Source organism: Pleomorphochaeta caudata (assembly GCF_055395745.1).
Map to the genome: position 1 here is coordinate 2537547 of NZ_AP042458.1, position 461373 is coordinate 2998919.

The 461373-nt window shown below is 28.7% G+C and carries 417 protein-coding genes and 3 tRNA genes (2 of these 420 running past the window's edge); 139 read left to right on the forward strand and 281 right to left on the reverse strand.

Annotation, left to right across the window (positions count from 1 at the left end):
* Nucleotides 1–477: the 5' portion of an alpha/beta hydrolase gene (locus ACZ5RS_RS11690; RefSeq protein WP_464635637.1), read on the reverse strand. Its footprint begins 318 nt before the window's first position; only the first 477 of its 795 coding nucleotides appear in the window; its start codon is at nt 475–477; the stop codon falls past the left edge of the window.
* A gap of 17 nt (nt 478–494) precedes the next feature.
* Nucleotides 495–567 (reverse strand) — tRNA-Pro (locus ACZ5RS_RS11695).
* Between the two features lie 347 nt (nt 568–914).
* Here ACZ5RS_RS11695 and ACZ5RS_RS11700 point away from each other — a divergent pair.
* The 3 genes from ACZ5RS_RS11700 (at nt 915) to ACZ5RS_RS11710 (ending at nt 5519) form a co-directional block, all read left to right on the forward strand.
* The gene (locus tag ACZ5RS_RS11700) at nt 915–2438 is read left to right on the forward strand and encodes a peptidylprolyl isomerase (RefSeq protein ID WP_464635639.1); all 1524 of its coding nucleotides are present in this window, start codon (nt 915–917) and stop codon (nt 2436–2438) included.
* A 121-nt stretch (nt 2439–2559) separates the two neighbouring features.
* Nucleotides 2560–3600: a DUF2804 domain-containing protein gene (locus ACZ5RS_RS11705; protein ID WP_464635641.1), complete on the forward strand. Its 1041-nt coding sequence runs from the start codon at nt 2560–2562 to the stop codon at nt 3598–3600.
* A gap of 116 nt (nt 3601–3716) precedes the next feature.
* Nucleotides 3717–5519, forward strand: coding sequence for a DEAD/DEAH box helicase (locus ACZ5RS_RS11710; RefSeq protein WP_464635643.1), 1803 nt, complete (start codon nt 3717–3719; stop codon nt 5517–5519).
* A gap of 53 nt (nt 5520–5572) precedes the next feature.
* On the opposite strand, the gene ACZ5RS_RS11715 is transcribed toward ACZ5RS_RS11710, so the two are convergent.
* The 5 genes from ACZ5RS_RS11715 to ACZ5RS_RS11735 all read right to left on the reverse strand — a co-directional run bounded on the left by ACZ5RS_RS11715 (nt 5573) and on the right by ACZ5RS_RS11735 (nt 9967).
* Entirely contained in the window at nt 5573–6715 is a 1143-nt protein-coding gene (locus ACZ5RS_RS11715; protein WP_464635645.1) for an MGDG synthase family glycosyltransferase, read from the reverse strand.
* A 137-nt stretch (nt 6716–6852) separates the two neighbouring features.
* Nucleotides 6853–7137, reverse strand: coding sequence for a Trp family transcriptional regulator (locus ACZ5RS_RS11720; RefSeq protein WP_464635647.1), 285 nt, complete (start codon nt 7135–7137; stop codon nt 6853–6855).
* Nucleotides 7138–7156: 19 nt separating this feature from the next.
* Nucleotides 7157–8689, reverse strand: coding sequence for a cardiolipin synthase (gene cls, locus ACZ5RS_RS11725; RefSeq protein ID WP_464635649.1), 1533 nt, complete (start codon nt 8687–8689; stop codon nt 7157–7159).
* A gap of 64 nt (nt 8690–8753) precedes the next feature.
* Nucleotides 8754–9293: a hypothetical protein gene (locus tag ACZ5RS_RS11730; protein ID WP_464635651.1), complete on the reverse strand. Its 540-nt coding sequence runs from the start codon at nt 9291–9293 to the stop codon at nt 8754–8756.
* 86 nt (nt 9294–9379) lie between these two features.
* A complete protein-coding gene (locus ACZ5RS_RS11735) occupies nt 9380–9967 on the reverse strand; it encodes an epoxyqueuosine reductase QueH (protein WP_464635653.1) in 588 nt (195 codons plus the stop codon).
* A 153-nt stretch (nt 9968–10120) separates the two neighbouring features.
* On the opposite strand from ACZ5RS_RS11735, the gene ACZ5RS_RS11740 reads away from it, so the two are divergent.
* The gene (locus tag ACZ5RS_RS11740) at nt 10121–11185 is read left to right on the forward strand and encodes a tetratricopeptide repeat protein (RefSeq protein ID WP_464635655.1); all 1065 of its coding nucleotides are present in this window, start codon (nt 10121–10123) and stop codon (nt 11183–11185) included.
* A gap of 74 nt (nt 11186–11259) precedes the next feature.
* A tRNA-Leu gene (locus ACZ5RS_RS11745) sits at nt 11260–11343 on the forward strand.
* 182 nt (nt 11344–11525) lie between these two features.
* Here the strand turns inward: ACZ5RS_RS11745 and ACZ5RS_RS11750 are convergent.
* From ACZ5RS_RS11750 to ACZ5RS_RS11770, 5 genes are read right to left on the reverse strand one after another with little or no spacing between them, the layout of a single operon-like run.
* Nucleotides 11526–12155 (reverse strand): hypothetical protein, encoded by a 630-nt coding sequence (locus ACZ5RS_RS11750; protein WP_464635657.1) that lies wholly within the window; start codon nt 12153–12155, stop codon nt 11526–11528.
* Entirely contained in the window at nt 12155–12403 is a 249-nt protein-coding gene (locus ACZ5RS_RS11755; protein WP_464635659.1) for an SHOCT domain-containing protein, read from the reverse strand. Before ACZ5RS_RS11755 ends, ACZ5RS_RS11750 begins: the two co-directional genes overlap by 1 nt.
* An 18-nt stretch (nt 12404–12421) precedes the next feature.
* The gene (locus ACZ5RS_RS11760) at nt 12422–12571 is read right to left on the reverse strand and encodes an LDCC motif putative metal-binding protein (RefSeq protein WP_464635661.1); all 150 of its coding nucleotides are present in this window, start codon (nt 12569–12571) and stop codon (nt 12422–12424) included.
* A gap of 17 nt (nt 12572–12588) precedes the next feature.
* Nucleotides 12589–12789, reverse strand: coding sequence for a heavy-metal-associated domain-containing protein (locus tag ACZ5RS_RS11765; RefSeq protein WP_464635663.1), 201 nt, complete (start codon nt 12787–12789; stop codon nt 12589–12591).
* Nucleotides 12790–12802: 13 nt separating this feature from the next.
* Entirely contained in the window at nt 12803–13102 is a 300-nt protein-coding gene (locus ACZ5RS_RS11770; protein WP_464635665.1) for a metal-sensitive transcriptional regulator, read from the reverse strand.
* 240 nt (nt 13103–13342) lie between these two features.
* Between ACZ5RS_RS11770 and ACZ5RS_RS11775 the strand changes: the two genes are divergently transcribed.
* The 8 genes from ACZ5RS_RS11775 (at nt 13343) to ACZ5RS_RS11810 (ending at nt 23335) form a co-directional block, all read left to right on the forward strand.
* The gene (locus ACZ5RS_RS11775) at nt 13343–13630 is read left to right on the forward strand and encodes an NAD(P)H-dependent oxidoreductase subunit E (protein ID WP_464635667.1); all 288 of its coding nucleotides are present in this window, start codon (nt 13343–13345) and stop codon (nt 13628–13630) included.
* Nucleotides 13627–15153 (forward strand): monomeric [FeFe] hydrogenase, encoded by a 1527-nt coding sequence (locus ACZ5RS_RS11780; RefSeq protein ID WP_464635669.1) that lies wholly within the window; start codon nt 13627–13629, stop codon nt 15151–15153. Before ACZ5RS_RS11775 ends, ACZ5RS_RS11780 begins: the two co-directional genes overlap by 4 nt.
* A gap of 158 nt (nt 15154–15311) precedes the next feature.
* Nucleotides 15312–15710, forward strand: a complete 399-nt coding sequence (locus tag ACZ5RS_RS11785) for a YccF domain-containing protein (RefSeq protein ID WP_464635671.1) — start codon at nt 15312–15314, stop codon at nt 15708–15710.
* 177 nt (nt 15711–15887) lie between these two features.
* Nucleotides 15888–17252, forward strand: coding sequence for an MATE family efflux transporter (locus ACZ5RS_RS11790; RefSeq protein WP_464635673.1), 1365 nt, complete (start codon nt 15888–15890; stop codon nt 17250–17252).
* 109 nt (nt 17253–17361) lie between these two features.
* Nucleotides 17362–18306, forward strand: a complete 945-nt coding sequence (locus ACZ5RS_RS11795; RefSeq protein WP_464635675.1) for a bile acid:sodium symporter — start codon at nt 17362–17364, stop codon at nt 18304–18306.
* Between the two features lie 345 nt (nt 18307–18651).
* Entirely contained in the window at nt 18652–19923 is a 1272-nt protein-coding gene (locus ACZ5RS_RS11800) for a sugar ABC transporter substrate-binding protein (RefSeq protein WP_464635677.1), read from the forward strand.
* Nucleotides 19920–21284, forward strand: coding sequence for a hypothetical protein (locus tag ACZ5RS_RS11805; RefSeq protein ID WP_464635679.1), 1365 nt, complete (start codon nt 19920–19922; stop codon nt 21282–21284). Before ACZ5RS_RS11800 ends, ACZ5RS_RS11805 begins: the two co-directional genes overlap by 4 nt.
* Complete coding sequence (locus ACZ5RS_RS11810; RefSeq protein ID WP_464635681.1) at nt 21257–23335, forward strand: ABC transporter permease; 2079 nt, start codon at nt 21257–21259, stop codon at nt 23333–23335. Before ACZ5RS_RS11805 ends, ACZ5RS_RS11810 begins: the two co-directional genes overlap by 28 nt.
* Here the strand turns inward: ACZ5RS_RS11810 and ACZ5RS_RS11815 are convergent.
* The 19 genes from ACZ5RS_RS11815 to ACZ5RS_RS11905 form a co-directional block, all read right to left on the reverse strand.
* Complete coding sequence (locus ACZ5RS_RS11815; protein WP_464635683.1) at nt 23298–24695, reverse strand: amidohydrolase family protein; 1398 nt, start codon at nt 24693–24695, stop codon at nt 23298–23300. The two genes, ACZ5RS_RS11810 and ACZ5RS_RS11815, sit on opposite strands and share 38 nt — an antisense overlap.
* A 7-nt stretch (nt 24696–24702) precedes the next feature.
* Complete coding sequence (locus tag ACZ5RS_RS11820; protein ID WP_464635685.1) at nt 24703–26250, reverse strand: acyl-CoA carboxylase subunit beta; 1548 nt, start codon at nt 26248–26250, stop codon at nt 24703–24705.
* 2 nt (nt 26251–26252) lie between these two features.
* A complete protein-coding gene (locus tag ACZ5RS_RS11825) occupies nt 26253–27659 on the reverse strand; it encodes an aldehyde dehydrogenase family protein (RefSeq protein ID WP_464635687.1) in 1407 nt (468 codons plus the stop codon).
* A gap of 13 nt (nt 27660–27672) precedes the next feature.
* Entirely contained in the window at nt 27673–28848 is a 1176-nt protein-coding gene (locus tag ACZ5RS_RS11830; RefSeq protein WP_464635689.1) for a YgeY family selenium metabolism-linked hydrolase, read from the reverse strand.
* Between the two features lie 31 nt (nt 28849–28879).
* On the reverse strand, nt 28880–31597 hold the full coding sequence (locus ACZ5RS_RS11835) for a molybdopterin-dependent oxidoreductase (protein ID WP_464635691.1): 2718 nt from the start codon (nt 31595–31597) through the stop codon (nt 28880–28882).
* A 68-nt stretch (nt 31598–31665) separates the two neighbouring features.
* Entirely contained in the window at nt 31666–32580 is a 915-nt protein-coding gene (locus ACZ5RS_RS11840; RefSeq protein ID WP_464635693.1) for an ABC transporter permease, read from the reverse strand.
* Entirely contained in the window at nt 32580–33719 is a 1140-nt protein-coding gene (locus ACZ5RS_RS11845; RefSeq protein ID WP_464635695.1) for an ABC transporter permease, read from the reverse strand. The genes ACZ5RS_RS11840 and ACZ5RS_RS11845 overlap by 1 nt, the downstream gene beginning before the upstream one ends.
* Nucleotides 33712–35235, reverse strand: coding sequence for an ABC transporter ATP-binding protein (locus ACZ5RS_RS11850; RefSeq protein ID WP_464635697.1), 1524 nt, complete (start codon nt 35233–35235; stop codon nt 33712–33714). The genes ACZ5RS_RS11845 and ACZ5RS_RS11850 overlap by 8 nt, the downstream gene beginning before the upstream one ends.
* A 200-nt stretch (nt 35236–35435) precedes the next feature.
* Nucleotides 35436–36458: a BMP family lipoprotein gene (locus ACZ5RS_RS11855; protein WP_464635699.1), complete on the reverse strand. Its 1023-nt coding sequence runs from the start codon at nt 36456–36458 to the stop codon at nt 35436–35438.
* A gap of 18 nt (nt 36459–36476) precedes the next feature.
* Nucleotides 36477–37559, reverse strand: a complete 1083-nt coding sequence (locus tag ACZ5RS_RS11860) for a 4Fe-4S binding protein (protein ID WP_464635701.1) — start codon at nt 37557–37559, stop codon at nt 36477–36479.
* A 22-nt stretch (nt 37560–37581) separates the two neighbouring features.
* Complete coding sequence (ilvD, locus tag ACZ5RS_RS11865; RefSeq protein WP_464635703.1) at nt 37582–39309, reverse strand: dihydroxy-acid dehydratase; 1728 nt, start codon at nt 39307–39309, stop codon at nt 37582–37584.
* 1 nt (nt 39310) lies between these two features.
* Nucleotides 39311–40210, reverse strand: coding sequence for a dihydrodipicolinate synthase family protein (locus ACZ5RS_RS11870; RefSeq protein ID WP_464635705.1), 900 nt, complete (start codon nt 40208–40210; stop codon nt 39311–39313).
* Nucleotides 40211–40218: 8 nt separating this feature from the next.
* A complete protein-coding gene (locus ACZ5RS_RS11875) occupies nt 40219–41391 on the reverse strand; it encodes a M20 family metallopeptidase (RefSeq protein WP_464635707.1) in 1173 nt (390 codons plus the stop codon).
* The gene (locus ACZ5RS_RS11880; RefSeq protein WP_464635709.1) at nt 41388–42740 is read right to left on the reverse strand and encodes an amidohydrolase family protein; all 1353 of its coding nucleotides are present in this window, start codon (nt 42738–42740) and stop codon (nt 41388–41390) included. Before ACZ5RS_RS11880 ends, ACZ5RS_RS11875 begins: the two co-directional genes overlap by 4 nt.
* Before the next feature lie 6 nt (nt 42741–42746).
* On the reverse strand, nt 42747–43142 hold the full coding sequence (locus tag ACZ5RS_RS11885; protein ID WP_464635711.1) for a 4Fe-4S dicluster domain-containing protein: 396 nt from the start codon (nt 43140–43142) through the stop codon (nt 42747–42749).
* Complete coding sequence (locus ACZ5RS_RS11890; protein WP_464635713.1) at nt 43135–44988, reverse strand: aldehyde ferredoxin oxidoreductase family protein; 1854 nt, start codon at nt 44986–44988, stop codon at nt 43135–43137. The genes ACZ5RS_RS11885 and ACZ5RS_RS11890 overlap by 8 nt, the downstream gene beginning before the upstream one ends.
* Nucleotides 44989–44997: 9 nt before the next feature.
* Complete coding sequence (locus tag ACZ5RS_RS11895; RefSeq protein WP_464635715.1) at nt 44998–46401, reverse strand: amidohydrolase family protein; 1404 nt, start codon at nt 46399–46401, stop codon at nt 44998–45000.
* 296 nt (nt 46402–46697) lie between these two features.
* The gene (locus ACZ5RS_RS11900; RefSeq protein ID WP_464635717.1) at nt 46698–48149 is read right to left on the reverse strand and encodes a sigma-54 interaction domain-containing protein; all 1452 of its coding nucleotides are present in this window, start codon (nt 48147–48149) and stop codon (nt 46698–46700) included.
* Nucleotides 48150–48661: 512 nt separating this feature from the next.
* Entirely contained in the window at nt 48662–50977 is a 2316-nt protein-coding gene (locus tag ACZ5RS_RS11905; RefSeq protein ID WP_464635719.1) for an efflux RND transporter permease subunit, read from the reverse strand.
* 480 nt (nt 50978–51457) lie between these two features.
* On the opposite strand from ACZ5RS_RS11905, the gene ACZ5RS_RS11910 reads away from it, so the two are divergent.
* The gene (locus ACZ5RS_RS11910) at nt 51458–53353 is read left to right on the forward strand and encodes a glycoside hydrolase family 3 C-terminal domain-containing protein (protein WP_464635721.1); all 1896 of its coding nucleotides are present in this window, start codon (nt 51458–51460) and stop codon (nt 53351–53353) included.
* A gap of 55 nt (nt 53354–53408) precedes the next feature.
* Here ACZ5RS_RS11910 and ACZ5RS_RS11915 read toward each other — a convergent pair whose 3' ends face one another.
* The 5 genes from ACZ5RS_RS11915 to ACZ5RS_RS11935 form a co-directional block, all read right to left on the reverse strand.
* Nucleotides 53409–56498: an alpha-mannosidase gene (locus ACZ5RS_RS11915; RefSeq protein ID WP_464635723.1), complete on the reverse strand. Its 3090-nt coding sequence runs from the start codon at nt 56496–56498 to the stop codon at nt 53409–53411.
* 8 nt (nt 56499–56506) lie between these two features.
* On the reverse strand, nt 56507–57496 hold the full coding sequence (locus tag ACZ5RS_RS11920) for a glycoside hydrolase family 130 protein (RefSeq protein WP_464635725.1): 990 nt from the start codon (nt 57494–57496) through the stop codon (nt 56507–56509).
* Nucleotides 57497–57595: 99 nt separating this feature from the next.
* The gene (locus ACZ5RS_RS11925) at nt 57596–59011 is read right to left on the reverse strand and encodes an ABC transporter substrate-binding protein (protein ID WP_464635727.1); all 1416 of its coding nucleotides are present in this window, start codon (nt 59009–59011) and stop codon (nt 57596–57598) included.
* An 86-nt stretch (nt 59012–59097) separates the two neighbouring features.
* Nucleotides 59098–59997 (reverse strand): carbohydrate ABC transporter permease, encoded by a 900-nt coding sequence (locus tag ACZ5RS_RS11930; protein ID WP_464635729.1) that lies wholly within the window; start codon nt 59995–59997, stop codon nt 59098–59100.
* A gap of 14 nt (nt 59998–60011) precedes the next feature.
* Nucleotides 60012–60956, reverse strand: a complete 945-nt coding sequence (locus ACZ5RS_RS11935; RefSeq protein ID WP_464635731.1) for an ABC transporter permease — start codon at nt 60954–60956, stop codon at nt 60012–60014.
* Nucleotides 60957–61333: 377 nt separating this feature from the next.
* On the opposite strand from ACZ5RS_RS11935, the gene ACZ5RS_RS11940 reads away from it, so the two are divergent.
* Nucleotides 61334–62338 carry a LacI family DNA-binding transcriptional regulator gene (locus tag ACZ5RS_RS11940; protein WP_464635733.1) on the forward strand — a complete coding sequence of 335 codons (1005 nt, stop codon included), beginning with the start codon at nt 61334–61336 and terminating at the stop codon, nt 62336–62338.
* A 20-nt stretch (nt 62339–62358) separates the two neighbouring features.
* On the opposite strand, the gene ACZ5RS_RS11945 is transcribed toward ACZ5RS_RS11940, so the two are convergent.
* Both ACZ5RS_RS11945 and rbsD read right to left on the reverse strand, forming a co-directional pair.
* Nucleotides 62359–63267: a ribokinase gene (locus tag ACZ5RS_RS11945; protein ID WP_464635735.1), complete on the reverse strand. Its 909-nt coding sequence runs from the start codon at nt 63265–63267 to the stop codon at nt 62359–62361.
* A gap of 78 nt (nt 63268–63345) precedes the next feature.
* Complete coding sequence (gene rbsD, locus ACZ5RS_RS11950; RefSeq protein WP_464635737.1) at nt 63346–63741, reverse strand: D-ribose pyranase; 396 nt, start codon at nt 63739–63741, stop codon at nt 63346–63348.
* Between the two features lie 312 nt (nt 63742–64053).
* Between rbsD and ACZ5RS_RS11955 the strand changes: the two genes are divergently transcribed.
* The 3 genes from ACZ5RS_RS11955 to ACZ5RS_RS11965 are packed head-to-tail and all read left to right on the forward strand — an operon-like array spanning nt 64054 to nt 65492.
* Nucleotides 64054–64278 (forward strand): helix-turn-helix transcriptional regulator, encoded by a 225-nt coding sequence (locus tag ACZ5RS_RS11955; protein ID WP_464635739.1) that lies wholly within the window; start codon nt 64054–64056, stop codon nt 64276–64278.
* On the forward strand, nt 64265–64573 hold the full coding sequence (locus tag ACZ5RS_RS11960) for a HipA N-terminal domain-containing protein (protein WP_464635741.1): 309 nt from the start codon (nt 64265–64267) through the stop codon (nt 64571–64573). The genes ACZ5RS_RS11955 and ACZ5RS_RS11960 overlap by 14 nt, the downstream gene beginning before the upstream one ends.
* On the forward strand, nt 64566–65492 hold the full coding sequence (locus tag ACZ5RS_RS11965) for a HipA domain-containing protein (protein WP_464635743.1): 927 nt from the start codon (nt 64566–64568) through the stop codon (nt 65490–65492). Before ACZ5RS_RS11960 ends, ACZ5RS_RS11965 begins: the two co-directional genes overlap by 8 nt.
* A gap of 20 nt (nt 65493–65512) precedes the next feature.
* On the opposite strand, the gene ACZ5RS_RS11970 is transcribed toward ACZ5RS_RS11965, so the two are convergent.
* The 3 genes from ACZ5RS_RS11970 to ACZ5RS_RS11980 form a co-directional block, all read right to left on the reverse strand.
* Nucleotides 65513–66736, reverse strand: coding sequence for an MFS transporter (locus ACZ5RS_RS11970; RefSeq protein WP_464635744.1), 1224 nt, complete (start codon nt 66734–66736; stop codon nt 65513–65515).
* A 160-nt stretch (nt 66737–66896) separates the two neighbouring features.
* Nucleotides 66897–68276 carry an MATE family efflux transporter gene (locus ACZ5RS_RS11975; protein ID WP_464635745.1) on the reverse strand — a complete coding sequence of 460 codons (1380 nt, stop codon included), beginning with the start codon at nt 68274–68276 and terminating at the stop codon, nt 66897–66899.
* A gap of 23 nt (nt 68277–68299) precedes the next feature.
* The gene (locus ACZ5RS_RS11980) at nt 68300–68746 is read right to left on the reverse strand and encodes a MarR family winged helix-turn-helix transcriptional regulator (RefSeq protein WP_464635747.1); all 447 of its coding nucleotides are present in this window, start codon (nt 68744–68746) and stop codon (nt 68300–68302) included.
* Between the two features lie 220 nt (nt 68747–68966).
* Between ACZ5RS_RS11980 and ACZ5RS_RS11985 the strand changes: the two genes are divergently transcribed.
* Complete coding sequence (locus tag ACZ5RS_RS11985; RefSeq protein WP_464635749.1) at nt 68967–69242, forward strand: helix-turn-helix domain-containing protein; 276 nt, start codon at nt 68967–68969, stop codon at nt 69240–69242.
* Nucleotides 69239–70351, forward strand: a complete 1113-nt coding sequence (locus ACZ5RS_RS11990; protein WP_464635751.1) for a type II toxin-antitoxin system HipA family toxin — start codon at nt 69239–69241, stop codon at nt 70349–70351. Before ACZ5RS_RS11985 ends, ACZ5RS_RS11990 begins: the two co-directional genes overlap by 4 nt.
* 5 nt (nt 70352–70356) lie before the next feature.
* Here the strand turns inward: ACZ5RS_RS11990 and ACZ5RS_RS11995 are convergent, their stop codons facing one another.
* From ACZ5RS_RS11995 to fucO, 11 genes are all read right to left on the reverse strand, one after another.
* Nucleotides 70357–71049, reverse strand: a complete 693-nt coding sequence (locus ACZ5RS_RS11995; RefSeq protein ID WP_464635753.1) for a FadR/GntR family transcriptional regulator — start codon at nt 71047–71049, stop codon at nt 70357–70359.
* Between the two features lie 208 nt (nt 71050–71257).
* Complete coding sequence (locus ACZ5RS_RS12000; RefSeq protein WP_464635755.1) at nt 71258–72607, reverse strand: GntP family permease; 1350 nt, start codon at nt 72605–72607, stop codon at nt 71258–71260.
* Nucleotides 72608–72685: 78 nt separating this feature from the next.
* Nucleotides 72686–73666, reverse strand: a complete 981-nt coding sequence (ilvC, locus tag ACZ5RS_RS12005; protein ID WP_464635756.1) for a ketol-acid reductoisomerase — start codon at nt 73664–73666, stop codon at nt 72686–72688.
* Between the two features lie 194 nt (nt 73667–73860).
* Entirely contained in the window at nt 73861–74919 is a 1059-nt protein-coding gene (locus ACZ5RS_RS12010; protein WP_464635758.1) for an alpha/beta hydrolase, read from the reverse strand.
* A gap of 10 nt (nt 74920–74929) precedes the next feature.
* The gene (locus ACZ5RS_RS12015; protein WP_464635760.1) at nt 74930–76477 is read right to left on the reverse strand and encodes a response regulator transcription factor; all 1548 of its coding nucleotides are present in this window, start codon (nt 76475–76477) and stop codon (nt 74930–74932) included.
* A 4-nt stretch (nt 76478–76481) separates the two neighbouring features.
* On the reverse strand, nt 76482–77939 hold the full coding sequence (locus ACZ5RS_RS12020; protein ID WP_464635762.1) for a sensor histidine kinase: 1458 nt from the start codon (nt 77937–77939) through the stop codon (nt 76482–76484).
* Nucleotides 77932–78864, reverse strand: coding sequence for a sugar ABC transporter substrate-binding protein (locus ACZ5RS_RS12025; RefSeq protein WP_464635764.1), 933 nt, complete (start codon nt 78862–78864; stop codon nt 77932–77934). Before ACZ5RS_RS12025 ends, ACZ5RS_RS12020 begins: the two co-directional genes overlap by 8 nt.
* 27 nt (nt 78865–78891) lie before the next feature.
* On the reverse strand, nt 78892–79893 hold the full coding sequence (gene mglC, locus ACZ5RS_RS12030) for a galactose/methyl galactoside ABC transporter permease MglC (protein ID WP_464635766.1): 1002 nt from the start codon (nt 79891–79893) through the stop codon (nt 78892–78894).
* Nucleotides 79894–79898: 5 nt separating this feature from the next.
* Nucleotides 79899–81431: a sugar ABC transporter ATP-binding protein gene (locus tag ACZ5RS_RS12035; protein WP_464635768.1), complete on the reverse strand. Its 1533-nt coding sequence runs from the start codon at nt 81429–81431 to the stop codon at nt 79899–79901.
* Nucleotides 81432–81494: 63 nt separating this feature from the next.
* Nucleotides 81495–82526 (reverse strand): galactose ABC transporter substrate-binding protein, encoded by a 1032-nt coding sequence (locus tag ACZ5RS_RS12040; protein ID WP_464635770.1) that lies wholly within the window; start codon nt 82524–82526, stop codon nt 81495–81497.
* 226 nt (nt 82527–82752) lie between these two features.
* Nucleotides 82753–83901 carry a lactaldehyde reductase gene (gene fucO, locus ACZ5RS_RS12045; protein ID WP_464635772.1) on the reverse strand — a complete coding sequence of 383 codons (1149 nt, stop codon included), beginning with the start codon at nt 83899–83901 and terminating at the stop codon, nt 82753–82755.
* A 288-nt stretch (nt 83902–84189) separates the two neighbouring features.
* On the opposite strand from fucO, the gene ACZ5RS_RS12050 reads away from it, so the two are divergent.
* Nucleotides 84190–84741, forward strand: coding sequence for a TetR/AcrR family transcriptional regulator C-terminal domain-containing protein (locus ACZ5RS_RS12050; protein ID WP_464635774.1), 552 nt, complete (start codon nt 84190–84192; stop codon nt 84739–84741).
* A gap of 1 nt (nt 84742) precedes the next feature.
* On the opposite strand, the gene ACZ5RS_RS12055 is transcribed toward ACZ5RS_RS12050, so the two are convergent.
* The 17 genes from ACZ5RS_RS12055 to ACZ5RS_RS12135 form a co-directional block, all read right to left on the reverse strand.
* The gene (locus tag ACZ5RS_RS12055) at nt 84743–85714 is read right to left on the reverse strand and encodes a hypothetical protein (protein WP_464635776.1); all 972 of its coding nucleotides are present in this window, start codon (nt 85712–85714) and stop codon (nt 84743–84745) included.
* Between the two features lie 2 nt (nt 85715–85716).
* The gene (locus ACZ5RS_RS12060) at nt 85717–87075 is read right to left on the reverse strand and encodes a PfkB family carbohydrate kinase (protein WP_464635778.1); all 1359 of its coding nucleotides are present in this window, start codon (nt 87073–87075) and stop codon (nt 85717–85719) included.
* Nucleotides 87075–88166, reverse strand: a complete 1092-nt coding sequence (locus tag ACZ5RS_RS12065; RefSeq protein ID WP_464635780.1) for an ABC transporter ATP-binding protein — start codon at nt 88164–88166, stop codon at nt 87075–87077. The genes ACZ5RS_RS12060 and ACZ5RS_RS12065 overlap by 1 nt, the downstream gene beginning before the upstream one ends.
* Entirely contained in the window at nt 88159–89067 is a 909-nt protein-coding gene (locus tag ACZ5RS_RS12070) for a nucleoside phosphorylase (RefSeq protein ID WP_464635782.1), read from the reverse strand. The genes ACZ5RS_RS12065 and ACZ5RS_RS12070 overlap by 8 nt, the downstream gene beginning before the upstream one ends.
* 13 nt (nt 89068–89080) lie before the next feature.
* Nucleotides 89081–89884, reverse strand: a complete 804-nt coding sequence (locus ACZ5RS_RS12075) for an ABC transporter permease (protein ID WP_464635784.1) — start codon at nt 89882–89884, stop codon at nt 89081–89083.
* Nucleotides 89884–90726: an ABC transporter permease gene (locus ACZ5RS_RS12080; protein WP_464635786.1), complete on the reverse strand. Its 843-nt coding sequence runs from the start codon at nt 90724–90726 to the stop codon at nt 89884–89886. Before ACZ5RS_RS12080 ends, ACZ5RS_RS12075 begins: the two co-directional genes overlap by 1 nt.
* A 52-nt stretch (nt 90727–90778) precedes the next feature.
* Nucleotides 90779–92050 carry an amidohydrolase family protein gene (locus ACZ5RS_RS12085; protein ID WP_464635788.1) on the reverse strand — a complete coding sequence of 424 codons (1272 nt, stop codon included), beginning with the start codon at nt 92048–92050 and terminating at the stop codon, nt 90779–90781.
* 1 nt (nt 92051) lies between these two features.
* Nucleotides 92052–92798: a creatininase family protein gene (locus ACZ5RS_RS12090; protein ID WP_464635790.1), complete on the reverse strand. Its 747-nt coding sequence runs from the start codon at nt 92796–92798 to the stop codon at nt 92052–92054.
* Nucleotides 92799–92813: 15 nt separating this feature from the next.
* Complete coding sequence (locus ACZ5RS_RS12095; RefSeq protein WP_464635792.1) at nt 92814–93935, reverse strand: extracellular solute-binding protein; 1122 nt, start codon at nt 93933–93935, stop codon at nt 92814–92816.
* Nucleotides 93936–93959: 24 nt separating this feature from the next.
* Nucleotides 93960–94727, reverse strand: a complete 768-nt coding sequence (locus tag ACZ5RS_RS12100) for a GntR family transcriptional regulator (protein ID WP_464635794.1) — start codon at nt 94725–94727, stop codon at nt 93960–93962.
* 670 nt (nt 94728–95397) lie between these two features.
* Complete coding sequence (locus ACZ5RS_RS12105; RefSeq protein ID WP_464635796.1) at nt 95398–97200, reverse strand: hypothetical protein; 1803 nt, start codon at nt 97198–97200, stop codon at nt 95398–95400.
* Between the two features lie 305 nt (nt 97201–97505).
* Complete coding sequence (locus ACZ5RS_RS12110) at nt 97506–98297, reverse strand: alpha/beta hydrolase (RefSeq protein ID WP_464635798.1); 792 nt, start codon at nt 98295–98297, stop codon at nt 97506–97508.
* Nucleotides 98284–99120 (reverse strand): alpha/beta hydrolase, encoded by an 837-nt coding sequence (locus ACZ5RS_RS12115; protein ID WP_464635800.1) that lies wholly within the window; start codon nt 99118–99120, stop codon nt 98284–98286. The genes ACZ5RS_RS12110 and ACZ5RS_RS12115 overlap by 14 nt, the downstream gene beginning before the upstream one ends.
* A gap of 81 nt (nt 99121–99201) precedes the next feature.
* Nucleotides 99202–100179 (reverse strand): ABC transporter permease, encoded by a 978-nt coding sequence (locus ACZ5RS_RS12120; protein WP_464635802.1) that lies wholly within the window; start codon nt 100177–100179, stop codon nt 99202–99204.
* 17 nt (nt 100180–100196) lie between these two features.
* Nucleotides 100197–101714, reverse strand: a complete 1518-nt coding sequence (locus ACZ5RS_RS12125; RefSeq protein ID WP_464635804.1) for a sugar ABC transporter ATP-binding protein — start codon at nt 101712–101714, stop codon at nt 100197–100199.
* Complete coding sequence (locus ACZ5RS_RS12130) at nt 101705–102646, reverse strand: substrate-binding domain-containing protein (RefSeq protein ID WP_464635806.1); 942 nt, start codon at nt 102644–102646, stop codon at nt 101705–101707. Before ACZ5RS_RS12130 ends, ACZ5RS_RS12125 begins: the two co-directional genes overlap by 10 nt.
* Before the next feature lie 50 nt (nt 102647–102696).
* Nucleotides 102697–103710: a LacI family DNA-binding transcriptional regulator gene (locus ACZ5RS_RS12135; RefSeq protein WP_464635808.1), complete on the reverse strand. Its 1014-nt coding sequence runs from the start codon at nt 103708–103710 to the stop codon at nt 102697–102699.
* A gap of 846 nt (nt 103711–104556) precedes the next feature.
* Here ACZ5RS_RS12135 and ACZ5RS_RS12140 point away from each other — a divergent pair.
* The 10 genes from ACZ5RS_RS12140 (at nt 104557) to ACZ5RS_RS12185 (ending at nt 115335) form a co-directional block, all read left to right on the forward strand.
* Complete coding sequence (locus ACZ5RS_RS12140; RefSeq protein WP_464635810.1) at nt 104557–104838, forward strand: hypothetical protein; 282 nt, start codon at nt 104557–104559, stop codon at nt 104836–104838.
* A gap of 138 nt (nt 104839–104976) precedes the next feature.
* Nucleotides 104977–105981, forward strand: coding sequence for a LacI family DNA-binding transcriptional regulator (locus tag ACZ5RS_RS12145; protein ID WP_464635812.1), 1005 nt, complete (start codon nt 104977–104979; stop codon nt 105979–105981).
* A 13-nt stretch (nt 105982–105994) separates the two neighbouring features.
* Nucleotides 105995–107365 (forward strand): acyclic terpene utilization AtuA family protein, encoded by a 1371-nt coding sequence (locus ACZ5RS_RS12150; RefSeq protein ID WP_464635814.1) that lies wholly within the window; start codon nt 105995–105997, stop codon nt 107363–107365.
* Nucleotides 107362–107676 carry a DUF4387 domain-containing protein gene (locus tag ACZ5RS_RS12155; RefSeq protein WP_464635816.1) on the forward strand — a complete coding sequence of 105 codons (315 nt, stop codon included), beginning with the start codon at nt 107362–107364 and terminating at the stop codon, nt 107674–107676. The genes ACZ5RS_RS12150 and ACZ5RS_RS12155 overlap by 4 nt, the downstream gene beginning before the upstream one ends.
* 9 nt (nt 107677–107685) lie before the next feature.
* A complete protein-coding gene (locus tag ACZ5RS_RS12160) occupies nt 107686–108609 on the forward strand; it encodes an ABC transporter permease (RefSeq protein ID WP_464635818.1) in 924 nt (307 codons plus the stop codon).
* Between the two features lies 1 nt (nt 108610).
* Nucleotides 108611–109498: a carbohydrate ABC transporter permease gene (locus ACZ5RS_RS12165; protein ID WP_464635820.1), complete on the forward strand. Its 888-nt coding sequence runs from the start codon at nt 108611–108613 to the stop codon at nt 109496–109498.
* Between the two features lie 22 nt (nt 109499–109520).
* Nucleotides 109521–110990, forward strand: coding sequence for an extracellular solute-binding protein (locus tag ACZ5RS_RS12170; RefSeq protein ID WP_464635822.1), 1470 nt, complete (start codon nt 109521–109523; stop codon nt 110988–110990).
* Nucleotides 110991–111062: 72 nt separating this feature from the next.
* Nucleotides 111063–113165, forward strand: coding sequence for an ADP-ribosylglycohydrolase family protein (locus tag ACZ5RS_RS12175; protein ID WP_464635824.1), 2103 nt, complete (start codon nt 111063–111065; stop codon nt 113163–113165).
* A gap of 8 nt (nt 113166–113173) precedes the next feature.
* Complete coding sequence (locus tag ACZ5RS_RS12180) at nt 113174–114151, forward strand: ADP-ribosylglycohydrolase family protein (protein WP_464635826.1); 978 nt, start codon at nt 113174–113176, stop codon at nt 114149–114151.
* Nucleotides 114152–114318: 167 nt separating this feature from the next.
* Entirely contained in the window at nt 114319–115335 is a 1017-nt protein-coding gene (locus tag ACZ5RS_RS12185) for an ATP-binding protein (RefSeq protein ID WP_464638957.1), read from the forward strand.
* 109 nt (nt 115336–115444) lie between these two features.
* On the opposite strand, the gene ACZ5RS_RS12190 is transcribed toward ACZ5RS_RS12185, so the two are convergent.
* The 9 genes from ACZ5RS_RS12190 to ACZ5RS_RS12230 form a co-directional block, all read right to left on the reverse strand.
* Nucleotides 115445–116629 (reverse strand): hypothetical protein, encoded by a 1185-nt coding sequence (locus ACZ5RS_RS12190; protein WP_464635828.1) that lies wholly within the window; start codon nt 116627–116629, stop codon nt 115445–115447.
* Between the two features lie 12 nt (nt 116630–116641).
* A complete protein-coding gene (locus ACZ5RS_RS12195) occupies nt 116642–117580 on the reverse strand; it encodes a nucleoside hydrolase (RefSeq protein ID WP_464635830.1) in 939 nt (312 codons plus the stop codon).
* A gap of 10 nt (nt 117581–117590) precedes the next feature.
* Entirely contained in the window at nt 117591–118340 is a 750-nt protein-coding gene (locus tag ACZ5RS_RS12200) for a nucleoside phosphorylase (protein ID WP_464635832.1), read from the reverse strand.
* Nucleotides 118324–119523 carry an MFS transporter gene (locus ACZ5RS_RS12205; RefSeq protein WP_464635834.1) on the reverse strand — a complete coding sequence of 400 codons (1200 nt, stop codon included), beginning with the start codon at nt 119521–119523 and terminating at the stop codon, nt 118324–118326. Before ACZ5RS_RS12205 ends, ACZ5RS_RS12200 begins: the two co-directional genes overlap by 17 nt.
* A complete protein-coding gene (locus ACZ5RS_RS12210; protein ID WP_464635836.1) occupies nt 119520–120332 on the reverse strand; it encodes an energy-coupling factor ABC transporter ATP-binding protein in 813 nt (270 codons plus the stop codon). The genes ACZ5RS_RS12205 and ACZ5RS_RS12210 overlap by 4 nt, the downstream gene beginning before the upstream one ends.
* A complete protein-coding gene (locus ACZ5RS_RS12215) occupies nt 120332–121183 on the reverse strand; it encodes an energy-coupling factor ABC transporter ATP-binding protein (protein WP_464635838.1) in 852 nt (283 codons plus the stop codon). Before ACZ5RS_RS12215 ends, ACZ5RS_RS12210 begins: the two co-directional genes overlap by 1 nt.
* A complete protein-coding gene (locus ACZ5RS_RS12220; RefSeq protein WP_464635840.1) occupies nt 121168–121977 on the reverse strand; it encodes an energy-coupling factor transporter transmembrane component T family protein in 810 nt (269 codons plus the stop codon). Before ACZ5RS_RS12220 ends, ACZ5RS_RS12215 begins: the two co-directional genes overlap by 16 nt.
* Before the next feature lie 65 nt (nt 121978–122042).
* Nucleotides 122043–122696: an ECF transporter S component gene (locus ACZ5RS_RS12225; protein ID WP_464635842.1), complete on the reverse strand. Its 654-nt coding sequence runs from the start codon at nt 122694–122696 to the stop codon at nt 122043–122045.
* 30 nt (nt 122697–122726) lie between these two features.
* Entirely contained in the window at nt 122727–123494 is a 768-nt protein-coding gene (locus tag ACZ5RS_RS12230) for a GntR family transcriptional regulator (protein ID WP_464635844.1), read from the reverse strand.
* A gap of 182 nt (nt 123495–123676) precedes the next feature.
* Between ACZ5RS_RS12230 and ACZ5RS_RS12235 the strand changes: the two genes are divergently transcribed.
* The gene (locus ACZ5RS_RS12235; protein WP_464635846.1) at nt 123677–124237 is read left to right on the forward strand and encodes a CD3072 family TudS-related putative desulfidase; all 561 of its coding nucleotides are present in this window, start codon (nt 123677–123679) and stop codon (nt 124235–124237) included.
* Nucleotides 124238–124301: 64 nt separating this feature from the next.
* Here the strand turns inward: ACZ5RS_RS12235 and ACZ5RS_RS12240 are convergent, their stop codons facing one another.
* On the reverse strand, nt 124302–125321 hold the full coding sequence (locus ACZ5RS_RS12240; protein WP_464635848.1) for a glycoside hydrolase family 130 protein: 1020 nt from the start codon (nt 125319–125321) through the stop codon (nt 124302–124304).
* Between the two features lie 235 nt (nt 125322–125556).
* Between ACZ5RS_RS12240 and ACZ5RS_RS12245 the strand changes: the two genes are divergently transcribed.
* On the forward strand, nt 125557–126576 hold the full coding sequence (locus tag ACZ5RS_RS12245; protein ID WP_464635850.1) for a LacI family DNA-binding transcriptional regulator: 1020 nt from the start codon (nt 125557–125559) through the stop codon (nt 126574–126576).
* Between the two features lie 191 nt (nt 126577–126767).
* Here ACZ5RS_RS12245 and dgoD (ACZ5RS_RS12250) read toward each other — a convergent pair whose 3' ends face one another.
* The 4 genes from dgoD (ACZ5RS_RS12250) to ACZ5RS_RS12265 all read right to left on the reverse strand — a co-directional run bounded on the left by dgoD (ACZ5RS_RS12250) (nt 126768) and on the right by ACZ5RS_RS12265 (nt 130995).
* On the reverse strand, nt 126768–127916 hold the full coding sequence (dgoD, locus tag ACZ5RS_RS12250) for a galactonate dehydratase (RefSeq protein WP_464635852.1): 1149 nt from the start codon (nt 127914–127916) through the stop codon (nt 126768–126770).
* A 28-nt stretch (nt 127917–127944) separates the two neighbouring features.
* Nucleotides 127945–128766 (reverse strand): carbohydrate ABC transporter permease, encoded by an 822-nt coding sequence (locus ACZ5RS_RS12255; protein WP_464635854.1) that lies wholly within the window; start codon nt 128764–128766, stop codon nt 127945–127947.
* Nucleotides 128767–128776: 10 nt separating this feature from the next.
* Entirely contained in the window at nt 128777–129652 is an 876-nt protein-coding gene (locus ACZ5RS_RS12260) for a carbohydrate ABC transporter permease (protein WP_464635856.1), read from the reverse strand.
* Between the two features lie 71 nt (nt 129653–129723).
* Nucleotides 129724–130995: an ABC transporter substrate-binding protein gene (locus ACZ5RS_RS12265; RefSeq protein WP_464635858.1), complete on the reverse strand. Its 1272-nt coding sequence runs from the start codon at nt 130993–130995 to the stop codon at nt 129724–129726.
* Nucleotides 130996–131147: 152 nt separating this feature from the next.
* Between ACZ5RS_RS12265 and ACZ5RS_RS12270 the strand changes: the two genes are divergently transcribed.
* Genes ACZ5RS_RS12270 through ACZ5RS_RS12280 form a run of 3 tightly spaced genes read left to right on the forward strand, consistent with a single transcriptional unit; the run spans nt 131148 to nt 134587 of the window.
* Nucleotides 131148–131990 carry a MurR/RpiR family transcriptional regulator gene (locus tag ACZ5RS_RS12270; RefSeq protein ID WP_464635860.1) on the forward strand — a complete coding sequence of 281 codons (843 nt, stop codon included), beginning with the start codon at nt 131148–131150 and terminating at the stop codon, nt 131988–131990.
* 15 nt (nt 131991–132005) lie between these two features.
* Nucleotides 132006–133463, forward strand: a complete 1458-nt coding sequence (gnd, locus tag ACZ5RS_RS12275) for a decarboxylating NADP(+)-dependent phosphogluconate dehydrogenase (protein WP_464635862.1) — start codon at nt 132006–132008, stop codon at nt 133461–133463.
* Between the two features lie 29 nt (nt 133464–133492).
* Nucleotides 133493–134587, forward strand: a complete 1095-nt coding sequence (locus ACZ5RS_RS12280; RefSeq protein ID WP_464635864.1) for a PfkB family carbohydrate kinase — start codon at nt 133493–133495, stop codon at nt 134585–134587.
* 173 nt (nt 134588–134760) lie between these two features.
* Here ACZ5RS_RS12280 and ACZ5RS_RS12285 read toward each other — a convergent pair whose 3' ends face one another.
* Entirely contained in the window at nt 134761–135513 is a 753-nt protein-coding gene (locus tag ACZ5RS_RS12285; protein ID WP_464635866.1) for a hypothetical protein, read from the reverse strand.
* Complete coding sequence (locus tag ACZ5RS_RS12290) at nt 135507–136475, reverse strand: hypothetical protein (protein ID WP_464635868.1); 969 nt, start codon at nt 136473–136475, stop codon at nt 135507–135509. The genes ACZ5RS_RS12285 and ACZ5RS_RS12290 overlap by 7 nt, the downstream gene beginning before the upstream one ends.
* A 160-nt stretch (nt 136476–136635) precedes the next feature.
* On the opposite strand from ACZ5RS_RS12290, the gene ACZ5RS_RS12295 reads away from it, so the two are divergent.
* Nucleotides 136636–137250, forward strand: coding sequence for an HD domain-containing protein (locus ACZ5RS_RS12295; protein WP_464635870.1), 615 nt, complete (start codon nt 136636–136638; stop codon nt 137248–137250).
* Here the strand turns inward: ACZ5RS_RS12295 and ACZ5RS_RS12300 are convergent.
* Entirely contained in the window at nt 137243–137926 is a 684-nt protein-coding gene (locus ACZ5RS_RS12300) for a GntR family transcriptional regulator (protein ID WP_464635872.1), read from the reverse strand. The two genes, ACZ5RS_RS12295 and ACZ5RS_RS12300, sit on opposite strands and share 8 nt — an antisense overlap.
* Nucleotides 137927–138372: 446 nt before the next feature.
* Between ACZ5RS_RS12300 and ACZ5RS_RS12305 the strand changes: the two genes are divergently transcribed.
* From ACZ5RS_RS12305 to ACZ5RS_RS12330, 6 genes are all read left to right on the forward strand, one after another.
* Nucleotides 138373–139440 (forward strand): zinc-binding alcohol dehydrogenase family protein, encoded by a 1068-nt coding sequence (locus ACZ5RS_RS12305; protein ID WP_464635874.1) that lies wholly within the window; start codon nt 138373–138375, stop codon nt 139438–139440.
* Nucleotides 139441–139486: 46 nt separating this feature from the next.
* A complete protein-coding gene (locus ACZ5RS_RS12310) occupies nt 139487–140530 on the forward strand; it encodes a sugar ABC transporter substrate-binding protein (protein WP_464635876.1) in 1044 nt (347 codons plus the stop codon).
* 97 nt (nt 140531–140627) lie between these two features.
* On the forward strand, nt 140628–141611 hold the full coding sequence (locus ACZ5RS_RS12315) for an ABC transporter permease (RefSeq protein WP_464635878.1): 984 nt from the start codon (nt 140628–140630) through the stop codon (nt 141609–141611).
* Between the two features lie 4 nt (nt 141612–141615).
* On the forward strand, nt 141616–143118 hold the full coding sequence (locus tag ACZ5RS_RS12320) for a sugar ABC transporter ATP-binding protein (RefSeq protein WP_464635880.1): 1503 nt from the start codon (nt 141616–141618) through the stop codon (nt 143116–143118).
* A gap of 11 nt (nt 143119–143129) precedes the next feature.
* Nucleotides 143130–144170 (forward strand): ABC transporter permease, encoded by a 1041-nt coding sequence (locus ACZ5RS_RS12325; RefSeq protein WP_464635882.1) that lies wholly within the window; start codon nt 143130–143132, stop codon nt 144168–144170.
* The gene (locus ACZ5RS_RS12330; RefSeq protein WP_464635884.1) at nt 144167–145072 is read left to right on the forward strand and encodes an amidohydrolase family protein; all 906 of its coding nucleotides are present in this window, start codon (nt 144167–144169) and stop codon (nt 145070–145072) included. Before ACZ5RS_RS12325 ends, ACZ5RS_RS12330 begins: the two co-directional genes overlap by 4 nt.
* 43 nt (nt 145073–145115) lie before the next feature.
* Here the strand turns inward: ACZ5RS_RS12330 and ACZ5RS_RS12335 are convergent, their stop codons facing one another.
* The 3 genes from ACZ5RS_RS12335 to ACZ5RS_RS12345 are packed head-to-tail and all read right to left on the reverse strand — an operon-like array spanning nt 145116 to nt 148484.
* Entirely contained in the window at nt 145116–146501 is a 1386-nt protein-coding gene (locus ACZ5RS_RS12335; RefSeq protein ID WP_464635885.1) for an FAD-binding oxidoreductase, read from the reverse strand.
* Entirely contained in the window at nt 146494–147687 is a 1194-nt protein-coding gene (locus tag ACZ5RS_RS12340; protein ID WP_464635887.1) for an electron transfer flavoprotein subunit alpha/FixB family protein, read from the reverse strand. Before ACZ5RS_RS12340 ends, ACZ5RS_RS12335 begins: the two co-directional genes overlap by 8 nt.
* An 11-nt stretch (nt 147688–147698) precedes the next feature.
* Nucleotides 147699–148484 carry an electron transfer flavoprotein subunit beta/FixA family protein gene (locus ACZ5RS_RS12345; RefSeq protein ID WP_464635889.1) on the reverse strand — a complete coding sequence of 262 codons (786 nt, stop codon included), beginning with the start codon at nt 148482–148484 and terminating at the stop codon, nt 147699–147701.
* A 274-nt stretch (nt 148485–148758) separates the two neighbouring features.
* Here ACZ5RS_RS12345 and ACZ5RS_RS12350 point away from each other — a divergent pair, with 274 nt between their 5' ends.
* The gene (locus tag ACZ5RS_RS12350; RefSeq protein ID WP_464635891.1) at nt 148759–149625 is read left to right on the forward strand and encodes a MurR/RpiR family transcriptional regulator; all 867 of its coding nucleotides are present in this window, start codon (nt 148759–148761) and stop codon (nt 149623–149625) included.
* Here the strand turns inward: ACZ5RS_RS12350 and ACZ5RS_RS12355 are convergent.
* From ACZ5RS_RS12355 to ACZ5RS_RS12390, 8 genes are all read right to left on the reverse strand, one after another.
* Nucleotides 149615–150514: a GNAT family N-acetyltransferase gene (locus tag ACZ5RS_RS12355; protein ID WP_464635893.1), complete on the reverse strand. Its 900-nt coding sequence runs from the start codon at nt 150512–150514 to the stop codon at nt 149615–149617. The genes ACZ5RS_RS12350 and ACZ5RS_RS12355 overlap by 11 nt on opposite strands.
* Nucleotides 150515–151411: an ROK family protein gene (locus ACZ5RS_RS12360; protein ID WP_464635895.1), complete on the reverse strand. Its 897-nt coding sequence runs from the start codon at nt 151409–151411 to the stop codon at nt 150515–150517.
* Complete coding sequence (locus ACZ5RS_RS12365; protein ID WP_464635897.1) at nt 151411–153234, reverse strand: class I mannose-6-phosphate isomerase; 1824 nt, start codon at nt 153232–153234, stop codon at nt 151411–151413. The genes ACZ5RS_RS12360 and ACZ5RS_RS12365 overlap by 1 nt, the downstream gene beginning before the upstream one ends.
* Before the next feature lie 18 nt (nt 153235–153252).
* Entirely contained in the window at nt 153253–154692 is a 1440-nt protein-coding gene (locus tag ACZ5RS_RS12370) for a hypothetical protein (RefSeq protein WP_464635898.1), read from the reverse strand.
* A 2-nt stretch (nt 154693–154694) separates the two neighbouring features.
* On the reverse strand, nt 154695–155885 hold the full coding sequence (locus ACZ5RS_RS12375; protein WP_464635900.1) for an AGE family epimerase/isomerase: 1191 nt from the start codon (nt 155883–155885) through the stop codon (nt 154695–154697).
* Nucleotides 155886–155894: 9 nt separating this feature from the next.
* Nucleotides 155895–156752 carry a carbohydrate ABC transporter permease gene (locus ACZ5RS_RS12380; protein WP_464635902.1) on the reverse strand — a complete coding sequence of 286 codons (858 nt, stop codon included), beginning with the start codon at nt 156750–156752 and terminating at the stop codon, nt 155895–155897.
* On the reverse strand, nt 156749–157660 hold the full coding sequence (locus ACZ5RS_RS12385) for a carbohydrate ABC transporter permease (protein WP_464635904.1): 912 nt from the start codon (nt 157658–157660) through the stop codon (nt 156749–156751). The genes ACZ5RS_RS12380 and ACZ5RS_RS12385 overlap by 4 nt, the downstream gene beginning before the upstream one ends.
* A gap of 62 nt (nt 157661–157722) precedes the next feature.
* On the reverse strand, nt 157723–158997 hold the full coding sequence (locus ACZ5RS_RS12390; RefSeq protein ID WP_464635907.1) for an ABC transporter substrate-binding protein: 1275 nt from the start codon (nt 158995–158997) through the stop codon (nt 157723–157725).
* Between the two features lie 276 nt (nt 158998–159273).
* On the opposite strand from ACZ5RS_RS12390, the gene murQ reads away from it, so the two are divergent.
* A complete protein-coding gene (murQ, locus tag ACZ5RS_RS12395) occupies nt 159274–160197 on the forward strand; it encodes an N-acetylmuramic acid 6-phosphate etherase (RefSeq protein ID WP_464635909.1) in 924 nt (307 codons plus the stop codon).
* The gene (locus ACZ5RS_RS12400; protein WP_464635911.1) at nt 160182–161117 is read left to right on the forward strand and encodes an N-acetylglucosamine kinase; all 936 of its coding nucleotides are present in this window, start codon (nt 160182–160184) and stop codon (nt 161115–161117) included. The genes murQ and ACZ5RS_RS12400 overlap by 16 nt, the downstream gene beginning before the upstream one ends.
* A gap of 76 nt (nt 161118–161193) precedes the next feature.
* On the opposite strand, the gene ACZ5RS_RS12405 is transcribed toward ACZ5RS_RS12400, so the two are convergent.
* The 8 genes from ACZ5RS_RS12405 to ACZ5RS_RS12440 form a co-directional block, all read right to left on the reverse strand.
* The gene (locus ACZ5RS_RS12405; protein WP_464635913.1) at nt 161194–162585 is read right to left on the reverse strand and encodes an ADP-ribosylglycohydrolase family protein; all 1392 of its coding nucleotides are present in this window, start codon (nt 162583–162585) and stop codon (nt 161194–161196) included.
* Between the two features lie 3 nt (nt 162586–162588).
* The gene (locus tag ACZ5RS_RS12410; protein WP_464635915.1) at nt 162589–163509 is read right to left on the reverse strand and encodes an ABC transporter permease; all 921 of its coding nucleotides are present in this window, start codon (nt 163507–163509) and stop codon (nt 162589–162591) included.
* On the reverse strand, nt 163503–164564 hold the full coding sequence (locus tag ACZ5RS_RS12415) for an ABC transporter permease (protein WP_464635917.1): 1062 nt from the start codon (nt 164562–164564) through the stop codon (nt 163503–163505). The genes ACZ5RS_RS12410 and ACZ5RS_RS12415 overlap by 7 nt, the downstream gene beginning before the upstream one ends.
* A complete protein-coding gene (locus ACZ5RS_RS12420) occupies nt 164561–166096 on the reverse strand; it encodes an ABC transporter ATP-binding protein (protein WP_464635919.1) in 1536 nt (511 codons plus the stop codon). The genes ACZ5RS_RS12415 and ACZ5RS_RS12420 overlap by 4 nt, the downstream gene beginning before the upstream one ends.
* A gap of 57 nt (nt 166097–166153) precedes the next feature.
* Nucleotides 166154–167272 (reverse strand): BMP family ABC transporter substrate-binding protein, encoded by a 1119-nt coding sequence (locus ACZ5RS_RS12425; RefSeq protein ID WP_464635921.1) that lies wholly within the window; start codon nt 167270–167272, stop codon nt 166154–166156.
* A gap of 15 nt (nt 167273–167287) precedes the next feature.
* Nucleotides 167288–168190, reverse strand: a complete 903-nt coding sequence (gene rbsK / locus ACZ5RS_RS12430; RefSeq protein WP_464635923.1) for a ribokinase — start codon at nt 168188–168190, stop codon at nt 167288–167290.
* A gap of 9 nt (nt 168191–168199) precedes the next feature.
* Nucleotides 168200–169198 carry a LacI family DNA-binding transcriptional regulator gene (locus ACZ5RS_RS12435; RefSeq protein ID WP_464635925.1) on the reverse strand — a complete coding sequence of 333 codons (999 nt, stop codon included), beginning with the start codon at nt 169196–169198 and terminating at the stop codon, nt 168200–168202.
* A gap of 219 nt (nt 169199–169417) precedes the next feature.
* Nucleotides 169418–170746 (reverse strand): SNIPE associated domain-containing protein, encoded by a 1329-nt coding sequence (locus ACZ5RS_RS12440; RefSeq protein WP_464635927.1) that lies wholly within the window; start codon nt 170744–170746, stop codon nt 169418–169420.
* 175 nt (nt 170747–170921) lie between these two features.
* Here ACZ5RS_RS12440 and ACZ5RS_RS12445 point away from each other — a divergent pair, with 175 nt between their 5' ends.
* Entirely contained in the window at nt 170922–171512 is a 591-nt protein-coding gene (locus ACZ5RS_RS12445) for a hypothetical protein (RefSeq protein ID WP_464635929.1), read from the forward strand.
* Between the two features lie 15 nt (nt 171513–171527).
* On the opposite strand, the gene ACZ5RS_RS12450 is transcribed toward ACZ5RS_RS12445, so the two are convergent.
* The 8 genes from ACZ5RS_RS12450 to ACZ5RS_RS12485 all read right to left on the reverse strand — a co-directional run bounded on the left by ACZ5RS_RS12450 (nt 171528) and on the right by ACZ5RS_RS12485 (nt 179548).
* Nucleotides 171528–171848, reverse strand: coding sequence for a nuclear transport factor 2 family protein (locus ACZ5RS_RS12450; protein WP_464635931.1), 321 nt, complete (start codon nt 171846–171848; stop codon nt 171528–171530).
* A gap of 236 nt (nt 171849–172084) precedes the next feature.
* Entirely contained in the window at nt 172085–173818 is a 1734-nt protein-coding gene (locus tag ACZ5RS_RS12455; protein ID WP_464635933.1) for an ABC transporter ATP-binding protein, read from the reverse strand.
* The gene (locus ACZ5RS_RS12460) at nt 173811–175619 is read right to left on the reverse strand and encodes an ABC transporter ATP-binding protein (RefSeq protein ID WP_464635935.1); all 1809 of its coding nucleotides are present in this window, start codon (nt 175617–175619) and stop codon (nt 173811–173813) included. Before ACZ5RS_RS12460 ends, ACZ5RS_RS12455 begins: the two co-directional genes overlap by 8 nt.
* Nucleotides 175620–175712: 93 nt before the next feature.
* Nucleotides 175713–176327 carry a TetR/AcrR family transcriptional regulator gene (locus tag ACZ5RS_RS12465; protein ID WP_464635937.1) on the reverse strand — a complete coding sequence of 205 codons (615 nt, stop codon included), beginning with the start codon at nt 176325–176327 and terminating at the stop codon, nt 175713–175715.
* A 240-nt stretch (nt 176328–176567) separates the two neighbouring features.
* Nucleotides 176568–177035: a hypothetical protein gene (locus tag ACZ5RS_RS12470; RefSeq protein ID WP_464635939.1), complete on the reverse strand. Its 468-nt coding sequence runs from the start codon at nt 177033–177035 to the stop codon at nt 176568–176570.
* A 125-nt stretch (nt 177036–177160) separates the two neighbouring features.
* Nucleotides 177161–178090, reverse strand: a complete 930-nt coding sequence (locus ACZ5RS_RS12475) for a ribokinase (RefSeq protein ID WP_464635941.1) — start codon at nt 178088–178090, stop codon at nt 177161–177163.
* An 11-nt stretch (nt 178091–178101) separates the two neighbouring features.
* Nucleotides 178102–178761 carry a GntR family transcriptional regulator gene (locus ACZ5RS_RS12480; protein WP_464635943.1) on the reverse strand — a complete coding sequence of 220 codons (660 nt, stop codon included), beginning with the start codon at nt 178759–178761 and terminating at the stop codon, nt 178102–178104.
* A gap of 133 nt (nt 178762–178894) precedes the next feature.
* Nucleotides 178895–179548 carry a GntR family transcriptional regulator gene (locus ACZ5RS_RS12485; RefSeq protein ID WP_464635945.1) on the reverse strand — a complete coding sequence of 218 codons (654 nt, stop codon included), beginning with the start codon at nt 179546–179548 and terminating at the stop codon, nt 178895–178897.
* A gap of 147 nt (nt 179549–179695) precedes the next feature.
* Between ACZ5RS_RS12485 and ACZ5RS_RS12490 the strand changes: the two genes are divergently transcribed.
* The 10 genes from ACZ5RS_RS12490 to ACZ5RS_RS12535 all read left to right on the forward strand — a co-directional run bounded on the left by ACZ5RS_RS12490 (nt 179696) and on the right by ACZ5RS_RS12535 (nt 188784).
* On the forward strand, nt 179696–180184 hold the full coding sequence (locus ACZ5RS_RS12490; protein ID WP_464635947.1) for an L-2-amino-thiazoline-4-carboxylic acid hydrolase: 489 nt from the start codon (nt 179696–179698) through the stop codon (nt 180182–180184).
* A 20-nt stretch (nt 180185–180204) separates the two neighbouring features.
* Nucleotides 180205–181371, forward strand: a complete 1167-nt coding sequence (locus ACZ5RS_RS12495) for an ABC transporter substrate-binding protein (protein WP_464635949.1) — start codon at nt 180205–180207, stop codon at nt 181369–181371.
* A gap of 70 nt (nt 181372–181441) precedes the next feature.
* The gene (locus tag ACZ5RS_RS12500) at nt 181442–182317 is read left to right on the forward strand and encodes a branched-chain amino acid ABC transporter permease (RefSeq protein WP_464635951.1); all 876 of its coding nucleotides are present in this window, start codon (nt 181442–181444) and stop codon (nt 182315–182317) included.
* Complete coding sequence (locus tag ACZ5RS_RS12505; RefSeq protein ID WP_464635953.1) at nt 182317–183345, forward strand: branched-chain amino acid ABC transporter permease; 1029 nt, start codon at nt 182317–182319, stop codon at nt 183343–183345. The genes ACZ5RS_RS12500 and ACZ5RS_RS12505 overlap by 1 nt, the downstream gene beginning before the upstream one ends.
* Entirely contained in the window at nt 183342–184142 is an 801-nt protein-coding gene (locus tag ACZ5RS_RS12510; RefSeq protein ID WP_464635955.1) for an ABC transporter ATP-binding protein, read from the forward strand. Before ACZ5RS_RS12505 ends, ACZ5RS_RS12510 begins: the two co-directional genes overlap by 4 nt.
* Complete coding sequence (locus tag ACZ5RS_RS12515) at nt 184129–184845, forward strand: ABC transporter ATP-binding protein (RefSeq protein ID WP_464635957.1); 717 nt, start codon at nt 184129–184131, stop codon at nt 184843–184845. Before ACZ5RS_RS12510 ends, ACZ5RS_RS12515 begins: the two co-directional genes overlap by 14 nt.
* 13 nt (nt 184846–184858) lie before the next feature.
* The gene (locus ACZ5RS_RS12520) at nt 184859–185866 is read left to right on the forward strand and encodes a dihydroxyacetone kinase subunit DhaK (RefSeq protein WP_464635959.1); all 1008 of its coding nucleotides are present in this window, start codon (nt 184859–184861) and stop codon (nt 185864–185866) included.
* A 10-nt stretch (nt 185867–185876) separates the two neighbouring features.
* The gene (dhaL, locus tag ACZ5RS_RS12525; protein ID WP_464635961.1) at nt 185877–186500 is read left to right on the forward strand and encodes a dihydroxyacetone kinase subunit DhaL; all 624 of its coding nucleotides are present in this window, start codon (nt 185877–185879) and stop codon (nt 186498–186500) included.
* Nucleotides 186493–187782 (forward strand): L-cysteine desulfidase family protein, encoded by a 1290-nt coding sequence (locus tag ACZ5RS_RS12530; RefSeq protein WP_464635963.1) that lies wholly within the window; start codon nt 186493–186495, stop codon nt 187780–187782. The genes dhaL and ACZ5RS_RS12530 overlap by 8 nt, the downstream gene beginning before the upstream one ends.
* Nucleotides 187783–187944: 162 nt before the next feature.
* Nucleotides 187945–188784 (forward strand): hypothetical protein, encoded by an 840-nt coding sequence (locus ACZ5RS_RS12535; protein WP_464635965.1) that lies wholly within the window; start codon nt 187945–187947, stop codon nt 188782–188784.
* 60 nt (nt 188785–188844) lie between these two features.
* Here ACZ5RS_RS12535 and ACZ5RS_RS12540 read toward each other — a convergent pair whose 3' ends face one another.
* The 3 genes from ACZ5RS_RS12540 to ACZ5RS_RS12550 form a co-directional block, all read right to left on the reverse strand.
* The gene (locus ACZ5RS_RS12540; RefSeq protein ID WP_464635967.1) at nt 188845–189669 is read right to left on the reverse strand and encodes a carbohydrate ABC transporter permease; all 825 of its coding nucleotides are present in this window, start codon (nt 189667–189669) and stop codon (nt 188845–188847) included.
* Between the two features lie 10 nt (nt 189670–189679).
* Complete coding sequence (locus ACZ5RS_RS12545) at nt 189680–190549, reverse strand: carbohydrate ABC transporter permease (RefSeq protein WP_464635969.1); 870 nt, start codon at nt 190547–190549, stop codon at nt 189680–189682.
* A gap of 75 nt (nt 190550–190624) precedes the next feature.
* Entirely contained in the window at nt 190625–191980 is a 1356-nt protein-coding gene (locus tag ACZ5RS_RS12550; protein WP_464635971.1) for an ABC transporter substrate-binding protein, read from the reverse strand.
* Nucleotides 191981–192201: 221 nt separating this feature from the next.
* On the opposite strand from ACZ5RS_RS12550, the gene ACZ5RS_RS12555 reads away from it, so the two are divergent.
* A complete protein-coding gene (locus ACZ5RS_RS12555; RefSeq protein ID WP_464635973.1) occupies nt 192202–193260 on the forward strand; it encodes a LacI family DNA-binding transcriptional regulator in 1059 nt (352 codons plus the stop codon).
* 54 nt (nt 193261–193314) lie between these two features.
* Here ACZ5RS_RS12555 and ACZ5RS_RS12560 read toward each other — a convergent pair whose 3' ends face one another.
* The 7 genes from ACZ5RS_RS12560 to ACZ5RS_RS12590 form a co-directional block, all read right to left on the reverse strand.
* Entirely contained in the window at nt 193315–194031 is a 717-nt protein-coding gene (locus tag ACZ5RS_RS12560; protein WP_464635975.1) for a glycerophosphodiester phosphodiesterase family protein, read from the reverse strand.
* Nucleotides 194028–194912 (reverse strand): patatin-like phospholipase family protein, encoded by an 885-nt coding sequence (locus ACZ5RS_RS12565; protein ID WP_464635977.1) that lies wholly within the window; start codon nt 194910–194912, stop codon nt 194028–194030. Before ACZ5RS_RS12565 ends, ACZ5RS_RS12560 begins: the two co-directional genes overlap by 4 nt.
* A gap of 9 nt (nt 194913–194921) precedes the next feature.
* Complete coding sequence (locus ACZ5RS_RS12570) at nt 194922–195668, reverse strand: amino acid ABC transporter ATP-binding protein (protein WP_464635979.1); 747 nt, start codon at nt 195666–195668, stop codon at nt 194922–194924.
* The gene (locus ACZ5RS_RS12575) at nt 195668–196867 is read right to left on the reverse strand and encodes an amino acid ABC transporter permease (protein WP_464635981.1); all 1200 of its coding nucleotides are present in this window, start codon (nt 196865–196867) and stop codon (nt 195668–195670) included. Before ACZ5RS_RS12575 ends, ACZ5RS_RS12570 begins: the two co-directional genes overlap by 1 nt.
* Before the next feature lie 3 nt (nt 196868–196870).
* The gene (locus ACZ5RS_RS12580; RefSeq protein ID WP_464635983.1) at nt 196871–198085 is read right to left on the reverse strand and encodes an ABC transporter permease subunit; all 1215 of its coding nucleotides are present in this window, start codon (nt 198083–198085) and stop codon (nt 196871–196873) included.
* A gap of 65 nt (nt 198086–198150) precedes the next feature.
* Entirely contained in the window at nt 198151–199242 is a 1092-nt protein-coding gene (locus tag ACZ5RS_RS12585) for an amino acid ABC transporter substrate-binding protein (RefSeq protein ID WP_464635985.1), read from the reverse strand.
* A gap of 38 nt (nt 199243–199280) precedes the next feature.
* Complete coding sequence (locus ACZ5RS_RS12590) at nt 199281–200315, reverse strand: LacI family DNA-binding transcriptional regulator (RefSeq protein WP_464635987.1); 1035 nt, start codon at nt 200313–200315, stop codon at nt 199281–199283.
* Between the two features lie 289 nt (nt 200316–200604).
* On the opposite strand from ACZ5RS_RS12590, the gene ACZ5RS_RS12595 reads away from it, so the two are divergent.
* The 6 genes from ACZ5RS_RS12595 to ACZ5RS_RS12620 all read left to right on the forward strand — a co-directional run bounded on the left by ACZ5RS_RS12595 (nt 200605) and on the right by ACZ5RS_RS12620 (nt 209510).
* Nucleotides 200605–202398 (forward strand): sensor histidine kinase, encoded by a 1794-nt coding sequence (locus ACZ5RS_RS12595; protein ID WP_464635989.1) that lies wholly within the window; start codon nt 200605–200607, stop codon nt 202396–202398.
* Nucleotides 202388–203497: a response regulator transcription factor gene (locus ACZ5RS_RS12600; protein ID WP_464635990.1), complete on the forward strand. Its 1110-nt coding sequence runs from the start codon at nt 202388–202390 to the stop codon at nt 203495–203497. Before ACZ5RS_RS12595 ends, ACZ5RS_RS12600 begins: the two co-directional genes overlap by 11 nt.
* Before the next feature lie 86 nt (nt 203498–203583).
* Nucleotides 203584–204843, forward strand: a complete 1260-nt coding sequence (locus ACZ5RS_RS12605; RefSeq protein WP_464635992.1) for an ABC transporter substrate-binding protein — start codon at nt 203584–203586, stop codon at nt 204841–204843.
* Nucleotides 204844–204903: 60 nt separating this feature from the next.
* Complete coding sequence (locus ACZ5RS_RS12610; RefSeq protein WP_464635994.1) at nt 204904–205782, forward strand: carbohydrate ABC transporter permease; 879 nt, start codon at nt 204904–204906, stop codon at nt 205780–205782.
* Nucleotides 205779–206609 carry a carbohydrate ABC transporter permease gene (locus ACZ5RS_RS12615; protein ID WP_464635996.1) on the forward strand — a complete coding sequence of 277 codons (831 nt, stop codon included), beginning with the start codon at nt 205779–205781 and terminating at the stop codon, nt 206607–206609. The genes ACZ5RS_RS12610 and ACZ5RS_RS12615 overlap by 4 nt, the downstream gene beginning before the upstream one ends.
* A gap of 3 nt (nt 206610–206612) precedes the next feature.
* On the forward strand, nt 206613–209510 hold the full coding sequence (locus ACZ5RS_RS12620) for a cellulase family glycosylhydrolase (RefSeq protein WP_464635998.1): 2898 nt from the start codon (nt 206613–206615) through the stop codon (nt 209508–209510).
* Between the two features lie 79 nt (nt 209511–209589).
* Here ACZ5RS_RS12620 and ACZ5RS_RS12625 read toward each other — a convergent pair whose 3' ends face one another.
* The 5 genes from ACZ5RS_RS12625 to ACZ5RS_RS12645 form a co-directional block, all read right to left on the reverse strand.
* The gene (locus ACZ5RS_RS12625; protein WP_464636000.1) at nt 209590–210603 is read right to left on the reverse strand and encodes an SIS domain-containing protein; all 1014 of its coding nucleotides are present in this window, start codon (nt 210601–210603) and stop codon (nt 209590–209592) included.
* 95 nt (nt 210604–210698) lie between these two features.
* Entirely contained in the window at nt 210699–211619 is a 921-nt protein-coding gene (locus ACZ5RS_RS12630) for a PfkB family carbohydrate kinase (RefSeq protein WP_464636002.1), read from the reverse strand.
* A 9-nt stretch (nt 211620–211628) separates the two neighbouring features.
* Complete coding sequence (locus ACZ5RS_RS12635; protein WP_464636004.1) at nt 211629–212453, reverse strand: carbohydrate ABC transporter permease; 825 nt, start codon at nt 212451–212453, stop codon at nt 211629–211631.
* Nucleotides 212450–213346: a carbohydrate ABC transporter permease gene (locus ACZ5RS_RS12640; protein ID WP_464636006.1), complete on the reverse strand. Its 897-nt coding sequence runs from the start codon at nt 213344–213346 to the stop codon at nt 212450–212452. The genes ACZ5RS_RS12635 and ACZ5RS_RS12640 overlap by 4 nt, the downstream gene beginning before the upstream one ends.
* 54 nt (nt 213347–213400) lie before the next feature.
* Nucleotides 213401–214669 carry an ABC transporter substrate-binding protein gene (locus tag ACZ5RS_RS12645; RefSeq protein ID WP_464636008.1) on the reverse strand — a complete coding sequence of 423 codons (1269 nt, stop codon included), beginning with the start codon at nt 214667–214669 and terminating at the stop codon, nt 213401–213403.
* Nucleotides 214670–215084: 415 nt separating this feature from the next.
* Here ACZ5RS_RS12645 and ACZ5RS_RS12650 point away from each other — a divergent pair, with 415 nt between their 5' ends.
* The 9 genes from ACZ5RS_RS12650 to ACZ5RS_RS12690 all read left to right on the forward strand — a co-directional run bounded on the left by ACZ5RS_RS12650 (nt 215085) and on the right by ACZ5RS_RS12690 (nt 223431).
* Nucleotides 215085–215792 carry a GntR family transcriptional regulator gene (locus ACZ5RS_RS12650; protein WP_464636010.1) on the forward strand — a complete coding sequence of 236 codons (708 nt, stop codon included), beginning with the start codon at nt 215085–215087 and terminating at the stop codon, nt 215790–215792.
* Between the two features lie 379 nt (nt 215793–216171).
* Nucleotides 216172–217128: a uroporphyrinogen decarboxylase family protein gene (locus tag ACZ5RS_RS12655; protein ID WP_464636012.1), complete on the forward strand. Its 957-nt coding sequence runs from the start codon at nt 216172–216174 to the stop codon at nt 217126–217128.
* Nucleotides 217129–217139: 11 nt separating this feature from the next.
* Nucleotides 217140–218504, forward strand: a complete 1365-nt coding sequence (locus ACZ5RS_RS12660; protein WP_464636014.1) for an ABC transporter substrate-binding protein — start codon at nt 217140–217142, stop codon at nt 218502–218504.
* Between the two features lie 77 nt (nt 218505–218581).
* On the forward strand, nt 218582–219460 hold the full coding sequence (locus tag ACZ5RS_RS12665; RefSeq protein ID WP_464636016.1) for a carbohydrate ABC transporter permease: 879 nt from the start codon (nt 218582–218584) through the stop codon (nt 219458–219460).
* A gap of 9 nt (nt 219461–219469) precedes the next feature.
* Complete coding sequence (locus ACZ5RS_RS12670) at nt 219470–220303, forward strand: carbohydrate ABC transporter permease (protein WP_464636018.1); 834 nt, start codon at nt 219470–219472, stop codon at nt 220301–220303.
* A 10-nt stretch (nt 220304–220313) separates the two neighbouring features.
* Complete coding sequence (locus tag ACZ5RS_RS12675; protein WP_464636020.1) at nt 220314–220952, forward strand: GntR family transcriptional regulator; 639 nt, start codon at nt 220314–220316, stop codon at nt 220950–220952.
* Between the two features lie 9 nt (nt 220953–220961).
* Nucleotides 220962–222239, forward strand: a complete 1278-nt coding sequence (locus ACZ5RS_RS12680; protein WP_464636022.1) for an L-cysteine desulfidase family protein — start codon at nt 220962–220964, stop codon at nt 222237–222239.
* A gap of 162 nt (nt 222240–222401) precedes the next feature.
* Complete coding sequence (locus ACZ5RS_RS12685) at nt 222402–222614, forward strand: hypothetical protein (protein ID WP_464636024.1); 213 nt, start codon at nt 222402–222404, stop codon at nt 222612–222614.
* Nucleotides 222595–223431 carry an LPO_1073/Vpar_1526 family protein gene (locus tag ACZ5RS_RS12690; RefSeq protein WP_464636026.1) on the forward strand — a complete coding sequence of 279 codons (837 nt, stop codon included), beginning with the start codon at nt 222595–222597 and terminating at the stop codon, nt 223429–223431. Before ACZ5RS_RS12685 ends, ACZ5RS_RS12690 begins: the two co-directional genes overlap by 20 nt.
* Nucleotides 223432–223528: 97 nt before the next feature.
* On the opposite strand, the gene ACZ5RS_RS12695 is transcribed toward ACZ5RS_RS12690, so the two are convergent.
* The 6 genes from ACZ5RS_RS12695 to ACZ5RS_RS12720 form a co-directional block, all read right to left on the reverse strand.
* A complete protein-coding gene (locus tag ACZ5RS_RS12695) occupies nt 223529–224398 on the reverse strand; it encodes an alpha/beta hydrolase family protein (protein ID WP_464636028.1) in 870 nt (289 codons plus the stop codon).
* Between the two features lie 135 nt (nt 224399–224533).
* Nucleotides 224534–225805: a CehA/McbA family metallohydrolase gene (locus ACZ5RS_RS12700; RefSeq protein ID WP_464636030.1), complete on the reverse strand. Its 1272-nt coding sequence runs from the start codon at nt 225803–225805 to the stop codon at nt 224534–224536.
* Between the two features lie 72 nt (nt 225806–225877).
* Nucleotides 225878–227290, reverse strand: a complete 1413-nt coding sequence (locus ACZ5RS_RS12705) for an extracellular solute-binding protein (RefSeq protein WP_464636032.1) — start codon at nt 227288–227290, stop codon at nt 225878–225880.
* A 42-nt stretch (nt 227291–227332) separates the two neighbouring features.
* On the reverse strand, nt 227333–228229 hold the full coding sequence (locus tag ACZ5RS_RS12710) for a carbohydrate ABC transporter permease (RefSeq protein ID WP_464636034.1): 897 nt from the start codon (nt 228227–228229) through the stop codon (nt 227333–227335).
* Complete coding sequence (locus ACZ5RS_RS12715; RefSeq protein WP_464636036.1) at nt 228219–229106, reverse strand: ABC transporter permease subunit; 888 nt, start codon at nt 229104–229106, stop codon at nt 228219–228221. The genes ACZ5RS_RS12710 and ACZ5RS_RS12715 overlap by 11 nt, the downstream gene beginning before the upstream one ends.
* A 247-nt stretch (nt 229107–229353) precedes the next feature.
* Nucleotides 229354–230238 (reverse strand): AraC family transcriptional regulator, encoded by an 885-nt coding sequence (locus ACZ5RS_RS12720; protein WP_464636038.1) that lies wholly within the window; start codon nt 230236–230238, stop codon nt 229354–229356.
* 69 nt (nt 230239–230307) lie between these two features.
* Between ACZ5RS_RS12720 and ACZ5RS_RS12725 the strand changes: the two genes are divergently transcribed.
* Nucleotides 230308–232257: a DUF5054 domain-containing protein gene (locus tag ACZ5RS_RS12725; RefSeq protein ID WP_464636040.1), complete on the forward strand. Its 1950-nt coding sequence runs from the start codon at nt 230308–230310 to the stop codon at nt 232255–232257.
* A 167-nt stretch (nt 232258–232424) separates the two neighbouring features.
* Here ACZ5RS_RS12725 and ACZ5RS_RS12730 read toward each other — a convergent pair whose 3' ends face one another.
* Complete coding sequence (locus ACZ5RS_RS12730; RefSeq protein WP_464638959.1) at nt 232425–232496, reverse strand: hypothetical protein; 72 nt, start codon at nt 232494–232496, stop codon at nt 232425–232427.
* 16 nt (nt 232497–232512) lie between these two features.
* On the reverse strand, nt 232513–232848 hold the full coding sequence (locus tag ACZ5RS_RS12735; protein ID WP_464638961.1) for a transposase: 336 nt from the start codon (nt 232846–232848) through the stop codon (nt 232513–232515).
* Nucleotides 232849–233134: 286 nt separating this feature from the next.
* Between ACZ5RS_RS12735 and ACZ5RS_RS12740 the strand changes: the two genes are divergently transcribed.
* Nucleotides 233135–233314, forward strand: a complete 180-nt coding sequence (locus ACZ5RS_RS12740; RefSeq protein ID WP_464636042.1) for a hypothetical protein — start codon at nt 233135–233137, stop codon at nt 233312–233314.
* Between the two features lie 707 nt (nt 233315–234021).
* Here the strand turns inward: ACZ5RS_RS12740 and ACZ5RS_RS12745 are convergent.
* The 17 genes from ACZ5RS_RS12745 to ACZ5RS_RS12825 form a co-directional block, all read right to left on the reverse strand.
* Complete coding sequence (locus ACZ5RS_RS12745; RefSeq protein ID WP_464636044.1) at nt 234022–234828, reverse strand: hypothetical protein; 807 nt, start codon at nt 234826–234828, stop codon at nt 234022–234024.
* 139 nt (nt 234829–234967) lie between these two features.
* Entirely contained in the window at nt 234968–236134 is a 1167-nt protein-coding gene (locus ACZ5RS_RS12750) for a nucleotide sugar dehydrogenase (RefSeq protein ID WP_464636046.1), read from the reverse strand.
* Between the two features lie 33 nt (nt 236135–236167).
* The gene (locus tag ACZ5RS_RS12755) at nt 236168–237202 is read right to left on the reverse strand and encodes a mannose-1-phosphate guanylyltransferase (RefSeq protein ID WP_464636048.1); all 1035 of its coding nucleotides are present in this window, start codon (nt 237200–237202) and stop codon (nt 236168–236170) included.
* 50 nt (nt 237203–237252) lie between these two features.
* Nucleotides 237253–237861: an acyltransferase gene (locus tag ACZ5RS_RS12760; protein ID WP_464636050.1), complete on the reverse strand. Its 609-nt coding sequence runs from the start codon at nt 237859–237861 to the stop codon at nt 237253–237255.
* 2 nt (nt 237862–237863) lie between these two features.
* The gene (locus tag ACZ5RS_RS12765; protein WP_464636052.1) at nt 237864–239159 is read right to left on the reverse strand and encodes a lipopolysaccharide biosynthesis protein; all 1296 of its coding nucleotides are present in this window, start codon (nt 239157–239159) and stop codon (nt 237864–237866) included.
* 7 nt (nt 239160–239166) lie between these two features.
* Nucleotides 239167–240792 (reverse strand): hypothetical protein, encoded by a 1626-nt coding sequence (locus ACZ5RS_RS12770; RefSeq protein ID WP_464636054.1) that lies wholly within the window; start codon nt 240790–240792, stop codon nt 239167–239169.
* A 1-nt stretch (nt 240793) separates the two neighbouring features.
* Entirely contained in the window at nt 240794–241561 is a 768-nt protein-coding gene (locus ACZ5RS_RS12775) for a glycosyltransferase family 2 protein (protein ID WP_464636056.1), read from the reverse strand.
* Nucleotides 241558–242364 carry a hypothetical protein gene (locus tag ACZ5RS_RS12780; protein WP_464636058.1) on the reverse strand — a complete coding sequence of 269 codons (807 nt, stop codon included), beginning with the start codon at nt 242362–242364 and terminating at the stop codon, nt 241558–241560. The genes ACZ5RS_RS12775 and ACZ5RS_RS12780 overlap by 4 nt, the downstream gene beginning before the upstream one ends.
* Nucleotides 242357–243370, reverse strand: coding sequence for a glycosyltransferase family 4 protein (locus ACZ5RS_RS12785; RefSeq protein WP_464636060.1), 1014 nt, complete (start codon nt 243368–243370; stop codon nt 242357–242359). The genes ACZ5RS_RS12780 and ACZ5RS_RS12785 overlap by 8 nt, the downstream gene beginning before the upstream one ends.
* Nucleotides 243371–243382: 12 nt before the next feature.
* A complete protein-coding gene (locus tag ACZ5RS_RS12790) occupies nt 243383–244240 on the reverse strand; it encodes a glycosyltransferase family 2 protein (RefSeq protein ID WP_464636062.1) in 858 nt (285 codons plus the stop codon).
* A 19-nt stretch (nt 244241–244259) separates the two neighbouring features.
* Nucleotides 244260–245393, reverse strand: coding sequence for a glycosyltransferase (locus ACZ5RS_RS12795; protein WP_464636064.1), 1134 nt, complete (start codon nt 245391–245393; stop codon nt 244260–244262).
* A 19-nt stretch (nt 245394–245412) separates the two neighbouring features.
* A complete protein-coding gene (locus tag ACZ5RS_RS12800; RefSeq protein WP_464636066.1) occupies nt 245413–246696 on the reverse strand; it encodes an O-antigen polymerase in 1284 nt (427 codons plus the stop codon).
* 9 nt (nt 246697–246705) lie between these two features.
* Entirely contained in the window at nt 246706–247749 is a 1044-nt protein-coding gene (locus ACZ5RS_RS12805) for a hypothetical protein (protein WP_464636068.1), read from the reverse strand.
* A gap of 41 nt (nt 247750–247790) precedes the next feature.
* Nucleotides 247791–248825 (reverse strand): glycosyltransferase family 2 protein, encoded by a 1035-nt coding sequence (locus ACZ5RS_RS12810; RefSeq protein ID WP_464636070.1) that lies wholly within the window; start codon nt 248823–248825, stop codon nt 247791–247793.
* A gap of 144 nt (nt 248826–248969) precedes the next feature.
* The gene (locus ACZ5RS_RS12815) at nt 248970–250415 is read right to left on the reverse strand and encodes a B12-binding domain-containing radical SAM protein (protein WP_464636072.1); all 1446 of its coding nucleotides are present in this window, start codon (nt 250413–250415) and stop codon (nt 248970–248972) included.
* 44 nt (nt 250416–250459) lie between these two features.
* On the reverse strand, nt 250460–251062 hold the full coding sequence (locus ACZ5RS_RS12820; RefSeq protein ID WP_464636074.1) for a sugar transferase: 603 nt from the start codon (nt 251060–251062) through the stop codon (nt 250460–250462).
* A gap of 23 nt (nt 251063–251085) precedes the next feature.
* Nucleotides 251086–252909, reverse strand: coding sequence for a polysaccharide biosynthesis protein (locus ACZ5RS_RS12825; protein WP_464636076.1), 1824 nt, complete (start codon nt 252907–252909; stop codon nt 251086–251088).
* Between the two features lie 983 nt (nt 252910–253892).
* On the opposite strand from ACZ5RS_RS12825, the gene ACZ5RS_RS12830 reads away from it, so the two are divergent.
* From ACZ5RS_RS12830 to ACZ5RS_RS12845, 4 genes are all read left to right on the forward strand, one after another.
* Nucleotides 253893–255050, forward strand: coding sequence for a GGDEF domain-containing protein (locus ACZ5RS_RS12830; protein WP_464636077.1), 1158 nt, complete (start codon nt 253893–253895; stop codon nt 255048–255050).
* A 183-nt stretch (nt 255051–255233) separates the two neighbouring features.
* Nucleotides 255234–256007, forward strand: coding sequence for a DeoR/GlpR family DNA-binding transcription regulator (locus tag ACZ5RS_RS12835; RefSeq protein WP_464636079.1), 774 nt, complete (start codon nt 255234–255236; stop codon nt 256005–256007).
* A gap of 189 nt (nt 256008–256196) precedes the next feature.
* Entirely contained in the window at nt 256197–256856 is a 660-nt protein-coding gene (gene deoC, locus ACZ5RS_RS12840) for a deoxyribose-phosphate aldolase (RefSeq protein ID WP_464636081.1), read from the forward strand.
* Nucleotides 256857–257028: 172 nt separating this feature from the next.
* Nucleotides 257029–258180, forward strand: a complete 1152-nt coding sequence (locus ACZ5RS_RS12845) for a GGDEF domain-containing protein (RefSeq protein WP_464636083.1) — start codon at nt 257029–257031, stop codon at nt 258178–258180.
* Nucleotides 258181–258289: 109 nt separating this feature from the next.
* Here ACZ5RS_RS12845 and ACZ5RS_RS12850 read toward each other — a convergent pair whose 3' ends face one another.
* Entirely contained in the window at nt 258290–259849 is a 1560-nt protein-coding gene (locus ACZ5RS_RS12850) for an FRG domain-containing protein (RefSeq protein ID WP_464636085.1), read from the reverse strand.
* A gap of 612 nt (nt 259850–260461) precedes the next feature.
* Between ACZ5RS_RS12850 and ACZ5RS_RS12855 the strand changes: the two genes are divergently transcribed.
* Entirely contained in the window at nt 260462–262090 is a 1629-nt protein-coding gene (locus ACZ5RS_RS12855) for an arylsulfatase (RefSeq protein WP_464636087.1), read from the forward strand.
* Nucleotides 262091–262106: 16 nt separating this feature from the next.
* On the forward strand, nt 262107–263282 hold the full coding sequence (locus tag ACZ5RS_RS12860; RefSeq protein ID WP_464636089.1) for an anaerobic sulfatase maturase: 1176 nt from the start codon (nt 262107–262109) through the stop codon (nt 263280–263282).
* 98 nt (nt 263283–263380) lie between these two features.
* On the opposite strand, the gene ACZ5RS_RS12865 is transcribed toward ACZ5RS_RS12860, so the two are convergent.
* The 8 genes from ACZ5RS_RS12865 to ACZ5RS_RS12900 all read right to left on the reverse strand — a co-directional run bounded on the left by ACZ5RS_RS12865 (nt 263381) and on the right by ACZ5RS_RS12900 (nt 273704).
* Complete coding sequence (locus ACZ5RS_RS12865) at nt 263381–264502, reverse strand: ROK family protein (RefSeq protein WP_464636091.1); 1122 nt, start codon at nt 264500–264502, stop codon at nt 263381–263383.
* A 174-nt stretch (nt 264503–264676) separates the two neighbouring features.
* Nucleotides 264677–266749 carry a beta-glucosidase gene (locus ACZ5RS_RS12870; protein ID WP_464636093.1) on the reverse strand — a complete coding sequence of 691 codons (2073 nt, stop codon included), beginning with the start codon at nt 266747–266749 and terminating at the stop codon, nt 264677–264679.
* Nucleotides 266750–266761: 12 nt separating this feature from the next.
* Entirely contained in the window at nt 266762–267721 is a 960-nt protein-coding gene (locus tag ACZ5RS_RS12875) for an ABC transporter permease (RefSeq protein WP_464636095.1), read from the reverse strand.
* On the reverse strand, nt 267721–269226 hold the full coding sequence (locus ACZ5RS_RS12880) for a sugar ABC transporter ATP-binding protein (protein WP_464636097.1): 1506 nt from the start codon (nt 269224–269226) through the stop codon (nt 267721–267723). The genes ACZ5RS_RS12875 and ACZ5RS_RS12880 overlap by 1 nt, the downstream gene beginning before the upstream one ends.
* A complete protein-coding gene (locus ACZ5RS_RS12885) occupies nt 269226–270221 on the reverse strand; it encodes an ABC transporter permease (protein WP_464636099.1) in 996 nt (331 codons plus the stop codon). The genes ACZ5RS_RS12880 and ACZ5RS_RS12885 overlap by 1 nt, the downstream gene beginning before the upstream one ends.
* Nucleotides 270222–270295: 74 nt before the next feature.
* On the reverse strand, nt 270296–271441 hold the full coding sequence (locus ACZ5RS_RS12890; protein WP_464636101.1) for a sugar ABC transporter substrate-binding protein: 1146 nt from the start codon (nt 271439–271441) through the stop codon (nt 270296–270298).
* Between the two features lie 489 nt (nt 271442–271930).
* Nucleotides 271931–272800, reverse strand: coding sequence for a helix-turn-helix domain-containing protein (locus tag ACZ5RS_RS12895; RefSeq protein WP_464636103.1), 870 nt, complete (start codon nt 272798–272800; stop codon nt 271931–271933).
* A complete protein-coding gene (locus ACZ5RS_RS12900) occupies nt 272787–273704 on the reverse strand; it encodes a helix-turn-helix domain-containing protein (protein WP_464636105.1) in 918 nt (305 codons plus the stop codon). Before ACZ5RS_RS12900 ends, ACZ5RS_RS12895 begins: the two co-directional genes overlap by 14 nt.
* Nucleotides 273705–273854: 150 nt before the next feature.
* On the opposite strand from ACZ5RS_RS12900, the gene ACZ5RS_RS12905 reads away from it, so the two are divergent.
* The 4 genes from ACZ5RS_RS12905 to ACZ5RS_RS12920 all read left to right on the forward strand — a co-directional run bounded on the left by ACZ5RS_RS12905 (nt 273855) and on the right by ACZ5RS_RS12920 (nt 279062).
* Entirely contained in the window at nt 273855–276002 is a 2148-nt protein-coding gene (locus ACZ5RS_RS12905; protein ID WP_464636107.1) for an FAD-dependent oxidoreductase, read from the forward strand.
* A gap of 4 nt (nt 276003–276006) precedes the next feature.
* On the forward strand, nt 276007–277290 hold the full coding sequence (locus ACZ5RS_RS12910) for an ABC transporter substrate-binding protein (RefSeq protein ID WP_464636109.1): 1284 nt from the start codon (nt 276007–276009) through the stop codon (nt 277288–277290).
* A 64-nt stretch (nt 277291–277354) separates the two neighbouring features.
* Nucleotides 277355–278233, forward strand: coding sequence for a carbohydrate ABC transporter permease (locus ACZ5RS_RS12915; RefSeq protein ID WP_464636111.1), 879 nt, complete (start codon nt 277355–277357; stop codon nt 278231–278233).
* A gap of 1 nt (nt 278234) precedes the next feature.
* Nucleotides 278235–279062, forward strand: a complete 828-nt coding sequence (locus tag ACZ5RS_RS12920; RefSeq protein WP_464636112.1) for a carbohydrate ABC transporter permease — start codon at nt 278235–278237, stop codon at nt 279060–279062.
* A gap of 141 nt (nt 279063–279203) precedes the next feature.
* Here ACZ5RS_RS12920 and ACZ5RS_RS12925 read toward each other — a convergent pair whose 3' ends face one another.
* Nucleotides 279204–280364 carry an AAA family ATPase gene (locus ACZ5RS_RS12925; protein ID WP_464636113.1) on the reverse strand — a complete coding sequence of 387 codons (1161 nt, stop codon included), beginning with the start codon at nt 280362–280364 and terminating at the stop codon, nt 279204–279206.
* Between the two features lie 441 nt (nt 280365–280805).
* Here ACZ5RS_RS12925 and ACZ5RS_RS12930 point away from each other — a divergent pair, with 441 nt between their 5' ends.
* The 11 genes from ACZ5RS_RS12930 to ACZ5RS_RS12980 all read left to right on the forward strand — a co-directional run bounded on the left by ACZ5RS_RS12930 (nt 280806) and on the right by ACZ5RS_RS12980 (nt 291124).
* Nucleotides 280806–281642, forward strand: a complete 837-nt coding sequence (locus ACZ5RS_RS12930; RefSeq protein WP_464636115.1) for a substrate-binding domain-containing protein — start codon at nt 280806–280808, stop codon at nt 281640–281642.
* Nucleotides 281643–281646: 4 nt separating this feature from the next.
* Nucleotides 281647–281967, forward strand: coding sequence for a hypothetical protein (locus ACZ5RS_RS12935; protein WP_464636117.1), 321 nt, complete (start codon nt 281647–281649; stop codon nt 281965–281967).
* Nucleotides 281948–282943 (forward strand): sensor histidine kinase, encoded by a 996-nt coding sequence (locus tag ACZ5RS_RS12940; protein ID WP_464636119.1) that lies wholly within the window; start codon nt 281948–281950, stop codon nt 282941–282943. Before ACZ5RS_RS12935 ends, ACZ5RS_RS12940 begins: the two co-directional genes overlap by 20 nt.
* Nucleotides 282936–283595 carry a response regulator transcription factor gene (locus tag ACZ5RS_RS12945; RefSeq protein WP_464636121.1) on the forward strand — a complete coding sequence of 220 codons (660 nt, stop codon included), beginning with the start codon at nt 282936–282938 and terminating at the stop codon, nt 283593–283595. The genes ACZ5RS_RS12940 and ACZ5RS_RS12945 overlap by 8 nt, the downstream gene beginning before the upstream one ends.
* A gap of 13 nt (nt 283596–283608) precedes the next feature.
* A complete protein-coding gene (locus ACZ5RS_RS12950) occupies nt 283609–284916 on the forward strand; it encodes an ABC transporter substrate-binding protein (RefSeq protein ID WP_464636123.1) in 1308 nt (435 codons plus the stop codon).
* 98 nt (nt 284917–285014) lie between these two features.
* Nucleotides 285015–285956, forward strand: coding sequence for a substrate-binding domain-containing protein (locus ACZ5RS_RS12955; protein WP_464636125.1), 942 nt, complete (start codon nt 285015–285017; stop codon nt 285954–285956).
* A gap of 85 nt (nt 285957–286041) precedes the next feature.
* Entirely contained in the window at nt 286042–287526 is a 1485-nt protein-coding gene (locus ACZ5RS_RS12960; protein ID WP_464636127.1) for a sugar ABC transporter ATP-binding protein, read from the forward strand.
* Nucleotides 287527–287542: 16 nt separating this feature from the next.
* Nucleotides 287543–288532 carry an ABC transporter permease gene (locus tag ACZ5RS_RS12965; protein ID WP_464636129.1) on the forward strand — a complete coding sequence of 330 codons (990 nt, stop codon included), beginning with the start codon at nt 287543–287545 and terminating at the stop codon, nt 288530–288532.
* 28 nt (nt 288533–288560) lie between these two features.
* Nucleotides 288561–289442, forward strand: a complete 882-nt coding sequence (locus ACZ5RS_RS12970) for a class II fructose-bisphosphate aldolase (RefSeq protein ID WP_464636131.1) — start codon at nt 288561–288563, stop codon at nt 289440–289442.
* A complete protein-coding gene (locus tag ACZ5RS_RS12975; RefSeq protein ID WP_464636133.1) occupies nt 289435–290463 on the forward strand; it encodes a carbohydrate kinase family protein in 1029 nt (342 codons plus the stop codon). Before ACZ5RS_RS12970 ends, ACZ5RS_RS12975 begins: the two co-directional genes overlap by 8 nt.
* Nucleotides 290444–291124, forward strand: a complete 681-nt coding sequence (locus ACZ5RS_RS12980) for a D-lyxose/D-mannose family sugar isomerase (protein ID WP_464636135.1) — start codon at nt 290444–290446, stop codon at nt 291122–291124. Before ACZ5RS_RS12975 ends, ACZ5RS_RS12980 begins: the two co-directional genes overlap by 20 nt.
* A 462-nt stretch (nt 291125–291586) precedes the next feature.
* Here ACZ5RS_RS12980 and ACZ5RS_RS12985 read toward each other — a convergent pair whose 3' ends face one another.
* The 8 genes from ACZ5RS_RS12985 to ACZ5RS_RS13020 all read right to left on the reverse strand — a co-directional run bounded on the left by ACZ5RS_RS12985 (nt 291587) and on the right by ACZ5RS_RS13020 (nt 300605).
* Nucleotides 291587–293047 carry an FGGY-family carbohydrate kinase gene (locus ACZ5RS_RS12985; RefSeq protein ID WP_464636137.1) on the reverse strand — a complete coding sequence of 487 codons (1461 nt, stop codon included), beginning with the start codon at nt 293045–293047 and terminating at the stop codon, nt 291587–291589.
* Nucleotides 293048–293052: 5 nt separating this feature from the next.
* Nucleotides 293053–293994 (reverse strand): transketolase family protein, encoded by a 942-nt coding sequence (locus ACZ5RS_RS12990; protein WP_464636139.1) that lies wholly within the window; start codon nt 293992–293994, stop codon nt 293053–293055.
* On the reverse strand, nt 293987–294817 hold the full coding sequence (locus ACZ5RS_RS12995) for a transketolase (RefSeq protein WP_464636141.1): 831 nt from the start codon (nt 294815–294817) through the stop codon (nt 293987–293989). The genes ACZ5RS_RS12990 and ACZ5RS_RS12995 overlap by 8 nt, the downstream gene beginning before the upstream one ends.
* 14 nt (nt 294818–294831) lie before the next feature.
* Entirely contained in the window at nt 294832–295881 is a 1050-nt protein-coding gene (locus ACZ5RS_RS13000; protein WP_464636143.1) for an ABC transporter permease, read from the reverse strand.
* Between the two features lie 13 nt (nt 295882–295894).
* Entirely contained in the window at nt 295895–297451 is a 1557-nt protein-coding gene (locus tag ACZ5RS_RS13005; protein ID WP_464636145.1) for a sugar ABC transporter ATP-binding protein, read from the reverse strand.
* Entirely contained in the window at nt 297451–298092 is a 642-nt protein-coding gene (locus ACZ5RS_RS13010; RefSeq protein WP_464636147.1) for a DUF2291 domain-containing protein, read from the reverse strand. Before ACZ5RS_RS13010 ends, ACZ5RS_RS13005 begins: the two co-directional genes overlap by 1 nt.
* A gap of 70 nt (nt 298093–298162) precedes the next feature.
* Nucleotides 298163–299122 (reverse strand): substrate-binding domain-containing protein, encoded by a 960-nt coding sequence (locus ACZ5RS_RS13015; protein ID WP_464636149.1) that lies wholly within the window; start codon nt 299120–299122, stop codon nt 298163–298165.
* Nucleotides 299123–299180: 58 nt separating this feature from the next.
* Nucleotides 299181–300605, reverse strand: a complete 1425-nt coding sequence (locus ACZ5RS_RS13020; RefSeq protein WP_464636151.1) for an L-fucose/L-arabinose isomerase family protein — start codon at nt 300603–300605, stop codon at nt 299181–299183.
* Between the two features lie 146 nt (nt 300606–300751).
* Between ACZ5RS_RS13020 and ACZ5RS_RS13025 the strand changes: the two genes are divergently transcribed.
* Complete coding sequence (locus ACZ5RS_RS13025; RefSeq protein WP_464636153.1) at nt 300752–301510, forward strand: DeoR/GlpR family DNA-binding transcription regulator; 759 nt, start codon at nt 300752–300754, stop codon at nt 301508–301510.
* A 73-nt stretch (nt 301511–301583) separates the two neighbouring features.
* Here the strand turns inward: ACZ5RS_RS13025 and ACZ5RS_RS13030 are convergent, their stop codons facing one another.
* From ACZ5RS_RS13030 to ACZ5RS_RS13150, 25 genes are all read right to left on the reverse strand, one after another.
* Nucleotides 301584–302132 (reverse strand): HDIG domain-containing metalloprotein, encoded by a 549-nt coding sequence (locus tag ACZ5RS_RS13030; protein ID WP_464636155.1) that lies wholly within the window; start codon nt 302130–302132, stop codon nt 301584–301586.
* A gap of 149 nt (nt 302133–302281) precedes the next feature.
* Nucleotides 302282–303373, reverse strand: coding sequence for a hypothetical protein (locus tag ACZ5RS_RS13035; protein ID WP_464636157.1), 1092 nt, complete (start codon nt 303371–303373; stop codon nt 302282–302284).
* A gap of 92 nt (nt 303374–303465) precedes the next feature.
* The gene (locus ACZ5RS_RS13040) at nt 303466–304596 is read right to left on the reverse strand and encodes a hypothetical protein (protein ID WP_464636159.1); all 1131 of its coding nucleotides are present in this window, start codon (nt 304594–304596) and stop codon (nt 303466–303468) included.
* Between the two features lie 129 nt (nt 304597–304725).
* The gene (locus tag ACZ5RS_RS13045; protein ID WP_464636161.1) at nt 304726–305838 is read right to left on the reverse strand and encodes a substrate-binding domain-containing protein; all 1113 of its coding nucleotides are present in this window, start codon (nt 305836–305838) and stop codon (nt 304726–304728) included.
* Nucleotides 305839–305840: 2 nt separating this feature from the next.
* The gene (locus ACZ5RS_RS13050) at nt 305841–307202 is read right to left on the reverse strand and encodes a sedoheptulokinase (RefSeq protein WP_464636163.1); all 1362 of its coding nucleotides are present in this window, start codon (nt 307200–307202) and stop codon (nt 305841–305843) included.
* The gene (locus tag ACZ5RS_RS13055; protein WP_464636165.1) at nt 307202–308161 is read right to left on the reverse strand and encodes an ABC transporter permease; all 960 of its coding nucleotides are present in this window, start codon (nt 308159–308161) and stop codon (nt 307202–307204) included. The genes ACZ5RS_RS13050 and ACZ5RS_RS13055 overlap by 1 nt, the downstream gene beginning before the upstream one ends.
* An 18-nt stretch (nt 308162–308179) precedes the next feature.
* On the reverse strand, nt 308180–309697 hold the full coding sequence (locus ACZ5RS_RS13060) for a sugar ABC transporter ATP-binding protein (protein ID WP_464636167.1): 1518 nt from the start codon (nt 309695–309697) through the stop codon (nt 308180–308182).
* A gap of 13 nt (nt 309698–309710) precedes the next feature.
* Nucleotides 309711–310736 (reverse strand): ABC transporter permease, encoded by a 1026-nt coding sequence (locus tag ACZ5RS_RS13065; protein ID WP_464636169.1) that lies wholly within the window; start codon nt 310734–310736, stop codon nt 309711–309713.
* A 60-nt stretch (nt 310737–310796) separates the two neighbouring features.
* Complete coding sequence (locus ACZ5RS_RS13070) at nt 310797–311888, reverse strand: sugar ABC transporter substrate-binding protein (RefSeq protein ID WP_464636170.1); 1092 nt, start codon at nt 311886–311888, stop codon at nt 310797–310799.
* 166 nt (nt 311889–312054) lie between these two features.
* Entirely contained in the window at nt 312055–312447 is a 393-nt protein-coding gene (locus tag ACZ5RS_RS13075; RefSeq protein WP_464636172.1) for a VOC family protein, read from the reverse strand.
* Nucleotides 312448–312610: 163 nt separating this feature from the next.
* Complete coding sequence (locus ACZ5RS_RS13080) at nt 312611–313513, reverse strand: aldose epimerase family protein (RefSeq protein WP_464636174.1); 903 nt, start codon at nt 313511–313513, stop codon at nt 312611–312613.
* 10 nt (nt 313514–313523) lie between these two features.
* Complete coding sequence (locus ACZ5RS_RS13085) at nt 313524–313913, reverse strand: SufE family protein (protein ID WP_464636175.1); 390 nt, start codon at nt 313911–313913, stop codon at nt 313524–313526.
* Nucleotides 313906–315096 carry an aminotransferase class V-fold PLP-dependent enzyme gene (locus tag ACZ5RS_RS13090; protein WP_464636177.1) on the reverse strand — a complete coding sequence of 397 codons (1191 nt, stop codon included), beginning with the start codon at nt 315094–315096 and terminating at the stop codon, nt 313906–313908. The genes ACZ5RS_RS13085 and ACZ5RS_RS13090 overlap by 8 nt, the downstream gene beginning before the upstream one ends.
* Nucleotides 315097–315160: 64 nt before the next feature.
* On the reverse strand, nt 315161–315553 hold the full coding sequence (locus ACZ5RS_RS13095) for a hypothetical protein (RefSeq protein ID WP_464636179.1): 393 nt from the start codon (nt 315551–315553) through the stop codon (nt 315161–315163).
* A 2-nt stretch (nt 315554–315555) separates the two neighbouring features.
* Nucleotides 315556–317034 (reverse strand): hypothetical protein, encoded by a 1479-nt coding sequence (locus ACZ5RS_RS13100; RefSeq protein ID WP_464636180.1) that lies wholly within the window; start codon nt 317032–317034, stop codon nt 315556–315558.
* A 14-nt stretch (nt 317035–317048) separates the two neighbouring features.
* A complete protein-coding gene (locus ACZ5RS_RS13105) occupies nt 317049–318254 on the reverse strand; it encodes a Gfo/Idh/MocA family protein (RefSeq protein WP_464636181.1) in 1206 nt (401 codons plus the stop codon).
* A gap of 116 nt (nt 318255–318370) precedes the next feature.
* The gene (locus ACZ5RS_RS13110; protein WP_464636183.1) at nt 318371–319252 is read right to left on the reverse strand and encodes an AraC family transcriptional regulator; all 882 of its coding nucleotides are present in this window, start codon (nt 319250–319252) and stop codon (nt 318371–318373) included.
* A gap of 65 nt (nt 319253–319317) precedes the next feature.
* Nucleotides 319318–320160: a carbohydrate ABC transporter permease gene (locus ACZ5RS_RS13115; protein ID WP_464636184.1), complete on the reverse strand. Its 843-nt coding sequence runs from the start codon at nt 320158–320160 to the stop codon at nt 319318–319320.
* An 8-nt stretch (nt 320161–320168) separates the two neighbouring features.
* Complete coding sequence (locus tag ACZ5RS_RS13120; protein ID WP_464636186.1) at nt 320169–321047, reverse strand: carbohydrate ABC transporter permease; 879 nt, start codon at nt 321045–321047, stop codon at nt 320169–320171.
* A gap of 102 nt (nt 321048–321149) precedes the next feature.
* Complete coding sequence (locus ACZ5RS_RS13125; protein ID WP_464636188.1) at nt 321150–322589, reverse strand: response regulator transcription factor; 1440 nt, start codon at nt 322587–322589, stop codon at nt 321150–321152.
* Nucleotides 322590–322593: 4 nt separating this feature from the next.
* Nucleotides 322594–324336: a sensor histidine kinase gene (locus ACZ5RS_RS13130; protein ID WP_464636189.1), complete on the reverse strand. Its 1743-nt coding sequence runs from the start codon at nt 324334–324336 to the stop codon at nt 322594–322596.
* 75 nt (nt 324337–324411) lie between these two features.
* Nucleotides 324412–325701 carry an ABC transporter substrate-binding protein gene (locus ACZ5RS_RS13135; RefSeq protein WP_464636191.1) on the reverse strand — a complete coding sequence of 430 codons (1290 nt, stop codon included), beginning with the start codon at nt 325699–325701 and terminating at the stop codon, nt 324412–324414.
* Between the two features lie 303 nt (nt 325702–326004).
* The gene (locus ACZ5RS_RS13140; protein WP_464636193.1) at nt 326005–327051 is read right to left on the reverse strand and encodes an NAD(P)-dependent alcohol dehydrogenase; all 1047 of its coding nucleotides are present in this window, start codon (nt 327049–327051) and stop codon (nt 326005–326007) included.
* Between the two features lie 27 nt (nt 327052–327078).
* Complete coding sequence (locus ACZ5RS_RS13145; protein ID WP_464636194.1) at nt 327079–328029, reverse strand: carbohydrate kinase family protein; 951 nt, start codon at nt 328027–328029, stop codon at nt 327079–327081.
* A gap of 66 nt (nt 328030–328095) precedes the next feature.
* Entirely contained in the window at nt 328096–329130 is a 1035-nt protein-coding gene (locus ACZ5RS_RS13150; RefSeq protein WP_464636196.1) for a LacI family DNA-binding transcriptional regulator, read from the reverse strand.
* Nucleotides 329131–329813: 683 nt separating this feature from the next.
* On the opposite strand from ACZ5RS_RS13150, the gene ACZ5RS_RS13155 reads away from it, so the two are divergent.
* From ACZ5RS_RS13155 to ACZ5RS_RS13175, 5 genes are all read left to right on the forward strand, one after another.
* Nucleotides 329814–331241 carry a mannitol dehydrogenase family protein gene (locus ACZ5RS_RS13155; protein ID WP_464636197.1) on the forward strand — a complete coding sequence of 476 codons (1428 nt, stop codon included), beginning with the start codon at nt 329814–329816 and terminating at the stop codon, nt 331239–331241.
* A gap of 56 nt (nt 331242–331297) precedes the next feature.
* The gene (locus ACZ5RS_RS13160) at nt 331298–332074 is read left to right on the forward strand and encodes an SDR family oxidoreductase (RefSeq protein WP_464636199.1); all 777 of its coding nucleotides are present in this window, start codon (nt 331298–331300) and stop codon (nt 332072–332074) included.
* Nucleotides 332075–332144: 70 nt separating this feature from the next.
* Nucleotides 332145–333116, forward strand: a complete 972-nt coding sequence (locus ACZ5RS_RS13165; RefSeq protein WP_464636201.1) for a sugar ABC transporter substrate-binding protein — start codon at nt 332145–332147, stop codon at nt 333114–333116.
* A 269-nt stretch (nt 333117–333385) separates the two neighbouring features.
* Nucleotides 333386–334873: a sugar ABC transporter ATP-binding protein gene (locus ACZ5RS_RS13170; RefSeq protein ID WP_464636203.1), complete on the forward strand. Its 1488-nt coding sequence runs from the start codon at nt 333386–333388 to the stop codon at nt 334871–334873.
* Nucleotides 334874–334887: 14 nt separating this feature from the next.
* Entirely contained in the window at nt 334888–335862 is a 975-nt protein-coding gene (locus ACZ5RS_RS13175) for an ABC transporter permease (protein ID WP_464636205.1), read from the forward strand.
* A gap of 74 nt (nt 335863–335936) precedes the next feature.
* Here the strand turns inward: ACZ5RS_RS13175 and ACZ5RS_RS13180 are convergent, their stop codons facing one another.
* The 3 genes from ACZ5RS_RS13180 to ACZ5RS_RS13190 form a co-directional block, all read right to left on the reverse strand.
* Nucleotides 335937–336968 carry a LacI family DNA-binding transcriptional regulator gene (locus ACZ5RS_RS13180; protein ID WP_464636206.1) on the reverse strand — a complete coding sequence of 344 codons (1032 nt, stop codon included), beginning with the start codon at nt 336966–336968 and terminating at the stop codon, nt 335937–335939.
* 181 nt (nt 336969–337149) lie between these two features.
* Nucleotides 337150–337395, reverse strand: a complete 246-nt coding sequence (locus ACZ5RS_RS13185) for a zinc ribbon domain-containing protein (RefSeq protein ID WP_464636208.1) — start codon at nt 337393–337395, stop codon at nt 337150–337152.
* A 13-nt stretch (nt 337396–337408) separates the two neighbouring features.
* Nucleotides 337409–337990, reverse strand: coding sequence for a TetR/AcrR family transcriptional regulator (locus ACZ5RS_RS13190; RefSeq protein WP_464636209.1), 582 nt, complete (start codon nt 337988–337990; stop codon nt 337409–337411).
* A gap of 396 nt (nt 337991–338386) precedes the next feature.
* Here ACZ5RS_RS13190 and ACZ5RS_RS13195 point away from each other — a divergent pair, with 396 nt between their 5' ends.
* The 9 genes from ACZ5RS_RS13195 (at nt 338387) to ACZ5RS_RS13235 (ending at nt 348340) form a co-directional block, all read left to right on the forward strand.
* Nucleotides 338387–340282, forward strand: coding sequence for a PfkB family carbohydrate kinase (locus ACZ5RS_RS13195; RefSeq protein ID WP_464636211.1), 1896 nt, complete (start codon nt 338387–338389; stop codon nt 340280–340282).
* Between the two features lie 3 nt (nt 340283–340285).
* Nucleotides 340286–341392 carry a GSU2086 family protein gene (locus ACZ5RS_RS13200; protein WP_464636213.1) on the forward strand — a complete coding sequence of 369 codons (1107 nt, stop codon included), beginning with the start codon at nt 340286–340288 and terminating at the stop codon, nt 341390–341392.
* A 2-nt stretch (nt 341393–341394) separates the two neighbouring features.
* Complete coding sequence (locus tag ACZ5RS_RS13205) at nt 341395–342675, forward strand: AGE family epimerase/isomerase (protein ID WP_464636215.1); 1281 nt, start codon at nt 341395–341397, stop codon at nt 342673–342675.
* Between the two features lie 36 nt (nt 342676–342711).
* Nucleotides 342712–343983 carry an ABC transporter substrate-binding protein gene (locus ACZ5RS_RS13210; RefSeq protein ID WP_464636216.1) on the forward strand — a complete coding sequence of 424 codons (1272 nt, stop codon included), beginning with the start codon at nt 342712–342714 and terminating at the stop codon, nt 343981–343983.
* A 61-nt stretch (nt 343984–344044) separates the two neighbouring features.
* Nucleotides 344045–344935 carry a carbohydrate ABC transporter permease gene (locus ACZ5RS_RS13215; protein WP_464636218.1) on the forward strand — a complete coding sequence of 297 codons (891 nt, stop codon included), beginning with the start codon at nt 344045–344047 and terminating at the stop codon, nt 344933–344935.
* Nucleotides 344935–345762 carry a carbohydrate ABC transporter permease gene (locus tag ACZ5RS_RS13220; protein WP_464636219.1) on the forward strand — a complete coding sequence of 276 codons (828 nt, stop codon included), beginning with the start codon at nt 344935–344937 and terminating at the stop codon, nt 345760–345762. The genes ACZ5RS_RS13215 and ACZ5RS_RS13220 overlap by 1 nt, the downstream gene beginning before the upstream one ends.
* Before the next feature lie 3 nt (nt 345763–345765).
* Complete coding sequence (locus ACZ5RS_RS13225; RefSeq protein ID WP_464636221.1) at nt 345766–346683, forward strand: ROK family protein; 918 nt, start codon at nt 345766–345768, stop codon at nt 346681–346683.
* Complete coding sequence (locus ACZ5RS_RS13230; RefSeq protein WP_464636222.1) at nt 346676–347320, forward strand: D-sedoheptulose-7-phosphate isomerase; 645 nt, start codon at nt 346676–346678, stop codon at nt 347318–347320. The genes ACZ5RS_RS13225 and ACZ5RS_RS13230 overlap by 8 nt, the downstream gene beginning before the upstream one ends.
* 18 nt (nt 347321–347338) lie before the next feature.
* On the forward strand, nt 347339–348340 hold the full coding sequence (locus ACZ5RS_RS13235; RefSeq protein WP_464636224.1) for a LacI family DNA-binding transcriptional regulator: 1002 nt from the start codon (nt 347339–347341) through the stop codon (nt 348338–348340).
* A gap of 2 nt (nt 348341–348342) precedes the next feature.
* Here the strand turns inward: ACZ5RS_RS13235 and ACZ5RS_RS13240 are convergent, their stop codons facing one another.
* The 3 genes from ACZ5RS_RS13240 to ACZ5RS_RS13250 form a co-directional block, all read right to left on the reverse strand.
* Complete coding sequence (locus ACZ5RS_RS13240; protein WP_464636225.1) at nt 348343–349272, reverse strand: RloB family protein; 930 nt, start codon at nt 349270–349272, stop codon at nt 348343–348345.
* Between the two features lie 123 nt (nt 349273–349395).
* Nucleotides 349396–350736 carry an MFS transporter gene (locus ACZ5RS_RS13245; protein ID WP_464636227.1) on the reverse strand — a complete coding sequence of 447 codons (1341 nt, stop codon included), beginning with the start codon at nt 350734–350736 and terminating at the stop codon, nt 349396–349398.
* A 180-nt stretch (nt 350737–350916) separates the two neighbouring features.
* Nucleotides 350917–351744 carry an MBL fold metallo-hydrolase gene (locus ACZ5RS_RS13250; RefSeq protein ID WP_464636228.1) on the reverse strand — a complete coding sequence of 276 codons (828 nt, stop codon included), beginning with the start codon at nt 351742–351744 and terminating at the stop codon, nt 350917–350919.
* Nucleotides 351745–352056: 312 nt separating this feature from the next.
* Between ACZ5RS_RS13250 and ACZ5RS_RS13255 the strand changes: the two genes are divergently transcribed.
* Both ACZ5RS_RS13255 and ACZ5RS_RS13260 read left to right on the forward strand, forming a co-directional pair.
* Nucleotides 352057–352695, forward strand: a complete 639-nt coding sequence (locus tag ACZ5RS_RS13255; protein WP_464636230.1) for an MFS transporter — start codon at nt 352057–352059, stop codon at nt 352693–352695.
* On the forward strand, nt 352655–353512 hold the full coding sequence (locus tag ACZ5RS_RS13260; protein ID WP_464636231.1) for an MFS transporter: 858 nt from the start codon (nt 352655–352657) through the stop codon (nt 353510–353512). The genes ACZ5RS_RS13255 and ACZ5RS_RS13260 overlap by 41 nt, the downstream gene beginning before the upstream one ends.
* A 70-nt stretch (nt 353513–353582) precedes the next feature.
* Here ACZ5RS_RS13260 and ACZ5RS_RS13265 read toward each other — a convergent pair whose 3' ends face one another.
* From ACZ5RS_RS13265 to ACZ5RS_RS13285, 5 genes are read right to left on the reverse strand one after another with little or no spacing between them, the layout of a single operon-like run.
* On the reverse strand, nt 353583–355808 hold the full coding sequence (locus tag ACZ5RS_RS13265; protein WP_464636233.1) for a CehA/McbA family metallohydrolase: 2226 nt from the start codon (nt 355806–355808) through the stop codon (nt 353583–353585).
* Nucleotides 355801–356700 (reverse strand): ABC transporter permease, encoded by a 900-nt coding sequence (locus tag ACZ5RS_RS13270; protein ID WP_464636235.1) that lies wholly within the window; start codon nt 356698–356700, stop codon nt 355801–355803. Before ACZ5RS_RS13270 ends, ACZ5RS_RS13265 begins: the two co-directional genes overlap by 8 nt.
* Nucleotides 356697–357743 carry an ABC transporter permease gene (locus ACZ5RS_RS13275; RefSeq protein ID WP_464636236.1) on the reverse strand — a complete coding sequence of 349 codons (1047 nt, stop codon included), beginning with the start codon at nt 357741–357743 and terminating at the stop codon, nt 356697–356699. Before ACZ5RS_RS13275 ends, ACZ5RS_RS13270 begins: the two co-directional genes overlap by 4 nt.
* On the reverse strand, nt 357727–359253 hold the full coding sequence (locus tag ACZ5RS_RS13280) for an ABC transporter ATP-binding protein (RefSeq protein WP_464636238.1): 1527 nt from the start codon (nt 359251–359253) through the stop codon (nt 357727–357729). Before ACZ5RS_RS13280 ends, ACZ5RS_RS13275 begins: the two co-directional genes overlap by 17 nt.
* A 16-nt stretch (nt 359254–359269) precedes the next feature.
* Nucleotides 359270–360322, reverse strand: coding sequence for a BMP family ABC transporter substrate-binding protein (locus ACZ5RS_RS13285; protein ID WP_464636240.1), 1053 nt, complete (start codon nt 360320–360322; stop codon nt 359270–359272).
* An 84-nt stretch (nt 360323–360406) separates the two neighbouring features.
* On the opposite strand from ACZ5RS_RS13285, the gene ACZ5RS_RS13290 reads away from it, so the two are divergent.
* Nucleotides 360407–361069, forward strand: a complete 663-nt coding sequence (locus ACZ5RS_RS13290; protein WP_464636241.1) for a Crp/Fnr family transcriptional regulator — start codon at nt 360407–360409, stop codon at nt 361067–361069.
* 13 nt (nt 361070–361082) lie between these two features.
* Here ACZ5RS_RS13290 and ACZ5RS_RS13295 read toward each other — a convergent pair whose 3' ends face one another.
* From ACZ5RS_RS13295 to ACZ5RS_RS13335, 9 genes are all read right to left on the reverse strand, one after another.
* The gene (locus ACZ5RS_RS13295) at nt 361083–361820 is read right to left on the reverse strand and encodes an ABC transporter permease (protein ID WP_464636243.1); all 738 of its coding nucleotides are present in this window, start codon (nt 361818–361820) and stop codon (nt 361083–361085) included.
* A gap of 5 nt (nt 361821–361825) precedes the next feature.
* Nucleotides 361826–362551 (reverse strand): ABC transporter ATP-binding protein, encoded by a 726-nt coding sequence (locus tag ACZ5RS_RS13300; protein WP_464636245.1) that lies wholly within the window; start codon nt 362549–362551, stop codon nt 361826–361828.
* Nucleotides 362538–362852 (reverse strand): AbrB/MazE/SpoVT family DNA-binding domain-containing protein, encoded by a 315-nt coding sequence (locus tag ACZ5RS_RS13305; RefSeq protein ID WP_464636246.1) that lies wholly within the window; start codon nt 362850–362852, stop codon nt 362538–362540. Before ACZ5RS_RS13305 ends, ACZ5RS_RS13300 begins: the two co-directional genes overlap by 14 nt.
* Nucleotides 362853–363045: 193 nt before the next feature.
* Nucleotides 363046–364104, reverse strand: a complete 1059-nt coding sequence (locus ACZ5RS_RS13310; RefSeq protein WP_464636248.1) for a DctP family TRAP transporter solute-binding subunit — start codon at nt 364102–364104, stop codon at nt 363046–363048.
* A gap of 18 nt (nt 364105–364122) precedes the next feature.
* Nucleotides 364123–365397, reverse strand: coding sequence for a TRAP transporter large permease (locus tag ACZ5RS_RS13315; RefSeq protein ID WP_464636250.1), 1275 nt, complete (start codon nt 365395–365397; stop codon nt 364123–364125).
* A 4-nt stretch (nt 365398–365401) separates the two neighbouring features.
* Nucleotides 365402–365893, reverse strand: coding sequence for a TRAP transporter small permease (locus ACZ5RS_RS13320; protein ID WP_464636251.1), 492 nt, complete (start codon nt 365891–365893; stop codon nt 365402–365404).
* Between the two features lie 17 nt (nt 365894–365910).
* Nucleotides 365911–367059, reverse strand: coding sequence for a galactonate dehydratase (dgoD, locus tag ACZ5RS_RS13325; protein ID WP_464636253.1), 1149 nt, complete (start codon nt 367057–367059; stop codon nt 365911–365913).
* 90 nt (nt 367060–367149) lie between these two features.
* On the reverse strand, nt 367150–367860 hold the full coding sequence (locus ACZ5RS_RS13330; RefSeq protein ID WP_464636255.1) for a FadR/GntR family transcriptional regulator: 711 nt from the start codon (nt 367858–367860) through the stop codon (nt 367150–367152).
* Nucleotides 367861–367993: 133 nt separating this feature from the next.
* Nucleotides 367994–368761, reverse strand: coding sequence for an IclR family transcriptional regulator (locus ACZ5RS_RS13335; protein ID WP_464636257.1), 768 nt, complete (start codon nt 368759–368761; stop codon nt 367994–367996).
* Between the two features lie 136 nt (nt 368762–368897).
* Between ACZ5RS_RS13335 and ACZ5RS_RS13340 the strand changes: the two genes are divergently transcribed.
* Both ACZ5RS_RS13340 and ACZ5RS_RS13345 read left to right on the forward strand, forming a co-directional pair.
* Entirely contained in the window at nt 368898–369563 is a 666-nt protein-coding gene (locus ACZ5RS_RS13340) for a bifunctional 4-hydroxy-2-oxoglutarate aldolase/2-dehydro-3-deoxy-phosphogluconate aldolase (protein ID WP_464636258.1), read from the forward strand.
* A complete protein-coding gene (locus ACZ5RS_RS13345) occupies nt 369556–370581 on the forward strand; it encodes a PfkB family carbohydrate kinase (protein WP_464636260.1) in 1026 nt (341 codons plus the stop codon). Before ACZ5RS_RS13340 ends, ACZ5RS_RS13345 begins: the two co-directional genes overlap by 8 nt.
* 73 nt (nt 370582–370654) lie before the next feature.
* Here ACZ5RS_RS13345 and ACZ5RS_RS13350 read toward each other — a convergent pair whose 3' ends face one another.
* Nucleotides 370655–371473 carry a GntR family transcriptional regulator gene (locus tag ACZ5RS_RS13350; RefSeq protein WP_464636262.1) on the reverse strand — a complete coding sequence of 273 codons (819 nt, stop codon included), beginning with the start codon at nt 371471–371473 and terminating at the stop codon, nt 370655–370657.
* 319 nt (nt 371474–371792) lie between these two features.
* On the opposite strand from ACZ5RS_RS13350, the gene deoC (ACZ5RS_RS13355) reads away from it, so the two are divergent.
* On the forward strand, nt 371793–372503 hold the full coding sequence (gene deoC, locus ACZ5RS_RS13355) for a deoxyribose-phosphate aldolase (protein ID WP_464636263.1): 711 nt from the start codon (nt 371793–371795) through the stop codon (nt 372501–372503).
* A 99-nt stretch (nt 372504–372602) separates the two neighbouring features.
* Here the strand turns inward: deoC (ACZ5RS_RS13355) and ACZ5RS_RS13360 are convergent, their stop codons facing one another.
* The 3 genes from ACZ5RS_RS13360 to aroA form a co-directional block, all read right to left on the reverse strand.
* Entirely contained in the window at nt 372603–374444 is a 1842-nt protein-coding gene (locus tag ACZ5RS_RS13360) for a TRAP transporter permease (RefSeq protein WP_464636265.1), read from the reverse strand.
* Nucleotides 374445–374551: 107 nt separating this feature from the next.
* Nucleotides 374552–375541 (reverse strand): TAXI family TRAP transporter solute-binding subunit, encoded by a 990-nt coding sequence (locus ACZ5RS_RS13365; RefSeq protein WP_464636267.1) that lies wholly within the window; start codon nt 375539–375541, stop codon nt 374552–374554.
* Between the two features lie 17 nt (nt 375542–375558).
* Nucleotides 375559–376845, reverse strand: coding sequence for a 3-phosphoshikimate 1-carboxyvinyltransferase (gene aroA, locus ACZ5RS_RS13370; protein ID WP_464636268.1), 1287 nt, complete (start codon nt 376843–376845; stop codon nt 375559–375561).
* Nucleotides 376846–377061: 216 nt separating this feature from the next.
* On the opposite strand from aroA, the gene ACZ5RS_RS13375 reads away from it, so the two are divergent.
* A complete protein-coding gene (locus tag ACZ5RS_RS13375) occupies nt 377062–378123 on the forward strand; it encodes a LacI family DNA-binding transcriptional regulator (RefSeq protein ID WP_464636270.1) in 1062 nt (353 codons plus the stop codon).
* Here the strand turns inward: ACZ5RS_RS13375 and ACZ5RS_RS13380 are convergent.
* From ACZ5RS_RS13380 to ACZ5RS_RS13410, 7 genes are read right to left on the reverse strand one after another with little or no spacing between them, the layout of a single operon-like run.
* The gene (locus tag ACZ5RS_RS13380; RefSeq protein ID WP_464636272.1) at nt 378113–378799 is read right to left on the reverse strand and encodes a [Fe-Fe] hydrogenase large subunit C-terminal domain-containing protein; all 687 of its coding nucleotides are present in this window, start codon (nt 378797–378799) and stop codon (nt 378113–378115) included. The genes ACZ5RS_RS13375 and ACZ5RS_RS13380 overlap by 11 nt on opposite strands.
* A gap of 8 nt (nt 378800–378807) precedes the next feature.
* Nucleotides 378808–379602: an ABC transporter ATP-binding protein gene (locus ACZ5RS_RS13385; protein ID WP_464636273.1), complete on the reverse strand. Its 795-nt coding sequence runs from the start codon at nt 379600–379602 to the stop codon at nt 378808–378810.
* Complete coding sequence (locus ACZ5RS_RS13390; protein WP_464636275.1) at nt 379599–380612, reverse strand: FecCD family ABC transporter permease; 1014 nt, start codon at nt 380610–380612, stop codon at nt 379599–379601. The genes ACZ5RS_RS13385 and ACZ5RS_RS13390 overlap by 4 nt, the downstream gene beginning before the upstream one ends.
* Nucleotides 380613–380615: 3 nt before the next feature.
* Nucleotides 380616–381725, reverse strand: a complete 1110-nt coding sequence (locus ACZ5RS_RS13395) for an ABC transporter substrate-binding protein (protein ID WP_464636277.1) — start codon at nt 381723–381725, stop codon at nt 380616–380618.
* Between the two features lie 13 nt (nt 381726–381738).
* Nucleotides 381739–382878 carry a nitrogenase component 1 gene (locus tag ACZ5RS_RS13400; protein ID WP_464636278.1) on the reverse strand — a complete coding sequence of 380 codons (1140 nt, stop codon included), beginning with the start codon at nt 382876–382878 and terminating at the stop codon, nt 381739–381741.
* A gap of 1 nt (nt 382879) precedes the next feature.
* A complete protein-coding gene (locus tag ACZ5RS_RS13405; RefSeq protein ID WP_464636280.1) occupies nt 382880–384133 on the reverse strand; it encodes a nitrogenase component 1 in 1254 nt (417 codons plus the stop codon).
* Nucleotides 384133–384879, reverse strand: coding sequence for a nucleotide-binding protein (locus tag ACZ5RS_RS13410; protein ID WP_464636282.1), 747 nt, complete (start codon nt 384877–384879; stop codon nt 384133–384135). Before ACZ5RS_RS13410 ends, ACZ5RS_RS13405 begins: the two co-directional genes overlap by 1 nt.
* Before the next feature lie 302 nt (nt 384880–385181).
* On the opposite strand from ACZ5RS_RS13410, the gene ACZ5RS_RS13415 reads away from it, so the two are divergent.
* A complete protein-coding gene (locus ACZ5RS_RS13415) occupies nt 385182–386480 on the forward strand; it encodes a Fic family protein (RefSeq protein WP_464636283.1) in 1299 nt (432 codons plus the stop codon).
* 62 nt (nt 386481–386542) lie between these two features.
* On the opposite strand, the gene ACZ5RS_RS13420 is transcribed toward ACZ5RS_RS13415, so the two are convergent.
* Both ACZ5RS_RS13420 and ACZ5RS_RS13425 read right to left on the reverse strand, forming a co-directional pair.
* Entirely contained in the window at nt 386543–387859 is a 1317-nt protein-coding gene (locus ACZ5RS_RS13420; RefSeq protein ID WP_464636285.1) for a fucose isomerase, read from the reverse strand.
* A gap of 119 nt (nt 387860–387978) precedes the next feature.
* Nucleotides 387979–389136 (reverse strand): ROK family protein, encoded by a 1158-nt coding sequence (locus ACZ5RS_RS13425; RefSeq protein ID WP_464636286.1) that lies wholly within the window; start codon nt 389134–389136, stop codon nt 387979–387981.
* A 179-nt stretch (nt 389137–389315) separates the two neighbouring features.
* On the opposite strand from ACZ5RS_RS13425, the gene ACZ5RS_RS13430 reads away from it, so the two are divergent.
* The 6 genes from ACZ5RS_RS13430 to ACZ5RS_RS13455 are packed head-to-tail and all read left to right on the forward strand — an operon-like array spanning nt 389316 to nt 394181.
* Nucleotides 389316–390146, forward strand: coding sequence for a transketolase (locus ACZ5RS_RS13430; protein ID WP_464636288.1), 831 nt, complete (start codon nt 389316–389318; stop codon nt 390144–390146).
* Nucleotides 390147–390149: 3 nt separating this feature from the next.
* A complete protein-coding gene (locus tag ACZ5RS_RS13435; protein WP_464636289.1) occupies nt 390150–391073 on the forward strand; it encodes a transketolase family protein in 924 nt (307 codons plus the stop codon).
* A 19-nt stretch (nt 391074–391092) separates the two neighbouring features.
* Nucleotides 391093–391563 (forward strand): RpiB/LacA/LacB family sugar-phosphate isomerase, encoded by a 471-nt coding sequence (locus ACZ5RS_RS13440; RefSeq protein ID WP_464636291.1) that lies wholly within the window; start codon nt 391093–391095, stop codon nt 391561–391563.
* Nucleotides 391563–392741: an iron-containing alcohol dehydrogenase gene (locus tag ACZ5RS_RS13445; RefSeq protein WP_464636293.1), complete on the forward strand. Its 1179-nt coding sequence runs from the start codon at nt 391563–391565 to the stop codon at nt 392739–392741. Before ACZ5RS_RS13440 ends, ACZ5RS_RS13445 begins: the two co-directional genes overlap by 1 nt.
* Nucleotides 392735–393487: a sulfite exporter TauE/SafE family protein gene (locus tag ACZ5RS_RS13450; protein WP_464636294.1), complete on the forward strand. Its 753-nt coding sequence runs from the start codon at nt 392735–392737 to the stop codon at nt 393485–393487. The genes ACZ5RS_RS13445 and ACZ5RS_RS13450 overlap by 7 nt, the downstream gene beginning before the upstream one ends.
* Nucleotides 393488–393497: 10 nt before the next feature.
* Complete coding sequence (locus ACZ5RS_RS13455) at nt 393498–394181, forward strand: DUF4867 family protein (RefSeq protein WP_464636296.1); 684 nt, start codon at nt 393498–393500, stop codon at nt 394179–394181.
* Between the two features lie 39 nt (nt 394182–394220).
* Here the strand turns inward: ACZ5RS_RS13455 and ACZ5RS_RS13460 are convergent, their stop codons facing one another.
* From ACZ5RS_RS13460 to ACZ5RS_RS13495, 8 genes are all read right to left on the reverse strand, one after another.
* The gene (locus ACZ5RS_RS13460; RefSeq protein ID WP_464636298.1) at nt 394221–395027 is read right to left on the reverse strand and encodes a glycerophosphodiester phosphodiesterase; all 807 of its coding nucleotides are present in this window, start codon (nt 395025–395027) and stop codon (nt 394221–394223) included.
* Nucleotides 395028–395123: 96 nt separating this feature from the next.
* Complete coding sequence (locus tag ACZ5RS_RS13465; RefSeq protein ID WP_464636299.1) at nt 395124–395618, reverse strand: N-acetyltransferase family protein; 495 nt, start codon at nt 395616–395618, stop codon at nt 395124–395126.
* 126 nt (nt 395619–395744) lie between these two features.
* Nucleotides 395745–396707, reverse strand: coding sequence for a Gfo/Idh/MocA family protein (locus tag ACZ5RS_RS13470; protein ID WP_464636301.1), 963 nt, complete (start codon nt 396705–396707; stop codon nt 395745–395747).
* 12 nt (nt 396708–396719) lie between these two features.
* The gene (locus ACZ5RS_RS13475; RefSeq protein ID WP_464636303.1) at nt 396720–397634 is read right to left on the reverse strand and encodes a sugar phosphate isomerase/epimerase family protein; all 915 of its coding nucleotides are present in this window, start codon (nt 397632–397634) and stop codon (nt 396720–396722) included.
* Complete coding sequence (locus ACZ5RS_RS13480; protein WP_464636304.1) at nt 397634–398671, reverse strand: Gfo/Idh/MocA family protein; 1038 nt, start codon at nt 398669–398671, stop codon at nt 397634–397636. The genes ACZ5RS_RS13475 and ACZ5RS_RS13480 overlap by 1 nt, the downstream gene beginning before the upstream one ends.
* A gap of 15 nt (nt 398672–398686) precedes the next feature.
* Nucleotides 398687–399733, reverse strand: a complete 1047-nt coding sequence (locus ACZ5RS_RS13485; RefSeq protein ID WP_464636305.1) for an ABC transporter permease — start codon at nt 399731–399733, stop codon at nt 398687–398689.
* A gap of 13 nt (nt 399734–399746) precedes the next feature.
* Nucleotides 399747–401234 (reverse strand): sugar ABC transporter ATP-binding protein, encoded by a 1488-nt coding sequence (locus ACZ5RS_RS13490; protein WP_464636307.1) that lies wholly within the window; start codon nt 401232–401234, stop codon nt 399747–399749.
* A 65-nt stretch (nt 401235–401299) separates the two neighbouring features.
* Entirely contained in the window at nt 401300–402247 is a 948-nt protein-coding gene (locus tag ACZ5RS_RS13495; RefSeq protein WP_464636309.1) for an ABC transporter substrate-binding protein, read from the reverse strand.
* Nucleotides 402248–402446: 199 nt separating this feature from the next.
* Here ACZ5RS_RS13495 and ACZ5RS_RS13500 point away from each other — a divergent pair, with 199 nt between their 5' ends.
* Both ACZ5RS_RS13500 and ACZ5RS_RS13505 read left to right on the forward strand, forming a co-directional pair.
* A complete protein-coding gene (locus ACZ5RS_RS13500; RefSeq protein WP_464636311.1) occupies nt 402447–403463 on the forward strand; it encodes a LacI family DNA-binding transcriptional regulator in 1017 nt (338 codons plus the stop codon).
* 10 nt (nt 403464–403473) lie between these two features.
* Nucleotides 403474–404286 carry a sugar phosphate isomerase/epimerase family protein gene (locus ACZ5RS_RS13505; RefSeq protein ID WP_464636312.1) on the forward strand — a complete coding sequence of 271 codons (813 nt, stop codon included), beginning with the start codon at nt 403474–403476 and terminating at the stop codon, nt 404284–404286.
* A 51-nt stretch (nt 404287–404337) separates the two neighbouring features.
* Here the strand turns inward: ACZ5RS_RS13505 and ACZ5RS_RS13510 are convergent, their stop codons facing one another.
* From ACZ5RS_RS13510 to ACZ5RS_RS13580, 15 genes are all read right to left on the reverse strand, one after another.
* Nucleotides 404338–405066, reverse strand: a complete 729-nt coding sequence (locus ACZ5RS_RS13510; RefSeq protein WP_464636314.1) for an RNA methyltransferase — start codon at nt 405064–405066, stop codon at nt 404338–404340.
* A 126-nt stretch (nt 405067–405192) separates the two neighbouring features.
* Nucleotides 405193–406137 (reverse strand): transketolase family protein, encoded by a 945-nt coding sequence (locus tag ACZ5RS_RS13515; RefSeq protein ID WP_464636316.1) that lies wholly within the window; start codon nt 406135–406137, stop codon nt 405193–405195.
* Entirely contained in the window at nt 406137–406964 is an 828-nt protein-coding gene (locus ACZ5RS_RS13520; protein ID WP_464636317.1) for a transketolase, read from the reverse strand. The genes ACZ5RS_RS13515 and ACZ5RS_RS13520 overlap by 1 nt, the downstream gene beginning before the upstream one ends.
* Nucleotides 406965–407044: 80 nt before the next feature.
* On the reverse strand, nt 407045–407704 hold the full coding sequence (locus ACZ5RS_RS13525) for a lactate utilization protein (protein ID WP_464636319.1): 660 nt from the start codon (nt 407702–407704) through the stop codon (nt 407045–407047).
* 1 nt (nt 407705) lies between these two features.
* Nucleotides 407706–408413, reverse strand: a complete 708-nt coding sequence (locus tag ACZ5RS_RS13530; protein WP_464636321.1) for a GntR family transcriptional regulator — start codon at nt 408411–408413, stop codon at nt 407706–407708.
* Complete coding sequence (locus ACZ5RS_RS13535) at nt 408406–409005, reverse strand: class II aldolase/adducin family protein (protein WP_464636322.1); 600 nt, start codon at nt 409003–409005, stop codon at nt 408406–408408. Before ACZ5RS_RS13535 ends, ACZ5RS_RS13530 begins: the two co-directional genes overlap by 8 nt.
* Nucleotides 408998–409786 (reverse strand): triose-phosphate isomerase, encoded by a 789-nt coding sequence (locus tag ACZ5RS_RS13540; protein ID WP_464636324.1) that lies wholly within the window; start codon nt 409784–409786, stop codon nt 408998–409000. Before ACZ5RS_RS13540 ends, ACZ5RS_RS13535 begins: the two co-directional genes overlap by 8 nt.
* Before the next feature lie 8 nt (nt 409787–409794).
* Nucleotides 409795–410250, reverse strand: a complete 456-nt coding sequence (gene rpiB / locus ACZ5RS_RS13545; RefSeq protein WP_464636326.1) for a ribose 5-phosphate isomerase B — start codon at nt 410248–410250, stop codon at nt 409795–409797.
* Between the two features lie 12 nt (nt 410251–410262).
* Nucleotides 410263–411516, reverse strand: a complete 1254-nt coding sequence (locus ACZ5RS_RS13550; protein ID WP_464636327.1) for a RuBisCO large subunit C-terminal-like domain-containing protein — start codon at nt 411514–411516, stop codon at nt 410263–410265.
* Nucleotides 411509–412732, reverse strand: a complete 1224-nt coding sequence (locus ACZ5RS_RS13555) for a Tm-1-like ATP-binding domain-containing protein (RefSeq protein WP_464636329.1) — start codon at nt 412730–412732, stop codon at nt 411509–411511. The genes ACZ5RS_RS13550 and ACZ5RS_RS13555 overlap by 8 nt, the downstream gene beginning before the upstream one ends.
* A 51-nt stretch (nt 412733–412783) precedes the next feature.
* The gene (locus ACZ5RS_RS13560) at nt 412784–413593 is read right to left on the reverse strand and encodes an N-acyl homoserine lactonase family protein (RefSeq protein WP_464636330.1); all 810 of its coding nucleotides are present in this window, start codon (nt 413591–413593) and stop codon (nt 412784–412786) included.
* A 74-nt stretch (nt 413594–413667) separates the two neighbouring features.
* A complete protein-coding gene (locus tag ACZ5RS_RS13565; RefSeq protein WP_464636332.1) occupies nt 413668–414612 on the reverse strand; it encodes an ABC transporter permease in 945 nt (314 codons plus the stop codon).
* Nucleotides 414612–415577 (reverse strand): ABC transporter permease, encoded by a 966-nt coding sequence (locus tag ACZ5RS_RS13570; protein ID WP_464636333.1) that lies wholly within the window; start codon nt 415575–415577, stop codon nt 414612–414614. Before ACZ5RS_RS13570 ends, ACZ5RS_RS13565 begins: the two co-directional genes overlap by 1 nt.
* Complete coding sequence (locus ACZ5RS_RS13575) at nt 415574–417091, reverse strand: sugar ABC transporter ATP-binding protein (RefSeq protein ID WP_464636335.1); 1518 nt, start codon at nt 417089–417091, stop codon at nt 415574–415576. Before ACZ5RS_RS13575 ends, ACZ5RS_RS13570 begins: the two co-directional genes overlap by 4 nt.
* 71 nt (nt 417092–417162) lie before the next feature.
* On the reverse strand, nt 417163–418227 hold the full coding sequence (locus tag ACZ5RS_RS13580) for a sugar ABC transporter substrate-binding protein (protein ID WP_464636336.1): 1065 nt from the start codon (nt 418225–418227) through the stop codon (nt 417163–417165).
* 609 nt (nt 418228–418836) lie between these two features.
* Here ACZ5RS_RS13580 and ACZ5RS_RS13585 point away from each other — a divergent pair.
* On the forward strand, nt 418837–420087 hold the full coding sequence (locus ACZ5RS_RS13585; protein WP_464636338.1) for an AI-2E family transporter: 1251 nt from the start codon (nt 418837–418839) through the stop codon (nt 420085–420087).
* Nucleotides 420088–420093: 6 nt separating this feature from the next.
* On the forward strand, nt 420094–420582 hold the full coding sequence (locus ACZ5RS_RS13590) for a MarR family winged helix-turn-helix transcriptional regulator (protein WP_464636340.1): 489 nt from the start codon (nt 420094–420096) through the stop codon (nt 420580–420582).
* 71 nt (nt 420583–420653) lie between these two features.
* Here ACZ5RS_RS13590 and ACZ5RS_RS13595 read toward each other — a convergent pair whose 3' ends face one another.
* Both ACZ5RS_RS13595 and ACZ5RS_RS13600 read right to left on the reverse strand, forming a co-directional pair.
* Nucleotides 420654–421169: a hypothetical protein gene (locus ACZ5RS_RS13595; protein ID WP_464636341.1), complete on the reverse strand. Its 516-nt coding sequence runs from the start codon at nt 421167–421169 to the stop codon at nt 420654–420656.
* A 12-nt stretch (nt 421170–421181) separates the two neighbouring features.
* Nucleotides 421182–421727: a hypothetical protein gene (locus tag ACZ5RS_RS13600; protein ID WP_464636343.1), complete on the reverse strand. Its 546-nt coding sequence runs from the start codon at nt 421725–421727 to the stop codon at nt 421182–421184.
* Between the two features lie 201 nt (nt 421728–421928).
* Here ACZ5RS_RS13600 and ACZ5RS_RS13605 point away from each other — a divergent pair, with 201 nt between their 5' ends.
* Complete coding sequence (locus tag ACZ5RS_RS13605; protein WP_464636345.1) at nt 421929–423206, forward strand: RluA family pseudouridine synthase; 1278 nt, start codon at nt 421929–421931, stop codon at nt 423204–423206.
* Nucleotides 423207–423211: 5 nt separating this feature from the next.
* On the opposite strand, the gene ACZ5RS_RS13610 is transcribed toward ACZ5RS_RS13605, so the two are convergent.
* Genes ACZ5RS_RS13610 through ACZ5RS_RS13620 form a run of 3 tightly spaced genes read right to left on the reverse strand, consistent with a single transcriptional unit; the run spans nt 423212 to nt 427203 of the window.
* On the reverse strand, nt 423212–424132 hold the full coding sequence (locus ACZ5RS_RS13610) for a PHP domain-containing protein (protein WP_464636346.1): 921 nt from the start codon (nt 424130–424132) through the stop codon (nt 423212–423214).
* Between the two features lies 1 nt (nt 424133).
* On the reverse strand, nt 424134–426089 hold the full coding sequence (gene mltG, locus ACZ5RS_RS13615; RefSeq protein WP_464636348.1) for an endolytic transglycosylase MltG: 1956 nt from the start codon (nt 426087–426089) through the stop codon (nt 424134–424136).
* Entirely contained in the window at nt 426076–427203 is a 1128-nt protein-coding gene (locus ACZ5RS_RS13620; protein WP_464636350.1) for a coiled-coil domain-containing protein, read from the reverse strand. The genes mltG and ACZ5RS_RS13620 overlap by 14 nt, the downstream gene beginning before the upstream one ends.
* A 255-nt stretch (nt 427204–427458) precedes the next feature.
* On the opposite strand from ACZ5RS_RS13620, the gene ACZ5RS_RS13625 reads away from it, so the two are divergent.
* Both ACZ5RS_RS13625 and ACZ5RS_RS13630 read left to right on the forward strand, forming a co-directional pair.
* A complete protein-coding gene (locus ACZ5RS_RS13625; RefSeq protein ID WP_464636351.1) occupies nt 427459–428037 on the forward strand; it encodes a DbpA RNA binding domain-containing protein in 579 nt (192 codons plus the stop codon).
* A gap of 16 nt (nt 428038–428053) precedes the next feature.
* Nucleotides 428054–428701, forward strand: coding sequence for an MBL fold metallo-hydrolase (locus ACZ5RS_RS13630; RefSeq protein ID WP_464636353.1), 648 nt, complete (start codon nt 428054–428056; stop codon nt 428699–428701).
* A gap of 46 nt (nt 428702–428747) precedes the next feature.
* Here the strand turns inward: ACZ5RS_RS13630 and ACZ5RS_RS13635 are convergent, their stop codons facing one another.
* The 7 genes from ACZ5RS_RS13635 to ACZ5RS_RS13665 all read right to left on the reverse strand — a co-directional run bounded on the left by ACZ5RS_RS13635 (nt 428748) and on the right by ACZ5RS_RS13665 (nt 433444).
* On the reverse strand, nt 428748–429089 hold the full coding sequence (locus ACZ5RS_RS13635) for a TraR/DksA family transcriptional regulator (protein WP_464636354.1): 342 nt from the start codon (nt 429087–429089) through the stop codon (nt 428748–428750).
* Between the two features lie 221 nt (nt 429090–429310).
* Nucleotides 429311–429508 (reverse strand): hypothetical protein, encoded by a 198-nt coding sequence (locus ACZ5RS_RS13640; RefSeq protein ID WP_464636356.1) that lies wholly within the window; start codon nt 429506–429508, stop codon nt 429311–429313.
* Between the two features lie 5 nt (nt 429509–429513).
* Entirely contained in the window at nt 429514–430122 is a 609-nt protein-coding gene (gene thrH, locus ACZ5RS_RS13645) for a bifunctional phosphoserine phosphatase/homoserine phosphotransferase ThrH (RefSeq protein ID WP_464636358.1), read from the reverse strand.
* Nucleotides 430123–430247: 125 nt separating this feature from the next.
* Complete coding sequence (nagB, locus tag ACZ5RS_RS13650; RefSeq protein ID WP_464636360.1) at nt 430248–431057, reverse strand: glucosamine-6-phosphate deaminase; 810 nt, start codon at nt 431055–431057, stop codon at nt 430248–430250.
* Nucleotides 431058–431201: 144 nt separating this feature from the next.
* Nucleotides 431202–432281, reverse strand: a complete 1080-nt coding sequence (gene mnmA, locus ACZ5RS_RS13655; protein ID WP_464636362.1) for a tRNA 2-thiouridine(34) synthase MnmA — start codon at nt 432279–432281, stop codon at nt 431202–431204.
* A 12-nt stretch (nt 432282–432293) separates the two neighbouring features.
* Nucleotides 432294–433277, reverse strand: a complete 984-nt coding sequence (locus ACZ5RS_RS13660) for a radical SAM protein (RefSeq protein ID WP_464636364.1) — start codon at nt 433275–433277, stop codon at nt 432294–432296.
* Between the two features lie 93 nt (nt 433278–433370).
* Nucleotides 433371–433444 (reverse strand) — tRNA-Asp (locus ACZ5RS_RS13665).
* Nucleotides 433445–433769: 325 nt separating this feature from the next.
* Between ACZ5RS_RS13665 and ACZ5RS_RS13670 the strand changes: the two genes are divergently transcribed.
* Both ACZ5RS_RS13670 and ACZ5RS_RS13675 read left to right on the forward strand, forming a co-directional pair.
* Complete coding sequence (locus ACZ5RS_RS13670) at nt 433770–434987, forward strand: Kelch repeat-containing protein (protein ID WP_464636366.1); 1218 nt, start codon at nt 433770–433772, stop codon at nt 434985–434987.
* Nucleotides 434988–435965 carry a DUF1207 domain-containing protein gene (locus ACZ5RS_RS13675; protein ID WP_464636368.1) on the forward strand — a complete coding sequence of 326 codons (978 nt, stop codon included), beginning with the start codon at nt 434988–434990 and terminating at the stop codon, nt 435963–435965. It begins immediately after the preceding gene.
* A 72-nt stretch (nt 435966–436037) separates the two neighbouring features.
* On the opposite strand, the gene ACZ5RS_RS13680 is transcribed toward ACZ5RS_RS13675, so the two are convergent.
* From ACZ5RS_RS13680 to ACZ5RS_RS13735, 12 genes are all read right to left on the reverse strand, one after another.
* Nucleotides 436038–437330 carry an L-cysteine desulfidase family protein gene (locus ACZ5RS_RS13680; protein WP_464636369.1) on the reverse strand — a complete coding sequence of 431 codons (1293 nt, stop codon included), beginning with the start codon at nt 437328–437330 and terminating at the stop codon, nt 436038–436040.
* A 225-nt stretch (nt 437331–437555) separates the two neighbouring features.
* The gene (manA, locus tag ACZ5RS_RS13685) at nt 437556–438728 is read right to left on the reverse strand and encodes a mannose-6-phosphate isomerase, class I (RefSeq protein WP_464636371.1); all 1173 of its coding nucleotides are present in this window, start codon (nt 438726–438728) and stop codon (nt 437556–437558) included.
* Between the two features lie 110 nt (nt 438729–438838).
* On the reverse strand, nt 438839–440467 hold the full coding sequence (locus tag ACZ5RS_RS13690) for a Na+/H+ antiporter NhaC family protein (protein ID WP_464636373.1): 1629 nt from the start codon (nt 440465–440467) through the stop codon (nt 438839–438841).
* Nucleotides 440468–440657: 190 nt separating this feature from the next.
* A complete protein-coding gene (locus ACZ5RS_RS13695; RefSeq protein WP_464636374.1) occupies nt 440658–441971 on the reverse strand; it encodes a hypothetical protein in 1314 nt (437 codons plus the stop codon).
* A gap of 332 nt (nt 441972–442303) precedes the next feature.
* Nucleotides 442304–443638, reverse strand: coding sequence for a hypothetical protein (locus ACZ5RS_RS13700; protein ID WP_464636376.1), 1335 nt, complete (start codon nt 443636–443638; stop codon nt 442304–442306).
* Nucleotides 443639–443652: 14 nt separating this feature from the next.
* Nucleotides 443653–445263 carry a hypothetical protein gene (locus tag ACZ5RS_RS13705; RefSeq protein WP_464636377.1) on the reverse strand — a complete coding sequence of 537 codons (1611 nt, stop codon included), beginning with the start codon at nt 445261–445263 and terminating at the stop codon, nt 443653–443655.
* A gap of 321 nt (nt 445264–445584) precedes the next feature.
* Nucleotides 445585–447507, reverse strand: coding sequence for an AMP-dependent synthetase/ligase (locus tag ACZ5RS_RS13710; RefSeq protein ID WP_464636379.1), 1923 nt, complete (start codon nt 447505–447507; stop codon nt 445585–445587).
* Between the two features lie 122 nt (nt 447508–447629).
* Nucleotides 447630–448001 carry a YkvA family protein gene (locus ACZ5RS_RS13715; RefSeq protein WP_464636381.1) on the reverse strand — a complete coding sequence of 124 codons (372 nt, stop codon included), beginning with the start codon at nt 447999–448001 and terminating at the stop codon, nt 447630–447632.
* A gap of 20 nt (nt 448002–448021) precedes the next feature.
* Entirely contained in the window at nt 448022–448732 is a 711-nt protein-coding gene (locus ACZ5RS_RS13720) for a GntR family transcriptional regulator (protein WP_464636382.1), read from the reverse strand.
* A 376-nt stretch (nt 448733–449108) separates the two neighbouring features.
* Nucleotides 449109–449783, reverse strand: coding sequence for an MgtC/SapB family protein (locus tag ACZ5RS_RS13725; RefSeq protein WP_464636384.1), 675 nt, complete (start codon nt 449781–449783; stop codon nt 449109–449111).
* Nucleotides 449784–449794: 11 nt separating this feature from the next.
* Complete coding sequence (locus tag ACZ5RS_RS13730) at nt 449795–450520, reverse strand: MgtC/SapB family protein (protein WP_464636386.1); 726 nt, start codon at nt 450518–450520, stop codon at nt 449795–449797.
* A 231-nt stretch (nt 450521–450751) separates the two neighbouring features.
* A complete protein-coding gene (locus ACZ5RS_RS13735) occupies nt 450752–452512 on the reverse strand; it encodes a bifunctional metallophosphatase/5'-nucleotidase (protein ID WP_464636388.1) in 1761 nt (586 codons plus the stop codon).
* Nucleotides 452513–452714: 202 nt separating this feature from the next.
* Between ACZ5RS_RS13735 and ACZ5RS_RS13740 the strand changes: the two genes are divergently transcribed.
* Nucleotides 452715–453773: a hypothetical protein gene (locus ACZ5RS_RS13740; protein ID WP_464636390.1), complete on the forward strand. Its 1059-nt coding sequence runs from the start codon at nt 452715–452717 to the stop codon at nt 453771–453773.
* A 54-nt stretch (nt 453774–453827) separates the two neighbouring features.
* Here ACZ5RS_RS13740 and ACZ5RS_RS13745 read toward each other — a convergent pair whose 3' ends face one another.
* From ACZ5RS_RS13745 to ACZ5RS_RS13755, 3 genes are read right to left on the reverse strand one after another with little or no spacing between them, the layout of a single operon-like run.
* A complete protein-coding gene (locus ACZ5RS_RS13745) occupies nt 453828–454583 on the reverse strand; it encodes an ABC transporter permease (RefSeq protein ID WP_464636392.1) in 756 nt (251 codons plus the stop codon).
* Nucleotides 454576–455256, reverse strand: a complete 681-nt coding sequence (locus tag ACZ5RS_RS13750; protein ID WP_464636394.1) for an ABC transporter ATP-binding protein — start codon at nt 455254–455256, stop codon at nt 454576–454578. The genes ACZ5RS_RS13745 and ACZ5RS_RS13750 overlap by 8 nt, the downstream gene beginning before the upstream one ends.
* Nucleotides 455256–456152, reverse strand: a complete 897-nt coding sequence (locus ACZ5RS_RS13755; RefSeq protein ID WP_464636395.1) for an ABC transporter substrate-binding protein — start codon at nt 456150–456152, stop codon at nt 455256–455258. The genes ACZ5RS_RS13750 and ACZ5RS_RS13755 overlap by 1 nt, the downstream gene beginning before the upstream one ends.
* Before the next feature lie 239 nt (nt 456153–456391).
* On the opposite strand from ACZ5RS_RS13755, the gene ACZ5RS_RS13760 reads away from it, so the two are divergent.
* Complete coding sequence (locus tag ACZ5RS_RS13760) at nt 456392–457303, forward strand: UbiA family prenyltransferase (RefSeq protein ID WP_464636397.1); 912 nt, start codon at nt 456392–456394, stop codon at nt 457301–457303.
* A gap of 148 nt (nt 457304–457451) precedes the next feature.
* Here the strand turns inward: ACZ5RS_RS13760 and ACZ5RS_RS13765 are convergent, their stop codons facing one another.
* Complete coding sequence (locus ACZ5RS_RS13765; RefSeq protein ID WP_464636398.1) at nt 457452–458735, reverse strand: hypothetical protein; 1284 nt, start codon at nt 458733–458735, stop codon at nt 457452–457454.
* Between the two features lie 128 nt (nt 458736–458863).
* On the opposite strand from ACZ5RS_RS13765, the gene ACZ5RS_RS13770 reads away from it, so the two are divergent.
* From ACZ5RS_RS13770 to ACZ5RS_RS13780, 3 genes are read left to right on the forward strand one after another with little or no spacing between them, the layout of a single operon-like run.
* Nucleotides 458864–459241 (forward strand): NusG domain II-containing protein, encoded by a 378-nt coding sequence (locus tag ACZ5RS_RS13770; RefSeq protein WP_464636400.1) that lies wholly within the window; start codon nt 458864–458866, stop codon nt 459239–459241.
* The gene (locus tag ACZ5RS_RS13775) at nt 459225–459752 is read left to right on the forward strand and encodes a Gx transporter family protein (RefSeq protein ID WP_464636402.1); all 528 of its coding nucleotides are present in this window, start codon (nt 459225–459227) and stop codon (nt 459750–459752) included. Before ACZ5RS_RS13770 ends, ACZ5RS_RS13775 begins: the two co-directional genes overlap by 17 nt.
* Nucleotides 459749–460369, forward strand: coding sequence for a hypothetical protein (locus ACZ5RS_RS13780; protein ID WP_464636403.1), 621 nt, complete (start codon nt 459749–459751; stop codon nt 460367–460369). The genes ACZ5RS_RS13775 and ACZ5RS_RS13780 overlap by 4 nt, the downstream gene beginning before the upstream one ends.
* On the opposite strand, the gene ACZ5RS_RS13785 is transcribed toward ACZ5RS_RS13780, so the two are convergent.
* On the reverse strand, nt 460350–461373 hold the 3' portion of the coding sequence (locus ACZ5RS_RS13785) for an FAD:protein FMN transferase (RefSeq protein ID WP_464636405.1). The gene runs 38 nt beyond the window's last position; 1024 of the gene's 1062 nt are visible here — the last part of the coding sequence; its start codon lies off the right edge, out of view; its stop codon occupies nt 460350–460352. The two genes, ACZ5RS_RS13780 and ACZ5RS_RS13785, sit on opposite strands and share 20 nt — an antisense overlap.

Consider the following 461373-nt stretch of genomic DNA (forward strand, 5'->3'; position numbering starts at 1 on the left):
AGCATACTTACCCAAACTAATAACAGGATAACACAATATAGTAGCATCAGGAGAGTTCAACCCATTATCAATTTTTGTTAATTCAACAATTTTTGGATGATTATATAAAGTAGAAATTGAAGCAGCTAAATGTGCACCCGCAGAAAATCCAATAACTGCAATTTCAGTGGGATTAACAAAGAAAACACTAGCTTTTTCTCTAATTTGAAAAAGTGCATCACTTACTTCTAATAAAGGATTTAAATCTTTAGCATCTTCATTAATTGAATAATCTAAAATAAAAGTGTTAAAACCTTTTTCAAAATAATATATTGCAACAGGATCTTTTTCCCTTGGTGATAATTTTTCATATCCCCCACCAGGTAAAATAACCATTGCACTTCTAATATTTTTTAACATACTATCTTCATTATAATCATGAATATATCCTGTTAAAGGCACTTTTTTTGGGCCAACAGATAATTGAACAATTCTCATAAAAGTCTCCTCTATTATCGGATAGAGAGGACTTGAACCTCCGACATCTTGCTCCCGAAGCAAGCGCGCTAGCCTCTGCGCTACTATCCGTAAATATTATTTCTAGTCTATAAATATTTCTTTTTTAAGTCAATTTTTAATAAAGTTATAACGTATTTTTTTATAAAGACATATATCAAACTAATAGTTTTATTCTTAGTTATAAATAAATACTAGTTTTTCTGAGTAAAATAAAGCTAAATAAATAAAAAATTAAAAAAATGTTTTTATTCTTTATAAAAATGCATTATGATAGTGAGCACTATGTTATATAAATATTGATTTACAACTCTATATAACTAAATTGGAAATAATTCATTGACAGTAATTGCTGTAAATGCTATTTTTCAAAAGATGTATCCTAATAAGGATAAGAATTTTCTAGGAGAGGTTAATAAATGCCTTCAAATGATGATAAAGGGACTGAAAAAGGTTCAACAAAAAATATTAAGATTAACTCAAACAAGAAAAAGAAAGTAAATGTTGGATGGATTTTTGGAATGACTGTTCTCATTCTAATAGCTATTTCTTTCGTTGCTGCACCTGCAATTAGAGCGATTGTTGGACAGTCAGTAAGTGGTGGGCTTAATTTTGGTTCTTACGATGGTGAAGAAATTGTTTACGCTCAAGACACTTATTTATATGACCAATATCAAAAATATGGTTCACAATATGAGGGTTCAACATCAAACAGTGAATTAGCATTATACAATATTTGGAAAAGTGCTTTTGATAGCACAGTTTTCTATACAGCAGTTACTCAAATGGCTGATGATATGGGAATCAAAGCTACTGAAAATCAAATAAACAATGGTATTATTAACAGTGGTTATTATACTGTTGATGGTGCATTTAGCAAAAAAGCTTATGAAAGTGCTACAACAGAACAAAAGAATTCCGTAAGAAAACAAGTTACACAATCTCTTCCTTACAATACAGTTTTAGCAGATTTATCTACAGCATTAACAAGTGATAATGAAACTGATTATGTATTAGAAATGGCTGACAATACTAGAAGTTTCAATTATGTTGTATTTGATTACAATATGTATCCTAAAGAATTAGCAGCACAATATGCTTTAACTAATCCTCAATTATTCTATAGCATTGACTTATCTATTATTAGTACTGATACAAAAGAAAATGCTGATAGCATCATGGATAGCATTAATAATGGCACTTCTTTTGAAGATGCAGCAAAAGCTAATAGCCAAGACAGTTATGCTGAAAATGGTGGTACAATTGGCGTAGTTCCTTATTATGCTGTTAAAAACAACTTTAAAGATGCTCAAGAAGCAACACAAATCTTAGATGGTACTAAAGATAGTATTATTGGTCCTGTTGAAGCAGCTAACGGTTGGTCAATTTATAAATTAAATGCAACTCCTGAAGCAGCAAATTATACTGATGAAACTACTCTTCAAATGATTAGAACATATATTGCAAATAATGACTCTAGCATCATGGATAGTTACTTATTAGAACAAGCTAATAATTTTGTAAATACTGTTGCTGATGATTTCTCAGCTGCAGCTGAAAGCGAAGGATTAGAAGTAAATCAAGTAAGTGCTACTGCAAAAAATATTTCTGATAGTCAATATATGAGCTCATTTAGCTATAGTGATTCAAAAGGTACTTTGGCTAGTGCAGCAACTGATGAAACTGTAATGAAAGATTTATTCAGTGCAGAAGTTGGAAAAGTTATGGCTCCAATTAAATCTAATAACGCTTACCTAGTAGTTGATGTAGCAAGTGAAACAAATGATTCAGGTATGAGTGAATACTTAAAGAGTGTATATCCTTACTATGCTGCTCAAACAATTCCAAATGATTTACAAATTGCTGTAATGGCATCTGATAAATTAGATAGCAAATTTATGTCTGTATTTATTGATAAAATTTTAGGCTCTCAACAAAACTAAAAATTAATAAATACTTATTTTAGAATATGTTAACTTTGGGACTGAAAAATAATTCAGTCCCTTTTTTATTTTATTTATAAATTCTAATTTTTGGTGTAATATATTAGCTAGAGGTAAAAATATGCAAAATGAAATTACTAACCAGATTAATTTACTTAATAGAAGAGGAACATTAACAAAAGAAGGTTGGGCAAAACATCCCCTATTTAATTACAATCGAGATGAGATAAAAGCTAATAAATTTAGAATAAAAGAATGGGATTATTATGCTATAACAAATCAAAAGAAAGGCTATACAATTTCTGTAACAATTAGTGATTTAGGTTATTCAACTTTAGTTTCTATTGCATATATTGATTACAACTTAAAAAAATACTCTCAAATAGATAAAGTTGTATTATTACCATTTAAAAGAATTAAACTATCCCCATCATCTACTGAAGATAGTTATGTGACAAAAAGTTATCCAGAACTTAGAGCTTGTTTTATAAAAAAAGGTAACAAAAGAAAATTAATGTTTAGCTCCCCTTCTTTGGTTTTACCAGATGAAAGCTTAGGTTTAGATGTAGATATAGAACTAACCCAAATTGAAGATATGCAATCATTAAATATTGCAACAAGTTGGAAATCAAATAGAAAAGCCTTCTATCTAAATGAAAAAATCAACTGCATGCCTGCAACAGGAACAATTAAGCGTGGTTATGATATTGAAAAAGTTGATAAAAATAATACTTTTGGAACTTTAGATTGGGGCCGTGGCAGATGGACATACAAAAATACTTGGTACTGGGCCAGTTTATCTACAACAATAGAAAAAATACCTGTTGGTTTAAATTTAGGCTACGGTTTTAGTGATAGATCTGTTGCAAGTGAAAACGTTATTTTTTATAATAATATTATACATAAACTAGATGAAGTAAGTTTTAACATACCTCCCAATTTTTTAGAGAAAGATTGGGTAATAAAAGACAATGAAGGTAAACTTGATTTAACATTTACTCCACTAGTAGATAGGGTTGGCAAATTTAATTACGGAATAATTAAGAGTGACCAACATCAAGTTTTTGGAAAATATAATGGAAAAATTATATTAGAAGATAATAATATAGTTGTTTTAGACAATCATTTAGGTTTTGCTGAAAAAGTGTTTAATAAATGGTAGACAACAGTTGTAATTAGTTATTATTTGTGGTTAAGTATTGACGGACAAAAATAAATTATCTGAAAATTATTAATAAATTACATTATTTATTTCAAATATAAATTAACAGGAGTTACATGCCAGATTTACCAAAATTTAAAAACTTAGGTCTCTCAGATGAGACTATTATGGCCTTAAAAGAGAAAGGCTTTGAAGAACCAACAAAAATACAAGAAGAATGTATTCCACTATTATTACAAGACAACAGAGATGTTATAGGACAAGCTCAAACAGGTACTGGTAAAACAGCAGCATTTGGTCTTCCAATTTTAGAAATTGTGGACCCTTCAGAAAAAGCTGTACAAGCATTAATACTTGCCCCAACTAGGGAATTAGCAATTCAAGTAGCAGACGAAATCACATCCTTTAAAGGCAATAGAAGAATTGACGTTACATCCATCTATGGTGGTGCTTCAATTGATGTTCAACTTAGAAGATTGAGAAAAGGTGTCCATGTTGTAGTTGGAACACCAGGTAGAATCCAAGATCACCTAAAAAGAGGTTCATTAAAATTAAACAAAATTAAATTTGTTGTATTAGATGAAGCAGATGAAATGTTAGATATGGGATTCATTGAAGATATAGAAAATATTCTCTCTCAAACCCCAGAACAAAAAAGAATGCTTTGTTTCTCAGCAACTATGCCTAAACCAATTATGAATCTTGCTTCAAAATTCATGGATAATCCTGAAGTTGTTAAAGTAAAGAGCAGTGAATTAACTAGCAATTTAACTGACCAAGTATATTTCGAAGTTAGAGAAAGTGATAAGTTAGAAGCTCTTTGTAGAATTATCGATATTGAAGAATCTTTCTATGGTATTATTTTCTGCCGAACTAAAGTTCAATGTGACGATATTGGAAGGAAACTCCAAGAAAGAGGTTATGATGCTGAAGCACTTCATGGTGATTTATCTCAAAAGCAAAGAGAAATAATCTTAAACAAAATGAAGAAACATTCTATTAGCATTATTGTTGCAACTGACGTTGCGGCTAGAGGTATCGATATCAATGATTTGACTCATGTTATCAACTACTCTATCCCACAAGCTCCAGAGGCTTATATACACCGTATAGGACGTACTGGCCGTGCTGGTAAGATGGGAACAGCTATTACTTTTATAACACCTTCAGAATTTAGAAAGTTTAAATTCATTCAAAAGGTTGCAAAAACTGATATCAGAAAAGCATCAGTTCCAGCACCAAAAGAAGTTGTTTCAATCAGAAGAGATAGAATTGAGAGTGAATTACTATCATTACTTACAAATAATGTTGAAAATGATCAATTCTTACCAATTGCAAAAAAAATGCTTAATGCTCACGATAGTGAACAAGTTTTAGCATCAGTTTTAACTTATTTCTACAAAGATGCATTAGATGAAAGCAAATATAAAGACTTGACACCTACAAGAGGTTCTAGACAAAAAGAATTCCCTTCAAAATTCAATAGAGAAGATGATGGACAAGTAAGACTATTTATTGCTCGTGGTAAAAAAGACGGTCTTGATAAGAGAGAATTAATTTCATATTTACAAGATAAAACAAATGCTTCAAACGAGGATATTCAAGAAGTAACAGTAAGAGATGCTTTCTCATTTGTAACAGCACCTTTTGAAGTTGCTGAAGATATAATTAGAATTATCAATAAAAGTGTTACTAATGGCGGTAGACCAATTGTTACTAGAGCGAAACCAGATAATCCAAATGGTAAAAACCTTACTAGAAACAAAAGATCTTCTTCTAGAAAAAGTGGTAAACTACGTCATTCAAGAAAAAAGAATAATGATGAGTCTCAACCTTATGGAAAAGATTCTTATAGAAGAGACGAATGGGATACTAAACCATATTCAAAAAAGAAAAGTAGAAAAAAACATAGTAGATAATACAATTAAAAAAATCCTTCAAATCGAAGGATTTTTTTAATGCTTTTTCAATCTTATTTATTATTTATTTTCATAAATTTCCTATATTCTTCATCTGCTATTTCTAATAATGGGATACACCCAAATTTAATAGGCAATGAATTTAAATCATCTTCTACAGGCTTCCTAAAAGAAGGATCACTAGCATAAGAAATTAAAATATCTACTTGCTTTTCTATATCTCCTTCTGCCCAACCTATTTTTTTTATTTTCATAAAATCAATAAATGCTCTTGAAGTATATAATAACTCACTCATTAAGAAAGGTCTTTTTAAATATAAAGATTCTAAAAGTGAATTAGCACCTGTTTTACCAATTTGTATATCACAAGCTTTAATATAAAGACCAATATTATCAACAAAACCTGGCGTTACTAAATCTAAATCAGGATATTTCCTTCTTAATTCTTTATATTTCAAATTAGTTGTTTTAGATAAATTACCTAAAACAAGTATTTGCCAATCAAGATTCCTATTTATAATCTCTTCAATGAGCTTGACATTACCAATGCCTTCACCTCCAAAATTTAAAATAATAGTAAACTTATTTTGTTTTAAATTTAATTTTAATCTAGCTTCTTCTTGATTTACATCCCCATATTTCATAACATCATGCTTCAATGGGAAAGGAACAACCATTACTCTACTAGGATCAATACCATTCTTGATACAATTTTCACGACCCAACTCTGAAGCTACAAAAAATTTAGTAACATCATTAGAAGTTCCTATTCTCGGATTATCAAAGACATCTGCAACATAAACAAAAAGAGGAATATTAATATTCGCTCTCTTCATCATTGTAGTTAAGATTGGATTTGCTAAATAATTGGTACATATAATATAATCAGGCTTTTCTCTATTATACCAATCGATAAATTTATTTAAATACTTATCACCAAATTCGGCAAAGAATTTTATTCTATCATGAATAAATTTACCATCCAATTTATCATTTAAAACTCTTTCAGCTTTTGGATGATGTAAATTAGCTCTCCACCAGTTCTTTACCATTTTGTTCCATGATTTAGCACCAAAAATTAAGAATAAGTTCTCTAGTGTTGCCTCATTTCCCATACGTATATAATGATCATATAATGCTTTTGCAGGAACATAATGACCTTTTCCTGCATCTACATAAATAAAAGAAACTTTCATATTTCCTCAATTATTTTTCAATAAATTTGATAATTGGCTTAATCAATGTTATCCATATTACCATTGGTATACTACCAAATAATGTAATACTTGTCCATTAAATAAGAAAAATATATTTCGTACAAATTTTAGGACATTTATATATGTAAATGGTCATCATATCTATCAGAAAGTAATTTTTTAACATAAGAACCCTCTTTTTTCAAGATTTTTGAACCTCTAGTTATTTTACACAAGCTTATCTTATGCTTAGCCGCAATTTCTCTTTGAGGAAAACCTTGGTAAAGATCTTTCAATAAATCCCATCTTAAAACAAAATCTTTTTGTTCTCTATCAGTAAACATTTCGCTAAATAATTTTTCCATCATTTTGGGATCAGTTGTTTCACTGAATATTTTTATTAAATCATCATAATCGTTCATCTATCTACCTCTTTTTATTTTATAAAATTGGGGAGAATAATCTCAAAATAACTCTATAAAATCTTCTAAATATATTAATTGATGTTGCTTTATTATAATCTATTCGTTCACTAATATTAAACAAATTTTCCATATCTTGTTTAACATCATTAATTATTGAAGCTCCAAAAAAAGCAACACCACATTCGAAATGCAAATAAAAAGACCTATAATCCATATTTACAGTACCAATTATTGCAACTTTATCATCACTTAAAAACATCTTACAGTGAATAAAGCCTGGAGTATATTCATATATTTTAACCCCAGCACTAATTAAATCAACATAAAATGATTTAGAAACTTCATGCACATAAATCTTATCTGGAATTTTTGGAACAATTAAACGTACATCAACACCACTTTGAGCAGCGATTGATAAGGCATTTACCATATTGCGGGTAATTACTAAATATGGAGTTGTAATCCAAACATAATTTTTAGCCATATTAATTATTTGCAGATATACTGTTTCAGCCATCGCTACATCATCTAAAGGATTATCTCCATAAGGTTGAACAAAGCCATCATCCTTAGCCTCATATGTTGGAGCATAATCTAATAAATTATCATCACTACCATCAGTAACATCCCACATTGATAAAAATAGAACAGAAAAATCCCAGACTGCAAGACCTTTAATTCTTATTGCATTATCCTTCCAATGTCCGAATCTAATATCTCTATTAATATATTCATCAGCTAAATTAACACCGCCAGTAAAGGCTACATTCCCATCAATTACACAAATTTTTCTATGATCCCGATAGTTCATTCTACTATTTATATGAGGTTTTACAGGATTAAATACTCTAGCTTTAAATCCCATTTCCCTTAATTGCTTTGCATAATTACCAGGAAGACCACCAATACAACCAAAATCATCATAAAGGATTCTAATATCAACACCTTCATCTTTTTTCTTTTTCAAAACTTCTAATACTTGAGACCACATTTCTCCCAAAGAAATGATAAAAAATTCTAAAAAGATAAATTTTTCAGCTTTTTCGAGCTCTTCTAAAAAATCTGGTAAAAAATCATCACCTAGCGGATAATATTTAGCTTCAGTTTTTTGCCAAGGAGAACTAAATGCTGATCTAGAAATATATTTTGATTGTCTAACTAAATCTCTATCATATTCATATAAATTACCAATAGTTTGTTTTTTTGTTTCATTATTAATTAATTGGGCACGAGTAAAACTTCTAACAAATTTATTAAGACGCTTCTTACTAAAAAAGCTAAGAGTTTTTTTACCAAAAATTAAATATAACAAAACCCCATACACAGGAAAAACCATTATTACTAATAGCCAACCAATAGCATATTCTGGTTCATGTTTATTAAAAATAACCCACAAAGCAAATAAAAATGATATAAAAACCATAATCTGGGTTAATAATGCATTATTAGTTACTCTAGAAAACAATAAAATTATAACTGCTAACTGTGCAACAATTAAGATTGCTGAAAAAAACAATCTACTTGTAATAATTTTAATAAATTTTTTCAACTCAACATCCATTTTAAAATGACTGTTTAAGTTAAATCACAGTCATCAATTATAAGAATTCAAATTACAACTCTTGCTCTTCACTTGCATTTACCCAGAAATCAATAGGATAAACAGTATAACCAAATTTAGCTGATAAAGTACTTGGATCAACTTTAAAAATAGAAGGAAGTTCATGAATGTAGCTTCCATTTTCAATTTCTTTTTGTATTAATTGATTTGGTAAAATTATCTCTAAAGCTAACTTATTAATTTCTTTTTCTAAATCACTATCTAAAATTGCTTTAGTTCTAAATCTTACACTATCTGATAAAAGATTTATATCTGTTAAGTCAGTCAAAATATATTTAGCAATAAGATAAGCAATACTTTCCTTAACCACCCCAGCAGGCCTATCTCTATTCATTAATAAATACCAACCACATCCTTTATCAAACTTTTTTGTTTCTTCACTTTTAACGCGAATCAATTTACCCGTAATAGCAGGGTTCAACATTGGAGAGCAATATATTCCCAAATTCATTCGTTGTGATAATTTAACAACATTAACTGGTCCTTCTTTTTGAAATTCAGGTAGTATTTGGAAAAAAGTTTCTTTGTCCATCAAGTGTCTCCTTAAACAAATTCAATCCTCAATAAAATAGAGGCTATTTTTGTAATATTTTACCATTTTTTTAATTTTTTTACAAATTAATCTTTTTTATCTATTTTTTGATGCTCTTTTTGGTATTTAAGCGCATCTCTATGTGAAAATTCACATCCACAATAGTGTTGTCTATATAAATCAAACTTTTTACTTAGCTCTATACTTCTAGCATATCCATTCTTCTTTTTAAAGTTCTTTTCTTCAAAACCTTCATATTTATTTCCAATGGAAAAAATTCGTTCACTGTTTTTATATCTACTAACTGTTAATGTTGTTGTAAAATGCTTTATACCAAGTTCTTTTGCTTTTTTTGCAGCTAAGTTTAAATTATAATCAAAACAATACCCGCAACGCTTTGCCCCTTCCCTTTCATTTTCGAAACCTTTTACAACCTCTAACCAAGCTTGATGATCATAATCATCTTTTATCACTTCTAAATTATGAATTTGTGCAAGTTTTAACAAGTTATCAAATCGTTTATCATATTCACTTTCTGGATAAATATTATCATTAGAAAACCATAAAACAATTTCATAGCCTTCATCAATTAATCTTTCAACACAAGTAGTACTACAAGGTGCACAACAACAATGTAATAATATTTTTTTATCATCAATTGATTTATCATTCATAACTTTATCCTTTACCATTCTAGTATTGATTATATAAAGAAATATTAAAGGAAACAACTCATATTAGACGTAAATATTTTATCTTATATTTGTTTATTTGTTATTTTTTGTTATAATAGTATTATTGATTAAATATTTTTTAGGAGAAATATCATGAAAAGCAAATATGGAGCTTTAGGCGCAATTATTTTATGTTTTGTTCTAGGCTTCCTTCCAATACCTAGCTTTCTAAAAGTTATAGGAATTATTTTAATTTCTTTTGTAATAATATATGTAAATAGGTCTCTTTTTTATTTCATTATGGGAAATAGAAATTACATGAGTAAAAAAACAGAAAATAAAGAAAAAACCTGGCAATATTATAGAAAAGCTTATAATGCAAACTTAATTGATAAATATAAAATTACAATGGCTAGTATTTTAATTCAAAAAGATGATTTTACTTTTGGGGGAAAAATATTAGATTCTATAATTGATAAATCTAAAGATAAAGATTTAGTTAAAAGAGCAAAAATACAAAAAAGCATGGTTTATCAACTAAATAACGAAATTGATAATGCTATTAAAATCTTAGAAGATGTTAAGGCAGAAGGTTATAATGATAAAAACCTAATGATTAATTTAGGTACATATGTTTTATATAAAGGGGATTTAAATAAAGCAAGTAGACTAATACATGAAGCAAAAGAAGAAGAAAAAACAAGCAGTGGAATTGCAGATAATCATGGTTGGTATTTAATCCTCAAAGAAAAATGGGAAGAAGCATATAAAATTTATTTAGATGTACTAGAGAGAAAACCAAGATTCCCAGATCCATATGTTCATGCAGCTCAAGTATTCTTGCATTATAATAATGTTGAAAAAGCTATTGAATGCTTAACTGAAGCTTCAAAGAAAACTTGGACAAATACAATTTTTTTCAAACAAGAATTAATAACTCAAATGATTAACAATTTAAATTCGGATAAGAGTTCATATTATGTTGCTTGCATTAACAATAGTATTTGTGAAGTTGCAAAAGGTGAAATTTATAAAACATTAAGCGACGAAGAAGCAGAAAAATATTTAGAAAAACCTTTTAAGAAAGAACCAATTGTTGAAACTATTGAAGAAGAAGAAAAAGATAATCAAGAAATAATTGAAGCAGAAGTTGATGAAGCTCTTCCAAATACAGAGTTAACTGAGGAAGATTTAAAGTGGGAAGAAGAACATAAATAATAAAACTATTATAATATTTATTTTAAATTATATATTGAATAAATAAATTACTTATGGTAAATTTCAACTTGTGCGCCGGCGTGGTGAAATTGGTAGACACGATAGACTCAAAATCTATTGGGGGCAACTCTGTATCGGTTCAAGTCCGATCGCCGGTAATCAAATTAAAAATTTATTAAGTTCGTTAAATAAAACGAGACTTTTATATCTACTATTATAAGTCACCTATTTAGGTGATTTTTTTTCGAAATAAAAGTCTACAAATATAAATATTATCAAAAATTATTATCATTGGAAATTCAAAAATTTTATAAATTCACAAAAAATAATTTTTTAAAACTCAAGAATTAATTGTATTAATTATATCTTTATAATCAGATAATGTTATTTCACCCCTTGCTAATCTAACTTTTAGCAATGACAAAGCTAAATTTTTTTCTTGATATTTTGGGCTTATATAGTGTTTTTTATTTAAAATTAAAATTATAACAACTAATAATACTAAAATAATTGTTATACCCAAATACCAATAATTACCTAATCTATTATAATAAGAATTCCATTGTGCAGGGAAATATGACATCATCATTGAGTGATGGAATCCAAAATAATTTTGTCTTGTTCTAAAATTATTCAAATCGCCACCAAGTAATATATACTGTTTACCTAAATCTCTATGATACTGTGCCAATTCAAAAGAACCTTCACCACCTAACATTTCATCCATTCTCTCATGATGCCAAGAATTACTTATAAGTTCATCCATTACAACATCTCCTAATTCCTCTAATAAAATTGGAGATACTTGAGAAATAGGAATATTAGAAATATTATCAGCTTGCGTTTCTTGCAAAATATCCTGAACAATCATATCTAAACTTCTACCATGCTCTTGAGATGCAAAAACACTAATATTTGTGATAATAGCTATTACAATTAAGATGATTAGAAATTTTATTTTTTTATTCATTATTTCTTTAATTCCTCTTTCATTCTTAAAAATTCTTCTTTGGTAATCAATCCTTTTGCATATCTCTGTTTTAAAATTTCAATTGGATCTTCATTAAGTTCATCTCTTGAATGAGATTCAGATTTCCCATTATTTCTAAAAATTAAATACAATACTATCCCAATCAAAACTATAAAAAATATCATCATAATTATTCCTCCATATGGAAAATTAAAAAATGGACAAGATCTAAAAAATGAATACATCATTTAATCTCCTTTGCATAATTAACTTTTATAATTACTATGCAATTTTTGTTTACTATTTAAATCACAACAATCTAAACGTTGTGAACCATAAGTCTCTTCATTAGCTTTTGCTAATTTATCTAAATAAGCTAACCATCTAACTTTTATTTTCTTAAAAATATGTTTCATTTTTCATTCCTCAACAACTATTGTGGGTCATAACCAGCATCACTTATTGCAGCTTTAATTAGGTTAACATCCCCTTCTTTACCAGGTTTAAATGTTATAGAAACTTCTTTATTTTCCAAAGAAACAGAAGCGTCTTCAACAAACTCTATATTTTTTACTACTTTCTCAACTCTCATTTTACAATGATTACAACTCATACCATCAACTTTGATTACCATAAAATATAACTCCTTACTTAGTCATTTTTTTAATTGTTTGTAGAAGTTCATCTACAACTTCAATTTCACCACTCTGGATTTGGTTAACAACACAACTTTTCATATGTGCTTCTAATAAGAGCATCCTAACCCCATTTATTGCAGATTCAACACTCATAAACTGATGTAAAATATCATCACAATAAACATCATTTTCTATCATTTTAGTGATGCCTCTAATCTGGCCTTCTATTCTGTTCATTCGCTTCACCATCTTATCCTTAGTTTCATATGAGTGATGAGCCTTTCTAGTGTTATCTGATTCACAATGCATATAGTATACCCCCCTATCCTATATTCAAACTAAATCATATTATACAAATTGTCAATAATATGTTTATTTGTTTTAATAAATTTTTATTTTTATATATATTTTCTTTCAAAATTATATGATTTTATAAAATATTTAAACATTTTATTTAAAATTTTTATAGAAAAAAAACTCAGGCCTCACCCTTTCTTTCTAAAAATAGTAGGTTTATAATTCTCATATACCATAGAAAAAGGAAATAAAATGGAAAAAAAATCTAGAGCAAAGCATATTATTGAAGTAAAAGTTTGTGTTGGAACAAACTGCATGTTTCGTGGAGCTTCTCAACTTTTAGAAACACTTCAAACAGAAGAAGGTATAAAAAACAAATGTACAATTACTGAAATGCCTTGTGAAAATGAATTATGTGACCATTCAAGAAGATCCCCTATAGTTATGATAAATGATAAATGTTATACACAGGCACATCCTGAAAAAATACTTGATGAAATTTATAAACTAATTGAAAAAGGAACAAGGATAGAAACATGAACAATTATGGAGTAAAGAGAGTATTTGAAAGAATGAGGGGAATATATACTCCAGTAACTGATATTAGAAGACGTTTATTAATGGAAGTTGCTCGATTTATATTAGATGATAAATCTCCAAAAGATATTGAAGAATTGCCTTATAATATTATTGAAATGGGTAAACCCCAATATCGTTGTTGTTCATACCGTGAACTTTCAATAACAAAACAAAGAATTAGACTTGCTTTTGGACTTCCACTCATTGAAGAAAAAGAGCATGTTCCAATATCAAGTGGAATAGAAAAAGCCTTCACTAGTAAAAAAATAATCGATACTCCTTTAGTTAATGTAATCCATGCCGCATGTGAAAAATGCCCTGAAGATTTAGTAATTGTAACAGATAGATGCCAATCCTGTATGGCACATCCCTGTTCTATTGTTTGCCCTCGTGATGCGATATCTTTTCCAGATGGGAAAGCGGTTATTGATCAAGATAAATGTATAAAATGCATGAAATGTGTCCAAGCCTGTCCTTATTCTGTTATCACTAGAATGGTTAGACCTTGCGCTGAAGCATGTGGAGTTAATGCAATTGATTCTGATGAAGACGGTTTTGCTAGGATTAATCAAGACACTTGTGTTAGTTGTGGATTATGTATTGTATCATGCCCTTTTGCAGCAATATCAGATAAATCAGAAATTGTACAACTTGTTCATAGCCTACAGGAAAGAAAAAATGGCAAAACTAGAAAATTATATGCAATTGTTGCTCCAGCCTTTATTGGTCAATTTGGAAATAAAATTACTCCTGAAGCAATATTTGAAGGAATAAGCAAATTAGGTTTTGATAAAGTAATGGAAGTCGCTTATGGAGCTGATTTTGATACAGTAATCTTAGCTAAAAAATATATGGAAAAAGAAAAAGGGTTTTTAGGAACTTCTTGCTGCCCTTCTTGGGTTATGGCAGCCCATAATGCATATCCAGATTTAGCTGAGAATATATCAGATAGTTATACGCCAATGGTAGAAACGGCAAGAAAGATTAGAGAAAATGATATGAATGCAAAAGTAGTATTTATTGGTCCTTGTGTTGCAAAAAAACATGAAGCATTAACAAGCGATGTTGCAGGATATATAGATCATGTTATTACTTTTGAAGAATTAGCTGCTCTATTTGTAGCATATAATATTGACCTAAATAGTTTAAAAGGAGAAATTCCAATTAATGATGCAAGTCCACTTGGCCGTGGGTATGCAAATGCAGGTGGTGTTGCAAATGCAATAATTCAAGCGGCTGAAGAAAAATTTGACATAAAAGATATTTCTTATAACAAAGCAGATACATTAAGAGATTGTCTATCAATGTTGAAAAGTATACAAAAAGGAGAATATACTCCAGATTTGGTTGAAGGAATGGCATGCCCGGGAGGTTGTATTGGAGGCCCAGGTACTATGGCTTCTCCAAGACAAGTTGCAAGACAAGTAACAAAATTTGCTGAGAGTTCCAAGGTTAAATTACCACAAATTGAATCAAACGACTAATACTTTTTTAAATTTAAATATATTAATCTTCATATATCCCTCTTGATATATAGTTATTATATATTATAGTTTTATATATGAAATTATTAATATAATTAATAATTTCACCTACGTAAGTTAAAAAAACTTTAACTTTTCACCTAAAAAAAAGGAATAAAATGATAACTTTAATTAATGTTATATGGTTTATACTCGGAGGATTTGCATTAGGAATAACCTGGTATATAATTGGATTATTTTTCTATATCACAATTGTTGGAATACCTATCGGTAGAGCCTGTTTTGAATTTGGAAAATTATCAATGGTTCCATTTGGAAAAATTATTATTAGAGAAACACAATTAAAAGGCCCAGAAAATGTTTCAGGAATTAAAAAATTATTCCATTTAATTGTAAATATTATTTGGTTCCCAATAGGCATAATATTAACCATAGTATATTTTGTATATGGTGTTTTGTCCTGTTTAACAATAGTAGGAATTCCAGTAGGTATATTATATATAAAAATGGGACAATTCTTATTATTTCCAATTGGAGCAAGAGTAGTTGAGAGATAATTTTTATTATCTCTTGCTTGACTTTTTTTCTCAAAAATTTATAAATTAACTTAACAAAATTTAAAAAAATATTGTGCCATGTACATAATAATTTTTGGACAATTTCAACGAGTTGTGAAAATCACGTAATCCCAGTTGATTTTCATGGCATATATATGTTGAAAGGAAATCCTTAAAATGAAATCTAATGTACAATCATTAAACAAGATGGAAACTCAGCCTATTCCATCAATCTTATTAAAAATGTCATTACCCTTAATGTTATCTATGATATTTGAAGCTTTCTATAATATTATTGATAGCTTATTTATTGCACGTGTTAGTGAAAATGCTCTAACTGCAATCTCCCTAGCCTTTCCAATTCAGCTTCTAGCTATATCCATATCAGTAGGAACAGGGGTTGGAATTAATGCCGCCTTATCAAAATTTCTTGGACAAAAAGAACATAAAAAAGCAAATGATATTGCAATTAATAGTATATTTCTATTTTTAATTACCTATTTTATATTTTTTATTTTTGGAGTGTTTTTCACTAGAAAATTTTATTCTGTACAAACAAATAATGAAGAAATACTAAAACTCGGAGTCCAATATTTATCAATTTGTATGATTTTTTCATTTGGTTCTATTGGTCAAATTACATTTCAAAAAATACTTCAATCATCAGGATTAATGACTTTATCTATGTTATCACAATTGACTGGATCTATTATAAACATAGTATTGGACCCAATACTAATTTTTGGATATTTTGGATTACCAAAAATGGGAGTTAGTGGCGCTGCTATTGCAACTGTTATCGGTCAAATTGTTGCAATGATAATTGCAATATTATTAAATCATAAGAAAAATCATGATATTCAATTTAAAGTAAAACATTTCAAACCTAATTTACAAATGATAAAAGAAATATATATTGTAGGTGGTCCTGCCATCATTATGCAAACTTTAAATTCACTAATGGCTTTTGGGGTTAATAATATTATTATCGGGATTTCAACAACAGCTGTTGCAACATTTGGAATTTATTTAAAGGTTCAAAACTTTGTATTTATGCCTGCATTTGGAATTAATAATGGAATCATTGTTTTAACTGCTTTTAATTATGGAGCTCAAAAAAAGCATCGAATAAATCAAATATTGAAATATGGATATATTTATTCTGGGACTATCTTAATTTTAGGAACAATTCTTTTTCACATATTTGCAGCAAACATTTTTAACCTTTTTAAAGCTTCTAATCAAATGTTATCAATTGGAATACCACAAATAAGAATTATAAGTTTAAGCTATATATTTGTATCTTATACCTTAATTTCACAAGGGTTTTACCAAGGATTAGGCAATGGCGTTTATAGTTTAATAATTTCTGCAATGAGAGTAATTATTTTATTACTCCCAATTTTATATTTACTTACCAAAATAACTCAAATAAACAACATTTGGTGGGCTTTCGTAATAGCCGAGGGGGGCGCAGCTATTATTGCAACCTTTTTATTAAAGAAGATTTACAGATATAAAGTAGCTCCTATGAAAAATTGAATTTAAAATCATACGAAAAGAGAAATACATCAATTATATCTTATCAAAATAATCAACTTGTTATATCTAAATAAAAAATGCTAGAGTATAAAAAAGGATAATATTATATATGTTTCTATTACTATTAATAATTACTTTAATAATTTCTATAGCATTTCCAGGGCCAGGTAGTTTTCTATACCAACAAGGATATATTGTACCAGCATTTATTGCTTTTATGTATTTCTCTTTAGGAAGTTCAGAAAATTATTCTTCAATTAAGAATTCGCTTAAAAAAATAAAAACTACTATAATAATTCAAATTACAATATTTATAATTGCACCATTAATTGCACTTTTATTGTTTATAATAATATCTAAATTCTATAAATCAACCAACCTAATTGGATTATTATTTATTGGATCCGTTCCTACTACTATGACTTCCTGTATTTTTCTAACTAGTAAATATGAAGGGGATGATATACTTGCATTATGTAATTCTATGCTTGCTCAAATTATTGGAGTTATAATTACTCCAATAATTCTATTATTCGTATTAAGTACAAATTCGTCTCAAGCAACCTCTTTTTCTATAGTATTTAAAAAATTATTGTTACAAGTTTTAACTCCATTTATTATTGGTCAAATACTGAATAAATATCTTTATGATACAAAATTAACAAGAGTTTCTAAAAAAGTAATATCTAATGGGATTTTCCCTTTGATTTATTTATCAATAGCACAAGTTGTAGCTATGGGTGATTTTAAATCAATTATTATTGACGGATTACCTCTGATAGGTATTTGTATAATCTTTGGCATCTTACAATTATTAGCAACTCAAATTATGGCAAATGTTTTTAATTTTAATCACAAAGAAAAAATTGCAATGCTATTTGTTGGTTCAAATAAGACAATGGGTTTAGGAATTCCACTTGTACTAATGTATTACCCAAATAGTCCTCAAATATCTACAAATATAATTTTAATGTTTTTAACTTACTATATTTTCTCATTAATAATAGTTCCATTTGTAGCAGATTTTTTAAATAAAAAAGCTATAAAATTATAATTATTATTTATATTTTAAACATATTTCATTTTCATTTATAAAAACAAAATTAAGACTTTTTTCAATCTGAAAATTATACTATAATTTTATTTAAAATATGTATTTTAATTCCTTATACTAAAATAAAATAACTTTTTAAAACTTTTGGCATAATATTTGCATTAAATATATTTTATGGGATCTAATAAGAAAAAAATATTTTGTTTATTTATTATCGCTTGTTTATCAATTTTTAAACTTTTTGCTATTGATATAAATTTAAACAATGAAAACTTAAAAAGTTATTATTCCTCGGAATTCTTATATAATATTTACCCTCCTCTTTATGATGTTTGGGAAATTTCAGTGACCTATAATAATTTAGAAAACACCACTCAATTACAAGAAATTGATATAGAAGATTTTAATACAATTTATTTAAACAAAAATAGTTTAACAATCAATAATAAAGAATTTAATAATATTAAAGCTATAAACATTAGTGGCGAAAAAATTGAAAGCACAAATTTGGAAGTCTGGATTGGCTGGGAAGGAACTGATTTACTTAAAGAAATAATAACCGATTGGGGAAATAATAATAATATAAAAATAAATATTATAAATGCGACTAATACAGCTTCTAGATTAAAAACTGTTAATAAATCAAAAACTACTCCCCCAGATTTAGTTTTAGTTGCAGATTCCAATCTTATTGACTTATATAATGATAATACAATACAGACTTTACCTAAATATCTATTTAATGATGTCAATTCTACCATAATGAATAAATTATCCTTTAATGGTAAATATTATGCATCCCCTTTTTACTATGATGTGCAACTATTATTTTATAACCCTAATTTAATTGATTTAGATAAATATGATAATTTATCTTTATCTAATTTAGAATACGAAGCTAATAAAATAAAAAATAAAGTTGAGGTCCCACTAACTTGGAATAGTTATTCCCTATATTGGCTACTTCCCTTCATTTATTCTTTTAATATTAATAATTCAATAGATTTCGATAATGATTTGTCAATAAATAATCAACCTACATATGATGCTATTTCTTATATAAAAGAATTAAATGAAAAACCATATTTTAAACCATTAGAAAAAAACGCAATGCTTTCATATTTCATAAATAAAAAAGCCGCGGCAATACTTTCTGCTAGTTATTCAATCCCCTATTTTGACCAATTAGGTATTGATTATGAAGTAGCTCCATTACCTATTAATGACATTACTAATCAAAGATTAAAACCTTTAATTGATAGCAAAGTGTTTGTTATACCTAGAGGCTCTCATAATACAATATTAAGTTATAGATTATTGCAATATTTAATGAGCTATAAAATACAAAAACAATTCTGTTTATCTCAATTTAAATTAAGTGCAAATGAAACTGTAGAAAAAGAATTTGAAGAAACTAATTCTTACTACAAAAAAATACTAAAAAACAAAGAAGCATTTCAACTAATCCCAAACAATGAAAATTATCAAACTTATAAAAATATTTTATGGAAACTATTAAGGTTTGTTTTTACTGATCAATTAACTGTAAATGAAGTTATAGAAAAAGGAGAACAACTTTTGATTAATAATAAAAAAGAAATCGGAGAAGAAAAATGAAAAGAAAACTATTGTTTATTGTATTAATAATTTCATCACTGTTTATGATCTTTAGCTGTAAAACTACAAATTCAAGCTCAATTGAAACTGATTCAGTTTCTTCTGCTTCAGAAAAAGGAACTGGATGGAAAATTAACTTAGTTGGAGCAAGAGAAGTAGAACTATATCAATCTAGTTTATTAGATTGGGAGGATAATAATAGTGAAGATTTCAAAATTATGGATTTTGAATCTAAAGGTGTTTCAAATTCATATAAAGTAATTAGCTTTGCAAAAATCATAGGGATGATTGATGATGCAAATCCTGATTTAATTAATCAAGGATTGTGGGATTCTGGATACGAAATTACACTTGAAGCAGAGGATGGCTATTCAGCTGGATTTAATACTCAAGAAATAAATTTAAATGATATTTATCTTGCAACTGAAAAAAATGGTGAAACTATAATGCCATCTATTGTAGGAAATATTTCTTCCTCAATAAGAATTAAAAACTTATCAAAAATTGAGGCTAAAGTTTCTCAAGTAAATCTTGAAGAAAATGATTTTACTTTTGAAATTGAAATTGGGAATATTAAAGAATCCTTTACTATCAATGAATTATTAAATAGCGAATTCTATTATGAAGGCCCTGGTCAATATATTAATTCTTATGGTAATACATTCCAATATACTTGGGCGGGAATAAAACTTGTTGATTTCTTATCACAATATACAACTATTACAAAAGATAATATCCTAACTATAAAAGCTATGGATGGTTATGAAATGGATTATAGCGGGGAACAAATACTTGATCAAAATGACGGATTCTGGCTACTTGCAATAAAACAAGATGGAGAATTTATGGCTGAAGATCCAGGCTATATTAGATTAGTAAAGGTTGGCCCACAAAACCCTCTTATTGATGGTCATTGCTCTGCTAGAATGGTTCAAAAGATAACCATTGATACAGGTGAGTTTAATGATTTTAGTATATCTATTGAAGATGGTAATAATGTAGAGACTATGGATAGACAAACTTTACAAAGTGGAGTATCTGCAAATAAAAGTAAAATAAATTTTTATAATAAAAAGAATGATAGTATAGTCCAATATTTAGGATTACCATTGTATGATTTCTTCTTAAGATATCCAAATTACAAAACAGTTACTATTGAAGCAACAGATGGTTTTAAAATTACATTAAATAGATCTGAGATTGAGAATAATAAAGATGTTATTGTTGCAATGTTCTATGGAGATGGTTCTGAATTAGATATATCAGAATTCCCATTAGTTTTAGTTTGGGATAAAGATGCTACTTTAGTCCCTCAAGGAATAAAGAATATTAAGTGCATAAGCAAATTCATACTTCAATAAAACAAAATTTAAATAAAAATTTACTAGCTTTTCCTACAATAGTTATTATTACTGTTGTAGGAATTGCTCCATTTATACAAGCATTATATACGTCATTTTTCCACGATGTTTATTCAACTAAGTACTTTATTGGCTTAGAAAATTATAAATATATTTTGAGTGACAAAGGGTTTTTATACTCATTTAATATAAGTGCATTGTGGGCAATTTTAAATGTAATAATCTCTATCTCTATTGGATTAATGATCGCCTGGAAATTAATTAATAAAAAACATAAATTTTTATTAATTTTTGCGATATGTATTCCTTTTGCCATTCCAATTTATATATCAGTTCCAATTTGGCGATTATTTTTCCATGGAGATAGTGGTATTTCTCTTTTTTATAAACTTACAGGTATTGAAATAAATTTACTTAAGGATCCAATAAAAACTTTTCTAGTAACTTTATTTATTAACTGTTGGTTAACTCTTCCAACAAATGTAATTTTCTTTGCATCCTCAATAAGAAAGATTTCAAAAGAAATGCTTTTATCAGCAAAAATTGATGGCGCAAATAATTGCCAAATTTTATTTAAAATTATTCTACCAATAATTAAGAATACTACTTTAACTCTAGTTGTACTTAATTCAATAAAATTTTTTAAAGATTTTAATGTCCCATATATGGTTAGTGTTGGAGGGCCTCCATTAGTAAAAGGGATTACTGATCATTTTATTATTGGAGTAACCACAACATTAGATATTTTAATTTATGATATTTTTAATTCAACCTCAAATTACGGTATTACTTCAGCCTACTCTATAATGTTTATCTTTATAATTGCTTTATTAATGTTATTATGGCTGATAACTAAATCAAAACAGAATAACACAATAATATCTTCCTTTTTAATTTTAATAACTCAAATAATAATAAACAAATATATTGGAATCCTTTTTTCTTTAGGATACATTTTCTCATTATTCTTAACTAATAAGACTTTCAATAATATAAGAAAATATCAAAAGGGTGTTCAAATATATGCAATAGTACTAATAATAGAATTTTTTTATTTTATTAATAATTTAATGAAAAATGGAATTTTATTAGGTTTTGATTTTGCATTCTTTATCGCATTAATAATATTGATAACTCAAATCCAGAAAAAAAATACTTTCTTAAAAATCTCTTTTAATAATAGATGGATTAATAAAATTTCAAAAAGTCATATATCAACAACTTTTGTTAATAATACTTTTTCAATAATAACTTATACCTTTGAATTATTATTAATAACTTCTTCTTTTATTGTTTTATATTTACTAATTAAATTAAGTTTTTCAAAAGTTGGATCAATTTATATTGATTCCTTAGTCCCTAATTTTCAAACTTTAGACAATTTTAAAAACATAATTTTAAAAGAAAATTATTTTCTATATATCAAAAACAGTTTAATTTTATCTACAACAACTTCTTTGATTGTTCCTTTTATCATTATGCCAGCAGCATTTTGGTTAAAACAAAAAAGTAGCAAAACTACCTATTCAATATTAACTTTTATTCAAATAATTGGTATTTATGGTGGAATGCATTCACTAATACCTTTATATATAATTTTCACAAAAATTAACTTAGCACAAACCTATATCCCTTTAATTTTAATTTATCTAAACCATGCTATTCCTATTGGCCTTTTTACAACCTTAGCATTCTTAGAGAAATTTCCTAATTCATTAAGAGAAACAGCTCAACTTGAGGGTATAACTACATTTCAATATTTTAAATATATTCTATTTCCATTATCCCTCCCAATAATTTTATCCAATGTACTTTTAACATTTTTATCTTCTTGGAATGGGTTTATTGCTCCTTTGCTTTTCTTAAATCAAGAAGCTAAATTTACAATAAGTGTAAAACTATATTCTTTAATTGGGAATTTATCCTCAGGATTTCCTCACTGGAATCTGTTCGCAGCCGGTGCGATTATAAACTGTCTAATACTAATTATAATAATCACTATTATTGAAAAGTTTAGTGAATATAGTTTTCTGCAGGATATTCAAGATTAAAGATTGAAGAATTATGAGTTTTAACAAACTTCCCATCCCCTTTCTCTAGTCTAAAAACACCATTATCAAAGATGATATTGCCTCTTAGAATTGTATAGATGGGCATTATATTAATATCACTATCAACAAAAGCAGAAAAATTTGTTTTTGATAAAATATCAGAAGAACTAAATTTTTTCTCTTGCTTTCTCAATATGACAAAATCTCCATCTGAACCGACTCTTATTGAACCTTTTTGAGGAAAAAGTCCAAATATCTTTGCGGGGTTTTGAGAAACTAATTTACTTAACTTTATTAATGAATTATCACTTTTTCCAATTATACCTGATAAGATTAAAGGTAATTCTTGACTTCCAGGTATTCCTGATGGAATATCTCTTATATCAGAGTAACAATTCTTTTGAGTATCTAAATAACTACAATGATCTGATGCAACAATATCAAAAAAATTCTTTTTTAAAGCTTTTTGTAATATCCTATTATCACTTATCTCTCTTAAAGGAGGTGTCATTAAATATCTATAACCATCTTCTCTTTTTAGATAAGAATTATCTAATAGTAAATAATGATTTGTAGTTTCTGCTATTACAATCATTTCTTTTCTATATTTTTGGATTTCTTCTAAACCAGCTTTAGAGGATACATGAACGATATAAATTGGCAAATCAAATTTTTTAGCAGCACTTAATATATTATTAATAGCACTAGATTCAGCTTTAGAAGCTCGTAATATTGAATGAGAATAATACTCACTTAAATCACAATCACAATTTTTTTCAATTTCGCTTATTACTTGATCATCTTCACAATGGCAACAAATCATAATATTCAATTCTTTACAAAGTTTAAATAATTTTTCATATTCACAAGAATCTAAATATACGCCATATTTTTTATAGGTAGTAAAAACTTTCAAAGTATTAATACCTTTTGCTTTTAATTCTAATAATTGTGATTTAACATCATCCATCATCGAATAAAAACCTTGATGTAAAGTATAATCAATTGCAGCATCTTTAGCTTCATTTATTCTATCTTGAGCTCCCTGATACAAAGTTTTTCCCTCCACTTGATCAGAGAAATCTATAAAGGTTGTAATTCCGCTACTTGCTGCTAATTTAGAACTATTATAAAAATCATCAGCAGTGGCATCGATGCCACTACCTAACCCAAAATGCGTATGAGAATCAATAAAACCTGGTAATAAATAATACTCATTCAAGCAGTCAATTATTTTCTCTTCTTTTTTATGAATAAGATTTTTACCTATCTCAACAATTTTTTCATTTTCAACTCTTACATCAGTAATTTCAAAATGATTATCTAATAAAGTTTTCGCATTTTTGATTAATAAATTCATAATTTACCTATAATGGAATATTTCCATGTTTTTTCTCAAAAATATTTCTATTTTTCTTTTTCAATATTTTAATCATTTTTATTGCTTTATTTCTGGTTTCATCTGGATCAATGATTTCATCAATATACAATTTTTGTGCAGCCCTATAAGGGTTCAAAAATGATTCAATATATGTCTCTTCTCTTTCTTTTAAGAATTTTTCTGGATTCTTTTTTTCTAAAGCTTCTTTACTAAATATTATTTTTGCTGCTCCAGATGACCCCATCACTGCAATTTCTGCATTTGGCCAAGCACCAACATAATCTGCACCTAAATGTCTAGAATTCATTACTATATATGCACCACCATAAGCTTTACGAATTATGAATGTTATTTTTGGAACTGTTGCTTCGGAATATGCATATAAAACTTTTGCTCCATGTCTAATTATTCCACCATGTTCTTGAATAGAGCCTGGCATAAATCCTGGAACGTCTTCAAAAGTAATTATAGGAATATTATAAGCATCACAAGTTCTAACAAATCTTGATATTTTATTTGATGCATTTATATCTAAGACCCCAGCTAAATAATTAGGTTGATTTGCAACAATACCTACACTTTGGCCTTCTAAATAACCAAAACCAACAATTGAACTTTTACCATAATCTTTAAAGATTTCAAAGAAGGACTCTTTATCTAAAAAATTATTTATTATGTTATTCATATCATATGGAGTTGTATTATTTTTTGGCAAAATTTCTTTCATGCTTTTTGCTTCATTGATTTCATCAAATTTTGCATAACAAGGAGCAAAACTTTGACAATTAGATGGTAAAAATTCAATTAGTTTTTTTGCATATAGAAGTGCTTGCTCCTCATTTTCACTTACTAGGTGAGCTACCCCGCTTTTTTGTGAATGAACTTTTGCACCGCCTAAATCTTCAATAGATACATCTTCATGAATAACATCTTTTACAACTTTCGGACCTGTTACAAACATAAAACTATTTGTTTTATTCATTATTATAAAATCTTGTATTGCTGGAGAATATACAGCACCTCCTGCACAAGGTCCTAATATAATTGATATTTGAGGGATTAACCCAGAGGCCTTAACATTTCTATGAAATATTTCTCCATAACCTGCTAATGAATCAATCCCCTCTTGAATTCTTGCACCACCTGAATCATTAATTCCAATTATTGGCATCAAATTATTAATAGCAAGATCCATAATCTTACAAATCTTTGCAGCTTGCATTTTTGATAAAGAACCACCTATTACAGTAAAATCTTGAGCATAAACACAAATAGGTTTTCCATTAATTTCTCCAACACCTGTAACAACACCATCACCATAGTATGTATTCTCATCCATAGAGAATTCATGACAATCATGTAAAACAAACTTATCAAATTCTTGAAATGAATCATTATCTAAAAGCATTTCGATTCTTTCTCTAGCTGTATATTTACCTTTTTGATGTTGCTTTTCTATTTTTTTTATTCCACCACCTAATTCGGCGATTTTGTTTTTTTGTAAAAAAACATCATATTTACTTTGTTCTACCATTATTAGACTCCAACTGCATCTAATATTTCCTTAGTAAATAATTCTTCATCACTAGGCTGTGTACTAGCAATTGGGAAAGAAACCCAGGTAGTATTAAGCATATTTTTCCACGAAATATTATCACAAGAGCTATTGCCACCCCAAGAACCACAACCGAGAGACATAGTCATTGGCATGCCATTTGTCCAAGCTCCACTATTTGCTAAACATTGAGGTTGATTAATCATAATTCTAGAAACTTTTACTTTAGTTCCCAATAATAAAGCTTTATCTTTATCAGTTGAATGAAGACCACAAGAATGGCCAGCTCCAGAATAATCAGTTATATCATTAACCATTTGAATTGCGTCATTAAAATTATCATATTTATAAAGAGTCATAACTACACTAAGCTTTTCACCAGAGAATGGTTCCACTTCCCCAATTCCATCACCTTCAACCATCAAAATTTCAGTATTCTTAGGAACATTCAATTTTGCTAGCTTTGCAATATCAATTGCTTTTTGTGCTACAACTTTTCTATTTAAGACTCCATCAATCCACATAGTGTTTTTCAATTGTTCTTTTTCTTCACTATTTAATAAATACGCATTCTTATTAATTAATGCATCTATTAAATCTTGATAAATACTTGAATGAATTATTACTTCATTTTCTGCAGAACAACTTGTAGCATTATCAAAAGTCTTTGATCTATAAATTTTATCTGCAACATCTTCAACATCTACTGTTTCATCTACAATTACTGCTGCATTTCCAGCACCTACTCCTAAAGATGGAGTTCCACTAGAATATGCAGCTTTTACCATTGCTGAACCTCCAGTTGCTAAAACAACATCACATTGTTTCATTACTTGATCTGTAACGTCTAAAGATATTGCATCTATCATTATTACTAAATCTTCAGGATAACCTAGATTTTTAAGTGTTTCTCTAATTTTATTTGCGGCCATTATACCAGTTTGTTTTGTTCTAGGGTGAGGACACATTACAATAGAATTTCTAGTTTTAATTGCAGATACAGCTTTACAAAATGGTGTAGCTTCTGGGTTAGTACAAGGAATTAATGCTCCAATAACACCCATAGGTTTTGCTATCTTAACTAAACCTTTTTGATGATCTTCTTCAATAATGCCCACAGATTTTTGACCTTTAACATCTCTGTAAACACCTTTGACTTTAACCATTATTTTACCAAATTTGCTATCTGAGCGACCCATTTTTGATTCTTCTTGAGCCAAAGTTGCTAATTCTTTTGCAAAATCTTCTCTGGTGCCAGCACATGCTATATATGCACAAAGTTTATCTACTTCTTCTTGGCTTGCAAACTCAATTGACTTTTGTGCAGCCCTAGATCTTTCTATAATTTCACTTACATATTCTTTAGGGTTATCCTTATAATTTAACATTTTTTATCTCCTTTTACATAGATAAAGCTAGAGCAATCTGCTCATATCCTTTTAAAGCTTTATCAAGACCTCCTAAGTCTAAGTATTCATCATCTATATGTGCTAAATATTCTTCACTTGGTCCAAAACCAATTGTTGGAATATTTAATTCTCCAGCTGAACAAGAACCATTAGTACAGAAAGAATAACAATTTATTATTGGATCCTTATCTAAAGCTATTTTTAATGCCCCAAATGCTTTTTGAACAATTTCACTATCATTATCCATTAACCAACCTGGAGCAAATCTCTTATGTGTTGTTTTATAACCGGTATAAGTTTTCAATTCCATTGAAGCAATCTCAACAGTTGCTTCAAATTTTGAATCATTTTTGGATAATCTTTCTATTATTTCTTGAATTGGAAATAAAACTACTTCTTCTGTTTCACCAACTAATAATCTTCTATCAAAAGTTATTGAACAACTTGCAGGAACTACTGAAGCGCCAGGATAAGGATTAGAAATAATATCGGTTAATACTAATTCACCTTTTCCTAATAATGGATGAGTTGTAACATCTATCTTTTCAACTTCATTTAAGAAATGAACCATTTTTGTTACAGCATTTACTCCTCTATCAGGATTTGCACTATGAGCAGGGATTCCTTTTGTAGTAACTTTTATTTCAGCTCTACCTCTTTGTCCAATATTTAATTTTAAGGAAGTAGCTTCTCCAATTACAACAAAATCTGGTTTAATTAAATTAATTACAGATCTAAGGGATAAACCTTCTGCAATTTCTTCAAATACAGTTCCAGAAACATATATATCACCATGAGGTAAATTAGATTCTTTTACCTTAGCTCCAGCAATAATCATTGCAGCCAGAGCTCCTTTCATATCTGAAGCTCCTCGACCATAAATCTTATTATCAATAACTTCAGCACCAAAAGGTTCTTTTTTCCAAGCTTTTCTATTTGGAATATCAACAGTATCTACATGCCCATCAAATAAGACGGTTTTTCCATTTTCAACATTCTTATTTATTTTTCCAATGATATTTCCAACCTTATCGATAAATACTTCATCATAACCATATTTAATCATTTTTGTTCTTAGTAATTGAACAATATTCATCTCATTTGCTGTAACACTAGGTGTTTGAATCATTTGTGCGCATAAACTGTGTAATTCTTTTATGTAATCCATAATAGTCCTTCTTTATATATTTTTTAGTTTTTTAAGATTTTATTGATTTAACTGGTAAATTTGTAATACGAACACCAGTTGCATCATAAATTGCATTGATAATAGCCGGAGTTGTTGGAACCATAGTAATTTCTCCAATTCCTTTAGCTCCATAAGGGCCATCTGTTGTATAATCTTCAATAACTTTATATTCAATTTGTGGAGCATCTTTGATCAATGGAACTCCAATTTTTCTAAAGGAGTTAGTAACAATACCTTTTTCATTAATTAAGAATTCTTCACTTAAGGCATATCCAAGTCCCATAACAATTCCACCTTCAATTTGGCCTTTGACTCCTAATTGATTAATAACTTTTCCAGCATCATGTACAGCAAAAACTTTTAAAACTTCAACTTTACCACTTTCTTGATCCACAGCTATTACTGCAGCTTGAGTTCCAAAATCATAAGCAAAGTGGAGTCTATTTTCTTCTATTAGGTTTTCACTATTATTTGTATCAGCTTTTAAAGGAACTGTTCTTGGGGCACTATAGTTACCAATTCCAACAGTCTTACCAATTAGTTTATACAACGACGAATATGATATTTCTTTTTCATCAAATTTTAAACTATTATTTTCAAATTTATAGTCAAGAATGTTAGAATATTTATGAGTATCTGATAATTTAGAAATTATATTTTGCTTTAAATTATCTACAGCTAATATAATTGCATTTCCAGTTACATAGGTTTGTCTAGATGCTGTAGTAACACCAGAATCAATTGTTAATAAAGTATCATTAGCAATTAAATCAACTTCATTGATATTACAACCAAACTCTTTTGCCCCTATTTGTCTAGCAACTGTATCGGAGCCTTGTCCACTATCAACACTTGCAATCTTTAATAACAAATGCCCATCAATAAATTCAGCTATAACGCCTGCTTTATCATTCATTCCAGAACCAAGGCCAACATTTTTCATAGCGGATGCAATACCTATACCAATTTTCTTATTAGCTATTTCTGGAATTTTATAATTTGATAACATTTCTTTTATCATATCTAAAGAGGCCTCAAGACCAACACTATCTCTAAGAATTTGACCACCTATGGTTTTAGAGCCAATTTTAAGTGCATTGATTTTTCTTATTTCTATAGGATCAATATTTAATTTCTTACTTAGTTCATCCATAAGAATTTCACTAGCAACTGCTGGTTGATTTGAACCAAATCCTCTCATAGCTCCTGCTGGTACAGAATTTGTGTAAACTGCTGTACCTTTTACACTAACATTATCAATTTCATATGGGCCTGATGAGAATAATACTGATCTTAGTATTACGGCTTCACCTGCAGAAGGATAAGCACCAGTATCAGCTAAAATCTCAGCTTCAAAAGCCTGTAGTTTTCCATTCTTTTTAGCTCCATATTTATAATGAAGAATTTCCCCATGTCTTTTAATGGTTCTAAGAAGTACATCGTATCTGTTCATAACCATATGAACGGGTCTTTTAGTAATATAGGTTGCTAAAGCTGCATGAATTTGCACAGTTGGTTCTTCTCGTCCACCGAAAGCACCGCCTGTTGCATTTGTAATAACTCTAATTTTTTCAATGTCTAAATTCAGATTATCAGTTATAGCTTCTCTAAAATCGAAAGAACTTTGGGATTGTGTACTAACTGTTAATAAATCATTTTCATCATAATAAGAATATACTGAATCAGGTTCTAAATAAGCATGATCAATTGCAGGGAGAGTAATTGTATCTTCAACTATCACATCACTATCTTCAAAACCTTTATTCACATCACCTTTTGTGATACTGAGCTTTTGTAATACATTTCCATCATCATAAATTTTAATATCACTATTCTCAGATTTACTCATATCAAAGATTGGTTCTAATTCTTGATATTCAACTTTAACTAACTTACAAGCTTCTCTAGCACTCTTTTTATCTTCAGCTAATACTAAGGCTACAGCATCTCCTAAAAATCTAACTTTATCAAAAGCAAATACGGGTTGTCTTTTGGAAATAATTCCAAACACATTTTTACCAGGAATATCTTTATAAGTTAGAACCTTAACAACCTTATCGGCTTTTTCTGCAGCCTTTGTATCAATTGATAAAATATTTGCATGAGCATATTCGCTTAATACTAGTTCCCCATATAAAGAACCTTTTATGGGTAAATCATCACTAAAGATTGGCTTACCCATTACTTTTAGTATGCCATCTTTTCTTATTACCTCTTCACTTAATCCTGTTTTATCAAGATTAAAGGTTAATTCAATATTTTCTCTAAGTGCTTTTGCAGCTAAATTAATAGCATCAATAATAGTATTATAACCAGTACATCTGCAAATATTAGAACCCAATGCTTTATTTATATCCTCTCTTGTAGGATTTAAATTTTGATCTAATAAAGCTTTTGAACTCATAATTAATCCAGGAGTACAAAAACCACATTGAACAGCTCCACAATTTACAAATGCTATTTGTAATGGATGAAGTTTACCATTTTTTTCTAAACCTTCAATTGTTTCCACTTTTGTATTATTTAGACGACTCATTTTTTGAATACAGGATTTCTTAGCTTTACCATCAATAATTACTGTACAGGCCCCACATTGACCATTACCACAACCATTTTTGGATCCCATCAAATTTAAATCTTCTCTTAAATAATCTAATAGTGATTTCTCTAAAAGCGAGGAATAATGATATATCTCTCCATTTATCGAAATTGAATAATTACTCTCCATAAACTATCCTTTATTTAATTCTTTTCACTTACGATAAATTAATAAATAATTCACCTAATCTTTTGATACTAACTCTTTACGTAAGGCTTACCATTTGCACTTGGGTCAATAGTTTTCCCAACAAATAATACAAGGACTAATAATGTAACTATATATGGACTCATTAATAAGAAGTCACTTGGAACAGGTACACCAACTGCTTGTAAAGTCATTTGCAGTGCTTCGGCAAAACCAAATAATAATCCAGCTAATAAACAACCTACAGGTGTTCTTTTACCAAATATCATTGCAGCTAGTGCAATAAACCCTCTTCCTGCAACCATACCATCACTATACATAGATAATTGGGCAACAGATAAATAGGCTCCACCTAAACCAGCTAGCATACCACTTACAATTACACTTATGTATCTAACTTTAAAAACATTAACACCAACTGTATCTGCAGCTTTTGGATGATGTCCAACAGCTCTCATTCTTAATCCAAAAGGTGTATGAAATATTACATAGTGAGAAATTATAACTATTAAAATTGTTATATAGGTAACTGGGTTTAATTCACCAATAATTGGGATTTTAGAGATTATAGGAATATTTATTACATCAATTGCTGCACATTGTGGAGTTCTACCTGGAGAGCCCCAATAATATTGTAAAAACAATGCAGGAATACCTGCTGCAAAAATATTTAGGCCAACACCTACTACACTTTGGTTAGCTTGGAATCTAATAGACATCACAGCTAATAAAAGCCCCATAACTCCACCAAAAATTACTCCACATAATAATCCAAGCCAAGCACTTCCTGTTAAAAGAGAAACTGCAGCAGCCCCAAAGGCACCAGAAATCATCATACCTTCAATACCTAAGTTAATAACACCAGTAGTTTCAGAATATGTGCCACTAAGAGCTCCTAATATTAAAGGAGTTGCCATTCCTAATGTAGAAATTATTAATGCTGTAGAAAATATTTGTAAAATCATTATACGCCCCCTTCAACTATTTTTTCTTTTTCATCAGATTGCTTCTTTAACTGATTCTGTTCTTTTCTTGCTTTTCTTTTCATTCGAATAGCAGATATTGAGAAATGGGATGCAATTAAGAAGATAACTAAACCTTGAATTACTTTAACTAAGTCAGCATTTGTTCCTGCAATAATTTGCATTCTAAGTGCACCAGTTTTTAAAGCGCCAAATAAGATTGAAGTTAATATTATTCCAATTGGATGATTATTTGCTAATAGAGAAACTGGGATTCCTTCAAATCCATAACCTGGTGAGAATTGAGCATAAAATCTACCATATACTGAGCAAATTTCCATTGCCCCTCCTATACCAGCTATACATCCTGATATCATAAAAGCAATTATTGTTGCACAGCCTGTATTAATTGATGCAAATTCAGCAACACTTTTATTAAAACCAACAGCTCTCATTCTATAGCCAACAATAGTTTTCCATAAAAGAATAAATAAAATAGCAGCAATTAAAATTCCAATAAAAAACCCGTAATTCATCGGAGAATTGTGAAATATCGGATTCAATCTTGCATTGCCTGTAACAAATGGTGTTGCAGGTAATGTACTATCTAATCTAAATGGACCTTGTACTGATACTAAAAAGTTTGTTAATCGTATAGCTATTTTATTAAGCATAATTACAACTATAACTTCATGTAGTTCTAATTTTACTTTTAAAAATCCAGGAATAAATGCCCAAAGAGCGCCCATTATTCCTCCAGCAATTAATACTAAAAATATTTTAAAGAATGGAGGTAAATTTGGAAAAAACAGCCCAACAACAGCACCAGCAATTGCTCCCATGTAGAACTGACCTTCAGCACCAATATTAAATAAACCAACTCTATATGCAATAGCAAAAGAAAGACCGGTAAATAATAATGGAGTTGAAGCTAATAAAGTTTGTCCAAAATTTCTAAAACTACCAAAGGCACCTTTAAATAGAGAGGATAAAGCTAAAGTAATATTTCCCCCAAGAGCTGCGATAATTAATGCACCAATAAATAATGCTATAAATATTGAAATTATTGGGCTTAGTAATTTTTCTTTAAAGAAGTTAAATAAAACAATTAACCCTTTATTTATTTTATTGTTTTTAATCACTTTCTTTCATTCCTCCACCCATATATAGACCGACTTCTTCTCTTGTTGTTTCCTCAGTTTTAAAATTTGCTACAATTTCTCCATCGTACATAACTAAGATTCGATCACTTAAAGCAAAAATTTCATCTAATTCATATGAAACTAATAAAATAGCTTTATTTTTTTCTCTTTGATCTAAGAGAATTTTATAAACAGACTCAATTGCTCCAACATCTAGGCCTCTTGTAGGTTGTGCTGCAATTAATACTTTAGGATCTTTAGAAACACCCCTAGCTAATACAACTTTTTGCTGATTGCCACCACTAAGAGAACCTGCTAAAACTTTTTCTGATGGAGTTCTAATATCATATTCTTCAATTAAAGCTTTTGCATGTTTAGCTATATTTTCAGAATCCATTAAAACGCCTTTTTTAAATTTCTTATCTGCCTCCAATCCTAAAATTAGATTTTCAGCAACGGAATATTCAAGCACTAGACCCCAATGATGGCGGTCTTCAGATATATGAGAAACACCTAAATCGGAAATCATTTTGGGAGTAAATTTTAATGGTAAAGTATTACCACAAACACTAACTTTGCCTTCTTCAGGTTTTAATAGTCCAGCAAAAACTCTTAACATTTCACTTTGACCATTACCATCAATTCCAGCAATTCCAACAATCTCTCCAGCTTTAACTTCAAAGTTTACTCCATTAACAACATCAATTTCTCTTGAATCTTTTGCTCTTAAATTTTCAACCTTAAATAAAACTTCTTTAGGCTCTTGTTCTTTTTTATTTACATTTAATAAAACAGGACGACCAACCATCATCTCTGCAAGCATTTTTTTTGTTACATCACAAGTATTTTCAATACCAATTACTTGACCAGTTCTCATTACAACTACTCTGTCACTAATATCTAAAATTTCTTGCAATTTATGAGTAATGATAATTATAGAATGACCTTGAGCTTTTAATTCCCTAAGAACAGAATATAATTCCCTTACTTTTTGTGGTGTTAAAACCGCAGTTGGTTCATCTAATATTAAAACTTTTGCACCACGATATAATGTTTTTAATATTTCTAGTCGTTGTTGCTCTCCAACTGATATATCTGCAACTAAAGAATTTGGATGAACATCCAAACCATATTTTTTAGAACATTCTTTAACTAATTTGACAGTCTTTTTCTTGTCCAATTTACCTTTTATTGTAGGTTCATCTCCTAAAATAAGATTTTCAGCAACACTAAGATATTTCACTAGCATAAAATGCTGATGAACCATTCCAATCCCATATTTTAGTGCATCTCGAGGAGAATTTATTATCGCTTTTTCACCATTAATAATTATTTCTCCAGCGTCCTTACTAATTAATCCATAAAGGATATTCATTAGGGTTGTTTTTCCGGCTCCATTTTCACCTAATAAGGCTAAAATTTCACCTTTATGCACATCCATAGAAACATCGTCATTTGCTAAAACTCCAGGAAATTGTTTGGTAATATGACTTAATTTTACAATTGGCTCACTCATTATTATTCCCTCTATAAGTAATTCCCAGATTTCAAAACTAATAATTTACTACTTTCAATATCTAATAGCATACCTAAATTTAACTAAACTCTATCAACAACATTTTATTTACTGTTTTATATTTCTAGCTAAACTAGGTAATGCTATTTTTAATTTTTCCCTTTAAGATTTATTATCTTAAACCTAAGTTGAATACTAAATTATTGAACTAAACTTGGTGCAACGAATGCTGCATATTGTTCTCTTGTTGATGGAACAACAATTTCACCAGAAATAATTTTTGCTGTTGCATCGTCTACTACAGCTAAAATATCTGAACTAACACTACTTCTTACACTTTCAGGATATCCAACAGCTCCTTCAGCTAGACCTAACTCTCTCTTTCCAGCAGGGAAGGAACCCTTTGCGGCTTCACTAGCAATTGCCATTACAGCTTCATCAATTTTCTTAATTGATGCTGTTAATTGTTGTTTGCCAGCTAAATCTGATTTATCTTTATCGCAAGGAATTACCCATTTGCCATTATCAACAGCAGCTTCAATACAACCAACTTCAGTACCACCAGCAGCTAATTGAATTACATCAATTCCTTGCTTGTACATTAATGAAGCTTGTTCTTTACCTGCTCCTGGGTTACCAAAAGAACCAACATAACTAATAGTATTTGAAATAGATGGATCTACTGATGCAACACCAGCTTTCCAACCTGATTCAAATCTAATAGGGGCTGGTTGTTCCATACCACCAATAAAGCCAACTTTACCACTTTCAGTTGTCATTGCGGCAATTATACCTGAAAGATAAGCAGCTTCATTTTCCTTAAACAATACTGAGGCAACATTAGCAGCATCAACATAACCATCAATCATAATAAAATTAGTATCAGGATATTGTGCAGAAACTTGAGTTACAGCATCTAAAAGTAAGAATCCAACAGCAACAACAATATCATATCCTTGTTCACAAGCTGTTTGTAATCCTGGAACGTATTGAGATTGTTCTCCTGTTTCGATAACAGAAATGCTAGCGCCTAATTCTTGTTCAGCTCTTTGCATACCTTTCCAAGCTGCATCATTAAAGCCTTCATCTCCTAAGCCTGTTACATTTGTAACCATTACCATACTAAAACCATCATCTTCTGATGCAGTTTCTTTTGCTCCATTAGCAAACAATGGAACCATTAATGTTACCAAAACGGTTAAAGCAATTAACATCTTTTTCATAACTTTTTCTCCTCTCAATTATCTCAAAACAATTGCATTACTTGGACAAACAGAAGTACAAACTCCACAACCAACACAATCATCTTGATAAATATTTACTATCTCTTTTTCTTTTTTTATCGCTTGTTTGAAACAGGATTTCACACACAACCCACAGTTAATACATTTTTCTTGAAGCATACTTGCACTCTTATGATATTCTTCATATATTTCTTCTCTATTTGTTATAGATCTAAAATCAGATAAACTTTGATAGCCTTTTTTATCCATCCAGGATATTAAATCGCTGTAAATCTTATCAAATATTGGTAAACCATTTAGGATTGCTCCACCAGATATACCAACAGCTGTTGCACCTGCCATAATCAATTTTACGACTTCTTTATAAGATACAACTCCACCTACAGCTAAAACTGGAACATTAACATTTTTACAAATTTCTGAAATGTATGCTAAAGTCAAAGGAAAGATTGGTTCACTAGAGAGATATCCAAATCCATCTTTACAGCCTAAAGTGTTTTTTCCAGTTTCAATATCAATATCCATTGCTGGACCTACAGCATCCATTGCAGCAATACAATTGACTCCAACATTTTCTAATTCTTTACAAAGATATGCGATATCCTTTCTAAAAGGAGGCAATTTTACCATTATTGGAACTGAAACATTCTTTCTAGCATAGCTTACAGCTTCAATCAAATTTTCAGGTTCATAATCGGAAAAAGTAACAAGGGACGCTCCTTTATCTTGTAAAATTTGAGCATATTCTGCTGCTTTTTTTGGTTTTACATGATTAGTAGCTACATTTGCAATTAATGGTTTATCAATTTTTAATTTATCTAATTCTTTCATCCAATTATCAAAACCAATATCTGTCCAATCTGCATTAATTAAACCCTTATTAGCTTTTACCATATAAGGAGATGGTGAATATGATTGTTCATTTCTTATGCTTTTTGTTACAATAGCACCAACTTTATGTTTAGCAGCTCTCTCTATCAGTTCTTTACTTCCCGATAAAGGTCCTTCTGATAAAAATAAAGGACTATCAAATTTTACATTTGCAATTTCAATTGAAACATCAATTTTACTTTTTTCCATAAATAATTTCCCTATTTAATTTCTAATTCTTGGTTATTTCAAGATTTCCTAAATCTTTATTATGCTTTGAAGGAGGTAATAAAATTGCTCCTTCACTAGCTGATGTTACAACCTCTCTATATAACTCAAGATAACTATCACTTACAATTTTTGTTTTTATTTGTATATTTTCTTTTCTTTCTTCTAATTCTCTATCACTTAATTCAACACATAAACTTCGATTTTCTATATCAAAAGAGATAATATCTCCTTCTTTGATATATGCTATTGGACCACCTTCAGCCGCTTCTGGAGAAATATGCCCAATACAAGGACCTCTACTTGCTCCTGAGAACCTTCCATCAGTAATTAATACAACTTTGTCTCCAAAGCCTGCGCCTTTAAGTGTTGCAGTAGCTGTTAACATTTCTCTCATACCAGGACCACCTTTTGGACCTTCATATCTAATTACAATGACATCCCCAGGTTTAATATCTCCATTTAAAATTGCATTAGTGGCACCTTCTTCTTCATCGAAGATTTTTGCCTTACCTGTAAATTTGGTTAAACCCTCTGGTAATGTTGCAACTCTAACAACAGCTCCATTTGGTGCCAAATTTCCTTTTAGTACGATTAAACCACCATCTTTAGTTACAGGATTATTTAATGGATGAATAACTTCATTATTAACATATTCAACTTTTTCTATATTTTCTCTTACAGTTTTTGCAGTACAAGTTAGATTATCTAACTCTAGAATTGATTGCATTTCTTTTAGTAAGGCTTGAACGCCTCCTGCATTATATAAATCCTCAATTACATATTCTCCACCAGGACTTAATCTACATAATTTTGGAGTTTCACGACTTATTTGATCAAAGACATCTAATTCAAGGTGTAAATGAGCTTCTTTAGCAATGGAAGGAAGATGTAAAAATACATTTGTTGAACCGCCTATAGCCATTGCAACTTTAATAGCATTTCTAAAAGCAGAAGGAGTCATAATATCTCTTGCTTTTATATCTTTCTCAACTAATTCCATTATTTTAACACCAGATTGTTTAGCTAATCTAATTCTCTTAGAATAAACAGCAGGAATTGTACCACAGTCAGGAAGGGATAATCCCATTGCTTCCGTTATACAACCCATTGAATTTGCAGTCCAAACACCAACACAAGATCCAGCACAAGGGAATGCTGCCTCAGCTATATCATTTAACTCTTTTTCACTAACTTTACCCTTTTTTAATGAAACTAAAGTCTCTAATACATCTGTTGGTGTTACTTTTTTCCCTTTATAGGTACCTTGAATCATTGGACCACCTGTTACCATGATGGAAGGAAGATTTAATCTTGCTATAGCCATTAATTGACCTGGCACGATTTTATCACAAGCCCCAATACAAACAAGACCATCAAATTGATAAGTTTGACATTCCATTTCAATTGAAGAAGCAATTAAATCTCTACTAGGAAGAATATAATGCATACCGCCATGACCTTGGGCTAAAGCATCACATAAAGCTATTGTATTAAACTCCATTGGAGTTCCACCAGCTTCTCTAATACCTGCTTTTACAGCTTCAGAGATTTGTCTTAAATGCATATGACCTGGAACACTTTCACTCCAACTATTAGCTACTGCAATAATTGGTTTAGCTAATTCCTCATCAGTAAAACCACAGGCTTTTAAATTAACAGTCCAAGGGATTCTATGTGCTCCCGAGATAACTTTTCTACTTCTTAATTTTGAAATTTTCTCTTCAGTCATTTTATTTTAAATCTCCTAACTCTTTTATTGTTTCAAGTTTTCTCTTCATAATAGATTCTTCTTCATCACTCAAATCCATTATAGGATTTATACAATAAGATGATTTAATTGTAGGAATTCTATAATTCAATAATTTTTTTATTGTACTAAAATATGAAAACTCAAATAAAATATCTAAAACTCTATTAATAATATCTTGATAATATTTAGCTTCTTTTTGGTTGTTGTTTAGATTTGCTTTATATAGATTTGTAAATAATTCAGGATAAACATTTGATAATGTGCTAACAGCCCCATTTACTTTTAAATTCAAGGCTTTATTAACAATTCTATCTCCACCAACAAACACATATTTTTCTTTTGCTAATTTTCTATAAGAACTTAAGTTATCTAAAGATTTACTACTATCTTTTATACCAACAAAATTTGGTACATTTTCATAAAAATATTTAACAACATTTTCACTAATATGATTTACAGCTAAAGCAGGATTATTATATAAAAAGAAAGGAGTACCATTTGCTGCTTCAGCTATTTTTAAATAATGATTTATAATCGCTTTATCACTAACTTTGAAAAAGAAAGGTGATATTGCTGATATATAATCTACTTTATTAGCTACAGCGTGCTTAACTAAATCAATTGTATCTTTTGTATTAATAGATCCAACATGAGCTATAATATCTACTTGATTATTATTTTCATCAACAATTAGCTCTAGGGCTTTTTTTCTTTGGTCTAGATCCATAAGAATTCCTTCCCCTGAAGATCCAAGAGCAAACAAACCATCAACTTTATTTTTTTGAAACTTGATTAATTCTTTAATACTTATTTCATCAATAGTTCCATCTTGGTTAAATGGGGTTACTAAAGCTGTTACTATTCCTTTAATTTTATCCATTATTTTACCTACCTGCATAAAGTCAAGATAATTTTTTTATAGGCTATATAAGCTTTTTCAATTTCACTTAACTCGATTTGTTCTTCAGCTGTATGACACAAAGATGGAATCCCTGGTCCATATACAATTGTTGGAATTCTTAAATCATTTATTAAAAAATCCATATCTGTATAACCATCAGTTATATACATATTAGGTTTAGTACCATTTAGTTCTTCATGAATTTTCACAATTGATTTAACAATTTGTTCTCTCTCATCAATACTTGCAGATAATAAACCTCTTTCTTTTATCGGTTGCCAATCCCAATCTGGCCTATCTATTGAATAAGAAACTTTTAATGTGGGATTTTCTCTTTTACATTCTTCAAATATTTCTTTGATCCTATTAATCATTGCAAGTGGAGATTCTCCTGGGATTATTCTACAATCTAAAGAAATCTCACAAGTATCTGCGACATTGTTATATGCTGTACCAGCTTTTACAACTCCAACATTGATTGAATCATGTAAGATTCCACAATTAGGACCAAAATCTACTTTATCAAACTCAGCTTTAAATAGTTTATCTAATATAGGAAGAGCTTGTTGAATTGCATTTACGCCTAACCAAGGTCTACAGCCATGAGAAGTTTTACCATTTACTACTATCTTTATTGGTAAAGTTCCTTTACAGCCTAAAACTACACTTAAATTTGTTGGTTCTGTAACAATAGCAAAATCACTTTTAATCTTTGATTCAACCAATTTCATAGAACCTCTGTGTTCTGATTCTTCATCAATAACACAGGCGAGTACTACAGGTTTACTCAAAGAAACATTTTCTTTTTTTAATTGTAATAAAGCATATAGTGCACTGGCGATTCCTGATTTTTGATCTACAGTACCTCTCCCCTTTATAACATTATTTTCTCTCTTGATATGGAAGGGATCTTCCATATCAAGTTTAGCAACAGTGTCATAATGTCCATGAAATAATAAAGCGAAATCTGAATCACTTGAAACTGGAGGATAGGAAATGAGCACATTAAATCTAGAAGAAGTACAATATTGTTTCTCATAACCTAGTCCATTTTTTTTAGCAAATTCATATAAGAAATTTCCTAAATGTTCTTCATTTTTATTAACGCTTTCTATCTCAACAAGATCCTTAATCAGTTCAAATAATTCATTATCTATCATTCTGCTGTTACCCAATCATTTCTCTTCCAAAAGTCAGTTGCTTGAGCTCTACATTTTGCTCTAACTTCAACTTCATCTACTAGTTGGTGAACGCCATTTTTAACAACACACTCTCCATCAACATAAACATCTTTTACATGAGCACTATCTGCTACACTAACTAAATAGTTCCAAATATTTGCTTCAAATACTGTTACTGGAGAATTATTTTCTAGAAGAACAATATCTGCTTTTTTACCAACTTCTAAACTTCCAATCTCATCTTCCATTTGAAGAGCTTTTGCACCATTTATAGTTGCCATTTCAAAGACTTGTTTATCTGGTAATAATTCTAATTCTTCATATCTTAATCTATGAATCATTTGAGATGTTCTCATAATTTCAAACATGGATTCTGTCATTCCATCAGTACCTAATGCTACAGGAATACCTTCTCCAAGAAGAGGTACCATATTTGGCCAGAAACCAAACATTGCATTACTTACAGGTTGGTGAGAAATCTTACAATCATATTTAGCAAGAATTTGTGGATCTCTTAAGATATCTAAATATGCTGCGTGGAAGAATAATACATCTGGTCCTAAGAAACCTAAATCTTCTAACCATTTTACAGGTCTTTTACCATATTTTAGAGTTGAATCAGTTGTGTGATATCTTGAATCACTTAAGTGCATCATAATCCCACACTTATTTTCATTTGCGGATTCTCTAACTAATTGAACTTCTTCAGGAGTAACTGTGTAGGTAGTATGAATACCAATTCTACCTTGAATTCTTCCACCTTTTTCTCTCATAGCTTTAACAAAATCTAAATTTTCTTTTAGGCCTAATAAGAAATTTTCATGACTAATTCTACCAGTTGATTCAAAAGATAATACTCCTCGAATTCCACTTAACTCTGCAGCTTCACCAGCAGCAAATAAAGTACCTGGAAGAGCATTTGGACCTTCAACTGTATCAGTTGTAGTTGTAAATCCATGCTTAACATGTTCAATTGCATTAATTAAAGTTCCATATTTTACATCATCATTGTTTACTTTGTTTTCTAATTTTTGGAACCAGAATCTTTCCATCCAAGATGCAAAAGAAAAATCTTCTTGTGCAAAACCTGAATATGGAATTGATCTTACAACAGCTGAATACATATGATTATGTGCACAAACAAAACCGGGGATAGCAATCTTTTTATTTCCATCGATAATGGTTGTAGATCCTTCATATTTTGGTAGATCCTTCATATCTCCAATTTTAGAAATCTTATTATCTGTAATCTCTAAAAAACCATTTCTAATCAAATCATTTTTTGCTTCGGGAGTTACTACCATTACATTAGTAATTACTTTTTTCATATTTTCCTATTCTCCTATAGTTTTTATCGTTAGTGCACCTTCTGGACACTCACTAATACAAGCGCCACAGAGATCACAATTAATTGCTACATTATCTACATAATCAAAAAACATTCTGTTACATGCATTTATGCAAGCTTTACATGCTGTACATTTAGCCTCATCAACTCTAACAACATTATTTTTATCTCTATAAATTGCATTAGTTGGACAAGCTTCAATACATTTTGCATTTTTACAGTTAACACATACTAAAGTTCTAAATTTTAATGTATCGTCTCGAATTACTTGGATTCTGGAACGATTCATATTAAAGCCTTCATTGTGTTTATAAGAACAAACATATTCACAATGTCTACAGCCTGTGCATTTTGATTTATCAACCATTATGAAATTACTCATTAATATTCTCCTCACTCATATATTTTTTATATGATTGGTGTTGATCAAAAATTTTTAATTCTTTTAGTTTTTTCACTGTAGGAATACCATTTTTGTCCCAACCTCTTAGTTGGTAATATTCATCTAACATATTATCTTGAGTTTCTTTAGTTATTTTTTGACCCTTTTTAGGACCATATTTGAGACCTTCAGTTGAAAATTTAGGAGGAAGATAATCAGATTTTCTACTAATCCCATTTGCAATTGCAAAAAGTCTATTCATATTCCAAATTCTTTCTCCAATTGCTTCTAAAGAGGCTTTATCGTAATTTAAATTAGTTCCAATATTGATTAAATCAATTACACATTGACCATTAATTCCAATACCATATGGGAACTGACAAATGCCTAAACATTCTTCAGTAGCTTTAGCATTTTGTTGATTAGATACAAATTCTGCCTTACCATCAATTACATCTTGAGCTTTTAAAACTCCAGATAACTCTCTACCTAAAGGGAAACTTCTTAAATGGCAAGCGCCTCTATCACTTGTTTGATAAGCTAAAGCCATACCTGTTGATATTCTTGGTTCATAGCCTGCCATATCTAAACCTTTTACTTGAGGGGCATCTTCTGCTTTATGACCTAAGGCTATAGCAGTAGCAATAGAACCCTTTGCAAATTCATCACCAAGACCTTCTCTAAAAACAATATCTTTAATAACTTGAATTCCAATTTCGGCAGGATTCATATCCTCATTTAATCCAAGTTTTTCAAAATCTAAATTATTATTTCTATATTCTTCAAAAACTAAACCTAATACTGATCCACATGAAATTGTATCTAAACCATATTGATTACAAAGATAATTAAAGGCAGCAATTCCTTCTAAATCACTTACACCCAAATTAGCACCCATTAAAGCTAAAGTTTCAAATTCAGGGCCTTCAATACTACCTTTTACATAGGTACCTTCTCTGTAACCTTTTGAGCAGGAAACAGGACAGTTTGCACAAGATAATCTTTTTACTATTTTTTTCTCTAAAGTTTCGTGAGAAATTTTATTGTATTCAGTAAAATCTTCACCTGAGAAATTCTTAGTTGGAAGACCTCCGATATCATGAATAAAGGAAACATTACCAACTGTTCCTTTTTCTCTAGTACCTGCTACCCAACCATTAGACATAACCCAAGTATTAGTTTCTAAGCATTTTTTATAGAATTCATCTTTATTTTCTGGAATAACATCACAATTACCAAAGGTGGTTATAAATTTTAAATTTTTGGATCCAAATACTCCACCAATTCCACCTCTACCAATATTTCGACTAAAGTCGTTTCCTAAACAGGCAAATGCAACTTTATTCTCTCCAGCAAGACCTATTGATAATACATGTAATCTATTATTGCTATAAACTTCTCTTACTGTTTTCTCTGTATCATAAATTCCAAAACCTTTTACAAAAGCAGCATCGACAATTTCTATTTTTCCATTTTCAATTCTAATGCCAACTAAAGTATCAGCTTTTCCTTCAATTACTAATAAATCAATTCCACAAAGTTTCAATTCAGGGCCAAAATGGCCACCAGAACTACCATCGACATTTATATTTGTTAGTGGAGATTTTGTTACTACATGGTATCTAGAAGAAGCTGGAACGCCTGTTGCTGAAAATAAACCTGGAGCTATATATATTGAATTCTTTTCATCATATGCATTAAGAATTGGATCTACTTCTTTTAAGAAATAATAAGTACCAAGACCTTTTCCACCTAAATATTCTTCTAATATTTTATTTGGAATCATCTCTTCTTTAATTGTTCTATTTGTTAAATTAATTCTAACTAGTTTATTAAACCAAAGCATTTTTTTCTCCTATAACTTCCAATATGTACCATTGGTTGGCCACTTAGCATTTATTAATCTATGTGTTTCAGGACCTGCTGATTCTAACAATTGATTTTGAGCAATTCTTACTTCTTCTAGAGTTTTATCTACATCAAGGGATTCAACTTTAAAATTATCCATTAAGACTTTCCCATTGACGATTGTTGTTTTTACATCTTTTGCTGATGCAGAATATACAATTTTTGGAACTATGCGATTTGAAAACAATAAATGAGGGGAATCAAAATCTAATAAGATAATATCTGCTCTCTTTCCAATCTCAATTGAACCTATCTCATTTTCTTTATTTAAAACTTTTGCCCCATTTATAGTTGCCATCTCTAAGGCTTGTTCTGCACTAAATACATCAGAGCTTTGATGTTTTTGTTTTTGTAAATAACTTGTTAATCTCATCATTTCAAATAAATCATAAGTATAACTTGCGGCACCATCAGTAGCTAATCCAACAGGAATGTTTTGACTCAACATCTCCGCAACAGGAGCTATTCCATAACCTAATTGAGAATTAGCTGCTGGGCAGTGAATAGATTTTGTGCCTGTTTCTTTTAACATATTTATTTCATTTGGAGTTAACCAAACAGTATGAACAAACATAGAATTTTTGCCCATTAGATTATTTTTATAATAAAATTCAGCATCCCTCATACCATATTCTTTATATGTATAAGCTAAAACATCTTGCCAACCAGCAACATGAGTACTCATGTTTATTGATAGTTTATCAGCTATTTCTTTTGATTGTTTTAAAAGGGAGAATGAAGCATCGGGGGTAGAACCAATTCCGATTGCTACACTTATATTATCTTTATTATGATAATTCTCATAATAATCATAAAAATCTTTAATTAAGTCTTCTTTAGTGTGTAGCATTGTCATATCTGACTCATCACTAGAGGTTTCCCCAGCAAAGCCATTATCTAATAAACCGTATACCATTTCAGCACTTAATCCAGATTCTACTAAAGCTCTACTTGCTTCTCTAATATTGTTAAAATCAGTATGCATATACCAATGATCACAGATTGTTGTTGTGCCACTTTGAATCATCTCAAGTGCAGCTAATTTGGCACTAACATAAGAGTGCGTTGGAGAGATTTTTGATACTATTGGAACTAAATATCTCCAATTCCAAGGTTCAAAATGCATATCATAGCCAATACCTTCAATAAGAGATTGATATAAATGAGTATGCGTATTTATTAAGCCAGGAAGTACAACACAATTTTTTCCATCGATTGTTCTTCTAGCTTTTTTTTCACTTTTTCCAAGTGCAACAATTTTACCATCATCAATGTAAATATCACAGAACAGCATCTCTCTTTTGCTATTCATAGTTATTACATAACCATCTTTAATCAGTAAATCAACCATATTTTTTCCCTATGCACTTATTAATGCATTTAATATGCCAAAAAATTTGCATTTTTAGAATTTATAGCTAATTGCTTATACTAATTAAAAATATTTTAATTTTTTATTCATTTTTTTGTTTTTAGACTAATAACTTTTCATAATTTCTTTTTTCAAAATGAAAATTATCATTTAAAATTTTCAAAAAATGAAAAGAATTTGAAAAAAATTAATTATAAAAAAGGGATAAAAAAATAGAAACAGATTATCTGTAAAAAAATTCTATGTTTCTATTTTTGATAGGTTATTATACTAACTTATAGATAATCTTCAATATTATATTTCTTCATTCTTCTATAAAGGGTTGTTAATCCTATGCCTAAGGATTCAGCAGTTTGTTTTTTACCATTTGTATCGTAACCATAAAATTCTAAGCCTTCAATTATTGCTTCTCTTTCTAATCTTTCTAAAGAAGAAAAACTATCACTTAAACTTTGATTTTGATTTTGGAGATATAATGGTAGATCTTTCATTGTTATTTCCCCTTTATCATTTAACATGTTTAATAAATATAAAATAACATTTTCCAACTCTCTAATATTTCCTGGCCAATTATATTGCTTTAAATACTCTATGACCTTTTTGTTTAATAAGAAATTCTCAACATGTTTATTTAAAACAATGTCTGAATATTTAGTTAAGAAATGATTAATTAAAGGAACAATATCTTCACTTCTCTCTCTTAATGCTGGGATTTTTAATGGAATTACATTCAATCTATAATATAAATCTTGTCTAAATAGACCTTTAGCAATTAATTCTTCAATATCTCTATTAGTTGCTGAAATGATACGAATATCTAAATTGATTAATTTATTAGAACCAATTCTCTCGATTTGCCTCTCTTGTAATACTCTCAATAATTTAGTTTGCAAATATATTGGCATCTCAGTAACTTCATCTAAAAAAATAGTTCCACCATTAGCCTCTTCAAATTTACCAGCCTTACCTTTTCTTGAAGCACCTGTAAATGCACCTTCAACATAACCAAACAATTCACTTTCTATTAAATTCTCAGGGAATGCCCCACAATTTATTGCTACAAAAGGGCCTTTATTTCTATGAGATGCATTATGTATTGCTTTTGCAATCATTTCTTTTCCTGTTCCTGTTTCGCCAAAAATTAAAACAGAAACATCACTTGGTGCTACAATTTTTGCTTTTTCTATTACTGAATAGAAACTTGGAGCTTTACCTATAATTTCCTTAAAGGTGATTTTAGTATTATTAATAGGTCTCTTAATCTTATTTGAATAATCTAATGAGTTACTTTTTTCTAAATACTTAGAAACATAGTTTGTAAAATTATCGGCCATCATAAAAAATAATTTCTTATCATTTAATATCCACTCTTTAGTTTTTTCTTCAAATACAACAAAACTAATTGCTCCAAATAATTCTTGACCTACAAACAAAGGTACACAATATTCATATACTTCTTTGCAAAATCTTTTTTGCTCACAATTAGAACATACTATATCTTTTGTTGGATTTAGTACCTCTAGAGGTTTCTTGCTTTTTAATACTGTTTCAAGCACTCGCCCATTATTATTTAAAAACTGATCTATTGAACATTTCCCAGTTGCTGTTTGGCGTATTCTTTTATTATCTACTATAGCAATATCTACATTAGTTATTTCCGTAAAGACTTCAGAGTAGACCTTAATTTTATGTCTTAAAGAAAATAAAATCTCATTATTATTATTCATCATCACTCCAAAATTCAATTTTTTTTAATTAAAAAATACTCTTAATATAAAAATTTAACATACTTTATCTATTACCACAAATATTTTTATTGTGCAAAATTTTTATAAATATCAAAAAAATAGGGCATCACAAAGCTATAGCTTGTAGCACCCCATTGTCTAACTAATTAAATTAATACTTATTTATTATATTTTTATTATAATGAAAACCCCATTGTTATACAATATATGTCAGTAACTAGACTGCTAAATTATTACTATTCAAATTCATACTTTTTTATAAAATATATTCTTTTTTGCTGTTTACCCAATTTATAAAACTGTATATAACAAATAAGCCCTTATTATACATCATTCATTCAAATTAAAAAAATTTTTATAGAGTATTATAAGGAATTGTAACTATACTACTATATATGCCGTAAAAATATTTTTTAACAGAAAGTTATTAATAAAAATTATAAATTAAAACTATAATAGTTTATTTATAAAATTAATTTTATGTAATAAATTTACATCTTAAATAATTTATTTTTTATATTATCAAACAATAAAATAAAAGAAGGCAATAATACTAACGTTGATATAGTTGTAACAAAAAGTGCTACAGCTAATAAAGTACCAAAATATCTTATTGGTGAATATGATGCAAATAACATTACAAGCATTCCACTAATAATTGAAATACTTGTTAAAGATATTGGTCTGATAGTTTCTTCCAAAGTTGAAATAATCTTATCTTTACAAGATTTCTCTTTAAAATATATTCCTTGCTGATTATACCTAAGCATAAAGTGAATTGCATCATCAACACCTATTCCAATTGCAATAGACGAGAAAATTGAAGTAACTATATCAAAGGGAATATTCGCTATGTACATAAATATATAATTCCCTAAAATACCAGTTACAACAGGAATCATAGTAAATAAACCTTCACTGAGAGATTTAAATAATATTGAAACAAACAAAAAAACCAAAACGAATGATAATAAAGTCGATTTAAGTTGGTCAGATTTCATAATTTTAGATAGATTTAATCCAGCAGAGGCCTCACTCCAAGCTGTAATATTTACATTAGGATCAAGAATATTTATGTTCTTTTCAATTGCATCATTTATTCTTTGTGCACATTGAATTGAAGGTTGATTCATTTTCTCGCTATCATAAAAATTAATTTGTATTTTGATTCTTGTAGCATCTTTATTTTGTAAACCTTGTATTAATGAACTATCTTCTATAGAATTTTCCATTAATATCAAATATCTTGATAACATATTAATCAAACCATTTGAATCTGGAATTTCTTTTTCCCCAGAATATACTCTATTTAAGAAAGATACATATTGGCTTGTAGATGTAATATGTAATATATCCTTATCATCTCTGATTAATGCTTTTTCAAACTCAAATACTTTTTTCAAATTAGCAGAATCTTTAAAATAATTTGTTTCACCATCTGGTGAATCTAAAATTATGTAACAAGGAAGAGTACTACCAAAACTAATAGCTAAATCTTTAAAATCTTTAATTATTTTATCATCTTGAGGAAAGTATTCCATATAATTAGTTTCTGTCTCAATCTTATCATAAGTAAAGAAAAATGAAAGAGCTATTATAATAAAAACAATTATAAAAATTGGATAGAAATTAATAACTAGAGAAGGTAATTTCTTTTCGATAAAAGTAAAACCACCGATTTTATATTGTTTCATTTGTATTTTTCTAGGTTTCATAATTAAGTTTAACCAAGCAGGTATTAAAAAAACCGAAAGGATAGCACAATAGAAAATACCTAAAGACACGGCAATCCCCATTTGTCTGAATGTTTCTAACTCACAAATTAACAAACTTAAAAAACCAATTACAGTAGTAATGCAAGCCATAAAAATGGTTTTACCTATTTTAGAATAGGCTTCAATTAAATTAGGATTATTATAATCATTATTGTAAGTTCTAAAATATTCATTTAAAACATGGACACTGTAGGAAGACCCTAATATTAAAACCATGCACGGAATTATTATATTTACTAAGGTTAATTCATATTGTAATAAAACCATAGTCCCCAATGTCCAAATCAAACCTATAGCTGATAAAAAAAGAGGAATTAACACGGCTCTAAAAGAATGAAAAGATATAAAGAATATGATTAAAATTACAAAAAACCCAATCACTATTAATAATTGCAAATCATTAAAAAGATAATTATTAATACTTATATCTAAAGGCCCATCACCTCCATAAGAAACATAATCACAATATGGAGTTAACTCATTAATTATAGAAATCCATTGCTCTACAACTTCATTTGACGCAGGTTTAGAATTAAAATAATAAAATAATTTTGAACCATCTTCTGTTACTAGCAAGCCTTTCATGATATCATCATTTAAAAGATTTTCTTTATATTCTTGAACTTCTTCTTCAGTCCATTCTTCTCCTCTTTTATGCGTACTCATTGGAGAGATGGCAATTCTAGTACCTTTCTTTATTGCAGTAGCCATTGATTCACCAGAAATTGTATTACTTAATTGTTCATAGTTTGATAATTTTATTAATACTTCATCAATCTTATTAAAAGTTGTTTTATTGAATAAATTATCACCACTAACCATGAAATAAAAATCCTGGTTAAACTCTGAATCTTGATCGCCTAAGACTTCTTGTTTAATTTTAATAAGGGATTTATCTTCTGGAATCAAATTCATATAATCACTATTTATATTTATTCTAATAGCGGTAAAACCAAAAAAAACTGTAACTGAAAAAATAATAAACAAAACAATTTTACTATGTTTAAGAACAAAATTAACTATATTTTTCATCTTAATTTAACCCATTTTTATTAGCAGTAATCTAACATTTATAAATTAATATTATTAATAATTTAGCAAATTAGTATTTCTATAAATTAAAACAAATTTAAGCTAAAAAGTACAAATAATAGGATACAAAATTCAATTTTAGATTTTATCACGTCCAAAGAATTTTACCACATTACTTATCTATAATCTATAGAAACTGATAACAAGACTATTAAATTTTATCAACTAAAACAGATTTTCAAAATATTTTATTATGTTAAAATTAGTTAACAATTTTAATTATCAAAAATATTTAATATTTTTAACAATTACTCAATAATAAAATGCAATAAATTAGATATTTATTATCATAATATCTAATTTATGATATTATATTTAAATTTTATTGCACAAATATATTTTACACATTACTATATATTTATTATCAATAATTAACATTTATTAACAATAATAATCTTAAACAGACTAAGGAAGTAATTAATGGATAAAGAATCTCAATATAAAAAGTTAGCCAAAGAATTAGTAAAAAAAATGACTATTGCAGAAAAAATTTCTCAAATGAGATATGATTCTCCTGCTATAGAAAGATTAAATATCCCCTCCTATAATTGGTGGAATGAAGCTTTGCATGGCGTAGCTAGAAGTGGCAATGCTACAGTATTCCCTCAACCAATTGCTATGGCTGCTAGTTTTAATGAAAAATTATTAAAAGATGTTGGAATTGCTATATCTGATGAAGCTAGAGCAAAATATAATGAATTTAAAAGTATAGATAGTACACAAATATATCAAGGTCTTACTTTTTGGTCTCCAAATATCAATATATTCAGAGATCCAAGATGGGGAAGAGGACATGAAACCTATGGCGAAGATCCTCTATTAACTAGTAAATTAGCCTGTTCTTTTATTAATGGGATGCAAGGAAATGGAAAATACAGAAAAGTTGATACAACTTTGAAACATTTCTTAGCACATAGTGGTCCTGAAAAAGGTCGTCATGGATTCAATTCAATTGTATCAGAAAAAGATTTACATGAAACATATTTATTTGCTTTCAAATATTGCATTGAAAATAGTGACCCTTCTGCTGTTATGGGAGCATATAATGCTATTAATGGAGAACCTTGTTGTGCAAGTCCAACATATCTAAAAAAACTATTATTAGAAGATTTAAATTTTAAGGGTTATGTTGTATCAGATTGTGGAGCTATATGTGATATTACAGACTTTCATAATATGAGTGATAACTATGCACAATCAGCAGCTAAAGCTGTTAATAATGGGTGTGATCTTAATTGTGGAAAGGCATATCACCACTTAGTAAGTGCAGTAGCAACTAATCTTGTTAGTGAAGAAAAAATAACAGAATGTGTTGAAAAATTATTTACTGCGAGATTTAGACTTGGTTTATTTGATGACGAATGTGAATTTAATAAAATTGATTATAACGTAGTGGATTCAAAAAAACATCAAGATTTAAATTTACAAGTTGCTAGAGAAAGTATCGTTTTATTAAAAAACGACAATATTCTACCTCTTGATTCAAATAAAAAAATAGCAGTAATTGGTCCAATTGCTGATAGTAAAGAAGTCCTTTTAGGTAATTATAATGGAACTCCTTCTCATTACACTACAATTTTAAGAGGCATACAAAATTACTGTAAAACCACTAGATATGCTAGAGGCTCAAAAGTTTTTGAAGAATCAAATCCAGAATGGGAAGAAATGCCACTAAATGAAGCTATATTAGCTGCAAAAAACTGTGATATTACAATACTAGCCTTAGGTTTAACTCCCCAACTAGAAGGAGAAGAAGGAGATGCTTTTAACAGTGATATGGCTGGAGATAAAATTGATTTAAATTGGCCAAAATGTCAAAGAGAATTATATAATGAAATAATAAAAGTTAGTGACAATGTAATATTAGTAAATGTTAGTGGTAGTTGCATTGACTTATCTAAACCTAAAAAAGATTGTAAAGCAATTATTCAATGCTTTTATCCAGGAGCTGAAGGTGGAATTGCTTTAAGTGATATTATTTTTGGAAAGGTATCACCTTCTGCAAGACTTCCAATATCATTCTATGAAAAGATTGAAGACTTACCTCCTTTTGAAGACTATTCTATGAAAAATAGAACTTATAAATATTTCAAAGGAAATTGTGTTTATAACTTTGGAGATGGACTTACTTATAATAAGATTTCTGAAGAATATCTGGATAAGGATACTGTAAAATTAATTAATAAAGGAAAATATGATATTAATTATTCGCTATTAAAATTTAAACATATTCCAAATAAAAAATTAGTCGCTTTTAAAAAGATATTCTTAGAAGCTAATAGTGAAACAATAGTTAAAATAGAAAATGAAATCTAAAAAAAAGGTACCATATCAAAAATCTGATAAGGTACCATTTTTTTATAGGAATATATTATAGAAGTTTAATTGTTAAAATTTCATAAGGTTTAATTTCTATATCAATCATGCCATTTTGCACTGTTAAAAGATTATTTTCAACTTCTCTTAAATTACAACTATAAACTTTAGTAAATTCTGAACTTACTTTTAATTTTGCTCTAGTTAATGAATTTTCATTTTCAAACAATCTAATAATTATACCGGTTCCATCTTCAGTTTTCTTAATTGTATCAATTATTACATTTTCTTTATCAATACTTGCAAAACTAAACTGAGAAATATTTGATTTATTTGAAACTGTTAAAACCTTTTGATTCAAGAATGCAGCTTGCTTATAGCTCTCCCCTTCAATCCAAGTATCAAGGTGGGGAAGAATAGAATAAGTAAAGTAATGTTCTTCTTGATCAGCAACAGGATTAGGTTCAATTCCTGTTTTTATCAAAGTTAGGGCAAGTGTTCCATTATCTGCGCTATATCCATATTTACAATCATTTAATAAACTAAAGCCATAATGGCCTTCTGATACATCAGCCCATTTGTGAGCACAACTTTCAAATCTTGCTTCATCCCAGCTTGTATTTGAATGTGTTTTTCTTTTTAAATTACCGAACTGGATATCAAAAGTAGCTTCATCACTATGAATATTTGTAGGGAAAAATACCTTTAGTAGATGTTGGGCTTCATGATAATCAACAAAAGTTTCAAAATCTATTTTCTTTGAATTATAATAAAAATGAATCTCTTGTCTAATAAAGCTTTTACTAATTTTTCTCTCTATTAATAAAGTTGCTCTTAAAGGACCTTTTTCAATCCATTCAAATTTTTCTAGATTTAAAACATCCCAATATTTCTCTGTATAATAAATATCAGTATTCCAGTTATCATAATAAATTGGCTTATCTTCAAACATTCTAAATAAGTTTGCTTTTTCACCTTTATTAACAACTTCTCGATTTGCTTCTTTATCAAAGATACTAACTATACAACCTGTTTCATCAAAAGTAACCTTTAATAAGGGATTTTCAAATGAGCAATCATCAATAATTATATCATTTTTTATTTCATTATTTTCATCCAACCCGTATGAATAACTCTTAAAACCTTTAGATGGTAAGTTTTTAATTTCAACTAAAGCTTTATCATTATTTTTTTGTATCGGATATTTATTTAAATCTTCATCAATCAAATAATTTGCACTATTTAATGGTATTTCAATTATTTCATCTCTAGAAAACCCTGTAGTATTAAATAAAGTCAAACCAGCTTCTTTAGTACAAAGTTTATTAATTCTTTCTTTAATTAAAGCATTTAACTCTTCTTCAATTTCCTTATATTCTTTTTTAGTTACTTCATACACTTCATGAATTGAAGAACCTGGTAAAATATCATGGAACTGATTTCTTAGAGTTAACAACCAAATCTTATCTAATTCAGATTTAGGGTATTCTACTAATTTTTCACTAATTACAGATAAGAATTCAGCATCCATTAAACCATATTCTGTTTTTCGATTACTTCTTTTATTTCTTGCCATTGAAGTATATGTGCCTCGATGATATTCAAAATATAGCTCTCCTTGCCATTTAGCTAATCTTTTATTATTTATAACTTTATCATTTAAATCATCAAAGTATTTTCTAGAAAATTCTTGTCTAACTTTAGGAATGCCAATAACACCTTTTTCAAGACGCTCACTTGTTTCAAGCATGTCTCTTGTTGGTCCTCCACCACCATCGCCATAGCCATATGCAATTAGAATATCATTGTTTATATCTTTATCTTGATATCGTTGCCAAGATTTAATTAATACATCCGACTTCAAAAGACCGTTATAAGTTGTAAAGAAACTTTTTTCATCCTGATAAGCATCTTGAGTAGTAATTAGATGAGTTAAAACAGAAGAACCATCAATACCAATCCAATTGAATGTATCATGGGGAAATTTATTCCATTGATTCCAGTTAAGTTTGGTAGTCATAAAATAATCTATCCCAACTTTTTTTAGAATCTGAGGTAATGCAGCACTGTATCCAAATACATCTGGCAACCATAATAGTTTATTTTCTTTATTAAATTCTTTTTCAAAAAAATCCATTCCATATACAAATTGTCTTACAAAAGATTCACCACTAGGAATATTACAGTCAGCTTCAACCCACATACCGCCTTCAACTTCCCATCTACCCTCTTTTACTCTTGCTTTAATTTTTGTATAAAGTTCAGGATATCTTTCTTTTATAAAAGCATATAAAAGTGGTTGAGAACTCATAAATTTATAGAATGGGAATTCATCCATTAACTTTAATACTGTTGCAAAACTCCTACAAACCTTTTCTTTAGTTTGTTCGACAGTCCACCACCAAGCAACATCGATATGAGTATGACCAATACAGGTAGCAATGATATCTTTACATCCAACTAAATTTTCATAAACTGCTTTATTAATATAATCACTTGCTTTTTTTATAGAGTTATAAAAAGCTTTACTATAAGGTTCTCTAAAATCAATTAAATTGATTGTATTATTTAATTCATTTAATAATTTAGCTCTATCTAAACTAGACTCATCCATTTTAATTAAACCATTTAGAGGCACAAATAAATCCCAATATAATTTGTTTAATAATGGATCTTTTTCATATAAATAAGTTATGAAATTAAATTCAGTATGAAGGATACCTGTATAAGATTGCAAATCTAATTTTATTACATCACCGGCTTTTGCATTTTCAAATACAAGAATATCTCTATGATTCATATCAACACCTTGTATAGGCACATCATTTATAAAAAGTAAAAACTGTGGATTTTTTCCATCATCCCATTCATCAATTTGGGTACAAACTTTCATCCATATGTTTTTATTGTCAAATTCTTTTGGGATAATAAAGGTTTTGCTAAACCAATAATGCTTATCTTTACCATACCAATGCATAGTTTTTGCATCAAAATCTAGCCATGGGGATTCATCTAAATCAGCATTTTTATATGTTAAGAAGTTTCCTTCTTTATATTGCCATTTATCTAAATCATATTTCTGTTTAATTGATAAATTCTTTAAATTATCACAAATTACTTGTACACGATCACTTAAATATCTCATATTATCACCTATAAAGAATGTTCTTTAATATAATCTATCAAAATATCTACAGTAGAAAAAGCCATTGAGGTAACAGTATCAGCACTTCCATAATACATTGTTAATTTATTTGTCTTTCCATCGCATAAACACGTACAAGGGAAAACGACATTAGGAACATCACCCATGCATTCATAAGGCATCTCAGGACCCATTAAATAATCCTTAGTTCTATATTTCACCTTCCATGGTTCATCAATATCTAAAATAGCTCCACCGATTCTATAGACGAACCCATTACAAGTTGTTATTACTCCATGATAAATTAATAACCAACCTTCTTCAGTTTCAATTGGAATTGGACCTGGACCTATTTTTGTAGATTGCCAAGCAGATTTATCATCATTAATATTTCCCATCATATATCTATGATGGCCCCAATATTCTAAATCATTACTCTGACTTACAAAGATATCCCCAAAGGGCGTATGTCCTGTATCACTTGGTCTACTCATCAACATAAATTTCCCATTAATCTTTCTAGGAAATAATACTCCGTTTCTATTGTATGGTAAAAAACAATTTTCTAATTGAAAAAATTCTTTAAAATCATATGTATAAGCCATTCCAATAGTAGGACCATGGTAACCATTACACCAAGTAACATAATATCTATCATCAATATAGCATACTCTTGGATCATATCTAAATTCTTTATTAAGTATTTCGTCTTCTATACCTTGTAATTTGATAGGATCATCTTCAATTTTCCAATTAATACCATCTTTGCTAAAACCAGCAAAAAGATTCATAGAAATTGATCTACTATCACATCTAAAAACTCCGGCGAAACCATCTTTATATGGGACAACTGCACTATTAAAGATACTATTTGAGTTTTTTTGATCATGTCTATTTATAATTGGATTGTTTTCATATCTCCAAAAAGGTTCATTATTACCTTTAGGTTGTGGGTACCAAGGAATATTTGGTAATTCATCTATATAAGTTTTATACATCTACTGTCAACCATAAATAAAAAATGGTTTCCTCCGTTTTTAATATTTTGGGGATGAAAAAATACATCCCCAAATAAAAGTTTTATAATAAAAGTCTAATTATTTAGAAGCAAATTCATTAACTTGTTTTTGAGCTTCTGCTAAGATTTTATCAAAGCCTGCAGCTCTCATTTCTTTCATCATAGCAGCAACAGCAACATCTGGATCACTTGTACCTGTTAAGATTTGTAATTTATATTTTTCATGAATAGCATTACAGTTTGCAATTTCATCTTCTACTGATTCAGTATTCATAGTGAAACCAAGCATTACTGATGGAATAGCATTTTGATTTAATTGTTTTACTTCTGCCCATTGATCAACTGTAACACCTTCTAAAGGAGATACGTTAAAGAAAGTACCTTGACTGTATTGAGCCATTGGCCATGAAGTATCAATTCTATGAATTTCATTATTTGCTGTGTATTCGTAATCTTTACCTTCAACACCAAAAGCTAACATGTCACGTAATTTTGTATCAGTATTAACTAATTGTAATAACTTTAATGATTCATCAATATATTTACTATTTGCATTAATACAGTTGATTGAACCTCTTACAGTATCATTTGTTAAAATAGTTTTACTCTTTTGGAATGCAGCAGCTGGTTCACCCATTTGTGGTCCCCAAACAGTAATTGCAGCAGTTTTCCATCCTTGAGAAACTTTGAAAGGTAAATTTCTTGGAGTTTCTGCTAAAGTGCTTGCATCACTATTAATTAAACCTTCTTGGTACCATTGATGTAAAGTTCTAAAAATATTCATCATATCATCTTGTTCATATACAGAAACAACTTTCATTGAAGAATCATCAATTTTTACACCAATTTCAGGTAAGCCAGAACCGATTGTATCATATAATTCTAAAGAAGGATCTTGTGCATCACTTGCTAATACATAAGGAGAAACATGCTCACCTTCTTTAATTGTTCTTAATAGAGGAGTTATATCTTTATATGACATGAAATCTTTTACATCAAGATTATATTTATCAATTAATCCTTGTCTAACAACCCAATAGTTTGTCATAGAGCTATCTTTATATGTTGGAACCCCATAAACTTTTCCATCAATACTTACAGCTTTCCAATAAGCTTCTGGCATTAAATTATATAAATCTGGTGAAACAGTTTTTACTTTATCACTGATATCAGCAAAAGCACCGATTGTAACATCATTTACAAATGTATCTTGAGAGGTAAACATAATATCGTAATCTTCATTTGTATTAATCATTACAGATCTTCGAGTTTTAAAATCTCCCCAAGATAAAACTTCCATTTCCATGTGAATACCAAGTTTTTCTTCTAAATAAGCATTTACTTGAGCTTCCCATTCATCATAATTAGTTGGCATTCCATTACCAATCTGAACCCATTTAATTGTAGGAATTTCTTCTTTTTCTACTTGTCCATTAGCAAAGATTGAGCTAACAGCAATCATTGAAGCAAGAGCCAATACTAATAATTTTTTCATAATTTCCTCCTAATGAAAAATTATTCATTTACTTTATCTTATTTTTATATCTACTTATCTTTTTGGGATAAGGTAATAAACACTTATTAACCTTTTATTGCACCAACAGTTAATCCTGTAATAAAATAACGTTGGAAGAATGGATAAACACATGCAATTGGAATTACGATTACAATTGCAATTGCCATTCTTGCTGATTCTTGAGGCATCATAGATTTATATTGCGCTAGTGAAACACCAGCGGTAGGATTACTTGCTAAATACTGAATATTCTTTAAAATATTATTTAACATTGCCTGCAAGCTAATTAAATTTGATTTTGTTATATATAAAGATGATAAGAACCAATCATTCCAATATGCAAAAGCTAAAAATATTCCAATAGTTGCTAAAACAGGTGTTGAAATCGGTAATACAATTTTTGAAAAAATAGTAAATTGTGATGCCCCATCAATTCTACCTGATTCAATAATTGATTCTGGAATCGTTGTTTTAAAGAAAGTTTTACAAATTATTATATTAAAAGGAGATACTGCTAAAGGTAGTATTAATGCCCATATTGTATTATTTAAATGTAAGAAACTTGAAATAATTACATATGTTGCAACCATTCCCCCATTAAAAATCATTGGAATAAAAACTAACCAAGTTAAAAATCCTTTTGCCTTATAATTCGGTCTAGAAAGAGTATATCCCATAGTAGCTGTTAAAGCAGTTCCTAAAACAACACCAATAGATGTTACTGTTATAGAAATAAGCAAAGCATGCAAAATTGTACTCTTTTCATTCCATAAAAATTTATATGCATCTAAAGACCATTCTTTAGGGATAAATCTGTAACCAAACTGCTGAATTGAAGCATCAGAGCTTAAAGAAATAATTGTAATAAAAATAACAGGAATAATACACATTGCAGATATTATTATCAGAATTATATTAAATGTTATATTTGAACCTTTTTTGATATGATTTAAATTGTTATTCATCTTTACTACTTTCCTTAAATTATTGCGTTTTCTGGATCAATTTTATCAACAATTTTATTTGCAATTAAAATTGTTATACAGCAAGCGACAGACTGGAATAATGCTGCAGCAGCATTCTTACCTATTGGTAGATTTGTCAACAAAGCATTGTAAATATAAGTATCAAAAGTCGATGCAACATTAAATAATGGTTGAGGAATTCTTTGAGTTACTTGATAGAATAAACCAAAATCTGAATAGAAAATTTTACCTACATTAAGAATAAACATCATTACTATAATTGGTTTAATTGTTGGAATTGTAATTTTCTTAATTTGTTGAAAAATTGTTGCTCCATCTATTACTGCGGCTTCATACAAAGATGTATCAATACCAGAGATTGAAGCTAAATAGATAACCATACTATAACCGGTAGTTTTCCAAACATTCATGAAAATCAATATAGCAGGCCAATGTTTGGGATCGTTATACCAATTAACAGTTTGACCTCCAAAAAATGCAATTATTGAATTCAATAAACCTTTATCTGGGCTTAAAAAAGCATATACAAAATAACTAATTACAACCCAACTTAAAAAATGAGGAAAAAACATCAAAGTTTGATAAACTTTTCCAGCAAAAGGAGAATATATTTGATTAATTATTATTGCTAAGGTAACAGGAATTACAATTCCTAATATTATAAAAACTATGTTATAAGAAAGGGTGTTTCTTAATAATATATAGAAATCATTTGAATGGATAAAATATTTAAAATTATCAAATCCAACAGTTTCACTATGTATTAAACTGTAGAAAAAACCATGCCCAGCTGATAAACGAAATTTCTTAAATGCTATGATTACACCAAACATAGGCAAATAACTAAAAAGGATAAACCAAATAACTGTAGGTAAACTTAATAAAGTTAACTCAGAATCATCCTTTGTCCATTTTCGCTTCTTTTTATCTTTCTTCATAACGACCTCTTCACTCTTACAAGAGAAACTTTAACATTAATTTACAAAATTGGCAACAATTAATTTAAAAAAATTTACTTTATTAAGAAAAAATTACTTTATTTTTTATAATATAAAATAGACATAATCCATCAATACAATAAAAAATTATAATATAATTGCTTATATTATATATAAATATAGTAATAATTTGATATTTAATACATATTTATGGCGTGTTAACAATTTTAACATTTTTTAAAAATGTTAAAATCACTTATCACAATAATTAGTTAATAAATTACTAAAATGTTAATTTTTTTGTTAAAAATGTAAAAAATGCAGTTGCTTTTTCCTTTTTTATAGCGTATTATTACAAGGAAATAAAGGACTTAATTATGAAAAAATGCACAATGCAAGACATTGCTGATAAATTAGAAATATCAAGGGTTAGTGTTTGGAAAGTATTTAATAATCATGAAGGTGTTTCAGAATCATTAAAACAAAAAATCTTACAAACAGCAAAAGAGCTTGGATATAATAAAATATCAGAAAAAGATAATACTAGTGTTAATAAAAATATTTGCTTAATTGTATCTAGACCTGATTCTTCAATTTTCTGGACAAGCATTATTCATGATTTAGCAGAAAAATTATCTTCTCTTGGATTTACATTAGCTTATGTGAGTATTCCAACAAATTTTTATGAAGGATATCAGCTTCCAGCTAATTTAAATAAACAAAACTTTGATGGTGCTGTTATTATGAATATCTATGATACAAGGTTATTAAAAATGGTTAGTAAATTAGATCTACCAAAAGTATACTTAGATTCAACTACAGATATAACTGGAAAACAATTACTTGGAGACTTATTGGTTATTGAAGGTTTAGATACCATGAGAGTTATAACAAGTCATGTAATTGAAAAATATAATATTTCAAATCTAGGATTCATTGGCGATATTAGTTACGCAAAAACTAACAATGACAGATTCTCTGGATATTTATGCGCACTAAAAGAACATAACATTGAAGTTAATTATGATTATTGTTTAACAGATAATATTGGAATATATGAATATCCTAAAACAATAAATAAATTTTTAGATAATCTACCTTCCCTTCCACAAGCATTAATTTGTGCAAGCGACTTTGTAGCTCAATTTGTTTTTGATTATTTATTATCACATCCTGAAATTGATAAATCAAAACTTATAATTACAGGATTTGATGGATCTACTGAATATCCTGCAATTATTGATAAAATTACTACAGCTTATGTTAATACAGCAAAAATTGGTATAAGATTAGCTAGACAGATAGAATATAGGATAAATAACCCTTCTGCTCCTTTAGAAGTAACATATCTTTATCCTGAAATAAAATATCAGGATAATTAAATCCTGATTTTATATTATTATTAAATTATTAATTGTATTTTACTATTTTTTACTTCATCCAATTTCGGTATTGAAACAGCAGCACCATTTTTTGAAACAGCAATTGAAGAAGCAATTGAAGCGAGTCTTATAGACTCTTCAATAGAAACGCCATTAGAAATAGATGCTATAAAAAAGCCAGTAAAGGTATCGCCTGCAGCTGTTGTATCAACAACAGGAACATCATAAATCCCATGTTCAACAAAACAAGTATTATCAAAATAAACTACCCCAGATTTTCCTAAAGTTAATACAAACTTTGAAAATGGATACTTGTTTTTAAGAATTTTAATTAGTTCATCATTATCTGTTTCTAAATCACAGTCACACATCATAGCACCTTCAATTTCATTTAAAAGAAAATAATCAACATAATCTAAATTTAATTCATCAATTCTTTCATTATATGGGGATGGATTAAGACATATAATCATCTCTTTTTTGTGGGCTATTTCCATAATTAATTTTATATTATTAATCTCATTTTGAAGAACAATATAATCACCTTTATCAAAGTTCTGAAAAACAGATTCTATATAAACCTCATCTTGTTTAAAATTTGCACCAGGATATAGCAAAATACAATTATTACCTTTTTTATTTACTTGAATAATTGTATGCCCGGAAGGACCATCTAATTCCCTAACAAATTCAACATTAACATTTGAATTTGCCATTAAATCTTTAAGGAAAATACCATCATTTTTACCAATTGCTCCTGCATGATACGTATCAGCCCCAGCACTTGCTAAAGCTACAGACTGATTTAAACCTTTTCCTCCAGGAAAAATATTTCTCTCTAATGAACTTTGAGTTTCTCCAGCCATTACAAAATGATCTACTTTATAAACATAATCTATATTTAATGAACCAAAATTTAAAATTTTCATAACTTCATTACTCCTTATACAAATAGATAAAGAGTAAAACACTCCTTATTGTTTTTATTTAATTTTCTTTATTTTCTTTTAAAATATACAAGCTGATTGAAGAATGATATTTGAATAAGGTGTCATCTCCCCTGTTCTAATTACAACTTTGCAATCTTTTACTTTAGCTTTGAAATCTATGTGTGATATATATTCAACAGGTTGGTCACGCAATCTAGATTTAATTTTATTATCAATAAATACATTATTATCTTTAATTTCTGTTGCTAAAAAATATTTTTCACATTTATAATCTTCTAAAATAGCATCTAAAACTTGAAGAAAAGTTGGTAAATCTTCTTTTATTGCTAAATCTATTACTTCAACATTATCAGGGACTGGTAGACCACAATCACTAATACATATCAAATCTGTATGTCTTAAATATGCTAAAACTCTTGAAATATCACTGTTTAAAATACCTAGTTTTTTCATCTCTCTTTATAGTCTCCAAAATATTTTATATTTTATAATGGTAACCCGTCTTTTTTTATATGTAAAGTTATTATAACCTTTTACTTAAATTTTCACTATATAATTCTATGATATATAAATATATAACTAAATAAAATCCGATCATTTATAACTTCCTAATTTTATATCCTATCGGATATATTTTGCTATCAATTACGATAAATTATATCCTATCAAATATAATTTGTTAATATTTCTAATAATTATACCCAAACGAATATAATTTTTAATATTTTTATTGATTTTATATCTTAACTGGTATAATATAAGGGTATGAAATATTCAATTATTGGTGATTTTATAAAAACAGAAAGAAAGAAAAGGAACTTAACTCAAAAAGAGTTCGCAAATATATCTGGATTGGGATTAAAATTCATTAGAGATCTAGAACAAGGGAAACCTACTGTTCGAATGGATAAAGTTAATCAAGCTTTATATATGTTTGGAGCAATTGCAGGTCCAATTAAATTAAAGGATATAAACAATGAGGAAAGCTAAAGTTTTTGTAGATGACACTCATGCAGGTATACTTGAAGAAACCGATGAGGGCTTATATATCTTTCAATACAATAAAGATTATAATGGCAAACAAGTTTCATTAACTTTACCCCAAAAAAAAGACTCTTACAAATCTCAAATTTTATTTCCTTTTTTTGATGGATTAATTCCAGAAGGATGGATGTTAAATATAATAATTAAAAATTGGAAATTAAATGAAAAAGATAGAATGGGGCTATTATTAGTTTGTTGTAATGATTGCATTGGAAATGTAAGGATTGAAAAATATGAATAAATGTTTATGCTGTGGAAAACCTCTACTAAATAATGAATTAGATTGGCACAAAAGCTGTATAAAAAAGTTTTTTGGGACAACTGAACTTCCAATAATAGATACTAAGCAATTATCAAATATTTTTTCTGATATAAAAAGTAAAGAATCTGTAATTACTGGAGTACAAAAGAAAATATCACTTCATTTAGATAAAAACAAAAATAATCCACGATTAACCATAGTTAATTATCCAAGTGGTTATATACTAAAACCAAATTCGAAAGATTACCCTGACATGATAGAAAATGAATATTTAACTATGCATTTAGCAAATATATGCAATATTGAAACAGTTCCTTTTGGATTAATTAAATTAGAAGATAATACAAGAGCATATATTACAAAAAGAATTGATCGAATCGGTAAAAAGAAATTAGCTATGGAAGATTTTTGTCAATTAGGTGAATTTTTAACTGAACAGAAATACAACTCTTCTTATGAAAAAATAGGTAACATTTTAAACAAATATTCTGATAATATTGGCTTAGATAGTTATAAACTTTTTAATATCATACTTTTTAGTTTTATAGTTGGTAATTCAGATATGCATCTTAAAAATTTTTCTCTTTATGAAAAAGATGATAGGTATATTTTAGCTCCTTCATATGATTTATTAAATACTCTAATAATAATACCTGAAGATAAAGAAGAATTAGCTTTAACATTAAATGGGAAGAAAAATAAATTAAAAATAAAAGATTTCATTTATTTAGCACAGAAATATAATCTCAATCAAATACAAATTGAAAGAATTTTTAATAACTTTCAGAAAAAACATTCAATATTAATTGAAACAATAAATGAATCTTTACTAACTAAGGAATCAAAAACTAATTATATAAATTTAGTTAATGATAGATATCATAGACTATTTAACTAAATATATAAAGTTATCTAAACTTAATTTTTAATATCTATTGGACAAATTAATGATTTTAAGATAGGTAAAGCGATTAAAGTTAATAAAGAAGATATAATAAATATTATTGAATATCCTATTTGATCAATTAATGTTCCAAGAATTAATGGGAAAATAATTATAGCAAAATTTAGTGTTCCAACTAAAGCAGTATACACTACCCTATTATCTTCATTTGTTAATTCTATTAGAGCAGCTTCTTCACTAATTGTTCTAGCACTTAGTGCAAAACCAATAAAAAAGAAAATTGATAAATATCCAACTAAACTATTTAAATTAGCTATTATTACAGCTATAAGGGGTAATAATACATGAAGAAATATTCTTAAATATAATACTCCTTTAAAACCTCTATTTTTTATAAGCTTTGGATAAATAAAGGAAGATATAAACATACCGGCTATCTGTATAATTAAAACATAACCTACAGTAGTACTATCTAAATTAAATGTCTTTTGTGCAAAACCGATATAGAAAGGAATTAAGGCTAATGCAGCTCCTAAAATATTTGAATAAAGTAAAAATTTTAAAAAATTTCTATCTTGTTTTAATATTGTAGGAATTGATCTAATAACAGAAAGAGTCGAAACTTTTTTATTCTTTTTTGTAGGTGTTTCTTTTATAATCCAAAAACCGAATGATGCAATTAAGAGAGAAATAGAAGAAATTGCAAATAATAAAACATACTGATTTGGATATTCCCAATTTGCTAAAATATATCTAGCAGTAATCACAGATAAAAGCATACCAATGCTAGTAATTAACTGTCTCTTAGTAAAGAAATTCATTCGCATTTCTTTACTAAGAGAGCCCCCTAATAAATATACATAAGGAAGACTTGCAAATGCTCCACCAACAGAAAATACTAACAATTCAAAATATAATAAGATGATTAAAGAAATAAAATTAAATTTTTGATATGAGACTAGAGTAAAAGCTATACTAATTAAGGCTAATATTCTTAAATTAATACCAAGTAATAAATAAGGTTTCTTCTTTGATTGGGAAGATAAAAAACTAGAAAAAAACAATTTAGTAACTACAGGAAGACCTATAACAATTGCTGATACTATTCCAACATGTACAGAACTACCTCCAACATTTACAATTAAAGTTGGAATAATTGTATTAACTTCAGTAAAAGTTGTTGTTAAAGATAAAAAGATTGCATGCCACAAGAATCCAAAATAGTTTTTATTTTTCATTTAAGCCTCAAAAAAAGCTTACTATAGGATAAATGAGGCGTCAACAAAATAACATATGTCAAAATAAATTAAATAATATAATAAAAAAAACAGCAAAGACTAATATTATAGCCTTTACTGTAACTTTTATATGTTCTCATACTAATTAATAATATGTATCTTAATTTGCAGGAGATGAAGCTGTTGCTAATTCTCTCTCATGCCTTGAATTCATTTCTTTCATAAAAGATAAGCTTAAAATAAATGCAACAAATGTTGTTAAAATATCTGCAATTGGTTGGGCAAAAATAAATCCTTCAAAGCCAAACAATGAATTTAATATAAACAATAGTGGTAAATAAATTATACATTGTCTACCTAATGAAATTAACATAGCTTTTATAGCTTTACCAGTTGCTTGGAAAGTGACCATAACAGTAAATTGAATACCAAAGAATGGTACACACCAAGTAAATGCTCTTAATATTTGAGCACCAGCTTGAACTGTTAAATCATCATCAATAAACATTCTAATTAGTCCATCACCAAATATAATAAATACTGCTGTAAAGAAAAGTGAAACGATAGTGCCATAAACAATAGTTGTAATAAATCCAGATTTTAATCTATCAAATTTTCTAGCACCATAACAATAACCGGCAAAAGGTTGATAACCTTGTGCTAATCCGATAATTAACATAACAGCCATTGAGTTAACACGCATTTCAATACCATTACCAGCAACTACATAGTCTCCATAAGTTGCAGCAATAACATTTACTAGAACAAAAGAAATACTCATAACAATACTTGATAAAGCTGCAGGAATACCAATTTTAAAGGTCTCCCCATATATTCTTTTGCTAGGTTTAAAGTCCTTAATTGCAATTGATAACATAGTATTTTTGTTTAAGAAGTGTCTAATAAAATAAATTGTACCTGCAAAGTTACCAATAATAGTAGCCCAAGCAGCTCCTGCAGTACCCATATCTAATGCCAAAATAAAAATCGGATCTAAAACTATATTAATAATTATACCAATAATCATTCCAAACATTGCTTTATCTGTAGCACCTTCAGATCTAACTAAGCCTGCCATAGTAACATTAAGAATTGGGAAGATACATAATCCAGTCATAATAACTAAATATTGTGAAGTTGGCTCTTTAGTCGCAGCAGAAGTCCCAATTACATTTAAAATTGAATCTCTAAATAACAAAAAGAACAAAGTAAATAATATACCTATTCCTACTGAGCTATAAAATGCAACTGAATTTGCTCTTTTAGCTTCTTTATATTCTCTTGCCCCCAAATTCTGTGATATATAACAAGAAGTACCACTTGCAAAAATATTTCCAGCAGCTTGAAATAACATTATTATTGGACTAGCCAAGCTAACAGCTGCAACAAGATTCAAATCTCCTGTTTGCCCAATAAAATAAGTATCAGTAAGGTTGTAAATCATTTGTACAGCCATTGCTAACATTGTCGGAAGAGCTAATTTTATAATTGCTCTTTTAACCGGAGTATTTTCTAATAACTCTATTCTACCTTTATCCATAATTGACCCTTTATATTAATTATCTATTTTGTAATGTGAGTGTCGTCGTTAACTGAAAGATCATAAATCTTTTTCATTATCCTCACATATTCCTTAGCATCTTCTTCACCAAGTTTTTCTAACAAACTAGATAAATCTTTAACAACATTTTTTTTCCCAGTTTCACCAAATTCTCTACCCTTTTCAGTAATATTTACTATTACCTTTCGTTTATCAAAAGAATTTGGAGTTCTAATAATTAAGCCCTTTTCTTCAAGTTTATTTAAAATGCTAGCAATTCTTGCAGTAGAGACCCCCATAAAATCACACAATTTTCTAGGGCAAACTCCATCTTGTATTTCCATTAGATACCCAATAACTTTTTTCTCTCCAAATAAAGCCCCTATAGTGCTTTTTTCTTTCAACTTTGGTGCGCGAAACAATACATATTGATATCTAACTAGTTGATTAGCCAATTCATCATAAATCATTATTTTTACCTTTTTTTTAAATAAAGAGAGGCTTAATTAAATAGCCCGATATTTATACTGCGCTATATTAGCTAATAGTGTTAGCAATGTCAATTCATATTGAATAAAATCATTTTTTATCGATATAAAAAACAGCTGAAACAAATATTATTTTAATATATAACTGCTAAAATATTAGCTATTATTGACAAATAATAAGAAAAAGACTAATATATTATCTATGATAGATATTAATTCATTATTTAAAACAACTCCTGAAATTAAAATAATTATTGCAAGTAATTTTAAAAAAAGAAGAAAGGAACACGATTTTTCTCAGCAACAGCTTGCACTTAAATCTGGAGTTTCTCTGGGAAGCATAAAGAGGTTTGAACAAATAGGAGAAATATCGTTATCGAATTTAATAAAAATATCTCAAATACTTGATTTACAAAACGATTTAATTAATTTATTTACAACCCCTCATTACAAAGATATTAAGGACTTATTAAAATGAAAACAAATAGCCTCGAAGTAATGTATCATGACAAAAAAATTGGAACACTTGTTTATAAAGATTATTTAACAAGTTTTCAATATGACAAGCAATGGATTAATGAAGGCTTTCCAATTAGTCCTTTTTCTCTTCCTTTAACTGATAAAATTTATACCCCAGAAATTCAACCCTTTGAAGGCTTATTTGGTATTTTTAATGATAGCTTACCTGATGGGTGGGGTCGATTATTAGTAGATAGAATAATTAAAAAAAATTCAATAAATATGAAAAACATAAATCCATTATATAGATTATCCATAATAGGAAATTCTGCAATGGGAGCACTTGAATATATTCCAAAAGAAAATTTAACTTTAGATAAAGTCAAACCATTAAGTCTAGACTTGATAAAAGAACAATGTAGTAAAATATTAGCAAATGAAGAAATAAAAAATTTAGATTATTTATTTATAAATGGTGGCTCTTCTGGTGGAGCTAGACCAAAAATTTTTAAAAAAATAAATAATGAAGATTGGATTATAAAGTTTCCCTCTTCTTTAGATTCAAAGGATATTGGACTTCAAGAATATTTATATTCAAAATGTGCAAAAAAATGTGGCATTGAGGTCCCCGAAATACAATTATTTGAATCTAAAATCTGCTCAGGATATTTTGGAATAAAACGATTTGATCGAAAACAAAATACCAAAATACATATGGCCTCAGTCTCAGCAATACTAGAAACTTCCCATCGATTCCCTAACTTAGATTATTTAGATTTAATTAAATTAACATATATCTTAACTAAGGATGAAAAACAAGTAAAACAAATGTATAAATTGATGTGTTTCAATGTTTTTTCACACAATAGAGATGATCATAGCAAAAATTTTAGTTTTTTATATACTGACAAATGGATTTTATCACCAGCATATGATTTAACTTATAGCAATTCTTTTAATGGTCAACATGCTACTACTATTAATGGAGAAGGCTTAAATCCTACAAGAAACGATTTATTAAAAGTTGGCTCAACATTTGGTTTATCATTGAATTTTTGTAAAGATACCATTGATAAAATTGAAACAATAGTAAATACAAATTTGAACAATTATATTAGTCAAACATAATTTACCTAGACTAAATTCGCTTTCCAGCGCATTAAGCTTTCATTAATTGAATCACGTATACCTTTTTCATCTTTGTTTTTCATTGCTTCAAAAATTTTTTTATGGTCATCTAATGCCCATTGAGGAGTTAACGTAACTGATTTTTTTATAGATGTTTGAAATAATTGTAGAATTGACTCACCAATTTTTATTACATAAGGATTATGGGAGCTATATAGAATTTTATAATGAAAAATTAAATCATCTTGAAAAGATTGCTCATTATTATTAATTTTTTCTTCAAAATCAATAATTGTTTTTTCAATTTCTTTTAAATCTTCTTCTGAAGCCTTTTGCATTGCCATAATTGTATAAGCAATTTCAAACATTGCTCTTAATTCTACAATTTCTTCAGTACCTGATTTTTGAATTAAAAACTGAAATAATAATGAATCTACATCACTATTTGTAGGGTGATCACAAATCATGGTTCCTTGACCTCTTTTAATTTCAACAACCCCCATAGCTTCAAGCATTTTAATTGCTTCACGGATACTTGATTTTCCAACTCCAAAACCTTTTGCCAATTCAGCTTCAGATGGTAAATAATCACCAGGCTTTATCTCTTTATTGATCAATGCTTGTTTAATCTTTTCTAAAACAATCTTAGAAACTGGACCTTTATTTACAGGGCTAGAAAACCATTCATTATTTCCCATTCTTCATATTCCTTTGATAAATACCTTAATTTAAAGATATAGTAATATTAAGCAACAGTTATTGATAGAAATCAGCTAAATTTTGCCTAATAATATGAGTAAACTATAACAAGGAATCAACAAGTTTTCAACTAAATAAAAAATGAAAAAGGAGGATATAATTTATTAAAAATTAATATCCTCCACTTTTTATATTACTAAACAATCACTAAGCCATAGGTATTATAATTGATCCAACTATTACAAATAACAATGTTAATACTGAAACCATTGCTCCAGCTAAAGTATATGATTTTAATCCTCCTGATACCGTTAACCCGGATAAGTTTGCAGTAACCCAAAAGCCACTATCATTAACATGTCCAATACTTAGTCCACCAGATAAAGCAGCGAGAGCAACCCAAACTGGATGAATTGGAATATTTGGTACAACAGAAGCCATCATTGTCATAGTTGTAATTGAAGCAACTGTACCAGACCCTTGTGCAATTCTGAAAATTAGAGCAATTCCATAAGTTAATAAAATTAAAATTATACCAGCATGTCCAGTTTCACTAATATTCTCTACTAAAACATTACCTATTTTCGTTGCATTAATTACACTTCCAAAAGCACCTCCAGCTCCAGTAATAAGTAAAACTATTCCTGCTGACATTGTTGCTTTTGAAGCTGAATCATTCTTTGCATTTGGGCTCATAGACTTTGATGCTACAATATAAGATAAAATAACTCCAATTAATAAAGCAATAATTTTGTTACTTAAAAAAGAAATAACTATTGGAGTTTCTCCCAAAATTGCTTTTGTTACAGTTCCCAACAAAATAAGCACAATAGGAACTAATATAGGCAATATTGAAGCAAAGAATGATGGAGGATTTTCAATTTGCATTTCTGCGGTTTCAACATTAATTAAACCTGTTTCATCTTTTTCTTTTTTCCAAAGTCCTCTATCTAAAATATGAAAATAAATCTTCATAGTTAAAAATACTACAATTAATCCAATACCACCACCAAATAGAACCATAATACCTAAATCAAAATTAAAAATACTAGCAGCTGCTAATGGATTAGGAGTTGGAGGGACTAAAGTATGTGCAGTACCAGCACCAATTACCATTGCTCCAATTATATATGGAAGTGGCTTTTTTGTTTCTTTGGCCAAAGCAATTCCTAATGGAATTAATATAACAAATGTTACATCATAAAAAACAGGAATTGAAAGCAAAAATGCTGTAAAACCAATTGCATAAATCGAATTTTTTTCTGAAGTTATTTTTATCAAAGTTGTTGCAATTACTTTTGCTCCTCCACAATCAGAAAGTAATTGACCTAAAATAACACCAAAACCTATTGATAATCCAATACCAGCAAGTAATCCACCAAAACCAGAACTAATACTACTTACTGTTTCAACTAATCCTAGACCTGAAAACATTCCCATATACAAGGCGCCAACAATTAAAGCTATTGTTGGATTTAATTTAAACTTTAAAATTAATAGCAAAATTATTGCAATAGCTATAATTAAGTTTAAAACTAAAATTGATGATGATACCATGATTCCCTCCTTTATATGAATAATGCCTTTTATATTATACACATACCTCTTTATAAAGACATTATTCATTTATAATCACTATAATCGCTCTTTCACTCTTTCCTCTGCCAAATTCATTTCACTTGCAAAAACATCTTTTTGCATTTCTTTAAATTTAGCTAAATTATTATTCATTTCATTTTCCCATTCATTTGCAAATTCTCCTGATTTAATCTTTTCATATTGACTTGCAATGAAATTCTTAATCACAGATTTATCTGCTTTAGCAAAACCAGTTAATTGACCATATTGACTTGTGTTAGAGTGATATGGCATTTGCTTAAAGAACCCTACATCTGCAGCTTTTTCCATCATAACTGCAGGTTCTTTTGAAAGATAAAGCTCCATTAATACTGCCTCTTCAGGATGTCCCATACTTACTTGATATTTAAAAGCTTCTGTAAACACTGAATAAATTAAAGGCCATATTGCTTGTTCAGACATTAAATCTAAATATGTTTCATCATTAAATTTAACTTCTATTGCACCTTTTTTTGTTGAACCTATCCCTTTTGCCAAAGCCAAAGTAATTTCCCAAGCGTTTTTACTAGCATCTTGATTTACAGCTACAAAAGAAGGAAATCCTTCTTTATTCTGATATAATTCTCTAACACCCTTACCTATCATTCTTGGAGCAACCATAATAATATCTATATTTTTTGCTGGGATAATATGATTAAATGTGATGTTATATCCTGAAGAAAAATTTACTACATTTCCCTCTACTAAATTTGGAGCAATTTTTTCATTATATATTGATGGTGCTACTTCATCAGGGATTAATAAAAATAAAATATCGGCCTTTTTTGTTGCTTCTTCAATTGAATAAACTTCAAATCCATCTTCATTTGCATCGTTCCATGAATCATCTTTACGACTTCCAACTATTATTTTAGAAACACCTGAATCTCTTAAATTTAAAGCTTGAGATCTTCCTTGATTACCATATCCAATAATTGCAACTACTTTATCCTTAATGATATCTATATTTGCATCCTTGTCATAATAAATTTTACCCATAAATTTTCTCCTTTATTTTTTGATAAGTGTTAATAAATTTATTTATTTTGGTTTTCAGACATCTGATGTCTGAATTCATACGTATAAATTAACATGATAAAATATATTTGGCAAGAAATATTTTTACAAAAAAAATTAGACCTGGATAAAAAATTTATTACCAAGTCTAATTTTATAAAAATCTATTTAAAAAATTATAAAGACATTATTGCTTCGGCTATCTCATTTATACAATCTTCAGCTTGAGGGAACTCCCCTAAATGTTCATAAAAAGCATGCCCCATGCCCTTATATCTGTACAAAATTGTATCGATACCATTTTCAACTAATTTTTTAGCAAAAGATTCTGCTTGGAATCTTAAATAATCAAATTCAGGAGATACTATTAGTGTCATAGGGAATAAACTATAATCTTTTGCTTTAATTGGAGAAACTAATTCATCATTTAATTCTTTTTCATCATTAATATATGTGTAGATACAAACTTCATTTAAATTCTTAATATCATTGATTAAGAAAGTTTTAACCTCTTTATCCTCATTATCCCCAATATCATATAAATCTTCACTCCACAATGGTTCTGAAGGTTTTAATTCCATTAATGGGTATAAAAGAACTTGTAAAACTATATTAGTAGTTTTTGAAGATAAACAACATGCTGCGGCTAAATTCCCTCCAGCACTATCACCCATTAAAACAATTCTAGTAGCATCAACCTTTAACTCTTTCTCATGTTCAATAACATAATCAATAACTGAATTACACTGATTTAAAGCCTTTGGATATTTTGCTTCAGGAGATAAATCATAATCTATGCTAATTACTGTTGAACAAGATCGATCAGCTAATAACTTGCAAGAATTTCTAACAACATCAACTGTACCACCAAAAAATCCACCACCATGAATATTTATTATTACGGGATTGTCATTTGCTATATCTTTTTTTCTATATATTTCAACATTAACATTATTAAAAACAGCACAAAGAACTTCAATATTTTGACTCATATCAAAATTTTCACAACCAAAACCTGATCTGATTTGATTTAATTCATCAAGAGTAATATTTTTTTTATCTTTAATATTTAATGGAGGCATATCTAAAAAATTTTTACTAAATTTTGCCTGTCGAGAGTCCAGTGCCCCTTTCTCTTTTGTTTCAGGGATATATTTTACATACATATTATAAGATTCTGTTTCTTCGTTAATCTTTTGATGCCTTAAATTTAATACACATTTCTCATAATTCATTTTTAATTCCTTATTTATTATTAAACTTATCTAACCTAAATTCACTTATTGATTTCCCAGTATATTTTTTGAAAACTTTACAAAAATAGGTTGTATTAGGATATCCAATATTTGTTGATATTTCTTGGACTTGCATTCTTGTTGTAGATACTAATTCTATTGCTTTTGCCATTCTTATGTTTGTTAGCATATTTATAAAAGTTATTCCTAAAACATTTTTTAACAATCTACTCAAATAAAACGGACTTATCCCAATCTCATCCGCTACACTATTTAAAGAAATATTTTTAAATGCATTTTGCTGGATATAAGAGGTTGCTCTATCCACATAAGGGTTGGTATTTCTATTTTCAAAATTGGAATTTTCTGCTAATAAATCATCTAAACATTTTTTAAAAGCTTCAGGATTATCATGTTTTTTTAATTTATCTTTTTTAGATAATAATGCACAAAAAAATGCACTTGAAATTGATGGAAAATTATTAGAAGTTTTACACATTAACTCATAAAGGTAATAATAGGATTTTAAATCTTCAACATTCAAATTCAAAAGATATTTATCCAATTTTTCTTTATTTCCTAAAATTAAAATATTTAATAAATCTTTTGCAATTTGGATTTGATGGGTATCAACAATTAGACTACCTTCATTTTTCTTATAATAAACCCCGCTTGCTACAACATTTTGTAATATTTTTAAACTGTTATGATATGCAGGCATTATATTTGAAAAATCTAAACATATATCACTTATTCCAATAATTAAATCTAGTCCAAAAGTCTCTCTACAATAATTATTAAAACTTTCCATGATTTTTAAAACCCATTTTTCTGGATCTGTTTCAATCAAATTTTCTGGGACCCCAACTAATAAACAACCATTATTCTTAGTTATCATAGGTATACAATGACAAATTTTGCCTATGATGTCTTCAATTATTTTATTAGTAAATAACTTTGAATTAATTAATTCATGAAAAAGACTGATTGTATCAGAGGTTGAAATAAAACTCACAACAAACATTCCCTTTAATTGTATCTTTTTCAAATTACACCAAGTATTAAAACTTTCTTCAGCAGGATTATCTAAAAAGATTGAATACATAATTTCATTCTCTAAAATAGGAAGCATTTTTCTTTCCATCTTAGTTAAACTTTCAATCTTCTTTTGTTTTTCATTCATTGAATCTATATCATTAATTATGTTTCTAATAGTTCTTAAGCTTTTTTCTCTCTTATCAGACTTTAATAAATAGCCACTTATTTTTAAATCTATTGCTTGCTGCATAAAATTAAAATCATCATAAGCTGTATATAAAATAAATCTAGTTTTTGTACCCTTTTCTATTAAGAATTTTATAGCTTCAATTCCATTAATTATAGGCATATCGATATCTACGATAGCTAAATCAGGTTTGTATTGTTCAACTATACAGATTAGTTCTGCTCCATTTCTTGCAGAAGCAACTAATTGGACATCATAAATTTCAGACATGATAAGGAATTCAAGCGATTTTCTTGCAATATCTTCATCATCAGCTGTTACTATGGTATGCATAATATTAGTTATCCTCCTTTATAAATGGAATAGAAAAAATAATTGAAGTATTATTCCAATCACTTTCAATTTCTAAATTAATATCATTATTATAAAAATAAGCTAACCTCTGATATACATTTCTTAATCCTATATTATCAGTGATTTGGGAATCTTTACATTTACTTAAAACCTCTTCAATTTTAATTTTGGAAAAGCCTTCCCCATTATCACTTATTTTTATAATTACCCTATTTATTTCTTTATAAATTTTAATTTCAATATGACCATCACTATCCATTTTTTTTAATCCATGGACTATTGAATTCTCAACAATAGGTTGTAAAACCATAGATGGAATCACATACTTCAAAATTGAAGAATCTATATCATAAATAAAATTTATTCTTTCACCAAATCTACTCTTTTGAATAAAAGCATAATTTTTCAAATTATCAAGTTCTTCTTCTATTGTTACACTATGAGTCTGACTACTTAAATAGTATCTATATAATTCAGCAGTTGCTTCAATTAACTTAGCAGTAGTTATTAAATTATCATTTATTGCTGTTGATTTTATCATATTTAAAGTATTAAACAAAAAATGTGGATTAATTCTTGATTGTAATAATTTTAATTGACTGTTTTGCAATTGGCTTGTAACTTTCAACCTTTGAATCTCTACATTTTTTAATTCTTCTCTTATTTTTGAAGACTCTTCTATTTCATACATCTGATGCTGAACAGTCTCTATCATCTCATTAAATGCATTTGCAAAAAACGATAATTCATCATTAGAATTTACTTCGATTTTTTCATTAGAATAAGGATTTGCTTTTATTGATTTTGCAAAGTCAGTTAAATTATTCATTTGAGTAGAGGTATCTTTAATTTTTCTAATTATTATTATGCCTATTATAATTAATAAAAGTAAAAGTACCATATTTAAAAACAAAGTATTTTTTGCAAATCTATCCATTTCATCATGAGCTCTAGCAACATAATCAATTTCTTGTGAATATAGATTTTTAAAACTCACATTTATAAAAGAATATAAATCCTGAAGTTTTTCTAACTCATTTAAACTATTCTTGCTTCCAACTTCTAAAGCTAAAATTAAATTTTGAGCTTTTTCTAGATAGGAATCTACTAGATAATAAAAATCTAATTGCTCTCTAGTAGAAGGTTTTGTTATTTTATAGTCTTCATTTTTTTCATTAAGAACTTCTATTTTTGTTCTTAGATTTGAATAATCATTTATCTGTTGAAACATATAAGCTATTGATAATTGATTATTTAAATCATCAATTTCTAAAAAGAAATTGTTTTGATCTATTTGAAAATCGATAATAGATTTATATCCACTACTAATTTTATTATAGCCAAACATACTAAAAGATAAGCTTAAAATAAAAAAAGCAAACAAAGAGAAAAAGGCAATTTTAATTTTTGAAGTCATAGATTTAAACTTATTTTTAATCACTAGATGCTCCAACAAAAATTGTATCAGTATAAATTTTTACTAAATCTATTTGATTTTTTTCACGATATTTAGCTATTTCTTGCATTACTCTATATCCCATTTCATATTTTTGCTGTTTTAAAAGGCCTCTAAATAATTTATTATTTACTCCTGCTACTGCTTGAGGTGTATCATCAAAAACAAATATATCATCGCTAGGTTTTTCTTTAATATATGAATTTAATGACATACCGCCAGTCCCTTCTAAACAGACTATTGTATCAATTATTGGATTCGTTATATAAGAATCATAAATTTGTTGAACTTTACCATAATCAAACTTATCATACTGGATATCTACAATATTCATATTAGGATAATTATCAACTACACTTTTTAAACCCTCAAATCTTTCATTTAAATTATAAAAAACATTATCACCACTAATAATTGCTATATTTGCTGTATAATTTTTTATCTTAGCAACATTTTCTCCAAGTAGTTTACCTGCTTGATAATTATTACTACCAACATATAGAGTATTAGGTAATTTTTGCATATCTGTATCAACTAAAACCACAAATATACCATTATCTATTGCTTCTTGAATTGTCTCATAATAGCTAGGATCTTCAACTCCACTAATAATCAAACAATCTACTTTTGAGGCTATTGCCATCTCTAAAAGCTTTTGCATTTGGGCAGTATTATAATTTAAACTTGGGTATAAAATTTTTAAATCAATGTTATTATCATTTGCCCCATCAATTAAACCTTCTTCAATTACTGACCAATAAGCTTTATCATCTTTATGAGGAATTATACAAGTAACTCTATACATTTGAGATACAGAGTCACTTGTTTGTTGATTTTTATCACAACTTATAAGGACACAACTAATTAATATAATAAAAAATACAAAGCCTTTTTTCATTAAATTCTTCATTTAGTGTTTCCTCCTTATAATTTGTTTCTATTTTGATTTTTTATACTTTCTTACATCAATTGCAACAGCACCAACGATAATTACACCTTTAAATACATTTTGCCAATATGGGCTAATTCCAATAAAGGTTAATCCATAACTAATAACATTAAAAATTAATACACCTACTAATAAACCAGGGACGCTACCAACACCACCAGATAATGAGCAACCTCCAACAACACAAGATGCTATAGCATCCATTTCATATCCAGCTCCATAAGTACTTGTAGCACTTCCTGTTCTAGCAGCTTCTAAAACGCCTCCTAAGGCATATAAAGTACCTGCTAAAGAGTATGATAATATTAGAATTTTATCAACATTTATTCCAGAAACTCTTGAGGCTTCAACATTACCACCAACTGCAAATAATTCCTTTCCTAAACATGTTTTCTTTTGAAATAGATAAACAACGATTAAACAAAATCCAGCTATCAACATAATATTAGGAATACCAAAAGTTGAACCACCACCTAGAGCTGAAAAACTTTTTGTAAAACCACCTAAAGGCTGTGAGTTATTTGGAGGCAAATTAAAATATAAACAGTTAAAACCATATACTGCTAGAGCAACACCTAATGTTGCAATAAATGGAGGGACTTCTAGTTTTGCAACTACTAATCCATTAATTAATCCAAAAAGCAAACCTACAGCTATAGCAATAAATACAGGGATAATTACTGGTAATTGTGGTAAGTTTGGGAAAAACTTATTATAAAAAGTATCACTTTGAGCTAAAGATCCTGCAACAACTGCAGCAAGACCTACAACACGACCACCACTTAAGTCTGCACCTGCAACAATTAAAATAAACATACAACCTAATGCAATTATCAACCTAGTTGAACTTTGCATTAATATATCTCTAAATACTATTACAGAGAAAAACTTTGGTTCAATTATTACTAATAATCCTACAATTAGTAATAACACTATAAATAAGGCTTTATCAACCAACAATTTTTTTATATCTATATTTGATAATTCCATTTTAATTATTCCTTTTCATCATATTTACTAGCAAGTAACATAATTTTTTCTTCAGTTGCACTTTGCCCATCAATAATTCCAGATAAATGACCTTCACACATTACTGCTATCCTATCTGACATACCAATTAACTCGGGCATTTCACTACTAATCATTATTATGGTTTTACCTTCTTGAGAGAGTTTTCTCATTATTGAATAAATTTCAAATTTTGCACCAACATCAATACCTCTTGTTGGTTCATCTAAGATCATTAATTCAGGAGATACCATTAACCAACGACCTAATAAAACTTTCTGTTGATTACCACCTGATAAATTACTAATTTGTGTATCAATTGAAGGTGTTTTAACTGCTAAACTTTTTACATAAGTAATTGTATCTTCTCTTCTTTTTTTATCATTCAAAAAGACACTATATTTTTTGTACTCATTAATTTTATAACGTTGTTTTACAACCATCATATTATCTAAAATTGATGCTTTAGAAATAATTCCTGTCTTTGCTCTTTCTTCAGTAAGTAAGGTTATTCCATGTTTTATTGCATCTCTTGAAGATTTAATTTTTACTTCTTTTCCATCAATCTCAATTGTTCCACTACTTAGATCTCTGAGACCAAAAATAGCTTCCATTAATTCTGTTCTTTGAGCACCAACTAACCCACCAATTCCTAATATTTCTCCTCTTCTAACTTCAAAAGAAATATTTTTAAAAGAATAAGGATTAACAGATGTTAAAGCTTTAACTTTTAAACTAATTTCACCTACCTTAGTATTTGGCAATTTCTTTGGAAATCTATCAACTATTTCTCTTCCTACCATTTTATTAACTAAAAATTGAGAGTCTATTAATTTTGTTTCATAATTACCTATTAACTGACCGTCTCTTAAAACTGTTACATGATTAGATAAATCTAAGACTTCTTCTAATTTGTGAGAAATGTAAAGAATAGAAACACCTTGAGAAACTAATTTTTTTATTATATTAAATAATATCTGTGATTCACTTTCAGTAAGAGAGGAAGTAGGTTCATCCATAATAATTAATTTTGAATTATATGAAACGGCTCTTGCTATTTCTATTAACTGACAAGTTGAAACACTTAAATCTTTTAGCATTGCTTTTGGATCAATCTCCAAGTCTAAAGTTTTAAATAAATTGACTGTATCATTATACATTTTATCTTCATCAACCCATCTTAAATGCTTATTTCCTTTATAAGGGATTCTTCCAATCCAAATATTTTCCATTACATTTTGAGTTGGTATATTCTGTAATTCCTGGTGAATCATAGAAATTCCATTTATAAGAGCCTCTTTTGTATGTGTAAAATTACAAGGTTTACCATCTAATAAAATTTCACCCTTATCTTGTTTATACAGTCCGAAAATACATTTCATTAGAGTTGATTTACCAGCACCATTTTCACCCATTACTGCATGAATTTGACCTCTTTCAACTATCATTGAAACATTATCTAAAGCCTTAACACCTGGAAAAGATTTACTAATATTTTTAATCTCCAATATTGGAGTCATTTTTAACCTCCCAATATATAGAAGCCCATCTGGGCTTCTATATAACAAATTCAAATATTTGGATTAATATGCAGCATCTTCTATATTATCTTTAGTGATAGCAACGTAATCTAACCAAACATGTTTACCAGTCATTTGTTTTCCAACTGTTTCAGAGGTTACTTCTTTACCTTCATCTAATAGTGTTAAAATCTTATAAATTGTATTACCTAATGTAACAGGATTATTTAAGCTAGTAGCTAATAAGGTTCCATCTTCTAATGCACTTACACCAACTTTTGTTGCATCTACACCAACAACTGGAATATAATCACCATTACCGAAATATCCTGAAGCTTTTAATGCTTCAATTGCACCTAAAGCCATATCATCATTGTTTGAGAAGATTGCATCTATATCATCGCCTTGAGCTGCTAAAATTGATGCTACTTGGTTCATAGCTTCACCTCTTTGCCAGTTACATAACATTTGAGATAAACAGTTAACTTCAATACCATTTTCTTCAACTCTTTCAATTGATTTTTCAGTTCTCATTTGTGAATCATAGTTTCCTTGCATACCGACAAGCATTACATAATCAAGTTTTCCATTACCGTTTCTATCTGCTGTTGCTGGATTTGCTTTCCAATATTCTGATACAGCATCGCCTTGAATCCAACCAGATTGTTCTGCAGCGGAAGAAATATGATATACCTTATCATATGAATTTAATTCATCTTCAGTTGGGCTTGTACAGTTAATAAAAAGAATTGGAATATCTTGTTTTTTTGCTTTAGCAATCATTGAAGCACTATCATTAGGGCTAATATTATTTATACAAATATAATCAACTTGTTTTGCTAATAATGTATTAATATTATTTGTTTGAATAGCAATATCTGATTGAGTATCTGTTGATAATATTTCAATATTACCACCTTCAGCAGCTTTGTTTACAGAGTTTCTTGCAGCAGTAATAAATGTATCACCATAATTATACCAAACAAATCCTGCAACACTTTTACTTTGTCCTGCTTCCTCTTGATTACCTTGAGCAAAAATAGATATTGAACATAGCAACATCACACCAATTAATGAATAAAATCTTTTTTTCATCCTTAACTCCTTAAATTTTATATTCAAATTATCAAAGAGAAAAAATAGACTGTATATAGAAATATGATATTAAATAATGCATAAAAAAATGCAATAATTGCCATATTTTGCAATCATTGCACTTTCTTGTTAAAATTGATGATATAACAATTATTTTAAAAAGCAAAAACTATGCCATGAAAATAATCACAGCATAGTTAATATATAAGTTGTTATGAGAGTACAATTAAATTAATGATTTATATAATTCAACAATATCCTCTTTAGTACAATCTCTTGGGTTTCCAGGTCTACATGCATCATTAAATGCACTTTCACTTAAGAAATCAATATCTTTTTCTTTTACAATGTTTTTTAGATCTTGAGGAATACCTACATCAATTGAAAGTTGTTTTACTGCATTTATTGCTGCATCACGATATTCTTCTTGAGACATAGAGTCAACATTTTCAACGCCCATTACTCTAGCAATTTCTCTATATTTTTCTCCAGTATAATCTCTGTTGAATTCCATAATTCTTGGAAGTAAAATAGCACAAGCAACTCCATGAGGAGTATCATAGAAAGCACTTAGTGGATGAGCCATTGAGTGGTCAACACCAAGACCTACGTTAGAAAATCCCATACCAGCAATGTATTGACCTAAAGCCATACCTTCTCTACCATCAGCTTCATTATTTACTGCAGATCTTAGGGATTTACTTATAATTTCAATAGCCTTAATATGGAACATATCAGATAATTCCCAAGCACCTTTAGTAATGTAGCCTTCAATTGCATGAGTTAATGCATCCATACCTGTTGCAGCAGTTAAACCTTTTGGCATACTACTCATCATATCTGAATCAACAACAGCAACTACAGGAATATCCTTTGGATCAACACAAACAAATTTTCTTTGTTTTTCTGGATCTGTTATTACATAGTTAATTGTTACTTCAGCAGCAGTACCTGCTGTTGTAGGGACAGCAATAATTGGAACACATTTGTTTGCTGTTGGAGAAACACCTTCAAGAGATCTTACATCTTTATTTTCAGGGTTATTGATAATAATACCAATTGCTTTTGCAGTGTCCATTGCTGAACCACCACCAATTGCTACTATACAATCTGTTTTATTTTCTATAAAAGCATCTACACCAGTTTGAACATTTTCAATTGTTGGGTTTGCTTTAACATTAGAATAAAGATAATATTCAATATTAGCTTTTTCTAATAAATCAGTAACTTTTGTTGCTACTTTGAACTTGATTAAACTAGGATCTGTACATACAAATACTTTTTTAAATCCTCTATTTTTTATCTCTTCAGGTATAACTAAAATTGAACCTGCACCATGATATGATGTTTCATTTAATACAAATCTTTGTACCATAAAATGCCTCCATGAGTATCTTTATCTATAATTAATTATCTATACAAAACTTTGGAAAAACAAGTTACAGTTTTATTGAAGTGTCACTCTAGATTAAAAAAAGTTAAAATTTTTACTTTTAATATTTATCTTACATAATACATTTTTATAAAAATTATTTCTTTTATGAACAAAGAATAGTCTCCCTATTTGAATAAATAGAAACTTAGGAATATTATATTATAAATAATTAAAACAAAATAAATAAATTAACAAAAAGAGAGTTACACTTTTAAAAAGGACAATATTATGGATACAAAATTAGAATTTGCTCTTGCAATCAAAGATCTTATGAAAACAAAAAGTTTAGATAAAATTTCTGTATCTTCAATATGTAAAAAATGTAATTTAACTCGCCAAACATTTTATAGAAATTTCCAAGATAAATATGCTCTAGTTAATTGGTATTTCCAAGAACTTTGTAATAAAAGTTTTTTATTAATGGGCGTTGAATTAAATCTTAAAGAAGCACTTTATGAAAAATTTAAATTCATAGAAAATGAAAAGATTTTTTTCAATCAAGCTTTTAGAAGTGATGATTATAATAATGTTAAAAATTATGATTATGAGATGATTTATAAATTTTATGAAAACTCTATAATTAAACAAACAAAAAAACCATTAACTCAAGAGACTGCTTTTTTATTAGAAATGTATTGTAAAGGATCTATCGATATGACCTGTAAATGGGCAACTGGTTATTTAGAAATTTCTAAAGAAAAAATGGTTGATTTATTAATAAAAAGCGTGCCAGATGATTTAAAACCTTACCTAATTAAACTTAATAAAATAGATAAATAAATTAAATTATAATCCTAGCTCCAATTATATAAAATATTATGGACAAAGCCCAAAATACATAACTAGATTTTTTAGCTTTTTTAAATTCACCTAATAAAAATCCACCTAGCTGAGTCCAAAGTCCCGATGTTAATCCTAATGGCCAACTTACAACAGCACTTAATAATCCAGTTGATAAACAATGAAGCATATTCCCACCATAATGGAAAAGAGCTGCTATTAAACTCAATAAATGAATCTTATAATTTGCATTTTTTATTGTTTTAAATAAGCCATCTTTTGGAGGCTTTATAAGATTTAAAATTAACATAAATATAAAAGCACCGAGCACAAAAATACTAGTAAAAGATAAAACACTTAATCCATTTGGGTTTAAAATGGTTTTTAAACTATAAGAGATTGAAAAAGCATAAGAAGAGCCAACAGCAGAACCTAAAACAGATAATAATATTATCCTATGAAATTTAACATCTTTATTACTGACCTTTTGCTTTGATTTATGGGAAAGATATGAAAAAAATATTGAAAAAATTAAAAGTGATAAACAAATTATTAATCTTATAATACTTAAATTAGGAGGAGTCCCTCCAATTACAACTGTAAAAGTTGCACCAACTAATAAGCCGATTGTTTGTTGAATTGGTTGTGATATTGTAAGTCCAATTAAAGATATAATATAAAAATTTAATATCATGGACACAGAAAAAAGAAAACCACATACACCTGTTACAATAACAAGAGAAGGGTTAAGTAAAAATACTTGTTGTATTTCTTCAATTAAAGCATTTTTTTTAACAATAAAACTTAAAAGCCAAACAAATATCAAAGAAAAGAAAAACACTTCTAAAAAGAAAGCTTTCATAGGATATCTATTTAAAAACTTTTGGGAGATTGGCCAAGTCCCCCATAAAAAAGCTGAAAACAATGTTATAAAAATAGCTTGATTGTATGAAATATTTACTAAAGTATTCAAAATTAATTATTCTCTTTTTCACATCTTAAAGTATCTCTTACTCTCATAAGAACTTTTCCAAGATGATTTTCACCAGTTCCATCTAAATTATCTCCCCAGAAGTTATCTGTTGATGTATGTTCTACTAATTTAGCGTCCCCGCTCATCAATAATAGATTTTTAATATCTTCATTTTGAGAAAATTTAGCTAAAACAATATCATACATTTTATCGACTCTTTCTCTTTTCCATCTATCATCATCATAGCTACCACTGTTAGTGTTTCTGCCCATGTCAATTACTTCATAGATATCATCACAATGTCTAATTTTTTCTCGATATTCTTCATCAGAGTGTTTATATGCTTGATAACATTGTTCTGATGTGGGCCAAATTTTTCCTTCATATTCGAAAGGATATAAAGACAAGTTACATAAATATCCAAATGCATCAAATGGTTCATAGAATTCAATTACTTCTTTATCCTTTTCTGGATTTTGTAAAAGTTTTCCTTGACCACCTAAGCATAAAGCTGTTGCAGCTCCACAAGCATTTGCAAACTGTAATTTTGTTGGAGTGTTATAACTTTTTAAGCAGAAATTAACATATAACCAACCAGCAACAAAACTATCACCACTACCTGTAGTATCTAAAGGTTCAATTTTATCTACTCTCTCATAAAAAAATCCATCATCACTCACTTGCATAACTCCCTTAGAACCTAAAGTACAGATTAAAGTAGTATTTTTGCATTTTTTTGCTAGTAATTTCACTGCTCTCTCATCATCAACTGCATTTGGAATTAATTTATGTAACCCTTGTTTATTAATAAATATAGTATCTGAAGAATTAATTATCTTTAATAATTGTTCTTCACTTCCATTAGCACTATCTAGATCAACAGAAATTGAAACATCTAAATCTTTTAAAATATCAAGATATGCTAAAGTTTTTTCGGGGTTTAACCCAATTATATGAACACTTTCATATTCGCCAATTTTTTCTTTGTTTTTTCTAACCATATCAACAGAAGGATAAATATCATTAGATGGGACAACCACTAATGCTTTTTCTCCAGTATGGTCTAATAACATCACACAATAAGTTGTGGTATCTGAATTGATTGAAATAAAAGAATTATCAATGGAACTATATTTAATGTTTTTAAGTCCTATTTTACCAAAAATATCATTTCCTATAGTACTCATTAGTGCAACAGGAGCTCCAAGGGCTGCTAGTTGTACAGCAGTATTTGCTCCCTTACCTCCTGGGATCATATTTGACTCATCAGCCAAAATACCTTCATCCCAAGTCGGAATATGGTCTACTTTTAAAAAAATATCTGTATCAATATCGCCTAAAACCATAAATTGTTTCTTCATTATATTCTATTTCCTTTTTCGTCAAATAACATAAGTACATTTTCTAAGAATTTTACTTTAACCACATCTCCAACTTTATAATTAAAGTTAACAGATGGAAGACTCATTACAATCTCAGTTCCAAATAATACTACATGTAAAATAATACTTGCTCCGCCGTTTTCAATGAAATTAATTTCAGCTTCAAAACCTTCCTCATTATCACTAATTTCAAAATGTTCAGGACGAACTCCTAATTGATAAAGTCCATTTAAAGAAGATAAAGAGGCATCTGTTTTGCTAAAGTTTTTTGCTAAATCGTTAATTGGTAATACGATATCACCTAATACGGCAGTTTCTTTATCTAACATAATTGGAAAAACATTAATCTTTGGAGATCCTAAAAATTCTGCAACAAACCTAGTTCTAGGATTATTATAAATTTCTTGAGGAATAGATTCTTGCTCAATTTTTCCTTTATGCATTAATACGACTTTATCTCCCATAGTCATAGCTTCAATTTGATCATGCGTTACCATAATAGCAGTAACACCTAACTTCTTTTGTAGCTGTACAATTGATACTCTTACACTTGCTCTTAATTTTGCGTCTAAGTTTGATAAAGGTTCATCAAGTAATAGCAATTTAGGTTCAATGACTAAAGCTCTAGCTAAGGCAACTCTTTGTTGTTGGCCCCCAGATAGTTCTTTAATATTTCTCTCTTCTAAACCAGTTAATTCAACTAGATCTACTATCTTCTTGATTTTAGTAGCAATATCAGCTTTTGATACTTTTCTTAATTTAAGACCAAAGGCAATATTCTCTGCTACGCTCATATGAGGAAATAAAGCATAGTGTTGGAATACAAACCCAATTTGTCTATCATTTATAGGTTTTAGAGTTAAATCTTCACCTTCAAGTATAATTTCACCTGAGTTAATAGGAGTTAATCCTGATATAATTCTTAATAAAGTAGTTTTACCACATCCACTGGGACCTAATAAAACCACAAAGTCTTTTTCTTTAACTTGCAAGTTAATATCTTTTAAAACTTCAACATCACCAAAGCTCTTTGAGACATGGTTAATACTTAAAAAACAATCACTATTCATCTTTCTCTCCAAGCAATTGAGAAGGTACCCAATATTTCATATTTTTCTCTTCTTTTTCTTTATCAATTTTGTATAACTTAGCAACCGCTTCAAGAGCTATTGCAATAGCAGCTTCATGTCCACCACCAGCTTTAAAGCCTTCTTTATTAAATACATTATCCCCAACAGAACAGATGGATCCACCTCTTCTATTAAATAAAGATGTTAATGTAAAAATTGCTGAAGTTTCTCTATCTGTGTTTAAAATACCAGCTCTGTTATAATAATCGATGATATCTAAATCTTGTTTTTGGATATAACCATCAACAGAAGGTTTTCCCCAACCACAATATTCACTATCTCCACTTCTTGTTATTCCAACATGGAAAGTATGACCATTATCAGTTGCGGCAGCTATTAATGCGATTAATACTTCATAACTTGCCATAGCAGGATATTGAGGAACCACATAAGATTTAGTCATGCCCTCATCTCTTACAGCACCGGAGGAAATTACCACATCACTTGGATGAACACTTTCATGCCAAGCCCCACAACCACCAACTCTTATAAAAGTATGTGCTTTGGAATGGCTCATAAATTCATTTAATACAAGCTCAGCTTCAGGAGCTCCACTTCCACCACTTACAACAGATACTTTTGCACCTTTGTAGTAACCTGTATATGTAACAAACATTCCAGTTTTAGCAACTAATTTTGGTGAATCTAAGAATTTAGAAATTTCCATAGCTGAATCTTCATTATAGCCACAAAGAGGATCTCTTACTGTCATTAATACATAATCACCAATAGTTTCCCCATTAATTCCTGTTAAGGCAGGCCTATTATCATCAGTAATAAATTTTGGTAAATAATCCAAATGTTCATAATTTTCTAATAATGTTTTATAACCTTTTCTCATAATAATTCTCTCCCTATAGATATTGTGACCAATTCCAGATTTTCTCTGCAATTAAAGCAATTATTGTTGTAACCAACATGATAATGGCACTAACTGCAATTGCTAATGGATCAAGGCCTTCAGTTCTTAATTCAACATACATTCTAACCGGATAAGTTAAATACTTGGTTCCTGCAATAAAAGTTGAAATTGTTACATCGTTGAAAGATATCATAAAGCCAAAAATTGCACTTATTATTATTCCAGGTACTACAGATGGAATAGTGATTAAAAAGAAAGTTCTAACAGGAGTAGCTCCTAGTGTCATTGCAGCATTCTCTAAATCTTCATCTAAATATGTCAAACTTGAAAGTAACAATCTAATTACATAAGGCAAAATAAGGATAATATGTGCTGCAACTAATCCATAAAAAGTTCCAAGCACTCCCAATATTGCATAATATTGAATTAATCCAATTGCCCAAACAATTCCAGGAAGCATTAATGGTGATAAAAATATAGTTTGTAAGAATATTGAGATTTTACTTTTCCATTTAAATATTCCATATGCTGCTGGAATACCTACCAATAAGGCAACACATAAAGCAGCAAAAGAAACTCTTAAACTAACTTGAATTGCAGTACTATATTCTGGATTTGTAAAAAACTTTTTAATCCATTTTAAAGTAAATCCAGTTGGTGGAAATCTAAAAAACTCACTATCATTAAAGGCACTCACCATAATCATGATTATAGGGATTAACATAAATATCAAAACTAAAATCGCTGTAGCATTATTTAATCTTGTTGATATGCTTTTTGAAGGATTTTTTTTCATTATTTATTTCTCCCTTTAGTTAATCTAGTACAGCCTACAAATACAATTCCAATCATTATCAAGAAGAAGAGTGAATAAGCAGAAGCAAATGGCCAGTTCATAACCAACATAGCTTGTTGGTATGCATAAGTACCAAATACTTGAATTTTTCCTTGACCTAAAGAAGATGGAGTAACAAAACTAGTTAAACAAGCCATGAATACCAAAATACAACCAGCTAAAGCGCCTGGAAGACTTAATGGTAAAGTAACTTTATAAAAAACTCTAACTGGTTTTGCACCTAAAGTTCTTGCAGATTCTAAAATTTCTGAATCAATAGCTAATAAACTTGAAGTTAAAGGATAGATCATCATTGGTAAAAATGATTGGACTAAGCCAATAATAACACCACGATTAGTACCCAAAAAAGCTATTGGTTTATCTATTAAATGTAAATTTCTTAAAATAGAATTTATCATTCCATAATTCATTAAGATAGTGAACCAACCCATTGTCTGAATCATCGCACCACCTATCATTGGCAATATTACAAGAGTCATTATGAAACCACGATATTTTTTATCTAGGCGGGATATCCAAAGTGATATTGGATAAGCTAAAACAAAAATTATTGCAGTTGAAATTAATGCTAAATATAGAGTTCTTAAATAAACATTCATTACATAAGAACCAGCAAAAATATCCTTATAGTTATCTAAAGTAAATGTTGGATCTGTAAATAAACTCCCAGCTATATAGGTTTGAAAACTTTTTGTAATTAAAAAATATAAGGGCACAAAGAAAACAAGTACAATTAACATTAGAGCTGGTAATACTAGCCAAAAATATGATTTTTTTCTCATGTTTTTCTCGATTTTATATAGGGTGGCTTTTGCCACCCAAATTTAATTTAGATTAATATCTATATTTTGCAGGATATGCTGGGAAGAATAAGTGCTCAGTAATTGTTTCAAGTCTTGCTTCCTTACCATTAATCAAACAATAATGTTCTGTTGGTCTACTATCGTGACCTCTAAATCCTGCAATTTCTCCATCTACGATAGTTAAGGATGCACCAAATGGATCCCCAGCTTCAATTGCTTGTAAAGCATCTTTACCAACTGATGAAGGTGGATTATCAATAACAATAATATCTGCTTGTCTTCCAACTTCAATTTTACCAGTATTTAATTTATATAAATCAGCTGTATTACCAGTTCCCATAGCAATAGCTTGTTCTGCTGGAATATCATTTAAAGAAGAAGCTTTTACAATAGCTAAGTTTATAGCAGCTTGTAATGCAGATTGTCCTGTTGGAGCATCGGAACCAAAGTTAATTCTATGTAGCTCATTTCTACCTTTAACTTGTTGTAAAATCTTATTAAAGTTTACAAAGTTACCATTAACGACCAATTCTAAACCAGCATCACTTTCTTTGATTAATCTATCAATATGATCATAAGATACACCAGTTGATCCACCGTTAAAGTGAGCAATTTTATCTGGTTTAATTTCTAAAATATCATCACTAGTAACCCAAGATGAACCAGGAATTGAAGGAGGTGCTAAGTGACAAGATACAAAGAATCCATATTTTCTTGCCCAATTTACCATTGGAATTACTTCCTCTGGTTTAGCAAGTCCACCACCACCGATTTCAGCAATTAACCAAACACCAGCTTCACTCATTTCTTTAAAGTCTTCTTCTTTTAGACCATGAACTAATACAAGAGCACCACCGTGCATCTTTAATGCTCCACCAGGTCTAAACTTTTGGAAAACTCTTGCTGACATAATTGCTGTAGCTTTTACACCAATTGCATCATCATAGAATCTTGGATAACCAGGACCTTGTTCTCCTTCAGATATCATAGTTGTTGTACCATATAATAGGGCATCTGAATAACAACCAACAGCTCCTCTTTGAGGTGCATAGTCATCTAAAGTATTATGTAAGTGACTATCTATTAAACCAGGACATACTACTTGTTGATTAGCATCAACGATTAATTCGATATCAGAAAAATCTAAATCTTTTTCCATTCCAATTTCAGTAATAAGACCTTTTCTACAAACAATAGTATCAGCATCTTTAATAATACCTTTATAAAAGTCCCCACTTACAATTTTCTTTATATTTTTTATTACAATATCCCCATTTTTAGGTTTTGCAAAATAATTTTCCACGTTAATTATTCTCCTCAATAATAAAATTTAATTGCTTAACAATTAATTCAATCATTTGTGCAAGAATGCTTGCACCAGTTTCACTATTACTCTCTGTTGGATCTCCAACAAAGCCTTCTTTACTTAACTCTTGAGTTGACCAACCCCAACTTGCACAATTCAATTTTTTTAGCAAATCAAAACCTTTGGTTTGAGTTTTTTCTGTTGGTAACTTTGAATAAAGATCTTTAAACTTAGGATAACAATTCATCATTAATGATGTTTCTGCATAACCAGCGTGCATACTATCTGGGAAACTACATTTACCTCCAAAAGATCCATGTAAGTATCCTAATGACATGCAATAAGTATTAATATTATATTTATATTTTATATCGTAGGTAGCTGCTTCTAGTATGCCGGTATTCCCCCCGTGCCCGTTTAAAATAATTAAATTATTTACTTGTTGACAAGAAAGGGAATAACCTACATCATAAATTAGATTAAGCAATGTTGTAGCTGAAATATTAATTGTTCCAGGATAAGACAAATGCTCAATGCTCTTTCCATAATTTATCGTTGGTAATATGCCAATATTAAAGTCATTTTTATGTTTTTTAAGCAGTTCTTCTACAACTGCATTTACTAAAAAATGATCTGTTCCAACTGGTAAATGATTTCCATGTTGTTCTGTAGAACCTATTGGAAGAATAACAGTTTTGATATTTTCTAATTCTTTCGAACTACATTCAGCCCATTGCTTAATCATAAATTTACTCCTAAATTAATTTCCCTTGTATTCTACAAGTTCTTGGTTCCAACGATTTGTCCAATCAGCTCTTTGAGAGATAATGTATAACCAATCTAAATCAACCAATGAATCTACTTTTTCTCTGTAAACTGTTCTATCCGCTAAAGCGCCATCTAGTTCAACTTTAGAGTTAGTAGGTCCGAAATAAATTTGTTCAGCATAAGCTGTTTGTGTTTTAGGGCACATAGCTAATTGAGTCCAAGCATCTGCTAATTCAGGATGTTTATTATTTGCAACAATTGTTAATACATCCATCATTTTTACACTACCTGGATTTTCAGGCCATGAGAATGAAATATTCATACCCTTATCTACATAAGTCCATGCATAACCGTTGATAACTGGAGCAGCTACTACATCACCAGCATCCATCATCATGAATAATTCGTCTAAACTGTTATAAACTAATGGGATTGGACATAATTCTTGAAGTTTTTCAAAACCTGCATCAACATCATGTTCATCAGCACCATTTAATCTTGCAGCGATTGCTAAGAATCCGTCTCCTTCAGATCCTGGATAACTTGGGAAAGCTATTTTACCCTTATATTCTGGTTTCCATAAATCAGCCCACTGTGGTGCTTCATCAAAATAATCTGGGTTATAAGCAATACCTAAACCCATGAATGATTGACCATAACCACCAATTTGAGCTAAGTCATATAAATCATCATAAGCAGGAATTTTTGAACTAGGAGCTTCGGTAATACCATCAGCCATTGCTTGTTGGCATTCGTAAAGATTTAAGTAACAGATATCCATAGTTGGATTATCTTTTTCCATATAAATCTTTGACATTCTATCCCCTGTTCCACCAAGTAATAATTCTACTTTTGCACCACGAGCTTCTAGTGGAGGAATAATGTTTTCACGAATAATATCTTCGATTACACCACCCCAAACACCTACTACTAATGTTTGTCCAGTAAAATCTTTGCCGTCAAGAAATGCTAATGTTTGAGCATCTAATCCTTCATCTGCTTTTGCAATTGCTTCTGCTTTTGCTGAAGCTGATGTAGTTTCTGTAGTACCACTTGCCATTGCTGGAAAAACAAAAACAAATAGTAATAACATTCCCATAACAATTTTTTTCATTGTTTTCTCCCTCTCCAAAAATATTTATTTGGATTTTAAATTTATGGATAAAATTCCATAATAACCATATTCATTTGTGTTATAGAAATTATCACAATATTCTATTGGGATATTCATACCGTCCACTTCTTCAAATGTCTCTCTCAGTATGTTCAATAACACAAAATTCTTCTTAACTTCCAACAATTCACAAACTGAATCATCTGGAATAATTACACTCATTTTTTCCTCGGCATATGAAAGAACAATGTTGTGTTTCTTAAAAGATGTGTACATTGACTCATTATCTTTTAATTCACTGGTTATTGTTTGCATTATCTTTGTATTTCGATAATAGTTGTGTTCTACACATACCGGTATTTTATTTAAGTAACGTACTCTAACTAGCAATATGACAGGCTCTCCTTCCATGATCATAAATGATTGAGCAACATTACTTGGACAAGGAACCTTTTCTTTAGAAATAACTTTTGTATATATTTCATTTTTATCTTTTTCAAATTGAGTTCCAAATCCATTTGTTACATATCTATTTTTGTTAAAGCTTTGTTTTACAACGGTTACACCTCTACCTTGCCTACTCATCAAAATATTTCTTTGTAAAAGTAGTTTTTCAGCTTTAACTATAGTAATTCGCGAAACATTGAAATCTTCAGCAAGTTGCATCTGAGGTGGTAAATTAGAACCAATAGGATACACTCCTTGAGATATTAACATTTCTATTTGCTGGGCAATCTGGCTATACAGCGGTAAAGCCCCGTCCCTAAAATCCAAATCTTTTTTATCTTCCATCCACACAATCCTTTTGCAAAATTTGTATTAATGATATATCAAATATGCATATATTAACGTTAGCCCTTCTTTTAAGGCTTGTCAACGTGATTTTTTTAAATTTCTGTAAATAGATACAAAGAAAAAAAGTAAGTAAAATTACTATTAATAAGCGAACAAAATGTTAAAATTGTAACAAAAATGGCAAAATTTTACCTAAAAAATTGCTTATTCTTTATATAATAATAAAATAAAGCATTTATATTTTGATACAAAAACATTAATAATTGTGGTAACTTAAGATAAATAAAACACTTAACAAATGTTTGGAAAAGTTTCATATTTTTTTAAATAAATTTTTAAAACATACAAATACATTAATAAATAAATATAAAAAAGTTTAAATATAAAGAAAATGAGCATATAAATAGATAACTAAAATGCTTTAAATTTGAGATAAAAAATACTATTTTATAGCTTTTATTACAACTTAAAATTACAATTTATTTTATTTTAATATAATTTATAAACTTTATAATATTTTAAAATCACAATTTTCTATAGCCTATAACTAGAATAATTTTTTATTTCTAATAAAGGCTTAACTTCAAATACTAAACCATTCAAATCATCTATTGTTATAAATTATTTGTAAAATTTTTAAATAAAAAATTATAAATATTAAATAAATCTAATAATTAATTAAATTAATTTTTAAATCAACACTTTCATTATTACAAGTATTAATTATCGAATTTAAACAATGTTTTGCTATATTAGATTTTGATTCAACTAATTTTTGATTCTTAGGCCTTATAGCTAAAATATATCGATATTTACATTTTTTAATAGTTGTTATAAAAGAATCTTCACTAGAAAAAGATTCAGTAATATTATATCCAATATTTTTATTCTGTGCACAGTTATACAACTTTCTCATAAAATCTTCTTGATTATTATGACGTAAATCTTTTATCATTTTTATTGACAATTCTATTTGTCTTTCTAATTGTCTCATATTATTATCAAAACCATCTTTTACATGTACAATAATCAATTCATTTTTTTCTTCATTATATTTAATCAAATCCGCAAATTCTATATTTTGTATTATTTTTTTATGTAAATGAACAAACTTTAAATCATTTGAAACTTTTTCATTAAAATAATTTTCATTTTGACCTTCTTTCCAATTTATATTAATATCTTGAGTAAAACGATCATCACCTAACTTTAGAGACAAGCTATCAGTTAATAATTCAGAATAACTCTTCTCTTGCAAATAATATTGTCCAAAAAAAACATAGTAATTTTTATCACTATAAACAATTTCACCTGATAAATGATTAATAATGGACCGTTTAATTAATATATAATTTTCTCCTTTAGAAAAAATTTTTGCTTCAAAAATAAACTCTTTTAAGGAATCAATATTTTCATCCATTTTATTTAATTTACAAAAGTCACTATAGGCTTTATAAATAAATTCTAAATCATTAATATCTTCAATTTGGTAAATTATTTTATCCTTATAAATTATTTCATAACTATTTGCATTTCTAAAATTTTCAAAATCTTTATCAAAAATATCAAATTCTATTGGTTTTCCATTTGAATAATTAGAAAAAATTTCACTAATTAAACGCTCATTTAATTGTTCAATTTCTTTTTCATTTTGTTTTTTTGTCAGAGGTTTAAAAAGATTAAAAGCATCAGAATATTTTTCTATATCAAGCTGATCAACTTTATTAATCAAAGAGATTAATCTATCATAATCTAATGCAATATTAAATTTTATATTATTTTTTGCAAATATTTTTACTATATGATGCTTAAAAGAAATTTCTTCACCAAAAAAATTTTTTATCAATTCTTCATCATCAAAATGACCATCAATTTCTCTAAAAAAAACATTTAAATTATTTAAATTGATAAAATCTATTAGACTTCTATAAGTTATATCTTGAACTCTAATATTACTAGCTAAATTTGTACTTTTGTAGGATGAAATACGGAAGTTTTTTTTAAAACAACTTGCGAAAGCTAATCCAAAATTAGGTTCATATATTGATTCAATTTCATTGTACCCACTGCCAGTTGTAACAGCAAATAAGGATTTATCATTCCAAATAAACATAATTGACGAAGGATAGGTAGTCTTATATTTAACAACTTGCTCCGAAGCCTGAATAAATGATGAACAGAATTTAGACAACTGAGGCTTTTGAGTAGAAAATTCACAAAATAAAAAAATAATTTTATATCCTAATTTCAAACAATCTTCATTTACTTTTTGTTGTTTATAGTACTCTTCTCTTTTGTTTTTTGAATTATCTATTATGGAATCAGCTATTTTTTGAGCTAAAAAAGAAAGTTTGTATTTGTTGTCATTCAAATCTTGTTTAAGTTCTTTTTCTTTTAAATTCAATTTTTTTATAACTTTATCTTGATTAATTAAATAAATATTATGTTTCTTCTTATCTTTTTTATCCATTTTAATCCTCACGAAAATTAATTAGTTGTATAATATAAATTAAATATATCACTTTACTAATTTAATACCAAGTAAACAATTGGAGGTATTATAAAATTTAATAAAAATTATGGATAATATTTTATCAACATTAATAAAAAACAATTACATACCTTTTTTCTTCTATGATTAGATGACAAAAAGCTCTGGATAAATATTCTTTTGAAAGGCTGAACTGACAAGTTCAAAAAGTTATAAAAGCATCAATATAAATATCTAAAATAAGCTAGAATTAACTTCTAGCTTATTAAAAATATATAATTATGCTAATCAATTAGAGGGAAAAACTTTAATGCATCTTTAATATGCTCATTCCAATAAATCCAATCATGAACACCTGGAGCAATTTGTTTTTTTACATTATACCCATTTTCTTCTAGTTTATTTGCAAATTTCATAATTTCATCTACAAAAAGATCATTATCACCACTCGTAAAAAAGAACTTTACATCTTTGTTATTTTCTTTAATATTTAATTCCATTGCTGAATATAAATTACATCCTTTCTCAATATATGAATCAAATTGCCTCTTATAATTCTCTGACATTTTATCTGCATAACTAGTATTGCCATATAATATTTTATAAAAATCAACACATCCTGATAGCACTGCACAAAAAGAAAATACAGTAGGATTTTTAAGAGCAATATAGGCAGCCCCATAACCTCCCATAGAAAGTCCTGCTATAAATCTATTTTCTTTACTTGAGGATAAAGGAAACATAGTCTCAAGATAATTTGGTAATTCTTTTGAGATATATTTTAAGAAATCACCTGAAGATGTGTTATTGTATCCACTATTTTCACCATCAAGCATTACAACTGCCAAATTATATTTTTCAATATATGTGGTAATATTTGTATTCAAAGGCCAATCATTATATCCACCATAACTTCCATGTAAAAGATAAAGTGTTTTAAATTTTACACTATCGTTTAAATAACTATTATTCTCTCCATCCAAATACTCTTGAGGTGATAAAGATGGTAACAACACTATACATCTTGCATTCTTTTTTAATGCAACAGAAAAAAATTCAAGTTCAATTTTTACCATAATGATTCAATCCCATATTATTTAGATCATCATGATCTAATTTAATCCATTTTAAAGCCTTTCCAAGCGCTTTATCACAATAAGCCCATTTAGAATTTTCTTTACCTTTATCAAAAGTAACTGAAAAATTATTATTTTTTAACAAATTTAAATATTCTAAATTAGTGTTATATGATATGTCGTTTTCACTACAACTTAAAAAGAACTTTATTTCATTATTTAATTTTTTTGAATTCAAACTTGTTATTTGATTTCTTAAATTAATTTTCGTATTAGAAATATCATCATAATTTTCAAATATATCATCTACATTTATTGGACAGTTAATTAATTCTTTATAATTTATATTACAAATATCTAATGAGCCTAATATAGAAAATGCATATCCAAATCTATTTGGTTGATGTAAAGCAATATGCATAGCTCCATAACCGCCAATATTCACTCCTCCTATATAAGTCTCAGATTTATCATGAGAAGCAGGGAAATATTTTTGAATATAAGCAGGCAATTCTTCTGTAATAAAGGTTAAATAGTTAGCCCCTTTATACATATCTTGATAAAAGCTATTACCAACAGAAGGCATTACTACAATAATATGATTTTCTTGTGCATATTGCATAATATTTGTATAGTTTTGCCAATCAGAAGCGTCTTCATATAAATCATGTAATAAATATAATACTGGAAAATTAACTCCGATTTTAAAATAATTTGTTTTTTGTTTTGCTATTTCTTCAACGCTTGGTGTTGGAATAAAAATCTTCAGATTAGTATTGTATTGCAGACAAGGTGAGAAATAATTTATGTTCAAATTTGCCATTAGTAGTTTCCTCACAAAACACAACCTAAAATTAGTATTAAAAATTTCTTTTAGGTTTAATATTATTAATTTTATTATTTTCTAATTTGATGTTTTTTTAGCTTCTCTAATATAATCTACATATACTGCAGCTAAAATAATTAATCCTTTTAATGAGGTTTGCCAGAAGCTATCAACTCCCATTAAGTTTAATCCATTATTTAATACACCAATAATTAAAGTTCCAATTACCATACCCCCAACAGAACCTACTCCACCAGCTAAACTAACTCCACCAAGTGCACAAGCAGCAATAGCATCCATTTCAGCGCCATTACCAAAAATTGGATTACCACTATATGATCTTGCAGCTAATGTAATACCAGAAAGAGCAGCCATAAATCCTGAGAAAAGATATACGAACATTTTTACTCTAGCCATTTTTATTCCGGAAAATACTGCTGCAGTTGAATTACCTCCAACAGCATAAATATGTCTTCCTAAAGCTGTTCTATTCAAAATAATATATGTAACAATCATTATAATTATCATATATAATACAGGGAAAGGAATTCCTAAAAAATAACCAATACCAAAATTAATAAAAGATTGATTATCAATACGAACAGTGGTACCACCAGTAATAATATATGCAGCACCTCTTAAAACACTCATCATTGCTAAAGTAACAATAAAAGGAGCTAAAGCTGTTCTAGATATAATACCACCATTTATTGCACCAAAAGCAACGCCTAATGCTAAGGATAAAAGTAATACAAAAAATAATGGCATACCAGTTTGTGATAAATAACCACTAACAACACCTACTACGGCTATAACAGACCCAACCGTTAAATCAATACCACCTGAAATCATAACTAATGTCATACCAGTAGCTAAAAAGAAATTAGTTGAAATCTGTCTAAGAACATTCATTAAGTTTCTTTGAGTTAAAAAGATTGGATTCGCAATACTAATAATTACACACATTATAAAAAGAGCAATTAAGATACCGCTATTATTCTTTATAAAAGTTTTTACACTGCTAAAAAAACTTTTAAAAATTTTATTAAAATTCATTATTCTCTACCTTTAATTTAATATCTAACAGCATGCTTCATAATATTTTCTTGTGTAATATTATCTGCTTCAAGCATAGCTGTAATTTTACCGTCACACATTACTGCAACACGATCACTCATATTTATTAGTTCTGGCAACTCAGAACTTATCATAATAATAGAAACACCTTTTTCAGTTAGTTTATTCATTATCTGATATATTTCACTTTTTGCCCCTACATCAATTCCTCTAGTTGGTTCATCTAAAATAAGCACTTTTGGATTAGACGCTAACCAAGAAGCAATAATTACTTTTTGTTGGTTTCCTCCTGATAAAGAATTAATAGGAGTTGTACTTGATGGAACCTTAATTGATAAATCATTTTTATATTTTTCAAATATTTCATTCTCTTTTTCAGGGTCAAAAGAAATACCTTTAATAAATTGTTTTAAAACTTTTAAAGTCATATTAAACTCAACTGATTTAATAGGATATAACCCTTCATCTCGTCTATTTTCTGGGACAAATGCTACACCAGCCTCAATCATTTGAGAAGAATCATGTTTTACATTAAAACTTTTATTTTCCAATATTATTTGGCCTGATTGAATTTTATCTATACCAAAAATTGCTCTCATTGTTTCAGTTCGCCCACAACCAACAAGCCCACCAAAACCTAGAATTTCACTCTTTTTTAATTTAAAATTAATATCAGAGACTTTATCCGAAGTTAAATTTTTAACCTCTAGAACTATATCTTCACCTACAGTTTTATGATTTCTCACATAATAATTACCTAAGGAACGACCTACCATTAATGAAATCAATTCATCATTAGTTGTTTCTTTTACAATTTTAGTAGCAATATATTTACCATCTCTCATAACCGTAACTCTATCTGCTATCTGTTGTAATTCTTTCATTCTATGTGAAATATAAATTATGCCAATACCTTGAGTTTTTAAAGATTGGATACATCTAAAAAGACTATCAACATCTTTATCAGATAAAGAAGAAGTTGGCTCATCCATTACTATAATTTTTGAATTAAAGGATATAGCTTTAGCTATTTCAACCATTTGTTGTTGAGCTATATTTAACTCGCCAACTATGTCATCAGGTGAAAATTTTATACCTAAAGTATCTAAAATTCTTTGACAACTTTCTCTCATTATGCGACAATCAAGACAATGATTTTTCTTTCGGATTTCACGTCCAAGAAAAATATTTTCAAACACATTTAAATGTGGTACTAATACAAGTTCTTGGTGGATTATACTGATGCCAGAATTTCTGGCATCAGCAACTGAATCAATTTTTTTGGGAATGTCATTAACCTCAATTGATCCGCTGTTCATAGTATAGATTCCACCAAGAATCTTTATTAGTGTTGATTTTCCCGCTCCATTTTCTCCTAAAAGAGCATGAACTTCACCAGCTTTTAATTCAAAACTTACGTCATTCAATGCATAAACTCCTGGGAATTTCTTATGGATGTTTTTCATTTTCAATAAACAAGGGTCATTCACTACACTTACCCCACTTATAACCATACTGAAGTATCAAATTGATCAATATTGTTTTGGTCTACTAAGATAGTTTCAATTGAATAATTTTTCTCAACAGATTGTCCATTTAATAATGAATAAGCAACTTCAACTGCTTTCTGACCTATCCCTGCTGGGGATTGTGCAGCTGTAGCATATAAGCCACCTTCTTTAATAGAAATCTTAGCTGATGGAGAACCATCTACACTAAATACTTTTATATCTCCAGTTCTACCGGCACTTTGAACAACACCTTCTGCAATTAAACCGAATTCATCATTTAATCCCCAAAATGCATCTAAATCGGAGTCAGCTTGTAAGAAATCTTCGAAAGTTGAAAGTACAGTATTCATACTTGAATAGTGAGCTAATCCTGTTATTTCAATATTTGAGCCTTCAAGAGCTTGTTGTAAGCCTGTCATTCTACTTACTACTGATTCTGCTAAAGGATTATCAATTAGTGCTACTCTTGCACCATTAGGGAAAGCTTCTTTCATTGCTTCACCACAAAGTCTTCCAGCTTGAACATTGTTAGATGAAATAAAACTTTCTGTTAAATCTGTATCAGTAACATTAGCATCTACAGCAATTACTTTTACTCCAGCTTCTTTACAAGCTTCTAAAGCAGGTTTTACACCATCTTTATCAACTGGATTAAGAAACAAAACACTAATACCTCTTGTAATCATATCGTCAATAGCGTTATTTTGTTTAATTTGGTCATTCATACCATCAATAGCAATAAGTTTATCACCATTAGCTTCAACAGCTGATTCTATTGAGTTTTTCATAGTTACTTGAAAAGGATTTGTTTGGTCCATACAAGTAAAACCAAATACTATTTGTCCATCTTCAGCTTGCTCTGAAGATCCGTTTGCAAAGATATTAGTCATACCCAATATCAAAATTAATGTTAAAAGAATAAATGATTTTTTCATTTTTCCCTCCTATTGTATTAAAAGGATTTAATTATTTTCTAGAAAATACTTTAATCCCAAGATTCTCTAATATTTAATTTTGTATTTATTAATTGTTTTTTCGGTTTATAATTTGGATTTTCTAATCGATTTATCATAGCTTCTGCTGCAATTTGACCAATTTTGAAAGGATTTTGAGCTATTGTGGTAATTGAAGGGGAAGAAGCCCTATTCCACAAAGTATCATCAAACAAAGTAATATTAAGATCTTCAGGAATTTTTCTTCCTGAATCTTTCAAATATTTTAAGGTTCCAAAACCCATATCATTCATAGTTATTAACAAGGAATCAATATTAGGATGAGTTTCAAATAATTTTTTAGCAAGTGAATAACCTAAATCTTCTTTTGGTATTTCATCAACTGCATAAGTTGGATCAAATTCAATATTATTATCCTTTAAAGCTTGTAAAAAACCTTGATAACGTAATTGAACATTATATAAATTCTTAGATCCGCTATTAATAATACCAAAATGTTTTTTTCCTCTTTTAATTTGTTCAGTTATTGCATCATAAACAGCTTTTTTTGAATCAGACATAACAATATCATATGATTCACTTAAGCCTTGTGGTTCTCTATCTATAAAAACAAATGGTATATTATTTAATTGTTTAACTTTATGTTGTTTGTGTACATCTGGAGCAGCTAAAATTATTCCTTCAACTTGATGTTGTTTCAATCTGTTTATTGCAGCCTTCTCACCTTCAATCTTTTCTTCACTATTGCTCATAATCAATGAATAATTATATTTAGTTAAAACTTTTTCTGCACCAAGCATTACCCATAAATAAAATTGATTTGAATCTTCATACTCAGGAATAAAGGGTACGACCAATCCAATAGTTCTAGAATTTTGCTGTCGTAAATTTACTCCCATAATATTTCTTTGATAACTTAATTCCTTCATTGCATCTTCTACTTTTTTTTGAGTTTCATCAGATACGAATCTAGTTTTATTTATAACATGTGAAACAGTCGCAATTGATACTCCAGCTCTTTTCGCAACATCTTTTATATTGGCCATAATATTCCTTTTTTTCTATTTAAACGTTTACGTAAACGTTTAAATGTGTTTTTCTAGAGTATATGGCATGAATTATTATTTGTCAAATTTTTTATATTAAAAATTTTCAACCCAAATAAAAAAATTAATTGAAAGACATATTAATTCTTACAAGAATTATTTTTGATGTGTAATTAGTTGCAATATTCATTAAAAACAGAGGTAAAGATTAAATTAGATATTCCTATTGTAAATTATATAAAATATATTAGTGAATAAGTATTACTTACTATTCATTTTGTTAATTGCTCTTTAATGTTATTTTTTTTTGAGAAATAAATACAGCTAAATTTGTTATTGACATCTTTAGTAATTTGTACAAAAAAGTTCTACCCTAAATACATTAAAAGAGAATTACTTTCCCATCAGACTGATTTAATTACAGAATTAATAAATTATAATTCAATAATATCTCAATTAATTCCATAAATTAAAACAATAAATAAAATTATTTTAAATAAAAACATTACAATTCTGCTACTATAATTTAATATATTATGGTAGCAGGTTTGTTTATTTTACTAAACTAAATTAAGACGTTATAACAATTTACGTTACATTAAAAATCTTTACAAATTATCTTCAAAGGAATATAATACATAGTAAGCTAATTTATTTATACAAGTTAGCTTGCTATTGTCTCTTAATCTTGATAATTAATATTATCTTTTATCTATTGCTGATAAATTAATTACTCAAATTTAAGATAATAATAGTTGGTGCTTATTTATTATCGAATAAAAATGTGTATTATTTCTCTTTTTAAGTTTTAATACCGTTTTTTACAAAGTTTTTGGGAGATGAAATATGAATTATGTTGTCAAAATTGAAATGAATGAAGGTTGTGATTATAGTTTAGATTGTCAGGATATTAAAAATTTATTGATTGATTTAGATGGTACTGGTTTTAAAAAATATCCTAAAGATTATGTTTATGATTATATAACTAAATATCCCAAATCAATTGCAGTTAATGTAGCTCCATACCCTATTCTAATACCTCTAGTAAGCAAAAATGGTGAAAAATTTGTTAAATCAAGTCCTACAAATTATTCAGCAGATAACCTATTAAAGTTACCTAGAATTTAACTTACTTTTTTATCTTAAGAAATTTATTTCTCCTATTATGTAAAATTATTTGAAATATTTTTTCTTGCAAAAATAGGAAATTGTGCTATAATAATTTTTGGGAACGTTCCCAAAAAACTAAATCAATTGGAGTTTTTTATGTATTCTATTTTGGATGTAGCAAAATTAGCTAATGTATCAAAAAGCACTGTAAGTAGAGTTTTATCTGGAAACTCCTATGGTGTAAGCGATAAAACAAAAGCTAAAGTTGAAAAAGCAGCTAAAGAACTTGGTTATGTTAAAAATTCACTTGCATCCTCTCTTAGAACAAATAAAACGAAAACAATTATTTTAATTATTCCCGATATTACTAACAACTTCTGGGCAGAAGTTGCTCGTGGTGCTCAAGATTATTTAGAAAAGAAAGGCTATAGCCTTATCTTAGTTAATACAGATTGGGAAGAACATAAATATTCTAAATACTTAGAATTAGCACTAACTAAAGGTGTTGATGGTATTTTAATTAATACTTCATCCTCTTCAATTAATCAGCTTAAGAATATTGATTTACCTATAGTGCTTTTAGGTAATGCTTACCTTCATTCTCCATATGCAAGAGTTGGATCAAATACTCTTGAAGGTATTAATGAAGCTCTAGAATATTTATATAAAAATGGTCATAAGAAAATTGGAATTGTAGCTTCTCATACTGATACAGTTCAAGGACACAACTTAGAAAACCGCCTTACTATTTATCATGATTTCTTAGAAAGACATAACATAGATTTTAATGAAGATTACTATTTTTCAGTGGATTACAGTATGGAAGGTGGTAATGAATTAGCACAAATAATTTCTACCATGGAAAATCCACCTACTGCGATTCTTGCAGGTAACGATTTAATAGCTATTGGTCTAATTAATGAATGCAGAAAACTAAATATAGATATACCCAAAGATCTTTCAATTATAGGGGTTGATGATATTCCAATTTCTTCAATTATCTACCCTCGCCTAACTACCATTGCAAAACCGAAGAGAAAAATCGGTGAAAAAGCTGCTGAAGTTATTATTAATGTAATTGAAGGCAATGAAACAAATAGGAACTATAAACTACCAGTAAATCTAGAAATTAGAGACACTGTAGAAAATATAACTAAATAATATTAGGAGAAATATGACTGACTCACTAAAAATACTCTCCCCTTGTGGAATCCTAGGTTATGGCTTTCCAACAGAATCCTTCGAAAAGGGATTAGATATGAAACCAGATGCCATTATTGTTGATGCTGGATCCACAGATGCGGGACCTCATAAACTAGGGGCTAATGTAGCCATAGTTAGTAAAACTGCGTGTAAAAAAGATTTAAAAAGATTAATCCTTGGAGCTAATAAATTAAATATTCCTGTAATAGTTGGTTCTAGTGGAGGTAGTGGTGCAATATCTCATGTTAATTGGACTTTAGATATCTTAGATGAAATTGTAAAAGAAAATAATCTTTATCATATGAAACAAGCTGTTATTTGGGCAGATATTGATAAAGAATTAATTAAAAAAAATATTGAGTTAAATAATGTTGAACCTTTAAATAGTAATGTTAAGCCTTTAGATATTGATACTTTAAATCAAACTAACTCAGTAGTTGCTCAAATGGGTGTGGAACCAATTATTAAAGCATTAAAGACTAAAGCTCAAATCATTATTTGTGGTAGAGCTTATGATCCAGCAATTTTTGCTGCTTTTGGAATTTATAAAGGCTACGATGCAGCTCTTTCTTATCATTTGGGTAAGATTTTAGAATGTGGTGCTCTCTGCTGTGACCCTGGAACTACTAAAGATTGTATGATGGGAGAATTGCATAAAGACTATTTTGACATCTTTAGTCCTAATGAAAATAGAAAATGTTCCCCAACTAGTGTAGCTGCTCATACTTTCTATGAAAAAGACCACCCATATTTATTACATGGTCCTGGTATTATTCAAGATTTAAGTCAGTGTGAATTTATTAAAATTGATGACAACACTGTAAGAGTTAAAAAAAGCCAATTACAAGCTACTGATCCATATATGATAAAAATGGAAGGTGCTAGAAAAGTAGCTTATAGAACTTTTGTTATTGCTGGGGTTAGAGATCCTATTTTAATAGATAGAATTGAAGAAGTTGAAGACTTAGTAAAAGAAAGTGTTGTAACTCAATATAGCGAAATTGATGAAGATAAATATAAAATTGAATTTTATAACTATGGCAAAAATGGCGTTATGGGAGATTTAGAAACAAATCAATCAATACCTCATGAACTTGGAGTTATGTTTGAAGTTGTAGCAGAATCCCAAGAATTAGCTTCAGCAATCTGTGCTTCTCTTAGATCTACTTTCATGCATTATGGATATGAAGGAAGAAAATCAACTGCTGGAAACTTAGCCTTCCCTTTTGCACCAAGTGATGTTGAATTTGGGGCCGTATATCAATTTTCAGTTTATCACCTTATGAAAGTGGATAATCCAAGTGAACTTTTTCCAATAGAAATAAGGAGTACTAAAAAATGAGTGTTTGTTTAAAAGATTTAGCAAAAGTTTTAAGAAGTAAAAATAGTGGTCCATTTCAAATAACAATCGATGTTTTATTTGATGATATCAAAAACTATGAAAGAGTGAAAAACACTAATATTTTTACAAAAGAAAATATAGCTAAATTGTACAATCAAGAAGAAAAAGATATTACAGATATAATTTTCTTCGATAGAGCAATGGGTATAAAGGTAACCATGAATAGAAAAATTTCTAGTGGTACTTGCTTTGATAGAGACGTATATGGAGCTCAACAACATGCTCCATTATTAGATATTTTAATCCCATAAAGGAATAATATGACAAAACTTGAAAAAAAAGAGAGAAATAAAAAATTAATTCGCAAACTAAAAAGCGAAAAAGTTCTCTACCTTATGATTTTACCTACAATTATTTATTTCATATTATTTAGAGTTCTTCCTATATTTAATATGAGGCTTGCTTTCTTTAAATATAATTCAAGATCTCCTTGGACCTTTGTTGGTTTAAAATATTTTAAAATGATATTTTCATCTCCTGATTTTTTCCAAATATTAAAGAATACTTTAATAATCAGTTTCATGAAATATATTTTACTATTTCCAGCTTTTCCAATTTTTGCAATTTTATTAAATGAATTAAAATGGACTGGCTCAAGAAAATTTGTTCAAGTAATCTCTTACCTGCCCCACTTCTTATCCTGGATTGTAATAACTGGCGTTTGGATTTCTATGCTATCAGTTGATGGTGGAGTTAATGAAATATTACATGCTTTTGGAGCTGAAAAATCAATTGATTTTATGACAAGTAGAGCTTGGATAAAATGGATTTTACTATTTTGTGAAGCTTGGAGATCTCTAGGTTGGGATTCAATTATATATTTTACAGCAATTATTGCAATTAACCCATCTCTTTATGAAGCAGCTGAAATTGATGGCGCTTCTAGATGGCAAATGGTTAAAAATATTATATACCCCGCTTTAGTAATACCAATGGTAACTATGTTTATCTTAAACTTAGGATTCTTCTTGAATGCTGGTTTTGACCAAGTACTTAATTTCTCTAACGATGCAGTACTCTCATCAATCGATATTTTAGATACATACATCTATAGAATAGGTATTCAATCAGGTCAATATTCCTTAGCAACAGCTGTAAGTTTAATCAAGGGAGTTGTAGGTGTTTTCTTAGTATTAGGGACACACTTCACTTCAAAACGTTTAACAGGTAAAGGAGTTTGGTAGAATGAAATTAAAGAAAATGTTTTCACCATCACAGATTTTATTAACTCTTTTATTAGTATTAGTTGCTTTAACTATGATAATTCCTTTATTAAATATTTTGGCAATATCCCTCTCTTCTCCTGAAGCTTCAATTTCTATGAGTGGAATGAGAGTATTACCTAAAGATTTTGATACTATAAACTATAGAATTGTTTTTAATCATCCAGTTTTATTAAAATCAATATTTAACTCAATCTTTATTACTGTTATTGGAACTACAATTAATATCTGTTTAACTAGCCTAGCTGCTTATGCACTAACTAGAGAAAATCTAACACTAAAAAAACCAATCATGGTTTTCTTAATATTTATGATGTTATTTGATCCAGGTTTAGTTCCTGAATATTTAGTAGTTCAATCCTTAGGCTTAATGGGATCTAGATGGTCAGTAATCTTAATTACTAGTGTTAATGTTTATTATTTGGTAATTATGATGAGATATTTTGAAGGCGTCCCTAAAGATATCATTGAAGCTGGAAAGCTTGATGGTTTAAATCATATAAACATGCTAACTAAAATAATAGTCCCATTATCTTCTGCAGGAATAGCAACAATTACAATGTTCTATTCAGTCTTAAGATGGAATGAATATTTTAAAGCTAGTATCTATATCCTTAATCAAAAAGATACCGTACTACAAGTAATTTTAAGACAATTTGTTGTACTTGGAGATACTGTTTCACTAATCGGTCAACAAAATGTATTTAATTATAACGACTTAGCTCGTGTTGATTATACAGCGCTTAAGGCTGCAACCATTGTGGTTGCAATCATCCCTATATTAGTAATTTATCCAGTAGTATTAAAATTTTACACAAAAGATGCACTAGCTGGATCTATAAAAGAATAAAACACAAAATGGAGGAAGTTTTATGAAAAAACGAATAATTATTGCTCTTATGGTATTAGCAATTACAATGAATTTTGCTTTTGCTAGTGGTTCAAAAGAAGCAGAATCAACTAATAGTGACAATGTTTACGGCACAGTTGATAATCCTGTTACAGTTACTTATCTTTGTAAGGATGTAAATCCTGAAGATCCAGGAAACCCTGAAATGGTTAAAGCTATTGAAGAAGGCTTAGCAAAAGAAGGCAAATACATTAAATTAGAAATTCTTAATGCACCTTCAGGCTCTTATGCAACAGTTGTACCTATTGCTTATAGAACTGGACAAATTAGCCCTGATTTAATTTATTTCCAAGGTGGAGATTTACCAATTGCACAAGAAGGTTTATTAGAAGATTTAACCCCTTATATTGCTTCATCAGAAAATGTTAAGAAAATCATGGACCAACATAACACAGATAGAATGGCTAACTACCCATATCTTTTATGGTTAGCACCACCTAGAGTAAGTGTTCCTGTTGTAAGAGAAGATTGGTTTAATCAACTATCCTCTTCAAAAGCTTTATTAGCAGATCCAACTCCAGATAATTACTACAATTTCTTAAAAGAAATGAAGGATAAAGGATTATGCCAATGGCCATTAACAACTGATGGTACAATCTTAAAATTAAACTCAGTATTCAACCATGCTTTTGGTGTTGATTCAACAATCACAAAAGAAAATGGCACATGGGTTTATTCTCAAGCAACTGATGCTGAAAAGAATAAATTAGCTTACTATGCTAAATTATATAAAGATGGCTTATTCGATAATAACTACATTACAAAACAATGGGATACAAAAGAAAAAGCTTTCTACGAAGGAGATTCTGGTCTAATTTGTGGTACTGCAGGAGCTGTTATAAATATCTATAATAACAAAATGGTACAAACAAACGGAGATCAAGCTAAATTAGTAGTATTACCACCTGCTAAAGGTGTAGATCAAGCTTACATTAGTGTTGATATTACAAAAGAAAGTCGTGGATTTGGTATCAATGTTGATTCTAAAGTTAAAGATGCTGCATTTGCTGTAATGGATTATATGGCAGGAGCAGATGGAAGAGTTATTGATAAACTTGGTATTGAAGGGACTCATCATGTAACTAAAGCTGATGGAACTATTGAATTAACAGATGCATTCCCACAATGGTGGGCTCGTTTCTGGGATACCTTAAATGGCTTAGATACATCTAATATTAATGGTCAAGTTATGAGTGATGCTGGAGTTACTTCATTAAACATGATGAAAGAATACTATGCTCCTGATACAAACGTAATTCTTCCTGATGAATTACTACCATTAAAAGATGCTATGGATAAATTATATACTGAATATTCAACAGCAATTATCCGTGGAGAAAAGAGCATTGATAGCTTCGATGAATTTGTAGAAAAATGGAATAATGCTGGTGGAACTAAAATTAGTGAATATTTAGCAACAGTATTAAACTAAAAGAGAATAATAATTAGTAAATAATTTTCCCATCTATTTTTTAAGATGGATGGGAATCTTATGAGAGGTTATATGAAATTTAATTTAGATCAGCTAATCGATAAAACCTATGCAGGCTTTTTAGTTATGAACATTGGTATAAGATTAGGTGCACCTGTAGAACCAACAGTTTGGTCTTCTGATAGAATTGAAAGAGCTTATGGAAATATCACCAACTATGTAAAGGATTTTAAAAACTTTGCTGCAGATGATGATGCTAATGGTCCAGTATATTTTTTAAGAGCTCTAAATGATGGAAATTATAAAGAAAAGCTTAATGCTTTAGATGTTGCCCAAGCTTGGTTAAACTATTCAAGAGAAGAAATTGGCATGTTTTGGTGGGGAGGTTATGGCGTTTCCACAGAACACACAGCTTATTTAAACTTAAAAAATGGTATTAACCCACCAGAAAGTGGTAGCATTGAAACTAATGGAAAAATAAGAGCGGAACAAATTGGTGGTCAAATCTTTATTGATACTTGGGGATTTGTCTGGCCAGGGAACCCTAAAAAAGCAGCAGAATATGCAACCACTGCAGCAAGTGTTTCTCACGATGGAGAGGGAATTTATGGGGCTGCATTTATTGCCGCTTGTATAGCTAAAGCCTATGAGAGTGATAATATAGATGAAATAATAAATTCGGGCTTAGAAAATATTCCACAAACCTGTGTTTATAGAGATGTTGTAAATGCAGTAATTAAATTTCATAAAGACCATAAAGATAATTGGAGAGAGTGTTTAAAATATCTCCAAGATAATTGGGGATATGATAAATACAAGGGAGTTTGCCATATAATTCCAAACGCCGGAGTTTGTATCATGTCTATGCTTTATGGATCCGATATAAATCAAGCAATTGAAATAGCAACAATGGCTGGTTGGGATACTGACTGCAATGCAGGAAACGTTGGATCAATTCTAGGAGTTAGTAACGGCCTTGATAAAATTAAAGAATGTTATAGAAAACCTATTAATGATTTTATTGCACTTAGTGGTATCAGCGGTTATCTAAATATTATTGATATCCCAACCTATATTAAAGAATTAGTATCGTGGGCTTACAAATTAAATAATGAAGAAGTGCCTTCATTATGTAATTATAAAGATGGAGATATTAATTTTGATTTCGAATTACCTGGTTCAACCCATGGCTTTAGAGTTTCAAATACTAATCAAACTCAAATAAGTCATTCAAGTGAATATGCACACAGTGGTAAAGGTAGTTTAAGAATTATTTATGACAGAATGAAGAGAGGAGAAAAAAGTAGAATTTATTATAAGACCTTCTATAGAAGAGAAGATTTTGATGATGAAAGATACTCCCCTTCTTTCTCCCCTAAAGCTTATAGTGGGCAGACTGTAAAAATGTATATCTACAGTGATAAATTCTCTGGAGCTTCAGATTTTATAGTAACCCCTTATGTAAGAAATAGTAGTACTAAAGAATTAGTTTATCAAAATAGTATAACTTTAAATGAAAAAACCTGGACTGAAATTAAATTTACTATTCCTGATTTAAATGGATGCGTATGTGATGAAGTTGGAATTAGCTTAGAATCAAATTCAAGAATTAGAGCTTATGATTATGGTTTCTTATATTTAGATGATTTTAGCATTACTGGTAAAGCAAAATATACTATAAAAATGGATAAGCAAAAGCCAGAATTTAGAACAATTACACCATTTTCAATTAACCACGGAGCTTGGGATATCGAAGATGATAATTTAAGTGTTATGGCACTTGAACATGCTGAAGCTGTTACTGGTAACTATTTTACTAAAGATGTAATTGTAAAGAACATTTTAAAAATTGAAAGTGAGAATTGTGGCTTATTAGCTCTTAGAGTACAAGGTGCTCAAAGAGGTTATTACGGTGGTTTTTATAAAGACTCTGTAATAATTGGTAAAACAGTAAATGGTAAATTAGAAATACTAACTAAACAAGAATTTAAAATAGAAAAAAACAAAGAATATCATGTTGAATTTAAAGTTGAAGAGGATCTTTTAACCTTAAAAATTGACAATAATATAGAACTTAATTATAAAGACAATTCCTACAAATATGGAATGGTTGGACTTGCTATGTATGATAGAGGTAGAACAGCGTTTAATACTCTATCAGTTGAAGAAATATAGGAGAACGTATGTTAGATGTTAAAGCACTAAGAGAAAACAAAGAACTTAGAGAGAACAGAGCTTGTGGAGCATTATCCGGATTAGCTATAGGTGATAGTTTTGGAGATGCAGCAAGAATGCAATCAAATAGAGAAAATTATGGAATAACAACTGACTTTAATTCAGGAGCAGCTTGGAGTACTGATGATACAGAATTTGCTCTTCTAACAGCTAAAACCTTAATTAATACTAAAGGCAATTTTACTAGCGAAGATGTTGTTAATGCATGGCTTGAAGATGTTGTAGTTCAAGATGAATTTAAAAGAGGTGGTAAAAGTGAAATTAGAGCTGCTGAAAATTTAAAAAGAGGTATTAGACCTCCAGAGAGCGGAAAATTTAATACTTTCCACATGAGTGATGGAACTGCTATGAGAATTCCACCTGTTGGAATTGTCTGTGCAGGAAATGAGGATAAAGCTTTAGAATTAGCTAAAATTGATGCTGAAGTTAGTCATTATAGAGATGGTGTTTGGGGTGCTCAAGTTGTAGCACTTGCAGTATCTCTTGCTATGGTAGATGCACCTTGGGATGAAATATTTGAAAAATCTATTTCAATAATTCCAAAAGACAGTTGGTTATATTATTCGATGAATAGAGCTATGGAAATTGTTGAAGGAAAAGATATCTTGGATGCTTGGATGCCTCTTCATGATGAACTTGTAACATCAACTTGGGCAACAACAGCTGAAGCAATCCCTGCAGCATTTGCATGCTTAAAACTAGAACATTCATCTTTCAAAAAAGGTGTAATCCTTGCTGGTAACTATGCTCGTGATGCGGATACTATTGGAGCTGTTGCAGGTTCAATTTTAGGTGCCAAATATGGTCTTACTTCAATACCTGATAAATGGGTTCAAAAAACAAGATTCCCAAGTGGAACTTGTCTACAATTTACTAAAGGTTTAGATATTTTAAAAATGGGTAAACAATTAGCTGATTTAATATAATATATTTTTGTAAATTAAAATGTTAAAATTGTAATGCAATGAAATAATCATTTTGTTGCATTATTTTTTTACTATTTCTATTATAAAAAACAAAAAAACTATAAAATTTATTATAATATCATAAAAAAAACTATAAAATTTATGGTAGTATCATAAAAAATCAAATTATTTTTTTAAATCTATCAAATGATCCAGGACTAATTAGAAAAACTGTAGAGGCTTATGATTATAAAAATTGTCTTATAGTTATTGATGAAATTCAAGAATTGCCAATTCTCCTTAATGAAGTACAATTAATGATAGATGAAAGGAATATTAAATTCCTTTTAACAGGATCAAGTGCAAGGAAATTAAAGCGAAATTCATGTAACCTTCTTGGAGGTCGAGCTCGTTGGCGAAACTTTAATGCCCTATCTTATTATGAATTATTAAAAAATGAAGAACATTTTGATTTAAATTTAATTCTAAATAATGGATTAATACCCAGTATATATTTTTCAGACGAACCTGAAGAAGACTTAACTTCTTATACTTCTTTATATCTTATTCAAGAAATAAAAGCTGAAGGCTTAACTAGGAAATTATTAGATTTCTCAAGATTTTTAAAAGTTGCTGCATTATCAAACTCACAAGAAATAAATTATTCTAAAATTGCAAATGATGCACAAACAAATAATCAAGCTGTAATGCAGTGGTTTCAAGTATTAGAAGATACATTATTAGGCTTTTTCTTAGAGCCCTTTAAAAAATTAGAAACTCGAAAATCTATTACTAGAAAAAAATTCTATTTCTTTGATACAGGTGTTGCCAGAACTCTTAAAACTGGTAAAAAAGTTACATCATCTTTAGATACAGATTTTGGTGAATATTTTGAACAATTTATTATTTTAGAAATTAAAAAATATCTTGATTATAACAAACCAAGAACAAAAATAAATTATATTAAAACAAATACCGGATTTGAAATTGATTGTCTAATAAATGAAGAAATTGCGGTTGAAATAAAATCATCAAATAATATAACTGCTCGACATTATAAAAATTTAAAATTATTAACAGAGAGTTATGTAAAAAGAAAAATTGTTGTTTGTACAACTGAAAACTATTATAAAGAAAATGATATAGAAATTATGCCATATAAAATATTCATTAATAAATTATGGAATAATGAAATATTAAAATAGTATTAAATTTATATTAATATCATAATTAATATATGAGAGTATATAAAAAAGAGTTCTTTATCTTATCCAATCAAGGAAAAGATAAAGAACAAAGATCTCTCTCTCTTAATTATTTATACAATTCATTGAATTCTTCTACCCAATCACCTAAAACAAAAATATGGTGGTTACTGATAGGATTATTCATCAAATAGTCAAAAGTATAATCATCAATTTTAACAGTCATTTGAGATCTGCATAAATCATTTCTATGCATAGTTTTTTCTAAAGAACAAACATGTGCAAAATATTTCTCTCCCCCATCACTTTTAAATATTGTTAATGGTTGAGATTTTATATCACTGGTTATAGCTACACCAATTCCTGATTCAAAATGTGTGGTTAAAGAATAAGAGTCAGGCATGTTTAAAGGTAATGTACAATGAGCTATAACACATTCTTTTGTATCAGAATCAATAAAATTAGGATTAGCCATAAAACCAGGGTTTCCTGTAATTAAATAAGCTATTGTCATGCTAACTAAAGCTTTTTGATCCCCTTCACAAGCTGCAGGAATACCTTGAGCATTTAATATAGCTAAGGCTAAACAGCCTGTGGTATTTATTTTACCCAATAATTCAAAACATTTAACAGAAATTGCTGCTAAATTATATTTTTTAATCAACCTTGTAAGTGCACCATATACATTTAAAGCTTTTTCGATTTCATCTTTATTAAAATCTTTAGTTTTTAAATCTTTGGTATATTCATTTTCTTCATATCCACCAATGTTATATTCATTGATTAATTCTTCTAATTCTAAATGAACTATTTCCATACCAAAGGTATTTTTTAAATCTTTCTCATTTACTTCACTTGATAACAATCCATCAGGTTTTCCAAAACAGCCAAGTCTCATTGAAACCATTTTTCTTTTTGCTTCAGAAACTTTTTTCAAGACTTTTAAACGCTTTGCGATTAGCGGCATTGAACCATGAATAATTTCCCCTTCAAGACCTTGTTCATGTAGGAATCCTAATATTTCTAATGCTGAAGCCAAAGAATTATAAGCAGGAGTTGTTAATAAGATATATTTACCTTTAGTCTTTTTATAGTTTTTACTGAAATCTCTTTCAGCTCCACCAGAAGCAATAAAATATATAGGCAAAGCTTCCTTAGCTATTTCATCCATTGAAGCATAAACTACTTCTTCTGATAACTGCTCTGATAATTCTTTGATAAAATCTTCACTATATTTTGGAATGTTTTCATCATTACAATCAGATGGACCCATCATAAATTTTACTTTATACATAAGAGCTCCTATTTATTTCATTAAAATGTCTAAAACATATTTTTTATATTCTTCACTTTTTAATTTACTACAAATATAAACATTTTCTTTTTTCCCAGAGAAATGATTAAAATCGACTAACACGGCACCATAGCTTGGACCATTGGAAGTATCAACTTCACAATAGTATTTATCCATTTCACTAATAATTTCTGGTTTTAAAGCAGCAACCATAGCTGCAGGATCTGCCATATCTAAACAATTATAGCCGAATCTTCCTTTGTTCATATCAATTAAAACTCTATTACTATCAACTAAGAAAGCCCCTAATTCACCACTCATTTTTAACGTATCAAGCTCATCTTGATCTAACATGCTAGTACCTAAACAAGCATCCCAACCAACTAAAATTATTTTTTCTAAACCTGAATCAATAACAATTTTAGCTGCTTCTGCATCCTGCCAAATATTAAATTCTGCAACTGGGGAAACATTGCCCCAACCTAATCCTGCAGATCCCATAATTACTAAATTATCTATCTTTCTCATAGCTTCATAATCAAGTCTTATAGCTAGAGCAATATTTGTTAATGGACCTAAGGCTATAACATCATATTCTTTATCTTCACCTGCTTTTAGCATTTCAATCATTTTAAAAATTGCATTTCCATCAGCTAGGTTTAATTTTTTAGGGACAAAGCCAAGATCTCCCATTCCATCATTACCATGAGTTTCATGAGCATATACTAAATCTCTTATAAGCATCTTTTTAGCGCCCATATAAACAGGAGGAAAATATTCATTTACATACTCTAAAGTTGTCAAAGTATTTTTAGCAGCTTGATCAGCAGCAACATTCCCGGCAACTACAGTAATTGCTTTAATATCAAAATCATTATCTTTCAAAGCAATTGCTATTGCCATAGCATCATCAGATCCACAATCAGTATCAATAATTAACTTTTTCTTCATTATAAGATTATTAACTCCTATCCTTTTCAATTAAATCTTTTATAGCATCACAGGCTATCTCTATAGTATGATCATTCATAGTTCCATAAGCCATTATAGCGCCAGCTCTTACTCCTCTAATTGAAGAGACAATAAATAATCCTGAAGTTTCCATTTCTGAGGCCATTACACCACTTTTTTCCCAAGCTTCCCATCTTTGTTTTAATACACCACTATTTGGCATACTATCAGGATCATGCTGACCATAAAAAGAATCTTTAGATTGAGCTATTCCCTCAGCAAAGTTATAACCTTTTCTTAAACACACATTGGACAAAGCTTCAACGACATGACGATTTGCAATAGCGGGGTATTCTATAGGAACATAATGGACAGTAGTCCCTTCATCTCTAATAGCTCCGGTAATAATAACTCCCTCTAAAGATTCATTATAACTTTCAGGACATATACGTCCACAAGTACCAACTCTAATAAATGTATCTGCTCCACAATGAATTAATTCTTCTACAGCAATAGCTGTGGAAGGACATCCCATACCTGTACTACAAACTGAAACTTTAACCCCATTTAATTCGCCAGTCCAGGTTTTATGTTCTCTATTGTGTGCAACTAGTTTTGGATTATCTAAATGTTTTGCAATAATATCTGTTCTAAAGGGATCTCCAGGTAATAAAACATATCTACCAACATCCCCTTCTTTACAACAAATATGGTATTGTTTTCCTTCATCATTTAATATTTCTTTACTCTGCAATTGCATAACTTACTCCTATTCTATCTTCAGTTGTATTAATATTTAAAATTATTACTCCGATTACTGAAATAACAATCGTAGCTAAGGTGAACTTAAAAGCAACACCGATACCTAACATTGAAACTAATTTGCCTGTTATAATTGGGGTTAAAATATCAGAACCCCCACTAGCTGTTCCAACAAGAGAGCCAGCAACACTAATTCTCTTATAACCAATTCTTGTAGCTATTGCGACAATAACACTGAATAAAACACCCAAGAAAAATCCTGCAATAAATAATAAAATAAAATAGAATGATACTTTATTAATCATTATTGCTAAAATTATTGCGATGAAAGCAAAAATATTATTATATAATAAAACCTTCATTTCCTTTATATGTTCTAAAACTTTAATAAATACTAAAGAGCCTATTACACATCCAATATTATAAATTGTTAACATAAATGCTGAATTTGATTGTGATAATCCTAAATTCTGAGCAAAAGTTGAAATATATAAATTGAGTGAATTAACAGTAGCACTATAGGAAGCACATATAACTGCTAAAATTATATAAGCCAATATCATGTTTTTTTCATATAAAGGTTTTACTAGTGTATTGTTTTCATTATTTTCATTTACTGGCCATTCAATCTTAAAATTTGAAATAGCAATTATTACTAACATAATTATTGGAATTATCAATAATATATAATATGCATAATAAAATTTAATTTTAAAATTAAGTAAAATACCAATAATCAATGGTGTTGTAAAAGTACCTAAGCCAAATAAAGCTTGACCAGCACTTAGTGCTCCTGAGTAATTTTTCTTTGCTGCAAGACTTAATAATACAGGACATACTGCATCTTGAGCACCCATGCCCATACCACCACAGAAAGCTACAAACATACCAAAATAGAAATTAATTACTGTTGTTATTCCACCTAGAAAAACACTAATTAAAAGAACTCCAATAACTAATACTTTTATTGGTCCTATTTTTTCTACTAATCTACCAGTTATATAAACTGTAGTAACTCTACCTAATGCATAAGCTGAACCCAACAATACAACAGATTGTAGTCCAAGATTATACATCTCTACTAATTGCGGCAAACTACTTCCAATTAAAATACAAGCAGTGCCTGTTAAAAAATACATTGCAAATGCTAAAAAAGAGAATGTCTTTATGTTATTTTTCATACCTTTATTTTTTTAATTATTTCCTTTACAGCATCATCCATATGTACAATACTATTATCAATTTTTAGACTTCTACAAATATCACTAACGATTGGCTGTTTTAAATTAGCCTTTTCTAAGGTTTCAAAATCCCAAAATATATCTTGTGGATTTCCAATTTTTAAAACTTTCTTTTTAGCCATTACGATAACATTTGAAAAATTATTTACTACAAATTCCATATCATGGGAAATTGTAATTACTGTCTTATTTTCTTCATGTAAAGACTTTAATATTTTACTAAGTCTTTCATTACCATCTTCATCTTGTCCTGCAGTGGGTTCATCAAAAATTAGAATCTCTGTATCCATTGCTATAACTGCAGCAATTGTTACGAATTTTCTAATAGAAAGAGGCAGATTATATGGGTTTTCATCTCTAGAAGATAATAAACCTGTTAAAGTGAGGGCTTTATCTACTCTTTCTTTTATTTCTTCTTCACTTAATTTCATCATTTTAGGACCAAAGGCAACTTCACTTTCAACTGTGGAGTGGAAAATTTGATCATCTGGATTTTGAAATACATAACCTACAAATCTTGATATTTGTGCTGTGGTATAATCTTTGGTATTCAAATCTCCAATTATTACATCGCCTTTTGAAGGCTTTAATAACCCATTCATCATTTTTACAGTTGTGGTTTTACCAGCCCCATTTTGACCAATTATAGCTACATTATCTCCACCTTTAATTGACATGTTGATATTATCTACAGCTAAAAAATCTCCAGGATAAGTAAAACTTACATCTTTCAATAATAAATCCTTCATTAAATTACCTTCCTTTGCATTTCAATAAGATCTAAAGCTTGTTGTTTAGTTATTGGTAACTCATCTATATTTAAACCAGCTTCTCTTAACTTTTCTCCAAGTAAAGTTACTTGAGGTAATTTTATGCCATATTTTTTCAACCCAATATCAGATAATACTTTCCTTGAATCTCCCATTTTTATAACTTGTGAATCATGCAAGATAATCATCTCATCTGAATATTCTGCTAATAAATCTACTTTGTGTTCTACTAAGATTATTGTCTTTCTTTCTTCTTTTAATTTTCTAATAATTTTAAAAACACTTTCTGTGCTTTGAGGATCCAATTGACTAGTTGGTTCATCAATTATTAGAATTTCTGGATCTAGAACAATAACAGATGCTAAAGCTACTCTTTGCATCTGTCCTCCAGATAATTCGAAAGGACTTTTTTCTGCGAGCTCTATAATATCTGTGAGCTCCATAATTTCAATTACTTTTCTTTCAATCTCTTTTACATCAACACCAAAATTTTCTAAACCGTATGCAACTTCTTCAAAAACAGTATCTTTAATACCACTAATTTGAGTGAATGGATTTTGGAATACATATCCAATTTTTCTAGAAATTTGATCCTCATATGAATCTAAGGGTTTTCCTTGTAATAAAATTTCTCCACTCATCTCCCCTTTATAAAAACTAGGAGCAAAGCCTCTTAATATTGAACAAAGGGTTGTTTTACCAGATCCATTTTCTCCAACAACACCATAGAGTTTACCTTTTTCAATCTTAATATTTAAATTTTTAATTGCTGGTTTTTCTGCTAGTGGATATGTATAAGTTACATCATTACATTCTATTTCATAAGCCATAATGCTATTCTTCCCCCTACTACTAAACAGGTAATAATTATGCTAATAACTAGAGTTCCTGTTTCATATCCCGATTTTTCTAAATTGAATAAATGAGTTCTTTCCCCTTTTATAGAAAAGCCTCTAGCTTCTAAGGTTAATACTCTTTCTTCAGAACCAATAATTCCACCTAAAATTAATGGTACTAGAGTTGGGAAAAATGCTTTTGTTCTTACTTTTAAATTACCTTCAGTTTCAACGCCCCGTGCTCTTTGAGCATCTAAAATGGTATGACTATTTTTACCTAATACTTTTATCATCTCTAAAGAAGATGTAAAAATATATGCAACTTTATAGCTCATACCTGAAGCTTCAAGACTTCTTGAAATTTCTTTTGTACTTGTACTTTGCAGCATCCAAACAAAGATCCCTGCAATATTTAGTACTAAGAAACCTAAAGATATAGCAGTTTGTAAGCCCTTTTCTCTAATTGCAATAAAGTGCCAGGACCAAAGAGTTCTACCCCCTGCTATAATAAATGCCTGAACTACGATAATAAATATTGCTACAATATTTACAGCCTTCATAGATTTCATACATTTCTTAAATTCTCCAGTAATTAAAAACATTAATGGCACAACTATAAACCAAGGAATAAGTAGCAAAGCTAAATTATAATCAGTTAATTTAATACTATTAATAATAAATGTACAAATAGAAAATAAAATTACAACTTTAAATTTTGTTGAGGGGTCTAAGCCTGCAATCTTATTTTTTTTGTGAATTTGAATTCTTTCTGTATATGTTTTTTCCATAATTTTAAATGCCAACTTAAACTTAGCTAGCTACTACTCCTTTTGTTAATTATGTAAGTAATTATTTATGCTTCTACTTCAGGTTGAAGTTCTGCTTCTTTTTTATTTTTTCTATTTTTTACATAGAACATACCGCAACTAAATTTAACTAAGTTACGATCTGGAATAACTTTAATTACAGACCAGCTAATTAAGAAAGATACCATTCTATCTAATACAGTAAAGATACCTTCTGTACCAAAGAATGCTGCCCAAATGTTTGCACCTGCAGCCATTGCTGTAGCTGTGATAATTGATGTACCGCCACCAGTAACGCCACCAAACATTAATACAACGATTGGAGCTGCTGAAATAATTGATGCTGCAGCCATAACTAGCATAGCAATAACCCATTTCCACCATACACTAAAGTAATCGTGACGAGCGAAAATACCTGTTACTAAACCAGCAATAATTGCAACTGGGATAAAAGCAAAGTTAACTGGATTTGCAATACCTGTGAAGATATTTGTTAATAATCCTGTTACAGCACCTACCCATGGTCCACATAAAATAGCTGTAAAGATTGTTCCAATTGTATCTAAATACATTGGTAACTTTAATAGAGATGCTAACTGTCCTCCTACAAAATTTACAGCAACACCTACAGGAATAATTAACAATGCTAGCATTGAAAAATCTTCTTTAATAGAAAACTTTTTACCTACTTTTTCTGTCATAATTTATAACCTCCTATATTATCAACATACTTAATTTACATTTTTTCTCCCTCTATTAATGAATAGGGCATTATCCGTAAATTCAGTATTAAAAAAAGTCTTGTTTATATATATTTTATTATTTGTATTATTTAAGATTATTTGTTGTAGTACTAATATTGGTGTATCTTTTTCAACATTTAATTTATCTTGATAGAATCTTGTTGCTTTCTCAGTTGTTATATTACAGAAAGAAGAAAATCCTAATTTTTCATAAGCATCAACAAATTCTGTTGTTGAATACTTATAAAAATCTATATGCTTCGAAATAGATGTTGGAATAAAATCTTCAACATAAGCCAATATTCTATCTGGTTTATTTCTATCTTTAATTACTCTTGAGATATAATACATTGTTGAACTTTCACTGTTTAATTCTTTAGCAACAATAGTACTAATATCTTCAATTGTAAGTTTTAAATCTTCAACAATAATTGGAATATTCATTTTTTTATAGGTATTAATTAAAGTATCATAACTACCTAATTCTAATAATCCAAGATATGGAGCATTTGCTACAAATGTACCAGCACCTTTTTTCTTGTAAATAATTTTATCTTCATGTAATACTTGTAAAGCTTGTCTAAGTGTATTTCTTGAGACTTCAATTTCTTTAGCTAAGTCATTCTCTGGTGGTAATTTATCACCTTCATTCATCTTTTCAATTTTTGCAAAAAGTTTATTATAAGCATCAACATATTTAGGTTGAGCTTTTCCCAATTTGTTAATATTGTATTTTGCCTTGTCTTCGTTATTCATCATGTACCCCTTAGTATTAAGTTCATATAAACTAGAGTATAATCACATGTTCAACTTGTCAAACAAATTTTATAAAAAAAAGTACAACTTTAATATTTTCAATAAATTTGTTCTTTTTTACTTTTTAAATTGAACAACTTGTAGTACTATTATTTTATTAAAAGAGGAGGCAAGAAATTAATATGAAAAAAATAATTTTTGTATCTCACTGCATATTAAACATCGCATCAAAAGTAGTTATGTATAATAAAGAAGATATGGATAAAGAAGAATCTTTAAGAAAACTATTTTTAGATAAAGCAATTAAAAATGATATTCAAATAATCCAATTACCTTGTCCTGAGTTTACTATGTATGGAGCAAAACGTTGGGGACATGTTAGTAACCAATTTGATAATATTTTCTTTAGAAATTATTGTAAAAAAATCTTAAAACCTATAATTAATCAATTAATTGAATATTTAAACAATCCTGAAATGTTTAAAGTATTAGGAATTATTGGAATAGATGGAAGTCCTAGCTGTGGTGTTGATTATACTTGCTATGGCAATTGGTATGGATCCTTTGAAGAAAGAGATGATTTAGATGAAACTTTAAATTCTTGCAAAATGGATAGCGGAAAAGGTGTACTTTTTGATGTTTTAACTAAAATGTTAGAAGACGAGAATCTACTTGATAAAGTAAAAATTACTGCATTATTTGCTAATGAACCACAAAAATGTTTATCACTGTTAGATGAATAAATATAATTAATAAAGTCTACAAATTATCAATAGATTATAATTTGTAGGCTTATTTTAATTAATATTACTTTATTGGATTTTCTAATAACTCATTTAATAAATTAGAAAAGTTACAGGTTGCAACTCCTACATATTGATCGGCTCCGCCATAATAAACAAACAATTTATCACCTTTTACAAAGTTACCACAAGGGAAACATATACCATTATAAAGGCCTTTTATCTCATAATCATATTCTGGAACCATAATAGGATTCTTTAATCTATGGGTTACTATTTCGGGTTTATCTAAATCTAATAACATTGCCCCAATTCTATATTGTTTATCTACTCCAACTGCATGATAAAGCATAAACCAACCAAATTCAGTTTCAATGGGTGGAGCACTTCCCCCTATTTTATACTCCCAATCAAACTCAGCTTTAGCTAATAATGAGAGCTTTTTATTCTCTAATAAATCATCACACTTTGAAATCCAAATAGCCGGATTCTCAGTTCCATATTTTTCTCCTACCCATTTTAACGGTCTATGAAGTAAAACAAACTGATTGTTTATTTTTCTTGGAAAGAGAATTACATCTCTATCATCCAAAGTTGGATCTGTTAAATATCCAGGTCTATAAATAGTTTTAAAATCTTTTGTTATTGCAAGGCCTGTTCTAGTCTCATTATTTCTTAATGCAATTGGAGCTGAAGGTGGTAAATCTTTAATAGTATCTCTATTATTACCCTCATTTAACCAATATTTTCCTGGTGGAGAATTAACTGCAGCATAGGTAATAAAATAATAATCATCAATTTTTACTATTCTTGGATCTTCTATTGAACCACTATCCCAAGTACCATCAACTATTTCAAATAAGAGTTTATCACTAACCCTCTCAAAATCATAACCATTTTTACTTTTAGCGATACCTAAATTTACTCTATGCTCCTTATCAAAACCTGCAGCTCTATATATTAATATTATTTCATCCCTCTCCTCATCATAATAGGAAGCTGGATTAGTTGTTACTAAACTCTCCCAATCATTATTTGGATTTGGAGAGAGAATTGGATTATTTTTATATTTTTCTAATTTCATTTTATATCCTTTTGTTTTAATATCTTTTAATAAAAGAAAGAGTAAAATCATAAAAAAATATTGTCAAGTTAATATAATAAAAATATAAAGTTTTTTGAATAAATCACTTTACATTACTACAAAAATATTAAATATATATAATATTTTACTTGACAAATTTACTTTACAAAGTTTTAAAAGACTACTATAATTAAATTAATAGAATGCTATTTTTTATAACATTAAGGATAAAATAATGGATAAGAAACAAAAGAAACCTTCAATGCAAAGCATTGCTAATGAATTAAATATATCAAAAAATGCTGTTTCCCTTGCTCTAAACAATAAAGAAGGAGTTAGTGAAGAAACAAGATTAAAAGTTATAGAAGAAGCAAAAAGAGTTGGATATATAACAAATAATGAAAATAGTAACATCATAGTATTTATTCCTGAATATATCCAAAATGATGTATATTTCTATAATGATATTTATTGGTCAATTGATTTTTATGCTACAAAAAATAATTACAATGCTGTGATGGCTACCATTACAAAAGATATGGAAGATAAAAATTCATTACCAAATATCTATAGTGAAATGGAATTTACTGGTGCATTAATTATTGGTGTATTATCTAATCAATATGTTGAATATATAAAAACTCTTAATATACCCCTACTTTCTGTTGATAACATTTATTATGGATTAAATATTGAAAGTATAACTAGTGCTAATACTGAAGGCTCTTACTATATTACTCAAAGAATCATAAAAAAAGGCCATAGAAAAATAGGATTCATTGGATCCTATAAAATGACCTCAAGTTTATATGAGAGATGGTGTGGCTTCCAAAAAGCTTTATATGATTATCATCTTGAACTTAATCAAAACTTTATAATAACAGATAATTCTCCACTTAATTCTCTTTTAGCAGATTATGAAGAAGTATTAAACAAATTAAAAAAGTTCAAAGAATTTCCTACAGCTTTTGTATGTGCAGGGGACAGAATCGCTCTAGCAACCATTAAAGCATTAAGAGAATTAGGTTATGAGATCCCAGATCAAATCTCTGTTGTAGGGTTTGATGATATTGAATTAAGCCAATACATTCATCCTTCCTTAACAACTATGCATATTGATAGAAAACAAATGGGAAAACTAGCAATAGAAAACTTGATAAAATTGATAAATAAGCAAAGCATAACTACACAAGTAAAATTATCTACAAAATATATTGAAAGAGATTCCCTAATTATGGCTAAAAAACATAATTAAATAAATTTACAAATATTAGAATAAATACTAAAAATATACCTTATACTACATATTTTTTATTAAATTTTATGTATTAAATAGTAAAATTATGTAGTAAATCATAGATTAAATTATTTAAATTTCTAATATAACATTATAAATTTAAATCTAACATTGCTAATGTTAGATTTAAAATATACAGTGTTACATTTCTACCATTCAGCTACAGAACCATCCTCATGTCTCCATAGAGGGTTTTTCCAAGAATGTGGATTTTTATTTTCTTCAATTACTAAATCTTTATTAATTTCAACACCTAAACCTGGTTTTATTGGCATATCAACAAAACCATTCTTAAATTCTAAATCTTTAGGGTTTTTAATATAATCAAGGACTGATCTATCTTTATTATAATGAATACCAATACTTTGTTCTTGAATTGTTGCATTATAGGATGTTGCATCAACCTGCAAACAGGCACTTAAGGCAATAGGCCCTAACGGACAATGAGGAGCTAAAGCAACATCATAAGCTTCAGCCATTGATGCAATTTTTTTAACTTCTGTAATTCCACCTGCATGGGATAAGTCTGGTTGGATTATATCAACTCCACCAATATTTAATAATCTTTTAAAATCATATTTGTTAAACAATCTCTCCCCTGTTGCAATTGGTATATTACAAGCAGAAGCTATTTCAGGAAAATATTCCATATTTTCACACAAAATTGGTTCTTCAATAAACATCAAATCAAATTCTTCTAATTTTTTAGCAAGTATTTTAGCCATAGGTTTATGAACTCTACCATGAAAATCTACAGCAATACCAAAATCTTTTCCACAAGAGGATCTAATTGCAGCAACCCTTTCTAAAACAGCATCTAGCTTTGAATAACTATCAATAAAAGAGAGCTCACTAGTTGCATTCATTTTTACAGCTTTAAAGCCTAAATCTTTTTTTTCTTTAGCAGCATTACCTGTATCTGATGGTCTATCACCACCTATCCAAGAATAAACTTGAATTTTATCCCTACATTTTCCACCCATCAATTGATAAATTGGAACATCAAAAACTTTTCCCTTTATATCCCATAAAGCTTGATCTATACCAGAGATGGCACTCATTATAACTCCACCTCCTCTATAGAATCCGCCTCTATATAAAATATTCCAAAAATCTTCAATTCTTGATGGATCTTTATCTATTAAATAATCACTCATTTCATTTACACAAGAAAGTACAGCTTTAGCATGACCTTCTAAAACAGCTTCCCCCCAACCAGAGATTCCAGAATCTGTTTCAATTTCAACAAAACCCCATCTAGGTCTAACAAAATAAGTATTTATAGCAATAATTTTCATAGTTCAAACCTTCTTATAATAATATCTTTTAACCTTTAACAGCACCAGCAGTTAATCCTTGTACGACATACTTTTGGAACAGCATTGTTATAATTATTGCAGGAGTCATAATTGCAACTGCAGCAGCCATAACTGCGCCCCAATCTACTTCAACATAGGAAAGAAAGTTATAAACAGCAATTGGAAGAGTTCTTGTTTTTTGTTGGCTCAAGACTTGTGAGAACATAAAGTTGTTCCAACTAAAGATAAAACTCAAAGTGGTCGCTGTAACAATCCCTGGTGTTGATAATGGAAGTACAATTTGTACAAAAGAATATTGTCTAGGAAGACCATCAACCATAGCAGCTTCCTCTAATTCCATTGGAACTGCATCAAAATATGGAGACATTATCCAAACTATAAGAGGGAGAGCAATAAGCATATGAGAGAGAATTAAGGCAGTGTATGAATCCATCAAATGCAATCTTGAAAATACTATGTACCAAGGCATTAAGAAAGAAATACCAGGTAATAGTCTTGCTAATAAGATAAATACTGATAATTTTCTTTGCTTATATCTTGCAATCGAATATGCAGCAGGGAGTCCAATCAATAAAGACATAAATACAGCAACAAATGCAACTATAACTGAGTTTTTCAAATAATGGAAAAAGTTTTGTTCAATAAATACTCTCTGAAAATTTACAGATGTAGGTTTAAAAATAAATCTTGGTGGCCAAGCAATAATATCAACTTGAGTTTTTACACTACTCATGCACATCCAAATAAAAGGGAATATTATAGGAACAACTATAATTAATAAAACTACAATATTAAGAACTTTTTTTCTAACTCTAGATTTTTGTACCATGTTATTCCTCCTACATCTCAAAATTCTTTCTTACTTTCATTACAAACAAACTAAATGATGAAACTAAAATAAATAAGAAAACCAACATAACTGCACTTTGACCCATTCTGAAATATTCAAAACTATATTTAAATGCAAGAATATTTAAATTTTCAGAAGAGTAACCAGGTCCACCACCTGTCATTGCATAAATAATATCGTAAGTTTTAAGTGCATCAATTGATCTAAGAATTATTGCAGTTAAAATAGTTGGCATAAGCATTGGCAATGTTATTTTAAATAAGATTTGTCTTGAAGAAGCTCCATCAACAATTGCAGATTCAAAAGGTTCTTTTGAAAGCCCTGCTAAACCAGCCATTACCATTAAAGTAATCATAGGGGTCCATTGCCATACATCAACTAAAATTAAAGAGGGCATTACTGTTTTTGAATCTGAAACAAATCCATTAGGCGGTAAATGCAGCACACTTAATACCCAGTTTAAAATACCAATATTTGGATCATAAAATAAATTCCAAACAATACCTACAGCAACAGGAGTTGCTACCAAAGGCAATAAAAGTACAGTTTTAATTGCACCTTTACCAAAGAACTCATTATTTAATAAAAGAGCAATTGTTACACCTAATAATCCTTCAAAAAATATTGCTCCAAATGTAAAATATAAAGTTCTTCCTAAAGCTGAAAGAAAACGAGGTTCTTTTAAAACTTCAAAATAACTTGCAAATGCAACAAAACTTAAAGGCCTTCCACTTGTTAATGACCAATCAGTAAAACTAAGAAAAAAAGTATAACAAACTGGAAAAACCATAAGAATAATTACAAAAATTACTGCTGGTAATGGAAAAATATATTTAATATTTCTTTCAAAGAAAGCTGTTTTCATTTATTACCTCCATATAAATGAAACCAGCCTATTCAAATTATAAAGAATAAGCTGGTTTTAAATTTTGTTTTTTATTCTTTATATTCTCCGTCGTCCATTAATAGTTTATCAACAGCTTTTACTTTTTCTGCTGCTAAAGAATCTAACTTAGTTGAAGCTCCATTAGTATTAATTGATTCAATAATTAATTCACCAATTAAATCTCTTGCAGCACCTACACTACTCATATAAGGTCTATCATAAGGATAACCGTTTTGAGCTGCAGCAGCTTGTGATTCTACTAAACCAGGATTCATAACTTCAAGAACTTCACTATCAGTCCATGCAGAATCTCTAGCCATTGTAATATTGCTTAACATACCTTCTTTAGCAAAATTAGCTGAAGTTGCCCAATCTAAGAATTTTTCTGCAGCTGTTTTATTTTTTGAATTTTGAGAAATTGCCATACCCCAAGAAACTACAATAAATGGGTTATTTGCTTTTGGTCCAACAGGGAATGCTGCAACACCAACATCTTCTTTTGGTACAACACTCTTTTCTGGATCAATTAAGTTACCATAGAATACTGAAGCATCTGTCCACATAGCAACTTTTCCAGCTTGGAAAATAGGCATTATATTTTCCCAAGACATACTTGTAATACCTTGAGGTCCATACATTCCATTAATACGACCATAGTATCTAATAGCTTCTAAAGCTTCTGGAGAATCAAATACAGAATGACCATTTTCTAGATATCTACCACCATAGTTATAAACATAACTTGACATTTGAGTAACACCAGCAGCACCCTTACCTCTTGATGCAATTCCAGCTACTCCATTTTTGTTTAATACTTTAGCAGCACTTTCTAATTCTTCCAAAGTTTTTGGTACTTCAATACCAGCAGCTTTAAATAAATCTTTTCTATAGTATAGAACCTCCCATTCTGTTACTAAAGGTACGATATAATTTATACCTGCTTTTGCACCAATATCAATTGTACTTTGTGGATAATCTGAGAAGTTATAATCATTTAATGGTGCATACCAATTATTCTTCATAAATAGTAAGCCTTCTTGTAAAGGTCTAGTCATAAATACATCAACAGTTGAAGAACCAGTTGCAAATTCAGTAGTTAGTTGTTGAGTCAACTGTGATTCTTGTAGTTGTTCTACATTTACCTTAATACCTGTAGCTGCTTCAAATTCAGGAATTTTCTTTTTTAATAAATCCCCATAAGGATGGTTAGCTAATAAAACACGAATTTCTTGAGTTTCTGAGGCTACTTCATTTCCTCCTTGTGCAAACAATGGGAGAGCCAAGCTAACAACTAGAAGCAAAGCTATAATTTTTTTATGCATAATTAATTCCTCCTTTTATAAAAAACAATTATGTATTTCTAAAACTTATTATGTATCACATTTTTTTAATTGTAAATAAAAATAAATTTTTTTTTATTGCATGAATATTTTTTTCATATTATACTAAACAAAATGAAAATAAAGGATTATTAATGAAACCAATAAGCGTCTTATATACAATAAAAAGTAAATACAATGAGTTAAGTAAGAAAGAGAAACAAATAGCAGATTATATAGTAAAACACCCAAAAGAATCTGTTAATCCTAGCATTGATGAATTAGCTAAAAAAGTAAAAACTAGCGAAGCAACTGTAGTAAGATTTGTTAGAAAACTTGGATATCCTGGCTATCAAAAATTTAGAATAGCCTTAGCCCAAGAAAGCATTGCAGTCAACAGCCAAGTTTTTGAAATTGACATAAATGAAAAAGACGATATTGCTTCATTAATTTTCAAGCATACAATTCAAGTATTAGAAGCTAGTGCTCAATCCTTAGATAATGAAGCTATTAAAAAAATAGCAAAACAAATGGTCTCTTCAAACAAAGTATTTCTTTTAGGCTTAGGTGGTTCAAATATTTCAGCAAGAGAAGCTTTTCATAAGTTTATAAGAACTGGACTTCCTTGCTACTTCGCAGAAGATTTTCATATGCAATTAATGCTTGCATCCCAATCAAGTAAAAATGATTGTGCTATTTTATTTAGCCACTTGGGCAATAATTATGACACTATTTCTATTGCAGAAGAGTTAAAAGAAAAAGGTTGTAAGCTATGTGTAATCACAAGTTATGCAGAATCTCCTTTAGCAAAAATGGCTGATATTGTTTTGCAAGCTTCTCCATTAAATAGTGAAGTAGTTGCTGAAGCTTTCTCCTCTAATATAGCAACAGCAACATTTATTAATATTTTATACGTAGAAATTATGAATTTAACAAATAAAGATGGTTTACAAGCACTTACCAATATGCGAAAAGCGATTGCAAAAAGAAGATCTTAAAAGAAGGAGTTTTATATGAAAGCAAGCATTGGTTTGATTGGTTTAGCTGTAATGGGTGAAAACCTTGTTCTTAACATGGAAAGAAATGGCTACTCTGTTGCAGTCTTTAATCGAACAACATCTAGAGTTGATAACTTCATGGCAACTAGAGCAAAAGGCAAGAATATAATACCTACCTACTCTCTTGAAGAATTAGTTTCAAAAATCGAAAGACCAAGAAAAATTATGATTATGGTAAAAGCTGGGGCTCCTGTTGATTCAACAATTGATCAATTAATACCATTGCTTGATAAACAAGATATAATAATTGATGGAGGAAACTCCAATTACAAAGATACTGAAAGAAGAGCTCAATTAATTGAAAGTAAAGGTTTGTACTTTATTGGTACAGGAGTTTCTGGAGGGGAGGAAGGTGCGCTTATGGGTCCTTCTTTAATGCCTGGAGGAAGCGAAGAAGCTTGGAAGAGTGTAAAACCAATATTCCAATCAATTGCAGCAAAAGCTGGAAATGATAACAAACCTTGTTGTAATTGGATTGGTAAAGGTGGTGCTGGGCACTTTGTTAAAATGGTTCACAATGGAATTGAATATGGAGATATGCAATTAATCTGTGAAATTTATGATATTATGCGTAAAGCCCTCAAAATGCCTTCAAATGAAATTGCTGAAGTGTTTAAAGAATGGAATCAAAGTGAATTACAATCATATTTAATTGAAATTACTAGCGATATCCTTTGCTTTAAAGATGAAGATGGCTCTTATTTAGTAGATAACATTTTAGATACTGCTGGACAAAAAGGTACAGGCAAATGGACAGGTATTAATGCTTTAATGCTTGGAAGTCCTTTAACTCTTATCTCTGAATCTGTTTTCTCAAGATGTTTAAGTTCTCAAAAAGATGAAAGAAAAGTAGCAGAGAATATTTTTAATATTAACCTTTCAAATGATGATATAAATTATAGTAAAGCTACAATCATAGAAAATCTAAAAAAAGCACTATATGCAGCAAAAATTATTTCTTATGCTCAAGGGTTTGATTTAATCAAAAAAGCAGGCAAAGAAAACTCTTGGAATTTGAATTTAGGTGAAATAGCACTTCTATGGAGAGGCGGTTGTATAATTAGATCTCAATTCTTAGATAAGATTAAAGATGCTTATACTAAAAATCAAGATTTAATGAATCTAATACTTGATCCTTATTTCTCAAAAATACTAATAGAAAATCAAAGTGCATTAAGAAAAACCATATCTTTGACTGTCGAACTTGGAATCCCTCTTCCAGCCCTATCTGCAGCTCTATCTTGGTTTGATGGATATAGATGTAACAATCTACCAACTAACCTACTTCAAGCTCAAAGAGATTATTTTGGTGCTCACACATATGAAAGATGTGATAAAGATAGAGGTAATTATTATCATACCAACTGGACGGGAACTGGAGGTTCAACATCCTCTAGCAGTTATAATATTTAAGAAAACGATACAAAAGGAGAATTATATCAATGCTTAAAATAAAAGAAAAAAGTGACAACTCAATAGATTTTATGGCACTTGGAGCTTTAGTTGTAAGATTAGATAGCGGGGTTTTCCCATTAGATTTTGCTGAAAAAGTTGATCTTCATGTTTCGGGTGGAGAATTTAATGTCGCAGCAAATCTTTCAAAAGCATTCAATATGAAAACAGCTATTGCCTCTGCTATGGTAAATTATCCTATTGGAAGAAAAATAGATAATGAAGTAAAAAAAATGGGAGTTATTCCATTCTATAAAAATTTTGAATTTGATGGAGTTAGAGGGCCTAACATGGCTTTAGTTTATAGTGACAGAGGACAAGGTCTTAGAGCGCCTGTAGTTTTCTATAACAGAAGTAATGAGGCTGCATCTTATTTAAATCAAGATAGCTTTGATTGGAATGAAATATTTAAAAATAATATTAGATGGTTTCATAGTGGGGGTATTTTTAGTGCCTTAGGAGATGATATTCCTGAAACTATAATAAAAGCAATGAAAATAGCTCATGAACATGGAGCAATCGTTTCATTTGATCTAAATTATAGAGCAAAATTATGGCAATCACTTAAACATGAAAATATAGACACTAAAGAATTTGCTCAAAAAACTTTATCAAAAATAGTAGAAAATGTTGATGTACTTTTTGGAAATGAAGAAGATTTACAACTTGGACTTGGACTAAAAGGACCTAATGTTGAAAATAAAGAAAAACTTAATCCAGATTCTTTCTATTCTATGATGGATCAAGTAGTTACAAGATTCCCCAATATAAAAGCTGTTGCAACAACTATGAGAGAAGTAATATCTACTAATAAACATAATTGGAGTGCAGTACTTTGGTATGATGGTAAAGGTTATCAAGCTCCAACTACAACCCTAGATGTATATGATAGAGTCGGAGGTGGTGACGGTTTTGCGGCAGGATTAATCTATGGATTACTTGATGGAAGAAATCCTGAAGAAGCTCTTAGATTAGGCTGGGCACATGGAGGTCTACTTACAACCTTCCCAGGAGACACTACTATGGCAACATTAACCCAAGTAGAAGCTTTAGCAAAAGGTGCAAATGCTAGGATTCAAAGATAAATCATTTAAATTATAAAATAATACTTACTAACAAAAAAAGGCTTTTATTAAAGTATTTTTATACTTGTTATAATAAAACAATTACAAAACTGAAGGAATCAAAGATTTGATTCCTTCTTTTATATATAGCTTATATTTATAAAATCTTATTATTTTATACAAATAATATTTTATTAAAAATATATATTTCTAATAAGCTCTAGATATTCATCAAATCTAGAATGTTCTAATTTTAAATTTTTCAAATCAGGTCTATCATTAACAACTAAATCAAGAAATTGATTTACATCATTTTTTATTTTATCATTAAGAGATATTTTTAATGTGGGATCTATAACATTTAAAAGCCTAAAAACATCATTTTTATGCTTTTTTATATCATGAGAATCAACCGGCTCCCCTTTTTCCTTTTTTAATTTCAAATCTAACCAAGCTTTAATTTTAAAAAGTATTAATATTTCAGTAGAAAGGATTGAACATCCAGATATCTCTTTTTGTCCTTTTTTTAATAAATCGTAATAATCATCATTTAATAATATAGCTGAAAGACTTCTTATATCATCACTAATATGGATTGGTGCTAATCCATTATCATACTCTAATTCAAAAGACAGCGGTGATCTGCTAAAAAGTTCAATCATTTTTGGAAATTCAGAATTTATAGGATCTGTAAATCTATAAAACTGTTTTTCACCTGAACTTTTTAAGCGAGTTGCATATCCACCGGCTTCTATAAATTGCCAAAACATTTTTCCAAAAGATATATCTAACACCTCAAGAAAAAGAACAATATCTAAATCTTTTGTTGCTCTAAATGGAATACCATATTCTTCCATAATAATATCGCAAGCAGTACCACCAATAAGAATATATTGATTAGTATAATCTTCAAAATAATCTTTAAACTTATCTAATCCCTTTACCATTTTTCATCTTTTAGGATTTTTTCTAGTTCACTTTCAACTCTTTCATCTTTGTTATCCAATAATGAAGCATATAGAGAAATTAAATCAACATGATTATTTTTAACAAATAAGGAAGGGTCATATTTCCAAATCTCAAGTTTAACTAGATTTTTGTCCTTTATAATATCGTTATTATTTACTACCTTTATATTTAATTTATTATAATTTTTATAATAAATTGCCCTAACTTTATTCTCAAAATAATTTAACATTGAGAGTTCTGACAAAGACTCTAACCCAGCAATAAATGAATTATCTGGGGCCTTTTGTACATAAACAATTTTTTTTATAGGATTTATAAGATAGTTTTTACCTTTTTCAAAATAATAATTATCAACTATTCTCTTATATTCTTTACTACGTCCAGTTTTGCCACCACTGTCATAATCTATTAATTTAGCATCATATAATTCATTTAAAGCTCTTGATGCTGTTATTAATGTGAAATTCATTTTCTTCGCAAAGGATTCATTATTAATAGTAATATTTTTATTATAGATAAAAAACAAAAAAGCTAACTGAGCTGATGGAGAGAATTTTTGAATTTCTTTTTTAACTAAATTAGGAGTATTTTTTAATAACAATCCAAGAAATGGCAAAAACATTTGACCATCTTCACTAATGAATGAAATTCGCCTTTCAATTAAGGTTTTTTTTCTGTATGAAGATATTTTATTAAAGTAAAATATAAAATTTCCTTTTTTTAGATTATTTAAAATTTTTAAGTTCTTCTCAATCATATCAATACTTGGTAAATCATTTTTTACTTCAAGCAAAATACATGAAATATCAAGAATTCTTATTTCATAAAAATTGTATTTTTCTTTTAAAAACATGGGAATTTTATTTATCTCATTAAAAGAAAATAATTCAAATTTATCATCAATATTATCTTTTATATTATTCTTTAAAGCTGATAACATAATAAAAAAACTCCTAATATAACATTATATATTTTTAATATAACATTATTAATGTTATATTTCAAGTTATTTATGTTATATTAAAAAACTTTTCTTTTTAATACTACTATAAATTATATATTACCAATATACTAATATAAATTAATTGGAAAACATGAGTATGAAAACAATAATAGAAAATGCAATAAAATATATAGAATACTTCTTCAAAGAAGATTATAGTGGACATGATTATTATCACTCATTAAGAGTATATAATACAGCAATAAAAATTGAAGAAATAGAAGAAGAAAATAATAAAGCTATTGATTTAACAAAAGTTGAATTGATAGCCCTACTTCATGATGTTGATGATTATAAAATTTCCCCTGAAACTAGCAAGAATTTAGATAATGCTAGATCTTTTTTAAAAGATAATAATATAGCAAATGAAGAAATTGAAGCAATTATTTCAGATATTAGTAACTTATCATTTTCTAAAGGTAAATCACCAGACTGTTTATCAATTGAAGGAAAAATAGTTCAAGATGCTGATAGATTAGAAGCACTTGGGGCTATTGGAATTGCTAGGACCTTTGCATATAGTGGCGCTAATAATAGAGTTATATATGATCCAATAGATAATAAAGACTCCGCCATTAAACACTTTTATGACAAATTATTAAAACTAGAAGATTTAATGAATACAAACTATGGAAAACAATTAGCTAAAGAAAGAACCAATTTCATGAAAGACTTTCTTAATGAATTCTATAAAGAATGGGGTATTAATTAAATTTATTAGTGTTAGTATAAGCAGCAACTTGTGGTGGAATCTTAGTTAATAATTTAAAAGCACTACTCTTAGATTCTTTTAAATGAACAACTAATTCTTCACGAGCTTGATCCCAATCTTCTTTTAATAAACACTCAATAATTCTAACATGCTCAATCTGTCCTAGTTCAATACGATTAGTATATTCACTACCAGACAAAATTCTTAATCGTTTATTTTGTGCTTTAATAATATTATAAAAATTTGTTAAATAATCATTTGGAATACAATTAATAATAGAATCATGAAATTTATCATCAAGTTCAATTACTTTTTCTTTCGTTAAGAATTGCTTCTTTTCTCCATGATAATAATTTAAATAATCTAATAAATCTTCAGTATCAATCTTGAAACCATATCTTTGAATTGCATAAGGTTCAACTAATAATCTAACTTCAAAAATTTTATTAATTTCTTCAATTGTAATTGGATTAATCATAATACCTTTTTTAGGCTTAATAGTTACAAGACCCTCCTGTTCTAATCTTCCAAGAGCATCTCTTATAGGGGTTCTACTTATATTAAATTCATTTTTCAATTGTTCTTCATTAATCATTGAACCGGGAGTATAAACACATTCCACTATATTATTCTTAATTATGTTGTATGCTTTAACTTTTAATGATTCTTCTTTCATAGATTAATCCCCTTTTTTTGTATATTAAAATAATAAAATCATTAAGTAAATATAAAAATTCAAAAAAAAATAATCTATTGTATACAACAAAATCATAAAACACACTTTTTAAGCATTTTTTTTATATCAGAATACTAAAAAAACAATTATATTTATATAAAAAATATTTTTATAAATATAATAAAAAACTCATTACAAATATTTTTTATAAAAGATCTTTAATTAATTTATTAACAATAAAATATAAACTACTAAGCAAATTTCAACCAATTAATATGTATTTAAAGGCTTTAAAAGCAATATCTTTTCATTTATACAACACAAATTAAATTATATAATAAAAATTTATTTAATTAAAATCATAATAATTATTTATTAAACTACCATTTTTTTAATAGAAATTTTTATTTTTTTTATGTTGACAAATGGAAATTCTGTGATAACATATGAAAAATACAACGTTGTATACAACAATAAAGGAATATATAAAAACAATGAAAGCAGTATATATTAACAACCCTGGTGAAATAGAAATAAAAGATATTGATATGCCAATCAGAAAAAAGGGAGAGGTGCTACTAAAAGTATTATATTGTGGTATCTGTGGTAGCGACTTAGGCTCCTATAGAGGGTCTTTTGCATATTTTGAATATCCAAGAATTCCAGGCCATGAATTTTCAGCAGAGATAATTGAAATTGATGACAATGATTTTAATCTAAAAAAAGGTATGATTGTTACATGTAACCCTTATTTTAATGACGGAACGTGCTATTCTTGCAAAAAAGGAATAGTAAATGCTTGTGAACACAACGAAACATTTGGCTGTCAAAGAGACGGTGCTTTTTGTGAATATGTCACAATGCCAATAGAGAGAGTTTATGATGGAAAAGGTTTAGATCCAAAACAATTAGCAGCTATTGAACCTTTTTGTATTAGCTATCATGGAGTAAAACGTGCAAACGTTAAAAAAAATGATAATGTTTTAGTTATTGGCGCAGGAACAATTGGTGTGCTTGCTGCTATAACAGCTAAATCAAAAGGAGCTAATGTATACATTGCAGATATAGCTGTTGAGAAATTGGAAAAGGCAAAAGAATTTGGAGTTGATGGAGTTATATTAAATTCATCAAAAAAAGAATTACTAGACAATGTCAATAAAATAACTAATAACAATGGATTTGATGTGGTTATTGAAGCAGTTGGAAGACCATCAACTTTCCAAGATTGTTTTGATACCGTCTGTTTTGGTGGCAATATTGTCTTAATAGGAGTAGGAAAAGAAAATTTAGACTTTTTCTTCACTCAAATACAGAAAAAAGAATTAAATGTTTATGGTTCTAGAAATGCTTTGAAAGAAGATTTCTTAGAATTAATAGATTTAGTAAATACAGGGACACTACCATTAAATAAAATTATTACTAATATTTATAAATTTGATGATACAGCTAAAGCTTTTTCAGATTTTAGCAATAAACAGGGTGAAATGTTAAAGGTAATGATTGATTTTAATTAGAAATCATATAAATAAAAATATAGTTATCAAAAAGGAGTTAAGTTTTATGATTACTAGCAAAAAAAAGGTTTTAACAAGTATGATGCTATCTTTATTAGTAGTATCAATGCTATTTGTTTCATGTGGTCAAGTAAAAACCGACAGTGAAACAAACGCAGAGGCAGTAGGCACAGTAGCAAGTGCACAATTAAGTTCAAGTGTTGATCCATATTCAGATCCAATTAAGATTGCATTTGTACCAAATGTAATTGGTGACACCGTTGCTAATGCTTGGGGAGATGGAGCTGAAAAAGAATTAGCTACCTTCTCTAATGTAACTTTCCAACGCTTTGATGGAAAAGCATCAGCAGAAACACAAGGAAGAATCATTAAAGATTTAATTAACCAACACTATAATGCAATTCTATTACAATGTTCAGATAGTGCTGCAGCAGCAACTTTTGTAGAGCAAGCAGAAAATGCAAACATTCCTGTTATTACTCTAAACTTAGATGCTGATACAACCCATACTGGTTTAATAGCTATGGTAGACTATGAAGCTGGCGCATTAGTTGCAAAGAACATGGCAAAAGCTATGAATGATAGTGGTAATGTAGTTATCATTCAAGCAACACCAGGAGCTACTCGTGGAGAAAGACTTGAAGCGGGATTTAGAGATGAATTAGCTAAACATGCAAACATTGAAATACTTGATGCTCAATCAGGTGAATGGTTAACAGAAAAGGCAAATGTTGTTATGAATGATTTCTTAACAAAATATCCAAAAATTGATGGTGTATTTGCTCACAATGACGCTATGGCAGAAGGTGCTTCTCAAGCCGCTGCAGCAGCCGGTCGTTTAGATGGTATGCAAATTTGGGGAGCTGATGGTGAGAAAAAAGCTCTTGAATATATTGAACAAGGAAAAATGAGTGGTACAATTTATACAAACTGTTATGACCAAGGAGCTACAGCAGCTAGATTAGCTATGTATGCAATTGGAGCAGGAATTAATGGTACTTCATTAACTTCAACACCTGAAATTAAAATGGCACCAATTGTTGTAACTTCAGAAACAGTAGGAACTATTGGCGAAAATATTCGTTGGTAAATTAATTCACAAATTATGAGGTAACAAAATTAATAATTACATTTTGTTACCTTATTAATTGTAGTGGCAAAAGAAAGGAAAAATTTGGAGGTTTATTTTGCGTCAGGAACAAATTAGACGATTGGTATCTATTGGGTTGTTAATTTTATTATTTGCGATTCTAGGGTTTACAAGTGATACTTTTTTTACCAAAGCTAATATTTTAACTTTACTTAGAGAAAGTTCAATTATGGGCATTGTTGCAATTGGTGTTACTTTTATAATTATAACAGCAGGCATTGATTTATCTACAGGAGCACTTATTGGTTGTGTTTCAATGATCTGTGCTAATTTAATGTATAACCATGGTGTTAGTGGAAATGTTATTATCATTTTAGCTATTTTATTAGGAACTTTTGGTGGCTTTATTAATGGTATTTTAGTCTCTAGATTAAACTTACCGGATTTTATTGCAACACTTTCAACTCAATTCGTTTTTAGAGGCTTAGCTTTAGTTTTTGCAATTAAATCTGCAACAGGAATGATTACAAACAAGGTTATAAAAGATAGAACGATTTTATTAATTGGTGGAAATATTAACGGGATTTATATTTCAATTATATTTTTCTTTTTGTTTGTTATTTTAGGCCAATTTTTATTAAAACGTACTAAATTTGGTTTATATACTTATTCTGTTGGATCAAATCAAAAATCTTCACAACTATCAGGGATTAATTCTAAGAATATAAAACTTGGAGTATATACACTAACTGGTTTCTTATGTGGTGTAGCTACCCTATTTTTAATGGGAAAAATGAAAAGTGTTACTCCTGATACTGGTATAGGATTAGAATTTGATATAATCGCTGCTGTAGTAGTTGGTGGTTGTGCATTTAACGGTGGTCGTGGAGATGTAGTTGGAACAATGATTGGTGTTATTTTTATGTCTGCCTTAACTAATGGTATTTATAAATATAATTTACCAACTGCAGTCCAATTAATGTTAACAGGCTCTGTAATAGTTCTTATGGTTATTTTTGATTCTATTTACAATTCTTATATGCTTAAGAAAATGTCAAAAAAGATTGAATGCGAGGCTTAATGATATGAATAAAACAAACAATATATTCTTAGAAATGAAAGATATAAAAAAGAGTTTTGGTATAGTCTCAGTCTTAAAAGGCGTTAACTTAACAATTAAGAAAGGCGAAGTACATGCACTAGTTGGTGAAAATGGTGCTGGAAAATCAACACTTATAAAAATTTTAACTGGAATTTATACTAAAAATAGTGGAGATATAATAATTAATGGAAATTCTGTTGATATAAAATCTCAAACAGACTCTAGAAAATTTGGGATAAGCACGATATACCAAGAATTAAGTATGATTCCTACCCTAACTGTGGCCCAAAATATAATGCTAGGAAAAGAAGATTCATCTTTTGGCGTTTTAAAAAAGAAAAAGATGTATAAAAAAGTTCAAGATTTAATTGATGATTATGGTTTTAAATTAAAGGCTAATGCAGTTGTTGAGACACTAAGTATTGCCCAACAGCAAATGGTTGAAATATTAAAAGCGCTTAATAGTGATGCCGAAATGCTTGTTATGGATGAACCAACAGCATCTTTAAGTAGTGAAGAATCAGAATTATTATTTAATATTATAAGAAAACTTAAATCAAAAGGTATAAGCGTTTTATACATTTCACATAGATTAGAAGAAGTATTTATGCTAAGTGACACTATTTCAGTTTTAAGAAATGGTGTTAATGTCGATTCTATCAAACACGATGATGTTATTCCTGAGAAAATTATCGAGATGATGATTGGTAAAGAATTCGATGAATCTTTTGCACCGAACAAACTTCATAGTCCGACAACCCCACCTATTTTATCTGTCAAAAAATTATGCAGAAAAGGAGTATTTACTAATATTTCTTTTGACTTGCATAAAGGAGAAATTTTAGGCATTGGAGGTCTTGTTGGTTCTGGTAGATCAGAAATATTAAAAAGCATTTTTGGAATAGACAAATATGATAATGGAGAAGTTTATTTCGAAGATAAAAAAATGCCTAATTCAGTTGATTCCATGATTATTAATGGATTTGGTTTGGTTCCTGAAAACAGAAGAGATGAGGGACTATTCCCACTATTATCAATCACTGAGAATGCTACAGTTCCAAGCTTAGATGATTTAAAAACAGGAGCTTACCTATCTCCTAAAAAAGTATCTAATCTTGGGGATAAAACAATAAATATACTTGATGTTAGACCCAAAAATCCAAAATTTATTGTTGGAAACATGTCTGGAGGAAATCAGCAAAAAATAGTATTAGGAAAATGGCTATTGAGAGATTTAAAAGTATTGCTTATTGATGAATTAACAGCTGGTGTTGATATTGGAGCAAAAAGTGAAATTTATAGCAAGCTAAAAGAATTAGCCTCCTTAGGATTATCTGTTTTAATTGTATCTTCAGATATGCAAGAATTACTACATATATCAGATAGGATATTAATTATTAGAAAAGGTGAAATTGTTAAAGAATTCTCTTCTGGAGTTGTATCACAAGAAACCATACTTACGGCCTCTTCAGGGCTTGATAATTAAAAGGAAAGATTATGACTGATTTAATTAAGAAAAAAAACTATAAAGAGTTAATGAAAAAACTCCAAAAGCCGATGCTATTATTTATTTTAGGCTTGTTTTTAACAATAAAAGAACCTGGAATCTTTTTAACAGCAGCAAACTTCAAAAGTATTTTACAAGCTATATCAATTTATGGAGTTATGGTATGCGGTGCTATTTTTACAATACTTTTAGGCGGTATTGATTTAAGTGTTGGAGCAACCGCGGCTATAAGCGGAGCAACCTGTGTAGTTACAATTTTACATTTTGGATGCACCACTTTTGCGGTGATATTAGGATTAACCTTTGGAATTGGTAGTGGAATAATTGTAGGAATTTTTAATGGTGCAATTGTTTCATTCTTTAAGGTCCCTCCTTTTTTAATCACTCTAGCTACTCAATACATATTCTATGGTGTTGCTCAATTAATAACTAAGAATAAAGTTATTGGAATAATGGAACCAAAAATGTTTACTTTTATTGGTGGTGGTAGATTATTTGGAATACCTTTTGCAATATTTATTTTAATAATTATGGCATTAATTAGTTATTATATTTTAAATTACACATCCTTTGGTAAAAAGATATATGCAGTTGGGGGTAACATGACTGCAGCAAAATATAGTGGAATTCAAACCAAAAAAATTAATATTAGTGCTTATGCTATTTCAGGGTTCACTGCTGCTATTGCCGGAATTATGTTAGCTAGCTGGAACCAACAAGCTATCGCAAAAGCAGCCTATGGATATGAAAACGATGTTTTAACAGCTATTGTAGTTGGAGGGACTTCATTACTTGGTGGTGAAGGTTCAATTCAAGGGGCAATGTTTGGTGCTCTGTTGGTTGGCATGATTAACAATGGATTAAGATTATTAGGTGTTGCTTCAACTTATCATAGCATGGTAAAAGGTATAATTATTATAATTGCAGTATCTATTGATGCACATTCTAGATTAAAAGATAGTGGATATCACAGACAAGCTTCATTAAGAAAGATCGTTTTCTTTAAAAGAAATAAGGAGATTGCTAAATGAAAATAATCGATTCACATGTCCATATATTTAAAACTTTAGCTGGTTTTGGAGCTAAAGGAGAATTAAGGGCTATAGGAAATGGAAAAGCTATGTGGGCAGATGGTACAATAATTAATATGATACCTGAAAACTATGGCGACAAAACTTTTGAAATTGATTCTTTATTATCAATCATGGATGAAAACAATGTTGAAAAAGCCGTTATACTACAAGGTGGTTTTTATGGATTTCAAAACCATTATGTAAAAGAAGCAATTGAGAAGTATCCAAATAGATTTACTGGAGCAGTAACATTTGATCCTTTTTGTAAAAATGCAAAAGAACTTGCTACTTTATATTTAAAAGAATGGAACTTTAAGATTGTAAAATTTGAGCTTAGTACTGGGGCTGGACTAATGAGTTATCATACGCCTTTCAAAATAGACAATGAAATCATGATGGAATATTATCAAATGATAAATGATTCAAATGCAACATTAGTTTTAGATATTGGAAGCCCATTAATGGATAGTTTTCAACCAGAAGCTGTTGCCAAAATTGCAAAAAACTTTAAAGAGATGAATATTGTTATCTGTCACTTAGGCGCTCCAACTTTAAATGATTTTGAATACTTAAAAGATATGCTAAATATTCTTAAATTAGATAATATTTATTTTGATTTAAGCGCAATTCCTTGGAATGTATATCCAGAAGTATATCCCTATCCTACTGCAAAAAAATTTATTCTACTTGCAAAAGAAATTGTTGGAATAAATAAACTTCTTTGGGGAAGTGACGCTCCAAGCCCCTTAACAAGAGACTCTTATAAACATTTATGGAATTATATTGAGCAATTTTTAGATGCAGATGATATGAGAAAAATCATATATGAAAATTCATCGAGTGTATATTTTGGTAATTAAAAAGGTTTAACACCGTTGTATTAATGCAACGGTGTTAATAAATTTAAATAACTTTACCAGGGTTTAAAATTCCCTTAGGATCAAAAGCCTTTTTTATATTACGCATTAATGATATTTGTTTTTCACCTAAATCATTAAATAAGTATTGTTTTTTATCTAAACCAATACCATGCTCACCACTAATTAAGCCACCATATTGAGCAGCCTTTAAATACATTAAATCAAATGCTTTTGCTTTTTTTTCTGTCCATTTATCTTCATTTAACTTATCTTTACAAAGATATATATGTAAATTACCATCCCCTGCATGACCAAAACTTTGAATTCTCATGACTAAATCTTTTGAGATTTGATTAGTATAAAGTAAGAACTCTGCAATCCTATTTCTTGGTACTACTACATCACATTCATCCATTTCTGTAGTTGAGCTTTTAATTGCCTCCAAAAATGCACCTCTTGCTTTCCAAACACTTTCTTTTCTCTCTTCTGTATCAACTATTAAAACATCAAGAGCTCCTTCTTTTAAACATAGATCTGAAACTGTTGATAATTTATACTTTACTTGATTAGGTTCTCCATCAAAACTTAAAAGAAGATAAGCATCAAAATCATGGGTGGGGAACTTCTTCCCTAAATAATTTTCTGCATTCTCAATAGTTTCTTTAGACATATATTCAATTGCAACGGGCAAAACTTGAGTTAATATTATCTTTGGTACTATTGATATAGCATCTTCCATTGAAGCAAATGGTACTAAAACACTAACAGTAGAAGAAGGTAATGGAATTAATTTAAGTATAGCTTCAGTAATCACAGCAAGAGTTCCTTCACTACCAATTAATAAATCTTTAAGACTATATCCACTACTGTTTTTAACTACTTTTCCACCAAATTCAAGAATTTCACCACTAGGCAAAACTACGGTAAGGCTTCTAACATAATCTCTAGTAACACCATACTTTACAGCTCGCATTCCACCTGCGTTTGTAGAAATATTTCCACCTATAGTAGCTCCTTTTTCCCCTGGATCAGGCGGATATAAAAAGCCTTCACTTTCTACATAAGAAGCCAAATCCATTAACAAAACACCTGGTTGCACTTTTACAGTTATATTTTCTTTATCAATTTCTAGAATCTTGTTCATTTGACTTAGGTCAATCATTAAACCACCATAAATACAAACTGAACCTCCAACGAGTCCTGTTCCTGAACCTCTTACTACGACAGGGATGTTTCTTTCATTAGCATATTTCATTGTCTGAGAAATTTCTTCAGTTGTTAAGGCTTTTACTAATACCTCAGGGGTTCCCCAAGTACTCCCTAATTCATCGTGACAATAATCATCACTAATATTTTCAGCGGTTAATAATCGGTCCCCATAAATTTCTCTAAAAAAATTTACATCTGTAGAATTAACTTTATTAAACATTTTTTAAATTCTCCATTTTTCTTATGAGATTAGGAAGTATTTCATATAAATCACCTACATAACCATAATTTGCAATATCAAAAATTTGAGCATTAGTATCTGAATTAATAGCGATAATACAATCACTACCTTTTGCTCCTGCTGCAAACTGGACTGAACCAGAAACACCAACTGTTATCAAAAGTTTTGGTTTAACAGTTCTTCCAGAAAGTCCGATTTGTTGTTTAGAATTAAACCAACCTTTTTCAACCATGGGTCTTGTACAAGCTATTTTTGCACCTAAAAGATTACATAAATTTTCTATTAATTTAATATCAGCTTTCTTCTTTATGCCCCTACCACATGCAACTATCATTTCAGCTTCACTTATATCAGTTACTACTGGTTTTTCAATAATTTTTTTAATTATTACTCTACTAAAGAGCTTTGATTTATCTATACTTAAATATTCAATATCTCTATTACTGATTTCTCGCTTTTTCCCTTTATCAAAGATCTTATAACGAACTGTACACATTTGTGGCCTTTTATTAGGCGTAATGATTCTTGCCATAATATTACCACCAAATGCGGGTCTAATTTGAACTAGATCTGTATTAGCTTTCATCTCTAAAGCTGTACAATCTGCTGTTAATCCTGTTTTAAATCTAGCAGCAACTCTTGGCGCTAAAGCTCGACCTACATCAGTCGCTCCGAATAATACAGCAGTTGGTCGATATTTAATTATAAAATCTTCAAAAACAGCAGTATAAGGTTCTATTAAAAAATTTTTTAGCGCTTCATCTTTATATATAAATACTTTATTCGCCCCATAATAAAATAAATCATCTATATTACTGATTTCACCATTACCAATAAATAAAGCATAAACTTTTTGATTAATTACATTTGCAAGTTCAGCAGCTTTATTTAATAACTCAAATGTAACATCATGGATTTTTCCTTTATTATGCTCCACAAATACTAAAATCCCTGAATATAAAGTTTTATCAATCTCATTTTGCTTTGCTTCAATATATTCTATTGTACCATCAGAGACTCTTACACAAAGCTTACAATTTTTACAACCAGACCTTATTTCTAATTTATTTTGATCGTCATATCCTATTTGTCCAAAAGGACAGGCTTTAATCAATTTAGTAGCTAAAGTTTTATTTATTTTTTCTTGATGTATAACAAATCCCATAACTTATCCTCCTAAATAATGAATTTCTTTTCTAAAAGTAGTTCATAAATTTTCGAGGATAAATCACATGATGTTCCTTCGACCTTATACCTATCTGTAGTTTTATTAGGTGGGAAAATTTTCTCAACTTGTGTTGCTGATCCATCCAACCCATAATTAACAACATTAGTATCATCCATATCTACCAAACTTAAGGTTTTTATATCCATTGGCTCTTTCATTCTTTTATAGGATGGTAATCTTGGAGTATTTATTTCACTATCAAAACTTATCAAACAAGGAAATTTCATTTCTTGAGTTATAAATAAATGCTCTTGATTGCTTTCAACTAAAAGACTTTTAGAATTAGACAAACTTAATGAAACAACATTACTAATATTAGGAATATCTAGAAATTCAGCTATTTCTACTCCTACTTGTGCAGTATCACCATCAGTTGTTTGTTTACCACAAATTATTAAATCAAATTTACCACATTTTTTTATTGCTTGGGATAAAGCATAACTTGTTGAAAGAACATCAGAACCAGCAAAAGCTCTATCACTTAAAACAAAACCTTTATCACAGCCCATTGCTATTGATTCTTCAATGACCGATTTAGCTTGAGGTGGGCCCATAGTTAAAGTGGAGACAGAACCTCCATATAATTCCTTTAATTTCAAAGATGATTCTACTGCAAAAAGATCATAAGGATTAATTTTATTATTATCTTTTGTCCTAATAAGAGTTCCTGTAACAGAATCAATTTCTACATTACTTGACCCCGGAACTTGCTTAATACATATTAAAATGTTCAAAATTTACCCCTTAAACATATTATATTCAGTTTGAATTAGTTAATTTTTTTATATTAATTCCGATTAAAATTAAATTAACAAAGAAATTTTTCTACCCCTCTTTGCTTAGGTAATTATACTATAAATATACTTGTTGTCAATTTTTTTCATTATTTTTTAATTTTTTCTGTAAATTATTTTCTATTATATATCTTATAAGAAAATAAATATCACATAATAACAATAAGACATGAAATATATTTTCACTATTATTAAAATATGATATAATTTCCCTATGATTAATAATAAAATATATTTATTAGAAAAATTAACACAAAGTAAAACTCCATCAGAAAAGAAAATAGCTGAGTATTTACTTTCAAATAAAAAAGAAGTACTTAATATGACAATTCTAGAATTAGCTAAAAATGCTGATACTAGTACTGCAGCAATTATTCGTTTTTGCAAACGGTTAGATCTAAAAGGCTATCCTGAACTTAAAATTGCTTTGGCAAAAGAAGTTTTCACCATTGATAATAGTTTAAAAAAGAATGGCCCTATTTCTTTAGATTTTTCAAAACAAGCATCATTAACTGAAATTTCAAATAACATTTTACAAATTACAAAAAATACAATTGAAACATTATCTAAAATGATTAATCCAGAATCTCTTGAAAAAGTAGTAAAGAAAATTCGAACTTGTAGATCCATCCAAATTCTTGGAACTGGGGCATCGGGTATTGTTGGTAAAGACTTACATCAAAAATTCTGTAGATTAGGCTATTTATCAATTTTTAATGAAGATACTGAACTTCAAACCATTTCTGCTTGTTCTGCTACCAAACAAGATGTTGTTTTTGCAATATCTTACTCTGGAGAACATAAAGCTGTAATTAAAGCTGCAAATGAAGCTAAAAAAAATAAAGCTTTTATCATAGCTATCACACGTTTCAAAAAGACTGAAATTGCTAAATTGGCAGATATTTGTTTATATGTCCCTGATGTTGAATCAATATATAGAGAAGGTGCTTCATTATCTAGAATAAGCCAATTGCTTATTGTTGACATATTATATCAAACACTAATTACTAGTGATTACAATCAATCAATTAAATTACTACAACGTACTTGGGAATCTATTGATCATAAAATTACTTATTAGATAGTTTTAAAATTGACATATTACTAAATGGTTCAAAACCTAATTTCATATACATTTTTACAGCAACAGAGTTATTTTCTCCCCAAAGAAAATAGCTCTTTTTGCAGCCAAGTTTTTTTTGTTCTTCTAAAACAGAAACTGTTAAATTAAGCCCAATTTTCCTTTTTCTATAATCTTTTGAAACATAAATTGGGCCAAATCTGCTTATATCATTACCGATAACACCAAATCCAGCGAATCCAATAACTTTATTATCACAGATAGCTAAACATCCAAGATTTCTCCTAGAATGAGACAAATATGCCTTATTAAATACATCTTGCCATTCTACATGCTCAGAATCTTCTAAAAGTTCCATCACACTGGGAAAATAATAATCATTAAAAGTAACAATTGAATATGATTTACCTGCTTCAAAATCATAATATTCAGCTTTATTAAACAAATCCAATCTGCGCTGCATTGAGATTGCTATATCAACTTGATCAAACCTATTTTTATCAAAAAAAGGTTTAGCACCCTTATAAATTTCTGTATCTAAACCAGGGACTAAATATCCATTAGGACATCCAGAAAAATAAGTTGAATAATCTTCTAACACAAATTTATTTAATAAAGCACTACCTATTCCACTTCTTCTGTAATTAGGGACTACTCCTATAAAATGAACATAAATATCTTTTTTCAATTTATTTATTGATCCAGAAATTATCCCAATAGGTTCATTATTATCTATAGCCATATAACAGTTTGTTTCTTGAATATTAAAGTTACTATAAAAAAGTTCATTGAAGGATTTAATATCAAGAAAAAATTCTTTAAAAAGCTTATTAAATAAATTAAAAAATTTAATATATTCTTCAGATGTGGAAATTTTAATTATTTTCATTTACTTTTCCTCGTCAAGAAAACATAAACCCCGCAGTGCTAAAGAGTCAAAATCTTTAACAGGTGCTATTTTTTTCAAATATGGTATATCTGCAACAGCTTTTTCAAAAGAAGGTCCAAAATACTTAAATCCTTTAGAAATCTGACCGCAAAACACAACGCATTCAATTTCTAATTCAGTAAGAATTTTTCTAATAGATTTACCTAATATTTCACCCATACTTTGATAAACAGCAATTGCATTTTCATCCCCAGAACTAGCAAAATCTTCAACAATTTTTGCATCTAATTCACCAGTATATGAAGTCCTATTTATATAACCATTTACTATAGCCCTATTAGAAACAAAATCTTCAAGAACGTTATCACCTAATTTCATTTGAAATATTGGATATCTAGGTTGTCCATGGTTATGACTTACAATATTTGAATCTTTTAAATAACCTGTACCTAAACCTGTACCAATACCAATGCAATAGACTTTTGAAAAGCCCTTAGCTTCATCAAATAGATAAGCTCCTTTTGTACTACCATGTAAATCATAATGAAAGTGAATCTCCTTACAAGGAATTATTTCATTAATTATAGGTTTCAAAGGAACGTTTTTTATACTAATAAATTTATGAACCATTAGGGTACAACAAGCAATATAATCAAAAGGACCAGGGAATCCTAAACTAATTCGACAAATTTCTAAGTCTTTTTCAAGAGCAATTTGTTTCATTAATTCTAAAACATTTTTTAACTGATTAAGTACTTCTTCTTTAGTTCCTGTAGAGCATGAGGGAAGTTGTTTGAAAGTTCCCTCATGTAATTCTCCAGCAAGACTAACTAAAGCAGTTTTATAGTATGTACCACCACAATCGATAGCAAGAACTACTTTATATTTTTTTTCCATTATTTTAACTGTGTTTTATGTATAGCAACAGGATGATTGCTTAAATTAATAATTCGATATTTACCAACACACGCAGGTAAAACAATAACATCTCTATATTTCATTTCGAATGAATATTGACTATTTTCAACAGATTCAACTCTAACTTTTTCACCATCAACTAAAGCTAAAACATTAAATTGATCATTGGTGTTTTGATAAATTTCATCCATAAATTCTAATCTTCTTAGTGAAAAATAGATTAAATCATGTTCTCCAACTATTACTTCTTTCCAGTTTTTTCCTTGAGCAACAAGTTTAGGTTCTTGAACTAAATTTTCTTTAACCCAATTACTTTTTCGTTCCTGATGTAAAACTTTTTCACCATAATATGAATGAATTGGTCTTGGAGTACCATCTAAATCTTTTCTAAGAAAATCATACATCTTGAAGGTATAAGAACCAACTGTTAAACTTCCAATCTCAAGAACAACTTGATTCCGTCCAGAGGAGTGAATAGTCCCTGCTGGAATAAGATATTGCATACCAGCAACTGATGGAACAGAATTTACATATTTATCATAATCTATTTCTGTATGATCCTTTTCACTTTCTTTTACTTTTTCTATAAATTCTTGAGGGTCACTCCCTTCTTGGAATCCTAAATATGTTTTTGAACCCATAGCAGCTTCTACAACATAATAACTTTCATCCTGTCTTCCAAGCTCGTTAAAATTTTCTTTAATAAAAGCTTCATCTGGATGACATTGAATAGACATACTACCACTACTGTGTATTGTATCATCATAATTAAATCTAACAGGAAAATATCTACCAAAAGTATCTACACTCTTTTTACCTAATAAAGGAATACTTTCCATTCTTATAAAGGTATAAAAAGGAATATCTAATAAAGTACTACCGGCTTTTATAACTAAACTTACTTCAGAAGGAATTAAATCAAATACCCAAGCACAATTTTTCATAGTTGATGGAAGGTTTCTTAACTTCAATGTTGAGTAACCACCCCAAACACCTTCACAATATACAGGTTTACATCTAAATGGTTGTTTTACAACAGCATCACAGATTTTCTCAAAAGAATCTCTTGAGATCATTTTTAAATTATCACTATCACTTGCTTCTATATACCAATCTATTACTTTTTCATCAATCAATTCAGTTTTATGTTTCAAAGAAACTTCGAAATCAACATAATAAGCTCTTCTCATAGTTTGTCCATAATTACGAGTGGCTTCATCACCTATATTTTTAGCCTCTCCTCTCTTATAACGAAGAACTACATTCTTTGGAATAACATCCATATAATAGATTATATCTGCAAACTCTCTAACCTGTTTTGTTGTTGCAAAATTCCCATAAATGATAATTATTGAATTATCATTAGATTTAAGTTTTAATAAAAGTTTTTCAACTTTTTCTTTATCAAAAAATACATCTTCATTATCATGAGATAATTTAGCATAAAGATTCTTTGGATCTTTTTTAGGATCATTACTTAAAATATCAGAAAAATAATCCTCAATTTCTTTTGAACTCTTGTATGTATTTTCAATATTAATTTTATCACAATATAAACCAAATTTTTGATATAGGTTTCTGCCAATCAAATTGATAAGGGGGTTATAAACTGCTGTAGGATATCCAGATATTAAAACTACACATTTACCCTTACTTTTTTCTTTTTCTACAATTTGATTAACTATAGCATTTGAAACTTTAAAGTTTCCTTCGAACACATTAACTTCATCTCCACTTGATAAATTGGGAACATTAACTGCTGACCAATCATCATATGGAAATGGATTAAACATAAAACTCATTTCACATTCTCCTAAATTTTAAACTGCATAAAAACTAAAATTGCATAGTTCACTTAAAGCTTTTAATTGTTTTATATAATCACCTTCAACCACTACAAAATGTTGTGTTGTTCCTATTTCGAGTAACTTTTCAAAAAATAAATTAATATCTCCATCCACTCTAAATTCCGAATGGGTATATCCTTGAATTCTATGCGGGCCTTCTATAGAAGTTACTTTGCTTGCAACTAATTTGATATCATCACCAATCTGAGAAATATGAATCATAGTCATTTCTCCTGCTGGGATTCTCAACCAAGCAAAAGGGGCACCAGCATATTTATAGTTAGTTTTTGCAAAACGCTTATCTATAGCAATCTTTACATTATTAAGACTCTCATCTGAGTTATAATCATTAGGACCTGCATGCCCACCACAAAATAAATCTCTTGATTTATCTATATAGAAAGGTTCAACAACATTAACTTGTTTATTAGAAAGTAATTTTAAAATATAAACAGATAATGCAATACCTAAATCAGCTTCAGGACAAACAAACCTTAAATTATCATTTATAGATTTAGGATAAAATCCAGGCCTTAAACCTATCGTTTCAAATATTTGAGAACTTACATCATTTAAAGTAATACCATCTAGATTATATTTACTCATAAGTTTATCAAGACCTAAAGAATATCTAGCAGAAGCTGCAAATTTTATCTCATCAATTTCATCTTCAACTACATATCTTTCTTTTAGTTCTTTAACATATAGATTAACTTCATCATCACTAATTTCATCTGAAATTTTTAAATATTCTTGATAAGAATAGAAACTAATCTCTGGCCCATTTTTAAAAATTCGATAAGGGTTAAAATAAGTATTCCACATTATTTCATTAAATGTTGGCAGAACACAAATATGAGAGTTTTTCAAAATATTAGATACTTTAGAGACATTTGCATAATCAATTATTTTAGAAGCACAATCATTTATTGTCCCAACAATTACCTTAGCTCTACGATCCATTTTTTTAATAGAACCAGAACCAACAAGAGAGCCAACTAAACCACCATCTGTCAAAAATTGAATAAAATTATTATCCAAACTACAATCTTCATATCCAATGTTTTCTTTTGCTGGATAAAAATATATCAAAGGAATATTAGGATTTGATTCTCTAAGAAACTTCACCCAAACATTATCTTCTGACCAAGAATGGAACATGCATAAAATACAATCCACAGATTCAGAATTAAATAGCTTGAGAGCTCTTTGCATATCATCATCATTAAAGATTTCACCAGGATTAATAATAGATAATTCAGGAGATAAACTTTGTTCAATTTTCAATGTCTCTTTTTTTATTCTTTCAAAATAAGTACCATCTTTTGTCCCTTGACCTAAATCATGAAATCTTGTGCAACTTATAAAAAAAAGACCAATTTTACTTTTTCTGTTTTTTAATGAAACATCCATAATTAATCCTCCAACAGCAACTCTTCAATTGTCGAAATACTTTCCATTAAAACTCTTGGTAAATGAAACATACCCTTCCATTTTCCACCTTTCATAGTTTTTGCCAAACTTCCATCTCTCTCCAAATAACCAAACCATTCACCTTTTTTATCATCATTAAAATGATCCCATGACCAGTTATGAACTTTTACATACCAATCAAAGAATATTTGATTTTTTGTAAGAGAATATAAATAAAGAGTTGCATATAAAGCTTCGACATGAACCCACCATAATTTCATATTTGATTCAACTTTTTCTGTTGGGAAACCTTGTGCATCTTGGTAATAGAAGATACCACCATATTTGTTATCCCAACCACGATCCAAAGTCCAAATTAAGGATTCAGTTAGAATATTTATTAATTCTTTATCATTTTTTTCATTAGCAGATTTTGCTAAGAACCAAATTAATTCACATGTATGACCAGGACATAAAAGTCTATTTTCCATACATAAAAATTTTTTCCCATCTAAAGAAACTCTTTCAAAAACTATTTTTTTATCTATATCAATATGATGTTTTACAATCATACTAATTTCTTTATCAATGATTTGATCATAAATAGGATTATCATCAAATCTTTTTAAAACTTGAGCTAAATTGACTTGAATCATTGAAAATCCAAAAGCATGAAAAGATCTACTATTTTTAACTTGCTTATTATATTCACCTTTTGGATTATCTTTTCTTGCTTGAATCCTATTATAAATTTCTTTTGCTAATTTAAGATATTTTACATCATTTGTAGCAGCAGAATATTCTGCAAAAGCTATACAAGCAAAACAATCTGAATAAATATTATATGGAGCAACTAAAGGATTTCCTTTATCATCAACTGAAAAATAGAAATCACCATTTTCAGATCTAGAATATTTTAATAAAAAATCAACACCTAGTTTTGCTGCGTCTAAAAGGTAGCTATATTTTTCTCCATATCTATTATAAATATGGGAAAAACACCATACTTCCCTAGCCTGCATCCAAGTAAATTTATCAGTATCATAAACAGTACCATCCTCATCTAAACAAGTATGGTAACCCCCATTTTCTTTATCTAAAGAATAGTTATACCAAAAAGGAATAACACCTTCAAACAAACATTTTTTATAACTTTCTAAATTCTTTTTAAGAATTTTATTTTCAGCATTCATTTTAACTAATTAACCTTTTACAGCTCCAGCAGTCATACCTTTAATAAAAAATTTTGACATAAATAGATATACAATAATCATTGGAATTATTGCGATTGTTAGTGCCGTAAATACTAAATCCCAAGATATTTGATATTGTCCAAAGAAACTTGAAACACCAAGAGGTACTGTTCTCTTTGAATCACTAGAAATCATTACCATAGGGAAAAAGAAATCATTCCAAATTGGTACGATATTATATATAGTAACCAAAGCAATTGAAGGAGCCGATAAAGGCATTACAACATTGCTATAAATTGAAAGTTCATTACATCCATCAATTCTTGCTGCATATTCTAAATCTTTTGGTATACTTCTCATTGTTCCACCTAAGATAAAAACTGTCGAAGGAAGACTCATAGCAGTAAAGATCAATATCAATCCCCATCTATTATCGATTAGTGACAATTGTTTAAGTAATAAGAAAAGAGGAATTATAGCTGCTTTTAAAGGTAATACTAAACCAGATAAGAAAACCAAATAAACTGGCATTCTCATCTTATATTTATATCTAGCAATACCGTTTGCTGCCATAGATCCAAATAGAATAACAAAGATAATTGATGCAAAAGTAGTTACAATACTATTAACAAAATACATTCCGAAACCACCCTTCTTCCAGACAGTTTCATAATTCTCTACTTTCATAACTTCTGGAAATGAAAAAGGATTCCTAAAAATTTCATTAGTAGTTTTAAAGGATGAAATTACCATATTAAATATTGGAAAAATTATAGCAACAGCATAAAACAATAATAGAAGTTCAAAAAATATATACAAAAGTTTTTTCAATATTGATGATTTTCTAAATTTTAAATCTGTAATCATACCTCAACCTCCTTACTTTGGAAAAACAAAATATTTCCAACAGAAAAGGTGATACAAAGGAAATAAATTATTACAGAAAGCGCTGATCCTATTCCAACAACAGGAACTGTTGAAGCTTGGCTTCCAAATGCTGTTCTATAGAATAAAGTACTAATAGTATCAGTAGCATAGTTTGGAGCGCCATCAAGCCCACCAATTGTATAAACTTGTTCAAATACATTAATACTACCAACAAGTGTTAAAACAGTAATAACCATAATAGATGGAACAATCAAAGGTAAAATTATTTTCCAAAAAATTTTCCATTCTGATGCTCCTTCAAGATATGCTTGTTCTAAACAATCAACAGGAACATTATCAATAGCTGCTAAGAATACTAGAGTAGGAAATCCAATCCAACGCCAAATGTTCATAACAATTAAAGCTGCAGTTGCTGTATCAGGATTACCTAACCAAGAAAAATAAAATCTCTCAATATGTAAAGCTTTGAACAATTGGAAAAATAGTCCAAATTGTGGGTTATAATATAATTTCCATAAAAATCCGACTGCTACGATTGATAACAAAACAGGCATAAAAAATAATCTTTTATAAATACTACTACCCTTGATACGTCTACTTAATAAATATCCAAAAAGTAAACCAATAGTATTTTGAATTAACATTGAAGAAACAAACCATTGTAGATTGTTTTTTAATGCATTAGGTAATCTTTCATTATAAGGAAATTTCGTAAAAACATTCTTAAAGTTTTGTAATCCAACAAAATCTTGTCTCTGAAAGCCATCCCAAGAGAATAAACTATTAACCATTGAAGAAAAGAGTGGATATATAATAACTGTTGATACAATAAGTAATCCTGGAAGAATGAAAAAAAGTATCCATAAAACTCGTGTTTTTTTATTCATCAAGTACTCCAAAAATACTGCTTTTACCGAAATCAGTAAAAGCAGTTATTAATTCCAGTTAATTATTTCTGGAATGGTTCGTAATATGTCTCTACACCTTTTTGTATAGTTGCACAGACTTCTTCACTTGTCATATCGCCAGAAATTAATGCTTGTATTCCAGTTTGTAATAATGAAGAACCAGTAGGTTGTTCATATCTAAATCCAACTAACATTACATAAGGAACCTTAACTAAATTAGGATCACTTACAATCTTTAAGTATGAATTTTGAGGTACAACATCTTTATGTTCAGTTTTAACACCTAGCTTATCACTTAATAGTTGTTGAATTTCTTTTGAAGCTAAGAAATTAACAAATTTTAAAGCTTCAGCTTGATGTGTAGAACTCTTATTTACACCATAAGATCCGTCCATATAGAATGCGATATAACGTTGACCACCCATTTCTTCTGGAGGGCAAACAAACATTCCAAGATTAAGATCTTGATTTTGACTTAAGAAATATGAAGCTTCCCAAATTCCACCCATAAAGTGTGCTGCCATGCCATTAATAAAAAGCATTTGTTGTGCTACATAATCAATACTTTCATAACCATCAGGGAAATAAGGAGTTAAAGATTTAACTCTATCCAATGCTGCTACATATCTAGGATCTGTAAAATTAGTTTTTCCTGAAGTAACATCATCAAAGAAAGAATTTTTATAAACACCTGAACCAACTAAACCAACAAGTACTTCATTCATCCAACCAGTATAAGTACCATTTGAAATAGGGGTAACACCAGCTTTTTTACATGCTTGTAAATTGGAGATGTATTCAGCCCATGTTTGAGGTTCAGAAAGACCAAGTTCTTTGTAAATGTCTTTGTTATAATAAATTACTAAAGATTGGCTAGCATAAGGTACACCATAAACATTATTATCATAAATACTAGTACCACCAGCTAAAGATGTAGCATCAAAATTAGCTAATCCAGGAACATTTTCTTCTGTTAAAGGAAGTAAATAACCAGGTTTTGCGAATTGTTCAAAGTTACCATAAGCTCTTAAATGGATAACATCAGCTGCAGTTCCTCCCTTAAAGTTTGCAGCTAAAACTGTTTGATATTCTTCAGTCTTATAAGGACGATAAGTAACTCCAATATTTGGATTCTCAGCCTCAAACATTGAAATTATTTCTTCGTAAACAGGAACATCTTCTGTTCTCCAAGAACTGAAAGTTAATTCTACTTTATCAGTTTTTGAACTTGAAGCCTCTTGTGTTCCATTTGCAAATACACTTGCTGAAAAAATCATTGCAAGAATAAGTAAAGCAATAAAAATTCTTTTTTTCATAAAGACACCTCCTTGTGCTTTAATCAAAGTTTATCACGCTTAAAAAATATGTCAAGAAGTTTCAATAATTTTTAATAATATTCGAAAGAAATTTTCAATAATAAAAAAAAGTTAAAATTTTTAGTAATTTTCATACATATCGATATAGGCAAAAATCGTTAAATAAAGCCTTTATTTAGAGAAAATATGTTGTAAGTAAAAATTATTTTCATATTATTTTATAAATAATCAAAAATAATTGTTGCTTTTTAAAAATATTAATACTATCATGATTTTATGAAAACAAAAAAATTAGCAACAGAACAGAGAAACCCTCTTTCATACAGAATTGATACAAAAGAAACTTCTGAAATATTAACAATTATCAATGAAGAAGATCATAAAGTAGCTGATGCTGTTAAGACAGCTATACCACAAATTTGTAACGTTGTAGAAAAAGTTATAAAAGCATTTAATAATAATGGTCATCTATATTATATAGGTGCGGGAACCTCTGGAAGGCTTGGCGTTTTAGATGCCTCTGAATGTCCTCCAACTTTTGGGGTTCCACTAGAATTAGTTAAAGGAATTATTGCTGGTGGTAATATTGCACTTACAAGATCAATTGAAAATGCTGAAGATGACGGGGAAGCTGGAATTCAAGCAGTTAAAGATAATAAAATTGGTAAAAATGATGTCTTAATTGGAATATCAGCTTCTGGAGGGCCTAATTATGTTGTTGAAGCATTAAAGTATGCAAAACAAATTGGTGTTTCTGTTGCTGCTATAAGTTGTAATATAGATAATAAGTCTTTTGAAATATGTGGTAAAGATAATTCAATATACTTACCTGTTGGCCCAGAGATTGTTACTGGATCTACAAGAATGAAAGCAGGTACGGCACAAAAATTAGTTTTAAATATGATTACCACTACAGCTATGATAAAAACTGGTAAAGTGTATAATAATCTTATGGTAAATCTACAGCCAGTAAACATTAAATTAATTGATAGAGCTATCAATTTAATATGTGAAGTAACTGGATATGATTACAAAACATCAGAAAAAGCATTTTACAAAGCAAATAAAGAAACAAAAACCGCTATGATAATGCTTATGCTAAATATAGAAGCAAGTAGTGCTAGAGATTTATTAGCTCAAAGTAATGGTTCAATTAACAAAGTATTAGACAAGAGAGGAGTTAAATGCAATATTTCTTAGGAATAGATGGCGGTGGTACAAAAAGCAGATTAATTATAGGTGATAATAATTCTAAAAAACTTTTTATAGGCCAAGGGGATAGTATAAACATATTTTCCGTTGGAGCTAAAAAAAGTTTAGAAGCATTAAAAGCTTTAATTAATACTTCCCTATCAAAACAAAACATTGATGTAAAAGATGTTAAGAGAATATGTATCGCCTCAGCAGGACTAGCAAGAGAATCTGAATTAAAAATTTTTAAAGATTTTTTTCAAAAAAACTACCCTACTATGGAAACTGTTTTTACAACAGACATCAAAGCACTACTGGTAGGTGCTCTAAATTATAATGATGGAATTTGTTTAATTTCTGGAACAGGCTCAGTAGCAATGGGGCAAGATAAATTTGGAAATATTGTAAGAGCTGGAGGCTTTGGCTGGAGATTAGGAGATGAAGGTTCAGCCTCAAATATTGCACTTGAAGCTATTAGAAGAATTATTAGAAGTAGTGAAAATCGTGATTTAGAAACTAATATGGGTGATGAATTATTAAACTTTTTCAATCTTAAAAAAATTGAAGATACAATTCAATTTTTCCATAATCCAAATCTTGATAAAGCTAGTGTAGCTTCAGCTGCATACATAGTAACCAAATATGCTCGAGAAAAAGATCCTTTAGCTACAGATATTTTACAAAAGAGTGCTATTGAATTATTTAATCTAGTTTTATCAGTTCACAATAGACTCCCAAATGTAAATTCCAGACCTCTAATAACAGCTGGTGGTGTTTTTGAACATGATGAAATTGTTACTCAATTCTTCAATTCTGAAGTACAAAAATATAATCAAACTAAAAAAAATGAATCAAGAGGGCTTAAACAATCTCCATTAAAGACTAACGCTTTAGATGGGGCCTTATATATTGCAATAAATAAATCCTAAATATGTCATCACATATATTATCTATTTATATTTGAACTGGTTTAAAAAATCTTAAACCAGTTCAAATAGTTTAAATTTATTTATTTGCATCTCTAGTTAAATTAATTGTTTTTTTAATTAAATTATCAATTGAAATGATTCTTTTATCTCTTAAAATAGTTTTAACTTCATTATTTAAAGGTAAAATTAATTCTTCCTTTATAACATTAGAACCAGTAGCTATTGCTAATATGTTAAGTACTGGAGCTGCTGTACAATCAACATCAAGGCCACAACCACAAATAATTTTAGTTGTTTCCTCAAAATCATTATTACCAAACCATAAAGCAATTATTTCTGCAACAATATTAGGATAAACATGAATCCAATTATAATATTTATATTTTCCTTCTGCTTGTGCCCATGCAACTTCCCAATTAGAATAAGATTTACAGAGTTGTAAAGCATAACTAATAACAGAATAATATTCACTGTCATCCGGAATATATTTTATTGCTTTTTCAATAACTTTTTTCATATCTTTTTCTACAAAAGCTAAAGAAACCATAACTGCATTAAACATACCTCCAAGAATTCCTGAATTAGAATGTGATACAACCCCATCATAAATTGACAATTTGGCAGCAAGTTTAGGATTCCCAGGAGCAACCATACCATGTACCATTGTTCGCATTTGAACACCAATCCAATCACTAAAATAATTATCTATTAAACCAGAATTAGGTGGAAAATGACCTCTCCTTAAATTCTCTAAAGCTATTCTCTCTGCACTATAACCATCAGCAATTAATTCAAGCCAAGCCTCAGCAATATCATTTGATGTGATATTATTACCTTTTTTCTCAAAAGCTTCTAAAAAAACTAATTCATAAGTTATATCATCATTATAAGTCTCAGGGTGCCTGAGATATGTTGAAATATTCTTACCAAAAACTTTTTCAATATTTCTCTTTGTATATCCTTCAATTTGGGTACCAAGAGCTCCACCAATTAATTGTGCAATCCAACCTGCCTTAATTGATTCAGCAAAAGAATCAGAATTAATATCATATATAAATTCATCAAAACTTATTTTTGCAGATATTTCTTCCCAAGATGTATATTTTTTAAACTTATGATAATCTGAATCTTTATTTAATTTGGCGTTATTCAATAAATAATATATTTTAGCAGTTACTCTCTGTAAAGTTGAATAATCCTTATTATTTACAGCTTCAAGACCTGTTTCCATATATTCTTCAGCTTCTTCAACACAATATCCTTTATTTCTCATAGCTTGAATTGCAGCAATAACTAAATGGCATGGAGCATTACTTCCTGGAACTTTTGACACCCAGTCAACTAAAATTTGATCATCTGAAATCTGCCCTTTTTTAACATAATTCATCCAATCTATTTTATGCTCAATGTCTTCTTTCCTTGGAACTGCATTTTCCAACCAATTTCTTTCAATTTGTCCAGCATTCATATTTTAATTACTCCTATTCTTTGCTTTTTTTGCTCTATATGAATATATAGATATAGTGACAATTGTTATAACATAAGGAATTGTGTTTACTAATTGTGAAGGTAAATTAAACAACTGCAATCGTACAGATAAAGAATCAGCAATACCAAATATCAAAGAAGAGGCAAATATTCCAAATGGATTTCCTCGTCCCATAGCTTCAGCAGCCATACCTATCCAACCACGACCAGCAATCATATTTTTAGAAAAAAAGGAAACATATCCCATCGACATAAATGCGCCACCAAGACCAGCCATTGTTCCTGCAATTGCTAATGCAATATATTTATATTTCATTACATTAATACCAACAGATTCAGCAGCGACTCTATTTTCACCAACACTTCTAATTCTTAATCCTAATGGGGTCTTGTTTAGCATATAGGATAAAACAAACATTAAAATTAAGCCTATATAAGTTAAAACATTATGTCCTGATATAATTTCACCTAAAATTGGAATGTTTTTGATAATTGGAATATCTAAATTTCCAACTATTGGATTAGCTAAACTTTGTGTTGAACCTTTCTCTCCTACAACATAATAAATAATAAAAATAGTTAATCCTGCTGCTAAAGTATTAATTGCAATTCCTGCAAGAATTTCTACACTTTTTAGTTGCAAAGTTGCAAATCCAAATAAGAAGCAAACAATAATTCCACATAAGATTGCAACTATTACACCCCAAAAAGCACTATTTGTATAATAAGCACCAACTGAACCGGCCATAGCAGAAAGGAGCATAATACCTTCAATTCCAATTGGATCTATTCCACCCTTTAAGAAAACCATACAGGATAATCCAGCAAAAAGAATTGGTGTCATTACTCTAATTACAGTAAATAAATATTCAGGAGTAAAAAACGATAATATAACATTTAACATGAGGCCACCTCAAATTCTTTTGTTTCTCTTACAGTTAATTTCTTTTTATAATTCTGTAATAAATACTGAGCTGATACTAAAATAATAATTACAGCTTGAATTATAGAAATCATTTCACTTGGAACATCTGATTTCATAGACATGATGTCAGCTCCAACTCTCATATAAGCTAAAAATAATGCAGCAAATGGAACATACTTAGCTTTCATTTTTGCCAAGATTGCAATTAATATCCCATCCCAACCATAATTAGTTAAAGCTGTATATTGGAATCTAGAATACATACCAAACATATCTACAGCACCACCCAAACCAGCTAAAAACCCACCAATCATTGAAGATACAACAATTAAAGAATCAATCTTCATACCAGCATACCTAGCCATTTTTGAATTTTTACCTATCATTGTTACCTTAAATCCAAATGAAGTTTTATTATTTAAGAACCAAACAAATAAAACACATAATAAGGCTATAATTATTCCAGTATTAATTCTTGAAACAGGGAATAAACGCTTTAATTGAGAGCCTTCAGGAAATTTATAGGAAAAAGCTGTATTAATTTTTGGATCTAGAAAATGTCCAACAATAATATATAATCCAACATATAGACAAATATAATTCAACATTAGAGATGTAACTAAAACATTAGCATCACATTTTACTTTTAAAATAGTTGGAATTGAACAAACAATCGCGCCTGTAATTCCACCAGCAATCATCGCAATAGGAAGAGGAACTTTAAAAAATAATATTACAGCAGCTGAAACAGCAGCAGATATAAAAAAGGCTCCTTCCATAGCTAAATTAAACAATCCAGAACGTTGTAATAATATTACAGAAAGTCCTGTAAACATTAATGGAACACTTCTTTCAAATACACTTAAAAATCGTCTTAAAGACTGAACAGGTCCAAATAGAAAACTAGAAATAGCTAAACTTGGATCACTGCTAATAATTAAAATTATTGAAAAAACAATTATCAAAGAAATCCCAATAGCTAATAAGGTTCTTAGAGTTTCTATATCTCTTGTTCTAACATGTAGCTTTTTCATAACCTTTCATCCCTCATTTGTTTTTTCAAACCTAACATATACTTACCTAATTCTTCTTCACTAACAGATTTGCTATCTTCAAAATATGCAGTAACTTCGCCTTCATACATAACCATAATACTGTCACTCAATTCTAAAATTTCATTTAAATCTGCAGAAATTAATAATATTGCAGCTTCTTTATCTCTATAATCAATTAACTTATTCCATATAAATTCATTAGCTCCAACATCTATACCCCTAGTAGGTTGATTGGCAATTAATAACTTTGGATTTGAAGACATTTCTCGAGCAACAACAATCTTTTGCATATTACCACCTGATAACATACCTGATTCTTGATTTTCATCTTTACATAAGATTTGGAATTCTTTAATTTTTTCCTTAGAAAAATTCCTAATTTTCTTATAATCCAAACATTTATAGGACTTAATATCATCTTTATCTATCCTATCAATGATTAAATTTTGCCATACCATAGAATGTTCTGCTAAACCTGTAGAAATCCTATCTTCGGGTATATATGAAAGCCCTTTATTACGTCTTTTCATTATTGAATAATTAGATATATCTTCTCCGTCATAAAGAATTTCACCCTTAGCATTATTGAGTCCAAAAATACAATCAGCTAATTCATTTTGCCCATTACCTTCAACTCCAGCAACTCCTAAAATTTGCCCTTTATGAAGTTTAAAATTTACAGAATTCAATTTCTTTTTATGGAGAGAATTTGTATAACTAACATTTCTAACATCTAATATACATTTCCCAAATTTTGGTGGTTTTTTATTTAGCTTTAAAATAACATCTCGACCTACCATTAATCTTGAAATTTCTTCTTCACTTGAAGTTTCAACATCAATAGTTTTAACAAATTTTCCGCCCCTAATTACTGTTACTCTATTACAAATTTGCATAACTTCTCTAATCTTATGAGAAATAAAGATTATAGTATGTCCTGCGTTTTTTAAAAGTAATAATTGCTCAAACAATTCTTGAGTTTCTTGTGGGGTTAATACAGCAGTAGGTTCATCTAATATTAATAACTTAGCATTTCTTGCCAATACTTTTAGAATCTCTACTTTCTGCTTTATTCCTACAGATAAATTATCTACAATTTCATTAGGATCAACTTTTAAATTATATTTTTTAGAAAGATCTTTAACTAAATCTATAGATTTTTTTACATTCGTTGATATTCCTTTTTTAGGTTCCATTCCCAATATTACATTTTCATATACTTTTAAAGAATTAATTAACATAAAGTGTTGATGAACCATACCAATACCAGCATCAATAATTTCTTGTGGATTTTTATTTGTAACATCTTTCCCTTCAAATAAAATCTTACCACCATCAAGTTGTTCAATACCAAATAAAACTTTCATCAAAGTTGATTTTCCTGCGCCATTTTCACCCATTAATGCGTGAATTTCACCCTTTTTAACCTTTAATGTTATTTCTTTATTAGCATATACACCATTTCCATATATTTTTGTAATATCTTGCATCTCCAAAATATTATCTGGCATTTGAAACTCCTTATTATTGAAGAAGACTAAATATTAGTCTTCTTCAAATATCAAAAATTAATTTTGTGGTGCAACTGAATCAATTACTGCTTGAACTGCCTCAGGTGAATCAGTTAATGCACTCATAACTGAAACATTCCCATTATCAATAGTTTCTTTTGCATTGACCACAGCATCTTTTATATTTTGTGGAACATTTGATTGATAATATTTATTATCAGCAAGCCCAACACCACCTTCGGCTAAACCTAATGATTCATAAGTACCCCATGGAAGAATACCATTATCATTATTTTTGACAGCTCGAACTATGGATTTATCAACTTGTTTTAAAACAGATGTCAAAATTATATTAGCTTTATCTGGAGCACTTTCATCGAATAACATTGCTTGATCAGAATCCACACCAATAATATATTTTCCCATATCTAGAGCGGCATCTACACATCCAAGACCAGCTTGTTCAGCAGCAGGGAAAGTAATATCAACACCTTGGTTAAATTGGGCAATAGCAGTTTCTTTACCTTTTGCGGAATCATCCCAAGAACCAATATAAGAAACATAACAAGTAATTTCTGGGTCAACAGATTTAGCACCTTCAATATACCCTACTAAGAAATCGCTAATAATAGGACATTCTGAACCACCAATAAATCCAATCTTTTTCTCACTATTAGCAAATTCCATATCAGATTTAGTAACCATTGCTGCTAAAACTCCAGCTAAATAACTAGCTTCATTCTGCCTATAACTCATTGCATAAACATTATCATTAGAATCATCAATTGTAGTATCAAACAAGATAAACTTTTGATCAGGGAAATTCGGAGCAACTTCAGTTGTAATAAGTTCTCCGGCATTACTACCATTTGTAATGATAATATCATACTCATTTGAATCAGCTAAATCTTCGAAAGTTGGTAACCATTTTGTTTGTTCACGACCAATTTCAATAACCTTTGTTTCATAACCTAATGTTGAAGCAACTTCTTGAACTCCTCTATTTGCAGAATCATTAAATGATTTGTCTCCAAGTTGACCTGTTACAACAAAAACTAATTTCTTTGAAGCTTCACTACTATTTGTAGTTGCCACCTTTTCATCACTCTTTTTTGCGCATGATGTCATTAACACCATGATACAAACTAATACGCATAAAAATCCTTTCTTATACATAATTTCACTCCTTTTTTATGGATTAATAATTTCATTAATTGTAGGAATTGCTGCTAACGCACCTTCTCTTGAAACAGTAATAGCAGATACCTTTTGTCCAAAATCTATTGATTTCTCTATTCCTTTATCGTTTAAGTAAGAATACAAAAAACCACCAATAAAACTATCACCAGCAGCTGTAGTGTCAACTACTATAGCATCATGTGGTTCATAAAATGTTAATTCATTTTTATTAAATAAAGCACATCCTTTTTTACCTAAAGTAACAATAATTGTGTTTACACCATTATTATTTAAATATTTACATGCATTTAAAATTTCAGTGTGACTAATAACATCTCTTTGATATAAAACACCCAATTCTGTTTCATTAGGAATCAAAATATCAACTTTACTTAATACCTCTTCATCTAACATAATGGCTGGAGCTGGATTAAGAATAGTTAATTTATTTAATTCTTTAGCTACAGTTAAGCATTCTTTTACAGCCTCTAGAGGTATCTCAAGTTGCATTAATACTGCATCTACTGAATTTATCTTTTCTCTAAATTGAGTTATATAATTTTTGTCTATATCACTATTAGCACCACCAGAGATTACGATAGTATTTTTCCCTTTTTTATTAACAGTAATAAAAGCTTTCCCTGTGTTTTTATCACATTCTATAATTGATTCAACATTTACATTTAAGGATTTTAATTTTTCACTGATTTTTTTACCTTCATCATCTCGACCAATTTTTCCTACCATATAAACTTCTAATCCTAATTTTGCAAGAGTGGCAGCTTGGTTAGCGCCTTTACCTCCAATAGAGTATTTCATTTCTTTTGAAGTTATTGTCTCCCCTTTCTTAGGTAATTCATCAACATATAAAGTTAAATCATAATTTAAACTTCCAAAAACCAAAACTTTTTTCATTTTTCCTCCTTACTTAACACTTTTTCTAATAATTAGTTTTGGATCAATAATTATTTTATTACTTTCATTCTTCTTGTTATTAATTATATTTATTAACATTTTTACAGCTTTAACACCCATTTCATATTTGGGCTGTTCGACTGTGGTTAAAGGAGGATTTGTATAACCACTATAATAAATATTGTCATAACCCAATAAAGAAACATCATCAGGCACTTTAATATTTTTTTCATTAAGAGCTTTTAGAGCGCCCACTGCTATAATATCACTAGCAGCAAAAATTGCATCAAATTCAATATTATCAATAAAGGTATTAGTGGATTCATAACCAAATTCTGAAGTATAATCACCCTCAATCAATAAAGAATCACTAAATTTTATACCATTATCTTTTAAAGCTTTTTTATACCCTAAAATTCTATCACTTATTTGATCACTTCTCTTTTCACCTGATATAAAACAAATTCTTTTTTTACCCTTTTCTATTAAATATTTTGTAGCTTCATAAGCACCTAAATAATCATTTGAAGAGACAATACCCTTAACGCCTTTTGTTTCATAATCTCTATCAACCATTACAATTGGAATATTATCGCTTAAAATATCTAAATCCGAATTTGAAGAAATAAATGATGGGACATAAACAATCCCAGAAACCATTCTTTCATACAATAATTTAAAAGCTTGTTTTTCCTTTTCAAAATTATCATCAGTGTTTATGTAAATAATATTATAACCATACTCAAAAGCTGTTGCTTCAATAGCCTTTGCTAATTCAGGATAATATGGGTTTGTAATATCAGGTAAAACTAATCCTAAAGACATAGTCGAATTAGTTTTCATACTTCTAGCTATTGAGTTAGGTATATAATTTCTATCTTTAGCAATATCTTTAATTTTTTTAATTGTAGCATCAGAATACTCTCTAGTTTTCCCATTTAAAATATTAGAAGCACAAGTGGTAGAGACTCCAGCTTCACAAGCAATAGACTTTAGGGTTACTCTCAAAATAGTCTCCTTAGTTATAGTAAAAATTATTTACTTTATCGTTTAATTAAGTTTACTTTATCGTTTAAAATATTCTAATATCGGTTTTTCAAATTTGTCAAGAAATATTATTTATTTTTTTTATTAGATGAAAATAGAGATTATTATTGCAACCTTTACATAAAAAAATCTATTGAAATTTATCAATAGATTTTGATTAAAAATAATTATATATATGAGCTATATTGCTTCAGGAAGTTCTTCTTTTTCATCGTTAGCAACTTTTTTTCTATTTCTAATAGCTTGAGACTCTCTATATTCTCTAGCTTCTGATGTTAAAATAAATTCTGAGTTTGGAAATTCTTTTTTAACCTCTCTCTCAATATCTTCTAAAGATACATTGAAAAATTCTTTTCTATTATTAACTAGATTTACTCTCTTTTCCTCAAATTTTTTATGTAATATATTTTCAAGTTGAGGTGCATCCTTTGAATAAATCATTGCATGAACATCAAATGTAAACGGAACTGAAGCATTTCCTAATTCTCTTACCCTTTCTAATGGTTCAAGTCTACGAGTCATACCTATTTTATATACATTTTCACCAAAAGATCCAATATTAGAAATAACATAAACATGCCCGGATTTTGTTTGTTGAGCCATTGATTTAGCTTTTTCATTTTTCTCATGAGCATCTTTCAATTCTTTTTCTAATAAAGCCATCTTTTCTTTTAATTTATCTAATTTTGAACCAACAGCCTTTTCTGCATCTTTTTGTGCCTTATCAAACATTTTTTGAAATTTTATTTCTTCTTTTTCGGCATCTTCGATTTCTTTTTGTAACTTTTCTTCTTCTCTCATCTGCCTTCTAATCTCTGCTTGTTCCTCTTTCTCTTTTTGCTTTTTGTCTCTATATTCATGAGTTAGTCTAAGTTCTTCAATTTTCAAAGTCAAATATTTTTGATTAATATATATTTTATTTGATGCGTTCATCTTATCAATTGAATCCTTTGCTTTTACAAGTCTCTCTTCAAATTTCAAAATATTATTCCATCTAACATTTGAAATTAAAGCGTCACATTCATTATTAAAAGCTCTAGAAGTAAGTCTGATATTCCTATTAGTCATAGTTTTACCTTTTGCCCTACTTCCTTCAACAATCCATTCTTGAGTACAATAAACAGCATTTTTATTCTGTATCATCCTTTTTTGTTTGTCTTTGCATGCTTTAATTTTATCCTTATATATTTCTGATGTATCAAAATCAAAATGAGGCTTATAAAAACCATACTCAGCTAATTCTAATTCTTCATCATAAATTGATATTTGTTTTAAAAGTTTATCATATAAATATTTTTTTTCTTTATAACTTGCTCTCAATTTTTCAATATCATCATCAATTTTATTTTTTTCTTTTCTACTTTTTTGTACTGCTTCATCAATATTTATTATTGGTGAATATTTCTTTTTAAACTTTGAAAGTTTTAGAATATTTTTTACTAGAAAAACGAAAAGTAGTATAATTAAAATTATTAATATACTCATAACAATTATTGCATCTTGATTCATATGATTACTCCAATATTAGGTATCTTATATAAATGTATCATATTTTTTTAGATAGTGCACTAATAATAAATTATTTGCAATATACAAATTTTTCATATTTGTTATACCCTAGATCAAATATATATAATTACAAAACTAATTTGACAACACAGAGTATTACATCTACTATAAAAGTATGAAGAAAATAATATTTATTTTACTAGTATTAATTAATTTTAATGTAGCTATATTTGCAGAAACAACTTATAGAAAAGGCATTGATATCAATTTAAATGATATTGGGTTTTCTCTAATGCAACAAACTAATAGATGGAATATAAAAGCTACTGCTAGTTATCCATTATTTGCAATATTAATGAATAGTGAAAAAATTGGACAAGTACCACTTGATGATTATTTTGAAACAATTGCTCTACATGGGACTATAAATTACAATCTAATAAAGTATCAATCTTTTTTCTTAAATTTAGGCTTTGCTTCAGATGTTTTTATGCAATTTGATTTTTCAAATGAGCACTCTCATTACACCTGTTTTACAATCGGAGTATATGGAGAGGTCGGATGGATTTTTACAAAAGATAATAAAGAGGATTTATATTTGTCTTTGGGTTTAAATTTACCATTTAAATCTATGGAAAATAAACCCACTAATTTTTGGAATGGACCGCCAGATGAAGAGTCTTGGAATGAATTGATAGATTATAATGATTCAGTTATGAATATGATTTTTATGGTATATAAACTAAATTTCACAATTCCTTTATAAGAAAAGAATTTAAAATTAATTACTTATACTCTTTCCAATATTCATAGAGTCTCTCCATATAGGAGGGTCTCCATCTTCACTCCAATATTCATCAATTGATGTAATTTTATTATCAATTACTTTAATAAAAGATATTGCATGAAGTGATATTTTCTCATCTGATGATAAAACTTTAGTTACAGTTATTATTAGATTGCCAATAACTTCAATTCTATCAATATTCCCTTTCCAATTTCCAGGATATTCACAGTTAGCTAAAATATACTCATCAACACTAAATTGCTCATTAGTGTTGTGCCATCTTATAATAGCATCATCATGAAAATATGATTTCATCAAATTAGCATTTTGCTCAAGTGTTGCTTTCCAATATTCTTTTATATTAATAATAAACTCCTATCAATTACACTAATAATATTAAACTAAATAATGCTATTTAACACAAGTAATTAAAACAATATTTATACAAAAAGTAATCCCCCTAAAATAAATAAAAGATTTATCTACTATAGAGGGATAATATTTTGATTGTATTATTAAAAAACTTAAAAATCTTTTATTTAAGTTTTAGATTAACTATTTTGAAATTGTCTTTTAACCATTGTAGAGAAAACACCATTTTCCTTTTTTAATTTCATAGGAGCTCCTGATTCCACAACAGTTCCATCTTTTAGAACAACAATCTTATCAGCACCTAAAACAGTTCTCATACGGTGCGCAATTATAAGGACAGTTTTATTTTTTGTTAATTCACTAAGAGCCATTTGAATTTTACTTTCATTCTCTGCATCAAGAGAGGCGGTAGCTTCATCAAGTAAAATAATTGGAGAATCTTTAAGAATTGCTCTAGCAATAGAAATTCTTTGTCTCTCCCCTCCTGATAATTTTTCACCATTTTCACCAATTAAAGTATTATAACCTTGAGGGAGTTTTTTAATAAACTCATCACATTTTGCAAGGGATGCAGCTCTTTTAACTTCTTCATCACTAGCATCTTTTTTCCCTAATCTAATATTTTCCATTACGCTTGAATTAAATAAAATAACATCTTGGAAAACAATGGAATAATAGTTTAATAAAGTTTCAGGATCTACTTCTGAAATATCAACACCACCTAAAGTAATTAACCCCCTATTAATATCCCAAAAACGAGCAGATAATTTTGCAACTGTACTCTTTCCCCCTCCAGATGGCCCAACAAGTGCTGTAACTTCTCCTTGTTTTGCACAAAAACTAACATCCTTTAAAGTTTGTACACCATCAATATAAGAGAAATCAACATTACTAAATTCCACATCAAAATTCTTTGGATTAAATTCAGTTGTCCCTTCTTGTCTTGGCATAGCATTCATTTCTTTCATACGTTTAATTCTTACATTTAAATACAATAATAAAGCTAAATGTTCCATAATTTCCATAATAGGATTATATATTCTAGCAGTAACTACTAAGAAAACAAGATAAGTGAAAATATTAATTGAACCATTCATTAAAAGGGAAGCTCCTACTAAAATAACAGTTGGAAGCCCTAATTTTAAAATTGTATATGAAAAGTTTATTGTAGCACCTAACATCAATTCACTTTTTATTAGAAATTTTTCATAATTATCTAATTTACCATTTAAATTATCACAATAAGTATCTTCTCTATTATAAGATTTTATTTCATTAACAGATTCAAGCATTTCTTGTACATCATCAGCTACTTCTCTTTTATAATAATAACCTTGTGTATGTATTTTATTTTGAAATTTTCTAGAAAAGAAAAAAACTAAGAAAGCAACAGGGACAACCCAGAAAACTGCTAGAGACATCTGCCAATTATAGAAAAATAGCATAATAGCCATAATTACAACAGATAAGACTGCAGCAAAAATTTGTGGAACAGCATGAGAAAAAAGCTGTTCAATTTGAGTAGCATCTTCCATTATTGTAGAGCTTAAATCTGCAATATCTTTTTTACCAAAGAATGCTAATGGTAGTTTCCTTAAAGTTTCAGCTAATTTTATTCTCGTTTTAGCACTTTCTTCATAAATTCTTGAATAAGTAGAATCATATTGTATATATGCAATAACAAACATTATCAACAATGAAACCAAACTCATAATCAAATAATAGGCTACACCTTTAGGCTCAATATTAGCATTATAAAGAAATATTTCTAAATGTTCATTCAAAAATATGAAACCAAAAATTAGAGGGAACATAAAACTAATATCCATTATTGTTGACCAAGTTATCCCATTAATTAAATCTTTTGCCCCTGGTTCAGACATGGCAAATTTATCTTGGAAATATTTACGCATAATTTGCTCCCTTTTTTATATTTTTATTACTATTAATTCTCCATTCAATAGATTGTTGATATTCATCCCACATTGTTTTATATAATCCACCTTTTTTTAGCAGTTCATCATGAGACCCTTCTTCTTTAATTTGTCCATCATTAACAACTAAGATTCTATCTACGTTTTTAACACTGGTTAAACGGTGAGCAATCATTAATGTAGTTTTCCCCTTACTCAATTCATGAAGAGCTTTCTGAATTAAATGTTCATTTTCTGGATCAGCAAAAGCCGTTGCTTCATCTAAAAGTACAATTGGAGCATTTTTAACCATAGCTCTGGCAAGAGCTATTCTTTGTTGTTCCCCACCAGATAGATAAGTTCCTTTTGTACCAATGATGGTATCTAAGCCCTGATCTAAATTATCTATAATTTCTTTTGATTGAGATAAAGATATAGCTTCATCTATATCTTTTTGAGAAACATTTTCTTTGCCGAAAATAATATTCTCTTTTAATGAACCTTTAAATAAGTTTGTATTTTGGAAAACGAATGAAATATTTTCCATCAATTGTTTTTTAGATATATCTTTTACATTTATACCACCAAGGAGAACTTCTCCTTCATCAACATCCCAAAATCGTGCAGCTAAACGAGCAATAGTAGTTTTTCCACCACCAGAGGCTCCAACTAAAGCTATAGTTTCTCCTTCATTTAATTTAAAATTAATTCCATCTACTGCTTTATTTTCAGCACCTTCATAAGAAAAACTTACATTTTTAAATTCTAGAGAATGTTTATTTATTTTTTGTGTTTTGGTTTCAAAATGCATTTCAGGATAATTCATTAACTCATCTAATCTATCAATAGCTTGTTTTGCAATCATACTATTTTGTTGAAAATGCATTGATTTCATCAATAAAGTCGTAAATATTGGAGAGACTAATAAATAAAAAATATAATTGGCTATAACAAATGCTACATTATCCCCATTTCCAATTAGTAAAATAGCAATAGGAATTAAAAAGAATACTGTTGATTGCATTATTATAGTATAGAAAGACATTGGAGTTCGCCAGAGCAAAGTATATGAATGAACCATTTTCTTATATTTAATAATACTATTATAAAATCGCTTAAAAGAAAAAATAGATTGTCCAAAAGTTTTTACAACTGGAATACCTCTAACATATTCTACAGACTCAGAACTCATTTCTTCTAAAGAATCATAATACATTTGTTGAAATTCTTTACCTTTTGCAGTCATCATGAAACTCATTGTTATAAAACCTAATATAATAGGAATAAGAGAAATAAGTCCCATTCTAAAATCAACTAATATCATTAATAAAAGTAAGATAATTGGAGATACTACACTAGCAGCCATATCAGGCAACTGATGAGCTAAAAAGGTATGTGTAGTAGAAGCCCCATCATTTACAATTTTTCTTATTTTACCACTAGCATATTGATTAAAAAAACCTAAAGGCATGCTCATAATTTTCTCCATGCCAATTTTTTGTAACCCTACTTCTACATGAAATGCAGCAAGATGTGAACACATTAATGCTCCAAAATAAACAACTACTCCTAAAATAGCACTTAAAAAAGCATACCAAGCATAAGGACTTACATTAGTAAAATTTAAAGCGTTTGGAAAGACTAAAATATCACGAACAATATACCAAACCAACACAAAGGGTATTATATTTAATATAGCCGATAATCCAGACAGTATTAGCGCTATAGGTAATAAAATCTTCTTTTTACCCATATATGGCACAAATCTACTTAAAATAGATTTCTTTTTATCTTTTTTCATATAAAAAAACTCCTAAATTTATATTCATTTAATTTTCATTACACTATAATATTTTATTAGTTTCAGCTAACTCTTATATTAAAAAAAAAGAGACTACTCTTTTTTTTTATAAATATTTAATTTATTTATACCTGCATCTACAAAAATTGCCATTTGTGCAGCATATTCATCTACTAGATTTCTATCTGGATTATGGGTAATTATTTCCTCCAAATAACTAATATAAGTACTTGCAAGAGTATGTACAAATAACTGGCAATACTCTTCCTTTTTTCCCATAAATGAAGCTCTTAAATTAAATTGATCAGCATATAAAGAAATAATCCTCTCTCTATAAAATTCAAGAGAAGAGCCCGCTGCACAAAATAATAAAAGTTTAAAACTGTCATAATTATCTAAAACTACATGGGCATGAAATTTAAAACTTTCTAATTTAAATTCTATTGGAAAATTATTATTATTTTTTCTTGAATACCTAATATATCGTGAATTATCACTAAATTCAGCTTCTAAAAAGCTAGTTGCAGGTTTGACTAACTCACAAAACAAAGCATCTTTATTCTTAAAATATGAATATATAGCACCTTTAGTTAAATTAGCATTATTACTAATAACTCTTAATGATGCTTTGTTATAACCATTTTTTAAAAATTCGACTCTTGCAGAATCAAGAATTTTTGCCCTTATATCTTCTTTTTTAATTTGCATATAATTTTTTGTAAAATTAATTTAAATAAAATTTGAAAAGACTTATGATAAATAATTAATTTATTTATATAAACATAGCTAAAATTTACTTAATTAATAATCTACAATTCACCTCATTTACAGTAATAAATACCATTGGAATTTATTGTAGTAAAAACATAAATTTATTGCAATAGAATTGTTTGCAATAATTAACTTTTTTTATAGCAAAGAGCAGAAATGAATTTTATTTATTTAAAATTAATTTTTCTTCTTTAAATAAATATCATGGGATGGACCAAATCTAGTATATAAATCATCAGTAGAGAAAACTTGTTTATAATAATGAGAATCAATTGGACTAACCTCACAGCTGGTACCTTTTAATATATAATTGAGAGAATAAGAGGAATCTTCATTAATACTTACAAATACTAATAACCAATCTCCATCATTATAAGAAGATCCAATAAAAGGAGAATTTATTCCTAAATCATCATATACTTGCTCTTGATCAAAGCTATAAGGGCCATAATAAAAGACTAAATCCCACTCTTGATTACCATAATCAAATAGAGAAGATAAAGTACCAGAGTTAGGTAAACTCCCACTATCATAATCCCTTTCAAAATTTGTTTGAATAATACTATAAGGATTGAAAAAAATTTGATAGACATAACAAGAAGTAAATAACAATGAAATAATTATTAAATAAACTAACTTTTTCATATTTTTATAATACATAAGTTATTACTCAGTTGTAAACAAATTTAGTAGAATAATAACAAAATAAAAAAAAATAACTGCTACTAATAAATTAGTAACAGTTATGTGTATATCTTAATAAGAAATTATTATTTTGGAATAATTGTAGACATGAAAAACATAATTTCACTTTTTTTAGGCATTGAAATACTAGTTCCCATTTTTCTAACAGATAAGTTTGATACGATATTACCATATTTAGTTGCTTCTAATAGATCTAATTCAAAACTAAGACCTGCTAATAATCCACCATTAAAAGCATCACCTGCTCCAGTAGTATCAACAACTTCAACATCAAAATTATCAATTATTTTTTCAGTTTTTCTATCATTATAGTAAAGACCTTTACTACCTAATGTAATAATTACATTCTCAACATTATTTTCAAAAAAGAAACCTGAAATTTTTCTATAGTCTTCAATATCTTCACATTTTAGATTAGAAACTAAAGCTGCTTCAGTCTCATTAGGAGTTACTAAATATAACCCATCTAAAAAATCTTTACAGCAATCTGAATAAGGAGCGGGGTTTAAAATTATTTTAATACCTCTCTCTTTAGCTTTTTTTACTATATAAGAATTAGCATCGTTGTTAATCTCTAATTGCAAAAGCAAATATTCAATATCACCAAAATTATCAAAGATCTCATCAATCTCTTTTTTTGAGTAAGTTTCACAAGCACCAGGAACTACTATTATTTCATTTTCTTTTGATTTTTCATTAACTAATATTAGTGCAATACCAGTATCATGAGTATCACTAATTACAATATTATCCTTGTTAATCTTATTTTCATTTAAAGAATCAAAAGCCATTTGGGCAAAAGAATCCTTACCTACTTTTGTTGAAAATAATAAATCTGCACCAGCTTTTTTAGCTGCAATAGCTTGATTAAAACCTTTTCCACCAGGACTTAACTTAGAATAGGAACCTTTTACAGTTTCCCCTTTATTAGGAAAATATGGAGCTCTAGCCATAACATCGACGACATAACTCCCCCATACTCCAACTTTTTTCATTAAAAACCACCTTATTGTTTTTCTAATTTATTAAAGTTGTTTATATCCTCATATAATATTCTTAAAGCTTTTTCCTTATCATTATTTTTAATGGCTTCAACCATATCTTTATGGCAAAAACACTCAGTAGTAATAGTTTCAGTATGATAATTAATCCAATAAGATTGAGCATAAGCGACCCCTAAGAATCTCATAGCATCACGCAATCTATCAGTTGCATAAGAATTATTAAACAAAGAAATAAGCATTACATGAAATTCAGTATTTAATTTCCAATAGTCAAGGGAAGCTTTTCTTTTACCTGTATCATCATAATTATCTGACATAAACTTTTCAATTTCCTGGAATTTTTTTAAATCTTTTCTATCCCAGAATCTATCCATAGATGAATATTCTAAACAGACTCTATATTCTGTAATTTCTTGAATTGTTTTTTCATCAAAATTTAAGATTTGATAACCAAATCTTGGAATACTTTTTAAATATCCTTCATTACAAAGTTCTAATAAAGCTTCTCTGATTGGAGATTTGCTAACACCAAATTCATCCACTAAACCTTTTTCTGTAATAATATCATTTGAAACATATTCACATTTAATTATTCTATTTAATATCAATTCATAATAGATATCTTTTTTTGATTTTGCAGTATCTTTTAAATTTATACTCATAATATACCCCTATATTACATCTTTTTTATCAAATTTATCTTTAATGTATCAGTAAGATACTACTAATCATATTAAAATAAAAACCAAAAATCAACGCATTAAATTCTAAAAATGCAAATATGTGTAAAAAATATTATTTATCTACCAAAACAAAATTACTTATATCCTCTAGCAAATATTTCAATACATTCTCCTTATCACTTAAATATAAATATTTTATAATTTTTTTATGACATTGTTCCTCTAATACCTTATCGGTATAGCTGTATTCCCAATAAGATTGGGCATAAGCAACCTTTAAATAGTTCATAGCCTTTTTTAATCTTTCAACTACATATTGATTGTTGAACAAAGAAACTAACTCAACATGAAATTTAACATTATTATCCCAACAATTAAGAATGGAAGAATCATCAAATGTTAAAAGTTCTTCTAAATAATATTTTTCAAATTTTTCTATTTTCTTAATATCTAAACGATCCCAAAAGAAATCTATAGTACCATGCTCTAAGCATATCCTATAATCATTGATTGCTTTAATTTGTTTATAATCAGAAAAATTGAGAATTTGATAACCAAGACGTGGAATACTCTGTAAATATCCTTCATTACATAATTCTAATAAAGCTTCACGTATAGGAGTTTTACTCACTTTAAATTCAGCGACTAATTCCTTCTCAGTAATAATTTGATTTGAAATATATTTACAATAAATTATTCTTGATAAAACAATGTCATAGAACTGTTTTTTCTTAGACTGTTTTACACTCTTATTTTTTATATTCACACTACTCTCCAAAATTTTTTAAAAAAAAACTTGCTAAAAATTTACATTTGGTGTTAGACTACCAGTAAGATATCAGTAAGATATTAGTGATTATATTACTGATATTTTAAAAAATCAATACTCAACCAAATAGGAGAGCAAAAAAAAATGATTGAAAACATTGAAAACAAAGTAGACGAAGTTGCAGCAACTAATCGCGCACAAATCGAACACAGAGCAACATGGATGGGCTTAATCTATGATGAATTAATTAAAGCAGGAGTTGATGCTGAACCAATAATGAGAAAAGCAATTACTCGTTGTGGAGAAATGCATGGAAAAAGATTCTTAGCAAATTGTGAGAATCCTGAAGATGTAAGAGATTTCAGAGTAGCATTCTTAAACAAATGTGGTGTTGATTCATTCAACATGAATTCTATTGAAGCAACAGAAGATGATCTACATATTTCATTCCACTACTGTGCACTAGTATCAGCATGGAAGAAATTAGGCTTTGATGATGCAACATGTGAATTACTTTGTGATATGGCTATGGATGGAGATAGAGGCATTGCTAAATCAATGGGCTTAACTCTAGATCTTAGTGACACTATTGCTAAGGGTTGCAAGACCTGTGAATTGAGATTCCATAAATAATATATAATTAGGAGAAAAAGATGAAAAAGACTGTATTATTATTAGGTATTATTTTAATATCTATGGCAACACTTTTTGCTAACGGTAACGCTGAGCAAAAACAAGCTGAAGAAGAAGGATTTAAAGGAACAATTAAATTAGGAGTACTTGGACCTTTAACAGGAACAAATGCAGAATATGGTGTTGGTTTCCAAATTGGAACACAAATGGCTGCTGATGAAATTAACGCAGCTGGTGGTGTTAATGGTTATAAAATCATCCTTGATGTTAATGACTCTAAAGGGGACCAAAAAGAAAGTTCTGACTTAGTAAGACAATTATGTGACAATAAAGATACCATGGCAATAATTGGAGACTTTACTAGTGGTTGTTGTATGGCTAATGCACCAATTGTTGATGATGCTGGTATTGTTCAATTATCCCCTACTGCTTCAAACCCTAAATATGCTGGTATGAGTGATTACTGTTTCAGTATTATGGGTAGACAAGATGGAGAAGCTCCTTTCTTTGCTAAATATATTTGTAAAAAGTATTTAGGTCTTGATAATGTAGCTTTAATCTATATCAATAGTGACTGGGGTGTTTCAGCTGTAGACAACTTCAAAAAAGGTGCTGTTGATGCTGGTTTAGATATCGTTGCTGAAGTTAACTATGTTCAAGATGAAAAAGACTTCTCTTCCTTAATTACTAAATTAAAAGCTGCTAATCCTCAAGCTGTAGTTATCTTAGACCAAGGTGCTGTAGCTCAAGTTATTAACCAAATTAGATCTAGTGGTTGGGATGTACAAATTGCAACTTTAGGACCTGGAACTTCAGAACAATTAATTGGTTTAACTGGTGATAACTCAGAAGGCTTAGTTCTATCTACTCCTTTCTTCTTTGATCCAGAAGATGCAGAGTTAACAAAATGGAAAGAAGAATTCTTTGCAAAATCTAAATTCAATCCAACTGTTCACCCAGCTTGTGCATATGACTGTGTATATCTAATTAAAGAAGCTATTGAACTTTGTGGTGATGATATTACAAGAGAAAATATTAAAAATAATCTAAAAACAAACACATACACTGGTTTAACTGGACCTATCAAATTCAATGTTGATGGAGATATTACTAGAGCATACTTAATCTGTGCTGTAGAAAATGGTCAATACGTAGTTAAAGAAGGTTTTGATTATTCCACAAAATAATCTAATTAAAACTAATATAGATGCTTAAATAGCATCTATATTAGCATCAAAAATTCTTATGGGGGATGTTATGGATTATTTTCTTAATCAACTTATTAATGGATTATGCCAAGGTGCCATTTATGCATTAATGGCTATAGGATATTCAGTAATTGTTGGTGTTGTTGGAATGGTTACCTTCACTCACGGAGAGGTAATGATAATGGGAGCTTTTGCTGCCTACTACACTTTTCAATTCTGTGGAACACATTTAGTATTAGGCTTTTTGGTAGCATTTTTAGCATCTTGGATAATGGGCATTGCAGTTTACAAAGTTTGCTATGAAAGATTCTTTAATGCACCTAGACATATTTCATTATTATGTACAATTGGATTTTCCATGCTAGTAAAAAATCTAGCTCAAATTATATTTGGACCAAACCAAATACCAATGTTAAATATTGTAAATATTAAATTCTATCATATAGGACCAATACAAATTTCTTCACTTCAATTGTTGATAATACTATTAGTTGTTGGGCTTTCAATTGTACTTAGTTATGTATTTAATCATACAAAATTTGGAGTAATGCTAAGAGCAGTTAGCCAAGATAAAACAGCTGCTTATATGGTTGGAATTAATGTTAAAAAAATTGCTCGCTTAGGCAACTGTGTTGGATGTGGCCTTGGCGGAGTAGCAGGTTTATTAATTTGTATTTATTACCAGGTTGTACAAGCAACAATGGGTGGAGCTTTAGGTATGAAAGCCTTCAGTGCATCAGTACTTGGAGGATTAACCGATGTTAGATTCTCTGCTCTTGGTGGTTTATGTATCGGAATAGTAGAAAACTTAGGAATTACAATTACATCAGCAAGTTATAGAGATGTATTTGCATTCAGTTTCTTAATACTAGTATTGATCTTTAAACCTACAGGCTTTGTTAGAAAGAGGAGTGCAAAAGTATAATGAATAAATTAATTAATAAAACTATAAGTATCTATCAATCTAAAAAAATCTTATGGCAAATATTATTTGTTGTATTATTGGCTCTAATTCCTCTAACAACTGATAGAAGTTATTATATGGGAGTTCTTTGTAGAATTTTATTATACTCTACAATAGCTGGAGCTTTAAATGTAATTAACGGCTACACAGGTCAAACCTGTTTAGGTGTTGCAGGCTTTTTTTGCTTTGGGTGTTATACAGAAGCAATATTAGCTACAAAACTTGGATTAAACTTTTGGTTATGTATTCCATTAGCTGGAATTATAACAGGGTTGGTAGGTTTATTAGTAGCACTACCGACTTTAAAAATGGGTGGTATTTATCTAGCAATCGTAACTTTAGGTTTTAGTGAAATTGCAAGATTATTTGCCTTAAATTTAACACCATTAACAGGTGGAGCACTTGGAATTAAAAATATTCCAGTTCCTACCCTATTTGGTTTTGCATTTAAAAACTCACAATCCTATTTCTATATTTTCTTAGCCTTCACAGTCCTCTTTATAGTGGTAACGCATAGAGTTATAAACTCTAAATTAGGACGAGCTTGGATGAGTATAAGAGAAGATCAATTAGCTGCACAAAGCTTAGGTGTTAATGCTTCTTTCTATAAAGCAACCAACTTTATTTATGGTGCTTTCTGGGTAGGAATTGCAGGCTCTATTTATGCACCATATGTAAGATTTATTGATTCAACTTATTTCACATTAGATGAAGGTTGGAACATTTTATCAATGGTAATTCTTGGAGGACAAGGTACATTAGTTGGACCAATTATTGGATCTATTATTGTAAACTTCTTAACTGAAGTACTCCGCCCAATTGGTCAATGGAGACTAGTAGCATTTGCTCTTCTTATTATCATCATGATGTGGAAGAGACCACAAGGTTTAGCTGGGGACTCAGATAGTAAATTGGCAGGAAATACAAACGATAAGAAAGTGCTAAAAGAAAATCTTTCTAAATTACAAGGCAAGGAGGCTAGTAAATGAGTAACACACCCACTCTAAGAACAGAAAACATTTGTATGTATTTTGGCGGTCTTCATGCAGTAGAAAACGTTAACATGGAAGTTAATAATGGAGATATCTTTGGAATAATTGGACCAAACGGTGCTGGTAAAACTACTTTCTTTAACTCTTGCACAGGTTTTAATAAACCAACAAAAGGAAAAGTATTTTTAAATGGTGAAGATATAACAAATCTAAAACCTGAAAATGTAGCAAAAAAAGGAATGGCAAGAACCTTCCAAAATATTAAATTATTTAAATATATGAGCGTATTAGACAACATAAAAATAGGCTTCCATATGTCTTTAAAATCAAATATTTGGGATTCAATTTTTCACACTAAACAGTTTAGGGATGATGAAGAATATACCATAACTAAAGGTAAAGAAATTCTTGATTTACTAGATTTAAGCGCTTATACCAATACTAAAGCTGGAAATCTACCTTATGGAGTACAAAGAAAAGTTGAAATAGCTAGAGCATTAGCACTAGATCCTAAAATTTTATTACTAGATGAACCTGCTGCAGGTATGAATCCTAATGAAACTCTTGAATTATCAAAATTCATTAAAAAGATAAATCAATTAGGCTATACAGTTGCAGTAATTGAACATGATATGAAGTTTGTTATGAATACCTGTAATAAGATTATGGTATTAAACTTTGGAGTTAAAATTTGTGAAGGAGCTCCAGATATCATCAAATGTAATGAAAAAGTTCATGAAGCATACTTTGGTAAAGGAATTGCAACAGGAGGTATTACACATGCCACTACTTAGTATAGAAAATTTAAGCGTAAACTATGGTTATATCTCAGCACTAAGGAATGAAACATTAGTTGTTAATCAGGGTGAAATTGTAACTTTAATTGGTGGTAATGGTGCTGGTAAAACAAGTACTTTGATGGCTATATCAAACTTAGTCCCAAAACTAACTGGTAAAATCACCTTTAAAGATAAAGATATTACAAAAATGCCTCCTGATAAAATTGTTAAACTAGGGTTATCACATGTACCAGAAGGAAGAAAAATCTTCCCTGATATGAGTGTATATGAAAACTTAGTTGCTGGCTCTTTAGGAAATCCTAGTATAAGTAAAGAAAAGTTCTCTGAATTAATCGAAACTAATTACACTTTATTTCCAAGATTAAAAGAAAGAGCAAGCCAAGCTGGTGGTTCTTTATCTGGAGGAGAACAACAAATGCTTGCAATTGCTAGAGGCTTAATGATGGACCCAGATCTAATTATGTTAGATGAACCATCCCTTGGCCTTGCTCCAATTATAGTTGAAGAAATTTTTGAGTTATTAACTAGAATTAAAAATTCAGGAAAAACAATTTTATTAATAGAGCAGAATGCAACTATGGCACTCTCAATTGCTAATAGAGGTTATGTTCTAGAAACTGGCGACATAATTTTAGAAGACAAAGGGGATAAACTACTTACAAACCCTGAAGTTATAAAAGCATATCTTGGCGGATAGAAGGAAAATAAAAATGAAAAAAATTATGAACAATCCTGCTAACTTTGTAGACGAAGTTATGGAAGGGATAATATTTGCATATAATGACAAAGTTAAATTATTAGACAACGATAAAAGAATTCTTTTAAGCAACTACCCAAAAAATGAAGGAAAAGTTGGCATTGTAACAGCTGGTGGAAGTGGACATCTCCCTCTATTTTTAGGTTATGTAGGATCTGGAATGCTTGATGGTTGTGCAGTTGGTAATGTATTTGCCTCCCCTAGTGCAAGCAAGATGGCAGATATGATTAAAGCTTGTGATAGTGGCAACGGTGTTCTCTGCTTGTTTGGTAATTATGGTGGAGATAAAATGAACTTTGAAATGGCATGCGATATCGTATCTATGGATGATATTGAAACTCAAAGCATTCTGGTAAAAGACGATGTAGCATCTAGTTCAATTGAAAATGCTGATAAAAGAAGAGGCGTTGCAGGAATCCTTTATGCATATAAAATTGCTGGGGCTGCTGCAGATAATCTTATGAGTCTTGATGAAGTTGTTGAAATAACTAACTTAGCATTAAAGAATATAAAAACTATGGGTGTTGCTACCTCCCCTTGTATTGTTCCTGAAGTTGGTAAACCAACTTTTCAAATCAATGATGATGAAATAGAAATTGGAATGGGCATACATGGAGAAAAAGGTATAGACATTAAAAAAATGATGAGTGCTGATGAAATTGCTGAAACTTGTCTAACTAAAATAATGAATGAGTTAGAATTAAATTCTGGTGATGAAGTATCAGTAATGATTAATGGACTTGGGGCAACTCCTCTAGAAGAACAATTTTTAGTATATAGAAAAGTTGCACAAATATTGAAGGACAAAGGCGTCTCAATATTTATGCCACACATTGGAGAATTTGCAACTTCAATGGAAATGGCAGGACTTTCTATAACCCTATTTAAATTAAACGACAAATTTAAATCTCTATTAAAACAACCAGCAGAAACTCCATTTTACACATCATTAAATAAATAAGAGGCACAAAATGACAGTGAATAATTTATATAATATCTTCTCATCAATTACTAAAATGATTGATGAGAACAAAGATTACCTAATTCAACTAGATCAGCAAAACGGTGATGGGGACTTAGGTATATCTATGAGCAACGGTTTTAACAGCGTAACTAACGAATTAGAAAATATTACTACTACTGATTTAGGTAAAACCTTTATGAAAGCAGCAATTACCTTTAATGAAACAGCTCCCTCCTCACTTGGAACTATTCTATCCTTTGGATTAATGGGAATAGCTAAATCATTAAAGAATAAAGAAGAAGCAAATATTAATGATATAGCAATAGCAATGGAAGCAGGTTTAAATAACATCATGGAAAAAGGTAAAAGTAAACCTGGAGAAAAAACTATTATTGATTCTCTTTATCCAGCAATTACTGCTATTAAAGCAAATGTAGATAAAGATAATGTTTTTGAATTAGCATATGAAGCAGCAAAAGAAGGTTCTCAAAAAACTAAAGAAATGAAATCTGTTCATGGAAGAGCAGCTTACTACAGTGAAAAAAGTTTAGGAATCTTAGATGGTGGATCTGTTGTTGGCCAATTAATATTTGAAGGTATTTTAAATTACTCAAGGAGCAACAATGGATAAACAGACATATCAGGCATATATAAGCTTACTTAAAGAAGAACTAGTGCCTGCCTTAGGATGTACCGAACCCATTGCAATTGCTTATGCTGCTGCTAAATGTAGAGAAGTATTAGGTGCTTTACCTGATAAATTAAAAATTGGTTGTAGTGGAAACATCATAAAAAACGTTCAAGGAGTAACTGTTCCAAATTCTGGTGGACTAAAAGGAATTGCAGTTGCTGCAACTCTTGGTTGCATTGGTGGAAACTCAAGTAATGTACTAGAAGTTCTTAAAGATGTAACAGATGAACATAGAGCCTTAACTAAAGAATTAGTTGAAAACAATTTCTGTGATTGTTATTTAATTGATAACTGCAATAACTTATTTATTAAAATTGAAGCCTTTTATAAAAATGATAGTGCAGAAGTTAATATAACTAATACTCATACTAATATATCTAAGATAGTTAAAAACAGAGAAATTTTATTCGAAGCAGATAACTGTCAGGATGTTGCTATGAATGAAGTTGATCAATACTTTAAGTATCTAAACATCAAAAGCATTGTAGAATTTGCAGACAGTGTAGATTTAAATGATGTAAAAGATATCTTAGAAGAAGAAATTGAATTTAATTCAGCTATATCACAAGAAGGTTTAACTAATGATTGGGGTCTTGGAGTAGGTCAAACAATAAGAAAATACTATGATAAGAAAGATGTAAGAATTAAAGCCATTTCTGCTGCAGCTGCAGGCTCAGATGCAAGAATGGGTGGTTGTTCAATGCCTGTTATAATAAACAGTGGTAGTGGAAACCAAGGTCTTACAATATCTTTACCAATCATTGAATATGCTAGACATTTTGATTTCTCTAAAGAAAGATTATTAAGAGCCCTAACCCTTGGTAATTTAATATCTATCCAAGAAAAAAGTAGCATAGGAAGCTTAAGCGCTTACTGTGGTGCAGTATGTGCTGGAACAGCTGCTGGCTGTGGCATTGCATATCTATTTGGTGGAAAAGAAGAAGAAATCTCTAATGTAATAACTAACTGTTTAGCAAACATTGGTGGAATAGTATGTGATGGTGCAAAGCCTTCCTGTGCTGCTAAAATAGCAACCTCAGTTCAAGCAGGGATTTTATCCTTTGAGATGGGAATGAAAGAAAATAAAGCATTTAAGAAAGGTGAAGGATTAATTAAATCTACAGCCGATAAAACAATTAAAAGCTTTGGTAGAGTTGGTAAATTAGGAATGAAATCAACTGATACTGAAATCCTTTCAATCATGCTAGAACCTAATGATTAAAATTAATTTTTAATTAACCCTTAAAGATTTTTAAATATTGAACAAGACAGTCTTCATAATTTTGAAGGCTGTTTTTTTAATTAATAACCTTTCAAATAAATATCAATTATGTTAAAATTTACAATAGAAAAAATATTAATTTGCAACAGAAGGTACTATATTATGAGAAAAAACTTCTTTGATATTATAAATTCAGAAATAGATATTAAAAATGAATATATCCAACTGTTTACACAATTCTATGAATTAAGAGAATTTGATTATTCATTAGGGATTCATTCAAATTATTTAACGGTAGCTCAATTAGCAAATGATAATTTTCTTAAATTTTCTAGAAAATTTAAAAAAAGAATTGGAACATTTTCTAATTTTAATTCTTATTTCAATTTTAATTTCTATAATTACAGATATTGTAATGACTTAAATTATTTAATTTCATTTGCGGAATATATATATAATATATGTAATCAAATTAAATTACACGTAACCCCTATAAAATCAATGAACTATATAACACAACTCATGAAAAATACAATTGAATGCATGGATGAATGTAACTATCAATTACTTGAAAAAAACGAAATATTTATTTTTGTAGAAAAGAAACCAGAAGCTACTGCTGTTGCTGAAATAGTTGACGATAATTTAGCATATTCAACTCTAGAATATAATCATTTTACAATGAAAGGTGATTTGGAAAGAAAAAAAGCAATATTAAAAAAAATGGCTGATGACATAGAACTTGATAAAATAAATTTAAAAGAAATCAATCCCAAATTACAATCACAACTTTTTGGATTACTTAATAATTTTATTAGGCACAATTCAGATCAGAATGAATATATTAAAAGTTTATCCGATGATGAGCTGGAAAACATTTACGATGATATATACCAAATGTGGCTTTTAGCAAAATTAGAACTGGATAATATTGAAAGAAAAAAAACAGTTAAAGGAATATTAAACAATTGCAATAAAGCAATAAAAAGTAATTTAAATTAAAAAACTAGAGAGAGAATAATTCCCTCTCTAGTTTGGAGCTAATATATAGATGATAAATTCTTATTTATCACTTTGCAAAGCAAAACCCTTCATGAAGCTTTCTTGTAAAATAAAGAATACCATTAATGGTGGAATAATTGTCATAATTACACCTGCCATAATAACACCCCAGTTATTAGAAGATTCAGCATTCATTAACATTTTAATACCTATTTGAACAACTCTCATGTTGTCAGTATTTGTTGCCATTAATGGCCATAAATATTGGTTCCAAATGTAAATGAATTCAATAACGACAAGAGCTCCAATAGTATTTTTAGTTAAAGGAAGCAAAACTCTAAAGAAATATTGCATAGGTCTACATCCGTCTATTTTAGAGGCATCAACTAATTCAGATGGAATTGTTTTAAATCTCTGAATAAACAAGAATGTACCCGTAGCACTCGCCCAGAAAGGTATAATTAAACCTGCATAGGTATTAATCCAATCAAAACTTCTAACTACATCAAATAAAGCAACAATTCTAACAGGAACAGGAAGTAATAAAGTAATAATAATTATAAAGAATAATATATTTTTACCTTTAAACTCAAAATGAGTAAAAGCAAAAGCTGCTAATAAACTCATAACAATTTTTCCGATAGTAACCATTATTGCAATAAATGCAGAGTTAAACATCATTCTACCTAAATCAATTCTGTTCCAAGCAGTTGAATAGTTTGATATCCAGTTGTTTGAAAAAGTTAATTTTGGTGGATTAGAAAAAACTTGTACTTCTGTTTGAGAGCTAATGACTAAAGCTAAAAATACAGGAAGACAAATAAGAAAGACACTCAATATTGATAGCACATGGAAAGAAACTATTGATCTTTTTTTAACAATCATTTTACACCCCCTATTGATAGTGAACTTTTTTACCTGTAGTTTTGAATTGAACTACGGTAATAAGAACAACGATACAGAATAATACTAAGCTTTCTGCTGCAGCATAACCGATTCTGGAATTTACAAAGAAGTCTTTGTAAAGTTGATAGATTAGGATATTTGTTGAATCTACAGGTCCACCTTCTGTTAATACATCTATTAAACCGAAAGAACTGAAGTAAGCATAAGTTGTATTCATAACAAACAAGAAGAATGTAGTTGGAGATATAAAAGCAAATGTAATCTTAAAGAATCTCTTAAAAGGACCTGCTCCATCAATAGCAGCAGCTTCTAAAGAGTCCGATGGGACATTTCTTAAAGCTGTCAGATAAAATACTATATTATATCCAAGATTCTTCCACGTCGCCGCAATAGCAACAACAATAAAAGCAGTACTTCCCTTGGTTAACCAGGTATAGTTTCCAGTAAAGAAACAAACAATACCATTGGCTGGATTAAATAAGAAATTAAATAAAGCACCAGCAATTGCAGGGGATAAAGCATAAGGCCAAATCATTAAAGTTCTATATATCTTTGCACCTTTAAAGTTTTGATTTAACAAAACTGCTAAAGCCAAAGATACAACAATACCTAGCAATACAACAAAAAGACTAAATATAATCGAAATACCAAAACTATGACCATAATCAGAGTTAAATAATACTTTTTTAAAATTATAAAGACCTGCAAACTTCGTAGCATTGGTATATGGATTAACTTTATAAAATGATAACCTAAAAGTTTCAAAAGCTGGATAGAATAAAAATATTACTAGAACAAGAAAAGTTGGTAGCAATAGTAAATAAGGTAATATTTTAGATGGGAAAACCGATTGTTTCATCCAGACCTCCTATTATTAAAACAAATCGTAAGGAGGACAAATTGTCCTCCTTTAATTTAAAATCAGTAATCAATATTATAATTGAATTAATTCATTCCATTCAGTAATTAAGTCGTTAACTTCAGCGGCAGCTTCATCAAGTGCAACTTGAGTGTCCTTACCTTGATAACATTCTTGAATTGCTGATTGTACAATTTCTCTTGTTTCTGGGAAAACACCTAATAGTGCACCAGAAGAGTTTAATGTACCAGGGTTAACAAGTAGTTGATCGAAAGCAGTTTTGTAGTTTGGATTTTCTGTGAACCAACCTTCGCTTTCTAATGAATCCATTGCTGATTTTGTTACTGGGAAGTAACCAGTACCTTTGTGCCAAGCTTTTTGTGATTCATCATTAGCAATATATTCAACTAATTTAACAGCAGCTAATTCTTGTTCAGCTGATAGTTTGTTAGTAATCCAAAGAGAACCACCACCAATTGCTACGCCACCTTTAGAACCTTCTGGATGAGGAATAAAACCAGTACCTAATTCCCAACCCTTTTCATTTAATGCTTTAGTTAATAAGTTAACATCAGATGAAGAAGATAAGATAATTGCAGCTTCACCAGAACCAAATGCAGCTCTATGGTTAGACCAACCTGGTCCTACATCATTGAATAAGCCGTCATTATACATTCCAATCCACCAGTCAAATGCTTTCTTACCAGCTGCGCTGTTAAATAAAACTTTTGTAGGTAATTCTTTACCACGACCATTATCATTGTTTACAAAAGGTTCATCTTGTAAAGCAATCATTTCTTCAAAATACCAACCATGTAAGTTCCAAGTAACAGGTTTATCAATACCACTAGCCTTTAATGCTTTAGCAGCTTCAACTACTTCAGCAAAAGTTTCAGGTGGATCATTAGGATCTAAACCAGCTTGTTCAAATAATGTTTTGTTGTAATAAAGTAAAGGTGTTGAAGAATTGAAAGGCATTGAATAGTGTTGACCTTGATATTTGTAATAGTTTTGTACAGGTACAAAGAAATTATCCCAATCAATAGTTTCACCATATTTATTTGCTAATTCATCAACAGGGGTTATTAAACCACTATTAATCATACCTAAAGTACCAATTTCATAGCTATGGAAAATAGCTGGAGCATTACCTGCTTTATAAGCAGATTTAACTTTATTTAAAGTATCATTATAGCTACCTGCATATTGAACTTCTACAGTAATATTAGGATTTTCCTTCATGAAATTATCAACAATACCCTGAATCAAATCAATACGATCTCCAGACATAGCATGCCAAAATTGAATTGTTACAGGTGCTTGAGCATCAACATTAACAGTTTCAGCCATCTCCTTTTCACTTTGTCCGCTTGCAAAAACATTTCCTACAACCATAGTAACGAATAGCAATAAAACTAAGATTTTTTTCATATTACTCTCCTTTTAGTAAATTACAAATCTGTTTAATTTTTTTTAAATAATTAACCAAATTCTTAAATATTGTAAGTCGGCAATTTGACTATGTCAACAAATATTTACACCTTTAAAAACTTGTTATGTAGCTAGTTATATTAATTTTATGTTTAATTTTTTGTTTAAGTTTGCTTTATTTTAAATTATCTGTTATCCTAAAAAGGATATAGGAGGGGCACATGAAGTTAAAGAAAATTACACTACAACAAGTTGCTGAGGAAGCACACTTGTCAACAGCAACAGTTTCAATGATTATGTCCAAGAAAAAATTATCTCGTTTTCCATCTGAAACAATAGAAAGAGTAAACAAAATAGCCAATGATCTAGGTTATAAAAAAAATACTACCTCAAAAGCTGAGAAACGTTTAGTAATAATTTGTCCTTCTATATATAACCCTTATTATGCAACCTTAGTACAAGGTATTGAAATGCAAGCAACAAAATTAGGAATAAAAACTTCAATTGTTAACACTTATTGGAATATTGAGGTAGAAAAAAGCACCCTAAAAAATATAAATAAATCTAAAATATCAGGAATTATATTTACTATGATTCCTCAATTAGCAAATGAAGTTTTAGATTATTGTAATGAAATACCTCTAGTAGCTATTGGAGACTTCAATAACAACTATGATTTTGACACTATCGATTTAAACAACTTTGAAGCAGGTAGAAAAGTAGCAAAACATTTGATTGATTTAGGTCATAGAAAAATAGCCTATGTTACCACTACCCTAGACTCTTATCATAGTGCAAGAGTTAGAAGAAAAGATGGATTAATAGAAGAATTAAAGGCAAATAATATAAATGATAAATTAATTATTTGTAGTCAAAATATATCATCCTCTAGAGAACTTAATACCCCAGATATTGAATATGAAACAGGATATCACTTAGCAAAAGAATGTTTAAATAAACATCCTGAGGTTACAGCTATAGTTGGAATTAACGATATGATAGCTTATGGAATAATGGATGCCATAATTGATTCAGGACTTAAAATCCCAGAATCAATAAGTGTATGCGGATTCGATAATATATTCCCATCCAAGTTTAGAGGACTTGGATTAACCACAGTTGATAATTTCATTCTACAAAGAGGCATGAAAGCCTTAACACTAATCAATAATAGGATAAACAATAAAGATTATCATGAAGATGGTATAACTAATGTTACTAGAATTGAATATGCAAGCAAATTAATAAATAGGATGAGTACTGGCACCCCTAGAGTTTAACATCAAATTCTTTTATTTAACTCTTTAGATATAGTTAATTTATTAAATAATTAACTATATCTTTTTTATTAATAAATCTGGATAGTTTGTTATGACTCCTTCAATATTCCATTTCTTAAGTTTTCCAAATATTTCTAAATCATTAACTGCCCAAGCATTTATTTTAATATCATTTACATTACAATTTTCTACAATTTTCTCATCTAATAACCTTCCATCTGGATGGAAATAGTCAAAACCAAAACTTTTTTCTAAATCTCCAATATTATATGTTAAATAAAATTCTTGTAATAATGCATTTTTAATATGTGGAGCTATTTTTTTAACCTTTATAATTGAAAGCCAATTAAAAGATGAAAAAATAGTTTTTTCTTCTAGCTTATATTTTTTTACATAATCAACAACAAGTTCTTCAATTCCAACATAATAATTGTTATTGGTTTTAATCTCTATATTTGTAATTAGATCTTTATCTTTTATATAATCGCAGTAATAATCAAAATCAACAATTGGAGTAAATCCAAATTTATCATCCTTTGTCTTTCCTGCATTAATTTTTACTAATTCATCTTTTGTATAATCACTTACCTTTCCTAGTTTGCCTGTAGTCCTAAGCAAATATTCATCATGAATTATTATTAATTTACCATCTTTTGAAAGATGTACATCAAGTTCAATACCATCACTTTTTGCTTCAACTGCCTTTTCAAAAGCCAACATTGTATTTTCAGGATATTCTCCACTAAAACCTCGATGTGCATATATTTTCATATTGATTGCCTCATAATCAGATTATCAATAAAACTATTTATTTTTTCTAAATTTTCACGTGCAAGAAGTTCACCAAGTTCAATTAATTTCTGCTTGGTTTCAAAATCAGTTTTATCCATTTTTATCTGCTCTTCTAAATTAAATTTATGAATCCTATAATAATTTAAATCAGTTATTGATTCTGCTATAATATCTGAAGTTCTCATTTGAGCATTTGATAACAATTTTGCTTCATTAATTATTTTATTATCATTATATAAAGTTGGTTGCCACATTGTAGAAATACTAAAAACATTAGTTTTATTAGCCTTAGGAAAAAGCTTTTTAGTCTCTAGATATGTAAAAATTACTGGATTATTTGCAAAAACACCACCATCTACTAACTTTAGATTATTTTTAGAAATATTAATTGGTGAAAAAAAGCCAGGAGCACAACATGAACTTTGCATAGCTTCACTCATACTAATATTGGGATACCTTAAAGAACTTAAGATTATTGGATTAGCACTTAATATATCATAAGCAAATACTGCTACAGGGACTCTAGCATCTTTTAATTTCCTATCCCCAAACAAAGTGTCTCCCAGCTTTTTTAACCCAGTATTTAAATATATAGGATTAGATCTATCTGTTGCTTTAACAAAAATACTTTCAAAATTATCAAAAGCATTTTCTAGTGCAGCAATATTTTTTTTAAAGGTAAAGCCTTTTCTTGATAAAACTAGAGCTATTATTGAACCAGCAGAAGTCCCACATAAAAGATCAACTGTTAACTCATCTATACCTCTTTTCTCTAGTTGATATGAGATTTTCTTTAAAACCTGAATTGAGGCTAAGGCTCTAATCCCACCCCCATCAAAACTAATTGCAAAGTTTTCCATTATAACCTCTTAATGGTTTAATATTTGAGATAAAAACAATTTAGTTCTATCATTTTTAGGATTACTAAAAAATTCTTGTGGAGGTGCTGTTTCCACAATTTTACCACCATCAAAAAATATAACGTTATCTGCTACAGCTTTAGCAAAACCAAGTTCATGAGTTACTACAATTAAAGTCATATTGTTATCTGCTAATTCACTCATAACATCTAAAACTTCTTTTATCATCTCAGGGTCTAAAGCACTGGTGGGTTCATCAAATAGCATTATTTCAGGATTCATAGCAAGGGATCTTGCAATTGCAACTCTCTGTTGCTCCCCTCCCGATAATTGATTTGGATACTTATAAGCTTGAGCTTTAACACCTACTCTATCAAGTAATTGCAAAGCTCTTTCTTCTGCTTCTGCTTTACTTTGTTTTAAAATCCAAATAGGAGAAAGGGTTATATTATGAAGAACAGTTAAATGAGGAAATAAATTAAATTGTTGAAAAACCATTCCAATTTTACTTCTAATTGCATTTAGGTTTTTAATATTATGATTTAATTCAATCCCATCAACTGTTATTTTACCTTGTTGATATTCTTCTAGTGCATTTATTGTTCTAATGAATGTAGATTTACCACTTCCTGATGGCCCAATAATAACATTTACATCACCTTTAAAAAATTTATAATCAATACCCTTTAATACTTCAAATTCTGGAGTATACCATTTATGTACATTTTCAAAATTTATTAATTCCTTTTTTTCCATTATAAACCTACCTTGGTGTTAATTTTGAGTCTTTTTTCTAAAATCATACTGCCCTTTGAAATGCTGTAACATAATATGAAATATATTAACCCTTCAAAGAAAAGAACTTGTGCACTACCTGTTAAATATTTTGGGTTACTAACAATTGAGGTAGATATCCCAATCAAATCCAACATACCAATGATACTGATTAAACTAGTATCCTTTAGAGCTGAGGTGAAAGCATTTACTAATATAGGAATCATTCTTTTTAAAACTTGAGGAAGAATAATTAAAAATAAAGTTTTACCAGAGCCTATATTTAAACTCTTAGCTGCTTCATATTGAGTTACACTTATTCCTTGTAGCCCGCCTCTAAAGGATTCTGCCATATAAGCACTATGAAACATTACAACACCTGTAAGTGCTCTTATAAAGACAGAGGGTGTCCAACTAGCAGGTAGAGCCATAGGTAAAATCAGATAACCAATAAAAAGAATAGTTATTAAAGGTACTCCTCGAACAACTTCAATAATAATTGTGCATACAACACTTATAAATTTCATTTTACTTCTTCTTCCAAGTGCTAAAAGCAATCCAATAGGAAGAGAAAGGAATATGCTTGTTAAACTAATTAATAGAGATAATAACAAACCTCCCCAGAAATTAGGTTTTACTATTGGAAGAAAAGCTCCAAAACCTCTTACAATTATAAAAGAGATAGGCATCAATAAAATCCAACCTATACCGATTGTTAAAGTTAACTTTCTTTTATCTATTAAATATCCTAAAAAATATGAACCAGTTAAACATATTGCAGATAAAGCTAAAAAGATTTTTGTAGAAACTGCAAAATCTAAAAAGCAAAATATAACTAAAATAATTGAAATAATAAAAATCAACTTTGGAGTTTTTGTGGAAAATACTTTAAAGGTAAATCCGAAAAACACGGCAATATATAATACTAAAATCCAAACTCTCCATAATTGATCTACAGGATATGAACCTGTAAAAATCAACTTCATATTTGCTTTAATTACTGTCCAATCTAATCTAAATAAAGGTAATGCGCCTTTCACTATTAATAGATATATTAAATAAACAGATATTAATGTTAAAAGACTGTTTCCTATAGAAGAAAATAAATTCTTTCTCATCCAAAATAAAGTTGGATGTTTTAATTCTTCAGCACTTAAAAAAGGATTAAGATTATTTTTCATTTTCTACCTCTCCTTCAACTGAACTTTTTTATTATATCGATTCATAAAGAAACTAGTTATTAAACTTAATATCAAATAAACACTCATGATTAATAATATCATTTCTAAAGTTCTTCCTGTTTGGTTAATAATTGTTCCGGTAATAGCAAACATATCGGGAAATCCAATAGCAACACCGAGTGAAGTATTTTTTGCGACTCCTAAAAATTGACTTGTTAAAGGTGGAATTATTACAATTTTAGCCTGAGGTATTATAATTAAACGAATAGTTTGTCTATGGCTTAACCCCATTGCTCTTGCAGCTTCAATTTGGCCTTTTGGGACACCTTGAATTCCTGATCTAAATATTTCAGCAATAAATCCAGAAGTATACAAAACCAAACCAGAGAAAAGACTAAACCATTCTGCAGTTATATGAAGTCCTCCACTTATATTAAATTTACCTAAGATTGGAACATCTTTATATAAAGCTTTTTCTGGTAGAATAAAATAAGATAAAAGAGCAAAAGCAATAAATAATAATAGAGGATAAACTATGGTCCTTTGTTCTTTTCCTGTAATATTCTCTCTACGTTTTAAATAAACAATTAATACAATTGAAAGAATAAAACCAATTAAAATACAAATTAACCAAGGATTAAAATGTTCAGTAGGTTTTAGACATACCATACTTAATCCTCTATTTGATATAGATAATTTTAATGAAGTAATCCCATCACTAGAAACTTTTTTACCAACTGCAAAAGAAGTTTTAACTCCAGGTAATTTTAAAAAGAAAGCTCTATACCAAATTAAAAGTAATAGTAATAAAGGAATATTTCTAATAATTTCAATGTAAATAATAGCTATTTTTTTTATCAACCAGTTTGATGACAATCTACAAAGAGCAATAAAAATACCAATAAAGGTTGAGAAAAATATTGCAACAACTGTTATTGAAATAGTATTAATAAACCCAGCAAATATAATTCTTAAAAAAGAAGAGCTGTTTTTTACATCAATTATTGATTCCCCAATATTAATATGGCTAGGATTTTTTAAGAATCTAAAAGAAATACTCATGTCCAAATTTGCCAATGAATTAAATATATTAGTAGTCAATAAAGCAACGATGTATATTATAAATACAAAAATAATGAATTGAATTAAACCCATACGTTTATGCGTATCTTGCCAAATTGACTTTATTCCCGTTTTTGAGTTTTTCAGCAATTTCATAAATCCTCCCAATTAATAAACGAGCTCTGTTTCCCTAAATTAGGAAAACAGAGACTAAAAACGGCCTAATTAAATGGTAATGCAAATAGCAAGCCACCTTGATTCCAAGGTTTATTTAAACCTCTTGTAACCTTCATTGGTTCAGTAAGTTCACGATTATAAATCTCACCATAGTTGCCGACTTGTTTAATTATTTGGTAAGCCCAATCATTGCTTAAATCCATCATTGCACCAATTTCTTTACCCATTCCAAAAGCATTCTTAATTTCAGGATTTGTTGTTGTTGCAAGAACTTCATCGATATTACTACTTGTAATATCATGTTCATCACCAAAGAATAATGCATATAATGTCCATTGACAGATATCTTTCCATTGGTTATCTCCATGTCTTACTGCAATTCCTAAAGGTTCTTTACTAATTGTTTCTTCTAGACCTTCAAAATTACCAGCATCAGCATATTGATGTAAGAATACAACAGCACTTGATTTATCAACTGAAAGAGCATCTACACGGCCATTTACAAAAGCTGATTTCATTTCATCAAGATTTTCATATGTAATTGGAGTATATTTAATTCCTTTACTTTCCATTGTTGCTGCTAAGTTTGTTTCTGTTGTACTTCCTGTTAGAACTGCAATTGTAGCTCCTTCAAGATCTTCCATAGTTTTAATTCCTAAATCTCCATTTACTAAGAAAGTTTGTCCGTCATAGAAATATGGACAAGTAAAATCTAGACCAAGTTCGGTATCACGACTTGTAGTAATTGTAGCAGTTCTGATCAACACATCAATCTCTCCACTTTGAAGTGCTGTAAATCTCTCTTTTGAAGTCAAAGGTCTGTACTCAATTTTATCAGGTGTTCCAAAAACAGCAACACATATGGCTTTAGCTAGTTCAACTTCAAACCCTTTATATTGACCATCTTCTTCTAAGAAAGAAAACCCAGGATTAGATGCGTTTACTCCAGCTACTAAATAACCTCTTTGCCTAATTTGTTCTAAGGTACTTAGTGTTTTTGTTGGAGCACTTTCTTTCACTGTTTCAGTTACAACTGGTGTTTCTGCGACTGCTTTAACTTCTTCTTTAGCATTGCAAGATACAAAAAGTGATACAAAAAGTAACACTGTTAATGTAAAAACAATTCCTTTTTTCATACAAAACTCCTATTTTCGGTTTCCCGTCTTTTATTTAATCATCCTTCAAAATATGTTGTTGGAATGAATATTTCTTTATTATCTTCAAGATCTAAGTTATTTTCGATTTTATCGACTAACCTATCAGTTGCTGTTTCAGCTATTGCTTTTATATCCTGGATAACAGTAACAAAGTGATTATTTAATCTTTCAACTTGGTTTAAACTACCAAGCCAACTTTGATCTAAATCAATTGAGTCAACAGTGTATATATTTAAGGTTTTATCTTTAAATTTTGATTTATTTAAAGCTTCTAAGAAATAAGGCAAATAATAACCAGAATAAAGGAAAACAGAATCAAAAGATTCTTCTATTTGATTTAGTTTTTCACAAAGATTTGTTTTTGGGCTTTTAACTTCATCAGATAAAGTAAAAGTTTGCATTAATGGCTCTTTAGAAGCTGCTTTTATAGCATCACGATACCCTTTCATTCTTAATTCTGCAGTAGAAGTTATAACTTGATTTTTTCTATAAAGGAATAAAATATTATCCCCACCTTTATTTAGGGCTTTAGTTGTCATATCATAACTGACTTTATAATGATCAGAAGAAACAATATCTGCATTAATATTTTTAGTATATCTATCGATAAAGACAAAAGGAAATTCAGATTCTTTCATATCCTTATAAACATTTTTTGAAGAAGAATTAGATAAAGATGATATTAACATTCCATCATATAGATTAGATTTATATAGAGTTAATGATTCTTCTTCTTTTTTTGGATCATGGAAAGTATTTATTACAACAGCAATATATCCTTTCTTCATAGCTCTTCTTTCTATGTAATATATCAATTCACTAAAAAACCCATTTGGAGTAAAAGGAGCTAGTATTGCAATAATATGAGTTTTCTTAGATTTTAATCCGCTAGCTAATCTGTTTGGAACATAATTATATTTTTTAGCAGTATCAAGAATTCTCTGTTTTGTTGTTTTTGATACCCTGGTTTTTTTATTATTTAGTACTAAAGATACAAGTGTTATTGAAACACCCGCCTCTTCTGCAATTTTTTTTAAGTTTACTTCAGCCATTTTTTCATCCTATGATAAAACGATTTAACATATGCTTAAATTTTGCTAAAACGTTTTATCAAATTAATGATATCACGCTCTTTTTTAGTTGTCAAATTTTATTTTTTCTCAAAATTCATCACTCTAGTATATTTAGCCCTATCAAAAAATATAATTTAGGAAGAATGCTACAAATTTAGCTAAAAATAATATTAACTTGAATTAATTGATATTCCCCTTATAATTATTAATTGTACTCAAATCTTAAGCACACAACAAAAAATAAAATAAAATGGGAGAAAAACACTATATGTTTATTAAAAAACGCTCTATTAGAAAGAAATTATTAATAGGCATGCTATGTGCAGTAATTATCCCTATAATAATTATTACTATCACCTCTCTACAGATAACTTTTAAATCAATGGAAGAACAACTTATATATAACAGGAGAATGAGTATTGGTTGGTTGAAAGATAGGCTTGATTTAGAAATAGATGAATATAGTAATTTATTTTATCAATTTGAAATAGTTAGTTCTATGAATGATAAAATTGAGAATTGGTGCTATGAAGGTAATGAATTAAATTATGAAAGCCAGTGGGAATTAATTTCCTTTATGAATTCAAAAATAAACTTAAATAGTTCAATTAATGCAATTGAATTATATAACTACAAAAGAGATGAAGTATTAGTATGCGCTAGAAGCGGAGCTTCGCTTGAAGATATTGGAGATAAACTAGATTCTTGGCAATCAAGAGACCTTGATAAACAATCTAATGTTGTTTTCATAAAAGAAGGTAGAGAAATTCTTGCAATTCATCAATTCTTTAAATTCGAAAATAAGCAACCAATTGCACTAATGGTTGTTCATATAAGGCCCTACTACCTTCAAGATATTATTGATGATATAAAAATGACAAATGATGAGAGTGTAATAATATTTAATGATCAAAATGAAATCTTACTATCTTCTGAAGGAAAAGGAATCAGTGAAACTACAAAAGATATAATAAACATAAAAAACAATATGAAAGCACAAGAGGCAAGTGAATTATTTAGCAATAATGCCTATTGGTTTTATAACTCAGTAAGTAAAGATAAAATGGAAGTTGTATTTAAGATACCTAATGATGTAATAAAAGAAGCTCAATTTAAATCGGGTATGGTCGGTTTTATCATTACTATCATCACTCTCTTTGTTTCAGTTATATTTGTATTTATATTCTCAAGATATATTACAAAACCAATAATTAGTCTCTCAAATAGAGTTAAAAATCTAACCATTGATGAACCAGAATCATTAAAAGAAAACTTGAAAATAGAAATTAAAAACAATAAAGATGAAATAGACACACTAAATGAAAGTTTTATAACAATGGCTAAAAAAAACCATAATTTAATTGCTGATAAATATCAAACTCAAATTGAAAAAAGAGAAGCTCAACTTAAAGCTTTACAAGCACAAATTAATCCACATTTTATGTATAACTCACTTCAAGTAATTGGAGGAATGGCAGTATCAAGACAAATGATGGATATCTATGAAATGACACTAAACTTAAGCGATATACTAAGATACTCATTAAATTTCTCAAAAGATTCTGTCCCAATTTCAGAAGAACTAACCTATCTAAAAAGCTATCTCTCAATTCAAGATATGAGATTCCCTAATAAATTAACTTACAAAATAGATTTTCCACAAGACATTTTAGATTGCCATATCCCAAAGCTTATATTTCAACCAATAATTGAAAATAGTTTTTCTCATGGACTCTCTCAAAAGAAAGGCAAATGGGAAATTACAATTCAAGGTAAAAGAATTGATGATAATAATATAGAAATAATATTTAGCGATAATGGAATTGGAATCAGTGAAGAAGAATGTAAAAAGCTAAATAAACTAATGAAAAAAGCTCCAACTAAAACACTAGATAAAAATTCTCACATAGGATTAAGTAATGTAAATTCAAGAATTCAATTATTCTGTTCAAATCCAAATTATGGATTAAAAGTAATCTGCCCAAATGAAGGTGGTACTCAAATAATACTGAGACTTTATTCAAAAAAAGCTGAAGGGAAAAAGGAAAGAGATGAGTTATAAAGTTGTAATAATAGATGATGAAAAATGGACTCGTGAAGTAATAAAAGGAATTGGTAATTGGGAAGAGCTAGAATTAGAAGTTGTAGGAGAAGCTTCCGATGGAGAATTCGGTTTTGAAATAATAAAAAGAACAAATCCTGATATAGTAATTACTGATGTATGTATGCCTAGAATTAATGGGCTCCAATTAATACAAACAATAAAAGACAATGGCTTTGATTGTTTACTTATTATGATTTCTGGGTATGATGATTTTCATTATGTACAGAATGCATTACGACTCGGAGTAAGTGATTATATATTAAAACCAGTAAAACCTGAGGTTTTAAACAAACAATTTGAAACCTGCGTAAATAAAATAAAACAAAAAAGAAAAGAAACAAAAATTGGCTTTGATTTAAATTTCGTATCAATGGAATATGCTAAATATATTGATTACAGATTAACCTGGATTAATGAGGCCCTACTCTCTAATTCTCAAGAAAAACTAATTGATGAATTCAATCAACTAGAAAAAGAAATTGAAGTAAAATTTACTCAAATTCAAAGACATGATTTTTTAATCTATTTTTATTATCGACTATTAAATAATTTACAAAACTATATAACTAGCTGTGGGTATCAGTATAAACAAATATTTTCAACCAAATATACTTCCTTTGTTTTTGGTGATGATACTAAATTCATCAGAATGTTAACTTACTTAAAAGAATTATATATTGAAGCTAATAGTAAAATAATTGAGTACAAAAATAAAAGAAATAAATTAGACATATCAAAAGTAAAAGAATATATATTATTAAACTATTTAGATGAAATATCATTAGAGAAAACAGCTGATATTTTTTCAATCAGTAAAGAGTATTTAAGTAAACTCTTTAAAGATGAATATAAAATTTCTTTCTCTAAATTCATAATACAACTTAGAATGGAAAAAGCTATGAAATTAGTTTTAGATTTAAATATACCCCTTAAAGATATTCCAGAGGCTTCAGGCTTTTTTGATCATGCTCACTTTTATAAAACCTTTAAAAAGTATTATGAAAAAACACCAACTGATATTAGATCAACATTAAAAAAACACAATGAAACTGATTAATTTAAACTACACCCTTTCCATATGTTTGGGTTTAAGCTCTTTATATAAACAAAAAAGTCCTTAGAAATTTGGATTAGGAGGTAGAAATGAAAAAAATAATTATTTTAACACTTAGCTTATTTAGTGTTTTTGGATTATTTGCAGCTGGACAAAAGGAAGCAACTGTAAGTCAACCAGTAAAAGAAGTCGAATTGGATATCATGATGAGCTTTCCAAGATTTATGGATCAATGGGAAACCTATTGTAGACAATTTGAAGACAAAATGCTTAAAGAAGAAAATATTAAAGTAAAAATAAACTTAGAAATGCCTAGCAGTGATCAATATGAAAGTGTATTACAAGCTAGACTTGCTGGAGATGATGCCCCAGATTTATATACACTTCATAGCAATAATATCAGAACCTATTACAAAGCTGGAAATTTAGAAGATCTTTCAAATCAAGAATTAGCAACTAAAGTTTTTGACAATGTAAAAGATACTGTTGTTGTAGATGGAAAAATGTTAGCAGTTCCAATTGAAAGTCAAGCTTGGTCAACTTTATATAATAAAGACATCTTTGAAAAGTGTGGACTAGAAGCACCAAATACATTAAGTGAATTAAAAAATGTTTGTTCAGTATTAGAAGCTAATGGATATACCCCATTCATGTTAGCTTTCCAAGAACAATGGGTTCCTCAATTAATGACAGCACTTTTATTAGGTGGAAAAGTAACAACTGAAGTACCTGATTGGCTTACTAGAATGTATAATGATAATGGCAGTTATGAAGAAATGAGAGAAATTTTTGATGTAATTGATGTTATCATGAACAACGGAACCAAGAGAGCAATGGAACAAGGATCAGAATCTGGAGCAGCAGAATTTGCAATGGGAAAAGCTGCAATGTTTGTTCAAGGAACTTGGGCATCAGGCACTATCATGAGTACAAACCCAGATATGAACTTAGGTGTATTCGCTCTTCCAGTAAACGAAAATCCAAAATGTGCAAAAGTAAATCTTTCAACTTCAACAACTCTTGGAGTATATCCAGGAAGTAGTGAAAAAAGCCTTGCCTTAAAGTTTGCAAATTATGTACTTGATGATAAAGATTCATCAGCTCTATTTGAAAGCTGTGGATTTAATCCAGTTGCTACAAGTCATAAATTTGAATCTTCATCTTGGGTAAAAGATGCTTCTGCTTATGTTGCAAAAGGACAAGCATACCAAGATTTAGTTCTTCCTTCTTCAGTTACTAATGAACAAGGTAAATTACTACAAGAATATTATGTAAAATCCGTTACTTTAGATCAAATCATAGAAAGATTAGATAAAACTTTTAAAGAAGCAAATAAACTTAATAATTAAAAGTTTCAAACAATATAAACGGGAAAGCATTTTCCCGTTTATGTTTTTCAGGGGTATATGATGAAATCTAAATCAAATCAAAATATTAATCTTTTAATATTCACATTACCAGCTTTGATTGTTTATATGGTTTTTAAACTACTACCAGCAATCATCGGGATTTTCTTTTCTTTCACAGATTGGAATGGATTAAATAAAGAATACAATATAATTGGAATTAATAATTTTATAGAATTAATAAGTGATACATATTTTTGGAACTCTATTGTTTTTACATTAAAATATGTATTAGTAATGGTAATAGTTGCTAATGTTTTAGCCTTATTATTAGCAAATTTAATTGAATCTCTAAAAAAAGCAAAAGGCCTATTTAGAACCTTATTTTATTTGCCAAATATGATTAGCATGATAATTGGAGGCTACATGTGGATGTTTATATTCACAAAAGTTCTCTACTACTTTGCAGATAATTTTGGCTTAAAATTTTTAGATCATTCTTGGATTGGAGATCCAAAATGGAGTTTTGTTGCCATTATAATAGTATCTTCCTGGGCAATGGTCGGCTACTTAATGATAATTTATATAGCTGCTCTACAAGGAATTCCTTCTCAAATAAAAGAATCAGCATATCTAGATGGAGCCTCCTCATGGACTTGTTTTATAAAAATAATAATGCCAATGATAAGACCTGCTCTAACTATCTGTATATTCTGGACTTTAAATGCTGGATTCCAAGTATTTGATGTAATATTTTCCTTAACTGGAGGAGGACCAGGGAGAGCTACGCAATCAGTTTCAATAAACATATACGAAGAAGCTTTTAAAAATAATATTAGATTTGGATATGCAACTGCAAAATCAACAATACTATTTTTATTAGTATTCATAATAACAATAATACAAATAAGAGTGATGAAAAATAGGGAGCTTGAATTATGAAAAAGCTTATCAAAATACAACAAATATTAATTTGGACCTTTCTAATATTATTAGTATTAGTTTGGATATTCCCCCTATTAATGGCATTAATAAATTCCTTTAAAACAAATGGTGAATTACTAACAAATGTAATGGCATTACCTAAAAAATTTAACTATCAAAATTACATAAGAACCTTTAATAAAATGCACTATTTTAGGAGTTTGGTTAATATAATAGTAATATCCTCAATTGGTGTAACACTAATAATAGTGTTTTCTGCTATGGCAGGTTGGAAACTCTGTAGAACAAAAACAAAGTTATCATCAATCTTATTTTCATTATTTATATTCTCTATGTTAATCCCTTTTAACTCAATAATGATTCCACTTTATAAAATAGTGTTAACACTTAATATAAAAAACTCACTAATTGGCTTTGGATTTGTATATTCTGGGCTTGGAGTAAGTATGGCAATATTTCTATATCATGGCTTTGTTAAAGGAATACCATTAGAATTAGAAGAAGCTAGCATAATAGATGGATGTAATGACTATCAAGTATTTACAAAAATAATACTTCCCCTATTAAAACCAATAACCATGACAGTATGTATTACCAATTTACTTTGGATATGGAATGACTTCTTATTACCATTGATTGTAATCTCTGATAATAAAAAGTATACGCTTCTGCTTTCTACTAATACTTTGTTTGGACAATATAGTAGTGACTGGACAGCTATATTAAGCTCCTTAATACTAGCGGCAATACCTGTAATTGTATTTTACTCAATATTCCAAAAAGAAATATTAAAAGGAATATCAGATGGAGCTCTTAAAGGATAATATATGAATTTCATAACAATAGAAGATAAAAAATTAATAAAAGATAATAGAGAAATTTATCTAAAAGGCTTTGGCCTTGGGGGTTGGCTAATCCCTGAAGGATATATGTTAAAGTTCTACACATCCTGCGATAGACCAAGACGTATAGAAAAGTTAATAAATGAATTATGTGGGGAGAAATACTCTATTCATTTTTTTAAGGAATATTATGATAAATATATAAGTGAATTCGATATAAAATTAATAGCAGATAAAGGCTTTAACTGTGTTAGAATTCCTTTCAATTCAAGAATATTATTTGATATAAAAGAAAATAATGAAGTTCTCTTTAATAAATCAATATTAGAAATATTAGATAGATCAATAACTTGGTGTAAGAAATATGGAGTATATGTAATTCTCGATATGCATGGGGCCCCTGGTGGACAAACTGGTCAAAACATTGATGATAGCATAAATGATCACCCAGATCTTTTTACTAATAAAAACCATAGAGATCAATTAATAAAGATGTGGAAATTATTAGCAATCCATTATAGAGATGAAGAAATAATAGTAGGTTATGATTTATTAAATGAACCCCTACCCAACTTCTTTAGTCAATATAATGAAATGGTACTTCCACTTTATAGAGAAATTATAAAAGAAATAAGAGAAATAGATAAAAAACATATAATAATACTAGAAGGACTACATTGGGCATCTGATTTCTCAATATTTAAATCTCTCAGTAAAGAAGAAGTTAAAGAGAATAATATAATGCTACAATTCCATAAATATTGGAATAATCCAGATATGGAAAGCCTTAGTGAATATATAGAATATTCAAATACACTAAATACTCCATTATTAATGGGAGAAGGTGGAGAAAACAATATAGACTGGTATACTATAGCTTTTTCCATGTATGAGAAATTAAATATTCACTATAGCTTTTGGACCTATAAAAAAATGGATAATCACAACTCTATTATATCATTTAATCAGCCTAAAAATTGGGATAAAGTATTAACTTATTTAGAAACAAAAGATAAAGATGAAACATTAGATTATAAAGCAATATTTGATAATCTACTAAGAAATTTAACCCAAGTAAAAGTAAATAATGAAGTAATAAATTCCTTAAATAGAGAAGCTCCATTAACAATTCCAGCAGAAGGTTTTGATAATTATCAAATTAAAAATAATCATCAAAGTACTGTAAACTTTAGAGAATCTACTAAGGTAGATTTAGTATTTAAAGATGGACATAGGGGAAAACCCAATTATCAAAAGATGAATGGGGAAGCACAATGTATTGAAGATAAAATACTTGTAAAACAATATGAAAGTGAAACTCTTGAATATAAAATAAAATTAATGAAAGGTAAAAATTCAATAAGCATAAAAGTTAAAGGCTTTGGAGATTTCTTTTTAAATTACAATAATAAACAAACCCCTACTTTACAAATAAAATCCAATGAACTAATAGAAAAGAAAATAGAAATTATAAATAATCAAGAAATTAACAATATCATAATAAATACTATAAGCGGTGAATTATACTTTGATGAAATATCTTTTAATGAGAATTATGAGAAAGTTAAGATTATTAGTACATCATCATTTGATAATTCTTTTACAACCTTTGAAGAAACAAAAGAAGTTAATGATGATATATATCATGAAGAAAATAATATAATAGATATACAAGCTGATATTGAAAAACAACGATTTAGAGGCTTTGGTGGAGCTTTTAGTGAATCAGCTGGTTATGTATTTTCTAAATTATCTCCAACTCAACAAAATATAGTATTAGATTTATATTTTAGTAAAGAAGGCCTTAATTATAACTACGGGAGAGTACCAATAGACAGTTGTGATTTTTCACTTAGCCAATATAGTGAAATTGAAAATGAAAAAGATATAGAAACCTATGAATTAAAGTACGCAAGCAAATATATATTACCTTTTATAGAAAAAGCTTATTCAAAAAATAATAACATTAAATTAATCTTTGCACCTTGGTCTCCTCCAAAATACATGAAGGATAATAATAATAGAGTAAATGGTGGGAAATTAAAGAAAGAATATTATCAAAAATGGGCAACCTATTTAGTATCATATATTCAGAAATTTAATAAAAGAGGTTTCAAGGTATTTGCTATATCTTCGCAAAACGAACCTAATGCAATACAGACTTGGGATTCTTGTATATATAGTGCAAAAGAAGAAGCAGAATTTATAAGTAAATACTTGGGTCCATTATTAAAAGAAAATAATTTAGAAGATGTAATAATCATAGGTTGGGATCATAATAAAGATAGTGCTTATAATAGATGTAAAGATTTAAATAATGAACAAGAAATAGAAAAATACCTAGGAGCAATAGGATTTCATTGGTACACTGGAGATCATTTTGAACAACTAGAAATGATAAAAAAGCAATATTCTAAACTGCTATTAATCTCAACTGAAAATTGTATTGAACTAACCAAAACAAGTAATACTTCTCTACAAAATGCACAAAGATATGCACATGAAATTATTGGAGATATTAAAGCAGGGCTTGATATATTTATGGATTGGAATCTTCTACTAAATTATCAAGGAGGGCCTAATACCGTTAATAACTATTGTATCTCCCCTATAATGACAAATGAAGATTATAGTTCATTAATTATTAATGAAGAATATCATTATTTAAAGCATTTTAAACAATTAAAATCATCAATAATAATTGCATCATCTTCCTATGATAAAGATATTGAAGTACTCTCTGCAAAAGATGATAAAACAATAAAAATTATAATATTAAACACATCAAATATTAAAAAGAAATGCAATTTAAGATACAATGATAGATTGCTGAAAATAGAAATTGTTGCAAATTCAATAATAACAATAATAAAAAAAATTTAATCACTTTTAATTTAAAATATAATCAACTATTCTAAAACTAGAATAGTTGATTTAAATTTAAATAAAAATTACTCTCAAGTTAATATTCCATTTGCCTATAATATCTTCTTATTGTCAATTTATGGTCACGTTCTTTTTCCAAGTGGCAACTTAAACGTTCCAATATTGAATATATAACTAAAGGAGAAACAATAGTTCTAAATTTCTTTTCAGAAAATGGCAAATCAACCTTACGAGTATCAAAAATATTTATTTTATCAGTTATATTGCTTGCAAATTTTACTACTCTATCCATCAATGGAGTCGTAGAATCCTCGCCATACAATAAAATCATACTCATATCTTTTTCTACTAATTCAATCGTCCCATGAAAAAATTCTGCAGCATGTATTGATTTAGTTTTTAACCATTGCATTTCTTCTAATATACACATAGCATAATCATAAGCCTCTCCCCAAAGCATACCAGATCCTACAACCATATGATAATTATAATCTTTTAAATCTTTTGCCATCTTGCTTGCTTGAGGTTCATAATATTCTTTTGCTTTAAGTAAATAAGGTACTAGAGATTCATATTCTTGAACAAATTTTTCATAATCACCAAAACTATTTGTATTTTTCATGAATCTTGAAAGTGTGAAAATCATATATGTATATATTGCTTCACATAAACAATCATCTTCTGCAAAACTATAGAATTTATAATCAGCAAACTTGCATACAGGAGTATTATCATTTGAAACATAAATCATTGTTCTAGCTCCAGCATTTTTACAAAATTCAGCCGCCTCTACAATTTCTTTTGTGTTTCCACTTCTTGTAGAAAAAATGCAAATGGAATCTTTGGAAAATCTTTTATGTCCCATAATCATGAATTCAGCTGCCATCACAGCGTGAGATTCAATATTTGATGAAGAATCCAACCAATATTTCATTGGTAAAGAATGTGCATAAGTTCCTCCACATCCAATAAAGAAAATATTTGAAAAACCTTTAGTGCAAATTTCATCTACAGCTTTTTCAATCTCTGGTCTTAAAGAAATTGCATCAGCAACAACCTTTTCATACCTAGGTACATTTAAATTAAACATACATTCAGCTCCTTATTAAAATATTATATAACGTATTATAACGTACTAATATAATATTGTAAAGCAATAAACTTATCTCAAATCTGAAAACTTATTTAAAAATAATTAGATAACTTTTCAGAATAGCCAAAGGCTCCCTCCAATTGTGCAATATATGCAGATAACATATTACCATTACACATACTTTCAATAATTAAGGTATCAATATAATTACTAATATCTACATTGTTCATTATAGGATTAGGAGTATTAGTCTTTAAAATATTGTTTAAATTATTTATTCCATTTTGATAGGTAGTAATAAAACCTGTAATCCAAGAATCACCACAACCAGTAGTATCATAAACGACTCCTGTAAGATTATAAGGAATTTTAAAATATTCTTTTTCCCCATTATAAACCCACGCTCCATCAATACCCATAGTAACAATTGAAAGCTTACAACCATATTTTAATACAACGTTTTTAAACAATTCTTTCTTATCTTCAAATTCTTTTTTATTTTTTACAGAAAATAAAGCATAATTAATAATTGGGCATATTAACTCAATTCTTTTTTCATTCCATTCAACTGAAAAATCATAAACAATAGGAATTTGAGTTTTAGACAATAATTTTAATTGATCATCAATAAAACTATAACAACTAGTATGAATTAAATCATATTCCAAGATTTTCTCATTAATTTTAGAATTAAATTTCAAAGGATCTGATTTAACTAACCCTAAATCATTCTCATCAACAATCACTCTATCACCATTTATTAAATGACAAGCGCACCTACCTGTTTCTCCATTTTTTATAATACATTCATTTCTATCTATTGAATAAAAGTCTAAAGCTTTAATTAAAATATCTGCATATTTATCATTAGCTAAAACACCAATATAGGCCGATTTAAAACCCAAAATATGAGAATAAATTGCGACATTTACACAATTCCCTCCAGGATAAATTTTTTTTCTATCATAATTAATATCAACTACATTATCCCCAACACATATTATCGAAAACATTCCTTCACCTTATCCTTTTACTGCCCCAGCATTTGCATCATTAACGAAATACTTCTGCATTCCAAAATAAATTATTAGCATTGGAATCGAAGAAAGTCCTAATCCAGCCAATAATAATGTCCAATTAGTATTTGTTGTCGACCTTAAAGCAAACAAACCCAACGGAATATTTTTTAAACCTGCATCCTCTGTAAAAACTAATGCAAATACAAAATCATTCCATATAAATCGAGCACTCATTATTGCAGTTGTTACTAAAGCTGTCTTACTCATTGGTAGCACTATTCTTAAAAAAATTTTTAATATTGAAGCCCCTTCCAAATATGCAGATTCTTCAACATCAATTGGAAGTCGTGAAATAAAAGTCCACATTAAAAAATATGAAAAAGGAATCCTAAAAGCTATATAAGGAAGAATTAGACCTAATCTAGTATCATAAATATTTAAATTAATTAACAATTTATATATTGGAATAAGTGAACTTTGAGGAGCAACCATCATTCCTGCAATTATGATTAAAAAATATTGCATTTTTAACTTAAATTTAAATCTTAATGTAGCAAAAGCTGCAATTGCAGAAACTATAACAACGATAAATGTACTAATTACAGTATATATAATACTATTAAGCATATTCCCACCAATACATAAATTCCAAGCATTTATATAATTATCTAATGAAAAAGATTCAGGCAATTTCCATGGATTTGAAAACAATAAAGCATCAGTTTTAAAGCCACCTAAAAACATCCAAAAAAGAGGAACCAAAATTACTACTATTGTAATTATCATAATTAAATTCATTAAGATTTTTGTAATACTTAGTTTCTTCATTTTTGAATCTCCATTGTATCTTTTACATTAAACAATCTAATTTGAATTAATGATAAAAGTAATGTAATGATAAATAATAAAACTGAAATACTACTTGCATACCCCATTTTATCCATTCTAAAACCAGTTTTATATAACAATGTAGCCAAAACCTCTGTGGCTCGACCGGGCCCACCACTTGTCATAACATAAACTTCATCAAAAACCATAAATGCACCAATTATAGTTATTGTCATATTCATTAAAATATTTTCTTTAATCATAGGAATTGTTATTTTAAAAAATACTTGAACTCCATTTGCTCCATCAACTTTAGCTGAGTCATAAATTTCCATTGGTACATTCTGTAATCCAACTGTAAATAACATCACCATTTCACCCATATATTGCCATTGTGAAACCATTATGACAGACATCATTGCAGTATCTTTATTACCTAACCAATCTGTAGTAAATCTACCTAACCCTATCATTTCTAAGAAAGGATTTAAAAAGCCTATTGAAGGACTATAAATGATCATCCATAACAAACCTATAGCTGTAATTGATATAATCGCTGGAATGAAAAAAATCACTCTCATTATTGAAGCTCTAGTGCCACCAATGTATATATTAATTAAATGAGCAAAAACTAATCCTCCAAAAACTTGAAAAATTAGTGAGACAATTGCATATAATATATTATTTTTCATAGCTGCCCAAACGAATGGATCTTTAATCATTTTTAAAAGATTTGACAATCCAACGAACTTTAAATGTTTTGAATAACTACTCCATTTAAATAAGCTGTAATACAAATTCATTGCAGCTGGATAAAAAATAAAAGTCGTTACCAAAAATAAAGCAGGAATTAAGAAAACAAGCAACAATTTTTTGTTATTATATATATTCATATTATTTCCTAAAAATATGAGTTTATGCATAACAGCATAAACTCATTAAACATATTATTTCTCTTGATTAGCTACTTTTGTAATATTTGCCATCAATTCTTCAGCACTAGAACCATTAAAAATATTTTGACATCCAATCAAATATTCATTTGCTACGGTTTGATTCATAGCACAATCCAACCATTCTGCAATACCTGGAGCCTCACTATTATTATTAATTATTTCTAATGTTTCAGGTAATGAGTTAGATTCATCTGCAGCTCCTTTTACTACAGGCAAGAAAGCAATATCTTTACAAATCTTTGCTTGAACTTCTTTGCTAGTTAAATATTTTAAGAACTTTACTGATTCATCAGGATATTCAGTACTACTATTAACCATAAATACATCAGGACCACCAGTAATATAATTTCTTTCTCCTTTTGCATTTTCTATCTCTGGAAAATGGAAATAGCCCCAATTATCTCCAAGATTTTCTTCATACTTTGACAAAATTTGAGTTTCGTCATAACACATAGCTGCTTTTCCTTCAATTACTAAAGCTTCTGACATTTCATAAGTACAAGAATTAATATCTGAGTTTGTATATCCTTTATTATATAAATCAAGAACCATATTAAAAGCTTGAACATAACCAGGATCTGTAAAATTTGGATTTTCTAAAGAATAATTAGCTTGAAGAATTTCTTCAGGAACTAATTTAACATTTAATGTTGTTAAATAATGACATACAACCCATGGATATTGATTACCAATTGCAACAGGGATTATTCCTGCATTTTTTAATTTTTCACAAACCTTTAGGAATTCCTCCCATGTATTTGGAATTGTAATATTATTATCTTCAAAAACTTTTTTGTTATAAATCATTTCTTTTGATGAATAATCAAAAGGAATACCCCAATAAGAACCTTGTTTCTTTGTACAATCTAAAATTGATTGATTGAAACTATTTTTCCAACTTAAATCATTTTCTAAATAAGAAGTTAAATTTAAAGCTATATCTTCATCTACATATTGCTGCACTCTTTCACCACTCCAAGTAAAAAATATGTCTGGAGCTTCATTACTCCCTAATAGAACACGAGTTTTATCCTTAATCTCTTCATCTCCATATGCAGACATTTCGATTTTAATATTTGGATTTAATGTTTCAAAATCACTAATTATTTCACTAAAGCATTCTAATCTTTGAGGTTCAGGAAATTTATGAATAAATTTCAACACGATTTCATCATTTTTAACTTCTCCATCTCCATTTGCAAAAACAACCATCGATGCAGAAAGCATTACCATAAAAAATAACAACAACTTCTTTTTCATTTTTTTTCTCCTTAATTCTAATAAAATAATAATATATATTATCTTAATACGTTTTATAATAACTCAAGGATTTAATTCTGTCAATTTTTTTATTATAAGATTAAAACACTATACATATTTGCATTTTTAGAATTATTAATATTCATAACAATTTTACTTCTTTGATATCAATATACTCTTAAAATCATAAATAAATAAACAAAATAGACCATATATATAGACTTTTTTAAAAAAAAATTTAATTAATTACTTACTTTCTGAAGATAATACAAAATTGCCCTTTAAATTTTTTTTAAATAATATGTCTTGAAAGAATTCCAAAAAGTAAATTTTACTATACAAAATAATATAATAAGTATATAATGACTTAATAAGTATATAACAAATAATATATTAAAATAAATGGAGTATTTACATGGAAATAAACCAATCAAGTGCAATCCCTTTATATAAACAAGTTAGTCACATAATTGCAGAAGAAATAAAAGATGGAATTTATAATGTTGGAGACAAAATACCCTCAGAGCAGGAATTAATAAATAAATATAAAGTTAGTAGGATAACGATAAGATTAGCAATGAAAGAATTGGCAGACGAGGGATTACTAATAAGAAAACAAGGAAAAGGTACCTTTGTTGCAAAACAGAAAGCAGTTTTTCAAGCTAATGATTTAAGTGGATTTTCTGAATCCTGTAGAAATTTGAACAAAGTTCCTACTACTGAAGTAATTAATTTTGGATACAAATTTCCAAATGAAAAAGAGTGTCAATTTTTTAATATCCCAAAAGATACACAAATTTTAACTACTACGCGACTACGATCTATTGATGGTGTTCCAACAGTAGTTGAAAATAATGTTTATTCTCCAAAATTAACTTTTTTAGTTGACGAGAATTTAAGTGAATCTTTATTCGAAATTTTTAAAAGACATGGAATAAATACTATTGAATCAAAAAGATCACTAGAAATTACATCAGCAACTATTGATCTCTCTAAGTTATTAAATATAAAAACAGGGAAACCTCTTCTTTTATTCACTGATTTACAATTTGAAAATAATGATTCTCCTTTATTCATTTCCAAACAATATTATAGTACTGAAAACATGATGTTTTATTTGTAAAAATTAAATTAATTTATTATAAAAAATGTTGTAAAGTTGCCACAAAAATCAAAATTTAATTTAGTGGCAACTTTTTTTATCAATTTTACTTTTATTAAAAAATAGAATAATTTAAACAAATAATAATTATGATTAAATGAACTAATAAACCAATAACAACATTAAAATATCTTATAAAAAGTTAATAATCTTTATATTTTTCAAATTCAAAAAATATTTTCCAATTCACAATAATATAATATAATTATCATAAAATAGATTAAAAAGTAAACAAATATCAAAAATATAGTATAATAAATATAGAAAAAAAGTAAAAAATAACCCTTGTCAACTGATAATATCTCTGATATGATTAGCAATCATATTAGGAGATTTATTAATGACTAAAAAAGAAAGAGTACTAGCTGCTATAGAAGGCGCACCAGTAGATTATGTACCAGTAAGTTTTTCCTTACACTTCCCACACGAAATAGCTAGCGGAGAAGCAAGTATAAAAGCACACCTAGATTTTTATAAAGAAACTGATGTTGATATTATGAAAATCATGAATGAAAATATCGTACCTGACTTTGGAGAAATAAAGAGCCCAAGTGATTGGAATATAATTCCAACATTTACTAGAAAATCAAGTTTTATCAAAAATGAAGTTGAACTAGTAAAGAGAATATTAGATAAATGTGATAATGATACTTTTTCATTAGTAACAATTCACAGTGTATGTGCATCAAGTATTCATCCAATAGAATCAAGATATGGTTATGTTCCAGTTAGAGAGTTACAAGTAGCTCACTATAGAGAAAACCCTACCCCTTATACTGATGCTTGTAAAAGAATCACTGATGCTATGTGTTATTTAACAGAAGAAGTTATTAACGCAGGTGCTGATGGTATCTATCTAGCAGCATTAGGAGCAGAAAAACATTATTTTACTGATGAAGAATTTAGCAAAATTTATGCTCCAAATGATAGACAAATCATGCAAGTTGCAAAATTAAATAAGGGTAAAGTTCTACTTCATGCTTGTAAAGAAAACTTAGAAATGACTCGTTACAGAGATTATGAAGCAGATGCAGATATTATTAACTGGGGAGTATATGAAACAAACTTCTCCCTAGAACAAGGAAGAGAATTATTTCCAAACACTACCTTAATGGGAGGAATTGCTAATAGAAGTGGTGTATTAGTAGATGGGAGTGATGAGGAATTAGATATAGCAATAAAAAACATTATCGAGAAACAAGGGAAACAGAAGTTTATTTTTGGGGCTGATTGTACGCTCCCAACTGAGATTTCTTATGATCGTATAAATCGTGCTGTAAGAGCAGCTCGTATTTAGGAGGAAAATATATGAAAAAGAAAATTTTATGTGCTTTGTTAATTGCATCAATTGCACTCACTTCAGCTTTTGCATCAGGTGCTTCAGAGGACCAAAAAGTTAATGCTGATGGAAACAAAGTGTACCCAGATGGAACTGTAGTTATCTATGGATATGGACAACCACAGTATTTACAACAATACTTTGATGTTTGGCTAGAAAACAATCGTGATATCGCTCCAAATGTAGATATCGAAATTGTACAAACTCAAGGTGCTGCTGACACTAGAGAAAAAGTTGCTATGACTTACCTATCCGGTGCTTATGATGATTTACCAGATGCAATTTATATCGACCCAGTTAACTTAATTGATTTAGCTGAAGGTAATATCATAAAAGATGAAACAGACTTCTTAACACCTTTACTAAAAGACTTAGTTGATGGTTGTCAAAATGATGGTACAGTAGGTTCAAAACTTTATGGTTTACCAGAATCAGTTAGACCACAAGTTTTATTCTACAACAAAGCTATCTTTGATAAATATAATGTTGATCCTGCTATGATGAGTACAATGGAAGGCTACATTAAAGCTGGTGAATTATTAAAAGAAAGAAGTAATGGAGAGGTTTATTTATCATACATCGATCCAGGTTCCTATACATGGAGATATTGGGGAAGAAGAGGTCTAATGCCTCAAGCTAATGCTAAAATCTGGGATGCAAATGGTAATATTGTATTTGGTAGTGATGAAGGTACAAAATTAGCTCTTAACACATTAGATGAAATGAACCAAAAAGGTTTATTATTAAAGACATCAATGTTCAAACCAGCATTATATGACTCAATGAGAAATCATGAAGTTGCAACTTTCTATATCGGTGCTTTCTGGGATGAATTTATTAGAAAAAATGTTTCTGAAACTTCAGGAGAATGGAGAGTAATGAGTGCTCCAATCTTCCAAAGTGTTGGAACAGCAGGTGCTCCAGTATCATCTTACTTTGCAGTAATTGATAAACCAGAAGGAGAATATGCAGGATTAGTTGAAAAACTATGGCATGATTTCCACTTCGATAATGAAGCTAGAAAGACATGGGTTAAATCAATGGTAGAACAAAACGCTCCATATGCAAACCCAATTAACTTAGCTATGTTAGAAGATCCATTCTGGAAAGAAGCAAGTGAATTCTACGGCGGTCAAAGCTTTAGACAAATGGAAGGACAAGGTTTAGCAAATTCAAGCAAAAACTTAGTAGTAACAAAGAGTGATGCAGAAGCAGATTCAATTATTAGTAATGAATTAGAAAATTATGTTGCAGGAAATCAAACAATGGCCCAAACTATTGAAAAGATTGATGCAAACTTAAAGAACAAAATTGGAAAAGCAGCTGTAATCTAACAAAAAGTTTATACAAATATATTTAATGCATACTTAGCTAATAACTAAGTATGCTAAATATTAGGAGATTTATATCTATGAGAAAAATTGCTGGAATTTTAAAAGAACATAAATATCCATACCTTTTTATTCTACCCTTTTTTATTTTGTTTTTTGTATTTCAACTAATCCCACTATTGTGGACAATAGTTATAAGTTTTACAAAATGGAATGGAATTGGAAAACCAGAGAATATTGGTTTTACAAACTATAAAATGCTCTTAAGTGATGATCTTTTTGTACAAGCTTTTACAAATACCCTAATCTATTGGATAACAGGTGTAATATTTATTTTAGTATTTGCAATGATACTTGCTTTAATACTAAATTCAGAAAGATTAAGAAATGCACCATTTTTTAAAACTGTAACATTTTTACCAAATGTTTGTGCTGCTATTGCTATGGGTTTAATCTTTAGAATGTTATTTGATGAAAATGCTGGATTGCTTAATGAAATATTAAATTCTTTTGGAATAAGTTCAAAACCTTGGCTTACAAGTATAGAACTGAGTAAAGTACCAGTTATTATATTAAATATTTGGAGAAATACTCCTTGGTTTACCATGATTATAATCTCAGGACTACTAACAATAAATAGAGACTTTTATGATGCTGCAAGAGTTGATGGAGCTAATGCTATAAGAAGATTCTTCTACATAACACTGCCTTCCTTAAGTAACATTTTATTTTTCTGCTTTATTACATTAACAGTAGATTCTTGGAAAATCTTTAATGAACCATATATCTTAAAAGGTCCTGGTGTTAGTAACACTTCCCTTTTCCAATATATGTATGAAAATGGTTTTACAATTTTCAAAATGGGATATGCTTCAGCTATTGGATGTGTATTAATTATGATCTTACTTATAATTTCTATAATTCAATTCACAATTAGAAAACGTTCAGGTGAAATTTAGGAGAAAGAAATGAAAATTCAAGAATCAAGTAAAACTATATTATTGCATATCTTTCTACTATTAATAGTATTTCTATGTTTATTCCCAATTGTTTGGATGTGCATAATTTCTTTGAAAGGATTAAATGAAAATATAAGTGGATTTAAATCCCTTATAATTGAAAGTCCTACTCTTTCAAACTATACAAGATTATTTAAACAGATACCTATAGCTCAACATTTCTTAAACAGTTTATTTACAACAGTTTTAGGAACTCTAACTACAGTATACTTTTGTGCATTAGCAGGTTTTGCTTTTGCAAAATATAAATTTCCAGGAAGAGATTTCCTATTTTATTTTGTAATTGCAACAATGTTAATACCACCAGAAGTTGGAGCTATTCCTCAGTTTATAATCATGAGAAAGTTCATGTTAATTAATAGTCTTTGGTCTTTAGTAATACCAAAAATTGCAACTGCTGTTGGTATATTCTATATGAGACAATATATAATAGATGTCCCTACAGAATTATTAGAAGCAGCTAAGATAGATGGTTGCAAAGATTTCAAGATTTTTAATAAAATAATAATGCCAGTTATTAAACCAGCTTTAGCATCTTGGGCATCGCTTACCATAGTTGCTAGATGGAATGATTTCTTTTGGCCATTGTTATTCCTAAGAAAAACTAAAAAATTTACTTTAATGGTTTCTATATCTTTATTACCTGTAAGTGATGGATTATCAACCCCTTGGCAAGTTATACTAGCAGGGACTACGATTGTAATAATTCCAATTATTATCGCTTATTTATTACTTCAAGGTCTTCAATCTAGAGATTTAATGTCTGGTGCTGTTAAAGGATAAGGAGATAAAAGTGGAAAATCTTAAAACAAAAATTCATGATCAAGAATATTCTAATATATTAAAAGGCGAATATTCATTAACTGAAATCATAACTGAAAAATCACTAATGGCAAAATATGGTGTTAGTAAAGCTCCTGTAAGAGAAGCCCTAACCCAATTATGCTCAGAGAATATGCTAACTAGCATACCTCGCTGTGGTTATCAACTAACACAAATCAGTATGAATGAATTACAAGAAACCTTAGAACTTAGAGCTATTCTAGAAATTGGAGCTTTTGATTTATATAAGAATAAGATTTCCCAAGAGAATATTGAAAAACTAAAAGAGCATGTAGAAATTGCTCATCAATTAGCTAAAGATGAGGAAGTATCAAAACACTGGTTTCATAATATGAACTTCCATGTGCTATTAAGTAGCTTTGCCAAAAACAAGGCTATTACTGACTCGTTACAAGCCACTTTAAATAAATGTTCTCGCTATGCTTATCAATATTTCCATCAAAATTGGGATGCTCACATAATCACTGATGGCTCATCCCATTTAGATTTAATTAAGTTAATAGAAAATGGAGAATTAGAACTAGCTAGAGCAAACCTTAAAGATGATATTATGGCTTTTAACGATATTTTTACTCGTAAAAATTTTTAAGGAGTTAATGTGGTCTCAGACACAATAATTAATAACTATAAATCAATACTGAAAGAGGAACTAGTTCCTGCCTTAGGTTGTACAGAACCTATAGCACTAGCCTATTGTTCAGCTTTTTGTAGAGATGTTCTATCTTGTATACCAGATAGAATTGTTGCTTATTGCAGCGGAAATATTATTAAAAATGTAAGTGGTGTTGTAGTTCCAAACTGTAATGGCTTAAAAGGTATTAAAGCTGCGATAGCCATTGGAATTATGGGAGGAATAGCAGAAAAAGAACTTGAAGTACTAACTAATGTAACTCAAGCTGATATTGAAAATGCTATTGCCTATTTAGAAAAAGATGTTATTGAAGTTAAACTATTAGAAACAACTCACCCTCTTCATATAATAATTGAATGTTATAAAAAAGAAGATAAAGCTTGTGTTGAAATTGTTGATAGACATACTAATATAGTTAAGATTACAAGTAATGATAAAATCCTATTAGATATCTGTAGTAACAATAATAATAATACTTCTACTAGTTTAACTGATAGATCTATATTAAATATTAAAGATATTGTTGATTTTATAGAAAGTGCAGATTTATCTGATATTGCACCAATTATTGAACAAGAAATAAAATGTAATACAAACATTAGCCAAGAAGGATTAAAAAACAACTGGGGTGCTTGTATTGGTAAAAACTTATTACTCTATTATGGTAATGATATTAATACTAGAGCTAAAGCAGTAGCTGCAGCTGGTAGTGATGCTAGAATGAGTGGATGTACCCTACCTGTTATGATTAACAGTGGTAGTGGGAATCAGGGAATGACAGTATCTTTACCTGTTATAGAATTTGCTAAAGAATGGAAGAAAAATGAAGAGACAACCATTAAAGCTTTAGTTTTAAGCAATTTAGTTGCAATACAACAAAAGTCTCTAATTGGTCCTTTATCTGCTTACTGTGGAGCAATAAACGCTGCTTGTGGTGCAGGAGCTGCTATAACCTGGATGGCTGGTGGTAATATAACTCAAATTGAGAATACTATAACAAATGTACTAGCTAATGTATCAGGCATTATTTGTGATGGAGCAAAACCATCCTGTGCAATAAAAATAGCAAGTGCTGTTGATGCTGCAATTATGGGCTATAATTTAGCTATGCATAATACTGTATTTAAACCTGGTGAAGGTATTGTAAAAAATAATATTCAAGATACAATCGCAGGTGTTGGAGTTATTGCAAGTAAGGGTATGGAAAATACTGATAAAACTATATTATCAATAATGATAAACTAAAAATAAAACTAAATATAAAAAAGAATAAGTAAGAAGGGCATATACCGCTTCTTACTTTTTTTTATTTTAGTATTGATAAAAAGCCCACAAATCTCCTAAATTAATATTTTTTATGTTATAATTTCCTAAATTCAAAATATTAATTTAAAATTGGAGCAATTTATGATGAAAACTATTATTGATTGGATCACGAATAATAAAGAATGGATTTTTAGTGGTTTGGGGATATCAGTATTAGGACTTTTGATAAAAATATTTACTAAAATCACAAATAATAAAAATATACAAAAAATTAAAAATAATTCTAATGGAATTCAAATTGGAGGAAATTTAAATATTAAAAGAGGAGAAACAGATGCAACAAAAGACAAATAATAATTCTAACGCTATTCAAATACAAGGTGATGTTAATATTGGCCTTTCATATAAAGATATAAAAACCATAGTAGAGGATCTTTATGAACAAAATTTCCCGCAATTAGTTAAAGAAGCAGGAAATATAGCTAAGAAAAATATTGATGAATATTACAAAACTTTAGAATCTGATTTAAAACGACAGATAAATAATATTGATATAAATAAATTTATAACCCCGAATACACAATATCTGTTGAACAATTCAATAACAATTGTTGGAAGGAAAGGAAATCAAATTAATTTAAATATGTTATCAGAAGCATTAATATCAGGGCTTAGAAAAAACAATAATGAAATGCTTACAATAGTTTCGGAACAAGCAATAGAAATAATACCAAGATTAACCCCTATTCAAATTCAATTATTAACTTTAATTCAATATATTTCATACATGTATATCGAAAATATAAATGATTTTGCACAAACAGAAGCTGTTAATAATTTAGTTTATAAAATTACTAATAATATTGATGAAAAGGCTGAAAATAGTTTCACTTATTTAACATCCTTAGGAGTTGTTGTTTATAATCAATTTAGATCTGTTAATCCATATAACTCTATTAAAACTCTATATAATACTTCTTTTAAAAATAAAGAAACTTCTGATATCGAATCAATTGTAAAAGAAAAATCTCCTTCTTTGTTTAATATAGCAGAAAAATTTAAGAATTTAAATCTTGGAGTTCTTGAATTAACACCAGTAGGAAAATTAATAGCACTAATTAACTTAAGGCGCATTTTAGGTAATTTAGACTATAAAATTTGGATAAATTAATATTATAAAGAATTAATATAAAATTACCAAAAACACTTCTTCTCTAGATAACAAAGGACTGCAAAAGCAGCCCTTAAAATTTAAATCTATAATTATTTTATAGAGTATCAACAAACCATTGAACAGTCTTTTCTTTTAGTTCATTGTACTTTGTTAAATCACCAGTAAAGATAAGATAAGTATGATCTGCACCTTCAATAGGGATTAACTTACTTAATTTATTAGTACTTAAAGCTTGTACTTTTTCACTATCTGAGAAAGGTACTGTATTATCAATTGTTCCATGGAATGAACCAATTGGAGCTTTAATCTTAGCAGCATAAGCTAATACATCCATATTATCTGCTTGATCAATCCATTCTTTTGATAAAGGTAAAGCATCTCTCCATTCAAAAGTCATTAATGTTTGGCCTGTTTTATTAGCTTCATCTCTCATTTCTGGAGTTGCCATATCACCAATAATTAAAGCACCAGCCCAAGTAGCTACACTTTTATATGTATCATTATCACTTGCAGCTAATAATACATCTGTACCACCTTGTGACCAACCTAATAAACCAATTCTTGCACCATCAATCTCATCCATTTCACTTAGATAATCAGCAACAATTTGAGTTTCTCTTACAGCTTCTTTATTAGTATATAATAAATAACTAGCTGTACTATCGCCACTACCAGGGAAGTCAAATCTTAATGATGCAATACCTGCTTCTGCTAAAGCTGGAGCTAGCATTTTATAACCATCACCTGCTTCATCCTTTTGGCTACCAGTTCCATGTTCCATGATTACTACAGGACAAGGTTCGCTACCTGCAGGAAGTGTTAAGATTGCAGGAATTTGTAAATTTCCAGCATCAATTAAGATTGCTTGTTCAGTTACAGAATCTCTAGGTGTGATATTTGTACTAACACAACTACTCATTAACAATGCAATAATACCTGTTAAAACTAAAATATTTTTCTTCATATTTCATTCTCCTCAATAAGTAGAATAAAATCACTCTATAAAAGATTCAAGCATAAATCATAAAACTTTTATGCTGATATTAAAACATTTTTATTTAAAACTCAAATATTATTAAATAAATTCGATTATAAATAACTAATATAAATAAATTGGATTAGAAATAGCTGCTAAAATTGAAACACCTTCAATCATTTGATAAATTTCAATGCGATAAAATAATCTTTTTTCAATAGGAAAAACCTCATTAAATTTTTCATTGTCTTTCGCTATCCATCTTCTCTCCTCACCTTGATTAGAGATTAGTATTACTTCTTGGTTTTTCTTGATGTTTTTAACTAAAAGTGTACCATTTAAATTTTCTTTATATTTTATAGTTTGACCGACAAAAGCATTATCAATCATAAAATCAATTTGAGGACCATCCAAATAATAAGATAGTGTGCAATTACCATTTTTTATTGCTTTTAATAAATTATCAGGAGATTTAGAGTTTGAATAAATAAATGTTGTAGGACTAGCATAAGTTCTAAATGGAAGCATTTTATGAGTATCAGAGCCTCCAATTATAGGAAGTTTATTACCCTTTGAAATATAAGACTGCCACCATTTGAGGGCTTTCATATTATCTTTTGTCATAAAACCATTCCAAATTTCAATCACATCATACGGAAAATCTTCAAAACCAAAATCCCAAGGACAAAAAGTATCAAAAATATGGTTTAAAGAAATAATACAGCCTTGTGCTTTCATTTCAACAAAAAGCTCTTTCATTTCTTCAAAAGAATTTGTTAAAGGATTAAGAATAAAATCTGTTTTATCTCCAGTAAAAAAGAAATTAGCATGACCTTTATAATTAGTATATTCCATGCCATGTATGATTGATAATTCATTATCACTAAGACTTTCTTTATCTTGTTCAGTATTATTATGATCAGTTAAAGCAATACAATCTAAACCTAATTTTTTACAAAATCCAATTATTTCTTTTGTTTTATATTCACCATCACTATTTACAGTATGCATATGTAAATCACTAGATAACCAAGCATATTTCTTTGGATACAGTTCTATTTTAATTTCAACATCCACGACATCTTTGATTTTATATAGACCAAGAGCTATATACCATTGACCAGGAGTTAAAACAACTTTTTGATATCCTGGAGTTGAAAAAGTTTCACTTATATATATTTTAGTTTTATTAGAACCAGACCATCCTCTAAAATTATTTTCATTATCGAAAAGACCAATATCCACAATATTAATTTCATTATTAGCTGAATCAAATCTTTTATAACTATATTCAAATATTAAATGATCAAATTCTTCTTCAATCATAAAAGGAACTTTTAAATATTCTTTTTGACTATCCTTTGTGTACTTTTTATTTATAATTATTTTTTTCATATCATTCTAATTATAGAAAGATATTGTAAAGAGAATACCTCTCTACAATATCTTTTTAAAAATTATTCCCTTTTAGTAATCAATAATTCCATTATCAATTAATTCTTTTTTTGCACTATTTACAGCAGTATCTATATCAATTTTACCAAACATAAAGTCTGTCATCCACTTAGAAACAACTTTATAATAAGTACTTGTATCAAGAGTACCATTTGCATTTAACATAGGAGCAACTTTTACATCTGCTCTGTTAATTAATGCTAAAGCATCTTCAACGCCAGGATTCATTTCACCTAATTGAGCAAAATCAAAGCTTTTACAAATTGGGAATGGTGCACCATGGTCTTTTGCATGAGAAAGTCCAATATCTGTATAAACAATTTTACCGTTTTCAATATTATAATCATGACCTTCGATACCTGCAGATAATAATAAACCACCTTCAGGAGTTGCAAAGAATTCAATTAATTTAAATGCAGCTTCAGGATTTTCACTGTTTGAAGGAATTGCCCAAAGAGATGCGTTTCCTTGTTCTAGTAAATAAGTACCATCAGGACTAATAGTACCTGGTAATGCTACAACATTGACCTTATCAGGATATGTTCCAGCTTGTTTAGCATTGTTATTATATAAACCAGTCCAAGCAAGCCAATCAGAATCTAATACTATATCTTGTGATTGCCACATCTTATTTCTCATATCACTAGTTTTTCCAGTAAATGATGCAGGATCTAATAAACCTTCTTGATATAAATCTTTTAACCAAATCCAAACTTTCTTAGATGAATCATTTAAATATGGAGCATATTTTTTACCATTAGAGTCAAATGTTACACCTCTTCTAGCTCCAACTGATGAGAACCAAGGTTGTAAATCCCAAATATCTGTCATATAAGCAAACATAGGATAATATGGTTTAACATTTTTTGTATTTTCCATATAATCTTTAACCTTTACCAACATTGCTTTATAATCAGCTAAAGTTTTTAAACTAGAAATATCAATACCAACTTCATCAGTAATAGCTTTATTAACATTAGGAAGTGGATTTATTTCTAATTTATTAAATCCAGCATAATATTTGCCATCAAAAGCAATTTTTTCAAGCTCGTTTTTATCAACATATTGTGAATAAACATCTGAATTATTAATAAAAGATGTAATATCCATAATTGCCTTTTGAGAAGCTAAAGAATACATTTGACTTTGATTTAAATAAATTAAATCATATTTTTCTCCTGCTCCAAGTTTTTGCATAAGAACTTGATCATAGTTTGCAGGAACCTTTTCGAAATCAATACTCAAGCCTGTAGCTTTTTCTAATTCTTGAGTGAACAGCTCATTTTCTTGACTATCCTTACCACCTGTTACATTTGTTAATACTCTAATTTTTACATTTTGATCAGATTCTTTTTGCCCTTGAGCAAAAATCTGTGTAGAAAAAATAATGCTTATAATTAATGTTAAATAAATTAGTTTTTTCATTTTGTTTTATCTCCTTCTAAATAAATTAAATAAATAAAATTATTAACCTTTTATTGCTCCCGTCTTTGCCCCACTCACAAAAGCATTTTGCGAAACAAAATACAGCAATATTAATGGCAATGCAGTAATAACTACAGCAGCCATTTTTGCATTCGCGAATATAAATATATTCCCCGAAGTCGAATTTGAATCAAATAACAGCATTTTTAGGACTACCGGTAATGTCCATTTATCCATATCTGATATCAAAGTTACTACGATAGAAATATTATTCCATCTTCTAATAAATTCTAAAGTTCCTATTGTCAAAACAGCAGAAGTTGACAATCTCATATAAATTGACATAAAGACTCTAAATTCTGAGGCTCCATCCAATTTAGCTGATTCTTCTAATGAAGCAGGAATGCTTAAAAAATAATTTCTCATAATAAATACACTAAAGCCTGTAATCATTCCATTAACAATTAATGCAGCATAAGTATTAATAAGACCTAGTTGCTTATTTACTGAATACAAACCAATCATAGAAAGTTCAGTTGGAATCGCCATTGTTAACATAATGAAGGTTGTTAAATGATTTCTAAAAGGAATATCTCTTTTTGAAATAATATATCCAGCTAAAGATGCCATAAATACATGTAACAAAGTTCCTACCACTGATATATAAAGAGTATTATTAAAAGGATGTTTTAAATTAAAGTTGTTCCATATAAAAGTATATCCATCAAAAGTTGCAGGATTTGGGAATAGTACTAAACCTGGGCTATCTGCATTTGCTCTTGTCGATAAGGAAACAGCAATAACATTTATCATTGGAATAGCCATAATTGCAATCAATAATATTAAAAAAATGGCTAATAATAATCTTACAATAAAGGGAAATCTATCATCATGAACCAATTTATGATTCTTAAATTTTTTGTTTATTCTAGTCTTCATCGAACTTACTTACCTTCCTTATAACAATTGTTATTAAAACAGTACAAAGCATTACTAATGTAGAACCAGAAGAAGCTATACCAGCTTTAAAATTTATAATTCCAGTTTCATATACATAATATAGAAGTGTGGAAATACTCGTAAAATTAGCAGAATTAATCATTACAAAAATCTCATCAAAGTGAGTTAATATACCTAATGTTAATAAAATAAGGATTGTTTTCATTGTAGGAATTAGACAAGGTATAATGATATATTTTATCTGTTGGAATCTATTAGCACTATCAATTTTTGCAGCATCAAAAAGCTGTTTATCAATATCCATAATAGAGATTGTAAACAATAAGCAAAAATAACCTACAGATCTCCAAATACCCATTCCTATAATTAATGGCCTTGCAAAACTTGGTTCAGCCAAAAAGAATATTGGGGAATGATTAAAAAATGTAATAACATGATTTATCACGCCATCTAAATCAAATATTAAAGACCATATACCACCAATAACTGCCCAAGAAAATAAATATGGGATGTATATAATAGTCTGAATAGTATTTTTAATCTTTTTGTAAGAAATTTCATTTAATACCAAGGCTATAAATAAAGAAATAACAAAGTATAAAATACAATCTAATATTCCAATAATTAAAGAATTTCGTAAAGCATTAATAAAATTAGGATCTTTTAATACAAATTTATAATTATCTAAAAATACAAAAGGCCTGTCCCCAATTAAATTGTTAGCTTGAAAACTTAAAATCAAACCCTTTATCAAGGGTAAATAAGAAAAAATAATAAAATATATTGCAACAAAGCTAAATAAAAAATATGCGGATTTATATTTTTTGATTTGCTTTGCTAGCTTTTTATTCTGCATAAGCACTCCATATAATAAAACACTATCTCTTGGATATATGTTATTATAGGCACGCTTGTAAAAAATAGACAAGCATTTTTTTTATTTTTTACAAATATTAATTATTTCTTAACAAAATAAAAACATTTATAAACATATAAAAGCTTATATAGTAAAGAATTATATTATTTTTAAGGATTTTATAAAAGATATTTTACAAGATTATAGAAAATAGACACTTGCATTTAGAGAAAAAATATATTAAATTTTAGACATTATTTAAATGTTTTAAACGATACTCACTAGGTGATATACCTGTATATTGTTTGAAAACTTTGGAAAAATGGGAGGCATTTGTAAACTTTAGTAAATCTGAAATATCTGACAAAGATAATTTATCTTCAAGAATTAAATTCATAGAATATTTAATTTTTTCTTGAATAATAAAACGTTTAGTTGAAAATCCTTCAGAAGCAAAAATGATTCTAGAGATTTGTTTTTCACTTAAATTCATGAATTTTGCTATATCTTTGGGAGCAATATTACTTAGTATATTATCTGAAACAAAATCATTAATTACACTCATTCTATTTTTAGGATGAATAACTGATTTTGGATTTAAGGAATTTTTATACCCAGCTGCTCTTGCCATAGCAATAATAATTCTAGGGACTAAAGATTGAACTACTAATCTATAACCAAATTGTTGCTCATATGCTTCTTCTAAAGCTTTTTCAAAAAGATGAATTACACCAGTATCATCTTTAAAAGGGGTTGCAACTTCTTTATGGAACAACTCAAGCATTTCAACTAATTGATTATCATCTTCGTTAGAGAATTTAAATTTACAATCTAAACTATACTCAATTAACTCATCATTATTAACAGATTTTTGAGCATGAAAGAACCCAGGAGGAGTTATAAAGAATTGTCCCTCTTTTACTATAAAAGATGAAAAATCAGTTTCAACCAAACACTCCCCTTTAGCAATTATATGAAATTCGAAACTAGAATGTGCATGCCTTGATATATACCAATCTTCAATTTTCGTCATAACACGAAACCATTGAACATCAATATCAAGTCCATTGTAATTTGTATTAATTCGAATATCAGATAAGCACCGAGAAGCATTGTATAAATTATTTATCATAAAATTAATTATCTAAAAGAAAAAGAAAAAAAACAAGAGTTTTTTTAACAATAAGGAGAAATATAAAGTATGAGTAAAACAATCCACTTAGTATTCAAAACTCACTTAGATATAGGATTTACAGATCTTTCTGAAAATATAATTTCAGAATACACAAATCATTATATTCCCAAAGCAATAGAAACTATTAAAGAATTAGAAAATAGAGAAGAAAAATTATCTTGGATTACTGGATCTTGGTTAATTGATCACTATTTAAAAGTTTCATCAAAAGAAAAACAAGAAGAATTAGGCTCTTTAATTAAACAAGGATATATTGGTTATCACGGATTACCTTTTACAACTCATACAGAGTTAATGAATACAAGATTATTTAATTATGGATTATCATTATATAAGAACATGGATAAGAAATTTAATAAAGAAACAATTTCTGCAAAAATGACTGATGTTCCAGGTCATACAATAGCTATAGTACCTCTTTTAGCAGCTAGTGGAATTAAATTCTTACATATTGGAGTTAATACAGGAAGCGCAGTCCCAGATGTTCCACCCATTTTCAATTGGGTAGCAGAAGATGGTTCTTCAATTATTGTTCAATATAGTGCTAATTACGGAGCTGAATATCAAATTCCTGGAGTGGATGATTTATTAATAATTGAAAATAATGCTGACAATTGTGAACCTCCATCAGCAAAACAAGTTATTGAAACATATAATAGAATAAAAGAAAAATATCCAGACTATAAAATTATCCCTTCAAATTTAGATAATTATGCTAGGGCGATTTTACCTTATGCTAACCAATTTCCTATTATAAAAGATGAAATTGGTGATACTTGGATACATGGAATCGCAACAGATCCTAAAAAAGTTTATACATATAAAAAACTATTAGCTTATGGTGAAAAATTAATCAAAGAAAAGAAACTTATAGAATATAGTGAGACTTATAATAATTTCTATTCTTCACTATTAATGATACCGGAACATACATGGGGATTAGACACTAAAAAATATCTTCCGGATTATTCTAATTGGAGTATTGAAGAATTTAAAAAAGCTAGAGAAAAAAATGATATTTCTCTAGATAATATTCCTCCAAAATATCAACCTGTAGAAAATTTTACAAAAATTGAATTTGCTAAAGTTTTTAAAAATAATTCAAAAAATAGAGATAATCTTACCTACTCTTTCTTTGAATCATCTCATAAAGAACAGAGAGAATATCTAACAAAAGCAATTAATAGTTTACCAGTAGAATTAAGAGATGGATGGGAAAATGAAGATTATCAAGAACATGTAAGTATTGATAAAATTAGTGTTGATAAAAAAGGAAGAATTGATTTAGGCTATCTAAAATGTCAATTCTCGTATCAAACTTTTAGTACTGAAGACTATAATTTATTCAATAATACATATAATAGAAATTTTAAAGAATCTTGGATTTGGTGCTGTTCTGATTTTGGAAAACCAGGAATGGAATTTGCAAAACCTATACCAATTCATAAGAACTATTATCCAAAAATGACTTCAATGAAAAAAGAAAAAGATAAGAATATCTTTATATTTGAAATGGAGAAAGAAACTCCAAAAAGTTGTCCTACTACGATCAAAATATTTTTATATAAATTAATTGAAAGCAATTCAATTTATATAAAATGTTCTTGGGAAAACAAAGAAGCTTCTAGATTACCAGAAGCAATGTGGTTTTCTTTCTTTACAGAAGAGAAAGAATATAAAATTAAAAAATTCGACTCATATATTGATCCATGTGAAGTTGTTTATAATGGAGCCAAAACTATACATGGGATAGAAGAAATCAAAAGTAAAAATTTAACAATAAAAAACTTAACTACACCTCTAGTTTCTTTAAGTAAAAAAAAGTTACTAGATTTTAATAATAAGTCACCTAAAAAAAATGGTAAATTCCACTTCAATATTTTCAATAATATTTGGGGAACAAATTTCCCACAATGGTATGAAGATAATGGAAGTACAGAATTCATAATAAAATAAGATTTTAAATTAAAACAATAAAGCACTTATTAATTGATAATTACTTCAATTAAAAGTGCTTTAATTTATAATTAATTTTATATAATAGCCCACACAATAAATAGGTACATGTCAAGTAGAAACTGTATTTTTTAAAAACTATAAGATTAATACTCAGTTTCGATATTCTAACGGAGCCGAGTTTTTAATTTTTTCTGAAGTCTATTATTATTAATATAAAAATGAATGTATTTATCTATATCTTTTTTTAATGTTTCAAAATCTTTGCATTTTTTTCAAATAAAACATTTCTGACTTAAGAATTCCAAAGAAGCTTTCAATTGGACCATTATCAATACATTTACCAATACGAAACATACTTTGAATCATATTAGATTCATCTAATTTATTTTTGAATACTTTTGTAGTGTATTGAAAGCCTTTATCACTATAAAAAATTGAAGTAGCATTTGTGTATTTTCTTATAGCTTTATAAAACATTTTAAAGACTAAATAATTATTATTTGTAAAGGAATAGTGATATGTAATAATACTATTATCATAAAGATCTAATATAGAAATAAGATAAAGTTTTTTAGTTTGAGTTGGTATCTTAAGTTACAACTGCAAGCCATTTTTCATTAGGTTTTGAAACTGTAAAATCTCTAGACAATATATTTTTACCTATTTTTTCTGGTTTTGTTTTAACAAATTTATATCTTTTCTTTCCGCTTCATCAAATACCATGTATGAGGTTTCATTATCTTTGATAGCTGTAATACTTAAAATATTTTTTAATATCTCATCTGCTATTTTGGAGAAAGTTCATTAGTAGCTTTAATAAACTAATTAGATAGATTCTGCTCACTAACATCTATACCAAAAAGTCTAAAACCAGATGACAAGTTGTAAGGAGATAATCCGTAGAAAATATTTATCAATAATTGAAGTTGTTATTAAATTATTACTAGTAAGACCTCCAGAAATAAATCTATCTTTAGAAGTTAGAAAACAAATTATTGTTTTTGTATTTTCCCCATTTATTTTATTTGATTCTATTTCACAATTTAGGCAATAAAACTTTAGCATTTGTTCTCTAATAATTTCTAATAAATTCTAATGATTTTTCTAATAATTTAATATATTGAGTTTGACTATTAATATTTAACAGTAGTAAATTACTAAATCATTTAGTGCATTCTTTATTAGACAAATCAACTATTACTTCTTTATCTTCATCTTCTTTTAATTTATTAATTACTGATTCACTTTGTTTAAGTGTCTTAACGCTTATAGAATATCATCATCTTTATAAAAATCAAATAAATCAAAATATTTTTTAGAAATATTAAATAATTTTCTATATTTTTCAATTTAACTACCGAATCCAATAAATAAAGATAATCTAAGTTTTTCATCTACTATTCATATAGGTATAGCAATAACGAGATTATTTTCAGGTAAATTAGTTACTATTTCTTGAGGTTTTGAAATTTTATTTCCGATTAAAAACATTCTAAATAAAATATATTTTATTATTACTTTGTTTTTTTCTAGAATAGTAAAACAAAACTAAAATCCAATACATAACAAATAAAGACAAGAAGAATACAATATAAATCCAGAAACTTCAAAAAAACTCTACACCTCCCTAAAATACATAAACAAATAAAAAAAAACAACAGTATAAACATACCAATCACAAATTATCGAAATTAAAAACAATTAACACATAGAGTTCGGTCTATTTCCATTGTAATAGTTTGTAACGATTAATATCAAAAATCAAGTTATTAATGACCTTGACTCTAACCAATCTGCAATTTCGGACTTAAACTCTCTAATACGATTAATATTCTCCTTACTTTTCATATGATTGATCATATTATTGTATTTCTGTTTCATCCATTCATATTTATCTAATACTCGTGTATTATCTTTATATTTAATCAAGTTACTCTGAATAAGACTTTCAAGACTCTCAATATATGATAACTGCTGAAACTCATCATCAAACTCACTAAGAGCAGAGGAAAAATAGTTTAAATAAAATTCCCCATCATCATCTTCTTTAACAAAATGTTTCAAATATTTAGATTCATCTTCTGAACTATGATGAGTTACATGATTCTCACAACCTTTTTGAAGGACTTTTTTATCAATGATAATTCGAGGATACGTTGCTTTCTTTTCAAGTTCAACCGCTTGAATTACAGCGGGTCCAAAAACTCTAGTGTCGCTATGGAAACACTTACCTAAAGAAATACCTCCACGAATTAAGTATCCATATTGAAGTAATTCAATAATTAGGTATAACAATCCAATTAAGGTATAGAATACTTCACTTTTCTCATTAATGAGAAAAGAAATAATTATTGAATCTGAGAACTGAATTACCTCCCTATTCTTATTCATTGGACTCTCGTTATCTGCAATATCAATTATCAAATCAAGTGCAGATTGAATTTTATTAAAATTCTCTATATTTGTTGAATAGTCAGTATTTATCGAATCATAAACATGATTTTTAAATCCAAGAATATCAATAAAAGCAACTATTCTTTCACTATAATCACTATCATTATTTCCCATTAGCACTACATCCCATAATATATCACTCCAAACTCACCTCAACACTAGACTTGTAAGACTTGACTAATACTAGGTTCTTGCTCCCTGAGTATAAACTGTGTATTTTCCCCCAGTTAGCCTCAAAATTTAATTAAAAAAATTAATCTCTACTAAATAAATCTCTTGTATAAATTTTTTCTTTAACATCTTTTATTTCATCAGTAATTCTATTTACAACAATAATATCACTAATATTTTTAAATTCATCAAGATTTTTGATTACTTTTGAATTAAAAAAATCAACTTCTTTTAATGCGGGTTCATATACTACAACTTCTATTCCTTTTGCTTTAATCCTTTTCATTACACCTTGAATTGCAGAATGTCTGAAATTATCAGAATTAGTTTTCATTGTTAATCTATATATACCAACAACTTTTGGATTTCTCTTTAAAATCATATCTGAAATATGATCTTTTCTTGTTCTGTTAGCATCAACAATTGCACTCATAATATTTTGAGGAACATCACTATAATTTGCTAATAATTGTTTTGTATCTTTCGGTAAACAATATCCTCCATAACCAAATGAAGGATTATTATAATGTGTACCAATTCTAGGATCTAAAGAAACACCTTCAATTATTTGTTTAGAATCTAATCCTCTAATTTCAGCATATGAATCTAATTCATTAAAATAAGCAACTCTTAAAGCCAAATAAGTATTTGCAAATAATTTTATAGCTTCAGCTTCTGTTGAATCTGTAAATAAGGTAGGAATATCTTTTTTTATAGCACCTTCTTGTAATAAAGAAGCAAAAACTCTAGCTCTTTCTGATTTCTCTCCAACAACTATTCTTGAAGGATAGAGATTATCATATAAAGCTCTACCTTCCCTTAAAAATTCTGGAGAAAAAATAATATTTTCAGTACTATATTTTTCTCTCATATTTTTAGTAAACCCAACAGGTACTGTTGATTTAATAATCATAACTGAATTTTCATTAATTTTTAAAACATTTTCTATTGAATTCTCTACTGAACTAGTATCAAAATAATTCAAATTAGGGTCATAATTAGTAGGAGTGGAAATAATAGTAAAATCAGCATTATAAAATGCAACATTTTTATCAGTAGTTGCAAATAAATTTAAATCTTTTTTTAATAAATAAGCTTCTATTTCTTCATCTATAATTGGAGATTTATTATTGTTAATCATTTTAACTTTTTCTTCAATAATATCTAATGCTACTACTTCATTATTTTGTGCTAATAAAACAGCATTCGATAAACCAACATAACCAATACCTACTATAGCTATTTTCATTTATAATTCTACCTTACTATTATAATCATTAGATTATCTAATTCTATAATCATCTCGGGATTCTAATACCTTTACAATTTTTTTTACTTGCTGTGAATTATTTCTTTTGCAAATTAATAAAGCATCTTTTGTATCAATAATTATTAGATCATTAAGACCAATTAAGGAAACTAATTTTCCACTATCAGTATGTATAATATTATTAGAAGAATCGATTACTATAGATTCACCATGAATAATATTGGAATTTTTATCTTTATTAAATACTTCGTAAAAAGAATCAAAACATCCTAAATCATTCCATCCAATATCAACAGGAACAACGACAATGTTTTTACTTTTTTCAATAAGACCATAATCAATCGATATTTTTTCTTCTATTAAACTAAATGCATCATCAATTGAACGACTTGATTTAAAAGCACTATAAATATTAGGAGAAAAAAGTTTTACTTCATTAATAAAAAAATCAGAATCAAACATAAAAATACCAGCATTCCATAAATATCCTAAATTTACATATTTAATTGCTTTTTCATAACTAGGTTTTTCAATAAATTTATCCACATAATAACCTGTTCCAACTTTTTTACCAGGTGAAATATAACCATATCCTGTATTTGGAGAATTTGATTTAATTCCAAAAGTAACAATTGAATTTTGTACTAAATTCTCAGATTTTTTTATTATTTCTATAAATTCTTTTTCATTTTCTATAATATGATCTGAAGGAAAAACAACTACAGAATCTTTATTTTTTTTTGATATTTCAAAAACACCTGCATAAATCGCAGGTAAAGTATTTTTAGCCTCTGGTTCAATCAAAATATTATCAATATTAAAGTTGACTTTTAATTCTTCTATATCCTTTAAAATTAAATTTTTATATTTTTTACTTGTAATAATATAAATATTATCTATTTCAACTAGTTTTAAACTTCGATAAAATGTCTTCTGAAATAAAGTCAAATTATAGCTATACAATTTTAAAAATTGTTTTGGAATTTGATTCCTGCTTAATGGCCACAATCTAGTTCCACTTCCTCCAGCTAAAATTATTATTTTCATTATTTAATTTATCTCCTTCTTTTTAAATAAATAAATCAAAATTACTTCCACTATTGTTTTGAACCTCGTTTTTTAATTACACTAGCAGGAACTCCAACAGCTACAGAATATGGAGGAATATTTTTATTTACTACTGAATTTGCTCCTATAACAGAGCCTTTCCCAATAGTGACACCATCCAATACTCTAACTCCACTGCCTAACCAAACATCATCTTCTATAATAATTCCTTTTGAAGTAACTCCTTGTGTAAAAATATATTTTGTAATATCTGAAAACACATGAGAATTACCTACCATTGAACAACCTGTAGCTATTCTAACACCATTACCTATAATTATATTCTTTTCTCCACCATATAACAAACAAAAAGAATTTAAAGTTGAATTATTTCCAATTTTTATTAACCCATCAGAAGCTTTGATATATGTAAATTCATGAATAATTGTATTTGAACCAATAATAATTCCTTTATCTTTACTATTCTCAGCATTTAATTTTGCAAAATCATGAATTACTACACCATCATATAATTCAATTTTATTTGTTCCTAGCAAAATACTTTTATTAGATATTACAACATGAGCTCCCTTAACTTTTAATTTTAATCCAAATAAATTGCTATACAACTTTTTGAAAACTTTTTTTACTAATTTCATATTTAAATAATATTCCTTTTCTGAATTCTTGTTAATTTAAAAGAAGATTTTTTTAAAAGAATTATTTGAGTAACAAGCCAAAAAATATAAGCTAAAACATTTGCCTTAGCAATACCTATAGTCCCAAAATTATAAGCAGCACAAAAATACAAAATAATTGTAAAAATACCTGAAGGCAAAGTACTATATAAAAAATACTTTTTTGCGTCATACTTTAAAATTAAATAAATACTTAATGGCCTAATACTATTTACAATCGTAACTCCTAATACAATATAAAATGAATATAAATAAATAATATCAATACTATCGGTTACAAATAAAGACAAATAGTATTTTCCAAAAAAAACAAATCCAAGAAATTGCATAATTGCAAAAAAAATAGATACAATAAAAAATTTTGTTGTTACTTCGTTCTCTTCAGACTCATCAGTAATATTGGCCAATGCAATACTTGTATTTTTTTGAAGGACTTGAAATAAAATAATAAAATAATTTGAACTATTTAAAGCTATAGAATAATTACCAATATCAATCATTGATACAAAAAAACCTAATATAAAGGGGTCAATTCCATATATAAAATTTGTTATCACTCCTGTAAAATGAGTCCAAATAGAATATTCAAACAAACTTTTTTTTATATAAACGAAAGAATATTTAAAATCATATTTTATTTTAAATTGCTTATAGTTTGAAATAAAATAAAAATAAAATAAAACACTTTGAATAAAACAAAACAATAAATCTCTTAATAAAACAATATATATTGAAGGAAATATTATTAACAATAAGGAAATCATAAAACGAAACATTTTAGCAATAAGAAATATTTTTGTTATAGCCTTCTGATTAAAATCAACCTCAAAAACTACCCTTATAGTTGCACTTAATTGGTTAAGTAAATATACTAATCCATTGCTAATCATCACGATAAGAAATATAGATTTATCAGTCTTTACCCATACTATTAAACCTACAACAATATTCAAAAAGAAAAGAATAAAACCTTTTATTATATTAAATTTTAAAAAACTATTAATGCATTCATTTAAATTATTTACATCTTTTTTTAATCTATTATACTCTTTAAAAAGATAATTTTCTGGAGCAATATTTATTATATTAAAAATAATCATATAACTAGCAGCATACGATATTATTCCATAACTTTCTCTTGCCAAATAACGTGTCACAATTATACTAGATAATAAACTAATAATAATATCAAATATTTTTTCAACAATACTGTATTTTATTGAATGCAATATTTTAGTACTAAAATCTTTTTTTAACATAATTGTTTTAGGATTCCAACAATACAATAGAATAATAAATAATAATTTTATGATTAGGTTTATATAAAATATTTTTAATACAGCTTTCTATTGAATATAAAGAACCAAAAGCACAAAAAAATTTATTCTCGTTAATAAATAAGTCATAATCTTCAGCAAATTCTATTAAAAATTTAATTCCATCCTTCTCACTTTGAAATTGAGTTTTATTAATTTTAATTAAATTATAAAAAAATAAATTGACTGGGTAAAAAGTTTCAAATTTAATTTTATTTTTGAATAAAATTTCATCTTTAATATCTATACGAGTTTCTTTAAAAATAAAGCTTCTATTATGATAAATATTATTTGATTCTCCTTTTATTGTATTCTTGATAATTTTATATTCTAATTCATCTCTAAAAACATATTCATTAGAAAACTCCTTTTTTAAAATTTTTTTTATTAATATTAAAGTTTTTTCCTTTAATGTATATTTTCTATCAATGACTACGCCCCAAGGTAAAGGAATTGATTTATTTGAATACAGTTTACTACCAAATTGTTCTCCTCCATAACAAGGAAGTAATTCATTCAAATGATAAATATAAGGAATTGGTAAATCATTAGTCCAATATCCTCCAGGTTTAGAAATAACAGCAAAATAATTCAAATTTTTATATATTATAAAATCTTTCAGATTCACATTATTTATTCTATTTGATATAACATCACCAACTTTAGACTCAACTTTAACCTCTTTATAAATACGATCTGTTTTACATAAATAATATAGCAAAAATGGCAAATAATCAAAATAATTATTATAGGCATACCAACCTAAAAAGTTTTCATCGTTAATGCTATTCTTTAACGGATAACCATGCTCTAAATTATTCAAAACTAATGGAGTACTACCGTCTAAATTTTGAAATGCTTTTAGGTAATTAAAAGCTAAATGTTCAAAATTTTTATATCGTTTATCCTTTGTTAACAAATAAGCGAATTCAAGAGAATAAATTAAAGGACCAAAACCAAAAATCTGACCTTGGCCTCTTCCTACATAATTAAATTGCCCATTGGGTAATATAAATTGAATTATAAAATCAACTGCTTTTAGAAAACTTTTTTTAAAAATTTTTAATCCTGTTTTTTCATAAGCCTCACCTATAAGAGACATACTAAAACAATGATATTGAAAAGAACTTACATTTTTTTCATCTAATATTAATCCAGAAGCTTTTTGAAAAAAAATTATTTTTAATACAATTTCAAAAATACCATATATTCTGTTTTTATTACTTAAAATTCTTGAATAACCTCTTAATATAGTCCAATTGGTACATTTAGTTCCTTTAAATATAAGTGGAAAAACAATCCCTTTTAAATCGTTATTTTCTGTTTCTTTTATCAAATTTATCAAAGCATAATTATTAAATTCCCAATGAAAATTTTCATTGCTTTTATCTTTATTTTTATAAAACTTAGTTATTTCATTTATTAAATCATGATTTTTTTTCTTATCTCTAATACTTAACGCTAAAGCAAAAAACAATTCTCCATAAAAACTTCTAGCTGGGAATTCCCCATTTTTACAATTTAATTTAATATACTCTAGTAATTTATCTGAGTAATTCCTTAATTCGTACTTCATATTACCCTTTAGCCTTTATAATTGCAATTATAATTTGTTTTATCTCAAATTTTTTAAGAAATACTTTTATATATTTAAACATATGTTTTCTATAAAATAAACGATAACCAATAGCAGCTTTTTTACTCGTTCCAATAGTAGGATTTTCATGTTTATGATATAAAGTAACAACTTTTTTTACAACATCACAATGATAACCTTCAGCAAAAATTCTTGTCCACATATCCCAATCTTGACAACTTGGAAAAGATTCATCAAACAATCCAGTTTTATCAAATACTGTTTTTTTCACCATTACAGAAGGAGATGGAATAAAACATTTTTTTAATATTTCATATAAAGCATTACCCTTAATAGAATATTTATATTCATATAAAACATTATATTTTTCATCAACAGCATTTGTCCAAGTATATACAAGCCCAATTTTAGGATTATTAATAATTTTTTTTACTTGAAGTTTTAATTTATCCGGTAGCCATTCATCATCATCATCAACAAAGGCAAGTAATTCATATTTTGATTTTTTAATCCCCAAGTTTCTACAGTAAGGAGCCCCTTTATTTTCAGCATTTCTATAATAAGTAAATTCATTAATAGCCTTACTATATTTATCAACAACTTTCTTATAAGCTTCTATATTATTGGAATTATCATCAACAACAATCACCTCAAAATTTTTATAGGTTTGATTAATAACACTTTCCAATAACCTATCTAACATATCACTTCTATTATAAGTTGGAATAATTATACTAACATTATTCATTTATTATCCTTAGTTACAATATCAAGATTTACATCCCACTTTATTTTACTACCTTTACATAATTTAATCATAGGAAATGCATTAGGATTTATTATTTTTAAAATACAATTATTATAAGGAGTTTTTTCATTATGATATAATAAATACTGTTTCAACCTATTTGATTTTAAAATAATATTTGAAAATCTTTGGGGTAGCGGTTTAGTTTTATACCAATTATTACATAGTTTTATTACTATCTTTTCCCAATTTATTGGAATCATTCTAACATGTACTACCCATTCATCTTCATGATCTCTTACATACATATATGGATTCATAAATTCACTACAATAATAATCAATAATTTTTATACTAATATTATATTTTTCACCAATTAAACTAACAGTTTTTACAGGATATTGAAAATATATATTACTACACTTGTGTTCTATTATTTTATTATTAATTACGGCATATTGAAAAAATTCTTTTTTGAATCTATATCTCATTACAAAATCCATAAAAAAAGAATCCTCTAAACATTCTAGTGATACTTTTCTATTTATAAGATTATCCTTTAAATAATCTTTTCCTGTTAATACAAATCCTCCTTCAAACATCTTAGTTTCAACTTTATATTCGTATAAATTATTTTTCTTGTTATAGCTTGAATTAATTACTTCATATCTATAACCAACATTTCTTTCCAAAGAAAAAAAAGCACTTGAATCAGCTGTTTCTATACCCCAAGGGTAAATAATATTATCTCCATCAAGAATTAATTCTGAAATTACATTATTTTTTATTTTCCAATCAATCATTTTGTAATTCTCCAATCGTATTAATCCAATTCTTTTTAAAAAAACTTAAATCATAATTTTTAACAACAAAATCTCTTGCTTTCCTTGAAAATTCATCATAATTATTATCGAAAAGAACTAATCTTTCTTTGTATTCTTTAATTGAATCGGAATCCCACCGATCTACTACAAATTCAGGAATTTCTTTTTGTAATTTTAATCCAATCCCTACAGGGCCCATTACAATAGGTAAACCACACGCCATAGCTTCTAATGGTGCTAATCCAACAGATTCGAATCTACTTGGGAAAATTAAAGCTTTATATTTATTATATATTTTAGGAAGGTCATGATTTTTTATATTCTTTATCCAGATTAATGAATCTGAAGGTTTTTTATTAGTTACACAACTTATTAAAACACCTTGAGCAGCTAAATTTTCTAATATATCAAAACCTTTTGCATAGTAATTATTAGAACCTACAAAGATATATCCATTTCGTTTAAAATTTGAGATAGGTTTAAATAAATCAATATCAACTCCATTATTAATTATTTTGTTTACTTTTATTCCCTGTTTCTCTAAAATTTCTGAAATAAAATCAGATACTGCAATCACATACTTATCTTTTGCACCTACTTTTTGTATTATTGAATTCTTAATATAACCAATTTTAGTTTTAAAATTTACACAATCATTTAAATATTTATTAAATCCATAATACGACCCATGAAAAATATTAATGCAGTTGGGATGATGTATTCCAAACGAAAATTCCCCATTACAAATAACAATATCAAATTTATTTTTTTGCTTATTAAATTCAGTTGATAATAAATAAGGATCTCCAATAAGTTTCTTCATAAAACAATTAATATTAGTATTATTTTTGACATTTTCTAAAGTAAAAAAATCAACTTTATGCCCATATCCTTCAAATAAAACTTTTATAAGTTCATTTATCTGCTCTACACCGCCAAAATAATTTTGGTAAGGGGTTATTATAACTATTTTTAATGTCTTCATAATTAAATCACTTTACTTATTTTTCTTTAATTTTTTATAAACAAGACTGCTTAGTCTACGAATAAAATAAATATTATTATACAAATAAGGAGTCATTTTTACTAATTTATTTTCTTTGAAAAAAGAAAAATGCTTTTTATAAAAATAATAATTATTTTTATATACCCAATATTCATATTTAAAACGAGAATAAGAATGTTGACCTCCAGCATCATTTTCTCTGCATAAATGAAAACAAATTGTATGTGGACAAAAAATAATCTTATAACCACTTTCTTTTATTTGAATAAGATAATCAGTTTCTTCTCGCCACCCATTAACTCTAAAATTTTTATCATATTTAAATTTAGTTAATATATCTCGTTTACCCATAAAACAACCATGCAAGAATAAAACTTCTTTATCGTCGTCAAGAATACTATTAAAATTATTATTAAAATCTTTATCGTATAAAACGGTTGTTCTTACATCATTCCTTTTCAATGCTTCATATTTTGTTTCATTCTTTTTTAAATATATTATTCTTCCAGCTATAATATCAGCATTTTGCTTTTGCAAATGTTTTAATAAAATCTCACTATAATCAATATCAAAATATAAATCATCTTCCCCAAATAAAACATAATCCGAAGTAGCATTATTGAGACCTATTTGCTTAGCAATTGGAGCACCACTTCTATTTTTTAGTTTAATATATTTTATTTTAGGATAATTATTAACAATAAAAAATTCTGTTCCATCCGTACTACAATCATCTACAATGATAATTTCATTAATAAATTTTTGTTTAATATAATATGGAAGAACTTTTTTTAATAATTCCAAACGATTATGTGTCGGTATAATAATAGATATCATATTATCAGTCATAAAAAACCTCTTAAATTTTTTAATTGTTTATAGTATTAAAAAAATCATTATAATATCTAATACTAGCAGTTGTTGAATATTTTTTACAAAAGGTATTATAAGCATTTTTTCGAATATTATTTATTTCAATAGAAGTCTTTGTATTCAAATTTTTTATACAAGAAATAAATTCTGTTTCATTTTTTCCAATGAAGCAATCATAACCATCAAAAATATTATATCCAATTTTTGCTTCTGGAGTTAATAAAGTTAAAGCACCATAAGATAAAGCATTAGCAACTTTCACTTTCATACCAGCTCCAGAAAAGATAGGAATCATTACAATATCACACATATCATAAAAGCTATCCATGGATTCAACATTAGCATAAATTTTTATATTTTCCTTTCCCTTTACAATTGAATATAAAGAATTCGCAGGATTAGATCCAACGATATATAGCTCAATAATGTTTTTAACAGAAGAATAAACTTTATTAATAACCCATTCTATACCCTCTAAATTAGGACCAAACCACAAAGAACCAGTAATTAAAATCTTAATTCTATTCGAGTCAAATTCATTTTTTATTAAATAATGATTAGTGTTAACACAAATTGGTATTACATATATTTTTTTATTATTAATGGAATAAATTTTATTTAGTTTTGCTTTATCATTTTCTGTCAAACAAATTATCGAATAACTATTATTAACAATTATCCTTTCTTTTTTTTTCGAAAAAAAATATATAATAAAATTTTTTATATTTTTGTCTAATTTAAATTCATTTTTTGAATAATCTACTTCTATATTATGTATTCTAGATATTACTTTAATTTTATGTTTTTTTGCAGATTTAATAATAAAATCATATCTACTAAATTCTATAAAAATATAACTAATATCTTCCCATTTAATTTTTTTTCTAATTTTAGTCCAACTATAATAATAAACACTAGTTTGAAATTTTAAATATGTTTTAAGTCTATTAAATTGACTAGATTTTTCTAAAAAAAAATATTTCTTAGTCCATTTTTCAATATCATGACAAAAGGGACCAACATAGATAAGTTCAATATCTTTAGGAAAGGAATCTAGTGTTTGCTTTACAGCAATCTGTCCACCTGATTTTTGTCCTGGAGCTTCTGGTGTAACATATAGAATTTTCATAAAACCACCTTAACTATATTTATTTAATAATTTCTTTTCCTATAGAATAACTAATTTTCGTTAATAAACTATAAATATAAATAAAAATGTAAAAAATACCATCAGAAAAAAAATAAGGACCTTTGAAACAAGTAATAAATATAATAATAATATATATGTAACAAAAAAAAGATAAATTATCAATTATTTTTTTCTCGCTGTTATTAGAATTAGTTTTATCACTAACTAAATATTTATTCAAATTTAATAATTGTTTAAGAAATGAAAGATGCACAAATATCATCGCAATTAACCCAACTATTCCTAACCCATTTATTGTTTGTATATACCCTACATCTGAAAATCTATTTTGCAAGTTATTAGGGAAAGTATTACCAAAATATAATACACGTAAATTATTTGGTAAAAAATAATGATTTTCCAAAGTAGAACTAAAAGAATTTGTAGTAAATTTTCCAGTTGCTTTAAAACTATCTATTGCTTCATACATTAATGTAAAAGAAGAATAAAATTGGTCTTGATAATCGTGAAATAATAAATTTACTAAAGTTAAAAAAAAGAATACCATAAAAAAAACAATTAATAATATTTTTATTATACTCTTTAAATCCCCAATAAAAATCTTAAAACTTAAATAAAATAATATTACTATTATGAATGATAAAACTCCAGTTCTTGAAGCTAGTATCGTACTTAAACCACACAGAATCGCAAATATCAAGCAAAAAAATTTTTTATACTTTCTCATTGAGAAAATATCACTATAAAGTATAAATAATAAAGAAGTTAGAGCTAACATAATACCATTTAAATCATAGCCTGACATTAATCCCATAGATCTATACGTAACATATTTACTAATTATAAAATTCCTATTCATTTTTAAAGCTAAGTCTCTAAAACCAAGTATATCAAAATATTGAATCCAAGTAATTAATACATTAATTGATAAAATTATTAATAAAATTTTGAATAAATCTTTAATTGTAATTTTTGATTCTATTAATAATAAATAAATACAAACGGACATTATAAAACTTTTTACATAAAATACAAAATAATATTTATCAATTCTTTCAACAAAAATAATAGAATTTATAAAAATGGAAAAAAATGAAACAATAATACAAATAATTATATACCTAACTAATTTAGGAATTCTAATAACAAAATTATTTCTTAACACATATAATAAAATATATGATAAAGAAATAATTGTTTGTGGACCAGAAGCACCTATATTTGGAAATAAAATCATGATATAAACTATAATAGCTAGTATTATTTTTCGAACAAAATCCATAAAAGATCCTTAAATTTTAAAATTTTTAATAATATCAATAATAGTACTACAAGTAGCTTCTACAGAAAATTTTTCGCCTACTTTAATAGCTTTTGATTTTAATTCATTTTTTTCTTCAAAACTTAATGAAATAGCTTTGGAATAGGCTTTAATAAATTCATTTGGTTCATAATCGTCCATATCAATAAAAATATCCCTATAATCAGTATCTTGATTATTATCAATTTTACAAATTGGAATACTTCCATGCATCAATGCAGCTTTTAAAGTTCCATTTCTATTACTAACATAAGGTTTAACAGGTATAATAGAAAATTGACTTTTTGATAAAATATTAGAAACTTCATTATCATCTAAATCATAAAAAATTTTTACTCCATTTAAATTTGGATTTAATAATTCTAATTTACTACTAGTACATATATAAAGTTCATATTTATTTTCTTTATTAAAAGATAACCATCCCTCTAACATCTCATTGAATGCTTTACTGTTTGTTATTAATCCAAAATAAGAAAATAAATTATTTTTTTTGTTATAACATGATGAAATATCTGAAGGAATAATATTGCTTGGTATATCCCTCTCAAAGATTTTTTTTGTGTTAATTTTTATTTCGCAAAATTCATTAATATCTGTAACTAAAATAATATTACTCACTAAAAGTAATACCCTAATAAAAATTCTTCTAAAAAAATGCAATCTACTATATTCGTGTAAAGAAAGAATAAAAGTAATACCTTTTATTGAACAAAAGAATCTTAGCAATAAAAAAGTTATTAATAAAAAAGGATTCCATTCGTTAAAAGGATATTCAATGATTAAATAATCACGTTTTTTATTAAAATTTTTTATAATATATTTTAATATAGTCTTTGTCATTTTGAAAGAAAAAAACAAATGCATTTTATTAAAATCATAAGTATATTCAGTATATATAGCTAAATCAATCTGATTATAATTTTGAAGAAAAGTATCATATATTTTTTTACTATAATGACCAATACCATCTTTATGCGATCCAAAATTACAACATATAAAATCTAATTTCATTTCTCTATTCCTATAATTCAAATTTGTTCTCAACGAATAACTTATCTTTGAGTTTCCCAAGTAGACTTTTGCTGTTTTTTTATAAGCTGAACAAAACCAATAAAAAGAGACAAATTAACAGAAAAAAAATAAAAAATTAAATTAATATATTTAATTGTAATTCCTTTTTTCAAATAAAAAAAATAATATATTAATAATCCTAAATATACAAATAACTGTAATCCAAAAAAAATATTAAAAAAAGCTAAATCCCCTATTAAAAATATATTTGAAACAAAAGCTAAAATCAAAAAAAAAGGTACTAACCATCTTAATATCCTATGTGAGAAATATACAAAACTTCCTTTCCTAAAAAATAGCATTTTCCAAAATATTACTATTGCTTGATAATGCCCTGCACCATCTCTAATATGACGAATAAATTGACTTTCAAAATTATCATTTGGCTCTTCATATGCCTTTGCTTTAGTATTCATTATTACATCATAACCTTGTTGCATAATATTTGTTGAAATAAAAAAATCATCATTAATTATATTTTTCTGCATTTTGTTTACTAAATTTTTTCTAATTGAATAAATTGCTCCATTAGCTCCAGAAAGCCGTCCTAGTTTTGATTCTAAGATTTTAATATAATTCTCATATTTCCAATATGAACTTTCTGACTTTGCTCCAACACCAGATGATTTATCTACTTTATATCTGAGCTGTCCACTAACACATCCAATATTAGTGTCTACAAAAAATTTTACTAACTCTTTAATAGCCATAGAATCAAACATAGTATTTGCATCAGAAAAAACTAATATTTCGCCATTAGCTTCTTTTATTAAATGATTCAAAACATTTACTTTGCCACCTCTTTTCAAATCCAATACTTTAAAGTTACTTAAAAAAACATATTTCTTTAAAATATCTAATGTTCTATCATTAGAACCATCTGAACCAATAATAAATTCAATTTTTTCTTTTGGGTAATCCAAATTAAGCAAATTTAAAATTTTTTCTTCTATAATCTTTTCTTCGTTATAAGCTGCTATCAATACAGATACTTTCGGCCTATAATATGTATCCACTTTATAAATTTTATTTTTATATAGAGTCAAGATTTTCAATACAATTGGATAAAAAATATATGTAAATATTGGCAAAAAAATTGATAAATAAAATACACAATATAATAGAATTTTCATAAAATTTCTCCCAAGATTTATTTAAAATTATTTTTTAAATAAATATTTCTTAAATGTACCAAAAGATTTAAAGGTTCTGATTGCATCTTCTTTACTGGTAATACACTCTCCCAATTTCATAAAAATATATTTAGGACGTAGATAAAATTTTTTCCTAGCATAATCACAAAAATTCACTAAATCTTCACTAGAAACATTCTCAGTAGATAATACACAATTATGCATACCATCGTCTTTAAGCCATTCTCTATAATTATTAGCTTTTATATAATTATTTTTTTTTGCCCAATCATAAGCTTCAGTTCCTGGATAAACCATTAATGGGAAAAATTGGACAGTATCTAGCCTCAACTTTTTTGCAAAGTTTAATGTCTGAATCATTGTCTCTTTTGTTTCACCTGGATTTCCAACCATAAAACAACCATGAACACGAAGTTTTGCCTTTTTCGCAGCAGAATTAAAATTTAAAGATTGTTCAAGAGTTATTCCTTTATGCATGTTATCTAAAATATTCTGATTACCACTTTCAAATCCAGCAACTAAAAGTTTGCAACCTGCTTTTTTCATTAAAAGCATTGTGTCATATTCTAAAGTAACTCTTACTTGAACTGTCCATTTTAAATTAACTTTATTATTAATCAATAAACGGCAAAAAGCTTTTACATTTTCTTGATCAACTGCGAAATTGTCATCATCTATAAGGATCTCTTTTACATCAGTAAAATTATTTTTTATGTAAACGCATTCTTCGAATAAATTTTCTGCACTACGTTTTCTAAAACCTTTGCCAAACATCACTTGAGAATACATACAATAAAAACATTTTGAAGGACAACCTCTACTAGAAAATATACTAATTGTAGGATAACTAACATGAGCATAAAAATAATCATTTATATCTAAATATTTTTTATATACTTTACTCACAAAAGGAAGTTCATCTAAATTCTGTATTAAATCTCTATCAGGAGTATTAACAATATTATTATTTACATCAAGAAAACTAATACCTTTTATACTATTATATTCTTTTGGCTTATTTAATTTTTTAGCTAATTCTTTAATTGTATAATCATATTCATGCCTTGCAATAAAATCTATAAAAGGACTATCAGTAAAAATTTCTTCAACACAAGCTGAAGCATGCGTCCCTACTAAACAAATTTTAACCGTAGGAAGTATATTTTTAATAGCCTTAGAAAACTCCAAATCATTATAAATACTAGGAGTAGAAGTATCAACAACTATTAATTCTGGAGCAAATTTTTCAATAATATTTAATGTTTCATTATTATCAATACATCTAGCAGGGGCATCAATAAGAATCAAATCATGCCCCTCTTGATCCAATACACCAGCAGCATAAGACAACCAAAGAGGGAAATATATTGTTCCACTTTTTGTTACTGCAGGACTTCGAGAACTTTTTGAATATTTATTCAAAAATGGAGGATTTAATAAAATAATTTTCATACATTTTCTTCCTTATAATAAGCTTTAAGACTATAATAACAGCTTTATATAGACTTATCTTGTTTACCTTCAACTACCCCATCATTCTTTAATACTGATATTATAGTTCCAAAAAAACACTTTAAATCAAAAAAGAAGCCAATCTTTTTGGTATAGTCACCATCTAGTTTAGCTTTTACTTCTATAGGTAATTCATCTCTACCATTTATTTGAGCCCAACCAGTTAGACCTACAGGAACATCATTTGCTCCATACTTGTCTCTTTCAGCTATTAAATCATATTGATTCCATAATGCTGGTCTTGGGCCAATAATAGACATATCACCTTTTAATATATTAATTATTTGTGGTAATTCATCTAAAGAAGTTTTTCTTAAGAACTTACCTACTTTAGTTATCCATTGCTCTGGATTCTCTAACATATGAGTTGGTACATCTTTAGGGGTATCAATTCTCATTGTTCTAAATTTCAATATATTAAAATGCTTTTTATGAATTTTAACTCTTTTTTGTTTAAATAATACGGGACCTTTTGAATCTAATTTTATTGAAATAATTAGTATCAAAAAAATAGGTGATAATATTATTACTCCAAGTAAAGAGAGTATTATATCTATTAATCTTTTTATTATTAAATAAAATTTCATGATTTGTAGCCTATTATTTTTATTTATTTAGCTTCGTCAAATTCAGCTACAGTTTCTTTTACCCATTGTTTTAGGGTATTTGGTGATAAGACATTTAAGTCTTTTATTATTTGCTTAAATTCTTCTTTGTTTAGAGATCCTGTTACTTTAGCTTTGAAGATTAATTTGTTTGAGGTTGGGATTGTATTATCCTTATTTGCAAGAAGTTCCTCATACATTTTTTCTCCTGGTCTAAGGCCGGTTATTCTAATTTTGTTTTTACTGGGGTCCCCATACATTTCTATTAGCTTTTGAGCAAACTCATATATGTTTACTGGTTGTCCCATATCTAATACCATTACTTCTCCACCTTTCCCTATGGAGCCTGCTAAAAAGACTAAAGATACTGCTTCTGGTATTGCCATAAAGTATCTAATAATCTTTTTATCTGTAACGGTAATATCTACCCCTGCCTGTATTTCTTCCATAAATAATGGAAGCATTGATCCACGAGAGCCTAATACATTACCAAATCTAACACATACAAATTCAGTATCAGGATTCTCTTCATTAAGCATTGCAGCTTCTAATTCTACCATGCGCTTTGTTGCACCCATTACATTTGTTGGATTAACTGCTTTGTCTGTACTTATTACTACAACTTTCTTTACTTTGTTTTTTGCAGCACTAGTTAATACATTAAAAGAGCCGCCAACATTAGTTCTAATACCTTCTTCTGGATAAAGTTGGATTAATGGAACATGTTTATAAGCGGCTGCATGGAATATTATATCTGGTTTATATTTTGCTATTATTGTATCTATTTTCTCTTTATTTCTTATATCACATAATACTGGGACTACTTCATCACTCCACTCAGATTTGTAATTAAGTAATCTAAGTGCACTATCGTGTAAGGAACTTTCATCAAAATCAACTAGTATTAACTTATTTGGATTATAGCCTTTTGCTTGTCTTGATATTTCACTTCCTATACTTCCACAAGCCCCTGTAACTAGTACTACCTTTCCTTCTATCATTTCTCTTATAGGTTTTCTATCTATTTCTATAAGCTTTCTGCCTAAAAGGTCAGCATAATCAACATTTCTTAAATCTATAGTTTTCTTATTGCTATTTTCTAATTCAAAAAGAGATGGAACAATTTTTACTTCTCTGCCAATTGCATTTGCAATTGAAACAGCTTTTTGCATTTTGTCTGCAGATAATTGTGTTATTGCTATAATTAATACTTTAGCTTTTGTTGATAATAAGATTTCTTCTAGATTATCTAAGTTACCATATACTGGCTTATCTAATATTAGGGAATTATTTTTTACTTCTTCATCATCAATAAAACCTAATATATGATAAGGTAGTTTACCTACTATGGATTGTCTAGCTAATGCTTTTCCGATTTCACCTGAACCATATACCACAGCTTTTTCTCTACAGTCATTTAAACTGCTATTACCATGATATTGTCTTACATTCTTATGGTTCATAGCAAATCTATATAATACTCTATACCCCATTGCAAAGACATAAGACATTAATGAATAACTCATTAATAATCTAAAGTTGTATATTTCAAATATATTTGATCTGAAAGTTATAATATAACCAATAATTGCACCAAGTATTAAACTCATCCCTCTTATAGCTAATTCTACAGAACTATCTAATATTCTAACTTTATAGACTTTAGATATTGAAAGACATACTACTTGGGATAAAATAATAATCAATGCTATTTTATAGAAGTTAACAATTGAACCATATACTATAAACATTGATATTAAAAATGCTACTATAAATGAAATTATATCAGCTACTACTAGTACTGATATTCTAACTTTTCTTGAATACATTATAACTTATTATTTCCTAAAGAATTATTTTTGATTGTCGAGATTTTAGATTGATTTTTATTAATATTTTAGGGACATGAAAATCCAATACAGCTTAATTTCTGTATAGCATATTCCACATTTCCATTCAATATTAATACCGCGACTAATCAGCGTATATCAATTAATTGAAAATCGATACATGAAAATATGAGTATAGCTATATATTATTTAAGCGTAAAAATAGAAACCCCTGTATATATATATCGGTATAACCAAGATAGTTAAAAGTAAAGCCCCCACTTCACCCTAAACTAGTATATAAATTCCTCATAAATATCAGTTGAATATTACTCTAATTTTATGTTTCTTGCAATAAGAATTAAAAATATAATGTGCGTTTGTTATATTACATACAATCTTTAACGAAACTATTTTCGCTATCTTATCAAATATTTTTTAGGTAGCACCTTTTAGTACAATTTTGTACTAGTTTTGTATATTTATGCTTATTATATACCTATTAAAGAATTAAAAATATCATTAATATGATATCTTATTTTTTTCACTGCTTAAAAATACTAACTTGATATAACAATATTGACATAAATAGATAAAAATTTATTTTTAAAAAATAATATTTATTATTAGTAACATAAGTTTTTTATGAAATAAAACGATTATTTTATCTAAATTTTGATACTTTTTTACAATGTAGATTTTTACAATTAATTATGTATTTTTTACATTTATTATTTGAAAGATTATTAATATACAATTAGTATACTAATTGGTGATTATTAAAAAAATTAATTATATTAGTTTTATTTATATTTTAATTTGTATAATGATTCTATCAAATTTGTCTAGAAACCTAATATTTTATATGCTAATATTCCTCTTAGGGGTTTGTCTTGCATTAGACAAAAATAATTCTTATTATACACAAGACAAAAAAATGATCTCATATTAAAAAATACACCGTCACTATAGGGAAAATAGAAATGGCAAAACAATTAAATTTTTTTGATTTCTTAAAAAACAGTAGTAAATACTTTTTCCAAGCTCAACTTTTTGCAGTGACACATTTCTATCTTTTTTTCTTATCTATTTTATCAGTTATTATTAAATTATTGATTTTTTCTAATCCAGAACCTATTGAGGTTTGCTTCTGGGGAGTTTTTTCTATTTTTGCATTAACTTTTGGAGAAATTTCTTTAAGATTTAAAAATGAAGTTAAATTAAATAAATTTATTAATTTTGTAATATCTATTTATATAGTTGCTGGACTTCCTATTGGTGTCTTTATGACTGGAAGTATTACATCCCCTTCTTCCTTATATATTATAGTAGGTCTTACGATTGTAGCTTTACTTACTACAGGAAAAGTTAAAACTTTCTTAAATATTTATATTATAGGATTTTGTTTTTATTATATTTTTATTGAATATAAATACCCAACTGTATTTAATATTAAAATTCCAACTTACCAGGAAAATTTTATTAGCTGGGCTTTCTCATTTATTATAGGGATTTTATTCTTTATTAAATTATATTCTACTATTACTAACATAACTAATACTGATAGAAACACTATTGTGGAACAAAAAAATGAACTCTATATCATGTCTATTACTGATTATCTAACTGAAATCTATAATAAAAAATATTTATATGAAATTTTAGAACAATTAATTATTGATTTAAATCATAAAGGAGAATCCTTTATACTTATTGCCATCGATATAGATCATTTTAAACTATACAACGATACTTATGGACACCTTCAGGGTGATATCTGTTTAAAAGAAGTCTCAACTATTTTAAAAAATAGTTTTGAGGATAATAAAGGCTATGCTTTTAGATTTGGTGGGGAAGAATTTGTTATTGCTCTTAAAACAGAAGATTTTAATGATGGCATAAACTCTCTTAAATATATTAATGATAATCTAAAGTCTAAAGCTATTATTAATGCTAACTCTCCTACCGATGAATTTATTACCCTTAGTACTGGTATTATATTAGCACAAAAGGAAGATAGAATTTATGATGTTAATTATTTACTTCATCTTCTTGATGATGCTCTATATAAAGCTAAAGAAAATGGTAGAAACCAATCATGGGCTTCTAATGGTAATGATTTTTGGAGAATTCAATTATAATTAATAATAATATTTTAAATTTAGGTTGCTTTAATTTTTAATTAGTGGCAATTTTTTTTGCCCTATCTTATATTTCTTTATTGTTGTTTATTAGTGTTTTTTATCGTTTATTGTTATTTTAACTCTTTTTTTATTGTTTTTTTATTTATCCTAAGTTATTATTAGTTTGTGTGGAGGATAAATGTGGCTAAAAATTCCATTTTTCTAGAAGAAAGAAAACAAGAAATCTTAAGAATTCTTAAAGAAAACAATCGTATTGATGTTCCTCAAATGTGTGAAATTTTTAATATATCCCCTTCTACTGCTAGAAACGATTTAAAACTTTTAGAAAAAAAAAACTTTATCAAAAGAACCCATGGTGGTGCTATTTTAAAAATTAAAGATGATAAAGAAATTCCATCTACTGAAAATGAAAAAGCTATGATAGATGAAAAAACTCTTATTGCTAAAAAAGCTTTAGATTTTATTGAAGATGGAGATAGTATTGGAATTTCTACTGGATCTAGTGGTTATGCCCTAGCTAAAGCTCTTGTTAATAAAAAGAATTTAACTGTTATTACTAATGATGTTAAAATAGCTTGCTTTTTAGAGCAAAATACAAGCTTTACTATCTTTATAATTGGTGGTGTTATTAGAAATCAATTCCACTATATTATTGATAATGTAGATTTACCTAAAAACATCTCAATCAATAAATTCTTTTTCTCATCTAATGGTTTCACTATAGAACATGGGGCTACTATTTCAGATATTATGCTATCTAAAAATGAAAAAACTTTACTCAGTCTTTCACAAAAGAGAATTTTATTATGCGATCATAGTAAATTAGGCAAAACACATTTTGCCCAAATTTTACCTCTTGATAAAATAGATGAAATTATAATTGATAAAGATATTTCTCATTTCTTTCTTAATGAATTTGAGAAGGCATCTTATCATATTACAATTGCAAAATAAGTACAAAGGAGATTGTTGGGTATATATATTATTTTTAAGTTTATTGGATAAAAGAAAAAATTATTACTAATACTTTTTCTCTTGGTCTTATTCTTATTTTAATTTGTACTTAAATTTCTTTTTCGCAAACTAAAGAGTTTTAATTCTTAATAGGATTTTTACTTTATTTATATAATTGGAGAAATGTTTATGAAAATAGCTTCTTATATCGATCACACTCTTTTAGCAGCTAAAGCTACTAAAAGTGAGATAATCAAAATTTGTAAGGAAGCAAAAGAATATTCTTTTGCATCTGTATGTGTTAACTCTTACTGGGTTTCTACAGTAAGTAAAGAATTAGAAAACAGTTCAGTTGAAACATGTTCTGTTGTTGGCTTCCCTCTTGGTGCTATGTCTACAAAAGCAAAAGCTTTTGAAGCAAAACAAGCTATTGAAGATGGTGCTGATGAAATTGATATGGTTATCAACATCGGTGAATTAAAAGCTGGTAACTTTGATGCTGTTGAAGCTGACATCAAAGCACTAAAAGATGTTTGTAAAGATAAAACTTTAAAAGTTATTATTGAAACTTGCTTATTAAGTGATGAAGAAAAAATAACAGCATGTGAATTATCATTAAAAGCTGGTGCTGATTTTGTTAAAACCTCAACTGGTTTCTCAACAGCTGGTGCTAAAGTTGAAGATGTTAGATTAATGAGAGAAACTGTTGGTGATAAAGCTGGTGTTAAAGCTAGCGGTGGTATCCACTCTTACGAAGAAGCTATTAACTTAGTTAAAGCTGGTGCTTCTAGAATTGGAGCTAGTGCTGGTATCAAAATTGTTGAAGGCGAAAAAGCAGCTCTTAAATAAAAAGTTACAATATATATAAATATACTTTCTATATTTAACTAATATTAATAATATTAAAATATGTTAATTGAGCTATTAATTTGCAGTTTTTATCTGCAAATTAATAGTTTTTTTAAAAAATTATAAACAAATAACAATTATCATGTTATTATAATATTACTAGGAAGTATAAATGACTAAATATTTTACAAAGATTAAGGATTGTTTAACAAACAAAAACAATTACCATTATAAAACTCATGTTTTTGTAATTGTTCAATCCTATATATTCATTGTAAGTCTTATAACCCTTATTAGTTTTATTATCTTCCATAAAACAATCTCTCAAATGTGCTTTTGGTTAGCTTTAACTATAACAGCTCCTTTCTTTATTAAATACAGTACTAAAATAAAAGATGTTGATAAACTAACAGCTTTTATTGATAAAGTTCTTGCTACATATGTAATACTCTTTATTCCTTTTGGATTAATTATAGTTGGAAATATTACAAGTCCTTCTAGTATATATATAACGGTAATTATAGGGCTTGTTGGAGCTCTTGCTTCAAAAACAGCTAGAAAGGTTTTAGTTTCAATTACTATTTTCTATTGTTTGTTATTTGTATATTTTGAATATAAATTCCCTCACCTCTTTGATAGATTTAAGCATGCTTATATTCAAGATTTAGCAGATTGGACTTTAGTTTATTTTATTATAATTATCTTTATTTATAGATTGATTACTACTACAAGAAACATAATTGAAAAAAATGAAGAAACTATCTTAAAACAAAAAGATAGACTTTATATTATGTCCATAACAGATTATTTAACTGGAACTTATAATAAAAAGTATTTAAATGATGAATTAAAAAACATCGCATACAATATTAAAAACGATAATACTCCATATATTTTAATCTCAATAGATATAGATCATTTTAAAATCTATAATGATACCTATGGACATCTTGAAGGCGATGTTTGTTTGAAAAAAATATCCAAAATCTTTATTGATAGCGTTAAAAACTATGATGGTGCAGCTTATAGATTTGGTGGTGAAGAATTTATTATTTGTCTTAAAGCTAAAGATTTTAATGATGGTGTTAATGTTGTCAAATATATACAAGATAAAATTAAAGAAAATCCTATAGTAAATATCAAATCCCCTATAAAACCCTATGTAACAGTTAGTATGGGTATAGTAGCTTATGGTAAAAACTATTTTGATTGTGATATTAATCCATTACTCCATTCTCTTGATTTAGCCTTATATAGAGCCAAAGAAAATGGTAAAGATCAATGCTGGGCATATGATGGTAAAAAATTCTGGAAAGTTGAATAATTGAATTCTCAATTAATTATTTTTATCTAGGCAAATATCTTAGCCCTTCTTAGCTTCATGATCAAAACTTAATTTAATTAAAATTTTTAATATTATATTTCTACATTTACTATATATTTATATCTGAATATTCTTCAAGAACTTCATATTTTATTTGATTAATTTTTCTCTCTAATTCAGGATAAATAAAACCTTTATTTATATTATAATATTTGTCTAATTCTTTATAAAATTCTCCTTTTTTGTTTTCTTTATTTTTTTTATTATTAATAATAAAAACAACTCTTTTTCTATCATCATTTTCGAATATATTTAAATAAGAAGTGTTACCTTTAATAAATTGATTTTCTTTGTTATCTAATTTTGCTCCAATCAAAAGAAATAGACCTTGTTGGTTTACAATTCTTTTGTTGTTTAGAGAAGGATGAACTATATAATAAGTATCTATATCTCTAATTGATGGTGTAAAAATTTTAAATGAAGAGTTAATTAATTCAGCTTGATGTTGCAATTCTCCTAAAAATTTATCAAAAACATTAATTTCATTTAACAAAAAGTTTAGATAAATCGTAAGTTTATTATACTTGGCTTTTGAATATTTTGTTTTATTAATTTTTTTGCAATATTCTTTATCTAAAGTTTTAATAAGAGTTTCTACTAATTCCCAATTCTTAATTTTTTTACATTCGATTAATTTGTTTATTTTTAAGATTATTTTCTCAAGCTCGTTTGCTATGTAAGAATTAATATCATAACTAATTTGATTAAAATAATCATCTAAATATTCTAATAGGGCAACTATTTTTTCACTAATCCCAAAAAAATTTAAATTTTTATTAGTTGTGCTTAAAGCACTTAATAATGATACAGAATCACTATTTTGAGAATTTTTGATTTTATCAAAATCTTTAGGAAAAATTAAATGGATTTGCCCATATTCAACCGTTTCATCTTCATTATATTTATCCAAAGCAAAAAAACTCGCGACTAATGAACTTTTTGTAATATCCAATAAACGCGAAAGACAGTTAAAATGTTTTAAAATAGTTAATTTATCAAAAAAGCTTTCACATCCATCAAAATCATTAGGCATACTTTGTATTGCTCTATTATTAAGTATATGTTCTAATTTTGGTAATTGAGCATCATTATTCCTATATAATGAAGTTGATAAATCAAAATTCAATTGGTTACCTCTAAAATAAATAAAGTTTGGTTTATTATCATCCGTATTATGGAGTTCATATTTTTTTATTTTGTTTATTAAATCTTGAACATTATCTATATAATCTAATTCGACTAAATCAGATATACTTAATACTATTAAAGTTTTTGAAGTTTCTTTATCTATTATATTTTTTTCTTGTATATCAATCTTTATTTTACGATAACCTTCTTTTCCAGTACTTTTTTCCAATCCCAATTGTATTTCTTTTTGCTGAATAGTTGATAGAATATCATCAATTGAGATTGAATCAATTTTTTTTATTTTAATTTCATTTAGCGTTTTTTCATCAATTACCAATTCGCATTTTTTATTTATAATTGATACTTTTGTTATTAAATCATTTTTTTGATAAAAATTTAATCCAATAAAATAAGAATCAATCAATATCTTTTTTAATTTATCAATAAATTCTTTCTCACTTTTTTCCCATTTATCGTTCATATGACTCTTCCTCAATACATATTGTATTAATAAATAATAATAAATCAATTCTATCAATTTGTCATGGCAAATAAATATTTATTACTTTTTCTTATTTTCTTTAATTAATAATATATGACAAAAACTATATTAAAAAAACACTAATTATTATCCTACTATTAATTATTCTTGAATTATTTAAAATCTGAATTAAATTTAGAATCCTTAAGGCTTCTTTTTTAAAAAATAATTTGTTAAATTTGTTTATACAATTTATAATTACATAATTTGAAACAAACTTATCTAGAGCAACCCCAATAAATATTTTATCTATAAATTAATTTTAGATATAAAATTAATACGATGTAACAACATTATATATTTATAACCCATAATTTAAACAATAATGCTTATTCAATAAGAGCATATTTGTACAAATCCTAAAAATTATCGTTAACTCTTTATTGTATATAAAATTATATAAAAAAATACTATACATATTATAAATTTAATTTATAATCATAATGGTTAGATTTTTATATAAAAAATATAATTTTTTATTTTTAAGTTTCATATTTAAACATTAATAATATAAAAAACTATTCAAATAATTTAATAATTTAGGAATAATTTATGAACTCACAAAAACCAAATATTCTTTTTGTTTTATTAGATGATTTAGGATACTCAGATTTAGGCTGTTATGGAGGAGAACTTGATACTCCAAATATTGATGCTATGGCTTATGAAGGTTTACGTTTTGAAGGAATGTATAATTCTTCAAGATGTTGTCCAAGTAGAGCAGCTCTTATGACGGGATTATATCCTCCTCAAGCTGGTATTGCTGATTTTGTTAGTATAGAACCACATCCTACTAAAGGTCCTGCTCACCTAGGTAGATTAAGAGATGATTGCGTCACCTTAGCAGAAGTTTTAACTCCTGCTGGCTATAATTGTTATTATAGTGGTAAATGGCATATGCATGAAAAAACTAATCCTTGTGATAGAGGCTTTAAAGAATTCTATGGATACTCTATGAATCACTCTCATGATTATTATGATGCTGACTTTTATCAAAGATTTCCTAAAAATCATGAAAAAGAAATTAATATTCCAAAAGAAGATTTTTATGCTACTGATGTTTTTAATGATTATGCTCTTGAATTTATTAAACAAGGACAAAAAGAAGATAAACCTTGGTTTCTCTTCTTAGGGCACTCTGCTCCCCACTTCCCTCTTCAAGCTCCTAAAGAAGATGTAGAAAAATATTATCAAAAATATCTAAACGGTTGGGATGAACTTAGAGAAGAAAGATTTAATAATATGATTAAATTAGGAATTATTGATCCAAAGTCATGGACTTTAACAGAAAGATCTCAAGTTCCAATAGATGATGATGATATTGCTAATGGCTACTCTGGTCTTCAAAATCCGGCTTGGGATTCTTTAGATGAAGATAGAAGAAAAGATTTAGCTAGACGTATGGGAATATATGCAGCTATGGTAAATAGAGTAGATAAAGGCTTTGGTAAAATTGTTGAACATTTAAAAGAAACTGGAGATTATGAAAATACTATTATTATAATTACATCTGATAATGGTGCATGTTACGAATGGGGTCCTTTTGGATTCGATGGAGAAAGCAGAAAAGGTATTACTGAATTACATAAAGGAAAAGATCTTGAAAATATGGGAGGGAAAAACTCATATCTCTCCTACGGTAGTGGCTGGGCTAATTTATGTAATACTCCTTTTAAAATGTATAAACACTTTACCCATGAGGGTGGTGTTTGTGCTCCTTTAATTGTTAACTTTCCTGATAAAATTCCTAACCCAGGTAACTTTGTACCTGGAGCTACTCATTTAATTGATATTATGCCAACATTAATAGAATTAAGTGGAGCTGAATATCCTAAGGAATTTAATCATCACAAAATTCCAAATTATGAAGGTATTAGTTTATATCCCACTATAACGGAGGCTAAAGAACTTCCTCAAAGAACTCTCTTTTTCTCACATCAACAAGCTCGTGGTGTTATACAAGGAAACTGGAAAGCAGTATGGAGTAAAAGAACTCAAACTCCTATTAAATGGGAACTTTATGATTTATCTACTGATAGAACAGAAACAAATGATTTAGCTAATAAGTACCCAGAAATTGTTAATAAGCTTGATAAACTATGGGAAGATTATAGAGAAAGGGTCGGACTCGAAGAATTTGAACCTTGGGATATCCCAGAAAAAGAAGATATATCAGATTAATTTATAAGGAACTATTTTGAAAACTACTACTTACTTATATCCTTTTAGCATAATAGTAAAACCTATTGGCCCTCTTTGTAATCTAAATTGTGATTACTGTTATTATGTAAATAAAGATAAAAATTATTCTTATATAGATAAAAAGGATTTCATCATTTCTGATGAAATCCTGGAGATCTTTATTAAAGATTATATTTCTATCCAATCTAAAATAACTAAAAATATTGAATTTATTTGGCAAGGAGGAGAGCCTACTCTTTTAGGTGTAGATTTCTTTAAAAAAGGTGTCTCATTACAAAAGAAATATAATTATAAAAATTATAATATTCACAATAGTATTCAAACTAATGGCACTTTAATAGATGAGGAAATGGCTCTCTTTTTTAAAGCTAATAATTTTTTAGTAGGTATTAGTATTGATGGACCAAAAGATCTTCATAATAAATATAGAAGGAATAAATCATCTAATGGTAGTTTTGATAAAACACTTAAAGGCTTAGAACTTTTAAAAAAATATAATGTAGAATCTAATACTTTAACCACTGTAAATAATGTAAATAGTAAATATCCAATTGAAGTATATGAGTTTTTAAAATCAATTGGCTCAAAATATATGCAATTTATCCCTATTGTTGAAGTTGATGAAAATTTGTCCATTACCAAATACAGTGTAGAACCTCAATTATGGGGGACTTTTATGACAAAGATTTTTAAACATTGGAGTAAAAATGATATTGGAAAAATTTTTGTTCAACATTTTGATTTAACACTGGCTCAATATATGGGGCTTCCCTCATCCATGTGTTCTCATAATAAATATTGTGGTAGAGCTCTAGCTATGGAGCATGATGGAAGTATTTATAGTTGTGATCATTTTGTCTTTGATAAAAATTATATTGGAAATATAAAAGAATCCTTAGAAGTAATAATATCTAATAAAAATCAAATAGAATTTGGCTATAATAAATTTAGTACGTTGCCTAAAGAATGTTTAGATTGTCCCTATCTACAATTATGCTTTGGAGGTTGTCCTAAAAATCGTATTACCCAGAGAGATACTGGAATGCAAAACTACCTCTGTAGTGGATTTAAATATTATTATGAAAAAACTTATCCAATTTATTTAGCCATGGCTAAAGCTCTTAGTAACAAAGAAAGTGCAGCAACCTATAAAAAATATTTAAACACTTAATTTTAACTAATATGTTGTATTTACACGGAAACTTTTTAAATTTAGAAGTGTAAATGCAACATTATATAATCTTTAATATTATTGAATTTTAACTTTTTTTAAACTTGTTCAATGAAATCTTGAATAAAATGATAAGTTATACCAATTGCTGAACTTTTTTTAGGATATTTACAAAGTCTAATTGGATTCATGTCCACCGATGTAATTTGGTAGACTTTGTCATTTATGATATTTAGATAATCTACTAAGAAAAAGGATAATTCACTTCCAATTACTATATCGCAATCAAGACCATAACTTAAATTAACTAATAATTTAGCAAGATTATCTATAAAGGTTTCAATTCTTTCTAACACCTTAGGATTTTTTTCATTATATAGTTTCATAAAATCTTCTAAATTATCTGCTATACCAATTAACAATGCTTTGGTAGATAAGAAAGATTGTACAGTACAAGTATCATCATAATCCTTCTGATCTCTACCCATATTAAAAATAGACTTACCTATTTGAAGACCTTTCCCATTATTTCCGTTATATAATACATTGTTTACAAAAAATGAACTCTCAACATATTCACCTAAAGACAAGAATAATAAATTATGCAATTGGGTCTCTTTTAATCCAATCTCATATTTTCCACCAGCATTTACTTTACTTTCAATCCAGACTGGAAATAAATATTTGTTAAAACTTTTTGGTATTGCTTCATTTTCAATTCCCAATTCAGGAGAAAAAACTATTGTATTTGGATTTGTTTTAACAACTCCAGGTATAGAAATACCAACCCCAATAACTTTTTGGAATTCAATTTCTGATAACTGGATGAAACGATATGCGAATTGCATCAATTGCGTATAATATGATGAGGTATTCTCAAATTCAAATTCTCTGACTTGAGTTGATTTTAGCTCCCCGAATAATCCAGTAGCAACAAAGGTGACATGATGTTTACTTATATCAATACCAATTGTAAAAGCAGCTTCTGAGTTCACACTGATAACCCGAGGTTTACGTCCTATAGCTACAATACTATCTTCGTCAACACTCTGTACTAACAGGCTTTCTTTTATCATTTGATTAATATTATTAGTAACTGTTGGTAGGCTTAACCCAAGATCAACCATAATTTCCTGTTTTGTCAAAGGCTTATTAGTTTGATAGAGATATCTAAAGATGCTATTTCTACTATTGGGTTTCACTGTACCAGGGTGAATCATTATATACCTCCGAGGAACATTGTAATATAGTTTGTCAATTATAGCAAAATTTTAAATAAATTAATACCACATTTGTAACTTATGTTAAAAAAACTCATACTGAAAATGGTATGAGTATCTTTAAAAAATACAGCACACTACATGGAATTTTTACCATGTAGTGTACAAAAACTATTACAATGTAAAAGTAAGTTTTTCTAAATCTTTAGGATCACTACTACTACCTATATAAGCAGCATAAGTAACACCTTCTTCTAGTTTCCAACCTTCATCACTGTAATACATTAAAGCATCTAGTGGACAAGAAATATCAATAGTTTTGCTCTCTCCAGCTTCTAATTCTATCTTCTCAAAACCAGCCAATTTTTTAACTGGTCTATCCACTTTACCACCACTTTCAACACCTACATAAAGTTGTACAACTTCTTTACCTGATCTCTTTCCTACATTAGAAACTTTACAACTTGCTGTTATCTTATCACTCGCAATTGTTATAGCTCTCTCTGATACATTGAAATCAGTATATGAAAGACCAAATCCATAATAATAATCAGGGGTTATATTTTCTTTATCTAGTTTTGCATAACCATGATAGTAATCATAAACTTGTTGATCAGAAATCCATTTAACTTGTGGTAAATCATTATCGTCTTTTACAACTACAAATGGTAATTTACCACTAGGATTAACATCTCCAAATAGAACTTCACTAATTGCTGTACCACCTTCCATACCAGGATAGTAAGCCATTAAAATAGATGGAACATCATCTTTCCATTCATTGATGCGAATCATATTTCCACCAATTAAAACAACTACAACATTTTTATTTACTTTTGCTACTGCTTTAATTAGTTCAATCTCATCATCATGTAAGCCTAAAGAAGTCTTTCTATCTCCTCCAATGGCATTCTCTGCATCAATACCAAGTTCTGCTGTTGGTTCAATATATTCACCTTCATCAAAATCTCTAAATCCAGCTACTAATACAACTCTATCAGCTTCTTTAGCTACCTTTATTGCTTCTTCTATATTTTTACCATTGTTATATGTTACTGTTGCATTTGGCATTTCTTTAGTAATACCAGCTAATGGAGTTACTACATAAGATGGGAATACTCTAGAAGAACCATGGTCTCCAATATTCTCTGTATTTCCCAATTCTCCAACTACTGCAATGCTCTTTTTATCATCTTTATCAAATGGTAATAGATTATTATCGTTTTTGATTAAAGTAATGGATTCCTCAGCAACCTTCTTAGCAAGATCAATGTGATCTACACAACCGATTACCTTTCTAGGATATTCTTCAGGATCTTCAGCTTCACTAAAAGCTAAAAGAGTTCTTACAATATATATTGCACTTTTATCTATTTCTTTTTCATCTACTTCACCGCTTTTTACAGCTTTAACTAAATTCTCACCATAATGGTTTGTATTAGGCATTTCAATATTTAAGCCAGCTTTTGCTGCTGCAACTGTTTCTCTAATACCCCAAGCAAAGTCACTTACTACAAAACCATCAAAATCCCAATCATCACGTAAAATATCTGTTAATAAATGTTTATTATGGCCACAGTATTCGCCTCTATATTTATTATAGGCACTCATTACACTTGCAGCACCACTATCGATACACATTTTAAAATGATTTAAATATACTTCTCTTTCTGTTCTATCAGTTGCTTCAACACTTACATCGAAACGACTGTTTTCCATGCTATTGAAGGCAAAGTGTTTAATACATGCTATAACATTTTCATATTGAACACCTTCAACTAATGCACTACCCATTTTACCTAAATGAAAATCATCCTCCCCATATACTTCTTGGCTTCTTCCCCAACCTGGGTTATATGGTAAGTTAATACATACCCCGCCAAAGAAATTAGCACCATAGGCTCTAATTTCACGACCAATTGCCTTACCTACTTCTTTTTCTAATTCAGTATTAAAAGAAGCACCTCTAGCCATAGTAACTGGGAAACAAGTACTTTTTTCTGTTACAACACCACGAGGTCCATCACAGAATTTTAATTCAGGTACACCATATTTTTTATTTCCACCTGCAGGATAAGGTCTAGCATTATAATGTCTATCAGCATTTGGGGTATGGAAATCTTCCAACATATCATCAACTGTTACATTACCACTCATTAGTGCAACCTTTTCTTCAAGGCTCATCTTATTTACAATTTCTGTTGCTTTCTTTGTAAAGCTTAATCTATATTTTTTATCGACTTTCATCAAAATCTCCTTCTAATTTGATTCATCTTTTGTGTTCATTTCTACTTCGTTAAATTTAAATTCGATGTAGAGGTTAAGAAATACAACTAGTATTAATATGATTCCCTGTATTAACTCAGAGAACTCTGCGCTAACACGAGCTAGTGTTAATCCATTTTGTAATAGAACCAACATAAAGGAACCACTTATTACCTTATAGAATTTACTTTCCGATCCACCTGCTATTGGTATTCCTCCAACAAACATCGCTGTCATTACTTGTAATTCAAAAAAGTTACCAATAGTTGGAGAGACTCCTCCAATTTTTACAACTGATAAAATACCAACAACACCAGCCATAGCTCCTGATAACATAAAAGCTAATATTTTATATTTCTTAACATTAATACCACTGAAACGACCTACTTCTTCATTTTCACCAATACATCTACTAAAGAACCCTATTTTGGTATAACTAAATAAATACCACATAAAAACTAAAAGAATTATTATAAAGGGAAGCTTAATAGAAAGTGCATTCATTTTGATAATATCGTAATCAAGAAGTAATGCTTGACCGTTTGTTATATACGATACTACCGCTCTAAGCGCTATTAACATCGCTAAAGTAATCATTAAAGAATTAACTTTAAAATATGCTAATAAAACACCCATGAAGAAACCAAAGAAAATACCAACACCTATAGATACTACAATAAAACCTACAACTCCATACTGAAGAGATGCCATTCCACCTAAAGTACCAGCAACTGCTAATAAAGATCCCATCGACATATCAGTAGAACCTTGAGATGCAACAAATACCATACCGGATGCACCAATTGCTAAAGGAATTGTGTTATTTATAATATTGATTAAATTTCTTCTTGCCCAAATTTTTTCACCACAAATGATTGTGAATAATATCATTACTACAGCTAAACCAATAAAAGGAAATAGCCTTTGAATTTTTTTCCATGTTTGTAAACTCATTATACCATCACCTCTATTATTGATTCTTCTGATAATTCAGGTCCTCTCTCTATGGTCTTTACGATTTCCCCATCTTTTACAATTTTTAAGGTATCGCACATACCAATTACTTCAGGTAGTTCATCAGTTATTAAAACCATTGATACTCCATCTCGCTTTGCAGCTAACATAGTTTGATAGATATAGCTTTTTACACCGATATCAACACCACGAGTAGGACAATCAAGAATTAAAATCTCTTTATTTTGAATTATCCATCTAGATAAATTTACTTTTTGTCTATTACCACCACTAAGTCCAGCTAATTGTTGATTAGGACCGTTGGTTTTAATTGAAAAACTTTCAATTGCTTTTTTAGAAATTTCTACCCTTTCTTTTGGAGATAAAAAGCCTAATTTTTTCTTAGTCATTTCAACCCCAGCAAGCCCAATATTATTTAAGATAGAATCATGAACCATAAGAGCTTGTTTATCTCTATCTTTAGGTACATATCCCATAGATAATTTCATAGCTTGTTGTGGAGATTTTATAACTGTATTATTTTTTTGAGGTAATCTAACACAGCCTTTACTTACACTTCTAACACCAAATATTGCTTCAGCTAATTCATGAATACCTGAATCAGATAAACCAGTAAAACCTAAGATTTCACCTTTATGTAATTCAAAAGAGATATTCTTAAATTTATTAGAAGTTAAATTAACACCTTCAAAAACTACTTCTTCATCATAGCTAGCAACATCATCAGTTCTATAATAACCACCTTCAATTGCACGACCTACCATAAGTTTTTTAATTTCATCAGGAGTTGTTTTTTCACTTTCTCTCTCAGCTACAATTTCTCCATCTCTCATAATGGTAATCCCATCTGTTATAGCAACCATCTCTTCAATGTCGTGTGTAACTAGGAGTATTGCCTTACCTTGTTTCTTTAAAGAGATAATAATATCTATAAGTTTTTTTCTATAATTTAGGGATAAAGCTTGTGTTATTTCATCAAGTATTAATAGATCAGGATCAATTGAGAGAGCCCTTACTAATTCAACTATCTTTTTCTCTTCAACAGATAAATTTTCTGTTAAAGTACGAGAGTGAATATCTGAAAAACCCCAATGACTAAATAACTGATCTGCTTCATTAAATAATGCTTTAGTATCTAATAATCCATGTTTTTTAAACTTATCAGTTTTTCCCATAAATAGGTTCATACCAACAGGAAGTCCATCAACTAAACCTAATTCTTGAACAACAGTTCCTATCTTATTGTCTCTTGCACATAATGGGCTTTGAGGATTATAAGCTTTTCCACTTAAATACATTTGACCACTATCACTTGATTGGATGCCTGAAATAATAGAGATAAGAGTTGATTTACCAGAACCATTTTCTCCAATTAAACCTCTAATATGACCGCCATTAAGTTTTATATGAACATTTTCATTTGCATGAGTAACACCAAAATATTTTTTAATATTTCGAGCCTCAAAAATACAATTTTCACTCATTACTTTACGACTCCTTTTTCATCACGTGCAGATAACATACCGCAAACGATAACTACAGCACCCATAACAACTTTTTGCCAAGTACCAGATGGAACTCCAATAATTGTTAAAGCGTTAAAAAGAGATGTAATAATGAAAGAACCTAATAAGGCTGCTAATGTTAGATTTATTAACTTTGATAAAGCTTGAGCTAATAAAAAGCCAGCTAAAGGTGTAAAGATTAATGCAATACTATTTAAACCTGTACTTGGAACAACACGTCCTGCATAAGATTCAGTAATTGCAGCGCTCATTCCAATAAATAAAGCACCAATAAGACCTGCAAATAGGATAGTTTTTTCTATATCAATACCCATCATGGAAGCAACTTCTCTGTTACTACCAACAGCTCTTAATTTAAATCCTATATTTGTCTTATTGAAGATAATATAAGCTATAAATACACCGATTAATAAAATTATGATATTTACTGGCTGGTTCCCAAGACTTCTATACTGATTAGCTAAAGCAACTACTTGTTTACCTTGGTCTATTTGAGAGACGTTGTACATAGCCCCTATTGATTCATATACCATTGCCATACCTAAACCAAAAATCCAAGATGGTATTTTTGTAACTAGAACCATCTTTAAATTAAATAATTCTAATAAAGCAACAACAAGGCAGGCCCCAATTATTAATCCAAAATATCCTAATCCTAAATGAACAGCTAAAATCCCACCAGCATTACAACCTAAAATTAATATTGCTCCGAGGGATAAATCTATTAAACCCATTGTAAATATAAAACAGAACCCTAAAACCATAAATGCATTAGGTACTGTATTTGATAATACCATCCATAAATTATGTGGTACTAAAAATCTCCCTCTTGTCATAATGCCTAAAACTACATAAACACCAATTATTACCAAAAAAGCAGCTAATCTTTGTTTAAATAATATTTGATCATGTTGATGATTAAGAGATTTATCTTTTTTCTGAGTGATACTCATATCCTACTATCCTATTTGTATAACTTTGCAGTTTAAAATTTCTTCTAAACTGCAATTTAATTTGAAAGAATTACTTATTGTGCGTTTGCACTATCTAATTGAGCTTTTGAAATACGACCATCAGCAACCATTGCTTCTAATCTCTTTTCAATTGTGTAATCATCTAATAAAGCTTGTAAATCTTTAGCAGTTACATCATCTCCAACCATTGATTGAATTTCAGCATCTGAATAAGGGGAACTTTCAATCCATTGTGAATTATATAAATCAATATATTTATTAGGTAATACCATTACAGGTACTGTTAAGATTGCTGCACTACCATTAGATCCAACAATTTTATTTCCTTTAATAGCATTTACTAATAAAGCAGTTGTATAATCTATGTTAATCCAGTGAGCACCATTAGCTGCTGAGATTTTTCCATCTTTTAATCCTGTTAAGATATCTGGATCTAAGTCTGTAGCATATAATTTAGCACTTACATTTGAATGTTTTTCCATTGATTCTAAGGTTGCTGCTGCATAGTCCCCATTTGTACCGTAAATACAATCTACATCTGGATGTGCTGTTAATAAGTCATCAGACATTTGTAGTGCATCAGCTCTAGACATATTACCATAACCTTCAGCAACAACTTCTCCTCCTGCTGCTTCAAAAGCTGAGATAAAGCCATTTGTACGATTAAGGTGTGTATTATCTGTTGTTAAACCTGTTACGATGAAAGCTTTCTTTAAGCCACTTTCTGCAGCATAATCACCCATATTACTACCAGTATTAAAATCTGAAGTTGCTGCAACACCTGCAAAATATTCATAATCTTTAAATCTTGATAATGCTTCATCGGAAGGCATGTGATCATAGAAAGCAAAATAAACACCGGCTGCTTCACACTTTTGAGCAATTACTGGGAATACTGTATCTGATAAACCTAAAATTAAAATACCATCAACACCTGCTGCAATCATATTATCTACATTAGTAATACAATTTTCAATTTTACCTTCATCATTTACTACCATTGGTTCAACGCCTAATGCCTCACATGTAGTAACAAAGTTCTTTTCTAGAATATCTAATGAATAAATACCTTTTAAGAAGTTATTACATCCAATAACTATCTTATCATCTGAAGTATTTTGCTTCTCATCTGATCCATTAGCAAATACTGAAGAAACAGTAAGAGCTACCATAAGTAATGCAACTAAAATTTTTTTCATTACGTATATCTCCTTTTAATAAATCTATTTTATAAAATCATTTTATAAAATTGCTTTAACTAATTATAACCCGGCTTTAAAAGTTGTCAACAATTTTTTTTATCGAGTAAAATCACGAGATAAAATTACAACATTTTTACAGTTTAATTACTTATTATATAAAGAATTAAAATTTACAGAAAACAAAAAGGATTCACTTTAAATCTTAAATTTAAATAAAAAAAATAGAATTTATTTTTATAATAAAAAATATTAGATTTTTAATTTAATAAAAAATTTTTCCTAAAAACAATTAGAAAAAATAGTGTGATTTTTATTAATTAAACACATTAAATAATGAATAAATAAAATAACTTTATAGAAATAATTTTTAGGCGTCAATTAACAAAATTATAGTACTTTATCTTTTTGTGAGTTACAAAAAAAAGATGAAAAGAAATATTTCTTCTCACCCTATTATAAAATTAATAATTTAAAACATAAAACTAATTAATAGTATTTTTCATTTATATAATATTTTCTATAATCTTCTGGAGAGATATTTAATTTCTCCTTAAATAGATTCTCAAAGTACTTATATCCTTTAAATCCTAACATACTAGAAATATCAACAGGACTCTTCTTAGTTTCTAAAAGGAGTTTTTCACCTTGTTCAATTCTTAAGGTGTTTATACAATCTCTTAAGTTTTTCATACCCATTTGCTTTATAAGTTGAGTTAACTGATCTCTTGTTATATAAAGATCTTTAATTATATCTTCAGCTAAAATCTTATTTGATATGTTTAATAAAATATAATTCTTAAATTTATCTTCTAGGTTTAATTTATTTTCAGTTTGCTTATTTGGCTTAGATTTTATTAAAAGTAATATATATTGAGATAACAATTCTAAACTTGGTATCAAAGTAGAACTATCAACAAAAGTTGATTTTGCAAAAATCTTATATTTTCTAAGTCCTTCTAATTTTCTATCTTCACTAAAGGTTTCTTCTAAAGCTTTTTTAGATTTTTCAGGATAAAGATTAAAATGAGAAATATTTATTGAGCCATATACCTTTTCTTCATCTTTTATTGGGATAATTAATTCACAAATACCTGCATGACAAACATGAAAAAAGTAATCCTTTTTCTTACATTCATTTATCAAAAGTTTATTATTATTTAAACATTTAGAAAAACCCACTTCTGTTTCTTTAACAAACATACAATAAGGATTTGTATGAGCTAAATAAGCTCTTAGAGCAAATTCCATATCCTCATTTTCATAAACGAAGCCCTTATAATCTTTTATTGTTATCATTAAATTATATGTCTTTTTTAAGAATTCTATATAATCTACTACTTTCTTATAATCCTTCATTTATAACCTTCTTTAAATATTTCTTTCTAAAACCACCTGGTGTTACTCCACAAATTTTTGTAAAAGTTCTACTAAAATATGAAACATCAGAGAAACCTAATTCATAAGCAATTTTTACCAAAGTATCATCAGTTCTTAATAAATAATTCTTGGAATGCTCTATTTTCATTTTATTCATATAGTTAATTATATTTTCACCAACAATTTTCTTAAAATGATGAGATAAATAAGATGGACTATAATTACAATAATCAGCTATTGCCTCTAAGGTAATTTTTTCATTTATATGCAATTTAATATATTCAATTGCATCATTTATCATATTATCATAGCCTCGTTTATCTTCTTCAGTATCAAGAGTTGCACTATTATGCTTATTTTGTAATAAAGTTATCATATTCGATATAACTTCTAATGAAGCTTTTATTATTTCAACCTCTTTCTCATCTGGTATTTGAGCTGTATTATTCCAAAGTTTCTCTAATACACTTAAAGAAAGGTTTTTATATCTATCATTTACTCTAATATAATTATTTTTTTCAGGTAAAAGTCCTGGATTATAACAACCAAATAAAATTGCACCAATTATGTGATTATTTTGTATTATGGGTACAACTATCTCCCACATACCTGCATGACAAATTCCACTAAAAGTACAACCTAATTCATGAGTTTTTTTTATTATAAACGGAATTTGTGACTGACAATGCATCATAGCTTCAGAATCAGATTTTATATATTTACAATAAGGTTTATCATGAATCATAAAAGGTGCTAATGCAGTATGAAAATCGATATTTTGGGACACAAAACCAGAAAAATCCTTAATGCATATCGTTGCATCATAATGTTTAGCTAGTTTATCCAAATAATTATATATTTTTTCATACCTGTTTTCTTTCATAAAATTTATTATATCTTAAAACCTTCTATAGTCAATAAAAAATTTACAAAGTTTTTTGTACTATTTTGCTATTAAGTTGAGCAATTTATTTCATAATCTGAGCATAATAGTGCATTGTGTTATGGCTTTTTCACCCTTATATTAATATCCATGATTAAAGAAAATTTACAATTTGAAGTTACAATTATTGGCGGTGGAGTCGCTGGGGTTAATGCTGCAATTGCAGCTGCAAGAAATGGTGCAAAAACCTTATTAATTAACTCTTCCCCTGTACTTGGAGGAAATAGTTCTAGTGAAATAAGAGTCTGGACTAGAGGTTCCTCTGGTGGTGGTAATATCTTCTCTGAAGAAATGGGTATCCTTGGAGAATTAAAATTACGCAACCAATACATAAATCAAAAACTATCCCCTATTATTTGGGATGAAGTTTTACTTGAAGCTGTTAAAAATGAGAAAAATATTACTCTTTTATTAAATACCTTAGTTATATCAGCTGCTTATGAAGATAATAGTATTAAGAGTATCGAAGCCTTCTCAGTTCGAGGAGAGACTCACTATTTCATTAATAGTAATATTTTCGTTGATGCCTCAGGAGATGGAATAATAGCTAGTGCAACTGATATTGATTTTGTAATAGGTAAAGAAAGCCAAGATGAATATAATGAAGAATATGCTCCCATTAAGCCTTCTTTATGTACTCAAGGTAGTTCAATTTTATTCTTTACTGAAGAAAAAGATGAAAAAGTTGAGTTTATAGCTCCATCTTTTGCTTATTCAATTGAAGTAATTGATAGTTTAATTAATAACGATGGCAGAATTGTAAATGAAAAAACTAATGGCTTAGATTTTTGGTGGGTTGAATACGGTGGAGATGTTGATATGTTCACCCAAGCAAATGAAGTTGCTTTTGAATTAAAAAAGATTGCTTATGGTATTTTTAATTATATAAAGAACAGTGGTCTCTACGATGCAGATAATTTAGATCTAGTTTGGATTGGAAACATCCCAGGAAAGAGAGAAAGTAGAAGATTTAAAACTGATACTATCTTAACCTATAATGATATTAAAAATAAAAAAGTATTTGATGATGTAGCTTTTTATGGTGGTTGGTTTTTAGATTTCCATCCTGAAGGTGGTATATATTCAACTGAGCAAAGTTGTATTCAAATTCCAGTTGGAATATATCCAATCCCTCTCTCTTCATTATATTCTAGCAAAGTTAAAAACTTATTACTTTGTGGCAGAATAATTGGTACTACCCACTCTTCTTTTGCTAGCACAAGAATCATGGATACTTGTGCTCTAAGCGGACAAGCAGCAGGAACTGCTGCAGCATATTTATCAAATAATAATAAGATTACTAGTGATTTAAATAAGGATTATCAAAAAGTACAAGAACAACTTGAAGATATGTTACTTATTAATAAAGAACCTAAGATAGTTGATAAGGATATAACAATAAATGTTAATTCAACTATAAGTAAAGTTCCAGGTAAAGAAATAGGATCTTTAAAAGGTGGAGATAAAGAAATCTTTTTAACAGTTGATTATAGAGTTGTTGAAAATAGTAAGATTATTATTGATGCTCTTGAAGACACAACAATTTCTGTTAAAAAGAGAGAAGATATTTTACCTCATAGATTTGATATAGCATATAGTGATGAAAAAGAGATTTATTTAAATAAAGGGAGAAACAGTTTCTCTCTATCAGATTATAAAAGTAATAAACCTTGTTTTATAACCTTAAAATTTAAGACAAATGAAAAAGTTAGTTTTCCAACTCTAGATGAAAATCTACCAGGTTTCTTATTAGGTTATATTAAAAACCCTAAATACTATAATCCTTATATAGTATTAGATGATTTTAGTTATTTATCAAAAGATAATTTATTAGGTGGATATAATAGACCATACAACGGCTATAATGCTTGGACTAGTGATTCAATAGATTGTGAAATAAAACTTAATTCTAAAAATAAATTTAATTTATTAAAGATTTATTTTGATCCAAGTCTTGAAAGAGAATTAGTTAGTTCTCGGCAATTAAAAGTAAATGAAAGTCATATGATAGATGAAGTATTTGGTGTTGCTAAATCTTTAGTTAAAGACTTTAATATTATTCCTTATAGTAATAATCAAGAATTAGAAACTATAGAAATCAGAAATAATTATCAACGTTTAGTTAAAATTAATTTTAGTGAAGAGATTGATTCTTTAATCATTAAGTTTATAAATACTTGGGGTGAAAAAAGAATCAGAATATTCAATATAGAAATAGAAAACAAAAAAAGGAGATAATAATATGAAAAAAACATTGATCATATTATCAATATTGGCACTTGCATGTACAAGTATCTTTGCAAGTGGTAATAATGAAGTCAAAACTCAAGAAGGTATGACTTGGAGTAACTGGAGCGGAAGCGAAGAAGCTTCTAAAGAAATTTTTAAATGGATGATTGATTCTTTTAATGAAGACCAACCTGTTGAAAATCATGTAACTCAAATTAACTGGCCTTGGGGAGATACTGAATCTCAACTAGCTCTAAGAGCTCAAGGTAGTGAACAATATGATATTGCACAAATAGACATTAGAATGCTTCCAGCATTAGCTCAAGCTGGCGTTTTAGCTGATTTATCAACAATCTTTGATGCAAATTATTTTAGTGATAATTTTGCTGCAGGTTCAATTTCTGTTGGTAATTACAATGGTACACAATATGGTATTCCATGGACAGTAGCACCAATGGGTATGATTACTAATACTAAAATTCTAAAAGAAAGTGGTGTTGATTTTGATATTGTAACTATTGCAGATTTTGAAAAAGCAATGGAAATGGTAAAAAACAATCACCCAAATAATACAGATAATGATCCAAGTAATGATATTCTCCCTTTTGCAGCAATGACAAAAGATGGCGGAACTTGTGCTCCTGACTTTATGGTTTGGTTATGGACTTTTGGTGCTAGTGTTTTTGATAGTAATGGAAATTGTGTTTTAGATAGTAATGAAGCAATTGAAACTATAAAATGGTTTAAATCTCTTTCTGATAAAGGATATATCCAAGGTGCAATGGGCAGAGGTGATGCAAGAACTTTATTTAAAGAAGGTAGAGTTGCTTTCTATAATGATGCTCTCTTAGCAAAAGGTTCAATAACAAATGAAGCATTTGGAGATATTGAAGATTATGCTAAACCTCAAGTTAATCCTGTATTAGCAAAAGGAGATACTCCTAAAGCTAGTGGTTGGGGACACTTATTAGTAATTATAGATAGATCACCTAAAAAAGCTGAAGCAAAAGAATTTATTGAACATTTAATTAGTGAAGATGTTGCATTAAAGTACTTTGATGAAATTGGTATGCTACCATCAAAGAAGAGTGTTTTAAATTCTAGCGACGTTAAAAATGACTATTGGGCAAGTTCTTGGACACCAATTCTTGATGGTGGAAGACTAGCAGAAACAGCAGGTCCAAACTATTCTGCTTATAACTCTATTATTGTTGAAAACCTACAAGCTGTATTATCAGGCTCAAAAACAGCTGAAGTTGCAGCCAAAGATATGGTTTCAAGAATAGAAAATATTTAATATATAATTGTTGAGTTATCCATTTCTTGAAAAACAGAAATGGATAATCTCAAATGGAGCAAATATGAAAACGAATTCTAAAAATAGTACATTAATGGCTTGGATATTAATACTTCCAGCATTAATAATTTTTTTACTAATGATTTTATATCCTTTTATAAATTCTATTTTTACTAGTTTTACTAATAAAAATTTAATATTCCCAAGAAATGATTTCATAGGATTTGAAAATTATAGAAAATTATTTACGGATCCTAACACTATTCCATTAATTTGGACTACAATTAAATTTGTTTTCTTTTCTACTTTATGTCCTTTCACTCTAGGATTAATTTGGGCTATTTTAATGAATGAAAAGTTCAAAGGTTCTGAATTCATGAGAGGTCTAACCTTAGTAAACTGGATTATTCCAGGTATAGCTATTGGGTTTTTATGGAACTGGATTTTTAATGGAGACTATGGAATATTAAATGCTCTATTAAATAAAATTGGTATAATAGATTCTAATGTTATCTGGCTTGCAGGAAAAAGGACCTCCATGTTAGCTGTAGTTACAGCTAGAACCTGGCAGATGTTCCCCTGGTATATGGCCTTTATAATGGGAGGACTTCAAGGAGTCTCAACAGAACTTTGTGAAGCTGCTAGAATTGATGGATCAAATAACCTTCAAACCTTTAGAAATGTAATTATCCCATCTATTAAACCTGTTTTACTACTTATCTTAATCTTAGGTACAATTTCCAATTTACAACATTTTGATTTAATCAATGTAATGACTGACGGAGGCCCTGAAAGAGCAACTTCAACTTTTGCGATTGAAGTCTACAAGAAAGCTTTCAAAGAATATAATTTAGGTAGAGCTGCTGCTCTAGGTGTAATTTGGGCAATTTTACTCGGTTCGTTTAGCTGGGTATATTTAAGAAATTTAAAGGAGGAAGATTAATATGTTTCAAAAGACTTTAGGCTTTAGAATATTTTTCTGGACTTTTATAATACTAATAGGTGTTTTTGCATTTTTCCCACAACTTTGGATGATTTCAACTTCTCTTAAACCTGCTTCTGAAATGTATAAAATTACTTTCTTTAAAAATTTTGATTTATCAAATATTAATAGGATTTTTCATAATTTAGATTTCTTAGGCTACTTAAGAAATGGAATGTTGGTTGCAATAATCTCTTGTGTGATCTCAACATTAGTTTCAGCTCTTGCAGGATATAGTTTTTCAAAATTCAGATTCAAAGGCAGAAAACAAGTAATGGCTTTAATTCTAATAAGCCAAGCTTTCCCCCAAGGTTTATTACTTGTATCTCTATATCCAATGTTACAAAACATGGGAATGATAGATAAACTTCCTTCCATAATTTTTGCTTATGTTGCCCTAACCCTTCCTATTGGAACTTGGACACTAAAAGCATATTTTGATCAAATACCAAATTCTCTTATGGAAGCTGCTTGTATTGATGGTGCTAATGATTTCACTATTATGAGCAAAATTGTTATGCCACTTGCTGTTCCTGGAATGACTACTATTGCTATTTATAGTTTTGTTTGGGCTTGGAATGATTTACTTTATGCACTTACCTTAATTTCCACAACAGCAAAAAGAACTCTTGCTAGTGGCATGATATTTACCTTTACAGGTGAAGGTGGAAATGACTGGATTGGGATGATGGCAGCCTCAGTTATAGCATCAATACCAGTTGCAATTATGTTTATCTTCTTACAAAGATTCTTTGTAGCGGGATTAACAGCCGGGGCTGTAAAAGGTTAATATCAATATTAAAAAAATTAGATTGCTAAGTTATTTTTATAATTTTTAGCAATCTAATTTTTACTAATTATGGATCGGTTCTATAAACTGACTCTTCATTTATAATATCTCTATGTTTGTTTAAAGTTTTATTTTATAAATCTATTTCATCTCTTCGCATAGCATCTTCTTAACTTTTTGTACAAGTGCATAACTAGGTGCAGTATTGCCAAAATAATTAGATAATAATATTTCGCTTTTTTTAACATCATTGCGTTTAATTTTATTTGAAAATCTTTCAATAATTATATTATGTTTCTCATCCCGAGTTGAAACGTATATGGCATCTTTTCTATCAATAGAGTCTAAAATTTCCAGATAATGAGTTGTAAAAATTAATACAGCACCTTTCTTGTTTATATCTTTATCCATAAATAAATCAATAATAAATTCTACTAATGTCTTATTTAAATGAACTTCTATTTCATCAATAACTACATATCCTCCAAATTTTAAAATACCAGATATCAAATCTAATAATAAAGTTCCTTTAATTGTTCCTGATGATAATAATCTATATTGTTCATCAAAATCTTTTATCTCATATACTTTATTATCATTTTTAAATTTAACATCAATCTTATCATTTTCCTTATAATTTATTTTATAAATACTATCATCAAATAAATTAGTAAATATTGAACTGTAATCCATACCCTTAACTAAAGCATTAATATTTGTTGAATCAATAAATGGAATAAAATTTAAGCGATTATTTTTCGTCACAATTATATGAATACTATGATTATCATTTAAAAGTCCCAACTCATTTTTATTAAGATTTTTCCTCTCAATATTTATTTGAGAATCATCCCACATATATAGATCTTTTTTTCTCTTTACTGAAGAAAAAGACTTAGAATAAATTATCTCATTCTTATAATAAAAAGTGTTAATTGTATTTAAAATTTTTTCATCAACTTTCTTTAAACCAATTATACTTTTTAATCTATACATAGTATCACTAGTTATAAAGTCAACTATTATTTCTGAATCTTCTCTTAGTAATGAGAATTCTATTTTTTCATTCTTTAATGCAGTATTATCATTAATTAGATTTGCAACGAAATCTATTAATCTTAATGCTAAAGTTTTTCCTGTAGCGTTGATGCCTGCAATAGAAACAACCTTTTGCAAACTAATTTTGTTTGAAATATTATACACTTGGTTAGTATTTACAACTTTATCAGTTGCTGCAAAATCAATAATAAAATTATCTTTAAACAATTTTATATTCCTATATTCTATCCTTAAGACTCTCATATTTACTCCAATCCTTTTTCTTTATTTTACAACTAACATTTTATATTGTAAACATATTTTTAGTTTATAATATTAAAATATTAGTATTTTTTTATAAATATAACATATTATAAACATAAAATTCGTTTATAAATTTAAATATTATTATACAATATCAGTTCTACCTTATATCATTTTATATACAATTAAAGAACATCTTGATTCTTTATTAATTTATTTACCTCTTAATTTTTTTATTATTTCTTGATATTTTTTATCTCTATGCAATAATAGGTAAAAGGGAGAGAAGAAGTTTTGGAAAAAGATCACAATATTAGAAAACATAAGAATCTTTTTATTTTTGTTTTTGTGTTTACGTTAACTTTATGTATTTTTATTACCATTTTTCTCTTTAATACTTATAAGAATTCCCAAAAGCATTACACTTTTGGAACAACTTATATGACTATGGATAATGAGTATTTTATTGCTTTAAACTCAAAATTAGAGAGCATTATTGATGCTAATGGAGATGCTTTAATTACTCGTGACCCCGCACAAAGTCAACTAAAACAAAATCAACAAATACTAGATATGCTTGATGCTGGAGTTGATTTACTTTTTATAAATCCTGTTGACTGGAGTGCTATAACTCCTGCCCTAATTGAATGTAGAAATAGAGGGGTTCCAATAATAAATGTTGATACTAATGTTTTTGCAAAACAGTTTGTTGAAACTATTATATTAAGTGACAACTATGGAGCTGGTGTTCAGATTGCTAAAGATATAATGAAGAAAAAAACTAATCCTCGTATTGTTATAATTAACCATGAAGGTATTTATTCCACTAATCAGAGAATACAAGGACTTTTTGATACTTTTGAAAAAAACAACTATAAATATGAAATTGTTTTTAGAGGATATAGTTCTTCAACTTTAAATGACTCTATGGTAGCTATGCAAAAATTCTTAGCTGAAGAAAAAGATTATAACTTTGATGTTGTTGTTGGAGGAAACGATCCAACAGCTCTTGGAATGTTAGCTGCTATACAAAAAGCTAAAATAGATAAAGATATTCTAATTTATGGTATTGATGGATCTCCTGATGCAAAAGCTATGATTGCAAATGGATATATGGAAGGAACTAGTGCTCAATTCCCTCTAAAAATGGCTGAGCAAGCTGTTGATCTTGCTTATAAAGTTTTAAACAAGGAAGAAATTGAACCCCTTATTTATGTTCCTGTTGAATTAATTACTAAAGAGAATATCGATAATTTCGATATCACAGGATGGCAGTAGATTTATGAATGATAATAATATTAGAAAAATAAAATACTTCATGCTTGGTATTAATATATTTGCTATTATCTTTATTTTAGTTTTAATTAGTACCACTACTTCCATAATAATTTTAGATAGTAGTTCTAGAGTTTTTATGAACTCATTACAAAAAATTCCCTATAGACCAAATCTATTACTTATTTATGGAATTATTTGTTCTTCTATTTTGATTTTTACTTTCTACCTTAGACAATTTGTATTTCCTAATAACAAAAGAAATATTTTAATTACTATATTTAGATACTGCAATTGCAATTTTCCTTATGTGGCTTATAGATTTTAACTATAATGGTATTATTCTTTGGGTTTTAGCTAATGTAGTTTATTACATCGAAAGTAAAAACAAATATATAGCTATAACAGTTGGTGTTTTCTTATATATATTAACCACCTATTCCATTTTAAAAGTATATGTAAATTTATTCTCTCTATCAGAATATATTAACTATTACCCTAAACAAATTAGACAAATAATACTTACCTTCTATTATACTATTACAGGGTTTAACTTAATTAGTTTCATCATCTTCTGTGTTCTTGTTATTCAAGAACAAAGAGGTCGTATTAATGAAATTAATGCACTCTATAAAAAACTTTCCTATGCTAATGAAGAATTAAAACAATTAGCAGATATCAAAGAAAAAATGGGAGAAACCAAAGAAAGAAATAGACTTGCTAGAGAAATTCATGATACCTTAGGGCACTCCCTTACAGCAATATCTTTTGGAATCGATGCTTGTTTAGCTACCATTGATAATAATCCAAACGATACAAAAGATAAGCTTAAAGTTATTGCAAATGTAGCTAGAAGTGGTATAAAAGAAGTTAGAACTTCTGTTACTACCCTTAGAGCTGATAGTAGTGAAGAATTAACTCTATCTCAAAATATTATAAATATGATAGAAGAAACAATTAAAGCTACTAATATCATAATTAGATACACCATTGAAAAAAACTTCAACTTAGAAAAATATGAAGAAAATGCAATTTATAGAGTAGTACAAGAGAGCATAACCAATGCTATTAGACATGGTAATGCTACAGAAATTGATGTTGAACTTATTAAAAAGGATAATACTCTTTTACTAGAAGTAAGAGATAATGGTATTGGTTGTAAAAAAATAGTACCAGGTTTTGGCACCCGTCATATGAAAGAAAGAATTGAAAGTATTAAAGGAAGAATTGAATACAAGAGCGAAGATGGGTTTATTGTTAGGGCAAAAGTCCCTTTGAGGATTGGAGAGAAAAATAATGATTAAAGTTTTAATTGTTGATGATCAACAACTTGTAAGAGAATCACTTAAAATTGTTTTAGATTCTAAGGAAAATTTAGAAGTTGTTAATATTGCTGAAAATGGATATTTAGCATTACAAGCAATAAAGGATGTAAAACCCGATGTTGTATTAATGGATATTAGAATGCCACAACTTGATGGTGTTCAATGTACCAAAATGATTAAAGAAAAATATCCAGAAATTAAAATTATAATTTTAACCACATTTGACGATGATGATTATGTTTTCCATGCCTTAAAGAATGGAGCTAGTGGTTACCTATTAAAAGGGACTTCCACTGAGAACCTTTGTAAAGCTATAGAAACTGTATATAGTGGACAAGCTATGATTAATCCTGATGTAGCATCTAAAGTTGTTAAACTTTTCTCTGAATTAGCTAATGCTAGTGTTCAAATTGATATTGATAGCAAAAAAGTTGATTCTATTACTCAATCAGAGTGGAAAATAATTCATAAAATAGAAAAAGGCCTCTCCAATAAAGAAATTGCTAATGAACTATTTTTATCGGAAGGAACTGTTAGAAACTATCTAAGTTCAATCCTAGATAAATTAGAATTAAGAGATAGAACCCAACTTGCAATTTGGGCTGTACAAAGAAGACTTTACGATAGATAGGAATCAAATTTAGATGAAGAAATTATTTGTAACATTACTACCCCTACTTTTTGTAGTTTTTATTATCACCCTTGCAGTACTTTTATCAAACAAAAAAGATACAGTGCTGGAAGTTGGTATATTTGCAGGAAGTAATTGGAATGTTGCAAGTGAAGATAGCTATAAAAATATAGACGATGCAATTAAAGAATTTAATAAAATTCATCCTAATGTAAAAGTACACTACTATTCTGGAATAAGAAAAGATGATTATTCTTCTTACCTTGCTAATAAAGCTTTAGAAGGTGATTTACCAGATGTATTTTTTATTCTAAATGAAGATTTTAATAAATTTGCTGAACTAGGCTTATTACTTAATCTAGAAAAATTAATTGATAAAGATCCTAATATTTCTAAAGATGATTATTTTGAATCAGCATATAATTCTGGGACCTATTTAAATAAACAATTTGCACTTCCCTATGAAGTTAATCCAAAATTAATGGCAATTAATAGAACTCTACTTGAAAATAATAATATTGAAATTCCTCCAGCAGATTGGACTTGGGATGATTTTATTGCTATCTGTAGAAATATTACAAAAGATGTTAATGGTGATAATAAACTAGATCTCTTTGGAGGTAGTAATTTAAACTGGTTAGATGCAACCTATACAAATGGTGTTACTCTCTTTAATGATATTGGCACCCAAGCTCACTTTGATGATAATAAAGTAGCTCAAGCAATCCAATTTATGCAAAGGGTTAATACTATAAGTGAAAATCAAGTACTAAGTTCACTAGATTTTGATAAAGGTAAAGTTGCTTTTATGCCAATTAGTTTTGCAAAATATAGAACATACACTGCATACCCATATAAAATTAATAAATACTTAGATTACCAATGGGATTTTACATCAATGCCAAGTGGCCCAGCAGGAGATAATGTTAGTGAAATGCAAGCTCTGCTTATGGCAATAAATGTTAATACCAAACATAAAGCCCTAGCATTTGATTTATTAAAAACCTTTACCCATAACTATAAAATTCAAGAACAAATATATAAATTTTCCCAAGGAGCTTCTCCTCTTAAAAAAGTTGCAAAAAGCGATACTATTGCTGATATTCTTTTAGAAAATATGGAAGTTAATGATATGAAATATAATAATAGTTTATTATATGACATCATGGACAAAAGTATTTCTCCTCAAAAATTCAAAGAATACAATGAATCTATGGCTATAGCAGAAAAGGAAATAAATACAATTATTGATGAAGAATTAGATACCACTATATATTTGAAAAAGCTACAAAGAACTATACAAAACAAGTTAGAAAATTAACATATTACAATTGTCATATAAAAGTAGTTACATATTTCAGCTGTGCGCTCCCAAATACGATTTATACTTAAGTTAAATCAATCAAGGAGGCTTTTTTTATGAAAAAAGTTATTGTATCTTTATTATTAGCAGCTTTTGTAGCAACTAGTGTATTTGCTCAAGGTGCTCCAGAAGAAAAGACAGGTTATAAATATGGTTTCACATGTATGGACCAATCTAACCCATTCTTCGTTCTAATCGAACAAACAATCAGAGATGAAGTTGAAGCTAAAGGAGACACTCTTATTTCTGTAGACCCTGCTAATGATGTTACTCGTCAAATTCAACAAATTGAAGACTTAATTGCTCAAGATATTGACGGTATATTCTTAAACCCTGCTGAAGCAGAAGGTATTATTCCAGCTCTTGACCAATTAAAAGCTGCTGGTATTCCAATTGTTAACTTCGATACTGAAGTTGCTGATATGAGCTATGTTGCAACATATGCTGGTTCTGATAACTACAATGCTGGTAAAGTTTGTGGTGAAGACTTAGTTAAAAAGATTCCTGGTGGTGGAGACATCATCGTTCTTGACTCTCCTACAATGAACTCTGTTGTTGATAGAACTAACGGCTTTATTGATGCAATTGAAGGTAAAGGCTTCAATATTGTTGCTCAACAAGATGCTAAAGGTAACCTACAAAGATCAATGAACATCAGTGAAGACTTATTACAAGCTCATCCAGATGTAGTTGCTATCTTCGGTGGTAACGACCCTACAGCTCTTGGTGCTTTAGCTGCTGCTAACGCTGCTGGTATCACAGATTGTTTAATCTATGGTGTTGATGGATCTCCTGACATTAAGAGTGAAATCGCAAGAGGTGCTGATTCCTTAATCGAAGGTTCTGGTGCTCAATCTCCAATCAACATTGCTACAACTTCTGTAGACTTAATGTACAAGATTATGAATGGTGAATCAGTTGATTCTAGATACCCTGTACCTACTTTCTTAATTACAATTGATAACGTAGATGACTTCGGAACAGACGGCTGGCAATAAAATTTAAAATTAGCTTAAGGAGTGCTAGTCACTCCTTAAGTATTTTAGAAATCATAAAATCACCAAAAAGTAGCAGGAAAAAATTATGAATAATAATGTTTTACTCAAAATGAATAATATACACAAACAATTCCCTGGTGTATATGCACTAAAGAATGTTAATTTTGAGCTCAGAAGTGGTGAGGTTCATGCCCTATTAGGTGAAAATGGAGCAGGAAAATCAACACTTATTAAAGTGCTTGGGGGAATTTATTCAGCTAATGAAGGCGATATATTTATCCAAGATCAAAAAGTAAATATACAAAACGTTCTTCAAGCTCAGCAAAATGGAATTGCAATCATTCACCAAGAACTAGTTTTAGTTCCTTATATGAGTGTTGCAGAAAATATTTATCTAGGTCGTGAACCTATGAAAGGCATCATTGTTGATAAAGATAAAATGAACAAGGATGCAGGACAATTACTTGTTGACTATAACCTTGACTTTGGCCCAACAACCTTAATCAAAGATTTAACTATTGCTCAACAACAAATGGTAGAAATTATTAAAGCTATTTCTTTTAATTCAAAGATCTTAGTAATGGATGAACCTACATCCTCAATCTCAGATAAAGAAGTAGATTTTTTATTCTCTATAATGAGAACTTTAGTTAAAAATGATGTTGGTATTATATATATTTCTCACAAAATGAGTGAGTTAAATGAAATTTGTGACCGCGTTACTGTTTTAAGAGATGGTGAATATGTAGGTACAAAAGTTGTAAAAGAAACTACTAAGGAAGAACTTATAAATATGATGGTTGGTCGTCAACTATCCAAATATTATACAAGAAACTACCTTGAAGCTGGAAAAACAATACTAAAGTGTGATCACTTAAGTGATGGCAATATGGTAAAAGACGTTTCCTTTGAAATAAAAGAAAAGGAAATTGTTGGTTTTGCAGGCTTAGTTGGTGCTGGTAGAAGTGAAACTGTAAAATGTATCTTTGGTCTTACTAAAAACTATGAAGGTGATATCGTTTTCTTAGGAGATAAAAAACATTATAACAATGCAAAAGAAGCTCTTAAAGATGGTATTTCTTTAGTTCCTGAAGACAGAAAAAAAGAAGGGTTATATCTAATTCAAAGTGTTGAATATAATACGACAATTGAAGTTCTAAATGACTTTATAAAAGGTATTAAATTAAACAAAAGAAAAGAAGAAGAGATTACCCAGAAATATGTTGATTTAATGGATACAAAAACACCTTCTCTATCTCAAAAGGTAGCAAATTTATCCGGTGGTAACCAACAAAAAGTATTAATTGGTAGATGGCTTGCTACTAAGCCTAAACTTTTAATTCTTGATGAACCAACTCGTGGTGTTGATGTTGGAGCTAAAGCTGAAATTTATTCAATCATGAATGAATTAGTTAAAGAAGGCTTATCTATAATAATGATTTCATCTGAACTTCCTGAAATTATTAATATGAGTGACAGAGTTTATGTATTCGCTCATGGTTATGTAAAAGGTTGTTTAAATCACACAGAATTAACTCAAAAAAATATTATGCACTTAGCAGCAGAATAAAAAAGGAATTAAAAAAATGGGAAAAAATGATACACTTCAATCTTCTAATAAATTAAGAGAAGGAACTCATAGATTTTTTAAAGAAAATTTAGGTATTTTAGTAGCATTCGTTGTACTCTACCTATTTCTATCAATCTATCCTGTTACTAGTAGAGCTTTTTTAACCTCTCGTAACATGTTTAACGTTTTAAGACAGATTTCTACAAACCTTTATTTGGCTTGTGGTATGACAATGGTAATTATCCTTGGTGGAATTGACTTATCAGTTGGATCTATTATCGCATTAAGTGGTTGTGTAGCTGCTGCAGGTGTTGCTAGATATTCTCTACCAATTCCAGTTGCAATTGTATTAGGACTTTTAATTGCAGTAGTATTTGGTATCTTCAACGGTACAGTAATTTCAAAAACAACAATTCCTCCATTTATCGTAACACTTGCTACCATGAACATTGCACGTGGGCTTGCATATGTTTACACCGGTGGTTCTCCAGTTAGAGTTGTATCTAAAGAATGGCAATTCATTGGTGCTGGTTATATTGGTCCTATTCCTACCCCTGTTGCTATATTAGTAATTGTATTGATAGTCACGGGACTGATAATGAATAGTACGAAATTTGGTAGACATATGTACGCTGTTGGAGGAAATACTCAAGCAGCTAGTTTCAGTGGTATTTCAGTTTCAAAGGTTAAATTCTTTGTTTATGCTTATACTGGTTTATTATCTGGTCTTGCTGGTGTTGTATTAGCTTCAAGAATGTATTCAGGTCAACCAACTGCTGGTACTGGTGCTGAAATGGATGCTATCGCAGCTGTAGTTGTTGGTGGTACATCTATGAGCGGTGGTAGTGGTAAAATCGGTGGTACAATTATTGGTGCATTAATCATTGGTTTCTTAAATAATGGATTAAACCTAATGAATGTTAATTCATTCTGGCAATATGTAGTTAAAGGTGCTGTTATCTTATTAGCAGTATTTATTGACTTCTTAAGAAACAAAAACAAATAAGAACTAAAAAAAACAAAAGGAAGTATATATGTTAGTTAATCTTAATGATGTATTAAAAATAGCAAATGAAAAGAAAATTGCTATTGGAGCATTCAATGTTCCTAATTTTGAAAGTGCACAAGCTATTATTGAAGCAGCAGAAGAAAAAGACACTCCTGTTATCTTAAACTATGCTGGAGTTCATGAACCATTGATGATAATAGAAGATGCAGCAGCTATAATGTTACATTTTGCAAAAAAAGCAACTGTTCCTGTTTGCGTTCATCTAGATCATGGTACTAGCTTTGAAGCTTGTATTAAAGCTATAAGATTAGGATTTACTTCAGTAATGATTGATGCTTCAGCAAAAAGCTTTGAGGATAATATTGAAGAAACTAAAGCTGTTGTTAGAGCCGCTCATAGTGTAGGTGTTAGTGTCGAAGCTGAACTTGGTCACATCTTTGCTTCCGATATTGGTATTGGTGAAGGTGGAGTAAGTGAAACTGCAAAAAGCTTTGCAGATTTAAATGATATTTACACAAGCCCTACTCTTGCAAAAGAATTTGTTGAAAAAACTAATGTAGATTGTTTAGCTATCGCATTTGGAACTTCTCATGGATTATATAAAGAAAAACCTGTATTAGATTTAGATAGAATATCTTTAATTAAAGAAGCTATTGATATTCCATTTGTAATGCATGGTGGATCTGGTCTCTCTAAAGAAGAATTCCAAACCGCAATAAAAAATGGTGTTAGAAAAATAAACTACTATACTTATATGAGTTTATATGGTGGCAAGGCCGTTTATAATGAATTAAAGAAATTTAGCGATGATGATAATATCTTCTTCCATGATATTCCTTTAATTGCAACAAAAGCTATGAAAGAAAATGTAAAACAAGCTATTGGAGTATTTAGTTTCAATGAATAAATCAATTATTGTTGTTGGTCCTGTTATTTTAGACAAACACTATTCAATTGATGAATATCCAAAAGAAAGCAATTTAACAACAATTAATAACACTAGTGCCTCTATTGGGGGCGCTGGTAATTTAGTTATTGATCTTGCAAAACTGGATAGCGATTTAAAAATTATAGTAAATAGTGTTATGGGTCAGGACGAAGCAGCTCAAACTATAAAAGATAAATTTAACGATTATCCAAATATAGATATGTCTCATAATGTTGTATTAGAAAACACTCCTACAACTCACGTAATGGATTCAAAAAAAACAAAACAAAGAACTTTTTTCTTTGATCCTGCCTCAAATAAAGATTTCAGCTATGATCATATAGATATATCATCTTTAAATGGGGATATCCTTCAAGTTGAATATATTGGATTAATTGGAAAATTGATGGATAGTGAAAAAGAATATGGCAGTTATTGTGCTAAACTTCTTCATGAGGCTCAAGAAAAAGGCATCAAAACTTCTATTGATATGGTTTCAAAAAATGATGAGAGAACAATTAATGTTGCCTGTTCAGCTCTAAAGTATAGTGACTACTGTACTGTTAATGAAGTTGAAGCTCAAAGTATTAGTGGCATACAAGTTAAGGATGAGGATAATAAAATCATTGAAGAAAATATGATTAAAGCCTTAGACAAAATTAAAGAACTTGGTGTTTCAACTTGGGTAGTTGTACACTCCTCTCTCTTCAACTATGGTCTAGATTGTAAAACTAATAAAGTTTATAAAGCTGAATCTTTAGACGTTCCAAAGAGTTATATTAAAGGAACTACGGGTGCAGGGGATGCTTTTTTAAGTGGTATCTTATATTCTATTACTAGAGAGTTTGATCTTTTTAAAGCATTAAAGGTTGCATGTACAACGGCTATTTGTTCTTTAGCTGCAGTAGATGGTACTTCTGCTATGAAAAGTTATGATGAAGTAATGAAATTATTTGATATATATAAAAAAGGATGTATTTATGAAGAGATCAGAAATTAATAAAGTAATCAAACAATTTGAAGCTTTATTAAAAGAATATAAGTTTTCTATTCCTCAATTCTGTAATTGGAGCAAAGAAGAATGGGAAGAAAAAAATGAAGAATATGATGAAATTAGAGATAATCAACTAGGTTGGGATATTACCGACTTTGGTATGAATAAATTTAATGAAGTTGGATTCTCTCTTATTACTTTAAGAAACGGAAATCAAAAAGATGATAGATATGAAAAGCCTTATGCTGAAAAACTATTAATGCTTTTTGAAAACCAAAAAGCTCCAATGCATTACCATGCTTACAAATGTGAAGATATTATAAACAGAGGTGGTGGAACCTTAATTATCTCTGTATATAATGCTAATAAAGTTGATGCATCTCTATCTGATAGTGATGTTACAATTAATACTGATGGTAGAAGCTATAGTGCTAAAGCTGGAACAAAGGTTTACCTAAAACCTGGTGAAAGTATTACTATTTGGCCTTATCAATATCATGATTTTGCTGTTGAAGGCGGAACTGTATTAATTGGTGAAGTTTCAATGTGCAATGATGATGTAAATGATAACTTCTTCTATGAACCAATTGGAAGATTCCCCAAAATTGTAGAAGATGAAAAACCTTATAGACTTCTATGTAATGAATATCCTAGATATAAAAAATAGAAATAACATAAAAAAGAACTCTATCCAATTTATTTTAAGGATAGAGTTTTTTTATCTCAATTCAGGAAAACTATAAAATTTATATTTCTAATTGTTTAAACACACTATTAAACAATATAAATACCATCTTTTCTTTGATAAGTATATTTTCAAACTTCAATAAAATCATTTTGAAGTTATAACTTTAAAGAAACCTAATTATTTAATATCTTGCACTTAACTTTGGAATATACATTATTACGCTGTTTGGCAAGTTTTTATTACGTTGTTTGGCAAGTTTTCATTACATTATTTAGTATTATTATCAAATATTGAAACTTTTCTAATCAACCCAATTTAAAAGAAAATTTTTCTGACTATTATTTTAAATTCTTGAAACTTTTACTCCCTGAGAAATAAAAAATACCTCAAATTAATCTCTCGACTTATGAGGTATATTATCAAAACATTGCAGTATTATTTTTACAGTATTGACTTTTGAACGGCTTTTTTCCAACCATTAATTTTTACTTCTCTTTCTATATTTTTGGGATAATATCGTTTTTTAAAAGATATATTATCAAAATAATTATTATCAATAATATTTATTTTTATACCAGCATTTAATGCAGTACCAAGCCCAGATAATTCTTCAATAGAGGCTACATCAACTTCTAAGTTTGAAATATCAGCTTGAAATTGCATTACATATTTATCATTCGTAATACCACCATCAACTCTTAAACTATTAAAATTAATTTTATTCTCATCAATCATTAATTGTAAAATATCATTAATTTGATAACCAATAGTTTCTTCTCCAGCTTTAATGATCTCATTTTTAGTAGTAGTTAAATCCATACCACATATAATTGCTTTTGCACTTGAAGACCAATAAGGAGCACCTAAACCTGTGAAAGCAGGCACTAAATATACATCATTTTTACTAGTAACTGAACTCGCTATTTTAGAAGCTTCTTTTTCATTGTCTAAAATTTGTAATGAATTAATCAACCATTTAGTTGTAGCTCCACAATAATTAATATTACCTTCTACTACATAGTTTAATTTATTATCAATTTTCCAACCAATTGAAGTAACTAAAGAATCAGAAATTTTATTATTTAATCCTACACTAGCCATTACAGAAGAACCGGTTCCATAGGTTGCCTTAACAACTCCTTCCTTATTTCCCCCTTGAGCGAACAATGCACTTTGGCTGTCTCCCAAGACACTATGGATAGGAATAGGATTTTTAAGCACACCCTCAAAATCAGTATAACAAAACAAAGAATCGCTGTCACAAACTTCAGCAAGCATTTCTCTTTTTATGTTAAACATTTCTAAGAGTTCTGGATCCCAGTCTAATGTATTTATATTAAGCAATTGTGTTCTACAAGCATTGGAATATTCAGTTTTAAATTCATTTAATCCACTTAGTCTATAAACTAAAAATGTATCAACTGTTGAAAGAGCTAATTTATTATTTTTTATAAGATTTTGTGCATCATTAATATTTTCAACAATCCAATTCATTTTTGCAGCAGAGAAATAAGGAGATAAATTCATTCCTGTTTTTTGTTTAATTAAAGTTGCTTTGTCAACTAATTTATTACAAATTTCCTTTGCTCTTCCACATTGCCAAACAATTGCCCTAGTAACACTTTTACCCGTATCTTTATTAAAAGCTACAGTTGTTTCTCTCTGGTTAGTTATAGCTCCAACTTTAATTAATGAGCTATCGATACCAGTTTTTTCAATTACACCTTTTACAACATTTATTAAATTAGAATATATTTCTTCCATATCATGCTCAACCCATCCTTTTTCATTGATGTATTGTTTATGACTTAGATCAAAACGCCCTACTAATTCGCCTTTATTATTAAAAAGCATAGCTTTAGTCAAAGAAGTACTTTGGTCTATTGATAAAATATAACTCATAATTTTTATTTCCTTTTCAAAAGTGAATACACATTTTCTATTATACCTTCGATATTTAATTTATATTCATCTTTTACCTCTTCACTACTACCATTAATCAAAATTTCATAAGGGAGTCCCATAATTTTCATTGGAACTGGATATTGCTCACTCAATATAGATGAAACAGCAGATCCAAGGCCATTGTTTACACAATGTTCTTCAATAGTTAATATAGCCTTTGTTTCTTTTGCAGCCTTAATTATTGAGTTTTCATCAATTGGAGATATTGATGGCGAGTCTAAAACTCTAACACTAATATTTTCTTTTTGAAGCATTTTAGCTGCTTGCAAAGCTGGATAAGTCATTTCTCCGCATGCAATAATTGTAACATCATCACCATGCATTAATTCATTAGCTTGACCTAATGTAAAAGGCTCTCCCTCCCAATCTGAATAAATATCTTCAACAGGACCTCTACCAACCCTTATATAAAGAGGCATAGGATTTTTTGAAAAATATCTTGCTACACTAGCAGCTTGTATAGCATCACTAGGAAGTACAACATTTAGATTAGGAATAGTCCTCATAACAGCTATATCATGAGTACTATGATGCGTATAACCTAAAGCACCATAAGAGATACCTCCGCTTACACCAAATAATACAACATTTTTCTTTGAATAGGCTACATCAACTTTGACCTGTTCTAAACTTCTAGCAGAAAGGAAACTTGCAGGAGCACAAACAAATGGTTTATAACCTACATTTGCTAAACCAGCCGCCATACCAACTTCATTTTGTTCTGCAATTCCAGCTTCAATAAATTGTTCTGGATAAGTATTTGAAAAATCTGTCATTGAACAAGAACCTCTTGAATCAGAACAAATAACAACAATATCTTTATCAGTACTTGCCAATTTTATAAGTTCATTAGCAAAATATTGTCTACATGCATTTTTACTCATTTTTTATTTTTTCCTTATTTTTTTCTAATTGATCTATAGCGCTACTCATTAAGTCTGAAGAAGGAACTCCATGATGCCATTTAGGAATATTTTCCATTTCTTTAACACCTTTACCTTTTATGGTATGTGCAATTATCAATAAAGGTTTATTACTAGTATTTTTTGTTTTCAGTGTAGTAACAACTTGTTCCATATCATTACCATCAATATCTTTTACTACCCAACCAAAACTTTCATACTTTTCTCTTAAAGGTTCCAAAGACATAACATCTTCTGTATTACCTGAAATCTGTAAATGATTTCTATCAATTATAGCAACTAAATTATCAAGTTTATAATTACTTGCAGACATAGCGGCTTCCCAAATTGATCCTTCAGCATGTTCACCGTCCCCCATTAAACAAAAGACTCTTGATTTTAATTTTTTCTTTTTTAAACCTAATGCCATACCTACACTAACAGATAGTCCATGACCTAAGGAGCCTGTATTCATTTCAATACCTGGAATCTTATTATTAGGATGACCAATCAATAAAGATCCTTTTTTTGAAAAATCTTTTAACCAATCTTTTGGGAAAAAGCCCTTTCTCGCTAAAACAGTATATAAAACTTCTACAGAATGACCTTTAGATAGTATAAACATATCTCTATCTGGGGCTTTTGGATTCTTTGGATCAATGTTCAAAACATCATAATATAAGGCAGTAATAATTTCTGTTGAAGATAAGTCTCCACCAGTATGACCTGTTTTTGCATCATATATTAGGTTTAATAAGTCCATTCTTATTTCATTAGCTTCTATTTCAAGATCTTTAATATTCATTATAAGTATTCCCCTTAATTTTTATCTCTAACCATTAGAGCCATTTTTGTCTGGAAGTCTCTTTGAATTTGGTCAATAATTACTGCTCCAATAATTACAGCACCTTTAATAATCATTTGCCAGAATTCAGAAACACCACACATAACCATCCCATCATTTATAACACCAATTACAAAAGCACCAATTATTGTTCCACCTACTGTTCCGATACCACCTGCCATTGAAGTACCACCTAAAACAGCTGCAGCGATAGCATTCATTTCCCAAGATTCCCCTGTTGCAGGGTGAGCTGCCATCAATTGACTAGCAGTAATAATTCCAACTATTGCAGAACAAATACCAGAGAAAATATAAACAATAACGATTTTTTTATTAATTTTAATACCAGATATCTCAGCAGACTTTATATTTCCACCAATTGCTTTTATCTGCCAACCAAACGGAGTTTTATTTAGTATAAATGCTGCAAAAAGAGCTATTACAAGTAAAATTATTACACTAAATGGAATTGGAGTATTACCAATGTTTCTACCAAAGATTGCAAAACCAGTATTCCCTAATACTTCATTGCCAGTTAATCCGCTAAAGGTAGCTCCATTGCTTCTTAACATTGCAACACCCCTAGCAATATACATAGTTCCTAAAGTAGCAATAAAAGGTGCAACTTTACATTTTGTTATAAAGTATCCATTTACAAGACCAACAATAGCCCCTACTAATATTCCAACAATACAAATGGAAGGAATATCAAAATAAAGGGTGACACCAAGAAGTTTTATTACAACTCCTTCGTTAATCATTCCACCAACAATCATTCCAACTAAACCACAGATTGCACCAACTGATAAATCTATACCACCTGTTATGATTACATAGGTCATGCCTATACCTAAAATACCATATAAAGCTACGTGTTTAGCTATTAAAAATAGAGTTTCAATAGCTAAAAAGTTTGGTTCAACTATTGAAAAAAATACCATTAAAATAACAAGAACAATTATTGTTCTTCCTTTAAGTAATAGCATTAAAAAATCCATTTTTGAATTTTTCTTAAATTCTTTCATATTCTTCCTCATTTTATACATTATGCCCTTTATAGGATGCTAGTACTAAATTTTCTTCAGTAATTTCAGAACCTTTAAGTTCCGCAGTTTTTATTCCTTTAGATAAAACAATAATTCTATCACTTATTGCCATGATCTCATTTAACTCAGATGAAATAACAATTAGAGATAAGCCTCTAGCTGCATTTTGACGAATGATTTCTATCATTTCATTTTTTGCACCAATATCAATTCCTCTAGTAGGTTCGTCTAAAAGCAATATTTCAGGATGTGTTAATAAACATTTACCAACAACAACTTTTTGTTGGTTCCCTCCACTAAGAGATAAAATTGGTAAATCTTTTTTAGCAACTTTTACATTCATGTCACCTATTTGGCTATCACAGGCATCACTTTCTTTTTTCTTGTCTATAACACCAAATTTTGTATAACTACTTAAACTTGAAAGAGTAAAATTTTTTAAAATATCAAGGCATTGGACAAGACCCATTGATTGTCGATCTTCAGGAACTAAGGCAAAACCATTTTTAATTTGTGAGTTAATATTTTTAACATCTATAGCCTCACCATTCAAAAGCAATTCTCCAGTATATTCATTTCTTAGTCCCATGATGCATTCAAATAGTTCTGATCTACCAGCACCCATTAGTCCATAAATACCAAGAATTTCTGATTTTTTTAGTTCAAAACTTACATCCTTGAGTAAGTAACCTCCACCTTTTTTAGGAAGATTAAAATTCTTAACTTCAAGAACGGTATCTTTATCTTTCCAATCAATACCTCTATCCCATTTTTTATAGGAAGCATCACTTCCTACCATGGCTCTTATAATCCAATTTATATCGATATCTTTAATTGCTGCTTCTCCGACATATTTTCCATCCCTAAGAACTTCAATATGATCTCCTATTTCCATAATTTCTTCTAAGCGGTGAGAAATATATACTATAGAAATACCAGCAGCAGTTAATTCCCTCATAACTGAAAACAAAACATCAACTTCTTGCTTTGATAAACTTGAAGTAGGTTCATCCATAATTAATATTTTTAAATTCTTAATTAATAAATTCTTTGCAATTTCAATAATCTGTTGTTGCCCTACTCTTAAATTCCCAACTAAGGTATCAACATCAATTGGATGACGAAGTTTCTTTAAAATCTCTTTAGCGCCTTTTTTATGAGCTTCATCATCTAAGGTTCCATTTTTCTTTTTAATTTCTTTGGTCATATAAATGTTTTGATAAACATTTAAATTAGGAAATAAACTTAACTCCTGGTTAATAATTCCAATACCTTTAGCCTTTGCATCATTGGTATTTGAGATAGATAATTCTTCTGTAGTTCCATCTTCATTATTTAATAACAAACGACCTTTATCATTTTGAACTATTCCAGCAATAACTTTCATTAATGTAGATTTTCCTGCACCATTTTCACCAACTAATACATTAACTTTTCCCTTATAAACAGAAAATGAAACATCATCTAAAGCAACTGTACCTGGATATATTTTTGTTATATGTTCAGCTCTTAGACAAACTTCTAATTCTTTGTTTTCTATTTTTTGCATTATTTTACCTCTAGTGAAATAGGAGTAATAATTATTTCTCCATTAGAAGAAACTGTAAAACAACCATATAGATCTATAGTATCCCCCACATTTAAATTTAAAATATCCTCATTAATAACTGTTTCTAATACCTTTTCATTCAAGCTATGAGATACTCCACCCCATTCAATCTGATTTACATAATCATCAAAATTTATACATTCTAGATTATCTCTAATTGAGGTGCCTTTAAATATCGGACCAACTTGCAATTCAATTACTATATCTGATGGTATATCATCTACACTTAATACAAGATATCCAGCTTTTTTATCACTTAAGTTTTCTATAACCGTTGCTTCATCTTTAATTGTAAAATTTAGTTCTCCTTTATCTCCCATGGTATAAAGGCCTAAATCACTAACATTTTTGAAATCCCCATTAGCTTTGTTATAAAGATCAGATAAATCTAAAGCTTTATCTTTTAACTCTGGCAAAAAACTTGTATCCCAGAACTCTGAAACATTTGCATTTGGATCAAACTTAACGTTACCAATTAATTTGTCTTCTTCACCTGTTTTTACAACTTTTACACAACTAACTAAAAAAGTAGAGATAAATAATATTAATAAAATTAATATAAGTTTGTTTATTCTTTTCATGAACTTCCTCTTAAAATAAAATATATGCTTCTGAAGTTGTTTCCCTCAGAAGCATTTGTGTAAAATTCTTCTATTTGTAAACAAAGGCAGATAATCTATCTACGTTATCAGCAGTTATAGCAATACAATCAACTAATTGTTTTTCAGCTAAACCAGTTGAACCAGTTTTAATATATTTGTCAGCTTGTTCAACAGACATTTCTGCTATTAATGCAGCTTGTTGTAATGCAGTACCAGTCATTTCACCAGCTTTAATTAATGCTGCAGCTTCATCACTACCATCAACACCAACTATAACAATACCTGAAAGTCCAGCACTCTTAATTGCAGCAGAAGCTCCAACAGCCATTGTATCATTACCACACATTACACCCTTAATATCAGGATTAGATTTTAAGATTGTTTCCATTTTTTCATATGCTTCAGTTTGTTCCCAGTTTGCAGTTTGTTGAGCAACCATTACTAAATCATCATAAGGATCTACAACTTCATGGAATGCTTGAGATCTAACATGAGCATTGGTATCAGAATCTTTTCCTAACAATTCAGCAAATTTACCTTCTCCACCCATTGCATCTACGAATACCTGTGCAATTTCTTTTGCTCCTTGGTAGTTGTTTGCTACGATTTGAGAGATAGCAACACCACTTTGGTTAATTTCTCTATCAATTAAGAAAGTTGGAATACCAGCATCTTTTGCTTTTTGAACAGCAGCAACAGTAGCATCAGCTCCAGCATTGTCACAAATAATAGCAGCAGCTTTATCAGCAATAGCTGTTTCAAATAATTCAGATTGTTTTACAGCTGAATCATCATGAGAAACGCTTTTTACTTCATATCCTAATGAAACTGCTTTAGCTTCAGCTGCATCTGCTTCTGTTTTAAAGAATGGATTTGAATGAGATGGAGTAATGATATAAATCAAATTTGATTTTTTAGTATTACTTTCTTCTGATCCTTGAGCAAATACCATAGTTGTACTTACTAATAACACACATGATAAAGCTAAAGCTTTTTTAAATAAATTCATAATTTACCTCCTAATAAATTTGTTTTATGAATTATAAATAATAAGATTAAGTTCTTATTTAATACTCTAATAAATTAATATCTTCACCTCTTAGATATGCTTTTACATCATCTTCAATTGGATCATATAAATCAGCTTTAATATTTAAATACTTACAAGCTTCATAAAGAGCTGGAACTAAATTTTCATGAATACCAACACAATGATGTATATAAGGGCCTATTACTATTTTTTCTTCTAAGCGTTTAATATTTTCAACTTCAATCCATAAGTAGGTACCCATACAATTTGGTCCTTCAATGCCTTTCGCATTACCTAAAAGAAGTGAATATTCCCCGTTATCACCATCAAAACGAGCTAATGTTAAAGCACCATGTTTTGCTTCTGCAGTTAAAGATCCAGGGAATGTAAATGCCAAAGGATAACCAATAACGGGTTTTTCCTTAGCTACAGAAATAGGCCAAGGTCCACAATGTTGTAATAGCTCTCCATTTTCAACATCAGGATGTCTTATTGTCCAATCAGCAAAGAACGATCTGGTATCTTTTAGAGATGCAGCTTCAACCATTAAGGCACTTATGGCTCCATGAATATCTGTTTCACAAACAACTGGGATACCCATTTCATTCATCAAGGAATTCGCAACACAGGGCATAATACCAATCTCACCTTGTAAAGCATTCCAACATTGAATAGCTACAGCATTACAAGAATATTTATCACACAAACCTTTCATTGCAATTTTTAAGGCTGCAATTTTTTTTATTTCATCTTCTTTAACTTTAACTACAAAATTTGATTTTAAATAATTAACTGTTTCTACTAAGTTTTCACCATTTTTATTTATTATTTCTTTAATGGTTGTTGTTAATTCAGGTAGAGGAATTGGAGACAATTGAATATTAAACTTTTCAAGTAATTCTCCTTCATTACACATTGTTGACCAGAAATCAAATGGTCTAGGTCCAATTTGTAAGATTCTGATATGCTTAAAAGTTTTAACAACACTGCAAACTCTTAAGAAATCCTTAATACCTCTTTCAAATACTGGATCATCTAATCTACAGTTTGTCATATAAGTAAAAGGAACTTTAAATCTTCTTAAAACTTTCCCTGTAGCAAATAGGCCACATTGAGTATCTCTAAGTCGGGTACCATCTTTCATTGGTCTTTCATCTAATGGGCCCCATAATAAAACAGGAACATCCATAGCCTTAGCCAATCTAGCACATTCATATTCAGTTCCAAAATTGCAATGAGGAATAAACAAACCATCAATTTTTGCTTTTGTAAATTTATCTTTTATTAATTCAAGGCCTTTGTCATCATATAATAACCCCTCATCATTAATATCAGTAATATCTACAAATTCTACGTTTAATTGTTTTAATTTTTCTGCAGTAAGTTTTCTATACTTTATAGCATCTGGTGCACTAAAAATACTTCTTCTGGTTGGAGCAAACCCCAATACAATCTTTTTCATTAATAAATCTCCTTTTGTTAGTTATACTATTATGCTATTTTCGAATTGTCAACATTTACTTTCGTTTTTTTTCGTTTTATGTTTTTATACCTATCTCTCGAAAATAAATGTTTACTTTTTTAAGCATAATTGCTATAATCAAATACATGATTAAAAACCAGAGACAACAACAAATTTTGGATTTAATTAAAGAAAATGGCTCATGCACAGTACAAAATTTAAGCACAATTTTTAATGTGTCTGAGCCTACAATTAGATCTGATTTAAGAATATTAGATAAATATGGATATATAACTCGCCAACATGGAGGAGCCTTTCTTAGAACAAATAGTTTAAAAGCTTTTAGTTTTAATTTAGAAGATAGAGGACATAACGAAGAAAAAAAGCGCATTGCGAAAAAAGCATGCGAATTAATACATTCTGGAGACAATATAATTTTGGACAGTGGGTCCACAACAACAGCTCTAGCTCAAGAAATTATGGAACTTAATAATCTTGAAATTTTAACTAACTCAATTAATATTGGTTTTCAGTTAGCATCTACTTCAAATCATGTAGTTATAATTGGTGGAGAAATTAAAAACCCAACGATTTCATTAACAGGATCTTTAGGAATTTCTATGCTTAATGGGGTTTATGCTGATTATTTATTTTTAGCCACAGGAGGAATCGATGTAGAAAAAGGCCTTTCCTTACCATCTTTTTCTGATGTTGAACTAAAAAAAGCAATGATTGAAAGTGCAAATAAAGTTGTGTTATTAGCAGATTCCTCAAAAATAGGAAAAGTAAAATTTGCAACTATGGGGTGTCTTGAAAAAATAGATATATTAATTACTGATAATAATGTAGACAAAAATATAAAAAAAGAACTTGAAAAAAAAGGTTTAAAAGTAATTACTTGCTAAATAAGTTTTAACTTACATAAAAAAACTCTATCGTTTGATAGAGTTTAATAATAAGTCTTTATATAATAATAGTTTATAGCCCAATATCACTAGCTGATTCTTGCATTGCTTTAATAGATATTTCCATTACTTTTGAAAGTTCCATATCCATTAACTTAGCACCTTCCTCAATAACTTCTCTATTAACACCAGCTGCAAATCCTGAACTTTTGAATTTTTTCTTTACACTTTTAACACTCATACCTTCCATTTTTGTAGGGCGCATAAGTGCAGTAGCATTTATCAAACCACATAGTTCATCAATTGTATATAATGTTTTTTCCATTTGTAATTTTGGTTCAATATCAGTACAAATTTTCCAACCATGAGAACAAATTGCTCTAATAAAAGCATCATCAACATTTTCTTCTTTTAAAAGTTCTTCAGTTTTTACACAATGTTGTTCTGGCCATTTTTCATAATCTAAATCATGAAGTAAACCAACATTACCCCAATACTCTTCATCTTCACCATAATATTTTGCAAAAGCTTTCATAACAGCTTCAACAGCTTTACCATGATTAATTAAGGCTTCACTTTGATTATATTTTTTTAACAAACTAAGTGCTTCATCTCTTGTCATCTTGTATCTCATCTCCTTTAAAACATATATATTTAAAATTAATAATAAATAAACAAAAAAGCTACTAAAAAACAATTATTAGTGTAAAAAACACATAAAACTATAATTTTAGTAGCATTAATCTTATCTATTAAATTAAAAATATTATTTTATAAAGAGAAATCAAAAGCTTTTAGAGTTGTATTAGGATTATATCTTAATCCAACACTGATAATTGAAGTATGTTGGAAAAATAAACTATTAACAGGAGATCTTCCATTATGATAACCAACTTCTAAAGAAGTAGTATCATTAAATTGTTGAGCAATTTTAATATCATGTTCTAATTCCCATGGTGCATCTTCATCAAAGGTTGCAACCCCGCCAGTAACATGGTTATATATTATTTTGCCTTCTTCATAAAGATGTAAATCATAACCAATTGTTGTTTTTCCTAAGTTTTTAAATATAGGATAAGAATATTCAAAACCAACATTTACAATTCTTGCATTATACCAAGAAGCATAATTATCATTTCTATCTTTAAACCACCCTGGAGCAAACATTTCAGGTCTTATAGTACTAACATCTTTTGGGATGAAATTTAATTCACCATATAATCTAAATGAAGGAGTTGGTTCAATTGAAAGCCCAATAACATAACCATTCATTCTTATATATTTATAGCCAAAATTAAATGACTCTAAAGCAGTGTTTCCCAAACTTTTAAGAGCCTTATAAATTTGATCCCCATAATGAGAACAATAATGATGATGCCCTATTCTCATAGATACCTTATCAGCAATTCTCAAAGTAGTACCATAGAAATAAATACCATCATAACCTATTCCATTATCAAATCCTTCTGTATAAAAAGATTGAAGCAAAGCTTGAGCTGAAAGATCAAAAGAAATTGGGCTTAACCAAGAATCAAAAGTAAAGGTATTTCTAGCAATTGAAACGGTCTCCCCTAATTTGTACTCCATCATCAAATCACTAAAACTATGATTGTCTGAAAAATCAAAGACTCTAACATTATATTCTTGAGTTGATGAATTATAATAATCTTGAAGAACTCTATCAGGAGCACCATCCAAATTAAATAATAAATTAACACTTAAATCTGGTCTTGCTCTATCTGCAAAATATTCTTTATGTAGTGGATCAAGAGATAACCAATCAAATTTATAATTAACAGTAGCAAAAGTGGATGATAATCCCACAAGCCCTATGATTAAACAAGCTAACAACCTTTTTTTCAAAATAAACTCCTTTTAAAATGGCAATTTTAATTTTTATTTTAACTATATAAAATCAGCTACAATTTAAACAAACTGTAGCCAAAAATAATCAATTAATTTTTACTAGTATCAAATACATTAACAGTATAATCTGGGTTAAATCTTAAACCTACTGTTAAAGTTGAAGTATGTTGGAAGAAGAAACTATTCATAACTGATCTACCATTATGGTAAGCTACTTCTAATGATATGTATTTATCAAGTTCTTGAGCTATCTTAGCATTGTGCTCTAATTCCCAAGGTTCATCTTCTTCATATTTAGCTTCTCCCCCATTAACATGGTCATAAACTATTTTACCTTCTTCATAAAGATGAAGATCATAACCAATGGTAGTTGGTCCTAAGTTTTTAAATATTAAAGTAGAATATTCAAATCCAACATTAACTATTCTAGCTTGATATGAATCTGGATAATCTGGATTTACAGGAAGTCCATTTCTCAAAATCCAATTTGGAGCAAAATAATCTGGTCTTAAACTCATTCCTTTTTTTGGCATATTTAGCTCCCCATAAATTCTAAAATTAGGAGTTAAATCGAGAGACAGCCCGATTGAAAAATCATTCATTCTAACATATTTATAAGTTAGTCCAAATTCACCATTGCTATCACCAAATCCTGAATCAATTTCAGCCTCTGCAATTTGCTTTAAAGTAGCATCACCATAGTGAGAACAATAATGATGCAATCCAACTCTCATAGAAAGAACTTTCCCAATTCTAAAAGTTCCACCCATAAAATAGATTCCATCATAACTTACATTATCATCAAAGGAACCTCTATAGAAATGTTGAAGCAAAGCTTGCATTGATATATCAAAAGCTATTGGACTTAAAAAATCATTATCAAAGGTAAAAGTACTTCTTCCTAAAGCAATAGTTTCACCAATTTTTAGGGCAACAAACTTATTTTCAGGTTGTATTAATTCATCAAATTTAAATACATTAAATTTTCTCTCTTCATTTTCCTCTGTATTTCTAACATGAGTATCCTGAAGAACTCTATCTGGATATCCTTCATAATAATTAATTTGGCTTAAACTAAAATCAGGCCTTGCCCTATCAGCAAAATATTCTTTATATATAGGATCTAAAGAAAATGCATCAAATTTATAATTTAAAGAAGCATATAAAGATGATGTTACAATACTAAAAAGTAGAACAAACAAAACAATATTTTTTTTCACAACAATAGACTCCAAAATAATACCCATATGTAAATTAATACACACAGGTATCATGATAAAGAATACTAAATTTGTATTGATAAAGTCAATTGTTATTACAAGTGATTATATTAGGAAATTAATAATTTTCTACTTTTGAGGAATGATGCTAGAGCCTCTAACTTTTAATTTAAAATCAAGCATTATTGATCTAATTGGCAATGCAGGATTTTCAATTCTTTGTAGCATAGTATAAATAATTATATCTGCTAAATCAGCACAAGGTTGAGCTATTGTGGTTAAAGGAATTCCTAAATATTTTGCAAAATCTAAATCATCAAAACCACTAATTCTTACATCATGAGGAACATTAACACCAATATCTGTTAATCCTTTTATGAATTTCATAGCAACATTGTCATTTGCACATATTATATTTTCAGCTTTATCCTTGATTATTGGTTCAATAGATTCTTTAGAAAAATCATTAATATAATGAACCCAAGAGGAATCTGGATTAATTCCATAATTAATTAAAGCTTGTTTATATCCCATAATTCTTTGAGGAATTGTTTGTGCCATATCAGGGTTACTCAAAAAATCAACTCTTTTTGCACCTTGTAAAAGATAATGTTCAGCAGAAACATAACCTGCTCTAAAGTTATCAATTCCTACCAAGTCATGATTACTTCTTTTTGGATATTCTAAATAATCAGCATCGGAGAGAACTATAGGGATATTAGCATCTTCAATTTTTCTTATTGTTCTTTCATTTATTTTATAACTTTCTTTTGCTAATTCGATTGGAGCTAATAAAATACCATCAACTTTCTGATCAATATAAAATTCAGCCATTTGCTCCATATGTTGAGCATTAAACTCTGAATTACTAAATTGACCACCCCAAATTAGTGAAAAATTATTGTTTGCAGATAGTTTAGTAATTTCTTCTGTAATTGGTCTAAAAATCTCCCCTTTTCCAATTAAAGGAAATAATAGACCAATGACTTTCTTTTTTTTAGTTTGGGTAGACTTGTTACTAATAAAGGTTCCAACACCAGATTTTTTATAAACTAATCCATCTTCAATTAGAAGATTAATTGCTTTAGAAACAGTTGGGCGAGAGACATTGATATGTTCAGCAATAACTACTTCCGCAGGAATTTGATCTCCAGCAATGAGATTATTTTCCTTAATATAATTAATAATATAATTATATACGATTCTAGTTTTTTGTGAAATATTATTAGTTTGTTTACCCATTACTAATTCTCCAAATTTATTTTATCTATAGCTGTAGAATAATCAAAAAACTTATTCATCGCAACAGAAGAATTAATAATTGCACCAAAAGCACATTCTTCATTCCTACTAGTACTATAAACTGGTATTTTAAATTTATCCTCACAATATTTCTTTATACAAGGACTCTTATTAAAAAAGCTACCAGTACCATAAATTCTTTTAATTCTCTTTTTATCTTCTTCCGCAAAGATATTATAAAAATCATAAAGCTCATTTACAATTCCAGCATCAATACTAGCAACTAAATTCTGAGGTGTAAAATTACTTAAAGTAATATTATTTATTGAAGCTGTTAATCTAGAATTCTCCCTAGTTCCTAAAAACAAAGGATTAAAATCCATAAGATTATTATAATTCAAAGGAGAAATTTCATCCATCTTTTTATAAATATTTATATCATTAGATATGCCAAACCAATCTAAAAGTTCTTTAAAGAAATCTCTTAAAATACTATATGAATAACCACCACATAAAGAGGCCCCTGATAGAATATATCCTTTTTGAGGGAATAATCTAATTTCTACGCCTTTAATAGCTTTATATTCATCAATATAGGAGGTGAATTGACCACTAGTACCTAAACTAATTGTTGCATCACTATTTAACTTCTTAATAGACCCCATAAAACTACATTGATTATCCCCAACCGCTGTAACAACAGGGATATTCTTATATTCACCAATTATAGATTCAGATGGTATTAATTCTGGTAATAATTCAGGCATTAACTCATTATTCTCTAATATTGTTTTTGAATAGATTCTATCTTTTTGGTTTATAGCTCCATAACTATCAGCTAAAGTTATATCTGATTTAACTGTTTTGTTATTAGCTAAATGCATTGCAACATAATCACCAATTGAGCAAAAAGATTTTACATTTTTTGGTATATTTTTTGTCTTCAAATTAAAATAATGGGTTGCAAGACCATAACCAGTAGGACATTCTCTATCTATTATTTTAGATAATTCTTCTCCATATGAAATCTTTCTATCATCAATTAATTGAGCAGCTCTTTGATCCAACCAAGTATATAATGGAGATATAGCATTCCCAAGTGAATCAATATATAAAATTCCATGCATTTGACAACTTATTCCAATACAATAAATATTGGGATGTCTCTCTAGCATTATTGATAATATTTCTTCTACTATCTCCATTATTCTTTTTGGATCTTGAATATTTTCCCAAGAATAATTTGACTGTATTTTTGCATCATTAGGCATAGTTACAATATCGATAATTTTCCAATTAGCATTAGTGTCAGCAATTACTGAACAAATTGTAGATGTTCCAACATCAAGACCAAGATAATACATTATTTTACTATTATACTCCTACTGGATTTATCTGTATTTAAATATACTGCAAAAATTACTATTGCACCAAAAACTATTTGTTGCCAAAAGGCATCAACTGCAATAACATTTAAGCCATTTTGAATTATTATTACAAGAAGTACTCCAAGTAGAGTTCTTAAAACACTACCTTTACCACCGGTTAAAGGTGTACCTCCTAGAGCTACAGATGCCATTGCCATCAAAGTTAATGAGCTACCAACAGTTGGAAGACTACTTTTTAAAATTATAGTATAAAAGAATCCCCCCAAAGCAGCACCAATACCAGAGAAAACGAAAGGCCACATTTTAACTATTGAAACATTAATCCCCATCATTCTAGCAGCATTTTGGTTTGAACCTACTGCAAAAATACTTTTACCAAGTTTTGTTTTAGATTGTATAATATAGAAAAAAGCTAAAAACAACAATGAAAGAATAAACAATATAGGAATTATTCCAAAATGAACCTTTGACCATTTTAATGATCCCCATATTTCAATTGGAATACCTGTTGGTCTACCATTTGAAACTAGCAAAGCTACACAAGCCCAAATATTCATTGTACATAAAGTTACTACGAATGTAGGAATTTTTAATACAACAAATAATATTCCATTAATTGCTCCAGCTAATACACCAAATAATAATATTAATAAAAATACTTTATTACCAAAGATAGGATACCCCATTCCACTAAATACACAAGCACAAGAAGCAATAGAACCTACCGATAAGTCAACCGATCCAATTAAAAGTACAAAAGTAACTCCTGTTGCTACAATTAATAATGGTGCTGTATCTACTAATATATTTTTTATATTAATGGGTCCTAAGAAATTTCTATTTAAAACTGTAAAAATTATTATTGTCATAAAGATAGAAATAACACTAAAAAGATCCATAAATTTAATTTTTTTAATTTTATCTTCAAAAATCATAAGAAAGCTCCTTTAGCTTTAAACCATGTATTTTACAATTTCAACTTGAGATGGTTTATTATCTACTGGACAGTCGAATTCTTTGGTTGTAACACCATCTTTCATAACGATGATTCTGTTACTCATTCCAATACTTTCATCAAGAGTATCGCCAAGCATGATTACAGACATTCCTTTTTCAGTAATATCTCTAATAATGTTATAAATATCTTCTTTAGCACCAACATCAACTCCACGAGTTGGATGATTAAGAATTAAAATATGTGATTGGCTAGAAATAATTCTAGCAAAAACAACTTTTTGAGCATTACCACCACTTAAATTTTCTAAATTTTGTAATGAGGAATTACACTTAATTTGTAATTCATCAATCCACTTATTAGCTAAATCTATTTGTTCTTTTTTTGAAATAAAACCATTTTTAGTAACTAATGAGAAATTTGACATACAGATGTTTTCATATATGCTTCTAACACCTAATATTCCTTCATCTCTCCTCTCTTTAGGAACTGATAATACTCCACTCTTTAATGCTTGAGATGGGGATGTAAATTCTTTTTTTACATTATCAATCAAAATCTCACCTTCACTAAAAGCTTCATCACCACATATAGCTGCACAGAGATTTTCTTTACCTGAACCAACTACACCACAGATCCCTAAAACTTCACCTTTATGAAGCTTAAAATTAACATCTTTGAAAAATCCTCTTTGTCCTAAATGTTTTACTTCTAATACTACTTCATCAGATGGAATTGTTTGTCTTTCAGTTTTGAAATATTGACCGTTTGTTAATCTACCTACCATTTTTTCTTGTAGGATATTTTCATCAGCATCCTTCTTATCTACTTCACCAACATTTTTTCCATCTTTAAAAATATATATTCTATCACTTATTTCCATTACTTCGTCTAATCTATGAGATACAAAAATTACTGAGTTACCACTTTCTTTTAGCTCTCTAATTTTCTTATATAATTTGTTAATCTCTTTTTCGTTTAAAACTGAAGTTGGTTCATCTAAAAGAATAAGTGCACCATTTTCTGAATTTTCTTGAACAATATTAAAGACTTTTAATATTTCAACTAACTGTCTAGTTGCAAAGTCAATATCAGCAATCTTATCAGAGGCATCAATATTTTCACCCTTTAGTATTTCAGCAGCATCTTTATACATTTTTTTCCAATTTATTAATTTACATTTTGTATATCGATCTTCTCTACCTAAAAAGATATTTTGCCCAACAGTTAAATTCTTAATTAAAGATTGTTCTTGGAAAACCATTCCAACACCTTGTTTATTTGCTTGGAAAGGATTTGAACATTTATATGGTTTACCATTCATAGTTAATGTACCACCATCAGGTTGTTCAACACCTGCTATAATTCTTAATAAAGTCGATTTACCAGCTCCATTCTCACCAATTAATCCAAGAATTTCACCTTTTCTCACCTCCATGCTAACGCCTTTTAGAGCTTGAGTTCCACTATAATTTCGACTTAAATTTTCTATTTTTAATAAACAATTATCATTCATATTGGTACCTATTTTACTTAACGATTATTCGTCGGCCTCTTACAACAGTTAATGCAACTGCTATAATAATTAATAAGCCTTGTACTGCTGATTGAACATAAGGATTAACTCCTTCTAAGATCAAACTAGATTGGATAACGGTAACAATTAAAACACCAATTAGTGATTGGATAACACCACCTTTACCACCCCAAAGGGCTGTTCCACCTACAGCAACTGCTGTGATAGTTGAGAATAAATATCCTGTACCGATAGTTACTTCCCCACGTCCTAAACGAATTATTCCAAAAATACCTGCTATACTTGCACAAAAACCACACCAAGTGAAAACTAGAATTTTAATTTTATCAACATTAATTCCAGTTACTCTTAATACTGTTTCGTTTTCACCAATTGCAAAAATATGGCGACCAAAACTTGTATACTCTTGTATTACATATCCAATAGCAAAAATAATTAAGGCAAACCAAGTTAATACAGGAATACCTAAGAAAAAGCCTTGTGAAATAATTTCAAAATTAGGATCTCTAATAGAAGCAGGATGTCCCATATAAGTTAAAATACCAAAACCTGTCATTACACTAGCCATACCAAATGTAACCATAAATGAAGGAATTTTTAGTTTAACATGTAATATACCTGTTAAAGCACCAGCTGAAGAACCAACCATTACTGCAATTAAAACTCCTAATATCCCTAAATCTAGTGAGTTTTTTGAATTAGCAACTAAAATTGTAGCAAGAGAGCCTGTAAAACCAATTACACCTTCAACTGATAAATCTATACTTCCAAGAATAATAACAAAAGTTAATCCAACAGATAAAACTAATGGTGTAGAAATTTGATATAAAATATTAATTAAATTATTCTTAGTAAAAAATCCATCAACAAAAATTGACATACAAATAATTAAAAAAATAAGAATAAACAATGGTGCAACATCAGTAATTCTAGCTTTTCTTCTTTCTTCATTAATTTTCGCTTTAAATTCTTCTGCAATTAGCGAAACATTGTCTGAATTATTCTTAATACTAGTCAACACATTTCTCCTTTAATAAAAAAAGAGCCTCAATTAATATCAAGGCTCTTTAAAACCATATTATTTTGTAATTTCAAATTTGCCATCAATTGGATAATCTAAATCAGTAAAGTCATATTCAGGTTTACCTGACATGAAGTCTTTTCTGAATTGAGCAACATTTGACTTATCAACAAACTCTGCTTTTGTAGTAAATAATCTCTTATCTCTTGGCATTGTTGAAGGATCAATTATACCTTTGTAAGCACTATAAGCATAAGCTGTCATATAACCACCTTGTAAGTAACCATTATTTGCAACAGTACAAACCATATCACCAGATTCAATTGCTTCAATAGCTTCAGGAACACCGTCAACACCAACAACCTTTACAACTTTATTAAGACCTTTTGCTTTTAAAGCTTGAAGAGCACCTAAAGCCATACCATCATTAGCACACCAGATTCCATCGATATCAGGATATTTTGATAACCAAGTTTCTGTAATATTTAAAGCCTTTTGTGGATTCCAATCAGCAACTTGTGTATCAATCAATTCAACATTTGGGTTTTCAGCTAAAGCTTTTTGTAAACCTTCATAACGTTCGATTGCAGAATCATTACCTAATTGACCTTGTAGTGCTAAAATCTTACCTGTACCAGGTGTTTTAAATTCTTTAAACATTGCATTAGAAATATTATAACCTTGAGCAACACCATCAACTGTTGAATGAGCTACATAATATTTAAAATCATTTGGATCTAAACCTTTTGCTAAATGCCAAACACTACACCAATATACACCAGCATCCTCACATACTTCAGCGATTGCTGCTGTATTAGGAGCATTACTTGGATCAACATAAATAATTGAATCTTTTCCGTGTGTAGCAATAAAAGCTTTAATTTCACTTAATTGTTTTGCATCATCACCATCACAAGTTAATACTTGAACTTCTGCAGTGCCTTCAGGAAGAGATGCAGCAAATAACTTACCACCTTCGGCTTCTTCATTCCAATATGCATTGTCAGTTCCATGAATACTCATAGCAATATATACTTTATCGCCTTTTTCACTTTGACCTTGTGCAAATAAACTATTTCCAACTAATAACATGCTTACAACTAACATACTAGTAAGAACTTTTTTTGATAACATTTTAGTAAATTTCATACTAACCTCCTTAAAATACTTTCAAATAGTACAATGGGTTTTACATACTGTCAAATAAAATTTTACATATTGTTAAAATTTTTTATTTAGATGTAATTTATTAGTAAATAAACCAAATCATTCTAGTATTTTAATCAATCAAAAAAAGCTTCTAACTATTTATTTTTTATTTATATTGCAAGAACTCTAACTCAACACCATTAGGATCTTTAGTTAATCCTCCATAAAAACCTAATTTTTCATTAAAACTTACTGGAACATGGAATGGAAATCCATGTTTAGTTAATAAATCTTCTACTTCAAATACATTATCACAATTAAAAGCTAAATGTCTAAAAATCCCTCTTTCAAGCCCATTAAGTTCATGTTTTTCACTTTTATCCTTATAATCAATCAATTCAAGTTTTATTGATCCAGGAAGTTGAAAATAATAAATTGTCTCTGTTTCAAACTCAACTAGAGGCAAACTTTTCAATTCTAAAAGTTCTCCATAAAACCAAAGTGTTTTTTCCAAATCAACTACATTTATAGTAATATGATCTATATTAGTAAATTCCATATTGTTCTCCTTTTTGTTAAAATTTACATGTTGTAAACTATTTTATTTACAATAGCTAAAACTATTATTAGATTAAAAACTATATTTAGGCAAGCTATAATTTATTTATAACTTGAAATAATTATTTAGAAGACTATTAAATTCTTTATTTTTTTGATGAAAATCAGATTATAGAAATATAATACTCAAAATCAATATCAAACGAAAACTCCATTTTTTCATTAGGTTTAAAAATAGGACAAGCTTTATTTTCTAAAGCTTTAGAAATACTATCATAAAATCCATTCGACATTTCTAGGGCAATATTATAATCATCTCTAAACCCGCCCTGAGTATTCCAGAAGCCCAAATAAGGTAGGCTGTTTGAATCATAACTAATAATTACTTTTAGTTGTTTTTCTTGAAAATTATAACCAATTTCACCATGTTTAATTTTTGATGTTATATAAAATTTTTCACTCTGCCCTTTAGCTAACAAACTTGGATAAGATAAATCATTCCCATTTTCACTAATAGGATAGGAAACAATCGATTCAGAGTCTTTAAATCTAATAGATTTATCAACAAAAAAAACTTCGTCTATGTTCTCAGGTAAAATTAATTGACAATTTTTAGTACAATTCACTAAACAATGAAATGTATAAAAACAAGGAACATCAAAATCAGCGTTATTAATAATTATATAAGAAACTTTTACCCCATTATTTTTTAAAGTATATTGTTTTTTATAAGAATAAGGAAACACTTTCCCTTCAAAAAATAAAGAAATATGAGTACTTGAATAATCTATAATTTGCATCTTAGAAGACCAAACTTCTCCATGATCAGGTAAAGAGAACAGCTTATTCTTATATTCTATTTTTTCTTTTGTAATTGAAGGAAAAGCATCATCAAAACCACAAGCTTCAAATTCAGAAAAATCATCACCCACTTTTGCTTTTTTATATCTAGGCTTTGGGTTTTGAAATAATAATTCAAAATCATTTTTTTTATCATAAATCGAGGATAACTTACCCCCATGTTTATCTAAACAGATAATTCTTATATTTTTATTTTCTAAAACCATAATTTAAATCTCATTCAAGGTTTAAAATTCTATCAACAATTTGATTAATTCCAGACATTCTTTGAGAAGGAAAATTATCATAAAACCCCAAAACTTTTGGGAAATATATTCCTTCATTTTTTATTTCAGAGAGTTTTTCTCCATCAAAAGATTGTTGAAAAATTGATAAAATTCCTCTCATTATTACAGAATCACTATACCCTTCAAAATGGAGTGTTTCAGATCTATTTTCAATTTTAAAGAAAACTTTTGACATACAATTTTTTAATAGATTTTTTTCACACATATCAATTTCATTCATTTTCTTTAAATCATTACTTAGAGCCATCAAATAAGTATATCTATCAATCCAGAGTTGAAATACTAAAAAATCTTCTACTATTTTTTTTTGCTTAGTCATTACTTGCCCTTAAAATTTTCAGACTTTTGTCTAAAGCTTCTAAAAATTTCGCTATGTCATCTTTTTTATTATAAATACCTAAACTTACTCTAACAGTTCCACTTACATTTAATTCATTCATAGCTAATTGAGCACAATGGTTCCCACACCTTACAGCTATGTTTTGAGAATCTAAAAATAAAGCAATATCAAGAGGATGAATATGTTTTACATTAAAACTGACAACCCCATGACAATTATTTATATCACTATAAACTTCAATATTATTCCTTTTGTTTAATTCCATAATTAGATAATTTGTTAAGCTTTTTTCTTTTAAAAAATCTTCTTGATGTTGTTTTATATATATAATTGAAGTTGCAAAGGCTATATTTCCAACATAATTTGGAGTTCCTGCTTCTAATTTTAATGGGAGTTTTGCAAAAGTAGTAAAACTTTTTCTCACGTCTTCAACCATTTCTCCACCAAAAAAAACAGGATTCATTTCTTCTAAATATTCTTTTTTCCCATAAAGAATCCCAACGCCATTAGGTCCATACATTTTATGTGCAGAAAAACTATAAAAATCAACGTATTTTACATTCATTCCCAAATGTGCAATACCTTGAGCTCCATCAACTATCAATATTGAATTATTTTTATGTACTATATCAGCAATTAGTTTTAAATCATTTAAAACTCCAGTTACATTTGAAACATGTGATATAACAACAAAAGGCGTATTCTTTGATAATTTTTTAGTTAAATCCTCAATACAAATTTCTCCATATTTATTAGTTTTAATAAATGATAGTTTTGCGCCTTTTTTTAATGCCACTTGTTGAAAAGGGATAAAATTTGAATGATGTTCAAATGCCGTAATCAAAATTTCATTATTTTTTTTTAAATATTTTTCTACAAAACCCAATGCTATAATATTTAATGAAGCAGTAACCCCAGATGTAAAAATTATTTCTTCACTATATTGAGCATTAATAAAATCTCTAACAATTTCTCTTGATTTCTCTAATTCTTTTGTACATAAATTAGATAATTTATGACAACTTCTATGAACATTAGAATTTATTCTACTATAAATTTCTGCTTCTTTTTCAATAACACAAAAAGGTTTTTGAGTTGTTGCAGCATTGTCTAAATATACTAAATCTTTATTATTTTTAAAAATTGGAAAGTCGTCTTTCATTTAATACCTTCTTAAATTTTTTAAAAAACAAAACAAATATTACAAATACAGAATTTATTATTACTTATGCGTTATATATAATGCTGGCTAAATCTTCAATAGTATAGGCTAAAGTTAACTCTGTTAAACTTTTTTCAATTTTCAAATTTCTTCTTATAGTCAGCAATAGTAGCAATTTTTTTTCTACTATTGAAGATTTGCCATTACAACCAGGAGCATCGCTAATATCAAAACCAGTAGTATTTGATAACAAATTAATTTTCTCATTAGATTTTTTACATAAATCTATAATTGAAGAGTTTTTTACATCTTCATCTTCTAATAATAATTTGATTTGAATATATTCTTTTAAAAGAGTTGTAAATTCTTTTAAATCTTTGTAATTTTTTGCTTTTAATAAATCCATTATAGAATTTGATTTTTTTGCCGTATCTAATAAAATTTCTTTAAAAGTCATGCTTACTCTACTGTATCAATTCCTAAATGCATAACTTTTGCTAAATCTTTTAGTTCTTGAATATGATCTCCAAAGACTAAAGCAAAATGATGCCCATAATCTTTTTCAATGTCGTATAAGCGTTTACCATTTTGAACTTTATATTTTACCATCATTGTACACCCAGGTTTTAAATGATTTCCATTGTCACTTGCAATCTCACCTTGTGCTGCGGCATGCATAGCTTGTTCAGTTACTGATGAGTATTTATCCCCTTTACAAATAACTCCTTTTATTGCCATCATTTTTGTACCAGAAGGATCAAATCTTAATAAAGTAATGGTTTCCCCTAAATCTTGAGTGAAATCATATCTCATAGAAGCACCCCAACCTTCTACAGTAAAGTTGGCAATATCATAATCTAAGGTTTGATCATATCCCTTCATATGAACACAAGGAACATCATGATGAACCGTAGCTATTCCACTTACTACATTATCTAATAAATTATTACCCATATGAGGAGCTTTTCTTGTTAAATTCATTAATACTGCAATTCCCATCATAACTGCATAATCACCTTCACAAGAAGAGACAATTCCCTCATCCTTTAATAAGGAATGAGCTAAGCAAAATACTGTTTTTCTATTCATTAACGTGCCACCTGCACAAACTTCACGGCAAGGAATAGAAAAAGCATTACATTCATACTTTTCTAATAATTTTTTTATTAAAATATAGAATCTTACTGATCTTTCAACATAGTCTTCACTCATAGTAACTATAGTTGCTTTAGAAATTAACTTTTTAGTATATTGTTTTGATTCTTCAATCCAATCAGGATGTTCTTCCTCCATTGAATCAAACATATTTAATACATTATCAGAAGAAAGAGTCACAAATTCAACACCTAATTTTTTTTCTAACCCTACTAAATCATAAATTGAACTTTTTAAACCTACTTTTAAATGACCCCCAGCTTCAACACTCAAAACTTTCATATAACTAATTGCTTTTTTGCATCTTAATAATTTTGCATAATATTCAAAATCTTCAGGATTATAAAAACCAGTGCATTCTCTACCTATAGATCTTAAAAAAGATGTTCCATCAACATGCCAACCATCTAACATTGCAACAGGGTTATTAAACCTCATAGCAAATTTTGTTAATGGATGTTGTGATAACAAACCAGAAAAAACGACTAAATCTTGAGGCATTAAGCCTTCATAAATTTCATCAATATCTTGACGACTCATTATAAAGTCATCCCAAATTTCAATATATTTTGGCTTTAAAATCTCAAAATCACGTTTACTTAAGTTATCCATTTTTTTTAAAAAATTATTATAAACTTCAAGATTACTTGCCCTATCATAATCAACTGTTAGTTGTTCTTTTTCACCAGTTCTACAAACACCTTCATAAGATTTATGATGAGTGAACCCTGTACCAACAGGTTTAATTTTCAACTTTACATCTAATGTGCTTTTATAGTACATATTTTGCCCTTCCTTTATTTATTTATTCGTTCCCAATCTTTTGGGGCTTCTCCAAAATATGGAACATCCAAGACTATTCCGCCTTCCATCGCTGATTGATGTGCTATGATTCCTGGCACACAATATTTTGCAGCTTGCCAAGCATCATTTGGTGGCAATTTTTTAGAAACCACTGCTTTACAAAAATCATCTGTTAAAAATTGATGGGAACCACTATGTCCATTAGGTAAATTTTGATAACATTCTGGAAGTCTATTAATATCTTGAATTGGAGCAACTCCAGAATGGAATCCTGCAGCAAGAACTTTATCTTTTATATTTGTATCAAAATATGAAGTTGCTGGAGCACATGTGATTTGATCTGTAATATCATTTGATTCACCATCTCTTTCAACATAAAAGCTTCTATCAGCTGCAGTATAAGTTGCATCAGTTCCCATAAAGGACATACTTACAATATCATTTCCAGCAGTGACAACACGTCTAAATTCATTAATACGACAACAACCCCCATCACTAGTTTCCATTAATGCCGTCTCATTACTAAAAGGATTTGAAAAATCATTTTTGTCTTTGCCAAAAATATTATCCTCATGATGATCTTCAAATCCATGACAACAAACTTTTGTTACATGCGCACCTGTAACTGAGAGGACCATGGAAATAGAATGAGTTGGATAAAACATTGGAGGAAACCCAGCTATTCTTTTCCAATTTGGTCCACCAGAATTCTTATAAGGTTCATAAAAATGACTCATATCATGAAGATATTGTGCTTCAGCATATGTAAATTTGCCAAAATTTCCAGTTTTAAATTTTTCTCTTATAAAAATAGTATTTGGATAATAATAGCTCGTTTCATTTGTCATATAAATTAGCCCTGTTTTCTTAACTAATTCAATAATCTCTTTTACATATTTTATATCTATTGCCATTGGAACTGCACAACAAACATGTTTACCTGCCTTTAAAGCTTTTATTGCCATAGGTCCATGTAATTGGCGCTGAGTAAAAATCCCTACAGCATCAACATCTGACTCTAAAACTTCATCTAAACTAGAAAAAACTCTTTTTATACCAACTTTATCAGCAAGCGTTTGAGCTCTTTCTATAATTGTATCTGCTAAAACTAATTCATCAACTAATGGATGGTTTTGATATAACTGCACAAATGCAGGACCAAATTCACCACACCCAACAATAGCCATTTTAAATCCCATAATAATAATAGTGTTATAATTTCTAACACTTCTCCTGTATTAAGATATTTTAATTTTAAAAGGGACCTCTTCAATTAACAATGCAATTTACTACTCAAATTTTATAAAATCCTATACTAATAACGATAATGAATTGGGGATTGTCCATATATTTTTTTAAAGAAATTACTAAAATAATATACTGAAGAAAAACCTAATAAATCAGATATTTCGTTCATGGAATTGTCAGTAGTTTCTATAAGTAATTTTGCTTTTTTTGCTCTCAACAGTTGCATATAATTCATTGGGGAAAGATTAATACATTTTGAAAATATTTTATAAATAAAAGATTCAGAAATATTTAACTCATTAGCAATATCTCTTACTGTTATAAATTTATCTAAATTGGAATTAATATAATTACTAGCTTTTTCCATAATTTCTTTTTCTCTTTTACTCGCATATTTTAAATGATTATCACTATTCATTTTTTCTATATTTGCTCGAAAAATTTGAGTTATAAAATTCATAAATAAATTTAAACTTATCAATTTATATCCAGGTTTCATAAAAGTAGTTTCTTCAATTATTCTTTCAAAAAGTGTTATTAGTTGATGTTTTTTACCTACATTAATGCAAAATTCGTGAGGCCCTCCCGCTATGGCAAACAAAAAGTTATCTACCATATAAAAAGGATTTAAATCAAAATGAATCCAATAATTTTCGTGTGGATTCTCTAAATTTGATTCTATAGAATGTTTTGTAAATGGGGGGATTAAAAATAAATCGCCTACACTGCCATAATAGACTTGATCATCAATTTCGATTCTATTTTCTCCACCAACTACATATATCATCTCAAAATCAGTATTTATTCTATTTTTACAACTTAAAATAGCTCCCGTTTTATTTTGATAGTTCACTCCATTTATTAAGAATTTTGTTCCTTCAAAAAAATTATATATTTCATCTTCAGCTTTTATTTGATTCTTACATTCGGTATGTACTATATACTTCATTATATAAACCTTCACTTTTATTTTTTAACAAAACTTATAATATAGTGTATAAAGTTCGATTTAGATTACCCTTTAGTTCCTGAATTAATGCACATCGCCTTTTCAATGCTTGATGAAAAGAAAAAATATATTATTAACATAGGAAGAGAAGCAATAACAAGAGTCGCCCCAATTGCACCCCAATTAGTAGAAATTTCTCCAACAAAATTAGTTAACCCTAAAGGTAATGTTTTTAAATTTGGGTTTCTTAAAATTAAAAAAGCAAGATCATATTCATTCCACACTTCTATAGCTCTATAAATTATTAATGCTGCTAATGTAGGAGAAATCAAAGGTAAAATAATTTTAATAAATGATTGATAAATTGAAGCACCATCTATACACGCAGCTTCCTCTAATTCTCTAGGTAAAGTTTTATATCCACTAGCCAAAACTAAAACAGAGAAAGGAGCCCCCATTCCGATATATGGAATAATTACTGATAAGTAAGAATTTGAAAGGCCTAACCTTCTTACTTGAGAAATTACTGGAATTACATAAGATTGAATTGGTAAAAACATCCCTAAAACAAAGATTGTATAAAGTAAAGACGACCATTTAAATTTCATTCTAGTTATTGCATATGTAAATGTTACATAAAAACCTAACCCAATAACTACTGAAAAAATTGTTATTAAAAGAGAATTTTTAAAGTATAAAAGCAATGGAAATTGAGTGAATGCATTTATATAATTTTCAAAATGCCATTGTGTTGGAATCCCAAATGGATTAGTAACAAAGATTTGTTGATTATCTTTAAATGAATAAAACAACATCCAAATCAATGGATATATTGCAATTAAAGTAAAAAATGTAAGTATTATATATCTAAATGTTTCTGTTAAAGTTTTTTTTGTTCTATTGTTCATATTACTTATTACCCCGCTAAAGTATTTTTAAATGCTCTTTCTAAAATTTTAATTACAATTAAGCATTCAACCAACAAAAGAGCCGATGAGGCTGAAGCAGCACCATAATTACCTAATAAATAAATTTGTTTATATATTAGAATCGGCATTGTATAGGTTTCTTTTCCAGGCCCTCCACCAGTCATAATGTTTATTGTTTGAAAAGTTCTAAAGCCCCAAGTCAAAGTTAAAGTTAAAGTTACTTTATATGTGGGAGCCATACAGGGTACTGTAATTTTCCAAAATCTTTGCCAAGCATTTGCTCCATCAATTAAAGCAGCTTCAATATAACTTTCTGGAATAGAATTTAATCCTGCATAAATTATTAAAAAATGATATCCCATCCCTTTCCAAGCATCAACAAAGGCCACAGCAAATAAAGCAGTACTTTTTTGAGACAACCAATATTGTCTATAAGTCCAACCAAATTTTTCAAAAAGTTGATTCAACAAACCAAATTCCGTTTGATATATATTTACCCAGAGTTGACATATAACCGTCATTGATAGAATTACAGGAATAAAATAAGAAGTTCTAAAAATGCCTCTTGCTTTAACTTTTTTACTAATAAGTAAATTTGCTAAAATTGATGCAATTCCTATTTGATAAGTTGCAAGTAATAATGGATATTTTATCCCGTTTTTAAAAGAAATCCAAAATTCTTTTGATGTAAAAGTTGCGATATAATTATCTATACCAACAAAAGACATCCTACTTAATCCATCCCAATCAGTAAAACTCATAAAAAATGTTTGTATAGCAGGAATTACAACCATAACTAAATAAACTATGAGTAAAGGTAATACAAAAAGACTAAGAGCCTTTTTATTCCCTAAATATTCATTCATTAAAAATCTCCTTTAGATAAAAATATTCTAAAAATAAATTTTTATTCTGAATATGTATTATTTGAGCTAAACTTGTATAATTTGGTATATAATAATTAAAGTTTATAAATTCGATGAAAACAATTCATACTCTTTTGGCGTCATTCCTGTTACTTTTTTAAAGCTTTTGCTAAAGTATGCAGGATCATTATATCCAACTTTAAAAGCTATATCAGAATGGATATAACATCGTTTTCTTAATAATGCTTTGGCTTTTTCACATCTTTTCTCAATCAAATAATTAGTAATTGTATTATTTGTTATATTCTTATATGTACGACGAAGATATGCAGAGGCAACATTAAATTCTTTAGCTATTGAATCATTTGAAATTGTGGAATCTCCTAAATGCTCTTCAATATATTTATTTACATTATTAACCAAAGCTTTTTGTTTGGTTAAAGGGATAGTCTCTCTGTTATCATTTTGAATTAAAACATTTACTAATTTTTGAAAATTTTCTTTAATTTCTATCCAAGATTTGTGTTCATACCATTGTTTATTTTTGTTCTCATTTGATGAGAAAGTTTCAAAATATGAGTATAAATCACTTATTAATTTGTATGAACTTTTACTGTTTAAATTTAAGTTCTTAATCTTAATAATAAAGTCATTTATCAAAGATATTGCTAGATTATTATTTTTTGTTTTAACATAAAAGAAAAGTTTCTCTACATCTATTATTTCATTTAAAGCATATTCTCTATCAATTAATTGCATAGTTTCTAATCTTCTAAAAGTTGTTCTATATAATATAACATCATTTATTTTATCAATTACAAAATGAGCTTTTGATTTTATATCTGAACAAAAGATATTGTCTTCAATTAAAACAATGGATGAAAAGTTTTTAAAAAGGTCATATATATTCTTTTTAAGTTCATCGCCATTTTCAATTATTAAAAAATTATAAAAATCATTTTTTTCTTGATATATTATTACTGAATTAGGATTATTACTTATTAATTTAAAAAACCCTTGTTTTATAAAATCTTGTTTTATAAAACACGAACCAACATAAGTATTTACTAATTTATCATAACAAAAATTTGGAATTACAGGATTATCATTTTTTACAATCAAATCATAAGCAATTTGTTTTATATTTTTAATAATTTGAATTTGTTCTGTTTCCAATTCTTTTACAATATTTCTCAATGTATTTTCTAATTCAACAACTTCAAAAGGTTTTAATAAGTAATCTTTCACATTAAGCTTAATTGTCTTTCTTGCAATTTCAAAAGAATCAATCCCAGAAATTACTACTATTTGAACACTTAAATCATTTTCTCGAATATATTGAGCCAAAGCTATTCCATCAACTGTAGGCATTACTATATCCATTAACATAATATCAATTTTACGAATTTTCATTAATTCAATTGCTTCGAGCCCATCTTTAGCCATTGCAACAACTTCAAGATTAAAAGCTTTCCAATCAATTACTGCATTTAAATATTCTCTGGCCAATTTTTCATCATCCACTATTAATACTTTATACACAAGCTTATCCTTTAGGTATTTTTATGGTTATATTTGAGCCTTTATTAATTTTACTTTCAATTTTCATAACAGCTAAATTCCCATAATAAAGAGTTAACCTTTCTTTAACATTTACTAACCCATAAGGTTTACTAAATTTCTCTATAACTATGCCTTTATTAACCATATTAATAACTTCATTACTAATTCCTACTCCATTATCTATAACAGACAAAAAGACAAAATCGCCATTCTCATATCCACTTATTTTAATAAAGCCCCTTTCTCTTTTAGGTTTTATCCCATGATAAATAGCATTCTCTACTAATGGCTGTAATGTGAATTTTGGAATATAATATTTTTTAATTTTATCTGGAACATCTATTTCATAAAATAAAACATCAGGATATCTAGTTTGTTGTATAATTAAATATTTTGAAGTTAATTCAACCTCTTTCTCAATAGAAATAATTTCATCACCATTACTCAATGCTAGTCTATAAAATTTTGCTATATCAGTTGTAATAGTTATTGCTTCTTGCTTTCTATCTAAGGCAATTAATCTAATTATAACATCTAATGTGTTATATAAAAAATGAGGCTTAATTTGAGCTTGATACAGTGCTAACTCATATTCTCGAGTTTCTTTTTCTTTTTTAGCGTTTTCTTCAATGAGTTTTATATTTGAATCAACTAAATTATTAAAACGATTAATTAATACCTTAACCTCTTTACCATTCCCTTTAGTATTATAATATTTCGTAAGGCCATTAACTTTATTAAATTCCATATGCTTAGTGAATTGCATAAAAGGATTGCTTATAGAAGAAGAAAGTTTTTTGATAACTTGTAATAGAACAAAACCAATAATTAAACAAATAAATATAACAATAAGAATAATTTTTCTAAAGGTTTCTTCATAAACTTTAATTGAAGATAATATATAAATAGTAAAATTATTAACCTTAAATCCATTATAAAAATAATCATCATTATGATTGTTTAAAATATAAATTTCTTTATCATTAATTGTTTTACTTTTTGAATTAGCAAATTCTATTATATCAATATTTAAAGATTTATTTGTTGAAAGAATAATATTCTCATCAAAATATAAATTAATTGAAAGATCTTTAACTGATAAATTTTCTGTTAAAATTTGGGGATTTAATTCAATTAAAATCCAACCTTTTATTGTTAAATCTTTTATTGATCTTACAGCTTTAATATAATACAATTGGCCATTAGTAGTGGCACTTGAAATAAGATTTTTCCCATATAAAAATGAATATTTTGTATCTTCTTTTTGTTTTTTGATTTCATCAAATAAATCACTATCAGAAATATTTCCTGCCAATGAAATATCTATTGTGTTATTAGTTGAAAAATAATTACCATTTTTTAGTACATAAGTTATTGATGAAAACGAATTATAAAGTGTTTTCGATTGTCGTAAAATCCCTATAATTTTATTTATATCAGTTATATTGTAAATGTCTGGATTTTCTCTAATGTTGTTATTAACATTCAACATCAGCTCATTACTTGCTTGCTCTAAATTTTGTGTTAAATTATTTAGCATCAAAGAAGAAGTGCTTAAGTTTCTATCAATATTTTCGTGAATTTCTTCTAAATAAAATTTATGCATTATAATCCCAAAAATAATTGATTCAACAAGGATTATAAAAAAGAACAATACTACAAAAACTGAACTAATCTTTACTGTTATACTTGATGATTGATATTTATCTTTTAATTTTGATACCATAAAGCGTTCCTTATTTACAGGCACATCTTAATAGAATAAAAAGATGTGCCTATGAACGATTTATAAAATTAAAACTTATTCAATTACTTTTTGCATTTCTTTAATAAATGTATCAGCATCCATTACTCCAGATATTACTGCATTTACATTATCGTACAATGCTGCTGTCAAATCAACATTTGGAATTGCAAAAGGGAAATATGTTACAGATTCAATTTTTGTAATCTCATCACTATTTCTTTGTGCTTCTTTTGTTCTTGGGTTTTTAGGAATTATTTCTTCTTTTAAAGAATTTGATAATCCGAATTCTTGAATTGCTATTTTCTCTCTAAGATAGACAAAGTCAAATAAAACATCTTCAGCTAATTTTAGATTTTTACTCATAGGATTTACTCCATATCCTGTAGCATTTAAAGCACCGCCTACATGATTGTGTTTTGTTTCTTCTTCTCTTCCAGGTACTGATAATGGATTATTAAGGAAAGAAATATCTCCTTGCATTGAAGGAATTTGGTCTATATACCAAGAACCATTACCTGCCATAGCTGCTTTTCCAGTTTCTAAATATTGGAATGCTTGAGAACAATTTGTAGAAGCAGCACTTTTACTTACAAAACCTAATTTTGAAAGTTCTTCTAACTCTTGTGCAGCTGCAACAAAAGCCTCATCTGTAAATTTAGATTCACCATTTACAATACCATTTATACCTCTAGGATCTCTTCTTGTAACTAATTCATCAAAGAAAGCACAACCGGGCCAAGGTTCAGCAGCAAATAAAGAATATGGAATAATATTATTTGCAGTAAAAATCTTAACAGCATCAACAAATTCATCATAATTGGTTGGAACTTTAACACCATATTTCTTAAAAACATCATTATTATAATAGATTAAAAATGTTTCTGCTGGATGATAATTAATAGTATAAATCTTACCGTCACTTGCTTTACGTGGGTAAACAATTTGAGTCAAATTAACAATATCTTTTACATTTTTTTCTTCAATAAGATTATCCAAAGCCAAAATATTTCCTGAGGTAATTAATGCTTCAGTAGTACTTGGTCCGTTGATTTCAAAAATATCAGGCATGTTTCCTGAAGCAGCCATTGTTTTAAGTTCAACACCAGTACCATCTGCACGATGAATTATGTTAATGTCACAATTATATTTTTCTTCCAACATTTGAACCACAGTATCTAATATAATCTTATCCTGCTCTGCATAATAAGAGTATAAATTAATTTTTGCTTTACCTGAATTTTCTGAATCCATATCTGAGCTAGATTCTGATGACCCTTGTGCAATTAAGCTAAAAGAGCACATAAATAATACCAAAAAGGTTAAAACCATTTTCTTGAATTTCATAAAAAAACCTCCTATTGTTTTTTATAATAATTAATAATAGGACTAGAAAATAATGTAGGATATGTAATATCCGAACCTTATTTGAATTTTTTTACACTACTTATTTTTTTTAAATAATAGAAATATAATTAATAAACCCTAAATAAAAAATTTTATTAAACAATAGATAATTACATTATGAAATTAAAATTCTATTTTGCCAAATCTTAATTTAATAAAATAAACACTTTTTCCATATAAAAAGAGAAAGGTAGGCCAATTAAAAATAATTAGTCTACCAAAAAAAGAGTTCTTAATGCTTTTTTATTCTATCTTTATTACAGCCTTTACAATATTAGCTTTATCTTCAACTGATTTATCCATTGCATTTTGTACATCATCAAAATCAAACATATTAGTTACAACATCACTTGGATTAATTACTCCACTTGCAACCACTTCAATTGCTTTTGGATAAATATGTCTATATCTAAATACAGTTTTAATTGTTAGCTCTTTATCTAATAATAGACTCATTGGCAAAGTCATTTCACCAGTTTTTGAATACCCTACACAAACTAAATTACTTCCCTTCTTTAATACATTAATAGCAAGTCTTGTAGTTATTTCAGTTCCGGCTGTTTCAAAAGCTATATCAAAACCTTTATCCTTTGTTATGCTATTAAATTGTTCCATATAATTTTTATCTAAAGAGTTAACAGTTTGTGTTGCTCCCATTTTTTTTGCTTGTTCTAATCTTTTTGGCAAAATATCTACAACAGTAATATTAGTAATTCCATAAGCTTTTAATGCTAAAAGAGTCATTAACCCAATACATCCTGCACCAAATATAATAGCCTTTTGTCCAACTCTAGCATTGCCTTGATCTACTGCATGAAATCCTACTGCTAAGGGTTCAATTAATGCACCATTTATTGAATCAACATTATCAGGTAGTTTAAAACATAAGGAAGATGGATGAGTTGCATATTCTTGAAAAACACCATCAACTGGAGGGGTTGCAAAGAAAACTACATCAGGACATAGATTATATCTTCCAGTTTTACAAAATTCACATTCCCCACATGTTGCTCCTGGTTCTAAAGCGACTCTATCACCAATTTTTAAATTCTTTACGGCTTTACCTAATTCTACAACCACACCACTAGCTTCATGACCTAAAACAAAAGGTGGCTCAACAATATAATCCCCTATTCTACCATTTTCATAATAGTGAAGATCAGATCCACAAATACCTACATATTGGATTTTAACTAAAACTTCATTTTCTTTTGGATGTGGAATATCTCTTTCAACATAACCAATTTTTTTTATATCTTCCATTACTGCAACTTTCATTTTTTTGCTCATAAGATTCTCCTATATATTATTAAAATATCAATTACTATTTTTTAAGACTTCAATTTCTTCTATATTTGGTAATACTTTTATAACACCTTTTTTACTTGCAACTAAGGATGCTGCAGCATTAGCAAACAATAGAGTTTCTTTTAAATTTTCTTGATTAAGATTATCCAATCCTAATTCTAATACTTTATATAAAGCACTACCCATAAAGGAATCTCCTGCACCAGTTGTATCAGTACAAGGGACCTCTAAAAAGGTTGGAGCACTTACACATACATCTTTATAATATGCTTTACTACCTTCTCTACCTAAAGTTAAAAAGATTAAATCAATATCAAATTCTTCTCTAAATTTTACAATTGCTTTATCTAAATCTTCTTCTTTTGTAAACCAGGCTAATTCATTATCAGCAATCTTTAAAATATTACAGACTTTGAAACCTTCAATAAAAGCAGCTCTTGCTTTAGTTAAATCATTCCATAAGTTTTCTCTTAAATTAGGATCAAAAGAAATTAACATATTTCTCTCTTTAGCAATGCTTATTGCCTTTAGTGTAGCTTTTTTACAAACTTCATTTGTCATTGATAAAGTTCCAAAATGAAATACATCTTTATCAACAAATAAATCATCTGTAATTTCATTTTCTTTTATTTGAGCATCAGCTCCTCTATAAAAAGTAAAAGATCTGTCCCCGGTTTCATCATGATGAACAAAAGCCAAAGTCGTTCCTACCTCATCACTTTTGATTAAACCTTTAGTATCTAAACCCGCATTAACAATAGTATTTTCTAATTGCTTACCAAAATTATCATTTCCAATTTTTCCAATAAAGGCTGCATTATATCCTAGTTTTTTTATCATAGATAAGAAATTGCAAGGCGCTCCACCTGGATTTGCTTCATAAATGGGATTTCCACTTTTACTATTTCCTTCTTGAATGAAATCTATTAAAAGCTCCCCTAAAGCTAAAACATTTGCCATTATTAATATCTCCTTTTAATATTTAATCGATTAAATTTGTATTTAAAAAAATATAAATATATATTTTTATAAAATCCTTGTATTACTGTGGTTTATAGAAACAATCTCTGTATCAATACAATAATCACTATAAACAAAGGTTTCTCCCTCAATTCTACTTAATAATAATTTTGCTGCTTTTTCACCAATTGCTTTAGTATTTTGTTGAACAGCAATTATTTCTTCTCTTATGTTATTCATCCAGAAAGCATTATCAAATGTTCCAAATAAAATATCTTCTTGTAAACGTATCTTATGTTCTCTTAAATAATTAATAACACCAAATGCACATAAATCATTTCCTGAGATAATACAATCTACTTTCTTTTTATTAATTAGGAAATCAATTATCTGGCTCCATTCTGGATCTAGAGCTAACTCACTATATACCATTGGTCTAGTATTCCCATAAATAACACAATCTTCATCAATAGGTATATTATTTTGCTCTAATGCATCCTTATAACCATCAACTCTCATTTGAAAAGTATTATCATATTTAGAAGATACAAATGCTATTTTTTTAGCACCTCTTTTAATCAACTCACAAGTTAGATTAAAACTTCCTAAAGTATTTGTGATTAATACTGTATCACGTCTAATATTAATTGGCTTTCTATCAACAAAAACCAATGGAATATTTCTAACTATAGGTTCTAGATTCCTCCAATCTTCATTTACTGGGATGACTATTATTCCAGCTAAATCTTCACATCTACAAATCTCAAGCTGATTCTTTTCTTTATTAGGATCTTCATGAGAATTAATATATAAAATCTCATAACCGCTCTTAATTAATTCTTTTTCTATTGCATAACCAATTTCATGATAAAAATAATGACTTAAGTTAGAAACAATAAAACCAATCATTTTTGATTGACCGCTTCTTAATTTTCTTGCAGTAGAATTTACTCTATAGTCTAATTCTTTAATTGCTTTATTTACTAAATCCTTTGTTTCTGCTTTAACATTACAAGAATTATTAATTACATGAGAGACTGTAGCTGTAGAAACTCCTGCTTTTTTAGCTACATCCTTCATAGAAGCCTTATTGTTTTGCATCTTAACTCACTTTTAATCGATTATATGACTTATAATAGAATATAAAATATTAAAAATCAAATCTTTTTTTATATTTTATTGAATTTTCATATAAATATACATTATATACGTATATTTATTCATATATGCTATAATTAAGGCTCTAAAAATAGGTTTCATAAAATAATTATCCATAAATTTTATCATTTTTTAAATATAATATCTGAATTTATTTTTTTACTTAATACATTTTAAGTAAAATTTTTATATTTCACAATAGGACACTAATCGATATTTTTTTATTTATTTTTAACTTCAAATTTATAATTAATTCTTTATGATAAAAGAAATTATAATTATAATTAAACTAATAAATTTATTAAAATTAAATCTTTTTTTCAGTTTTTTATTAATATTTTTAATCGATTAAAAAATATTTTAAAATTTTTGCTTGCACGATATAAAAAACAATGTTAGATTGATTTTATACAAAACAGGGAGAAAAAAACTTAACAGAAAATTTGCTCTAATTTATCATAATTCTATAATTTATAACTATTAATATGATATTTTATAATAAGACGGTCTTTTTGTGAGTTATATTTTTTTACAACAAAATAAAAATTTTTTCGATAAAAATACAAAACACTTAATTTTTTTTACCAATTAATTTAATCGATTAAATTTTAAAAGGATTTATAATAATGATAACACTTTCTAACCAAAATTTAGCTAACCTTAAATCAAAATTTAATAAAATTCCTCTTTATAATCGAATGGAGTTATCTCCTTCCCTAGTTCATATAGGTCTTGGGGCTTTTCATAGAGCTCATTATTTATCATATATTGAAGAATTAATGGATAAAGGAATTTATACTCAAGGTGTTCATGAAATTGATATTATTGATTCTAATAATGAATTTGTCACAGAACTTAGAAATCAAGATTACTTATATTCAATTTTAGAAAAAGATCCTTTTGGCAATGAGAGATTAGAAATTCGTGGTGGTATAGCAGATTATACTAATTATTGTAATGATTCAGAAAAAGTTCTTTCAATTTTAGCATCTGATAAGACTAAATTAATTTCTTTAACTGTTACTGAGAAAGGATACTGTTATGATAGTGAAAATCATAAATTAGATTTAACTAATCAACTAATTATTAATGATTTAGAGGAAGACTTTCCTTCTACTTTAATTGGAGTTTTATCAAAATCTCTTAATAATAGATTTAATTCAGCTAAGGCTCCAGTTACTATAATGAGCTGTGACAATGTTCCAGAGAATGGTAATATGTTAAAAGGTTGTATTTATGAATTTATTTCAATTAAATATCCACAAATACTATCTTGGGTAAAAGAGAATATCAATTTCCCAAATACTATGGTTGATAGAATAACCCCTGCTACATCTCAAAAAGATATTGAAGAATTAGAGAGTAAATATAATTTACATGATATTTGTGGTGTTCACTGTGAAGATTTCAAAACCTGGGTTATTGAAGATATTGATATTCCAGAAATTCAAATGTTCTCTAAAGTTGGAGCTTTAATTGTTGATAGTGTTTTACCTTATGAATTAATGAAAATCAGATTATTAAATGGTGCTCATAGTGCACTCTCCTACCCTTCCTATTTACTAGGACATAGAGATGTTGATGAAGGAATTAATGATCCACTTATTAAAGATTTCATTAGAAATCACTATATGGAAGAAATTACCAAGTCTTTAAACCCAGTTCCTGGTGTTGATTTAGAGATATACAAAGATCAATTGATTGATAGATTTTCTAATAAATATATTAAAGATAAACTACTTAGATTAGCTAGTGATGGTTCTAAAAAAATTACTAATGCAATAGTAAAACCTCTTTTAGAATTAAAAGAGAAAGATGCATTAATCCTTTCTTTAGCCTTTTGGGCAGAATTTTTAAAAGGTGTTGATAAAGAAGGCCATACAATTCCAATTGAAGATCCAAATGCTGATTTACTTCAAGAAAAGATAAAAGATGATACATCTTTTATGAATTATCTAGGAATAAAAGAAGAAAACACAATACAAAAATTTAGTGACTTTAAATCACAAATTAATAGTAAAGGAATCAAAGAAACTCTTAAAGATTTTCTTTAAATTCTGCACTCTAAATAAAAAAATTATCGATTTAAACAATAAGGAGATTTATAATTATGGGAATTATTGAAAAAATGAGACTTGATGGAAAGAAAAGTTTCATAACAGGTGGAGCTAGAGGAATTGGAAAAAGTGTAGCAATAGCCTTTGCTCAAGCTGGATGTGATGTTGCCATTGTTGATATTGATATAGAAGAAGCAAAAAAAACTGCACAAATGCTAAAAGATGAATATCAAATTGAAACAATTGCAATTAAAACTGATGTTACAAACCCAGAAGATGTTAATAAAATGATTGATATTATATTAGACAAATTTGGCAGATTAGATGTTGCTTTTTGCAATGCTGGTATTTGTATTAATGCTCCAGCTGAAGAAATGACCTATGAACAATGGAAAAGAAATATTGATATAAATCTGAACGGAGTTTTTCTAACTGCTCAAGCAGCAGGAAAGGTTATGTTAAAACAAGGTGGTGGTTCAATTATCAACACAGCTTCTATGTCAGCTCACATAGTAAATGTTCCTCAACCTCAATGTGCATATAATGCCTCAAAAGCTGGAGTAATTCAATTAACAAAGTCTTTAGCAATAGAATGGGCTACAAGAAACGTTAGAGTAAATTGTATCAGTCCAGGTTATATGGCAACTGAATTAATCAAGAACTCAGATCAATTAAAACCATTGATTTCAAAATGGAATGAAATGGCTCCAATGAAAAGAATGGGAAATCCTGAAGAATTACAATCGATTTGTGTTTATCTTGCTGGAGATACTAGTTCTTTCACAACTGGTTCTGATTTCATAATAGATGGAGCATTTACTTGCTTCTAGATTTCAAAAACAATTCATTCAAAATGAATTATATAAATAAATAGAAACAATTTTAAAAAGGAGAATTTTTATGAAAAAGTTGTTAAGTGTATTAGCAATAACTGCATTTGTTATTGCCCCAATGTTTGCTAATGGTGCAAGCGAAGAAAAGTCTGATACTTTCAAAGTTGGTGTTACTATTCAATCCCTAGAAAACAGCTATTGGGCTGGTGTATTTGGTGAAGTTGAAAAATTAATGGATGCAAAAGGTTGGGATTATACAGTTCTTAGTTGTAATGATAACTCTGCAACACAGATTCAACAAATTGAAAACTTTATTACTAATGGTGTAGATCTAATCATGGTACATCCATCAGATCCAAATGCTCTAGAAGATTATTTAGCAACAGCAAGAAAAGCTGGCATTAAAGTAATGTGTTGGGATGATAAAATGACAAATACTGATGTTAACTGGGTTCTAGATAATGCTAAATTAGGAAAAGCTATTGGTGCTGAAGCAGGTAAATTTATTGCAAAACATTATACAAGTGCATCTCCAGCTGAAGTAGCAATTATTAACTATCCACAAACTCCAATCTTATTAGATAGAGAAAATGGTATTTTAGCTGGATTAAAAGCAGAAGCAGACGGAAAATATAAAGTTGTTGCACAACAACCTGGTCTTGATGCTGCTACAGCTTTAACAGCAATGGAATCAATTTTACAAGCTCATCCAAATGTAAGAGTTGTTTGTTCTATTGGTGCTGGTGGTGATATTGGTTCTAACGAAGCATTTATGACAAGCACACAAGGTAACATTCCTGATGATATGGGTATTTTCTCAGCTGATGCAACTCAACAACAATTACAAGCTATTGTTGATGGTGAAGCAACTCGTGCATCTGTTGGTATGGAAGGCTCAAACATCAAAACTGCTTCAGCATGTGTTGATATGTATGAAAAATTATTAACTGGCTACACATTTGCTGAACAAAATGTTTATAGACCATTAACTGTTATGGATATTAGCAATGCAGCTGAATATTTGAAAGACTTTGAATAAAAAATAACAGATTAATTCCTTATACAATTACCCTATTAATTTAATATCTAATATTGGTTAATAGGGTGCTAATTTAAGCAACAAAAGCTGTTGCTATTAAAATGATATTATTATGAAAGGTATGAATAATAAAAAATCTAAAGTCTACCGCTTTATTGGTACAAAACAAGATATTTTAACCAATTATTCATAAAACAATAAAAAGTTACACTAATAAAGAATTTGAACTTATAATTTAATAAACTTAGCAAAACAAAAGGACAAAAATAATGAGTGAATACGTACTTGAATTACAACATATTGTAAAAAAGTATCCAGGTGTTCTTGCTTTAAACGATGTATCTTTAAAGATAAAAAAGGGACAGATTTTAGGCCTAATTGGCGAAAATGGTGCTGGTAAATCAACCTTAATTAAAACTTGTTCAGGTGCAGTAATACCTACTTCAGGAAAAATTATTGTAAATGGAAAAGAATTTACAAGTATGAGCCCACAATTGGCAAGAGAAAATGGTATAGCAATTATCTATCAAGAATTCAATAACATTAAAGGATTATCCGCTGCTGAAAATTTATTTCTAGGAAATCCTATAAGAAAAGGAATAATGATAGATCGAAAAGCAATGGAAGAAGAAGCAAAAAAAGCTTTTGATCAATTAAATATAAAAATTGATCCAAAAGAATTGTGTGGAAATCTTTCCGTTGGTTATCAACAAATGATTGAAATCGCAAAAGCAATTAGATTAAATGCAAAAATTTTAATTATGGATGAACCTTCTGCTCCATTAACAAGCAAAGAAGTTGAATCTATGATGGCTGTTTGCGAATTATTAAAATCTCAAGGTGTTGCAATTATTTATATATCTCACAGATTAGAAGAAATTTTCAGACTTACAAGTGAGATTGTTGTACTCAGAGATGGTGAATACATAAAAACTTTAGTAACCAAGGATTCAAATATAGATGAATTAATTCAATTGATGGTTGGTAGAGAATTAAATGAGTCATATCCCCCTAGAAAAGAAAATACAATAACCGATGAAACAATATTAAAACTTGAAAATTTATGTGGTAATGGTGATAAAAATGTAAACCTAGAATTAAAAAAAGGTGAAGTTTTAGGTATTGGCGGATTGATTGGAGCAGGAAGGACTGAACTTGCTCAATTAATTTTTGGATCTGTTAAAAAAGATTCTGGTAAAATTATATTCAACAGCAAAGAAATTAATCCAAAATGCCCTAAAGACGCTATTGAACTTGGAATTGCTTTAGTACCTGAAGATAGAAAAAGACATGGTGCTATATTACATAATTCAATTAATCATAATATCAATATGCCAATATATGATAGATTCTCAAAATTTTCAAAAATAGACGAAAAGAAAGAAAAAGAAATTACTAATAAACAAGTAGATGAGCTATTAATTAAAACACCTAGTATAAATCAAATTGTTAAAAACTTAAGTGGTGGAAATCAACAAAAAGTAATTCTAGGCAAATGGCTTGCAGCAAATTCCCAATTAATTATTTTAGATGAACCTACTAGAGGTATTGATGTAGGAGCTAAATTTGAGATCTACAAAATAATAAACGATCTTGTTGAAAATGGAAAAACTGTAATTTTAATTTCATCAGAGATGGAAGAATTAATCGGTATGAGCGATAGAATTATCGTATTTTCAGAAGGTGTTATTACTGGGGAATTACAAAAAAATGAATTTAGTCAAAATGCAATTATGGCATTAGCATCTAATTGTTAAAAGGGAGATTTAAAATGACTGAAAAAATAAATACTAAAGATAATAATAATGCAATATTAAATCAATTTAAGCAAAAAGCAATTTGGGTAGTATTATTACTACTAGTTATTGGATTTTCAATCGCAAATCCAAGATTCTTATCATCAAACAACTTATTTACTATTGCTCGTCAAGTTTCCATGTATGGAATAGCATCAATAGGAATGACTTTTGTAATTTTGATTGCCGGAATTGACCTTTCTACTGGTTCAATTATTACAATAGTAAATGTAGTTTGTGCATATTTAATGGTTAATTTAGGACTAAGCATCCCTGTAGCAATAATATTATCAATGCTATTAGCAATAGCAATTGGTTTTATAAATGGAGCTCTTGTTTCTGTCATAGGAATTCCAGCTATTATTGCCACTTTTGCAACTCAAATAATATTTAAAGGTGCTGCATATTTAATTTCTGGTGGTGTTCCAATCTATGGTTTTAATCCCAGTTTCAAAGTAATTGGACAAGGTTATGTTGGGGTTGTACCTGTTCCTGTTATAATTATGATTGTTTGTTTTGCTGTAGGTTCTTTTATATTAAACAAAACTTATTTTGGTCGTTACTTCTATGCTGTTGGGGGAAATGAAGAAGCTTCAGAACTTTCTGGAATTAAAGTTGGTAGAACAAAATTCTTAATTTATACATTAGCTGGATTCTTTGCTGGACTTGCAGGAATAGTAATGCTTTCAAGAACTAATTCAGCTCAACCCACTGCAGGTTTAGGTTATGAATTTGATGTAATTACTTGTGTAGTATTGGGTGGTGTTTCAATTACAGGTGGATTTGGTAAAATAAGTGGCGTAATTGCTGGTGTATTAATAATTGGTGTATTAACAAACGGAATGGTATTATTAAACATAAGTACATATATGCAATTAATTGTTAAAGGACTTGTTTTAATTGTTGCAGTAGGCTTTGACTGCATTCAAAAGAAAAATGCTACTACATAATAGCTTTTAAATGTTTAGTTTCATACTATTCATATAATATCTAATGAAGGGGAAGGTAAAACTTCCTCTTCATTTTATTTATGTTTAATATCATTATTAATGGTTAGAATTTTAGTTTCAATCCTATAATCATCATAAATGAAAGTTTCACCATTCAAACGTCTCAATAAAATTGAAGCAGCCTTCTCACCCATTGCACTTGTATCTTGTTCAACAACAATTAATTCTTCTTCCAAATTCATCATCCAAAACGCATGATCAAATGTTCCAAACATAATGTCTTTTTGCAATTTAATATTATGCTTTTTAAAATAAGAAATAGCGCCAAAGGCAAATAAAGCATTACCTGAGATTATACAGTCTACTTTCTTTTCATTTATTACATAATCAAGAATTTTTTGCCAATCTTCATCAACAGCCAATTCATTGTAAGTTTTTGGCTTATGATTATTAAATATTATACAATCATTATCTATCTCTAAATTATTTTGTATCAAAGCATCTTTATAACCATCGAGTCTAAGTTGCATAGTATTATCAAGTTGAGGAGCAATAAAAGCAAATTTCTTTGCCCCCTTCTTAATTAATTCATTGGTAAGATTAAAGCTACTTTGAGTATTTGTAATTAATACAACATCACGTCTAATATTTTTTGGCTTTCTATCTATAAAGACAACTGGAGTAGAATCAACAATATCTTTTATTTCACTCCAATCATCATTAACTGGAACTACAATTATTCCTGCAAAATCTTCTAACTTGCAAAGGTGTAATTGCTGCTTTTCCTTTTCTGGATCTTCATGGGAATTTATATAAAACAATTCATAACCATTTTTATTTAGTACTTCTTCAATTTTAACACCAATCTCTTGATAGAAATAATGAGCTAAGTTAGAAACTACAAACCCAACAATTTTAGAATGCCCAGTCCTTAGACGTCTTGCAGTTGGATTAATTTTATAATTCAATTCTTTAATTGCATTATTAACTTTAATCTTAGTTGCCTCTTTTACATTACAAGAGTCATTGAGTACATGAGATACAGTTGCTGTAGAAACACCTGCTAAATTTGCTACATCCTTCATTGATGGTTCATTGGATTTCATTCTTTAGTATTTTCCCATAAAAGTATTAAAAGTTTTTTTATTTAAAACATAAACTAAAAACTAATAAAAAAATATAATAAGATTTATCTTATCAAAATTTATCTATCTATTTAATAATAACATAAAATAATTATAAATAAAAAGTAAATAATTAATTGTTATTTATTAAGCATCTGACAATTTATTTAAAATAACTCTTCCAAGCTGGAAGTTTTTTCATAGCTTCTTCAGCCATTCTTGTAGCAACTTCTTTATCAAAACCTTGAGTTTTAATAATGAAATTTACCATATTACTTTTCCTAGTTTCAAAAGATTGCATAGAACCATCTTCATTAGCACAGAAAACACAATAATCTTTAGAAGTATCTCCATTTGGAAAATCTTTTTCTTCTTTCATTGGCATACCACATGAAATACAAACTTTCATAATTTTTCCTCCACTATTTATCTATACTTATAAGAGATATATAAGTATTTATTAATTCATTTTTGTAAGATTTTATAACTGATTTATTAGGTGCAAATAAATCTTTATTTAATAAATAATAATGCACCAAACTTATCCATGAGTTAAAAAGCATGTGAACACTAATATTCTTTATATTCTTATTTTCAATTTCTCTCTCAAAAACTTGATTAAAATGAAAAGCAATAGTTACCTGTAAATTAGCAAAATAAAGCTTAACTTCATCAGGTAACAAAACAAGCTCTCTTATTAAATTAGAATAAAAATCTTCATATTTTATTAACATATCTAAATGATGAGATAAAAGACTTTCAATGCTACTATTACTCTGACATAAATTATGCATCTCACTAGCAATTTTACTAGCAAATTCTTCAATCAAAGAAATTTGTAAATCACTTAAAGTTGGAAAGTGCACAAAGATGGTACCATGAGAAACATTTGCTTCTTTGGCAATTGTAAGGGTTGATGCATTAAAACCTATAGTTGAATAAACTTTATAAGCAGCTTTTAATATTTTTATTCGTGTCTCTTTTTTTTGTTCTTTTCTATTCATATTTTATTAAGTACTCACTCATTGAGTATATACTCATTATAATTATTTTAATTTAATTGTCAATTATAAAAAAAAAGAAAATGATAAATATAAATCAAAAAAATATAATGTATTTATAATATATCAATTCAATAAACTTAACAAAAATATAGTATAACCATTGTATTTTTTAAAATAAAATGCCTTTAATTAAGCTAAAAAGGCATCAAAAAATATATTTAAAAAAAACTTGCGGCTAAAATACTACCATGCTACTCTAAGTTCGTGCAAAATGGTAGCGTTACCATTTTATACATTTTTTATGTAATTTATTTTTTTGCTAAAAAATGAAATCGCTACCATTTTAGAAACAAAAAATAATACTCATCATTTTCTGGAGGGATTATGGAGTTGTTCTTGAAAGATTGCAGTAATAAACAAATTGCAATTTTAGGTGATATTTGTCTTGATTTATATTATTTCATTAGTGATGAAAATATTGAAATATCACTTGAAACACAGCTACCCACCTACCCTGTCAAATCATCAAAATTTGAACTAGGTGGTGCATCAAATGTTGCTGTTAATTGTAAGCGTATAGGTATAGAAAATGTTGATATTTATGGCCTTGTTGGTGATGATTATTATGGGACTATCATTAAAGATTTATTTAATAAAGAAAATATAAATACTGATGGTTTAATAATTGAAAAAAACAACTTCTCTTCTAATGTATATCATAAAGTCTATAAAGATGGAAAAGAATTACCTAGATATGATTTTGGAAATTTCAATTATCCAAGTAAGAAAATTCAAGATCAAGTTATAAATCTATTAGAAAAAAATATTGAAAAATATGATGTAATAATAATTAACGAACAAGTTCTTAGTGGTATTCACACCTCATATTTTGAAGAACAATTAAATGCTTTAATTAACAGGCATCAAGATAAAAAATGGATTTCAGACTGTAGAACCAGAAACAATGTCTATAAAAAAACTATCCATAAATTAAATAACCATGAAGGTTATAATTTAGTTAAAGAAATTACTAACAACTTTGAAGGAATTGACGAAAAAATTGATGATAAGTTTATTGCTAATTATCTTTATAATTATTGGAAGTTACCACTAATTATGACTCGTGGTGAAAATGGAGCATTAGTTTCAAACGAAAATGGTCTTCATGATATTATGGGTCTTCATATTATTCATCAACTTGATACAGTTGGAGCAGGAGATGCATTCTTAGCTGGTTTAACTTTTGGCCTGTGTTGTGGATACAATTTAACAAAAGCTGCAACTATTGGGAATTTCTCAGCAGGAGTTAGCTGTCAAATCCTATTTGAAACAGGACACCCTACTCTTTCTCAAATACAAGAATTAGCTAATCAAGCAGATTATAGATACAACTATGAACTTGCTAGTGATATAAGAGAGGCAACCTATTATGAAAACAGTGATATTGAAATTATTAATAAAGATGTAATTAACTCATTTACATCCTACCCTAAAGTTTGCATTTTTGACCACGATGGGACTATCTCAGTACTAAGAGAAGGCTGGGAAGAAATAATGCTAGAAACTATGATTGAAGTAATTGCAGGAGATAAATATAACTCATTATCAAAAGATGAAATAAAGAAAATTACTAATCAATCTAAATCCTTAATTGAAAAAACCACCGGTGTGCAAACTATTATTCAAATGCAAGAGTTGGTAAAACTTATTGATCTTAATAACTATGTAAAGAAAGAAGATATATTAGATGCCTGGGATTATAAAAAAATCTATAACGATAAGCTATTAAAAAAGGTTGCAAAAAGAAGAGAAAAATTAGCAAGCGGTCAATTAAACATTGATGATGTGACAATAAAAGGAGCTGTAAAGACTCTTATAAAACTTATTGCTAATAATACAAAGACTTATTTAGCTAGTGGCACTGATGTTGAAGATGTAATTGAAGAAGCTAAAGCTCTTGGTTATGCACAATTCTTTACTGGTGGAATAAACGGCTCTGAAGGTGATGTTTCTTTAGATCCAAAGAGAAAAGTAATACAAAATCTAATAGGTGAGATAGAAAATAATAATGATATTAAAATCAACGAATGCGTTGTATTCGGTGATGGTCCAGTTGAAATGAGAGAAGCGAAAAAGCACGGACTAATTGCAATTGGAATTATGAGTGATGAAACAAGAAGATGGGGTAAAAATCTATCAAAGAGAGAAAGATTAATTTTAGCTGGTGCTGATATTTTAATTGAGGACTTCTCCTCTTTCTCTCAATTAGCAAAACTATTAGGTTGGGAGTAAAAAATGAAAAGCTTTGACAGGGATAAGATGATCTATTATCCATTGAAAGAAAGGTATAGCAAAGTAAATATTGAAAGAGATTATATTCACTTAGATGCTAAATCTCATACTACTGATGAAAAATCAGTAAAAAGAATTGAAAAAATTGCTGATGAGATTATTAAAGCTAGAGAAAATAATGCTTCTGTTATGCTAGCTTTTGGTGCTCATACCATCAAAAATGGTCTTTCAATTGTAATTGGGGATCTCCTTAAAAAAGGATACATAACTCATCTTGCAACCAATGGTGCTGGTGTTATTCATGACTGGGAATTTTCTTACCATGGAAACAGCAGTGAAGATGTTAGAGCTAATGTACAAGAAGGAAAATTTGGGACTTGGGAAGAAACAGGTTTCTATATTAACCTAGCTTTAGCAGTTGGTGCCTATAGATCTTTAGGCTATGCAACTAGTGTTAGTGCTTTAATCAATGATAATGGATTAGATATTCCATCTTTAGTTGAATTAAATACAGTAATTAGTGAATCTGATGCAACCAGCGATGCAAATAAGATTGCAGCTGCAGCAAATTTAAGAGCATTAATTAATCACTACAAAATACCAACAGGTTTTATGGAAGTAATTCATCCATATAGTGAATATAGTCTCTTAGCAATTGCTGCAAAAAATAATTGTAATATTACCTGCCACCCTATGTTTGGTCACGATATTATTTATACCCATAAAGTGAATAAAGGTATTTCTATTGGAGTAACAGCTGAAAGAGATTTTTTATCTTATGTAGATAGTGTTTCTAATTTAGAAAACGGAGTTTATATGTCTATTGGCTCTGCTGTTATGTCTCCTATGATTTTCGAAAAATCCCTATCTATGTCTAGAAATGTTCTACATCAAGAAGGGAAACAAATAAAAAATTGTAATATTCATGTTGCTGATTTAGCAAAGGAAACTTGGGATTGGTCTCAAGGAGAACCTCCACAAGATAACGCTGCTTACTATCTTAGATACATGAAAACTTTCTCAAGAATGGGATGTAAAGTTGATTATCAATCCATTGATAATAGAGACTTTTTGATTCTTCTAAATAACGCATTAAATAAAAGGAGTTAATTGTGAAAACTGAAAAATTAAATATTTGGAAAGAAGAATTAGTAAATCATCTTCATAATGAACTATTACCATTTTGGTTAGACCGTGTCTGGGATAAAGAAAATGGAGGTTTTGTTACTCAATTTGATACTAATGGAAACCTAACAGATTGTGATGAAAAATCAATGTTAGCTCATATGAGAACAATCTTCTCTCTATCTATAGCTTATGAAAATGGACATGACTTAGATGGTAGATGCAAACTTCTTGCTAAAAAAGGTGTTGATTTTGCTATAGATGTTTATTGGGATGAAATTTATGGTGGATTTTATTGGTTATTAGATAGAAAAAATAATGTAATTATTGATCAAAAAATAATGTACGGACAAAGTTTTGCTATCTATGCTCTATCTACTTATGCAAGAGTTTTTAATGATGCTAGAGCTCTATCTTATGCAGAAAAATGTTTTGATTTATTACAAATATATTGCTCAGAAAATACCTATGGCGGTTATTGGGAAATGTTTGAAAGAGATTGGACACTTAAAGGCCCAGGAGCTGCTGGTGGAGATAGAAAAACTCTAGATTTCCATATGCATTTAATGGAAGCTTTAACAGCTCTTTATAAAGCTAGTGGTAAAGAAATTCATAGAAGAAAATTACTAGAAGTAATTGATTTACTATTAAATACAATCCTTGATAAAAAGACTAGAACAGGAACTCCTCAATTCTATAAAGATTGGAGTGTAGCTCCTCAAATTAAATTTGATATCATTTGGGGTTGGGATAGATTTGACTCAGAAAGTGGTGCAAAACCACATAGTGATAACACTTCCTATGGCCATAATGTTGAATTCTTCTGGTTATTAATGGAATCCCTTAAAGCCCTAAATATAGATCCTAAACAATATGATTCTACATTCAAAACCATATTAAATCATGCTCTTAAAAATGGTGTCGACTGGGAATATGGCGGAGTTTATACAGAAGGATCTTCCTTAAAAGATGAAGTATATGACTATACTAAAGAATTCTGGCAACAAGCTGAGTTTATGATTGGTATGCTAGAAGCTTATCTTCTATATAAAGAGGACAGATATTTAGATGCATATGAAAATGTTCACACCTTTGTTCAAACAAAAATGATTAAGCATGAAGTTGGTGAATGGTTACCTCTTTTAGAAAGAGAAGGAAACCCAATTTGGACTCATATGAGTCACTCTTGGAAAGTAAATTACCACACCATAAGAGGTACTACTTACTCAATCAAACGATTAGAGAGAATACTTCTAAATGAAAATTAAAAATTAGCTTCTTAAGAAGCACAAAAGGAGAAAAATATGAAAAAAATGTTAAGTATTGCATTGCTCGCGCTCTGCATTCCAGCATTCGTCTTTGCAAATGGTACTAGCGAACAAGCTAAAGCACCTAGCAATGAAATTGAAATCTTTAGCTGGTGGACAGCTGGAGGTGAAGCAGATGGTCTTGATGCTTTAATTAAAGTATTTGAAGCAAAGAACCCTACTCTAGAATTAATCAACTCAACTGTAGCAGGTGGAGCTGGTACAAATGCTAAAGCTGTTCTTGCAACTAGAATGCAAGGTGGAGATCCACCAGATTCATTCCAAGTTCATGCAGGACATGAATTGATTGATACATGGGTTGTATCTGACTTTATGGAACCTGTAACTTTCATAATTGATGACAATGGCTGGAGAGATAGTTATCCTGCAGACGTTATTGATATTGTATCTTACGAAGGTGAAGTATATTCAATCCCTGTAAACGTTCATAGATCAAATGTTATGTGGTTAAATCCTGATTTATTCGCAAAATATGGTCTAGATTATCCAGAAAGCATGGATGAATTCTTTGAAGTAGCAAAAGTATTTAAAGCTAACGGTGTTGATGCTCTTGCTTTAGGTGATACAAACACTTGGCCTGCAACTCAATTATTAGCTAATGTTATTTTAGCTGTAGCTGGTCCTGATAAGTATTCAGACCTTTGGAAAGGCTTAGTAAAATGGGATGATCCAGATATCAGAGCTGCTTTAGAAGATTACGCTAAGATGCTTGATTATGTAAACAGTGACCATGCTGCTATTACAAACATGGATGCTGGTGGATATGTTGCTGAAGGTAAAGCTGCAATGAACCTAATGGGCGACTGGATTGCCGGCTACTACGATTCACAAGGTTATGTTTATAAAACAGATTGGGACTGGGTACCATTCCCTGGCACAAGAGGTAACTTTATTATGTTATCAGACTCATTCGGACTACCTAAAAATGCTCCAAATAGAGACAACGTAATTAAATGGTTAGAAACTTGTGGTTCTGTTGATGGACAAGATGCATTTAACCCAATTAAAGGTTCTATCCCTGCAAGAACAGACTGTGATACATCAAAATATAGCCCTTACTTACAAGATGCAATGGCAGACTTCGCTTCAAATAGAATTTTACCTTCTGTTGCACACGGTGCAGCTATCTCAGAATCTTGGGTAACTAAAGTTAATGACATTGTTAACCAATTCACATCTTCTAAAGATGTAGATTCTGCAATTAAACAATTCCAAGCTGCTGCTGACAAGTATGCCCCAGGGAAATAATTGAAAAAATTTTAATAGTGGGCAAGCAATTGCCCACGTTTTTAACAAAAAGGAGAAACTCATGTATTGCCCTAAAAAAGAAAGAATAAAAAGTTTCTTTATAATTTTACCAATTATAGTTATACTTTTTATCTTTATATATGGTTTTATTGGTTGGTCAATAAAAGTTTCATTTTCTGCCTGGGATGGGATTATTAAAAATGATGCATTTGTAGGTTTTGCAAATTACAAAGAACTATTTAAATTTGATAGATTCCCAACCGATATTTACAATACAATATTTTTTACTTTGATGTTTATGCTAGTCTGTATTACAGGAGGCTTCATCTTAGCTTATATGCTATATTCTGGCTTAAAAGCTGAAGGTTTATTTAGAACAATATATATGTTCCCCCTTGCTGTTGCATTTGTCATCTCAGGTGTTTTATGGAGATGGATTTTAGCCCCTGAAACAGGAATAAATGTCCTTTTAAGGATGTTAGGCTTTAATGGAAATTTCAATTGGTATGTATCGACTCAACATATAGGGCCATTTAATGTAGCCTTAATTGCACTAATCATTGCTGCTTCCTGGGAATATCTTGGATATACAATGGCAATGTTCTTAGCTGGATTAAGAGCTATACCTCAACAAATAATTGAATCAGCTCAAATTGATGGAGCAGGAAAACTTAGAACTATCTTTAGTATAATAATTCCTCAAATCAAACCTATTGTTTTCTCTGCAATGATTGTTATTGGACATGTATCCTTAAAAATCTTCGACTTAGCTTATGCAATGACAGGAAAAGGTCCTAACTTCGTTACTGACTTCCCTGGACTTTATATGTTTGAAACAACATTTAGAGGAAACCATTATGGTGAAGGTGCTGCAATTTCTATCTTCATGTTATTACTAGTTGCAGTAATTATCGTACCATATTTGATTTCAACATTTAGAGGAGAAAAATAATGGTCGGAAAAAGAAAAATTGGAATAGTATTAAAATATGTTTTTGCAATTTTATTTGCACTTATGTTTTTATTCCCACTATTTGTTCTCTTCAATACTGCACTAAAACCTTTTGCTGAAGTTACCATATCTCAAATGTGGGTGCTACCAAAAGCTCTTTCAAGTGATGGATTTAGAGAAGCCTTTATCAAATTAGGTGGAAACTTTAAAAATAGCTTTTTATTAGTAATCCCTGTATGTTTTTTATCAATACTACTTGGAGCAATTTGTGGCTTTGTATTTTCAAAGATCAAATTTAAATTTTCAAATCTAATTTTTGCACTTGTAATTTTTGGTATGTTTATTCCTTACCAAAGTATATTAATTCCTTTAGTACAAACTTTAAGAAGAATTGGTATTTATGGCTCTATTCTAGGTTTGATTTTCACTCATACAATTTATGGTTTACCAATCTCAACTCTAATGTTTAGAAACTACTATGCTGAAGTCCCTGATGAATTAGTTGAAGCTGGAGCTATAGATGGCTTATCTGTTTGGGGAGCTTTTAGACAAATAATAATACCTCTTTCAATACCATCAGTTATCGTTGTATTAATTTGGCAATTTACTAGTGTTTGGAACGACTTCTTATTCGCTGTAATTATTACTCAAGACTCAGCAATTCAACCAATAACCGTAGCTTTACAAAACTTAGCTGGTAGCCAAGTTGTTGAATGGAACATTCAAATGGCTGGTGCAATTGTTGCTGCATTACCACCTCTACTTGTCTATATTTTCTTTGGAAAATATTTTGTAAAAGGATTAATGGCTGGATCTGTTAAGGGGTAATCAATGAAGAAACTCAACGATTATTTAATTGGTGTTGATATTGGGGGAACTAAAACTGCTATAGTAATAGGATCATTAAATGGAGAAATCCTAAAAAAAGAGAAATTCCCTACTCCCCCAACTTATAGAGAAACTTTAGATTTAACATTTGAAATCATTACCAAATTGATTAAAGAATATAAAAATATTTGTTCAATTGGGATTTCATGTGGAGGCCCTCTAAATAGTAAAAAAGGGATTATTATATCCCCTCCTAATTTACCATCCTTTGTTAATGTAGAAATTGTTAAAGAATTTAAAGAAAAATTTAATATTCCAACATATCTAGATAATGATGCTAATGCTTGTGCATTAGCAGAATGGAAATGGGGAAATGGCAAAGGTATGGATAATATTATCTTTTTAACTTTTGGTACAGGACTTGGTGCTGGTCTGATTTTAAATGGACATATTTATTCAGGAATTAATGGTAATGCTGGAGAAGTTGGTCATATAAGATTAAGTGATCATGGACCTTTATGTTATAGAAAACATGGAAGTTTTGAAAGTTTTTGTAGTGGTAGTGGTATCTCAAAATTATATCAAATGAAATTTAATGAAATTCTTTCAGCAAAAGAAATTTGTAGAAGAGCCAATCTAGGAGATAAAAAAGCACTAGAGGTCATAGATGAAAGTGCAACTAACTTAGGTAAAGGTTTATCAATTATTGTAGATATGCTTAATCCTGAATGCATAATTATTGGAAGTATTTATAGCAGGGATGAACAATTATTTAAAGAGAAAATGTTTGAAATATTAAATAAAGAAGCGTTAATAGAATCTTTAGATAATCTAAAAATTCTCCCCAGTGGATTAGGTGAAAATCTCGGAGACATGGCAGCCTTAGGTGTTGCTATAAATGGAGTAGATGAAAATGGATAATAAATTCTCTCAATTATTAGAAAGATTTCCAAAATTAGAATATTCAAAAGAAGCAATAATAAAAGCTGATAAACTACTAATTGAAACAGCTAAAAATAATAAAACCATTTTTACTATGGGTAATGGAGGTAGTGCTTCAGACTCTGATCATATTGTTGGTGAGTTAATGAAATCTTTTATTAAAAAAAGAGATCTTAATGATGAGTATAAAGAAAAGCTAATTAATATTGATAAAAAATTAGGAACAGAATTAGCAAATGAACTCCAAGGTGGAATAAAAAGTATTTCACTAACCCAGCACAATGCTTTATCTACAGCTTTTTCTAATGACGTTAATCCTCAGCTAGGATTTGCTCAACAGCTATCTGTATTAGGAGAAAAAGGAGATTCCGTAATTTGTATAACAACTAGTGGAAACTCCAAAAATGTAATTTATGCAGCTATAGTCGCAAAAGCAAAAGGTTTAAATATTATCGGATTAACGGGAAAAGGGGGTGGAATACTTCGTAATTTTTGTGATATTTGTATAGAGGTAGATGAAAAGGAAACTTATAAAATCCAAGAATTACACCTTCCAATTTACCATGCTTTATGCATTTCCCTTGAACAAGAGTTTTGGCATGAGAAAATTCACTGATTAGGAGTTAAATTTATTGTGGCTAAATCAACTAATAATCCAACTATTTCAGATATAGCAAAAAAAGCAGGAGTATCCTCAACAACAGTATCAAGAGTTTTATCAGACTCTGATAGTGTAAAACCAAAAACAAAAGATAAAGTTCAAAAAGTAATTGATGAACTAGGATATATCCCGAACTATTTTGCAAGATGTCTAGCTGGACACCAATCCAAAAAGATTGGCGTTATTGTTGATGAAATTGGAAACTTCTTCTTTACTGAATTATTAGCATCCATTCAAGGATATTTAAATAAAAACAACTATTCAATCCAAATTGCCTATAGTAAATGGCATGAAGAGAGCGAACTTGATGCCGTTAAAAACTTTATTTCTAATAATGTTGACGGCATTATAATCGCACCAGTCTCCCCTACTACTAGTGCTCTTGATTTATTAAAAAATAGAGATTTTCCATTTGTAGTTATTAACTGTATTTTAGATGATGAAACAACTTGCATAGCTAATAATAACTATGATGGCGGAAAAATCATTGCTGATTACTTTAATGAAAGAGAAGCTGAACAAACCTTTGTAATATCAGGGTGGAATGACCAATCTTTACTTTTAAGAGTAAAAGGTTTTAAAGAAAATATTAATAATAAAGAAAAGTTAAATTGTTTCTCTGAAATACTACTCGATGATCAAATCAGAGAAGTGGCTAGAAAATTAGTTGAAGATTATGATGTAAAAAACAAAACAACTAATATTTTTATCACCAACGATATTTTAGCTATTCCATTATCAAATTACTTAATCGATAATGGAGTTGATATTCCAAACTCTGTATCAATTATTAGTTATGATAATATTTATTTTTCTAAATATTCTAGAATCCCTTTATCTACAATAGATCATGGTATTGATGAAATTGGTATCCAGGCTTCAGCTCAATTACTAAAAAAGATTAACAATGAAAAAGCAACAAAAGGCAATATTTTTATTGAACCAAAATTAATAATTAGAGAAAGTACTAGATAAAGTTAATTGTTTATTAAATCTTTTATTAAAAGTCCAACATTACTACCTATTTTATAGTTTAATTCATTGATATCTTGTTCAAAAGACTTTTCATTTTCTATAGCTAATTTAATTTGATTAATTAACTTATCAAAGCAAATATTATTTTTTTCAAATTCTGGCAACAACTTTTTAAGTTCTTTTTCTGTATAGTGAATTGCTTTATCCTCATCACTTATTTTTTCATTCTCTAAAAGTTTTACTCTATCTAAGTCAAAAACTTCATTAAAATGTAATAAAAGCCAAAATTCAAAACATGGATTAGAAATATATAAATCATAATTATTTTCATTACACTTTTTTAATAATTGATTATATTGCTCTTCATTTACACTTCTTTTATCTCTATCTACTATTAAACAAACCTTATCAATATCACTATTAAAAGAAATAAATTGAGATTTAATAAATTTATTTATATTATTAATTGCATAATTTTTTTTAATATATACTTCTATGCTTTTAGTAATTTCTTCAACTCTAACATCATCAAAATATAAATTATCGTCTTTTCTAAGTTTATAATCTTCAGCTAAAAAATCCATAATTGCATCATAAAGATATACAGCATCTTCCTTTTGACTTAGATCATTAGAATTATAAAAACAAAATTCAACAACAGAACTTACAAAGGAAGCAATATTTCTTCTATTATTTTTTAAATTATCGATACAAAACTTTGTTCTTTCAAAAGCCTTTAAAGGGTTACTCCAACCCAAAAAGATATGATTTCTTAATATTGGTATTAATTCAATATCATCCTTTAACTTAATTTGTTTTCTATATTTTATAATCCCATCAAAATACTGAACTTCAGTTTTAATACCTTCATAAGATAAGAAATATTTCTTTTTACTTTCATCAATTTGATTATTTATAGCCTTTATTCTCATTGTCTTTAGCAAATTATAACATGAATTTAATAACTTATATAAATTAAAATCATTCAAACATAAAACAACCTACTTTATTTCTACATAAAATAGGCTGATAATATATTATTTAAAAACTTCTATTTAGCTAGCTTTTTCAACATTCCAATTCACTCTTAATACAAAAATTAAAAATACGAAATTAATTATAATTCCAAAAAATCCTGCCAAATGATATGAATTCGTAAATTCTTTAATTAAACTGAATAACCACGGTCCAATTGCACTTGCAGCAACAACAATAGACATTGCAAAACCACTTACTGCTCCTAAGTGTTTTCTTCCATAAAGTTTTGGCCAAGTAACAATATTAAGCATACCAAAGAGACCTCCGCCAACACCACAAGAGAGAATCATTAAAAACCTTGAAATTGAATACTCAATAGTCATTAGCGAAAGAGATGCTACAATTAATGAGATTACATATCCTATATAAATATACTTTATAGAAATTCTATCACTAAGATAACTTCCTAAAAATCTAGCAATAACAGAAACAACTGAAATTGGGAAAAAGATTCTAACAGCTTGATCTGCACCAATACCTATTTCATCAAAAATAGATATGATATGAAAAGTAAAAGCGGTATTAAACAAACTCCAAAATCCTAAAGAAAATAATATTATCCAATATAGAGTTTCTTTACGAGCTTGTTGAACAGTTTTTTCTACTTTAGCATCCATAGCACTAGAATTCTTCTTTACATGCTTTTTCTTCATACCTTGTTCAAGCTCAATACCGTAACGATTAGGCTCAGCTCTAAAAAAGATTAAAACCATAGGTAATACAATACAAATTAAAATAGCAGATAAAACAATCAAAGCATTATTCCATTCAAATTTCTTGATCATATAATGTAAAGGTTGAGGTGCAAATGAAAAACCAAAAGCTGTTATTAGCCCCATAATCCCTACTGCAAAACCTCTACGAGAGCCAAACCATTTTGCAACCATACCCTTTGAAACCAAAGTTAATACACCTTGTCCAAAAAATCTTATTCCAAAAAATCCAATAGTTATAACAACAAATACAATAATAAAATGAGGAACATTAATAAAAGATGATAAAAATTCAATTATGTTGGGAGAAAAGCCTAAAACTAATAAAAATAATCCTAAGCAAATTACTGCAACAGCAGCTACAATTCTAGCTCCAAATTTATCAAAGCATAATCCAGCATAGGAGATAAGTAGACTACTAGTTAATGTACCTATCATATAAGAGGTTGAAATCTCAACTCTAGATATTGATAGATTTTGTATAAAATGATCAGTAAAAACTGAAACACCCATTGTTTGTCCTGGAATACTAGCTAGAACACCTAATGCTCCAACTAATAATATTACCCAACCATAATAAAATGGAAAATTAGATATGCTAAAAAATGATTTTTTATCACTTTTTAAGCTGTTTTTCTGATACATGAAAACTCCAAATAACTTATATTATGGGCGAGTCTATCAAGTATTAAAAGAACATGCAACACAATTTCAATTTTTAATTTATTATTTACAGTAAAAGAAATTATAATTATCTATTAGATAAAAAAGGATATAACCTATTACAGCTATATCCTAAAAAAATTACAAATCAAAAAAGATTCGCTAAAAACTAATTATTGCTCCAGTTGAAAAATAATGAGACTTAATTTTTGATTCAGTTTTTCTCATATATTCAACAACTTTATAACCTGTACAATGACCTAAAAATACTTCTTCAACTCCTAAAGTTTCTAAAGCTTCCACAGTTTTCTTTATTCTATTCTCATTAGCTTTTGCTAAATGTAATCCACCAATAATAACTTTAACTTTTTTATTATGAAGTGCTTCTACTTCTTTTACTATTGATACAATACCAGGATGAGAACAACCCACAATAAGGGTAAGTCCATCTTCATTATCCACAACCAAAACAGATTCATCTAAGAATTCATCTTTCTCATATTTTCCATCTTTTAAAATAAAGTATTTATCTGGTAAGGGTTCGAATTCTTCAGTGTTTTTTATGTTCGAATGTACAAATACATTAGACGATAATTTTAAAGTTTTTTCTACTAGTTCTGTATGAATAGCATGACAATTTAAAAACTTATCATCAAAATTTATTCCTTTATAAAAATACATTCCATCAATTAAGGCCACTTTATCAAAGAAAAACTTATCACTACAAATTAATTCTCTACATCTATAATCATCAGCAAAGCTTCTATAACCACAGCTATGATCATAATGAGCATGACTTAAAACAACACTATCTACTGTATTTAAATTCTTTTTTAATAAAATAGCATTATCTATAAAATCTGAATTGGGACCAGTATCAAATAAAATTCTCAACTCATCAATTTCCAAAAACAAAGATAAACCATGAGAAGCTTTTGCATGTGAAAAATTCTCATTATTATTATCTAATAAGACTGTACATTTATTCATATTTTTACCTCTATGCTTATAGCATATACCAAGATTTCTCATCTATCTATTTTTTTTAGTAATAATTTTTCTATAAAAAATATATAAAAATAAAAATTTAAAAATATACTATTTTCTTATTCATTGAAAGAAATTATCTTATTTCTCATATAATTGGCATTAATTTTTGATTTTTTATTTGTAACATGATTTATATTTAATGATATTAATAATACAAAATTTTTATTTTATGTAAAATAAATCTATACAATACAACTAGTTATATAAAATATTTTCTTTACAAACAATATCCTCTCATGTATTATTTACTTTATGGAAATAAATACAAAACAAGATACAAGAAAAGTTAAAACTAGAAACATTTTAGCCTATGGGTGTGGAGATTTTTTTGGGGGTGGATCCTTCTTAATTATAAGCACTCTCTTTATGGTTTTCTTAACAAATGTTGCTAAGCTACCACCACAATATGCTGCAATTGTTGTATTGATTGGAAAAGGTTGGGATGCTATAAGTGATCCACTATTTGGTATTTTATCTGATAAAACAAAATCGAGATTTGGAAGAAGACGAATATATTTTTTAATTGGAATAATTCCAATTATTATAAGCTATGCCCTACTTTGGAATAGTTTTAAATTTGATTCACTCTCTTTAAAGGTAATTTACTATACCTTCACCTATACTCTTTTCTCTACCGTCTTTACTTCCGTTATGGTTCCATATAATGCTCTAGTTAGTGAAATGAGTATTGAATATAAAACTAGAGCTAGACTAAGCGGTGCTAAAATGGCTTTTTCTCAATTCTCTGCATTAATTGCTGGAACAATTCCTGCCTACATAGTTAATAACTTATATAAAGATTCTCCAGAAGTGGGATTTAGACTTGTAGGTATTATCTTTGGTGTTCTTTATGCAATTACCTTGGATTTTTGTATTTATTGGAACCTTTGAACAAGAAAACATTAAAAAACATGAATCAGCCTTATCTCTAAAAGAAAGTTTTAAAGAATTAAAATCTCTACTTAATAATAGGACTTTTAAAGTACATATTGAAATGTATTTATTAGCCTATGTTGCAATGGATATTCTATCTGCAAGCTTTATATATTATACAACCTATTATTTATTTAAAGCTGAACAATTTTATTATTTTTTAGGAGTTTTTCTTTTAGCTCAACTACTCTCTTTAGCTTTTTATATTCACTTTTCTAATAAAAAAGGAAAAGCTGTAGCATACAGATTAGGTGCTAGTATAATTATTGTAGTAATGATTCTTTTTACTATCCTTTTAAAAGAAAGCTCCTCAACGCCTTTGATACTTAGTCTATGTATTATTATGGGAATTGGCTTTTCAGCTATAATATCAATGCCTTGGGCAATGCTCCCTGAATCTTGTGATGTAGAAATCTTATGCCATGGCAAAGATAGATCTGGTGCAGTTGCAGGTATGTTTACACTAATTAGAAAATTAACCCAAGCAGTTGTTTTATGGTTATTTGGAAATGTTTTAGCTATTGTTGGATTCAATGGTGAATTAGAAATTCAATCAGATTTAGTTGTTAATACTATTAGAGTATTATTTAGCATAATCCCACTTATATTAATGATTTTTGGTCTCTTAGCTAGTAGAAAATATGAAGTTAATCCTAAGACTTTTAAAATAGCTCGAGAAGAAATCTCTAGAATTCAAAATGGTGGAAAGAAAGAAGATATTACAGAAGAAAATAAAACTGTTATAGAAGACTTAACAGGACACAAATATTATTAACCTTATTCCTCAATCTTTTGGCAATAGCTGTTTTTGCTATTGCCATTTATTTTAAAATTTTAGTATTTAATTATTTTATCCAAATTGGTGAACTCCAAGCAATATGATTATCAAATTGTTCTACCCTTAAATAATAATAACTTTCACACTCATCTTTCTTACATTCAAAAAAAGTATTTACTTTCTTTTCTTTTGGATTCAAATAAAAAATTACTTGATTATTTTTAATGATTTCAATTTTTTTAATTTTATCAGTTCCTAACACACTAATTTTAAATTTGATATTTTCATCAACTTTAATTTCTGAACCCATTGGAACCCCATTAGCAGTAAAGTTCAATAAAATCCTTGATCCTGTAGTTGCATAAGTATGTCTATTATATAAATTATTCCAGAGTTTCTTACTTTCATTTTCATCACTATATATTGCTACTATTCCCCCCTCAATACCATGTTCCATTTGATGAGAATCACTACCAGCAGTAAAACCTAAATGATAACCTCTCTTTAAAGCATCTTGAATACAATGATCATCAAATTTACTTATATTTTTTGTAAATAGGGAAGCATCTTCAGTTTTTTCATAATTTGCATGTCTTGAAAAGATTTCAACTAATCTTTCCACTTCATCATCATGATAATCCCAGTCAGTAGCAGCACTAACCATTCCCCAATCAGCTGCAGGATGATGAGGGATACATAATCCACCTTCCTCTTTTATGCTAGAATACAATCTATCAGGATTCAAGGAATTAGGATCAACAGAGGTAAATAGGGAGCCCTCTGAATCTGGATAATAAACATTTTTATGTCCAAAATCATGTTTATACTCATTAGAAGTCCATTCAAAAGCTAAAATAGCTGAGAAATCTTCTTCCCCATTAAAAACATCACGAGTTGCTCTATTCCATTCCCATTCACTATCACTTGCTACATCAGGATAACAATCATGATCTGTTAAAGCACAAAAATCTAGATGAGCATCAAGTTTTGCATAATGATAATATTGATCTATTTCCCCTTGTCCATCACTCATATTACTTTGACCATGGATATCCCCGAAATAAATATTCTCTTTAATATTATTTTCTGATAACCATTGTTGCTTTTCTTCTTCACTAATTAGATCAATTTTTTTCTCATTTTTTATAGGTTGAACAAAATTATCAACCTTAATTTCAATTTCATTATCATTATAATTAACTAATTCTTCTAAATTAACTTGGTTATATACAATTTGTGCATTTCTTTGTTGATGACCATTTCTCATTGAATATTGCCATACATAAGATAATTTTTTATCATCATCTAATGCTAATTGTGGTCTTATAGCACAATTTGTATCATCAAGAGAGAGTAATGCAGCATTTGTCCAAATACCATTTTCACCTCTAGTTCTACAAACAATATTTGTTTTACCAATAGTATAAGCAAAAACCACATCACCAATATTATTTGAAGTTAAGAAAACATTATTATACCAGTTTCTATTTTCAACTAATACATGATAATTTGATAATTCAAATTGTCCATTTTTAAACTCAACATCAATAACATTATAAGAGAAATATGATTTAGGACCATTTTCATACCAGCCAACAACTTTTTTATCTTTGGATAGTCCAATAATAGGTTGTGCACATCGATATTTTGATTGGCTAATTACTTTTTCATCACTCCATTGATTATCTTTCTTTGCTCTAATTACTACATCATAACTTGTGCCATTAAAACAATCATATACAACAAACTCAGTATCATTATTATCTTTTACATATGTTGGTCGATAACATTTTTCTATAGTATTAACTTTTTCAAAACATTGTGTTCCACAATTATAGAAAATAATATCACTATGTTTTGCTCTCTGATGAGCAAAAACTATTACAAAATCTTTTCCATTATCACTTATATATGGATAAAATAAAGCATCCCCTTCAATAATTGAAATAATTTCACTCCAAGCATTATTATTTTTTATCCTTAATCTTATTGACCATTGTTTATTAATAAATTCTGACCAAACAACTGCAACCTGATCTTTAAAATAATGTATATTAGCTCTAAGTGTTAAACCTGTATCAGATAGTACAAATTCATTAACTACTTCATTATTTTCTAATTCATTATATATTAAATTCTCTTTATGATTCTCATAACTCTGCCAAACAACAAATGTCCTATTATTATTATCATCACTTGCTATGGCAGGATACTGACAACTACTATCTCTAAATTCAGTTAAAAATTTAGATGTTTTTATATATTCTCTCATATGTTCAATCCTTTTAATCATCTGCATGGGCACCTAATCCTGCTGGAGGAGTAATATTTCTAACACCAAATACTAGAACTAATAAAGTTACAATATAAGGAATCATTTGCATTAATTGAGATGGCACACCATATCCTTGTAAATAAATTTGTAATGCTTCAAAAAAACCAAAAAGTAATCCAGCAAACAATACATTAATTGGGTGATATCTAGATAAAATTGCAATAGCAACTGCAATATAACCTCTTCCAGCAGACATATTTCTAACAAACATATTTAAACTATCAATAGAAATATAAGCACCGCCTAAACCAGCTAAACCACCACATATTATTACTCCAATATATTTCATTTTAGCAACTTCAATACCAACACTACTTGCTGCTTTTGGATTTTCTCCAATAAATCTGAATCTCAAGCCAAAAGGCGTTTTATATAAAATTATCCAACCTAACAAACAAAATAAAATTGTAAATAATAAGATAATTGATTGGTTTCCAAAAATTGGTCCAATTATTGGAACTTTATTTAAAAATCCTAGTTTTATATCTAAACTTAATACTTGTTCAGAACTTCCCTTATTTCCCCAAATAATTTGTAAAAAAAGAGTTGTCACTGCACCAACTAATAAGTTTAAACCAATACCACTGATTACCTGGTTCATCTTATATTTAATACAAAATAAACCATGGAAATACCCTATTATCATTCCACCTACTATCCCAAACAAAAGTCCTACAAAAACATTTGAAAAGAAATATGAACCTACAACAGCCGAAAAAGCTCCTGCTAATATCATACTTTCAAGGCCTAATGCCATAATTCCTGCTCTAACAGAAAACACTCCTCCTAAAGCTGCTAATATTAATGGAACAGATAAAGATAGAGTCGAAGCAATTAATCCTTCAATCATTTTACCTCCATTTTCTTATTCTTAATCCAAGGGAAAAGATTGCCTATCAATATAGGGGCCGAAACGAATATAACAACTAAAGCTTGAATTACGCTTACAAATTCTGTAGGTATTCTACTTGTCATATTTAAATAATTTGCGCCATTTTGTAACAAACCAAAAATTATACCTGATAATATAACTCCTATTGGTGATTCATTTGCTAATGCAGCAACGGCAATACCACTAAAACCATAATCAGCAGAAAAGCCAACAACAAATCTTCTATTAACACTCATCATTTGAACAGCTCCACCTAATCCTGCAATTGCACCACTTAAAAACATAGCTAAAAGAATTATTTTCTTAATATTAATTCCTGCTGTTTCTGCTGCAATTTTATTTAATCCAACAGCTTTTATTTCATATCCTTTTTTTGTTCGATCAATAAAAAATTTCATTACAATTGCAATTAATACACAAAAAAATATCCCCCAGGTTAATTGAGTCCCTTGTAATAATTTAGGTAATAAAGCAGTTGGAAGCATCTTCTCAGTTTGTGCAGTAGCTCCTTCAGCTTTTAATGGATATGTTGCTAAATAACTGGTAAAATTAATAATAATAAAATTCATCATCATTGTTGTTATTACTTCATTAGAGCCAAATCTAACTTTTAACCAACCAATAAAAACTCCAGCAAAACCACCACAAATTATTCCAACAAGCATAACTAATAAAACATGGAAAGCTAATGGTAAATGCAAATTAAAGCTACCTACTAAAGCACCACAAAACGCTCCAATATATAATTGCCCCTCAACTCCTAAATTAATTATTGTTGCTTTTTTCCCAATCATGTAAGCCAATCCAGTAAAAATAAGTGGGGTAGCTTGAACTAAAGTATTTGCTATTGCTTTTTTAGATAAAAAAGCCCCTTTCACAATTACAGAATAAGCAACTAATGGATTATAACCACTAAGTAACATAACAATAGCACTTACAAATAATGCCAAAAATAAAGCTAATACAGGATACAGTATATTTTGACTATTCTTTATTTTCATTAACTGATCCTCCAGCCATCAATAACCCTAATTCAAAAATATTAGTTTTATTTTTATCTAAAATATTATTAATTTCACCATTATAAATTACTGCAATTCTATCTGATAAATTATATACTTCTTCTAAATCAGCAGAAATCAAAAATATTGATTTGCCCTCTTTTTTTAAAGAAAGAATTTTTTTATGAATATATTCCATTGCACCAACATCTACACCTCTAGTTGGTTGGGCAATAATTAATACATCAGGATTTTGAGTAACTACTCTAGCAACTACAACTTTCTGTTGATTGCCACCAGAAAGAGATAATATTTTTTCTTTTGAATTTGGAACTTTAATTTTAAAATCACGAATTGCGTTATTACCTTCTTCTGTAATTTTTTTCTTATTTAAAACTCCATGTGAAGAATAAGTTGGTAAATCATGATAACCGAGAATAATATTCTCTTCCAAATTCATTTCAACAATTAAACCTCTTTCTAACCTATCTTCTGGTATATGTCCAATTTTTTCATGAATAAAGGTGGAAGCATTTCCAGTTATCTCTTTTTCACCTTTTAAAATTATTGCAGTATCTGATTTAACCAAACCTGTCAAAACTTTAATTAATTCACTCTGTCCATTCCCTTCTACACCAGCAAGTCCTAAAATTTCACCTCTATTTATAGTAAAATTAATATCCTTTAAAACTTGTCTTCCTTTTAATTTTAAAGAACAATCTTTGACAGAAAAAAATGGCGCTCCAATAGTATCTTCTTCACAAGAAATATTTAACTCAACATCTCGACCAACCATCATTTTAGCTAATTTGGTTTCATCAACATCATCTAAACTTTCTCTATGTTTTATAATTTTTCCATCTCTCAAAACAGAAATTGTATCAGCAATTTTTAATGTTTCTTTCAATTTATGGGTAATAATAATTATACCTGTACCATTTTCTTTAAGCTTTAACATAATTTCAAAAAGCTCTTCAACTTCCTGTGGAGTCAAAACAGCAGTAGGCTCATCGAGAATCAACAATTGTGATCCTCGATATATTGCCTTCAAGATTTCTACTCTCTGTTGTTCACCAACAGATAAATCTTTTACTAGAGCTTTTGCATTTATATTAAAATGATACTTATCGATTAAAGTTTGAACTTCATCGATTGCTTTTTCTCTATCAATAAATAAATTCTTCTTTTTTTTGGGTTCATTATTTACAATTATATTATCTGCAACACTCAAAACTGGTGCTAACATAAAATGTTGATGGACCATTCCAATCCCTAAATCTATCGCATCTTTAGGAGTATTAATTACAACTTCTTTACCATCAACTAAGATTTGCCCTTTATCTAATTTAAGCATCCCATAAAGGATTTTCATCAAGCAAGTTTTTCCAGCACCATTTTCACCTAATAAAGAATGAATTTCTTGTGTTTTGATAGAAAATGAAACATCATCTAAAGCTCTAACCAAAGGAAACTGTTTTGTAATATGTTTCATTTCAATATTTTTAAACACTTATTCCTCCAAGAATTTAATATTGATTATTATCTAACCAGCTTTCTAATTCTTCAGAAGTACTACAAATAACTAAGTCTCCATTCTTTATTTTTGCTTTAATATCACTAATAGCATTTTCAATATTTTCTGGTATTTCAACTTGAGATAATTCATTTGAGTATCCAACAGCATCTTCAATTAACCCATTTTTAGAACATTGATTAATCCAGGTTCCATCAATAACCGTTTTCACTTCATTAAATACCATTTCATCAACATTTCTAATTGATGTAGCAGCTACTACAGTTGGTTCAATGTAATTTTGATTTCCACCTACCCCGAAAGCATAGAACCCTTTTTCTAAAGCAGCAGTAAAAACACCTAAACCTGAAGAACCTGCAATTGGTTGTATAAAGTCAGCACCTCTATTATACATTGAAATTGCAATTTCTTTTCCTTTTGCTGGATCTGCAAAAGAACCTACAGTAGCTTTTAATACTTTACAATCTTTATTTACATAACGAGCTCCGGCTTCAAAACCTACAACACCTGCTTGTAAACTTGGAAAATCCATTCCTAATATTACACCGATAACATTATCACTATTGGCATCTTCCATATCAGATAAAGTACCTAATCCTGCATAAACACCACAAAGGAAAGTCTGATCTTGCCATCTTGTTTCAATTGAATGAACATTATCCATTTCTAAACGAGCATCAATTAAAGAAAATTTTTGATCTGGATAATCAGGGCAAACTTCTTTTAGAGAATCAACCATATCATTTCCAATCCCAATAATTAAATCATACTCTCCAATATCAGCAAATTGTCTTAATGCTTGCTCAAAATCACTAGAAGTTTTTGGCTCAAAATAATCAAAATTAATATTATAAGTTTCTTTCGCTTTTAATAATCCATTATAAGCCATATCATTAAAATTCTTATCTCCCAAACCACCAGTTGATAAACATATAGCAACATTAACTGTATCTTCAGTTTTTTCCTGGGGTTCTGCACTACCATTTGCAAAAATTTCACTAATTACAAAAAACATACATAAAATCATTAATAAGTTTTTTCTCATATTTCTCTCCTATAAAATTATAATTACATATTATTATTGACATTGGAAGTGACAACTGACACTATGAAAATATAAGAGAATAATATGAATATACAAAAAGACATTTCTAAAATTATAAATAATTTCTCACCTAGTATAAAAAGACAACTAATACCAATAAAATTTAATACAGGTGAATATATAATTCGCGAAGGCGATTTAGCTGAATATGGCTTTTTCTTTGTTTCTGGTAGCTATGATGTAATAAAAACTGATATTTTAGGAAATAATTTTATAATTGCTAAAGATCAAGTTGCAACATTTTGTAGCTTAATGGACATATTTTCTGATAATGAAATACAGTGTAGTAGTATAAAAGTAACCAAAGAAATAAAGGGTTTCAAACTTCATAAAAACTATTGTAAAAAGCTTATTAATGAAAATCTTGAATTTTCAAGTTTTTTAATAAAAATTTGGGCAACAATTTTTTATGATAGCAATATAAACCCTAATAATTCTCCTTTATACCCTTACAAATACAAATTATTACAATTTTTACTTCAACAAAAAATTTCTGATTCAACAGATATAATATTTAATATTGATAGACAAACCTTAAGCGAAGTAATAGGTTGTTCTAGAAGAACAATTTTTAGACAGTTAAAAACTTTAGAACAAGAGAAATTAATTCAAATTAAAAATTCAACTATTGTCATTAAAAAAGAAAAGATTAATCAAATAGAAACTATTTTAAATTCTTGGGAATAGAATTCATTATAAATTAAACTTTATCTCCATTCATTTTCTTTGTAAAAACAAGTATTGCTATTATAAGTAAAATTATTCCATAGGCTATTACCCATAATAAATGTGGTAAAATTTGACTATATTGGCCAAACATTGCTGCTCTTGAAGCCTCAACAGCATGAACAAATGGAAGTAAATTAGCAATACTTTTAAAAGCCCCACCTACTAAATCTAAATCAAACCAAGTACCAGATAACCAAGCTGTAAGATTAGTTAATAAAGCTCCACAAACCCCGCCTACTTGTTTATCACTAAAGACACTACCACATAATAATCCAATTGCAATAAACAAAATTGCTGAAGGAATTAAAACAACTATAGTTAACAAAATTCTCAAATTAAAAGTTAACCCTAAAAATATAGCAACAATGAAACAAACTATTATTTGAGCAATAGCCATTGGTAATAAAGGCAGTGTATATCCAAAAATAAAATGAGAAGCTTTTAAAGGGGATGTAAATAACCTAAGCATAAAAGAGCTAGTTCTATCTTTAGCTATTAACATGCCCGAAAATAATGAAATAAAGGATAATCCAAAAACAGCAATTCCAGGAGTTAAACTATCTAACTTAAATAACTCTGCAGGAACATTTGATTGAATAGCGGTTAATAACAATAATAATATTATAGGGAAACCTAAACCAAAAGCTAAGTTAATTTTATCTCTTAACATTTCTTTTGTATTTCTTGATGCAAAAACCATAACTTTCATAAAGCCTACTCCCTTTCTCCTGCTAAAGATATAAAAGCATCTTCAAAATTCTTTGAATTTGTTTTTTTTATTAATTCATCAGAGGTCCCAATCGCTTTAAGTTCCCCTTTTGCCATTATGCCTATTCTATCAGATAAGGCTACAGCTTCTTCTAGATAGTGTGTTGTTAAAATTATAGTAACACTATCTTTCATATCTTTTATTACATTCCATAATTTTCTTCTTGCAAGAACATCTAAACCTAAGGTAGGTTCATCTAAAAAAAGAATTTTAGGATCACTTATTAATGCCATTGCAATACTTAAATGCCTTTGCCATCCACCTGAAAGAGTCTTTGCTTTATCATTTTCTATACTTGATAGACCAAAAGATTTTATCATCTTATCAGCTTTCTCTTTTGCTTCTTTTTTATTATTTCCATAAATACCAGAAATAAATTCTAAATTCTCTCTTACACTTAAATTTGGTGCAATAGCAGTCTCTTGTGGAGAGACATTTATAAAATCTTTTATTTCTAACCGATCAGATAAAATACTCTTATTTAATATATTAGCATCTCCACTTGTAGGTTTTATCAAACAAGAGAGCATTTTTATTGTAGTAGTTTTACCAGCTCCATTAACTCCTAATAAAGCAAATAACTCACCCTTATTAATCTTGAGATTCAAATTATTAACAGCAAGTTTATCTTTATATTTTTTGGTTAAATTAATTGTTTCAATTGCTATCATGATCCTTTTCATCTTCCTCATTCATCTTCTTAATTTCTTGAGCAAAAACCATACTTTCTTCTTCACTATGTTCAGGATAAATATCTTTTGCTCTACCACTAAATATTGCATCAGCAATTTTTGAAAAAACTGCCATTCTCTCAATAGCTATACCTTTTTTTGAATCAGCTAATAATAAAAGAGTATCTCCAGGGTTAATGTCAAACATATCTCTTATTTCTTTTGGAATAACAATTTGACCTTTTTGTCCAACTTTTACTGAACCCATAAATTTATCTTGTTTTTTATTCTTACTCTTCACTACATCTTCCTTTATATTTAGTTGTATAAGTTATACTTTTCATACTTTTCTTATATAGTATAACTACGTTTTGAAAAAAATGTCAAACTTTTATTTATAAAAAAACTGCTACCTATAGAAATTTTAACTTCAAATAGGTAACAGTCCTTACTTATTTTTTAAATAAATAATTTGTTATATTGTTTTATGAAAATTAATTATTAGCTCTTATTGCTGCTAATTCGCTCTTTAGTTCATCCATTAACTCTGAACCAACTTTCTTTTCAATACTATCCCAAACACTTTGAGTTTTATCTTGGAAAGCTTTCTTTTGTTCAGCTGTTAATTCTGTTACTACACAACCTTCATCAATTAATGCTTGTTTCTTTTCTTCAGTTTGTTTTCTATTGATTTCTCTTTCAGCTAAAGCAAATTTTCTAGCACCATCTCTTAAGATTTGTTGAGTTTCAGCATCATATGAATCAAATAAAGTTTTTGAATATAAGAACAACAATGGAGAATATACATGACCTGTAGTTGTGATATATTTGTTTACTTCTTGAATTCTTGCTGCATAGAAGTTAGGAATTGGGTTTTCTTGACCATCAATAATACCTTGTTGTAATGCAGTAAATACTTCAGCCCAGCTCATTGGAGTAGGACTAGCACCTAATGCTTTCCATGCTTCTAAGTGATATTGGTTTTCCATTGTTCTAATTTTTAAACCTTTTAGATCTTCTGGAGTAACAACAGGTCTAACTGAGTTAGTTAAATCTCTAAATCCATTTTCATCCCATGCTAAGTTAACTAAACCTTTTTCAGCCATCTTTTCATTTAAGTAATCACCGATTTTACCATCCATAATTTGGTCAGCTTCTTCAGGACTATTAAATAAGAAAGGAATATCAAAAATAGCTAATTCAGGAATTAAACCTACTAATGGAGCAGTTGAAGTACTAGCAATTTCTAATTCACCAGCTCTACAAGCTTCAGTTGATTTTGTATCATCACCTAAGATAGCACCACTATATGATTCAACAGTAATTCTACCATTTGAAGCTTCTTCAACATATGGTTTAAATACAGTTTCTGCAGCAACAACTGTTGGTGCACTTGCACTTGAACCGTTTGAAATTCTAACAGTAATTTCACCTGTAGGTGCTTTTTCTGCTGTTGATGATTGTGCACTATCTTTAGAGCACCCTACAAAAGTTGTTGTTAATAAACAACCTGCAACTAATAAACCAACTAATTTCATGGTTTTATTTTTCATTTTTTACCTCCGAATGTTTTATCCAAGATGATTTGGAATAAACATAATTAAATTTGGGAAATATGTAATAATAAATAACACTGAGAACATCATTATTAAAAATGGCCAAATGTTTTTTATTAATTCAACTAATTTGATTTTACCTAAGCCAACACCAACATATAATACGTTTCCAACAGGTGGAGTTGCTAAACCGATACATAAGTTACATACCATGATTACACCGATATAAACTGGATCTAAGCCAAATTCCCTAACTACTGGTAAAAGAATTGGTGTTAAAATCATGATTGCTGGGCCACTGTCCATAACACAACCAACAAGTAATAATAAGATATTTAATAAAAGCATTAATACTTTTGGATTGTTTGTTAATGACAATACTGTATCTGATAATAATTGTGGAATTCTTGCAATTGTGATTACATAAGCAGCAACATTAGCAGCACCAACAACCATCATCATAATAGCTGTAGAGATACAAGCTTTTGCAAATACTTTTGGTAAATCCTTAAACTTTAATTCTTTATAAATTCCTAGTGAGACAACAAGAGAATACATAACTGCAATAGCAGCTGTTTCAGTTGCAGTAGCAATACCAGAAACAATACAGAAGATAATAAAGAAAGGTAACATAATTGCTAAGAAAGCACTTCTAAAGGAATGTCTAATTTCTTTAAAAGAAGATCTTTTTCCTACTGGATAATTACTCTTTTTAGTATGGTAGAACCACATAACCATCAAACTTAGTCCAATCAAAAGACCTGGTACAATACCACCTAAGAACAATTTAACAATTGATACTTCAGCTATAACACCATAGATAATCATTTGAGTACTTGGTGGAATAATTGGTCCGATACATCCTGCTGCACAAATCAAACTTGTACTTTTTTTCTTATCGTATCCACTTTCTTCCATTAATGGTAATACAACACTACCAACTGCAGTAGTATCTGCAACTGCACTACCAGAAATACCTGCGAAAATCATTGATGCTACAACACCAACATATCCCATACCGCCTCTAAAGTGACCTAAAAGAGTATCTGCAAATTTAACAATTCTTTTTGAGATACCACCAGCATTCATAACTTCCCCTGCAATCATAAAGAAAGGTATTGCTAAAAGAGGAACACTATCACAACCTGTTATAAAGGTTTGTGCTAACTTTAATGGGGATAAATTACCTAAAGCAATCATCATTATTGATGCGGTCCCTGCTAGTGAAAATGCTACAGGAACACCAATTAATATCAATCCAAATAATGAACCTAAAAATAAAAGTAACATAAAATTACACCTCTCCTTTGTCTGAAATAAATAACTGAATAAATCTTGCTACAAATTGCAATCCCATAATTGAGAAACAGATAGGAGTTATCATATAAACTATTCCATGTCTGATTCCTAATGCAGAGGATCTCCAATCCCATTGTGATTGAGTGTATCTAAGACTTCCGATAAACAAAAAAACAAATAAAACTATCGCAACCAAATAAGAGATACCTTCAACGACTTTAGCTGTTTTTACTGGCAATTTTTCTACAATAAAATCTAATCTCATATGACTAAATTGAGCATTAGCAATTACTGCACCAATAAAAGAAAGCCAAATAAACATAAATCTAGCTAATTCTTCAGACCAGGGAAGTGAAATTTCTAATATATAACGACTTAATACATTTAAAAATACTGTACAAGTAATTAACATACTCAAAACTACTAGGAACTTTGTTAAAATATCTATAACAATTCCATGAATTTTTCCTATAATTCCTTTTTTCATTTAAACCTCTTTTCTTTCTACCACTCTGAAACAGAACCATCATCATGTCTCCATAATGGATTCTTCCAACTATGAGGAGTTTTATTTTCTTCTAAAACTAACTCTTTATTAATATCTAAACCTAAACCTGGTTTTGTTGGCATTTTTACAAAACCATCTTCAAATTTAAGATCTTCTTTATTTGTAATGTAATCTAGAACACTTTTACCCTTGTTATAGTGGATACCAATACTTTGTTCTTGAATTACAGCATTGTAAGAAGTTGCATCAACTTGTAAGCAAGCACTTAAAGCAATAGGTCCTAAAGGACAGTGTGGTGCTAATGCAACATCGTATGCTTCAGCCATAGCTGCAATCTTTTTAACTTCAGTAATACCACCAGCATGAGCTAAGTCAGGTTGGATAATATCAACTCCGCCAATACTTAGCAATCTCTTGAAGTCATATTTTGTGTAAAGTCTTTCACCAGTTGCAATTGGAATGTTACAAGCAGCTGCAATTTCAGGGAAATATTCCATTTGTTCACATAAAACAGGTTCTTCAATAAACATTGGATCAAACTCTTCTAATTTCTTTGCTAGAACTTTAGCCATTGGTTTATGAACTCTGCCATGGAAATCAATTGCAATACCAAAATACTTACCACATTTTTCTCTAATAGATGCAACTCTTTCTAAAACTTCATCAACCTTTTTATAATTGTCGATGTACTGTAATTCACTAGTTGCATTCATCTTTATAGCAGTAAAACCTTCATCTTGCTTTTCTTTTGCAGCATTACCAGTATCGTCTGGTCTATCTCCACCAATCCAAGAATAAACTTTAATTTTGTCTCTACATTTACCACCCATTAATTGATAAATAGGAGCATTAAATGCTTTACCTTTTATATCCCATAAAGCTTGGTCTAGACCAGAAATTGCACTAGTCATAACACCACCACCTCTATAGAATCCACCTCTGTATAGCACATTCCAAAGATCTTCAATTTTTTGTGGATCACTATTTAATAAATAAGGCTTCATTTCTTGAACACAAGACAAAACTGCTGTAGTATGACCTTCAAGTACGGCTTCTCCCCAACCAGTAAGTCCTTCATCAGTAAGAATTTCTACGAAGCCCCATCTAGGGCGAACAAAATAGGTATTAACCTCTGTTATTTTCATTTTTATTTTTTCCTTATTTGTAAGATATAACATGTCCTACAACTTATTATATTAATTAAATTTTAATCGTTATTTTGGTTTTCTTTTGCTTTATTCTTTAATTGATGATAAACGAGCTAAGTTATAATCATTATTCATGACTAATAAGGTTTTTGCTTCCTTAGCATTACCTTCCATTAATGCTTTGCATATCTTCTCATGCTTATCTATACCCCATTGATGACTATCATGGAAACTATTTAATTTTATTAAACAACGTAGGATTAGTGACCTACAGGCTTTATAAGAAGCATATAAAAATTCATTCTTTGAAGCTTTCATAACTTCTAAGTGAAATTCATAGTCTGCAATTGAATATTGCTCTGTATTACCTTTATTTTCTATCATTTTCTTTACTTTAGATGCAAGAATTTTCATCTCTTCTTCATCTAAATTTTTAGCTGCTAACTCAAGTCCTTTTAATTCAACGACTTCTCTAAAAGCAAAGAAATCTAGGATATCGCTTTCTGTTACTTTTCCAATGATTTTTTCACTAGATGTATCATATTTTTCTAAAACAAAGTTTTCAGGATTTGCTATAAAAGATCCTTTACCTTGTTTTGTTACTATCAAGTTATTAGCTCTTAAGGTTTGCATAGCTTCTCTGATTACTACTCTACTAACATCAAATTGTGAACAAAGCTTATTTTCAGAAGGCAATTTTTCCCCTTCTTTCATTTCTCCATTTACAATTTGTTCCCTAAGTTGGGTGTAAACTTCTTTTACTAAATTTGGTTTTTTTATTTTATTGTAAGTAATCATTTTTTCTTATTTCCTAGCTCATAACTTGTAATACAAGTAATATGTTAACCCATATCTGAGTATTGTCAAGAAAAAAATTTAATTTTTTTTCAAAACAATAAAATGCTATTTAAAGCATCTAAAATTAAGTTTTTTAACTTATTGGTAGAGTTTGTATCCTATCTTGAAAGTTATCAATTAAAGTTTCAATTAATAAGAAATATTTTTGAATATTATCTTTAAGTCTTTGAACTGGAGCTGAAATACTAATAGCTGCAACAGGTTTATTTCTTACTAAAATAGGAAGAGCTATACACATAATCCCTATTTCATGCTCTTGGTTATCGAGAGCATAACCTCTTAATCTTATTTGTTCTAACTCTTTCTTTAAAGTATCATTATTTAAGATAGTAGTATCTGTAAATTTATTATAATTAAATTCATCCATAATCTTTAAAGCTTCATCATCATCTAAAAAAGCCATTATAGCTTTACCAAGACCTGTACAATAAAGAGGAGCCTCCCCTAGTATCTGACTGGATGTGCTAACTCTTAAGGTTTGTGTTGATTCAACTTTATAAAGATATGTTAATTTATTATTATCTAACTTTGCTAAATGCACTGTTTCTTTTGTATGTTTTGCTATTGTCTCTACTATTTGAACACCTTCATCAAGTAATACACTTTCAATGCTAGATGAAATATGAAATTGATTCATCTTTGTTGTTAAAAAATAGTGTTCATCTTTTGGATCTTTATTAATGTAGCCAAGAGATTCTAAAGTATTTAAAAATCTAAATACTGTACTTTTATGTATATTTGTTTCTTTAGCAATGTCAGAGAGAATTATCTTATTATGCTTTGCTATTGTTTCTAGTATTAGCATACATCTCTCAACTGCACTAACTTTTAATTCTTCCATTATATCAGTCCTGTTTCATTTTTGTACAATTGTTTCATTTTTGTCTTGACAGATTTTAAAAATCGTTATAGAAGTAGTTTATAGTATTAAAATGAAACAGTCAATTAAAAATGAAACAGTAGAGGGCTAAATTAAAATGATGAATGATCAAATGATAAATGACCTAGTCAGTAAAGGTATTGTTGCAGTATTAGTTATCGAAGATGCAGATACAGCAGTTGATAGCGCAAAAGCTTTGATTGATGGAGGAATTAGTGCAATCGAACTAGCACTTAGAACTCCAGCATCTTATAAAGCTATGGAACTTATTCATAAACATGTTCCAGAAATGATGATTGGAGCAGGAACTGTTATTCAACCTGGTCAAGCAAAAAAAGTTAAAGAATTAGGTGCTACTTTTGCTGTTGCGCCTGGTTTAAATCCTACAATTATGAATGAAGCAGATGAATGTGGACTTCCTTTTGCCCCTGGTATTTCAACAGCTAGTGAATTAGAAAAAGCTGTAGAAATGGGTTGTAAATTATTAAAATTATTCCCAGCTCAAGCTTTAGGTGGTCTTGATTATTTTAAAGCAATGACTGGTCCATACAAATATTTAGATTTAAAATTCTTCCCTCTTGGTGGAGTAAGTGAAGAAAACTTACCTCTTTGGGCAAGTCAAAAAGATATTTGTCCAATTGGTGGTAGCTGGATTGCAAAATCAAATTTAATTAAAGAGAGAAATTATAAAGAAATTACTAAAAGAGCTCAAAAAGCTATAGAAATTTATAATAGCGTAAAAGCAGGAGTTGATAATGAATAAAAAGATTGTTACTTTTGGTGAAATCATGATGAGATTAAACCCTCAAGGATATTTAAGATTTTTACAAGCAACTAATTATGATGTTAGTTTTGCAGGTGGAGAAGCTAATGTAGCTGTTTCTCTTGCAAGATTTGGTGAAGATGTTTCTTTTGTAACAAAAGTTCCAAAACATGAAATTGGCCAAGCATCAATTAATGTTTTAAGAAATTATGGGGTTGATGTCAGTGATGTTTGCTATGGTGGAGAAAGATTAGGTTCATACTTTGTTGAAAAAGGTGCTAGCCAAAGAGCTTCAAAAGTTATTTATGACAGAAAATATTCTGCAATTTCTTTAGCTAATCCTTCAGATTTTGATTGGGATAAGATTTTTGATGGTGCAACTTGGTTCCACTTCACAGGTATTACTCCAGCTTTAGGTGGTAATATGCCATCTATCTGTCTTGAAGCATGTAAAAAAGCTAAAGAAAAAGGTATTACAATTTCTTGTGATATTAACTACAGATCAAAATTATGGAGCAGAGAAGATGCTAACAAAGTAATGTCTCAATTAATGCCTTATGTTGATGTATGTATCGGTAACGAAGCTGATGCAAAAGATGTATTTAATCTTGAAGCAAGTGGTAGTGATATTAATAAGGGTGAATTAAATAACGATGGATATATTGATGTTGCAAAACAATTAAGTGAAAAATTCAATATACCAACTGTTGCTTTCACTCTTAGAGGTAGCATCAGTGCAAGTGTTAATACTTGGGGTGCAATGCTATATACAAACAAAAGTGCATATTTTTCACCTAATTATACAATCCAAATTGTTGATAGAGTTGGCGGTGGAGATTCCTTCAGTGGTGGCTTAGTTTATAGTTTAGTTAATAACTATGATCCTCAAGAAGCAATTAATTTTGCTGTGGCAGCCTCTTGTTTAAAACATACTATTGAACACGACTTTAATTTAGTAAGTATTGAAGAAGTTAAATCTCTTGCCGCAGGTAATGCCTCTGGTAGAGTTGTTAGATAATTCCTCTAGCATTTTTATATACATAACATGGAAAATCGAAAGGTGTAGCAATATTTGCTGCACCTTTTCAATTTTAGGTATTTATTTTTCTCTCAATATCGATACCATTACCAGTTTTGTTATTATATTTTAACTCTAATTTAAAAGCACATTTATCTGCTCTAGTAATCGAAGTAGTAAATTCAAATATCATATTATTTTTCAAATAAGCTAATCTTTCAATTCTGAAACCAGGCATATTAGATTGATCACATTTTAATAAATCTCTTGTATCTTTATCAATAATAATAGATTCAAGACTCTCCTCTGCTCTATCAATATTTAAACCATATTTATTTCTAAGGGTTGAATATAGTGAATTAATTGAAAAATCAATATCATTTATATTAGGGCACAACAAAGCTGGGATATAAGATTCTTCTACTAAAATTGGTTGATTATTTGCACATCTAAGTCTTCTCAAATAAAAAACGAAAGGATTTTGATTTGGCAATTTCATAACTTCAGCAACTATATTACTTGCTTTTATTATTTTAGAGTCTAGTACTAGTGATGAAGGCTCAGCCCCAATTCTATTAATACTTTCAGTAAAATTATACATATAATCAATTCGTCTATTTAATTTTGGTTTTGATATATAAGAGCCTCTGCCTCTAGTTCTAAATAAATAGCCCTCTTCAACTAACATATTAAAGGCTTGCCTTATTGTAGTTCTACTTACATTTAATATTTCACAAAGTTTTGTTTCAGCAACCATTATATCATCAGATTTAAAATTACCCGCTTGAATTTGCAATCTTACATAACTTGCAAACTGTACATAAAAAGGAATTTTAACACTGCTATCAAAATCAAATGTTTCTTTAACATATTTTGAGGTTATTTGAGACATATTTTCTCCTAAAAATCTGATTAAAAACCTTAATTTAAGCCTTTTCATCTTCAATTAATATTAAAGTTTTAAACATTAGTAAAGCTTTTTAAAAAAATATATTTTTTTAGCAATGTTTTCAAACTAAATATTAATAAATATTTGTATGATACATTTATAATAATAATATATTATATATATTTAGTAAAGAATTCTTTTATTATAAAAATCATTGATAAAATCATTTAAATCAATATTTTATTAAATTAATATTGCTTTTTTTAATTTAATATATTTATAATATTTGTATCATACATTTAATTATCAAAAAGGAGAAAAAATGAAACCAAATAAAAAAGCTATAGATATGGATACTAAAGAGCTTGCTAGATATATTGATCAATCTGTACTAAAACCAGAATTTAGTGAAAAAGAAATAAGAAAATATATTCAAGAAGGTATTGATTATAATTGTAAAACAGTTTGTATAAACCCATCCTCATTACCTATTGCAAGAGAACTTTGTAAAGGCACAAATACAGGGCTATGTGTGGTATGCGATTTTCCTTTTGGATGCTCCTCCACAGAGAGTAAAGTTATGCAAGCCCAAATAATTTGTAAAGATGATGATATTGAAGATTTAGATCTTGTATCAAATTATGGCTGGATTAAAAGTGGAAAATGGGACCTTGTAGAAAAAGAGATAAAAGCAGTTGCAGAAATTGTTCACAAACATGGAACTAAATTAAAAGTGATATTTGAAACAGATGCCCTTAATTTAGAAGAAATTGCAAAAGCCACTGATATAGCAGCAAAAGCTGGGGCTGATTTTGTTAAAACCTCAACAGGCTTTTTCACAGGATCTGAAGTAAAAGGAGCAACAACTGAAATAATTCAATGCATGATCGATGCAGCAAAAGGTAGATGCCAAGTAAAAGGATCTGCTTGTATAAGAGATAGAGAAAAGTTCTTAGCTTTTATCGATCAAGGAATTGATAGGATGGGTGTTGGATACAGATCTACTCCAGTTGTGCTTGGAATAAATAAATAAAAATATTTTGTCAAATTAATTTATATAAAAAGATGTAGCCTTTTATAACTACATCTTTTATTTATCTCTTTTAAATCACTCATAACAAGTAATACTTGTTCACTTTTTTTTAGTTGGAATTATCAAAAAGGCTAATAAAGCAACTGAAATAACAATTCCTACAATATTAAATATAATATTTGGAATTATCATAATTATAGCAACCGAAGCTAAAAGTAACCTTATTGGTAAACTTAAATTCTTACCCAACCAACCCTCAAAAGCAATTGCAATCATAACAACAGCTAACAATGCAATAATTAAAGAAGAAATTGAAGCTAAGAAAGAAGTATCAACAATCAATAAGCCTGGATAATAAACAAACATAAATGGAATAATGAATCCTGCGATACCTAGCTTAAATGCTTGTACACCAGTCTTCATCGCATCTGAATCTGCAATCCCACTAGCTGCATATGCACTCATTGCAACAGGTGGAGTAATAAATGAAATGATTGCAAAATAGAATACAAATAAGTTTGAAGCGATTGGAGAAATACCAGCTTTTAATAGAGCTGGAGCAGCAACAGTTGCAGCAATTACATAAGCTGCAGTTGAAGGAAGCCCCATACCCAAAATTATACAAGCAATCATAGTCATCAAAAGCATTAAAAATAAATTACCATTTGATACATCAAAAACTATTTGAGCAAATCTAACACCAAGACCAGTCATACTAACAATTCCAATTACAATACCAGCAGAAGCACAAGCTATTGCTACAGGAACAGCTGATTTTGCTGCATGTAAACTTGCTTCTTTTAATTCTTTAAATGGGAATCTATGATCAACAATACCAATTTTAACAATACCAATTGCTAAAATAGATAAAATAGCAAAGAACCCAGAATAGCTAGCAGATAATTTTAAAACCAATAAACAAAAAACCAAAATAATAATTGGAATAAAATAATAATAACCTTCTTTTAATATTGCCTTAACTCTTAAAAGCTTTTCATTTTTTTCAGCTTCAATACCTAATCTTCCAGCTTCAAAATAAACAGCAGAACCTAAACTAATATAATATAAAAGTCCTGGTATTATACCAGCTAATACTATATGAGAATAAGGAATACCTGTTAAATCAGCCATAACAAAAGCTGCAACACCCATAACAGGAGGAAGAATTTGTCCACCAGTAGATGCTACTGCTTCAACAGCTCCAGCATATTCTTTCTTATATCCAACTTTCTTCATCAGAGGAATAGTAAAAGTACCTGTAGTTACTACATTTGCAACAGCACTACCGTTGATAGAGCCCATCATTGCACTTGATAATACTGCAGCTTCTGCAGGACCACCTTTCATCTTTCCAGTCAAAGCATATGCGATATCGATAAAGAACTTACCAGCTCCAAATTTATCTAACAATTCTCCAAAAATTATATATAAAACAACAAATGAAACTGAAGCACCAACAGGAACACCATAAATTCCTTCATTAGTCCAGCTTATATAATTGGTAATATATTCTAAATTATAACCTCTATGAGCAATAACATTTGGTAAATATGGGCCAATAAATGCATAGATCAAAAAGACTACTGCAATTATTGGTAATGCTAAGCCAATAGATTCTCGAGAAACTTCCAAAACAAATAGAATTAATATAGCACCAGCTATAACATCTAAAAAGTTAATTCCCCAAACACCTTTTTCTCTTAAGGCATCAGGTACTGTTCCAATCATAAAATAAGTAAATAATGCTATAATGGCTATCATTAATAACAAATCTACAACTTTAAATACTTTCTTCTTCGTATTAATAAATTTACTTAAATACCAAACTAGCATCAAAGAAAAAACATGGATAACTCTTACCTGCATAACTCCAATAGCAGTTGATACAGTTATATATATATGAAACAAACAAACAAATGATGCTAGAATTAATAACAGCATCTTTAAAAACTCGCCTTGCTTCGTTTTATTATTTAACATTTAAAAAGCCTACCTTTAAAATGTCCTCACAGGAGAACTACTCCTATGAGGATTTTATAAAATTGCAATTATGGAATTAGTTCAGGATCAATATCAAGACCAATTTCTTGGTAATATTTAACTGCACCTGGATGTAATTTTACAGGAATCCCTGCTAATGCAGCATCTAGTACAACTTGTTTTGAAACAGAATTTGCAACACCTTGCCATTCATCTCTATTTTCCCAAATAGCTTTTACAATTCTGTAAACTTCGTCATCGCTTAAACCAGCTTTTGTTGAAGTGTACATATTAACTCTACTACTAGGTACAACAACATCTACATCAACATCATTATATGTTCCAGCTGGAATAGTATATGGGGTCCAGAAGAAGAATTCTTCATAGAATTCAGGTGAATCAAATGAAATCATTCTTACATCAACACTTGTTGTAAGGTCAGTTAATGCAGCAGATTTGATTGGGTGAGTACAAATAAAAGCATCAATTCTACCATCTTTTAATGCAGAAACAGCTTCTGTTTCAGAAATAAATTGAGGTTTAATATCATCATATGAAAGACCATAATAATCTAAAACCATTCTTGCACACATTTCTCCACCACTACCTGCAGAACTACAACCAATTGCTTTTCCTCTGAAATCTTCAATTGAATGAATATCACTGCTTTCTAGAGTGAAAGCTTGAACGTAACTAGTAATAGTACTAAATAAAGCTCTTAAATCAGTTGCATCATGATTCTTAAAATCGCCTAAACCATTATAAGCTAAATAAGCAATTTCACTTTGAGAAATACCCATTGCTAAATTACCAGAAGTTAAATTTCTAATATTTTCTACAGAAGCAGCTGTTGCTTCACCTGTACAAGCAATACCATCAACATGATCTGTGATAGTTTTTGCCATACCAACTCCCATTGGATATAAAGAACCAGCAGTTCCAGCTGTACCAATAGAAATTCTCTTTAATGCAGGAGCACTTTCTTCACTGCTACCATTTGCAAATACACTAAAACTTATTGATAAAATCATTACCAACAACAATAGACTCTTTTTCATCACACTCTCCTTTTTTCTTATACGCTTTCTATATTAGCATTTATTTGTTTCATTAGCTCGTAAAAATTTGGAAAAGATACAGCTGCATATTCAGCATTATCAATTTCACTTTCACCATCTGCAATCATAGCAGCAACACTAGTTGCCATAACAATTCTATGATCATGATGCCCATCGATTTTTGTACCTTTTAATTCTGAGTGATAAATAGTTAAACTATCTTCAGTTTCATCAAACTTAGCACCCATTTTTTCTAATTCTTCTTTAATTGATTTAGCTCTATCTGTTTCTTTTAATCTGCATGCCCCGATATTCTTTAATACAGTTTTACCTTGAGCAGCACATCCTAGAACAGCTAAAATTGGAACAGCATCAGGAGTTCCACTACAATCAATTTCAATACCTTGTAATTGACAACCACCAGTTACAGTGATACCACCTTTACCTTGATCAACTACTTCAACATCTGCACCCATATCTTTTAATATGGTAACAAAAGCTTTTTCACCTGCATAATCATTTATATCTAAACCTGTAAATGTTACTTTTGAACCAGGTGTTATTGCTGTTGCAATCATTGGATATCCACTTGTACCCCAGTCTCCAGGTAATTCATATTCAAAAGGTTTAAATTTTTGTCTTCCTTTGATTACAAATTCATCGTAATTATTATTAATAATTTCAATTCCTGCTTTCTCTAACATACCAATTGTCATATCAACATAAGGTCTTTCTAATAAATCTGTTTCATGAATTATTGTATCTTCTTCTAATAAAGGGCAAACAGATAAGAATGGGGTCATCCATTGAGAATTAACACCTGGGAAACTAATCGCTCCACCTTTGATAGGACCTTTTACGACAATAGGAGCTGTTCCACTATTTCTTGTAGAAAAAGCAAAGCCACCTAATTTGTTAATTGCATCAATCATAGGTTGAGCTGGTCTATAGCAAATTTGATAGTCTCCAGTTAAAACACAATAACCTTCAATCAAAGAACAAACTGCTAATGCAAAATAAAAACCAGTTCCTGAATTTTCAGCATCTAAAATATTGCTTGGAACAGAAGGTTTTCCATCAAAGCCTTCAATTATCCACTTTGAATCATCTTCAGTATTAATCTTAGCACCAAGCATTTCCATCATTTTTACAATAGAATAACTATCTAAATTAGTTAGGGGGTTATTTAAAACTGATGTACCACCTGCTAGACTTCCGAAGATTACTCCTCTTGCTGTCCCTGACTTATTGCCAGGGATTCTCGCCGCACCACTCAATGTCGACTTTTTAACTATAAATTTCAAAATTTCACTCCTATACAATAAAGTGATAAACGTTTTCACTTCTTCATTAGTATATTACAGAATTTTAATCTGTCAACAATTAATATTTAAATTCTTTTTTGCCCATTTTTATAAAATACTGTCTATTTGATAAGTATATATCTATTAAAAATGTTTTTTATTGATTAACGTTTACATTTATTGATTTTATAGGGAAAATGTTTTATTATTCTAAGCATGGAAAATACTAAAAAAAATTACTCATTAAAAGAAATCTCAGATTTAAGTGGGGTTTCTATTGCTACATTATCTAGATACTTTAATGGTCAAACCATAAGAAAATCCAATGAAATTAAGATTGAAGAAATCCTTAAGAAAACTGGATATAGACCTAATATTGCAGCAAGAATCATGAAAGGTAGTTCTTCTGGAGTAATTGGCCTTATAATTCCTAATATAACTCACCCATTCTTTTCTGCTATAACAGAGGGAATAATTGAGGAAGCAAGAAAAAACAATCAATTAGTTTTAGTTACTTCAAGTAATGGATCTGTTGAAAACGAAAAACAAGATATTAAACAACTTTCAAATTCAATCTTAGATGGATTAATTTATATACCTGTTGCTAAAGCTGAAAATATTCCTGAGATTAAAAATTTCCACAATATCCCGTTAGTAGTAACAGCTAGAAAAAATATTATACCCAATATTCCTCATGTATATCATGATGGAGAAAAAGGTGGATATTTAGCTACAAAATATTTACTTCAAATGGGGAGAACTAGAATTGCTTTTATAGCAAGCTTTTGGGAAGTACCTTGTTCAAATAAAGAATTATTTAATTTTAGTAATGATAAAGAAAGTTATCCTTTCTCTTCAATAGATAGATTTAGAGGATATGCAAAAGCGCTCAAAGAAGCAAATATAGAAATCGATGATAACTTATTAATCACTACAGGATACGATTATGCTGATGGTGTTAACACAGCATCAATTTTAGATTCTAGATTAACTGAATTCGATGGAGTTATTGCAATGTCAGAAGCAGTAACCGATGGTTTATCTGATAAATTAAAGGCACTTGGATATAAAATTCCCGAAGATATTTCAATAATAATATTTGATAAAACTAGTAATAATTCTAATTACTATACTCACATCGAATTACATCTTAAAGAAATGGGAATAAAATCTGTTCAAATGTTGAATCAAGTATTAGATAAAAAAGAAAGTAGTAACGTCTCTCTTGATGTTGAACTAGTTGTTAATAATTCTACTACAAGAAAGATCACTGATTAAAATTTATAGAAATCTTTTTAGTCCGACCAACACACCCTTCTTCACAAGAATAAAGCATTAAATAACCTTTTGGCATAATCTTATTATCATTTATTTGATTTAAATAATTGATAACATTTTTATAGCCATCAACTGATATTATATTAAGATCTTTTTGAACATTCTCAAGTGTATCAGCAAAATTAAAAGCTTCTTCTTTTGATGATTTTAAAAGATTTTTATATTCTAAATAATCAACTAATTGCTGAAAAGTCAAACAAATATCAGCAGACTTATCTCTAATAGCTTCTTTTAATTTATTCTTGCAAGGTCCGACAAAAATTATAGCAACATCATTACCGTATTTTTCTTTTAATGAAGTACAATGATTAGTTAAGGGAGAGCAACACCCATCTAAACATTTACTGAGTTTTGGAAATTTATTTATTATTATGTTTTTAATTACGGGGCATGCTTCAGAAATTAAATAATCTCTATATTCCAATTGATTTTTTACTTTATCTATTATTATATAATACCCATTAATAGTTTCACTAATTATAGGAATATTTAATGCTTTTACTGCATTTAAAACTTTTAATGAATTTTCTTTATATGCTATTTTATATGTTGGAGCTATAGATAAAATAACATCTTTATTATTTTCTAATAAATCATCAATCTTTTCAAAAAGCATAAATCCTCCTATATAATATTTTTTGAATACAATGGCACGATTGAAACATATTCTCTATTTTCAATTTCATGATTTATAATTTTAACATCTACTTTAAAAATATCTTTCAAATTACTCTCTGTTAAAACTTTTTTTGTATAACCATAAACACTTTTCCCATTATTATTTAATAGTAATGATTTATTTGATAAATGAATTGCGTGATCTGGATAGTGAGTATTAACAATTGCTGAAATTCCCTCCTCCTTTGATAAAGTAGAAATTGTATCTAAAACCATTAATTGATTTTTAAAATCCAAATTAGATTCAGGCTCATCTAAAACTAACATCTTTGGTCTTATGCACAAGGCTCTAGCTATTAAAACCATCTGCAATTCACCACCACTCATCTTATTGCAATATTTTTCACTTAGATGTCCCATATTAATTTTTTCTAAAGCTTCAATGGCTCTTTTTTTATCTTGTTTACTAGGTTGAGAAAAAACTTTTAAGTGTGCAGATCGACCTAATAATACTAAATCTTTTGCCATCAAAGGAGATACTGTATTTTTTGCCTGTGGGACATATCCAATTTTTGTCCAAATTAAGTTATCACTATTTTTATTTATTTTTACTTTATCAACTGTTGAACAGCCTTCTTTCCAATCAAGCAATCCCATCATACATCTTAATAAAGTCGTTTTACCTACTCCATTTGCTCCCAAAATAGATAAAATTTCCCCCTGTTTTACTTCAAAATTTATATCATTAAATAAATTTTTCTCACCATATCCAAAACTTCCATTTTTAACTTGAAATATCATAATTTTGCACCTCCAAGCTTTTTTAATAAGGATATAAAAAAAGGAGCTCCAATTAATGCCGTAAGTATTGATAAAAGAATTTCTGAAGCACTTATACTTCTAGCTAAAGTATCAACTATAATCATAAAGGATGCCCCAAGACTCATACTTATAGGTATTATTCTAGTATTATCACTTCCCACCAATAATCTAGAAACATGGGGGATTAAAAGTCCCACCCAACCTACAGCTCCACACATAGATACACAAGAAGCAGTAACTAATGTAGCACTAAACATAATTAAAATTCTAACTAATTGTACATGCCCACCTAAAGAGTTAGCTTCATCATCACTTAAAGATATAATATTTAATCGCCATCTTAATAAGAATATAATTAAACTTCCGATAAATATTGAAGGAAGTCCTAATAACAATGTCTTAAAATTTGCCCCATTCATACTTCCCATAAGCCAATAAGTAATTGCAGGTAACGTATCGTTTGGATCTGCTATATATTTTACACCAGAAACTAAAGCTTTAAATAGGGAGGATACAACAATACCACTTAAAACAATCATAACTATCTTTGATTGACTAATTGAATTTTTACCAATCCAAAGAGTTATTAATAATGCAACCATTCCTAATATCATTGCCATAGCTTGAACACCAATAAAACTAAACCCAAATAAAAGTGCTAGTGCAGCCCCAAAACTAGCTCCACTAGCAACTCCAAGTGTGTCTGGAGTTGCTAATGGATTACTAAACATTGACTGAAATGCTGCTCCAGAAATAGCTAAACCTAATCCTACAGAAAAAGCTAAGATTATTCTTGGAAATCTTATATTAAAAATTACTATATAATCAGCATAATTCACACCAATTTTTGTTAGAGGTGAAAATAATATTTTAAAGGTTTGATCAAGTCTTATGGTATATCTGCCTATTCCTAAGCATATTATTGCAATTAATAATGGAGTTAATACAAAAATAAGTTTTTTTGATATACCTAACTTTGATTTATCCATATATTATACACCTGCTGCTTCTCTTTTTGGATTGTAAATTCTATTTAATTGATCATCAGTTAAATCAACATTATAAAATTTCTTATAATAGCTTCTAATTTCATCATCCAAATTTATATCACTAAACAATTCAGGATGAATAGTTTTAGCTAGCCAAAGAAGACTTAGTGGAGTATCACTTGCAGGAGGATACCATCTATACATCCCAAGTGGGAATTTAAAAACTTGTTTATTCTTTACAGCATCAATTGGTGCCCAATTATCTGAAGCTATAGCATTATTGTATAAATCTTCAGGAAGTACAGGTGCAAAATTAGAAATAAAAATCATCTCTGGATTCCATTGATATATTTGCTCCATGTTTACTGCTGGAATATTTTCTTTAATATCTTGTGCTACATTTATAGCCCCTGTAGATTCAAGCCACCATTGCCCAAAATGCAAAGAACCAGAAGTATTTATTTTACCATTAGCATATCTAAATAGCATAAAAGCTCTTGGTTTTTCATCTTCGCTTAAGTCTTTTATTCTATCTGCAATTTTTGACTCTATTTCTCGACCATAGGATACAACACCTTCAGCATGATCTTTTTCATTTAAAACATCCCCAAGTAATTCAACCCAACCACTAAAAGTATCAATTGCATCACCTTCCCATTTGTATGGACTAAATGCTACTGCAGGAATTCCTGCTTCTTTATACATTTTACCTTCATCAGGATAGGTTGTTGAATAAAATACTACATCCGGTTTGAGATTAATTACCTCTTCAATATTTATATCTGAACCACTTTTCATAAAGCTTGTTGGAATATTTACAACATCAGGTAAAACATCTTTTAATATAGAATTTTCTGCAGCAGCCATTGATGCAGGACTAATCCCAACTAATTTGCTACTATCTCCAGCAAATAAACAATATACTGCTGGTAAAGGAGTTAATGTAGTCATAATAATGCGATTTATCTCGGTAGGCACCTCAACTTCATTACCTCCATGATCTACAATAATTCTTGTTTGTTTTTGCGGTATTTGCTCATTTGTACCATTAGCAAATATAGAAATTGAAACTGTTAAAACAATTAACAATAAATTTATTATTCTTTTGTTCATAAAAATGAACCTCCTAATTAATTTTTTCTAGAAAATCTTCTAAATTTTCTCCAATCAAATTTAATTTCTTATTCTTATAAAGTTTGCTAGATACTACATAATGAGGAATTGCAACTTTTTTTGTATTCGGATTCTTTATCAAATCCAAAATTAATGGATCAGCAATTACAGTTTTATATTTATTAGAATTAACTGCTTCAATTATTTCATCTTCACTAAATAGATTAGTATCGCCATCCATTTTTAATTCTTCAACCAAGCCGAATAGAGTATTAACACAACAATTATTAGAAATTGAATCTCTAATAGCATTAGATCTAATTTGCTCCCCAATTATTAATATATTGGCATCTTTAGAAACTTGATTTTTTATAAACAATTGTTCTTTATTTAATAGAGCAAGTAATTTTTTCTCAAAGATTTTTTTCCCATTTATTCCAATAGGAATATATGAAATATAAGGCTGGTTAAATTTTTCACTCATATATTTTGCTAATTTAAGACCACTTTTTGTCACAACAACATTAAACCAGGCAGAGGCACTATTTTTTAATGAATTTAAATCAAGATTTAAAGGCATAGTCGATACAATTTCAAAATCTAACTGTGAAACAATTTTTTTTATTGAATCAAGTTCATCTAAGGAAGAAAAATCTAACAAATTTGCACCTAATATATTAATTGAAGGGCAAAGAGTTTTATCTTTTTTAGCCATAAACCTTTTTGCTAGTTCTTCTAAGGCTAATTCAATTCCATAGTCATAATATCTGGTCCCAGTAGTTTCAAATCCTAAGGTTGGAATATTGGTTGCATTTTCAATCTCTTTTGCAATACCAATTGTATCTGCACCTATAACCATTGGAACAGGACTTCCTATAATTGAGATTATCTCAGCATTTAAATCTTCTGCTGCTTTAATTGTGTTATTAACTAATTTTTCATCATCCCCCAAAACAGCATCAATTTCTCTTAACCCTGAACACATAACTGGAGATTTTGCACCATACCATCTGGGTTCATCATAGGACGTATAATTACCAGTACAACCTGAAGCATCGTGTAAAATTGATAAACATTTTAAATCAAACAAAGCAGAAGCAACCCCAGAATAGTCAGGAGAAAATGGAGGGAGTTTTATACATAATTTCGCCATATTAAATCACCAACTTATAAATATCTAACAATTCTTCAATTGTTTTTGGATTTTCTATACTTTCAATAATTCCTAACATCAAATTTTCAAGTCCTTGATAACCATACATTTGATGATCTCCTTCCATTTGAACTGGATGTTTTGAATTAATTGAATAAGAACCTTCTATCCCTATTGCTACATAATCTTCTTTGTTATCAACTCTGTTGATCATTGAATGATGTAAAACTTGTTTAATTTGTACTTGGGCAAAATTATCTTCAATTTCTTTTAACGCATTTTTTTCAATTTTTGGGATACTTTGAGCAAAAATAGTATCGATATCAAAGCCATATTTTAATAAAGCAAGGGAAAGTGAAAAAACTCTATTTGTAGAACTGCTAGAAACAATTAATTTTTTACCTTTCATTGCTTCTTTTGCTTTTTCTATTAATTTTAAGGCATGTTTTTCTTTTGCATTAAAATATTCTTCAGCAACCTCTATTGAAAGGAAATTACAAATCTCTTTAGTTTGAGCTTTAATTTCTTCAAGCCAATATGATGTTGGTAAAAACAAATATGGAATTCCTAATTTATCATTTATATCTTTAGCACTTAAAAGTCCAGATGGAGCAATTACTAAATTCAAGGAACTCCTTGCTAAGTCTAAAAATTCATCAAAAGTATTAGTTTCTGATATATGCAATAATGTATAACCATTATCCTTTAATAAAAGTTTTATATCATTATCTTCATTTAATGGTTCAAAATTACCAATTGTAACAACTAATTTATTATTTATTTCTCGTTTTTCGAGTAATTCATAAATACTTCTTTGTATAGAAACTAATGGAGGAGATTGAGTATCACCAGTAATTGGATTCATATGACCTATTTGAAATGTATATTTAGGATATTTTTTATTTAATCTTTCTCTTAATGAAATTGTATCCGTCCCAATTAAATCATCTAAACAACTTACCACAATTAAAATGACTCTAACATCATCATTAAGACTCTTAATAAATTCCTGCATACTTTCTACAATTAAATCTTCATAACCATCAATTATATCTGATTGATCTAAATATAAATAAGATAATCTATCTTTCAACCCTTGTTGGATTGCACCAATCGCACCATGTCTGCCACATGCAAAAGGACAGACAAACAATTGATAACTTTGAGGAATTAGCATTCCAACTCTAACAACTCCCCAGCCCCCATGAGCAGGAGAGGCATAATGCAAACATTTCTTTGTTGAGCAAAAGTTCATTATTCCTCCATAACTCTTTTAGCAAGTTCTTTATAAACTTGTGTTTGTTCAGATAAAGGAAAAGCTTCCACTACAGTTTTTTCTAAATTTTCTGCTTCTTGAACAGTTGCACTTCTAGGAATTTTCAATAGCAATTGCGTACTAGCATTATCTATAAAATCATCAACAATACTATCTTCATTCTTTATTTTTCTAGAGTTATGTATTACACCTTTTAATTTTGCATAACTTCTTCTCTTAAAATTGTCTATTGCTAAAACAATATTTGATGCAGCAAATAATGCCATCTTTTCAGCAGAAGTTACTATCATAACTTCATCAGCATAATTTTCTCTTATGGGCATAGCAAATCCACCACAAACAACATCTCCTAAAACATCATATAAAACCACATCAGGTTTATAAGTTTCAAAAGCTTCAAGTTCTTCTAATTTTTGAAAAGCTGTTATTATACCTCTACCTGCACATCCAATGCCTGGAGTAGGCCCTCCAGATTCAACACAAAAAACACCACAATTGCTTTGATGAACAATATCTTTAAGTTCGACAGAGTCCCCAAGTTCTTTAATTTTATCTAAGACTGATGGAATTTTCTTTCCATTCATTAGTAACTGGGTTGAATCCACTTTAGGATCACAACCAATTTGCATAACACAATACCCATTCAACGCTAAAGCCGCAGAAAGGTTGGCAGTCGTGGTTGATTTACCAATACCACCTTTACCGTATATAGCTATTTTTTTCACAATAACACCCTCTTTTAAAGTTAGTTATGTATAACATAGTTTGTATATCTATGCAAGTAATATTTATAATTTTTTTTACTAAAATGTTATAATAAGTAATTAATCGCTTACAATAAAAAGAATTATATCATTTTTTAAGAGAGTTATATTTTTTTGATATTTTGTCATATATTAGCTAAAGCAAACATATAAATTATTTACAAATTATTTTTTTTTAGAAAGATTGATATTTAATAAAAACTCCTAATTATTGACAAATTAGGAACTTATAATATAATTCTGTTATAAGGATAATACCAATTATGAGCATTACTAAACCACCTGTTACAAAAAGAATACCTCTTAGTTCTATGGACTTATTATTCGAAGACGATAAAAAAATTATCCCCTTAATAAAAGAGTGTAATGATAAATACCTATATTGGGATAAAGTTAAGTACAAAACAGATAATTTAAAGATATCTAATGAACAATTTTGGCAGTTATTAAAAGCTACAAGAGCAATGACAGCCAATAAAATTAAATTAGGTAAATATAGTTTTTCTTTCAATATAACTAATAAAATAACTGAATGTCTAAGAGAATTAGACTTAGAATTAAATAAAAACTCACAAATCATTGCAGCATTAAATAATAGAGATAAGCAGTACTTTTTTATAAACTCTTTACATGAAGAAGCAATTGCTTCAAGCATTATGGAAGGAGCAATTACAACAAGAAAAATTGCAAAAGAAATATTAAGAAAAAATGAGAAACCCAAAACGAAAAGTTTAACTATGATTGTAAATACTTTCTTAACTATGAACTATATTATTCAAAGAAAAGATTATGATTTAAATAAAGAATTATTTTTAACAGTCCATAATAAAATTACTAAAAATACCTTAAAAAACAAAAACGATGAAGGAAACTTTAGGATTTCAAATGAAAATATTGTTTCAAATGTAATCACTAATGAACCAGTATACCAACCTGTAGACTATAATGAAATTAATGAATTAGTTGATCAATTATGTGAAATTTGCAATAACAGCAACTATTTTGGTTATTTTATACATCCAATCATTAAAGCAATAATAATTCATTTCTTAATCTCTTTTATACATCCTTTTAATGATGGCAATAAAAGAATTGCTAGAATAATTTTCTATTGGTATCTATTGAAAAGTGGTTATTCCTTAACTGAATATATTTCAATTTCTAGAGTTATACAAAAAACTAAAAATCAGTATGAAAAAAGCTTTTTAAAATCTGAATATGATGATTATGATTTAACTTATTTTATTTTATACAATTTAAAAGTTTTAATTAAAGCAAAAAATAATTTTTATGAATATTTAAATACAACTTTAGATAAAAGAAAAAGTTTAATTTATTATATAAAGAAATATAAGATAAATGAAAATGAAGCTAGAATTCTTAAGGAATTAAACTCCAAAAAAGGTTATCTCTTAACAGTAAAAGAAGTTCAAACGCTTTTAACTGTATCGAACCAAACTGCAAGAAGTGCCTTAGATAATTTATGTGATATAAATCTATTAATAAAAAGAAATCTACATAAACAGAAGTTCGGATATGAATTAAAAGAACATAGCATATAGAAATATGAACCACCAATTTTTTGGTGGTTCAACTATGTTATATATAAGTATGGAGTAAAGATTTACTCAAAGATTTCCCAACCTTTTAATTTAGCTACAATTCTTAAAGGTTTTAAGAATGAACCATAAACTACACTACTATGATGGGCAAAACCATTATCTACAATAATGTCTAAGACAGCTTTAACAGGTCTATCAAATTTAGCTTTTAAATAAGTTCCTTTTAATAATTTTTCCATTGGTATAGCTTTAGCATCTTGAATAAACATTCTGTATTTACCTCTTGCTGAATCAAGACGTAAAACAGATACATCACCACTTTTTAATACAAAGTCAGCAGTAACCCCTTTTCCACCAGCAAAATAAGTATCTAAGGATCTATTACAAACACCATCCCATAAATTACATGGAGCTACTCCACAATGCCAGAAAAGAGCAAAATCTTCTTCAAAATCTACTTGAGAAAAATCAAATAAGAAAGGAGTCTCCCCTCCAAGTGCTTTATGTGCAATTTGAGATAAAGATCCATCAATATCTCCTTCACAAGTAAAGATTTTATCTTCACTTTGTAAGATACTCATTGCAGCACAAGGACTTATTCCAAAATCTCTAGCAAATTCAGGCCAACATCTAATTGCTAATGCATTTAAATTATTGTCTAGATAAAATTTATTAAGTTTTGCGCTAAGTAATGCAACTTTATCAACTTGATATTCAGTAATTGAAGATGTATCAAACAAACTAGTTACTTGTTTTTTCCTATCTTCAACTTCATTTTCATCAACTTCTAAATTAATTACATCTGATAATTCAAAATGATCTACTATAGCACCTGTATTATCAAAAACATGATTATCTTGAACACCTACATTGAAAAAACCATCTGCTCTAAAACCTAATATTCCGATATGACTATTTTTTAAAGCTCTAATAACTCTTAGTGCATCAATCCAATCTTGATCTATATTACTATCAATACAAACTTGATAATCATCAAATCCACTTTTATATAAATTTGAAGCATTTAAATTAACACCACAAACACTATTTAATCTAATTTTTCCACCATTATATGGTAATTCTGGAAGTCCCCATAATAAGAATGGAATATCACAATGTCTTTTTATTAATAAAGGCAAATGGCCAAGATGGAAAGTACCACTTATACAAACAACTCCATCTAAATTACTAGAAGCAAATTTTAAGCCAGCTGCTTCACCTTCCTCTTTTTCTATTACAAGATCTTCTATTACTGTCCATTCAACATTTTCAATCTTTTTTACATCATTTAAAATATTTTTGTATAATTCTGCTGCAGCATGATAATCGTAGGTTTTCCTAGCTAAACACACTATTCCCAAAGATACTTTTTGTTTCATAAAATCCTTCTTGTTTATTTTATTTCTTACTGAAAGTAAACAATAAAAATATTAATAAGTCAACAATTATTTTCCAAATTTTAATAAATGAAATAAAATGTTGACTTTATGCTTTTTAATTAATTACTGAAATAATGCTTCATTAAAATCTCTACAGCACCTTTTTGAGTCATGATAGATTCATATTCTTTACCATAGATTTTTACATCTGAAATTACCCCATCTTCAACCAATTTATCGACTCTTTTTCTAATTAATTTAGTTAATTCTTTTGCGATAATATCACTTGAACATTCAATTAGAATAGTCGAAGGAGTTAATAATATTTTTATATTTCTAATCCCTACAGATAAATACTGTGCTGCTTTATCTAAAATTGCTAAAGCTTTAGGATCTTTATTTTTAACCTTATCTTCTAATGAAGAAAAGATTGGAGTATTAGGATTACTATCTAATTCTAGAACATAAGCTTGTAAACAACCTCTACCTTTACAAGTACAAACAGGACCATCAAGGCTTATTGGAATATGACCAGTTTCTAAGGTAACTTTATCAGGGGTTATATATATACCATTTTCAGATACCAAGGCTCCATTAACACCTCTTCTTAATAAGAAAGAAAATAAACCTTTTTCATCTTTATAATTACCATATAAATATTCACCATAAGCTAGAGCAGAACAGTTATTATGTATAATTACAAATAAGTCTAATTCTTTCTCTAAAACTTCAGATAAAGGATAATGATTTAGTCCTTTAATGCGTGGATAATCAATTACCATACCATTATCAATATCAACACAACCAGGAGCAGCTACAGATACCCCAATAATCTTTTCTTTATCAATTTCATGCTCTTCAATTAATGAATTAATGTTTTTTACAATCATACTAATTACTTGTGTTATATCTAATTCTTCATTGATTGATAGAGATATTGAAGCAATTCTTTTAAGCTTAAAGTTAAAAAGACCTATAAGAATTACACCAGCCCAAAATTCTACAGCTATAGAATATAGACTTGATTCATTTACAGTATATAGTAAAGGTTTTCTACCTTTTTTACCTTCTTCTTTTACTTCTTTTTTAATAGGTTGAATTAAATCACGGTTTTCTAATTCAGAAAAAATTCTAAATAAAGTAGGGGCTTTCAATCCTGTTAAATTAACTAAAGAAGACTGGGAAATCCCCTCTTCTCTGCATTTATAAATCTCTGATAAAACTAAATTTATATTATGTGTTCGAATATCACTGGCCCTCATAACATTTTTAACCATTATATATCTCCTATAATAAGCGTATATTCTTATTATTAACATAAAATTGATAGTTTAGAAAGTATTTTTACTTACTTTCATAAATAAAGTTATTAAATAAATAAATTTTCTCTTTACAAATCTTCTTTTTGTATTTATTATTTTCATAAAGAAAGTAATAGTAATAAAGGTAGGATAACATGATTACTAAAACTGAGCTTCTTGAGTTAAACAAGCAAGCCAACAACGTAAGAATCAAAACATTAGAGACCATTGCTAACTTAGGCGTTGGTCATGTAGGTGGTTCTTTATCTGTAATAGAAGTTTTAACCCTATTATATTTTAAAGAAATGAATATTGATCCCAAAAATCCCAAAATGGTAGGTAGAGATTTATTAGTATTATCAAAAGGACACTCTGGTCCTGCTCTATATTCCACACTTGCATTAAAAGGATTTTTCCCTCTTGAATGGTTAAATACTTTAAATAAAGGTGGAACAAACCTCCCCTCACATTGTGATAGGACTAAAACCCCTGGTATTGATATGACAACAGGAAGTTTAGGACAAGGTTTATCAGCAGCTTGCGGAATGGCTTTAGCTTGTAGAATTGACAATCTTGATAATTATACCTATGCAATTATTGGTGATGGAGAGAGTGATGAAGGACAAAACTGGGAAGCCGCAATGTTTGCATCACAATTTAAATTAAACAAATTAATAGCATTTACAGATTATAATAAACTACAACTTGATGGAACTACTGAATCTATTATGGATTTAGGAGACATTGAAGGGAAATGGAGAAGTTTTGGCTGGAATGTTTATAGATGTGATGGACACAACATTAGTGAAATTGAAAGCAAAGTAGAATTAGCTAAATTATCAAATAATAAACCTAATATGATCATTTTAGATACAGTAAAAGGTAAAGGTGCTGCTTTTGCTGAAAATAAGCTTACAAACCACAATATGGTAGTATCTCAAGAAGTTGCTAAAGAAGCAATTGATGAACTAAAGAAGGAGCTTTAACTTATGGATATGCGTCAAATATACTGCAATACTTTAATTGAAGCAGCTAAAACAAATGATAAAATTATGGTAGTAGAAGCTGATTTAATGAATGCTACTGGTACAGGTCCTTTTAAAAAAGCCTACCCTAATCGTTTTGTAGATGTAGGTGTTGCTGAAGCAAACCTTGTTGGAGTTAGTGCAGGTTTATCAAATATGGGAAAAATTCCCTTTGCTGCAACATTCGGATGCTTTGCCAGCAGAAGAACCTTTGACCAATTCTTCTTATCAGCAAATTATGCAAAATTAAATGTTAAATTAGTTGGAACAGACCCTGGTGTTAGTGCCGCTTTCAATGGAGGTACTCATATGCCTTTCGAAGATATTGGAATAATGAATACTGTTCCAAATTTAGTAATTTGTGAACCTTGTGATTCAGTTAGCTTAGAAAAAACTGTTTATAATTTAATTGATCATTATGGCTCTTCATATATGAGATTACACAGAAAAGGTGAATCTACAATATATGATAAGGATGAAAAATTCGAAATTGGAAAAGCAAAAGTACTAAAAGATGGAACTGATGTAACAATAGTAGCTTTAGGTTTTATCATGGTTCCAGAAGCTTTAAAAGCAGCAAAAATGCTAGAAAAAGATGGAATTAGTGCTGCAGTAATTGATCCAGTTTGTGTAAAACCTTTAGATAACGAATTAATTTTAAAATATGCAGCAAAAACTAATCATATTATTAGTGCTGAAAATCATCAAGTTAATTCAGGATTAGGTAGTATTATTGCAAACTTATTGGCAAAAGAGAGACCTACAAAAATGAGAATGGTAGGAATTAATGAAGAATTTGGACAAGTTGGAACTTTAGATTATCTAAAAGGATATTATAAGCTAACTGCTGAAGAAATTTATAAACAAGCTAAAGAAATATTAAAATAAATTAGGAGAGAGGATAATAATGAAAATTGCAATGGCTAGTGATTTAAGTGGTTTTGAATTAAAAACCGCAATTAAAGAATTTTTAATCGAAAAAGGTTATGAAGTTTTAGATTTTGGGATTGAAGATAAAGATCATCCAAAACCTTATTTTGAACAAGCACCAAAAGTTGCTAAAGCAATACAAAACAAAGAAGCTGATAAAGGAATCTTAGTTTGTGGAACAGGTCAAGGAATGGCTATCGTAGCAAACAAACACAAAGGAATATATGCTTGTGTTGTTGATTCTGTATTCAGCGGAGAAAGAGCAAAAATTGTTAACCAAGCTAATGTTATTACTCTTGGTGGTTGGATTACTGCTCCATTTATTGCAACTGAAATTGTTGAAGGTTGGTTAAACAGAAGCTTCTGTGAAAAAATGGAATTCAAAAAAGATTTCCTAACTAATGCTTTTAATAATGTAGTAGAAATCGAAAAGGAGAATTTCAAATAATGAAAGATATCTCAAAAAGGAATTTATTAAACAATCCTGTAAAGATTGTTCAAGTTGATTCTTTAAGTGCTTCTTCTTTATTAAAAGAATGCTTAGACTTAGCTCCTTCTTTAAAGCATATAACATTTATTGTTGATAATGCTCCTATTGAAGCAAAAAATAAACTTCTAAAGGATATAAAAAAAATTGCTAATGTCACAGTGTTAGATAAGGTACAACCTAATCCTAGAACTAGTGATATAAAAGATATGGCAGAAAAAATAGAGTTTACCTCAATTATTGTTGGTATCGGCGGTGGTTCTGTAATGGACAGTGCAAAAGCCTTATCAATGTTAATGACTAATGGAGGTGAACTTGAGGACTATTTATCAAATAATCCAAAAAGAAAGATAGAAAAAGAGAGTCTTCCATTAATATTAATTCCAACAACAGCTGGAACAGGATCTGAGATGACTAAAGTTGGAGTATATACTTCCCTTTCCGGAAGGAAATATACTTTAGGTTCTCCTTTGATGCATGCAAAAAAGGCTATTTTAAATACTGAATATATTTTAAATATGCCACCTGCATTAATTGCATCTACAGGAGCTGATGCACTCGATCATGCTTTAGAAACAATTTGGAATAAAAATGCTAATGATGAGACTAGAAAACTAGCTATTGAGGTATCAATAGATATAATTTCTAACTTATTAAAAATGTATAATGGTGCAAAAAACAAAAACCAAAACATTGATTATTGTAGAAATATGCTATTAGCCTCTTCTATGGCTGGAGCTACTTTTAGTACAACAGGGACTGCAGCAGGACATGCTTTATCCTTTATTTTAAGTGAAGATTATCACATCCCTCACGGTAGTGCTTGTGCATTTACATTACTTGATATTTTCAAAATGTCATTATCTTTAGAAAATGTTAGAAAACCTTTGGCAGAAATTGCAAAAGCCTTTTTTGATGATAAAGAAGAAGATGTATTAATTTCAAAATTATATGACAAATTAGAACAAATGTTCAGTGATATGGCTCTTCCAACTAATTTCAAAGAATTAGGTGTTGAAATTAGTCCAGAAGATATTGATTCACATTTCTCTAGAGCTTTTGAAGATCCAAAAATGTGGAATCAAATACCAAAAGCAACTAAAGAAAATATTTATCCATTCTTGGTGGCAAAATGTTAAATCTTATTCTAAGTGGATTTGTAGTTCTTATAACTCATGCACTCGAAGCTATAACTGGCTTTGGGTGCACTGTTATAGCAGTTCCTTTCGTAACTGCCCTACTTGGGTTAAAACAAGGAATTATGATTGTTACAATATTAGCTTGGCTTTTAGCCTTATATATTGTTGTAACTAATCTAAAATATGTAAAAATCAAACATACTTTATTAATTTTAGCACTTATGATTCCAACTCTTCCAATAGGTATGTATATTTTTAGATATGTAAATGCTGATTTATTTAAAAAAGGTCTTGCTGTATTTATCGTCTTTGTAGCAATTTTAAATCTTTATAAATTATTAAAGACTAAAGCTGAAAATGAAGATATAAATGCTCCATTATCAAAAAGAGATAAAATAACATCAGTTATAGCATTATTAGTTGGTGGTGTTGTTCATGGAGCAATATCTAGTGGTGGACCATTAGTAGTAATTTATGCAACAAAAGCACTAAAAGATAAGAAAGAATTTAGAGCAACCTTATGTTCTGTTTGGCTTACTCTAAATACAATTATCATAGGTTCTTATTTCATTAACAACCCTGGATTTACATATACTACTTTTACAAATACTCTATCTCAAATACCATTTTTAATTGTGGGAATTATTGTAGGAGAAATAGTACATAATAAAGTAAATGCAAGAACTTTTTCAATTATTGTATTTTCACTTTTACTATTAACTGGTATATTTATGTTTGCACTTTAGGAGATTAAAAATGGAGAAACAAAACAATAAATTGATGCAACTAATAAAACTTAATCCATCATTAAATATAACAAGTGTTAATGATTCTAGTTTTGAAAAATATGGTAAAATTCTTAATTTAAATTGTGAAAAAGATTTAATTAAAAAAATGGAAGAAGACACAGAAATCCCTCAAACAGGTAATGTGTATGTACCATATGTAAGAAACTGGGAAAACGAAAACATTATAAATGAATTATCACAATACTATGAAGAGAAAATTGAACTTGGATATTGTAATGGTCAAAATGTAATGTTAAATGCTCTTGAATGGCATAATTGTAATGAAATTGATGTTTTTGCAGCTGATGCTCTATTATTTTTAGCCAAGACCCAAGATCTAGAAAACTATCAACTTAATTCTAATCAAATAAAAGCTTTTTTTGTTGAAAAAGGTACTAGTGTATTATTATATAATGACACATTGCATTTTTCTCCATGCAAAACAGAAAAAACAGGCTTTAAAACTATGATTATTTTAAGTGATCAAACCAATACAGACCTTGAAGAAAATACAACAAAACCAGAAAACTACTTGGATTCACTACTTCTTAAGAAGAATAAATATATTATTTGTCATAAAGAAGCAGAAAATCTAACTAAGCAAGGCGTCAAAGCGAATATAATTGGAGAAAATTTTTGTTTAAACATTTAATATAAATTTACAGTCTCAGAAATGAGACTGTAAATATTTTTATATAATGTTTAATCTTTTTGCGACTTTAATTACAGTGGTCGGATCATCAGTCATAATGGAATCAACTCCTAACTTAAATAATCTTTCCATTTCCATTTCATCATTGATTGTCCAAACCATTATTATTGCCCCTCTTTCATGCATCATTTTTATAAAACGTGGAGTAATAACTTTAATAATACCTTGAGCTACAGGAACTTGGAATATAATTTTCCTATCTGCTAATTTCTTAGGTAATATATTTAATTTTTGTTTTAATAATAAAGGAATAACTTCTTTTGTAGTAACACTAGTTAAAATATCTGGAGCTTTTTCTCTAATTGCTTGAAGATTACTTAAATGAAAAGATGCACAACAAACTCTATCTTCAGCATTGTGTTTTCTAACAATTTTTATAAATTCATCAACAATTTTCAAATCATTAGTTTTTAGATCAATATTAAATCTCTGATTTGGACATTTCTCTAATGCTTCTTCTAGAGTACAAAGTTTTACACCTTTTCCTCTAAATGGAAAAGTCTTCCCTTCATCTTTAGTAAAAGTATATCCAGCATCAAATTCTAATAACTCAGATAAAACATGATCCTCAATTCTTCCACTACCATTTGTATTTCTATCTAAAGTCTCATCATGCCAGATAACTACAATATTATCTTTTGATAAATGAACATCTGTCTCTATTACATCAATATTCATTTTAACAGCAGAAGTAAATGCCTCAATAGTATTTTCAGGGAAATGTTTACTATCCCCTCTATGCGCAATTACTCTGGGCATAGGATTCAAAAAGCTTTCATTAATCATATTTTAACACTCCATTATTTAAACATTTTATTATTAAAAAACTAAATTAACAAGCAATTAATTAATTATACTTTATTATAAAAAGTATAATAAAAATTAAAAATTGGATAAAAATTCTGTTAATTCATCATTTTCTAATCTTAATAAGCGTCTATCATTCAGCCTTTTTGCACCAAGAGAATTATAAAAGATTAAACCTTTTTCATTTTTATCTAAACAAGTCCATTCTAATCTATCTAAACCATTTTCTTTTGCAATTTTAGCAAGCTCTTTAAATATTAACTTACCATAACCTTTATTTCGATGCTCTTCTTCGATAAATAAATCTTCAAGATATAAACTAGGTTTACAATTGAAAGTTGAAAAAAGATATAAATAAAGAGCAATTCCAATTTCTTTACCATCTTTTACTAAGAATATTACTTCAGCTGAATTTTTATCAAACATCCATTTAGTAAAAATTTCTTCATCAATTTTCACCTCATCACTCATCTTTACATAATCAGCTAAAGCTTTTACAAAATATATTACTAGTTTAACATCTTTCTTCTCAGCTTTTCTAAAAGAAATTTGATCCTTATTTGTACTCATAACGCCTCCCAACAACTTAATTAAGATCTATTTTGTATTAATTCTAATTTAATTTATACAAAAAAAACTAGTAGTTTAAAGTTTTAATTCAAACTACTAGCCTTTTTTTAAAACAAAAGAGGTAAATTAAAATTTATTTAATAATTTTAATACAGATAGAACCTGTTCATTTATTACAATATCTGAGGGTTTATTATTCTCAAAATTATTAACAAAATTCGAAAGTTCATTATAAAACCAACCAGTAGGAGGAAGATTAGTTGATGTTGGAATTACTACTTCATCACTGATATCATACTCAATTATATCTCCATCTTTGGGATAAGCTTTTAAAGAATTACCATCAAAAACCATAACAGCATTTTCAAAAACTACTCTCCAATTATTTGTAAATGGCATAGTAGAATTATACCAAGAAGCTTGAGATAGGATTTGAAAGTTATCATAAAAATATGTAAATCTATAGAATTCACTATAGCCAATATTTTCTCTTCCATTTTTATATAATTGATAATCTTTAGGATTACCAAAAATACTAATAATTAAATCTAAATCATGGATATGCAAATCAAACGGAACTAAACCACTCTTACTTTTATCTTTTAGCCAATCATTTTGAATCCAAGAAGGATATGAAGATAATCTATTAAATTGAGCATCTAAAACTTTTCCAAATCTTAAATCTTCAACAGCTTCTTTTAGCTTTTGTGTTTCTTTTGCAAATCTAACAACTTGGCCTACATATACAAAACAATTTTGTTTCTTTGCAAAATCAAATAATTCTTGTGCCCTATCAGGTTTTAAGGTAAATGGCTTTTCACAAATAACGGACTTACTATTCAATAAAGCTTTTTTTACTAAATCATAGTGAGTAAAAGTTGGAGTGGTAACATCAACAATATCAAAAGATTCACTGTTTATAGCATCATCTAAACTTTCATAAAACTTTAGATTTCTTTTTTTAGCAACAGATTTATCTATTTCACTCTTTCCAACCAAAGCCACTACTTGAGCATTTTCTATGTAGTTATAATTATCTAAATGGACATTAGACATACCACCTGCACCTACAACTACAATTTTTACCATTTTATATCTCCCTTAAATCACAAATTGATTTAAATAATTCTTTGTAAGCTTCAATGAAGCTAATTTATCATCTAATGATTTTTCAAAAGCTCTATCTTCTACTTCCACACAAGCATAACCATTATAACCAATATCTGTTAAAGCAGATACAAATTTAGACCAGTTAACATCACCTAAACCAGGGATTTTAGGTAGCATATAATCTAGAGGATAAGCTAATACACCAACTTCTTTTAATTTATCTTTTAAAATTTTTATATCTTTAAAGTGTATATGGAACATCTTATCTTTAAATTCATAGATAGGAGAAATATAATCCATTTGTTGCCAAATAAAATGTGAAGGATCAAAATTAATACCAAAATATGGGCTATCAATTATTTCAAATAGTTTTCTCCAAATCACAACTGAAGTAAACATATTCTGTCCTCCCGGCCATTGACCTAAATCAAATAACATTGGACAATTTTCAATTGCAACCTTAACCTTGTTTTCACTTGCAAAATCAATAATTGAAGGCCATTCTTTTTTAAATTCTTCAATATTTTCTTCTATTGTTTTAAATTGGTCTCGCCCAATAAAAGTAGTTACTAAATTAATATCTAGTAAGGCACTTGCTTTAATAACTTTTTTTAGATGATTTAAATTATATTTTCTTTTTTCCAAATCTCCATCTAAATTATTGGGATAAAAAGCTAAGGAAGAAATTTCAACTTCATTTTTCAAACAAATATCTTTAATTTCTTTAATATTATCATCATCTAAATTATCTACATCTATGTGACAAACTCCTGCATATCTTCTTTCACTCTCGCCTTTTGGCCAACAAGCTACTTCAACACAGCTATACCCTAAATCATGAACACTCTCTATCATTTCTTCAAATTCTAATTCATCAAAAATTGCACTTACTATACCTAATTTCATTATTCTTCGACCTCAATTCTCTTTTCTAATTTACTACTATCAATACTTGCAAATACAGCTTTCATAGCTGCTAAAACACTTTCACTAGATATCAAAGGTTCTTTATCTTCAACAACACATTCAACAAAAGCATCAATTATACCTGATTTTGTTTGATTATCATTAGTTTGAATTTGATCAATATCATAATAGATTTTTTCTCCATTAATTAATTGAGCAACTATAGAATGATTTGGATTATCATAAATTCTTAAACAACCTTTATCTCCATAAATAATTGTTGAATTATCTTCATCTCCATACATTGTCCAACTTGCATGCATTGTTCCAATTATTCCATTTTCCATCTCATAAATACAGAAAGCATTATCATCAATTTCAATTAAGTTTCCTGTAGCATCTTTTTTATCTAAAGTAACTAACTTAGCTGTAACTGCAGAAATTTTTGTTGATAATAAAAATTGAATTAGATCAGTTTTATGTATGCCCAAATCAGCCATAGCACCCATAACTGCTTTATCTTTATTAAAGAACCAAACATTCTTACCTGGATCAACACTCCAGGTTTCTGGGCCCTTATGCCCAAAAGTAGTTCTAAATGAAATTACTCTACCAATTAGACCTTTTTCTATTAAAGCTTTTGCATAACTATGAGCTTTTGCTAGTCTTTGGTTTTGACCAATCATTAACTTCTTATTTGTTTCTTTTGAAACAGCTACCATTGCTTTACATTCTGCTAAACTTGTAGCCATTGGCTTTTCACATAAAACATGTTTGCCTTCTCTTAAAGCCTTTATACTCATTGAAGCATGATAGTTATTAGGAACACAAATACTTACTGCATCTATTTTACTATCATGAAGTAACTCATCGATACTTACATAATATTTTACATCATATTTTTTAGCTAATTCTGCAGCTCTTTCTTGATTATAATCATATAACCCAATTAATTTAACATCTTTATTATCTAAATATTCTGGGATATGCCTTATTTGAGCAATTTTCCCACAACCAATAATTCCAATACCTATCATGTTGTCTTCTCCTATTTAATCTTCTTCTTTTTTCTGCAATAAAACAGCACAAATTACTATAACACCCTTAAATGCTTCTCTTAAGAATGGAGGAACACCTAATAAATTCAACAAGTTATTCATAACAGAAATAATTAGAACCCCTAAGATAGTGCCACCTATTGTACCTCTACCTCCACTCATACTTGTTCCACCAACAATTACAGCAGAGATTGCGTCCATTTCATAACCAGCACCTGCATTAGCATAGTCCATTGCTCCAATTCTACTTACTTGTAAAACAGCAGCAATAGCTACTAAGAATCCCATTAATGCATAAACAAATAATTTTACCTTTTTAACATTAATACCACTTAAAGCAGCAGCTCTTTCATTAGATCCAACAGCATAAACATGTTTACCAAAGGCTGTTCTTTTAGAAACTAAATTCAAAATATATGCAATTATTATCCAATAAATAATTGGCATAATCATCAGATTAAAGACTTCTACAGAAGCAATCTGTAAAAAAGGCTTTGGAACTTGAGGATTATTACCTTGCATAAATTGTTGAGTTACGGATCTAAAGATTTTCATAGTACCTAAAGTTGCAATAAATGGGGGCAATTTACCATAGGTGATTATTACCCCTGTAAAAGACCCAAGTAAAAAACCAACTAACAAACTAAGAATTATTGCAATTATATAGGCAGGAACACCAACAATACCAATTGAAGAGAGAACGCCACCTGAAACATTAATAAAAACCATTAAGAATGCACCAATTGCGACTAATGCTGAACCAACAGCTAAATCAATTCCCCCAGAAATTATTACAAAAGTCATTCCTAAAGATATAATACCAATATTTGAATTGTTTCTTAAAATGTTAATCCAGTTTCTTCCCCATCTTAACAACCAAAAACCAAAACCATCACTAAAATCAAAACCAAGGGCTAAAGTTTGTAAAATAATCATTACAAATAAAGCAACAGCTGTACTAAAAGTTGAACTTTCTTTCCAAGATTTTTTAAAATATGAAATAAAAGATTTTTCACTTCTTTTTTTTATTTTATTTTCCACCTACAACTCCTAATTATAATTGGCCACCTGTTGCCAAATGCATTATATTGTGTTCGCTCATAGTTTCATTTTCTACAATACCATTAATTTTTCCATGATATAAAACATATGATTTTCTACATAAGCGAATTATCTCATTAGCCTCACTAGATAAAACAACTATAGCAACACCTTCTTTAGCTAATTTAAGGATAATATCGTAAATTTCTTCTTTTGCTCCAACATCAACACCTTGTGTTGGATTGTCCAAAATTAATATTTTGGGATTTGTTGATAACCACTTAGCTAGAACAACTTTCTGTTGATTACCCCCAGATAAACTATTGATTGGATCACTATATTTTTCCATCTTAATATGAAGTTTATCAATATTGTCTTTAAATGTAGAAATTTGCCTCTTAGAATCAATCAACAAATTTTTCTTCATTTTACTTATAGTTGCCAATGTTCCATTATCTAAAATGTTTAAATCTTTAACGATTCCATTTTCTTTTCTATTTCTTGGAACATAGCCTATTCCTAAATTTACAGCCTGTCCTGTAGATAAAATTCTCTCATTCTTTCCATCAACAAAGATTTTACCTTGATAGTTTTTCTTAAAAGCACCAAATATTGTTTGAAAAAGCTCTGTTCTACCATCACCTAATAAACCTGTTACTCCTAGAATTTCACCTTGATGTAATTCTAAAGAAATATTTTTGTAATAATTTTCACAACTAAGATTTTCTATTTTTAAGATTTCTTTACCGTATTCATCATCATTGGTTAGAATATGATCTCTAACTTCATGGCCTACCATCATTTTTGCTATTTCTTTGGTTGAAACACTAGAAACTTTTCCTTCATTTACTAATATTCCATCACGCAAAACTGAATAAGTATCACAAATTTCCATTACCTCATTTAATTTATGAGAAATAAAAATCATTCCAACTCCCTGAGTTTTTAAACTTTTCATCAAATCAAAAACTCTCTCTATTTCAGAATCAGTTAAACTAGAAGTTGGTTCATCCATGATTATTATCTTAGCATCCATCATTAAAGCTTTAGCAATTTCTACAATTTGCTTATACGATGCATCTAAAGTTCTAACCATCTGTTTAGGATTAAGGGAGATATTCATTCTCTTAAATACTTCATTAGTTTTTTTAATCATGAGATTAGTATCTAATAAATGATTTTTTGTTTTTAATTCTCTATTTATGAACATATTTTCATAAATATTTAAATCATTTATTAAATTTAATTCTTGATGTATAAATGCAATTTTTGCATCAATAGCATCTGAAGGTTTAGAGAAAAAAACCTGATTATCATCTATAAATACTTCACCAGAATTTGCAGGAAGAACTCCACCTAAAATATTCATTAAAGTAGATTTTCCAGCTCCATTTTCACCTAATAGTGCACAAATTTCACCACTTTGAACTGAGAAGTTAACATTCTTCAAAACATTATTTGATCCAAATGATTTATAGATACTTTTCATTTGTATCTTCATATATAAAATCCTATAAATAACTAGATAAGGTATAAAAATACCTTACCTAGCTTTTTTCTAATTTTTTAGTATGGGCTATTAGCGTCTAAGTAATCTTTGTAATTTGATCTATCTACAATTGTTGTAGGAATAATTTTTACAGGATCAACTTTTTCACCTTTTAATACACTTAGACCCATATCGATTGCATCTCTTACCATTGCTGGTGAATAAAGAGCACTTTGGATATAAATATCATTATCTTCTGGCATCATATTGAAATATTCTTGGCATCCACCACCACCGGTGATAACTTTAATGTCATTTCTCTTTGCTTCTTTAATAGCTTGGATAGCACCAATACTTGTTTCATCATCCATTGAATAAACTGCATCAATGTGTTTAACAGATGTTAAAATATCAGCCATATCTTTTAAGCCAGCTTCTCTAGTAAATTGAGTTGCATAAGTTAAAACAGTCATGTTAGGAGCAATTTCTTTAATTGTATCTACAAAACCTTTCTTTCTTAATTCTGAAACAGAACCTGAAGTTGGAACTTCTAACATTACAACTGTTGCATCTTTACCAACTTTGTCAACGATATATTTTGCACCTTGTACACCCATATCTTCGTTGTCACCAGAAACTCTGTATACGCCTTCTACATCAATTAAAATATCAAAGTTTACAACTACAACACCATCATCAATTGCTCTTTCAATTGGAACCTCCATACCTGTCCATTGTGGGAAAGCAACGATTAAGTCAGCGCCCCAAAGCATTAAGTCATCTAATTGTGTTGTCATTTCTTCACCATTTGAAGAAGTGTATAGTTTATAATCAATTTCATCAGCTAATTCTTTACATCTGTTTTCTGCATTATAAGCAACAGCAGCAACCCAACCATGTGTTACAGCAGGAGCTAATATACCAACTTTATATTTAGATGGACCTGCAGCCTCCTGTTGACCATTAGCGAAAACACTTGTTAGTGAAATTGTTAAAACTAATAGACTTATTAAAACCTTTTTCATAAAAAAGACCTCCTCTTTAAGCTTTTTTTTCAGTTAAATACATTTTGAAAAAAAGTCAAGAGAATTTCAATTTACCATTTTATTTCCTATTTTTTGTAAAATTTTCTCTATATATTCCATTTATTTTCAAAACTTTATGAAAAACTTTCATAAAAAATTTAATTCTTTACTTTTGTGTAAAACCATATAAACTATAAACATGAATAAAAAAGCCACCTATGAAAAAATATCAGAGAAATCACAGGTATCTATTGCAACTATAAGTCGGGTAATGAATAATCCTTTTTCTGTAAAAAACGAAACTCGCCAAAAAGTTATTAATGCAATGCAAGAACTTGGAATGGATTGTTCCAATATCGACAATAGGAAAAAGATTGATAAAAACCTAATTATATTTAATATTCCATCATTAAATAATCCATTTTATTCTGAGATTATAGCTGGGGCTAAAGACTGTGCTTTTAGAAATAGATACAGTCTTTTAATTAGTGAAGAAATTATAAAAGAAAGAACTATTAATAATTTTATTGATATGTTAAAAACCTCTAATGCTGCAGGATTAATTACTACTAATATTATTCCAACCAACCTATTAGAAAAAATAAATCAAGTTATTCCTATAGTACAATGCTGTGAATATAATGATACATTAAATCTTCCATATGTAAGTATTAATGATGTTCAAGCTAGCAAAAATGTTGTTGATTATTTACTTTCTTTAGGAAGAAGAAAAATAGCACTATTAAATGGACCATTAAAATATAAATATGCTAGAGAAAGATTAATTGGCTATCAACAAGCCTTAAATATTGCAAACATTCCTTTAGATTATGATTTAATCTGTGAAATTCCAGAAATTAATTATGATATTGCTTCCGCAACATGTTATCAATTATTAAATAGTCAAAATAGACCTGATGCAATATTTGCAGTAAGTGATATTTATGCTATAGCTGCAATTAAAGCAATAAAACAAACAAAATTACATGTACCCAAAGATATTGCTGTTGTGGGCTTTGATAATATACCTCTAACTTATATGACTACCCCTACCATAACTACAGTAAATCAACCAAAATACCAACTTGGGATATATAGTTGCTCTATGCTAATTCAACATATTAACAAAGAAGTTAGTCCTATGAAATCTATGAGATTAGAGACAGAAATAGTAATTAGAGAATCTACTGCAAACTGGTTAAACAAAAACATTTAAGGAGATAATAATGAATCACATTATATTAGTTAATACAAATACTTTTCACGGATTTACAATTGAAGAAGCTTTGCCCTTAATAAAAAAAGCTGGATTTAAATATATAGAATTAACTGCTACTAAAGGTTGGACTGAGCATGTTTTTCCTACCCAGAGTTTTGAATATCTATCAAAAATAAAAGCTTTAATTGAAGAGTTAGGATTAACTGTTATTGGTTTTAGTGGACACACGTCCTTGATGGATCAAAATAGATTAAAGGATTTTATATTAAACATGGAATTAGCTAATTTCTTTAATGCAAAATATATTGTTAGTTCCATTGGTGAAGCTCATATAAAAAATGATAATACATCATCAAATAATCAGCTAATTGAAAATCTAAAATATTTAATTCCTTATTTACAAAAATATAATTTAGAACTTGCTCTTGAAACACATGGAACTGAATTTCCAGATGGAGAGAGTTTAAATAAAATTGTAAATGCTGTTAATTCAGATTTAATAAAAATTAATTTAGATACTGCAAATGTTTTATTTTATGGAAATAAACTTCCAGAAGAGGATTTACTAACTTGTGTTGATAATGTTTCTTATATGCATATAAAGGACAAAGGGGGAAAAACTAATGAATGGAATTTCCCAGCAATTGGTAAAGGTTATATTAATTTTGAAAAAATATTCGATATTTTAAATAAAAAAAGTAACAATTGTCCATTAAGTATAGAAATTGAATTCACAGAAAAAGGAGTTAGTGATATAACAGAGGTATATCAAGCTTTAAAAGACTCTTACGATGCTTTACATAAGCTAAAAATGATATAATAATTTATCTTATTAGACGTTATAGCAAAATGATTTCTTTTAATCATTTTGCTATTTTTTATATTTAACTATCTTTTCAATTTTTGAAAAAAGTTTATCTAATCTTTTTATTTCACTTTCAGTTAAACTTGCTCTTTCGTATATATCTTCTAATAAAGAAGTTGTCCAAACTCTATCCAAATCTTGTTTAAAATATTGAATATTATCTAAGTTCTCTATACTTTGCTTTACACTTTTCTTTATTCGTTTTTTGGTAACAGGAGTATTTTCAACAGGCCAAGGTTTTAACTCATCATAAAGAGAATAAGTAATTATTTGTACCGCTTGAGATAAATTTAAAGACGGAAATTCATCACTAGTTGGAATTGTAACGATTTGAGAACATTCATTTACTTCCGAGTCTGTTAAACCTCTATCCTCTCGTCCAAATACAATTGATACAATACCTTCTCCCATTTTTGAAACCTTTTCACTTAACTGTTGGGGATTTAAATAATCAGCTTTTCTAAACTTACCCCTACGTCTTGTAGCACCTATGCTATATATACTATCTTCTAAGGCCTTATCTAAAGAGTCAAAAAAGGTTGCATTTTCATAAATATCATAAGCATGAATTGCTAATGTTTTTACTCTAGCAGCATCATAATCTCTAGTTGAAACTATTGCCAATTTTTTTATGCCCATTGTTTTCATTGCTCTACAAACACTACCAATATTTGCAGCATCTTGAGTATCTACTAATACAATTTGTATTCTATTTAGATTATCTTTTTTATCCATAGTTAATTAATAACAGAAGTTAAAAATTTTTAATAGTTTTTTATATTTTTTTTTACTTTTATTATAAAAAAAGAATCCCAGAATTATTATTATAACTCTGGGAATATAAATATAATAGAAATAAACCTATTTAATTAAGGCTTGAGCTTTTTGTGCAATATTCTCAGCTGTAAAACCAAAGGTCTTTGCTAGGTAGTCTAGTTTTCCGACTTCTCCAAATCTTTCTCCAACATTTACAAAGTCCATCTTTACTGGATTTGTCTTTGCTAGATAAGAAGAAATCATTTCTCCTATTCCACCACTGTATCTTCCATTCTCACATACTAATATCTTCTTACAGCGTTTTGCTACTTCATCTATTAAGTCTGTGTCTAATGGTCTTATTGTATGTAAATCTACTAATGTTGCATCTATTCCTTTTTCTTTTAGAATATCTAATGCTCCACTTGCTGCATCTACCATTGTCTGTCCACTTGCTATTATTGCTACATCTTTTCCTTTGCTTAACTCGATTCCCTTTCCTAACTCTATCTTTGTTCCTACTGGGTATCTATGAGTTACACCTTTTCTTGCAGATCTTATATAGCTTGTCTTTCCATTTTCATACACTTGTCTTATTAATTCATACATACTTTGTGCATCTGATGGGTCTATTATTACTACCCCTGGTACTTGTCTCATTAATGCTATATCTTCAAATGGCATATGTGTTCCACCATTTAATTGTGCTGTTATTCCAGGGTCTGATCCTATTAGGTGTATTACTTGATGTGCATAGCCTACTGATATGAAGAATTGGTCAAAGGTCCTTCTACTTGCAAAACATCCAAAGGTGTGTGCAAATGGGGTTAATCCTACTGATGATAATCCTGCCCCTACTCCTATCATATTTGCTTCTGCTATTCCACAGTTGAAAAATCTTTCTGGATATTTCTCTTGGAAACTTTTTGAGCCTATACAACTTGCTAAGTCTGCATCTAGCATTACTACATCTTCATGTTCGCTTGCTAAATCATTTATTGCTGCCATTACAGCATCTCTCATATTCTTTATATCGCTTGTATCTCTCATTAGTTAACTCCTTCTCTTTCTCGAAGTTCTTCTACTGCTTTCTCTGCTACACTTTCATCGTATGCTATACTATGGTTTGCAGTTGTATTTTCTCCTGGTATAAAGCCATATGATTTAATTGTATCTAATACTATCATTGATGGTCTATCTACTACTTTCTTTGCTTTCTCTATGGCTTGTGCTATTTCTCTAAAGTCATGTCCATTTATCCTTTGTACATGCCAGTTAAAACCTAACCATCTTGTATCTATGTTATCCATAGTTACTACATCTTCTGTATATCCATCTAGTTGCAATTTGTTTAAGTCTGTAAAGGCTATTAGATTTCCAAGTTTCCATTGGGCTGCTGTTTCTGCTCCTTCCCATATTTGGCCTTCTTGGCTCTCTCCATCTCCTATTACTACATATGTCCTTGCATCTATCTTCTTTATCTTTTGTCCTAATGCTATTCCTACTGCTGCTGAAAATCCTTGTCCTAAAGATCCTCCTGTAAAGTCTACTCCTGGTGTCTTTGTCATATCACAATGACTTGGTAGTTTTGTTCCACCTTGGTTCAATGTTAATAACCATTCTTCTGGAAAGTATCCCTTACTTGCTAAGGTTGCATATACTGCTGGTCCTGCATGTCCTTTGGAACATACAAACCTATCTCTGTCTTCTTTCTTTGGATCTTTTGGATCTATTCTTAATTCTTCATAGTACAAATATGTTAATAACTCTACTATCGACATACTTCCACCTATGTGTCCTGAGCCAAAATGTCCAATTTCTCTTATTGTCATTTCTCTGATTTTTAAAGCTTGTTGCTTTAAGCTTTTAGCATCCATAGTTAACTCCTATGTTTTAATAAATTTTACTAACGAAAATTAATTTAAAATATAAAAAAAAGTTCAATTATAAAATTGAACTAATAACCTAATTTCTCATCAACAAATATTATATGTATTCTTGAGGGCACTAACTGTCTATTAAGAACAATTGCGTCACTACAAATTGTATTTTTGCAAGCACCAGCTACAACAGCCATTAAATTCTCACTGTCACATTCAGGCATGAAACATTTGCCATGTTTTTTGCAAAAAGTATCTCTATCTAGTCTAACATTATTTTTTGGTGCAGCTATAGTTTTAACTCTTTCAACAGCTAGACTTAAGGAATCAACAATTTTGTTTTTACCAACTACAAGTATAACTTTTTTAGGACCAAACATAATTGCTGCGACTCTATTTCCGATATTATCTACCTCATAGATTTCTCCACTAGTAGTAATGGCATTAACACTTGCAATAAAATAATCACCAAAAAATGCTTCACGGCTCATTCTATCTTTTTCTTCAGCTGTTATACCTTTTCTATTTCTATTATGGAAATCATATTTTTCATTACCATCTAGATAATCAATTACACCTGTTTCTACTAAGCTCATTGAGCCACCAATAAAGATACTAGAGCCCTCTTTTAGTAATTTTTCTACTTCTTTAACTACTAAATCTTTTGATGGAACAAAACTACTATCGATATTATTCTTCTTTAAGTTTTCACGAATTAAACTATAATCAATACTCATATTATTTCTCTTTTATATCTGTTACCATTTTTGGCATTATTTCTTCAAAGTTTTCTAGATTCTTTTTAACCAAAGCTTTGAGTTCATCAGCTTTTCTATTTTTAAACAAGTTATAATATTGTCCGTGTTCAATAGATTGTCTTTGTCTCATAGCATCGTCCATAACATAGCGTTGACCATAAATCAGTTTACAGAAAGCTAAATTATCCCAGATTCTATTTGCTACTTCAATTAATTTATCCATATGTGAGGTATCAAAAAGGCTAAAATGGAATTGTCTATTATATTGGAAAATTTGGACTGCACTTATATCACCTTCAAGTTCTTTATTAAATGCATCTAAAACTTTACCTACATATTCAATTTCTTCATCGCTAGCATTTTTACAAGCATACCAACAGATTTCTGGTTCAATTAAACTTCTAAGTAAATACATTTGAAAAACATCATCGCTTGATAAATTTACCAAACTTGCACCTTTATATGGGATATTTTCAATAAGTCCTTTTTTTTCTAATTCTTTGATAGCATCTCTTACAGGCATACGACTTACAGATAATTGTTGTGCTAATTGATCTGTGTTCAATTTTTGACCCATCACAATTTTGCCTTCCATTATCCAATCCATTAATTTATCTAAAACTTTATCTGCTAAAGTTTGTTTATCAAAATTATCACCATCTAAATCGGCTACAAGTTTTCTAACCATTATATTTTTTCTCCAACAAATTTTGAAAAAGAACAATTTGAGATGTCTCTTCAAATAACTCAGCCATATGTTCAGCTTTCAAAGGATCTTCACCCAAGACTACTATACCATGATTTTTTAAAACAAATCCAGTTAGTTCTGGGTATTGAGAAAAAATTTCAGTGATAGTAGATTCATCTTCTTCCCTTACCATAGCGGAAGGAACATCAATTACAGGAATCTCACCTTTTATTTTTAATTTAGCGTGCCAAGTTACTTTTGGTATTATATTATAAGTGGCAGATAATGCAATAGAGTACGGACTATGAGAATGAAAAACTGCATTAACCTTTGGATAATATCTATATATTAAACCATGCAAAAATGCTTCTCTGGTGGGTTTTCCAACTCCAGCTATCTTATTACCATAAAGATCAGTTTCAACAAAGCCAGACACTTCACTATCTCCAAAAGAACTTCCACTTGCTTTAACATACATGCTATTTTCATCTTTTCTAGCACTTACATTTCCACCTGTCCCAGTTTGCAACTTAGTATCATAACCTCTATGACAGGAAAGATTAAGTTGTTCTAAAATTTTATTACTATCCATTGTTTTCTTTTTCCTCCCAAATTGGTAATGCACTTCTAATTAATTTATTAAAATTCTCTGCATCCCAAGCACTTCTTCCAACAAATAACCCATCAACTGATTCTTGTTCTAAGATTTCATTCGCATTATTAATATTTACAGAACCACCATAAAGAACTGGGATATCATTAGCTAAATCTCCAAATAATTCTTTTAAGGTTTCTTTAATTACTTTGTGTTTTGCTTGAGCATACTCACAGCTTGCAGGTTCTCCTGAAACTCCAATTGCCCAAACTGGTTCATAAGCAACCATGATTTTATCAAAATTCTTTTTATCTATTTGAGAAAATCCTATTTTTAATTGCTTTCTTAATACTTCATCAGCAATGCCATAATTTTTTTCTTCTTTGGTTTCCCCAATACATAAAAGAGGAGTAAAACCATGATCTATAGCAGCTTTAACTTTCAAGGACTCAACCTTATCATCTTCTAAAAATACATGACGTCTTTCACTGTGACCTATCATTGCAATATCAACATTAACTTCTTTCAACATTAATGGAGAAATTTCTCCAGTAAATTGCCCTTTTTCTTCCCAGCACATATTTTGAGCACCTAATAAAATATTAGATTTATCAATAATTTGGCTAACTGGATAAAGAGTTGTATAAGAAGGAATTACAAACAAAGTTATTTTATCTTTTAAATCATCAGTTATAGTTTGTAATGAAGATATAAAATTAATTGTATCTTCAATGGTTTTTGTCATTTTTGTATTAGTGCCTACATACAATTTTTTCATATATATTCCTACTTTAAATTATCACTATCTATTTTATTCATTAGGGCAACTTTTGCAGTTGAACGACCATCTTTAAACTTAAGAGGTAACCAGGTATCTACAATTTTTTTAGCTAATTCATAACCTATTACTCTCTCTCCTAAACATAAAACATTAGCATCATTACTTAAAACAGCCCTTTCTGCTGAAAAACAATCATGACATAATGCTGCTCTTATTCCTTTAAACTTATTTGCTGTCATACTCATACCAAGACCGGTTCCACAAATTAAAATGCCACGAGCTTCATAATTTGATTCTTGAACCTTCTCACATACTCTTTTAGCAATTTCTGGATAATAGGTTGGATCTTCTTTAGAATCACAACCAACATTAACAATTTCACAATCCTTAGTTTCTAAAAAACTAATAATTTCATTTTTTAAACCAACTGCTGCATTATCACAACCAATTATAATTTTCATATTATTTCTTCCTTATTTCCATAAATTTAAAGCAGTTTTTAAGCCTTCATCATCTTTTGCTGCTTCTTCAAGAGATATTTTATTAAATGTTGCTTTAACTGCATTCATGGCAGTTTTAGCACCAATTGTTGTTCCAAGAGGATGTCCTTGAATTGCTCCGCCTATACCAATAATTGAATCATTACTAATCATGTTTTGTACTTGAACTTGATTTATTGGAGTAATGCCTCCACCTACTGCGGTTATAATAGGATTCAAATTTGGTATAGCTAATCTTTGAGCTTGGACTGTTTTTATAAAATTAAAGAGTGAACTTGAATCATTAAAATTAGGATACATAGTCATTATTGCATTTAAGCCTGCTAATCTAGGTAAAATTCCTAACATTACATTATCTGAGATTCCTGATTTTTCACCATCAAAACAAGCAACTCCAGCATAATGCCCCATAATAAACAATTTATCTTTAACTTCTTCTACCAAATCTTTAGCACTATCTATACCACCTAAAACATAATTAACTAAACAAGCTTTAGCTCCTGCATCAATTGCAGCTTTAGCATTATCTAATAGGGACTTTGGAGTACCACTAATATTTGGTAAATATATAGTATTTTTACCTGTAACTTCATAAGCCTGTTTTGCAGCACTTAAATAAGCTTTGGTTCTTTTTGCTACTGAGTTATAATCTGTATTACCTAAAAGCTCATCATCTTTGATTAAATCAACCCCGCCTAAAGCTACTTCTCTAAATAATTTAGCACCAGCTTCAGGTGTGAACCCTAAACAAGGTTTTATCATATTCAATACCAAAGGTCTTTCTTCTTCTACTTTTGCTAATAATCTTAAATCCTTCATATCTTTATTGGGAGATAAGAAATCTTTAGCTGCGTTACCCTTCATTTCTACATCAATCAATCTTACTTTTAAGGCAGTTGAAACATCATTACCAACCATAGAAGTAAGCATCATTGTAAAACTTCCACCAAAGTTAGCTGATGGAAAAGCAACTTTTAAAAGAACTGAAAAATCTTCAACCTCATCGGTTTTTGCTATTACATCTACTTCAACCACTCTAGCTTGATATTTTTCAATCATCTCATTAGTTATTGAAGGAACTACAACCCAAGTTCCAACACTTTGACCTACTGCAAATTGGCCAACTTTTTTCATTGCTGAAGAATAATCGAGACCAGAAATTATATAGGTTGCTACAAAGTAATCACCAACTAGGTTTTCATATCTACAATATGGTAAATCAAACATTTTGTTCTCCTAATAATTTAATCATTTTTTTAGCAGCCTCTAGTCCCCATTGTTTTTCATTTAAATTACCTTCGATATAAGTAATTTTAATCTTACCTTTACTCTTTTCTTTTATTGTTTCAATTAAGAGATTATCAATTTCAGGATCATAAAGCTTTTCGTTAGGCCTGGTGTTTGCTCTAAAACCATTTGTAGGTACTAACATTTCAATTATCTTTTTAGAATTTGATATTCTATTGCCTAATAAAGTACCAATTTCAAGAGCTTCTTTTTTAGTAATTTTGATATGGGCTAAAATAGAATTATGCATTACATATTTTCTTTCTTCCAAAGCAAAAGGAAATTCATCCACTTTATAATCAATAAAATCCAGTCCTGCAGGAGCTAATATTATTGGTATATTTTTTTCAATTGGATCTATTAATCTCTGTCCATCTCCATATGAAAAACCACCTTTAAAATGCTCGGAAGAAATTTCATGTAAGTTCAAATCTAAAATACCATCTATAATTCCAGTTGAAGCTAAGTTATCCATTATATAGCCACCAACACCTGTGGCATGAAACCCTATTGCTTCAATTCCATTTTTTTCTAATTCATTAATTGCAGCTTGTGCACCAGTATTGGATATACCCATTAGTGTTACACCAACTACTTTTTTCTTTGATTTTTTTAAAGCTCTCTCATTATCTAAAAGCATACCCTGCATACATGAAATTGCATGACTCATAGACATTTCAGTAATAATATTTAAACCTGTAAAATCGCTAATTGAAGGAATAACAACAATATCGGACTGTCCAACAACTTGATCAAAAGATCTTTTACCACAAGCTATAGTTGTAGTAATTACTTTAGGTACTCCAAGATCAAGTGCTCTCATAGCACTTGTAGCTATATATGTATTTTGAACTCCGCCCATTGATATTATGCCATCAAATAAGTTTTTAGAATAAAGCTCTAAAACCTTAATTTTTATTGCAGCCATCATAAGGGTTATTAAATCCCCTTTTGATAGATTTTTTATATCTTGCCAATCTTTATTTATACTTTTAAATACAGCTTCTCGAGTAATATCTGCTTTATAATTGTTCTCAAGACCTATTGAAATATCGATAACTATTGGATTTATGTTTTTAGAAATAAATGAATTTTTCATGAATTCCACTTCTTTAAATTTAGTATCACAACTAGCAACAATAGCTACATTTTTCATTTAATCCTCCAAGTAATTCTAGGGAATTAATCCCTAGAATTATTTAAATATTTATTCACCAATTACTGGAGTTTTTGCAATTCTGTCCATCATTGCAGCATCATGGCAAAGAAGGAGTCTATCATAATCACCTTGGATTCTTGCTTTTTGATTTGCAATACTCTTCCAAGATTCAACAATGTTATAGAAACGACCTGGAGGAGTGATATCATAGTGCATTTCTGGGATTGGATTTAAGTTACCTAAAACGAAAATTGAGTCCCCAGCACAGATATAGCTTTTACCATCTTTACAATCAATTTCTGCTGAAATGTGTCCTGGAGAGTGACCAAAGCTTTCAAATACTCTAATACCTGGAATAATTTCAGTTTCCCCTTCTACAGCTTCAAAAGTTAAACCCTTACAAGGGCTAGTAATTCCAAGCACATCATTTTCATATGATTTATAATATAGTGGGATTGGATCATTCATGAAATCAATTTCTCTTTTATGAGCAATTAATCTAGCATTTTTAAATTTATTTGCTGAAGCTGAGTGGTCCCAATGTAAATGTGTAAAAATAACAATATCTACATCTTCACATTTATAACCATTCTTATTTAATAGGCTTTCAATATCTTGGCCTTCTTCTTGCCAAGAACCTCCGTGATGATATTTATTAGCACGTTCTGTTTCACACATACCTGTATCAACTAATACCAATTTATCTCCACCTTCAATTAAATATGTTAATACTGGTAGAGGTACTTTTTCATTAGGGATGTTCTTTAAAAAAGGCGCAGCCGAATGATGGTAGTGATACTGTAGTGGATATGTTGGAACATAACCTGTGTTTAATGGTCTTATTGTAAAATTAGACATTTTATTCTCCTTAAAATTATATATTTTATTTTTATTCACTAATAAGTTTTTAGCGAAATATCATGCTGTTATAATTAATTCTTTTTAACTTTTAAAAATGAATCAAAAAATACGATTGTTAATATTACAATTCCAACAACCAATGGTTGGGCAAAAGATGTAATACCTAATAAGTTCATTACATTTACAATAATTGTTAATAAAATTGCACCAATAATTGTTCCTGTAACACCACCTTCACCACCAAGCATTGAAGTACCACCAATAACAATTGCTGCAATTGGTTCTAAGACATAAGCGTCTCCCATTGCTGCATCTGCGGCATTAAGTCTTGCTGTCATTAATACACCAGCTAAACCTGCACATACACTTGATAAAATAAAAGCTGAAATTATTGTTTTTGGAAGGGAAACTCCTGCATATTTTGCTGCAGTAGGACCATTACCATACATAAAGATATCTCGCCCTATAGTAGTTTTCTGCAATATAAACCAGACCAGAAGTACTATAATTAAAGTAACTATTACTATTACTGGAATAGGACCAATATATCCGGTACCTAATACTGTAAAGTTAGAAGGAAGATCATAAATAACCGCCCCAGACATAACTATCATAGCTAAGCCACTTACTACCCAGTTAAGTGCATAGGTTGCTACAAAACTTGGAAGACGAACAATACTTACTAATAAGCCACTGGATAAACCAATGATTACACCCATTGCAATAGCAATTAATATAACCGACCAAGTTGGCACACCCATCTTTAAAAAACGAGCACAAATACAACCAATTAAACCAGCGGTCTTTGGTACAGAAAGGTCAATACCACCAGTAAGTAGAACTGCTGTTAATCCTGTAGCTAAAACTAATAAAACACAAGATTGTCTAAGAATTGTTACAAAATTAGTAGGTGTTCTAAATTCAGGAATAAATATTGCAGCAATAAAAGTGAAGACTAGCAATCCAACAGTACTATAAAAAGGTCTCCACGCTTTAATCTCTTTCAATTTTAGCATTATCTAACCTCCTGATAACGGTTATTTTCTCTTTCTATTAATGCATCAATTACAATTGCTATTAGAACAACAACACCAATGATTGCACTATGGAATAAGGTATTAACACCAACAACGTTTAACCCATTTTGTAAAATCTTAATTAGAAGTACTCCAAAGATTGTTCCTGTTACATCACCTTTACCGCCATATAATGAGGTTCCACCTAATAGAGTTGCAGCAACTGCATCAAATTCCCAACCAGTTGCAACAATTGGTTGTCCAGATTCAACTCTAGCTGTGGTTAAAATTCCACAAACACCTGCTAAGAAACCTGCAAATGCATATACTTTTAACATTGCTAAATTTGGACTAACCCCTGCAAAAGCTAAAGCTTCTTTATTTCCACCAAGACCTCTAACTCGAATTCCAAATCTTGTTTTATGCAATAAAGTCCAAGATAAGGCAAAGACTATAATTACCAAAATTATTGGGTTTGGAATAAACAAGAAAGAACCAGAACTTAACTTCTCAAATATTGGATGGTAGTAATAAATTGAAGCACCGGATGTTATCATTAAAGCAATACTATGTAGTATATTTAACATAGCGATGGTTACTATAAATGGTGGGATATTACAATATCCAACAAAAAATCCATTTATTGATCCAACCACAGTTAGAACAATCAATACAATAATTATTGCAAAGAATACTGGAACACCTGCTTTAATTAACCAAACAAATAATACAGTACAGAAACTAACTTGAGAGCCCAAAGACATATCAATACCTTCAGCTAAAATTACTAATGTTTGTCCCAAAGCTAGAATCATTAATGGAGAAGCTTGTATCAATACATTTATTAAATTTCCAAAGGATAAATAATCTTGTGAGAAAATACTGAATGTAAAAATTATTACAATCAACATCCAACCAACTGGTGGAACTACTGAAAGTTTACGAAACACGTCATTTTTCATCATGATTGTTTCTCCTTTGATAAAAGCATCATCTCTCCAATGCCTTCTGCACTAAAGTTCTTTTCATTTTTATCAATTTCTCCAATAACTTCACCTTCATTAAATACATATACTCTATTACACATACCTAGGATCTCAGATAATTCAGAACTTATGCATAAAACAGCTTTTCCTTGATTAGCTAAATCACACATAATTTGATAAATTTCTAATTTTGCACCAACATCAATACCTCTTGTTGGTTCATCGAAAATGATTATGTTACTATTACAGACTAACCATTTTGCTAAAACAACTTTTTGTTGATTACCACCGGATAGCTTTTGACAAACGCTATTAACATCAATACAAGCAATTCTTAATTTTTCTACATATTCACAAGCTAATGAATCAACTTTTGGTTCAATAATTACATTAGTTGGGAATTTCTCATGTAAGACAACTTGTCCAATATTCCACTTAATTTTGTCCTTAAGTGCTAAGCCTTGTTTTTTTCTATCCTCAGGGATAAGACTTATACCTTTATTAATCATATGACGTGGATTTTTAGGTACTACTTTTTCTCCATCAACAAAAATATCGCCACTTTCAATTTTCCTAATACCGAATATCATCTCAACGCTTTCTGTTCTACCTGATCCAACAAGTCCAGAAAGACCAACAATCTCACCAGAATGTAAATTAAAAGATACATCTTTAACAAAACCAGTTGTATCTTTTAAGTGTTCAACACTTAATCTTTGAGCGCCTCTTTTGCATTTATTTTTAGGAAATACTTGAGAGATATCTCTACCAACCATCATATTTACAACTTCTTCTTGGCTATGATCTTCAATATTAAAAGTATCGATTTTTCTACCATCTCTCATAACTGTAATTCGATCTCCGATAAGTGGAAATTCATCCATTCTATGGGAGATATAAATTATACCAATACCTCTTTTTTTCAATTTATTAATTTGAACAAAAAGAGATTCAACTTCATTCTCTGATAAAGCAGAGGTTGGTTCATCGAATACAATTATTTTAGGTTGATATGAAAGAGCTTTAGCAATTTCAACAATTTGTCTCTTTGCTACTGTTAAGTTACATACAATTTCATTTACATCTATATCTTCACTATTTAAACTAGCTAATATTTCTTTAGCATCCTTTATTAATTGCTTTTTATTAACTAGTCCAAGACGATTAACTTTTTCTCTATTTAAAAATATGTTTTCATAAACATTTAAATGTGGTATTAAAGTAAATTCTTGATAAACTCCAACTATACCTTTTGATAAAGCTTCTTGAGGATTTTTAAAACTTACTTCTTCTCCATTTAAAAAAAGTTTACCTTTGTTCGGTGTATATACGCCTAAAATCATTTTTGAAAGAGTTGATTTACCGGCACCATTTTCTCCAACTAAGATATGGACCTCACCCTTTTTTAAATCAAAATCAATTTCATCATTTGCTACTACACCAGGAAAGATTTTAGTTAATTTCTCTCCTTTTAGTAAAATGTCATTATTCAAATAAAACCTCCAAAATTATGCCCTAATTTAGGCTATTGGCGAAATTAATCGCCAATAACTATTTAAATAATTTATTTCCACCAAGCTGTTGTATTGACATAATCGTCAATTGTAGCAGCATCAATTACAGGTTTATCTTTTTCTGATGGGAAAGGAACGAAATTTGTAGGTGGTGTTGTGCCATCATTCAAATATTCAACTAAATATGCAGCAGCTAAATATCCTGAACCATATGGGTCAGTATTATAAGATGCCAACATTTCTGATTTACCAATTGAATCAGCTGCATCAACAGAACCATCAAATCCTGCAACAGCAACATCAGTAATACCAGCAGCTTTTAGAGCTTGAATAGCACCTAATGCAGATTCATCATTAGCAGCAATAATTGCATCTACATCTTGATATTTTTGAATTAAGTTTTCAGTAACACTCATACCTTCAGTTCTTTTGAAATTAGCTGTTTGTGATGCTACTATTTCCATATCTGGATATTCACTTAATCCTCTTTTAATACCATTAAGTCTTTCTCTTGCATTTTGTGCTCCTGCAGGACCTTCAAGAATTATTACTTTACCTTTTCCATTTACTTTTTGAGCAACTTCTTTAGCAATTACATAACCGGTTTCTTCATAGTTTACACCTGTTCTTAAGAAAGTAGGTTCAGCAGCTGGAGTACCAATTGTTACAACTTCAACCCCTGCAGCCTTTGCTTTTCTAATTGCTGGCATAATACCATTTGAATCAGCACAGTGAATTACAATGCCATCAACACCTTTTTGTAACATGTCTTCAACAATTCTTACTTGTTCTTCAACACTGTCTTGTTGAGATGGTGCCATTGTTATTGCTTCAAAGCCCATATCTTCACCAGCTTTTGCGAAACCTTCTAATTGACTAACCATATAAGGATTTGTAGAGTTCTTAACAATACAAGCTAGAGTATAATCTCCTTTTGCTTTTAAATTAGTACTAACGGTTTTACCGATACCACTAATTGGTAATTGAGCATCTTGTGCAATTACAAATTCACTTGCTCCCTCTTGTTCTTGAGTTGTTGTTTCCTCTTGACCATTTGCCATAATTGGCAAAACACATAAAGCTAAAACTATAGCTAATGTCCATATTCTTTTCATGCTAACCTCCTTAGAATATATTGGATAAAATATATTTTATATTATATGTTTTGTTTGTCAACATTAAAAATTTGGAAGTATAGAAACAAAAATAAGAATTTATGGCTAAAAAACTGTACTAAACTAACAGTTTTTTACCTTATAAAAAATATTGGATATTGGATAAAATCTTTATTTATAGCCAAAAGAGACAAAAAATATCTAACTTTTAAAAATCCTTTTTAAATTAATTTTTCATAAAAAACTTTGTGAAAATTTAAAAAAAAGAGCCTTGAAAATTTTTTTTATTTTTTGTTTGATTTAAAATTCAATAAATAAATTACTTAACATAATTTAAGAAAAACCTAATTCTATATTCATACTTCATACCTTCACTACTATAGTATTACACTTTTTATGAGATAGATATCTTTAAATTATTTGATTAGGCATATTTAAAAATTTATTTAATAATTTAGTCTTTTACTTAATTATATACTTACAATACTCACTATATTTATGTTTTAAGATGTTAATTATTTGTTTGTTAACCCAAAGTTGTGTTTTTCTTTGTATAATTAATAAATTAAGATATTGAAGGTTTTAAAGACGTAGTTTATATTTGTTATTATGAAAGAAGAGTCCAAACTAAAAGAATATGCTAATTTATTCGAAAACAATAAATATCTTAAGAGCTTAAGCTTTATTGTAATTATTTTTATAATAATGTTCTGTCTAAAAGCTGCAAGTAGTGTTTTACTTCCTATAGTATTTGCTTGCTTTGTTATGTTAATACTATTTCCTTTGCTTGAAAGGCTTGATAAATTACATTTCCCTTATTGGTTAAGTAATATTATAGCAATATTGATTTTCATAGCATTCTTATTAGTTGTGGGTGTTTTAGTATTCATGGTTGTTCAGCGACTTATAATTGGAATACCGGCCTATGGAAACAGGTTAAATGAATTAGATTTATTAATTACAGATAAAATCGGTGGATTTTTAGATTTCTCACCTGGAGAGACTTTCCTCTCAAAAATGAATATTAACTGGATTAATGTAGCACTTACAAGTTTAACAAACATTTCTTCTCACTTTGCAACTGTATTAAAAAACATACTTTTGGTTTTTATCTTCTTATTCTTCTTATTACTAGAAAGACATACATTTACTCCAAAAATCATTGAAGCTTTCAATGGTAAAAAGAGTAAAATAATTGTATCAATTACTCAAAGAACTACACACCAAATTTCTAGATACTTATTTATTAAATTTTCAATAAGCTTAATTACTGGTGTTTTATTCTACTTAACAGCAACCGTTACAAAACTAGACTTTGCAATATTATGGGGATTATTAGCTTTTGTATTAAACTTTATACCAAGCATTGGTTCTTTAATTGTTACCCTTCTCACCATAACTATGGCATTAATTCAATTCTCTCCAGATTGGATTAGCATAATATATGTAGCAGTATTAACAATTTCAATCCAGACAGTTTTAGGTAATATTATTGATCCTAGATTACAAGGTATTCAATTAGGACTATCTCCTTTTGTACTATTAGTATCTTTATCTCTTTGGGGATTTATTTGGGGTATTCCTGGTATGTTCTTAGCTGTCCCATTAACCAGTGTTATTCAAATTCTTTGTGTTAATATTGAAAGTCTAAGACCTATTGCTATTTTATTAGGAAGTGGGAAAAGAATTCAAAAGCAATATAATAATGAAAAAACTTTGGAAAAACAAACTAGAAAAAGACAAAATAAAAACAAAAAATTAAGTAAGGATGATTTTGAAAGTATTCAAGCTAAAAACTCTAAAAATTCTACTGATTATAATGATTTTATTTTCCCTGATTCTTTTGATTTTGATGAATAATATTTTATGAGCAATAACGAAGATATAGAAATTTTAGAAAACTCTTTATTTACTATAAAGCAGATTTCTTCATTATTAAAAGAATTGGAACAAGTAATTAATAATAATGAAGAAACAAAAGATGGCTTAACTAAAAGACAAGCTGAAGTATTATTATATCTTTTTCAATTACCTAATCCACCAAGTATAAGAGAATTATCTAGATATCTTTCTACTAGTCACCAAAACATAAAAAAAATCTGTTTATTATTGGAAAAAGAAAACTATGTAAGATTTGTTGAAGATATCAAAGATAAACGGAAAACTAGAATCAAACTAACCATAAAAGGTGATAACAAAGCTGGTGAAATAAACAAAGCTTTAAATAACATTGCAAAAAGAATCTCAAATGATTTTAAAAGTAGCGAAATTGATGAAATAGCAAGACTACTTAGAAAATTACAATTTGCAATTGATAATGAAAATATGAATATAAGAAAAAACTTTAATAATTAATTACAAACAATAAAACCCATATATACAAAACAAAGTCTTTATATATATGGGTATATTTTTTAATTTAACTCTTAGAAAAAACATTTATAAGGAAAATTATTAATTAAAATTTCAGAATAAGTTTTATCATCAGTTTCCCAACATTTATCAAAATCTATAGTAGCTATAAATGTCTCATAATCACTCATAATTGTAATTATATTATCTGCTACTTCAAAGTAATAAAATCCATTTTTTACATTAGTTGAAAAACCTCCTAAATTTGCCCAACCAAACATTCTATCTTCTGTAAACTCTAAAACATTAATACTAGTTGGAACATCATAAACTTCCTCATTCTCTATAGTCCAAGAAAGACTATCATTAACAAGTCCATCTAATATATCATATGAAAAATATTCGCTATCCCCTTCTTGATCCTTATTTAAATCATCTAGCATTTGATTAAAATCTTCATCATCTAGAAATGAGCCATCACAACTCTCTAATAGAAATGAACTAGTAGCAATTAAAAATGTTAATAACAAAACACTTATTACAACGTTTTTTAAATAATTTTTTTTGTTATAAGAATTATTATCTCTCATAAAACAACTCCTTTATTGATTTAAATTTTTAACTAAAGATTCATTTATGTAATAAGTTCTCTTATTTCCCTCTTTAATAAATACAAGACTTTCTATCTTTCCATCTCTAGATTTTGAATAAACAAAATTATAGATTTCACCATCAGGTAATTCTGCTTTTAAAAGACTTGTTTCTTTTTCATAAAAAACAAAAGCTAATTCTCTACCAATAATATTTTCATTTTCATCAAGATATAAATAAAATGGAATCATTAGTTCATCTTGATCTATATCACTTAAAAACATTAATTTTTTATAACTTCTATTTCTTATAGCAAGAGGAGAATATTCTCCTTTATCATCGAGAATCCAGGAAGTTCCATAAATATCACTTGCAACATTTAAGGCTTCCTCTTTAGTTATTTCTTCTACTGGTCTACTACTCATTCCGAGAAATGCCACATAAACTATAAGCAGACAAGAGATAAAAACTATAACTAAACATATAACTTGTTGCTTAGTTAATTTTTTTATTTTTTCTTGCTCAACTTCATTGCTTACTTTTTTTGTTTTAGCCATCCAGTACCTCTTTAATAAATTTTGTTGTTAACAACTTTTTTTGCGCTTATATCTTATTTTTTAATCAAATGCTTGAACTTCGCAGTTATTATGAAATGCAAAGTGATATTAACTAATGCAAAATAGAAATAATTTACTAAAAATATGTATAGCTAAATAAAAGATTTGAATAAAATCTATTTTTTCAGTAAAGTAAAATTCATGATTGAAAGAAGAATTTATGATCCAACATTAGCTAAAAAATATTTAGATCAAATGTTTGAAACTTTTATTAAAACAAACCAGATTGCACCAAATATCAGCTGTGATAGTCTTTTAAATGAAAAAGGAGCTATGTTCGGCGTTTTAGTATGCTTAAATAAAAATAATGAAGAAGTAATTCTTAAAGCTTTTTCATCAGCAATTAATTCTTCTTATATAATTGAGGGCTTTGTCCCACCAGTTTTTGATATAAATGAATTTAATAAAGTCGTAGAAAAATATGATAATAAAATTAAAGAATTAACAAATAAAATTGAATATGATGAAAATAAAAATCTTTTAACAGAAAGAAAAAACTTAAGCAATATTGCTCTTGAAGAGATTCAAAACCTTTATTGTTTTTATAATTGTGACAATGAGATAATTTATTTAAAAGATATAAAAAAAGAGCAATATGTACCAACAGGAACAGGAGATTGCTGTGCTCCAAAACTATTAAGTTATGCTTTTAAAAATTCACTTTTACCTATAAGTCTAATTGAAAGATATTTTGGAAAAGATACTCAAAAAAAATCACACTTAAATTATTATCCACCTTGTGAAGAAAAATGTTCTATAATTTTACCTCATATATTAAAACTTGATATAATCTATGTTGATCAAGATATCTGTGTTATTAATAAACAAGCAGGTATTACAACAATTCCTGGGAAAAGCGAGGAATTAAAAGATTGCATTACAACAAGAGTTAAACACCTATTCCCAACAGCTATAGAACAAAGTAGTACACATAGACTTGATATGGATACATCAGGTTTGTTAGTACTTGCATTTAATAAAGAATCTCATAGAAACTTATCAATTCAATTTCAAAATCGAGAAGTTGAAAAACAATATATTGCTTTAGTTAGGGGCATTATTGAAACAAACGAAGGCGTTATTGATTTACCAATAAGATTAGATGTAGATAATAGACCTTATCAAATTGTTGATTTTGAAAATGGGAAAAAAGCTATTACATATTATAAAAGACTCAATGTAGAAAAAAATAAAACTACAAACGAAATTTTTTCAAGAATCCAATTCACTCCAAAAACTGGAAGAACTCATCAATTAAGAGTTCATTCAAAAGAAAAATTATTCCCAATTGTTGGCGATAGATTATATGGAATAAGAAAAGAAAATGAAAATAGGATGGCATTACACGCATCCTATATCAAATTCAAGCATCCTAAAACAAATGAAATTATGGAATTCTATTCAAATCCAAATTTCTAATCTAATTAAACAAATTCTACTTTCTTTGTTTTATTAATATTATCTATATTTGCACTTCTATATTCCATATTTAAATCTTTAGCAAATTGGTCACATTTATTAATAGATTTAATAATATTTTCTGGAGCATGAGCATCAGCATTTGAAACTATTTTTAATTTATCATAGCTTTTTGCTAATTCCCAGAATTCTTTAACTGGATATAGATATCTCATTTCACCATTAAAACCTTTAATTTTATCTTTTAATATTCCACCACCATTTACTTCTAGAGGAACATTATAATATATTGCTGCTTCAATTATTTCTTTACTGATGGTTTTTGCTTGATTATCCCATTTAAAATATTGAGAAAGGAATAAATCAGGATGTGCAGCAAAAGAGAAGAATCCGGTTTCCAAAGATTTAATATATTGATCAGTATATACATTCAAAGCTTTATCATTTAATTGATAGTAGTGAACTTGAACATCTTTTTCTCCAGGTAGATTTAAATAGTGAACACCAAATAATAAGTAATCACATCTTTCTCTAAGTTCATCTATATATTGATGATATTCTTTAAAGTAATCACACTCGAAAGCCGTCAATATTTTTATAGATTTATTATTATTTTGTTTTTCTTCTTTATTTAATAAAAACAAGTTGTCAATTTCAACTTGCTTATTCTTTTCTTCTAAGAGATCTTCATTTATTAATTCTTGTTTCTTTAAATTTTCAACATCATCTAAATATGTGTTGATAGTATCATAACTCATTCGACTGTTAGCCCATCTATTTTCTTTGACGGGACAATGCTCACTGAAACCTAATAATTTTATATTATTAGCTTTTGCCTCTCTTACATAATCACTTAATTCACCTACTCCATGTCCACAATAAACTGAATGCGTATGTAAATTATATGTTCTGTATTTATAATTCATGTTATTTATTATCTCTCTTTTCAATATTTTCTAAATGTTCTTTATATGTATAAGCAGTAATTAAATTTCCATTTTTATCATGTATATAATATAGGAAATCAGTATCTTTTGGATATATTGCACTAATTAATGCATCTTTACTACTTAAACAAATTCCTCCTGGAGGAAGGCCTTTCTTTCTTCTCGTATTATATGGAGTAATCTTATCTAAGATTTCTTGAGTTAATTCATCACTCCAATTTCCTATTTCATATCGGGTTGTTGCATCAATGCCTAAAGGCATATCCTCTTCAAGACGATTATGTATAACACTCGATATTATTGGCATTTGCTCTACATCTTGAGTCTCTCCTTGTATTAATGAAGCTATAATAATTATCTCATCAATACTATAACCGCTTTTAGCAATATCTTTAATATATGGCGACAAAATTTTGAAAGTATTTTCCAACATAATATTTGCAAACATATTTACATCAAAATCATTTGTAATTTTATATGTAGCTGGGCTAAACCAACCCTCTACAAAATTCAACCCTTTTTCTTGAGCTAATTGTGTACAAGCTTCTACAAAATCACCTTTACTAATTAATTTTCTACTTGTTAATAATTTATCTACTTGATCAATTGTACTAGCTGGATAAATTTTTACTATTGTTGAATCTGAATCAACTATAGAAGTTACAATTTCACTAATACTACTATTTTTCTTAATAATATATAAGCCACTTCTTAACTTAGTTTCTAAATTATTTTCTACTACATACTTTAAGAAATCTTCTTTTGTACATACACCATTTTCTTCTAAGACTGTAGCGATTGCTGTTGCACTTAACCCTTTATCTATTTGTAGTTTAATATAATCACCACTTAATTTTTCATCTTCAATATTTATGATCGAATCAACTTGATTAAGAGTATCATTCTCTGTTTCTTTTACTTTGAAATTTAGTGTATCTAAATCTTTTAAAGAATCTCCAACATAAACAAAATCTGAATCAAAATCATCATCTACTTGTTTAGGCTCAACTATTGTATTGGTTTCTGTATTTATATTTTGTACTTCTTTGTCAAATATTGAAAAAACATCTTCTTTTACAATTAAAAAATAACTTAAAATTGCTAAAATTATTATGCTTAAAATAATAACTAAATCTTTATTAATATTTAAACTATTTTTTTTATTACTTTTTTTTCTTTGTATTGGTTTCTTAATTTTATTCGAAGTACTTTTAGTTTTAGATTTTTTTACAGCTTTTGGTGCTGTTTTTTGTGTTTTTTTTGAAGCAGTTTTTGGTGCAGTTTTTGGTGCCGCTTTTGGTGTAGTCTTTGGTGTAGTCTTTGATGCAGTCTTTGATTCAGTCTTTGATGCAGTCTTTGATGCAGTCTTTGATGCAGTCTTTGATGCAGTCTTTGATGCAGTCTTTGATGCAGTCTTTGATGCAGTCTTTGATGCAGTCTTTGATGCAGTCTTTGATGTAGTCTTTGATGTAGTCTTTGGTGTAGTCTTTGATGCTGTCTTTGGGGAAGGCTTTATACTTTTCTTGTCATCACTTTTTAAATCTTGAGCTTTAGTTTTATTCTTAGGTTCTACTTTTTTACTATCTTTTTCTTCAGATTTATTAGTTAAATCCAGCTCCCCTTGTTGCCAATATTCATGATTTCCCACCCTTTTATTGTTATCTTTGCTAGGGACACTAAAACTATCTTTTTTGTTAAAGACTTCCAATTTTGCACGAGGAATTCCCTTTACATCTTTCCTCGATGGTACTTCAATGTAAGAAGAAGATTTGCTCTTATTATCTTGTTTTGTCTTTGATGGTTCATTAGTTTTTTTTGTTTGAGCTTTTTTTTGAATTTCACTCTTAGCTTTCTTTTTTATGGAAGCATCTTTAGTGGATTGATCCACCTTGTTAGTTGTATTTTTTTTATTAGTAGTTTCTTTAGGTGTTTCCATTTTTATCATCCAAAGGTTTTAAATTTAAAGTTGACTCTTCATAAGTACCAAATTTCTTCAACTCTATTATTGTGTCTCTTTTTTTATTTATTATAGCTTCAATTTTCGCAATTTGAGTATTACAATTTTTTATTTCTTGTTCTAACTGATCAATTTTTGTTCTCTCATGTGCAATTTGAGCTGATAATTCTGAAATAAAGATTTCATTATTTAGTTTTTGTATATCTTGTTCTAAACTATCAATTTTAGCAAGCTCTAAAGTTATATCATCTATTAAAGAAATTGATTTTTTACCAATTTCATCAGAAGTTATTTCATCAGGTAATTTTTGATACAATTCTATACCTAAAAGTCTTGCAGAATTAATTGAATCATCTTTTGCACTTTCAAATTCAGCTTTCATTTCTTCAATTTTTCTACTAGGCGGTTCTGAATCTTCTTTCCTTATTTCAGCAATTTTATCTTCACATTCTTTTATTCTAGTTTCTAAATTTTTTACATTTATAATAATTTCTTTTAAACTATCAAAATATTTTTCTTTATTTTTCAAATCTAAATTTTCTTCTAAATTATTTTCATAAATATATAAAGCTGCCTTTATAAATAATTTTGGAAGAGATGTTTGAAGTTTTTTAATTAATCTTTCGTAATGAGCAATAAATAAAATAAGATTAGACTTATCTCTAAATCTAGAATATTTTTGCATCTTTAAATTAACGTTATCAAATATATCTTCTAGATTCGCACTAATCTCTTTATTAAACTTTCCATTACAATATGCTTCATAAACTACAGCACCAAATTTAGATAATTCTTTCTTTTCTTCATCTTTTTTTTCCAGTAGAACTTCATTTAAAGAAAAAATATCACTCTCACAATCAGCAATTAATGCTACTTTTGATTTTAATTGCTGTTTCTTATTTAATAATTGTTCATATTTACTTTTTGAAATCTCATAATTTGATAATTCGTTTTGGCAATAATTGAAAGATTTATCTTTTACAAAGAAAGCAACATTCTTTCCTAAGCTCTCATATTTTTTAGCTAGGATTTTTTTTACTTTAATTATTTCTTTTTCTTTTAATTCTATCTGTTCTATACAACTATATGCCATAACAATAATATACCAAATAAATGTTTCCTTGACAAAGCTATTAATTCTTTTATATGCTCAAAAGAAATCGGTATTGCAGGACTTTTTAAGTTTACCGATTGCCCGAGTGTGACCGAAAGGTATCCTTGGCACTAAGGTAGGTGCCTTTTCCTAGCCTTAGTTTAATTTTTTAGTTATATTATATATTATAATTAACAAAAAGGCTCTACACTAAAACTCAGTGAGTGTAGCAAACAGCTTTAAGGAGAAATGCTCATGGATAATAGAAACAAGAGCACCCCTAACGAACAGGATGTACTTATCGGGAAAATTAAATTACTTGCAGGAAAAACTGAAACAGATCCAAATCCTGAAGAATTAGAATCCCTAAGAAAACTCATCAAAAAAAATGTTCCATGGAGACTACGTGGATATTTTATGGCTTACTTATTAAGAGAACTTAATAAAAATGATAAAAAGGGAACACCTCAAAATCAAAGAAGCCTAAAAAATAAAAAGCCAGCAAGAAAAGGTAATTTAGATAATTCTACTGCACCTAATACACCTGCAACCCCAGGTCCTAAAAAAGCTAAACCAGCTAAAGAACTACCTGAAGGTTCAAAGACTCTTTATTTAAACATTGGTAAAATGAAAAAGTTATATACAAAAGAACTTTCTCTTTTACTACAAGAAAAATTAAATATTACTAGAAGTGATATTTATAGCATTAAGGTACATGATAAGTACTCTTTTATCACAATGAATGAAGAAAACTGTGAAAAAGCAATTGAAACTTTAAACGGCTTAGATATTAAAGGCCGCACTGCAACAGTTACTTATTCCAAAAAGAAATAATTTATAGGATATTTTTATGTTTATTGATAGCTTAATCGTAGGTCCCTACCAAACAAATTGTTACATTTATGGAAATGAAGAAACTAAAAGTGCTTGGATAATAGATCCAGGTGCAGACGCGGATCAAATAATTAATATTATTGAGAAACGAAATGTTACTCCTGTGTCTATACTTTTAACTCATGGCCACTGGGATCATATTATGGGCTTACCAAAACTAATTGAAACTTATCCATCATTAGAAATTTTCATTGGTGAAAAAGATTTAAATTATCTAGGAAAAGAAGGTAAAGATTTTATTAATAAGCATTGTTTTGATTTAACTTTCCTGCAAAGATTTAAAAATGAAATTAATTCTTTACCAAAAGCTGATTACGTTTTAAATGGTGATGAATTCCTTGATGATTGTAAATTGAAAGTTATCGCAACCCCAGGGCACACACCTGGTGGAGTTTGCTATTACAGCGCTGAAAATAATATTTTGTTTTCAGGAGACACTTTATTTGCAAATAGCATAGGTAGATGCGATCTCTTTGGTGGTGATTACCAAGCAATTCAAAAAAGCTTAGAAAAGCTAATGGAATTAGATGATGAAGTTATAGTTCTTCCTGGACATGGTCCTAGAACATCAATAAAACAAGAAAAAAATAATCCATATTTCTAAAAAAACAAATAAAGGTTCACATCAAAGTGAACCTTTATTATTACTTTTATTTTCTTCTATATGTCTTTTTTTCTTCAGCGTTTTTGCAGTCTACACAAACTACTGCATACGGAATTGCTCTTAAACGATTTTCAGGAATTTCTTTCCCACATAAAATGCAATAACCATATTGTTTATTGTGAATTCGAGATAGCGCATTATTAATTGCTTGTAACTTATTAAAGTCACGAGTTGCTGTCAGTTGAATTTTTCTAAAAGCAAGCTCCTCGGTTACAGAATCAATGCTATCATTGATTGTTTTAGAATTAACCAAATCCTTAAAGTCAGAATCTTGTTTAACTAATTTCTCTAAAAGTGCAGATTTCTCAGCTTTTAGCGCTTCCTTCATTTCGTCTATGAATTCGCGTGTCATAACATACTCCTACTTCGTTCTGTCACAACGTATAACTTATTTATAGCTAAAATGATTAAAAACGCGATTCTAGTCAATATGATTTGTGTAAAAAAACACAATTAGTGTAATAATAAAGCATATTTTTACTATACAAAAATTAAGAAATCTGTAAAAAGGCATTAAAATAACAAGTAAATTACCATTAGTAGCCTAATTTATTTGTCCCTAAAATTCTCAAAGAAATTTTTAAATAAAACAGATAAAACTATAAGCATGAAAATAACGATAACAGCTACAAGCGCTTCAAGATAAACATTACCATCGTAAACGATTGCTAATAAAGTAAAACCGATTACGATAGAAATGATTAAAAAGAAGAGAGAAACTAATATCTTTTTTTCAATTTTTTTCATACAAATTAATTTTTACTGATGAATTTCTTTATTTCATCTAAGAAATCATCATAAGTAGTTGTTAATCTTAAGTCTTTTTCTTGTTCCAAAATTGATTCTGGAGCTCTAAATAAACAACCACCATCTGCTTTATGTATCATTGTTAAATCATTATAAGAATCTCCAGCAGCAAAAGTCTTAAAGTTAAGATTTTTAAAAGCTTCAATTGCTTTTCGCTTACCATCTTTAGCTCTTAATCTATAATCAACAATCATACCATCATTATCAACAACTAAATCATTACATAATAGAGTTGGATAACCTAATTGTTTCATCAATGGAGATGCAAACTCACTAAAAGTATCACTTAGAATTACTACTTGAGTCAAGCTTCTAAGTTCATCTAAAAATTCTTTTGCACCATCAAGTACTTTTATTTTCGATATAGTATTTTGTATATCTTGTAATTTTAGATTATGTTCTTTTAAAATATCTAATCTATATTTCATCAATTTATCATAATCTGGTTCATCTCTTGTAGTTAATTTTAACTTTTCAATTCCAGTTTCTTTACTAAATGCAATCCAGATTTCTGGAACTAATACACCTTCTAGATCAAGACAGACAATATTCATACTATTTTCCTTTAATAAATGTTTTTATTATTAATACCAATAATAAAAATTTAATTCAAGTACAAAAATTTTGCCTCTTTCTATAAAAATAAAAAAAGGCAAAAGAAAGTATTTATTTTTTCCTATTAAAACAGAGTATTAGGATCTAAATTGTCTTTTTCGATATCTTTAAAATATCTATAAGTATTTACTTTAAATTCACCACAAGCTGCTTCTTCAACTACAAATATTGCATTTTTATGTAATTGTAAAGCACTAGCTGTACAAGCTTGTGATACTGGACCTTCAACGCTTAAACTTAAAGCCTGAGCTTTGTTATGTCCATTTACTAGTATAATTACAGTTTTTGCACTTGTAATCGTTTCTACACCCACTGTCAAAGCTGTGGTTGGAACTTTTGAGATATCATTATCGAAAAATCTACTATTTGCTACTATTGTATCATAAGTTAGAGATTTTACTCTAGTTTTTGATGTCAAAGATGAAAAAGGTTCGTTAAAAGCGATATGACCATCCATTCCAATTCCACCTAAGAATAAATCAATTCCACCGTAGCTTTTTATTTTTTCTTCATAGTCTTGGCATTCTTTTGCTAAATCTGAAGCCATACCATTTAAAATATTAACATTTTCTTTTTTCACATTTACATGAGAGAAGAAATTATTCCACATAAAATAATGATAACTTTGAGGATGATTTTCGTCTAATGAAACATATTCATCCATATTGAATGTTACAACGTTCTCAAAAGATACATAACCTTCATTATATAATCTAATTAATTCTTTATAAGTTGCTAATGGTGTTGAACCAGTTGGCAATCCTAATACGAAAGGATTATCTTTTGTTGGATTAAATTCCTTTATTTGTTTTGCGATATATCTAGCTGCCCACAGTGATAAATCATTATAATCTTTTTCAATTATAACTCTCATTTAAATGCTCCTATTTTAATTATCAACTTATTTAAACATAATCTATAAAAAGTGACAATGAAAAATAACATATATTCCTAATTTTAAGTAATATAGTGTAAAAATATTTTAATATTTAATAAAAATTAACACATTCTTGCTATTTTAAATTGTTCTAGAAATGATACCACCAGCAACTACTTCATCACCATCATAAATTACTAAAGATTGGCCAAGAGTTGCAGCTTGAATTTCTTCATCAAATTCAGCTTTTAATATTTGATTTCCCTCTTTATCAACATAAGAGGTTACCAAAGCTTTACTAGGATACCCTGTACTTCTAATTTTAGCTTCTAAATGTTCATTATTAATTGAAGTTTTTGAACCCCAGACAATATTTGTAGCTTCAACTATTTTATTATATGTTGATTCTTGGTATCCAACTACAACCTCATTAGTTTTAGTATTTAATTCTAAAACATATAATGGTCTAGGAGCGGCAATCCCTAAGCCTTTTCTTTGTCCAATTGTATAATGGAACAAACCTTTATGCTTACCTAAAATCTTTCCTGATTTATCTACAATGTTTCCTTCTTTGTTTTCAACATTTAATAATTCAGTATAATCCCCATCATAAAAATCTTGGCTCTCTGTTTGTTCTTCTTCATGAAAACCTAATTCAGTATCAATTTTTCTTACTTCATCTTTTATTAATTCGCCTAGAGGAAATAAAACTTGTGATAATTGTTCTTGTGTTAATCTATATAAGAAATAACTTTGGTCTTTTTTTAAATCTTTTCCACGATATAAACAAAAACGACCATCTTTTTCAATAATTCTAGCATAATGACCTGTAGCAAATTTATCAAAAACAATACCCTGATTTCTTGCTTCATCTAACATTGCTTTAAATTTAATTTTTGAATTACACCATACACAAGGATTAGGAGTTCTACCGTTTAAATATTCATCTTTAAAATTTTGTAATACTGTATCAGTAAAATTTTTTGATAAGTCTAATAGAATACTTTCGATTTCTAATTTCTCACAAATTTCTTTCACTTTTTTTAATTCTTCATCTTTATTTGGAGCAAAGCAGTAATTGGTTTTTGAACTTCCTTGTAATTGCTCATTTCCTTTTCCAAGTAACATGGTAATTGCTTTTACATCATGCCCAGCTTCTTTAAGCAAATAAGCTGCTACAGCTGAATCAATACCACCACTCATTCCTACTAAAACTTTCATAAACTCAATTCCTTATTCTCTTTTTAAGCCTAATCCATCTATCATATTATCTATTTTTTCTAATTGTAATAACTTTCTTCCTTCAATAATTTCAAAATCATTTCTGAGGGCAAAAGGAGTTACTTCTACAAATAATTTATTTGCGCCATGTTCCATAGCATGTATATTTCCAACTGGATCAGAAAAACCTAATTTTGAATCTTGGGTTGGCTGTCCTGCTGTTATTTGTGCTTTAGGTAATAATAATCTCAAAAGAGAGATACTTCTAAGTAGTAAATCAACATTACCAAAAGGCGTATCCTTGCCCATTATAGAATTTTTTGCTGGTACATATGGAACTATTGGCACCCAATCAGCTTCTAATTCTTTTGTTAAAATAATATCTCTAACTACATCATCTAAACTTTGATTTTTTAATCCAACGATGCTACCTGTTCCTAATTTCAAACCAGCTTCTTTTACACCATATATTGCTCTAAGTCTTTCCTCAAAAACAATATCTGGATTACATTGATTAAAAACATCAGGATTTGATACTTCAAATTTAAGAGTATAAAAATCAAGGCCAGCGTCTTTTAGTTGTTTATATTCTTTATTAGTAAAAACACCCATAGCTAAATTAACTTTTATATCTTGTTTTTTAGCCTCTTCAATGTATCTTAAATAATCGTCAATTGATATTTTAGGGTTTTCTCCACCAATCAATAAAATACTTTTTAAACCAAAGTCTTTAACCATTTTTATTGAAGATTTTACATTATCATCAGAAAGAGTAAATCTCTTTATCTCTCCATTTTCTCTATTTAAACCACAATAATGGCAATTATTTACACAAACATTAGTTAAAGCTAATAGACCTTCAGTATAAACTTTTGAATCACAATCTTTTTTTAATACATCAAAAGCTTTTGTTTTGATTTCTTTATCAAAAATTTCTCTATCTATAGTTAAGTAATGTTTAATTAAATCAAATTCATTTTCTATATATTGTTCCATAATTTGCATTCTAGCCTAGATTAATAATATTTTATAGATTCTATCTCAAGAAATATAAAAAAAGCTCTCTACATAAAGTAAAGAGCTTTGACTCGAGAGCGACGGGGATCGAACCCGCGATCTTCGGCGTGACAGGCCGACGCGATAACCATCTTCGCTACACCCCCAAAAGACATTTGATAAACTATAAAAATTATCATTAATTGTCAATAGGAAAAAAGAAATTTATTTTTACCCATATATTTCTTTTTCTAATTTTTATTATACATATTCAAACTAATAAGTATAATAATTATCTTTTTACCATAAAAAACACCTTTTTTAACAAAGAGTATAACACTAAAAATTAATTCATTATATAATAAAAAATTAAATGAAAATTTGAGTTAAAAACCAGTTAGTTTTAAAGAAAAAAATTACATTAAATTTGTAATAACAAGTTTTTTATGATATATTTTTTTCAATATGCAATTTTATGGGGACTGAAAAAAAATGAAAAATAAAATCATACTTTTTCTAGTCATCACACTATTTCTTATTAGTTGTGATGGTCAGTTTATAATACCATTTGATGAATTCACATATGCAGAATATGATGGAAGTTTAGAAACTAAAGAATTAATTTCTGATGCTCCTTGGTCTAATAGAGAAGATTTTGCTAGCGTTGTTTTTAAAGATCAAATATGGGTATTAGGAGGATATAACAGATCTCAAAGAGGGGATGAAGACTGTTATAAAGAAGATATTTACAAAAGCTCTGATGGAATAAATTGGGATCTTGTTAGTGATAGTGCTCCTTGGAAAGGTAAAAGAGGAATTAGCGCTGTAGCAACAGATAAATATATTTGTATTTTTGGTGGGTTCACAGTTGATGAAAAAACAGGAGATAGAAGATACAACAATGATTTATGGTATTCAGAAGATGGAATTAAATGGGAAAAAGCTCCTACTTTAGGAGATATTAAACCTCATGCAAGAAGTGAATATGGTATGGTTTATTATGATGGTAACATTTATGTCTTTGGAGGCTTTTGCCAAATAAAAAATGAATATGAAGATGGATATAAAAATGGACCAAATTATTTTAATGATATTTGGCAATATAATATTGCAAGCACAACATGGACAAAAATAAATTCAACTATGCCAGGAAAAAGAGCCGCTTTTGGTTACTGTGTAGATGATGATGGCATTATCTACATTCAAGGTGGAACTTACTATGAAGCTCTTCAATCTAGAAGAGGTAATTTTGATCCTGATGTATATAACTGGGGAGCTTTATGGAGCTTCGATACAAAATCAATATCAACTGATACAGGCGAAATTAAATGGAATGATTTAGATAATTTACAGTTAAAAAAAGATGGGGATATTGATAATGCTAGATTAAGAGCTAGAGAATCAAAAACTAGAGAAAAACATTCACTTTCTTTTTATGATAATAAAATTTGGTTATTTGCTGGAAAAAGTAATTCAAGCTTAAGTTTCTCCCATGAATATAAAAACTATTCAACTTTTTATTATGATTTAAACTCTACAAATGAAGATAATAACTACAAATGGATTTATGACTCTGAAGGAGCTCCTATGGATCCTAGATTTGGTTATTCTACAGTCACTTTTGATGACAAAATCTTTATTCTAGGTGGGTACTCAAACAGTGGACCTCAAAATGATGTTTACTCATTAAGTAAAAAGGAGGATAATTAAATGAAGAAATCAATATTAATTTTAATAATTACAGCAATACTAATTTTACCTCTAAGTGCTGGATCTAGTGAACCTCATAACCTTGATTTACTAAATCTAAGTTTCACTACCCTTCCAGATGACTATCTTTATCCTGGGTATTTAGCAGATCCTTTAGCAGTAAATTCACAAATTACCTACAGACATTATGAAATTGATGAAATTCATCCTCAATCTGATGGAACTGAAGATCACTTCGATATTACTATTGGAACAAGATATAATTTCTTTAGGATTTCTCCAATTGATCATCCTGAATTAGGTATTGAAATGGATTGGGGTATGGCATTAACAACCTTTATGAATACTCATGGAACAGATTTACTTGGAACCGATGGTATTTATTATTTTGCTCTTGCTCTTAAAGCAAATCAATGGTCCGCATTTAGATTTACTAGGCACCATATTTGTGCTCACCAAGGAGACCAATTAGATACTAAAGCTGATGGCTCTCAATATATAGATTTTGATGATAATATTCTCACAAATGAAAGCAACTTCGTTCGTGATGATTATATGATTTCAGGCTCAGTTTATCCTCTATATTTTATAGATTCAATTCTACCCAAATTATCTAAATCATTAAGAATTTATGGAGATTTCAATTTTTATGCACCCGGTTATGACTTTTTGGGAAAGAGAATGAACGAACCATTTGATCACACCTACTTTTGGTATCAATATGGTGCTGAGTTAGTTATTCCTCTTGAAGATCATAATAAACTTGGATCTCTATTTGTTGCAGGTCAAATTAGTAGATGGCAACAAACAGCATATGCTCCAAACTATTGTCTTGAAGCGGGTATAATATTTGCTCCAGGCAAAGATGCTCAAAGATTTAAATTTGGTGCTCAAATATATGATGGACAATCATTATTGAACAACTACCAATTTAGAAGAGCTAAATTTGTAGGATTTGCATTAACTATTGAACAATAGATAAATTAGCCAGAATAGAAATATTCTGGCTAAAATAATATGAAATACTTTATAAATAAAAAGATTACAAAATTAACACTTTGCTTCTCTTTCTTTTTGCTTTTCCATCATGATTGCTAATATGGTTTTATCTGTTTGGGCCATTCCTTCATGACTAATTCTAGATAAATAATTAAAACTTTGTACGCAATCCATTCCAACAATTCCACTTTCTTGTCCTGGAGCAGAACCTTTCATTGCAAGTTTAATTGCTAAATCCGCACTTTGAACACATGAGTATATCTTAAGTGCACAAGTCATTTTAGCTCCATCACAAATTATTCCAGTAAGATTAGCTATCATAACATTAATGGCTTTATTCATTTCGTCGATTTTACCGCCAAGTAAATAAATCATACCACAAGCTGTGCCAATTGCAGCTGTAAAAGCTCCACAAAGGGCCGATAATCTATCTTTCTTGGCAGTTAGGCATAAACCTACTAATTCGCCTATACAAAGAGCTCTAGCTAATTCATCATCATCTTTTTCTAGATATTGTGCTAAGGCATATATTGGAAGTGTTATTGTAATCCCTTGATTACCACTACCACTATTAATTACTACAGGCAAAGGGCAGCCAGCCATTCTTGCATCAGAAGCACTTGCTGCTAATGTTGCTCCAAGACTTAATGCTTGATCTAAAGTTTGTGGTGGATCAACTACAGTTTCATAAGTATTTTTCCCAACAGCTAATCCATATTCTTGAGTTAGAGCTTGTCTTGCAATCGCTAAATTTGTATTAGCAGCACTAATTAATAAATCAGAAGTTTCTTTTGGCAAATCTTTTGAAAAATCAACAATTTCTTCTAAGGATACATTAGATATAAAATCGGATGAATTTGAATTTGTTGAAGAATTATTTAAAGGCTCATCAACTAAAATTTCATCATCTTTTTGCAAAAAAGAAAAATAGGAGTGATTACCACTTACAATAGCAATACTTTTATGATCTTTATTTTTTAATATTACTTTTATATACAGTGGAGGAACATCCTCAATCATACTAAGTTCAACTTTATATGTTGCAGCTAATTTTCTTTGCGTATCAGAAACATCAGATAATATTCCCAATCCATTTTCTATACTTCTACCAGCAACACCTAAAGCTACTGCAGCTTGGATTCCTTTATTTTCACAGTTTGGGATACCAACACCCATTGCATTTTTAACCATATCTCGGCTAGTTTCAACAAAAATCTGTTCAACTTTTCCATCCAATAGCTCAGCAGCTCTCGCCCCTGCTAAAGCGCTAGCGGCAGGCTCAGTACAACCCATCGCAATCACTAATTCTCTATTTAACAAATCTATAAAATTATCATTTTCCATACAGCAAATATATCACAGTTATTTTTTATTCACAAGCAGAAAAATTTAGTTTTTCTATTATTAAAACAAATATATTTAGTTTATCATAAATATATAGTATATTTTTTGGGATATATTCAAATAATAAGAAATCATTATTTATTAGCTATAAAAGAATTAAGTCAGAAATAAAAAACTAGCACAAAAATATTGTACTAGTTTTAATCAAATATAATTTAATTTTTTTTAGCAAGTAGCTACAAAAACATCACCTTTATTATCAAGTTTAAAATGAGTATTAGCTGCTATTACATATACATCACCTTTTTTAACTTGAAGTTCTTCTTTATCAATACTCATCACACTATCTTCAATAAATAAAAGCATTTCAATATTTTGAGTTTTTATATCATATTGCCCTTTAGAATAATAGGCTAAAGTAAATTCATCTGTAGGAGTTTCAATTACGCATTTATTATTATTATCATAATAGGTTTTACATAATTTAAGTCTTTGAGTTTTAACAACCATAACTTTTAAGAGTTCATCAACATCCATTTTCTTGTGTGTCAAACCACCTCTAAGAACATTATCTGATGCACTCATAAGTTCAATACCATTACCGTACACATAAGCATGTAATAGTTTAGGTTCTAGATATATAGATTCACCCTTATTTAAATGAGCGACATTTAATAATAATGGAGCAAACAAACCTCTATCTTTTGGATATTCATCTTTTACTCTGTTAATTATACCTTCTTTGGTAAAGAATTCTCCAACCTTATTTTCTTTGTCCTTAACGTTTTTTAATAACTCAGAAATTAAAGAGAGTAAAATTGCTTCATCAACAGTATAGATATATTCAAAAACTGCTTTTGCTTTATTTTCTACACCCATCAATCTTGAAGATATAAATTTAACAAAACCATTTGGAATATAAGTTTTTAAATTTGTAATAATTTCTTCATCACTTAAAAACCCACACATTGCTGTAATTGGAGATAAAGCTAAAATAACTTCAGCTTTCCTATTATCATCTTTATAATTCCATAGAGATCTTGGATTATTTTTTCTAAATTCAGTTTCATTTTCATACCCAATTTTAGCTTCTCTATAATCTGGATGGCATTGTATTGATAATGGTTTTTCTATTGCTAAAACTTTAAAAAGAAAAGGAAGTTGATCATAATACATTTTTATATGATCCGCACTAAAAAAATTAATATTTTCTTTTAAAAATGATTCTAATGTTTTATCTGTTCCATAAATTAAAGAAGGTGCTCCAGGATGGGTTCCCATCCACATCTCAGCCTTTGGTTTTCCATCACTTTTTACATTAACCAAATTAGGAATAAACTCTGTATTCCCCCAATCATATTCAACGATTTCAGGCTTAATTTTTACAAACTTTTTCATGACCCTATCCTATTCAATATTTTTATTTATAGCTTACAATATAAACAAATTATAAACAACATAGAATGAGCTTACAGTTATCTCTAATGTAAGCTCATACGATTTAAATATTAGTTATTATTAGATAAAATCTTTGGTAAGAAAATTATAGCTAAAGTAAAACAAATTAATGAACAAATCCATGCAACTACAATACTCATATTGAAAAGGCCCCCAAATACATAGCCAACAAAAACACAAGTTGCAACTGTTATTGCATATGGTAATTGAGTCCTAACATGTTCTAGGTGAGGACAACTAGCTCCAGTAGAAGATAGAATTGTTGTATCACTAATAGGAGATGCATGATCTCCAAATACTGCTCCACCCAATACTGCTCCAACACCAAATAAACAAGCATTTAATAAATGAGTTGAATCTAAGCCTTTAGCTTGTCCTAAACCAACTAAAATTGGCATTACAATTGGAATCATGATTGCAAAAGTTCCCCAAGAAGTTCCAGTTGCAAAAGATATTAATGCTGATAATGCAAATACAATCATTGGAACTAACCAAAGAGGGAAGCCTCCTCCTACAACAGTATCAGAGAGATATGCAGCTAAGCCTAATCCTCCTTCCGCTGGAGAGTATTTAATAATACCACCTATAGTCCAAGCCATTGTTAAAATAATTAAAGCAGGTACCATACTCTTAATTCCTTCAATTAAGGAGTCACTTGCACTCTTAATTGAGAAAAGGCCTCTAGCTAAGTAGAAAATATATGTTAAAACAATTGTAATAATTACTGCATAGAATAATGCCATAGAAGCATCTGTATTATTAAAAGCTTCCCCAACTGTAATTAATGCCATCGAATCATGTAAATTTAAAATTTCAACTCCATCAATACTTAATAACCATGTAGTTAAAGGAAATAATATTACAGCACTTACTATTAATACAATAATCGGGAATAACATATCAATTGGTTTTGCTTTTTTACTATTATCGTCACCATCTAATTTAATTTCACCAGGAGCAGGTCCATATTCTTCATTAAATAGTTTTCCAGTAGCTTTTGCATATTCGACACTTTTTTTCATAGCTCCAAAATCTCTTGAAGTGAAAATAATTGTTAATACCATAATTAAAGTTAGAATTGCGTACATATTGAAAGGAACACTTTTCATGAAAAATGAAAATTCACTAATATTTAATTGAGAAAACCCTTCAGAACCTTTGATTAAACTCATAACAGTAATTACCCAAGAAGAAATTGGGAATAATATACAAACAGGAGCTGCAGTTGAATCTAAAATATATGCTAACTTTGCTCTTGGGATTTTGTTTTTATCAGTAATTGGTCTCATAACTGTACCTACAGCTAAAGAATTGAAATAATCATCAATAAAAATAATAATTCCACAAACCCAAGTCATAAATAAACTAGATTTTTGAGTATGCAATTTATTAGCAGCCCAATTTCCGAAAGCTCTTGCACTTCCTGTTCTGCTTAGCATACCAACCAAACCACCTAATAATGCACAGAATAAAAAGATTCTTATATTCCAACCATCATTTAAACTCCCAGCTAACATATCTGTTAGATTAAGTATTGCAGCAAAGACATTTCCTCCTGCAACAATAATAGACCCAGATAAAATACCTAAGAATAAAGCGATAATAACATCTTTAGTAATAAATGCTAATGTTATTGTTAAAATTGGTGGGATTAGTCCCCACGCACCAAAATTATCCATTTTACACCTCTTTTTTTACACGGATAACACATTAGCAAGTTTTTGTAATAATGTATATATTTTTTAAACATAAATGTTCATAAAACTTAAGATTTGTTATTATGATAACTTTTCTAACAAAATACTGTATAATGTTTTTACACAAAAATACCCTTTAGTGAAACTAAAGAGTATTATTTTTTATCTAATGTTATTTACTTAAAATTGAAAATCTTAAACTAAACGCATCGTTTGATATTGGAGTTGTATCATTATTCCACAAATAAGAAGCATCCATATGTAGCATTAAGAAATCAATTCCAGTTCCTATACTCATATAATTGTTATTAATTCCAGCTCTAAAATCTATCATATTCAAGAATCTAAATTGAGCACCAAAACATAAAGAATCAATAAAATCTTGATTAATTAAACTATCAGCTTGATTCTCTGAACTTGGATTAAATAATAAATCATAACAATCAATACAATCTAAAGAGAATTGAGCTTTTACTAAACCTTCATTGAGTAATTTTGGTTCATATGATAGACCTAAATCTACACTCCAAGGACTCTTAGTTACAAAGCTTTCAAAATCTGAAGCACTAGAATCATCACCTAAAGAATTCTCTCCAACAAATGCGACTATGGTTTCATCATTATTTATTAAGGTTTTTAAATTAGGATAACCAGTCATATAGTAATTGCCATTAAAGTTTCTATATACTCCACTAATTGAAATCCCTGATGGCAAATTAATATTTGCACCAAGAGTAATAGGAGTTGCATATCCACTAGCAAATGGGATGCTTTCCATTAAATAATCTCCAATTGCCTCTTCATCTAGTAGATTTGCTGAATTTATATTATCCATTGAAGCAGAATATGCTCTAAACTTAAATGCTCCACTTGCTCCAAGATCAATTGATAAGACATTTTTAATTAAAGTTAAATTGAATCCTATTGCCATTGTTGCTGCAATATTGGTTTCACTAATTAAAGAAATTGTATTATCGTTTATATCATTTTTATAACTATGAACTTTCTCTTGAACTGCTAAATCTAAACCAATCATTCTTGTTTTAAAACCGACATTTGTATCAAGGGTTATAACCTGTGAAGCCCCAACTGGGATTGAACTAATAAACAAATTAGCTAAATCTAATTCTGCATTTGGATCATAATCCAATCTTTCAATTGTTTCAAAAATATTATCAACATCAAGAACTGGATTAATTAAACTATTAACATTATTTAGAGTAATTGTTAATGAAGGTATTTCTAATTTAAACCCATCTTTACTAATATTGGCAGGGTTATATAAATAGCTATCATAAAAACCGCCTAAACCTAAACCAGCCCCGCCCATAGCTAATCTATGGCTACTAGTTGGCATATAATAAGTTGTTCTAACTACTTGAGTTTTAACATCATCTTCAAATGAAAAAGTTGAATCAGTTGCAAAAATGCTATTAGAACTTACTAATAATAAAATTATAAAAAAACAAATCTTTATTTTTTTCATACTACCCTCCCAATGGTGTTTAAATTTTATAACACAAATAAACTATATATTTAACTAACATTATAATTTTACATCACATTCATAAAATAAAAACAAAAAAAGTATGAATTTTTAACTAATTAATAAGTATACTAAGTTTTTATCTAAACATAAGTAATGTAAAAAAAACTTTTTTAAAAGTTTTATAGTTATATACCTAATAAATATAATAAATTCATAATAATATTTATTTATAATGTAAAGAAATATATAAATTATATTTCAACAAAAAAAGATCGCTACAAGTCAATTTATGACTTTATAACGATCTTATTTTTATTTTTTATACTTTGTTATTTACTTAAAAATGAGAATTTTAAACTTAATGCATCTGAAGGACTTTGTCCTAATACATCACCATATTCTCTCCAATAATAAGAAGCATCTAAATGAAGAACTAATAAGTCTAGTCCTACACCAACACTCTTATATCCTTGACTAAGTCCAGCTCTTACATCAACTAAACTAAGAAGTCTCAATTGAACACCAGCATTTAAGGATGCTAATGCGTCACTTTGTAGTTGAATTGGAGTTCTTGTTTCATTAATGATATCTTCAATTATTCCATAACAATCAATGAAATCAAAAGCAAATTGAGCTTTAATTAAACCATCTAAAGGAGTTGATGGAGCAAATGCTAAACCAACATCGACAGTCCAAGGAACTTCAACAACAAACTTATCATCGGCTGTAGGAACAGTTGTATTTGTTGTATCTAGAGTATTTTCACCAATTAATGCTACAAGTGTTTCATCATTGTTGATTAAACTCTTAAGATTAGTAAATCCAACCATGTTGTAATTACCATTGAAGTTTCTACCAACACCACTTATTGTCAAACCAAGAGGTAAATTGATGTTTACACCAGCAGTAACTGGAATAGCGTATCCACTTGCAAATGGAATACTTTCCATAACAGCTGTTTCTGCACTACTACCGCTATTAATTAAACTGATAATATTAATTGCTTCATTTGCATCTAAAGCCATTGAGTATGCCTTATAATTAAATGCACCTGATGCTCCAACATCAATTGATAAAATATCTTTTATAAGTGGAATGTTAAAACCTAAAGCTACTGTTGCAGCAATATTAGTTTCACTAATTGCTGATGCAGTTGTATAGTCTCCGCCACCATTATAACTTCTAAGTTTTTGTTGAACTGCTAAGTCCAAACCTAAACTTCTTGTCTTTAATCCTATATTAGTATTAAGACTCATTATCTCCCCATATCCAAATGGGATAGATTTTAATAATAGAGTTCCTAATTTTACAGGTGCATTATCACCACCTTCTTCTAATATAGTAATAATATCGTCACTACCATCTTCAGGAATCATTAAATTATATACATTATTTACTGTTAAAGTCAGTGATGGTAATACAATCTTAAATCCATCTTTACTTAAATTTGCTGGATTATATAAGTAGCTATCGTAGAAGCCACCCAATCCTAATCCTGCACCACCCATAGCCATTCGATGACTACTAACTGGCATAAATGCAGAGGTTCTTGCAACTTGTGTAGCTGTATCTAATAGAGCAGAATCAACTGTTGCAAAGACTGGGGTAGCAATTATTAATCCAGAAACCATAATACTTAATATTACTTTTTTAAATTTATTCATAATTAACTATCCTCCTAAACTGTTGGAACAATTTCTGATTGCATTGATTCTAACATTTCTAATAAAATACTATCATTTGGATTATCAGTACCTAATGTAACTAGTAAAATTGCATTTTTGAAATACTTTCGTGCAATGGTTCTAACACCTAAGTGATCAATTGCAGTATTAATATCATTATATTCTGGTAAGTCACCAAGATCTTCAACAATTCCAGGGCTTACTATTGGAGTTGTTGTTGTAAGCTCATCAGAATTTATTAGTGCAGTGTTTTTAGATAACAATAAGTCAACAATTTGTTCTATTGTTCCATAATTTACTTCATCATCTATATCGGCTATTACAACTTCCATTACATCTTCAATGTTGGTTAATACAACTGCAATAGTGTAGTTAATTAAACCTGTTACACCACAGAATACTGCTCTATCATCAGCTCTAACTTTTGCATAAGTATATTTACCTGTTCTTGCTGCAGAAATAAAGTTACCAAATGCAACTTTCTGAGCTTTATAAGTTTTAATAGCTGCTTCAAATTTAGCTTTATCCATTGTATTTGTATCAGGGTCTACCCCTAAAATATCTCTTAAGATTAAATCAAGTGTTCCTCTAAATCCATTCAAATATTGAAGACTCTCTTCTGGTAAATAATATGTTTCATAAGTAGTACTTGGAGCTGGGTCAATACCTACTCTCGATGATACTAGTTTTGCATCACGTGATGAGAACATTGAAATTAAATTATTAATATCAATACTATTAATTAAATCAGAAGTTGATCCTTGAGCTTTTGCAACTTTAACCAAAAAGGCTGCATCACTTACGACGCCTAACAAAGCTTCTTGAACTTCTGGAGAATCTATAACGGTGGTGTCTCCAAGATCAATATCAGCAATTTCACCATCTCCAGCAATAATGTTTAAAGCATTAGTCATACTATTAACTAAGTTACTAGCTAATTGTACATTTAAAATATCAGCTTTAGTTGGATTTTCAGGAAGTCCTATTGTTAAGGCTTCTGTAATTTCACTAAAGTCTTCTTTAAACTGATCAGGTAAATTAGTAGACCCAGCGACAGTATCATTAATACTATTAACAACACTAGTTACTATAACTGCAGTATTATGTGCCGCAATTACTTGATCATCATCTGCACCAGCAGATAAGCTTTCTACAAATTCATCTTCCCCTTCACCAGATAATGCTGTTGCTACTGTTGCTTTTAGTTCTGTTTTTTGTTCTTCAGTTTGTTTTGGTAAGGTTGGGACAACAGAATCATCTACTACAACGACTTTATTACTATCTAGTAAAGCACCAACAGTTGTAAAAGCTTGAGTTTCTAAATCTGCTTGAGGTGTAACACCTTCTGGAACATCAACACTTTGAACACTATCGACCTTTACTACTGACCCTTCTACTACATCGGTTTTTGATTCCTGTACAGGTTCAGTTGCTTCTACTACAGTATTTACAGCTTCTTGAGCTTGTTCTCCAACTAGATCGATATCTAAAATGTCTTCGTACGCATTACCTTTTAAATTATCTAACAAAGTTGAAATGTCACAAGAGGAGAGTAAAAGAACTATAGATAGAAGTGCTAAAATACCAATTATTCTCTTTTTCATCTTTTTTCCTCCGTAAAATAGAGTTTTACTTATTTTACTAAATCCCCTATTTAAAAAAACATTTAATAAAATAGATTCTATTAACAAATATATTCTACAATATTAAAAGCCAAAAAACATCTAAAAGTTACGAATTCGTAATATTTTATTTCAAAAAAAGAAAATATATGCTACCTATACTTAACATATATATAGAATAATATCAAAAATGTACAAAACGACATTCTATAAATTTTTATTTATTACCCCAAAACTATTGAAAAATAAAATTATTTTAAAAAAAAACGAGCTAGAAAGCTTCTAGCCCATTTTTAAAAAATACTAAAAGAACATTTTTTCTAATATTTCTAAATTCTTTTTCCTATTTCCTTCAGTATCTGAATATAATAAATCAAGTCTATCCTTATAGAATTCAATAGTCTTATATCTTACTAATTTCATAGTGGAATTAACTAAACCATCGTCTTCACTAAAAGGCTTTTGAATAATAGCAAATCTTGCTGGATGCCACATTGATGGAATCATATTAGCTTTATCTTCATAACTCTTTAAAGTTTTATTAATTAATTCATAAGCATCTTTTACATTTTTTATAGAATTAGCTTCTAATAAAGCTTTAACATTATCTTCTTGTAAAGTTACTAAAGCAGTAGTTGAAGGTCTATGATCATTATAAACTAAAAGTTGATTAATAATATCGATATTATTGTACATAACCTCTTCAACTTCTTCTGGAGAATATTTCTCCCCTTCTTTACTAATTAATAAAGCTTTAGCACGACCAGTTACAACTAAGAATCCATCTTCATCGTAATAGCCTAAATCACCGGTGAATAACCAACCATCTCTTAAAACTTCTTTAGAGGCTTTTTCATTTTTGAAATACCCCTTCATAACGTTTTCACCTCGGATTACAATTTCACCTCTTTGATTTACTTTTGCTTCCGTTACACCATCATCTAACATTATTTTACATTCAACAGATGGAGCAACTCTACCACTAGTTCCAAATTTATAACTTGTAGGACTATTACTACTAATAATAGGAGCAGCTTCTGTTAACCCATATCCTTGATAAACAGGAGTTCCAATTGCTGCAAAGAAGTGTTGTTGTTTTGCTTCTAATAAAGCCCCGCCTCCTACACAGTATTGAATTCTATTACCAAAGACTTCTCTTAATTTCTTAAAAATCAATACATTTGCAATAAAATATGGGAAGAAAGTTTTAACTCTAATAAAACCTTTTGGTTTTGTATTACCATCACCATTTCTAATAATTCCTGCTTCAACACCATTTTGGAAAATCTTTTCAATAAGGCCACCTTTTTTGTGAATTTCTTGCCTCATTTTTTTCATAAAGCTTCCACTAATTGATGGAACTGTCATCATAAAGGTTGGATTAACTTCTTTTAAATTCTTTGGGAAATTTCTTATAATTGAAGCATTTGTTTTACCGGAATCTACAAAGTGTAATGTAATTCCTTTTAAGAAGGCTGTATAAATACCAACTGTATGAGCAAATGAATGGTCTACTGGTAAAACAATCAAAGTTTCAAAAGATGCATCAGGAAGTTTAAACAACTCTACAGCATCATGACTATTAGCCCAATAATTCAAATGAGTTAACATTATACCTTTTGGGTTCCCTGTGGTACCACTAGTATAGCAAATATTTATAACATCATTTTCATCGATTTTTTCAATTGATTTTTTTACAATATCTTTATCTTTTTCTAAAACTTTACAACCTGCATCAACTAAATCAGAATAGATAAAATAATCTTCATCTTTTTTCCAATCCATATCTTTAGCAATTTTTTCTATTCTTTCATCAGCATTGTTTAGATAAACCAAAATAACTTTATGATCAAACTCTTTATAAGCTTTTATTACTTTCTCAATAGTATTATGGGAAACACCAATAATCTTTGCTTCACTGTGATTTACTCTAAAAGCAATTTCAATTTCAGTTAATTTAATTGAAAGAGGAACGCTAATACCTCTTGCTTTAATAACACCTAGTTCTAAATTAACCCATTCACTAGAGCCTTCACTTAAAATAGCAACTTTTTCTTCTGCAGCAAATTTTCGTTTTAATAAACTGGCAGCAATACAAGAAGTTTCTTCATCAGTTTTTTTAAAAGAACATGGAATCCAAGTTCCATCAATTTTTTTTGTTGTATAAGCTCTATCTCCATATCTTTTTGCAGATTCTTCGAGCATCCTAACAATTGTTCTTTGCATAAACCCCTTCCCTTACATAAATAAAATATCTGTCAAAAATAGGATACATAACATTCTTAACAAATACAAGTAAAAAAAGATGTATTTTATTTGCGTCCTATCAATATTATATAATACAACTATTATTTTATTATTGACTTTATAATTAAAAAGAAAATTAAACACCAAAATAAAAGCACAAAAAATGCTCCCACTTTTGATACTGGAAGTTTTAAAGATTCATTTTGTTCAGCCTTTTGCCTAGCCCTATCTATAGTTTCTGAATCCACTAATTTTAACACGAGTAAAATCATCAATGGTAGAATAATCAAGTCATCTAGATATCCTAGAATTGGAATAAAATCAGGAATCAAATCAATAGGGCTTAATGCATAAGCCAAAGTAATAAAGATTAAAATTTTTACCCATTTAGATGCCGCTTCATCTAAATAAACAAAATAAATTATTTTTATTTGTTTCTTTAGGCTTCTAGCCCAATCGTTTAATTTAGACAAAACAACACCTAAAAATGTTATTAAAGTGTTTTATAGCTATCTTGCTTTACCCAAGAACTAATCGTAAATTCTAAATCACTAGAATTAATTACAGCCTTAGTATATTCACAAGGATTTCCCTCTGAATCAACAGAAACTCTTCTTAACAATGCGTGAGCAGAATTTGGCTCTAAATTAATAACTTTACAAACATTTTCACTAGGTACTATTGGTTTTATAGTTAGGCTTTCAGCATCAATCAATTTTTTCTTTACATCAGATAGAACTGATAAAATTTTCTGAGAAGTTAAATCATAATCTTTAATATCATAAACACTCAAAGAAGAACACCATGTATGGATATAAGCTTCAGGCTTACTTCCTCTGTATCGAATTCTCTTTAAAAATAAAACTTCTTCATATTCACCAATATTTAATTTTCTAGCAACTTCAGCTTCAGCTGCTACATTTTTACATTCTAGTATTTCATATGAAATGGTATCATCTTTTTCATCTGATGCAGTAATTTCTATTGCATCGCGATTACTTGATTTAACAAAAGTCCCTTTTCCTTGGATCCTTTTTACATAACCACTATATTCCAATTCTTTTAAAGCTCTGCGAATAGTAATTCTTGATACATCATACATTTCGCACAATTGTGTTTCAGAAGGTATTAACATTCCTTCATACCAGCCGCCAATTACTATTTTTTCTTTGATTGAATTATATACTACGTTATGCTTGAACATATACACCCCTTAATTAATTCAAATTAGTATAACTAGGTTACTACCATTTATAAAAAACTACAATATCAGAAACAATTATTTTTAACATTTAATATTTTTTTGTCGGAATATATTATAATGGAAAAATACTTAATTAAAATTTATAAAAACTAAAATTTGTTATACTGTTTTTGATTTTTTTAGTAATTTTGTAACTACTTTTTCATCTCATTATTTTACTAAAATAAATAAAAACTAGTTTTTTTATAAAAATAATGTAACACAATTTTGATTAATTAACTAATAGTAAATAAACTAAAAGCTAGTTATTTTATTAAAAATATACTAGCTTTTAAAAATCATATTTATTAGTTTTTACTATGTTATTGTTAGCAAATTATTGAGTTAATGTATCAACAAATTCAACATTTTCAACTGCTGCAATTTGTTCAATAGCAGTATCAATTACATTAGCATTTTTTACTTTTATAGTAACAAATGCTTTAGTAAGTTTGTTAGCTTTATTCATTTCCATATCAACTATCGTCATCTTATTATCATCTAAGATTTTAGAAATACTTTTTATAGTGCCTTTCTTTCTAAATTCCATATAGAAAATAACTCTAGTATATTTTTTAATATATTTATGTTCAAATTTTCCAAGGACTAACTCAATAAATAAAACAGCTAGTGTTGCTGCAATACCACCTTCATAATAACCAGCACCTAAGCATAAACCGATAATAGCTGTAGTCCAAAGACCTGCTGCAGTTGTTAATCCTTTTACATCTTTTCTTTTTGTAATTATAATTGTTCCAGCACCAATGAACCCCATACCAGCAACTACTTGTGCACCAAGTCTTGCTAAGTCAGTGAACATATGTAATTCTAAATATAAAAATTGGGATGTCATTGTAGTAAGGGCAGAACCTACACATATTAGAATATGGGTTCTAAATCCAGCTGGTCTACGTTTTGTTTCTCTCTCAAGCCCAATAAGACCACCTAAAAACATTGCTAAAAGTAATCTCACTAGAATCGATACTAAATTAAATTGTCTTAAATATTCCATCTATCTTGCCCCTATATTTCTTCTACATTACATATTTCATCAAATTCAGAAAGTGCCATTATTACCTCTGAATGCTTTATGTTTTTCTTGCTAAGTTGCATATAAAAATTAGCACCTATTAATGTTTTTGGATCGTCAAAATTGTTTACAATATCCATCTCAAAAATAGAAATATCTAATGATTTAATTAATTCGATTACATGCTTCAAAGATTTAATTGATCTAAACTCTACATATACGTTCATATTTTTTGATTTCAATAAAATGGAATCTTCTATTAAAGGAAGAACTAACAAACAGATTAATAAAATAATAAAGCCTATTATTGCTCCTTCATAGAAGCCAGCACCTAAAGCCAATCCCATACATCCTGATGCCCATAACCCAGCAGCAGTTGTCATTCCTTTAATTTTTTGACTACCTGATAATATAATGGAACCAGCACCTAAAAAACCAATACCATTAATTACTTGTGCTCCATAACGACTTAAATCAAGACCTATCCCATTTTGCTGATATGCATCATACCATATTGTATTAATCATAACAGATTCAAATTGAGCTAAAGTCATTGTTAATACTGCCCCAATGCTAACAAGCATATAGGTTCTAATTCCTGCTGGTCTTTGTTTGATGTTTCTAGAAAAACCTAAGAATCCACTAAAAATGATACCTAAAAATAGACGAACACATAGCGATAATAAGTTTAATTCTCTCAATGATCCTAAATCTAACATTGAACCCTCTCTTTTTTGTTATCAAAAAATTATACATCACAATTTTGATAAAAGAAAGTATTCATTTTTTTCATTAGTGAAAGAATTTTGATAAAATCATTAAAAACCTATATTCTTACTATAAATATAGTTATTAAAAAATAAGTTATATAAAATAAATAAAAAATCCCCATATATCGAAAATTTCCAACATATGGGGAAGATAAAAACTTTTAATTTATAAGTCTACTTTTAATAATTTGATAAATCTGCTTTTGTTAAACTCTTATTATATGGAGTTTCTATTGTTCCATTATTAACTAATTCACAAGCTTTTGCTCTCAAATCAACATCCCAACTATAACCAGTTAATTTCCAGTTATTATCTACTTCAGGAGAAATTGTACCTTTTTCTTCTAAGTATCTAACTAGCATATCTCTAATTGAATTAGAGCTTTCCCAATTTCTCTTTCCAGAGATAATCTTTGCTGCTTTCAAACCAGAATATCTATAGTTATTAACACCTAAAATTAATTTTTGATTTGGATCTAGAGGTTTACCTTTAAAGGTAACATTTTCAATTCGACTTCCGATTGGTTTTGATACATTAACTTCGTAATTTACACCAGCAAACATATCATAAAGATAACCAGGATATTCTTTGTTAAAAGAAATATTCAAATCACCAGGTTGGAAAGTATTTAGGCCTCTAACCGCCCATTCCATATATTCTTTTAATTCAGCACCAGTTATTTCAACAGTATATAAGGTATTATCATATTTATAGATATCAAAAATATTACCATAGTTTAAATCACCTTTTGGTAAATCACTTGTATCCTTAAATAATGCAGCTGTTACTACATCAGCATTACTATTTAATAATTCAACTTTGTTAATTAAGTCTATAACTGCAGTATCTTTTAATTTTCCTTCAGGAATGCCTTTCATTTCATTAACAGGTTGGAAAGTTTCACTTGCAACACCTAAGGCTACACTTTGAACTTCACCATTTTCATCCTTTACCCCGCCTTTTATGAAATCACGAGTTGCTTGATGAGCTTGTGCAACAATTGGAAGTTCTCTGATTTCTTTAGATGGTTCATAAGAAGACATATCGACCAATTGAGTTTCAACACCTGTTACTTCATTATTTGCATTTATAGAAATATCAAATCTTGCAACACTTGCTGCATTTTTAGCACATTCTAGAATTTTAACTCCATTAACTTCTGATTGGACATTACTATGGAAGTGACCTAACATTAAAAGATCTAATTCAGGACATTCTTCTGCAATTTTATTTCCTGCATCACCTTCAAAATCTTGATCAAATTCTGCTGTTTCACCTAAGTGAGCTACACAAATTAAAACATCACATTTATCTTTGATTTCATCAATTACAGCTCTACAGGTATCTGCACCACTAGAGAATTTTAGTGCTGCAACTTTATCACCATCCCAAGTTGGAGCATTAGGATTAGTAATTCCAATAATACCAATCTTTGTACCATTTCTTTCAATAATAGTGTAAGCATTTGCTAAAGGAGTACCATCTAAATAACTAACATTTGCTGCAAGAATAGGGAAATTTGCTTGAGCAATAATTCTATTAATTAGTCCTATTCCAAAGTTATATTCATGGTTTCCTAAAGTCATTGAATCATATCCCATATAATTCATAGCTTGAATAACAGGATGTGGTCCATCTTGTTTATTGTAAATGTCATCAGTTAAAATATTCCCTTGGATAGTGTCTCCATTATCAACTAAAATAACATTATTAGGATTTTCTTTTCTTACTTCTTTAATATAAGTGTAAGCTCTTGCCATACCTGTATTTGTAGTTTCTTTATCGTTTTCATAAGAAAATCCCCAAATATCAGAATGGATGTCAGTAGTAGCTAAAACAGTAATTGTTTTAGCTTTAGCTTCTTGCATTTCAGAATAACCTTCAGCAAATAAGGCAGTACTACATAATACAAGAATCAAAATTGAAACAATTTTTTTCATAATTTTCCCTCCCAAAATTATTAATTGATTATTTATATTATAGCACATTAATTAATTTATAAGTATCTTTCATTAAAAATTAACAATTTTCTTTAAAAGCAAAAATTGAACAATTTTTAATTTAAAAAAAACATTTTAATCATTATTTTTCTTATAAATTTCAAAAGAGCATGTTAGAATAAAAGCAGAGAAAGGACATTATATGAGAAAAAAAATTTTTATTGTAGTTTTATTATTTGTTTTAAGTTATCCATTATTTGCAAATAATGATGTTTCATTATACATTGATGGATTAGAATCAATGGTTCAAGAAGATTCAGGAAAAGCTAAAGCCTCTTTTAATACTTTAGTTAACCAGTTTCCAAATTCACAATATCATCTAAAAGCTAGTGATTATCTTTATAAACTAAACAACAAAGTAGATAATTCAGGGATTGTACCTTTCTACTTAAATAATCTTGCAACACTTTCCTACACTTCCTTTTTGTTACTAGATATTTTTAATGTTGATCAAAATTCTATTACAATGGGCTTATCTGGTCTTGCTGGGGTTGGCTTAGGAATTGGAAATGCTTATCTATTATCAAAAGACCAACCTATTTCATCAGAATTCTATTCAAGGATTATGTCTAATCAAGCTGTATCTATGGGTAACTTTTTATACTTACAAGGTCTTGCCTATGAATATGATATATTTAATGGCAATACAGATTTAGAAGAAAAAGTTCTATTATCTTCCCAATTAGCAACATTAAATGGTTCATTGTTACTATCCTATTATGGATTAAAGGATAAAGAATTACAAAAAGGTAAAGGCTGGTTTGGTCTACAGACCTATGCTTGGGCAAACTACTATTATTGGTTAAGTACCTTTATTTTTGAAAGTACTAGTTTGAAAAATACTTTAGCATTAGGCTTAGGAGTTACCGATGTTGCTTATTTAGGTTCTCTTCTACTTTGGGATCAAATTAAATGGTCTTCATCTAGAAGTGGTTTAGTTTCCGTTGGTGGCTTAGGCGGTGCATTAGTTGGATATTTTGCTACTTTACTTCTTGATGGAATGAATTTAGATACCAAGACAAATATATCAATAGTTTTGGGTTCCTCATTAGCTGGAAAAATATTTACCACTTATCTAACTAGAAATTTAGATTCAAATAGTACTAATGGGGAAAAGATAGCTTTGAGTGATAAGATTATGCCATATCCAATTATAAACGGTAATAATGAATTTGGAATTGGATTTAATTGCGTTATCTAATCTAATATAGAACTAAAATAATTTTATAATATGAACCTAGTTTAATAGTAAATATTAATTACTATTACTAGGTTCTACTTGTTTCCAAGGCATCATTTTCTTTTCTATTATTTCAATTGTTTTATATAATAAAATACCTAAAAGACTTATAAAAACAATACCTGTATACATTTGAAGATAATTTACCATTATCCAACTATTCATTATGTAATAACCGATTCCATAATCAGTTGCAAAATTCTCACTAAAAAATAATACAGATAAACTAATCCCTACAGAAATTCTTAATGTAGAAAAAATACTTGGCAGAATACTTGGAAATATTATATCAACTAAAACTTGATGCTTAGATAAGTGATAAGCTTTAGCTAATTCTAAATAGCGATAATTTATTGATAATACACTATCTTTAATCATTAAAACTGCAGGGAAAAAGATTACCATTGATACAATTAGAATTTTACTTAAATCTCCAATACCAAATAAAACCATAAAGATAGGTAATAAGGCAATTTTTGGAACAGGCTGAAATAAATAGATTATTGGAGTTAATATTTTATTTGTAGTTTCTTTTAACCCAATTACAATACCTAAGGGTATAGCAATTAATAAGGCTAATAAAATTCCTGATAAAACTCTATAAAGACTTACAAGTAAATGAAGAAGTACTTGCCCCTTCATCAATTCTAAAACGACTTCTTTTAGAATCAAATGTGGATAAGGAAGTATTGGTATAGAAAAACTAAATGAAATAATATACCAAGGAATTAATAATAGCAAAGCACCTTTTATAAAATAACCCTTATTCATTACTTCTTCCTTTTAATGCAAGTCTAACTTCTTTAACATTATTAAAATATTTTTCTGATAATCTATTATTGCCTTCAGTATCAATATCTTTCATTTGATCGCCGAAAACTATAACCCTATCACCCATATAAACAGCTTCTTCGATATGGTGGGTAACTAAAATTAAACTCATACCAAGTTCTCTTGATAATTTTAATATACTATCTTGAAGAGATTCTTTGGTTAATTCATCTAAATTAGCTGTAGGTTCATCTAAAAGTAATACCTTAGGTTGTCTAATTAATACTCTAGCTAAAGCAACTCTTTGTCTCTCTCCCCCACTTAATTGTGAAGGATATTTATTCTCATGGCCCTTTAATCCAACCATATTAATATATTTTTGTACAGAATTATCTTTTTCTAACCCTAATAAAATATTGGCTTTTACACTCTTCCAAGGTAATAATCTATCCTCTTGGAATAATAAACCAATATCTTCTTGTTTTATTCCATCCAAATGAATTGCGCCGTTTGATAGTTCTTTTAATCCTTTAATACAATAGAGAAGGCTTGTTTTACCACAACCACTGTGGCCAACAATACTAATATTACTTTTCTGTTCAATTTTTATATTTAAATTTTTAAAAACTTCTGTAGAATCATACTTAAAAGTAGCATTCTCTATATATATCATTATTTTATAAATCCTCTATCTAAAATATCATCTGTCTTAATATCATAAGTCTTTCCAACAAGATTACTTGTCCATTCAACTAATTCATTAATAAATTCATCTGATGGTAATGTTGGTGCCTTATATTCAGGTAAAGTAATTGAATCTTTAACTTGTGGTGGTAAAGTTTTAATGTTTTCCATCAACACATCTCTTGCTAAAGATGGATCTTTATTTATATCTTCAACGGCTTTACCATAAGCTTTAATAAACAATTCAATTGATTTTGATTTTTCTGATATTGCCTTATCAGTAAAGGCTAGAATATCTAAGCTTTCTTTTGGAATACCATCATAAACTTCTTTAATTAATCCGTTCATCTCTCCAATTGAAGCAACTGGTTCAGGAATCAATCCTCTATCAATTTCTCCAGTACTAATTGCTTCTAAACGAGTTGGAATAGCAGTAATATATATTTTTTTATAATTGTAATCATCTTTTAGATATTGTTCTACAAGATAATTAGAAACACTTATTTCCATCATTCCCACTTTAATATCTTTATCATCTTTATGCTCTGGATTAACTAAAAGTGGGAACATTCCATCTGTGGATACAACGCCTTTTAGTCCAAAACCTTCTGCATTATTTGTAATTAGTGCAACTATATCTGTCATTGCACCATCAATTTCATTTGTTTGTAGAGCAGTTTGTCTATTTTGAGCACTTGTATAAATCTCTAAATCAACATCTAAACCCTCTTCTTCAAAATAACCATTTTTTTGAGCTAACATAATTGGAGCTATATCAACAGCAGGCATTAGACCTATTTTTAAAGACTTTACTTCTTCTTTAGCACAGCTAACAGAAAAAAGGGATGCAACTAATAATATAATAAGTGTGATTTTATTTTTCATTTGATTTACCTTTATTTTAATTAAATTTCATTATAACAAAATACACTAAATAACAAAACATATTCAAGACAAAAATTATAATATATGAATATCCATTAATTTGTTTTAGTACAGAACTACTAATTTATTAAAAAGATTGAGAGAATTAAATTCATCTTTTGATAGACTTGACCTAAAAGAAATCCAATGATAAACCTTAATAACAAATTGCATTCTTATAAGGGATTAAATCAAAATATATGAATAAACTTAAATCATTTATTAAAAATTATTGGATAGCGTTAAGAGTTTTCTCCTTAACTTTAGCTTTTGCAGCAACAGCATATGGGATTTTAGCTGCATACATAAATGGATATTTTAGTGAACAAAGTCCAGCTTACATGACTTTCTTAGTTATAATTATTTTAATTGCAGGCTTAGCTTCTCAAGCTGGTGCAAATTTAATTAATGACTTTTTTGAAGGAAGTTTTAAATACCCTCCACAAGGTACTAAGACTATTAACTTTTTAAAAAGAGATAGAACATATTTTGATGTATTTGTTTTTATATCAGGTATTCTAATATTACTTTTAGCAGGTTTAATTGGTTTATATCTAGTATATAGAACTAATATTTGGATGTTAGTAATTGGATTGATTGGATTAATTGGCTCCTATTCATATACAGGAGAACCTATTGTTTATAAAAGACATGCACTAGGAGTACCAATATCATTTATTTTAATGGGACCTCTTATGAGTTTAGGCTCCTACTATGCAATAGCAGGCTCTTTCTCCTTTACTCCGATTCTAATTAGTTTGCCAACTGCTCTATTAATTCCAGCTCTAATGATTAGTAATGAAATGAGAGATTTTTTAAGAGATCAAAAATTTGCAATGGGCACATTAACTGTTAAAATAGGACCAAAAGTTAGTACCTTTTTATTTATTTCATTAGTATCTGGGGTTTATATTTTAACTATTTTATATGTAATAATTGGTTTATATCCAATTTATTCTTTAGTAAGTTTTATTAGTATTCCTTATGCAATAAAGGCAATAGACAATGTTAAAAATGCTAAAAACTTAGGAATTCAAAATACTACTAAAGTACATTTTACATATAGTTTAATCATAATTATCTGTTTACTTATTTCTTTTATTTATAAATAGTAGAAATAAAAAATACCAATACAAAGACTTCCTTTATTTTATATGGAAGTCTTTTTTTATTAATCATTATCATAATATTAAATTAAAAAGGATATAAAAAAGGCCTTTATCATTTAAGATAAAGACCTTTGATTTAACTATTTTAAGTTTATTCTTCGTAACTTACAGCACCATTATCTAATGCTTGTTGAGCTAATTGATAGAAACCACTTACATGAATTGAAACACCTGCGATATCATCTGTGTGTCCTTCATCATCTTTATATGTAATAGCACTTAAATCTTGAGTATCAAGTAAATGTTGTTCAGCTTTAGCAGCTTGTTCATACCATTCAGCTTGAGCTCCACCGTATGCTACCATATTGTAATTACCTTCCATATCATAAGCTTTCTTATCTGCACCGTCTTCATTAACAGCTGACCAATATGCATTTACAATATTTCCGTTTTTAACGAATAATGATACATATTCTTTCCAACCATTACTGAATTCATCACTGCTAGCATAATAACCACCATCAGTATAAGGACCAACTGATACAGGACCTGCTTTTAGAGCAGCATCTGCTAAAGTGAAGAAACCAATTACGTGAATTGATACACCACTTACTGCATCGGTATGACCTTCAGCGTCACTATATTCAACTAAAGAAGGATCTTGAACATCAATTAAGTATTGTTCAGCTCTTGCAGCTTGTACTGACCATTCAGCTTGAGCTCCACCGTATGCTACCATGTTATACTTGCCAGCTGCATCATAAAGCTTTTTATCATCGCCCATTCTATCAATTGCTGACCAGTTAGCACCAACAATATTACCGTTAATAACTGTTAGAGCAACATATTCTTTCCATCCTGAATCTGCAAATTCATCAGCTGAGATATAATATGCACCATCTTGGTACTTACCTCTTCCAACTGGAGCCTTTGCTAAAGCTTCTTGAGCTAATTCAAAGAATTCACTTACGTGGATTGAAACACCAGCGATATCATCTGTGTGTCCTTCATCATCTTTATAAGCGATAGCGGATGGATCTTGAGTTTTAACTAAGTAGTCTTCTACTTTAGCTGCTTGTTCTGACCATTCAGCTTGTGCGCCACCAAATGCTTTCATATTATATTTGCCGGCTTTATCATAAGCTTTCTTAGAAGGACCTGCATTAACATTAACGCCATCCCAGTCAGCACTAGTAATTTTACCATTTTCTACAACTACAGTTACAACATACTTCCAACCATTAGAGAAACTATCTTGAGATGCAAAATAGATTCCATCTTCATAAGATGCTGATGTATCTTGTGCAACAACTTCTTTTTGAACTGGTTCTGCAGCAGTAGCAGCAGGTTCAGTTTTCTTTTGGCAACTTACCAAAGTTACGCTCATTAATACAACTAATAAAGCCATATTTAATAGAACATGATTTTTTTTCATTTATTACTCCTGATAATTTAATATCGATTGCATTATAATGGGGGTTGCCTTGTAATTCAAGAGTTAATTAACTATTTTTGTATTCTACCCCTTTTGACAATAAATAATTAAACTGATACCATTTTATTATGAAAAAACTAACGCTTATTGATATCATTATTTTTATTATATTTCTTGTTGTAAGTGTTTTAAGTTTTTCCCTCTATAACAATGTTGCAGGGAAACCTGAAGTACATGTTACTTGTGGCGATAAAGAATGGATTTATGATTTAAGCGTAGATACAACTGTCACTTTTGAAGGCCCTATTGGAGGTACTACTATGGAAATTAAAAACAATAGAGTTCATGTACCTTCCTCAGACTGTAAAAATCAAATTTGTGTATTAGCTGGTTGGATAGATAAACCAGGGGATTGGATTGCTTGCCTTCCTAATAATGTTTTTATAGTTATAGAAGGCCAAAAAGATGAAAATAATGGGGTGGTAACAGATGATATCTCCTACTAAAATTAGAATTGATTTAGTTGCACTTTTTTCAGCTTGTGCTCTTTTTCTCTCCACAATTGAATATATGATTCCTAAACCTGTACCTTTTATGCGTTTAGGACTTGCAAATATTCCTCTTATTCTTGCTTTAGGTATTTTTAGTAACAGAGAATATTTTTTATTGTTATTATTAAAAGTTTTAGGACAAGGTTTAATTAGTGGAACTATATTTAGCTATATTATTCTTTTTTCCTTTGCAGGAAGTGCATCTAGTGCATTAATAATGCTTATTATATATAAACTTTTCAAAGATAAAGTTAGTAGAATTGGTATCAGTTTAGGTGGAGCTTTAGGTAGTGCTATTAGTCAGTTAATTATAAGCAGACTTATTTTATTTAAAGAAGCTACCTATGTAATTGCACCTTTATTTTTATTCTCAGGATTAATTAGTAGCATTATCTTAGGTATATTCGCTAATGAATTCATTCAAAAAAGTAAATGGTATAACCAACTCAAGGAAAAAGCTCTATGAAATATTCAACTTTAAGACTAATTTCTGGCGCTTTTATAATTTTAGGGATTTTACTATCTCCAACACTAACTTCAAGCTTTCTTATTACTATATTTGTAATAATATTAGCATTAAATAGTGGAAGAAAATTTAGATTAATGCCTAATTTAATTTTACTAATTTCTATTTCTTTAGCTCATACCTTAACGCCTCATGGATTAGTAATTTTCTCCATTGGTTCATATTCAATTACACTTGGATCTCTAACTATGGGAGCAAAAAAAGCTTTTCTTCTTATAAGTTTTATCTATGCTTCTCACTATATGATGAGTACAAGACCTCAAATTCCAGGAAAGCTAGGAGCTATTATTTCTCTTCAATTTTATTATTTTGATAGATTAACTACAAAATGGCATCAAATAGAGAAAAAGACACCCCTAATTGGTGCAATAGATCAATTGTTATTGGGAATTGAACAAGATATTGATAATCCTACAATAAAACCAAAAGAAACGAGATATGCTATAAAAAAAGATGTGATTATTCACATAATTCACATCTCTATAATATTATTTTTATTATTACTTTTTAGTGATAAAGCAAAAGATATTTTACCTTTTATGGCTCTATTACCTTAAAAGAATCGTCACTTAATGTAAAAGAAATTTTATTATCTTTAAATCCTTTTGATAGATATATATTATCTTCATTATCAATAAACATTGCTTCAACATTATCCATTGAATTAATTAATTCTAAGCCTTTTTCTAAGCCTAAGGAATATATTGCTGTACTAAGGGCATCTGAAATAAAAGATTCATGAGCAATTATACTTGCACTGGTTAAATTTGTTACAACAGGATATCCTGTTGTTGTATCTAAAATATGATGATAAGTAATTCCATCAACTACTAAGTATCTTTCATAAGGACCACTAGTTACCAAAGCTTGATCTTCAAGATATGCAATCATAACATACCCGCCTCTTTCAGCTTCAGGTTTTTGAACCCCTATTCTCCATTTTGATCCATCAACTCTTGTTCCTAGAGTAAGTACATTACCACCAAGATTAATAATTGCTTTTTTAACATTATTTGATACAAGAATTTTTTCAACTTCATCAGCAGCATAACCTTTAGCTATACCTCCTAAGTCAATCATCATACCCTTTTTCTCAAGATAAACACTTTCATCATTTTCATTAAGAGTTACCATTTTGTAATCAATTAATGGAAGAAGTGAATCAATTTCTTCTTGAGGGGGAACTCTAGCATCATCACTTCCTATATTCCAAGCAGCAACTAAGGGTCCAACTGTTGGATCAAAAGCACCTCCACTTAGTTTTGCAACTTCAAGAGCTTCTTTAATTACTTTAAAGGTATCGGATGAAACAACTACAGGTTTAATTCCCGCATTATCATTAATCTGAGATACTTCACTTGATGCGATTCTAATAGACATTTTATTTTCTATATCTTCAATTCTATCAAAAGCTTGCTTAAAAGTTTCATCACTGGGATTATCATAAATCGTTATTTTACAAGAAGTTCCAAGCAAAAGTTTTGATTTAGATATTGGAGAGATTTCTATTTCTTCAGCTTTTTTGCTACAGCTGGTAAAAATTGTTGTCAATAACAATATA

Bases quoted from the DNA above. Each gene is read 5' to 3' on its own strand.
- ACZ5RS_RS11700 (WP_464635639.1), top strand. From the start codon at position 915: ATGCCTTCAAATGATGATAAAGGGACTGAAAAAGGTTCAACAAAAAAT.
- ACZ5RS_RS11705 (WP_464635641.1), top strand. From the start codon at position 2,560: ATGCAAAATGAAATTACTAACCAGATTAATTTACTTAATAGAAGAGGA.
- ACZ5RS_RS11710 (WP_464635643.1), top strand. From the start codon at position 3,717: ATGCCAGATTTACCAAAATTTAAAAACTTAGGTCTCTCAGATGAGACT.
- ACZ5RS_RS11715 (WP_464635645.1), bottom strand. From the start codon at position 6,715: ATGAAAGTTTCTTTTATTTATGTAGATGCAGGAAAAGGTCATTATGTT.
- ACZ5RS_RS11720 (WP_464635647.1), bottom strand. From the start codon at position 7,137: ATGAACGATTATGATGATTTAATAAAAATATTCAGTGAAACAACTGAT.
- ACZ5RS_RS11730 (WP_464635651.1), bottom strand. From the start codon at position 9,293: ATGGACAAAGAAACTTTTTTCCAAATACTACCTGAATTTCAAAAAGAA.
- ACZ5RS_RS11735 (WP_464635653.1), bottom strand. From the start codon at position 9,967: ATGAATGATAAATCAATTGATGATAAAAAAATATTATTACATTGTTGT.
- ACZ5RS_RS11740 (WP_464635655.1), top strand. From the start codon at position 10,121: ATGAAAAGCAAATATGGAGCTTTAGGCGCAATTATTTTATGTTTTGTT.
- ACZ5RS_RS11750 (WP_464635657.1), bottom strand. From the start codon at position 12,155: ATGAATAAAAAAATAAAATTTCTAATCATCTTAATTGTAATAGCTATT.
- ACZ5RS_RS11755 (WP_464635659.1), bottom strand. From the start codon at position 12,403: ATGATGTATTCATTTTTTAGATCTTGTCCATTTTTTAATTTTCCATAT.
- ACZ5RS_RS11760 (WP_464635661.1), bottom strand. From the start codon at position 12,571: ATGAAACATATTTTTAAGAAAATAAAAGTTAGATGGTTAGCTTATTTA.
- ACZ5RS_RS11765 (WP_464635663.1), bottom strand. From the start codon at position 12,789: ATGGTAATCAAAGTTGATGGTATGAGTTGTAATCATTGTAAAATGAGA.
- ACZ5RS_RS11770 (WP_464635665.1), bottom strand. From the start codon at position 13,102: ATGCATTGTGAATCAGATAACACTAGAAAGGCTCATCACTCATATGAA.
- ACZ5RS_RS11775 (WP_464635667.1), top strand. From the start codon at position 13,343: ATGGAAAAAAAATCTAGAGCAAAGCATATTATTGAAGTAAAAGTTTGT.
- ACZ5RS_RS11780 (WP_464635669.1), top strand. From the start codon at position 13,627: ATGAACAATTATGGAGTAAAGAGAGTATTTGAAAGAATGAGGGGAATA.
- ACZ5RS_RS11785 (WP_464635671.1), top strand. From the start codon at position 15,312: ATGATAACTTTAATTAATGTTATATGGTTTATACTCGGAGGATTTGCA.
- ACZ5RS_RS11790 (WP_464635673.1), top strand. From the start codon at position 15,888: ATGAAATCTAATGTACAATCATTAAACAAGATGGAAACTCAGCCTATT.
- ACZ5RS_RS11795 (WP_464635675.1), top strand. From the start codon at position 17,362: ATGTTTCTATTACTATTAATAATTACTTTAATAATTTCTATAGCATTT.
- ACZ5RS_RS11805 (WP_464635679.1), top strand. From the start codon at position 19,920: ATGAAAAGAAAACTATTGTTTATTGTATTAATAATTTCATCACTGTTT.
- ACZ5RS_RS11815 (WP_464635683.1), bottom strand. From the start codon at position 24,695: ATGAATTTATTAATCAAAAATGCGAAAACTTTATTAGATAATCATTTT.
- ACZ5RS_RS11820 (WP_464635685.1), bottom strand. From the start codon at position 26,250: ATGGTAGAACAAAGTAAATATGATGTTTTTTTACAAAAAAACAAAATC.
- ACZ5RS_RS11825 (WP_464635687.1), bottom strand. From the start codon at position 27,659: ATGTTAAATTATAAGGATAACCCTAAAGAATATGTAAGTGAAATTATA.
- ACZ5RS_RS11830 (WP_464635689.1), bottom strand. From the start codon at position 28,848: ATGGATTACATAAAAGAATTACACAGTTTATGCGCACAAATGATTCAA.
- ACZ5RS_RS11835 (WP_464635691.1), bottom strand. From the start codon at position 31,597: ATGGAGAGTAATTATTCAATTTCGATAAATGGAGAGATATATCATTAT.
- ACZ5RS_RS11840 (WP_464635693.1), bottom strand. From the start codon at position 32,580: ATGATTTTACAAATATTTTCTACAGCATTAATAATTTCTACATTAGGA.
- ACZ5RS_RS11850 (WP_464635697.1), bottom strand. From the start codon at position 35,235: ATGAGTGAGCCAATTGTAAAATTAAGTCATATTACCAAACAATTTCCT.
- ACZ5RS_RS11855 (WP_464635699.1), bottom strand. From the start codon at position 36,458: ATGAAAAAGATGTTAATTGCTTTAACCGTTTTGGTAACATTAATGGTT.
- ACZ5RS_RS11860 (WP_464635701.1), bottom strand. From the start codon at position 37,559: ATGGAAAAAAGTAAAATTGATGTTTCAATTGAAATTGCAAATGTAAAA.
- ilvD (WP_464635703.1), bottom strand. From the start codon at position 39,309: ATGACTGAAGAGAAAATTTCAAAATTAAGAAGTAGAAAAGTTATCTCG.
- ACZ5RS_RS11870 (WP_464635705.1), bottom strand. From the start codon at position 40,210: ATGGATAAAATTAAAGGAATAGTAACAGCTTTAGTAACCCCATTTAAC.
- ACZ5RS_RS11875 (WP_464635707.1), bottom strand. From the start codon at position 41,391: ATGATAGATAATGAATTATTTGAACTGATTAAGGATCTTGTTGAGATA.
- ACZ5RS_RS11880 (WP_464635709.1), bottom strand. From the start codon at position 42,740: ATGAAAAAAGTAATTACTAATGTAATGGTAGTAACTCCCGAAGCAAAA.
- ACZ5RS_RS11885 (WP_464635711.1), bottom strand. From the start codon at position 43,142: ATGAGTAATTTCATAATGGTTGATAAATCAAAATGCACAGGCTGTAGA.
- ACZ5RS_RS11890 (WP_464635713.1), bottom strand. From the start codon at position 44,988: ATGCTTTGGTTTAATAAACTAGTTAGAATTAATTTAACAAATAGAACA.
- ACZ5RS_RS11895 (WP_464635715.1), bottom strand. From the start codon at position 46,401: ATGGTTGATTTACTGATTAAAGATGGTTATGTAATAACTATGAATAGC.
- ACZ5RS_RS11900 (WP_464635717.1), bottom strand. From the start codon at position 48,149: ATGAATAATAATAATGAGATTTTATTTTCTTTAAGACATAAAATTAAG.
- ACZ5RS_RS11905 (WP_464635719.1), bottom strand. From the start codon at position 50,977: ATGAAAAATATAGTTAATTTTGTTCTTAAACATAGTAAAATTGTTTTG.
- ACZ5RS_RS11910 (WP_464635721.1), top strand. From the start codon at position 51,458: ATGGATAAAGAATCTCAATATAAAAAGTTAGCCAAAGAATTAGTAAAA.
- ACZ5RS_RS11915 (WP_464635723.1), bottom strand. From the start codon at position 56,498: ATGAGATATTTAAGTGATCGTGTACAAGTAATTTGTGATAATTTAAAG.
- ACZ5RS_RS11920 (WP_464635725.1), bottom strand. From the start codon at position 57,496: ATGTATAAAACTTATATAGATGAATTACCAAATATTCCTTGGTACCCA.
- ACZ5RS_RS11925 (WP_464635727.1), bottom strand. From the start codon at position 59,011: ATGAAAAAATTATTAGTATTGGCTCTTGCTTCAATGATTGCTGTTAGC.
- ACZ5RS_RS11930 (WP_464635729.1), bottom strand. From the start codon at position 59,997: ATGAATAACAATTTAAATCATATCAAAAAAGGTTCAAATATAACATTT.
- ACZ5RS_RS11935 (WP_464635731.1), bottom strand. From the start codon at position 60,956: ATGAAGAAAGATAAAAAGAAGCGAAAATGGACAAAGGATGATTCTGAG.
- ACZ5RS_RS11940 (WP_464635733.1), top strand. From the start codon at position 61,334: ATGAAAAAATGCACAATGCAAGACATTGCTGATAAATTAGAAATATCA.
- ACZ5RS_RS11945 (WP_464635735.1), bottom strand. From the start codon at position 63,267: ATGAAAATTTTAAATTTTGGTTCATTAAATATAGATTATGTTTATAAA.
- rbsD (WP_464635737.1), bottom strand. From the start codon at position 63,741: ATGAAAAAACTAGGTATTTTAAACAGTGATATTTCAAGAGTTTTAGCA.
- ACZ5RS_RS11955 (WP_464635739.1), top strand. From the start codon at position 64,054: ATGAAATATTCAATTATTGGTGATTTTATAAAAACAGAAAGAAAGAAA.
- ACZ5RS_RS11960 (WP_464635741.1), top strand. From the start codon at position 64,265: ATGAGGAAAGCTAAAGTTTTTGTAGATGACACTCATGCAGGTATACTT.
- ACZ5RS_RS11965 (WP_464635743.1), top strand. From the start codon at position 64,566: ATGAATAAATGTTTATGCTGTGGAAAACCTCTACTAAATAATGAATTA.
- ACZ5RS_RS11970 (WP_464635744.1), bottom strand. From the start codon at position 66,736: ATGAAAAATAAAAACTATTTTGGATTCTTGTGGCATGCAATCTTTTTA.
- ACZ5RS_RS11975 (WP_464635745.1), bottom strand. From the start codon at position 68,276: ATGGATAAAGGTAGAATAGAGTTATTAGAAAATACTCCGGTTAAAAGA.
- ACZ5RS_RS11980 (WP_464635747.1), bottom strand. From the start codon at position 68,746: ATGATTTATGATGAATTGGCTAATCAACTAGTTAGATATCAATATGTA.
- ACZ5RS_RS11985 (WP_464635749.1), top strand. From the start codon at position 68,967: ATGATAGATATTAATTCATTATTTAAAACAACTCCTGAAATTAAAATA.
- ACZ5RS_RS11990 (WP_464635751.1), top strand. From the start codon at position 69,239: ATGAAAACAAATAGCCTCGAAGTAATGTATCATGACAAAAAAATTGGA.
- ACZ5RS_RS11995 (WP_464635753.1), bottom strand. From the start codon at position 71,049: ATGGGAAATAATGAATGGTTTTCTAGCCCTGTAAATAAAGGTCCAGTT.
- ACZ5RS_RS12000 (WP_464635755.1), bottom strand. From the start codon at position 72,607: ATGGTATCATCATCAATTTTAGTTTTAAACTTAATTATAGCTATTGCA.
- ilvC (WP_464635756.1), bottom strand. From the start codon at position 73,666: ATGGGTAAAATTTATTATGACAAGGATGCAAATATAGATATCATTAAG.
- ACZ5RS_RS12010 (WP_464635758.1), bottom strand. From the start codon at position 74,919: ATGAATTATGAGAAATGTGTATTAAATTTAAGGCATCAAAAGATTAAC.
- ACZ5RS_RS12015 (WP_464635760.1), bottom strand. From the start codon at position 76,477: ATGCATACCATAGTAACAGCTGATGATGAAGATATTGCAAGAAAATCG.
- ACZ5RS_RS12025 (WP_464635764.1), bottom strand. From the start codon at position 78,864: ATGAAGAATTTAATGAAAAAAGGCTTTGTATTTTTTATTATATTAATT.
- mglC (WP_464635766.1), bottom strand. From the start codon at position 79,893: ATGGAATTATCAAATATAGATATAAAAAAATTGTTGGTTGATAAAGCC.
- ACZ5RS_RS12035 (WP_464635768.1), bottom strand. From the start codon at position 81,431: ATGACTCCAATATTGGAGATTAAAAATATTAGTAAATCTTTTCCAGGT.
- ACZ5RS_RS12040 (WP_464635770.1), bottom strand. From the start codon at position 82,526: ATGAAAAAAAGATTTTATTCATTAATTGGTGTGATGTTGCTATGTTCA.
- fucO (WP_464635772.1), bottom strand. From the start codon at position 83,901: ATGGTACAAAGATTTGTATTAAATGAAACATCATATCATGGTGCAGGT.
- ACZ5RS_RS12050 (WP_464635774.1), top strand. From the start codon at position 84,190: ATGGATACAAAATTAGAATTTGCTCTTGCAATCAAAGATCTTATGAAA.
- ACZ5RS_RS12060 (WP_464635778.1), bottom strand. From the start codon at position 87,075: ATGAAGAAACAATTTATGGTTTTAGGCGATATTGATACAGATATTTTT.
- ACZ5RS_RS12065 (WP_464635780.1), bottom strand. From the start codon at position 88,166: ATGAATAGTGATTGTTTTTTAAGTATTAACCATGTCTCAAAGAGCTTT.
- ACZ5RS_RS12070 (WP_464635782.1), bottom strand. From the start codon at position 89,067: ATGAGAAAAGGTTATAAAACATTATTAGAAAATTATGAACATTTGGAT.
- ACZ5RS_RS12075 (WP_464635784.1), bottom strand. From the start codon at position 89,884: ATGAAAAAAAATCCTTCAAAAAGCATATCAACAAGATTAAATAATGCT.
- ACZ5RS_RS12080 (WP_464635786.1), bottom strand. From the start codon at position 90,726: ATGAGAAAAAAATCATATTTTTGGCTAGTATTACCAGCTCTAATGTTA.
- ACZ5RS_RS12090 (WP_464635790.1), bottom strand. From the start codon at position 92,798: ATGATTAAGCAATGGGCTGAATGTAGTTCGAAAGAATTAGAAAATATC.
- ACZ5RS_RS12095 (WP_464635792.1), bottom strand. From the start codon at position 93,935: ATGAAAAAAATTGTTATGGGAATGTTATTACTATTTGTTTTTGTTTTT.
- ACZ5RS_RS12100 (WP_464635794.1), bottom strand. From the start codon at position 94,727: ATGGAAGATAAAAAAGATTTGGATTTTAGGGACGGGGCTTTACCGCTG.
- ACZ5RS_RS12105 (WP_464635796.1), bottom strand. From the start codon at position 97,200: ATGGATAAAAAAGATAAGAAGAAACATAATATTTATTTAATTAATCAA.
- ACZ5RS_RS12110 (WP_464635798.1), bottom strand. From the start codon at position 98,297: ATGGTAAAAATTGAACTTGAATTTTTTTCTGTTGCATTAAAAAAGAAT.
- ACZ5RS_RS12115 (WP_464635800.1), bottom strand. From the start codon at position 99,120: ATGGCAAATTTGAACATAAATTATTTCTCACCTTGTCTGCAATACAAT.
- ACZ5RS_RS12120 (WP_464635802.1), bottom strand. From the start codon at position 100,179: ATGAATTTTAATAAAATTTTTAAAAGTTTTTTTAGCAGTGTAAAAACT.
- ACZ5RS_RS12125 (WP_464635804.1), bottom strand. From the start codon at position 101,714: ATGGTTATAAGTGGGGTAAGTGTAGTGAATGACCCTTGTTTATTGAAA.
- ACZ5RS_RS12130 (WP_464635806.1), bottom strand. From the start codon at position 102,646: ATGAAAAAATCATTTATTCTTTTAACATTAATTTTGATATTGGGTATG.
- ACZ5RS_RS12135 (WP_464635808.1), bottom strand. From the start codon at position 103,710: ATGGCCAATATAAAAGATGTTGCGAAAAGAGCTGGAGTATCAATTGCG.
- ACZ5RS_RS12140 (WP_464635810.1), top strand. From the start codon at position 104,557: ATGAATTATGTTGTCAAAATTGAAATGAATGAAGGTTGTGATTATAGT.
- ACZ5RS_RS12145 (WP_464635812.1), top strand. From the start codon at position 104,977: ATGTATTCTATTTTGGATGTAGCAAAATTAGCTAATGTATCAAAAAGC.
- ACZ5RS_RS12150 (WP_464635814.1), top strand. From the start codon at position 105,995: ATGACTGACTCACTAAAAATACTCTCCCCTTGTGGAATCCTAGGTTAT.
- ACZ5RS_RS12155 (WP_464635816.1), top strand. From the start codon at position 107,362: ATGAGTGTTTGTTTAAAAGATTTAGCAAAAGTTTTAAGAAGTAAAAAT.
- ACZ5RS_RS12160 (WP_464635818.1), top strand. From the start codon at position 107,686: ATGACAAAACTTGAAAAAAAAGAGAGAAATAAAAAATTAATTCGCAAA.
- ACZ5RS_RS12165 (WP_464635820.1), top strand. From the start codon at position 108,611: ATGAAATTAAAGAAAATGTTTTCACCATCACAGATTTTATTAACTCTT.
- ACZ5RS_RS12170 (WP_464635822.1), top strand. From the start codon at position 109,521: ATGAAAAAACGAATAATTATTGCTCTTATGGTATTAGCAATTACAATG.
- ACZ5RS_RS12175 (WP_464635824.1), top strand. From the start codon at position 111,063: ATGAAATTTAATTTAGATCAGCTAATCGATAAAACCTATGCAGGCTTT.
- ACZ5RS_RS12180 (WP_464635826.1), top strand. From the start codon at position 113,174: ATGTTAGATGTTAAAGCACTAAGAGAAAACAAAGAACTTAGAGAGAAC.
- ACZ5RS_RS12190 (WP_464635828.1), bottom strand. From the start codon at position 116,629: ATGTATAAAGTAAAATTTATGATGGGTCCATCTGATTGTAATGATGAA.
- ACZ5RS_RS12195 (WP_464635830.1), bottom strand. From the start codon at position 117,580: ATGAAGAAAAAGTTAATTATTGATACTGATTGTGGATCTGATGATGCT.
- ACZ5RS_RS12200 (WP_464635832.1), bottom strand. From the start codon at position 118,340: ATGCAATTGCAGAGTAAAGAAATATTAAATGATGAAGGAAAACAATAC.
- ACZ5RS_RS12205 (WP_464635834.1), bottom strand. From the start codon at position 119,523: ATGAAAAATAACATAAAGACATTCTCTTTTTTAGCATTTGCAATGTAT.
- ACZ5RS_RS12210 (WP_464635836.1), bottom strand. From the start codon at position 120,332: ATGAAGGATTTATTATTGAAAGATGTAAGTTTTACTTATCCTGGAGAT.
- ACZ5RS_RS12215 (WP_464635838.1), bottom strand. From the start codon at position 121,183: ATGGCTTATGAAATAGAATGTAATGATGTAACTTATACATATCCACTA.
- ACZ5RS_RS12220 (WP_464635840.1), bottom strand. From the start codon at position 121,977: ATGGAAAAAACATATACAGAAAGAATTCAAATTCACAAAAAAAATAAG.
- ACZ5RS_RS12225 (WP_464635842.1), bottom strand. From the start codon at position 122,696: ATGACAGAAAAAGTAGGTAAAAAGTTTTCTATTAAAGAAGATTTTTCA.
- ACZ5RS_RS12230 (WP_464635844.1), bottom strand. From the start codon at position 123,494: ATGAATAACGAAGACAAGGCAAAATACAATATTAACAAATTGGGAAAA.
- ACZ5RS_RS12235 (WP_464635846.1), top strand. From the start codon at position 123,677: ATGAAAAAAATAATTTTTGTATCTCACTGCATATTAAACATCGCATCA.
- ACZ5RS_RS12240 (WP_464635848.1), bottom strand. From the start codon at position 125,321: ATGAAATTAGAAAAATATAAAAATAATCCAATTCTCTCTCCAAATCCA.
- ACZ5RS_RS12245 (WP_464635850.1), top strand. From the start codon at position 125,557: ATGGATAAGAAACAAAAGAAACCTTCAATGCAAAGCATTGCTAATGAA.
- dgoD (WP_464635852.1), bottom strand. From the start codon at position 127,916: ATGAAAATTATTGCTATAAATACTTATTTTGTTAGACCTAGATGGGGT.
- ACZ5RS_RS12255 (WP_464635854.1), bottom strand. From the start codon at position 128,766: ATGGTACAAAAATCTAGAGTTAGAAAAAAAGTTCTTAATATTGTAGTT.
- ACZ5RS_RS12260 (WP_464635856.1), bottom strand. From the start codon at position 129,652: ATGAAAACAGCTTTCTTTGAAAGAAATATTAAATATATTTTTCCATTA.
- ACZ5RS_RS12265 (WP_464635858.1), bottom strand. From the start codon at position 130,995: ATGCATAAAAAAATTATAGCTTTGCTTCTAGTTGTTAGCTTGGCTCTC.
- ACZ5RS_RS12270 (WP_464635860.1), top strand. From the start codon at position 131,148: ATGAAACCAATAAGCGTCTTATATACAATAAAAAGTAAATACAATGAG.
- gnd (WP_464635862.1), top strand. From the start codon at position 132,006: ATGAAAGCAAGCATTGGTTTGATTGGTTTAGCTGTAATGGGTGAAAAC.
- ACZ5RS_RS12280 (WP_464635864.1), top strand. From the start codon at position 133,493: ATGCTTAAAATAAAAGAAAAAAGTGACAACTCAATAGATTTTATGGCA.
- ACZ5RS_RS12285 (WP_464635866.1), bottom strand. From the start codon at position 135,513: ATGGTAAAGGGATTAGATAAGTTTAAAGATTATTTTGAAGATTATACT.
- ACZ5RS_RS12290 (WP_464635868.1), bottom strand. From the start codon at position 136,475: ATGTTATCAGCTTTAAAGAATAATATAAAAGATAATATTGATGATAAA.
- ACZ5RS_RS12295 (WP_464635870.1), top strand. From the start codon at position 136,636: ATGAAAACAATAATAGAAAATGCAATAAAATATATAGAATACTTCTTC.
- ACZ5RS_RS12300 (WP_464635872.1), bottom strand. From the start codon at position 137,926: ATGAAAGAAGAATCATTAAAAGTTAAAGCATACAACATAATTAAGAAT.
- ACZ5RS_RS12305 (WP_464635874.1), top strand. From the start codon at position 138,373: ATGAAAAATACAACGTTGTATACAACAATAAAGGAATATATAAAAACA.
- ACZ5RS_RS12310 (WP_464635876.1), top strand. From the start codon at position 139,487: ATGATTACTAGCAAAAAAAAGGTTTTAACAAGTATGATGCTATCTTTA.
- ACZ5RS_RS12320 (WP_464635880.1), top strand. From the start codon at position 141,616: ATGAATAAAACAAACAATATATTCTTAGAAATGAAAGATATAAAAAAG.
- ACZ5RS_RS12325 (WP_464635882.1), top strand. From the start codon at position 143,130: ATGACTGATTTAATTAAGAAAAAAAACTATAAAGAGTTAATGAAAAAA.
- ACZ5RS_RS12330 (WP_464635884.1), top strand. From the start codon at position 144,167: ATGAAAATAATCGATTCACATGTCCATATATTTAAAACTTTAGCTGGT.
- ACZ5RS_RS12335 (WP_464635885.1), bottom strand. From the start codon at position 146,501: ATGTTTAATAAAGTTAATTCTACAGATGTAAATTTTTTTAGAGAAATT.
- ACZ5RS_RS12340 (WP_464635887.1), bottom strand. From the start codon at position 147,687: ATGGGATTTGTTATACATCAAGAAAAAATAAATAAAACTTTAGCTACT.
- ACZ5RS_RS12350 (WP_464635891.1), top strand. From the start codon at position 148,759: ATGATTAATAATAAAATATATTTATTAGAAAAATTAACACAAAGTAAA.
- ACZ5RS_RS12355 (WP_464635893.1), bottom strand. From the start codon at position 150,514: ATGAAAATAATTAAAATTTCCACATCTGAAGAATATATTAAATTTTTT.
- ACZ5RS_RS12360 (WP_464635895.1), bottom strand. From the start codon at position 151,411: ATGGAAAAAAAATATAAAGTAGTTCTTGCTATCGATTGTGGTGGTACA.
- ACZ5RS_RS12365 (WP_464635897.1), bottom strand. From the start codon at position 153,234: ATGAGTTTTATGTTTAATCCATTTCCATATGATGATTGGTCAGCAGTT.
- ACZ5RS_RS12370 (WP_464635898.1), bottom strand. From the start codon at position 154,692: ATGGATGTTTCATTAAAAAACAGAAAAAGTAAAATTGGTCTTTTTTTT.
- ACZ5RS_RS12375 (WP_464635900.1), bottom strand. From the start codon at position 155,885: ATGAATGCTGAAAATAAAATTCTTAAAAAGAATTTAGAAAGTTATAAA.
- ACZ5RS_RS12380 (WP_464635902.1), bottom strand. From the start codon at position 156,752: ATGATTACAGATTTAAAATTTAGAAAATCATCAATATTGAAAAAACTT.
- ACZ5RS_RS12385 (WP_464635904.1), bottom strand. From the start codon at position 157,660: ATGAATAAAAAAACACGAGTTTTATGGATACTTTTTTTCATTCTTCCA.
- ACZ5RS_RS12390 (WP_464635907.1), bottom strand. From the start codon at position 158,997: ATGAAAAAAAGAATTTTTATTGCTTTACTTATTCTTGCAATGATTTTT.
- murQ (WP_464635909.1), top strand. From the start codon at position 159,274: ATGAAAACAAAAAAATTAGCAACAGAACAGAGAAACCCTCTTTCATAC.
- ACZ5RS_RS12400 (WP_464635911.1), top strand. From the start codon at position 160,182: ATGCAATATTTCTTAGGAATAGATGGCGGTGGTACAAAAAGCAGATTA.
- ACZ5RS_RS12405 (WP_464635913.1), bottom strand. From the start codon at position 162,585: ATGAATGCTGGACAAATTGAAAGAAATTGGTTGGAAAATGCAGTTCCA.
- ACZ5RS_RS12410 (WP_464635915.1), bottom strand. From the start codon at position 163,509: ATGTTAAATGTTATATTATCGTTTTTTACTCCTGAATATTTATTTACT.
- ACZ5RS_RS12415 (WP_464635917.1), bottom strand. From the start codon at position 164,564: ATGAAAAAGCTACATGTTAGAACAAGAGATATAGAAACTCTAAGAACC.
- ACZ5RS_RS12420 (WP_464635919.1), bottom strand. From the start codon at position 166,096: ATGCCAGATAATATTTTGGAGATGCAAGATATTACAAAAATATATGGA.
- ACZ5RS_RS12425 (WP_464635921.1), bottom strand. From the start codon at position 167,272: ATGTATAAGAAAGGATTTTTATGCGTATTAGTTTGTATCATGGTGTTA.
- rbsK (WP_464635923.1), bottom strand. From the start codon at position 168,190: ATGAAAAAAGTTTTGGTTTTTGGAAGTTTAAATTATGATTTAACTTTA.
- ACZ5RS_RS12440 (WP_464635927.1), bottom strand. From the start codon at position 170,746: ATGAATCAAGATGCAATAATTGTTATGAGTATATTAATAATTTTAATT.
- ACZ5RS_RS12445 (WP_464635929.1), top strand. From the start codon at position 170,922: ATGAAGAAAATAATATTTATTTTACTAGTATTAATTAATTTTAATGTA.
- ACZ5RS_RS12450 (WP_464635931.1), bottom strand. From the start codon at position 171,848: ATGAAATCATATTTTCATGATGATGCTATTATAAGATGGCACAACACT.
- ACZ5RS_RS12455 (WP_464635933.1), bottom strand. From the start codon at position 173,818: ATGCGTAAATATTTCCAAGATAAATTTGCCATGTCTGAACCAGGGGCA.
- ACZ5RS_RS12460 (WP_464635935.1), bottom strand. From the start codon at position 175,619: ATGAAAAAAGATAAAAAGAAATCTATTTTAAGTAGATTTGTGCCATAT.
- ACZ5RS_RS12465 (WP_464635937.1), bottom strand. From the start codon at position 176,327: ATGCAAATTAAAAAAGAAGATATAAGGGCAAAAATTCTTGATTCTGCA.
- ACZ5RS_RS12470 (WP_464635939.1), bottom strand. From the start codon at position 177,035: ATGAAAAAGTTAGTTTATTTAATAATTATTTCATTGTTATTTACTTCT.
- ACZ5RS_RS12475 (WP_464635941.1), bottom strand. From the start codon at position 178,090: ATGAAAAAAGTTGGAGTATGGGGGAGTTATGTCGTCGATGTTATGGCT.
- ACZ5RS_RS12480 (WP_464635943.1), bottom strand. From the start codon at position 178,761: ATGAGTATAAATTTAAAAGATACTGCAAAATCAAAAAAAGATATCTAT.
- ACZ5RS_RS12490 (WP_464635947.1), top strand. From the start codon at position 179,696: ATGATTGAAAACATTGAAAACAAAGTAGACGAAGTTGCAGCAACTAAT.
- ACZ5RS_RS12495 (WP_464635949.1), top strand. From the start codon at position 180,205: ATGAAAAAGACTGTATTATTATTAGGTATTATTTTAATATCTATGGCA.
- ACZ5RS_RS12500 (WP_464635951.1), top strand. From the start codon at position 181,442: ATGGATTATTTTCTTAATCAACTTATTAATGGATTATGCCAAGGTGCC.
- ACZ5RS_RS12505 (WP_464635953.1), top strand. From the start codon at position 182,317: ATGAATAAATTAATTAATAAAACTATAAGTATCTATCAATCTAAAAAA.
- ACZ5RS_RS12510 (WP_464635955.1), top strand. From the start codon at position 183,342: ATGAGTAACACACCCACTCTAAGAACAGAAAACATTTGTATGTATTTT.
- ACZ5RS_RS12515 (WP_464635957.1), top strand. From the start codon at position 184,129: ATGCCACTACTTAGTATAGAAAATTTAAGCGTAAACTATGGTTATATC.
- ACZ5RS_RS12520 (WP_464635959.1), top strand. From the start codon at position 184,859: ATGAAAAAAATTATGAACAATCCTGCTAACTTTGTAGACGAAGTTATG.
- dhaL (WP_464635961.1), top strand. From the start codon at position 185,877: ATGACAGTGAATAATTTATATAATATCTTCTCATCAATTACTAAAATG.
- ACZ5RS_RS12530 (WP_464635963.1), top strand. From the start codon at position 186,493: ATGGATAAACAGACATATCAGGCATATATAAGCTTACTTAAAGAAGAA.
- ACZ5RS_RS12535 (WP_464635965.1), top strand. From the start codon at position 187,945: ATGAGAAAAAACTTCTTTGATATTATAAATTCAGAAATAGATATTAAA.
- ACZ5RS_RS12540 (WP_464635967.1), bottom strand. From the start codon at position 189,669: ATGATTGTTAAAAAAAGATCAATAGTTTCTTTCCATGTGCTATCAATA.
- ACZ5RS_RS12545 (WP_464635969.1), bottom strand. From the start codon at position 190,549: ATGAAACAATCGGTTTTCCCATCTAAAATATTACCTTATTTACTATTG.
- ACZ5RS_RS12550 (WP_464635971.1), bottom strand. From the start codon at position 191,980: ATGAAAAAAATCTTAGTTTTATTGCTATTCGTTACTATGGTTGTAGGA.
- ACZ5RS_RS12555 (WP_464635973.1), top strand. From the start codon at position 192,202: ATGAAGTTAAAGAAAATTACACTACAACAAGTTGCTGAGGAAGCACAC.
- ACZ5RS_RS12560 (WP_464635975.1), bottom strand. From the start codon at position 194,031: ATGAAAATATATGCACATCGAGGTTTTAGTGGAGAATATCCTGAAAAT.
- ACZ5RS_RS12565 (WP_464635977.1), bottom strand. From the start codon at position 194,912: ATGGAAAACTTTGCAATTAGTTTTGATGGGGGTGGGATTAGAGCCTTA.
- ACZ5RS_RS12570 (WP_464635979.1), bottom strand. From the start codon at position 195,668: ATGGAAAAAAAGGAATTAATAAATTTTGAAAATGTACATAAATGGTAT.
- ACZ5RS_RS12575 (WP_464635981.1), bottom strand. From the start codon at position 196,867: ATGAAAAATAATCTTAATCCTTTTTTAAGTGCTGAAGAATTAAAACAT.
- ACZ5RS_RS12580 (WP_464635983.1), bottom strand. From the start codon at position 198,085: ATGAAATTGCTGAAAAACTCAAAAACGGGAATAAAGTCAATTTGGCAA.
- ACZ5RS_RS12585 (WP_464635985.1), bottom strand. From the start codon at position 199,242: ATGAAAAAAGGAATTGTTTTTACATTAACAGTGTTACTTTTTGTATCA.
- ACZ5RS_RS12590 (WP_464635987.1), bottom strand. From the start codon at position 200,315: ATGGCTGAAGTAAACTTAAAAAAAATTGCAGAAGAGGCGGGTGTTTCA.
- ACZ5RS_RS12595 (WP_464635989.1), top strand. From the start codon at position 200,605: ATGTTTATTAAAAAACGCTCTATTAGAAAGAAATTATTAATAGGCATG.
- ACZ5RS_RS12600 (WP_464635990.1), top strand. From the start codon at position 202,388: ATGAGTTATAAAGTTGTAATAATAGATGATGAAAAATGGACTCGTGAA.
- ACZ5RS_RS12605 (WP_464635992.1), top strand. From the start codon at position 203,584: ATGAAAAAAATAATTATTTTAACACTTAGCTTATTTAGTGTTTTTGGA.
- ACZ5RS_RS12610 (WP_464635994.1), top strand. From the start codon at position 204,904: ATGAAATCTAAATCAAATCAAAATATTAATCTTTTAATATTCACATTA.
- ACZ5RS_RS12615 (WP_464635996.1), top strand. From the start codon at position 205,779: ATGAAAAAGCTTATCAAAATACAACAAATATTAATTTGGACCTTTCTA.
- ACZ5RS_RS12620 (WP_464635998.1), top strand. From the start codon at position 206,613: ATGAATTTCATAACAATAGAAGATAAAAAATTAATAAAAGATAATAGA.
- ACZ5RS_RS12625 (WP_464636000.1), bottom strand. From the start codon at position 210,603: ATGTTTAATTTAAATGTACCTAGGTATGAAAAGGTTGTTGCTGATGCA.
- ACZ5RS_RS12630 (WP_464636002.1), bottom strand. From the start codon at position 211,619: ATGTTTTCGATAATATGTGTTGGGGATAATGTAGTTGATATTAATTAT.
- ACZ5RS_RS12635 (WP_464636004.1), bottom strand. From the start codon at position 212,453: ATGAAGAAACTAAGTATTACAAAAATCTTAATGAATTTAATTATGATA.
- ACZ5RS_RS12640 (WP_464636006.1), bottom strand. From the start codon at position 213,346: ATGAATATATATAATAACAAAAAATTGTTGCTTGTTTTCTTAATTCCT.
- ACZ5RS_RS12645 (WP_464636008.1), bottom strand. From the start codon at position 214,669: ATGAAAAAGAAGTTGTTGTTATTTTTTATGGTAATGCTTTCTGCATCG.
- ACZ5RS_RS12650 (WP_464636010.1), top strand. From the start codon at position 215,085: ATGGAAATAAACCAATCAAGTGCAATCCCTTTATATAAACAAGTTAGT.
- ACZ5RS_RS12655 (WP_464636012.1), top strand. From the start codon at position 216,172: ATGACTAAAAAAGAAAGAGTACTAGCTGCTATAGAAGGCGCACCAGTA.
- ACZ5RS_RS12660 (WP_464636014.1), top strand. From the start codon at position 217,140: ATGAAAAAGAAAATTTTATGTGCTTTGTTAATTGCATCAATTGCACTC.
- ACZ5RS_RS12665 (WP_464636016.1), top strand. From the start codon at position 218,582: ATGAGAAAAATTGCTGGAATTTTAAAAGAACATAAATATCCATACCTT.
- ACZ5RS_RS12670 (WP_464636018.1), top strand. From the start codon at position 219,470: ATGAAAATTCAAGAATCAAGTAAAACTATATTATTGCATATCTTTCTA.
- ACZ5RS_RS12685 (WP_464636024.1), top strand. From the start codon at position 222,402: ATGATGAAAACTATTATTGATTGGATCACGAATAATAAAGAATGGATT.
- ACZ5RS_RS12690 (WP_464636026.1), top strand. From the start codon at position 222,595: ATGCAACAAAAGACAAATAATAATTCTAACGCTATTCAAATACAAGGT.
- ACZ5RS_RS12695 (WP_464636028.1), bottom strand. From the start codon at position 224,398: ATGAAGAAAAATATTTTAGTTTTAACAGGTATTATTGCATTGTTAATG.
- ACZ5RS_RS12700 (WP_464636030.1), bottom strand. From the start codon at position 225,805: ATGAAAAAAATAATTATAAATAAAAAGTACACAAAGGATAGTCAAAAA.
- ACZ5RS_RS12705 (WP_464636032.1), bottom strand. From the start codon at position 227,290: ATGAAAAAACTAATTTATTTAACATTAATTATAAGCATTATTTTTTCT.
- ACZ5RS_RS12710 (WP_464636034.1), bottom strand. From the start codon at position 228,229: ATGAAGACTAGAATAAACAAAAAATTTAAGAATCATAAATTGGTTCAT.
- ACZ5RS_RS12715 (WP_464636036.1), bottom strand. From the start codon at position 229,106: ATGCAGAATAAAAAGCTAGCAAAGCAAATCAAAAAATATAAATCCGCA.
- ACZ5RS_RS12720 (WP_464636038.1), bottom strand. From the start codon at position 230,238: ATGATAAATAATTTATACAATGCTTCTCGGTGCTTATCTGATATTCGA.
- ACZ5RS_RS12725 (WP_464636040.1), top strand. From the start codon at position 230,308: ATGAGTAAAACAATCCACTTAGTATTCAAAACTCACTTAGATATAGGA.
- ACZ5RS_RS12740 (WP_464636042.1), top strand. From the start codon at position 233,135: ATGACAAGTTGTAAGGAGATAATCCGTAGAAAATATTTATCAATAATT.
- ACZ5RS_RS12745 (WP_464636044.1), bottom strand. From the start codon at position 234,828: ATGGGAAATAATGATAGTGATTATAGTGAAAGAATAGTTGCTTTTATT.
- ACZ5RS_RS12750 (WP_464636046.1), bottom strand. From the start codon at position 236,134: ATGAAAATAGCTATAGTAGGTATTGGTTATGTTGGTTTATCGAATGCT.
- ACZ5RS_RS12755 (WP_464636048.1), bottom strand. From the start codon at position 237,202: ATGAAAATAATAATTTTAGCTGGAGGAAGTGGAACTAGATTGTGGCCA.
- ACZ5RS_RS12760 (WP_464636050.1), bottom strand. From the start codon at position 237,861: ATGAAATTAGTAAAAAAAGTTTTCAAAAAGTTGTATAGCAATTTATTT.
- ACZ5RS_RS12765 (WP_464636052.1), bottom strand. From the start codon at position 239,159: ATGTTAAAAAAAGATTTTAGTACTAAAATATTGCATTCAATAAAATAC.
- ACZ5RS_RS12770 (WP_464636054.1), bottom strand. From the start codon at position 240,792: ATGAAGTACGAATTAAGGAATTACTCAGATAAATTACTAGAGTATATT.
- ACZ5RS_RS12775 (WP_464636056.1), bottom strand. From the start codon at position 241,561: ATGAATAATGTTAGTATAATTATTCCAACTTATAATAGAAGTGATATG.
- ACZ5RS_RS12780 (WP_464636058.1), bottom strand. From the start codon at position 242,364: ATGATTGATTGGAAAATAAAAAATAATGTAATTTCAGAATTAATTCTT.
- ACZ5RS_RS12785 (WP_464636060.1), bottom strand. From the start codon at position 243,370: ATGAAGACATTAAAAATAGTTATAATAACCCCTTACCAAAATTATTTT.
- ACZ5RS_RS12790 (WP_464636062.1), bottom strand. From the start codon at position 244,240: ATGACTGATAATATGATATCTATTATTATACCGACACATAATCGTTTG.
- ACZ5RS_RS12795 (WP_464636064.1), bottom strand. From the start codon at position 245,393: ATGAAAATTCTATATGTTACACCAGAAGCTCCAGGACAAAAATCAGGT.
- ACZ5RS_RS12800 (WP_464636066.1), bottom strand. From the start codon at position 246,696: ATGGATTTTGTTCGAAAAATAATACTAGCTATTATAGTTTATATCATG.
- ACZ5RS_RS12805 (WP_464636068.1), bottom strand. From the start codon at position 247,749: ATGAAATTAGATTTTATATGTTGTAATTTTGGATCGCATAAAGATGGT.
- ACZ5RS_RS12815 (WP_464636072.1), bottom strand. From the start codon at position 250,415: ATGAAAATTATTTTATTAAATCCTCCATTTTTGAATAAATATTCAAAA.
- ACZ5RS_RS12820 (WP_464636074.1), bottom strand. From the start codon at position 251,062: ATGAAATTTTATTTAATAATAAAAAGATTAATAGATATAATACTCTCT.
- ACZ5RS_RS12825 (WP_464636076.1), bottom strand. From the start codon at position 252,909: ATGTATTCAAGAAAAGTTAGAATATCAGTACTAGTAGTAGCTGATATA.
- ACZ5RS_RS12830 (WP_464636077.1), top strand. From the start codon at position 253,893: ATGGCAAAACAATTAAATTTTTTTGATTTCTTAAAAAACAGTAGTAAA.
- deoC (WP_464636081.1), top strand. From the start codon at position 256,197: ATGAAAATAGCTTCTTATATCGATCACACTCTTTTAGCAGCTAAAGCT.
- ACZ5RS_RS12845 (WP_464636083.1), top strand. From the start codon at position 257,029: ATGACTAAATATTTTACAAAGATTAAGGATTGTTTAACAAACAAAAAC.
- ACZ5RS_RS12850 (WP_464636085.1), bottom strand. From the start codon at position 259,849: ATGAACGATAAATGGGAAAAAAGTGAGAAAGAATTTATTGATAAATTA.
- ACZ5RS_RS12855 (WP_464636087.1), top strand. From the start codon at position 260,462: ATGAACTCACAAAAACCAAATATTCTTTTTGTTTTATTAGATGATTTA.
- ACZ5RS_RS12865 (WP_464636091.1), bottom strand. From the start codon at position 264,502: ATGATTCACCCTGGTACAGTGAAACCCAATAGTAGAAATAGCATCTTT.
- ACZ5RS_RS12870 (WP_464636093.1), bottom strand. From the start codon at position 266,749: ATGAAAGTCGATAAAAAATATAGATTAAGCTTTACAAAGAAAGCAACA.
- ACZ5RS_RS12875 (WP_464636095.1), bottom strand. From the start codon at position 267,721: ATGAGTTTACAAACATGGAAAAAAATTCAAAGGCTATTTCCTTTTATT.
- ACZ5RS_RS12880 (WP_464636097.1), bottom strand. From the start codon at position 269,226: ATGAGTGAAAATTGTATTTTTGAGGCTCGAAATATTAAAAAATATTTT.
- ACZ5RS_RS12885 (WP_464636099.1), bottom strand. From the start codon at position 270,221: ATGAGTATCACTCAGAAAAAAGATAAATCTCTTAATCATCAACATGAT.
- ACZ5RS_RS12890 (WP_464636101.1), bottom strand. From the start codon at position 271,441: ATGAAAAAAATTTTAGTTGCATTACTTATGGTAGCTCTTACTGTTTCT.
- ACZ5RS_RS12895 (WP_464636103.1), bottom strand. From the start codon at position 272,800: ATGAAGGATTATAAGAAAGTAGTAGATTATATAGAATTCTTAAAAAAG.
- ACZ5RS_RS12900 (WP_464636105.1), bottom strand. From the start codon at position 273,704: ATGAAAGAAAACAGGTATGAAAAAATATATAATTATTTGGATAAACTA.
- ACZ5RS_RS12905 (WP_464636107.1), top strand. From the start codon at position 273,855: ATGATTAAAGAAAATTTACAATTTGAAGTTACAATTATTGGCGGTGGA.
- ACZ5RS_RS12910 (WP_464636109.1), top strand. From the start codon at position 276,007: ATGAAAAAAACATTGATCATATTATCAATATTGGCACTTGCATGTACA.
- ACZ5RS_RS12915 (WP_464636111.1), top strand. From the start codon at position 277,355: ATGAAAACGAATTCTAAAAATAGTACATTAATGGCTTGGATATTAATA.
- ACZ5RS_RS12920 (WP_464636112.1), top strand. From the start codon at position 278,235: ATGTTTCAAAAGACTTTAGGCTTTAGAATATTTTTCTGGACTTTTATA.
- ACZ5RS_RS12925 (WP_464636113.1), bottom strand. From the start codon at position 280,364: ATGAGAGTCTTAAGGATAGAATATAGGAATATAAAATTGTTTAAAGAT.
- ACZ5RS_RS12930 (WP_464636115.1), top strand. From the start codon at position 280,806: ATGACTATGGATAATGAGTATTTTATTGCTTTAAACTCAAAATTAGAG.
- ACZ5RS_RS12935 (WP_464636117.1), top strand. From the start codon at position 281,647: ATGAATGATAATAATATTAGAAAAATAAAATACTTCATGCTTGGTATT.
- ACZ5RS_RS12940 (WP_464636119.1), top strand. From the start codon at position 281,948: ATGTGGCTTATAGATTTTAACTATAATGGTATTATTCTTTGGGTTTTA.
- ACZ5RS_RS12945 (WP_464636121.1), top strand. From the start codon at position 282,936: ATGATTAAAGTTTTAATTGTTGATGATCAACAACTTGTAAGAGAATCA.
- ACZ5RS_RS12950 (WP_464636123.1), top strand. From the start codon at position 283,609: ATGAAGAAATTATTTGTAACATTACTACCCCTACTTTTTGTAGTTTTT.
- ACZ5RS_RS12955 (WP_464636125.1), top strand. From the start codon at position 285,015: ATGAAAAAAGTTATTGTATCTTTATTATTAGCAGCTTTTGTAGCAACT.
- ACZ5RS_RS12960 (WP_464636127.1), top strand. From the start codon at position 286,042: ATGAATAATAATGTTTTACTCAAAATGAATAATATACACAAACAATTC.
- ACZ5RS_RS12965 (WP_464636129.1), top strand. From the start codon at position 287,543: ATGGGAAAAAATGATACACTTCAATCTTCTAATAAATTAAGAGAAGGA.
- ACZ5RS_RS12970 (WP_464636131.1), top strand. From the start codon at position 288,561: ATGTTAGTTAATCTTAATGATGTATTAAAAATAGCAAATGAAAAGAAA.
- ACZ5RS_RS12975 (WP_464636133.1), top strand. From the start codon at position 289,435: ATGAATAAATCAATTATTGTTGTTGGTCCTGTTATTTTAGACAAACAC.
- ACZ5RS_RS12980 (WP_464636135.1), top strand. From the start codon at position 290,444: ATGAAGAGATCAGAAATTAATAAAGTAATCAAACAATTTGAAGCTTTA.
- ACZ5RS_RS12985 (WP_464636137.1), bottom strand. From the start codon at position 293,047: ATGAGTTATATTTTATCAATAGACCAAAGTACTTCTTTGACTAAAGCT.
- ACZ5RS_RS12990 (WP_464636139.1), bottom strand. From the start codon at position 293,994: ATGAGTAAAAATGCATGTAGACAATATTTTGCTAATGAACTTATAAAA.
- ACZ5RS_RS12995 (WP_464636141.1), bottom strand. From the start codon at position 294,817: ATGAATATTAAAGATCTTGAAATAGAAGCTAATGAAATAAGAATGGAC.
- ACZ5RS_RS13000 (WP_464636143.1), bottom strand. From the start codon at position 295,881: ATGAAAGAATTTAAGAAAAATTCAAAAATGGATTTTTTAATGCTATTA.
- ACZ5RS_RS13005 (WP_464636145.1), bottom strand. From the start codon at position 297,451: ATGCAAAAAATAGAAAACAAAGAATTAGAAGTTTGTCTAAGAGCTGAA.
- ACZ5RS_RS13010 (WP_464636147.1), bottom strand. From the start codon at position 298,092: ATGAAAAGAATAAACAAACTTATATTAATTTTATTAATATTATTTATC.
- ACZ5RS_RS13015 (WP_464636149.1), bottom strand. From the start codon at position 299,122: ATGAATTTATTTAAAAAAGCTTTAGCTTTATCATGTGTGTTATTAGTA.
- ACZ5RS_RS13020 (WP_464636151.1), bottom strand. From the start codon at position 300,605: ATGAAAAAGATTGTATTGGGGTTTGCTCCAACCAGAAGAAGTATTTTT.
- ACZ5RS_RS13025 (WP_464636153.1), top strand. From the start codon at position 300,752: ATGATTAAAAACCAGAGACAACAACAAATTTTGGATTTAATTAAAGAA.
- ACZ5RS_RS13030 (WP_464636155.1), bottom strand. From the start codon at position 302,132: ATGACAAGAGATGAAGCACTTAGTTTGTTAAAAAAATATAATCAAAGT.
- ACZ5RS_RS13045 (WP_464636161.1), bottom strand. From the start codon at position 305,838: ATGGGTAAACAAACTAATAATATTTCACAAAAAACTAGAATCGTATAT.
- ACZ5RS_RS13050 (WP_464636163.1), bottom strand. From the start codon at position 307,202: ATGTATTATCTTGGTCTTGATGTTGGAACATCTACAATTTGTTCAGTA.
- ACZ5RS_RS13055 (WP_464636165.1), bottom strand. From the start codon at position 308,161: ATGATTTTTGAAGATAAAATTAAAAAAATTAAATTTATGGATCTTTTT.
- ACZ5RS_RS13060 (WP_464636167.1), bottom strand. From the start codon at position 309,697: ATGAATGATAATTGTTTATTAAAAATAGAAAATTTAAGTCGAAATTAT.
- ACZ5RS_RS13070 (WP_464636170.1), bottom strand. From the start codon at position 311,888: ATGAAATTTACTAAAATGTTATCAAAAAAAGTTCTTACTAGTATGTTA.
- ACZ5RS_RS13075 (WP_464636172.1), bottom strand. From the start codon at position 312,447: ATGGAATTTACTAATATAGATCATATTACTATAAATGTAGTTGATTTG.
- ACZ5RS_RS13080 (WP_464636174.1), bottom strand. From the start codon at position 313,513: ATGGTTTTAGAAAATAAAAATATAAGAATTATCTGTTTAGATAAACAT.
- ACZ5RS_RS13085 (WP_464636175.1), bottom strand. From the start codon at position 313,913: ATGACTAAGCAAAAAAAAATAGTAGAAGATTTTTTAGTATTTCAACTC.
- ACZ5RS_RS13090 (WP_464636177.1), bottom strand. From the start codon at position 315,096: ATGAAAGACGACTTTCCAATTTTTAAAAATAATAAAGATTTAGTATAT.
- ACZ5RS_RS13095 (WP_464636179.1), bottom strand. From the start codon at position 315,553: ATGACTTTTAAAGAAATTTTATTAGATACGGCAAAAAAATCAAATTCT.
- ACZ5RS_RS13100 (WP_464636180.1), bottom strand. From the start codon at position 317,034: ATGTACTATAAAAGCACATTAGATGTAAAGTTGAAAATTAAACCTGTT.
- ACZ5RS_RS13105 (WP_464636181.1), bottom strand. From the start codon at position 318,254: ATGGGATTTAAAATGGCTATTGTTGGGTGTGGTGAATTTGGTCCTGCA.
- ACZ5RS_RS13110 (WP_464636183.1), bottom strand. From the start codon at position 319,252: ATGAAGTATATAGTACATACCGAATGTAAGAATCAAATAAAAGCTGAA.
- ACZ5RS_RS13115 (WP_464636184.1), bottom strand. From the start codon at position 320,160: ATGAACAATAGAACAAAAAAAACTTTAACAGAAACATTTAGATATATA.
- ACZ5RS_RS13120 (WP_464636186.1), bottom strand. From the start codon at position 321,047: ATGAATGAATATTTAGGGAATAAAAAGGCTCTTAGTCTTTTTGTATTA.
- ACZ5RS_RS13130 (WP_464636189.1), bottom strand. From the start codon at position 324,336: ATGGTATCAAAATTAAAAGATAAATATCAATCATCAAGTATAACAGTA.
- ACZ5RS_RS13135 (WP_464636191.1), bottom strand. From the start codon at position 325,701: ATGAAATTCAAGAAAATGGTTTTAACCTTTTTGGTATTATTTATGTGC.
- ACZ5RS_RS13140 (WP_464636193.1), bottom strand. From the start codon at position 327,051: ATGAGCAAAAAAATGAAAGTTGCAGTAATGGAAGATATAAAAAAAATT.
- ACZ5RS_RS13145 (WP_464636194.1), bottom strand. From the start codon at position 328,029: ATGGCAAATGTTTTAGCTTTAGGGGAGCTTTTAATAGATTTCATTCAA.
- ACZ5RS_RS13150 (WP_464636196.1), bottom strand. From the start codon at position 329,130: ATGCAAAACAATAAGGCTTCTATGAAGGATGTAGCTAAAAAAGCAGGA.
- ACZ5RS_RS13155 (WP_464636197.1), top strand. From the start codon at position 329,814: ATGATAACACTTTCTAACCAAAATTTAGCTAACCTTAAATCAAAATTT.
- ACZ5RS_RS13160 (WP_464636199.1), top strand. From the start codon at position 331,298: ATGGGAATTATTGAAAAAATGAGACTTGATGGAAAGAAAAGTTTCATA.
- ACZ5RS_RS13165 (WP_464636201.1), top strand. From the start codon at position 332,145: ATGAAAAAGTTGTTAAGTGTATTAGCAATAACTGCATTTGTTATTGCC.
- ACZ5RS_RS13170 (WP_464636203.1), top strand. From the start codon at position 333,386: ATGAGTGAATACGTACTTGAATTACAACATATTGTAAAAAAGTATCCA.
- ACZ5RS_RS13175 (WP_464636205.1), top strand. From the start codon at position 334,888: ATGACTGAAAAAATAAATACTAAAGATAATAATAATGCAATATTAAAT.
- ACZ5RS_RS13180 (WP_464636206.1), bottom strand. From the start codon at position 336,968: ATGAAATCCAATGAACCATCAATGAAGGATGTAGCAAATTTAGCAGGT.
- ACZ5RS_RS13185 (WP_464636208.1), bottom strand. From the start codon at position 337,395: ATGAAAGTTTGTATTTCATGTGGTATGCCAATGAAAGAAGAAAAAGAT.
- ACZ5RS_RS13190 (WP_464636209.1), bottom strand. From the start codon at position 337,990: ATGAATAGAAAAGAACAAAAAAAAGAGACACGAATAAAAATATTAAAA.
- ACZ5RS_RS13200 (WP_464636213.1), top strand. From the start codon at position 340,286: ATGAAAAGCTTTGACAGGGATAAGATGATCTATTATCCATTGAAAGAA.
- ACZ5RS_RS13210 (WP_464636216.1), top strand. From the start codon at position 342,712: ATGAAAAAAATGTTAAGTATTGCATTGCTCGCGCTCTGCATTCCAGCA.
- ACZ5RS_RS13215 (WP_464636218.1), top strand. From the start codon at position 344,045: ATGTATTGCCCTAAAAAAGAAAGAATAAAAAGTTTCTTTATAATTTTA.
- ACZ5RS_RS13220 (WP_464636219.1), top strand. From the start codon at position 344,935: ATGGTCGGAAAAAGAAAAATTGGAATAGTATTAAAATATGTTTTTGCA.
- ACZ5RS_RS13225 (WP_464636221.1), top strand. From the start codon at position 345,766: ATGAAGAAACTCAACGATTATTTAATTGGTGTTGATATTGGGGGAACT.
- ACZ5RS_RS13230 (WP_464636222.1), top strand. From the start codon at position 346,676: ATGGATAATAAATTCTCTCAATTATTAGAAAGATTTCCAAAATTAGAA.
- ACZ5RS_RS13240 (WP_464636225.1), bottom strand. From the start codon at position 349,272: ATGAGAATAAAGGCTATAAATAATCAAATTGATGAAAGTAAAAAGAAA.
- ACZ5RS_RS13245 (WP_464636227.1), bottom strand. From the start codon at position 350,736: ATGTATCAGAAAAACAGCTTAAAAAGTGATAAAAAATCATTTTTTAGC.
- ACZ5RS_RS13250 (WP_464636228.1), bottom strand. From the start codon at position 351,744: ATGAATAAATGTACAGTCTTATTAGATAATAATAATGAGAATTTTTCA.
- ACZ5RS_RS13255 (WP_464636230.1), top strand. From the start codon at position 352,057: ATGGAAATAAATACAAAACAAGATACAAGAAAAGTTAAAACTAGAAAC.
- ACZ5RS_RS13260 (WP_464636231.1), top strand. From the start codon at position 352,655: ATGCAATTACCTTGGATTTTTGTATTTATTGGAACCTTTGAACAAGAA.
- ACZ5RS_RS13265 (WP_464636233.1), bottom strand. From the start codon at position 355,808: ATGATTAAAAGGATTGAACATATGAGAGAATATATAAAAACATCTAAA.
- ACZ5RS_RS13270 (WP_464636235.1), bottom strand. From the start codon at position 356,700: ATGATTGAAGGATTAATTGCTTCGACTCTATCTTTATCTGTTCCATTA.
- ACZ5RS_RS13275 (WP_464636236.1), bottom strand. From the start codon at position 357,743: ATGAAAATAAAGAATAGTCAAAATATACTGTATCCTGTATTAGCTTTA.
- ACZ5RS_RS13285 (WP_464636240.1), bottom strand. From the start codon at position 360,322: ATGAGAAAAAACTTATTAATGATTTTATGTATGTTTTTTGTAATTAGT.
- ACZ5RS_RS13290 (WP_464636241.1), top strand. From the start codon at position 360,407: ATGAATATACAAAAAGACATTTCTAAAATTATAAATAATTTCTCACCT.
- ACZ5RS_RS13295 (WP_464636243.1), bottom strand. From the start codon at position 361,820: ATGAAAGTTATGGTTTTTGCATCAAGAAATACAAAAGAAATGTTAAGA.
- ACZ5RS_RS13300 (WP_464636245.1), bottom strand. From the start codon at position 362,551: ATGATAGCAATTGAAACAATTAATTTAACCAAAAAATATAAAGATAAA.
- ACZ5RS_RS13310 (WP_464636248.1), bottom strand. From the start codon at position 364,104: ATGAAAAATAAAACCATGAAATTAGTTGGTTTATTAGTTGCAGGTTGT.
- ACZ5RS_RS13315 (WP_464636250.1), bottom strand. From the start codon at position 365,397: ATGTTACTTTTATTTTTAGGTTCATTATTTGGATTGATATTAATTGGT.
- ACZ5RS_RS13320 (WP_464636251.1), bottom strand. From the start codon at position 365,893: ATGAAAAAAGGAATTATAGGAAAAATTCATGGAATTGTTATAGATATT.
- dgoD (WP_464636253.1), bottom strand. From the start codon at position 367,059: ATGAAAATAACAGAGGTTAATACCTATTTTGTTCGCCCTAGATGGGGC.
- ACZ5RS_RS13330 (WP_464636255.1), bottom strand. From the start codon at position 367,860: ATGATTACTTACAATAAAATAAAAAAACCAAATTTAGTAAAAGAAGTT.
- ACZ5RS_RS13335 (WP_464636257.1), bottom strand. From the start codon at position 368,761: ATGGAAGAATTAAAAGTTAGTGCAGTTGAGAGATGTATGCTAATACTA.
- ACZ5RS_RS13340 (WP_464636258.1), top strand. From the start codon at position 368,898: ATGATGAATGATCAAATGATAAATGACCTAGTCAGTAAAGGTATTGTT.
- ACZ5RS_RS13345 (WP_464636260.1), top strand. From the start codon at position 369,556: ATGAATAAAAAGATTGTTACTTTTGGTGAAATCATGATGAGATTAAAC.
- ACZ5RS_RS13350 (WP_464636262.1), bottom strand. From the start codon at position 371,473: ATGTCTCAAATAACCTCAAAATATGTTAAAGAAACATTTGATTTTGAT.
- deoC (WP_464636263.1), top strand. From the start codon at position 371,793: ATGAAACCAAATAAAAAAGCTATAGATATGGATACTAAAGAGCTTGCT.
- ACZ5RS_RS13360 (WP_464636265.1), bottom strand. From the start codon at position 374,444: ATGCTGTTATTAATTCTAGCATCATTTGTTTGTTTGTTTCATATATAT.
- ACZ5RS_RS13365 (WP_464636267.1), bottom strand. From the start codon at position 375,541: ATGAAAAAGAGTCTATTGTTGTTGGTAATGATTTTATCAATAAGTTTT.
- ACZ5RS_RS13375 (WP_464636270.1), top strand. From the start codon at position 377,062: ATGGAAAATACTAAAAAAAATTACTCATTAAAAGAAATCTCAGATTTA.
- ACZ5RS_RS13380 (WP_464636272.1), bottom strand. From the start codon at position 378,799: ATGCTTTTTGAAAAGATTGATGATTTATTAGAAAATAATAAAGATGTT.
- ACZ5RS_RS13385 (WP_464636273.1), bottom strand. From the start codon at position 379,602: ATGATATTTCAAGTTAAAAATGGAAGTTTTGGATATGGTGAGAAAAAT.
- ACZ5RS_RS13390 (WP_464636275.1), bottom strand. From the start codon at position 380,612: ATGGATAAATCAAAGTTAGGTATATCAAAAAAACTTATTTTTGTATTA.
- ACZ5RS_RS13395 (WP_464636277.1), bottom strand. From the start codon at position 381,725: ATGAACAAAAGAATAATAAATTTATTGTTAATTGTTTTAACAGTTTCA.
- ACZ5RS_RS13400 (WP_464636278.1), bottom strand. From the start codon at position 382,878: ATGGCGAAATTATGTATAAAACTCCCTCCATTTTCTCCTGACTATTCT.
- ACZ5RS_RS13405 (WP_464636280.1), bottom strand. From the start codon at position 384,133: ATGAACTTTTGCTCAACAAAGAAATGTTTGCATTATGCCTCTCCTGCT.
- ACZ5RS_RS13415 (WP_464636283.1), top strand. From the start codon at position 385,182: ATGAGCATTACTAAACCACCTGTTACAAAAAGAATACCTCTTAGTTCT.
- ACZ5RS_RS13420 (WP_464636285.1), bottom strand. From the start codon at position 387,859: ATGAAACAAAAAGTATCTTTGGGAATAGTGTGTTTAGCTAGGAAAACC.
- ACZ5RS_RS13425 (WP_464636286.1), bottom strand. From the start codon at position 389,136: ATGGTTAAAAATGTTATGAGGGCCAGTGATATTCGAACACATAATATA.
- ACZ5RS_RS13430 (WP_464636288.1), top strand. From the start codon at position 389,316: ATGATTACTAAAACTGAGCTTCTTGAGTTAAACAAGCAAGCCAACAAC.
- ACZ5RS_RS13435 (WP_464636289.1), top strand. From the start codon at position 390,150: ATGGATATGCGTCAAATATACTGCAATACTTTAATTGAAGCAGCTAAA.
- ACZ5RS_RS13440 (WP_464636291.1), top strand. From the start codon at position 391,093: ATGAAAATTGCAATGGCTAGTGATTTAAGTGGTTTTGAATTAAAAACC.
- ACZ5RS_RS13445 (WP_464636293.1), top strand. From the start codon at position 391,563: ATGAAAGATATCTCAAAAAGGAATTTATTAAACAATCCTGTAAAGATT.
- ACZ5RS_RS13450 (WP_464636294.1), top strand. From the start codon at position 392,735: ATGTTAAATCTTATTCTAAGTGGATTTGTAGTTCTTATAACTCATGCA.
- ACZ5RS_RS13455 (WP_464636296.1), top strand. From the start codon at position 393,498: ATGGAGAAACAAAACAATAAATTGATGCAACTAATAAAACTTAATCCA.
- ACZ5RS_RS13460 (WP_464636298.1), bottom strand. From the start codon at position 395,027: ATGATTAATGAAAGCTTTTTGAATCCTATGCCCAGAGTAATTGCGCAT.
- ACZ5RS_RS13465 (WP_464636299.1), bottom strand. From the start codon at position 395,618: ATGAGTACAAATAAGGATCAAATTTCTTTTAGAAAAGCTGAGAAGAAA.
- ACZ5RS_RS13470 (WP_464636301.1), bottom strand. From the start codon at position 396,707: ATGGTAAAAATTGTAGTTGTAGGTGCAGGTGGTATGTCTAATGTCCAT.
- ACZ5RS_RS13475 (WP_464636303.1), bottom strand. From the start codon at position 397,634: ATGAAATTAGGTATAGTAAGTGCAATTTTTGATGAATTAGAATTTGAA.
- ACZ5RS_RS13480 (WP_464636304.1), bottom strand. From the start codon at position 398,671: ATGATAGGTATTGGAATTATTGGTTGTGGGAAAATTGCTCAAATAAGG.
- ACZ5RS_RS13490 (WP_464636307.1), bottom strand. From the start codon at position 401,234: ATGAAGATACAAATGAAAAGTATCTATAAATCATTTGGATCAAATAAT.
- ACZ5RS_RS13495 (WP_464636309.1), bottom strand. From the start codon at position 402,247: ATGAAAAAGGTTTTAATAAGTCTATTAGTTTTAACAATTTCACTAACA.
- ACZ5RS_RS13500 (WP_464636311.1), top strand. From the start codon at position 402,447: ATGAATAAAAAAGCCACCTATGAAAAAATATCAGAGAAATCACAGGTA.
- ACZ5RS_RS13505 (WP_464636312.1), top strand. From the start codon at position 403,474: ATGAATCACATTATATTAGTTAATACAAATACTTTTCACGGATTTACA.
- ACZ5RS_RS13510 (WP_464636314.1), bottom strand. From the start codon at position 405,066: ATGGATAAAAAAGATAATCTAAATAGAATACAAATTGTATTAGTAGAT.
- ACZ5RS_RS13515 (WP_464636316.1), bottom strand. From the start codon at position 406,137: ATGAGAGATACAAGCGATATAAAGAATATGAGAGATGCTGTAATGGCA.
- ACZ5RS_RS13520 (WP_464636317.1), bottom strand. From the start codon at position 406,964: ATGGATGCTAAAAGCTTAAAGCAACAAGCTTTAAAAATCAGAGAAATG.
- ACZ5RS_RS13525 (WP_464636319.1), bottom strand. From the start codon at position 407,704: ATGAGTATTGATTATAGTTTAATTCGTGAAAACTTAAAGAAGAATAAT.
- ACZ5RS_RS13530 (WP_464636321.1), bottom strand. From the start codon at position 408,413: ATGGTTAGAAAACTTGTAGCCGATTTAGATGGTGATAATTTTGATAAA.
- ACZ5RS_RS13535 (WP_464636322.1), bottom strand. From the start codon at position 409,005: ATGGATAGTAATAAAATTTTAGAACAACTTAATCTTTCCTGTCATAGA.
- ACZ5RS_RS13540 (WP_464636324.1), bottom strand. From the start codon at position 409,786: ATGAAAAAATTGTATGTAGGCACTAATACAAAAATGACAAAAACCATT.
- rpiB (WP_464636326.1), bottom strand. From the start codon at position 410,250: ATGAAAATTATAATTGGTTGTGATAATGCAGCAGTTGGTTTAAAAAAT.
- ACZ5RS_RS13550 (WP_464636327.1), bottom strand. From the start codon at position 411,516: ATGTTTGATTTACCATATTGTAGATATGAAAACCTAGTTGGTGATTAC.
- ACZ5RS_RS13555 (WP_464636329.1), bottom strand. From the start codon at position 412,732: ATGAAAAATGTAGCTATTGTTGCTAGTTGTGATACTAAATTTAAAGAA.
- ACZ5RS_RS13560 (WP_464636330.1), bottom strand. From the start codon at position 413,593: ATGTCTAATTTTACAATAAGACCATTAAACACAGGTTATGTTCCAACA.
- ACZ5RS_RS13565 (WP_464636332.1), bottom strand. From the start codon at position 414,612: ATGCTAAAATTGAAAGAGATTAAAGCGTGGAGACCTTTTTATAGTACT.
- ACZ5RS_RS13570 (WP_464636333.1), bottom strand. From the start codon at position 415,577: ATGATGAAAAATGACGTGTTTCGTAAACTTTCAGTAGTTCCACCAGTT.
- ACZ5RS_RS13580 (WP_464636336.1), bottom strand. From the start codon at position 418,227: ATGAAAAGAATATGGACATTAGCTATAGTTTTAGCTTTATGTGTTTTG.
- ACZ5RS_RS13585 (WP_464636338.1), top strand. From the start codon at position 418,837: ATGAAAGAAGAGTCCAAACTAAAAGAATATGCTAATTTATTCGAAAAC.
- ACZ5RS_RS13590 (WP_464636340.1), top strand. From the start codon at position 420,094: ATGAGCAATAACGAAGATATAGAAATTTTAGAAAACTCTTTATTTACT.
- ACZ5RS_RS13595 (WP_464636341.1), bottom strand. From the start codon at position 421,169: ATGAGAGATAATAATTCTTATAACAAAAAAAATTATTTAAAAAACGTT.
- ACZ5RS_RS13600 (WP_464636343.1), bottom strand. From the start codon at position 421,727: ATGGCTAAAACAAAAAAAGTAAGCAATGAAGTTGAGCAAGAAAAAATA.
- ACZ5RS_RS13605 (WP_464636345.1), top strand. From the start codon at position 421,929: ATGATTGAAAGAAGAATTTATGATCCAACATTAGCTAAAAAATATTTA.
- ACZ5RS_RS13610 (WP_464636346.1), bottom strand. From the start codon at position 424,132: ATGAATTATAAATACAGAACATATAATTTACATACGCATTCAGTTTAT.
- mltG (WP_464636348.1), bottom strand. From the start codon at position 426,089: ATGGAAACACCTAAAGAAACTACTAATAAAAAAAATACAACTAACAAG.
- ACZ5RS_RS13620 (WP_464636350.1), bottom strand. From the start codon at position 427,203: ATGGCATATAGTTGTATAGAACAGATAGAATTAAAAGAAAAAGAAATA.
- ACZ5RS_RS13625 (WP_464636351.1), top strand. From the start codon at position 427,459: ATGGATAATAGAAACAAGAGCACCCCTAACGAACAGGATGTACTTATC.
- ACZ5RS_RS13630 (WP_464636353.1), top strand. From the start codon at position 428,054: ATGTTTATTGATAGCTTAATCGTAGGTCCCTACCAAACAAATTGTTAC.
- ACZ5RS_RS13635 (WP_464636354.1), bottom strand. From the start codon at position 429,089: ATGAAGGAAGCGCTAAAAGCTGAGAAATCTGCACTTTTAGAGAAATTA.
- ACZ5RS_RS13640 (WP_464636356.1), bottom strand. From the start codon at position 429,508: ATGAAAAAAATTGAAAAAAAGATATTAGTTTCTCTCTTCTTTTTAATC.
- thrH (WP_464636358.1), bottom strand. From the start codon at position 430,122: ATGAATATTGTCTGTCTTGATCTAGAAGGTGTATTAGTTCCAGAAATC.
- nagB (WP_464636360.1), bottom strand. From the start codon at position 431,057: ATGAGAGTTATAATTGAAAAAGATTATAATGATTTATCACTGTGGGCA.
- mnmA (WP_464636362.1), bottom strand. From the start codon at position 432,281: ATGAAAGTTTTAGTAGGAATGAGTGGTGGTATTGATTCAGCTGTAGCA.
- ACZ5RS_RS13660 (WP_464636364.1), bottom strand. From the start codon at position 433,277: ATGGAACAATATATAGAAAATGAATTTGATTTAATTAAACATTACTTA.
- ACZ5RS_RS13670 (WP_464636366.1), top strand. From the start codon at position 433,770: ATGAAAAATAAAATCATACTTTTTCTAGTCATCACACTATTTCTTATT.
- ACZ5RS_RS13675 (WP_464636368.1), top strand. From the start codon at position 434,988: ATGAAGAAATCAATATTAATTTTAATAATTACAGCAATACTAATTTTA.
- ACZ5RS_RS13680 (WP_464636369.1), bottom strand. From the start codon at position 437,330: ATGGAAAATGATAATTTTATAGATTTGTTAAATAGAGAATTAGTGATT.
- manA (WP_464636371.1), bottom strand. From the start codon at position 438,728: ATGAAAAAGTTTGTAAAAATTAAGCCTGAAATCGTTGAATATGATTGG.
- ACZ5RS_RS13690 (WP_464636373.1), bottom strand. From the start codon at position 440,467: ATGGATAATTTTGGTGCGTGGGGACTAATCCCACCAATTTTAACAATA.
- ACZ5RS_RS13695 (WP_464636374.1), bottom strand. From the start codon at position 441,971: ATGAAAAAAATAAAGATTTGTTTTTTTATAATTTTATTATTAGTAAGT.
- ACZ5RS_RS13700 (WP_464636376.1), bottom strand. From the start codon at position 443,638: ATGAATAAATTTAAAAAAGTAATATTAAGTATTATGGTTTCTGGATTA.
- ACZ5RS_RS13705 (WP_464636377.1), bottom strand. From the start codon at position 445,263: ATGAAAAAGAGAATAATTGGTATTTTAGCACTTCTATCTATAGTTCTT.
- ACZ5RS_RS13710 (WP_464636379.1), bottom strand. From the start codon at position 447,507: ATGCAAAGAACAATTGTTAGGATGCTCGAAGAATCTGCAAAAAGATAT.
- ACZ5RS_RS13720 (WP_464636382.1), bottom strand. From the start codon at position 448,732: ATGTTCAAGCATAACGTAGTATATAATTCAATCAAAGAAAAAATAGTA.
- ACZ5RS_RS13725 (WP_464636384.1), bottom strand. From the start codon at position 449,783: ATGGAATATTTAAGACAATTTAATTTAGTATCGATTCTAGTGAGATTA.
- ACZ5RS_RS13730 (WP_464636386.1), bottom strand. From the start codon at position 450,520: ATGTTAGATTTAGGATCATTGAGAGAATTAAACTTATTATCGCTATGT.
- ACZ5RS_RS13735 (WP_464636388.1), bottom strand. From the start codon at position 452,512: ATGAAAAAAATTGTTTCAATTTTGATTCTTGTATTATGTAGTACTGCC.
- ACZ5RS_RS13740 (WP_464636390.1), top strand. From the start codon at position 452,715: ATGAGAAAAAAAATTTTTATTGTAGTTTTATTATTTGTTTTAAGTTAT.
- ACZ5RS_RS13745 (WP_464636392.1), bottom strand. From the start codon at position 454,583: ATGAATAAGGGTTATTTTATAAAAGGTGCTTTGCTATTATTAATTCCT.
- ACZ5RS_RS13750 (WP_464636394.1), bottom strand. From the start codon at position 455,256: ATGATATATATAGAGAATGCTACTTTTAAGTATGATTCTACAGAAGTT.
- ACZ5RS_RS13755 (WP_464636395.1), bottom strand. From the start codon at position 456,152: ATGAAAAATAAAATCACACTTATTATATTATTAGTTGCATCCCTTTTT.
- ACZ5RS_RS13760 (WP_464636397.1), top strand. From the start codon at position 456,392: ATGAATAAACTTAAATCATTTATTAAAAATTATTGGATAGCGTTAAGA.
- ACZ5RS_RS13765 (WP_464636398.1), bottom strand. From the start codon at position 458,735: ATGAAAAAAAATCATGTTCTATTAAATATGGCTTTATTAGTTGTATTA.
- ACZ5RS_RS13770 (WP_464636400.1), top strand. From the start codon at position 458,864: ATGAAAAAACTAACGCTTATTGATATCATTATTTTTATTATATTTCTT.
- ACZ5RS_RS13775 (WP_464636402.1), top strand. From the start codon at position 459,225: ATGATATCTCCTACTAAAATTAGAATTGATTTAGTTGCACTTTTTTCA.
- ACZ5RS_RS13780 (WP_464636403.1), top strand. From the start codon at position 459,749: ATGAAATATTCAACTTTAAGACTAATTTCTGGCGCTTTTATAATTTTA.